315 protein-coding genes, 3 tRNA genes, 2 rRNA genes and 4 pseudogenes (2 of these 324 only partly in view) are annotated in these 380,541 nt (G+C 66.0%); 189 read left to right on the top strand and 135 right to left on the bottom strand.

Annotated elements, in window-relative coordinates; all coding sequences use genetic code 11:
• Nucleotides 1-2,481 (top strand): 23S ribosomal RNA (locus WIX41_RS08850); it begins 398 nt to the left of the window's first position.
• Between the two features lie 146 nt (nt 2,482-2,627).
• Nucleotides 2,628-2,742 (top strand): 5S ribosomal RNA (gene rrf / locus WIX41_RS08845).
• A gap of 96 nt (nt 2,743-2,838) precedes the next feature.
• Here rrf and WIX41_RS08840 read toward each other — a convergent pair.
• Together WIX41_RS08840 and hemH are read right to left on the bottom strand one after the other, a co-directional pair.
• The gene (locus WIX41_RS08840; RefSeq protein WP_339446714.1) at nt 2,839-3,687 is read right to left on the bottom strand and encodes an alpha/beta fold hydrolase; all 849 of its coding nucleotides are present in this window, start codon (nt 3,685-3,687) and stop codon (nt 2,839-2,841) included.
• Nucleotides 3,684-4,646 carry a ferrochelatase gene (gene hemH / locus WIX41_RS08835; RefSeq protein WP_339446712.1) on the bottom strand — a complete coding sequence of 321 codons (963 nt, stop codon included), beginning with the start codon at nt 4,644-4,646 and terminating at the stop codon, nt 3,684-3,686. The genes WIX41_RS08840 and hemH overlap by 4 nt, the downstream gene beginning before the upstream one ends.
• A gap of 181 nt (nt 4,647-4,827) precedes the next feature.
• Between hemH and WIX41_RS08830 the strand changes: the two genes are divergently transcribed.
• The 4 genes from WIX41_RS08830 (at nt 4,828) to tatC (ending at nt 7,272) form a co-directional block, all read left to right on the top strand.
• Entirely contained in the window at nt 4,828-5,715 is an 888-nt protein-coding gene (locus tag WIX41_RS08830) for a lipid-binding SYLF domain-containing protein (protein WP_339446710.1), read from the top strand.
• Nucleotides 5,716-5,791: 76 nt separating this feature from the next.
• Nucleotides 5,792-6,019 (top strand): Sec-independent protein translocase subunit TatA, encoded by a 228-nt coding sequence (gene tatA / locus WIX41_RS08825; protein WP_339446709.1) that lies wholly within the window; start codon nt 5,792-5,794, stop codon nt 6,017-6,019.
• 15 nt (nt 6,020-6,034) lie between these two features.
• A complete protein-coding gene (gene tatB / locus WIX41_RS08820) occupies nt 6,035-6,526 on the top strand; it encodes a Sec-independent protein translocase protein TatB (protein ID WP_339446708.1) in 492 nt (163 codons plus the stop codon).
• A complete protein-coding gene (tatC, locus tag WIX41_RS08815) occupies nt 6,523-7,272 on the top strand; it encodes a twin-arginine translocase subunit TatC (protein ID WP_339446707.1) in 750 nt (249 codons plus the stop codon). Before tatB ends, tatC begins: the two co-directional genes overlap by 4 nt.
• A 270-nt stretch (nt 7,273-7,542) precedes the next feature.
• Here tatC and WIX41_RS08810 read toward each other — a convergent pair whose 3' ends face one another.
• From WIX41_RS08810 to WIX41_RS08800, 3 genes are all read right to left on the bottom strand, one after another.
• Entirely contained in the window at nt 7,543-8,454 is a 912-nt protein-coding gene (locus WIX41_RS08810; RefSeq protein WP_339446706.1) for a BPSS1780 family membrane protein, read from the bottom strand.
• Between the two features lie 103 nt (nt 8,455-8,557).
• On the bottom strand, nt 8,558-9,277 hold the full coding sequence (locus WIX41_RS08805) for a glutamine amidotransferase (protein ID WP_339446705.1): 720 nt from the start codon (nt 9,275-9,277) through the stop codon (nt 8,558-8,560).
• Complete coding sequence (locus WIX41_RS08800) at nt 9,249-11,084, bottom strand: GspE/PulE family protein (protein WP_339446704.1); 1,836 nt, start codon at nt 11,082-11,084, stop codon at nt 9,249-9,251. The genes WIX41_RS08805 and WIX41_RS08800 overlap by 29 nt, the downstream gene beginning before the upstream one ends.
• A gap of 115 nt (nt 11,085-11,199) precedes the next feature.
• Here WIX41_RS08800 and glyQ point away from each other — a divergent pair, with 115 nt between their 5' ends.
• The 6 genes from glyQ to WIX41_RS08770 all read left to right on the top strand — a co-directional run bounded on the left by glyQ (nt 11,200) and on the right by WIX41_RS08770 (nt 27,722).
• The gene (gene glyQ, locus WIX41_RS08795) at nt 11,200-12,111 is read left to right on the top strand and encodes a glycine--tRNA ligase subunit alpha (protein WP_339446703.1); all 912 of its coding nucleotides are present in this window, start codon (nt 11,200-11,202) and stop codon (nt 12,109-12,111) included.
• Nucleotides 12,108-14,282 carry a glycine--tRNA ligase subunit beta gene (gene glyS / locus WIX41_RS08790; protein WP_339446702.1) on the top strand — a complete coding sequence of 725 codons (2,175 nt, stop codon included), beginning with the start codon at nt 12,108-12,110 and terminating at the stop codon, nt 14,280-14,282. Before glyQ ends, glyS begins: the two co-directional genes overlap by 4 nt.
• Before the next feature lie 269 nt (nt 14,283-14,551).
• Nucleotides 14,552-21,385: a hypothetical protein gene (locus tag WIX41_RS08785; RefSeq protein WP_339446701.1), complete on the top strand. Its 6,834-nt coding sequence runs from the start codon at nt 14,552-14,554 to the stop codon at nt 21,383-21,385.
• A gap of 148 nt (nt 21,386-21,533) precedes the next feature.
• Complete coding sequence (locus tag WIX41_RS08780; protein WP_339446700.1) at nt 21,534-22,052, top strand: hypothetical protein; 519 nt, start codon at nt 21,534-21,536, stop codon at nt 22,050-22,052.
• Between the two features lie 55 nt (nt 22,053-22,107).
• Complete coding sequence (locus WIX41_RS08775) at nt 22,108-23,889, top strand: autotransporter assembly complex protein TamA (protein ID WP_339446699.1); 1,782 nt, start codon at nt 22,108-22,110, stop codon at nt 23,887-23,889.
• The gene (locus tag WIX41_RS08770; RefSeq protein WP_339446698.1) at nt 23,886-27,722 is read left to right on the top strand and encodes a translocation/assembly module TamB domain-containing protein; all 3,837 of its coding nucleotides are present in this window, start codon (nt 23,886-23,888) and stop codon (nt 27,720-27,722) included. Before WIX41_RS08775 ends, WIX41_RS08770 begins: the two co-directional genes overlap by 4 nt.
• A 54-nt stretch (nt 27,723-27,776) precedes the next feature.
• Here WIX41_RS08770 and WIX41_RS08765 read toward each other — a convergent pair whose 3' ends face one another.
• Nucleotides 27,777-29,114: a hypothetical protein gene (locus WIX41_RS08765; protein ID WP_339446697.1), complete on the bottom strand. Its 1,338-nt coding sequence runs from the start codon at nt 29,112-29,114 to the stop codon at nt 27,777-27,779.
• Nucleotides 29,111-30,796: a molecular chaperone HscC gene (locus WIX41_RS08760; RefSeq protein WP_339446696.1), complete on the bottom strand. Its 1,686-nt coding sequence runs from the start codon at nt 30,794-30,796 to the stop codon at nt 29,111-29,113. Before WIX41_RS08760 ends, WIX41_RS08765 begins: the two co-directional genes overlap by 4 nt.
• Before the next feature lie 125 nt (nt 30,797-30,921).
• On the opposite strand from WIX41_RS08760, the gene WIX41_RS08755 reads away from it, so the two are divergent.
• On the top strand, nt 30,922-33,069 hold the full coding sequence (locus tag WIX41_RS08755) for a S46 family peptidase (protein ID WP_339446695.1): 2,148 nt from the start codon (nt 30,922-30,924) through the stop codon (nt 33,067-33,069).
• Nucleotides 33,070-33,081: 12 nt separating this feature from the next.
• Here WIX41_RS08755 and WIX41_RS08750 read toward each other — a convergent pair whose 3' ends face one another.
• Nucleotides 33,082-33,813 carry a hypothetical protein gene (locus tag WIX41_RS08750; protein WP_339446694.1) on the bottom strand — a complete coding sequence of 244 codons (732 nt, stop codon included), beginning with the start codon at nt 33,811-33,813 and terminating at the stop codon, nt 33,082-33,084.
• Between the two features lie 171 nt (nt 33,814-33,984).
• Between WIX41_RS08750 and WIX41_RS08745 the strand changes: the two genes are divergently transcribed.
• Nucleotides 33,985-37,431: a hybrid sensor histidine kinase/response regulator gene (locus tag WIX41_RS08745; RefSeq protein WP_409187474.1), complete on the top strand. Its 3,447-nt coding sequence runs from the start codon at nt 33,985-33,987 to the stop codon at nt 37,429-37,431.
• A gap of 75 nt (nt 37,432-37,506) precedes the next feature.
• Nucleotides 37,507-38,622: a hypothetical protein gene (locus WIX41_RS08740; RefSeq protein ID WP_339446692.1), complete on the top strand. Its 1,116-nt coding sequence runs from the start codon at nt 37,507-37,509 to the stop codon at nt 38,620-38,622.
• Between the two features lie 21 nt (nt 38,623-38,643).
• Here WIX41_RS08740 and mntP read toward each other — a convergent pair whose 3' ends face one another.
• The 3 genes from mntP to acs form a co-directional block, all read right to left on the bottom strand.
• Complete coding sequence (gene mntP / locus WIX41_RS08735; RefSeq protein ID WP_339446691.1) at nt 38,644-39,222, bottom strand: manganese efflux pump MntP; 579 nt, start codon at nt 39,220-39,222, stop codon at nt 38,644-38,646.
• Nucleotides 39,223-39,588: 366 nt separating this feature from the next.
• Nucleotides 39,589-40,254: a response regulator transcription factor gene (locus tag WIX41_RS08730; protein WP_339446690.1), complete on the bottom strand. Its 666-nt coding sequence runs from the start codon at nt 40,252-40,254 to the stop codon at nt 39,589-39,591.
• An 18-nt stretch (nt 40,255-40,272) separates the two neighbouring features.
• Complete coding sequence (gene acs / locus WIX41_RS08725) at nt 40,273-42,216, bottom strand: acetate--CoA ligase (protein WP_339446689.1); 1,944 nt, start codon at nt 42,214-42,216, stop codon at nt 40,273-40,275.
• Nucleotides 42,217-42,575: 359 nt separating this feature from the next.
• Between acs and WIX41_RS08720 the strand changes: the two genes are divergently transcribed.
• Together WIX41_RS08720 and WIX41_RS08715 are read left to right on the top strand one after the other, a co-directional pair.
• Nucleotides 42,576-44,003, top strand: coding sequence for a DcaP family trimeric outer membrane transporter (locus WIX41_RS08720; RefSeq protein WP_339446688.1), 1,428 nt, complete (start codon nt 42,576-42,578; stop codon nt 44,001-44,003).
• Between the two features lie 114 nt (nt 44,004-44,117).
• Nucleotides 44,118-45,773: an MFS transporter gene (locus WIX41_RS08715; protein ID WP_339446687.1), complete on the top strand. Its 1,656-nt coding sequence runs from the start codon at nt 44,118-44,120 to the stop codon at nt 45,771-45,773.
• A gap of 60 nt (nt 45,774-45,833) precedes the next feature.
• Here WIX41_RS08715 and WIX41_RS08710 read toward each other — a convergent pair whose 3' ends face one another.
• Nucleotides 45,834-46,163, bottom strand: a complete 330-nt coding sequence (locus tag WIX41_RS08710) for a hypothetical protein (RefSeq protein ID WP_339446686.1) — start codon at nt 46,161-46,163, stop codon at nt 45,834-45,836.
• 142 nt (nt 46,164-46,305) lie between these two features.
• Here WIX41_RS08710 and WIX41_RS08705 point away from each other — a divergent pair, with 142 nt between their 5' ends.
• Nucleotides 46,306-47,721 (top strand): coniferyl aldehyde dehydrogenase, encoded by a 1,416-nt coding sequence (locus WIX41_RS08705; RefSeq protein ID WP_339446685.1) that lies wholly within the window; start codon nt 46,306-46,308, stop codon nt 47,719-47,721.
• 98 nt (nt 47,722-47,819) lie between these two features.
• Nucleotides 47,820-48,587 (top strand): exodeoxyribonuclease III, encoded by a 768-nt coding sequence (gene xth / locus WIX41_RS08700; protein ID WP_339446684.1) that lies wholly within the window; start codon nt 47,820-47,822, stop codon nt 48,585-48,587.
• 76 nt (nt 48,588-48,663) lie between these two features.
• Here the strand turns inward: xth and WIX41_RS08695 are convergent, their stop codons facing one another.
• Nucleotides 48,664-48,915 (bottom strand): GlsB/YeaQ/YmgE family stress response membrane protein, encoded by a 252-nt coding sequence (locus WIX41_RS08695; RefSeq protein ID WP_409187473.1) that lies wholly within the window; start codon nt 48,913-48,915, stop codon nt 48,664-48,666.
• Between the two features lie 90 nt (nt 48,916-49,005).
• On the opposite strand from WIX41_RS08695, the gene WIX41_RS08690 reads away from it, so the two are divergent.
• The 14 genes from WIX41_RS08690 (at nt 49,006) to WIX41_RS08625 (ending at nt 64,079) form a co-directional block, all read left to right on the top strand.
• On the top strand, nt 49,006-49,605 hold the full coding sequence (locus WIX41_RS08690; protein ID WP_339446682.1) for a 4'-phosphopantetheinyl transferase family protein: 600 nt from the start codon (nt 49,006-49,008) through the stop codon (nt 49,603-49,605).
• 51 nt (nt 49,606-49,656) lie between these two features.
• On the top strand, nt 49,657-50,295 hold the full coding sequence (gene rsmG, locus WIX41_RS08685) for a 16S rRNA (guanine(527)-N(7))-methyltransferase RsmG (RefSeq protein WP_339446681.1): 639 nt from the start codon (nt 49,657-49,659) through the stop codon (nt 50,293-50,295).
• 64 nt (nt 50,296-50,359) lie between these two features.
• Nucleotides 50,360-51,157: a ParA family protein gene (locus tag WIX41_RS08680; protein WP_339446680.1), complete on the top strand. Its 798-nt coding sequence runs from the start codon at nt 50,360-50,362 to the stop codon at nt 51,155-51,157.
• Nucleotides 51,157-52,080 carry a ParB/RepB/Spo0J family partition protein gene (locus tag WIX41_RS08675; protein ID WP_339446679.1) on the top strand — a complete coding sequence of 308 codons (924 nt, stop codon included), beginning with the start codon at nt 51,157-51,159 and terminating at the stop codon, nt 52,078-52,080. The genes WIX41_RS08680 and WIX41_RS08675 overlap by 1 nt, the downstream gene beginning before the upstream one ends.
• An 11-nt stretch (nt 52,081-52,091) precedes the next feature.
• A complete protein-coding gene (locus WIX41_RS08670; RefSeq protein WP_339446678.1) occupies nt 52,092-52,400 on the top strand; it encodes a helix-hairpin-helix domain-containing protein in 309 nt (102 codons plus the stop codon).
• Nucleotides 52,401-52,482: 82 nt separating this feature from the next.
• Nucleotides 52,483-53,448 (top strand): SDR family NAD(P)-dependent oxidoreductase, encoded by a 966-nt coding sequence (locus tag WIX41_RS08665; protein ID WP_339446677.1) that lies wholly within the window; start codon nt 52,483-52,485, stop codon nt 53,446-53,448.
• 87 nt (nt 53,449-53,535) lie between these two features.
• Nucleotides 53,536-54,258: a glycosyltransferase family 2 protein gene (locus WIX41_RS08660; protein WP_339446676.1), complete on the top strand. Its 723-nt coding sequence runs from the start codon at nt 53,536-53,538 to the stop codon at nt 54,256-54,258.
• Nucleotides 54,258-54,599 carry a lipid-A-disaccharide synthase N-terminal domain-containing protein gene (locus WIX41_RS08655; protein ID WP_214906103.1) on the top strand — a complete coding sequence of 114 codons (342 nt, stop codon included), beginning with the start codon at nt 54,258-54,260 and terminating at the stop codon, nt 54,597-54,599. Before WIX41_RS08660 ends, WIX41_RS08655 begins: the two co-directional genes overlap by 1 nt.
• Before the next feature lie 264 nt (nt 54,600-54,863).
• Nucleotides 54,864-56,645: a DUF885 domain-containing protein gene (locus WIX41_RS08650; protein WP_339446675.1), complete on the top strand. Its 1,782-nt coding sequence runs from the start codon at nt 54,864-54,866 to the stop codon at nt 56,643-56,645.
• A gap of 162 nt (nt 56,646-56,807) precedes the next feature.
• Nucleotides 56,808-58,043 (top strand): membrane-targeted effector domain-containing toxin, encoded by a 1,236-nt coding sequence (locus WIX41_RS08645; protein WP_339446674.1) that lies wholly within the window; start codon nt 56,808-56,810, stop codon nt 58,041-58,043.
• Between the two features lie 58 nt (nt 58,044-58,101).
• Nucleotides 58,102-58,500 (top strand): hypothetical protein, encoded by a 399-nt coding sequence (locus WIX41_RS08640; RefSeq protein ID WP_339446673.1) that lies wholly within the window; start codon nt 58,102-58,104, stop codon nt 58,498-58,500.
• Nucleotides 58,501-58,555: 55 nt separating this feature from the next.
• Nucleotides 58,556-59,902, top strand: a complete 1,347-nt coding sequence (locus WIX41_RS08635; protein WP_339446672.1) for a TolC family protein — start codon at nt 58,556-58,558, stop codon at nt 59,900-59,902.
• A complete protein-coding gene (locus tag WIX41_RS08630; RefSeq protein ID WP_339446671.1) occupies nt 59,899-60,879 on the top strand; it encodes an efflux RND transporter periplasmic adaptor subunit in 981 nt (326 codons plus the stop codon). The genes WIX41_RS08635 and WIX41_RS08630 overlap by 4 nt, the downstream gene beginning before the upstream one ends.
• Before the next feature lie 35 nt (nt 60,880-60,914).
• On the top strand, nt 60,915-64,079 hold the full coding sequence (locus tag WIX41_RS08625) for an efflux RND transporter permease subunit (protein WP_339446670.1): 3,165 nt from the start codon (nt 60,915-60,917) through the stop codon (nt 64,077-64,079).
• Between the two features lie 136 nt (nt 64,080-64,215).
• Here the strand turns inward: WIX41_RS08625 and WIX41_RS08620 are convergent, their stop codons facing one another.
• Entirely contained in the window at nt 64,216-65,430 is a 1,215-nt protein-coding gene (locus WIX41_RS08620) for a glycosyltransferase (protein WP_339446669.1), read from the bottom strand.
• Nucleotides 65,431-65,719: 289 nt separating this feature from the next.
• Here WIX41_RS08620 and rpmB point away from each other — a divergent pair, with 289 nt between their 5' ends.
• From rpmB to WIX41_RS08570, 10 genes are all read left to right on the top strand, one after another.
• Nucleotides 65,720-65,956 (top strand): 50S ribosomal protein L28, encoded by a 237-nt coding sequence (gene rpmB / locus WIX41_RS08615; protein WP_005411638.1) that lies wholly within the window; start codon nt 65,720-65,722, stop codon nt 65,954-65,956.
• A gap of 10 nt (nt 65,957-65,966) precedes the next feature.
• A complete protein-coding gene (gene rpmG / locus WIX41_RS08610) occupies nt 65,967-66,134 on the top strand; it encodes a 50S ribosomal protein L33 (RefSeq protein ID WP_170272460.1) in 168 nt (55 codons plus the stop codon).
• A 118-nt stretch (nt 66,135-66,252) separates the two neighbouring features.
• Nucleotides 66,253-67,671 carry a cardiolipin synthase gene (gene cls, locus WIX41_RS08605; RefSeq protein WP_339446668.1) on the top strand — a complete coding sequence of 473 codons (1,419 nt, stop codon included), beginning with the start codon at nt 66,253-66,255 and terminating at the stop codon, nt 67,669-67,671.
• Nucleotides 67,672-67,692: 21 nt separating this feature from the next.
• Nucleotides 67,693-69,105, top strand: a complete 1,413-nt coding sequence (locus WIX41_RS08600) for an FAD/NAD(P)-binding protein (RefSeq protein ID WP_339446667.1) — start codon at nt 67,693-67,695, stop codon at nt 69,103-69,105.
• A gap of 86 nt (nt 69,106-69,191) precedes the next feature.
• Complete coding sequence (uvrD, locus tag WIX41_RS08595) at nt 69,192-71,384, top strand: DNA helicase II (protein ID WP_339446666.1); 2,193 nt, start codon at nt 69,192-69,194, stop codon at nt 71,382-71,384.
• A gap of 141 nt (nt 71,385-71,525) precedes the next feature.
• Nucleotides 71,526-72,080 carry a hypothetical protein gene (locus WIX41_RS08590; RefSeq protein WP_339446665.1) on the top strand — a complete coding sequence of 185 codons (555 nt, stop codon included), beginning with the start codon at nt 71,526-71,528 and terminating at the stop codon, nt 72,078-72,080.
• Between the two features lie 618 nt (nt 72,081-72,698).
• Entirely contained in the window at nt 72,699-73,127 is a 429-nt protein-coding gene (locus WIX41_RS08585) for a hypothetical protein (protein WP_339446664.1), read from the top strand.
• A gap of 615 nt (nt 73,128-73,742) precedes the next feature.
• On the top strand, nt 73,743-74,060 hold the full coding sequence (locus WIX41_RS08580; protein WP_339446663.1) for a hypothetical protein: 318 nt from the start codon (nt 73,743-73,745) through the stop codon (nt 74,058-74,060).
• 164 nt (nt 74,061-74,224) lie between these two features.
• Nucleotides 74,225-75,430: a hypothetical protein gene (locus tag WIX41_RS08575; protein WP_339446662.1), complete on the top strand. Its 1,206-nt coding sequence runs from the start codon at nt 74,225-74,227 to the stop codon at nt 75,428-75,430.
• A 72-nt stretch (nt 75,431-75,502) separates the two neighbouring features.
• Nucleotides 75,503-75,949 (top strand): universal stress protein, encoded by a 447-nt coding sequence (locus WIX41_RS08570; protein ID WP_339446661.1) that lies wholly within the window; start codon nt 75,503-75,505, stop codon nt 75,947-75,949.
• Nucleotides 75,950-75,968: 19 nt separating this feature from the next.
• Here the strand turns inward: WIX41_RS08570 and WIX41_RS08565 are convergent, their stop codons facing one another.
• Entirely contained in the window at nt 75,969-76,250 is a 282-nt protein-coding gene (locus WIX41_RS08565; protein ID WP_339446660.1) for a DUF2782 domain-containing protein, read from the bottom strand.
• Between the two features lie 95 nt (nt 76,251-76,345).
• Here WIX41_RS08565 and polA point away from each other — a divergent pair, with 95 nt between their 5' ends.
• The 3 genes from polA to WIX41_RS08550 all read left to right on the top strand — a co-directional run bounded on the left by polA (nt 76,346) and on the right by WIX41_RS08550 (nt 80,717).
• Nucleotides 76,346-79,117, top strand: coding sequence for a DNA polymerase I (gene polA / locus WIX41_RS08560; RefSeq protein WP_339446659.1), 2,772 nt, complete (start codon nt 76,346-76,348; stop codon nt 79,115-79,117).
• Between the two features lie 440 nt (nt 79,118-79,557).
• The gene (locus WIX41_RS08555; RefSeq protein WP_339446658.1) at nt 79,558-80,037 is read left to right on the top strand and encodes a DUF421 domain-containing protein; all 480 of its coding nucleotides are present in this window, start codon (nt 79,558-79,560) and stop codon (nt 80,035-80,037) included.
• A 152-nt stretch (nt 80,038-80,189) separates the two neighbouring features.
• Nucleotides 80,190-80,717, top strand: a complete 528-nt coding sequence (locus WIX41_RS08550) for a hypothetical protein (protein ID WP_339446657.1) — start codon at nt 80,190-80,192, stop codon at nt 80,715-80,717.
• Between the two features lie 16 nt (nt 80,718-80,733).
• On the opposite strand, the gene hemF is transcribed toward WIX41_RS08550, so the two are convergent.
• Genes hemF through WIX41_RS08530 form a run of 4 tightly spaced genes read right to left on the bottom strand, consistent with a single transcriptional unit; the run spans nt 80,734 to nt 85,118 of the window.
• Complete coding sequence (hemF, locus tag WIX41_RS08545; protein ID WP_339446656.1) at nt 80,734-81,639, bottom strand: oxygen-dependent coproporphyrinogen oxidase; 906 nt, start codon at nt 81,637-81,639, stop codon at nt 80,734-80,736.
• Between the two features lie 59 nt (nt 81,640-81,698).
• Nucleotides 81,699-82,307: a hypothetical protein gene (locus WIX41_RS08540; RefSeq protein WP_339446655.1), complete on the bottom strand. Its 609-nt coding sequence runs from the start codon at nt 82,305-82,307 to the stop codon at nt 81,699-81,701.
• Nucleotides 82,308-82,335: 28 nt separating this feature from the next.
• Nucleotides 82,336-82,755, bottom strand: coding sequence for an NUDIX hydrolase (locus WIX41_RS08535; RefSeq protein WP_339446654.1), 420 nt, complete (start codon nt 82,753-82,755; stop codon nt 82,336-82,338).
• Entirely contained in the window at nt 82,752-85,118 is a 2,367-nt protein-coding gene (locus WIX41_RS08530; RefSeq protein ID WP_339446653.1) for a S9 family peptidase, read from the bottom strand. Before WIX41_RS08530 ends, WIX41_RS08535 begins: the two co-directional genes overlap by 4 nt.
• Before the next feature lie 434 nt (nt 85,119-85,552).
• Here WIX41_RS08530 and WIX41_RS08525 point away from each other — a divergent pair, with 434 nt between their 5' ends.
• Together WIX41_RS08525 and cydB are read left to right on the top strand one after the other, a co-directional pair.
• Nucleotides 85,553-86,950, top strand: coding sequence for a cytochrome ubiquinol oxidase subunit I (locus WIX41_RS08525; protein ID WP_339446652.1), 1,398 nt, complete (start codon nt 85,553-85,555; stop codon nt 86,948-86,950).
• A 1-nt stretch (nt 86,951) separates the two neighbouring features.
• Nucleotides 86,952-87,965 (top strand): cytochrome d ubiquinol oxidase subunit II, encoded by a 1,014-nt coding sequence (cydB, locus tag WIX41_RS08520; protein ID WP_409187348.1) that lies wholly within the window; start codon nt 86,952-86,954, stop codon nt 87,963-87,965.
• Nucleotides 87,966-88,022: 57 nt separating this feature from the next.
• Here cydB and WIX41_RS08515 read toward each other — a convergent pair whose 3' ends face one another.
• Nucleotides 88,023-89,045: a hypothetical protein gene (locus tag WIX41_RS08515; RefSeq protein WP_339446651.1), complete on the bottom strand. Its 1,023-nt coding sequence runs from the start codon at nt 89,043-89,045 to the stop codon at nt 88,023-88,025.
• 179 nt (nt 89,046-89,224) lie between these two features.
• Between WIX41_RS08515 and WIX41_RS08510 the strand changes: the two genes are divergently transcribed.
• The 21 genes from WIX41_RS08510 (at nt 89,225) to WIX41_RS08410 (ending at nt 109,992) form a co-directional block, all read left to right on the top strand.
• Complete coding sequence (locus tag WIX41_RS08510) at nt 89,225-89,959, top strand: beta-ketoacyl synthase chain length factor (RefSeq protein ID WP_339446650.1); 735 nt, start codon at nt 89,225-89,227, stop codon at nt 89,957-89,959.
• Nucleotides 89,952-90,755 (top strand): lysophospholipid acyltransferase family protein, encoded by an 804-nt coding sequence (locus WIX41_RS08505; protein ID WP_339446649.1) that lies wholly within the window; start codon nt 89,952-89,954, stop codon nt 90,753-90,755. The genes WIX41_RS08510 and WIX41_RS08505 overlap by 8 nt, the downstream gene beginning before the upstream one ends.
• Nucleotides 90,742-91,002, top strand: a complete 261-nt coding sequence (locus WIX41_RS08500) for a phosphopantetheine-binding protein (RefSeq protein ID WP_339446648.1) — start codon at nt 90,742-90,744, stop codon at nt 91,000-91,002. The genes WIX41_RS08505 and WIX41_RS08500 overlap by 14 nt, the downstream gene beginning before the upstream one ends.
• Before the next feature lie 19 nt (nt 91,003-91,021).
• Complete coding sequence (locus WIX41_RS08495; protein ID WP_068854458.1) at nt 91,022-91,279, top strand: acyl carrier protein; 258 nt, start codon at nt 91,022-91,024, stop codon at nt 91,277-91,279.
• A 22-nt stretch (nt 91,280-91,301) separates the two neighbouring features.
• Nucleotides 91,302-91,853: a hypothetical protein gene (locus WIX41_RS08490; protein WP_339446647.1), complete on the top strand. Its 552-nt coding sequence runs from the start codon at nt 91,302-91,304 to the stop codon at nt 91,851-91,853.
• Nucleotides 91,846-93,534, top strand: a complete 1,689-nt coding sequence (locus tag WIX41_RS08485; RefSeq protein ID WP_339446646.1) for an AMP-binding protein — start codon at nt 91,846-91,848, stop codon at nt 93,532-93,534. Before WIX41_RS08490 ends, WIX41_RS08485 begins: the two co-directional genes overlap by 8 nt.
• On the top strand, nt 93,527-94,303 hold the full coding sequence (locus WIX41_RS08480) for a glycosyltransferase family 2 protein (RefSeq protein WP_339446645.1): 777 nt from the start codon (nt 93,527-93,529) through the stop codon (nt 94,301-94,303). The genes WIX41_RS08485 and WIX41_RS08480 overlap by 8 nt, the downstream gene beginning before the upstream one ends.
• Nucleotides 94,300-95,247 carry an acyltransferase gene (locus WIX41_RS08475; protein WP_339446644.1) on the top strand — a complete coding sequence of 316 codons (948 nt, stop codon included), beginning with the start codon at nt 94,300-94,302 and terminating at the stop codon, nt 95,245-95,247. Before WIX41_RS08480 ends, WIX41_RS08475 begins: the two co-directional genes overlap by 4 nt.
• A complete protein-coding gene (locus tag WIX41_RS08470) occupies nt 95,237-96,799 on the top strand; it encodes an HAL/PAL/TAL family ammonia-lyase (RefSeq protein WP_339446643.1) in 1,563 nt (520 codons plus the stop codon). Before WIX41_RS08475 ends, WIX41_RS08470 begins: the two co-directional genes overlap by 11 nt.
• A complete protein-coding gene (locus tag WIX41_RS08465; RefSeq protein WP_339446642.1) occupies nt 96,786-97,208 on the top strand; it encodes an acyl-CoA thioesterase in 423 nt (140 codons plus the stop codon). The genes WIX41_RS08470 and WIX41_RS08465 overlap by 14 nt, the downstream gene beginning before the upstream one ends.
• A complete protein-coding gene (locus WIX41_RS08460; RefSeq protein ID WP_339446641.1) occupies nt 97,205-97,831 on the top strand; it encodes a LolA family protein in 627 nt (208 codons plus the stop codon). Before WIX41_RS08465 ends, WIX41_RS08460 begins: the two co-directional genes overlap by 4 nt.
• A gap of 4 nt (nt 97,832-97,835) precedes the next feature.
• Nucleotides 97,836-100,184, top strand: coding sequence for an MMPL family transporter (locus WIX41_RS08455; RefSeq protein WP_339446640.1), 2,349 nt, complete (start codon nt 97,836-97,838; stop codon nt 100,182-100,184).
• Nucleotides 100,185-100,227: 43 nt separating this feature from the next.
• Nucleotides 100,228-101,469, top strand: a complete 1,242-nt coding sequence (locus WIX41_RS08450) for an NAD(P)/FAD-dependent oxidoreductase (RefSeq protein ID WP_339446639.1) — start codon at nt 100,228-100,230, stop codon at nt 101,467-101,469.
• Nucleotides 101,457-102,008, top strand: coding sequence for a DUF3261 domain-containing protein (locus WIX41_RS08445; protein ID WP_339446638.1), 552 nt, complete (start codon nt 101,457-101,459; stop codon nt 102,006-102,008). The genes WIX41_RS08450 and WIX41_RS08445 overlap by 13 nt, the downstream gene beginning before the upstream one ends.
• Entirely contained in the window at nt 102,005-103,192 is a 1,188-nt protein-coding gene (locus WIX41_RS08440) for a beta-ketoacyl-[acyl-carrier-protein] synthase family protein (RefSeq protein WP_339446637.1), read from the top strand. Before WIX41_RS08445 ends, WIX41_RS08440 begins: the two co-directional genes overlap by 4 nt.
• 2 nt (nt 103,193-103,194) lie before the next feature.
• The gene (locus WIX41_RS08435) at nt 103,195-103,650 is read left to right on the top strand and encodes a hotdog family protein (protein WP_339446636.1); all 456 of its coding nucleotides are present in this window, start codon (nt 103,195-103,197) and stop codon (nt 103,648-103,650) included.
• A complete protein-coding gene (gene fabG, locus WIX41_RS08430; protein ID WP_339446635.1) occupies nt 103,647-104,378 on the top strand; it encodes a 3-oxoacyl-ACP reductase FabG in 732 nt (243 codons plus the stop codon). The genes WIX41_RS08435 and fabG overlap by 4 nt, the downstream gene beginning before the upstream one ends.
• Nucleotides 104,378-105,670, top strand: a complete 1,293-nt coding sequence (locus tag WIX41_RS08425; protein ID WP_339446634.1) for a beta-ketoacyl-ACP synthase — start codon at nt 104,378-104,380, stop codon at nt 105,668-105,670. The genes fabG and WIX41_RS08425 overlap by 1 nt, the downstream gene beginning before the upstream one ends.
• 85 nt (nt 105,671-105,755) lie before the next feature.
• The gene (locus tag WIX41_RS08420; RefSeq protein ID WP_339446633.1) at nt 105,756-106,193 is read left to right on the top strand and encodes an excinuclease ATPase subunit; all 438 of its coding nucleotides are present in this window, start codon (nt 105,756-105,758) and stop codon (nt 106,191-106,193) included.
• A 198-nt stretch (nt 106,194-106,391) separates the two neighbouring features.
• Complete coding sequence (locus tag WIX41_RS08415) at nt 106,392-106,658, top strand: YcgL domain-containing protein (RefSeq protein WP_339446632.1); 267 nt, start codon at nt 106,392-106,394, stop codon at nt 106,656-106,658.
• 223 nt (nt 106,659-106,881) lie between these two features.
• A complete protein-coding gene (locus WIX41_RS08410) occupies nt 106,882-109,992 on the top strand; it encodes an ankyrin repeat domain-containing protein (protein WP_409187472.1) in 3,111 nt (1,036 codons plus the stop codon).
• Between the two features lie 393 nt (nt 109,993-110,385).
• Here WIX41_RS08410 and WIX41_RS08405 read toward each other — a convergent pair whose 3' ends face one another.
• Nucleotides 110,386-112,188 carry a monovalent cation:proton antiporter-2 (CPA2) family protein gene (locus WIX41_RS08405; RefSeq protein WP_339446630.1) on the bottom strand — a complete coding sequence of 601 codons (1,803 nt, stop codon included), beginning with the start codon at nt 112,186-112,188 and terminating at the stop codon, nt 110,386-110,388.
• Nucleotides 112,189-112,512: 324 nt separating this feature from the next.
• On the opposite strand from WIX41_RS08405, the gene mgtE reads away from it, so the two are divergent.
• Nucleotides 112,513-113,883, top strand: coding sequence for a magnesium transporter (gene mgtE / locus WIX41_RS08400; protein ID WP_339446629.1), 1,371 nt, complete (start codon nt 112,513-112,515; stop codon nt 113,881-113,883).
• A gap of 189 nt (nt 113,884-114,072) precedes the next feature.
• Nucleotides 114,073-116,808: a bifunctional acetate--CoA ligase family protein/GNAT family N-acetyltransferase gene (locus WIX41_RS08395; protein WP_339446628.1), complete on the top strand. Its 2,736-nt coding sequence runs from the start codon at nt 114,073-114,075 to the stop codon at nt 116,806-116,808.
• Nucleotides 116,809-116,938: 130 nt separating this feature from the next.
• On the opposite strand, the gene WIX41_RS08390 is transcribed toward WIX41_RS08395, so the two are convergent.
• Nucleotides 116,939-117,472, bottom strand: a complete 534-nt coding sequence (locus tag WIX41_RS08390) for a hypothetical protein (RefSeq protein WP_339446627.1) — start codon at nt 117,470-117,472, stop codon at nt 116,939-116,941.
• A gap of 176 nt (nt 117,473-117,648) precedes the next feature.
• On the opposite strand from WIX41_RS08390, the gene WIX41_RS08385 reads away from it, so the two are divergent.
• Nucleotides 117,649-118,347, top strand: a complete 699-nt coding sequence (locus WIX41_RS08385) for an alpha/beta fold hydrolase (RefSeq protein ID WP_339446626.1) — start codon at nt 117,649-117,651, stop codon at nt 118,345-118,347.
• 207 nt (nt 118,348-118,554) lie between these two features.
• Here the strand turns inward: WIX41_RS08385 and dkgB are convergent, their stop codons facing one another.
• Entirely contained in the window at nt 118,555-119,358 is an 804-nt protein-coding gene (dkgB, locus tag WIX41_RS08380) for a 2,5-didehydrogluconate reductase DkgB (RefSeq protein ID WP_339446625.1), read from the bottom strand.
• A gap of 70 nt (nt 119,359-119,428) precedes the next feature.
• Complete coding sequence (locus WIX41_RS08375) at nt 119,429-120,643, bottom strand: MFS transporter (RefSeq protein ID WP_409187347.1); 1,215 nt, start codon at nt 120,641-120,643, stop codon at nt 119,429-119,431.
• Between the two features lie 126 nt (nt 120,644-120,769).
• Here WIX41_RS08375 and WIX41_RS08370 point away from each other — a divergent pair, with 126 nt between their 5' ends.
• From WIX41_RS08370 to WIX41_RS08360, 3 genes are all read left to right on the top strand, one after another.
• Nucleotides 120,770-121,672, top strand: a complete 903-nt coding sequence (locus tag WIX41_RS08370; protein WP_339446624.1) for a LysR family transcriptional regulator — start codon at nt 120,770-120,772, stop codon at nt 121,670-121,672.
• 103 nt (nt 121,673-121,775) lie between these two features.
• Nucleotides 121,776-122,228 carry an Rrf2 family transcriptional regulator gene (locus WIX41_RS08365; RefSeq protein WP_339446623.1) on the top strand — a complete coding sequence of 151 codons (453 nt, stop codon included), beginning with the start codon at nt 121,776-121,778 and terminating at the stop codon, nt 122,226-122,228.
• Nucleotides 122,218-123,126: an NAD(P)/FAD-dependent oxidoreductase gene (locus tag WIX41_RS08360; protein ID WP_339446622.1), complete on the top strand. Its 909-nt coding sequence runs from the start codon at nt 122,218-122,220 to the stop codon at nt 123,124-123,126. The genes WIX41_RS08365 and WIX41_RS08360 overlap by 11 nt, the downstream gene beginning before the upstream one ends.
• 86 nt (nt 123,127-123,212) lie before the next feature.
• Here WIX41_RS08360 and WIX41_RS08355 read toward each other — a convergent pair whose 3' ends face one another.
• Complete coding sequence (locus tag WIX41_RS08355; protein ID WP_339446621.1) at nt 123,213-124,166, bottom strand: aldo/keto reductase; 954 nt, start codon at nt 124,164-124,166, stop codon at nt 123,213-123,215.
• A 172-nt stretch (nt 124,167-124,338) separates the two neighbouring features.
• Here WIX41_RS08355 and WIX41_RS08350 point away from each other — a divergent pair, with 172 nt between their 5' ends.
• Nucleotides 124,339-125,190, top strand: coding sequence for a class I SAM-dependent methyltransferase (locus tag WIX41_RS08350; RefSeq protein WP_339446620.1), 852 nt, complete (start codon nt 124,339-124,341; stop codon nt 125,188-125,190).
• Nucleotides 125,191-125,310: 120 nt separating this feature from the next.
• Nucleotides 125,311-125,844 carry a pseudouridine synthase gene (locus WIX41_RS08345; RefSeq protein ID WP_339446619.1) on the top strand — a complete coding sequence of 178 codons (534 nt, stop codon included), beginning with the start codon at nt 125,311-125,313 and terminating at the stop codon, nt 125,842-125,844.
• 132 nt (nt 125,845-125,976) lie between these two features.
• Here the strand turns inward: WIX41_RS08345 and WIX41_RS08340 are convergent, their stop codons facing one another.
• Together WIX41_RS08340 and hrpB are read right to left on the bottom strand one after the other, a co-directional pair.
• Nucleotides 125,977-126,366, bottom strand: a complete 390-nt coding sequence (locus WIX41_RS08340; RefSeq protein WP_339446618.1) for a hypothetical protein — start codon at nt 126,364-126,366, stop codon at nt 125,977-125,979.
• Nucleotides 126,367-126,543: 177 nt separating this feature from the next.
• Nucleotides 126,544-129,048 carry an ATP-dependent helicase HrpB gene (gene hrpB, locus WIX41_RS08335; RefSeq protein ID WP_339446617.1) on the bottom strand — a complete coding sequence of 835 codons (2,505 nt, stop codon included), beginning with the start codon at nt 129,046-129,048 and terminating at the stop codon, nt 126,544-126,546.
• Between the two features lie 103 nt (nt 129,049-129,151).
• On the opposite strand from hrpB, the gene WIX41_RS08330 reads away from it, so the two are divergent.
• Nucleotides 129,152-129,964: a TatD family hydrolase gene (locus tag WIX41_RS08330; RefSeq protein ID WP_339446616.1), complete on the top strand. Its 813-nt coding sequence runs from the start codon at nt 129,152-129,154 to the stop codon at nt 129,962-129,964.
• A gap of 99 nt (nt 129,965-130,063) precedes the next feature.
• Here the strand turns inward: WIX41_RS08330 and WIX41_RS08325 are convergent, their stop codons facing one another.
• The 4 genes from WIX41_RS08325 to WIX41_RS08310 are packed head-to-tail and all read right to left on the bottom strand — an operon-like array spanning nt 130,064 to nt 133,723.
• Nucleotides 130,064-130,942 (bottom strand): hypothetical protein, encoded by an 879-nt coding sequence (locus tag WIX41_RS08325; protein ID WP_339446615.1) that lies wholly within the window; start codon nt 130,940-130,942, stop codon nt 130,064-130,066.
• A 29-nt stretch (nt 130,943-130,971) separates the two neighbouring features.
• Nucleotides 130,972-131,910: a 2-dehydropantoate 2-reductase gene (panE, locus tag WIX41_RS08320; RefSeq protein WP_339446614.1), complete on the bottom strand. Its 939-nt coding sequence runs from the start codon at nt 131,908-131,910 to the stop codon at nt 130,972-130,974.
• A 56-nt stretch (nt 131,911-131,966) separates the two neighbouring features.
• Nucleotides 131,967-132,767 (bottom strand): ABC transporter permease, encoded by an 801-nt coding sequence (locus WIX41_RS08315; RefSeq protein ID WP_339446613.1) that lies wholly within the window; start codon nt 132,765-132,767, stop codon nt 131,967-131,969.
• Entirely contained in the window at nt 132,764-133,723 is a 960-nt protein-coding gene (locus tag WIX41_RS08310; protein WP_339446612.1) for an ABC transporter ATP-binding protein, read from the bottom strand. The genes WIX41_RS08315 and WIX41_RS08310 overlap by 4 nt, the downstream gene beginning before the upstream one ends.
• Before the next feature lie 105 nt (nt 133,724-133,828).
• On the opposite strand from WIX41_RS08310, the gene WIX41_RS08305 reads away from it, so the two are divergent.
• On the top strand, nt 133,829-134,578 hold the full coding sequence (locus WIX41_RS08305) for a ferredoxin--NADP reductase (protein WP_339446611.1): 750 nt from the start codon (nt 133,829-133,831) through the stop codon (nt 134,576-134,578).
• Nucleotides 134,579-135,623: 1,045 nt separating this feature from the next.
• On the opposite strand, the gene WIX41_RS08300 is transcribed toward WIX41_RS08305, so the two are convergent.
• Both WIX41_RS08300 and WIX41_RS08295 read right to left on the bottom strand, forming a co-directional pair.
• Nucleotides 135,624-136,835, bottom strand: coding sequence for a type II toxin-antitoxin system HipA family toxin (locus WIX41_RS08300; RefSeq protein WP_339446610.1), 1,212 nt, complete (start codon nt 136,833-136,835; stop codon nt 135,624-135,626).
• Nucleotides 136,835-137,218, bottom strand: coding sequence for a helix-turn-helix domain-containing protein (locus tag WIX41_RS08295; RefSeq protein ID WP_339446609.1), 384 nt, complete (start codon nt 137,216-137,218; stop codon nt 136,835-136,837). The genes WIX41_RS08300 and WIX41_RS08295 overlap by 1 nt, the downstream gene beginning before the upstream one ends.
• A gap of 832 nt (nt 137,219-138,050) precedes the next feature.
• Between WIX41_RS08295 and WIX41_RS08290 the strand changes: the two genes are divergently transcribed.
• The 3 genes from WIX41_RS08290 to WIX41_RS08280 are packed head-to-tail and all read left to right on the top strand — an operon-like array spanning nt 138,051 to nt 141,486.
• On the top strand, nt 138,051-139,562 hold the full coding sequence (locus tag WIX41_RS08290; protein ID WP_339446608.1) for an alpha/beta hydrolase: 1,512 nt from the start codon (nt 138,051-138,053) through the stop codon (nt 139,560-139,562).
• Nucleotides 139,559-140,305 (top strand): ABC transporter ATP-binding protein, encoded by a 747-nt coding sequence (locus WIX41_RS08285; protein ID WP_339446607.1) that lies wholly within the window; start codon nt 139,559-139,561, stop codon nt 140,303-140,305. Before WIX41_RS08290 ends, WIX41_RS08285 begins: the two co-directional genes overlap by 4 nt.
• Complete coding sequence (locus WIX41_RS08280; RefSeq protein WP_339446606.1) at nt 140,302-141,486, top strand: ABC transporter permease; 1,185 nt, start codon at nt 140,302-140,304, stop codon at nt 141,484-141,486. The genes WIX41_RS08285 and WIX41_RS08280 overlap by 4 nt, the downstream gene beginning before the upstream one ends.
• A gap of 138 nt (nt 141,487-141,624) precedes the next feature.
• Here WIX41_RS08280 and WIX41_RS08275 read toward each other — a convergent pair whose 3' ends face one another.
• From WIX41_RS08275 to WIX41_RS08255, 5 genes are all read right to left on the bottom strand, one after another.
• Nucleotides 141,625-141,957 (bottom strand): hypothetical protein, encoded by a 333-nt coding sequence (locus WIX41_RS08275; protein WP_339446605.1) that lies wholly within the window; start codon nt 141,955-141,957, stop codon nt 141,625-141,627.
• Between the two features lie 15 nt (nt 141,958-141,972).
• On the bottom strand, nt 141,973-142,977 hold the full coding sequence (locus WIX41_RS08270; protein ID WP_339446604.1) for an RHS repeat domain-containing protein: 1,005 nt from the start codon (nt 142,975-142,977) through the stop codon (nt 141,973-141,975).
• Between the two features lie 293 nt (nt 142,978-143,270).
• Nucleotides 143,271-144,287 carry an energy transducer TonB gene (locus tag WIX41_RS08265; RefSeq protein ID WP_339446603.1) on the bottom strand — a complete coding sequence of 339 codons (1,017 nt, stop codon included), beginning with the start codon at nt 144,285-144,287 and terminating at the stop codon, nt 143,271-143,273.
• A gap of 189 nt (nt 144,288-144,476) precedes the next feature.
• Complete coding sequence (locus tag WIX41_RS08260; protein WP_339446602.1) at nt 144,477-145,112, bottom strand: TIGR00645 family protein; 636 nt, start codon at nt 145,110-145,112, stop codon at nt 144,477-144,479.
• A gap of 272 nt (nt 145,113-145,384) precedes the next feature.
• The gene (locus WIX41_RS08255; protein WP_409187471.1) at nt 145,385-146,974 is read right to left on the bottom strand and encodes an MASE1 domain-containing protein; all 1,590 of its coding nucleotides are present in this window, start codon (nt 146,972-146,974) and stop codon (nt 145,385-145,387) included.
• 350 nt (nt 146,975-147,324) lie between these two features.
• On the opposite strand from WIX41_RS08255, the gene WIX41_RS08250 reads away from it, so the two are divergent.
• The 4 genes from WIX41_RS08250 to WIX41_RS08235 all read left to right on the top strand — a co-directional run bounded on the left by WIX41_RS08250 (nt 147,325) and on the right by WIX41_RS08235 (nt 152,931).
• Complete coding sequence (locus WIX41_RS08250) at nt 147,325-148,014, top strand: glutathione S-transferase N-terminal domain-containing protein (RefSeq protein ID WP_339446600.1); 690 nt, start codon at nt 147,325-147,327, stop codon at nt 148,012-148,014.
• Between the two features lie 279 nt (nt 148,015-148,293).
• Nucleotides 148,294-150,522, top strand: a complete 2,229-nt coding sequence (locus tag WIX41_RS08245; protein ID WP_339446599.1) for a S9 family peptidase — start codon at nt 148,294-148,296, stop codon at nt 150,520-150,522.
• A gap of 9 nt (nt 150,523-150,531) precedes the next feature.
• On the top strand, nt 150,532-151,050 hold the full coding sequence (locus WIX41_RS08240; protein ID WP_339446598.1) for a cytochrome c oxidase assembly factor Coa1 family protein: 519 nt from the start codon (nt 150,532-150,534) through the stop codon (nt 151,048-151,050).
• 81 nt (nt 151,051-151,131) lie between these two features.
• Nucleotides 151,132-152,931 carry a DUF885 domain-containing protein gene (locus WIX41_RS08235; RefSeq protein ID WP_339446597.1) on the top strand — a complete coding sequence of 600 codons (1,800 nt, stop codon included), beginning with the start codon at nt 151,132-151,134 and terminating at the stop codon, nt 152,929-152,931.
• 151 nt (nt 152,932-153,082) lie between these two features.
• Here WIX41_RS08235 and WIX41_RS08230 read toward each other — a convergent pair whose 3' ends face one another.
• Complete coding sequence (locus WIX41_RS08230; RefSeq protein ID WP_339446596.1) at nt 153,083-153,541, bottom strand: hypothetical protein; 459 nt, start codon at nt 153,539-153,541, stop codon at nt 153,083-153,085.
• Nucleotides 153,542-153,740: 199 nt separating this feature from the next.
• Here WIX41_RS08230 and WIX41_RS08225 point away from each other — a divergent pair, with 199 nt between their 5' ends.
• The 4 genes from WIX41_RS08225 to WIX41_RS08210 all read left to right on the top strand — a co-directional run bounded on the left by WIX41_RS08225 (nt 153,741) and on the right by WIX41_RS08210 (nt 156,290).
• Nucleotides 153,741-153,989, top strand: coding sequence for a hypothetical protein (locus WIX41_RS08225; RefSeq protein ID WP_339446595.1), 249 nt, complete (start codon nt 153,741-153,743; stop codon nt 153,987-153,989).
• A gap of 65 nt (nt 153,990-154,054) precedes the next feature.
• Nucleotides 154,055-154,972, top strand: a complete 918-nt coding sequence (locus tag WIX41_RS08220; protein ID WP_339446594.1) for a bestrophin family protein — start codon at nt 154,055-154,057, stop codon at nt 154,970-154,972.
• Between the two features lie 24 nt (nt 154,973-154,996).
• A complete protein-coding gene (gene hemB, locus WIX41_RS08215; RefSeq protein ID WP_339446593.1) occupies nt 154,997-155,986 on the top strand; it encodes a porphobilinogen synthase in 990 nt (329 codons plus the stop codon).
• A 34-nt stretch (nt 155,987-156,020) separates the two neighbouring features.
• The gene (locus tag WIX41_RS08210; RefSeq protein WP_339446592.1) at nt 156,021-156,290 is read left to right on the top strand and encodes an SHOCT domain-containing protein; all 270 of its coding nucleotides are present in this window, start codon (nt 156,021-156,023) and stop codon (nt 156,288-156,290) included.
• A 99-nt stretch (nt 156,291-156,389) separates the two neighbouring features.
• Here WIX41_RS08210 and WIX41_RS08205 read toward each other — a convergent pair whose 3' ends face one another.
• Nucleotides 156,390-157,259, bottom strand: coding sequence for a TolB family protein (locus WIX41_RS08205; protein WP_339446591.1), 870 nt, complete (start codon nt 157,257-157,259; stop codon nt 156,390-156,392).
• Nucleotides 157,260-157,313: 54 nt separating this feature from the next.
• Between WIX41_RS08205 and aroE the strand changes: the two genes are divergently transcribed.
• From aroE to dinG, 3 genes are all read left to right on the top strand, one after another.
• Nucleotides 157,314-158,156: a shikimate dehydrogenase gene (gene aroE, locus WIX41_RS08200; protein ID WP_339446590.1), complete on the top strand. Its 843-nt coding sequence runs from the start codon at nt 157,314-157,316 to the stop codon at nt 158,154-158,156.
• Entirely contained in the window at nt 158,153-158,509 is a 357-nt protein-coding gene (locus WIX41_RS08195) for a hypothetical protein (protein WP_339446589.1), read from the top strand. Before aroE ends, WIX41_RS08195 begins: the two co-directional genes overlap by 4 nt.
• A gap of 106 nt (nt 158,510-158,615) precedes the next feature.
• Nucleotides 158,616-160,718 (top strand): ATP-dependent DNA helicase DinG, encoded by a 2,103-nt coding sequence (gene dinG / locus WIX41_RS08190; RefSeq protein ID WP_339446588.1) that lies wholly within the window; start codon nt 158,616-158,618, stop codon nt 160,716-160,718.
• 87 nt (nt 160,719-160,805) lie between these two features.
• Here the strand turns inward: dinG and ilvD are convergent, their stop codons facing one another.
• On the bottom strand, nt 160,806-162,638 hold the full coding sequence (gene ilvD / locus WIX41_RS08185) for a dihydroxy-acid dehydratase (protein WP_339446587.1): 1,833 nt from the start codon (nt 162,636-162,638) through the stop codon (nt 160,806-160,808).
• Nucleotides 162,639-162,831: 193 nt separating this feature from the next.
• On the opposite strand from ilvD, the gene WIX41_RS08180 reads away from it, so the two are divergent.
• Together WIX41_RS08180 and WIX41_RS08175 are read left to right on the top strand one after the other, a co-directional pair.
• Nucleotides 162,832-163,395 (top strand): DUF1190 domain-containing protein, encoded by a 564-nt coding sequence (locus tag WIX41_RS08180; protein WP_339446586.1) that lies wholly within the window; start codon nt 162,832-162,834, stop codon nt 163,393-163,395.
• 4 nt (nt 163,396-163,399) lie between these two features.
• On the top strand, nt 163,400-164,578 hold the full coding sequence (locus WIX41_RS08175; RefSeq protein WP_339446585.1) for a glutathionylspermidine synthase family protein: 1,179 nt from the start codon (nt 163,400-163,402) through the stop codon (nt 164,576-164,578).
• Nucleotides 164,579-164,602: 24 nt separating this feature from the next.
• Here the strand turns inward: WIX41_RS08175 and WIX41_RS08170 are convergent, their stop codons facing one another.
• From WIX41_RS08170 to WIX41_RS08130, 9 genes are all read right to left on the bottom strand, one after another.
• Nucleotides 164,603-165,901: a DUF58 domain-containing protein gene (locus tag WIX41_RS08170; RefSeq protein WP_339446584.1), complete on the bottom strand. Its 1,299-nt coding sequence runs from the start codon at nt 165,899-165,901 to the stop codon at nt 164,603-164,605.
• Nucleotides 165,898-166,899 carry an AAA family ATPase gene (locus WIX41_RS08165; protein WP_339446583.1) on the bottom strand — a complete coding sequence of 334 codons (1,002 nt, stop codon included), beginning with the start codon at nt 166,897-166,899 and terminating at the stop codon, nt 165,898-165,900. Before WIX41_RS08165 ends, WIX41_RS08170 begins: the two co-directional genes overlap by 4 nt.
• Complete coding sequence (locus WIX41_RS08160; protein WP_339446582.1) at nt 166,896-168,071, bottom strand: DUF4350 domain-containing protein; 1,176 nt, start codon at nt 168,069-168,071, stop codon at nt 166,896-166,898. Before WIX41_RS08160 ends, WIX41_RS08165 begins: the two co-directional genes overlap by 4 nt.
• On the bottom strand, nt 168,068-169,672 hold the full coding sequence (locus WIX41_RS08155) for a DUF4129 domain-containing protein (RefSeq protein ID WP_339446581.1): 1,605 nt from the start codon (nt 169,670-169,672) through the stop codon (nt 168,068-168,070). Before WIX41_RS08155 ends, WIX41_RS08160 begins: the two co-directional genes overlap by 4 nt.
• Nucleotides 169,662-170,654, bottom strand: coding sequence for a stage II sporulation protein M (locus tag WIX41_RS08150; RefSeq protein ID WP_339446580.1), 993 nt, complete (start codon nt 170,652-170,654; stop codon nt 169,662-169,664). The genes WIX41_RS08155 and WIX41_RS08150 overlap by 11 nt, the downstream gene beginning before the upstream one ends.
• On the bottom strand, nt 170,651-171,340 hold the full coding sequence (locus WIX41_RS08145; RefSeq protein ID WP_339446579.1) for an RDD family protein: 690 nt from the start codon (nt 171,338-171,340) through the stop codon (nt 170,651-170,653). Before WIX41_RS08145 ends, WIX41_RS08150 begins: the two co-directional genes overlap by 4 nt.
• 124 nt (nt 171,341-171,464) lie before the next feature.
• Nucleotides 171,465-171,998 carry a gamma carbonic anhydrase family protein gene (locus WIX41_RS08140; protein WP_339446578.1) on the bottom strand — a complete coding sequence of 178 codons (534 nt, stop codon included), beginning with the start codon at nt 171,996-171,998 and terminating at the stop codon, nt 171,465-171,467.
• Nucleotides 171,999-172,112: 114 nt separating this feature from the next.
• On the bottom strand, nt 172,113-174,002 hold the full coding sequence (gene mnmG / locus WIX41_RS08135; protein ID WP_339446577.1) for a tRNA uridine-5-carboxymethylaminomethyl(34) synthesis enzyme MnmG: 1,890 nt from the start codon (nt 174,000-174,002) through the stop codon (nt 172,113-172,115).
• Nucleotides 174,003-174,495: 493 nt separating this feature from the next.
• Complete coding sequence (locus WIX41_RS08130) at nt 174,496-175,023, bottom strand: hypothetical protein (RefSeq protein ID WP_339446576.1); 528 nt, start codon at nt 175,021-175,023, stop codon at nt 174,496-174,498.
• 114 nt (nt 175,024-175,137) lie between these two features.
• Here WIX41_RS08130 and WIX41_RS08125 point away from each other — a divergent pair, with 114 nt between their 5' ends.
• Together WIX41_RS08125 and WIX41_RS08120 are read left to right on the top strand one after the other, a co-directional pair.
• The gene (locus WIX41_RS08125; protein WP_339446575.1) at nt 175,138-176,097 is read left to right on the top strand and encodes a pyridoxal-phosphate dependent enzyme; all 960 of its coding nucleotides are present in this window, start codon (nt 175,138-175,140) and stop codon (nt 176,095-176,097) included.
• A complete protein-coding gene (locus WIX41_RS08120; protein WP_339446574.1) occupies nt 176,082-176,705 on the top strand; it encodes a YdcF family protein in 624 nt (207 codons plus the stop codon). Before WIX41_RS08125 ends, WIX41_RS08120 begins: the two co-directional genes overlap by 16 nt.
• 37 nt (nt 176,706-176,742) lie before the next feature.
• On the opposite strand, the gene bioC is transcribed toward WIX41_RS08120, so the two are convergent.
• From bioC to bioB, 5 genes are all read right to left on the bottom strand, one after another.
• On the bottom strand, nt 176,743-177,627 hold the full coding sequence (bioC, locus tag WIX41_RS08115) for a malonyl-ACP O-methyltransferase BioC (protein ID WP_339446573.1): 885 nt from the start codon (nt 177,625-177,627) through the stop codon (nt 176,743-176,745).
• 84 nt (nt 177,628-177,711) lie between these two features.
• Nucleotides 177,712-178,494 (bottom strand): SDR family oxidoreductase, encoded by a 783-nt coding sequence (locus tag WIX41_RS08110; RefSeq protein ID WP_339446572.1) that lies wholly within the window; start codon nt 178,492-178,494, stop codon nt 177,712-177,714.
• Between the two features lie 58 nt (nt 178,495-178,552).
• Nucleotides 178,553-179,314, bottom strand: coding sequence for a pimeloyl-ACP methyl ester esterase BioH (bioH, locus tag WIX41_RS08105; RefSeq protein WP_339449446.1), 762 nt, complete (start codon nt 179,312-179,314; stop codon nt 178,553-178,555).
• A gap of 22 nt (nt 179,315-179,336) precedes the next feature.
• Nucleotides 179,337-180,548 (bottom strand): 8-amino-7-oxononanoate synthase, encoded by a 1,212-nt coding sequence (bioF, locus tag WIX41_RS08100; protein WP_339446571.1) that lies wholly within the window; start codon nt 180,546-180,548, stop codon nt 179,337-179,339.
• A gap of 79 nt (nt 180,549-180,627) precedes the next feature.
• Nucleotides 180,628-181,662 (bottom strand): biotin synthase BioB, encoded by a 1,035-nt coding sequence (bioB, locus tag WIX41_RS08095; protein ID WP_339446570.1) that lies wholly within the window; start codon nt 181,660-181,662, stop codon nt 180,628-180,630.
• A 70-nt stretch (nt 181,663-181,732) separates the two neighbouring features.
• Between bioB and WIX41_RS08090 the strand changes: the two genes are divergently transcribed.
• Together WIX41_RS08090 and WIX41_RS08085 are read left to right on the top strand one after the other, a co-directional pair.
• A complete protein-coding gene (locus WIX41_RS08090; RefSeq protein WP_339446569.1) occupies nt 181,733-182,434 on the top strand; it encodes a ComF family protein in 702 nt (233 codons plus the stop codon).
• Nucleotides 182,435-182,502: 68 nt separating this feature from the next.
• Complete coding sequence (locus tag WIX41_RS08085; RefSeq protein WP_339446568.1) at nt 182,503-183,066, top strand: HdeD family acid-resistance protein; 564 nt, start codon at nt 182,503-182,505, stop codon at nt 183,064-183,066.
• A gap of 11 nt (nt 183,067-183,077) precedes the next feature.
• Here WIX41_RS08085 and WIX41_RS08080 read toward each other — a convergent pair whose 3' ends face one another.
• Genes WIX41_RS08080 through WIX41_RS08055 form a run of 6 tightly spaced genes read right to left on the bottom strand, consistent with a single transcriptional unit; the run spans nt 183,078 to nt 190,323 of the window.
• Nucleotides 183,078-184,892 carry an MFS transporter gene (locus tag WIX41_RS08080; protein WP_339446567.1) on the bottom strand — a complete coding sequence of 605 codons (1,815 nt, stop codon included), beginning with the start codon at nt 184,890-184,892 and terminating at the stop codon, nt 183,078-183,080.
• Nucleotides 184,893-184,941: 49 nt separating this feature from the next.
• Nucleotides 184,942-186,057: an N-acetylglucosamine-6-phosphate deacetylase gene (gene nagA, locus WIX41_RS08075; RefSeq protein ID WP_409187346.1), complete on the bottom strand. Its 1,116-nt coding sequence runs from the start codon at nt 186,055-186,057 to the stop codon at nt 184,942-184,944.
• On the bottom strand, nt 186,054-186,830 hold the full coding sequence (locus tag WIX41_RS08070; RefSeq protein ID WP_339446566.1) for a DeoR family transcriptional regulator: 777 nt from the start codon (nt 186,828-186,830) through the stop codon (nt 186,054-186,056). The genes nagA and WIX41_RS08070 overlap by 4 nt, the downstream gene beginning before the upstream one ends.
• A gap of 33 nt (nt 186,831-186,863) precedes the next feature.
• The gene (locus tag WIX41_RS08065) at nt 186,864-188,192 is read right to left on the bottom strand and encodes a D-tagatose-bisphosphate aldolase, class II, non-catalytic subunit (protein ID WP_339446565.1); all 1,329 of its coding nucleotides are present in this window, start codon (nt 188,190-188,192) and stop codon (nt 186,864-186,866) included.
• 33 nt (nt 188,193-188,225) lie between these two features.
• On the bottom strand, nt 188,226-189,173 hold the full coding sequence (locus WIX41_RS08060; protein WP_339446564.1) for an ROK family protein: 948 nt from the start codon (nt 189,171-189,173) through the stop codon (nt 188,226-188,228).
• On the bottom strand, nt 189,166-190,323 hold the full coding sequence (locus WIX41_RS08055) for an SIS domain-containing protein (protein ID WP_339446563.1): 1,158 nt from the start codon (nt 190,321-190,323) through the stop codon (nt 189,166-189,168). The genes WIX41_RS08060 and WIX41_RS08055 overlap by 8 nt, the downstream gene beginning before the upstream one ends.
• A 388-nt stretch (nt 190,324-190,711) precedes the next feature.
• Between WIX41_RS08055 and WIX41_RS08050 the strand changes: the two genes are divergently transcribed.
• The 3 genes from WIX41_RS08050 (at nt 190,712) to WIX41_RS08040 (ending at nt 198,543) form a co-directional block, all read left to right on the top strand.
• Nucleotides 190,712-194,005, top strand: a complete 3,294-nt coding sequence (locus WIX41_RS08050; RefSeq protein ID WP_409187470.1) for a TIM-barrel domain-containing protein — start codon at nt 190,712-190,714, stop codon at nt 194,003-194,005.
• A 135-nt stretch (nt 194,006-194,140) separates the two neighbouring features.
• Nucleotides 194,141-197,134 carry a TonB-dependent receptor domain-containing protein gene (locus tag WIX41_RS08045; protein ID WP_339446561.1) on the top strand — a complete coding sequence of 998 codons (2,994 nt, stop codon included), beginning with the start codon at nt 194,141-194,143 and terminating at the stop codon, nt 197,132-197,134.
• A gap of 53 nt (nt 197,135-197,187) precedes the next feature.
• Nucleotides 197,188-198,543 (top strand): Gfo/Idh/MocA family protein, encoded by a 1,356-nt coding sequence (locus WIX41_RS08040; RefSeq protein WP_339446560.1) that lies wholly within the window; start codon nt 197,188-197,190, stop codon nt 198,541-198,543.
• Between the two features lie 149 nt (nt 198,544-198,692).
• Here WIX41_RS08040 and WIX41_RS08035 read toward each other — a convergent pair.
• Nucleotides 198,693-198,769 (bottom strand) — tRNA-Arg (locus tag WIX41_RS08035).
• 162 nt (nt 198,770-198,931) lie between these two features.
• Between WIX41_RS08035 and ubiA the strand changes: the two genes are divergently transcribed.
• Together ubiA and WIX41_RS08025 are read left to right on the top strand one after the other, a co-directional pair.
• Nucleotides 198,932-199,825 (top strand): 4-hydroxybenzoate octaprenyltransferase, encoded by an 894-nt coding sequence (gene ubiA / locus WIX41_RS08030; protein WP_339446559.1) that lies wholly within the window; start codon nt 198,932-198,934, stop codon nt 199,823-199,825.
• A 95-nt stretch (nt 199,826-199,920) separates the two neighbouring features.
• The gene (locus WIX41_RS08025; protein WP_339449442.1) at nt 199,921-201,312 is read left to right on the top strand and encodes a short-chain fatty acid transporter; all 1,392 of its coding nucleotides are present in this window, start codon (nt 199,921-199,923) and stop codon (nt 201,310-201,312) included.
• 22 nt (nt 201,313-201,334) lie between these two features.
• On the opposite strand, the gene WIX41_RS08020 is transcribed toward WIX41_RS08025, so the two are convergent.
• From WIX41_RS08020 to WIX41_RS08010, 3 genes are all read right to left on the bottom strand, one after another.
• Nucleotides 201,335-204,154, bottom strand: a complete 2,820-nt coding sequence (locus WIX41_RS08020; protein WP_339446558.1) for a type I restriction endonuclease — start codon at nt 204,152-204,154, stop codon at nt 201,335-201,337.
• Between the two features lie 218 nt (nt 204,155-204,372).
• Nucleotides 204,373-205,902, bottom strand: coding sequence for an N-6 DNA methylase (locus tag WIX41_RS08015; RefSeq protein ID WP_339446557.1), 1,530 nt, complete (start codon nt 205,900-205,902; stop codon nt 204,373-204,375).
• Nucleotides 205,903-205,995: 93 nt separating this feature from the next.
• Nucleotides 205,996-206,595 (bottom strand): restriction endonuclease subunit S, encoded by a 600-nt coding sequence (locus tag WIX41_RS08010; RefSeq protein WP_339446556.1) that lies wholly within the window; start codon nt 206,593-206,595, stop codon nt 205,996-205,998.
• Between the two features lie 432 nt (nt 206,596-207,027).
• Between WIX41_RS08010 and WIX41_RS08005 the strand changes: the two genes are divergently transcribed.
• Nucleotides 207,028-207,171, top strand: coding sequence for a hypothetical protein (locus WIX41_RS08005; protein ID WP_339446555.1), 144 nt, complete (start codon nt 207,028-207,030; stop codon nt 207,169-207,171).
• An 88-nt stretch (nt 207,172-207,259) separates the two neighbouring features.
• Here WIX41_RS08005 and WIX41_RS08000 read toward each other — a convergent pair whose 3' ends face one another.
• Complete coding sequence (locus tag WIX41_RS08000; protein ID WP_339446554.1) at nt 207,260-207,943, bottom strand: hypothetical protein; 684 nt, start codon at nt 207,941-207,943, stop codon at nt 207,260-207,262.
• A gap of 255 nt (nt 207,944-208,198) precedes the next feature.
• On the opposite strand from WIX41_RS08000, the gene WIX41_RS07995 reads away from it, so the two are divergent.
• From WIX41_RS07995 to WIX41_RS07945, 11 genes and pseudogenes are all read left to right on the top strand, one after another.
• Nucleotides 208,199-208,696 (top strand): hypothetical protein, encoded by a 498-nt coding sequence (locus WIX41_RS07995; RefSeq protein WP_339446553.1) that lies wholly within the window; start codon nt 208,199-208,201, stop codon nt 208,694-208,696.
• 15 nt (nt 208,697-208,711) lie between these two features.
• Complete coding sequence (locus WIX41_RS07990; protein ID WP_339446552.1) at nt 208,712-209,272, top strand: hypothetical protein; 561 nt, start codon at nt 208,712-208,714, stop codon at nt 209,270-209,272.
• 95 nt (nt 209,273-209,367) lie between these two features.
• Nucleotides 209,368-211,101 carry a peptidoglycan-binding protein gene (locus WIX41_RS07985; protein WP_339446551.1) on the top strand — a complete coding sequence of 578 codons (1,734 nt, stop codon included), beginning with the start codon at nt 209,368-209,370 and terminating at the stop codon, nt 211,099-211,101.
• A gap of 472 nt (nt 211,102-211,573) precedes the next feature.
• Complete coding sequence (locus WIX41_RS07980) at nt 211,574-216,832, top strand: hypothetical protein (protein WP_339446550.1); 5,259 nt, start codon at nt 211,574-211,576, stop codon at nt 216,830-216,832.
• On the top strand, nt 216,822-217,712 hold the full coding sequence (locus tag WIX41_RS07975; RefSeq protein WP_339446549.1) for an RHS repeat domain-containing protein: 891 nt from the start codon (nt 216,822-216,824) through the stop codon (nt 217,710-217,712). The genes WIX41_RS07980 and WIX41_RS07975 overlap by 11 nt, the downstream gene beginning before the upstream one ends.
• Nucleotides 217,712-218,161 carry a hypothetical protein gene (locus tag WIX41_RS07970; protein ID WP_339446548.1) on the top strand — a complete coding sequence of 150 codons (450 nt, stop codon included), beginning with the start codon at nt 217,712-217,714 and terminating at the stop codon, nt 218,159-218,161. The genes WIX41_RS07975 and WIX41_RS07970 overlap by 1 nt, the downstream gene beginning before the upstream one ends.
• 470 nt (nt 218,162-218,631) lie before the next feature.
• Nucleotides 218,632-219,537 carry an RHS repeat-associated core domain-containing protein gene (locus WIX41_RS07965; protein WP_339446547.1) on the top strand — a complete coding sequence of 302 codons (906 nt, stop codon included), beginning with the start codon at nt 218,632-218,634 and terminating at the stop codon, nt 219,535-219,537.
• A gap of 8 nt (nt 219,538-219,545) precedes the next feature.
• Nucleotides 219,546-219,860, top strand: coding sequence for an immunity 53 family protein (locus WIX41_RS07960; RefSeq protein WP_339446546.1), 315 nt, complete (start codon nt 219,546-219,548; stop codon nt 219,858-219,860).
• 679 nt (nt 219,861-220,539) lie between these two features.
• A pseudogene (locus tag WIX41_RS07955) lies at nt 220,540-220,662 on the top strand (IS30 family transposase); the annotation flags it as partial.
• Nucleotides 220,663-220,694: 32 nt separating this feature from the next.
• Nucleotides 220,695-220,802: pseudogene (locus WIX41_RS07950) on the top strand (HNH endonuclease); the annotation flags it as partial.
• Complete coding sequence (locus tag WIX41_RS07945; RefSeq protein WP_339446545.1) at nt 220,799-221,242, top strand: DUF4265 domain-containing protein; 444 nt, start codon at nt 220,799-220,801, stop codon at nt 221,240-221,242. The pseudogene WIX41_RS07950 and the gene WIX41_RS07945, both read left to right, overlap by 4 nt.
• A 21-nt stretch (nt 221,243-221,263) precedes the next feature.
• Here the strand turns inward: WIX41_RS07945 and WIX41_RS07940 are convergent, their stop codons facing one another.
• Entirely contained in the window at nt 221,264-221,839 is a 576-nt protein-coding gene (locus WIX41_RS07940; RefSeq protein WP_339446544.1) for a DUF6037 family protein, read from the bottom strand.
• Between the two features lie 11 nt (nt 221,840-221,850).
• A complete protein-coding gene (locus tag WIX41_RS07935) occupies nt 221,851-222,453 on the bottom strand; it encodes a helix-turn-helix domain-containing protein (protein WP_339446543.1) in 603 nt (200 codons plus the stop codon).
• Between WIX41_RS07935 and WIX41_RS07930 the strand changes: the two genes are divergently transcribed.
• From WIX41_RS07930 to WIX41_RS07875, 12 genes and pseudogenes are all read left to right on the top strand, one after another.
• Nucleotides 222,416-223,393 carry an RHS repeat domain-containing protein gene (locus WIX41_RS07930; protein WP_339446542.1) on the top strand — a complete coding sequence of 326 codons (978 nt, stop codon included), beginning with the start codon at nt 222,416-222,418 and terminating at the stop codon, nt 223,391-223,393. The genes WIX41_RS07935 and WIX41_RS07930 overlap by 38 nt on opposite strands.
• Nucleotides 223,394-224,317: 924 nt before the next feature.
• Nucleotides 224,318-224,863 (top strand): hypothetical protein, encoded by a 546-nt coding sequence (locus tag WIX41_RS07925; RefSeq protein ID WP_339446541.1) that lies wholly within the window; start codon nt 224,318-224,320, stop codon nt 224,861-224,863.
• Nucleotides 224,853-225,818, top strand: a complete 966-nt coding sequence (locus WIX41_RS07920; protein ID WP_339446540.1) for an RNase A-like domain-containing protein — start codon at nt 224,853-224,855, stop codon at nt 225,816-225,818. Before WIX41_RS07925 ends, WIX41_RS07920 begins: the two co-directional genes overlap by 11 nt.
• A gap of 777 nt (nt 225,819-226,595) precedes the next feature.
• Nucleotides 226,596-226,769, top strand: a complete 174-nt coding sequence (locus WIX41_RS07915; RefSeq protein ID WP_339446539.1) for a hypothetical protein — start codon at nt 226,596-226,598, stop codon at nt 226,767-226,769.
• Nucleotides 226,766-226,987, top strand: coding sequence for a hypothetical protein (locus WIX41_RS07910; protein WP_339446538.1), 222 nt, complete (start codon nt 226,766-226,768; stop codon nt 226,985-226,987). Before WIX41_RS07915 ends, WIX41_RS07910 begins: the two co-directional genes overlap by 4 nt.
• Nucleotides 226,988-227,516: 529 nt before the next feature.
• Nucleotides 227,517-228,050: a hypothetical protein gene (locus tag WIX41_RS07905; RefSeq protein WP_339446537.1), complete on the top strand. Its 534-nt coding sequence runs from the start codon at nt 227,517-227,519 to the stop codon at nt 228,048-228,050.
• 920 nt (nt 228,051-228,970) lie between these two features.
• Nucleotides 228,971-229,366 (top strand): hypothetical protein, encoded by a 396-nt coding sequence (locus WIX41_RS07900; protein WP_339446536.1) that lies wholly within the window; start codon nt 228,971-228,973, stop codon nt 229,364-229,366.
• A 587-nt stretch (nt 229,367-229,953) separates the two neighbouring features.
• A complete protein-coding gene (locus WIX41_RS07895) occupies nt 229,954-230,883 on the top strand; it encodes an RHS repeat-associated core domain-containing protein (protein ID WP_339446535.1) in 930 nt (309 codons plus the stop codon).
• Nucleotides 230,880-231,299, top strand: a complete 420-nt coding sequence (locus tag WIX41_RS07890; protein ID WP_339446534.1) for a hypothetical protein — start codon at nt 230,880-230,882, stop codon at nt 231,297-231,299. The genes WIX41_RS07895 and WIX41_RS07890 overlap by 4 nt, the downstream gene beginning before the upstream one ends.
• A 95-nt stretch (nt 231,300-231,394) precedes the next feature.
• Nucleotides 231,395-232,362 (top strand): IS5 family transposase gene (locus tag WIX41_RS07885; protein ID WP_339446533.1). Its coding sequence is split into 2 segments (ribosomal slippage): nt 231,395-231,743 and nt 231,743-232,362, totalling 969 coding nucleotides; the frame shifts between segments, so codons are not numbered across the junction.
• 178 nt (nt 232,363-232,540) lie between these two features.
• Nucleotides 232,541-232,882 carry an Imm40 family immunity protein gene (gene imm40, locus WIX41_RS07880; RefSeq protein WP_339446532.1) on the top strand — a complete coding sequence of 114 codons (342 nt, stop codon included), beginning with the start codon at nt 232,541-232,543 and terminating at the stop codon, nt 232,880-232,882.
• Nucleotides 232,883-233,680: 798 nt separating this feature from the next.
• Nucleotides 233,681-233,914 (top strand): annotated as a pseudogene (locus tag WIX41_RS07875) (transposase); the annotation flags it as partial.
• Nucleotides 233,915-233,956: 42 nt separating this feature from the next.
• Here the strand turns inward: WIX41_RS07875 and WIX41_RS07870 are convergent.
• On the bottom strand, nt 233,957-234,892 hold the full coding sequence (locus WIX41_RS07870; RefSeq protein ID WP_339446531.1) for a DUF2268 domain-containing putative Zn-dependent protease: 936 nt from the start codon (nt 234,890-234,892) through the stop codon (nt 233,957-233,959).
• 163 nt (nt 234,893-235,055) lie between these two features.
• Between WIX41_RS07870 and WIX41_RS07865 the strand changes: the two genes are divergently transcribed.
• Together WIX41_RS07865 and WIX41_RS07860 are read left to right on the top strand one after the other, a co-directional pair.
• Entirely contained in the window at nt 235,056-235,250 is a 195-nt protein-coding gene (locus WIX41_RS07865) for a hypothetical protein (RefSeq protein WP_339446530.1), read from the top strand.
• Between the two features lie 466 nt (nt 235,251-235,716).
• Nucleotides 235,717-237,402 (top strand): asparagine synthetase B family protein, encoded by a 1,686-nt coding sequence (locus WIX41_RS07860; RefSeq protein ID WP_339446529.1) that lies wholly within the window; start codon nt 235,717-235,719, stop codon nt 237,400-237,402.
• Nucleotides 237,403-237,421: 19 nt separating this feature from the next.
• Here the strand turns inward: WIX41_RS07860 and WIX41_RS07855 are convergent, their stop codons facing one another.
• The gene (locus tag WIX41_RS07855) at nt 237,422-238,924 is read right to left on the bottom strand and encodes a YifB family Mg chelatase-like AAA ATPase (protein ID WP_339446528.1); all 1,503 of its coding nucleotides are present in this window, start codon (nt 238,922-238,924) and stop codon (nt 237,422-237,424) included.
• Nucleotides 238,925-238,935: 11 nt separating this feature from the next.
• The gene (gene ubiK, locus WIX41_RS07850; RefSeq protein WP_068854332.1) at nt 238,936-239,205 is read right to left on the bottom strand and encodes a ubiquinone biosynthesis accessory factor UbiK; all 270 of its coding nucleotides are present in this window, start codon (nt 239,203-239,205) and stop codon (nt 238,936-238,938) included.
• A gap of 171 nt (nt 239,206-239,376) precedes the next feature.
• Between ubiK and WIX41_RS07845 the strand changes: the two genes are divergently transcribed.
• The gene (locus tag WIX41_RS07845) at nt 239,377-239,715 is read left to right on the top strand and encodes a P-II family nitrogen regulator (protein WP_068854331.1); all 339 of its coding nucleotides are present in this window, start codon (nt 239,377-239,379) and stop codon (nt 239,713-239,715) included.
• Here WIX41_RS07845 and WIX41_RS07840 read toward each other — a convergent pair.
• Nucleotides 239,712-240,359, bottom strand: coding sequence for an RIO1 family regulatory kinase/ATPase (locus WIX41_RS07840; protein WP_339446527.1), 648 nt, complete (start codon nt 240,357-240,359; stop codon nt 239,712-239,714). The two genes, WIX41_RS07845 and WIX41_RS07840, sit on opposite strands and share 4 nt — an antisense overlap.
• Before the next feature lie 456 nt (nt 240,360-240,815).
• Here WIX41_RS07840 and WIX41_RS07835 point away from each other — a divergent pair, with 456 nt between their 5' ends.
• Nucleotides 240,816-241,721, top strand: a complete 906-nt coding sequence (locus WIX41_RS07835; RefSeq protein WP_339446526.1) for an aspartyl/asparaginyl beta-hydroxylase domain-containing protein — start codon at nt 240,816-240,818, stop codon at nt 241,719-241,721.
• Nucleotides 241,722-241,855: 134 nt separating this feature from the next.
• On the opposite strand, the gene speE is transcribed toward WIX41_RS07835, so the two are convergent.
• Nucleotides 241,856-242,710: a polyamine aminopropyltransferase gene (gene speE, locus WIX41_RS07830; protein WP_339446525.1), complete on the bottom strand. Its 855-nt coding sequence runs from the start codon at nt 242,708-242,710 to the stop codon at nt 241,856-241,858.
• A gap of 150 nt (nt 242,711-242,860) precedes the next feature.
• Between speE and speA the strand changes: the two genes are divergently transcribed.
• Together speA and WIX41_RS07820 are read left to right on the top strand one after the other, a co-directional pair.
• Nucleotides 242,861-244,750: an arginine decarboxylase gene (gene speA, locus WIX41_RS07825; RefSeq protein WP_339446524.1), complete on the top strand. Its 1,890-nt coding sequence runs from the start codon at nt 242,861-242,863 to the stop codon at nt 244,748-244,750.
• Nucleotides 244,751-244,823: 73 nt separating this feature from the next.
• On the top strand, nt 244,824-245,147 hold the full coding sequence (locus WIX41_RS07820) for a DUF6122 family protein (RefSeq protein WP_339446523.1): 324 nt from the start codon (nt 244,824-244,826) through the stop codon (nt 245,145-245,147).
• Nucleotides 245,148-245,177: 30 nt separating this feature from the next.
• On the opposite strand, the gene WIX41_RS07815 is transcribed toward WIX41_RS07820, so the two are convergent.
• Genes WIX41_RS07815 through WIX41_RS07805 form a run of 3 tightly spaced genes read right to left on the bottom strand, consistent with a single transcriptional unit; the run spans nt 245,178 to nt 247,463 of the window.
• The gene (locus WIX41_RS07815) at nt 245,178-246,503 is read right to left on the bottom strand and encodes a HAMP domain-containing sensor histidine kinase (protein WP_339446522.1); all 1,326 of its coding nucleotides are present in this window, start codon (nt 246,501-246,503) and stop codon (nt 245,178-245,180) included.
• Entirely contained in the window at nt 246,500-247,162 is a 663-nt protein-coding gene (locus WIX41_RS07810; protein ID WP_339446521.1) for a response regulator transcription factor, read from the bottom strand. Before WIX41_RS07810 ends, WIX41_RS07815 begins: the two co-directional genes overlap by 4 nt.
• A 1-nt stretch (nt 247,163) precedes the next feature.
• A complete protein-coding gene (locus WIX41_RS07805; RefSeq protein WP_339446520.1) occupies nt 247,164-247,463 on the bottom strand; it encodes a PepSY domain-containing protein in 300 nt (99 codons plus the stop codon).
• A gap of 143 nt (nt 247,464-247,606) precedes the next feature.
• Between WIX41_RS07805 and WIX41_RS07800 the strand changes: the two genes are divergently transcribed.
• The gene (locus tag WIX41_RS07800) at nt 247,607-248,041 is read left to right on the top strand and encodes a PepSY domain-containing protein (RefSeq protein ID WP_339446519.1); all 435 of its coding nucleotides are present in this window, start codon (nt 247,607-247,609) and stop codon (nt 248,039-248,041) included.
• A gap of 73 nt (nt 248,042-248,114) precedes the next feature.
• Here WIX41_RS07800 and WIX41_RS07795 read toward each other — a convergent pair whose 3' ends face one another.
• On the bottom strand, nt 248,115-248,618 hold the full coding sequence (locus WIX41_RS07795; protein ID WP_339446518.1) for a hypothetical protein: 504 nt from the start codon (nt 248,616-248,618) through the stop codon (nt 248,115-248,117).
• A 248-nt stretch (nt 248,619-248,866) separates the two neighbouring features.
• On the opposite strand from WIX41_RS07795, the gene WIX41_RS07790 reads away from it, so the two are divergent.
• Both WIX41_RS07790 and WIX41_RS07785 read left to right on the top strand, forming a co-directional pair.
• The gene (locus tag WIX41_RS07790; protein WP_339446517.1) at nt 248,867-249,115 is read left to right on the top strand and encodes a hypothetical protein; all 249 of its coding nucleotides are present in this window, start codon (nt 248,867-248,869) and stop codon (nt 249,113-249,115) included.
• Nucleotides 249,116-249,242: 127 nt separating this feature from the next.
• Nucleotides 249,243-251,636 (top strand): DUF3772 domain-containing protein, encoded by a 2,394-nt coding sequence (locus tag WIX41_RS07785; protein ID WP_339446516.1) that lies wholly within the window; start codon nt 249,243-249,245, stop codon nt 251,634-251,636.
• A gap of 20 nt (nt 251,637-251,656) precedes the next feature.
• Here WIX41_RS07785 and WIX41_RS07780 read toward each other — a convergent pair whose 3' ends face one another.
• The 3 genes and pseudogenes from WIX41_RS07780 to WIX41_RS07770 form a co-directional block, all read right to left on the bottom strand.
• The gene (locus WIX41_RS07780) at nt 251,657-257,764 is read right to left on the bottom strand and encodes a hypothetical protein (RefSeq protein WP_339446515.1); all 6,108 of its coding nucleotides are present in this window, start codon (nt 257,762-257,764) and stop codon (nt 251,657-251,659) included.
• A 179-nt stretch (nt 257,765-257,943) separates the two neighbouring features.
• Entirely contained in the window at nt 257,944-260,046 is a 2,103-nt protein-coding gene (locus WIX41_RS07775) for a phosphoglycerol transferase I (RefSeq protein WP_339446514.1), read from the bottom strand.
• A 207-nt stretch (nt 260,047-260,253) separates the two neighbouring features.
• Nucleotides 260,254-261,897 (bottom strand): annotated as a pseudogene (locus WIX41_RS07770) (ABC1 kinase family protein); the annotation flags it as partial.
• Between the two features lie 176 nt (nt 261,898-262,073).
• Between WIX41_RS07770 and WIX41_RS07765 the strand changes: the two are divergent.
• The gene (locus tag WIX41_RS07765; RefSeq protein ID WP_339446512.1) at nt 262,074-263,009 is read left to right on the top strand and encodes a DUF808 domain-containing protein; all 936 of its coding nucleotides are present in this window, start codon (nt 262,074-262,076) and stop codon (nt 263,007-263,009) included.
• Between the two features lie 99 nt (nt 263,010-263,108).
• Here WIX41_RS07765 and WIX41_RS07760 read toward each other — a convergent pair whose 3' ends face one another.
• Nucleotides 263,109-264,656 carry a GGDEF domain-containing protein gene (locus WIX41_RS07760; protein ID WP_339446511.1) on the bottom strand — a complete coding sequence of 516 codons (1,548 nt, stop codon included), beginning with the start codon at nt 264,654-264,656 and terminating at the stop codon, nt 263,109-263,111.
• Nucleotides 264,657-264,931: 275 nt separating this feature from the next.
• Between WIX41_RS07760 and WIX41_RS07755 the strand changes: the two genes are divergently transcribed.
• Nucleotides 264,932-265,402, top strand: a complete 471-nt coding sequence (locus WIX41_RS07755; protein ID WP_339446510.1) for a hypothetical protein — start codon at nt 264,932-264,934, stop codon at nt 265,400-265,402.
• 150 nt (nt 265,403-265,552) lie between these two features.
• Here the strand turns inward: WIX41_RS07755 and WIX41_RS07750 are convergent, their stop codons facing one another.
• From WIX41_RS07750 to pdhA, 4 genes are read right to left on the bottom strand one after another with little or no spacing between them, the layout of a single operon-like run.
• Nucleotides 265,553-266,944, bottom strand: coding sequence for a dihydrolipoamide acetyltransferase family protein (locus WIX41_RS07750; protein ID WP_339446509.1), 1,392 nt, complete (start codon nt 266,942-266,944; stop codon nt 265,553-265,555).
• Nucleotides 266,941-267,294, bottom strand: coding sequence for an SH3 domain-containing protein (locus WIX41_RS07745; RefSeq protein ID WP_068854313.1), 354 nt, complete (start codon nt 267,292-267,294; stop codon nt 266,941-266,943). The genes WIX41_RS07750 and WIX41_RS07745 overlap by 4 nt, the downstream gene beginning before the upstream one ends.
• A gap of 1 nt (nt 267,295) precedes the next feature.
• Nucleotides 267,296-268,363, bottom strand: a complete 1,068-nt coding sequence (locus WIX41_RS07740; RefSeq protein ID WP_409187345.1) for an alpha-ketoacid dehydrogenase subunit beta — start codon at nt 268,361-268,363, stop codon at nt 267,296-267,298.
• Nucleotides 268,356-269,438, bottom strand: coding sequence for a pyruvate dehydrogenase (acetyl-transferring) E1 component subunit alpha (gene pdhA, locus WIX41_RS07735; RefSeq protein ID WP_339446508.1), 1,083 nt, complete (start codon nt 269,436-269,438; stop codon nt 268,356-268,358). The genes WIX41_RS07740 and pdhA overlap by 8 nt, the downstream gene beginning before the upstream one ends.
• A gap of 332 nt (nt 269,439-269,770) precedes the next feature.
• Here pdhA and WIX41_RS07730 point away from each other — a divergent pair, with 332 nt between their 5' ends.
• From WIX41_RS07730 to WIX41_RS07715, 4 genes are all read left to right on the top strand, one after another.
• Nucleotides 269,771-270,649: a tryptophan 2,3-dioxygenase gene (locus WIX41_RS07730; RefSeq protein WP_339446507.1), complete on the top strand. Its 879-nt coding sequence runs from the start codon at nt 269,771-269,773 to the stop codon at nt 270,647-270,649.
• A gap of 242 nt (nt 270,650-270,891) precedes the next feature.
• The gene (locus WIX41_RS07725; protein WP_339446506.1) at nt 270,892-272,394 is read left to right on the top strand and encodes a peptide MFS transporter; all 1,503 of its coding nucleotides are present in this window, start codon (nt 270,892-270,894) and stop codon (nt 272,392-272,394) included.
• Nucleotides 272,395-272,429: 35 nt separating this feature from the next.
• Nucleotides 272,430-273,008, top strand: coding sequence for a thioredoxin family protein (locus tag WIX41_RS07720; RefSeq protein ID WP_409187469.1), 579 nt, complete (start codon nt 272,430-272,432; stop codon nt 273,006-273,008).
• Nucleotides 273,009-273,134: 126 nt separating this feature from the next.
• Nucleotides 273,135-274,274, top strand: coding sequence for a hypothetical protein (locus WIX41_RS07715; RefSeq protein ID WP_339446504.1), 1,140 nt, complete (start codon nt 273,135-273,137; stop codon nt 274,272-274,274).
• A gap of 100 nt (nt 274,275-274,374) precedes the next feature.
• Here the strand turns inward: WIX41_RS07715 and WIX41_RS07710 are convergent, their stop codons facing one another.
• A complete protein-coding gene (locus tag WIX41_RS07710) occupies nt 274,375-274,866 on the bottom strand; it encodes a MarR family winged helix-turn-helix transcriptional regulator (RefSeq protein ID WP_339446503.1) in 492 nt (163 codons plus the stop codon).
• Nucleotides 274,867-274,994: 128 nt separating this feature from the next.
• Between WIX41_RS07710 and hppD the strand changes: the two genes are divergently transcribed.
• On the top strand, nt 274,995-276,110 hold the full coding sequence (hppD, locus tag WIX41_RS07705) for a 4-hydroxyphenylpyruvate dioxygenase (RefSeq protein WP_409187344.1): 1,116 nt from the start codon (nt 274,995-274,997) through the stop codon (nt 276,108-276,110).
• Between the two features lie 58 nt (nt 276,111-276,168).
• Nucleotides 276,169-277,470 carry a homogentisate 1,2-dioxygenase gene (gene hmgA, locus WIX41_RS07700; RefSeq protein WP_339446502.1) on the top strand — a complete coding sequence of 434 codons (1,302 nt, stop codon included), beginning with the start codon at nt 276,169-276,171 and terminating at the stop codon, nt 277,468-277,470.
• A 9-nt stretch (nt 277,471-277,479) separates the two neighbouring features.
• Here the strand turns inward: hmgA and WIX41_RS07695 are convergent, their stop codons facing one another.
• The 3 genes from WIX41_RS07695 to WIX41_RS07685 form a co-directional block, all read right to left on the bottom strand.
• Complete coding sequence (locus WIX41_RS07695; RefSeq protein ID WP_339446501.1) at nt 277,480-277,740, bottom strand: Txe/YoeB family addiction module toxin; 261 nt, start codon at nt 277,738-277,740, stop codon at nt 277,480-277,482.
• Nucleotides 277,737-277,988: a type II toxin-antitoxin system Phd/YefM family antitoxin gene (locus WIX41_RS07690; protein WP_339446500.1), complete on the bottom strand. Its 252-nt coding sequence runs from the start codon at nt 277,986-277,988 to the stop codon at nt 277,737-277,739. The genes WIX41_RS07695 and WIX41_RS07690 overlap by 4 nt, the downstream gene beginning before the upstream one ends.
• 68 nt (nt 277,989-278,056) lie before the next feature.
• Nucleotides 278,057-278,593: a hypothetical protein gene (locus WIX41_RS07685; protein WP_409187468.1), complete on the bottom strand. Its 537-nt coding sequence runs from the start codon at nt 278,591-278,593 to the stop codon at nt 278,057-278,059.
• A 131-nt stretch (nt 278,594-278,724) separates the two neighbouring features.
• Between WIX41_RS07685 and WIX41_RS07680 the strand changes: the two genes are divergently transcribed.
• Nucleotides 278,725-279,297, top strand: coding sequence for a hypothetical protein (locus WIX41_RS07680; protein WP_339446498.1), 573 nt, complete (start codon nt 278,725-278,727; stop codon nt 279,295-279,297).
• Between the two features lie 100 nt (nt 279,298-279,397).
• Nucleotides 279,398-280,348, top strand: a complete 951-nt coding sequence (locus WIX41_RS07675; protein WP_339446497.1) for a sodium:calcium antiporter — start codon at nt 279,398-279,400, stop codon at nt 280,346-280,348.
• A 170-nt stretch (nt 280,349-280,518) separates the two neighbouring features.
• Here WIX41_RS07675 and WIX41_RS07670 read toward each other — a convergent pair whose 3' ends face one another.
• The 8 genes from WIX41_RS07670 to WIX41_RS07635 all read right to left on the bottom strand — a co-directional run bounded on the left by WIX41_RS07670 (nt 280,519) and on the right by WIX41_RS07635 (nt 288,441).
• Complete coding sequence (locus WIX41_RS07670; RefSeq protein WP_339446496.1) at nt 280,519-280,953, bottom strand: Na+/H+ antiporter subunit G; 435 nt, start codon at nt 280,951-280,953, stop codon at nt 280,519-280,521.
• A complete protein-coding gene (locus WIX41_RS07665) occupies nt 280,950-281,234 on the bottom strand; it encodes a K+/H+ antiporter subunit F (protein WP_068854300.1) in 285 nt (94 codons plus the stop codon). The genes WIX41_RS07670 and WIX41_RS07665 overlap by 4 nt, the downstream gene beginning before the upstream one ends.
• On the bottom strand, nt 281,231-281,734 hold the full coding sequence (locus WIX41_RS07660; protein WP_339446495.1) for a Na+/H+ antiporter subunit E: 504 nt from the start codon (nt 281,732-281,734) through the stop codon (nt 281,231-281,233). Before WIX41_RS07660 ends, WIX41_RS07665 begins: the two co-directional genes overlap by 4 nt.
• On the bottom strand, nt 281,731-283,266 hold the full coding sequence (locus WIX41_RS07655; RefSeq protein WP_339446494.1) for a monovalent cation/H+ antiporter subunit D: 1,536 nt from the start codon (nt 283,264-283,266) through the stop codon (nt 281,731-281,733). Before WIX41_RS07655 ends, WIX41_RS07660 begins: the two co-directional genes overlap by 4 nt.
• The gene (locus WIX41_RS07650) at nt 283,263-283,649 is read right to left on the bottom strand and encodes a Na+/H+ antiporter subunit C (protein WP_339446493.1); all 387 of its coding nucleotides are present in this window, start codon (nt 283,647-283,649) and stop codon (nt 283,263-283,265) included. Before WIX41_RS07650 ends, WIX41_RS07655 begins: the two co-directional genes overlap by 4 nt.
• Nucleotides 283,649-286,477: a monovalent cation/H+ antiporter subunit A gene (locus WIX41_RS07645; protein ID WP_339446492.1), complete on the bottom strand. Its 2,829-nt coding sequence runs from the start codon at nt 286,475-286,477 to the stop codon at nt 283,649-283,651. Before WIX41_RS07645 ends, WIX41_RS07650 begins: the two co-directional genes overlap by 1 nt.
• Nucleotides 286,478-286,904: 427 nt before the next feature.
• Complete coding sequence (locus WIX41_RS07640; protein ID WP_339446491.1) at nt 286,905-287,390, bottom strand: DUF962 domain-containing protein; 486 nt, start codon at nt 287,388-287,390, stop codon at nt 286,905-286,907.
• Nucleotides 287,391-287,514: 124 nt separating this feature from the next.
• Nucleotides 287,515-288,441 carry a phosphoribosylaminoimidazolesuccinocarboxamide synthase gene (locus WIX41_RS07635; protein WP_339446490.1) on the bottom strand — a complete coding sequence of 309 codons (927 nt, stop codon included), beginning with the start codon at nt 288,439-288,441 and terminating at the stop codon, nt 287,515-287,517.
• A 143-nt stretch (nt 288,442-288,584) separates the two neighbouring features.
• On the opposite strand from WIX41_RS07635, the gene WIX41_RS07630 reads away from it, so the two are divergent.
• From WIX41_RS07630 to yegS, 4 genes are all read left to right on the top strand, one after another.
• Entirely contained in the window at nt 288,585-288,914 is a 330-nt protein-coding gene (locus WIX41_RS07630) for a J domain-containing protein (protein ID WP_339446489.1), read from the top strand.
• Between the two features lie 40 nt (nt 288,915-288,954).
• The gene (gene rpe / locus WIX41_RS07625) at nt 288,955-289,632 is read left to right on the top strand and encodes a ribulose-phosphate 3-epimerase (protein WP_068854293.1); all 678 of its coding nucleotides are present in this window, start codon (nt 288,955-288,957) and stop codon (nt 289,630-289,632) included.
• 2 nt (nt 289,633-289,634) lie between these two features.
• Complete coding sequence (locus WIX41_RS07620) at nt 289,635-290,126, top strand: GNAT family N-acetyltransferase (RefSeq protein ID WP_339446488.1); 492 nt, start codon at nt 289,635-289,637, stop codon at nt 290,124-290,126.
• Between the two features lie 219 nt (nt 290,127-290,345).
• Nucleotides 290,346-291,272 (top strand): lipid kinase YegS, encoded by a 927-nt coding sequence (gene yegS / locus WIX41_RS07615; protein WP_339446487.1) that lies wholly within the window; start codon nt 290,346-290,348, stop codon nt 291,270-291,272.
• Between the two features lie 46 nt (nt 291,273-291,318).
• On the opposite strand, the gene WIX41_RS07610 is transcribed toward yegS, so the two are convergent.
• Entirely contained in the window at nt 291,319-292,155 is an 837-nt protein-coding gene (locus WIX41_RS07610; protein ID WP_339446486.1) for an ankyrin repeat domain-containing protein, read from the bottom strand.
• Nucleotides 292,156-292,227: 72 nt separating this feature from the next.
• Nucleotides 292,228-293,097, bottom strand: coding sequence for an ankyrin repeat domain-containing protein (locus tag WIX41_RS07605; RefSeq protein ID WP_339446485.1), 870 nt, complete (start codon nt 293,095-293,097; stop codon nt 292,228-292,230).
• Nucleotides 293,098-293,666: 569 nt separating this feature from the next.
• Between WIX41_RS07605 and WIX41_RS07600 the strand changes: the two genes are divergently transcribed.
• The 6 genes from WIX41_RS07600 (at nt 293,667) to WIX41_RS07575 (ending at nt 300,717) form a co-directional block, all read left to right on the top strand.
• On the top strand, nt 293,667-295,595 hold the full coding sequence (locus WIX41_RS07600; RefSeq protein ID WP_339446484.1) for an XVIPCD domain-containing protein: 1,929 nt from the start codon (nt 293,667-293,669) through the stop codon (nt 295,593-295,595).
• 350 nt (nt 295,596-295,945) lie between these two features.
• A complete protein-coding gene (gene trpE, locus WIX41_RS07595; RefSeq protein WP_409187343.1) occupies nt 295,946-297,421 on the top strand; it encodes an anthranilate synthase component I in 1,476 nt (491 codons plus the stop codon).
• 70 nt (nt 297,422-297,491) lie between these two features.
• Nucleotides 297,492-298,070 carry an anthranilate synthase component II gene (locus WIX41_RS07590; protein WP_339446483.1) on the top strand — a complete coding sequence of 193 codons (579 nt, stop codon included), beginning with the start codon at nt 297,492-297,494 and terminating at the stop codon, nt 298,068-298,070.
• A gap of 32 nt (nt 298,071-298,102) precedes the next feature.
• The gene (trpD, locus tag WIX41_RS07585; protein WP_339446482.1) at nt 298,103-299,140 is read left to right on the top strand and encodes an anthranilate phosphoribosyltransferase; all 1,038 of its coding nucleotides are present in this window, start codon (nt 298,103-298,105) and stop codon (nt 299,138-299,140) included.
• 63 nt (nt 299,141-299,203) lie between these two features.
• A complete protein-coding gene (gene trpC, locus WIX41_RS07580) occupies nt 299,204-300,007 on the top strand; it encodes an indole-3-glycerol phosphate synthase TrpC (protein ID WP_339446481.1) in 804 nt (267 codons plus the stop codon).
• Nucleotides 300,004-300,717 (top strand): haloacid dehalogenase-like hydrolase, encoded by a 714-nt coding sequence (locus WIX41_RS07575; protein ID WP_339446480.1) that lies wholly within the window; start codon nt 300,004-300,006, stop codon nt 300,715-300,717. Before trpC ends, WIX41_RS07575 begins: the two co-directional genes overlap by 4 nt.
• 131 nt (nt 300,718-300,848) lie before the next feature.
• Here the strand turns inward: WIX41_RS07575 and WIX41_RS07570 are convergent, their stop codons facing one another.
• Nucleotides 300,849-301,610: a sulfite exporter TauE/SafE family protein gene (locus tag WIX41_RS07570; RefSeq protein WP_339446479.1), complete on the bottom strand. Its 762-nt coding sequence runs from the start codon at nt 301,608-301,610 to the stop codon at nt 300,849-300,851.
• A gap of 77 nt (nt 301,611-301,687) precedes the next feature.
• Nucleotides 301,688-302,353, bottom strand: coding sequence for a cAMP-activated global transcriptional regulator CRP (gene crp, locus WIX41_RS07565; RefSeq protein ID WP_339446478.1), 666 nt, complete (start codon nt 302,351-302,353; stop codon nt 301,688-301,690).
• 171 nt (nt 302,354-302,524) lie between these two features.
• Between crp and speD the strand changes: the two genes are divergently transcribed.
• Nucleotides 302,525-303,319 (top strand): adenosylmethionine decarboxylase, encoded by a 795-nt coding sequence (gene speD, locus WIX41_RS07560; RefSeq protein WP_017354544.1) that lies wholly within the window; start codon nt 302,525-302,527, stop codon nt 303,317-303,319.
• A gap of 171 nt (nt 303,320-303,490) precedes the next feature.
• Nucleotides 303,491-303,808: a quaternary ammonium compound efflux SMR transporter SugE gene (gene sugE, locus WIX41_RS07555; protein WP_214904484.1), complete on the top strand. Its 318-nt coding sequence runs from the start codon at nt 303,491-303,493 to the stop codon at nt 303,806-303,808.
• An 80-nt stretch (nt 303,809-303,888) separates the two neighbouring features.
• Here sugE and coq7 read toward each other — a convergent pair whose 3' ends face one another.
• Nucleotides 303,889-304,533: a 2-polyprenyl-3-methyl-6-methoxy-1,4-benzoquinone monooxygenase gene (coq7, locus tag WIX41_RS07550; protein WP_339446477.1), complete on the bottom strand. Its 645-nt coding sequence runs from the start codon at nt 304,531-304,533 to the stop codon at nt 303,889-303,891.
• A 181-nt stretch (nt 304,534-304,714) separates the two neighbouring features.
• On the opposite strand from coq7, the gene rplM reads away from it, so the two are divergent.
• Entirely contained in the window at nt 304,715-305,143 is a 429-nt protein-coding gene (rplM, locus tag WIX41_RS07545; RefSeq protein ID WP_017354548.1) for a 50S ribosomal protein L13, read from the top strand.
• Between the two features lie 2 nt (nt 305,144-305,145).
• On the top strand, nt 305,146-305,538 hold the full coding sequence (rpsI, locus tag WIX41_RS07540) for a 30S ribosomal protein S9 (RefSeq protein WP_017354549.1): 393 nt from the start codon (nt 305,146-305,148) through the stop codon (nt 305,536-305,538).
• A 100-nt stretch (nt 305,539-305,638) separates the two neighbouring features.
• On the opposite strand, the gene WIX41_RS07535 is transcribed toward rpsI, so the two are convergent.
• Nucleotides 305,639-306,274: an RNA pyrophosphohydrolase gene (locus tag WIX41_RS07535; RefSeq protein ID WP_339446476.1), complete on the bottom strand. Its 636-nt coding sequence runs from the start codon at nt 306,272-306,274 to the stop codon at nt 305,639-305,641.
• A 121-nt stretch (nt 306,275-306,395) separates the two neighbouring features.
• On the opposite strand from WIX41_RS07535, the gene WIX41_RS07530 reads away from it, so the two are divergent.
• The 4 genes from WIX41_RS07530 to bfr all read left to right on the top strand — a co-directional run bounded on the left by WIX41_RS07530 (nt 306,396) and on the right by bfr (nt 307,599).
• Nucleotides 306,396-306,472: transfer RNA gene (locus tag WIX41_RS07530), tRNA-Met, on the top strand.
• Nucleotides 306,473-306,521: 49 nt separating this feature from the next.
• A tRNA-Gln gene (locus WIX41_RS07525) sits at nt 306,522-306,596 on the top strand.
• A 157-nt stretch (nt 306,597-306,753) separates the two neighbouring features.
• Nucleotides 306,754-306,963 carry a (2Fe-2S)-binding protein gene (locus tag WIX41_RS07520; protein ID WP_339446475.1) on the top strand — a complete coding sequence of 70 codons (210 nt, stop codon included), beginning with the start codon at nt 306,754-306,756 and terminating at the stop codon, nt 306,961-306,963.
• A 165-nt stretch (nt 306,964-307,128) separates the two neighbouring features.
• Nucleotides 307,129-307,599: a bacterioferritin gene (bfr, locus tag WIX41_RS07515; protein ID WP_339446474.1), complete on the top strand. Its 471-nt coding sequence runs from the start codon at nt 307,129-307,131 to the stop codon at nt 307,597-307,599.
• A 1-nt stretch (nt 307,600) separates the two neighbouring features.
• On the opposite strand, the gene WIX41_RS07510 is transcribed toward bfr, so the two are convergent.
• Genes WIX41_RS07510 through WIX41_RS07500 form a run of 3 tightly spaced genes read right to left on the bottom strand, consistent with a single transcriptional unit; the run spans nt 307,601 to nt 312,471 of the window.
• Nucleotides 307,601-309,910, bottom strand: a complete 2,310-nt coding sequence (locus WIX41_RS07510) for a hybrid sensor histidine kinase/response regulator (protein WP_409187467.1) — start codon at nt 309,908-309,910, stop codon at nt 307,601-307,603.
• A 38-nt stretch (nt 309,911-309,948) separates the two neighbouring features.
• Complete coding sequence (locus tag WIX41_RS07505) at nt 309,949-311,823, bottom strand: EAL domain-containing protein (protein ID WP_339446472.1); 1,875 nt, start codon at nt 311,821-311,823, stop codon at nt 309,949-309,951.
• A gap of 24 nt (nt 311,824-311,847) precedes the next feature.
• The gene (locus WIX41_RS07500) at nt 311,848-312,471 is read right to left on the bottom strand and encodes a DUF4126 domain-containing protein (protein ID WP_339446471.1); all 624 of its coding nucleotides are present in this window, start codon (nt 312,469-312,471) and stop codon (nt 311,848-311,850) included.
• Nucleotides 312,472-312,652: 181 nt separating this feature from the next.
• Between WIX41_RS07500 and WIX41_RS07495 the strand changes: the two genes are divergently transcribed.
• The 5 genes from WIX41_RS07495 to ampE all read left to right on the top strand — a co-directional run bounded on the left by WIX41_RS07495 (nt 312,653) and on the right by ampE (nt 316,279).
• Nucleotides 312,653-313,405: a DUF6776 family protein gene (locus WIX41_RS07495; protein WP_339446470.1), complete on the top strand. Its 753-nt coding sequence runs from the start codon at nt 312,653-312,655 to the stop codon at nt 313,403-313,405.
• Nucleotides 313,406-313,409: 4 nt separating this feature from the next.
• A complete protein-coding gene (locus WIX41_RS07490; protein WP_339446469.1) occupies nt 313,410-313,862 on the top strand; it encodes a bactofilin family protein in 453 nt (150 codons plus the stop codon).
• Nucleotides 313,863-313,908: 46 nt separating this feature from the next.
• On the top strand, nt 313,909-314,304 hold the full coding sequence (gene erpA / locus WIX41_RS07485) for an iron-sulfur cluster insertion protein ErpA (protein ID WP_339446468.1): 396 nt from the start codon (nt 313,909-313,911) through the stop codon (nt 314,302-314,304).
• A 63-nt stretch (nt 314,305-314,367) separates the two neighbouring features.
• A complete protein-coding gene (gene nudC / locus WIX41_RS07480) occupies nt 314,368-315,273 on the top strand; it encodes an NAD(+) diphosphatase (protein ID WP_339446467.1) in 906 nt (301 codons plus the stop codon).
• Nucleotides 315,274-315,385: 112 nt separating this feature from the next.
• On the top strand, nt 315,386-316,279 hold the full coding sequence (ampE, locus tag WIX41_RS07475; protein WP_339446466.1) for a regulatory signaling modulator protein AmpE: 894 nt from the start codon (nt 315,386-315,388) through the stop codon (nt 316,277-316,279).
• On the opposite strand, the gene WIX41_RS07470 is transcribed toward ampE, so the two are convergent.
• The 8 genes from WIX41_RS07470 to WIX41_RS07435 form a co-directional block, all read right to left on the bottom strand.
• On the bottom strand, nt 316,276-316,695 hold the full coding sequence (locus tag WIX41_RS07470; RefSeq protein WP_339446465.1) for a DUF2752 domain-containing protein: 420 nt from the start codon (nt 316,693-316,695) through the stop codon (nt 316,276-316,278). The two genes, ampE and WIX41_RS07470, sit on opposite strands and share 4 nt — an antisense overlap.
• A gap of 64 nt (nt 316,696-316,759) precedes the next feature.
• On the bottom strand, nt 316,760-317,038 hold the full coding sequence (locus WIX41_RS07465) for a CD225/dispanin family protein (RefSeq protein ID WP_214904460.1): 279 nt from the start codon (nt 317,036-317,038) through the stop codon (nt 316,760-316,762).
• A 43-nt stretch (nt 317,039-317,081) separates the two neighbouring features.
• On the bottom strand, nt 317,082-317,372 hold the full coding sequence (locus tag WIX41_RS07460; protein WP_339446464.1) for a CD225/dispanin family protein: 291 nt from the start codon (nt 317,370-317,372) through the stop codon (nt 317,082-317,084).
• 199 nt (nt 317,373-317,571) lie between these two features.
• A complete protein-coding gene (locus tag WIX41_RS07455; protein WP_339446463.1) occupies nt 317,572-319,461 on the bottom strand; it encodes an MFS transporter in 1,890 nt (629 codons plus the stop codon).
• A 54-nt stretch (nt 319,462-319,515) separates the two neighbouring features.
• The gene (yccS, locus tag WIX41_RS07450) at nt 319,516-321,708 is read right to left on the bottom strand and encodes a YccS family putative transporter (RefSeq protein WP_339446462.1); all 2,193 of its coding nucleotides are present in this window, start codon (nt 321,706-321,708) and stop codon (nt 319,516-319,518) included.
• Nucleotides 321,709-321,948: 240 nt separating this feature from the next.
• Complete coding sequence (locus WIX41_RS07445; RefSeq protein ID WP_339446461.1) at nt 321,949-325,071, bottom strand: efflux RND transporter permease subunit; 3,123 nt, start codon at nt 325,069-325,071, stop codon at nt 321,949-321,951.
• The gene (locus tag WIX41_RS07440; protein ID WP_339446460.1) at nt 325,068-328,298 is read right to left on the bottom strand and encodes an efflux RND transporter permease subunit; all 3,231 of its coding nucleotides are present in this window, start codon (nt 328,296-328,298) and stop codon (nt 325,068-325,070) included. The genes WIX41_RS07445 and WIX41_RS07440 overlap by 4 nt, the downstream gene beginning before the upstream one ends.
• Nucleotides 328,299-328,384: 86 nt before the next feature.
• Entirely contained in the window at nt 328,385-329,629 is a 1,245-nt protein-coding gene (locus WIX41_RS07435; RefSeq protein ID WP_339446459.1) for an efflux RND transporter periplasmic adaptor subunit, read from the bottom strand.
• Nucleotides 329,630-329,939: 310 nt separating this feature from the next.
• Here WIX41_RS07435 and WIX41_RS07430 point away from each other — a divergent pair, with 310 nt between their 5' ends.
• Complete coding sequence (locus tag WIX41_RS07430) at nt 329,940-331,256, top strand: M20 family metallopeptidase (RefSeq protein WP_339446458.1); 1,317 nt, start codon at nt 329,940-329,942, stop codon at nt 331,254-331,256.
• Between the two features lie 24 nt (nt 331,257-331,280).
• On the opposite strand, the gene queF is transcribed toward WIX41_RS07430, so the two are convergent.
• Nucleotides 331,281-332,099, bottom strand: coding sequence for an NADPH-dependent 7-cyano-7-deazaguanine reductase QueF (gene queF / locus WIX41_RS07425; protein ID WP_339446457.1), 819 nt, complete (start codon nt 332,097-332,099; stop codon nt 331,281-331,283).
• Nucleotides 332,100-332,241: 142 nt separating this feature from the next.
• Between queF and WIX41_RS07420 the strand changes: the two genes are divergently transcribed.
• On the top strand, nt 332,242-332,538 hold the full coding sequence (locus WIX41_RS07420) for a LysM peptidoglycan-binding domain-containing protein (protein WP_214904439.1): 297 nt from the start codon (nt 332,242-332,244) through the stop codon (nt 332,536-332,538).
• A gap of 46 nt (nt 332,539-332,584) precedes the next feature.
• Entirely contained in the window at nt 332,585-333,082 is a 498-nt protein-coding gene (locus tag WIX41_RS07415) for a hypothetical protein (RefSeq protein WP_214904436.1), read from the top strand.
• Nucleotides 333,083-333,201: 119 nt separating this feature from the next.
• Here WIX41_RS07415 and WIX41_RS07410 read toward each other — a convergent pair whose 3' ends face one another.
• Nucleotides 333,202-333,855, bottom strand: coding sequence for a hypothetical protein (locus WIX41_RS07410; protein ID WP_339446456.1), 654 nt, complete (start codon nt 333,853-333,855; stop codon nt 333,202-333,204).
• A gap of 690 nt (nt 333,856-334,545) precedes the next feature.
• Between WIX41_RS07410 and WIX41_RS07405 the strand changes: the two genes are divergently transcribed.
• Together WIX41_RS07405 and WIX41_RS07400 are read left to right on the top strand one after the other, a co-directional pair.
• Nucleotides 334,546-335,127: a hypothetical protein gene (locus WIX41_RS07405; protein ID WP_339446455.1), complete on the top strand. Its 582-nt coding sequence runs from the start codon at nt 334,546-334,548 to the stop codon at nt 335,125-335,127.
• A 240-nt stretch (nt 335,128-335,367) separates the two neighbouring features.
• Nucleotides 335,368-337,593 carry an NADP-dependent isocitrate dehydrogenase gene (locus tag WIX41_RS07400; RefSeq protein ID WP_339446454.1) on the top strand — a complete coding sequence of 742 codons (2,226 nt, stop codon included), beginning with the start codon at nt 335,368-335,370 and terminating at the stop codon, nt 337,591-337,593.
• 168 nt (nt 337,594-337,761) lie between these two features.
• Here WIX41_RS07400 and WIX41_RS07395 read toward each other — a convergent pair whose 3' ends face one another.
• Complete coding sequence (locus WIX41_RS07395) at nt 337,762-338,190, bottom strand: hypothetical protein (protein ID WP_339446453.1); 429 nt, start codon at nt 338,188-338,190, stop codon at nt 337,762-337,764.
• Nucleotides 338,191-338,598: 408 nt separating this feature from the next.
• On the opposite strand from WIX41_RS07395, the gene WIX41_RS07390 reads away from it, so the two are divergent.
• Both WIX41_RS07390 and aceK read left to right on the top strand, forming a co-directional pair.
• A complete protein-coding gene (locus tag WIX41_RS07390) occupies nt 338,599-340,164 on the top strand; it encodes an MASE1 domain-containing protein (protein WP_339446452.1) in 1,566 nt (521 codons plus the stop codon).
• A gap of 91 nt (nt 340,165-340,255) precedes the next feature.
• A complete protein-coding gene (gene aceK, locus WIX41_RS07385; RefSeq protein WP_339446451.1) occupies nt 340,256-341,992 on the top strand; it encodes a bifunctional isocitrate dehydrogenase kinase/phosphatase in 1,737 nt (578 codons plus the stop codon).
• A gap of 37 nt (nt 341,993-342,029) precedes the next feature.
• Here aceK and WIX41_RS07380 read toward each other — a convergent pair whose 3' ends face one another.
• Together WIX41_RS07380 and WIX41_RS07375 are read right to left on the bottom strand one after the other, a co-directional pair.
• Nucleotides 342,030-343,046: a cupin-like domain-containing protein gene (locus WIX41_RS07380; protein ID WP_339446450.1), complete on the bottom strand. Its 1,017-nt coding sequence runs from the start codon at nt 343,044-343,046 to the stop codon at nt 342,030-342,032.
• Between the two features lie 61 nt (nt 343,047-343,107).
• Nucleotides 343,108-346,116, bottom strand: coding sequence for a TonB-dependent receptor (locus WIX41_RS07375; RefSeq protein WP_339446449.1), 3,009 nt, complete (start codon nt 346,114-346,116; stop codon nt 343,108-343,110).
• A gap of 421 nt (nt 346,117-346,537) precedes the next feature.
• Here WIX41_RS07375 and WIX41_RS07370 point away from each other — a divergent pair, with 421 nt between their 5' ends.
• A complete protein-coding gene (locus WIX41_RS07370; protein ID WP_339446448.1) occupies nt 346,538-347,809 on the top strand; it encodes a sugar MFS transporter in 1,272 nt (423 codons plus the stop codon).
• Between the two features lie 4 nt (nt 347,810-347,813).
• On the opposite strand, the gene WIX41_RS07365 is transcribed toward WIX41_RS07370, so the two are convergent.
• Nucleotides 347,814-348,821 (bottom strand): LacI family DNA-binding transcriptional regulator, encoded by a 1,008-nt coding sequence (locus tag WIX41_RS07365; protein WP_339446447.1) that lies wholly within the window; start codon nt 348,819-348,821, stop codon nt 347,814-347,816.
• 331 nt (nt 348,822-349,152) lie between these two features.
• Between WIX41_RS07365 and WIX41_RS07360 the strand changes: the two genes are divergently transcribed.
• Nucleotides 349,153-351,672 carry an exo 1,3/1,4-beta-D-glucan glucohydrolase gene (locus tag WIX41_RS07360; protein ID WP_339446446.1) on the top strand — a complete coding sequence of 840 codons (2,520 nt, stop codon included), beginning with the start codon at nt 349,153-349,155 and terminating at the stop codon, nt 351,670-351,672.
• Nucleotides 351,673-351,780: 108 nt separating this feature from the next.
• On the opposite strand, the gene WIX41_RS07355 is transcribed toward WIX41_RS07360, so the two are convergent.
• From WIX41_RS07355 to WIX41_RS07330, 6 genes are all read right to left on the bottom strand, one after another.
• A complete protein-coding gene (locus tag WIX41_RS07355; protein WP_339446445.1) occupies nt 351,781-351,948 on the bottom strand; it encodes a hypothetical protein in 168 nt (55 codons plus the stop codon).
• Nucleotides 351,949-352,398: 450 nt separating this feature from the next.
• A complete protein-coding gene (locus tag WIX41_RS07350) occupies nt 352,399-352,629 on the bottom strand; it encodes a hypothetical protein (RefSeq protein ID WP_339446444.1) in 231 nt (76 codons plus the stop codon).
• 2,004 nt (nt 352,630-354,633) lie between these two features.
• Complete coding sequence (locus WIX41_RS07345) at nt 354,634-354,996, bottom strand: hypothetical protein (protein WP_339446443.1); 363 nt, start codon at nt 354,994-354,996, stop codon at nt 354,634-354,636.
• Nucleotides 354,993-357,182: an RHS repeat-associated core domain-containing protein gene (locus WIX41_RS07340; RefSeq protein ID WP_339446442.1), complete on the bottom strand. Its 2,190-nt coding sequence runs from the start codon at nt 357,180-357,182 to the stop codon at nt 354,993-354,995. The genes WIX41_RS07345 and WIX41_RS07340 overlap by 4 nt, the downstream gene beginning before the upstream one ends.
• On the bottom strand, nt 357,182-360,496 hold the full coding sequence (locus tag WIX41_RS07335; protein WP_339446441.1) for a DUF6531 domain-containing protein: 3,315 nt from the start codon (nt 360,494-360,496) through the stop codon (nt 357,182-357,184). Before WIX41_RS07335 ends, WIX41_RS07340 begins: the two co-directional genes overlap by 1 nt.
• Nucleotides 360,497-360,834: 338 nt before the next feature.
• Nucleotides 360,835-362,406 carry an MASE1 domain-containing protein gene (locus WIX41_RS07330; RefSeq protein ID WP_339446440.1) on the bottom strand — a complete coding sequence of 524 codons (1,572 nt, stop codon included), beginning with the start codon at nt 362,404-362,406 and terminating at the stop codon, nt 360,835-360,837.
• Nucleotides 362,407-362,762: 356 nt separating this feature from the next.
• Here WIX41_RS07330 and WIX41_RS07325 point away from each other — a divergent pair, with 356 nt between their 5' ends.
• Nucleotides 362,763-363,158 carry a hypothetical protein gene (locus WIX41_RS07325; protein ID WP_339446439.1) on the top strand — a complete coding sequence of 132 codons (396 nt, stop codon included), beginning with the start codon at nt 362,763-362,765 and terminating at the stop codon, nt 363,156-363,158.
• 255 nt (nt 363,159-363,413) lie between these two features.
• The gene (locus WIX41_RS07320; protein ID WP_339446438.1) at nt 363,414-363,635 is read left to right on the top strand and encodes a hypothetical protein; all 222 of its coding nucleotides are present in this window, start codon (nt 363,414-363,416) and stop codon (nt 363,633-363,635) included.
• A gap of 49 nt (nt 363,636-363,684) precedes the next feature.
• Here the strand turns inward: WIX41_RS07320 and WIX41_RS07315 are convergent, their stop codons facing one another.
• The 4 genes from WIX41_RS07315 to trxA all read right to left on the bottom strand — a co-directional run bounded on the left by WIX41_RS07315 (nt 363,685) and on the right by trxA (nt 366,766).
• Nucleotides 363,685-363,903 (bottom strand): DUF6036 family nucleotidyltransferase, encoded by a 219-nt coding sequence (locus WIX41_RS07315; RefSeq protein WP_339446437.1) that lies wholly within the window; start codon nt 363,901-363,903, stop codon nt 363,685-363,687.
• Nucleotides 363,900-364,259, bottom strand: a complete 360-nt coding sequence (locus WIX41_RS07310; protein WP_339446436.1) for a hypothetical protein — start codon at nt 364,257-364,259, stop codon at nt 363,900-363,902. Before WIX41_RS07310 ends, WIX41_RS07315 begins: the two co-directional genes overlap by 4 nt.
• 195 nt (nt 364,260-364,454) lie before the next feature.
• Nucleotides 364,455-366,212, bottom strand: a complete 1,758-nt coding sequence (rho, locus tag WIX41_RS07305; protein WP_409187342.1) for a transcription termination factor Rho — start codon at nt 366,210-366,212, stop codon at nt 364,455-364,457.
• Between the two features lie 224 nt (nt 366,213-366,436).
• Nucleotides 366,437-366,766, bottom strand: coding sequence for a thioredoxin (gene trxA / locus WIX41_RS07300; protein WP_339446435.1), 330 nt, complete (start codon nt 366,764-366,766; stop codon nt 366,437-366,439).
• Between the two features lie 542 nt (nt 366,767-367,308).
• Here trxA and rhlB point away from each other — a divergent pair.
• From rhlB to WIX41_RS07265, 7 genes are all read left to right on the top strand, one after another.
• A complete protein-coding gene (rhlB, locus tag WIX41_RS07295) occupies nt 367,309-369,021 on the top strand; it encodes an ATP-dependent RNA helicase RhlB (protein ID WP_339446434.1) in 1,713 nt (570 codons plus the stop codon).
• 175 nt (nt 369,022-369,196) lie between these two features.
• A complete protein-coding gene (gene ftsE, locus WIX41_RS07290) occupies nt 369,197-369,883 on the top strand; it encodes a cell division ATP-binding protein FtsE (RefSeq protein ID WP_339446433.1) in 687 nt (228 codons plus the stop codon).
• Nucleotides 369,880-370,830: a permease-like cell division protein FtsX gene (gene ftsX, locus WIX41_RS07285; RefSeq protein WP_282246699.1), complete on the top strand. Its 951-nt coding sequence runs from the start codon at nt 369,880-369,882 to the stop codon at nt 370,828-370,830. Before ftsE ends, ftsX begins: the two co-directional genes overlap by 4 nt.
• Nucleotides 370,831-370,842: 12 nt before the next feature.
• Nucleotides 370,843-371,685, top strand: a complete 843-nt coding sequence (locus WIX41_RS07280; protein WP_339446432.1) for a response regulator — start codon at nt 370,843-370,845, stop codon at nt 371,683-371,685.
• Nucleotides 371,682-372,410: a uracil-DNA glycosylase gene (gene ung, locus WIX41_RS07275; RefSeq protein WP_339446431.1), complete on the top strand. Its 729-nt coding sequence runs from the start codon at nt 371,682-371,684 to the stop codon at nt 372,408-372,410. The genes WIX41_RS07280 and ung overlap by 4 nt, the downstream gene beginning before the upstream one ends.
• 252 nt (nt 372,411-372,662) lie before the next feature.
• Entirely contained in the window at nt 372,663-373,538 is an 876-nt protein-coding gene (gene rpoH, locus WIX41_RS07270) for an RNA polymerase sigma factor RpoH (protein ID WP_339446430.1), read from the top strand.
• 239 nt (nt 373,539-373,777) lie between these two features.
• Nucleotides 373,778-374,644 (top strand): hypothetical protein, encoded by an 867-nt coding sequence (locus WIX41_RS07265; RefSeq protein ID WP_339446429.1) that lies wholly within the window; start codon nt 373,778-373,780, stop codon nt 374,642-374,644.
• Nucleotides 374,645-374,747: 103 nt separating this feature from the next.
• Here the strand turns inward: WIX41_RS07265 and purD are convergent, their stop codons facing one another.
• The 5 genes from purD to prmA form a co-directional block, all read right to left on the bottom strand.
• Nucleotides 374,748-376,034 carry a phosphoribosylamine--glycine ligase gene (gene purD / locus WIX41_RS07260; protein ID WP_339446428.1) on the bottom strand — a complete coding sequence of 429 codons (1,287 nt, stop codon included), beginning with the start codon at nt 376,032-376,034 and terminating at the stop codon, nt 374,748-374,750.
• Between the two features lie 66 nt (nt 376,035-376,100).
• A complete protein-coding gene (purH, locus tag WIX41_RS07255; protein WP_339446427.1) occupies nt 376,101-377,684 on the bottom strand; it encodes a bifunctional phosphoribosylaminoimidazolecarboxamide formyltransferase/IMP cyclohydrolase in 1,584 nt (527 codons plus the stop codon).
• Between the two features lie 120 nt (nt 377,685-377,804).
• Complete coding sequence (gene fis, locus WIX41_RS07250) at nt 377,805-378,080, bottom strand: DNA-binding transcriptional regulator Fis (protein WP_026069829.1); 276 nt, start codon at nt 378,078-378,080, stop codon at nt 377,805-377,807.
• A 111-nt stretch (nt 378,081-378,191) separates the two neighbouring features.
• Nucleotides 378,192-378,947, bottom strand: coding sequence for a DUF3426 domain-containing protein (locus WIX41_RS07245; RefSeq protein ID WP_339446426.1), 756 nt, complete (start codon nt 378,945-378,947; stop codon nt 378,192-378,194).
• 8 nt (nt 378,948-378,955) lie between these two features.
• The gene (prmA, locus tag WIX41_RS07240; protein ID WP_339446425.1) at nt 378,956-379,876 is read right to left on the bottom strand and encodes a 50S ribosomal protein L11 methyltransferase; all 921 of its coding nucleotides are present in this window, start codon (nt 379,874-379,876) and stop codon (nt 378,956-378,958) included.
• A 172-nt stretch (nt 379,877-380,048) separates the two neighbouring features.
• Here prmA and WIX41_RS07235 point away from each other — a divergent pair, with 172 nt between their 5' ends.
• Nucleotides 380,049-380,541 carry the 5' portion of a hypothetical protein gene (locus WIX41_RS07235; protein ID WP_339446424.1) on the top strand. It continues 467 nt past the right edge of the window, so only the first 493 of its 960 coding nucleotides appear in the window; it begins with the start codon at nt 380,049-380,051; its stop codon lies beyond the right edge, outside the window.

Raw genomic sequence — 380,541 nt, 5'->3', positions numbered from 1 at the left:
CCATCCTCCAAGGCTAAATACTACTGACCGACCGATAGTGAACCAGTACCGTGAGGGAAAGGCGAAAAGAACCCCGGAGAGGGGAGTGAAATAGATCCTGAAACCGTGTGCGTACAAGCAGTAGGAGCTCGAAAGAGTGACTGCGTACCTTTTGTATAATGGGTCAGCGACTTACTGTTCGTGGCAAGCTTAACCGTATAGGGGAGGCGAAGGGAAACCGAGTCTGATAAGGGCGCATAGTCGCGGGCAGTAGACCCGAAACCGGGTGATCTAGTCATGGCCAGGGTGAAGGTGCCGTAACAGGTACTGGAGGCCCGAACCCACGTCTGTTGCAAAAGACGGGGATGAGCTGTGATTAGGAGTGAAAAGCTAATCGAACCCGGAGATAGCTGGTTCTCCTCGAAAGCTATTTAGGTAGCGCCTCATATGTATCCTCTCGGGGGTAGAGCACTGTTATGGCTAGGGGGTCATCGCGACTTACCAAACCATTGCAAACTCCGAATACCGAGACGGACTGTATGGGAGACACACGGCGGGTGCTAACGTCCGTCGTGAAAAGGGAAACAACCCAGACCCACAGCTAAGGTCCCAAATTCACTGCTAAGTGGAAAACCATGTGGAAAGGCACAGACAGCCAGGAGGTTGGCTTAGAAGCAGCCACCCTTTAAAGAAAGCGTAATAGCTCACTGGTCGAGTCGGTCTGCGGGGAAGATTTAACGGGGCTAAGCAGTGAACCGAAGCTTGGGGTGTGCATATTTATATGTACGCGGTAGAGGAGCGTTCCGTAAGCCGTTGAAGGTGGATTGAGAAGTCTGCTGGAGGTATCGGAAGTGCGAATGCTGACATGAGTAACGATAATGCGGGTGAAAAACCCGCACGCCGAAAGCCCAAGGTTTCCTTGCGCAACGTTAATCGGCGCAGGGTGAGTCGGCCCCTAAGGCGAGGACGAAAGTCGTAGTCGATGGGAAGCAGGTTAATATTCCTGCACCTCGCGTAAGTGCGATGGAGGGACGGAGAAGGTTAGGTGTACCCGGCGTTGGTTGTCCGGGGGAAAGGCGGTAGGTTTGGATCTTTGGCAAATCCGGGATCCTTCAAGACCGAGCACCGAGACGAGTCTTTAAGACAAAGTCACTGATACCACGCTTCCAGGAAAAGCTCCTAAGCTTCAGCTTACGCAGACCGTACCGTAAACCGACACAGGTGGGTAGGATGAGAATTCTCAGGCGCTTGAGAGAACTCGGGTGAAGGAACTAGGCAACATGGCACCGTAACTTCGGGAGAAGGTGCGCCCTTTTTGGTGGCTCATGCGAGCTATAGCTGAAGAGGGCCGCAGAAACCAGGCCGCTGCGACTGTTTATCAAAAACACAGCACTCTGCAAACACGAAAGTGGACGTATAGGGTGTGACGCCTGCCCGGTGCTGGAAGGTTAATTGATGGGGTCAGCCGCAAGGCGAAGCTCTTGATCGAAGCCCCAGTAAACGGCGGCCGTAACTATAACGGTCCTAAGGTAGCGAAATTCCTTGTCGGGTAAGTTCCGACCTGCACGAATGGCGTAACGACAGCGGCGCTGTCTCCACCCGAGACTCAGTGAAATTGAAATCGCTGTGAAGATGCAGCGTTCCCGTGGCAAGACGGAAAGACCCCGTGAACCTTTACTATAGCTTTACACTGAACGTTGAGTTCGTCTGTGTAGGATAGGTGGGAGGCTATGAAACCATGGCGCTAGCTGTGGCGGAGCCATCCTTGAAATACCACCCTGTCGTGCTTGACGTTCTAACCTGGGCCCATTATCTGGGTCGGGGACCGTGTATGGTGGGTAGTTTGACTGGGGCGGTCTCCTCCTAAAGAGTAACGGAGGAGCTCGAAGGTACGCTCAGCGCGGTCGGACATCGCGCACTGTGTGCAAAGGCATAAGCGTGCTTGACTGCAAGATCGACGGATCAAGCAGGTAGGAAACTAGGACTTAGTGATCCGGTGGTTCTGTATGGAAGGGCCATCGCTCAACGGATAAAAGGTACTCCGGGGATAACAGGCTGATACCGCCCAAGAGTTCATATCGACGGCGGTGTTTGGCACCTCGATGTCGGCTCATCACATCCTGGGGCTGTAGTCGGTCCCAAGGGTATGGCTGTTCGCCATTTAAAGTGGTACGCGAGCTGGGTTCAGAACGTCGTGAGACAGTTCGGTCCCTATCTGCCATGGGCGTTGGAGATTTGAGAGGGGCTGCTCCTAGTACGAGAGGACCGGAGTGGACGAACCTCTGGTGTTCCGGTTGTCACGCCAGTGGCATTGCCGGGTAGCTATGTTCGGAAGCGATAACCGCTGAAAGCATCTAAGCGGGAAGCGCGCCTCAAGATGAGATCTCCCGGGGCACAAGCCCCCTGAAGGAACCATATAGACTATGTGGTTGATAGGTCAGGTGTGTAAGTACAGCAATGTATTGAGCTAACTGATACTAATGATCCGTGTGGCTTGACCATATAACCTCAAGTTGCCTTGGCCGACATGACATGTCGATAGATACCAAGTGCACGCTACGTCACAAGAACTATGAGAGGCAGGCGCAGTATGGCCGTGCTTTTTCCCCAAGGGAAAATCACGATCATCGCGACGCTCCAACCGTCTCCCTGGTGAAATTAGCGCTGTGGAACCACCCGATCCCATCCCGAACTCGGAAGTGAAACGCAGCTGCGCCGATGGTAGTGTGGCTCAAGCCATGCGAGAGTAGGTCATCGCCAGGGTTTACACCCCAAAAACCCCGCTGCTCACGCAGCGGGGTTTTTTCTTTTGCCCGAACGCGCGGGCGCGTGCCGACCAACGGTCGGCACCTACCGGGGTCAGCCAGCGATGAAGCGTGCGATCACGTCGGCGACCAGCGCCGGGTGCTCCATGTGCAGGTGATGGGTGCCGGGAAACACATCCAGGCGGCCGTCGCGCAGCAACTTGATGCGCTGGCTTCGCAGCGGCTCGGGATAGTACGACTGCGCCGGCGTGGCGTAGATGACCTGGGTGGGGCATTCGATCGCCGCCAACAGGTCGTCGATCTGCGCTTCGCTCAGCCGCATCGCGGTAGGCAGCATCAGGCGCTGGTCGCTGCACCAGCTGTAACCGCCCTCCACCGGCATGACCCCGCGTTCGACCAGCAGCCGGGCACACGGCTCGCTGAGCTGGTTGGCCATCATGCGTGCGCGCACCGGCGCGGCCAGATCGGCGAATACGCGAAGCTTCTTCGACGGCAACGCGCGCACGGCGCGCACATGCTCACGCAGGCGCTGCGCGGTTTCATCTTCAGGACCGCGCAGGCCACCCAGTGCCTCGATGGCGATCAACCGCTCCACACGTTCGGGCGCTGCGGCGGCGGTGAGGCTGGCAATGCCCGCGCCCATCGAATGGCCCAGCAGCGTGAACCGCTCCCAGCCGAGCGCATCGGCCACGTCGAGCACGTGGCAGATCGCGCCGGGCGTGTTGTACTGCGTGCCTGGCGGCGGGTGCGCGCTGTGGCCGTGTCCGGGCAGGTCGATGGCGACCAGCTCCAGCCCGGGCAGCGCAGCGGCCAACGGGACGAAGCTGGCGGCGTTGTCGAGCCAGCCGTGCAGGGCCAGCACGCGCGTGCCTCCAGCCGCCGTCGAACGCAGGCCGGCAACGGTAGTGCCGGCAACCGGCAGTGCAAACGGTTCGAGCGTCATGCCAATGCCGCGATGCTCAGCCGCGACAACGCCAGAGCGTGCGCGGGATCGGCATTGAGACAGGGGATGTAGCGCATCTGCGCGCCACGTGCGGCGACGGTTTCAGTGAACCCCATCGCCACTTCCTCCAGCGTCTCCAGGCAGTCGGTGGCGAAGCCGGGGCAGACCACGTCGATCCGCTTGACGCCGCGCTCGGCCATCGCCCAGAGGGTGGGCTCGGCGTACGGCTGCAGCCACTTCTCGCGGCCGAAGCGCGACTGGTAGGTGAGCTGCCACTCGCCGTCGGCCAGGCCGAGCGCCTGCGCGATCGCCTGCGCACTGGCTTGGCAGCGCTGCGGATAGGGATCGCCGGCGTCGGCCAGGCGCTGCGGAATGCCGTGGAAGGAAAACACCAGCTGCTCGCCGCGGCCGTGCTGTTCCCACCACTGGCCGATGCTGCCGGCCACCGCGGCAACCCAGTCCGGGTCGATGGCGTAATCGCGGATCAGGGTGACGGTGACGCCCGGGTGGCGGGACTGCCAGTGGCGCACCTGGTCCTCGATGGAGGCGGTGGTGGTGGTCGAGTACTGCGGATACAGCGGCAGCACCACGATCCGGCGCATGCCCTCGGCGGCCAGCCGGTCCAGCTCGGCGGTGAGCGGGGGGGCACCGTAACGCATGGCGTGGCGCACGCACAGGTTGGGCATCAGCTGCTGCATGGCCTCGGCCAGGCGGCGGGTATACACCATCAGCGGCGAACCCTCGGCCAGCCAGACCTGGGCGTACTTGGCCGCCGAGCGGCCGCTGCGCAGCGGCAGGATCACCCCATACAACAAAGGTTTCCACAACAGCGACGGGATCGCGACCACGCGCGGGTCGCTGAGGAATTCGGCCAGGTAGCGCCGGACCGCTGGGGCAGTGGGCGTCTCGGGTGTGCCTAGATTGACCGCCAGCACGGCGGTGTCGGGTGCGTCGAGCATGGGCATCATTCTCGCAGGTCTGCGCGACGGGGAGCACATACTCATTGCGGATTCATTGGAACCCCACTAATTTCGGGGAGAGCGTATCGACCAACGGTCGATACCTGCCGGTTTTCCCCGGCAGATCGATATCGCCGTTTTTGAATCGGTTCTCTTTCGATTCCCCTTTTCTGGAGCACCCATGCGCCGTTTGAGCCTTGTACTGCTGATCTCCGCCAGCCTGCTGTCGACCCAGGCGATGGCCGGGCCGGAGGAGGACCAGCGCGCCCGCAATGCGGTGCGCGTGCTGAATGACATCCAGAATATACCCGAGCAGGGCATTCCGGATAAGTTGCTGGACGAAGGCCGCGCGATCGTCGTCATTCCCGACACGATCAAGGCAGGTCTGGTGATCGGCGGCCGTCGTGGCCATGGCCTGATGTCGGTGAAAAATGCCGATGGCAGCTGGTCCAACCCGGTGTTCATGAAACTCACCGGCGGCAGCATCGGCTTCCAGGCCGGCGTGCAGTCCTCGGACGTGGTGCTGGTGTTCCGCAACGACCGCAGCCTGGACAACCTCGTCAACGGCAAGTTCACCCTGGGTGCCGATGCCGGCGTCGCTGCCGGTCCCGTGGGCCGTAATGCCGCTGCCGCCACCGACGGCCAGCTGAAGGCCGAGATCTGGTCGTGGTCGCGTGCGCGAGGCCTGTTCGCCGGCGTGGCGCTGGATGGCGCGGTGCTGCAGATCGACGATGAGGCCAATCTGGACGCCTACGGCAGCAACACCACGCCGCGCATGGTGTTCGAGGGCCGCATGGGCGAGGCGCCGTCGATGGACGTGGTGGCCTTCCGCGATCGCCTGGAAGAAGCCACCTATTCGGCCCGCGAAAAGCGCGGCACCGCCGGCAATGCGCCTGCCCCCCGTGCGCCAAGCCCGCCGCCGCAGGCCGCGCCCGCCGTGGCTGAACAGGCCAATGCCGGCGCCACTACCGCGCCGCTGCAGGCGGTACCGGCACAGCCGGCGCCGCAGCAGGGCTTCCAGCCGGTGGGTGAAGGTGAAGTCCGCACCGAATCACTGGACGGCAACTGACTTTCGTCACGCGCGCCGCCCTCCCGGCGGTGCGCTATGCTCAACCCCTTGTTACCGGTAATGCGAGCAACACATCATGGGCAGTATGAGCTTGTGGCATTGGGTGGTGGTACTGGTCATCGTTCTGCTGGTGTTCGGCACCAAGAAGCTGACCAGCGGCGCCAAGGACCTTGGCAGTGCCGTCAAGGAATTCAAGAAGGGCATGCGCGACGAGGACAAGCCGACCGCGCACCTGAGCGATGAGTCGCGTCCACCGGACTCGACCACGACGTCGCAGAACGAGCACGATCGCGACCGGCGCTGATCGGGGCGGCATGGCGTGTTCGATATCGGTTTCAGTGAACTGCTGGTCATCGCGGTGGTAGCGTTGGTCGTGCTGGGTCCCGAGCGGCTGCCCAAGGCAGCGCGCTTCGCCGGGCTGTGGGTGCGGCGCGCGCGCAACCAGTGGGATTCGGTGAAGCAGGAGCTGGAACGCGAGCTGCACGCCGATGAGATCAAGCGCCAGTTCCGCGACGCGCAGGACTCGGTGCGCGACACCGAGGCGCAGCTGCGCGCCAGTGGTGAGGCGGTGCGCCGCGAGGCCGAACAGGTGCGTCGCCAGGTGCAGCATGATGGCGATGCGCCGGCAGGCAGCGACGAACCGGTCATGACCGGCCCCGCGCCGGGTTCGCCGGCGAGCGTGGCCCAGCATGTGGTGGCGCCCGAGCCAGACGCGGTACCCGATGAGCCGCGTGATGCGATGGCACCGCCGGGTATCGACGGCCAGGCACCGCGCGATCCGCCGCCTTCCACGCCGGAGGCGCCGCGATGAGCGGGAACGAGTCGCTGGAAAGCGGGTTGATCGAGCATCTGATCGAGTTGCGCGCACGTTTGATGCGGGCGCTGATCGGGCTGGGCGTGGTGCTGTTGGGGCTGATGCCGTTCTCGCGCCAGATCTATACGTGGTTGGCGCAGCCGTTGATCTCGCAGCTGCCGAACGGGCAGTCGATGATTGCGACCAATCCGGCCGGTGCGTTCTTTGCACCGCTGAAGCTGACGTTCTTCGTGGCGGTGTTCATCGCGGTGCCTTGGCTGCTGTACCAGCTGTGGGCGTTCGTGGCACCGGGTCTGTATGCACGCGAGAAGCGTCTGGCGGTGCCGTTGCTGGCGACGTCGGTACTGCTGTTCTACCTCGGCTGCGCGTTCGCGTACTTCCTGGTGCTGCCGGCGGTGTTCCACTTCCTGACCACGTTCCGCCCGGAGGTGATTGCGATCACGCCGGATGCGAATGCGTACCTGGATTTCGTGCTGGCCATCTTCTTCGCGTTCGGCAGCAGCTTCGAGCTGCCGGTGGCGATGGTGATCCTGACCCTGCTGGGCTGGGTCACGCCGCAGCAGTTCAAGGACGGGCGCGGTTACGCGATCGTGGGCATCTTCGTGCTGGCGGCGGTGCTGACCCCGCCGGATGTGGTGTCGCAGCTGATGCTGGCCATTCCGATGTGCCTGCTCTATGAGCTGGGGATTCATGCTTCGCGGTGGCTGGTGCCGGCGAAGGGTGATGAGCAAACGAGCCGGTAGCGCCGACCGTTGGTCGGCCCACGCAGCCTGCGGCGCCGGCGCCATCGTTTCGGTTATTTCAATGTGTTACCGGGCGTTGAGGAGCTGAGGGCGGTCGTTTGGGAACCGCCCCTACCGGCGCTGGCCGACGTGACGCGAAGACCGTAGAGCGACGCCCTGCGTCGCTGCTTTGCTTTCCAATCCGCACACGCAATGTACGACAGGGGCTGCCCGTCGCCCGGCCCCGGCTCGTATCAACCAAAACGCTGCCGTTGCCTTTGCTCGGCACAATCAAGCCGCGAAAACATTCCCCGGGCCGTTCGACGGCGGAACCGGCGGCGGTGCGGTGCGGCTGCGATGGGCGAACATCTGGTTCCAGGCCGCGTATACCGCGCCGACGTACAGCGGCATGACTACCGCGGTGTTGGTCAGCTGCATCACGAACGCGGCCGCACCTGCGCCGCCGGCCATCAGCGCCAGCTGCATCACGATGATCATCACGAAGTAGATGCACATCGCCGCGATCAGGCCCAGCAGCATGAATACCGCCATTGCGCCGAAGTTGCGGATGCAGCCCTGCAGGCTCATGCGCAGCGCGTGCATGCCGCTCTGGTGATCGAACACCACCAGCGCCGGCTGGGTGAACATGGCCATGCTCAGCGCCAAGAACGTGCCGAACGCGATCACCAGCCACAGCAGGATGCGCATCACCGGCACGCCGGCCATCAGCGCCACGGTCTGCTCGTTGCTCGGCGTGGCACCGGATTGCTGCAGCTCCTGCATCCTGCGGAACATTTCGGCCGATGCCGTCAGGCCGTCCGTGCCCATCATCACGTACAGCAGCGTACCCAGTGCGATCACTGCGATCAGCTGGATCGCCAACGGCACCAGCAGGTGGCTCACGCGGCGGTCGCGAATCGGCTGCAGCAGGTGGGCCGGTGCGGCGCGGTGGCCCTGGGCCACTTCGCTCACCGCGACCAGCATGCCGCCGAACACCAGCGGACCTACCGCCACCGACACCAGCTGGACCAGGATGCCGAGCCAGCTGGGCAGTGCCTGCGCCAGCACCAGGATCAGCGAACTGACCAGCATGCCGATCACGCCAAGGACCGCCAGCTGCAGCGGCGCGCGACGATACAGGGAGAACGCGTCCAGCAGCCATTGGGCGCCCGCCGAGGGGGGCAGCTTGCGAATTTCGCTCATACCATTCCGGAACAGGGGGAAGGGCGCGCGCGCCCCGAATCCCATCGATTATCCCTGTTTTCCGTGCGCATCACCTGAAGGAAAGCGCGCTTCGGGCAGTGGGTCAGCTGTTGCGTGCCTGGCGGACAAACCGGCGCAGCAGCTGGCGGGCCAGTGGGGCCGCACTGACACCGCGCGCCACGCTGCGCGCGCAGCCGCCGTGGCGGCTGATGCACTCGGCACGGGCGTGCACGTAGCCGCGCATGTGATGGGTGGCGAACTCGGGGTGGAACTGCACGCCCCAGGCCTGCTGGCCCCAGCGGAAGGCGTGGCAGTTGTCCTGCGCCGAGCGGGCCAGGATGGCCGCGCCGTCGGGCGCGCGCAGCACTGTCTGCAGGTGGGTGGCGTGCGCCGGGAAGCGCGCAGGAAGGCCGGCAAACAGCGGGTCATCCACGGCCGAGGGCTCCAGCGCCAGTTCGATCGTGCCCGATTCGCGCCCGGCCGGGTTGTAGGCCACTTCGCCGCCAAGGGCGTGGGCCAGCAGCTGGTGGCCGTAGCAGATGCCAAACACCGGGTGGTTGTCGTGGGCGGCCGCGCGCAGCCACTGCGCGCTGCGTTCGCTCCACTCAGCGCGGTCGGTCACGTAGGCGGCCGAGCCGCTGATGATCACCCCGGCGAAATCGCGGTGGTCGGGCAGCTCATCGCCGTGCTCCACGTCCACTACTACGGTCTCGTCGGCATCCAACCCCGCCGCCACCCGGATCCAGTGCGGAAAACGACCGTAACGGCGCAGCGAGGCGACCGGTTGGCCGGTTTCAAGAATCAGGAAGGGTGCGCGGTTCATCAGCAGGAGGCAGTACGGTGAGGACTTCCTCGATTGTAGTCAGCCCTGCCGCCACCTTTTCAAGCCCCGCGCGGCGCAGGGTTCGTACTCCTTCAGCACGCGCGGCCCGGCTGAAACCGGCCAGATCCATGTCCGCGCGGATCAGCCCGCGCAGCCGCGAACCCAATGGCAGCAACTCATACAGGCCTACCCGGCCCAGGTAACCGGTACGCCGGCAGTCCAGGCAACCGGCCGGCCCATATGGCGTGGGCGACTCTGGTAATGCTTCATCGGCATCAGCCAGGACCGCCCATTGGGCCGCGCTGAGCGGCTTGGGCACCTTGCAGTGTGGGCACAGGGTGCGCACCAGGCGCTGGGCCAGGACCCCGTTGAGGGTGCTGGCCAGCAGGTAATGCGGCACGCCCAGGTCGAGCAGCCGGGTGATCGCCGAGGGCGCGTCGTTGGTATGCAGGGTGGACAGCACCAGGTGCCCGGTCAGCGAGGCCTGGACGGCCATCTGCGCCGTTTCCAGGTCGCGGATCTCGCCGATCATGATGATGTCCGGGTCCTGCCGCAGCAGGGTGCGCACGCCTGCGGCGAAATCCAGGTCGATGTTGGTCTGCACCTGCATCTGGTTGAACTCCGGCGCGATCATCTCGATCGGGTCTTCCACCGTGCACACGTTGACATCCGGGGTGGCCAGCCGTTTCAGCGTGGAATACAGCGTGGTGGTCTTGCCCGAGCCGGTCGGTCCGGTGACCAGCACGATGCCGTGCGGGCGCTCAACCAGCGATGTCCAGCCGGCCGCTTCCTGCGGGCTGAAGCCGAGCTGGTCGATGCTCTTGAACGCCGCGTCCGGGTCGAAGATGCGCATCACGCACTTCTCGCCGAAGGCGGTGGGCATGGTGGACAGGCGCATTTCAACCTCGCGCCCGCCCGGCGAACGGGTCTTGATGCGGCCATCCTGCGGGCGGCGGCGCTCGGCCAGGTCCATGCGGCCCAGCACCTTGATCCGGCTGACCATGGCGGTCATCACCGGCGGCGGCACCTCGAACACCTTGTGCAGCACCCCATCGATGCGGAACCGCATGCGCCCCATGTCGCGGCGCGGCTCCAGGTGGATGTCCGAGGCGCGCTGTTCGAAGGCGTACTGCAGCAGCCAGTCCACGATGTGCACCACGTGCTGGTCATCGGCGTTCACATCGCCGGCGCGGCCCAGCTCGACCAGCTGCTCGAAGCTGGGCAGGGTGCCGCTGGCTTCGCCGCGCACGTCGCCACGTGCCCCGCGCACCGACCGGGTCACGCCGTAGAACTCCATCGTGTAGCGGTGCAGGTCCAGCGGGTTGACCATGGCCAACTCGATCCGGCGCCGGGCCAGGTGCTGCAGGTCGAGCAGCCATTCCTGGGCCAGCGGCTCGCTGGTGGCCACCAGCAGGCGCTCGCTGTCCACCGCCAGCGGCAGGAACCGATGGCGGCGCGCATAGGCATGGGAGACCAGTGCGGTCACTGCCGCCACATCGACCCGGGTGGGATCGATGCGCAGGTAGCGGGTGCGGGTGCGGGTGGCCAGCCACTCGGTCAGCCGCTCCAGCCCCAGCTCGCCGCCGGGCGCAGCGGTCAGCTTCAGGTTGGCCAGCAGTACCAGCGGGTGCACTTCGCTGGCGTTGCGGGCGCCGTGGCCGGAAAAGCGGATGCGTTCCACGTCGCCCGCTGCGACCAATCCGTCGGCGACCATCGCCGCAGCGACCTGCTCGAAGACCAGCCGGCCCGGCGGCAGGGGCCCCGGGGCTGGAGCGGGGGCGAGCGTTGCCGATGAGCGGTGTTCCATGGCGCCAGAATCCTCGGAGCGGGGCTTGCACGGCGTGATGGCGGCTTGCCTGGAATGCCGGCGCGCGGTCCGTCGCTATACTAGCGCACCCCTTGAGCAGGCAAGAATCCGCCGCATGTCCGTCACCAAGACCGTTCCGATCACGTTCCAGGATCTGATCCAGACCCTCAACCGGTATTGGGCGCAGCAGGGCTGCGTGCTGATCCAGCCGCTGGACCTGGAGGTGGGTGCCGGCACCTTCCACCCGGCCACCTTCCTGCGCTCGATCGGCCCGGAAAGCTGGAATGCCGCGTACGTGCAGCCCTCGCGCCGCCCCACCGACGGCCGCTACGGCGAAAACCCCAACCGCCTGCAGCGCTACTACCAGTACCAGGTGGCGATGAAGCCCAGCCCGGACAACATCCAGCAGCTGTACCTGGATTCGCTGAAGGCACTGGGCATCGACCCGCTGGTGCACGACCTGCGCTTTGTCGAGGACAACTGGGAATCGCCGACCCTGGGCGCCTGGGGCCTGGGCTGGGAAGTATGGCTAAACGGCATGGAAGTGACCCAGTTCACCTACTTCCAGCAGGCCGGCGGCCTGGAGTGCAGGCCGGTGCTGGGCGAGATCACCTACGGTCTCGAACGCCTGTGCATGTACCTGCAGAACTGCGACAACGTCTATGACCTGGTCTGGACCTACGGTCCGGACGGCACGCCGGTGACCTACGGCGATGTGTACCTGCAGAACGAAGTCGAGCAGAGCACCTACAACTTCGAATACGCCGACGTGGAAGAACTGTTCCACCGTTTCGATGCCTGCGAAAAGGAAGCGCAGAAGCTGGTGGAGGTGGGCCTGCCGCTGCCGGCCTACGAGCAGGTGTGCAAGGCCAGCCATTCGTTCAACCTGCTGGATGCGCGCCGCGCGATCAGCGTGACCGAGCGCCAGCGCTACATCCTGCGCGTGCGCGCGCTGGCCCAGGCGGTGGCAAAACTGTATGAAGCCAAGCGCCTCGAAGCGGTGGCTGCCAAGGAGGTGCAGGCATGAGCACGATGCTGCCGCTGCTGATCGAACTGGGCACCGAAGAACTGCCCGTGAAGGCGCTGCCGGGCCTGGCCCAGGCATTCTTCGATGGCGTTGTCGATGGCCTGGCCAAGCGTGGCGTGGCCGTCGAGCGCGGCAATGCCAAGCCGCTGTCCACCCCGCGCCGCCTGGCGGTGCTGCTACCCGGCGTGGCCGTGGAGCAGCCCGAACAGCGCGGTGAGGTGCTGGGCCCGTACCTGAACATCGCGTTGGACGCCGACGGCCAGCCGACCAAGGCGCTGCAGGGTTTTGCCGCCAAGGCCGGTATCGACTGGACCGCGCTGGAACGCACCCGCGATGCCAAGGGCGAGCGCTTCGTGCACCGTTCGGTGACCCCGGGCGCGCGCACCGCCGCGCTGCTGCCGGAGATCCTGTCCGAGGCGATCGCCGCCATGCCCATCCCCAAGCCGATGCGCTGGGGCAGCCACAGCTACGGCTTCGCGCGCCCGGTGCACTGGCTGGTGCTGCTGCACGGCAAGGAGGTGATCGAGGCCGAGGTGCTGGGCCTGACATCCGACCGCATGAGCCGTGGCCATCGTTTCATGCACGACAAGACCGTGTGGCTGTCCTCGCCGGATGACTACGTGGCCTCGCTGCAGGCTGCCTATGTGCTGGTGGACGCCGACGCGCGCCGCCGCCGTATCGTGGAAGCGGTCAATGCCGAAGCCGCTGCGGCCGGTGGCCAGGCGCGCATCACCGACGACAACCTGGAACAGGTGGTCAACCTGGTTGAATGGCCGGCGCCGGTGCTGTGCAGTTTTGAACGCGAATTCCTGGCGGTGCCGCAGGAAGCGCTGATTGAAACGATGGAAATCAACCAGAAGTTCTTCCCGGTGCTCGATCCCAGCGGCAAGCTGACCGAGAAGTTCATCGGCATCGCCAACATCGAATCGAAAGACGTGGCTGAAGTGGCCAAGGGCTACGAGCGGGTGATCCGCCCGCGCTTTGCCGATGCCAAGTTCTTCTTCGATGAAGACCTGAAGCAGGGCCTGGAAGCGATGGGTGAGGGTCTGAAGACCGTCACCTACCAGGCCAAGCTGGGCTCGGTGGCCGACAAGGTGCAGCGCGTGGTCGCGCTGGCCGGCCTGATCGCGCCGCAGGTGGGCGCCGACCCGGTGCTGGCCAGGCGCGCGGCCATGCTGGCCAAGAACGATCTGCAGTCGCGCATGGTCAACGAATTCCCCGAGCTGCAGGGTATTGCCGGCCGCCACTACGCGGTGGCCGGTGGCGAATCGCCCGCGGTCGCCCTGGCGATCGACGAGGCCTACCAGCCGCGCTTTGGCGGCGACGATATCGCGCTGTCGGCGCTGGGCAAGGTGCTGGCCATCGCCGAGCGCTTGGACACGCTGGCCGGTGGCTTCGCCGCCGGGCTGAAGCCGACCGGCAACAAGGACCCGTTCGCGCTGCGCCGAAATGCGCTGGGGCTGGCCCGCACGATCATCGAATCGGGCTTCGACCTGGACATGGACGAGTTGATCCTCAAGGCGTCCGAGGGGGTTCTGTTCTCCATCTCAGCAGAGACGATTGCCAAGCAGCAGAAAGCGTCAAAGACCGCAAAGGACGCAGGCATCTCTGCCCAGGAAGGCGTTTTTGGTGATATTCGCTCGATTGATGAGACCAACTACAAAGAGCTTTACCCGTTCATCCTCGACCGCCTGCGCGGCTACTACGCCGACAAGGGCGTGCCGGCCACGCACTTCAATGCAGTGGCCGAGCTGAAGCCGGCCTCGCTGTACGACTTCGACCGCCGCATCGAGGCGATCGGTACCTTTGCCGCGCTGCCGGAAGCCGAAGCGCTGGCAGCGGCCAACAAACGCATCCGCAACATCCTGCGCAAGGCCGAAGGTGCCATTCCGGGCATGGTCGATCCGGCGCTGCTGGCCGAACCGGCCGAAAGCGAGCTGGCCGAAGCGGTCGAAGCGGCCATTGAAGACAGCAATGCCCGCCTGCACCAGAAGGATTACGTCAGCGTGCTGGCGCGCCTGGCCCGCCTGCGTCCGCAGGTGGATGCGTTCTTCGACGCGGTGATGGTCAACGCCGAAGATCCCGCGCTGCGTGGTAACCGTTTGGCGTTGCTCAAGCGCCTGAGCGACCGCCTGGGCAGCGTGGCGGCGATCGAGCATCTGTCCAGCTGACGGCAACAGCCTGATCGTGTGTCACCCCTGAAAGCGCCCGATTGGATCGGGCGCTTTCTTTTTGTGCGCATTTGTTCGAATGCGACGAAAACTGCAATCAATCTGAATATTGATTGAGCGTGCCAACCGTAGATGCGGCAAACGATAAATTCGTGCAATCGGTATTCCCCCGCGACGCGTGATCATCCCGCGCCGCTCGTTCCTGCGGCCACGACATGCCGCGCGCGTTCCGCGCCGGCCCGCCCCGCTTCGCACGGAAGTACCGCTGAATGCCCAAGTTGCCGACCGCCGCTGCAGACTTTCCCACCTTCAACCGATTCACCGCACTGGCCGGCGCCAGTGCGGCACAGGATGATGCCATCGCCCCCGAGCGCGTCTGCAATGCGCCCGCGCCCCGTGCCAGCAGGAGCGCTGCACCGACGCGGGTGCTGAGTCCGCGCGAGGCGGCGGTGCGCGAGGCCATCCTCGCGACCGGCGCGCCCGAAAGCCGGGCGCTGGTACGCACGCTGGAGAGGTATCTCGCCGAGGCCACCACGCCCCAAGCGCGCGATGCGGTGACGTTGCGCATGGAACAGGCGCTGGCCGCACGCGGACATGATGTGGCGGTGCTGCGCACCCTGGGCATCAACGCGTTGGACAGCGTGCTGACCCGGGCCGCGTGGACCACGCTGATGGCCGAACTGCCGGGCTGGGCCAGCAGCGCGCTGACCGCAGGGCAGCTGGCGCGCAGTGTGTTCACCGGCACCTGGAGCTGCGTGGCGACCGTGTTGCCGTCGTTGGCGGCGGCACTGCCTACGCTGCGTACCCACGCCGACTTCGACGCGCTGGTGCAGTCGCTGCCCGAGTCGATCCGGACCGGTCTGTGGAGCCTGCATGAGAGCGTGGCGCAGGCCGATGCGCAGCTGCGCCCCAACCTGGGCGGCGGCCATTTGCTGTCCGCGCTGGCGGTGGCGGCGCTGCTGTGGCAGGTGCGGCAAACGCTGCCGACGCCATCGGCCCAGCTGCAGGGCATCGGTAAATTCATCGCCGAGCTGCCAAAGCACTGGCAACAGATTGCCGTGCTCAATGGTGTGGGCGGGGCGTTGTTCAAACCGGTGGACGTGAGCGAAGCTGCCGAACTTGCGGCGTCCAAGGTCAAGTTGACGCCCGAGGAGAAGCAGGCGCGCATCCTGCATCAGAATGCTGTGGATAGCGGCAGCGCCGTTGTACCGGAGTGGGACACCCACGTTGACCATGTGGAACTGGCGACCGCACCCGACACGCTGCGGCCAGGGAGCGCCATCGCCGAGCCGCCGGCCGAGGTGATGGAAGCACTCCCCAACGCCGTCACCTCGCCGGCCAGCCGCCAGCAGGGTGGCTGGCTTGCCTGGCTCGGCGCGGGCATCGCTGCACTGGGCCAGGCCGCGCGCGGCGGTTTCCAGGCCGTGCCACAGGTGCCGCCCGCAGTGGAGATGACGTTGATGGGACGATCAGCCCTGGAAGGCGTCACCTCGACCACGCCGCTGGTGCCTGTGGAGTCGGCTGCAGGCGTGGCGTCCGCCACGCGCATGTTCCCCAATCTGCGACAGTCCCTGCTTGCACAGGCTGCCGCGAAGACCGTGGCAGGAGTGAGTGCCGCGGGTACGGCATTCCTCGTCGCCAAGCGCTACTTCTGGCCCGGCACGCCACCGACGACGCCCGCCGAGTTGGCCGAACGCCTGGCCGGGGACGTCGTGGAACTGCCCAATGGCCGATGGGGGACGGGCCTGGACCTGCTGCTCGGCGAACTGGACACGGCGCCGCGCGGCACGCGCGTGCGCCGGGCCGCAACGGATACCACCGCCGCACCGGTGACCCATGCCAGCAATGCCGAGGCGCAACTGCACGGCAACCCGGCCGCGCTGCTGGACGCGCTGCAGGCCGACACTGCATTGGTGGACCGGGTGCAGTCGATGCGCCTGTGGTCGGTCGCGGTGGCGCGCGACATCGCCACCCAACCCGGCTGGGAATGGGTAGCGACGCTGCCCGCGTCGGAACAGGAACTGCTGGTGAGCCAATGGCAGGTGCTGCGCGAGCTCGCCCCCGCCCTGGCGGAGGTGGAAGCGGCCACCGATGCGGCGATGCGCGCCGCTCTGCTGAAGGTCGGTTGGAGTGGCCAATGGCAGGACATCGAAGTGAAACTGCCCGACACGCAGGTGGCCGGCATCACCGTGGACGACCGCCTGCCCCTGCTGCAGTACTGCCTGGCCCGCGACGTGGGTGGCGAGCCCGCGTTCCAGCGTGGCTCCACGCCGGTGTCCGGGCATGAACACGCGCGGCTGTCGGACTTCATCAAGAGCGCCGACGCGCGCGGCCTGCGTGCGGCCATCAACACCCGCATGGAGCAGGTGCGCCCGGCGCTGAGCCAGACCGTGCAGGCGCGGCTGGTGATCGATGCGCTCAAGGCCAAGGCACAGGGCGTGCTGGGCAGCGGCGACGCGCATCGGCGTGGCGCCGATATCGTGCTGGGCTTCCTGCAGGGCACCGGCGCGGTCGAGCGTGCGACGCTGACCTATACCGACCACCTGCCCAACGGCGCCAAGGTGAACATCGCCGTACCCAATTACCTGGTGCTGCGCAGTGTCGAGCCGGGCACCCAGGGCCAGGTGGTGCTGTACCGTTCGGACCTGTCCAGCTTCCAGGCCTTCGGCGATGAAACCGCCTTCCGCCAGTACCTCGACACGCACCGCGCCCGCGTCGGCACCTTTGCCGCCAACGGCGCGATCGACCGCACCCTGGCCGATGACATCGTGCAGGCCGCGCTGCCGGCCCAGCGTGCCGGGGTGCGCGGGCTGGTGGATGCGTGGGAGGCGCGGCTGGCGCGCTACCAGAGCGGCCAGCGCGGCCCGCAGGCGTGGAATCCGGGCGAGAGCTTCGCGCTGAGCTTCGCCCGGGTCGACCACGCCGAAGGTGCGCGGCAGCACTGGGCCGATACCCTGGTCACGCACGGCGAGGTGTTGGCGCAGGAGCGGCTGGAACGCAACCGGCTGCGCTGGAGCCCACTGGGCATTGCCAACGTCGTCGCCGAAACCGCCTACGGCCAGCAGCAGGACCGCGTGCTGCAGACGCTGCACACCCACGCGCATGCCGGCGTCACCGAGGCGATGGTGCGCGCGCTGCGCCTGGCCGGCTTCGAGGGCCCGCTTGAGGGCTTCGATCCGGACCGGGTCCGGCTCCGGGTCGGTGGCCGGGAGATGGACCTGACCGACTGGGCCACCCACGGCTGGCAGGGCCAGGGCCTGCGCCGCCCGGCGATGCCGGTCAACCTGCCGGACTGGTCGCCCGACGCCGGCGGCCTGCCGAACGCGCCACTGGAACCGGCGGCGTGGCTGGACGACGACACGCTCGATGCGATGCGGCTGGTGGCTTACACCCACGACGCGCAGGGCACGATGCGCGAAGACGCGGCCTTGAGCGGACAGCTGCAGGACGTCTCCCTGCGTCGTGCGATCTGCGGCGAGCTGGAGGATTTCGCCGAGAGCAACCGCCTGGCCGATGCCTACATCGACCAACTGAAAAAGCTGCCGCACAGCGCCGATGGCCCGATGTTTGCCGCGGCGCTGGGCGACCAGATCCGCGCACGTACCGCCTGGATGATCGAGGTGGCCCGGCAGGACGGCACGCTCAACGAGGCCAGCTACCGCGCGCTGCAGACCGCACATACCCAGCTGGATCCGCAGCGGACACGGCCGTCGTCGTTGCAGGGCGTGACCATCAACGGCCGTGCCATCGTCGGGCTGTGGGCGATCCGCACCCGCGCCGGGCGCCACGTGTTCCTGCCCGACACCGCGCACGGCGACCGCCTGCTGGACGAGCGCGCGTTCGGGGCATGGCTGCGCCGACCCGAGGCCGAAGGCTACCTCCGCGCGCGTGCGCAGATCCGTCACCATGACAGCCTGAAGGACACCTTCAAGCACACTTCCAGCAGCCGCGGCATCCCGTTCGGGTTCACCCGGACGCGCGGACCGAAGGCGGCCGCCGCCGCGCTGATCGATGCGCGGATGAGCGACGTGGACCAGATGACGGTGAGCCAGCTGGAGCGGCTGGGCGAGACGCTGAAGATGATGGGTGCGATCGGCGTGGGTGCGGCGTGTTCGCTGGCCACCGGCGGCGCCGGTGCGGCGCTGTGCGTGGCCGGCACGCTGGGGCTGCTGGCCGATGACATCCGCGAGGGCATCGAGCGGCTTGAGAACGGCGATGTGAACGGCGCTGTCCTGACCTTCGGCAGTGGGTTGTTTGATCTGGTGGATATCGCCCAGATCGGCGCAATTCCAGCGGCGCTGTACCAACTGGGCAAACGCGGCCTCAACTCCCTGCCGGACGCTGTCGGCGCGCTACGCCAGTGGCGGCTGCAGGCACGTGGCTTCACTGCCGACGGTCGGGTGAATGAAGGTTTCGAGGTATCCCGGCCGTCGCTGGCCGCAGTGGGCTTGCCGCTGTTGGAACACCCCCTGCCAGATGGTGGGAGCGTGTACCGACAGGGCGAGCGCACCTTCATCCAACAGGGCGGGCACTTCATCGAAGCCACGCCGGACGCGGACAACGTACTCAGGCTGCGCATGCCGGCTTCCGCCGATGTGGGGCCGCCGGTGCATCACAGGGACAACGCATGGCGCAGGAAGGAGCAACCGGCCGCGAGAGACCGTGCCTCCACGCCGCCGTCGTTCGAGAAGCGCGAATGGATGAGCAGGCTGCCCGATGCCGAGAACCTTCCCCCGGAAAAGCTTGACGAGGTCGAGGCCGTGTTCGGCGTGCGTTCGCGCGAACCCTCGCCCAGCGCCGATCTGCGCCATGTGATTCAGGAGCTCACCATCGACCAGCGCATCGAGCGGATTCTGAGCGAACCCGAAACGCTTGGGATGCCGGGCGACGAGGCCATCATCATGCGCGCCTGGGCTGACAGCCCTGCGTTGGGTAATGGCAAGGGCGTGGAAACCTATGTTGACACCCTTGGCGAGTGGACCCGTGGCGCACGCTTCGGTCGCGGCCCAGTGGGACTGATGGTGCGGGTCGAAGACGCCCGGACGCTTCCAGGCATCGAAGCGCTGATTGACGCTTCGGATATCGACGCGCTGGCACAGCGTCTGAGCCTGTCCGCCGACAGCCCACGGGAAACGCTGGTAGCGGCCGTCCGTACCGAACTGGCGGACGCCATCAAGCTCGACCCGAAACAGAGCCGGATGACCTGGCAGCGCTGGATCGCCGTGCAGCACCGCCTGCCCACTGCCGCCGACAACCTGGTCAAGCACTACCCGGACCTCACCAAGGCCGAGGCCGAAGAGATTGTCACTGCCGCCAGCAGCAGGCAGAAGCGCGAGATGGAAGCGTGGATCTTCAACGAGTCCATCCGCGACGTTGTCGCCGACACGCTCACCAACCGCGCGCAGCGGCAGCAACGTCAGGCCGTGGTGAACGACGGCATTGGCACGCTGGCCGATGTGCAGCAGCTGGGGACGCACCTGCAGGCGGCACTGCCTGGGCGCAGCATCACCGTGCTCGGAGATGGCAAGGGGGGTTCTCTGCTGCTGGTCGCCTCCACCACACCGGGCATCGAGGAAGCACGGATGGTGTTCACCCCCCGCAAGGGTGGGGCGATGGCTGTGGCGGATGCGCAGGGGAAGATCCAGGCAAGCTGGCAGCAGGCGTTGTTCGATCAGTTGGGCAGGACCGAACAGGCTGCGCTTGGCGATGCGGCCAGTCTGCGGCGAGCGGTGGTCGAACACATGCGGCAAACCCCGTTGATTCGGGCGTGCATGCTGCCCCGCGCGCTGCCAGGCACCCGGGTAAGACGCAGTGTCGACCCATGTGAGCCACCGGCTGGCGTGTCCCTTTCCCCGGAGGAGGTTGCCGCCCGCGATGCTGTCAGCGATCGCCTTTACCAGGTGCACCAGCGTGCGGAGCGCGACTATGCCGGCATCCGCGATCTGCTCACCGAATCGGAGGCGCTGAAGGCCGAGAAGCGCGCCTTGCAGGCGCAGGGCCAGACATTGTCCGAGGCAAAGCTGGCGCGCATGGCCGAGCTGGCATCGATGGACCTGATGCACGAGCGCAATTTCCGCGTCAAGAACTTCGTGGCCTACTCGCTGGACGACCTGCGCCTGCACGGTGAGCCGGTGCCATTGGGGGAATTCCCGTTGCAGGGCGGTGCGTACAGCGGACCCCCGGTGGCATGGATGAGTGACACGGAGTACGTGGGCAATACCCCGATCCGCCGCGTGTTTGTCGCCGACGACCAGGTCGGGAAAACCTACAAAGGGAAGGGCAAACAGCGCACCGAAACCCCGATTCCGCCCAACGATCGCTTCCGGTCCGATTACGCGATGGGCGCCGACCTGCTGACCACCAGCAGCGAGCGTGCCCGCAGTTCAGGCGTGGTGACCCTGACGGAGGACGACCTGCATGCGCGGCTGGGTCCGGTGGGCCCGGACGGGACGCCGGGCTGGGTCCGGCTGGCCGACCTTGACGAGGCCGCGCTGGCCGGGCTGCCGCGCAGCGCACTGCCAGAGACACTGCAGAAACTGCTTGGTGATGCCCAACTGCTCCCCTCCAACGTGCGCGAGCTCAAGCCTGGCCCCTATCGCGTGTTCGAGGTCCGCTCGTGCAGCGAAGGCAAGGTGATCGACAGATGGTTCGAGGAGATGATCGCCGCACGCCCGGAGCTGGCCACGCCGCTGCGCGCCGCGGCCAATACGCCCGTGGAAGCGTTGACAGGCACGCTGGACGTGGCATCGGACATGCATCCCTGCACCACCAGCTGCCACCGCCGCATGGGTGCGCTGATGGAGGTTCTGCCGAAGGTGAAGACGCGGGTGTACTACCACTTCGTTGACAACCCCGAGCGTACCGAATGGCGGCTGGGGTTGATGGTGAAGCGTGAAATGGAGCGCACCCGCTCGCAATGGGAGGCGGCGGGTGAGGACATCGACCAGGTGCGTGCCGGCATCCGCGCTGCGTTGTTGGACAAGGCCAACCCGCAGCGACGGGAAGCGGCTGAAGCCGAGTTGCTGCGCCACCCACCCCACGCCACCGACCTGCCGGTACCGCGTCTGTGGCTGCCGGAACGAATGGAGGACGAGGGCATGTAAGCTACAGACTGCGGGCAACGAGGGTGTGCACGGACACCTTCGTTGCCCGCGCTGGCGCCGTGCCAACACGCTCTTCACGCCAAGGCAGCGCACCAACGGCGATCATTGCCCGGCCTGTCCGTCGTGCAGATACCCTTGGAAGAAGAACATGCAGATCGAACGGAGCGGTCCCGGTGCGGTATTGAACACGCTCGGCCCTCAGCCCCCGCGTGCCCCTGCAGGCACTGCTGCCTCCCTGCTCTCCTCGGCCCAGGAGCATGCGCTCACCGCGCTGCGGGATCCTGACCTGAACTTTGAAGCCTACGCACGACGCGCTCTGACCGACGAACTGGTTGGTCCAGGCGGTTACCTCACCCAGGGTTGGTTGCCGGAAGACAGCTATCGGTCCGGGCCGGTGAGGCTGCTCCGTGAACAAGCCACCTCTGCCGACGGAGTGGCATGGGATGCCACCAACCTGACCCTGCAGCCGGACGTGCAGGTGATTGGCATGCGCGATACGCAGGGCGGGGCGGACAGCTATTTCGTCTGCCAGTCCGATCCGGACGATGCGCAGGGGCCGCCGCGCTTCTTCACCCTGTGCATCGAATCGGGCCAGGGCACCGGGGTGTATGAAATCTTCGTGTCGCCGCCGCGCGACTGGCAGGCCTTTCTCGACCTGCTGGGGTGAGCCCTTGGCTGCCCCTGTTGTTGCGCGTTCGACCCGTCCGGCTATCCTGTTCCCCATGATTTCATTGAAATACGCCCTGCCACTGTTCCTGTCGCTGGCCGCCGCCTCGACCGCGCATGCGCGCGGCACCATCGAGAAGGTGGACATCACCGGCCTGGACAAGGGCGACGACGCCGAGATGATCGAGAACATCGAGGTCTCGCTGTCGCTGTACGACACCATCGGCAAGGTGCAGGGCGAATCGCGGCTGGAGTACCTGCTGTCGCAGGCCGAGCGCCAGACCCGCCGGGCGCTGGAGCCGTTCGGGTTCTACAACCCGGTGATCACGGTGGAGAGCCCGCGCGAAGGGGAAAGCCTGCGCGTGGTGATCCATGTCGAGAAGGGCCCGCCGACCCTGGTGCGGCGCGAGAACATCGACATCACCGGCCCGGCGCAGCTGGACCAGTACCTGCAGGAAGACCTGGAGAATTTCCGGCCGCGCAAGGGCCAGCGTTTCGAGCACACGCTCTACGACGCCAGCCGGGTCACCATCACCCGGCGCCTGGCCGAGCGTGGCTACTTCGATGCCGATTTCACCCAGCGCCGGGTGGAAATCACCCGGGCCGAGAATGCGGCCGACATCGACCTCACCTGGGACAGTGGCCGGCGCTACAACATGGGCGACATCCGCTTCCACCAGGACTACTTCGTCGAACGGCTGTTCGATCCGCTGGTGTACTGGGAAAAGGGCAGCTATTTCCACGAGGGCAAGCTGGACCGCCTGCGCGAGTCGCTGACCAAGCTCGATTACTTCAGCGTGATCGACATCCAGCCGCAGCCGGACCAGGCCGACGAGAACGGCAATGTGCCGGTGGACGTCACCCTGACCCGCGCCAAGCGCACCATCTATACCGCCGGTGTGAGCTATGGCAGCGAAAGCGGCGCCGGTGTGCGCGGCGGCCTGGAGCGGCGCTTCGTCAACAACCGCGGCCACAAGATGAATACCCAGCTGGACTATGCGCAGAACCGCAAGAGCCTGGTCACCAGCTACCGGGTGCCCGCGTTCAAGTGGCTCGATGGCTGGTACGCGCTCACCGCCAGCGCCTACGACGAGCAGACCGATTACATCGACCTGCGCAACTTCAAGCTGATCGGCAGCCGCAGCGGCGAAATCAACGAAAACTGGACTGCGATCGCTTCGATCAACGCCCTGCGCGAGCGCTGGCGCTACGCGTCGGGCACCGAATTCACCGGTGCGATCTACAACACGTCCACGCTGGTGTACCCGCAGCTGGTGGCCGACTATGTCAATGTCGATGACCGGTTGGCTCCGCGCAGCGGCATCAGCGGCAGCGCCACCGTGCGCGGCGGCATTGAAGGCGCGGGCTCGGACACCAGCTTCGTACAGGCCAGCATGATGCTGCGCTGGTTCATTCCGATCGGCGATGCCGACCGCCTGATCCTGCGCGGTGAAGGCGGTACCACCTGGACCAGCGACCTGGTGTCGATGCCGCCCAGCCTGCGGTTCTTTGCCGGTGGCGACCGCAGTATCCGCGGCTACGCCTTCCGCGAGGTCGGGCCGCGCACGCCGCCGCCGGACAAGTTCGCGCTGGGTGCCAAGAACCTGGTGACCGCCTCGGCCGAGTACGAGCACTACTTCAACGGCGGCCCTTGGGGCGGTGCGGTGTTCGTCGATACCGGCAGTGCCTTCGACAACACCATCGACCTGCACACCGGCGTAGGCTTCGGCGTTCGCTGGAGATCGCCGGTGGGCCCGGTGCGCGTGGATATCGCGCATGGCCTGAACGACCCGGATTCGAAATTCCAGCTGTATCTGAGCGTCGGAGCGGACCTGTGAGCACGCCGGCCCCGATGCCCGCACCACCGCCGCGCGTGCGCTTCTACCGCAAGCGCCGCTTCTGGGCGTGGTCCGCCTTTACCGTGCTTGGCATGGTGCTGCTTGCCCTGCTGCTGCTGTACTGGCTGCTGCAGACCGTGGCCGGGCGCGATGTGCTGCTGGCGCAGGTGGTGGCGCGGCTGCCGGTGGGCGCCACGCTGACCTGGAGCAGGGTGGACGGCCCGGTGGCCGGGCCGCTGGTGCTGCACAACCTGGATTTCCGCTACGACGATATCCATTTCACCGCCGAGCGCGCGTATCTCGATCCGGATATCCGCCCGCTGCTCGGCCGCAAGCTGCGGCTCGATGCGCTGCAGATCAAGAACGCCACGTTGAACCTGGCCAAGAGCGATGAACCGTTCGAGATGCCGTCGTGGCCCGGTTCGCTGCCGCAGATCGAGATGCCGCTGGCGATCCAGGCCGACACGATCATCATCGACGGGTTCCGCATCACCCAGGCGCAGGAACCGGTGATCGACATCACCAGGCTGCGCGGTGGGTTGGAGATCGCCAACGGCGAATTCCGCGCGCGCCAGCTCAAGGTGGACAGCGACCTCGCCGATTTCCGCGTGGACGGCCGTTACGTGCCGCGCAATGATTACGCCACCGACATCACCGTCGGCGCAGTGCTGCCGGCGCCGCGCGGGCGCACCCCGGCGCGGCTGGGCCTGGTGGCCCGCGGTGACCTGGACCGCATGGAAATCGCGCTGGCCGGGCATGCCCCCGCGCCGTTGCAGGCCAGCCTGATATTCGCTGGCCGCGACGAACCGGTCTGGAAAGCCACGGCGCGCAGCAAGGAACTGGACCTGGCGCTGCTGGTACCGGGGATGGATGCCAGCACCAGCACGCCGCTGTCGCTGGATTTCCAGGCCACCGGCAAGGGCGGGCAGGCCAACCTGCAGGGCCGCATCCAGCAGGGCGACCTGGCCGTGGAGCTGGCGCCGTCCAACGTCGGCCTGGCCGACCAGGTGCTGACCGTGTCGCCACTGGTGGTGAAAGGCTTCGGTGGCCAGGCGCGCCTCCAGGGCACGGCCGACTTCCGTGACCGCGACAACGCCAGCCTGCGCTTTTCCATCATCGCCAACGACCTGACCTTCGTGCCGGAAGCCGACCCCACCACGCCCGGTGCGGCCAAGCCGGTGCCGGTGACGCTGAAGGAAGCGCGGATGGGCCTGGCCGGCACGCTCAAGGCGTGGGCGGCGGTAGGCAAGGCGTCGGTCGAGCGCGAGCAGCAATCGGCCGACCTGCAGTTCGACGTGCGCGGCAGCGATACCGCAGCGCAGATCAAGCAGTTGCAGGCCAAGACCCCGGGCGGCGCGCTGGACGTGACCGGGCAGGTAGCCTGGGCGCCGCAGCTGGACTGGGACGTTGCCGCCAGGCTGGCTGCGTTCGATCCGGGCTACTTCGTGCCCGGTTGGGATGGCCGTCTGTCTGGCGCTTTGGCCTCCAGGGGCCGCCAGCTGCCGCCAGCGGCGGGCAGCCCCGCCGGTACCGCCGGCATCTACGAAGCCACCGTGGACATGCCCGGCATCAACGGCACGCTGCGCAACCGCCGCGTGGATGCCCAGGGCCGCTTCGCGTTGCGCGGGCGGCAGGGCGAAGGCAACGTGCGGCTGGCGGTGGGCAACAGCCGCCTGACCGCGCGCGGCAGCGTTGGCGACCGGCTCGATGTGCAGGCCCAGCTTGAGCCCGTACAGCTGGACGACCTGATGCCGGGCAGCACCGGCACGCTGCGTGGCCAGGTGCAGGTGCGTGGTCCACGCGCAACGCCGGACATCACTGCCGATCTGGTCGGCAGCGGCCTGCGCTACGAAGATTACAGCGCCGAGGCGTTGAGCATCCGCGGCCGCCTGCCTTGGCAGGGCACCAACGGCACGCTGGCGCTGCAGGGCACCAAGGTGCAGGCCGGCATGCTGCTGGACACGCTCAGCGTGGATGCACGCGGCAGCCTGTCCAACCTGCGCGTGGATGCGCAGGCGAAGAACGAACTGGGCGCGGTGGCGCTGCAGGGCGGGGTACGCCAGCAGGGCAGTGCATGGCGTGGCGATCTTGCCGCGCTGCGTATCGCACCGGTCAAGGGCGATGCGTGGGCGCTGCGCGCGCCATCCACCTTCGGCATCCAGGGCAGCAACTTCACCCTTACCGATACCTGCCTGGGTGCGGCCACCGGCGGCGCCGTGTGCGCCAGCGCCAACTGGCCGCGCGACGGAGTGAAGGTGCGCGGCGATGCGCTGCCACTGGCATTGGTGCAGCCGTGGTTGCCGCCGCAATCCGGGCGCCGCCTGCACCTGCGCGGCGAAGTCACCCTGGACGGGCAGATCCGCCCGCGCGGCAACACCTGGGAGGGCAGCGCCAGGATTGCTTCCATGGAAGGCGGCATCCGCCTGGGCGACAATGCCCGTGGCGAACTGGTGCGCTACGACCAGTTTTCGGCCACGCTGGAAATGACCCCGGCGCAGATCAATGCCAAGCTGGGTGTCGGCTTCCAGGGCAACGGCTTCGTCGATGCCAAGGTGCAGACCGGCTGGGACGCCAACGCACCGCTCAACGGTGAGCTGTATCTCAACATGTCGCGGCTGTACTGGCTGGAGCTGTTCTCGCCGGACCTCGTGCGCCCCACGGGTTTGATCGAAGGCCATGTGAGCCTGCGCGGCACGCGCGGCACGCCGTCGCTGGGTGGCGAAGCCAAGCTGAGCAACTTCAAGGGCGAGTTCCCCGCGCTGGGCCTGACCTTCGACCAGGGCAGCGGCAGCTTCACCGCGCAGCCGGACGGCTCGGCGAAGATCAACGCGCAGGCCAATTCGGGGCAGGGCACGTTGTTCGTGGACGGTGGCCTGTCGTGGTTCGGCGACGCGCAGCCGTTGCAGCTGCATATCCACGGCGAGAACGTGCTGCTGTCCAACACGCCGGAACTGCGCATCGTCGCCAACCCCAACCTCGACTTCACCCTGGCCAAGGCGGCCATGCAGCTGCGCGGCACCGTGCACGTGCCCGAAGCCGACCTGGACCTGGAGCGGCTGGATCGCGGTACGTCGGTGTCCGAAGACGTGGTGGTGCTGGACCCGGCCGACCCGGAGGAAGGCCCGAGCCTGCCGCTGGACATGGACCTGACCGTGAGCCTGGGCGACAAGGTGCGCATGGCCGGCTTCGGCCTGAAGGGCGGGCTGGGCGGCAAGATGCAGGTGTGGTCGCGGCCGGGCCGCGAGATGACCGCCAACGGCGCGCTGGAAGTGAGTGGTCGCTACAAGGCCTATGGCCAGGACCTGACCATCACCCGCGGCAACCTCAACTGGAACTTCAACGCCGTGTCCGATCCGCGCATCAACATCCGCGCCGAACGGCGCGTGGGCGACGTCACCGCCGGTATCGACGTGACCGGCCGCGCGCAGTCGCCGCGGGTGGATGTGTGGTCGGACCCGTCGATGTCGCAGTCCGAGGCGCTGGCGTTCCTGGTGTTGGGGCGCAGCCTGACCGGCGCCAGCAGCGACCAGACCCAGCAGGTCAACGCGGCCTCGGCGGCGCTGTCGGCCGGCAGCGGCCTGCTCGCCTCGCAGCTGGGCGCCCGGCTGGGCCTGGATGACGCCGGCGTAAGCCAGTCGCGCGCGCTGGGCGGCTCGGTGATCGGCGTGGGCAAGTTCATCTCACCCAAGCTGTACGTCGGCTACGGCGTCTCGCTGGTGGGCAGCGGCTCGGTACTGACGTTGAAGTACCTGCTGCGCCGTGGCTTCGACCTCGAAGTGGAATCGAGCACGGTAGAAAACCGTGGCTCGCTCAACTGGCGAAGAGAGAAGTAGAGCCAGGCCCCAAAGGAATCGCACACATGATCGGCAGTCGTTTGGGAGCCGCCCCTACCTTCGCGCCGCGCCGATGTTCCTGCGCAGATCCATTGCCCAGAACAGCAGCGAGACGCCGATGCCGGCCAGTGGCCAGATCACGCTGAGCACCAGCGGCAGACCGTTGGGCTCAGCGTGCGGGTCCGGACCGCGCGTCCTGGCGCGCGTCAATGCGATGAGCGCCAATCCGAACGCCAATGCACGGTCGAGTGCCATCAGCAGCAGACCGTCCATTCCCACCGCGCGCTGGGCCCACATCGCGGCCCCCATCACGATGGCCGCTGTGGGTAGAAAGGCCCAGCGCAGCCATGCCGGTCCACGTGCGTCGCCTTCGTGGGCGCACTGCCAGCGCAGCAAGGCGCTGTAGCCGCGCCACAACAGCCATCCGCCAGGCACCAGCAGGGTCGCCGCCGCGATGATCAACCCGCCTCTGGATGCGCTCACGGCGGGACTGGAATAGACCCCCCACGCAGTCACCATTCCCAGGAACAGCCCGGTGATGGCGCACCGCCATGCGCCGTAGATCAGGTGGACGCGGTGCGATGGATCGCCAAACCTTGCCCAGAAGCCGACCTGCACAGGATCCAGCCCCGGCGGTAGCTCTTCCACCGGCCAGTACTCCAGCGCGGCCAGCATATACGGCATGTCGCGGCTGCGCGTGGGAATGCTGGCGTCGAGACGATTGCGCCAGCGCGGGCGTGGCTCGCTCAGCCGCGCCACGGCCTCATCGGTTTCCTGTGCGGACAGGTAGCGCTCGCTGCAACGTTCGTAGTCGATGCGAAGCGCACCGCGCGACGCAGGCAACAGCCGCCACGCCTGCCGGCATCGCCGCGCTACTGCCGCGAGCCACAACGGATCCAGGTCAAGGGCAATGTCGTCCCAGTCGAATGCCTGCATCAGGGTGTTGAAGTTCGCCTCCGACAAGGACGGATGCTCGTGGTGCAGGTGGCCCAGCAGCGCCCAGCCTACCTCGGCGCGAAACTGCAGCGACCAGCCCAATGCCCGTTCCTGCAGCAGCATGCACAATGACGATGCACTGGCCGTGCCGGCATGAAGGATGATCTCGCGTGCTGCGCTATCCGGATCCAGCACCGTTGGCACGGTTTCGGACAGGACCCGCCGTGGAACGTCCGGGTTCGGCGTCTCCGCGTGAGTGGTCTCAAGTGCGTGAGGTTGCTCATCCGACCCGCTGCGGCAACGGGCGAGGGCATGCTGGTAACACGCATGCAGATCCTGGAAGGCTTCAGGATCGTCATCGGGGCGATTGGAACGCAACAGGCGCGCATAGGCGCGCTTCACCGCGCGCGCGTCACCCTGTTCGGCCAGTTCCAGCAGTTCTTCGCCGGCACTCATGCCTCTGCTTCCAGGGCGTCCAGCGCGGCAGTGAAGGCCTCGCGCTGCTCGGAAATGCGTACCGCGTCCTGGCTCTCCAGGGTGGAGCGGAAATGTGCGAGCCACGCCTGCACATGGTCGCGGCTGTCGATGTACTCCGCATACACGCGTTCGGCCCGGGCCATGAGAGCGACGTTCGGCAGGTGTTCGCGTGGGTGCGCCTTCAATGCCTGCAGGACGGCCAGGCGCGTTTGGATCTGTGCGGCATCCAGTGCGCCCTCATTGCGCTGCAGGACCAGGTCATGCCGGCGCCCGTTGCTGGTGTCGGTGATCTCCACCTGCAGCAGGCCATCGACATCGTAGGTGAAGCGGACGCGGAAGCTGCCGTCACCGCCGCGCGCGGGATCGACCGGAATCTCCAGCCGGCCCAGCGCGATGTTGCGTTCGACCACCGGGTGTTCGCCCTGGTAGATGCCCACCGACAGGATCTTCTGTTTGTCCGACACCGGACTGATCGACTGCTCGCGGCTGACCGGCACCACGCTGTTGCGCGGAATCACCGGCAGGAAGTAGCCGGGGTGATAGCGGCCGCGTTCGTCCACGCGGGAAATGTCGATGCCCAGCGTATATGGGCACACATCCGTCAACACGACTTCTTCCAGGTCGATGGCACGTTGTTTCAGGCCCGCTGCAAGCGTGGTCCCCAAGGCGATCGCCTGGTCGGGATGGATATGGCGCAGCGGCAGGCGACCCAGCAGTCGCGTGGCCAGGCGCCCAACCATCGGCATGCGCACCGCGCCGCCGACCAGCACCACGTCATCGATGTCGCCCGGGCCCAGCCGTGCATCGCGCAGCGCGCGTTCGATGGGTAGGCGCATGCGCTGCAGCAGTGGTGCGGCAAGTGTCTCGAACCGCTCCGCCGTGCAGGTCCATTGCACCGTCGTCCCCAGCAGCGGGATCTGCAGCGCGCTGTCGCCGTTGCTCGACAGGCCCTGCTTGAACGCCTCCATCTGCTGGCGCAGGCGTGCCAGCTCACCGGCCGGCAACTGTTTCAGGTTGGTGCTGGTATCGGTGGCGAACGCCTGCAGGAGAACCTCCAGGAAGTCTTCGCCACCCAGGAAGGTATCGCCCGCCGAGGCATGCACCTCCACGACCCCGTCGAACAGTTCCAGGATCGACACATCGAAGGTGCCACCGCCCAGGTCCAGCACCAGGATCCTGCCTTCGCCCTCGCGGTCACGCAGGCCATAGGCCAGTGCGGCGGCGGTGGGTTCATTGATCAGGCGTTCCACCCGGATGCCGGCCAGTTCCCCGGCGGTGCGGGTGGCCTTTCGCTGCGCATCGCTGAAGTAGGCCGGTACGCTGATCACCGCCTCTTCGATGCGAACGCCAAGCGCAGCTTCGGCGTCGGCAAGAAGTGAGCGCAGTACCAGCGCGGACAGCTCTTCGGGACGGAACCGGCGTTCGCCCAGCGTCACTTCATGGTCGGTGCCCATCAGCCGCTTGAACGTCGCCGCCGTAAGGTGAGGGTGGGTCACCAGCCGTTCCCGCGCCGCCCGTCCCACCAGAACCGTGTCGCCATCCAGGCTGACCACCGAGGGCGTGAGCAGATCGCCGTAGGCATTGGCAAACAGGCGGCCGCCCTGGCCGTCATGCACGCCGATCAATGAATGCGTCGTTCCCAGATCAATCCCTACGATCATCCCTGCCATCTCCCCCTGAGAAGCACCGATTCTAGCCAGCCCACGTCACCCCTGACCATCGGGCGTTGCCCCACGGGCGCCCAGTGGCTAAGGTGCCCGCTCGTTCCGCCGTACTGGATGCACCCATGCCCGCACGCAAGCCCCTCAGCGCCGCCCTGGTCCTTGGCCTCACCTTGGCCGCAGCCGCCCACGCCGACGAAGGCATGTGGATGCCGACCCAGCTGCCGGACCTGGCCAAGCCGCTGAAGGCCGCAGGCTTCAAGGGCAACCCGGCCGACCTGGCCAACGTGACGGCCGCGCCGCTCAGCGCCGTGGTCCGGGCGGGTGGGGGCACCGGCTCGTTCGTCTCCGACGATGGCCTGCTGCTGACCAACCACCATGTCGCCATGGGCGTGATCCAGTACAACAGCACCCCCGAGCACAACCTGATCGACGGCGGCTTCATCGCCCAGGGCCGCACCGACGAGCGCCCGTCCAACCCGGATTTCCGCGTGCTGGTCACCACCGGCTTCGACAAGGTCACCGATGAAGTGCTGCGCGATGCGCGCGGCAAGACCGGGCGCGCCTATTTCGACGCCGTGGACCGCGCCAGCAAGCGGCTGGTGGCCGAGTGCGAGCAGGAAGGCAACGTGCGCTGCAGCGTGGCCGACATGTACTACGGCACTGATTTCTACCGCATCCGCCAACTGGAACTGAGCGATGTGCGGCTGGTCTACGCGCCGCCGCGCGCGATCGGCAACTACGGCGATGAGATCGACAACTTCATGTGGCCGCGCCACACCGGCGATTTCACCCTGCTGCGTGCCTACGTGGGCAAGGACGGCAAGCCGGCGGCCTACAGCCCGGACAACGTGCCCTACCACCCGCCGGCGCACCTGAAGATGGCCGTCGACGGGCCCAGGACCGGTGATTTCGCCATGCTGGCCGGCTACCCGGGCATCACCTACCGCCACCGCACGGCGGCGGAATTCGCCGGCCAGATCGATGCGGTGCTGCCGCGCCGGGTGGCGGTGTTCCAGCAGATGATCGACACCATCGAGGCAGCTACCGCGAAGGACGCGCAGGCGCGCACCCGCTATGCCGCGCAGCTGCAGTCGCTGAAGAACAACCGCAAGCGCGCCGCCGGTGAGCTGGAAGGACTGCTGCGCAGCGATGCGAAGACCCAGCGCGCCACCGACGAGGCCGCGATGCTGAAGGCCACCGATGCCACCTGGCAGCCCGACATCCAGGCGCTGTTCGGTTCGTTGTCGCAGGGCGCGGCGATGGGTGAACGCGATTTCGTGCTGGAGCAGGCGGCCAGCCAGAGCCAGCTGCTGCGTTCGGCGCTGCTGCTGGAGCGGCTGCGCATTGAATCGGCCAAGCCCGATGCCGAGCGCGAAAGCGGCTACCAGCAGCGCGACCAGGCGTTGATCGAAGGCACCCTCAGGCAGGTCCAGCGCCGTTACGCGCCGGATGTGGAGAAGGCGTTGCTGACCAACCTGCTGACCCGCTACCAGCAGCTGCCGGACGCGCAGCGCGTACCCGAATTCGATGCTGCATTCGGCCGTACCCCGGCCGCGCTGGCCAAGGCATTGGACGCGCTCTACACCGGCACCCGGCTGGGCGACGAAGCCGAACGCCTGAGCCGCTTCGCTGCCGCCAAGGACGGCCAGCCGCTGGCGCACGATCCGCTGATCGACCTGGCCGGCCCGCTGGTGGCCGCGCAGCTGCGCCTGGAAAACCAGCGCAAGGAGCGCGAGGGAGAGCAGTTGCGCCTCCGCCCCGCTTACATGCAGGCACTGTTCGCCTGGCGTGCCAAGCAGGGGCGTGCGGTGTACCCGGATGCCAACCGTACCCTGCGCGTCAGCTACGGCAAGGTGGAAGCGCTGTCCCCGCGCGATGCGGTGCACTTCGATCCGGTGACCACCGTGGCCGGCATCGTCGAGAAGAACACCAACGCGTTCCCGTTCGATGCACCCAAGCCGCTGCTGGCGGCGATCGCCAAGGGCGACTTCGGCAGCACTGCCGACCCGGTGCTGAAGACCCAGACGGTCAACTTCCTGACCAACCTGGACACCACCGGCGGCAACTCCGGCTCGCCGGTGCTCAATGCCCGCGGCGAGCTGATCGGGCTGAACTTCGACAGCAACTGGGAATCGGTCAGCGCCAGCTGGTGGTTCGACCCACGCTTCAAGCGCGCCGTACACGTGGACATGCGCTACCTGCGCTGGTTGCTGGCCAAGGTCTACCCGGCACCGGTCCTGCTGCAGGAAATGGGCGTGCCGGCCGAGTAAACCGGCCGCCGCTCATTGCCGCGGCAGCGGCGTCAGACCGGTCCAGTCCATCTGCAGGCGTGCGCGCAGCAGATCCAGCCCGTTGCCCAGCGGGTTGTCCGGGTCCCAGACGTTGGGATCGGGAGAGGCATCCAGTGCAGGTGGCGGCACCGCGGCGTGCCACGCCGCCAGGTTCAACCTCAGTCCGCCCTGGTGACGGCCGGCCTCGGGCGGCAGTTCCTGCGCGCCCACCACCCGCACCTCGGTGGGCTGGAACCCCAGCCGGAGGGCGCTCGCCAACAGTTTGGCGGCGATGTCGCAGATGGCCAGTTCCCGCCAGGTCAGTGGCAACGCGCAGGGCAGCAACCCGAATTCGCGGCGCAGCTCCTGCCGCAGGTGGGCATGGGCCTGGCTCTCCGGCCGCTGCACGGCGGGGTCTGCGCTGACCTCCAGCGGTGTTGCGGTTTCCACTTCGTGCAGGTAGTGCAGCAGGTGTACGGTGCGCTGTTCGTCGGCGCTGAACGGCCCCGCCTGTGACCCCGGCACCGGCGCCACCAGGCGCAGGTAGTGCTGGGCCATCGGCCAGTCGGTGGTCCGATCCGATGGCGGCGGGGTCTGGGTGACGGCCGGGACGTTCCTGACCGAGTGCAGCAGGTTGTTCAGGGCGTTGCAGATAAGGGAACGCTGCTGCGGCGGCAGCGAGGTTTCCAGGCGATGGCGCAGCATCGGGGTCAGTGCATCCGGGACGGCGGTGGCAACGGGCATGGCGGACTCGGCAGCGGGTAGGTTCCTCCACGCTGCCCGGCCCTGGCCAGTGCGGCAAGCGGCAACCACGACGTCCCACTGTCGGTTGTGCCCGCCCGGTTCGAGCCGAGGGCTGCCGCACCGGGTTCATCCAACCGCTACACTGCCGGTTGCGTTCGCGGAAACATGCCCGTGGTCTCCAGCTGGATCCTGCTGCTTGTGTCGGTGGCCTACGCCGCCCTGCTGTTCGGCGTGGCCTGGTGGGGCGACCGCCGGCCGATGTACCCCGACCGCCCGTGGCTGCGCCCGGTGGTCTACAGCCTGGCGCTGGCGGTGTACTGCTCGTCGTGGACGTTCTACGGCGCGGTGGGTACGGCGGTGCGCAACGGCATCGGCTACCTGCCCATCTACCTGGGCCCGCTGCTGCTGCTGCTGTTCGGCTGGCGCATCATCGAGCGCCTGGCGCTGATCGCGCGTAGCCAGAACGTGGTGTCCATCGCCGACTTCATCTCCTCGCGCTTCGGCCGCTCGCGGCGCCTGGCCGCGCTGGTGGCGGTGATCGCGCTGATCGGCATCGTGCCGTACCTGGCCCTGCAGTACAAAGCGGTGGCGATGAGCCTGCAGGTGCTGACCGGCAACGTCGGCCCCACCGGTTACTTCAGCGACCCGGCGCTTTACGTGGCGCTGTTGATGGCGCTGTTTGCCACCCTGTTCGGCACGCGCCAGGTGGATGCCACCGAGCACCACCATGGCATGATGCTGGCCATCGCGCTGGAATCGATGATCAAGCTGATCGCCATGGTGGCGTTGGGCCTGTTCGCCTACCTGTGGCTGGCCGACCGTGGCGAAACCGTGGTGCGCAGCGCGCACACGCTGTTCACCGGGTTGCCGCCGGTCGGCTTCATCTCACAGACCCTGCTCAGTTTCCTGGCCATCGTGTGCCTGCCGCGCCAGTTCCACGTGGCGGTGGTCGAGTGCGGTGACGTGCGCGATGTGCGCCGCGCGCGCTGGATGTTCGGTGGCTACCTGATCATCATCTCGGCGATGGTGATTCCGATCGCCACCGCCGGCGTGACTCTGTTCGGCACCGGCGGCAGCATCGCCGACGACAGCATGGTGCTGGCATTGCCGCTGGCCGAGGGGCGCAAGTTCCTGGCGCTGGTGGCCTACGTGGGCGGCTTCTCGGCGGCGACCGGCATGGTGATCGTGTCCTCCATCGCGCTGGCCACCATGGTCAGCAACGACCTGGTGATGCCGGTGCTGCTGCGCCGCAGTGGCGATCACCAGGAGGCCGCCGACGTTGCCTCGCGGGTGCTGTGGATCCGCCGGTTGGCGATCCTGCTGCTGGCGCTGGCCGCCTACAGTTACTACCGCGGCAGCAGCAACGACAGCACGTTGGCCTCCTACGGGCTGATGGCCTTCGCCGCCGTGGCGCAGTTCGCACCGGGCCTGATCGGCGGCCTGTACTGGCGTGGCGCCAGCCGCCGGGGCGTGGAGGCCGGCATCCTGCTTGGCTTCGGTACCTGGATCTACACGTTGCTGCTGCCGGCGCTGACCCACGCCGGTTGGATGGACGCCCGCTGGCTGACCGAAGGCCCGTTCGGGATCGCCTGGCTGCAGCCACAGCGCCTGTTCGGCATGACCGGCTGGGATCCGCTCACGCATGGCACCTTCTGGTCGCTGCTGGTCAATGCCGCGGCCATGCTGCTGGTGTCGGTGCGCTGGCGCCCGGGCGTGGATGAGCGCCTGCGCGCCGCTCCCTTCCTGGACCCGTATGCAGAGCGCCCCTCCGTGGCCGGTACATGGCCGGGCCATGTGCACGTAGGCGACCTGCTGGCGCTGGCTTCGCGCGTGGTGGGTGACCGGCATGCGCGCCGTTCGTTCTTCGAACAGGCCCAGTCGATGGGGCACGAACTGCAGGCATCGGCCGCCGCCGACCGCGCCTGGGTGCAGTTCACCGAACGCCTGCTGGCCGCCTCGATCGGTGCCGCCTCCGCGCGTCTGCTGCTGACCAGCCTGCTGCGCGGCTCGGGCATGGACCTGGGCGAAGTGGTGGCCGTGCTCGACGAGGCCGGCCAGGAACTGCGCTTCAACCGCGAGATCCTGTCCACCACGCTGGAAAACATCAGTGCCGGGGTCAGCGTGGTCGATCCGGAAATGCGCTTGACCGCCTGGAACCGCCGCTACCAGCAGATGTTCGGCTACCCCGACGGCATGCTGTACGTGGGCCGCCCGGTGGCCGACCTGATCCGCTACAACGCCGAGCGTGGCGAGCTGGGCGAGGGCGAAACAGATGTGCAGATCAACCGCCGCATCGGCTACATGCGCGCCGGTTCGCCGCACATCTTCGAGCGCACCCGCAGCGATGGCCGGGTGATCGAGATGCGCGGCCAGGCACTGCCCGGCGGTGGCTATGTCACCAGTTACAACGACATCACCGATTACAAGCACGCCGAGACCGCGCTGCTGGAAGCCAACGAAACCCTGGAACAGCGCGTCGCCGAGCGTACGCACGAAGCCGAACTGGCGCAGCAGTCCAAGACCCGCTTCCTGGCCGCAATCAGCCACGACGTGCTGCAACCGCTCAACGCCGCGCGCCTGTTCGCCTCGGCATTGCGCGACAGCCACCACAACAGCGACGAACAGCGGCACCTGGCCGAACGCGTGGATGCCTCGCTGCGCGCCGCCGAAGAACTGCTGGATGGGTTGCTGGACGTATCGCGGCTGGATGCCGGCGGCCTGCACCCGGTGATCGGTGATTTCGACGTGAGCCTGCTGATGCGCGAACTGGCCGCGCAGTACTCGCCGGTGGCGGCCGGGCGTGGCCTGCGCCTGGACCTGTTCGCGCGCCAGGCCTGGGTGCGCAGCGACCGCCGCCTGCTGCGCCGGGTACTGCAGAACTTCCTGGCCAACGCGTTGCGTTACACCCGGCAGGGCCGCATCGTGCTGGCGGTGCGCCATCGTGGCGAGGAGATCGAGCTGCAGGTGTGGGATACCGGGCCGGGCATTCCCGAACACCACATGCAGCAGATCTTCAACGAGTTCCACCGTTACCAGCAGCCGTTCGACTGGGGCGAGCAGGGCCTGGGCCTGGGCCTGTCGATCTGCCAGCGCATCTCGCGCCTGCTCGACCACCGCCTCAACGCGCGCAGCCGGGTAGGCAGTGGCAGCATGTTCTCGATCCTGCTGCCGCGTGCACAGGTGCCCGAGCTGCCGCCCAGCGATGCGCAGGCCGCCGCCCCCGAACAGAGCACACGCACCGATTCGCTGGCCGGCATGCGCGTGCTGTGCGTGGACAACGACCAGGAGATCCTCGACGGCATGCGCGCGTTGCTGGGCCGCTGGCAGGTGCAGGTGATCACCGCCAGCACCGTGGACCAGGCGCTGGAAGAAGTGCAGGCGCAGCCGGATGTGATGCTGGTGGATTACCACCTGCACGACCGCCTGGATGGGCTGGATACGCTGGTGGCGCTGCGCGAGCGCGCCGGGCGCGACATTCCGGGGGCGTTGCTCACCGCCGATGGCCGTGACGAGCTCAAACGCATGGCGCGCGAGCGTGGCTACCGCCTGCTGACCAAGCCGATCAAGCCCGCGTCGTTGCGTGCCTATCTGGCCGCACACTCTACCCTGAAGGGTTGAAGCCGACAGGCGTGGTCCTGCCGCACTGTCGCGCTGTCTATGCTGCAGAGCCGATTCCTGCGCTGCGGAGTTTCCGTGCCCGTTCCCTCGTTGCGTTCCATTCTCGCCACCCCGCTGCATTCGGCCTGGGCGATCCCGCTGGGGGGCAGCGTGGGTGCTGCCGTGGGCGGTGCGTTCTCACTCGCCTTGCGCGGCTGTGCCAACGTCGTTCCGGGCGCCTTGATCGGGGGCTGCATTGGCATCGGCTGGACCCATGTGCAGCGCTACCTGGACCCGGGCAGGGCCATGGCGCGGCTGCAGCCGCATGAGCGCGCGCTGGTCGACTACCCGGCCGTACGCGAGCTGCTGCATGAAGCGGGTGCCAGCGTCGATGACCTGGACGCCTTGAAGCCACTGGCCGCGCAGCTGGAACGGGATTTCAGCCGGGTGACACGTGAGTTCAATGCGTATTGCCGGGCCCGCAGGGTGCCACCGAATCCGCTCATTGCAGGCGTCATCCGTCATTTCTACCTGACCCATTGCCGCGATCGTGCGGTCATGCTGCTCGCCAAGCGCAACGCCACCGCGTGTTACCTGGTGGCCGCGCGCGAAGGGCAGGGCACGGCCATTGCGGCCGCGCTGAACCAGGCAGGCACGCGCGCCGGCACCGTGCTGCGCCAGCTGCACTGCCCGTACCTGCGCGTGGACCTTGCCAATACCGCGCTGCGTGATGCGCATGCGTTCACCACCGACGAATGCCAGGGCGAGATGCGCGTGCATTCGTTGCATGACCGAGCCCGGGAAACAGTGGAAACGCTGGCGACCAGTCCACTGGTGGATGTAACCCATCGCCGACTGCCGCGGCGCCGGCACGTGAGCCACGGCAGCGCCGCTTCCGTGGCGGACATCGCCGCGCCAGCAGACGCTGACCGCGAACGGGTCATCCGCGGGCCGCTGCTGCGCGCAAAGCTGGCCGGACTGCCCGCGGACAGTCGTACCTGCCGGGAACTGAGACGGATCGAACAGGATCTGGCAGCGAACCGTCCGTGCGGCCATCCGGTGCGTTACCACGGCAGGAACTACCTTGCCATCGACATCCACTTTGCGGGCCGGCAGAGTCCCGGCCGCAACGTGTGGCGGCTTCTGCACCGCAAAGGCCCAGCCGGGCATGAACTGGTCGACATCGTCGACTACCACGATCCACGCAGCTGAGGCCAGGCCGCCCGGCGCTGCTCAGCCGGCGGCGCCGCTGAGGTGCTCATACAGGATGGCACTGCCAACCAGGATCAGGATCACGCCGCCGGCGATCTCGGCACGCTTGCCGATCATGTCGCCCAGTACCCGCCCCAGCATGATGCCGGTGGTGACCATCACCAGCGTGCACAGGCCGATCACCGCCGCCATCACGCCGATGTGCACGTCCAGGAAGGCCAGGCCCACGCCCACCGCCATCGCATCGATGCTGGTGGCAAACCCGGTCACCGCCAGGTGCCAGAAACCGTGGTGCTTGTCGGGGTCTTCGTCGGCGTCGTCCTTGTCCGGCTTCACCCCGTTGATGATCATGTGCACGCCCAGCGCGCCCAGCAGCACGAAGGCGATCCAGTGGTCGAAGGCTTCCACGTAGGAGGAGGCGGCACGGCCGAGCAGCCAGCCGATCACCGGGGTGATCGCTTCGATCACGCCAAAGATCAAACCGGCACGCAGCGCATCGGCAAAACGCGGTTTGCGCATGGCCGCACCCTTGCCGATCGCCGCCGCGAAGGCGTCGGTGGACATGGCAAAGCCGATCAACAGCATCGAAATGGGGGACATCAGAAGACAGTGCAGGTTGGGCGATGACGGACAACGGTCCACGCTCGCGCCCAACCTGTCGTTGCGCACGCGGACCGCTGGTCTCGCCAACCATCAATGGCTGCCCGCACCACGGCGCACTGGCCGAGTATGTTGATACGGGCGTTTCCCTTCAGCAGGAAACAGGCTACTCCCCAAGGGGACGCGAAGCTTAGCACCGCGAACGCGGTTTACCGCCCAAATCCGCGAATTGCGCAGGGAATGCTGGGATGTATAGCTGCGGCTATAACGCCTGCGGCGCTACAGCCGCAGCGGGTAGCGCCGGCCGTTGGCCGGCCCTCATGGATTCGCACCGATCGCCACAGCGCGGCGATGCAGATCAAACCCTCAGTCTTCCTCAGGCGGCAACACCAACGGCTCATCATCCAGCGTCAGCTTCCCGGCCATCAACACCGCCTGCGTCCGGTTGGTGACCCCCAGCTTGCGCAGGATCGCCGTCACATGCGCCTTGATGGTCGCCTCGGATACATTGAGGTCATACGCGATCTGCTTGTTGAGCCGCCCCGCCCCCAGCATCTGCAGCACCCGGAACTGCTGCGGGGTGAGCTCACGCAGGCGCTGGCCCACCTCGCGCTCCTCACGCCCGGTCGGCGGCACGTTGTGCGCTTCCGGCGGGGCCCAGGTTTCGCCATCGAGGATCGTGCCCAGTGCGTGGCCGATGGTGTCCGAGTCGGCCGACTTGGGAATGAATCCGAACGCGCCATGATCCAGCGCGCGCCGCATCACGGTGGGCTCTTCGCGCGCGGACACCACCACGACCGGTAGCTGCGGGTGCAGTGCACGCATATGCACCAGCGCGTTGAAACCCTGCGCACCGGGCATGTTGAGGTCCATCAGGACCAGGTCGGCGTCGGCATGCTGGTCAGCCAGCTGGTACAGCGCTTCCACGCTGTCGGCCTCGTACAGCAGCACGCCCGGCATCACCCGCTGCACCGCGCCGCGCAGGGCTTCGCGGAATAGCGGGTGGTCATCGGCAATCAGCAGGGTGGGCATGGGGACAGGGGGGATCAATTACTTGACCTTACGCTCTTCCACCAGCGATGCCACTACCGAAGGATCGGCCAGGGTCGAGGTGTCGCCGAGCTGGTCCGGTGCGTTCTCGGCGATCTTGCGCAGGATGCGGCGCATGATCTTGCCCGAGCGCGTCTTCGGCAGCCCCGGCGCCCACTGCAGGTGGTCCGGCGAGGCGATCGGACCGATCTCCTTGCGCACCCACGCCACCAGCTCTTTCTGCAATTCTTCGCTCGGCGTCTCGTCGGCCACCAGGGTCACATAGGCATAGATGCCCTGGCCCTTGATGTCGTGCGGGAAGCCGACCACGGCCGCTTCGGCCACCTTCGGGTGGGAAACCAGCGCGCTTTCCACTTCCGCCGTACCGATGCGGTGGCCCGACACGTTGATCACGTCGTCGACGCGGCCGGTGATCCAGTAATAGCCATCCTCGTCGCGACGGCAGCCGTCGCCGGTGAAGTAGCTGCCCGGGTAGGTGCGGAAGTAGGTGTCGATGAAGCGCTGGTGGTCGCCGTAGACGGTGCGCATCTGGCCCGGCCACGAATCGCGGATGATCAGGTTGCCTTCGGTGGCGCCGTCCTTGATCTCGCCATCGGCATTGACCAGCGCCGGCTGCACGCCGAAGAAGGGCAGGGTGGCCGAACCCGGCTTGAGGTCGATCGCGCCGGGCAGCGGTGAAATCAGGATGCCGCCGGTTTCGGTCTGCCACCAGGTATCCACGATCGGGCAGCGGCCATCGCCCACCACGTCGTAGTACCAGCGCCAGGCTTCGGGATTGATCGGCTCGCCGACGCTGCCGAGCAGGCGCAGTGAGGCGCGCGAGGTGCGCTTGACCGGCGCATCGCCTTCGCGCATCAACGCGCGGATCGCGGTGGGCGCGGTGTAGAAGATGCTGACCTGGTGCTTGTCGATCACCTGCCAGAAGCGCGAGGTATCGGGGTAGTTCGGCACGCCTTCGAACATCAGCGAGGTGGCGCCGTTGGCCAGCGGGCCGTACACGATGTAGCTGTGCCCGGTGACCCAGCCCACATCGGCGGTGCACCAGTAGATGTCCTCTTCGCGCAGATCGAATACCGCCTCATGGGTGTAGGCCGCGTACAGCAGGTAACCGCCGGTGGTGTGCAGCACGCCCTTGGGCTTGCCGGTGGAACCGGAGGTGTAGAGGATGAACAACGGGTCTTCAGCGTTCATCCGCTCCGGTTCGCACTGCGCTGGCTGCGGGTCCACCACATCGTGGAACCAGCGGTCGCGCGGGGCCTGCATGTCCACCGCGCCGCCGGTATGGCGCACCACCAGCACCGTTTCCACCGTGGTGGTGCCGGGCAGCTTCAGCGCGGCATCCACGTTGGCCTTCAGCGGAATCCTGCGACCGCCGCGCAGGCCTTCGTCGGCGGTGATGATCAGCTTGCTGCCGCAGTCGATCACGCGGTCGGCAATCGAGTTCGGCGCGAAGCCGCCGAACACCACCGAGTGGATCGCACCGATGCGCGCGCAGGCCAGCATGGCCACGGCGGCGTCGACGATCATCGGCAGGTAGATGGTGACCCGGTCGCCCTTCTTGACGCCCAGGTTGCGCAGCGCGTTGCCAAGGCGGCAGGTGCGCTCATACAGCTCGCGGTAGGTCACGCCCTGCGCCGGCGCATCCGGGCTGTCCGGTTCGAACAGCAGGGCGACCTTGTCGCCGCGCTTTTCAAGCTGGCGGTCCAAGCAGTTCACGCTGGCGTTGAGTTCGCCATCTTCGAACCACTTGATGCGGAAATCGTCGAGCTGGTAGCTGACGTTGCGGATCGTGGACGGCTTTTTGTACCAGTCCAGCCGCTCGGCGGCCTTGCCCCAGAACGCGTCGGGGTTGTCCACCGATTCGCGGTAGAGCTGCTGGTAAGTGTTCTTGTCAATGCGCGCCTTGGCGGCAACGTCCGCCTTGACGGGGTAAAGATCGGCCATGGCACCCTCACTTGCACTAGGACTGGGTTGTGCAATCGCAGCATAACCCGGGATTGTTCCCCCTCAGTTTGCCGCATCCACCGCCTCGCGCGGTATGCAACTGCTTAGACCTTCGTAGTAAAGCGTAGAGCCACGCCCTGCGTGGCTGCACCCTGTCGGACCGGCGCGTACCGACCAACGGTCGGTACCTACTCAGCTGCCTGCGGCATCTGCTGTCCGCCTTTGGCGTCCAGGTATCCGCCCCGGCGGGGCGGATACGACCAATTGCCAATAGCCCAGGTGCGTCAACCCGCCGCACGCTCGGCTCGACCGTGACCCCACACGCGGCGATCACCTTGCCACCCGGGAGAGAGGGCAACATGAGTAACCGTATGTTGAAGACCATGCGCAAGCCGTTGGCGACCTGCCTGTTGGTCGCGTTGGTGGCGCCTGGCATGGCGTTTGCCGAAACCGCCAAGGAAAAGCAGCTGGAAGCCCGCGTTGCCGAACTGGAACGCCAGGTGCAAATGCTGCTGTCCACCACCCAGCAGCAACAGACCCAGATCAGCCAGGCCCAGACCGACGTGACCGCAGTGAAGACCGTGCAGGCGCAACAGCCTGCCGGCGCCACCGTGCCCGCCGGCAAGCAGCCGATCCAGGTCACCACCATCACCCCGGGCGCCGCGCCGGGCACCACGGTCAAGATCGGCGGCTTCATCAAGGCCGACTTCCTGCTCACCGAGACCGGGGACGGCCAGCTGGCCGACGATGCCACCGGCCGCGCGCTGTACCTGCCGGGCCAGACCCCGGTGGCCGGTGCCGGTGGCAGCGGCGAGCGTTCGGACGTGGACTTCAATGCCCACGCCAAGTTCTCGCGCTTCAACCTGGGCATCGACAACGTCAGCGAGGCCGGCAACAAGTCCGGCGCGTTCTTCGAGATGGACTTCTTCGGCAACTCGCTGGGCAACCAGACCGCTACCAATACCTATGGCGTGACCCTGCGCCACGCGTACATGTATTGGAACAACTGGATGGCCGGCCAGACCTGGTCGAACTTCATGGACGCGGCCTCGCTGCCGGAAGCGGCCGACTTCGTCGGTCCCACCGACGGCGTGCTGTTCGTCCGCCAGGCGCAGATCCGCTACACCAAGGGCGGCTTCAGCGTCGCGCTGGAAAACCCGGAAACCACCGTGCTCACCGGCACCCGCGATCCGGTCACCGGCGCGTGGACCAACGTGGCCAGCAACAGCGACCGCGGCTCGTTGCCGGACCTGACCCTGCGTTACGGCTGGAAGGGCGACTGGGGCACCTTCGGCGTGGGCGGTATCGTGCGCCAGCTCAAGATCGACAACCAGGCTACTGGTGCCGACGCCGACAAGATCGGCGGCGGCCTGACCCTGGGCGGCAAGTGGGTGATGGGCGGCAGCGACCAGCTGCACTACCAGATCAGCGGCGGCGAAGGCATCGCGCGTTACGTGGGCCTGGGCGTCACCGCCGATACGGCGTACGACGTGGCCCGCGACGAACTCAACCCGACCGGCGTGCTGGCCGGCTATGTCGGCTGGCGCCACGCCTTCACCCCGAAGCTGCGCACCAACCTGATCTACGCGCGCAGCGACTACGACAACGACAGCGTACTTGGCCCGTTGGTCACCAAGAGCGTGCAGAGCATCCGCGGCAACATCTTCTACACGCCGATGCCCAAGGTCGATATCGGCGCGGAGTACATGTACGGCGTACGCGAGATCGAAGACGGTCGCAAGGGGGACATCAACCGCGTGCAGTTCACCACTAAATACAGTTTCTAAAGGAGTGCCGACCAACGGTCGGCGCTACCGGATGACAACACGAACGCCGGCACGCAGTCGGCGACACATGACGAGTGCCGACCAACGGTCGGCGCTACCGAGGGGAAGCGTCTTATGTCCACCACACCTGTACCTGCAAAATCAGAACTTACCAAGGGCCACAAGAAGGTCATCTTCGCATCCAGCCTCGGCACCGTTTTCGAGTGGTATGACTTCTTCCTGTACGGCTCGCTGGCGGCGATCATCGCCAAGCAGTTCTTCAGCGGGGTCAACGAAACCACGGGCATGATCTTCGCCCTGCTGGCCTTTGCCGCCGGCTTCTTCGTGCGCCCGTTCGGCGCGGCCTTCTTCGGCAGCCTTGGCGACCGCATCGGCCGCAAGTACACGTTCCTGGTCACGATCCTCATCATGGGCATCTCGACCTTCCTGGTCGGCGTGCTGCCCAACTACGCGTCCATCGGCTTTGCCGCGCCGGTGATCCTGATCATCCTGCGCCTGGCCCAGGGCCTGGCGATGGGCGGTGAATATGGTGGCGCGGCGACGTATGTAGCCGAACATGCACCGGCCGACAAACGTGGCCTGTACACCAGCTTCATCCAGTGCACCGCGACGCTAGGCCTGTTCCTGTCGCTGCTGATCATCCTGGCCTGCCGCTACTTCCTCGGCAACGAAGCGTTCGAAGCCTGGGGCTGGCGCATTCCATTCCTGGTCTCCATCGTCCTGCTGGGCGTCTCGGTGTGGATCCGCCTGCAGCTGAGCGAGTCGCCGCTGTTCCAGCAGATGAAGGCCGAAGGCAAGGGTTCCAAGACTCCGTTCCGTGACAGCCTCAAGGGCGGCAACCTCAAGCTGATGCTGCTGGTGCTGCTCGGCGCCGCGGCCGGCCAGGCGGTGGTGTGGTACGGCGGCCAGTTCTACGCGCTGTTCTTCCTGAGCAGCATGCTCAAGGTCGACGCGACTACGTCCTACCTGCTGATCGCCGGCGCGCTGGCCTTGGGTACGCCGTTCTTCATCTTCTTCGGCTGGCTGTCCGATCGCATCGGCCGCAAGAAGATCATCCTGGCTGGCTGCCTGTTGGCCGCGGTGACCTACATTCCTGTGTTCAAGGGCCTGACCCACTTCGCCAACCCGGCCATCGAAGAAGCCCGCAGCAGCTCGCCGGCACTGGTGATTGCCGATCCGGCCACCTGCTCGTTCCAGTTCGATCCGGTCGGCCTGCGCAAGTTCACCAGCTCCTGCGACGTGGCCACCGCCGCGCTGACCAAGGCCGGTGTGCCGTACGACGTGCAGCCTGCCGCCGCCGGTTCGCTGGCCCTGGTAAGCGTGGGCAGCACCCAGGTGACCTCGTTCGAGGCCGCCGGGCTGACCAAGGATGAGCTCAAGACCAAGGGCGACGCTTTCGGTGCAGAGCTGAAGACGGCACTGACGACTGCGGGTTACCCGGCCAAGGCTGACAACGCCCGCATCAACATCGCCGGCACCGTGTTCATGCTGTGGATCCTGGTGCTGTACGTGACCATGGTCTACGGCCCGATCGCGGCCTACCTGGTCGAGCTGTTCCCGACCCGCATCCGCTACACCTCGATGTCGCTGCCGTACCACATCGGCAACGGCTGGTTCGGTGGCTTCCTGCCGGCGATCTCCTTCGCGCTGGTGGCCGGCACCGGCAACCTCTACTACGGCCTGTGGTACCCGATCATCATCGCGCTGATGACGGTCGTGGTCGGCGGCCTGTTCCTGCACGAAACCAAGGGTGTGGACATCACCAAGTAACCCGGTGATGGCGTAAACCAGAAGGGCCGTGGCATTGCCACGGCCCTTTTCATTTGAGTTTCAGTTCCAGACGATGATGCCGCCGTCAGGTGCATTGAGCTGCATCGCCTCTGGTCCAGCGTATCCGCCGTCGCCAAGGTCCACGTGCAGGGACGAGCCGTCGCCAAATGTCAGCGTCAGTCCACCCTCGTTGAGAGCGCTGCCGGTCACTTCAAGACGAATGGACCGCAGAAGCGCATCCCCGGAATGATGTCCGGAGAACGCGACCCTGTTGTAGATGTGCAGCGACCAGTCGTCATCCGTGCTGATCGTGACCTGGCCTTCCAGGCGCGAGAGCGTCACGGTCTTGCCGATGAACATTCCAAGAGAATCCACGCCGCGCTCGCTCATTCCAACCTCCGGGGACACCAGGCCGGTAGGGTCGCATCCCAATCGACTGCGGATAACCCCACCACGGGCGATGGTGGCATGACCTGAGAACGAGGACCCGCCGTGCTCCCGGCATCACCCGACCTGCCGCTATAGTCGCGGCATGAGCGACGCCTACACCGATCCCACCGGCCTTCCGGCCATCCTGGTTAGCCTGCGCAGCGCCTGGCAGGCCAACCGCCCGTCATCGGAACAGCGGCGCGACGACCTGCACCGCCTGCGCGCCGCGCTCAAGGCGCGCCTGCCGCCGATGGCCGAGGCCATCGCCGCCGATTTCGGCCACCGCTCCACCCATGAGTCGCTCATCGCCGACGGCATGACCGTGCTCAATGAGATCGACCACCTGCTGCGACACCTGCGCGGCTGGATGCGCCCGCGCCGGGTCGGGGTGGGTTGGCGGTTCTGGCCGGCGCGGGCGCAGACCCGGCCGGTGCCACTGGGCGTGGTCGGGGTGATCTCGCCCTGGAACTACCCGGTGAACCTGGCGCTGATTCCGCTGGCTACCGCGATTGCCGCCGGCAACCACGTCATCCTCAAGCCGTCCGAACACACCCCGCGCACCAGCGCCTTCCTGCACGATCTGCTGGCTGAGGTGTTCCCGGCCGACCGCGTGGCGGTGGTGCAGGGCGATGCCGCGTTGGCGGCCGCGCTGGCCGGCTCGCCGCTGGACCATCTGGTCTTCACCGGCTCCACGGCAGTGGGGCGCAAGGTCATGGCCGCCGCCGCACGGCACCTGACCCCGCTCACCCTTGAACTGGGCGGCAAGTCGCCGGCCATCGTGTGCAGCGACTACCCGTTGGACAAGGCCGCCGCGCGCCTGGCCACCGGCAAGTGGTTCAACGCTGGCCAGACCTGCATCGCACCGGACTACGTGCTGATCGACGGCCGCCGCCAGCGCGAACTGGTGCAGCGCCTGCAGACCCAGGTGCGGGCCCGCTATGGCGACTTCAGCAACGCCGACGACTACACCCGCATCATCAACGAGGGGCAGTACCAGCGCCTGCTTGGCTACCTGGCCCAGGCGCGCGAGCGCGGCGTGCCGGTGATCGAGCTGGCCAGCGTCGATCCCGAACGCGCGCGCCGCGAGCGGCTGATCGTGCCCACCATCGTGCTCGACCCACCTGCCGACCTGGACCTGATGCAGGAAGAGATCTTCGGCCCGATCCTGCCGGTCTGCGCCTATCCCGACCTCGATGCCGCACTCGAGGCGGTGCAGGGTCGCGACCGCCCGCTGGCGCTGTACGTTTTCAGCGAACAGCGGCCGGTAGTGGAGCGGGTGCTCGGCCAGATCGTGGCCGGTGGCGTCACCGTCAACGACACCCTGCTGCATTTCGCCATCAACGGCCTGCCGTTCGGCGGCGTCGGCCCCAGCGGCATGGGCGCCTACCATGGCCGCGCCGGTTTCGACGCGATGAGCAGGCAGCTGCCGATCCTGTGGCAGTCGCGCTGGGCGGCGAGCGACCTGCTCAAGCCGCCCTATTCAAGAATCGCCGGCCTCTTGAAGGCAATTCTTCGGTAGCGCCGGCCGTTGGCCGGCCCTCGTTGACCCAGCAGGCTCTGCGTGGGCCGGCCAACGGCCGGCGCTACCCAAGGACGCGGCGACGCTACAATGCCCCCATGAAAATCGCCTCCTGGAACGTCAATTCGCTCAACGTGCGCCTGCCGCACCTGGAACAGTGGCTCACCGCGTTCGCGCCGGACGTGGTCGGCATCCAGGAAACCAAGATGGAGGACCACAGGTTCCCCGACGCGGTGCTGGCCGGGCTGGGTTACCGCAGCGTGTTCGCCGGGCAGAAGACCTACAACGGCGTGGCGCTGCTCTCGCGCGAGCCGGCCCAGGACGTGCAGATCGGCATTCCCGGGTTCGAGGACGAACAGAAGCGGGTGATTGCCGGCACCGTCAACGGGGTGCGCATCATCAACCTGTACGTGGTCAACGGCCAGGACGTGGACACCGACAAGTACGCTTACAAGCTGCGCTGGCTTGAAGCGGTGCATGCCTGGGTGGCTTCGGAACTGCAGAAGTACCCCGAGCTGGTGGTGATGGGCGACTTCAACATCGCCCCGGACGCGCGCGACGTGCACGACCCGCTGGTCTGGAACGAGAACCACATCCTGACCTCCACCGCCGAACGCGGTGCGCTCAACAAGCTGCTGCAGTTGGGCCTGCACGATGCCTTCCGCCTGCACAGCGAGGAAGAGGGCATCTTCAGCTGGTGGGATTACCGCGCGGCCGGTTTCCGCCGCAATCTGGGGCTGCGCATCGACCTGACCCTGGTGTCCGATGCGCTCAAGGCGCGCGCGCTGGCCTCGGGCATCGACCGCGAGCCGCGCACGTGGGACCGGCCCAGCGACCATGCCCCGGCGTGGGTGCAGCTGGGGTAAAACCAACAAAGCCCGGCGGTTGCCGGGCCTTGTCGGAAAGGAGTACCCACCAACGGTGGGTACCTACCCTGTCAGGTTATCGAATGCTCTTACGAGTGAAGAGATTCACGATGGCCAGCAGGATCACTGCACCAATCAGCGAGAACAGGAACGTTCGGATCGTGATCGCTTCATTGATGCCGCCGCCGAATACGAACCCGGCGATCAACGCACCCACGATGCCGACCACGATGTTGAGGATGATGCCCTGCTGCGCGTCGCGACGCATGATGATGCTGGCAAGCCAGCCCACGATGCCACCGACGATCAACCAGATGATGATGCCCATGTTGTTGACTCCCAGTGTGCGGATGAGGCGGGCCCAGTTGACGGCAGCCGCCGTGAAGTTGTCGTGCAGTCGCATTGGCGGGGTGTTCGCATGAGCCTGCCCGCCACCCTCGACGGCCCCTGGCGGTTCGGCCCGGTCACCGTCTGGCGCCTGCCGCATGTGCCCGGTACCCGTGGCGAGCCCCAGGCGAGGGAGCTGCTGGCCGAACAGCTGGGGGGGCGCCCGGAGACGCTGCCGCTGCAGCGCGACCTGCGCGGCCGCCCCGAGCTGCATGGCCCGCTGGCCCACATCGGCACCGGCTGGAGCCACAGCCACGGCCTGCTGCTGGTGGGGCTGGGCGACGGCGTGCGGCTGGGGGTAGACCTGGAACCGCTGCGCCCCCGCCCCCGCATGGGCGAAATCATCGAACGCTTCTTCCACCCGGCCGAAGTGGCCTGGCTGCTTGGCCTGGACGAAGACGCCCGCAACCATTGGTTCTTCCGGGTCTGGTGCGCCAAGGAAGCCATCCTCAAGGCGCAGGGGCAGGGCATCTCGTTCGGCCTGCACCGGCTGCAGCTGGCGCCCGGCCCCGACGGCGCCCTGCACCTGGCCTGGTGCGACCCGGAACTGGGCCCGGCCCAGCGCTGGCACCTGCACGAATGGCAGGCGGCGGACGATTTCCGTGCCGCGCTGGCCTGGCACGCGCTGTAACCGCACCGAATCGGCGCAGTCGCGCCGGCGCCACCCTGCGATAATGGGCCCATGACCGAACACAAACTCCCGGCCAACGTGGCCGAAGCGCTCGACAAGGGCCTGGCCGCCATGGGCCTGGATGCCGCCCTGGCGCCGCCCCTGCTGGCCTACCTGACCCTGCTCGACCGCTGGAACCGGACCTACAACCTGACCGCCATCCGCGACCCGCTGGAAATGGTTACCCGCCACCTGCTCGACTCGCTGGCCATGCAGCCGTACCTGGAGCAGGGCACCCTGGCCGACCTCGGCACCGGCCCCGGCCTGCCGGGCATTCCGCTGGCCATCGCCCGCCCGCAGCTGCAGGTGACCCTGGTGGAGAGCAACGGCAAGAAGGCCCGCTTCATGCGCGAAGCGGTGCGCCAGCTGGGCCTGGGCAATGCCCGCGTGGCTGAATCGCGTGCCGAGGCGCTGGCCGAGCCGGGCGCCTACGACCACCTGACCGCCCGCGCCATGGATACGCTGGCCGGCATCATCGAGGTGGGCGGTCACCTGCTGCGCCCGGGCGGTCGCCTGCTGGCCATGAAGGGGGTGTACCCGCATGATGAGATTGCCCAGCTGCCGGCCGGCTGGCAGGTTGAACAGGTCCTGCCGCTGCATGTTCCGGGCATGACCGGCGAGCGCCATCTGGTGGTGGTGGCCGGTCCGTGAGACATGACACGCCCCATGACCGCATAATGCCCAGTCCCGCTCCCTGCCGATGAGGCTCACCCGCATGGCCCGCATCATCGCCATCGCCAACCAGAAAGGTGGCGTCGGCAAGACCACGACTGCCGTCAATCTGGCCGCCGCCCTGGCTGCTGCGCCCAAGCGCGTGCTGCTGGTCGACCTCGATTCCCAGGGCAATGCGACCATGGGCAGCGGCGTGGACAAGCGGGAAGTTGCCGCCTCCACCTGCGACCTGCTGCTGGGCGAGAGCACCGCCGCCGAGGTGCGGGTGACCACCCCGGAAGGCTTCGATCTGCTGCCGGGCAACATCGACCTGACCGCCGCCGAGATCCAGCTGATGGACCAGGGCGAGCGCGAACAGCGGCTCAAGCGCGCACTGACCCCGATCCAGGACGAGTACGACTTCATCCTGATCGACTGCCCGCCGGCGCTGTCGCTGCTGACCCTCAACGCCCTGGCCGCCGCCGATTCGGTGATCGTGCCGATGCAGTGCGAGTACTATGCGCTGGAAGGCCTGAGCGCGCTGGTGGAAACCATCGACGCACTGCGCGCCAACCTCAATCCCAGCCTGGAGATCGAGGGTGTGCTGCGCACCATGTTCGATGTGCGCAACAACCTGGCCAACGCCGTGTCGGCCGAACTGACCAATCACTTCGGCGACCGCGTGTTCCGCACCATCGTGCCGCGCAACGTGCGCCTGGCCGAGGCGCCCAGCCACGGCCAGAGCATCGTCGGCTACGACCGCACCTCGCGCGGCGGCGTCGCTTACCTCGGACTGGCTGGCGAGATCATCCGCCGCCATCACCAACGCAACACGGCCGGCAAGGCCATGGAGACCGCCTGATGAGCACCAAGCCCGCCCCCGGCAAGAAACGCGGTCTCGGCCGTGGCCTCGATGCGCTGCTGGGGCCCAAGGGCGCGGTGACACAGGTGCAGGCTGCTGCCGTGGTCGAACCCCTGCCGGGTGAAGTGCTGCGCAAGCTGCCGGTACGGCACCTGCAGCCGGGCAAGTACCAGCCGCGCCGCGACATGGATGAGACCAAGCTCGCCGAGCTGGCCGAGTCGATCAAAGCGCAGGGTGTGATCCAGCCGATCCTGGTCCGCCAGCTCGGCCCGGACAGCTTCGAGATCGTGGCCGGCGAACGCCGCTGGCGCGCCTCGCAGCTGGCTGGCCTGGACGAAGTGCCGGTGGTGGTGCGCGAGCTGGAGGACCGCACCGTCATCGCGATGGCGCTGATCGAGAACATCCAGCGCGAAGACCTCAACCCCCTGGAAGAAGCCGAAGCGCTGCAGCGGCTCATCAGCGAGTTCGCCCTGACCCACGCCGAGGCCGCCCAGGCCGTTGGCCGCTCGCGTGCGGCGGTGTCCAACCTGCTGCGCCTGCTTGAGCTGCCGGTGGCGATCCGCCTGCTGCTGGAAACCCGCCGGCTGGAAATGGGGCACGCCCGCGCGCTGCTGACCCTGGCCCCCGAACTGGCCAGCAAGCTGGCCCAGGAAGCGGCCGACCAGGGCTGGTCGGTGCGTGAAGTGGAACACCGTGCGCAGCAGTTCGCTGCCGGCAAGGTACCCGCGTCGCTGCGCCGCAAGCCGAGCGCGGCCACCCCGCAGGCCGATATCGCCTCGCTGGAAACCGAGCTGTCCGAATCGCTGGGCGCGCGCGTGGCCATCAACCACGGCCGCGGCGGCAAGGGCAAGCTGATCATCCACTACACCGATCTGGACACGCTGGATGGCGTGCTTGAGAAGCTCCGCGTACGCAAAGGCTGAGTCCACATTCAATGAACCCCACCAAGGTCGACCGCAATCATCTGTTGCGTCTGACCGACCTGCCGAATGTCGGGCCGGCCTGTGAGAAGGATCTTCGTCTGATCGGGATCCGGGTGCCCGCCCACGTGCGTGGCCGCGATGCCTATGACATGTACGCGCAGCTGTGCATGCGCACCGGGGTCATGCACGACCCCTGCGTGATCGATGTGTTCCTGTCCATCGTGCGCTTCATGCAGGGCGAAGCGCCCCGTCCGTGGTGGGACTTCAGCAAGGAACGCAAGGCCACCCTGGCCCGGGAAACCCCGCTGAGCCTGTGGTGATGCGCCTGTAGTCCGCTTCAGCGGGTTCTGGGTTCAACCCATCGGCGCTATCCTGTCGCCTGGAACTTCCGGGACGATTGCCATGACCGTTGTTGTGACCGGCGCTGCAGGCTTCATCGGCGCCAACACCGTGCGTGCCCTGCTTGACGCCGGGCACACGGTGGTCGGCCTGGACAACTACAACGACTATTACGACCCGCAGATCAAGCGCGATCGCGTGGCCGCGCTGTGCCCGGAAGCCGATATCCGTGTGCTGGACCTGACCGACCGCGATGGCCTGGCCGCGCTGTTCGACGAGGTCCAGCCGACCGGGGTGATCCACCTGGCTGCCCAGGCCGGTGTGCGTTACTCGCTGGAAAACCCGCACGCCTACGTGGACAGCAACCTGACCGGGTTCGTCAACATCCTGGAACTGTGCCGCCACCGTGGCGTGGCCCACCTGGTATATGCCTCCAGCAGTTCGGTCTACGGCGATTCGGCCACCCCGCCGTTCTCCGAAGACCAGCGCATCGACAAGCCGCGCTCGCTGTATGCCGCCACCAAGGCCGCCAACGAGCTGATGGCCTACACCTATGCACAGCTGTATGGCCTGCGCGCCACCGGCCTGCGCTTCTTCACCGTATATGGACCGTGGGGCCGCCCCGACATGGCGCCGCTGCTGTTTTCGCGCGCGGTGCTGGCCGGGCGCCCGATCGAGGTGTTCAACGAAGGAAAGATGCAGCGCGACTTCACACATGTTTCCGACATCGTGGCCGGTATCCTCGGCGCGCTGGCGCATCCGTCCGGCGAGGACGTACCGCACCGTGTCTTCAACCTGGGCAACCACACCCCGATCGAGCTGGAACATTTCATCGGGGTCATCGAGGCCGCCGCCGGACGCCCGGCGCAGAAGATCTACAGGCCCATGCAGCCGGGCGACATGGTCCGCACCATGGCCGACACCCGACGTGCCCATGACGCTTTCGGCTATGAACCGGTTACCCCGATCGAGCGCGGTCTGCCGCCGGTGGTCGCCTGGTGCCGCGAGTATTTTGGAGATCGCGCCTGACTCACATCAGCTGGTTCATCTTCGGATAACCTTGATTGCGGAAAATGCGCGGTCTTTCACACTCCTGGCCCTTCGCAGAGCCCGATCATGAGCCATCCCCAGTTGTCGGTCGTCGTCCCGGTATTCAATGAGCGCGACAACGTCCAACCCCTGATCGACGAGATCACCGCGGCGCTGCGCGGCCAGCTGGACTTCGAGATCGTCTACATCGACGACCATTCGCGCGATGACACCCTGGCCGTGCTGGAGTCGCTCAAGCCGGCCAACCCGGAGCTGCGGGTCCTGCACCATGTCAGCCAGAGCGGGCAGAGCACGGCGGTGCGCAATGGGGTCAAGCACGCCCGGGCGCCCTGGATCGCCACGCTTGATGGGGATGGACAGAACGACCCTGCCGACATTCCGAAGCTGCTGGCCGCCCGTGCCGGTGCCGAACCGCAGGTGAAGCTGTTCGCGGGCTGGCGCGTCAACCGCCAGGACAGCGGCAGCAAGCGCTGGGCCAGCAGGTGGGCCAATGCGATCCGCGCCCGCATGCTGCGCGACGACACCCCCGACACCGGCTGCGGCATCAAGCTGTTCGAGCGCGCCGCGTTCCTGGACCTGCCGTATTTCGACCACATGCACCGCTATCTGCCGGCATTGATGCAGCGCGCCGGCTGGAAGACGGTGAGCGTGCCGGTCAACCACCGCCACCGCACCGCCGGGGTATCCAAGTACACCAACCTGGGCCGGGCGCTGGTGGGCATCCGCGACCTGCGCGGGGTGGCCTGGCTGATCACCCGCAGCAAGCGCACTGCCGTGGAAGAACGCTGATGGAACTGCACTGGCTCGACCAACCGCTGACGTGGCTGTTCTGGACCGGCCTGCACGTGACCGGCTGGAAGCTGATCGGCTACACCGGCGCACTGATGTTCGGCGGCCGCTGGCTGGTGCAGTTCGTCGCCTCGCGCCGCGCCGGCAAGCCGGTGATTCCGCGCCTGTTCTGGTACATGAGCGTGGTGGGCAGCCTGATGACGCTGAGCTACTTCCTGTTTTCGGCCAAGCAGGATTCGGTGGGGGTGCTGCAGAACCTGTTTCCGGCGTTTACCGCGCTTTACAGCCTGAAGCTGGATATCCAGCATCGGGGTTGGCGAAGGGATAAAGCGGAGCACTGACGGTAGCGGTACCCGGCCGGTACCCGAACCGTACCCCACCGGTAGCGCCGACTGTTAGTCGGCTGCTCTTCGCGGAAGGCAAAAACAACGTCCAGATCAAAACCAGCCGACTAACAGTCGGCGCTACCCGCGCCTTTGGCGCTGGGGTCTCGACCTTCGGTCGATCCCCGTCCTACGTGCTCCGCACGTAGGACATTTGATCCATGCGCACGCTGGATCGCGGTGCCATGATCGGGGTTTGCCGCCCACTGGGAACCCCTGATCGTGAAATCACCGCTCGTTGCTGCGTTGCTGCTCGCCCTGGCCCTTCCTGCCCATGCGGCGCTGGCCGCACCCCCTGCGGCACCGACCGCCGCGCCGGCCAGCCTAGCCACTGAATCGCCCGCCGATGCGGCGTTCCGTGCCATCTACGAGAAGGAATGGGCCTGGCGCCAGGCCGGTGGCGGCGAAGCCAGCGAAGACGCCGACGGCCCGGCCAATGCCACCCGCATGCCCGATGTAGGTGCGGCGGCCCAGCAGGCACGCCTGGTGGTGTGGGACGACGTGCTGGCCCAGCTGGACAAGCTCGATACCAAGGCGCTGTCGGCCACCAACCAGGTCAACTACGCGATCTACCGCGACCAGGTGTTCAACCTGGCTGCCGACGTGCGCCTGCGCGGCTACGAGATGCCGTTCAATTCCGATTCCTCGTTCTGGTCCGGCCTTTCGTTCATGGCGCGTCGCGAGATGAAGACCGCCAAGGACTATCGCAATTACATCGCCCGCCTCAACGACGTGCCGCGCTACTTCGACCAGCAGACCGAGAACATGCGTGCCGGCCTGAAGCGCGGTTTCAGCGTGCCGCGCGCGGTGCTTGATGGACGCGAAGTGTCCATTGCCACCGTGGCCGAGCTGAAGGACCCGACCCAGTCCCCGCTGTACGCACCGTTCAAGAAGCTGCCGGCCAGCATTCCCGCCGCCGAGCAGGCCGAGCTGCAGGCGCAGGCACGCCAGGCGATCAGCGCCAGCGTGGTACCGGCGTTCGCCAAGCTGCGCACCTTCTTCGTCGGCGAATATGTTCCGCAGGCGCGCACCACCCTGGCCGCCGAAGCACTGCCCGATGGCAAGGCGTACTACCAGCAGCAGATCCACGAATACACCACGCTGGACCTCACCCCGCAGCAGATCCACGAGATCGGCCTGAAGGAAGTGGCGCGCATCCAGAAGGAAATGAACGACGTCATCAAGGAAGTGCAGTTCAAGGGCAGCTTCGCCGACTTCCTGGCCTTCCTGCGCACCGACCCGCAGTTCTACGCCAAGACCCCCGACGAGCTGCTGCACCGCGCCGCCTGGATCTCCAAGCGCGTGGATGGGGTGATCGGCAAGTACATGACGCTGCCGCGCGCGCGCTTCACCATCGTGCCGGTGCCGCCGGATATCGCTCCGTTCTGGACCGCCGGCCGTGGCGGCATGGGTACCTACTGGGTCAACATCTACAACCTGCCGGCGCGACCGCTGTACAACCTGCCGGCGCTGACCCTGCATGAGTCCGATCCCGGCCACGCCCTGCAGGGCGCGCTGGCCGCCGAACAGGGCGAGCAGCCCGAGTTCCGCCGCAATGCCTACATCTCCGCCTATGGCGAGGGCTGGGGCCTGTACAGCGAAAAGCTCGGCGTGGAGATGGGCATCTATGAAACCCCGTATGAGGATTTCGGGCGCCTGACCTACGAAATGTGGCGCGCTGCGCGCCTGGTGATCGACACCGGCGTGCACCACAAGGGCTGGACCCGCGACCAGGCGCTGGCCTACCTGCGCGACCACACCGCGCTGAGCGAGCACGAAGTCACCACCGAAGTGGATCGCTATATCTCCTGGCCGGGCCAGGCGCTCAGCTACAAGCTGGGTGAAATCGCGATCGTGCGCCTGCGTGGCGAAGCGGAGAAGGCGCTGGGCGACCGCTTCGACGTCAAATCCTTCCACGACGCCGTGCTCAAGCAGGGTTCGGTGCCGTTGCCGGTGCTGGACGCGCAGATCCGTGCGTACATCGAAGAGCGCCGCGCGCCGTGATGTCGTGAATGGTCGGTGCCGATGTGCGCTCGCGCACGCATCGGCACATGACTTTCAGCACAACGTTGAAAACTGCTTAGCGCGTCGCATTGGAACGGCATCAGATGATTAGGCTGGTCAGGCGCGCCCCAGGGCGCGCGTTTTCCCCCAAGGAGCCTGACCATGCTGGATGCCCTGTCCGCACTGATGCACCGCGTTACCTCCCCTGCCACCGCAGTCGTGCAGCGCCGCAACGCGGCCCCTGCGCTGCTGTCGCTGCGCAATCTTCCCGACAGTCCGCCAGCGCAGACGCGCAACGCCGCCGTGTTCGATGGCGTTGTCTGCCAGCGGCCGACACCGCCCGATCCGCTGGAGCGCTTCGCGCTGCCAAGCGGGCAGGGCCAGACCCTCGTTGCGCTGCTGCAACGGCACCGCAGGGTCCTTGACCCCGATTACCATCTGCCGTTCGCGCCCCCCGAGCGCGCCGCGCTCGACAGCTTCTTCGCCAGGCGCGCACAGTTGGCCGACGACGCACTTGGCACCCCGTTGCCACCCCGTGCCGAGCGCGATCCGTGGCCGGGGCTGGCCCCGGTCCGCACGCATGCACAGCTCCTGCGGCAGCTGCTTGATGGCAGGAAGGGGCTGGTGATCGGCGAGGTCCATGCAGCCCGCGCCGGAAAGACCCTGCTGATCGACCACATGCCGCTGCTGCGCCACCTCGGTGTGGACACCCTGTATCTCCAACACCTGCAGGGGGACATCCACCAGGCCGATCTCGACAAGCTGCACCGCACCGGGGTGGTTTCGCCCGCACTGGGCCGGTTCCTCGCCGAGCAGGACCATGGGCACATGACCGATGCGGCCAGCGGTGCGACGTTCCGCAACCTTGTCGACGCCGCGTTCAACGCCGGCATCCGGGTCGTGGCGCTGGACCTGATGACGAGCTACCACCTGCGCGGCATCGAGGATGAGGTCGGCCCGAGCGCGTCGAGCACGACGGAGATCCGGATCAAGGTGGCGAACCACGTGGCCATCAGGAGGATCGAGCACGACCAGCGCAACCAGGTCGGCAAGCCCGGTCCCCAGCGCTGGGTGGCGCTGGTCGGCAATGCCCACGCCGGCAGTTTCAATGGCATCAGCGGCATTGCCGAGCGCCTCGGCGTGCCCAGCCTGCGCGTGGAGGACACAAGCCCTAGCTGGAGCAGCCGCCCGCAGGCCGGGTGCGATCCGGGCCGGACCGTGCAGGCTGATTTCCGGCGCGACGGCGGCCAGCTGCAGTGCGATTACCTGCTCAAGGTACCCGCCGCCGACGGCCGTGCCCGGCCCGAGACGCCGGCCCCGTGCACCGCCGCTGAAGCGTTGCGCCTGCGCGAAGTCCGCCAGGCCATCTGCGCACTGCCCGAGGCGCGCAGCGCATGAACGCCCGCCGCTGCTGCGATTGTGTAACGGGCACGGCCGCCGCTACCCTGCGCCGATGATGTCCCGCCTGCGCCACCGCCTGTCGCTGCCCCTCCGCCTGCTGATGCTGGTGGTGGTGCTGTTCGGCACGGCCGGTGGCGCACTGGCGGCGGCGCTGGGCGACCTGCACGCGTTGTCGCACAGCGACACCGGCCTGGCGCATGCGCTGTCGCATGTGCCGGCGGCCGACGCCGCGGCGGCCGATGCCGACGCCGATCCCGACCAGGACGACAGCGCCCGCCTGCTGCACGCGTTGGTCCATTGCGGGCACTGCCATGGCCACGGCGGCGTGCTGCCGCTGGCGGCGTCGGCATGGTCGCTGCCTGCCGCCCCGGCGCACCTTGTGCCGGGCGGTCTGACCGCGCAGTTGCTCGCGCAGCCGCCCGAGAGCCTGCTGCGCCCCCCGATAGCGGTGTGATGCCACGCGGCGCGCTGCCGCAGCTTCACCTCTGAACCGCTTTCTGGAGATTCCCATGTGGATGCGTCTGGCAGCCGTTGCTGCCATTGCGTTCGTGCCATGCGCGTATGCGCAGGGCACCACGCCTGTTGCCCCGTTCGCCGGCGTTCCGGCGCCGGCTGTGTCGGCCCCGAACACCCCGTTGACCCTGGACGAGGCCATCGCTCGCGTCGCCCGTTACCACCCGGACCTGCGCCTGGCAGATGCCCAGCGCCCGATCTGGGAAGCACGCCGTGAGGCTGCTGCGCTTGGCCAGCCGTTGACCGTTGGCGTGGAGCTTGAAAACGCACTGGGTACCGGCGGCAGCCGTGGCTTCGATGCCGCCGAGCTGACCGTGACCCTGGCCGGCGTACTGGAACGCGGCGGTAAACTCGATGCCCGTCGGGTACTGGCGCAGGCCAACCTGGACGCGCTGGCACCCCAGCGCGAAACCGCGCGGCTGGACCTGATGGCGGCGGTGGCCCAGCGCTACCTCGCCATTACCGAAGCCCGCGCGCAGCTCGCCATTGCCGAAACCGACATCGACCAGCGGCGCCGTGCGGTGGCCGCGGCCCGCGTGCGGCTGCAGGCGGGCGCGTCACCCGAGTCGGTGTTGATGACCGCGCAGGCGATGTTGGCGCAGGCCGAAGTGGACCGCGATCGCGCCAGGCAGGCGGACCGCGCCGCACGGCTTGCGCTGTCGGCGTTGTGGCGCGAACGCGAACCCGGTTTCGATGTTGTCAGTGGCGACCCGCTGCAGCTGCCCGCACTGCAGCCCTTCGACGTACTCGCCGACGAACTGCAGCGCACCCCGGAGCTGGCCGTGCTGGCTGGCGAACGCCGCGTACGCGAAGCGCAGCTGCAGCTGGCACGCACCCAGGCACGCCCCGACATCAGCTGGCAGGTCGGCGTGCGCAACCGCCGCGACAGCGGGGATACCGCGCTGGTGGGCGGCTTCAGCCTGCCGCTGGGCAGTGTGCGCCGCGCCGGCCCTGAGATCCGCGCGGCCGAAGCCGAGCTCGCCCTCAACGGGGTGGAACGCGAAGCGCGCGCGCTGCAGTTGTACACCACGCTGGCCGAAGCGCACGGTCGCTATGAAACCTCGCGGCTTCAGGTCACCCGCATGGCCCGCGATGTATTGCCGCAACTGCAGCGCGCCGAGAATGCCGCCGACAGAGCCTGGCGCGCCGGGGCCATCAGCTACATGGAATGGGCCCAGCTGCAGGCCATGCGCGTTGAAGCGCGGCAACGTCAGCTTGAAGCGGCCATCGCCGCGCAGAGCGCGCTGATCGAACTGCAACGGTTGACCGGTCAGGGCCTGCTGGCCCGCGCCGCCGAGGCCACCCCTGATACCGCGACCGCGTCCACGGAGGACCGCCGATGAACCTTTCGATCACCCGCGCGGCCCGCATCGCCGCATGCCTGCTGTGCCTGCTCGCATTGGCCGGCTGTGCCAGGGACGCGCCCACGGCAACCGCCGGCACCGACGCCGGCCACGGCGAGCCGGGGCATACCGACGAGGGCGAAGACCACGACGAAGCATCGGACCGAACCACCATCCCCGCCGCCCTGGCCGAACAATCGGGTATCCGCGTCGCCCCGGTTGCCGCAGGTACCATCGCCGACGAACACGACGTGCAGGGCCTGCTGACCCCGGTGGATGGCCGCGTGGCCCAGGTGATGGCCCGCTTCCCCGGCCCGATCCGCTCGCTGCGTGCCAACGTCGGCGACACCATCAAGGCCGGCCAGGTGCTGGCCAGCATCGAAAGCAACCTCAGCCTGACCACCTATACCGTCAGCGCGCCGATCAGCGGCGTGGTGCTTGCGCGCCAGGCGCAGGTGGGCGGGGTGGCAGGCGAGGGCACGCCGTTGTTCGAGATCGGCGATCTGTCCACGTTGTGGGTGGACCTGCATATCTTCGGCAACGACACCCAGCACATCACCGCCGGCGTGCCGGTCACGGTGTCGCGCATGACCGACGGGGTCACCCAGGCCACCACGCTGGAGCGCGTGCTGCCCGGCACTGCCACCGCCAGCCAGAGCACCGTGGCCCGCGCCACCCTGCGCAACGACGATGGCCTGTGGCGCCCGGGCGCTGCGGTGAAGGCGCGCATCGTGGTTGCCACCCGGCCGGCCGCGCAGGTCGTGCCGCTGAGCGCGCTGCAGACCCTGGAAGGCAAAGACGTGGTGTTCGTGCGCACCGGCGACACCTATACCGTGCGCCCGGTACGCCTCGGCGCGCGCGACGCCAAACAGGTGGAAGTGCTGGAAGGCCTCGCCCTCGGCGACGCCGTGGTCATCGAGCAGAGTTACGTGGTGAAGGCAGATATCGGCAAAGCGGGAGCGTCGCATGAGCACTGAGCACGCACATACCGCCCCGCGCGGAGGCCACCCCCATGCTTGAGCGCATCATTGCCGCCTCCATCGCCCACCGCTGGCTGATGATGAGCCTGACCCTGGCGTTGATCGTCGTGGGCACCTGGAGCTTCACCAAACTGCCCATCGACGCCACCCCGGACATCACCAACGTCCAGGTCCAGATCAACACCGCTGCACCCGGCTACTCCCCACTGGAAGCCGAACAGCGCATCACCTACCCGGTGGAAACGGTGATGGCCGGCCTGCCGCGGATGGAACAGGCGCGTTCGCTGTCGCGCTACGGGTTGTCGCAGGTCACCGTCGTGTTCGAGGACGGCACCGACATCTACTTCGCGCGGCAACAGGTGGCCGAACGCCTGCAGCAGGTGAAATCGCAGATCCCGGCCGGGCTGGACCCGCAGCTGGGGCCGATCTCCACCGGGCTGGGCGAGATCTTCATGTACACCATCGACGCCGACCCTGCGGCGCGCAAACCCGATGGAAGCCCCTACACCGCCACTGACCTGCGCACCCTGCAGGACTGGGTGATCCGCCCGCAGCTGCGCAACGTGCCGGGCGTGACCGAAGTCAACACCATCGGCGGCTTCCAGCGTCAGGTGCACATCACCCCCGATCCGGCCCGCCTGCGCGCGCTGGGCTTCACCCTGGAAGACGTCGCCCAGGCGGTGGAAAGCAACAACCAGAACGTCGGTGCCGGCTACATCGAACGCAACGGCCAGCAGTTCCTGGTGCGCATTCCAGGGCAGGTGGCCAACCTGGAAGAGATCGGCAACATCGTGCTGGCCCGCCGCGAAGGCGTGCCGATCCACGTGCACGACGTGGCCGAGGTGGCCGAGGGTCCCGAACTGCGCAGCGGCGCGGCCACCCAGAACGGCCATGAGGTGGTGATGGGCACGGTGGTGATGCTGATCGGCGCCAACAGCCGCGACGTCGCCCAGGCTGCGGCAGCGCGGCTGGAGCAGGCCCAACGCAGCCTGCCGGCCGGCGTCACCGTCACCGCCAGCTACGACCGCACCACGCTGGTGGACCGCACCATCCAGACCGTGGCCAAAAACCTGGTGGAGGGCGCGCTGCTGGTGATCGTGGTGCTGTTCCTGCTGCTGGGCAACTTCCGCGCGGCGTTGATTACCGCTGCGGTGATCCCACTGGCGATGCTGTTCACCCTTACCGGCATGGCGCGCGGCGGCGTCTCGGCCAACCTGATGAGCCTGGGCGCGCTGGACTTCGGCCTGATCGTCGACGGCGCGGTGATCATCATCGAAAACTGCCTGCGCCGCTTCGGTGAACGCCAGCACGCACTCGGCCGCGACATGACCCGCCAAGAGCGCTTTGCCGAAACGGCCAGCGCCACCGCCGAAGTGATTCGCCCCAGCCTGTTCGGGTTGGGCATCATCACGGCGGTATACCTGCCGATCTTCGCGTTGTCGGGCGTGGAAGGAAAAATGTTCCACCCCATGGCCATCACCGTGGTGCTCGCGCTCAGCGGCGCGATGGTGCTGGCGTTGACCTTCGTCCCAGCCGCCATCGCGCTGTTCCTGGGCGGCCGCGTGCAGGAGACGGAAAACCGGGTCATGGCCTGGGTGCGTCGGCGCTATGAACCGCTGCTGGCGTTCTCGCTGCGGCGCGGGCGCTGGATGGTCGGTGGCGCGCTGGTGCTGGTGGTGGGCTGCGGCCTGCTCGTCACCCGGTTGGGCAGCGAGTTCGTCCCCACTCTGGACGAGGGCGACGTGGCCATGCACGCCATGCGCATTCCGGGCACCAGCCTGAGCCAGTCCATCGAGATGCAGAAGCTGATCGAAAACCGCCTGGTGCAGTTCCCGGAGGTGAGCAAGGTGTTCTCCAAGATCGGCACGCCCGAGGTCGCCTCCGACCCGATGCCGCCTTCAGTGGCCGACACCTTCATCATGATGAAACCGCGCAAGGACTGGCCGGACCCGCGCAAGCCGCGCGCGGCCCTGCTCGCCGAACTGGAGCAGGCGGTGGAGCAGCTGCCGGGCAACAACTACGAGTTCACCCAGCCCATCCAGATGCGCACCAACGAGCTGATCTCCGGCGTGCGTGCCGACGTGGCGGTGATGCTGTTCGGCGATGATCTCGACACCTTGTTGAAGGTGGGCAAGCGCATCGCCAGCGTGGCCAGCGGCGTGCCGGGGGCGGCGGATGTGCGCGTGGAGGAAACCGCCGGCCTGCCGCTGCTCACCGTCACCCCCAACCGCAGCGCGTTGGCCGGGTACGGGCTCAACCCGGGCCAGGTGCAGTCCACCGTGGCCACTGCCGTGGGCGGGCAGGTGGCCGGCCAGCTGTTCGAAGGCGACCGCCGCTTCGACATCGTGGTGCGCCTGCCCGAGGCCCTGCGCCAGGACCCGGCCGCGCTGGCCGACCTGCCGGTGTCGCTGGCCCCGGCACTGGACGCCGATGCCGACGAATCCAGCCAGGCCGGTGGCTGGACCAGTGGCACCGCACGCACCGTGCCGCTGCGCGAGCTGGCCACGCTGGCCAACAGCGAAGGGCCCAACCAGATCAACCGCGAGAACGGCAAACGCCGCATCGTGGTCACCGCCAACGTGCGCGACCGCGACCTGGGCAGCTTCGTCAACGAGCTGCAGCAGGCCATCAACCGCGATGTGCAGGTGCCCAATGGTTACTGGATCGAATACGGCGGCAGCTTCGAGCAGTTGATCTCGGCCAGCCAGCGGTTGGCGATCGTGGTGCCGGTGACCCTGATCCTGATCTTCGCCCTGCTGTTCTGGGCATTTGGCTCGGTCAAGGACGCGGCCATCGTGTTCAGTGGGGTACCGCTGGCGCTCACCGGGGGCGTGCTGGCGCTGGCCGCGCGTGGCATTCCGCTCTCCATCTCCGCCGGCGTCGGCTTCATCGCGCTTTCGGGCGTGGCCGTGCTCAACGGCCTGGTGATGATCAGCTTCGTGCGCAGCCTGCGCGAGAGCGGCATGCCGCTGGCCGATGCGGTACGCGAAGGCGCACTGGGCCGGCTGCGCCCGGTGCTGATGACCGCGCTGGTGGCCTCGCTCGGCTTCGTGCCGATGGCCTTCAACGTCGGCGCCGGCGCCGAAGTGCAGCGCCCGCTGGCCACGGTGGTGATCGGCGGCATCGTCTCCTCCACGCTGCTCACCCTGCTGGTGCTGCCGGTGCTGTACCGGTGGCTCCACACCCGCCGGACCTGATCACAACACCGGTCCGGATGTAACCAAACGCCGGTAGCGCCGGCCGTTGGCCGGCCCTCGGGATGCATGACCCGTTCCGAGTGGCCCGCCCATCGCGTCTCGATGACGTTTCTCAAGGGCCGGCCAACGGCCGGCGCTACCGGGTCCGGTGCAACGTCGTGATGAGGTTGACCGCCATTGCGACACCGTCCTCCCGCGCCATGGCACGCCCGAGCGCGGCAGCCCGCGCGCGCACCTCCTGGCCTTCGGCGAACGCGATCGAGAGGCCCAAGGTGTCGGCATCAAGCCGCTTGGGCGATAGCGGTGCAGGCGCTACCTGCATCTCCCGCAATCGCGCCGCCCAGAAAAACTGATCTGCCGCAAACGGCATCACCAACGAAGGCACACCCGCTCGACACGCCGAGTGCGTGGTGCCGCTGCCACCGTGGTGGATCACCAGCGAACAGCGGGGGAACAGCGCTTCGTGCGGGGTAGGGCCGACGACAAACACGTCCGGCGGCAGCGGCGCGTCCGGAATGCCTGCCCAGCCGGGGAACAACAGCACCCGGCGTGGTGCCAGCGCCTGCAGCAGCGCGGGCAGCACGGTGTCGCGATCAAACCCGATCATGCTGCCAAAGCCCACATACACCGGCGGCGGGCCGGCATCGAGGAAGGCCTGCAACGCCGGCGTCGGTTGCCAGGGCGCATCGGGTGCGCGCCACTGCCCGCACACATGGTGATTGGCCGGCCAATCCGCAGGCGGCGGCATCAGGCTCGGCGAGATGCCATACAACATCGGCAGATCGCGCCACAGCGAACGTCGGGCAGACATGCCCAGCGTCCGCCGTGCCTCGTTGATGGGCGCACGGAAGGTCCGCCACACCACCTGGTTGACCAACCCATAGCTGAGCCGGTTGAGCACGCCAGGCAGCCGCAATCGTGGCAGGAATGGCGAGAGGAACGCACGGGTCGGGGTCAGCGGAATCATGCCGGTACCGATGGCCGGCACACCGTGATGTTCGGCCACCGTCATGCCCACGAACGCTGCCAGTCCGCCGGTCAGCACCGCATCGCAACCGGCCGCGGCAGCATCGGCCTGCCGCATCCACGCCGGCACATGCCGTTGCGCCATCCGTGCCAGCCCCCGCGATGCGGCCGCCATGTCGTTGCCGCGCGCCACCAGCGCCACCACCTCGTCATGGATGTCGCCCTCCAGCACCGCGTGCGGAACCCCCAGTGCCCGTGCACTGTCCAGCGTGCCGCCCTCGGCCAGCAGCAGCACCTCGTGGCCGGCTGCCTGCAACCCATGGCACAGCATCACCAGCGGCCGGGTGTCGCCTTCGGTTCCATAGGTCACTGCCAGAAGCCGCATCGCCGTTCTCCCGGGTAGAGGGCCCAGTATCGCCAGCCGCTGCGTGCCGGGGTAGCCCGTTCAGCCACGGCTGGCTGCGTCCACTGTGGACAACTTGCATCCGCGGGGCGGCTCCGGCATAATGCGCGGCTCGCTGTGTCTGGATTTTTCCGGATTGGCGGCCGGGAACACGTCATCCGGTCTGCCCTCGTCAGCGTAACCCTTTGATTCTCATGACGTGTGGCGGGAAACCGTCGAGGCCGCCGTCGCCCGGGCTATGGGCTGACACATACTTTCATCGAGGTGCGCAATGTCCCGCGTATGCCAAGTTTCCGGCAAGCGAGTGCAGACGGGTAACAACGTCTCGCACGCCAACAACAAGACCCGTCGTCGTTTCCTGCCCAACCTGCACGAGCGCCGCTTCTGGGTTGCCAGCGAGAACCGCTGGGTCAAGCTTCGTGTTTCCGCGCATGCACTGCGCACCATCGACAAGAACGGCATCGATTCCGTTCTGGCTGAGCTGCGTGCGCGCGGCGAAAAGGTCTGAGGAGTAGACGATCATGGCAGGCAAGCGCGATAAGGTCCGTATGATTTCGACCGCCGGTACCGGTCACTTCTACACGACCGACAAGAACAAGAAGAACACCCCCGGGAAGATGGAATTCTCGAAGTACGATCCGGTCGTGCGCAAGCACGTCCCGTACAAGGAAGGCAAGATCAAGTAATCCCTCACCGGATTGCTCGATGCCAACGAAAAACCCGCCTCACGGCGGGTTTTTTCGTTTCCGTGGCCGTGCACGCCGGCCATGGCAGAATGCCGGCACACCCCAAACGGGCGCACCGATGCTGTTCGAATGGTTGCTGGGTTCATGGCTGTTGCTGCTGGACTGGCTGATCCGGCTGGCCGCGCTGTTCTGGATTCCCAGCCGCACCACGCCCGGCGCCGCGCGCAGCTGGCTGCTGCTGGTCGGCTTCGTGCCGCTGCTGGGGTTGCCGCTGTACCTGCTGTTCGGCCACCCCTGGTTGTCCCGCCAGCGCGTGGCGCGCCAGGCCGAGGCCTCGCAGGTGATCCGCGAAGAGCAGGCGCTGCAGCCGCCGCTGCGCTGGAACCCGGTGCCCGATACCGCCACGGCCGAAATGGTGCCGCTGGTCGAGCGCCAGGGCGATTTCATGCCCGTGCACGGCAACGCGGTCGAACTGCTGACCGAGTACGACGCCTCCCTGCAGGCGCTGCTGGACGATATCGACCAGGCCCGCGACCGCGTGCACCTGCTGTATTACCTGATGTTCGACGACGCGGTGGGCGAAGCGGTGGTGCAGGCGCTGCAACGCGCCGCCGCGCGCGGCGTGCACTGCCGGTTGCTGCTGGATGCGGTGGGCGCCAAGCGCGGCCTGCGCCGCTACCGGCACCGCCTGCAGGCGCTGGGCGTGGACGTGCGGGCGATGCTGCCCGGCGGCCTGCGCTGGCGGCGCAGCGGGCGCATGGACCTGCGCAACCACCGCAAGATCGCCGTGATCGACAACCGCGTGGGCTACATCGGCTCGCAGAACCTGGCCCAGCCCGAATTCGTGCCCGGCTTCCCCAACCGCGAGCTGGTGGCGCGCGTGCGCGGCCCGGCCGTGGCCCACCTGGAGGCGGTGTTCGCCAGCGACTGGTACATGGAAACCGGCCAGCGCCTGGAAGTGATGATGGTCGAGCCGGTGTGCGCCGACGACGTGCCGACCCAGCTGCTGCCCAGCGGCCCGGCGTATCCCTTCAGCAACGCGCGCGATGCGGTGAATGCGCTGATCCACCTGGCGCGCCGCCGCATCGTGCTGGTCACCCCCTACTTCGTGCCCGACGAAGCCACGCTGAGCGCACTGCGCATCGCCGCGCTGTCGGGCGTGCAGGTGCAGCTCATCCTCTCGGCCAGCAACAACCAGCGCCTCACCGCATGGGCGCAGGAGGCGTACTACGACGAGCTGCTGCGCGCCGGTGTGCGCGTTGCGCTGTACGCACCGCATTTCCTGCATGCCAAGCATCTCTCCGTGGACGAGGACATCGCGCTGGTTGGTTCGATCAACCTGGACATCCGCTCGTTCGCACTCAACGCCGAAATCGGCATGCTCTGCTACGACCGGGAGCTGGTGCGACAACTGATCCAGATCGAAGACGACTACCTGCGGCAGTCGCGCCAGCTCGACCTGAAGGCCTGGCGGGAGCGGCCCGCATGGCGGCGCAGCCGCGAAGGCATCGCGCGCCTGGCCGATGCGCTGATGTAGCGCACAGGGTGCCCCGGCCGCATGTCCTACAATGCCGGCATGACCGACTCCGAACCCATGCTCCAGGCGGACCTGGCCATCATCGGCGGCGGCGCGGCCGGTGTGCTGGTCGCGCTCAACGCGCTGCGCAGCGCCAGCTCGCCCGTGCAGGTGATCCTGTTCGAACCCGCGTCCACGTTGGCCCAGGGCATCGCCTATGCCACGCCCTGGCCCGAGCACCTGCTCAACGTGCCGGCCGGCAAGATGAGCGGCCTGCCGGAACTACCGGGCGATTTCGTGGACTATCTGCTGCAGGCCGATGTCCTGCCGGGTGTATCGCGTGGCGTACTGGCCGACACGTTTGTTCCCCGCCGCCACTATGCGGAGTACCTGCAGCAGCGCCTTGCCGAAGCCCAGGTGCACAGCCCCGCACAGCTGCGCGTCGTGCATGGTCCGGTCATCGAACTGCAGCCGGGCACGCCAGTGAACGTGCTGCGGCTGGCTGATGGCGTGCAGTGGCAGGCACGCCACGTGGTGCTGGCCTGCGGCAACAGCATGCGCCCGTTGCCTGCACCCGGTGCCGAGGCATTGCCGCCCGGCCGCGTGGTCGACGCATGGGATTACGACGGCGTGCGCATGCTGGCCGGCGATGGCGACCTGGCCATCATCGGCTCGGGGCTGAGCATGGCCGACAGCGTGGTGGCATTGGCCACGGCCGGGCATCGCGGCCGCATCCACGTGCTGTCGCGGCATGCGTTGCTGCCCTTGCCACACGCGCACGGGGGCATTGCCAAGTTCGATCCACAGCCGCTGCTGGACATGCCGCTGCGTGCTCGCATGCGCGCGCTGCGCGGGCACGTGCGCGACGCGGCTGCGAAGGGCATTGCGTGGCAGGGCGTGATGGACCGCATCCGTCCGCTCGGGCAGGCGCTCTGGCAAGGGCTGGATGCCGCCGACCAGCGCCGCTTCCTGCGCCACGTGGTGCGCTATTGGGACGTACACCGCCACCGCATCGCCGAGACGGTGCACGCACAGCTGGTGGCGCTGGAGCAGTCGGGCCAGCTGCAGCGTCATCGTGCACGGCTGGATGCGCTGCTGGTACTGGACAGCACCCTGCAGCTGCACGCGCACGGCGCGCACGGCGGCATGCCGCCACTGAACGTGGGCGCGGTGATCAACGCCACCGGTGTGGAGACCCGCGCACTGGCCATGCGCAACCCGCTGTTGCAGCAGCTGCTGGCGGACGGCTGCGCACGCCCCGGCCCACATGGGCTGGGCCTGGACAGCGATGCGGCCGGCGTCCTGCGCAATGCGCAGGGACAGGCGCAGCCGGGCGTGCAGGTGGTGGGCAGCCTGCGCATCGGCACGTTGTGGGAAAGCCTGGCCATTCCGGAGCTGCGGGGGCAGGCGCAGGAGGCGGCAGTGGCCGCGTTGAATCACGACCAACGGTCGTGACCTACCGGCTGAACCGGTTGCGCGAATACCCGAAGCGGTGACCCCGGCCCGCCCCTGTGTGGCGGCGGCCGGGGTAAAATGAGCGCATGGATGTCTCCCACCTGCTCGACGGGCTCAACCCCGCTCAGCGCGAAGCTGTGTCCGCCCCGCCCGGCCACCATCTGGTGCTTGCCGGTGCCGGTTCCGGCAAGACCCGCGTACTGATCCACCGCATCGCCTGGCTCAACGAAGTCTGCGGCGTGCCCACCCATGGCATTTTCGCGGTGACCTTCACCAACAAGGCCGCCGGCGAAATGCGCCACCGCATCGACGTGCAGCTGCCGCAGGGCAGCCGGGGCGCGTGGATCGGCACCTTCCACGGCCTGGCCCATCGCCTGCTGCGCCTGCACTACCAGGAGGCCAAGCTGCCCGACAGCTTCCAGGTGCTGGATTCGGATGACCAGCTGCGGCTGGTCAAGCGCGTGGTGCAGCAGTTGGAGATCGACGACAGCAAATATCCGCCCAAGCAGATCGCCTGGTGGATCAACGAGCAGAAGGACGAAGGCCGCCGTCCGCAGCACATCCAGCCCGAGCCGAATGACGCCTGGCTGGAAACCATGCGGCAGGCCTACGCGGCCTACCAGGAGCGTTGCGACCGTGCTGGCCTGGTCGACTTCGCCGAGCTGCTGCTGCGCGCGCACGAACTGTTGCGCGACAACCCGGCGCTGCTGGCCCATTACCGTTCGCGTTTCCGCGAAATCCTGGTGGACGAGTTCCAGGACACCAATGCCATCCAGTACGCCTTCGTGCGCGTGCTGGCCGGCGACAGCGGCCACGTGTTCGTGGTCGGCGACGACGACCAGGCCATCTACGGCTGGCGCGGCGCCAAGGTCGAGAACGTGCAGCGCTTCCTGAAGGATTTCCCCGGCGCGCAGACCGTGCGCCTGGAGCAGAACTACCGCTCCAGCGCCAACATCCTCGGCGCGGCCAACGCGGTGATCGCGCACAACCCGGACCGCATCGGTAAGGAGCTGTGGACCGACAGTGGCGATGGCGACCCGATCGACCTGTACGCGGCCTACAACGAAATGGACGAGGCGCGTTACGTGGTCGAGCGCACGCGCCAGTGGGTGCGCGATGGCGGCAGCTATGGCGACGCCGCCGTGCTTTACCGCAGCAATGCCCAGTCGCGTGCATTCGAAGAAGCGCTGCTCTCCGAGCAGGTGCCCTACCGCGTATACGGCGGCATGCGCTTCTTCGAGCGCGCCGAAATCAAGGACGCGCTGGCCTACCTGCGGTTGATGACCAACCGCAACGACGACGCTGCATTCGAGCGCGCGGTCAACACACCGACGCGCGGCATTGGCGACCGCACCCTCGACGAAGTGCGCCGGCTGGCGCGCACCCAGGCGATCTCGCTGTGGGAAGCCACCATGCTGACCACCCAGGGCAACGAGCTGGCCGCCCGCGCGCGCAACGCGCTGGCCGGCTTCCTCACCCTGGTCAACCAGCTGCACGCCGAAGCCGGTGAAATGACCCTGGCCGAACGCATCGACCATGTGCTGATCCGTTCGGGGCTGCGTGAGCATTGGTCCAAGGAAAGCCGCAACGCGCTGGATTCGGAATCGCGCGCGGACAACCTGGATGAACTGGTGTCGGTAGCCTCGCGCTTCACCCGGCGCGAGGACGACATCGAGGAAACCGGCGAGACCATGAGCGAACTGGTCGCCTTCCTGTCCTATGCCTCGCTGGAAGCCGGCGAAGGCCAGGCCCAGGCGGGCGAGGAGGGCGTGCAGCTGATGACCCTGCATTCGGCCAAGGGCCTGGAGTTCCCGCTGGTGTTCCTGGCCGGCATGGAAGACGGCCTGTTCCCGAGCGCGCGTTCGCTGGAAGAAAGCGGGCGGCTGGAAGAAGAGCGCCGCCTGGCCTACGTGGGCATCACCCGCGCGCGCCAGAAGCTGGTGCTCAGCTACGCCGAATCGCGCCGCATCCACGGCCAGGAAAACTACAACGTGCCCTCGCGCTTCCTGCGCGAGATCCCGCGTGAGCTGCTCAACGAAGTGCGCCCGAAGGTGCAGGTCTCGCGCGGCGCTTCGCTCGGCGCCAGCCGCCCCGCCGGCCACGCTACGCTGGAGGCGCCGCCGCTCAAGCTGGGCGCCATGGTCACCCACGCCCGCTTCGGCGAAGGCATGGTCACCGACTACGAAGGCAGCGGCGCACACGCGCGCGTGCAGGTGGAGTTCGCCGACGCCGGCAGCAAGTGGCTGGTGATGGCCTACGCCAACCTCACCGTCATCTGATCGGGCGTGTCACGGATGACCCGCCATGTGCTCTTCATCGGGTAGAGCCACGCCCTGCGTGGCTTCGCGATGCCGAACGCAGCACAGCCACGCAGGGCGTGGCTCTACAACCCACCCATTCCAATCATCTCTGGCCTCCCCATGTCCACCATCCCCGTCTCCATCAACGTCAAACTCAACGCCCGGCTCCAGCCCGAGCACCGCCTGCAGCTGTTCGAGGATCCGCTCGATGCGATGCTTGAAGCGGCCGGCATCGGCGAAATCATGGGTGGCGGCACCGCATTGTCCGACGAGGGCGAAGTGGAATACGGCGACCTGGAAATCCAGCTGCACGACGCTGCCGCACTTCCCCAGCTTATCGAACTGCTCGAACAGCTCGGCGCCCCCAAGGGCTCGCTGATCCAGCGCGAAGGCGAGGCCGACCTGCCGTTCGGCATCACCGAAGGCCTGGGCCTGTACCTCAATGGCGTGGACCTGCCCGATGAGGTCTACGAACAGTGCGACTCGAACTACGTGTTCGACCAGATCGTGGAGCGCATCGACGGCCACGGCGAAATCTGCAGCTGGTGGCAGGGCCCGAGCGAAACCGCGCTGTACCTGTATGGCGCGTCCTTCGAAACATTGCGCGAGCGCATCGCCGAGCTGGTGGCGACTTACCCGTTGTGCCAGGGAGCTCGGGTGGTCCAGATCGCCTGATTCGCGCGCCCGCTCAGGGGCTCCCAATTCAGCCCGAACAATTCCTGGTCAAGCGACTTGGGATGCTGCTGTCACTTCTGCTGAGCAAGGCAACTATGGCATGGCGGCAGTGGGAGGCGCAGTTGCCATCGCCGAGGGGGCTATGGGGATCGTTACACTTGGTCAGTCCCAGCGCGTGATTGGTCCTGGTCGCATCGCTGCGCAGGAAATCGCAGCATTGAGCGCAGCTAGAACAGCTTCTGCTGAAGCTCAGGCGAACCAAGCGGCTGGCGGTGCCGTTACAGGGCTCGTGACAAAGTCCGGCGAAGTTTTTGTCGGTGCCAGTGCGCGCGCCGGTGGGCCTGGTGGCGCTTCAAATGGAGTCATCCAAAAGTCGTTGGATGGAGTAGCTGATGGCTCCCGGTCCGCTTTCCACGGCTGTTGCGGAGAGATAGACGTGATGAGCAAAGCACTGAATGCTGGTGCCGACTTGAAAGGCGCTACCATGGCGACCGTCAGAGCCATAGGTTCCAAAGCTGGGCAAGTCATGGAACCCTGTGCCAGCTGTGCTGCCGTCGCCAAAGATCAAGGCGTTCGTGCTGTTCTCCCTGCGAAGACGCGTCCGTTGTAGGAGGTGATATGAATGGCGAACACAACTCTGGTAATAGGGTGCGCCAAATGATCGAATGTCTCGACGTGGTGCTGGACGTTGCCGGACTCGAACAGGATTGTGGTGCGAGAGCGATGCTCGCTGTTGCGCTTTGCGATCAGTTGGACAGTCGTCTCGGTGGAGAGAGGCGAGCTGCAGTGGAGGCGGCTCGGGATTTCTGGATCTCGGGGGAGGTTGCTGAGTACAGAAAATGGTTCGGTGCCTATTCTGCGATGCTCGATGAGAAGCGACTGCTGGATCCACTTGATCGGTTGGTCTGGAGTGCCTTGGCGCGGTCCGGCGGACTTGATTCGTTTACCGGAGAGTCTTTGGTTCTAGAGGCTGTCGATGCCGGCCTGGATCCTGATGAGATATCAATTGCGCTATCGAGTGTAGTGCCTGGATATGGGAATCCTTGAACGCCCTGAGTGGACCGACGCGTACGTCATTGCTGATGTCTACCTTCCGGTGTTGGCGAGAATGGGCGTTGTTGCTCACCGTGGCCCTGGCTGGGTAGGCGGGTTGAACACCGTCAGGGCAAGGTTGGCGGCTTCAGTTCGGTCAATGACGAAGGTAACTTGTGCTGGATTTTCTTGGACGGAGCTGGCCTCTTCTTGTTCGATCGCCGATGACGTCTACATGCACCCCATCAGGGTCTACTTCGTCATTACGGGCAATGGGTGGGTCGGCAAGTACGCTGATAGTGACTCCGCGCATCCCTACGAGCTGTTTTTCTGCTGACTCGTCCTGTGCAGGCGTGCAGGCCATCCAAGAGAGCGATGCACCGACGCTGGTCTGGTGACCGATGATAGTGCCGACTGTCAGTCGGCTGTCGCCCCTGCAGTCTGCCCGCGACCGTTTCGGCCCAAAGGGGCGTCTTCGTCCGCGCCAGAACGGCCATCCCCGCCCCGGCGCGCCTGATTCGTTCCCGGTGAAACGCGACTCATCCCGGATTTCACACGGTTCGTCGCGTGCTCCTTGAAGCCCTCCGACCATGCGCCCAGAGTCTGGCGCTGTCTGCTGGGAGCGCGCACATGAACAAGGGAATCCCGTACCTGATGGCGGCACTGGTCGCGCTGACGCTGTCGGCGGGCTGGGCGGCACCGGTGCTGGCCCTGTTCGAGCATGTCGCCGCCTGCCTGGACGGGGGTGGCAGCCTGGACCTGCTGCGGATGCGCTGCGCCCCACCAAGCGCCACGCGTGACCTGCTGCTGGACGGGTTGGGCTTCTGGCTGACCGCTGTCGCTGTTGCGGCGGTGGCGACCGTGGTGACTCGAACGCGCCTGCCGCGCCGGCGTTCGTCCCACACTAGCTTTGCAACCAGTCCGAACGGTGGGCGAGCGGAACCCTGATAGTGTCCGTGCGCACTTCAGCATCGGCACCGGCCTTGATCACCAGCGCGATCCAGCGGACGTCTTCGTTTCCATCCCTTCCCGGCATTCCCGATGATGGCCGCGCGCCGCGCAGGTCTCTTCCGGCGTTGCCCGTGTCACATCTCCACAATGCGCCGCCCCAAATGCGGCAGATGCTTGACCTGGCCGATTGCCCGGCCAGGCCTTGGCAGGGGCCGGGCAGCCAACCGGCCATGATCGCGGTGCGGGGTAGCGAGTGCTGGCGGGTCAAGGCAACGGCCGACGCCAACAGCAGCGCCATGGAAGTCACGCTGGGCAAACTGTTCCAGCTCACCGGGCTGGTCGCTCCCGACACCGAACTGGTGGCGGCCGTTGATGGTCTGCCGGCGTCAGGCGAACATGTGGGCTCTCGCTTCGAGGTGGGCTTCCAGGATCTGGGCGACTTCCTCGTCAGTGACGCGGCCGTGGATCTGGTCGCCGCGGCCAATCCTTCATCACGCAGTGCCTACGAGGCATTGCGGGCAGGCCATGCACGGGCCGTATCTGACAACGCCCGCCTGTTGAAGCAGGCCGGGCGCGAATGGTGGGCCCTGCGTGGGGACGACGCCCAACACCACGCCGCCAACGACCAGCGCCGGTTCAATGCGCTGGACGCCATGAACCGCATGCTGCCCGGGCCATTGCGCTGCGAACAGCTGCGCCATTTCATCGTCTCCCGCTGGCTGGGCAACTGGGACCATCTCAACTACCGGCTGGAGAATTTCGGCTACACCGTCCGTGAAGGAACCCGGGTGGGCATGTCGCTGGATTTCGGTTCCTGCGGGCCGCTCGGGTTCCGCGACCTGCAGACGGGCGCGATGCTCACCAAGCCGCACAGCGGTGAGGTGGCCATCGCCCAGCGGCCGCCTTCACTGTTCCCGATTCCTTTGGCATATGTGGCCAACGTCGGTCATTTCGATGCAATGTGCGGCGATCCCGGTCCACTGCACGACGTCACTGCATGGCCCTATGGTTTCCAGTCCGACAGCATCGCCGCCCTGTTCCGCCCGCCTGTGGCCCCTGACCCTCGCGTGGCCGATATCCTGGCCGAAATGGGCTACCGGCTGGGGCTGCTGCCGGTGTCGGCGATCAGCGCCGTGATCCACCGCCATTGGCCGTTGCTGCCTGACGGGGCCGGGCAGAGATGGCCCACGGCAGCGGAACTGACCGGGCAACTGCTCAGCCGCCGCGACGCCCTGCTGGCCCGCTTCGATCCGGCGCAGATCGCCGACTGGGTGCAGGCCGATCCCGACCGCGCGGTCAGGATCCAGCAGGCGCTGGCCAGCGCCACGCAGGCCGTCCTCGGCGGCCAAGCCGACCGGCCGGATTGATCCGGCTCAAGGCACGGTCTCCACGCCGGGTGTGCAATGGTGTCCCCCACTGCCTTCGCCAAGGAGCGTGCCATGTACAAGCGGATCCTGATTGCCACCGATGGCTCCGAGCTGTCCGAAAAGGGCCTGCTCAAGGGGCTGGAACTGGCCCGCGACCTCAACGCCGAGGTCGATATCGTCACCGTCTCCGAGCCCTGGGCGGTGGGCATGTACGACGCGATGGGCTGGAGCGTGGGCTACATGAACAGCCCCGAGTACAAGGCTGACCGTGAAGAGACCGCAGCGAAGGTATTGGCGCCGGCCAAGGCCGCCTGCGAGGCGCAGGGCCTGCGTGCCAACACCGTGCACGTGCTGGACCGGTATGCCGCCGACGGCATCATCGACACGGCGGTGGAACGCAACAGCGACCTGATCGTGATGACCTCGCACGGGCGCCGGGGCGTGACCCGGGTGCTGCTCGGCAGCCAGACCGCCGAGGTGCTGGCGCGCAGCACGGTCCCGGTGCTGGTCATCCGATGACGTTACGGGCCTGGCCTGCTCACCAGCTGTAGAGCTTCCAGTAGACCGGCGAGACGCCATCCTTGCTCCGGTCCACGCCGCTCTGCTGGCCGTCGTACATGTAGTACGGCGCGCCACGCGAGGGCGTGACCTTGACCATGCGCAGCTGGCCGCTGACCCGGTACTCTTCAATGACATCGCCGTTGTCCATCACGCGCTTGGCGATATCGGCGCCCCTGACATCGACCGGGGGCACGCCAGCGCCGCCGGTGGTGGCACAACCAGCCAACACGAGCAGTCCAGCCAGCAGCAGAGTCTTCATGGGCCGAGGTTCCTGGGTCAGGGGGCTTGATTATGCCCGATGCCCCGTGATGCCGGTGCCGGGAATGGCCCTGGCCGGGCGCGTAGAATCGTCGCATGAGCCGATTAGTCCTGATTGACGGGTCCAGTTACCTGTATCGCGCGTTCCACGCGCTTCCGCCGCTGACCAATGCGGCCGGTGAACCCACCGGCGCGCTGTTCGGCGTGGTCAACATGCTGCGCGCCACCCTGAAGGAGCGCCCCGAGTACGTGGCCTTCGTGGTCGACGCGCCCGGCAGGACCTTCCGCGACGACCTGTATGCCGAGTACAAGGCCAACCGCCCGCCGATGCCCGACGACCTGCGCCCGCAGGTTGAGCCGATGTGCCGGATCGTCGAAGCGCTGGGCTTGAGCATCCTGCGTATCCCGGGCGTGGAAGCCGACGATGTGATCGGCACGCTCGCGCTGCAGGGCCACCGCGACGGGATGACGGTCACCATCTCCACCGGCGACAAGGATTTCGCCCAGCTGGTCCGCCCCGGCATCGAGCTGGTCAACACCATGACCGGCAGCCGCATGGATTCGGATGCGGCAGTGATGGACAAGTTCGGCGTGCGCGCCGACCAGATCGTCGACCTGTTGGCGCTGATGGGCGACACCGTGGACAACGTGCCCGGCGTGGAGAAGTGCGGCCCCAAGACCGCTGCCAAGTGGCTGGCCGAGTACCAGACCCTGGACGGGGTGATGGCGGCTGCGCCCGGCATGAAGGGCAAGATCGGCGAAAACCTGCGCGCGGCGCTGGAGCGCCTGCCGCTGAACCGCGAACTGGTCACCATCCGCACCGACGTGGCGCTGGACGCGAGCCCGCAGACGCTGGCGCTGCGCGACCCCGACGTGCCCACGCTGGGCGAACTGTACCTGCGTTATGGCTTCACCCAGGCGCTGAAGGAACTGGGCGGCCCCGTCCCGGCCCCAACCGCCGCCAGCGACGCGCCGGTGAGCCTGCGCGGCACCGCCGCCGGCTATGCCCGTGGCACGTCCAGCGAGCCGGTACCCGTGCCGGATGCGGCCCTGTCCGCCCCGGGCGAGTACGAGACGGTGCTGACCACCGAACAGCTGCAGGCCTGGGTCGCCCGGGCCGAGGCCGCCGAGCTGATCGCCTTCGACACCGAAACCGATGCGCTCGATGCCATGCGCGCCAACCTGGTCGGCATCAGCCTGGCCGTGGAGCCGGGCCGTGCGGCCTACATCCCGGTCGGCCATGACTATCCCGGCGCCCCGGCCCAGCTGCCGCGCCAGCAGGTGCTGGATGCGCTGCGCCCGGTGCTGGAGAACCCGGACAGGAAGAAGCTGGGCCAGCACGGCAAGTATGACCTGCACGTGATGCGCCGCCACGGCGTGGACGTGCAGGGCTACCACGACGACACCATGCTCGAGAGCTTCGTACTCAATTCCACCGCCACCCGCCACGACATGGATTCGCTGGCGATGCGCTACCTCGGCTACAGCACCATCAAGTTCGAGGACGTGGCCGGCAAGGGGGCCAAGCAGATCCCGTTCTCGCAGGTGGGGCTGGACGAAGCCAGCCGCTACGCCGCCGAGGATGCCGACATCACCCTGCGCCTGCACCGCGTGCTGCAGCCGCAGCTGCTGGAATCGGCCTCGCTGGACAAGGTGTACCGCAGCATTGAAATGCCGCTGGTGCCGGTGCTGGCCCGGATCGAGGCCAATGGCGTGTATATCGACAGCGCCGAGCTGCGCCGGCAGAGCCAGGACCTGGGCGCGCGCATGCTGGCCGCCCAGCAGAAGGCCACCGAGCTGGCCGGGCGCACCTTCAGCCTGGACTCGCCCAAGCAGCTGCAGGCGGTGCTGTTCGACGAACTGAAGCTGCCGGCATTGGTGAAAACCCCCAAGGGCCAGCCCAGCACCAATGAAGAGGCGCTGGAGGCGATCGCCGAGCAGCACGAGCTGCCACGGGTCATCCTGGAGTACCGCGGCCTGGCCAAACTGCGCAGCACCTACACCGACAAGCTGCCGGAGATGGTCAACCCCGACACCGGCCGGGTCCACACCAGCTACCACCAGTCCGGTGCGGCCACCGGCCGGCTGTCCTCGTCGGACCCGAACCTGCAGAACATCCCGATCCGCACCGAAGACGGCCGCCGCATCCGCCGCGCCTTCGTGGCGCCGCCGGGGCACAAGCTGCTGGCCTGCGATTACTCGCAGATCGAACTGCGGATCATGGCCCACCTGTCCGAGGACCCGGGCCTGGTGCGCGCCTTCGAGCAGGGCGTGGACGTCCACCGGGCCACCGCCGCCGAAGTGTTCAGCCGCGCGCTGGACGAGGTCACCCCGAACGAGCGCCGCGCCGCCAAGGCCATCAACTTCGGCCTGATGTACGGCATGAGCGCGTTCGGCCTGGCCCGCAACCTGGGCATCGACCGCGGCCAGGCGCAGGATTATGTGGCGCTGTACTTCAGCCGTTACCCGGGCGTGCGTGATTTCATGGAACGCATGCGCCAGCAGGCCCGCGACCAGGGCTACGTGGAAACCATCGAAGGGCGCCGGCTGTATCTGAACGATATTCACGCGCGCAACCAGGGGCTGCGCGCCGGCGCCGAGCGCGCGGCGATCAATGCGCCCATGCAGGGCACCGCAGCGGACATCATCAAGCGGGCCATGGTGAAGGTGGACGACTGGCTGCAGGGCCAGGATGGGCGCGCCCGCATGATTCTGCAGGTGCACGATGAACTGGTATTCGAAACCGAAAGCGGGTTTCTGGAAACCTTGCGCTCGCAGGTGGTCGACCTGATGTCGTCATCAGCTCAATTGCGCGTGCCGTTGGTGGTGGATGCCGGCGTAGGCGATAACTGGGACGAGGCGCATTGAGACCGGAACCACGTTGAAAAAGCTGAATTGGTTCACCCGGGACCAAAAAAACTGACTCGTGGATGAATGTTTCAAGATTCACCACCGCATTAATTGGCCCTCTTCACGAATCATCAATGTTCGAGGTGCTTTTATAGACCTCGACAGGCGCAATGCCTGTTGTGGATCTCTCCCATCCCCTGGAGCAGATCTCGGAACGGGGGCTACTCCCCAAGCGCCCGTTCCCCGGCCCCGCTGACCTCCCCCTGGTCGGCGGGGCTTTTTATTTTAGGCCTTCGCATCCCTGTGCGCGTCACCCCGGTAGCGCCGGCCGTTGGCCGGCCCACGGGTTGCCCGGGCCGGCCAACGGCCGGCGCTACCGATATCGGCGACCGCGATTTCTTGTTGCCTCCTTCGCGCCCTCACGCCCATGCTGGACCCATATTCAACCGGGACTTCCCATGAGCGACCTGTTCGACCTGGCCATGCCGTGGTGGGAGTTCATCCTGCGCGCGGTGGTGGTGTACGTGGTGGTGCTGGGCATGGTGCGCCTGTCGGGCAAGCGGGCACTGGGCCAGATCACCCCGTTCGATGTGCTGCTGATCGTGCTGCTGGGCAATGCGGTACAGAACGCGCTGCTGGGCAAGGACACCTCGCTGGGCGGCGGCCTGCTGCTGGCGGCCACCCTGATCGGCATCAACTACGGCGTGGGCTGGCTGAGCCAGCGCAATCGCCGCATTGAAACGCTGGTGGAAGGCGAGCCGGTGCTTATCGCTCGCGACGGCAAGCTGCTGGACTCGGTGCTGCGGCGCGAACTGGTCACCCGTGCCGACGTGGAAGCGGCCATGCGCCAGCAGGGCTGCGCGCACATCAGCGAGGTCTCCATGGCGCTGCTGGAAATCAACGGGCACATCACCATCGTGCCGCGCACGCCGCGGTAGCGCCGGCCGTTGGCCGGCCCAGGCGGTCCATCCACGCGCCGGCCCCCCGGCTGCGACAGACCGAAATCTGAAAGCGCATCTTCACCGGCCCTGCTGCAATCGGACGCATCACGGCCGCTGTCCCGGCGGCCCGCGCAACGGAGATGCCGGCCATGAACATCGAATCCCCCACGGGTTCCACCCTTCGCCCGTGGGTGCCTGTCTATCGCGAAGGCGCCGTCCACCGCCCCGCCGCTGATCGCTCTGCTGTCGACCCGCCACCGTCGTATGACGAAGTGATGGGCACGGCCAGCCGGGTGCCACCGGTGCTGCCGCTTTCGGGGGTGACACCGCTGCAGGTCGCCAACGAAACACCCAGCTGGCGGTCGCGCCTCTCTTCCTGGGCAGCGCCGCACCCGCTGGCCCAAGAGCGCAAGATGCAGAAGTTGCTGGAACGCCGCGAACGCACCCAGCGCAAGCTGGATGTCGCGTGTGACGACCTCGAACGGCTGCAGTTGGATCACATCTTCCGCAGCGCTTCACTGCGCAACGTGTGCGGTGGCGGGTTGTTCGATGACGAGGGCTGTGTCGTCGTGGCACTGGCGCAGGATCGCGTCGCCCACTACCGGCACAAGAAGGACATGCTGCAGAGCGAGCTTGTGGCCATGCTCGACCGTCGGTCGGTGCAGGCGGTGCCCTGAGCGGGGCCGACGCAGCTCAACCCAGGTTGAGCCAGTCGCGCGGCACCAGGTAATCGCCCAGCCGTGCTTCGGCGCTGCCGGGTTCGGGCGTGAAGCCATATTCCCAGCGCACGCGCGGCGGCAGGCTCATCAGGATGCTTTCGCTGCGCCCGCCGCTCTGCAGGCCGAACAGCGTGCCGCGGTCGTAGACCAGGTTGAACTCCACGTAGCGGCCACGCCGGTACAGCTGGAACTCGCGCTCGCGCTCGCCGTACGGCGTGTTCTTGCGGCGCTCCACCATCGGCAGGTAGGCCTGCAGGAATCCATCGCCCACCGCGCGCAGGTAGTCGAAATCGCGCTCGAAGTCGCCGTGCAGGTCGTCGAAGAACAGCCCGCCTACGCCCCGGGTTTCATTGCGGTGGCGCAGGAAGAAGTACTCGTCGCACCAGCGCTTGTGCGCGGCGTAACGCTCCTCACCGAACGGCGCGCACAGGTCGTGGGCGACCTGGTGCCACTGCTGCACGTCCTCGTCGAACGGGTAGAACGGGGTCAGGTCGAAGCCGCCACCGAACCATGCGGCCACCTGCTCGCCATCGCGTTCGGCGCTGAAGTAGCGCACGTTGGCGTGGGTGGTGGGCAGGTAGGGATTGAGCGGGTGGAATACCAGCGAAACGCCGGTGGCGCGCCACGAGGCCCCGGCCAGCTCGGGCCGGTTGGCCGAGGCCGACGGCGGCAGGCGCGTGCCGGAGACGTCGGAGAAGCCGATGCCGGCCTGCTCGAACACTGCGCCATCGCGCAGGATCCGGGTGCGGCCACCGCCGCCTTCGGCACGCTGCCAGAGGTCTTCGGCGAAGCGGGCCTGGCCATCGGCGCGCTCGACGGCGCCGCAGATGCGGTCCTGCAGGTCGGTCAGGTAGCTGCGTACGCGCTCGAATTCGTTCATGGCGGTACTTTACCGCAGGGCAGCGAGGCAGAGCCTCCACAGCGAGGCAGAGCCTCGCTCTACCGTGCTCCCGGCGCGAACAGGCGCTGTACGTCCGGGCGCAGCACGCGCACCACCAGCCAGGCGTGCAGGGCGGCGAACGCCAGCGCGGTGAGCACGGCCAGGCCGGTATAGAGCGCGCGCTGCATGCGCAGGTCGCGGCGCAGCTGTCCGGCATCGGACGCATCCACGTTCGCCGGCAGGTGCAGGATGATCTGGTGGAACACCTCGTCGATCACCCACGCACCGACGAAATTCAGCAGCGCGGTGACCACCAGCAGCACGATGAAGGTCCACAACGCCCAGCGGTTGCGCCGGAGGATGCCCCAGCACGCGGCAGCGCCCACCACCGACAGGACCAGCATGCCCACATTCACCGCGACCGCATGGCGGCCGAACCAGCGCAGCGAGGACGGCACCCAGGACAGGTCCGCGCCCTGCAGCTGGGCCTTCAGCCATGCGGAGTTGGTGAGCAGCGCGGCGAAGATCGCGCCACCGCCCCAGCACACGGCCGACAGGATGCACACCACCAGCACGGATTTGGCCAGCGGGGACAGGAAGGTCGGCGTGCCATCGCCCTTCGGGCGCGGATTGGCAACAGGCAACAGCGGGGGTGTGGTCGAAGACATCCGGTGTCCTGGCTGTGAGCGGATGGGGTCAGCCCGGCACGATCACGCGCGCGGCCGCCGGCAGGATATGGTCTTCGCTCAACGGTGCCAAGCGGCATCCGTGTGGCGGCTGCAGGGAAATCCAGGCCAGTTCGGCGATCTCGGCACGTGCCTGCGGCGTGCCCAGCACCTGCACCCACCAGGCCTCGGCATGCACCCGGCAGCCGGTTTCATGCACCGCCCAGTCGCTGAAGGCGCCCAGCGGCACCGCCGTGGACGGCTCCAGCTGCACGCCCAGTTCTTCGTCCAGCTCGCGCGCCAGCGCGGCCAGCGGTGCCTCGCCCGGCTCGGGCTTGCCGCCCGGCTGGATGAACACCGCCGTGCCGTGCTTGCGCACCACCAGCACGCGCTGGGCGGCGTCGGTGATGACCGCGGCGACGATCCGTACCGTCGCCGCGTCGTGGCTCACTTCAGGTTTTCTTCGAACAGCTTGAGGATGCGCTTGTACTGGTCCAGCCAGGAATCGGCACGCACGTAGCCGTGGCGCTCCAGCGGGTAGGGCGCGATGCTCCAGTTGTCCTTGTGCAGCTCGATCAGCTTCTGGGTCAGGTTGACCGAGTCCTGGAAGAACACGTTGTCGTCCATCATCCCGTGCGCGATCAACAGGTGGTCCTGCAGGCCTTCGGCGTACTCGATCGGCGAGGAGATGCGGTAGGCCTCCGGGTCGATGTCCGGGGTGTTGAGGATGTTGGCGGTGTAGCCGTGGTTGTACTGGTGCCAATCGGTCACCGGGCGCAGCGCGGCGCCGGCCTTGAACGTGCCCGGCGAACGGAACAGCGCCATGAAGGTCATGAAGCCGCCGTAGGAGCCGCCGTAGATGCCGGCGTGGTCGCGGTCGCCCTGCTGGGTGGCCACCAGCCAGTCCAGGCCGTCCTTGTAGTCTTCCAGTTCCGGGTGGCCCATGTTGCGGTAGATCGCGGTGCGCCAGTCGCGGCCGTAGCCTTCGCTGCCGCGGTAATCCATGTCCAGCACCACGTAGCCCTGCTGCACCAGCAGGTTGTGGAACATCTGCTCGCGGAAGTAGGCCGGGTAGCGCTGGTGCACGTTCTGCAGGTAGCCGGCGCCATGCACGAACATGGCGATCGGGTACTTTTTGCCCGGCTCCAGGTTTTCCGGGCCGTAATACTTGGCCCAGACCACCCCGGCACCGTGCTTGGAAGGCACCTGCACCAGCTTGGGTTGGATCCACTGGCGCGCCTTGAACGCGGCGCTGCGGGTATCGGTCAGCACCTTGGCCTGGCCACCGGCGGTGGGCACCACCGCCAGCTGCGCCGGCAGGTAGGCACCGGAGTAGCGCACCAGCAGCTGCTGGCCGTCCGGGGACAGCGAGAAGTCTTCCACGCCGTTGAGCGAGGTCAGCTCACGCACCTGCCGCGAGGCGGTATCCACCGCGCACACTTCGTAATCGCCCGGTGCCTGCTGGTTGCACAGCACGTAGAAGCCGCGGCCGTCGGCGCTGGGCACCGGCATCGAGGTTTCCCATTTGCCGCTGGTCAGTGCCTGCGGCCTGGCCGTGCCCTGCTGGGTGTACAGGTGCGAATAGCCCGATTCTTCGGACAGCAGCCACAGCGTGCGGTTGTCGTTGGACCAGCCGAAATCGTTGAAGCTCCAGTTGATCCAGGCCGCGTCGGTCAGGCGGTGGCGGTTCTGCAGCTTCGCTTCGGCCGGGCTGACGCTGGCAATCCAGCGGTCCTTGTTGTCGTTGGCGCGCAGCAGGATCGCCGCCTGCTGGCCATCGGCACTCCAGCGGATGCCGGGTGCACCGGGGCCGCCGAGCACCTGCACCGGGCGGTTGCCCTTCAGCGCGTCCTTGCCGGCGGCCTTGCGCAGCGCGGCCAGCGGGTCGGTGCCGATGCCGGGCAGGCTGTCCAGCGACAGCGGCTTCACGGTGCCGGTGACGGCGTCGACCAGCCACAGTGCGTTCGGTTCCGGGTTGTTGCGGCCAACGCGGGTACGCGTGTCCTCGAACTCCTCGTAGCCCGATTCGGTCACGTACTTGGGCATCTTGCCGGCGCGGCCTTCATCGAAGTCCTTCGGCTTGGTCACCACGATCAGGCTGCGGGTGTCGGGCGAGAGCACGCTGTCGACGATCTCCACCTCGGCACCCAGGTAGATCGGGCCCGGGGCCCGGGTGCTGTCGGCGCGGCGCCAGCTGGCTTCCTGTTCCTTCAGCGCCTCGCGCTGGGCGCGGTCGTTGCGCAGCGTGGCCAGGGTGCGCAGCTGCTGGTCGCGCAGCACGTCGGCCTTGGGTGCGTCGTCGGGGTTCTTTTCGGCCTTCAGGCTGGCCACCTGCTGCGCGCCGGCGGCGGCAGTCCAGTGGAACCAGTTCTGGCCGGTGCGCCAGATCACCCCGCCGTCGCGGGCGAAGTTGACCGCGCTGGCCTTGTCGCTGCTGCGGGTGAGCTGGGTCAGCGTGCCGCTGCGCAGGTCACGCAGGAACACATCGCCGTTGCGCACGAACACGCTGCGCTGGCGGGCGCTGTCGTACACCGGGCTGTCCACGTCCAGGCTGCCGCGCTGGTCATCGGCGACCTGGCTGGCCACGCCGCCGTTGACCGGCTGGCGGAAGGTGTCGCGGACCGGGCTGCCGGTGCGCTTGAGCTGGTACTCCACCTGCTGGCTGTTCCACGACCACCAGGCGCTTTCGACCGGCGGACCGATCCAGTCCGGGTCGGCCATGGCCTGTTCGATGGTGATCGGCGTCGGTGCCGCGTGGGCTGTAACGCCAAGGGCGGCGAGCAGCAGCAGGGACAAGGGCAGCGTTCTGGGCATTGCGGGCAGCACCATGATGGAAAACCCGGCAAGCGTAGCAGCCGCAACGGTTCCGGGAGGGGGCCACAGGTCATGGGCGCCTGTGCTGCGTTCCGGGGGCATGAACGGCTGATGGGCGGCCCCGGTGGGTGTAAACGTTGGTGGGTGACCCCGGCGCCCCAGGCCAGCGGCTTCGGAACCTTGCGCCGCGCTGCGCGCGGTGGCCACGCAGGGCGTGGCCCTACGAACCGTTACGTGCGCAGGACGATTCGGATGAAGGACCGTAGAGCCACGCCCTGCGTGGCTGCTCCAGGCGGCAGGTCTGAGCAACCCGCCCACCTTGCACTGTGTTCCACCTGCGACCGATTGATGCAGCGCGTCACCCGGTCGCATGTGCCTTTCACGGATACCGGCCCAGACTGGTGCGGATTCCAGAGAATGTGCGGAGGCGTCGCTTGGACGCGTTGTTGTTGTCGCGGATCCAGTTCGGGTTCGTCATCAGTTTCCATGTGCTGTTCCCGGCCTTCACCATCGGCACCGCCAGCTGGCTGGCGTTCGTGGAAGGCCAGTGGCTGCGCACCCGCAAGCCGATCTGGCGCGAGCTGTACTTCTTCTGGCAGAAGATCTTCGCCGTGTCCTTCGGCATGGGCGTGGTCAGCGGCATCGTCATGGCCTTCCAGTTCGGCACCAACTGGCCGCGCCTGAGCCAGGTGGCCGGCAGCGTGATCGGGCCGCTGCTGACCTATGAGGTGCTCACCGCCTTCTTCCTGGAGGCCAGCTTCCTAGGCGTGATGATGTTCGGCTGGGGCAAGGTCTCGCCGCGCCTGCACTTCTTCTCCACCTGCATGGTGGCGCTGGGCACGCTGGTGTCCACGTTCTGGATCCTGTCGTCCAACAGCTGGCTGCAGACCCCGGCCGGCCACGCCATCATCGATGGCATCGTGGTGCCGCAGGACTGGTGGCAGGTGGTGTTCAACCCCTCCTTCCCGTACCGGCTGGCGCATATGGCGCTGGGCTCGTTCATCACCACCTGTTTCGTGATCGGCGGGGTCGGGGCGTGGTACCTGCGCAAGGGCACCCACGTGGAGGCCGGGCGCACCATGCTGCTGGCGGCGGTGGCCTTCGCCGCGCTCACGGTGCCGGTGCAGATCTTCGTGGGCGACATGCACGGCCTGAACACGCTCAAGCACCAGCCGATGAAGATTGCGGCGGTGGAAGCGCACTGGCACGCCGAAGGCGAGGGCGAAGGGGTACCGCTGGTGGTGTTCGCCGTGCCCAATGAAAAGGCCGAGCGCAACGATTTCGAGATCGCCATTCCGCGCCTGGGCAGCCTGATCCTGACCCATTCGCTGGACGGGACGTTCGACCCGCTCACCTCCGTGCCGGCCAGTGAGCGGCCGCCGGTGGTGCCGGTGTTCTTCGCGTTCCGCATCATGGTCGGGCTGGGCACGCTGATGCTGCTGCTGGCCTGGGCCTCGGCGTTCCAGTGGTGGCGCGGCCGCCTGCTGGAATCGCGCTGGCTGGTGCGCGGCTGGAACTGGATGCTGCCCAGCGGCTTCATCGCGCTGGTGTCGGGCTGGTTCGTCACCGAAATGGGCCGCCAGCCGTGGGTGGTGTACGGGGTGCTGCGCACCGCCGACGCGGTGGGCCCGCAGAGCGCGTGGATGACCGCGCTGTCGCTGGGCGTGTACATCGTCGGCTATGCGTTCGTGTTCGGCTGGGGCATCTGGTACCTGGTGAAGATCATCCGCACCGGGCCCAAGCCGCACGACCAGCCGCCGCCGATCGAAGACGGCAGCCATACCCCGGCGCGGCCGCTGTCCGCTGCCGACGAACCGCTGGAGGAGCGCTGACATGGAGATGACGACCTGGCTGCCGGTGGCATGGTTCGCGGTGATCGGCTTTGGCGTGCTGATGTACGTGGTGCTGGATGGCTTCGTGCTGGGCATCGGCATCCTGGCGCCGATGGCCGAGGATGAAGAACAGCTCGACGTGATGATGAATACCGCCGCGCCGATCTGGGACGGCAATGAAACGTGGCTGGTGCTGGGTGGGGCAGGGCTGATGGCGGCCTTCCCCAAGGCGTACGCGGCGTTGTTGTCGTCGTTGTACCTGCCGGTGCTGCTGCTGGTGGTGGCCCTGGTGTTCCGCGGGGTGGCGTTTGAATTCCGCTTCAAGGCGCACCGCTCGCGCCGGCTGTGGAGCGTGGCGTTCGGGCTGGGCTCGCTGCTGGCCGCGTTCGCCCAGGGCGTGATCCTGGGCGCGCTGGTGCAGGGCCTGCAGGTGGTGGACGGGCAGTACGTGGGTGGGGCGTTCGGCTGGTTCAGCCCGTTCTCGATGCTGACCGGCGCGGCGGTGGTGTTCGGCTATGCACTGCTCGGCAGCACCTGGCTGATCCTGAAGACCGAAGGTCGCGAGCAGACCATGGCGCGCACCCTGACCCGGCCGCTGGTGGTGGCGGTGATCGTGTTCATGGGGCTGGTCAGCGCGTGGCTGCCGTTCCTGGATTCGCGCCTGATGGCGCGCTGGTTCAGCGACGGCAATTTCTGGTGGCTGTCGCCGGTGCCGCTGCTCACCCTGGGCGTGGCGGTGGCGCTGTGGCGCAGCGCCATGCACCCGCGCCGCGACCTGCCGCCGTTCCTGCTCACCCTGGCGTTGTTCGTGCTCGGGTTCATCGGCCTGGTGCTGGGCATGTGGCCCTACCTGCTGCCGCCGAGCATGACCTTGTGGCAGGCCGCTGCGCCGGCCTCGTCGATGGGCTTCAGCCTGGTCGGGCTGGTGGTGCTGCTGCCGGTGATCCTGGGCTATACCGCGTGGTCGTACCGGGTGTTCCGCGGCAAGGTCCGCGCGGGCGCGGGGTACCATTAGCAGCGGGGCAGCGCCCCGCTCTACGCGTAGTGCCGGGCTCTGCCCGGCAGCTTTTCGTTACCCGTGCAGGCCTTCGATCTCGACCAGCAACTCGGCCCGGCACACCTCGGCATGCAGCACCACGAACGCCGGTGAACCCGGCAGCTGTGCCATCCGCGCGGCAATCGCCGGCATGTCCTCCACCCGGCGCACGTACACCTTCAACACGGATCCGGCACCCAGCCTGGCCGACAGCGCTGGCCGTTGCAGGCGCGCGGCATCCACCAGGCTCTGCAGGTTGGTCAGGGTCTCTTCCAACTGCTCATCCACCGAACCGGTGTGTTGCGACACATGCCCCACGATGGCGGCGGTGCCCGACTGCAGCAACGGCAGGCCGGTGGCCAGCGGCGGCAGCAGCGCACGCGAGAAGCTGGGCGACTGCGGGCCATACTGGCGCGGGTAGCGGAAGGCGCTGACCTGGCGCGGGTTTTCCAGCGGCAGCCCCGCCTCGCGTGCGGCCAGCCAGTACACCTGCAGCCGGCGCACCCCATCGAAACGGCCAATGCAGGTGGCCGCCGGCAGCGCCGCTTCGTCCAGCTCGCGCAGGCCGCGCACCCGGCCCACGCAGAAGCGCCGGTAGCGCTCCTGGTCACCGTCGCCTTCGGTCACCGCATCCAGGTAATTCCAGGTGCGCAGCAGATGCGGGAACCCGCAATTGGTCAGAGAACCACTCATTCGAGCGTAGGCATCCGCAGCAGCGGATTCGATATCGCCCTCGATCTCGTCAATCTCGATCGCGCCGAACAGCAGCGTGTCGTTGGCCGACCAGCGCACGCCATCGCGCACACCGTGCTGCACCGGCGCGGCGCCCTGCCAGATTTCGATCTGCGCCGGGCCCTGTTCGGCCAACGGCACCTGCAGCCAGCGCGGGTCGTCGCAGGGCGCGGCATCGGCCGAAAACCCGAACACGGCCAATGTGCGCGGGTCGGCAAGGGCGGCGTCGCGTTCAGCGGCCGGGGCGTAAAACGCACGGAACAACGCGGCGTCTGCCGAGGGAGAAAGGACCTGCGCGGCCGCCAGGCTGTGGATCGTGCTACTCATTTCAGATTGTGAAAGCTGCCAGTGCCGAGGGTGTCATGATAGCGTGCGCTGCTTTCGCGGCGTGCCCAGACACGCCGGACGATGTCGAAGACAGGCGTGGGCCGGCTGGAATGGGGGAGCCGGTCCGCGTTGCCGCCATGGCTCGTGTTGTCCAGGTGCCCATAACCATGTTGGCGTGAATGATCGAGTTCTCTGTTGTGGATTGGTCGGCCTGGGCACCGGGACTGACCACGAAATCGGATTGGCAGGCGTGGGCCCAGGCACCGACCTTGCCTGAAGGCGCCGACACGCCCGCGTTGCCGGAAGTGCCGGCCATGCAGCGCCGTCGCATCGAACGTCTGGGTCGCATGGCCATCCAGGCGGCCTGCTGGTGCGAGCAACCTGATGACGCCGGCCAGGTGCCGCTGGTGTTCGCGTCCCGCCACGGCGACGTCGCCCGGTCGATGGAACTGCTGGACACCCTGCGCCAGGACGCCGCGATGTCACCCACCGGCTTCGGCCTGTCGGTGCACAACGCGGTGGCCGCGCTGTATTCGATCGCGCGCGGCCAGCGCGGCAACTACCTGGCCTTGGCCGGCGGCCGCGGCACGGTGGAGGCCGCCTGCGTCGAAGCCTTCGGCCTGCTTGCCGACGGTGCCCCGGAAGTGCGCGTGATCGCCTATGAATCGCCCTTGCCGGCGGTGTATGCCGGCTTCGCCGACGAGCCCGATCCCTTCTTCGCCTGGTGCTGGCGGCTGGCCCGGGCCGATGTGCCGGGCACCCGGCTGTCGCTGGGCTGGGGCCGGGGCGGGCAGGACAGCCCGCCGGGCGCGCTGCCGCACAGCCTGGAGGCGCTGCGCTTCCTGCTGTCCGGGGAACCGGCCCTGCAGTTCCAGGCCGACGGCCAGCAGTGGTCCTGGCAGCGCCATGGCTGAGCGCTGGCCCGCCCGCCTTGACCACGCCTGGCGCGTGGTCGGTACCGGTCTGAGCTTTGCCGCCTTCGGGATCGGCGGGCTGCTGCTGGGTGGGCTGCTGTTTCCGTTGCTGTTGCTGGTCCGGCATACAGCCCGGCGGCGCACCCTGGCGCGCCGGCTGGTCCAATTCAGTTTCGCCAGCCACGTCGCCCTGATGCGTTGGCTGGGGGTCATGACCTATGAGATCCGGGGCGCGGAACGCTTGCAGCGCAACGGTCTGCTGATCCTGGCCAACCATCCCACGCTGATCGATGTGGTGCTGCTGATCGCCCAGCTGCCCAATGCCGACTGCGTGGTCAAACACGCTGTCGCACGCAACCCGTTCATGCGCGGCCCGGTCCGCGCGGCCGGCTACGTGACCAATAGCGACGGGGCCGGGCTGATCGATGACTGCATCGCCGCCGTCCACGCCGGGGGCAACCTGGTGATCTTCCCTGAGGGAACCCGGACCGTGCCGGGCCAGCCGCTGCGGCTGCAGCGCGGGGCCGCCAATATTGCCGTCCGTGGCCAGCTGGACATGACGCCGGTCAGGATCACCTGCACCCCGCCTACCCTGACCAAGGGCCAGAAATGGTATCGTGTGCCATCACGGCGTTTTCACGTTCAGCTGGAAGTCGGGGAAGATCTCCCGATCGCCCCCTTCCTGACGGGGGCCGACGACACGCCCAAGGGGGATGCCTTGGCGGCCCGGCGCGTGACCGATCATCTTGCCCACTACTTTGACTTCGCTGGAGAACCAAGCCGTGCAGGCACTTGAGCACGAGATCAAGGAATTGATCATTTCATCGCTTTCATTGGAAGACATCACTCCGGACGATATCGACACCGCCGCCCCTCTGTTCGTGGAAGGGCTGGGCCTGGATTCGATCGACGCGCTTGAACTTGGTTTGGCCCTGCAGAAAAAGTACGGTGTCAGCCTGTCCGCCGATTCGGAAGAAACCCGTCGCCATTTTTCCAGCGTCCGTGCACTGAGCGAGTTTGTCGCCGCACGTCAGCCGTCGTAACGGCGTGCCAGGATTTGCCATGACCAAGAACGAACTTTTCGATCGCATCGTCAAGATCCTCAAGGACAGCTTTGAGATCGAACCGGTGCGCATCACGCCCCAGGCCCGTCTGTACGACGACCTGGACATCGACAGCATCGATGCCGTGGACCTGATCGTGCAGCTCAAGCCCTTGCTGGGCCGCAACCTGCAGCCGGAAGCCTTCAAGGCGGTCCGCACCGTGCAGGACATCGTCGATGTGGTGCATGGGCTGCTGCCCGGGCAAGCGGCCGCCTGACGGCCGCCGCTGAAGATCGACCATGGTCCGGGTACGCGTCGCGGCGTTTGCAGTGCTGTCGCTGGTGTACCCGCTGGTGGTGTACCTCTCGCTGGGCCGCTTCGAGCCGCGCTGGATGGCGTTGCTGCTGTTCGCCCTGGCCGCGCTGCGCGCGCTGACCACCCGCCAGCCGGTGTGGTGGGTCGCCGCCGTCGGTGCCGGCCTGCTGGCGCTGCTGGCCACCGCCTTCAACCAGGCCCTGCCGCTGAAGCTGTACCCGGCGCTGGTCAATGCGGTGATGCTGGTCATCTTCGCCACCAGCCTGCGTTTCCCGCCCAGCGCGGTGGAGCGCCTGGCGCGGTTGACCGAGCCGGAACTGCCGCCGTTCGCCGTGGTCTATACCCGCCGTGTCACCCAGGTGTGGTGCGGCTTTTTTGTTCTCAACGGGGGCCTGGCCCTGGTCACGGCGTTCTGGGCCTCCAACCAGGTCTGGGCGCTCTACAACGGATTGTTGGCGTACGTGATGATGGGTGTCCTGTTTGGCGGTGAATGGCTGGTGCGGCGGCGGGTGAAGGCGGCGCATGCGCATGGCTGAGTGGATCGCGCTTGATCGGTTGGCGCAGCTGCCCCAATCCGACCGCATCGTCGGCATCGACGCCGACGGCCGCGTCGTGGCCCACCCGCAGTTCCGCGAGCGGGTGCTTGGCTGGCAGCGGGCGTTCGCCGCCGCGCCGGGCTGCGACTGGGCCCTCTACTTCGACGACACCCTGGACTTTGCCGCCGCGCTGTTCGGCGCCTGGCATGCCGGCAAGCGGGTGTTCCTGGGCGGCGACAACCTGCCGGCCACCCTGGAGGGGCTGCGCCCGCGCGTGGCCGGCTTTGCCGGTGACGTGCCGGCGCGGTACGCGCCGCTGCAACCGGCCGAGGCTGTTGATCCGGACGCTGTGCTGGCGGCGCTGGACGAGGACGCGCTGGAGCTGGTGGTGTTCACCTCCGGCAGCACCGGCGCGCCCAGCGCGATCCGCAAGCGCATGCGCCAGCTGACCCGTGAGGTCGACGCGCTGCAGGCCGCCTTCGGCGAACAGCTCGACGGCGCGCAGGTGCACGGCACCGTGTCGCACCAGCACATCTATGGCCTGCTGTTCCGCGTGCTGTGGCCGCTGGCGGCGGGCCGCGCGATCCAGCCACGCCGTTTCTTCCATGAAGACCTGGTCAGCGCGCTGGCGCAGCAGCCGTCGGTGCTGGTCGCCACCCCGGCCCATCTCAAGCGCCTGCCCGAACAGCTGGACTGGTCGTCGCTGGACGGCCGGCTGCGCGCGGTGTTTTCCTCTGGCGGCCCGCTGCCCAGCGAGGCTGCGCTGCAGGCGCGCGCGCTGCTCGGCGTGGCGCCCACCGAGGTATTCGGCAGCAGCGAAACCGGTGGCATTGCCTGGCGACGCTGGAGCGCTGAACAACCGCAGTGGCACCCGCTGCCGGGCGTGTCCTGGCGGATCGAGGATGGCTGCCTGGCGGTGTCCTCGCCGCACCTGGCCGACGCCACCTGGTGGCAGACCCAGGACCGCGTCGAGGCCGATGCCGGACGCAGCTTCCGCCTGCTCGGGCGGGCCGACCGCATCGTCAAGATCGAAGAACGCCGGGTCTCGCTCGACGCGCTGGAACAGCAGCTGCGCGCACACCCGCAGGTGCAGGACGTGCGCGTGCTGGTGCTGCCGGGCGCGCGCGAGCAGCTTGCCGCCGTGGTGGTCCCACAGGGCGGTGGCGTGGCGCAGTGGACCGATGCGCAGCGCCGACAGCACGCGCAGCTGCTGGGCGCACACCTGGCCCACAGCCATGACGCGGTAACCCGCCCGCGACGTTGGCGGTTCATTGATGAGCTGCCGTACAACGCACAGGGCAAGATCACCGCTGCTTCGCTGGCAGCGCTGTTCCGGCCGCTGCTGCCGGCGGCGCAGTGGCAGCAGCGCGATGCGGACGCGGCGCTGCTGGTGCTGCCGCTGGACCCGGACCTGATCGCCTTCGACGGTCACTTCCCGCAGGCGAAGATCCTGCCCGGCGTGGTCCAGCTGGACTGGGCCATCCACTACGCGCGCGAAGCGTTCAGCATGCCACCGCGTTTCGAACGGATGGACGCATTGAAGTTCCAGCACGTGGCCCGCCCCGGCGACCGGCTGCAGCTGGCGCTGGGCTGGGATGCGCTCAAATCGGTGTTGAGTTTCCGCTACATGTCCGAACATGGCGTGCATGCCAGCGGCCGGGTGGTGTTCGGCGATGCATGAGCAGCCGTCCGTCCCGGCGTTTTCCACGTTGGTGGTGATTCCGGTCTACGACCACGAACACGCCATCGGCGCGGTGGTGCAGGGCGTGCGCGCCAGCGGGCTGCCGTGCCTGCTGGTGGATGACGGTTCGCACCCGGCCTGCGCGCAGGTGCTGCAGGCGCTGGCGCACGCGCACCCGGAGCAGGTCACGCTGCTGCGCCTGGCCGTGAACCAGGGCAAGGGCGGGGCCATGGTGGCCGGTTTCGCCGAAGCAGCACGGCGCGGTTTTTCGCATGTGCTGCAGATCGATGCCGATGGCCAGCACGATCCGGCCGACATTCCGCGTTTCCTGGCCCTGGCCATGCAGCACCCACAGGCCGTCATCTGCGGCATTCCGGCCTACGACGACAGCGTGCCCAGGGCGCGCCTGTATGGCCGTTACGCCACCCACATCTGGGTCTGGATCAATACACTGTCGCTGCAGATCCGCGATTCGATGTGCGGCTTCCGGCTGTATCCGCTCGCCCCCGTCACCCGGCTGGTGGGCGAGGAAACCATCGGCCGGCGCATGGATTTTGACAGCGAAATCCTGGTGCGGCTGTTCTGGCGCGACGTGCCGGTGATCAGCGTGCCCACCCAGGTCACCTATCCCAGCGATGGCGTGTCGCACTTCGATGTGTGGCGCGACAACGTGCGCATCAGCTGCATGCACACCCGGTTGTTCTTCGGCATGCTCCGGCGCGCCCCGCGCCTGCTGTGGCGCCGCGTCGCGGGAACCGCAGCGGCATGAACGCGCCAGCACCGGCCAACGCCCCGCACTGGGCCGACCTGGGTGAATCCACCTCGGCCGCCGGGGTACTGTTCCTGTGCTGGGTGCACCGCTGGTTCGGGCGCTGGCCGTTCCGCCTGTGCGTATACCCGGTGGTGCTGTGCCACTGGTTGGGCAATGGCGTTGCGCGGCGGGCCTCGCTGCAGTACCTGCAGCGGCTGCAGGCGCACACGGGGGTGCTGGGCGGTACGCCCGGGCGCTGGACCAGCCTGAAGCACTTCGCACTGTTCGCCGATACGCTGCTGGACAAGCTGCTCGGCCTCGGCGGGCGCTACCCGCCCGAGCGCATCCACCTGCAGCGCGACCTGATGCTGGAAAAGATCGCGCGCCGCGAAGGCGGGCTGATCCTCACCGCGCACATCGGCTGCCTGGAACTGTGCCAGGTGCTGGCCGAGCAGGTGCCTGGCTTCCACATCACCGTGCTGGTGCACACCGCGCATGCACAGCGCTTCAACCGGCTGATGCAGCGGCTCGACCCGCTGGCGTCGGTGGAGCTGATGCAGGTCACCGACATGGGTCCGGCCACGGCCGTGGAACTGCAGCGCCGCGTCGAAGCCGGCGGCTTCGTCGCCATCGTCGGCGACCGCATACCGCTGCGCGGCGGGCGCACCGTGCCGGCGCCGTTCCTGGGCCACACCGCGCAGTTCCCGATCGGCGCCTATGTACTCGCCTCGGCGCTGGGTTGCCCGGTGTACACCATGGCCTGCCTGCATGAAGGCAAGGGTTACCGGGTGCGCTTTGAGCACTTCAGCGACCGCATCACCCTGCCGCGCGGCTCGCGCGATGCCGCGCTGACCGCGCAGGCCGAACATTTCGCCCGGTGGCTGGAACGTCAGGTCACCGAAGCCCCTTTGGACTGGTTCAACTTCTTCCCCTTCTGGGATCAGGCATCTCATGGCACGTAATGCAGGCTCCACCCCGGCCCGGACCCTCCGCTTCGGCGATGCGCCGCTGACCATCGAAGACGTGGTCGCGCTGTCGCAGGGCAAGGCCGCCGCCGTCGTCAGCGACGACCCGGCGTTCACCGCGCGCATCCAGCGCGGCGCCGATTTCCTCGACCGCCTGCTGCGCGAAGACGGGGTCATCTACGGCGTGACCACCGGTTACGGCGATTCGTGCACGGTGAACATTCCGCCGGCACTGGTGGCCGAACTGCCGCACCACCTGTTCACCTACCACGGCTGTGGCCTGGGCCGCTTCCTGGACGAACAGGAAACCCGCGCGGTGATCGCCGCGCGCCTGGCCTCGCTGGTGCGTGGCATGTCCGGGGTGAGCCATCCGCTGCTGCAGGGCCTGGCCACGCTGCTGCGCCACGACGTGCTGCCGCTGATTCCGGCCGAAGGCTCGGTCGGCGCCAGTGGCGACCTCACCCCGTTGTCCTACGTGGCCGCCGTGCTCTGTGGCGAACGCGAGGTGATGTACCAGGGTGCGCGCCGCCCGGCCGCCGAGGTGCTGGCCGAGATCGGCATGGCGCCGCTGCGGCTGCGGCCCAAGGAAGGCCTGGCGATCATGAACGGCACCGCGGTGATGACCGCGCTGGCCTGCCTGGCCTACGACCGCGCCGATTACCTGACCAAGCTGGCGACCCGCCTGACCGCCTTCAATGTGCTGGCCAGCGACGGCAACGCGCATCACTTCGATGAAATGCTGTTCGCCGCCAAGCCGCACCCGGGCCAGATGCAGATCGCCGCGCGCCTGCGCGACGACCTGCACAGCGACCGCCCGCCCCGCAACGAACAGCGCCTGCAGGACCGCTACTCGCTGCGCTGCGCCCCGCACGTGATCGGCGTGGTCCAGGATGCGCTGCCGTTCCTGCGCCAGTTCATCGAAACCGAACTCAACAGCGCCAACGACAACCCGCTGATCGACGCCGATGGCGAGCGCATCCTGCACGGCGGCCATTTCTACGGTGGCCACATCGCCTTCGCCATGGATGCGCTGAAGAACACCATCGCCAACCTGGCCGACCTGCTCGACCGCCAGCTGGCCCTGGTGGTGGACGCACGCTTCAACCACGGCCTGCCGGCCAACCTGTCGGCCTCCACCGGTGAGCGCGCGGCGATCAACCACGGGCTGAAGGCGCTGCAGATCAGCGTATCGGCCTGGACCGCCGAAGCGCTCAAGCAGACCATGCCGGCGTCGGTGTTCTCGCGTTCCACCGAATGCCACAACCAGGACAAGGTCAGCATGGGCACCATCGCCGCGCGCGACTGCCTGCGCGTGATCGAGCTGACCGAACAGGTGGTGGCCGGCATGCTGATCGCCGCGCGCCAGGGCGTGGCCCTGCGCGAGCGGGTCGGCATGAACGCCACCCTGCACGGCGACCTGGCCGCCATGTACCAGGACCTGTGCGAACGCATCGCGCTGGTCGAAGAAGACCGCGCCCTGGACGGCGAGCTGCGCAGCCTGCTCGACGATATCCGTGGCCAGCGCTGGAGCCTGTATGACCGCCCCTGACCTGAGCTTCGAGGTCGCGCTGTCGCCGACCTTCCACGACTGCGACCCCATGCACGTGGTGTGGCACGGCAACTACTTCAAGTACTTCGAAATCGCGCGCTGCGCGCTGCTGCAGCGCTACGACTACGACTACCCACAGATGCGCGATTCCGGCTACCTCTGGCCGGTGGTCGACGCGCGCGTGAAGTACATCCGCCCGCTGCTGTACGGCCAGGCGTTGCGCGTGCGCGCCAGCATCACCGAGTGGGAAAACCGCCTGAAGATCGCCTATGAAATCCTCGACGCCAACAGCGGCCAGGTGCTCACCCGCGCCCACACCATCCAGGTCGCGGTCGACGCGGCCACCAACGAAATGCTGTACCTGTGCCCGTCGGTGCTGTGGGAACGGCTGGGAGTGCAGGCGCCATGATTCGTTTCCTGCGCACGCTGGGCGTGCTGATGCTGCTGGCCGTGGCCAGCCCGGTGCTGGCCGCGCCGGCCACCGATGTGGACCTGGTCAAGCAGCGCGTGGCCAAGGTCAACGTCCTGCGCGGCGAGTTCAGCCAGGACAAGCAGGTGGCCGGGTTCAAGAACCCGCTGCGCTCGCAGGGCCGCTTCGTGCTGGCCCAGGACCGCGGCGTGATCTGGACCACGCTCAAGCCGTTCCCGTCCGAAGTGGTGGTCACCCGCGACCGCATCCTCAGCCGCCAGCGTGATGGCAGCAGCCGGGTCGAACTGGATGGCCGCCAGCAGCCGGCGATGCGCTCGGTCAACGCGATCATGTTCGCGCTGATGAGTGGCGATGCGCAGGCGTTGTCGGCGCAGTTTACGGTGAAGGTCGACGCACTGCCGGACAACGGCTGGCGCATGCACCTCACCCCGCGCTCGCCGATGCTGGCCAAGGTGTTCAGTGCGCTCGAACTGAGCGGTGACCGCTACGTGCGTGAGGTGCAGATCACCGAAGCGAACCAGGATGTCACCCGCATCCATTTCGCCGCCCTGAGCGAAACCCCGGCGCAGCTGAGCGCCGACGAGGGCCGCCGGTTTGAATGAGTCGTTGAATTCGGCCTGGCGCGAGAACGGCCGGCTGCAGCGCACCTGGCGCTGGCTGGCGCTGGCATGGCTGCTGGTGCTGGTCGGGCTGGGCGTGCAGCAGTGGCAACTGTGGTCGAAGGAGTCGCGGATCGACACCGACATCCTGGCGCTGCTGCCGCAGGACGCGCACGACCGCCTGTTGTCCGACGTGACCCGGCGCATCGCCGATGCCAATTCGCGGCAGATCGTAGTGCTGCTCGGCAGCGCCGACGGCGCGGCGACCAAGGCGGCCGAACAGGCCTTCCGCCAGACCCTGCGTGACGACGCCGACGGCAAGGCGATGTTGCAGGAAAGCGGCTCCATCGAAGGTTGGTTCGATCAGGCACGTGCGTTCTACGCGCCGTATCGCGACCGCCTGCTGACCGACCAGCAGCGCCAGCGCCTGCAGGACGAGTCTGCAGGCAGCCTGTCCGAATCCGCGCTGGCCGCGTTGTACGGCCCGATGGGGGCACCGCGCCTGACCGAATGGCGGCAGGACCCGCTGTCGCTGTGGCCGCAGTGGTGGCAGGAACGCGCGCTCGGTTCCGGCCTGCGCATGGGCGAGGACGGCCTGCTCGAAGCCGACGGCAAGCACTGGTCGGTCATCCAGTACGAAACCCTGGGCTCGGCGTTCCAGCTCGACGGCGAACGCCATATCGACGTGCTGCTCGATACCGCCACCGCTGCTGCGGCAAAACATGCACCGGGGCTGGAGGTCCTGCGCGCCGGCGTGCCGCTGCACGCCGAAGCCGCCGCCGTGCAGGCCAACCGGGAAATCAACACCATCGGCTGGGGCTCGCTGGCGGCCGTGCTGCTGCTGGTGTGGCTGGCGTTCCGCTCGCTGCGCCCGATCCTGCTGGTGGCCGCCTCGCTGCTGATCGGCTGCGGCGTCGCGCTGGCGGTGACCGTGCTGGTGTTTGGCAAGGTGCATGTGCTGACCCTGGTGTTCGGTGCCTCGCTGGTCGGCGTGGCCGAGGACTACGGCATCCACTGGTTCGCCTCGCGCCAGGCCGAGCCCGCCGACCGCCGCTGGAAGCTGCTGCGGCACCTGCTGCCCGGCCTGTGGCTGGCCCTGGTGACCAGTGCGCTGGCCTACCTCGCGCTGGGCCTGGCCCCGTTCCCTGGCCTGCGCCAGATGGCGCTGTTCTCGGTGGTGGGCCTGGCCGGTGCGTTCCTGACCGTGATCTTCTGGTTCCCGTGGCTGGATGGCGGCGAGATCCGCAGCACCCGTTTCGCGCGTTGGCTGGGCGCCACCCTGGAGCGCTGGCCGCGCCTGCACGGGCGCCGCCCGGTCGGCCTGTTCCTGGGCGTGGTGGTGGTGCTGTCGGGCCTGGGCATGATGCGCCTGACGGCCGACGACAACCTGCGCAGCCTGCAGTCCTCGCCGATGTCGCTGATCAACCAGCAGATCCGCATCAGCCAGATGCTGGGCATGCCCAGCCCGGCACAGTTCTACCTGGTGCAGGGCGATACCGCCGAACAGGTGCTGGAACGCGAAGAAGCGCTGATCGAACGCCTGCGCGTACTCTCGGCCAACAAGCAGATCGGCGGTTATCGCGCCATCAGTGACTGGCTGCCGTCGGTGCAGCGCCAGCATGCCGATGCCGCGCTGACCGCACGGGTCGAACCGCAGGTGCTGGCCGCCGTGGGCGAAACCGTGGGCGAAACCCTGCAACGCCCGGCCTACGCGGCGCAGGACCTGCAGGCCGAGGCGTTCCTGGCATCACCTGCCGCCATGCCGTTCCGCCACCTGTGGCTGGGGGGCGTGGGGCAGGGCATGGCCTCGGTAGTGATGGTCGATGACCTCTCACGCGCCGATGCGCTGACCCTGCTTGAAGCACAGGCCAAGGGTATCGACGGCGTGCGCTGGGTTGACCGCACCGCCGATTTCTCCGCGCTGCTCAAGCACTACCGCAAGCTGATGAGCGCGCTGCTCCTGGTCGGCATCGTGCTGGTGTTTGCGGTGCTGTACTGGCGCTACCGCGCGCAGGCCTGGCGCGTGTTCGCCCCGACCCTGGCCGCCGGTGCGCTCACCCTGGGCCTGCTGGGCCTGTTCGGTCAGCCGCTGCAGCTGTTCAACATCCTGGCGCTGATGCTGCTGCTCGGCATGGGCATCGATTACGGCATCTTCCTGATCGAACACCGTGGCGATGCCAGCGCCTGGCTGGCGGTCTGCGTGGGCGCGGCCAGTACCTGGCTGTCGTTCGGCCTGCTCGGCCTGTCGGCCACGCCGGCGCTGCGCGCGTTCGGTCTCACCCTGCTCTTCGGCATCGGCCTGGTCTGGTTGATCTCGCCGCTGTTCCGACCCCCGCCACACGACGCACCGCACTGAGCGACCGCGCCGGACCCTCACTTTTCAGATCAAGGACGCATCGATGAACGCAGCACTGGAAACAACCGAAATCCTGGTGATCGGCGCAGGCCCCGCCGGTTCCGTGGCCGCCGCCATGCTGCGCCAGCAGGGCCGCCAGGTGTTGATGCTGGAGCGCCAGCAGTTCCCGCGCTTCTCCATCGGTGAAAGCCTGCTGCCGCAGAGCATGGAATACATAGAAGCGGCCGGCCTGCTGCAGGACGTGGTCGAAGCCGGGTTCCAGTACAAGAACGGCGCGGCCTTCGTGCGTGGCGAACGCACCACCGAGTTCGATTTCCGCGACAAGTTCTCGCCGGGTTGGGGCACCACCTACCAGGTGCAGCGCGCCAACTTCGACGAGGTGCTGGCGCGTGGCGCCGAACGCATGGGCACCACGCTGCGCTTCGGCGATGAAGTGCTGTCGGTCGAGCCGGGCAGCCCGGCGCGCGTGCAGGTGCGTCGCCCGGATGGCAGCGAGTACACCATCGAAGCCGGCTTCATCCTCGATGCCAGTGGTTTCGCGCGGCTGCTACCGCGCCTGCTCAACCTGGAATTGCCGTCGAACTTCCCGGTGCGTGGTGCGATCTTCTGCCACGTGCGCGACCACATTCCGGCCGACGCCGGCTTCGACCGCAACAAGATCCTGATTACCACCCATCCCGAACACGTGGACGTGTGGTACTGGACCATCCCGTTCTCCAACGGCTGCTGCTCGCTGGGCGTGGTGGCCGAGCCGAGCTTCTTCGAAAAGTACGAAGGCACCGACCTGGAGAAGCTGCAGGCCATCGTCGGCGAAGACCCCAACCTGACCGGCCTGCTCAGAAATGCCGAATGGGCGGTGCTGCCGGTGCGCACCATCACCGGTTACTCGGCCAACGTCAGCTCGTTGTGGGGCGAAGGCTACGCGCTGCTGGGCAATGCCGGCGAGTTCCTCGACCCGGTGTTCTCCTCGGGCGTGACCATCGCCTTCAAGTCCGCCCAGCTGGCCAGCCAGTGCCTGGCGCGCCGCCATGCCGGCGAGCAGGTGGACTGGGAGCGCGAGTTCGCCATCCCGCTGCGCGCCGGGGTGAAGACTTTCCGCCGCTTCGTGGAAGCGTGGTACGCCGGTGGCTTCCAGAAGATCATCTACCACCCCGACCAGCAGCCCGACGTGCGCCGCATGATCTCCTCGATCCTGGCCGGCTACGCCTGGGACACCAACAACCCGTACGTGGCCGATGACAGCGGCCGCCGCCTGCGGGTGCTGGAGGAACTGTGCACCGGCTGATCCTGACGTTGCTGTTGAGCGTGCTGCTGGCCGCCTGCGCCAGCACCCGCATGCCCGCCCCGCTGGTGCAGTTGCCAACCCTGCAGTTGGCGCCATCGGCATTGGCCGAACCGCTGCAGTTGCAGCAGCGCCTGCAGTTCCGCTTCGGCAGCCACGAGCGCGAGCTGGATGCGCTGCTGGAGGCCGATGGCGAGCAGGTGCGGCTGGCGGTGCAGGCCATGGGCCAGACCGGCGTGCGCATGGTCTGGGACGGGCGCACCCTGGAACAGACCCGCGCGCCGTGGTTGCCGCCGCAGGTGCGCGGCGAGCGCGTGCTGGACGACCTTCAGTTTGCGTTGTGGCCGGCCGATGCCATCCGGGAGAAGCTGCCGGCAGACTGGCGCCTGGTGGAGGCCGGCGGTGGCCGTCGCCTGGAGCAGGGCGGCAAGGCGTGGCTGGTGCTGGAACCGCTGGAGGGTGGGCGCCTGCGCCTGCGCAACCTGGCCGAAGGCTATGAACTGCTGATCGAATCGTTGGACATGGGACAGGCACAACAGTGAGCAGTACCACGGTATATCTGAATGAGCTGGGCGTGGTCTGCGCACTGGGCAACGGGCGCGCGCAGGTGCGCGAGGGCCTGTTCGCCGACCAGCCCGGCGGCCTGCGCGACAACGACCGCATGATCGCCGGCCGTACCCTGGCGCTGGGCGAAGTGAGCGTACCGCTGCCCGATCTGTCCGCACTGCCGGTGGAACTGCGCGGGCGCAACAACGCACTGCTGGAAACCGCCCTGCTGCAGATCCGCCCGGCGGTGGACGCGGCCATTGCGCGGTATGGCGCCGAACGGGTCGCGGTGATCATCGGCACCAGCACCTCGGGCATCGGTGAATCCGAAGCCGCGCTGCGCCTGCAGGCCGAGGAGGGCCGCTGGCCGGACGACTTCCACTACGCGCAGCAGGAGATGGGCACCTCGGCGCGCTTCGTGCGCGAGCGGATCGGCAGCGAGGGTCCGGCCTGGACCCTCTCCACCGCGTGCTCGTCCAGCGCCAAGGCACTGATGTCGGCCGCGCGCCTGCTGCGCGCCGGCGTGGTGGACGCAGTGGTGGCCGGCGGTGCCGATTCGCTGTGCCGCTTCACGGTAGCCGGCTTCTGCGCCCTCGAATCGGTCTCGGCGGCACGCTGCAACCCGTTCTCGCGGCACCGCAACGGCATCAACATCGGCGAGGGCGCGGCGTTGTTCCTGATGACCCGCGAACCGGGCCCGGTGCGCCTGTCCGGCTGGGGCGAATCCTCCGACGCCCATCACATGTCCGCGCCGGACCCGCAGGCGCGCGGCGCTATTGATGCCATGCAGCAGGCGCTGGACCGCGCCGGGCTGGCGCCCGACCAGATCGACTACGTGAACCTGCACGGCACCGCCACCGGCCACAACGACGCCATGGAAAGCCTGGCCGTGGCCACGGTACTGGGCACGCAGGTGCCGGCCAGTTCCACCAAGCCGCTGACCGGGCACACCCTCGGTGCCTCGGGCGCGATCGAAGCGGCGCTGTGCTGGATGACCCTGGCCGACAACCCCGAGCAACGTCTGCCGGCGCACTGGTGGGACGGTCAGCCCGACGAGGCTTTGCCGGCGTTGGCCCTGGTCGCCCCCGGCACGCGCACGGCACAGCCGCTGCAGCACGTGCTCAGCCACTCGTTCGCCTTCGGCGGCAGCAATGCCGTGCTGGCACTGGCGCGGGGCTGACCATGCAGGTGCCTGCCGATATCGAAAGCGTGCTGCCGCATCGCGGCAGCCTGCGCCTGATCGACCGGGTGGTCGACTGGCAGCCAGAATCCATCGTGGTCGAAGTGGACGTGCCGGCGCAGGGCCTGTTCTCCACGCCCGAAGGGGTACCGGCCTGGGTGGGCGTGGAGTACATGGCACAGGCGATTGCGGCCTGGGCCGGGTGCCGCGCGCGCGCCGAAGGGCGCGATCCCTCGATTGGATTCCTGCTGGGCACGCGGCGCTACACCGCCCACCAGCCGGCCTTCACGCCGGGCAGCTGCCTGCGGGTGGAGGCACAGTGCGAGCTGATGGGCGAAAATGGGCTGGGCATGTTTGCCTGCCGGATCCTGGCAGGCGATGTTGAATTGGCGGTCGCCAACGTATCGGTGTTCGAACCACGCGATGCGATGGCTTATCTGGAGAGTGGAGAGGCATGACAGGGAATCTGACCGTGCTGGTGACCGGCGCCAGCCGGGGCATCGGCCGCGCCGTGGCGCTGCGTATCGCGCGCGATGGCTTCGATGTGGTGGTGCATTGCCGCAGCCGTATCGAGGAAGCGCAGGTGGTGGTCGCACAGATCCAGGCGCTGGGCCGCCAGGCCCGCGTGCTGATGTTCGATGTGTCCGACCGCGAGGCCGCACGTACCGCGCTGGAGGCCGATGTCGAGGTGCATGGCGCCTATTACGGTGTGGTCTGCAACGCCGGCATCGCCCGTGACGGCGCCTTCCCGGCCATGCCGGCCGAGGACTGGGACGCGGTGGTGCACACCAACCTGGACAGCTTCTACAACGTGCTGCACCCGCTGGTGATGCCGATGGTGCGGCGGCGCAAGCCGGGCCGCATCGTCACCCTGTCGTCGGTGTCGGGGCTGGTCGGCAACCGCGGCCAGACCAACTACAGCGCGGCCAAGGCCGGCATCATCGGCGCCACCAAGGCGCTGGCGCTGGAACTGGCCAGCCGCGCGATCACCGTCAACTGCGTGGCCCCGGGCCTGATCGAGACCGACATGGTCAACGAAGAGGTGCTCGAGCACGCGCTCAAACTGATTCCTGCCGGGCGCATGGGCCAGCCGGACGAGGTCGCGCACGCGGTCTCCTTCCTGCTCTCCGAATCGGCCGGCTACATCACCCGCCAGGTGATTTCGGTCAACGGAGGCATGGTCTGATGAGCCGACCCGATCGTCGCGTCGTCGTTACCGGCGCCGCCGCCATCAGCCCGCTGGGGCATGACTGGCCGAGCATCCGCGCGCGCCTGCATGCACGGGAAAACGCGGTGCGCTACATCTCCGGCTGGGAGATCTTCGACGGTCTCAACACGCGCCTGGCCGCACCGGCCGAAGACTACGAGCTGCCCTCGCACTACAACCGCAAGACCACCCGCAGCATGGGCAAGGTGGCGGTGATGTCGGTGCGCGCCACCGAACTGGCGCTGGAAGCGGCCGGCCTGCTCGGCCACCCGGTGCTGCGCAGCGGCCTGGCGGGCGTGGCCTACGGCTCGTCCTCGGGCAGCCATGAAGCCACCGCCGAATTCGGCCGCATGCTTCACGAGCACACCACCGAAGGCATCAGCGCCACCACCTACCTGAAGATGATGAGCCACACCTCGCCGGTCAACATCGGCGTGTTCTTCGGCTTGTCCGGTCGGGTCTACACCACCTCCAGCGCCTGCACCTCGGGCAGCCAGGGCGTGGGTTCCGGTTACGAGGCGATCCGCAGCGGCAAGCAGACAGTGATGGTCACCGGCGGTGCTGAACAGCTCGACGCCACCGCCGCGGCGGTGTTCGACACCCTGTTCGCCACCAGCGTGCGCAACGACGCGCCCAGGACCACGCCCAGCCCGTTCGACGCCCACCGCGACGGCCTGGTGCTGGGCGAGGGCGCCGGCACCCTGATCCTGGAAGATCTCGAACACGCGCAGGCGCGCGGCGCCACCATCCTGGCCGAAGTGGTCGGCTACGGCACCAACAGCGATGGCCAGCACGTCACCCAGCCCACCGCCGACACCATGGCCCAGGCCATGCGCCTGGCGCTGGAAGACGCCGGCCTGGAGCCGGGTCAGATCGGCTACGTCAACGCACACGGCACGGCCACCGAACACGGCGACATCGCCGAAACCCAGGCCACCGCCCAGGTGTTCGGCGCGGGCATGCCGATCAGCTCGCTGAAGAGCTACGTCGGCCACATGCTCGGCGCCTGCGGCGCGTTCGAAGCCTGGGTGACCATCGAAATGATGCGCGAAGGCTGGTTCGCCCCGACCCTGAACCTGCACGAGGTCGACCCGCGCTGTGGCGCGCTCGACTTCATCCGCGGCGAGGGTCGCCAGATGCGGCCCGAGTACGTGATGAGCAACAACTTTGCCTTCGGCGGCATCAACACCTCGTTGATCTTCCGCCGCTGGCCAAACGACACGACCGCCGCAACAACCGGCGCAGCAACCGACGGTAGAGCCGACTGTTAGTCGGCTGCTCTTGGCGCCAACCCGACAGCCCCAGAAAACCGCTTCCCCCGTGCACCCTGTGCTTCACCAACAAGGAGATAGTTGAATGCGTAGTTTTGCCCTGATTGCCGCAGCCGCCCTGCTCAGCCTGGCCAGTACCGCCAACGCCCGTGACACCCGGGTCGAGCTGTCGTTGCAAGACCTGATCAACTCCCAGGAAGCCAAGGATGCCGGCATCGACGGCAGCGTCCGCTTCTTCCTGGCGGGCCAAAAGGTCAACATCCAGCAGCGCCTCGGCGAAGACGTGACCAACAAGAAGACCAACGCCGCCAACAAAAGCGATACCGTGGCGTGCAACTGGGTGGCCCTGTCGGCGTTGAAGGCGCTGCAGGATGGCGCCAGGTCGCGCGGCGCCAATGCCGTGGTCGACGTCGTCAGCTACTACAAGAAGAACGAATTCAAGAGCACCACCAACTTCGAATGCTACGCGGGCGCCATCCTCGCTGGTGTTGCCCTGAAGGGAACCTACGCCAAGGTGAAATAACGCTGCGCGTTATTTCGCCCGGGGGCGGTCGCCGTGCACTTCACGGCGGCCGCTCTACCTGAACACCGCCGCGACATTGATGAACCTGAATCTGCCGCGCACCCTCAAATCAACACCTCCGCGCCCAGCCGCCTTTCGTAGTTGCCCGCTTTACTCCACAATCGGCGTATCTATTCCCAGGGCCAAGCCCCGCGGGCAATGCAAGCCTACGTCTACAAAAGCCAACGCAAGCAGGACACTTACGTCTACCTCGCCGCCCGCGACGCCTTCGATGCCATCCCCGATGCGCTGAAGGCCACGCTGGCGCCGTTCGCATTCGTGCTGGAAGTCGCCCTGACCCCCAACCGTCGCCTCGCCCTGGCCGACGCCGACCAGGTGCGCGCCAATCTCGCCGAGCGCGGCTTCCACCTGCAGATGCCACCGCCGCCGGTCGCGCCCGTGAAGGTGCCGCGCCGCGATGACTGATTTCCCGCGCACCCGCGCCGCCGCCATCGCCTTTGCCACAGGCGGCCTGCTCTCGCTGGCCGTGGTGCTGGGTGGCGTGCCGGCCGCACTGGGTGCGGCACTGGCGCAGCCGGCGTTCGCGCTGGGCGTGTCGTGGTGGCGGCGCAGCCGCGCCGTACCGGCGTTGCCCCAGCTGGGGCGGCAGGACCTGCCTGCACTGCTTGCGCTGTGGTCGGTGGGCCCGATGCTGCTCGCCCTGCTGGTGGCCTGGCCGCTCGGCGCGCTGCACGACAGCGGCAGCCTGGCGGCCGCGCTCGGCCTGAGCGTGGCGGTCAGTGCCGCGCTGCTTGGCGTCTGGCGTACCTGGCCGCTGTGGAATGAGATTGAACGCAGCGACGGCAGCCTGGCGCGCCATTGGCGCACCCTGGCCAGCCGCGATCTCAGCGCCTGGCGTGGCCTGATCGTGGCGGCGCTGGTGGTGGCGATCTGCGCGCTGGTGGTGCTGCCGGCGTGGCCGGGCCTGGTCCCCGAAGGCCTGCGCTGGCCGTTCGCGCTGGCGGTGCTGATCGGTTCGCCGCTGGCCCACCTGGCCCTGCAGCGCATTGCCCCGGCCGATCCGCTGGGCAGCCGCAGCGTGCTGGACCTGGACAGCGACCCGTTCGCGACCGCCGCGCAGCACGACGACCCGACCCAGCCGCTGGAGCCGCTGGCCCAGCACGAACGCCTGCCGGCGCTGTACGAAGCCGCGCGCAGCGGCCGCGTGGACCGCGCCCTGCAGCTGCTGGCCGCCGGCGCCGACCCGCAGGGCCTGCCCGATCCGAGCTGGCGCGACCAGCGCAGCCTGGTGGTGCTTGCCGCCGTGCTGCCGGACCTGCGCCTGCTGCGTGAGCTGATCGCCCGTGGCGTCGGCGTCAACACCCCGCACAAGGGCATGACCCCACTGCTGGCTGCCACCCGCGACAGCTGGCATGGCCGCCCCGAAGCGGTGATGACCCTGTTGGCCAACGGCGCCGATTCGCGCGCGGTCGACAGCGAGGGCAACACCCCGCTGCACCACGCTGCGCGCAGTTCCGATCCCGGCGTGGCGGCGCTGCTGCGCGATGCCGCAGCCGAAGTGGACGCGCTGAACAATGACGGCTGGTCGCCGCTGGCGGTCGCCTGCCAGGTGGGCAACTGGCGGTTGGCGCGGTTCCTGCTCGAGCGCGGTGCGCGCACCGAACCGGCCGATGGCACGCCCGTGCTGCTGGCCGCCGCCGGCACCGAAGAAGACGATCCGGCGGGCGTGCAGCTGCTGCTCAAGCACAAGGCCCGTGCCGACGCGCGCGACCGCCAGCGCCGCAGCGCCCTGCATGAAGCCGCCCTGGCCGGGCACGTGGACATCATCGATGTACTGCTGGCCGCTGGCGCCAACCTTGAATCGCGCGATGCGCTGTCGCGCACGCCGTGGCTGGAAGCGGCGCGCGCCGGCCGTGCCGGCGTGGTCGAACACCTGCTGCCGCACAAACCCGACCTGCACGTGGTGGATGTGGAAGGCCGCAACGCAGTGCTGCTGGCGTGCATGGCCGACAACGTCTCGCCGCTGCTGGTGCGCCGGCTGCTTGACCTGGGCATTGCCGGCGACGTCCCCGATCCGCAGGGCCGCCGCGCGGTGGATATTGCCGCCGCCGCCGGGCGCTGGGCGATCGTGTCGCTGCTGGACCGCAGCTACCCGCTGCCGGCTGCGGTAAGCGATGGCCTGGCCAGTGCCGGTGACGCTGATGCCGGGCAGGGCAGCCCGGCGCTGCCGGACCGTCCGCCGCTGGACCTGCTGCGCGAAGCGCTGGGCTTCGGCAACGTGGATGGCATGACCTCGCTGGCACGCCTGTGCAGCCCGGAAGAGCTGGGCGGATTGCTGCACACCGCCGAACTGGCGCTGGATCCGCACGCGGTGGAGTGGCTGCTGGCGCATGGCGCCGCCCCGGAAGTACTCGACGCGTGCGGGGACACCCCGATGTTCGCGCTGCTGGCGCGCGGCATCGATGCGGTGCCTGCATTGCAGGTGCTGCTGCGCCGGGGGGTGTCTCCGGCCGGTACCGGTGGCCTGGCGCGCCTGCTCAGCGCCTGCGCCCAGCACGACCAGGCCGCGCGTGGGCTCGAACAGCTCGCACTGGAATTGCTTGAACGCGGCGCCGATCCGTTCGCTGCTTCACCGGCCGGCGACCCGCCGTTGTCGCTGGCGGTGCGGCTGGGTTGGCTGCGCCTGCAGCAGGGCCTGCTCACCCTGGGCGTGGACCGCGAAGCGCGCGACAGCCACGGCATGACCGCACTGCACCTGGCCACCGCGCTGGCCCGCGAGGCCTCGCTGAAACTGCTGGTGCAGCAGGGCGCCTCGCCCGAAGCCCGCGCCGCCGATGGCCAGACCCCGCTGGGCGTGGCGCTGTCGATCGGCCGCCGCGACCTGGCCGACTGGCTGGACTGGCGCGTGTGGCCCTTGCCGCGCCGTGCGCTGCGCGCCGCCGATCTTCCGGCCGCCGCGATGGCGGGCGACGCCGATGCCGTGCGCCGCTTGAACGACCTGGGCTTTGCCGTGGACGTGGTGGATGCGCAGGGCTGTACCGCGCTGCTGCGCGCCGCCGGTGGCGGTCACCTGGCCGTGGTCGACCTGCTGCTGGCGCGCGGCGCCAACCCGCAGCACGCCGCCGCCAGTGGTGCCACGCCGCTGTCGGCTGCGGTGAGCATGCGCCAGATCGATATCGTGTCGGCGCTGCTCGATGCCGGTGCGGAACTGGAATACCGCCTGCCGGGCGGCGTGACCGTGCTGATGCTGGCATCGGCGCTGGGCCTGCCGGACATTGCTGCGCGGCTGCTTACTGCCGGTGCCAACGTGCATGCTGGCGATGCGCAGCAGCTGGGTCCGCTGCACTGTGTGGCCTTGTACGGCTTTGGCGCGCGCGACCGGGCACGCCTGTTGGCGCTGCTGGATACGCTGCTGCTGGCCGGCGCCGAACCGGACCAGGCTGCGGCCGGATCGGTAACGCCGCTGCTGTTGTTGCTGGGTGCGCGTGCCGAGCCGGGTACGGCGTGCGATGAGCAGATCGTGCTGGCTGCCGTCGAACGGCTGTTGGATGAGGACGTGTCGCTGGACGCGCGCGATCCGCGTGGGTTTGGGCCGTTGCATCTGGCTGCGCTGCACGGCCTGCCGCTGCTGGTACAGCGCCTGCTGCGGGCGGGGGCCGATCCGGATGTGCGCGACGCGCTGAACCGGAGTCCGCGCGAGATTGCGGTGATGCGGGGGTTCATTGACGTGGCGGGGGAGTTTGAACCGCGTGTGCCGGGGGTTTCGTCGATGGCCAGGTTCCTGCGGGATAACGGGTAACGGCGGTCGGCTTCGGTTGGTTGTCAACCGCGAGGGGTGGTTCGCGAGGTTTTGGTCCGTGTCTGCGGAATTCCGGGCCGCGCGTTGCGCGGTGTCCGGCCAACGTTATGCCCACCGTCCTGGCGGGCACCCTTCGGGCCGTCGCTCCGCGACGTTGAGAACGGCTCCTGCCGTTCTCTTATGCCCGCCGTCCTGGCGGGCACCCTGCGGGCCGTCGCTACGCGACGTTGAGAACGGCTCCTGCCGTTCTCTTCGGGGCTACGAACCGTTGGGAGCCCATCGGGATCGGGATCAATCAACCACATGGGCCCATCGGGATCGGGTTCGGCCGTCGCCCGGTAGCGCCGGCCGTTGGCCGGCCCAGGGAGACTGCGACAGCGCCGGATCATCCGTTCAATCGCGGCGCTCGGCGTCTGCTGCTCCGTCGCGTTCCGCGTCCGCCTCGAACAGGTGCATGAGGTCTGCCCTGGCGTCGCGTGAGGTCTGGATGACCGCGGCCTCGTCGTCGTAGACCAGGTACTGGTCGCGCAGCAGTTTTTCGTCGTGCTCCCGGAAGCGCTCCACGTGCGCGCGGGCCGTGGAGCCGGGGATCCCCAGCGCCGTCAGCACCCGCTCGCTGAGATCCAGGCTGGTACCAAACACCTCGCGGAACGGTTCGGCCGACATGTCCATCAAGCGCCACGCATGCTGGCGGTTGCGCGCGCGGGCAAGTACCACCGCGTTGGGATACATGCGCCGGATCAGCCGGGTGGCGCGCATGTTGGCGTCCGGGTCGTCCAGCGTGATCACGAACACGCGCACGTTTTCGCCACCGGCCGCGCGCAGCATCTCGGGCCGGGTCGGGTCGCCGTAATAGAGCTTGTTGCCGAACCGGCGCAGGTCCGACACCGTGTCCGGGTTCGACTCCAGCGCCACGAACGGAATCTTCTGCGCGGTGAGCACGCGCGCCACCACCTGGCCGAAGCGGCCCATGCCGGCAATCATCACGCTCGGCTGGGTACCGCCATTGTCCACCTTGTCGGCCGGGCGCTTGTCGTCCTTCGGGGCATGTTCGCTGCCCAGCAGCCGCAGCAGCGCGATCATCAGCAGCGGGGTGAGCGCCATCGACAGCCCCACGATAGCCACCAGCCGGTCGTGGTTCGCGCTGCCCAGCAGGTGCGCGCGCTGCGCCTCGTTGAACACCACGAACGCGAACTCACCGCCCAGCCACAGCACGCTGCCCAGCATCACCGCATGCCGCGTGCTGAGCCGTGCCAGTTTGCCGATCCCGAACAGCAACCCGAACTTCACCACCAGCAGCACTGTCACGCCGATGGCGATCACTGCGGGCTCGGCCACCACGCGGTCCAGGTCGATGCCCATGCCCACCGCGATGAAGAACAACCCGAGCAGCAGGCCCTTGAACGGTTCAATCTGCGATTCCAGCTCATGCCGGAATTCCGAATCCGACAGCAGCACCCCGGCCAGGAACGCACCCAGGCTGGGACTGAGCCCGACTTCCTGCATGAACCACGCCGTGCCCAGCACCACCAGCAGCGCCATCGCGGTGAACACTTCCGGGCTGCGCGTGCGCGCGATGATGTTGAACAGCCGGCGCAGCAGCGGCCGCCCGCACAGGATCACCACCGCCAGCGCGCCCAGCGCTATCGCCACGTCATTCCATTGCAGCGTCTGGTTCCTGGCTCCGCCCAGCAGCGGAATGGCGGCCAGCAGCGGAATGGCGATCAGGTCCTGGAACAGCAGGATGGCAAAGCCCAGGCGCCCGTAATCGCTGTTGATGCCCTTGTGTTCGGACAGCAGCTGCAGGCCCACCGCCGTGGACGACAACGCCAACGCGATGCCCACGATCAGCGCGCTCTTCCACTGGAAGTGGTCCAGCATCAGCAGGCTGCCCAGCACCAGCGCGCTCAGTGCCACCTGCGCCGCACCGGCGCCGAACACCGAACGCCGCATCACCTTCAGCCGCGTGGGCGACAGCTCCAGCCCGATCACGAACAGCAGCATCACCACGCCGATCTCGGCCGCCCCCAGGATCCGGTCGGCGTCCTGCACGAAGCCCAACCCGTCCGGGCCCAGCACCACGCCGGCGGCCAGATACCCCAGCACCGCGCCCAGCCCGAGCTTCTTGAACACCGGCACCGCGATCACCGCGGCCAGCAGCAGCACCAGGGCCAGTTCCAGGGCACCGCTATGCATGGGGAATCCTGCGTGTCGAAGCGTCGGCCCGTTGCCGGCCCCCCATTATGCGGCTCGCTGCGTCAATGACCCTCAACCGCGCCCGAACGCAGACCGGCAAGGGGTTGACCCCGCCTGCCCACGGGTCCAGACTCCGCCGGCGCAGTTCGGTAGCGCCCGACCGTTGGTCGGGCGGCCCGCAGCGCACACACCCTCCCGGAGTCCAAACCGATGTCCAGCGACAGTAGAAGTCGACCTTGCTCGACGCCAGCGATGGCCACCGCCTGACACGGGACGGTTCGCCAGCGTTGGCGTCGCGTGATCGCGATCCACAAGGCGAACCCCATGAACCAGAAAGACCTCCTGCGCCCGGTGGCTGATGCCGCCGCCCTGAGCGCACCCCTGCAGGACTTCAACACCGCCGACGCGGTGGAATACCTCAACACCCTGGAGCTGTCGCGCGCTGCCGACACCCTGGCCGCGTTGCCGTTGCCGCGCGCGGTGAAAATGCTCGAACAGCCCGAGCTCAACCGCAGTGGCGACCTCGTGGCCACGCTGCCGGTGGCCAAGGCCGCCGCGCTACTGGGCTTGATGGCCGACGACCGTGCTACCGATATCGTCCACGAACTGGATGAGGACGAGCGTGCACGCCTGATCCCGCTGCTCAGCGCCGAATCACGCCAGGCCATCCAGCAGCTGCTCAACTACCCGGCGCACACCGCCGGCGCGCTGATGACCACCGAATTCGTCAGCGTGCCCGCCGACTGGACGGTGGGCCGTACCCTGCAGCACATCCGCGAAGTCGAGCGCACCCGCGAAACCGTGTACGCCATCTACGTGCTGGACCCGCGCACCCAGGCCCTGCAGCAGGTGGTCACCATGCGCCGGCTGATCACCGGCCTGCCGGATGAGCCGATCCTGGAAGTGGCCCAGGTCAATCCGCCGGTCACCGTCGATGCCATGCTCGACCAGGAAGAAGTGGCCCAGCTGATCCGCCGCCACGACCTGCTGGCTATCCCCGTGGTCGATGCGCGCCAGCAGGTGCTGGGCATCGTCACCGTGGATGACATCCTGGATGCGCTGATCGAAGAATCCACCGAAGACGCGCACAAGTTCGGCGGCATGGAAGCGCTGGAAAAGCCGTACATGCAGATCGGCTTCGTCGAGATGCTGCGCAAGCGCGCCGGCTGGTTGAGCGTGCTGTTCCTGGGTGAAATGCTCACCGCCAGCGCCATGCAGCATTACGAGGACGAGCTGGCCCGCGCGGTGGTGCTCACCCTGTTCATTCCACTGATCATGAGCTCGGGCGGCAACTCGGGTTCGCAGGCCACCTCGCTGCTGATCCGCAGCCTGGCCCTGCGCGAACTGCGCCTGCGCGACTGGTGGAAGGTCGCCCTGCGCGAAGTGCCCACCGGCATCACCCTGGGCGCCATCCTCGGCGTGCTGGCGATGATCCGCATCGTGTCCTGGCAGCTGCTCGGCCTGCACGACTATGGCGAACACTGGAAGCTGCTGGCACTCACCATCGGCGCGGCGCTGGTCGGCATCGTCACCTTCGGCTCGCTGTCCGGCTCGATGCTGCCTTTCATCCTCAAGCGCCTCGGTTTCGACCCGGCCAGCGCCTCGGCCCCGTTCGTGGCCACCCTGGTCGACGTCACCGGCCTGGTGATCTATTTCAGCATAGCGGCGATGATCCTGCGCGGCACCTTGCTGTAATTCCCGTCGTAGCGCCACGCCCTGCGTGGCTGCGCGGTGCCTGATCGGAGAGCAGCCACGCAGGGCGTGGCGCTACGCCGGGCCTGCCACGCCGTTTCGTATCGCACCGATGGCATTGCGCCAGATCATCCCAACCGCACCGCCACCCGTGTACCGTGTCACCACGTGTCCCGGTACCTGTTCGACCCCATGAGCACCTACCACCTGCAATCCGTGTTCCGTCCGCAATCGGTGGCCGTTGTCGGCGGCAGCCCGCGCGAGCGCTCCGCCGGCCGCGCGGTCATGCGCAACCTGCGCGCCACCGGCTTTCCCGGCAAGGTCGCCTGGATCAATCCGCGCTACGGCGAAATCGACGGCATCAGCACGGTCAAACGGCTCAAGGACCTCGACTGGGTTCCCGAGCTCATCGTCATCACCGCACCGGCCAGCATCGTGCCGCAGGTGGTGGCTACTGCCGCCGAACGCGGCGTGGCCGCCGCCATCATCCTCACCGCCAACCTGGGCCAGGGCCCAGGCTCGCTCAGCGAGCAGGTCGAAGCCGCCGCGCGCCCGAAAGGCCTGCGCATCCTCGGCCCACACTGCCTGGGCGTGATCGCCCCGCACGCACGCCTCAACGCCAGCATCGCCGCACATTTCCCGCAGGCCGGCGACCTGGCGCTGATCTCCGAATCCAGCGCGATCGCCGCTGCCCTGGTCGAATGGGGCGTGGCGCGCTCGGTCGGGTTTTCCGCCGTGGTCTCGCTGGGCGATGCGCTCGACGTCGACTTCGGCGACCTGCTCGACTACTTCGCCACCGATTACCGCACCCGCGCCATCCTGCTCTACGTCGAACACATCCGCGACGCGCGCAAATTCATGTCCGCCGCGCGCGCCGCTGCCCGCGCCAAACCGGTGGTGGTGGTCAAATCCGGTCGCCACATCCGCATCGATCCCGATGGCGACACCCACGTACAGGCGCTGGCCAGCTCCGATGCCGTGTACGGCGCCGCCTTCAACCGGGCCGGCCTGCTGCGCGTGAGCGCGCTGGACGAACTGTTCACCGCCGCCGAAACCCTTGGCCGGCTGGGCACGTTCCCCGGTCGCCGGCTGGCCATCCTCAGCAATGGCGGCGGGGTAGGGCGCCTGGCCGTGGACCAGCTGCTGGCCCTGCGCGGCAGCCTGGCCGAACTCTCGCCCGGCACCATTGCCGAACTGGACGCCGTGCTGCCGGAAGGCTGGTCGCGCAGCAACCCGGTCGACATCGTCGTCGACGCCGATGGCGAGCGCTACGCTGCCGCCATCGACGCACTGATGTCCGACACCGGCAACGACGCGGTGCTGGTGGTCAACGTGCCCACCGCCTTTACCTCTTCAGCCGATGCGGCGCAGGCATTGACCCGCACCCTCGGCCTGCGCCCGCGCCACCACCGCGACAAGCCGGTGTTCGCCGTATGGCTGGGCAACGACGACCGCGCCACCGCCACCCTCAACGCCGCGCGCGTGCCGACCTATCCCACCGAAGCCGACGCCGTGCGCGGCTTCCAGCATCTGGTCCGCTACCGCGACGCGCAGGCCGCGCTGATGGAAACCCCGCCCAGCCTGCCGGAGGATTTCGTGGTCGACACGGCGGCGGCGCGCGCCATTGTCGAAGCCGCGCTCGCAGCGGGCCAACAATGGCTGGATCCCATCGCCACCCACCAGCTGCTGTCGGCGTATGGCATTCCCTCGGCGCCGGTCATGCAGGCGCGGGATCCACATGAAGCCATGGACCTGGCCCAGCCCCTGCTGGAGCAGGGCGCCACGGTAGCGGTGAAGGTGTTCTCGGCCGACATCCCGCACAAATCCGATGTCGATGGCGTTCGCCTCAACCTGGGTAGCCTGCAGTCGGTGCAGGCCGCGGCCAGTTCAATCCTCGCGCGTGCCCACGAGATGCGCCCCAACGCGCGCATCGACGGCGTGCTGGTGCAGCCCACCATCGTGCGGCCCAAGGCGCGCGAATTGATCGCCGGCATCGCCGACGACCCGACCTTCGGCCCGGTGGTGGTGTTCGGCCGTGGCGGCACCGCCGTGGAAGTGATCGACGACAAGGCGCTGGCCCTGCCGCCGCTGGACCTGCGCCTGGCCCACGAGCTGATCGGCCGCACCCGCGTCTCGCGCATTCTCAAGGCCTACCGCGATGTACCGGCCGCCGACGAACGCGCCGTCGCACTGATCCTGGTCAAGCTGGCGCAGCTGGCCGCCGACATTCCCGAAGTGCGGACCCTGGACATCAACCCGCTGCTGGCCGACCGCGATGGCGTCATCGCCCTCGACGCGCGCGTGGCCATCGCGCCCTCGCGCAAGCTGCACAAGGGCCGCGGCCATCCGCGTTTTGCCGTGTTCCCGTATCCGAAGGAGTGGGAACGCACCATCACCCTGTCCGACGGCGCGCCAGCCTTCGTACGTCCGGTGCGGCCGGAAGACGATGCGCTGTTCCGCGCGTTCTTCGCCCGCGTGACCGATGACGACCTGCGCCTGCGCTTCTTCCAGTCGGTGAAGCATTTCAGCCACGAATTCATTGCACGCCTGACCCAGCTCGACTATGCCCGCTCCATCGCCCTGGTGGCGATCGACCCGCGCAGCGGCGACATGCTCGGCGCGGTGCGCCTGCATGCCGATGCGGATTACGACCGCGGCGAATACGGCATCCTGATCCGTTCCGACCTCAAGGGTCATGGCATCGGCTGGCGCCTGATGGCCATCATGATCGAGTATGCCCAGTGGCTGGGACTGAACATCGTCGAAGGCCAGGTGCTGCGCGAGAACAGCACCATGCTGGCCATGTGCCAGAGCCTGGGCTTCAAGACCAAGCTGGATCCGGACGACCCCACGGTGATGGTGGTCACCCTGCCGGTGCAGGACGCCAGCGTCGCGCTGCCGCCCGAAGGTGACACGCTTAACGCATGACCTGTAACACAGAGGCGTCTTCGTCCATGGTCATGCGTTACAGAACGTCGCACCGGTACAGGCGATCGTTCGGGAACCGATCCTACCGTCCGCGCGGCACCGTGCGGCCTGCAGGGTGCCGCGCGACGATTCACCGGGGTTGGGTGGCCAGGGTCAGGAAGCGGGCGGCGTGCGTCAGTGGCATGCCGCCCAGGCCGTCGTCCCTGGGCGCGCAGTCATTGCCCAACAACACCTGATAGGCCAGCGAACCGATCCCGAACCGTGGATCGCTCAGATCGCCCGGGGCGGGCAGGGCGGCGACCAGTGCATAGCCCCGCGCATCGGCACCGACATGCTGCAGGCGGAACTGCGACAGCGACAGCGCGCCAATCGCACAGGGATTGGTGATGTACATCAGCTGCCTGCCGAGCGCAGCCGCGCGGCTGTCACTGGTCTGCAGCCCGGCCTTGGCTACCGCGACTTCAAGTTCCGGGGTGATCGCGTGGAAGTACGCCTGCTCTTTCTGCACGATGAGGTCCAGCGGCAGTGCAGGCCGTGGCGCAGGTGTATCTGCGGAGGCGTCTGCAGTCCCGGCCCTGGCGCCTGGCATCTGTACCGCGCCGGGTTCAAGGGAGCGCGGGGTGGGGGTGGCGGTGGCGGAGTTGGTGCCTGAAATGGAGTACATGCAGGGCTCACGTGGTTGAGAGCGCTTCAGCCTAGTCAGCAGCGCATCACCCACGGGTACTGCATCACGCAGCGCATGTAAGTCGCTGTTTTCACAGCACCGACGAAACGGGCGATTGCAACACATCGGGCCGCAGGCGACACGCCACCGCCGCCGGGATCGCCGACAATGGCGGCATGACCGAACGCATTCCCCTGCTGTTGCTGCCTGGCCTGCTCAACGACGCCGAACTGTGGCGCGAGCAGATTGCAGCCCTTTCCGACATCGCCGACTGCAGCGTCGGCGACCAGACCCATGGCAAGACGATGCAGGCGGTGGTCGAGGACGTGCTGGCCCAGGCACCCGAACGTTTCGCCCTGGCCGGCTTCTCGCTGGGCGGGTTCGTGGCCCAGCAGATCCTGCGCGTAGCCCCCGAACGGGTGCTGCGGCTGGCGCTGATCGACACCTCCTTCCACGCCGACTCTCCCGAGCGTGCCGCCCAACGCCAGTCGCAGCGCGCCAGCGTGCGCCTGCCCGGTACCTTCCACGGTTTCGGCGACAAACTCATGCGCAGCTACATCGACGCCTCGCGGCTGGACGACTACGTCCTGGTGCAGCGCGTGCGCGACATGACCGCCCGCCTCGGCGCCGAGGTGTTCCTGCGACAGAGCGCGCTGGACCGCGTGGACGGCCACGACGTGCTGCACGGTTACCGCGACCCGCTGTTGATCCTCTGCGGCGCCAACGACCGCATCACCCCGCTGCCGATCAGCGAGGAGATGCATGCGCTGGTACCCGGTTCAACGTTGGTGGTGCTGCCCGATTGCGGCCACCTCGCGCCCATGGAAAAGCCCGAAGAAGTGAGCGCCGCCATGCGCGACTGGTTGTTGGCCTGAGCGCATCTGACGCGCTGGGCAACCAGTGGTAGGGTCGCATTCCGATCGACTGCCGATAACGGTGCCACGTTCTGTTGTGGCATGACCTCCGTCGAAGAAGCGCTCTTCGGCAGAAGTCATGCGTTCGCCGCGCCGATCATCGTGGTCGGCGGTTGATCGGGATCCAACCCTGCCAACCCAGGCGTCCGACGATCACTGAGCGACCGATCAATCCCACGCCGGCGCGATGCCTTCCGGATTCGCCAAGCGCTGACCGCGATCCAACGTGGCGATCTGCGCCATGTCCTCGTCGCTCAACCGCAGATCCACCGCCAACAGATTGCTGGCCAGATTCTCGCGCCGGGTTGACGACGGAATGACCGCAAAGCCCTGCTGCAACGCCCACGCCAGTGCCACCTGTGCCGGCGTGGCGTCATGCCGCGCGGCAATCGCCTGGATCACCGGGTCCTTCAGCACCTCGCCGTAGGCCAGGCTCATGTAGGCGGTGACATGGATGCCCTGTTCGCGCAGGAACGCAATCAGCGCGCGGTTCTGCAGGTACGGGTGTACCTCGATCTGGTTGGTCGCAATCGCATCGGCGCCCAGGATCGCAATCGCCTGCCGGGTCAGGTCGATGGTGAAATTGGAAATGCCGATCTGCCGGGTCACGCCTTCGGCCTTGGCCTGCGCCAGCGCACCCAGGTATTCGGCCATCGGTACCGCATCGTCCGGCGACGGCCAGTGGATCAGGGTCAGGTCGAGATGGTCGGTGCGCAGCTTGCGCAGGCTTTCGCGCAGGCTGTCCAGCAGCGCATCGTGCTCGAAGCTGGCAATCCACACCTTGGTGGTGAGGAACAGGTCCTCGCGCGCCACGCCGGACTCGGCGATGGCCTGGCCAACCTCGGCCTCATTGCCGTAGATCTGCGCCGTATCGATGGCGCGGTAGCCCACGTCCAATGCGTTGCGGACCGAATCGATGACGGTCTGGCCCTTCAGGCGGAACGTGCCCAGGCCGAATGCGGGAATGCTCATGGAAACTCCTTCAGTGGGGGAAATGCAGGCTACGCCGTGCAGTGTTAAACGTGAGAAACAGGGGAGATGATCAATGCGCGGCCACGGCGATGCCCTCGGCGCGTTCGGCAACGCCGTCGCGCCTGTCCAGCCGCCCGCTCAGTACGGTCAACCCAAGCGCGCCCAGCACCACCAGCGCGCCCAGCCACGGCGTGTGCATCAGCCCCAGGTGGTCCACCACCAGCCCGCCCAGCGAAGCACCCATCGCGATGCCCACGTTGAACGCGGCAATGTTCAATCCGGATGCCACATCCGCCGCCTGCGGCGCAAAGCGCTGCGCCTGCTTCACCACATACACCTGCAGCCCTGGCACGTTGCCGAACGCTACCGCGCCCAGCGCCAGCACCGTGAGCAGCACCAGCCAGGTGTTGTGCGCGGTAAAGGTCAGCGCGAACAGCACCAGCGCCAGCAGCCCGAAGATCAGCTTCAGCGCGGGGATCGGGCCGCGGCGGTCGGCCAGGCGGCCACCCCACAGGTTGCCGATCGCCACCGACACGCCATACACCAGCAGCACTCCGCTCACCGCGTTCGGCGAGAAACCGGTGACGTCCTGCAGGATCGACGCAAGATAGGTAAAGGACAGGAACGTACCGCCATACCCCAGCGCGGTGATGGCATACACCAGCAGCAGGCGCGGCTGCGCAAGTACCGAGAGCTGCTGGCCGAACGTGGCCGGCTCGCTGCGCTGCAGGTTGCGCGGCACGAACAGCAGGCTGCCGATCAGCGCGATCACGCCCAGCGCAGCCACCGCCAGGAAGGTGGCGCGCCAGCCCAGGTGCTGGCCGATGAAGGTGCCCAGCGGTACGCCGGTGACCAGTGCCACGGTCAAGCCGGTGAACATGATCGCGATCGCGCTGGCCGCCTTCTCCTTGGGCACCACCGAGGTCGCGATGATCGAGCCGATGGAGAAGAACACACCATGCGCCAGCCCGGTAAGCACGCGCGCCACAATCAGCGAGCCGTAGCTCGGCGCCATCCAGGCAATCACATTGCCCAGCGTGAACAGCACCATCAGGGCTACCAGCAGGGTCTTGCGCGGCACGCGGCCGGTCAGCGCGGTCAGCACCGGCGCACCGACCGCCACGCCCAGGGCGTACAGCGACACCAGCAGACCGGCCGAGGGCAGGGACACGCCGAGATCGGCGGCAATCGTCGGGATCAGCCCGACGATGACGAATTCAGTGGTGCCGATGGCGTACGCACCCAGCGTAAGCGCCAACAGGGCCAAGGGGATGCCACGGGACATGAGCGTTACCGGTGGAAGAAGAGGCTGCGCAGTCTGCGCGCCGGACTCTTGCAGAAAAACCGGCCTTCACGCCAATGACTCTTGCTTCATGGTCAATAATGGACGCCCCACCCTCGATTGCCTGCCATGAAGACCACCCTGGATGAAATGCAGGCGTTCATCGCCGTCATCGACAGCGGCTCGATCACCGCGGCGGCCGAGGAACTGGGCCAGACCACCTCCGGGGTCAGCCGGGCGTTGGGCCGTCTGGAGGAAAAACTGGGTACCACCCTGCTGACCCGCACCACCCGCCGGCTGCAGCTCACCGAAGAAGGCGATGCGTTCCTGGCCCAGGCCCGCGCCATCGTGGCCTCGGTGGAAGCGGCCGAAGAGCAGATGACGGCGCGCCGGCAGCGCCCGGCCGGTCGCCTGCGCGTGGATGCGGCCACCCCGTTCGTGCTGCACGTGATCGCCCCGCTGGTGGCCGGTTACCGCGCGCGATACCCGGAGGTGCAGCTGGAGCTCAACAGCAGCGAGCGTTACATCGACCTGCTCGAGCGCCGCACCGACGTGGCCATCCGCATCGGCCCGCTGGCCGATTCCACCCTGCATGCGCGCCCGCTCGCGCACAGCCGGCTGCGGGTGCTGGCCAGCCCGGCCTATCTGGCCGAGCACGGCGCCCCGAAACAAGTAGAGGATCTGGACAACCACGCGCTGCTCGGCTTCAACGAACCCGATTCGCTCAACCATTGGCCGCTGCCCGGCCGCACCGATGCGCTGCTGCACATCCGCCCGGCGGTGGCCGTGTCCAGCGGTGAAACCCTGCGTCGGCTGGCGCTGGAAGGGGCCGGCGTGGTCTGCCTGTCCGATTTCATGACCCAGCGCGACCGCGACGCGGGCACGCTGGTGCAGGTGCTGCCGGCGCTCACCGTAGAAGTACGTCAGCCCATCCATGCGGTGTACTACCGCAATACTGCCGTCTCGGCGCGCATCACCAGCTTCCTCGACTACCTGGCAGACGCCATGACGGGCCAGGCCTTCCTCCGGTAGCGCCGGCCGTTGGCCGGCCCTCATGAACGGTGAGACGCCTGCATGGGCCGGCCAACGGCCGGCGCTACCCGGCGGGGATTAAATATGTAACTATTGGTGTTACATGAAATCCAGCAACCAGTTCTCCGACGCGCTCCACATCATGGCCCACCTGGTCGGCCAGGCCGGGCCGCGCACCTCCGAACAGCTCGCCACCTGCCTGCCCACCCACCCGGTGGTGATCCGCCGCCTGCTGGCGGCCCTGCACAAGGGCGGGCTGGTGCGCACCGTGCGCGGCCATGGCGGCGGCAGCCAGCTGGCGCGCGACCCGGCCACGATCACCCTGCACGATGTGTATGTCGCCATCGGGTCGCCCGCGTTGCTGCACACCGGTGCGCGTGAAACCGGGCGCGGCTGCCCGGTGCAGCAGGTGGTCAACGCCGCCCTTGATGAGAGCTACCAACAGGCGCAGGCGCTGCTCGAACAACGCCTGCACGCCACCACGCTGGCTGCCTTGGGCGACGCCTTTGCCCAGCACCTGGCACAGCACGCCACAGGAGTTCCGCATGACCTTTGATGCCGTGATCGTCGGCGGCAGTTTCGCCGGCCTCTCCGCCGCCATGATGCTGGCGCGTGCGCGCCGCAGCGTGCTGGTGATCGACAGCGGCCTGCCGCGCAACCGCTTCTCAAGCCACTCCCATGGCGTGCTGGGTCTGGACGGCATCTCCGGCAGCGACCTGCTGCGCCAGGCCAAGGCGCAGCTGCTCGGCTACCCCAGCGTGCGCTGGGCCAATGACACCGTCACCGACGCGCATGCCACGGTGGATGGCTTCGCGGTCAGCACTGCGGCCGGCGAAACCTGGGCGGCGCGCAAGCTGCTGCTGGCCACCGGCATACGCGATGTGTTGCCCGAACTCCCCGGCCTTGCTGAACGCTGGGGCCACAGCGTGTTGCACTGCCCGTACTGCCACGGCTATGAGGTGGGCGGTGGTGCCATCGGGTTGCTGGGCGGGCATCCGATGTCGCCAATCATGGCCGGGCTGATCGCCGACTGGGGCCAGGTCACCTTGTTCACGCAGGGCATGGCACTGGACGACGAGCAGCTGGGTACGCTGCAGCGGCGCGGCGTGCAGATCGAAACCGAAACGGTCGTGGCACTGGAAGGCGACGCACCGCAGTTGAGTGGTGCGCTGCTGGCTGATGGACGCCGCATCGATCTGCGCGCGCTGTTCGTCAGCGCGCGCCAGGAAATGGGCGCGGCGCTGGTGGAGCAGCTCGGCTGTGAACTGGAAGAAAGCCCGGTAGGCGTGCTGGTGCGGGTGGATGCGCAGAAGCAGACCACCGTGCCCGGTGTATACGCGGCGGGTGATGCAACGTTGATGGGAAACATCACCCTGGCCAGTGCAGAAGGTGTGCGAGCCGGGGTCAGCATGCACCACGCGCTGGTGGCGGAAGACGGGGCGGCGGTGGCGTGACATGGAAGCGGCCACCGTCGGGTGGCCGCTTCTGGTGCGATCGCTTTGGGTGGGATGGCGCCAGCCACGCAGGGCGTGGCGCTACGTCAGGCGGCGCTTGCGCTTTCCAGCTGCGCGATGTCGTCGGCGGTCAGGCCGACCTGCGCGGCGGCGAGGACGTCGCGCAACTGCTCCACGCGGGTGGCGCTGACGATCGGCGCGGTGATGCCGGGGCGGGCGATCAACCATGCGATCGCGATCTGTGTGGCGGTGGCGTTGTAGGTGCTGGCAACGTCGTCCAGCGCCTGCAGGATGCGCAGGCCACGCGGGTTGACGTACCTGGCCACCACGCTGCTGCCGCGCGAGCTGCTCTTGGCCGCGTCATCCGCACTGCGGTACTTGCCGCTGAGGAAACCACTGGCCAGCGAGTAGTAGCTGATCACGCCGAGTCCGTGTTCGCGGGCCACCGCTTCCAGCCCGCTTTCGTAGCCGGCACGGTCGTACAGGTTGTATTCGGGCTGCAGCGTTTCGTAACGGGGCAGCTTGTAGTCCGCCGACACCTTGAGCGCCGCCTGCAGGCGCTCGGCGCTGTAGTTGGACGCACCAATCGCGCGCACCTTGCCCTGTTCGATGAGCCGCCCAAACGCAGCCAGCGTGGTCTCCAGCGGCGTGGATTCGTCGTCTTCATGCGCCTGGTACAGATCGATCACATCGGTCTGCAGGCGGCGCAGCGAATCTTCCACCGCCGCAGTGATGTTGTCGGACGAGAGCCCGGGGTGTTCGGCCCACTTGGCTACTTTCGTTGCCAGCACCACCTTGTCGCGTTTGCCGCTGCGCTGGAACCAGCGGCCGAGGATCGTTTCCGACTCACCGCCCTGGTTGCCCGGTACCCAGGCCGAATACACGTCGGCGGTATCGACCAGGCTGTAGCCGGCATCGACGAACGCATCGAGCAGGGCGAACGAGGTCTTCTCGTCCGCGCCCCAGCCGAACACGTTGCCGCCGAACGCGATGGGAAGCACTTTCAGGCCGGAGCGGCCGAGTTCGCGCGGTGCAGTCATGGGCAATCCTCCAGTCAAATCCAATGTCACAGCATAAGTGCCTGCCCATGACACCGCTGCGGCGCCCGCCACAAAACAGTGTTCCGCTTCGCTGCACTGCACTAACGTTTTGTGAACACCTTTGACATCGCGGCTGCTAGGCTCGCCGCATCCCGCCACCGTAGGTGATCCGATGAAAGCCCGTTCGCTCAGCTGTGCCTGCCTGTTCACCGTCTCCACGCTGCTGCTTGCCGCCCCCGCCATGGCGATCAAGCCGGCCGGCCCCAACGCCCAGCCGGCGGTCACGGCGGCGGTGCAGGCCGCCGTCGACGGCAAGGGCCGCGACCCGGCCAACGTGAAGCGCGATGCCTACCGCCATCCGGCGCAGACGCTGTCGTTCTTCGGCGTGCAACCGGGCCAGACCGTGGTGGAGATCACCCCCGGCGGCGGCTGGTACTCGGAAATCCTGGCCCCGCTGCTGCGCGACAAGGGCACCTACGTCGCCGCCGTGGTCGACCCCCTGGCCGTGGCCGAAGGCAAGGGCCGCGATTACCAGCAGCGCGGTCGCGACGCGCTGGAAAAGAAGTTCGCCGACACCCCGGCCCTCTACGACAAGGCCAAGGTCGTGGGCTATGACCCCAAGGCCCCGACGTTCGGCGCCGACAACTCCGCCGATGTCGTGCTGACCTTCCGCAACGTGCACAACTGGCGCAGCGCCAACCAGGCCGAAGGCATGTTCAAGGGCTTCTACAGCGTGCTCAAGCCCGGTGGCGTGCTCGGCGTGGTCGAACACCGTGCCAAGGCCGACGTGCCAGCCGATGACAAGAGCGGCTACGTAGGCCAGGCCCAGGTGATCGCGATGGCCGAAGCCGCCGGCTTCAAGCTGGCCGGCAGCAGCGAGATCAATGCCAACCCGCGCGACACCAAGGACTACCCGAACGGCGTGTGGACCCTGCCGCCGACCAACCAGCACGAGCCCAGCGATGCCGCGAAGTACAAGGCCATCGGCGAAAGCGACCGCATGACCCTGCGCTTCACAAAGTAGTGCCGGGCCCTGCCCGGCAACCGTAACGCGGACGAATCGGGGTACCGACCGTTGGTCGGTACCCCCGCACCCGAAGGCACGCAATGGGACAATGACCCATCGCCACCCACGTTCGGCCCCATGCTCATCGCCCTCAACAAGCCCTTCAACGTCCTGTGTCAGTTCACCGACAGGAGCCAGCCGCCGCGCGTGACACTGGCCGGCTTCGGCCTGCCGCCAGGCGTGTACGCGGCGGGGCGGCTGGACTACGACAGCGAAGGCCTGCTGCTGCTCACCGACGACGGCAAGCTCGCACATCGGCTGACCGACCCGCGCCACAAGGAAGACAAGACCTACTGGGTGCAGGTGGAAGGCACCCCGAGCGACGCGCAGCTGCAGGCATTGCGCAGGGGCGTGCAGTTGAACGATGGCCCGACCCTGCCCGCAGGCGTGGAGCATCTGGAAACCCCGGCGTTGTGGGCGCGCGATCCGCCGGTACGGTTCCGCAAGACCGTGCCCGATGCCTGGCTGGCGATCACCCTGCGCGAAGGCCGCAACCGCCAGGTGCGGCGGATGACCGCGGCGGTGGGCCTGCCCACGTTGCGCCTGGTACGTGTTGCCATGGGCCCGCACCGCCTGGACGGCCTGCAACCCGGCCAATGGCACCCGCTGTAGAGCCACGCCCTGCGTGGCTGCGCACGATGCCGACACCGCGACCAGCCACGCAGGGCGTGGCTCTACGCTGGCGTAAAAAAACCGCCGGTGTCCACCGGCGGTTCTTCATTCAACCTTCAACGCCCTGATCCGTCAGGTATCGCTGCCGATATCGCTGTGCTCATCCACCACCGTGGTATTGCGGCGGTTGCGCGCGCTGATGCGCTCTGCCTGCCCATCCACCACGCTGCCCCTGGCCAGCTTCTTCTTCTGCTGCTTGCGGTACAGCGCATAGCCCAGCAGGCCCACGCCCACCGCGGCCACCGCAATGGTCGCAGCCGGGTTACGGCGAACCGCCTTGGCGGCCACCTTGCTGCCGGTCTTCACCGCGCCGAGCGCCGCACCGGTCTTGATCCAGTCCGTTGCCTGTGGGCCGAGGTGGCGCAGGTTGCTGCCGGCGTGCTTCAGGCCGTCGCCTGCGCTGCTTGCCAGATCCAGTGCACGCTCCAGGGCGCGGTCGGTAATAACGGTCAGTCTGCTCATGGGGGGTCCTTTGCCTCGATTCGGTATCCAGTGTCGCGCGGGGGTCGTGTAGGGCGTGTTATCCGCCAGCCACGGTCTGGTCACCACCATAACCAATCTGCAACAGCGATGTAGAGCCACGCCCTGCGTGGCTGAACGCGGTGCCAGATACATTCCACGGCCACGCAGGGCGTGGCTCTATGTCCCGCGCGGCTTGGCCCGGTGCGTGGCGCTGGCCGTCCACGGATCGTCCGGCCAGGGGTGCCGGGGATAACGCCCCTTCATCTCCTTCTTTACCTCCGCGTAGGTGTTCGCCCAGAAGTTGCGCAGGTCCTGGGTGACCTGCAGCGGGCGGCCACCGGGGGAGAGCAGATGCAGCGTGAGCGGAACGCGGCCATCGGCAATGCGCGGCGTATCGGCCAGCCCGAACAGCTCCTGCAGCTTCACCGCCAGCACCGGCGGCTGCGGCGTGCTGCCATCGGCGTCCACCGCATACGAGATCGGCCGCTCCATCCCCGACGGCACTGCAATGCGCACCGGCGCATGCCGGTCGATCAACTGGCGCTGCGCCCAGGGCATCGGCGACTTCAGCGCCTCGCCCAGCGTGGCCTCATCCAGCGCATCCAGGCGCGTCTTGTCGTTGAACGCCGGCGTCAGCCATGTCGTGAGCGTCTCCATCAGCGCGGCGTCGGAGACATCCGGCAGCTCCAGCTCCGGCATCCACGCGCGCAGCGCCAACGCACGTGCCTGCCACTGGCGCAGCCCCTCGGTCCACGGCAGCGCGTCCAGCCCCAGCTCGCGCACCGCCTCGGTCAGCGCCTGCGCGGCCTGGGCCGGATCGACCCGCCCGGCCGAGCGGCTGTCCAGCACGATGCGGTCGAAGCGGCTCTCGCGGCGCGCCACCAGCGCCCGCTTGTCCGCGTCCCAGCGCACCACGTCCTGCTGCTGGAAGCGCTGCGGGAAATCCCGGCGCAGCCGGTTCTCGTCCACCGGCGCGGCGCGCAGCAGCAATGCATCGCGTGCTTCATAGCGCAGCTCCACCGCCACCAGCCACGGCTCGCCGCGCAGGTCGCTGGGGTCGAACAGGCGTGCGCTGCGCCCATTGGCCAGCAGATAGCGCAAAGGATCGGTGGGATGGCGCGCCGCGATCCGGTCGGGGAAGGCGTGCGCCAGCAGGTCGCCCAGCTGGTGTGCCTCCACTGACGAGGGGGGCGCGGTGTCGCAGCGCAGGCGCCGTCGCCATTGCTTGCTTGCCGCATCGATGGTGGCCAGCGCACCGCGATTTGCGTCATGCGGCGCGCGCCCCTGCCGGAACGCGGCCAGCGCCCGCCAGCGCGCAGCCAACGCATCGCCGCCCTGGCGCAGCGGATCGCGCGCTTCCACCAGCGCGGCCAGGTCGCAGGCCAGCGCCTGTTCGGTCGCGTTGCCGGCGGCCAGCAGCATCGCTGCAAGCCGCGGGTGCGTGCCCAGCGTCAGCATGCGCCGGCCCAATGCGGTGAGCACGCCGGTATCGCTCAACGCGCCCAGCCGCTGCAGCAGCTCGCGCGCGGCGGCCATCGCGCCTACCGGTGGTGCATCCACGAAGCGCAGGTCCTCGCTGCCCCACGCGGCCAGCTCCAGCGCCAGCGCGGCCAGTTCCACCTGGGCGATTTCCGGCCGGCGCTGCGCCTCCAGCCGCTGCGATTGCGGCCACAGCCGCCAGGCCCAGCCCTCGGCCACGCGCCCGGCGCGGCCGGCACGCTGGTCGGCCGAGGCCTGCGCGATATTCACCACATCCAGCCGCGAAAAACCGCTGTTGGGGTCATAGCGCGGTTCGCGCGCCAACCCTGCATCCACCACCACGCGCACACCGGGCAGGGTGACCGAAGATTCGGCCACGTTGGTGGCCAGCACCACCCGGCGCTGGCCCTGCGGGTCCGGCTGCAGCACGCGCGATTGCTGGTCCACCGGCAGCTCGCCATGCAGCGGCAGCACCTGGATGCCGGGTGGCAGCGCCTGTTCCAGCGCCGCCTGGGTGCGCGAGATCTCGCGCTGGCCGGGCAGGAACACCAGCACGTCGCCGGGATGCTCGGCCAATGCCTGTTCCACCGCGCGCCGCGCCTGCGCTTCCAGCGCTTCATCGCGGCGGGCCGGGAAATGGCTCACCGCCACCGGGAAACTCCGGCCCGCGCTGCTCAGGCGCGGCGCATCCAGGAACTGCGCCAGCCGCTCGCCATCCAGCGTGGCCGACATCACCACGATGCGCAGGTCCTCGCGCAGCTGCGCCTGCACGTCGAGTGCCAACGCCAGGCCAAGGTCGGCCGCCAGGTGGCGTTCATGGAATTCATCGAACAGCAGCGCGCCCACGCCTTCCAGCATCGGGTCGTCCTGCAGCATGCGGGTCAGGATGCCCTCGGTGACTACCTCCACCCGGGTGCGCGCGGACACCTTGTTCTCGAAGCGGATGCGGTAACCCACCGTCTCGCCCACGTCCTGGCCCAGCTGCCGCGCCATGAACTGCGCTGCGCTGCGCGCGGCCACCCGGCGCGGTTCCAGCATGATGATCTTCCGGCCTTCCAGCCACGGGGCGTCCAGCAGCGCCAGCGGCACCTGGGTGGTCTTGCCCGCGCCCGGCGGCGCTTCCAGCACCAGGCGCGGGTGCGTGGCCAGCTGCGTGGCGATCTGCGGCAGCAGCTCGGAAATCGGAAAACTCGGCGTACTCATGCCGCAAGGATACGGGCCGGCGGCAGGGCCGGCGAGCCGACCGGGCAGGGGCCGCACAGGCGGCACGTTACAATGGCGCGATCAACTGCCCTGTAGCTGCCCCATGCAACTGATCGATATCGGCGCCAACCTCACCCACGATTCCTTCGACCGCGACCGCGATGCCGTGCTGGCCCGCGCCCGCGACGCCGGCGTGGTGCAGATGGTGCTGACCGGCGCCAGCCGCGAGCATTCGCCGATGGCGCTGGAACTGGCGCGCCAGCACCCGGGCTTCCTGTACGCCACCGCCGGCGTGCACCCGCACCATGCGGTGGAATACACCGACGAGTGCGATGCTGAGATGCGCGCGCTGCATGCGCATGCCGAAGTGGTGGCCGTGGGCGAGTGCGGCCTGGACTACTTCCGCGATTTCGCCCCGCGCCCGGCCCAGCACCGCGCCTTCGAGCGCCAGCTGCAGCTGGCCAGTGACGTGCGTGCCGCGGATGGACAGCGCAAGCCGCTGTTCCTGCACCAGCGCGACGCGCATGCCGATTTCATGGCGCAGATGAAGAACTTCGACGGCCGCCTTGGCGCGGCGGTGGTGCATTGCTTCACCGGTGAGCGCCAGGAGCTGTTCGATTACCTGGACCAGGACTGGTATATCGGCATCACCGGTTGGCTGTGCGACGAGCGCCGCGGCGCGCACCTGCGCGAGCTGGTGAAGCACATTCCGGCCGAGCGGCTGATGATCGAAACCGATGCGCCGTACCTGTTGCCGCGCAGCTTGAAGCCGATGCCGAAGGACCGGCGCAACGAGCCGATGTTCCTGGCCCATATTGTTGAAGAGCTGGCGCGGGATCGCGGCGAGGACGTGGAGCTGACCGCAGCGAACGCGACCGCAGCGACACGAACGTTCTTCCGCCTGCCACAGGCCTGAGCAATTGAATCGGCCGGTGCCGTAGAGCCACGCCCTGCGTGGCTGACGCGCCGACCAACGTCGGTTTCGCCATACGTTGCAGCCACGCAGGGCGTGGCTCTACCGGTGCTTGAGCCCCTCGCGGTACGTCGCGAACGTCGGCTTCCACCCCAACGCCTCACGTGTTCCCCGGCTGTCGATACGCTTGTTGCTGGCGTAGAAACGCCGCAATGCCGGGCTCACCGCCGGGTCATCCCACGCCACCGCAGGCGGCATCGCAAACCCACCCAGCTTGGCCGCGAACGCCAGCACCTCCTGCGGCGCGGCCGGCTCATCATCGGCGGGCAGATACAACGCCTCACCCTGATGACCCATCGCGGCGACAACCACCGCCGCCAGGTCCTCCACATGCAGCCGGTTGAACACCAACCCCGGCCGCACCACCTGTCGCGCCCGACCGTCAGCCAGCTGTACCAGTGCGTTGCGTCCAGGCCCATAGATTCCGGGCAGGCGGAACACGGCCGATGCCACACTCTTGTCACGGGCAAGCGCACGCCACTGGGCCTCGGCCAGCAACCGCCGTCGCGCCGTCTCATCCACCGCATCGGCCACCGACGTCTCGTCGACCCAGCCCCCATCGCGGTCGGCATACACCGCTGTTGAAGATAAATACCCCACCCAGCGCAGGGCAGGGCTCCGGCGCAGTTCGGCCGCCAGCAGTCGCAGCGCAGGGTCGCCCATTTCATCTGGTGGCAGCGTACATACCACCGCCTCCGCGCAACGAATTGTCTCCAGCAGCGTAGCGCCGGGCTCTGCCCGGCCAAGCGTGGTGCAAACCGCACCGCCATTCCCCAGCCCATCCGCCACCCATCGGTGACGAATCAACCCATCGTCCGGCGCCGCCTCAAGGTTCCGCACCGTTCCACTGCACACCACGCCCTGCGATTGCAGCAACGCCGCAATATGCCGCCCGCTGTACCCCAGGCCCAGCACCAGCACGCGCGCCGGTAGCTCGCCTGCCACCACGCTCAGCCCGCGCGCTGGCGCTGGTAGGCCTGCAGATGCGCATACGCCACCGCCAGCAGCGGCGCCGCCTGGCCCGCCGCGCGCGCCCGCACCAGCATGTTGCCTACGATCTGCTCGGCCTCCACCTGCTGGCCGGCGTCCAGATCGCGCAGCATCGACGCCTTCAGCGCCGAGCCTTCCTGTGTGGTCGCGGTCAGCGCAACTGCCTGTGCCTTCTCCGGAATCGGCTCGCCGGCCGCCTCGGCCACCGCAAGGCATTCGGCATACAGTCCGCGCACGATGTCCGCGCCATCATCGGTAGCCACAATCGTGCCCACATCCGCCCGCATCAGGCAGGTTGCCGCCGCCAACGTGGTCAGGAACGTGTACTTGATCCACTGCTCCTGCCCGATCACATCACTGGCTGCATGGTCCACCCCGGCCTGCACGCACGCCGCCGCCAGGGCAAGCACCCGCGCGCTGCTGCCGGGCGTATCGCGCTCGCCAAAGGTCAACTTCGCCGCAGGTGCCAGGTGCAGCACCGCGCCATCGGCCGCCTTGGTCGCACTGATGAAACACAGCCCGCCCAGCACCGCATCGCGCCCGAAGCGCGCATCCAGTGCCGCGTAGTGGCGCAGCCCGTTGAGGATCGGCAGCACGGTCGTGCGGGAGGACACAGCAGGTGCAATCGCCTCGATGGAGCTGTCCAGGTCGTAGGCCTTGCAGCTCAAGATCACCAGATCGAAGGGCTGCTCCGCCGCCAGCACAGGCAGTGCATCGGCAGTGACGTGGGCCACCGGCAAGGTTGCATCACCCAACGGGCTGCGGATGACCAGCCCTTCGTTGTCCAGCTGTGCCGCGCGGGCAGGGCGGACCAGGAAGGTGACGTCAACCCCAGCCTGGGCCAGACGGCCGCCGAAGTAACCGCCGGTGCCGCCGGCGCCCAGTACAAGAATGCGCATCGCCTTTCTCCATCAATCCTGAGGGCCGGCCAACGGCCGGCGCTACCGGGGGTGTGTCAGCTGCGCATGCCCACGCCGCGCTTGAGCAGCCACAGCGCCAGTGCGGTCAGCACCACCACGAAACCGATCATCAGCGCGTATGCCACCCACAGCGGCACGTCGCTGGTGCCCAGCAGGCCGTAGCGGAATGCGTTGACCATGTAGAAGATCGGGTTGGCGTGCGTGGCCGCTTCGGCCCACGTCGGCAGCAGCTTCACCGAATAGAACACGCCGCCCAGGTAGGTCAGCGGGGTCAGGATGAAGGTCGGCACGATCGCCACGTCATCGAACTTCTTGGCGTACACCGCATTGATGAAACCGGCCAGCGAGAAGATCGTCGCGCCCAGCAGCACCGTGGTCAGCGTCACCAGCGGGTGCGGAATGCGCACCGGCGTGAAGAACATCGCGATGATCAGCACGATCACGCCCACCATCAGCCCGCGCAGCACCGCACCGGACACATAGCCCCACAGGATCACCCAGTTCGGCATCGGGCTCACCAGCAGCTCTTCCACGTGCCGCCCGAACTTCGCCCCGAAGAACGACGAACTGATGTTGCCGTAGCTGTTCTGGATCACGCTCATCATCACCAGGCCCGGCACGATGAACTGCATGTAGCTGTAGCCACCCATTTCGCCCACGCGCGAGCCGATCAGCCCACCGAAGATCAGGAAGTACAGCGTCATCGTGATCGCCGGCGGCACCAGCGTCTGGCCCCAGATGCGCAGGATGCGCGCCACTTCGCGGCGCACGATCGTCATCAGCGCAATCCGGTTGCGCTGGCCGTCGGTCAGGACAGGGGTTGGGGTGCTGCTCATGCCGCGTTCTCCTGGTTGCCGGTGAGGCGCACGAACAGCTCCTCCAGGCGGTTGCTCTTGGTCCGCATCGACCGCACCCGGATACCCGACGCGTTCAGCGCCCCGAACACCCGGTTCAGATCCATCGCGCGCGGCATGTCCACGTCCAGCGTGTGCCCGTCGATGGCCGTCATCGTGGTGCCCTCGATCACCGGCAGCTGCACCGGCAGCTCACCGTCGATATCGAACAGGAAGCCTTCCACGTCCAGCTTGGCCAGCAGCTCGCGCATCGGCCCCTGGGTGACGATCTGGCCGTGGTTGATGATGGCCAGGTTGCGGCACAGGTGTTCGGCCTCTTCCAGGTAATGGGTGGTGAGGATGATCGTGGTGCCGGCGGCGTTGATCTCCTTCAGCACCCGCCACATGTCGCGGCGGATCTCGATATCCACGCCTGCGGTGGGCTCATCCAGGATCAGCAGGCGCGGGCGGGTCATCATCGCCCGGGCGATCATCAGCCGGCGCTTCATGCCGCCCGACAACGTGCGGCTCATCACCTGCGCCTTTTCCCACAGGTGGGCGCGCTTGAGCTCCTCTTCGGCCATCTTCTCGGCCTCCGGGCGGGCCACGCCGTAGAAACCGGCGTAGTTGACCAGGATGTCGAAGGGCTTCTCGAACAGGTTGAAGTTGATTTCCTGCGGCACCAGGCCGATCAGGCGCATGGTGGCGCTGCGGTTGCGCACCAGGTCGCTGCCGAATACCTCGACCTGGCCCTCGCTCAGGTTCACCAGCGAGCTGATGATGCCGATCAGGGTGGACTTGCCGGCCCCGTTCGGGCCCAGCAGCGCGAAGAAGTCGCCCGGGGCAACGTCCAGCGAAACGCCTTTCAGCGCCTGGGTGCCGTTGTCATAGGTCTTGCGGAGGTCGCGCACCCGCAGGGCGGGGGCGGTACGGGTCGCGGGAGTGTTCTGGGATGCCAAGCTCTTGCCTTCGCGCCCAAGGGACGGCGCTGGATAGGGGCGGGGGAGCGGCTATTATAGAAGGCCCCGAGGGTTTGCCCCGGCTACACACTGTTTCCCAAATTCGTGCCTGTTCAATTCCCCCTCAAGCTGATCGACCGGCGCATGCTGGCCCCCACCGTCGGCCACTACCAGTTCCTGCGTGATGACGGCCAACCGCTGGATTTCCAGCCCGGTCAGTTCATCCAGGTCCATTTCGAGTACGCCGACGGCACCGCCACCAGGCGCAGCTACTCCCTGGCCACGATCCACGACCACGCCCTGGCCCCGGGCGAAGCCGTTGATATTGCAGTCAGCTTCGTGCCCGGCGGGGCCGCCACCGCCCTGTTCGAGGGCCTGGACATCGGCGGCCACGTGACCGCCAGCGGCCCATTCGGCCGGTTCTGCCTGATGCCCGGCGACCACAACGCCCGCTACCTGCTCATCGCCACCGGCACCGGGGTCACCCCGTACCGCTCCATGCTGCCGCTGCTGGCCACCGCCATGGCCGAGCGCGGGGTGGAAGTAGTGCTGCTGCAGGGCGCCCGCACCCCCGAAGAGCTGCTCTACAGCGAGGACTTCCATGCCTTCGCCGCCGCCCACCCGGGCTTCCGCTACGTGCCGTGCCTGTCCCGCGAGCTCCCCGAGAACCCGCATCCGGACGTCCGCCACGGCTACGTGCAGCAGCACCTGGCCGAATTCGCCCCCAACCCGGCCACCGACATCGCCTACCTGTGCGGCAACCCGGACATGGTGGATGCGACCTTCGAGGCGCTGAAGGAGGCGGGCCTGCCGACCCCGCAGGTGCGGCGGGAGAAGTACGTCAGCAGCAAGTAATCAACGCGTTTCCGGAAATGTGAAGGGCGTCGTTGCAGCCATTGAAGGACCGGCATGGCATTCATGCCACGGATGTCCCGACCCGGTTAAAGGGGCATTGGCCGCCACGAACGTGGTCCCACCAAGAGTGGTTAAGCGAGTCCGGCCCGCTACAAGCTTCAGCAGATGCCCGCCTTGCGCGGGCATTTTGCTTTTCAGGTCTTTATCAGAATGTCCAGAATGCTGGTTCTTTCTGCTGTGGCAAGCACGTCCTCCAGGTCTTCGCGATGGTAGGCGCGCTCTGCAAACAGCCTGATGCTTGCCCCACCCGTGACCTTCCGCTCAACGCGAAAGTACATCACGTAGTGGCCAGTAGGCTGATCCCTCTTCACCGCGAAGTGGTTCCTGCGCCGCGTCACGTAGTAGATGCGCTCATCAAGGCGACGCAGAAGATCTGGCAGTGCTCTGCTAGCCGCCCAACGTGTGGGGCAGAACACCCGAGGGTCATTTGGCCTCACCCCCAGTAATAGATATGGTCCGGATCAAACCTGGGCAGCTTGGACGGGTCTTGAGTGAAGCAATGATGGGAGTACTCGACCCGGACGCGTATGTGCAGGGCAGACCTGCCGACGCCAGCATCGCCTTTGAAGACGACGTAACGGGGATGTAGGGGCTTCAAGGAATATCTTTCACCGTCTTGATGATGATCCACCCAAACGACGCTCCTGCTATACGTTCCCATGCTTCCCTGCCTCAAGATTCAGACTGCGGCAATGGGTAGCCCGCGCTGATCTTAAACTTTTAGCAGGGGGGTTGACTCGTTGGCATAGGCGTTTGCGACAGCCTTTGTTCGCGGCAACAAGTCAAGGGGCAAGGCCAACGCGCCCAAAGAGCATGGTTGAATGTGACTGCGCGGGAAGGACGGCCTCACTGGCAGCCGAACCGCCAGCACTCGCGGTGAAACGACAGCAACGCCACCTCTACCCGGAGCGTGTTGCCATGTAAGTGTTCGCACCACGCACCAATGCAAACCCGGTTACGGGCCCGTCTCCGGCACGTTGCACGTTCAGAACCCTATCGAGCCTTGCCTTACCAACAATTTCTCAAACCGCGCCAGCGAGGGCTCGAAACACTGTCGCAGGCCACGAACCTGGTCGATCCGATGGCTCTCGGTGTACATGACCACGTGCATGGCCTCAACCAGCTGGGCGATTCTTGCCATCGGGTCGGCAAGCCCACAGCTGTTCTTCCCAAATGCCTCCAGGTCTGCCCTCGCTGCCATCAGGCCCCTCTGGTGATTCAATGTCAGGGCCAACACGTCGCTGGGAAGGTAGCAGGTGGTGCAGACGATGTCGTAGGCCGGCGACATCTTCACGCTGCCCTTGGAGGGATCTTCGTAGATCACGCCGAAGTTCTTGAGGTGCGCATCACCGTTGCCGACCAACACGGACAACGCGACCTGGTCGAAAAGCTGCGCCAACGCCGCTGGCCGTTGCTCGACCGAGCAGTAAAGATTGAGCACCTGGGCAACCTGCTCATAGCTCAGGTTGTACTTTGCTTTCGCATTGAGTCCTACAAGGACGGCGATGTCCTCAAACCCGATTGGCACTCCTGCCTGCGTACGATCGAACCGCCGCATGACGAAGCGTTTACCATCTTCTGAAAGATGGAACTCGGGTACCGGAATGCCTGCTTCCCGGGCGATGGACATGCAAAGGTATTCGTTGATTGCCAAGCCGGGGAAGTGGGCACCTTCGGTTTTGACGATCAGCTCCCGCGTCGGGACAAGTGCCTTGCCGAATATTGCGCCGGACTGTTCTGGAACCAGGAGTTTCGGCTGCATGCCGGAGACGCCCGACCGCAACAGGTATTCGTCAGCCAATTCCTGGAACAGATCCCTGGTTCCCTGGTCGGCAAGCACCTGCGAAAGTTCTACGCCCACCGCCACACCGGCGGTGAACTGGGAGCTGGTAAGCGATATGCGACCAATCCCGGCTTCACCGCCCGTCATTGCAAGCAGCAGCATGGGATCAAGCGCTGTTGTTTTCCCGAACCGATGCTGCAGCATCTCCAACATGTGGCCTTCGGGCAGGTTCATCTGGAAGATGGCCATGGGTTCGGGGCCGTCGTAGGGCTCCATGCGTACCGGCATGCCCAAGGACACCGCGCAGGGGGGTAAGGCGTCTTGGGCGTAGCTGAAGGTGTAGTAGCCCACGTAGTCCAACTGCCCCGAGAGGCCTTGGGGCGTCGATACCGTCATGGTGGTGCGCTTGGCCATCACTTGCCTCCGGCCGGCGGCTCTGCGGGCTTGGTAGTGTGACCGGAGCTCACCCGCATCCGACGCAGGCTATATGCCGCGCTGTCGGCCATCTGCCCCGTCGTACGACGGTCGTAGAGGGTTTGAGAGGGCTCCAGACCAAGCAGCGACTGAACTTCCGCCGTTGTTGGCTTGGAGGCAGGCACGACGCTGAGCTCGCCGCCCATGCTTTCCAACACGGCCACAACGGTCCCGAGGGCAATCCCGGCCGCCCCCTTTTCCAGCTCGATGATCGTTTTCCGGTTGACACCGGCCGCAGCGGCCAAGTCCGACTGGCTCAGGCCACGCTGGGTGCGCATGCTTCTGATCTCGGCAGCAAGGCGTAGAAGGATGACGTCTTTCATGTTAGCTATTTTACACATATCTGCCGACATGTCCGCAATATTGGACGCAACAAGTCCAAAATAACTAACATAACGTGATCAATGTCCTGTATATAGGGCATTCTGGCTGGCTTGGTAGTACTTCACCTGTCGGCTTCACCTTCCAAGGTTTCGAAAGCAATTTGTGCCGCCCCGGCTCATTTACTCGTGCCCATGCTGCACGCCCGGCGAGAGCAGCGAGATATCTCAGTCTGCCGTGGAGGAGTACCTGCGATCTGGTGGGCACATAGCTTTGATTGGCGATCTCCAGCTATGTGGGGCTGCTGCAGGGAGCGCCAACGTAAGCGAGGTGACGGCCGAGCTCCACTTCGCCATGACTTCCATCAACCAAAGCAGCGACTGATAGGGGAGCAAGGATAGAGGTCAATGAAGGTCTCTACTCCATCGACAAGCTTTCGGATCAAAGTGAGTCCTACTCTGTCATAAGAGACGGTGATGCATGGAAGGTGCTGTACAAGGAACGAGGTCAGTTCACTCCCGTTGAGGCTGGCCTTACGGAAGATGATGCGTGCGATCCGGTCTACCAGATGTTTGCGGATTCTCTATACCAGCGGACAGCCCGCGATCAAAGAACACGATGAGTTCGAGAGCCTCAGGAACAAGCTCTACACGCTTTGCAGTCGGAACTAGCGCGATTGCTGGGCGTCGACATGCCGGAATCTGCATGTTGAGGTGCTGCCGGCCTGCGTCCGGCTTCCTACTGGCCGCACTTTTACCCGCCCCCCTTCGGTCACATCCAGCCCGCCCACCCGTCATGGCATGCTGAGACCCTTCAACCCAGGACGTGATCGAAATGCGACTTTCCTGCCGTCCCCTGGCCACCAGCGCGGCGTTGCTGCTGCTGGCGGCCTGCCAGGCTGCTCCGGAGGCACCCCCGGGAGCGGCTGAGCGCCAGTACGGAACACTGACGTTCAAGCCCTGCACCCTCACCAGCGCCCAGGCCAGCAACAACGTGGAAGCCGAGTGCGCCACGCTGCAGGTGCCCGAGAACCCCGATGCGCCCAACGGCCGCAAGATCGGCCTCAACATTGCCTGGCTGGATACCGCCAACGAAGGCGAGGGCAAGCAGGACCCGGTGTTCTTCCTGGCCGGCGGCCCGGGCCAGTCGGCCACGGAAGTGGCGGCCATCATCAACCAGTCGCTGCGCGAGGTGCGCAAGAAGCGCGACATCATCCTGGTCGACCAGCGCGGAACCGGCAAATCCAACCCGCTCAGCTGCCTGGGTGCAGATGGCAAGGAACTGGCCTTCGATGAGAGCGCCGCCGCCACGCCGGAGGTGATCGCCGAGTACGCCCAGCGCTGCGCCGCCACCCTGGTGGACCGCGCCGATACCCGCTTCTACACCACCACCCAGGCCATCGGCGACCTGGACGCGGTGCGCGCCGCGCTGGGCGTGGACAAGATCAACCTGGTCGGCGGTTCCTACGGTACCCGCGTGGCCCAGCAGTACGCCGCACGCTTCCCGCAGCACACCCGTGCCGTGGTGATCGACGGCGTGGTGCCCAACGACATCGTGGTCGGCGCCGATTTCGCCAACACCTTCGAATCGGCGATCACGCTGCAGTCCGCCCAATGCAGCAAGGACCCGGCCTGCGCCAAGCGCTTCCCGGTCGATACCCGCACCCAGCTGCGCAACGTGATGACCACGCTGGGCAAGGCACCGGTGGAAGTGGAGTACCGCGACCCCGGTACCGCCCAGATTCGTCGCGACACCATCAGTGCCGATACGGTGACCAGCCTGGCTTTCATGTTTTCGTACATGCCGGAGCTGTCCTCGCTGCTGCCGGTGGTACTGGATGAAGCCGCGCAGGGTCGCTATGCACCGCTGATGTCGCTCAACAGCCTGGTCACCCGTTCCATGTCCGGGCAGATGAACCGTGGCATGCAGTGGTCGGTGATCTGCGCCGAAGACTACGACCGCTTCCAGCCAGCGCCGGCCGGCGACAGCCTGCTGGGCCCGGAGCTGGCCCGCATGTTCTTTGCCGCCTGCCCGGTGTGGAAGACCGGCACGCGCCCGAAGAACTTCACCGCGCCGCTGAGTGCGCCGCTGCCGGTGTTGCTGCTGTCCGGTGAGTTCGATCCGGTCACCCCGCCGCGCTACGCCGAGCAGGTGCTCAAGACCCTGCCCAACGGCCGCCACCTGATCGCCAAGGGCCAGGCCCACGGCACCCTGGGGGCCGGCTGCATGCCGCGCCTGCTCGCGCAGTTCATGGACAAGGCCGATGCCAAATCGCTCGATGCCACCTGCCTGGATGCCCTGAGCCCGACCCCGGCCTTCACCTCATTCAACGGATGGGAACCATGATCGTCGCCGAGAACCTGCATAAAGCCTTCCAGACCAAGAGCGGCCTGATCAAGGCGGTGGAAAACGTGGGCTTCCAGGCCGAGGACGGCCGCATCACCGGCCTGCTCGGTCCCAACGGCGCGGGCAAGACCACCACCATGCGCATGCTCTACACCCTGATGGCGCCCGACCAGGGCCGGGTGCTGGTGGATGGGCTGGACGCGGCCACCAACGCGGTGGACGTGCGCCGCCGGCTGGGCGTGCTGCCCGACGCGCGTGGCGTCTACAAGCGCCTGACCGCGCGCGAGAACATCGCCTACTTCGGTGAGCTGCACGGCATGAGCGGGGCGCAGATCCGCGAGCGCACCAAGGTGCTGGCCAAGGCGCTGGACATGGACGACATCCTGGACCGCCAGACCGACGGCTTCTCGCAGGGCCAGCGCACCAAGACCGCCATTGCGCGGGCACTGGTGCACGACCCGCGCAACGTGATCCTGGATGAGCCGACCAACGGGTTGGACGTGATGACCACGCGTGCACTGCGCGGGTTCCTGCACGGGCTGCGCGACGAAGGCCGCTGCGTGATCTTCTCCAGCCACATCATGCAGGAGGTGGCCGCGCTGTGCGACAGCATCGTGATCATCGCCAAGGGCACGGTGATGGCCTCGGGCACGGCCGATGAGCTGCGTGCGCAGACCGGCGAACCCAACCTGGAAGATGCCTTCGTGAAGGCGATCGGAACCGAAGAAGGACTGCACGCATGAATGCGTTTTCCACGTTGTTGACGGTGATGCGCAAGGAACTGCGCGACCTCTCGCGCGATCGCCGCACCTTGTTGCTCACGCTGCTGTTGGGCCCGCTGCTGTACCCGATCCTGATCCTGGGCATGGGCAAGCTGGCCGAGACCCGGGTCAAGACCCAGATCGACAAGCCGCTGGACATTCCGATGATCGGCCGCGAGAACGCGCCGAACCTGGTGCGCTTCCTGGCCGCGCAGGGGCTCAATGCGGTGGAAGCACCGAAGGACCTGACCACCGCCATCCGCGAGCAGAGGGTCGATGTCGCGTTGCGGATCAGCCCGGCGTTCGCCAAGGACTGGGCCGAGGGGCGCCCTGCGCTGGTGGAGATCGTGCAGGACAGCACCCGCCGTGAGGCCGATATTCCCACCGCACGTCTGAAGGCGGCGCTGGGTGGCTACAACCAGCAGGTGGGCGCGCTGCGCCTGCTCGCCCGTGGCGTGGATGCGCAGGTGGCGCGGCCGCTGGATGTCGCCACCCAGGACCTGGCCACGGCGGAAGCCAAACGCGGCGTGATGCTGTCGCTGCTGTTGCCGGTGCTGCTTACCATCACCTCCTTCCTCGGTGGGGCGTACCTGGTGATCGACACCACCGCCGGTGAGCGCGAGCGCCAGTCGCTGGAGCCGTTGCTGGCCACCCCGGCCTCGCGCAGCGCGATCGTCAGCGGCAAGATCGCGGCAGCCTGCGTGGTGGGGCTGGCGTCGCTGGTGCTGACGTTGCTGGCCTTCAAGATCAGTGCGCAGTTGTCGACAAGCAGTGCGGCGCGGCAGCTCAACATGGGCTTCCTGCCGATGCTGCAGATGGCGATGATCATGCTGCCGATGCTGTTCATCGGCACCTCGCTGCTGACCTTCCTGTCGGCGACGGCCAAGAGCATGAAGGAAGCACAGAGCCACATGACCTGGCTGATGCTGCTGCCGATGCTGCCCGGCTACGCGCTGATGGTGTACCCGGTGAAGAGCGAGCTGTGGCAGTTGGCGGTGCCGTTCCTGGCGCAGAACCAGATGCTGCTGAAGATCATCCGCCACGAACCGATCGGCGCGCAGATGTGGGCGGTGTACCTGGCGGCAGGGTTTGGACTGGCGGCGTTGTTGTGGTTCGCGGCAGTGCGGCGTTACCACCAGGAACGCCTGGCGATTTCGGGTTGAGTCACTGGTACCGACCGGGCCGGAACGCCAGGTAGCAAAAGCCCCGGATTGTTCCGACCAGGAATTGGACCTGCGACCTGCGCATTGCTACTGAAGGGCAGCACAGCTTGTGCCAGGTACCATGATGGGCAAGGACGCTCAGTTCCAGATGATGATGCTGCCGTCAGGCCCATTCAGTTGCATGGCCTCTGGGCCAGAGTATCCGTCGTCTGTCAGGTCGACCGTGAGTAACTTGCCGCCAGAGAACATCAGGGTCATTTTGAATTGATCGAACACGCAGTCGACCAGCTCCAAGCGGAGCGACTTGTGCGCCAAGTTGTCCGCACTCTCATCGCACGAAAGCGTGGAGGTGTTGTAGATGTGCAGCGACCACCCATCGTCAGTACGAACCTGAACCTGATCATCCTCCAGGGTCAGCGTTACATACTTGCCCTTGAGGTATTGGAAAACGTCTGATCGATGCAGAATCATTTCATGGATCTCGCACTACTTCACTGGGAAATGTGACTTCGAGTTGGGTAGTGTCTTTCCTGAATATGGGTCTACACCCTGCTTTCCTGCATTCTCATACTTTATGTAGCCGGCCGGATATCCAGGGCTGCTACCCTTTGCCTGCGTTGGATCCATCATTCGCATGTTTGCCACTTGCCCGTTGGTGCCTCCCGTCCCCCCTGTAAAGGCGACGCCGGTTTGCTTGCCTCCCGGATTCATCACTGGGGAGGGCCCATTCGAGCCCGACGGTACAGGAAACGCCGTTCCGTTTGATGAGACAACAAAATTTGGGGAGGAAGCAGATGCTGGAGCGGCAACGGGAGCAGCTGCGGCTGATGTTGGTGCGGGTAGAGCCCGAGACTGTTGTGCAGAGTCGATTGCGCCCGACATCAACGAGGCTGCGGGAGGACCAACGACAGGTGTAGACCTGACGATGGCGTAGGTCAACACAAGAGCTGCGGGACCAAAGGTGTTGTACGCAGCGGGGTCGCGTGCAACCGAGTCATTGTGTCGCTCCGCCGCACGCTCCTGACGCCCGTCAGGATCTATGAAGCGGTAGGGGTTATTTGCAGCGTATCTATATCGGTTGAAAGAGGAGCCAGGCTTGTCACGGGGTGTCACCGGATCCACCGACAGGAACACCCCCAATTGCGGGTCCATGTACCGCTGCTGCATCTGGCTGAACCCGGTGGCAGCATCGCTCACATGTCCTGCGTATCCCGGCCCATCGGCCACTGGTGCACCTACGACAGCGCCATACGGCTCGTAAGTGATGCGCTCAATCACGTTGCCGTTGGCATCACTCTTGGCCACCACCGAGCCCAGGGCATCGGTATGGACATAGGTCACCGTCTGGGCATTTGTGGATGGCACAAGGGTCCCGCCGATTAGCAGTACCCAGCACAGCCGGGCGCCCGCGGCACTCACCTTCCGAAAAATCTTCTCCAATCCCCTGAAGCGGGTAGATCCATTGCCTGCAATTTCTTCGAATCTGCGCATCCTTCCAATCCTTGAAAGAGCCTTGAAGCAAGGTCTGACATTGATAGCACAAGCATTGGCCTCTCGGAATCGAACGCCGGAATACAGGCCAAAGACGTCACTATTTGAGTCGAGCAATGCACTTGGGACCAAGCGCCAGTGAAGCCGGATCGGCTCAAGAGTGATGAGGTTAGTAAGGGCGGCGGGAGTACCAGACATGGGCGGGCGCTACCGAACACAATCCGTCGACCACCGCAGACCCGGCAGGTACCCACCAACGGTGGGTGCCTGCTACCGGCTTCAATCGTGGCGAATCAACCGCCCGGCGCGAACGAAAGCGTGCGGCGGGTGGTGACCGGGGCGCTGACCGGCTCGAACTTCCAGCGCTTGACCGCATTGAGCGCCTCGCGGTCGAAAACGCGGGCCGGGGTGGCGCGCAGCACGCGCGAGCTGGTGACCGAACCGTCGGTGCCCACGGTGATTTCCACCAGCACTTCGCCCGAGGTGCCGGCGCGCAGCGCGTCGGTCGGGTAGCGCGGGGCCGGGGTGCTGATCGGGCGCAGGGCGGCGGCAGCGGCGGGCGCGGCAGTGGGCTGGCGGGCAGCGGCAGCCTGTGCGGCAGCCGCTGTCTGCTGGCGCTGTTCGGCATCGCGGCGGGCCGCAGCCTGGCGCTCGGTGTCCTGGCGCTCGCTTTCGCGGCGGGCGGCATCCTGCTGCGCGGCAATCTGCTTGGCCGCTTCGGCTTCGCTGGCCTGCTGCTGGCGCTGCTGGTCGGCCAGCTGCCTGACCTTGTTTTCAGCGTCCTTCTTGACCTTGTCGGTCTCTTCCTGGGTGCGCTTGAGGGCGGTCTGCATGCCGTTGGTGATGCCGGTCTTCAGGCGCGGCAGCGCCGGTGCGGTGGCGTCCACCTTCTCGATCAGCGCCACCAGGCGCTGGCCTTCGGTGAAGTCCTCGCGGGTCAGGCTCTGCTCGGCGGCAATCAGCGTGTACGGCAGCAGGTCGGTCAGCGCGCTCTTGATCGAGGCGTCGTCCGGGGTCTTTTCGCGCAGCGCCAGGTAGTACTCCATGGCGTTGTCGCCGGCCGGGGCATACATGCGGTTTTCGCGCAGCGCCTTGCTGGCCAGGTCGCGCAGTTCCTCGGTTCCCATCGACTGGACCTTGGCCGAAACGGCCGGTGCCGGCGGCGCAGCGGCAGGTGCGGCGGCCGTGGCAGCCGGTGCGGACGGCGTGGCCGGAGCCGTTTCGTCCTTGCCCGAGCAGGCGGCCAGAGCCACCACCAGGGTCAGCGGCACCAGCAGGCGCGCCTTGGCGTTCGTGTTGACGTGCGACATCCAACTCCCCTTTGAAGAACGACGATACGTAAGGCCTGATGCGGTCAGGCCGACCGAAGCCCCGGAACGTTTCCCAGCGTCCGGCGCGGTACAGCAGGTGCCCAATCTAGCATCCCCGCGCCCCGCTTTGCAGGGCTTGGGGCAGGCCAGGGCGGCGCCGCAGGGGGCGCCGCCCTGCCGGGCCGGCGCTCAGTGGGCCAGCGCCTTGCTTGGGGTGTGGGCCATCAGCTTGTCGGTGTAAGCGATGCCGATCGCCGACAAGATGAATGCGGCGTGGATGATGGTCTGCCACATCACGCCGCTGGCGCTCATGGAGGAGCACTTGAACGAGGCTTCCACGGCCGGGCCGTACTTGGCCACTGCATCCAGCACGGTGGTGATGTACTCGGGGCTGTTGCACGACGGCAGGCCGTCCAGGTTGCCGGCGCCGATGAAGGTCTTGAGCAGGTGGATGGAGGAGATGCCGATGATCGACAGCGCCAGCTTCACTTTCAGCACACTGGCGTTGACGTGGCTGAGCCACTCCGGCTGGTCGGGGTGGTTTTCCAGGCGCAGGCGCGAAACGAAGGTTTCATAGCCACCCACGATCACCATCACCAGCAGGTTGGAGATCATCACCACATCGATCAGGCCCAGCACCAGCAGCATGATTTCCTGCTCGCCCATGCTGTTGGCCTTGTGCACCAGGTGCCACAACTCCTTGCCGAACAGGAACACGTAGACGCACTGCGCCAGGATCAGGCCCAGGTACAGCGGCAGCTGCAGCCAGCGCGAGGCGAAGATCAGGGACGACAGGGGGCTGATGGGCTTAGCGGTCGAGCTCATGCGGAAATGCTGCTTTGCGGGGATGGGGCAGGGTACCGGGACCCAATGTCTGTGCCAAGACATGGGCCATAGGAGAGCTGAATGCGGATACGAAGAGCTTGCTTGCGACGATGGGTGACGCCAATTGCTGTAACTTTGCCATGCGTGGCAACGTCAAGCCCGGAAGGACGACCACCCCGGTAGAGCCACGCCCTGCGTGGATGCGCGGCCAACCAGCACCGTCCGTTTGCGCCGGACCAACGGGAAGATCAACATCGTGCCGTTGGAGCTGCCTATGATGGGCTCACTTGACGCTGCAACTTGCGGCGTGTCGAAGGGGCAGCCAGAGGCTCCGCCGCCACTCCCTTCGGCGCTTCAACCAGCAGCAGGCGGACGCGATTGCCACAGCATTGCAGTTTGCCGCCGTAGGTCAGGGTTCTTGACGTCAGCCGCTCGGTCGCCGCCTGAATGGTCTTCGCCGACAGCACATGGCCAGCGTCCAACAGCCCCACGGTGATCACGATTCCCTGGAGTCCCCCGGCTCCACCGCACCTCGCACGCACCTGCACTTGTCCCTTTTCTTGCTCCAGTAACAGGGAAACGGCATCCGCAATAGTCCGATATGCCGCCAATTGCAGGCCTGTACTGAGTTCGCAGGGGTCGCCGGAGAGGTGGGGGCGGCCAACCCGCTCTGTCGCCTCCCACTCTTGGCTGATCCCACCGATCTGAAGTGCCAGATAAAGCCCCACGTGTTCGAGGGCGGTGGGGTACACCATGCTGGTCTGTTCCCGGAGCTGCTGTGAACTGACCGTCGACGCCTTGAGTACTGCACTTGCGAACTGACGGTGACCTTGCCCGTTCAGCCAGTCGATCATCTGACTCAACGAGAAGTCGATGTTCTCACCGATCTGTCGCATTCGAAGTACACGCGTTCTCAGTTCTCTCTCACTTGCGAGTTGCGAGGCTTTGGCTAGAACAAGGGCCTCGCTCCGATCTTGTTGAGAAACGCGGAAACGATGCCGGTAGTGACTTGCGATAGTACCCAGTGCGAACAGCGAAGTTGAAACAACTGCAAGGCTCTGCTGGGTCTTGAACGTAGCGGCATCAAAGGAGCCGGGAAGACCGGAAACGGGCGTGGCGAAGTGAACGATCAGGTTCAGCAGCGGCACCCCAACAGCGGCGCCTCGCCAGCCATGGAGGCAGGTGAGAGAAATCGCAGGGAGCGCCATCGAAAGTTGCAGGGTCGTTTGAAATGACGAGTGCTCCTGCGGAATCCAATACGCGAAAAGTCCAAGAGCAAGGATCGACGCCACGCTGGCCATGGTGCTCACGGGATGAGGGAAAGGCCACATGCTTCCGCTTGTTCGCCGAATCCACAGCAATGCGAGTGGTGCGACAGTCATGATCCCAACAAAGTCGCCAAGGCTGTAGCGAACCATACGCTCGATCGCAGGGATGCTTGGCGGAGTGGGCCACAGCAGTTGTGCCATGGTGATATTGATGGCGGTCAACGACAGGCTTGTGAAGGCGGCCAGGCTGACCAGCCAGCCCGCTGAAGTCAACGTGACGTGTGTGATATGCAGTCGCACGATCAAAGCGGCTACCGGCATCAGGAGAGCGGACCGCAGTACGGCCCAGGCAACGCCATACCTGTCGATCATGGGATAGACAGAGTGCGCCAGGTAGGCATATTCGCCCAAGATGAGATACGGCCATAGCCGGGGCGGGCACAGAAGCAGCGCCGCTACTCGAACGCCCGCAGTGAGGTAGAACTGATCAACAGAGACCTGACGGGTTGCCCAGCACGTTAGTGCGTAGGCCGTCGCAAGTGCCAACCCTTCGATCCGGACCTGAAATTTCAGTTGAAGGCCTTTTTTCAACACATTTACCAGCACGCATTCACTCCCGTTTTGCCTCCCGAACGCGACCGGAAGTGCAGAGTCAGCGAAAACTAGTGATGCGAGCGGGCGTCCGCAATCGATTTCGGATATTTTCAGAATCCAACGAAATGTAGTGCTGCCGGAATATCAAACGCCCGTCACGCACTGTGATTGACAGCCATCGCGATAGCGTCGTTTCTACGGTCCACGCAGGTCGTCTATGGCTCACAGGCGGCGGTCGATTTGCGACACCCCGCCACGTCGCAACCAACACCTGCCGCCATCAGAAACGTTATTTGGGCTGTCGCTTTCCACCCCTTACACTCCGGGTTCCTTACGCCCAAGGCTCCGCCATGATCGATCTGTATTACTGGCCAACCCCCAATGGCCACAAAGTCACCCTGTTGCTGGAAGAGCTGGGCCTGCCGTACACCATCAAGCCGGTGAACATCGGCAGTGGCGATCAGTTCAAGCCCGAATTCCTGGCCATTTCCCCCAACAACAAGATGCCGGCGCTGGTGGACCACCAGCCCACCGATGGCGGCGCGCCGCAGAGCGTGTTCGAGTCCGGGGCGATCCTGCTGTACCTGGCCGAGAAGACCGGCAAGTTCCTGCCGGTCGATACCCGCGGCCGGGTGGCGGTGCTGGAATGGCTGTTCTGGCAGATGGCCGGGCTGGGCCCGATGAGCGGCCAGATGGGGCATTTCAATGTGTACGCGCCCGAGCAGATTCCGTACGCCATCGAACGCTACGGCAACGAAGTGCGCCGCCTGCACGGGGTGATGGACAAACGCCTGGCCAGCAGCGCCTACCTGGGCGGCGATGAGTACAGCATCGCCGACATGGCCAGCTACCCGTGGATTGGTGCGTACGACAAGCTGCCGGCCGATTTCGCCGCGTTCCCGAACCTGAAGCGCTGGCATGAGGCGATTGCCGCGCGCCCGGCAACCCAGCGGGCCTATGCCCTGAAGCACAAAGTGAACCCGGACGCCGGCAAGCCGCTCAGCGAAGAAGAGCGCAAGCACCTCTTCGGCCAGCGCTGAAGCGGTCGGGGCGATAACGGAATGGCCGGCACCGCCTGGGCCGGCCAACGGCCGGCGGGTACGCGCCAACGCATGCGCGCTGCCGCCCCACAATTCGCGTTGCGAACTGCGGGCCCCTCTTATGAGGCTTCCACGCCCCCGCCGCTTCGCGGCCGCCCCCGAACTCCGGGGGCTCTGCACCCAACACACCGCCTGGGCCGGCCAACGGCCGGCGCTACCGTGGGGTCCCCATCCCACCGCGTGCGTTAGGATGTCGGCCTGCCGTCGCCGGACCCTTCCATGCGCCACCTTGTTGCCTCGCTCGCCCTCATGCTCGCCTCGACCACCCTCGCCCACGCCGAAAAGCTCACCCTGGATGCCATCACCGGCCCGCTGCCGCTGTCCGGGCCGACCCTGATGAAGCCCAAGGTGGCCCCGGATGGGTCGCGCGTGAGCTTCCTGCGCGGCAAGGAGGCCGACCGCAACCAGTTGGACCTGTGGGCCTACGACATCGCCAGCGGCCAGACCCGCCTGCTGGTGGATTCCAAGGTGGTGCTGCCCGGCGATGAAACCCTGAGCGATGCCGAAAAGGCGCGCCGCGAGCGCCAGCGCATTGCCGCCATGACCGGCATCGTCGATTACCAGTGGTCGCCGGACGCGCGCACCCTGCTGTTCCCACTGGGCGGCGAACTGTACCTGTACGACCTGGACAAGCAGGGCAAGGCCGCCGTGCGCCAGCTCACCCACGGTGAGGGCTTCGCCACCGATGCCAAGCTGTCGCCCAGGGGCGGCTTCGTCAGCTTCGTGCGCGACCGCAACCTGTGGGTGATCGATCTGGCCAGCGGCCGCCAGATACAGCTCACCCGCGATGGCAGCGACACCATCGGCAACGGCGTGGCCGAATTCGTCGCCGACGAGGAAATGGACCGCCACACCGGCTACTGGTGGGCGCCGGATGATTCGGCCATCGCGTTTGCGCGCATCGACGAATCGCCGGTGCCGGTGCAGAAGCGCTACGAGATGTACGCCGACCGCACCGAAATGATTGAACAGCGCTATCCGGCCTCCGGCGACCACAACGTCACCGTCACGCTGGGCGTGATCGCCCCACGCGCCGATGCCGCGCCGCGCTGGGTCGACCTGGGCCGCAATGCGGATATCTACCTGGCCCGCGTCGATTGGCGCGACCCGCAGCAGCTGACCTTCCAGCGCCAGTCGCGCGACCAGAAAACCCTGGAGCTGATCCAGGCCGATCTGCAAAGCGGCAAGCAGCGCACGCTGGTCACCGAAACCTCGCCGACCTGGGTGCCGCTGCACAACAGCCTGCGCTTCCTCAAGCAGGGCGGCTTCCTGTGGTCGTCCGAGCGCAGCGGTTTCCAGCACCTGTACCGCATCTCCGATGACGGCAGGACCGTCACCGCGCTGACCTCCGGCAACTGGCCGGTGGACGAACTGTTGGCGGTGGATGAGGCCGCCGGCAAGGTCTACTTCCGCGCCGGGGTGGATTCATCGCGCGAAAGCCAGATCTACGCCGTGCCGCTGCAGGGCGGGGCGCTGCAGCGCCTGTCGCAGGCACCGGGCATGCACAGCGCCAGTTTCGCCGGCAACGCCAGCGTATACGTGGACAGCTGGTCCAACACCACCACCCCGCCGCAGATCTCCCTGCACCGCGCCACGGGCGAAAAGATCGCCACGCTGGTGGAAAACAACCTGACCGATCCCAGCCACCCGTATGCGCGCTACCTGGACGCGCAGCGCCCGGTCACCTTCGGCACGCTCACCGCGGCCGATGGGCGCACCCCGCTGCACTACAGCCTGATCACCCCGGCCGGTTTCGACCCGACCAAGCGCTATCCGGTGGTGGTGTACGTGTATGGCGGCCCGGCCAGCCAGACCGTGACCGACAGTTGGCCCGGCCGCGGCGACCACCTGTTCAACCAGTACCTGGCCCAGCAGGGCTACGTGGTGTTTTCGCTGGACAACCGCGGCACCCCGCGCCGGGGCCGCGATTTCGGCGGTGCGCTGTACGGCGTGCAGGGCACGGTGGAAGTGGCCGACCAGCTCAAGGGCGTGGAATGGCTCAAGCAGCAGCCGTGGGTGGACCCGGCGCGCATCGGTGTGCAGGGCTGGTCCAACGGCGGCTACATGACCCTGATGCTGCTGGCCAAGGCCTCGGACCAGTACGCCTGCGGCGTGGCCGGCGCACCGGTCACCGACTGGGGCCTGTACGACACCCATTACACCGAGCGCTACATGGACCTGCCGGCGCGCAACGCCAAGGGGTATGAAGATGCGCGCGTGTTGGCCCACATCGACGGCCTGCGTTCGCGCCTGCTGCTGATCCATGGCATGGCCGACGACAACGTGCTGTTCACCAACTCCACCGAGCTGATGAGCGCGCTGCAGAAGCGTGGCCAGCCGTTCGAGCTGATGACCTACCCGGGCGCCAAGCACGGCCTGTCGGGCAGCAATGCACTGCACCGTTACCGCCTGGCCGAGGATTTCCTGGGCCGTTGCCTGAAACCGTAACGCTTTGTCATGCTCCAACCTCCTGAAATTCCCGGCGCCGTGCGCGCCGGTTGGTGGTGCCGCCATTGGCGCTGGGCCATGCCGCTGGCGGTGTTGGCGGTGCTGCTCGTAGTGACGGCGCTGGTCTGGCTGGCGCTCACCCACTGGTCGCGCTGGAGCCGCGGCAGCGAGCCGTACCAGGAAGCCATGCGCCGCGCACGCTGCAGCATCGAACTGGTGGCGGTGCTGGGCGAGCCGATCCAGGACGGATTCCTGCCCAGCGGCAGCATGCAGCGCACCGCCGGTGGCGGGGGCACCAGTGACTTCGTGGTGTCGCTGTCCGGGCCGCGCGGCACCGCCGAGCTGTACCTGGAAGCGCGCCGCGAGAAGGGTCTGTGGGACTACCCGCTGCTGTACGCGATCACTGGCAAGGGCGAGGCGATCGACCTGACCGCGCTGGACGATGCCGAGGCGGCCCAGCTGTGCGCCCTGCAGGAGTGCCGGGAACAGGGCCATTGCCCGCTGCCGGGCGGGCGCTGGGGCAGCTGAGCGGCAGCCATGACCTCCGGCCGATTGCCGCTGCCCCGCTGAGTGCGTAGGGTCGCAGGCAACCGCTCACTGGAGTCCTGCATGAAGCCGCTTGCCCTTGCCGTTGCGTTGGCCCTTTCCGTCCCCGCCGCGCTCAGTGCGCCGCCGGCCTTCGCTGCCACTCCTGCCGCCACCCAGGCCCCGGCCAGTGCGGCCTGGGTGACCCGCAGCAACGAGCTGGCGCAGATCCTGCTTGATGCGCAGGGCCCGTTCCAGCCGGAAGAAACCGGCTTCTTCGGCGTACCCGGCTACGACGACAAGGTGGCCGATTTCGGTCCGGACAATGCCAAGCGCTACCGCGCCGCGATGGCCAAGGCGCGCGACCAGCTGAAGGCCAGGCTGGCCACCGAGCGCGACCTGAACGTGCGCCAGGACCTGGCGATCATGATCGCCGCCGCCGACGAGAACATCCAGGGCAGCGAACTCAACGAAAAGTACCTGCTGCCGTGGAGCGATACCCCGCAGACGGTATTCAGCGGCATCAACCTGCTGCTGTCCGACCAGGTCCCGGCCGAGCGCCGTGCCAAGGCGCTGGACCGCCTGAAGGCCTATGCCGGCCTGGCCCCGGGCACCACCGCCATCACCACGCTCTCGCGCCAGCGCTACGAAGAGCGCCTGGCCGACAAGAGCCTGCTGCAGCCGACCCGCATCGAAGTCGAGCAGTCGCTGGCCAACGTCGATACCTACATCACCGGTATCGAAAAGCTGTTCGAAAAGTACAAGATCGCCGGCGCCGACGAGGCGCTGAAAACCATCGCCACCCAGCTGCGCGAGTACCGCGATTGGACGAAGAGCGACGTGCTGCCCAAGGCACGCGCCGACGCGCGCCTGCCCGAACCGCTGTACGCTTTCCAGCTCAAGCGCGTGGGGATCGACATCGACCCGAAGCTGCTCATGCAGCGTGCGCAGCTGGAATTCATGGAAACCCGTTCGGCGATGCGCCAGCTGGCGCCGCTGGTGGTGAAGGCCAAGGGCCTGAACGTTGCCGACCCGACCGACCCGGTGGCGGTGATCCGGGCGCTGAAGGGCGACAAGATCGCCGACGACCAGCTTGAGCACCACTACCGTGGCGTGATCGATGCGATCGACCCGATCATCCGCGCGCAGAAGATCGTGGATGTGCCGCAGCGCCCGATGCAGATGCGCCTGGGCTCGGCGGCCGAAAGCGCCGCCTCGCCGGCACCGCACTTCCTGCCGGCGCCGCTGGTGGGCAACACCGGGCAGCAGGGCACCTTCGTGCTGCCGCTGGGCAACCCGGCCGCCGGCGAAAAGGCCGCACAGTACGACGACTTCAACTTCGGTTCGGCGGCGTGGACGCTGAGCGCGCACGAAGGCCGCCCGGGCCATGAGCTGCAGTTCACCGCGATGGTGGAGCGGGGCGTGTCGCTGGCACGCACGATGTTCGCTTTCAACTCGGTGAACGTGGAAGGCTGGGCGCTGTATGCCGAGGCCGAAATGGTGCCGTACGAGCCGCTGGACGGCCAGCTGATCGCGCTGCAGTTCCGCCTGCTGCGCGCCGCACGCGCCATGCTCGACCCGATGCTCAACCTGGGCCTGATCGATCGGGCCAAGGCCGAGCGCGTGCTGATCGACGAAGTGGGCCTGTCCCAGGCGATGGCCACCCAGGAGTTGGACCGGTATATGGTGCGCATGCCCGGCCAGGCCGGCAGCTACTTCTACGGCTACACGCGGATTCTGGAACTGCGCATGCAGACCGAGCTGGCGCTGGGTGAGAAGTTCGATCGCCTGGCGTTCAACAACTTCCTGCTCGACCAGGGCCTGCTGCCGCCGGACCAGCTGGCAAAGGCGGTCAACGAGGTGTTCATCCCCAAACACCGGTAACGGCGTCGGGGAATCCCCAACACCGCCAACGGTGGAAGCGGAATCGCCAACCACCGGTAACGGTGGAAGGGAATTGGTAGCGCCGGCCGTTGGCCGGCCCGCATGAACGCCGGAAGCATCGCAAGGGCCGGCCAACGGCCGGCGCTACCGGTCAGTTGGTCGGCCTGATCGTCTGCACCGGCAGACGGTCGGTCGGCGGTGGATTGGGAACCCAGATCGCAATACCTGCCGCGCGCTTCTGCGTGGTCGGAATACCGATGCCCACGCCGCCGCCGCTGTGCGAACCGTAGCTGCCGCCGCCCACTGACATACCGCCGCCCGAGCTGCTTGATTCCACGCCCATCAAGATGACCCCGTTGGCGCCCAAGGCCGCGGCTTCCTTCTTCAACCGCGCCACGACCGCGTCGGTCTGCCCCTGCGTACCGAAGCCCACCGCGCTGGACGATTCCAGCTGCGCGATTTCAATCGACCCCGGCGGCGGGGTGGAATAGATCTGCACCAGCGCCGGATCGGTCGGCGCGCGGGTCTGGCCCAGCATCACCCGCGACGTGCTGGCGCAGCCGGTCACGACCAGCAGCGCACCCAGCAGTGGAAGGATTCGAATGTTCATGGGCTACCCCTGTTGTTCGGCCTGGTCGGCCTGCGCCTGGATCATCCGGGCTGGCCACTGAATCGGCGCCAACCCCGCCCCGCAACGGTAGCACCGCCCGGCTGAGTCTGCCGCCATCCCGTCTTGTCATCGCCATCACGCGCCGCTGGCACGACTTTGCGCTAGGCTGCGGTGAGCAATCCAGGCAAGGAAACGGGGCATGGGACTGATCAGTCTGTTGTGGGGTGTGCTGGCACTGTTGTGGATGATCCTCGCGCTGATTCCGCTGCTGGGCTGGGGCAACTGGTTCCTGATTCCCTTTGCCGCCGTGGGCGCGGTGATCGGCGCGCTGGGCATCCTGTTCACCCACCCGACCAAGCGCGGCCGTGCCTGGACCGGGCTGCTGCTCAACGCCGTGGTGGTGGTGGTGGGCATCGTGCGCCTGTCGCTGGGCGGCGGCATCCTCTGATTTCCCTGCGACGCTCGGTCGCACCGGCCGGGATGTCGCAGGCAAGGGCGTAGAATGGCCGCCCCATGATCATTCGTCCCCGCCCCCACGGCTGGCAGCTGCTGTACATCCTGCGCGGCTCCATCGTGCCTGCCATTGCGCCCAAGGTGGCCGCCATCTTCTTGCTGGCCGTTGCCGTGGCCGCCTTCGCCGAGCTGGCCCATCCGCCGGGCATCGAGCGCGTTTCCGTCGCACCGTTCACCCTGCTGGGCCTGGTGCTGTCCATTTTCCTCAGCTTCCGCAACAACGCGTGTTTCGACCGCTGGTGGGAAGCGCGCAAGCTGTGGGGCCAGCTCATCTATGAATCGCGCAGCCTGGCGCGGTTGTGCAGTACGCTGCTGGTCGAACAGCCGGCGCGTGCCGACCGCATCTGCCGCCTGGCCATCGCCTTCGCGCACGCGCTGGCCGCCCGCCTGCGCGGCCAGGACGCCGCGTTGGCCGGCCTGCCCTGGGTGCCCGAGGCCGACCGCGAGCGCTATGCGCAACGCCAGAACGTACCGGACCAGCTGCTGGCGATGATCGCGGTGGAAACGGCCGCCGCCCTGCGCGCCGGTGAGATCGACACGATCCTGTATGCCCAGTTCGAAACCCGCCTGCATGCGCTGTCCAGCATCCAGGCCGGCTGCGAACGCATCCTGCTCACGCCGCTGCCGTTCGCCTACACCCTGCTGCTGCACCGCTGTGCGTGGCTGTTCTGCGTGCTGCTGCCATTCGGCCTGGCCAGCGCGCTGGGCTGGGCCACCCCGGTGGTGTCGGCGGTGCTGGCCTACGCCTTCTTCGGGCTGGACCAGCTGGGCGAGGAAATGGAAGAGCCGTTCGGGCTGGAGCCCAACGACCTGCCGCTGGATGCGATGGTACGCACCATCGAAATCGACCTGCTCGACAGCCTGGGCGTGCGCCCGCTGCCTGAACCCCTGCAACCGCAGCGCTACCTGCTGCAGTAACCCCATTCCGTCTGGAGCATCCTCATGGCCCACCCCGACTACCGCCCCCGCCGCATGCGCCACGACGAGTTCTCGCGCCGGCTGATGCGCGAAAACACGCTGACCACCGATGACCTGATCTACCCGGTGTTCGTGCACGAACTGTCCGGGCGTGCCCCGGTGGCGTCGATGCCGGGCGTGGAACGGCTGTCGATCGAGGAGCTGCTGAAAGTGGCCGAGGAAGCACTGGAACTTGGCATTCCGGTCATCGATCTGTTCCCGGTGATCGACCCGGCCGGCAAGAGCCTGGATGCGGCCGCGGCATGGGACGAGAACGGCCTGGCGCAGCGGGCGATCCGCGCGCTGAAGTCGCGCTTCCCCGAGCTGGGGGTGATGACCGACGTGGCGCTGGACCCGTACACCACCCACGGCCAGGACGGAATCATCGACGACAAGGGTTACGTGCTCAACGACACCACCGTGCAGGCGCTGGTCAGGCAGTCGCTGTCGCATGCCGAAGCCGGCGTGGACATCGTCTCGCCGTCGGACATGATGGACGGCCGCATCGGCGCCATTCGCCGCGCGCTGGATGCCAACAGCCACGTCAACGTGCGCATCATGGCCTATTCGGCCAAGTACGCCTCGGCGTTCTACGGCCCGTTCCGCGACGCGGTGGGCAGCTCGGCCAGCCTGGGCAAGGCCGACAAGAAGACTTACCAGATGGACCCGGCCAACGGCGACGAGGCCATGCGCGAAATCGCGCTGGACCTGGAAGAGGGTGCCGACATGGTGATGGTCAAGCCGGGCATGCCCTACCTGGACCTGGTGCGCCGGGTGAAGCAGCAGTTCGGCGTGCCCACCTTTGCGTACCAGGTCAGTGGCGAGTACGCGATGATGAAAGCGGCCTTCGCCAATGGCTGGCTGGACGAGCGCGCCTGCGTGCTGGAGTCGCTGATCGGCTTCAAGCGGGCAGGTGCCGATGGCGTGCTGACCTATTTCGCGCCGCAGGTGGCGCGTTGGCTGCGCGAACGCTGACAATACGCGTCAACACGCAGACAGGAGCAGGACGATGCAGACGATGGGATGGGTGCAATGGTTGACCTGGGGCACCGGCGTGCTGGTGTTTGCCGTGGTGATCGGCCTGGTCATCCGCGGCGTGGTGCGTGCCGCGCGGCGCGCGCCCGAGCAACCCTCCGCCGCCGCGCGCCTGGCGCGCGAAGCCAACCTGCCACCGGCGGTGCAGGCCGCGTTGGCCGCGCTGAACCAGCGCAAGGACAACGGCGAGATCAGCGAAGCCGAGTACGAACAGCAGCGCGCCGCCTTGCTGCGCGCGCACTGAGGCAGCCGGGCAGAGCCCGGCTCTACGCGGCGTTGCCCGCCGCGCAACGCGCCGCGCGCACCCACCGTAGCGCCGGGCTCTGCCCGGCCGCTCTTCGCCTCAGCGGCAAACCATCATCGGCGCCCGCATCCGATAGACATCCAACCCACCGGCCTTCGGCGACCGCGCCTGCCCAGCCACCACCATCTCGCCCGGCTTGGACGCATCCACCACCGGCGCCCCGGTCTGCCCGTCGGCGGTATTGAACGACAACCCCAACGGCACCGCCGGCTTGCGGTAATCGCACCCCACCACCCACACCTGCGAGTGCCCGCCCACCACCCGGGTCACCGCCAGCGCCCCGTCATTGCCCAGCCATTCACCGCCCAGCTCATCGGCCGCGCTGTTGAGCGGCGCCGGCAGCGCCGTCGCGGTGTTGAAACCCCGGCCCTGCGCCGTTGCCACGAACAGATCGAACCCCTGGGTACCCTTGCCATTGCGGGCGAACAACAGCGCCTGCCCATCCGGTCGCACCGCCGGGCGGCGCTCATCAGCGGCGGTATTGACCGTCACCGGCATCGCCAGCACGGTACCGAAGCTGCCGTCCTCCCGGATCATCACCCCGTACAGATCGAACCCACCGCGCCCGCTGTCGCGGTTGGAGGCAAAGTACAGCCAGGCACCGTCATGGCTGAAGAACGGATCCACTTCATCCCCGGCAGTGTTGAGCGCCAACGGGGCCGGGTCCTGCCAGCGCCCGTCGCGCAGCTGGGCCTGCCACAGGTCCCAGCCGCCGGCCCCGCCGGCCCCGCCGGCCCGGTCGCTGGCCCACACGATCCGCTTCCCGTCCGGCGCGATGGTGGCCTGGGCTTCATTGGCCTTGGTCGACACCACCCCCATGCCTTCGATGCCGAACTCGGAAAGCGCCATCGCGCCCGGTGCGGAGAGTAAACTCAGGCTCAGCGCGAGCAGAGACAAGGGAGTGCGCATAGTCGCTTCCGTTGGGGTTTGCGTTTCAATCCAGGCCCGGAGTTTAAGACACCCATGACCGCCCGTTACGCCGTATTCGGCCAGCCCATCGCCCACTCGCAGTCGCCGCACATCCATGCCGCGTTCGCCCGCCAGGAGGGCATCGCGCTGGATTACCAGGCCATCGAGGCGTCACCGGCCGATTTCCCCGCCGAACTGGAGAGGTTCGCCGCCGCCGGCGGCGTGGGCGCCAACGTCACCGCGCCGCTCAAGGAAATCGCCTTCGGGCTCTGCAGGACCTTCACCTCGCGCGCCAAGCTGGCCGGCTCGGTCAACACGCTGCTGCGCAAGGACGGGTACTGGCACGGCGACACCACCGATGGTGTGGGCCTGGTGCGCGACCTCACCGAGCGCCACAGCCTGGACCTGCGCGGCCGCCGCGTGCTGTTGCTGGGGGCCGGTGGCTCCGCGCGCAGCGTGGCGCCTGCGCTGCTGGATGCCGGCATCCTTGAGATGGTGGTGGTCAATCGCACTCCCGAGCGCGCAGACCAGCTGATCGATGCGATCGGCGAGCCGGGCCGCGCGCGTACCCGCTACTGGAAGGATCTTCACGAACTGGGCGATTTCGAACTGATCGTCAACGCCACATCGGCCGGCCGTGATCGCAACGAGGAGTTCAAGCTGCCGCTGTCGCTGGTCAACAGCATGACCACCGCCGTGGACCTGAATTATGGCGAAGCCTCCTTTGCCTTCCTGGCCTGGGCGCGCTCAGCGAAGTGCCGCAACATGGTCGACGGCCTCGGCATGCTGGTGGAGCAGGCCGCCACCAGCTTCCAGCAGTGGCACGAAGTGCGCCCGGAAACCGACCCGGTGTATGCCGAACTGCGCGCCCGCCATGCACTGGCGGGCGAGGAATGAGCGGCAGCACGGACCTGCTGCTCAGCCTGCTGGGCATGGTCGCGCTGCGCCTGCCGGTGCTGATCGCGTTGGCGGTGTCGCTGGTGTGGGTGGTGGACGCCCCGCGCGGCACCATCCGCAGCGTGGCCCTGTGGTCGCTGGCCCTGCTGCTGGTCGCCAGCCTGGCCGGGCTGGTGCTGAACATCGTGCCGACCTGGCTGGTCCAGCGCGGTGACTACGGCAATGTGCAGATGCTGTCGTGGGTGCTGCGCGGCGGCCACTTTGCCATTGGCCTGGTCAATGCGCTGGGCACGGTGTTGCTGGTGTGGGCCATGACCCGCGCGCTGCGCAACCGCACCCTCCCGGCGGCCTGATCGGACGACCCCGGTCACGGATCTGAACCGGCGCGGAAAATCCGCGCCGGCCCGGGCCCCGGAGCATGAGAAAATACCGGCCTGATCCAGGCAGGACCTCCCCGGCGTGACCGAAAAAGTTGAAGCCCCGCGTGCGCTGAACGACGAGCTCAAGACCGTCATCCGCGATGCCTACGCCAAGCTGCAGGCCAATACCCCCGGCTTCAGCACGCGGCGTTCGCAGAGCCAGATGATCGGCGTGGTCTCGCGTGCGCTGTCGCAGAGCGGCGGGGTGGGCGTGGTCGAAGCGCCCACGGGGGTCGGCAAGAGCCTGGGTTACCTCACTGCCGGCGTGCCGATTGCGTTGGCCACCCGGAAGAAGCTGGTGATCAGCACCGGCACCGTGGCGCTGCAGTCGCAGCTGGTCGAGCGTGACATTCCCAACTTCCTCAAGGCCACCGGCCTGGAGGCCACCGTGGCGCTGGCCAAGGGCCGCACCCGCTACCTGTGCACGCGCAACGCCGCCGAAGCGCATGGCGATGGTGCCCAGGAAGGCATGTTCGAAGACGAGCAGCCGCTGTTCGACCGGCCGCTGGCGCCGATTGAAATGGACCTGGCGCAGAAGCTGAGCAAAGACTTCGTCGAAGGCCGCTGGAATGGCGACCTGGACAATGCCCCGGACACCATCAGCCCCTCGCTGCGCTCGCGCATCACCACCCCGGCCTCGGGCTGTGCGGGCCGCAAATGCGCGTACTCGGCGCAGTGCGCGGTGCTGCGCGCACGCAACACCGTGCGCGATGCGCAGATCGTGGTGACCAACCATGCGTTGCTGCTGTCGGCGCTCTCCATTGGCGAAAGCGACAACGGCCAGCCGCTGATCGCCCCGCCGTCGGACATGCTGCTGGTGCTCGACGAAGGGCACCACATCGGCAACGTCGCCATCGACCAGGGCGCGGCCAGCCTGGCCCTGGATGAAATGGCCAAGCGCACCGGGCGCCTGCAGATCCTGATCGCCGCTGCCTACCGCGCAGTGGACAAGGACAAGCTGGGCAACCTGCTGCCCAATGAAGCCATCGACGTGGCCGCGCGCGTCAGCAAGCAGCTGCGCGCCTTCCGCGATGTGATCGACCGCAGCTGGCAGCCCGACCCGACCGCGCAGGAACCGATGTGGCGCGCCCCCAACGGGCGCCTGCCGGATATCTGGATGGCCGATATCGAAGCGCTGGCCGACGACACCCGCGCGCTGTTCAACTGGGCCCACGCCGCGCAGGCGCAGGTCGCCAAGGGCAAGCCCGAAGATGCCGCGCGCGAGCGCCTGCAGCGCACGCTGGGCATGGCGCTGGAAATGATCGAACAGCAGCACAACCTGTGGACGGCCTGGCGCCGCGAAGACAAGGAAGGCCAGCCGCCGTTCGCGCGCTGGGTGACGCTGTCGCGCGATGGCGACCTGATCCTGCACGGCTCGCCGGTGTCGGCCGCCAACGTGCTGCGCAAACTGCTGTGGGACGAAGTGGATTCGGTGGTGATGACTTCCGCCACGCTCACCGGCGGCGGCGATTTCCAGGCACTGGCGATCGACAACGGCATTCCCGATGAAGCCGAGATGGTTTCACTGGCCTCGCCGTTCGACCTGCCCAACCAGGCCGAACTGATCGTGCCCAACTTCCCGGTCACCCCGGATGACCGGGAGGGCCATCCGAAGGAAGTGGCCAAGTACCTGGTCAAGGAACTGGACTGGAGCAAGGGCAGCATCGTGCTGTTCACCTCGCGCTGGAAGATGGAGAAAGTGGCCGAGCTGATGCCGGCCGCACAGCGCAGGCAGGTGCTGGTGCAGGGCGAAACGGCCAAGCAGAAGATGATCGACGAGCACCTGCGCCGCACCTCGGCCGGCGAGGGCTCGGTGCTGTTCGGGTTGAATTCGTTCGGCGAAGGCCTGGACCTGCCCGGCGAGGCCTGCACCACGGTGGTGATCACCCAGGTACCGTTTGCGGTGCCGACCGACCCGCAGACCTCCACGCTGAGCGAATGGTTCGAGAGCCGCGGCCTGAACGCCTTCAACCTGATCGCCGTCCCGCACGCGCTGCGCATGCTGACCCAGTTTGCCGGCCGCCTGATCCGCACCTCCACCGACACCGGCCGGGTGATCATCCTCGACTCGCGCCTGATCAGCCGCCGCTACGGCAAGCGCATCATCGACGCGCTGCCGCCGTTCAAGCGGATCATCGGGTGATGTGACACCGCGCCCAGCCACGCAGGGCGTGGCTCTACGCGGATTCCGTCCCCGAGGTAGAGCCACGCCCTGCGTGGCTGCGCGGTCTTACAACCGGCCCAGATCCCGCACTGCGCCTTTATCCGCACTCGTCGCCAACAGCGCATACGCCTTCAACGCCCCGGTGACCTTGCGCGGGCGTGCTTCGCGCGGCTGCCACCCCAACGCATCCTGCTCGGCACGCCGCGCCGCGAGCGCGGCCTCATCCACCAGCAGATCGATACGCCGCGCCGGAATGTCGATCCGGATCCGGTCGCCATTGCATACCAGCCCGATCACACCGCCGGCAGCCGCCTCCGGCGAGGCATGCCCGATCGACAACCCGGACGTGCCGCCAGAAAAACGCCCGTCCGTCAGCAGCGCGCACTGTTTGCCCAGCCCCTTGGATTTCAGGTAACTGGTCGGGTAGAGCATCTCCTGCATGCCCGGGCCGCCGCGTGGGCCTTCGTAGCGGATCACCACCACGTCGCCGGCTACGACCTGGTCGGCCAGGATGCCCTGCACGGCCGCGTCCTGGCTTTCAAACACGCGCGCATTGCCCTCGAACACATGGATGGATTCATCCACGCCGGCGGTCTTCACCACGCAGCCATCCTCGGCCAGGTTGCCGCGCAACACTGCCAGCCCACCTTCGGCCGAATACGCATGCGCCACATCGCGGATGCAACCGTCAGCGCGGTCCAGGTCCAATGTGGGCCAACGCGTGGCCTGGCTGAAAGCCACCTGGGTGGGAATGCCGGCCGGGCCGGCGCTGAAGAATTCATGCACGCCCGCGTCGTCGGTGACCGCCACATCCCAGCGCGCAATCGCGTCGGCCAGGGTGCGGCTGTGCACGGTGGGCACATCGGTATGCAGCAGCCCGCCGCGCGCCAGCGAACCCAGGATGGCGAACACGCCACCGGCGCGGTGCACATCTTCCATGTGGTATTTCGGCGTGTTCGGCGCCACCTTGCACAGCTGCGGCACCAGCCGCGACAACGCATCGATGGCATGCAGGTCGAAGTCCACCTCCGCTTCCTGCGCCGCCGCCAGCAGGTGCAGGATGGTATTGGTGGAACCGCCCATGGCGATATCCAGGGTCATTGCGTTTTCGAACGCTGCACGCGTGGCGATCCCGCGCGGCAGCGCCGTGGCATCTTCGCCGCCATACCAGCGGTGGCACAGCTCCACCACCAGCCGGCCGGCGCGGCGGAACAGCTGCTCGCGGTCGGCGTGGGTGGCCAGGGTCGAACCGTTGCCCGGCAGCGACAACCCCAGCGCTTCGGTCAGGCAGTTCATCGAATTGGCGGTGAACATGCCCGAACACGACCCACACGTAGGGCAGGCGCTACGCTCATATTCGGCCACCTTCTCATCGGAGGCACTGGCGTCGGCGGCGATCACCATCGCATCCACCAGGTCCAGCTTGTGCTCGGCCAGCCGGGTCTTGCCCGCTTCCATCGGCCCGCCGGAGACGAACACCACCGGGATGTTCAGCCGCAGCGCGGCCATCAGCATGCCGGGGGTGATCTTGTCGCAGTTGGAAATGCACACCAGCGCATCGGCGCAGTGCGCGTTGACCATGTACTCCACCGAGTCGGCGATGATCTCGCGGCTGGGCAGCGAATACAGCATGCCGTCGTGGCCCATGGCGATGCCGTCATCCACCGCGATGGTGTTGAACTCCTTGGCCACCCCGCCGACCTGTTCGATCTCGCGCGCTACCAGCTGGCCCAGGTCCTTGAGGTGCACGTGGCCGGGCACGAACTGGGTGAAGGAATTGGCGATGGCGATGATCGGCTTGTGGAAGTCGGCATCGGTCATCCCGGTGGCGCGCCACAGGGCGCGGGCGCCGGCCATGTTGCGGCCGGCGGTGGAGGTACGGGAGCGGTATTCAGGCATGGGGGCTGGCAGGATCTGGCGGGCCGTAGGGGCGCGTTGCCACTCGATTCTGCCCAAAAATTCCGGTTGCTGTTGCAACCGTCGGCACGGCCGATCCTGAAACGCCGTTCATCTTTTCGACTTTGCCGGTTTTGGTTGTCGGCGGCGATCAGGCATGATTGAGGGGATGACCGTACACAGGGGGCACCACGCCATGAAACGTTCCAGGACCACCGCACTGCTGCTGATGAGCGCTGCACCGCTGCTGTTCACCGCCTGCCAGAAGGATGAGGCGGTACAGGTGCAGGAAGGGCTGTACACCTCGGTGCAGGCCTGTACCGAGGCCACCGGCGACCCATCCAGCTGCCGCACCGCCTTTGCCGAAGCGCAGAAGCAGTCGGCCGATGCGGCCCCCAGGTACGCCTCGCGTGCCGAATGCGAAGCCGAGTACAACGCCGAGCAGTGCGTGGAGCAGAAGACCTCCACCGGGCATTCGTTCATCGGCCCGATGATGATGGGCTTCTTCATGTCGCAGATGCTCGGCAACCGTGGCGCTGGCCTGGCGCAGGCTCCGGCAGCCGCCCCGGCCTACCAGGACAAGGCCAAGGGCTGGGCGCGTCCGGCCCCGGGCGGCAGCGGCGGGTTGAACACCGCCAGCGGCATCGGCGCGGGCAAGGCCGGTCTGGCCCCGATCACCAGCACCCCGAACCGTGCCGTCACCGCCAGCCGCGGTGGCTTCGGCAACACCAGCAGCAGCCGCAGCAGCTACGGCGGTTGATTGAATGAAGCGTGTGCGAATCGACGAGCGCAGCCAGTGGCGCGCTCGGGCGGCCGAGTCCGGTTTCCGCTTCCACACCATCGACGGCCTGCCGTACTGGGATGAAACCGCGTACTACGCCTTCACCCTGCGCCAGATCGAGCAGGACATCGAAGACCCCAGCGCCGAGCTGCATGCGATGTCGATGGATCTGGTGGACGAGGTGGTACGCAGCGAACAGCGGATGGACCAGCTGGCGATTCCCGCTGCGTTCCGCGACTGGATCGCCGACAGCTGGCGCCGCCGCGAACCGCACCTGTACGGCCGGCTGGATTTCGCTTACGACGGCACCGGCCCGGCCAAGCTCTACGAGCTCAATTACGACACGCCGACCTCGCTGTTCGAGGCCTCGTTCTTCCAGTGGCAGTGGCTGGAAGACCAGCGCAACCAGAACCGCCTGCCGCCGCATGCCGACCAGTACAACGCCATCCATGAGGCGTTGGTGGAACGCTTCGGGCAGCTGTCGGCGCAGTTGCCGCCGCCGCTGTATTTCAGCGCCGTGGGCGCCTCGGAAGAAGACCAGGGCACCGTGGCCTACCTGCGCGACTGCGCGGCCCAGGCCGGACTGCGTGGCGAGGCGATCGCGATCGAAGACATCGGCCTGTCCGAAGACGGCCGTTTCACCGCGCTCGACGACACGGTGATCGGCAGCCTGTTCAAGCTGTACCCGCTGGAAGACCTGATGACCGAATCGTTCGGCCAGGCGCTGCCCGCATCGGGCGTGCAGCTGCTGGAACCGGCATGGAAGGCGATCCTGAGCAACAAGGGGGTGTTGCCGCTGCTGTGGCAGCGCCACCGTGGCCACCCGAACCTGCTGGCGGCCGAGTTCGACGACGGCAGCCCACTGCCGGCTGGCTGGGTGCGCAAGCCGCTGTTCTCGCGCGAAGGCGCCAATGTGGCCATGCACCTGGCCGACGGCAGCTGGCAGGAAAGCGAAGGCCCGTACACCGGCCCGGCGATCCGCCAGGCCGCGCACCCGCTCACTGCCTTCGACGGCGGCTACCCGCTGATCGGCAGCTGGATCGTGGGCGATCAGGCCTGTGGCATGGGCATCCGCGAAGACAACAGCCGGATCACCCGCGACAGCGCCCGCTTCGTCCCGCACGCGATCATCGACGAAGCCCCAACGCGTATTTACGTTTGATCTACAGCCGGGCAGAGCCCGGCTCTACAACAACCCATCGCGCTTCACTGCCAGGTAGCGCTCAACCAACGCTCCTGGCAACGCATCGGCCGTCACGTCCAGCACCATCACCCGGTGGCTGCGCAGTGCTTCATGCGCGTCGTTGCGCTGCTGCAGGTAGCGCGCGATGGCGCCGGCCTGGGTCGCATCCTGCAGCGTCTCCACTTCCTGCTCCAGCGCCACGTCCAGCTCGCGCTCGCGCAGGCTGGCCACGCAGACCAGGTGCTGGCGCTGCAGCAGGCGCACCGCCACCAGCAGGTCTTCGATGTCTTCATCGCGCACGTTGGTGACCAGCATCACCAGCGAACGCCGGCGCTGGCGCAGGCTCAGTTCGGTGGCGGCGGCCAGGTAATCGGTGGCCACCGGTTGCGCCTGCAGGTCGTAGCTGGCGCGCAGCAACGCGTCAATCGCGCCCATGCCGCGCTGTGGGGCTACCCAGCGGCTCTCGCCACCACTGGCGAACAGGCCCACGCCATCGCCCTGGCGCAGCGCCAGGTAGGACACCACCAGCGCCGCGTTGAGCACATGGTCGAAGTGCGACAGCCCGCCTTCGCTGGCCATCATGCGCCGGCCGGTGTCGATCATCAGCACCAGCTGCTGGTTCTTTTCGTCCTGGTACTCCCGCGAAATCAGCTTGCGCGCGCGCGAGGTGGCCTTCCAGTCGATCTGGCGCAGGCTGTCGCCGATGCGGTACTCGCGCATCTGGTGGAAATCGGTGCCTTCGCCGCGGCGCCGCTTGAGGTGCGCGCCTACCAGTCGTGACGCCTGTTCGGCACTGAACAGCGCAAAGCGGGTGAGCGGGGCGAAGTTGGGGTACACCCGCACCGTCATCGCCGGTGGCAGCAGGCGGCGCTGGCGCCACATCCGCCATGGCGCATGCAGTCTCAGGTGCACACCGTCGAACACGAAGCGGCCACGTGCGGTGGGGGTGAGCGTGTAGTCCACGCTGCTGGCCACCATTGGCTTGAGTGTCAGCGCACGCGGCAGCCCCTGCAGCGTCCACGCTCCCGGCACCAGGTCGAACACCTCCACGCGCTGGCGGCGGCTGGACTCAAAGCGCAGCGTGGTGCGCCGTTCGACGTTCAGCGCCAGTGCCTCGGGCAGTTCCCGCTGCACGGTGGGCGAGGGCTGCGCGCGCAGCCGCAGCAGGTCCACCAGTGCCAGCAGCGCGATCACCGCCGCAGCCGCCCACCATGCCGTGCCCGGCAGCAGGCCGAACGCCACCGGCAGCCCGAGCAGCGCCCAGCCGACCAGCAGTATCAGCAGCAGCGGGCCTGGCCTCATTTGCGCGGCGCTTCCACCTTGGCCAGCAACGCGGTCAACGCATCGTCGGCCGACTGGCCTTCGATCTGCAGTTCCGGGGCCAGCGCAATGCGGTGGCGCAGCGCCGGGCGGGCGATCTCGCGCACATCATCGGGAGTGACGAAGTCGCGGCCGGCCAGCACCGCCTGCGCACGCGCCGCGCGCACCAGCGCGATGCTGCCGCGCGGGCCGGCGCCCAGCGCGATACCGGGGAACGTGCGGGTGGCGGCAACAATGCGCACCGCGTAATCCACCACTTCCGGATCCACCGTGATCGCAGCGGTAGCCTGCTGCAGCGCGATCACCTCGGCGGCGTTGAGCACGCGCGGCACCTGCGACAGGTCGAAGTCGGCCGCGCTGCGACCGGTGGTGATCGCATCGACCATGCGCTTTTCATCTTCCAGCGCCGGGTAATCGATGATCACCTTGAGCAGGAAGCGATCCAGTTGGGCTTCGGGCAGCGGGTAGGTGCCTTCCTGCTCCACCGGGTTCTGCGTGGCCAGCGCCAGGAACGGCGGGTTCAGCGCGAACGCCTTGCCTTCGATGGTGACCTGGCCTTCCTGCATCACTTCCAGCAGGGCGGACTGGGTCTTGGCCGGGGCGCGGTTGATTTCATCGGCCAGCAGCAGGTTGGTGAACACCGGGCCGCGACGGATCTTGAAGCTCTCCGATTTCGGGTCGTACACGGCGTGGCCGCTGACGTCGCTGGGCATCAGGTCCGGGGTGAACTGCACGCGGCCGTAATCCAGTTCCAGCGCCTGCGCCAAGGCACGCACCAGCAGGGTCTTGCCCAGGCCGGGCACGCCTTCGATCAGCACGTGGCCACCGGCCAGCAGCGCGATCAGGATCTGGTCGAGCACCTCGGGCTGGCCGATGAAGGCGCGGCCCACGGCGTCGCGCACGGCATCGACGCGTTCGACCAGGCTCTGGCCGCTCAGCGCGGGCGGGGACAACGGCGGCGGAGCGGTTGGCTCGGTCATAGCAGGTTTCTCATCTGGATCAGCAGGCGGATGCGGTCACGCAGGGCCGCGACATCTTTCGATGGCGGCACCTGCAGGGCGGTCTGGACACGGGAATGCGGCCATTGCAGCAGGCTGGCGATGGCGTGCACCTGCGCCTCGCCGCTCAGCGCGGCGGCGGTGGGCGCGCGCCGCCGCAGCCGCGCCAGGAAGGCGCGGCGCGTGGCGTCGTACAACAACGGTGCCTTGCCATAGCGCAGCAGGTGTTCGCCGCTGGCATGCACGTGTTCAAGCAGCGAGCGGCGTTCGGTGGCCGGCGCCGGCAGCAGGCTGCCCAGCCGCTGCGCGCGCTGCCACAGCCAGCCCAGCAGGGCCAGCAGCAGCGGCACCCACACCGGCCAGCCCTGGTAGAAGATGCGCGACCACAGCGTGGGCGGGCGCGAGCCGTAGACCAGCCACACCGTGCCTTCGGCGTAGTTCGGGCCAAGCACATGGCGGGTCAGGTCGCGGTGGGCGATGTCGTGCAGGCCATCGGCCAGGCTGCCTTCGGGGTCTGCCGCATCGAAGGCGCGCGGAGTGCCTTTCAGGAACTCCATGTCCGACAACACGTCGACGGTGCCTGCGCCCTTGCGCAGCCGCACGAACACCAGACCCTCGTCATCGCCCCATTCGCGCTCCACGCGGATGCCCTCGGGCACCTCCACGCCAAAGCGGCGGCCGCTGCAGAACTCGGAGTGGCCGGGGTCATCGGCAATGTGGAAGGCCTTGCAGGCGCTGTCGTAATACCCGGTATCCACGCCCAGCGCCTCCAACAACGGGCCCTGCGGCGCGTCTTCGTCCTTGGACAGCGGCGGGGTGCGCAACAGCAGGTGGCCACCACGTTGAACCCAGTCGAGCAGGGCCTGCGCAGTGGGCGCGGGCACATCGGCGTTGTCCTGCAGCAGCACCAGGGTGTCGTCTGGCTTGAGCTGCATGCGTGGCAGGTCGAGGCGCGGGCTGGAATGCACGGTGATGCCATCGGCGCGCAGCGCCTGGCCCAGTACGTACAGCGGGTTGTAACTGGCCTGGCCCTGCGGCGGCAGGTGTTCTGTATGGGCCACCCGCTCATGGCTGCGCAGGAACAGGATCGCCAACGGCACGCCCAGCACCAGCATCACGCCCAGCACCAGCAACCAGCGCAGGCGGGCACTCATGCGCGCCACCGGAACTGCGTCTGCAGGATGGTGGCCAGGTCGTCGAATTCCTCCTGCCCGGGCAGGCGCCCAGCGTAGGCGGCGTACTGCCACACCCGCACAATGCGGGCGAACAGGGTGCGGTCGGCCTCCACCGGCATGCGCCGCGAGGCGCGCAGGCATTGCGCTTCGGTCGCGCCCGGTGGCAGCACCACCTCGGCGCGCTCGCTCATCGATTCCACGCTGGCCCGGTACAGCAGCGCCAGCGCCTGGCGCGGGCGGCCCTGCTGCCACAGGTCGCGCGCGCGCGCGGCCGGATCGGGCGGAATGACGTCGGGCAGTTCCACCGCTTCTTCGACCACCGGATCGAGTGCCCTGCGCCGCGTTGCGCCGGTACCTCGAAGCCAGCGCAACCACCACGGCGCAGTAGCGATCAGCCCCACGACCAACAGGCCGACCAGGCCCCACAGAATCCACTCGGCGATCTGCGCGGGCAGGCGCGGACCGCGGGCGAAGGGATTGCGGTTCTTGTCCGCATCGTCCTTCTTCTTGTTCTTCTCCGCCTCGCTGAGCGTGCGCTCCCAGCGTTTCACTTCGCGGGTGGGCGTCACCAGTGGATCTTCGTAGGCGCGCTGCACCGCCTGGCGGAAGCCGGCGGTGTCCGGCGTGCCGCCGAAGATCACGGCCGGGGTATTGGACGGGTCGTCGGCCGGCACCGCGTCGGCCTCGTCTTCCTCATCGTCTTCGGGGTCTTCGTTTGCGTCAGTGGGTGCGGCGCAGCGGGGTGCTTCTGACGGCTCCTGCGCGCGCAGCCCACCCATCGGCCAGCAGAGCACCAGCGCCAGCACCAGCAACGGCGCGGCCTGCTGCAGGCGATCACGCATGCGGCGGAACGCGATCTCCACATCCCACGCTTCCATTTCGGTGCGGCGGTTGAGGTACAGCGCGAAACCGGCACCGGCGTAGAACGGACCGATCAACGTGGCGGCCAGCCAGAACAGGGCATTCACCCCCAGCTGCGCCCACGCCGGCATGTTCTCGCGCACCATTTCCCACGCTGCGCGCCACGAATCGGACAGCAGTTCCAGCGGCACGAACAGGAAGATCGCCGCGATGCAGCCGCTGACGATCACCAGCTCGAACACCATGCACATCCCGGTGAGCAGCACGGCATGCCCGAACGTGCCGCTGAGCACGGCGCGGCGGCGCACGCTGCGTTGCGCCGCGTCGCTGCCCTCGAGCAGGTTCACCGGCAGCAGCAGCGAGCGGAACGGGCTGAAGCGGCGCCAGCCCAGGTAGCCCCAGAACCCGCTCCAGCCCCAATGCCGCTGCGCACGCAGGGTCTGCAGCGGGTGCGGCTCGTCGCCGAACACACCGCGCGAGATCACATACAGCGCGATCCGGTCCGAGACCGGCTTTAGCCACCACATCAGCAGCCAGGCCCAGCCGAAGGCATCGGCCCACCACGCGGTGGCGTTGATCACGGCGAACAACGGCAGCGACACCGCGATCACCGGCAGCCAGATCGCCCGCGCATGCCGCCGCACCAGTGCCGTGCCCAGCTCCATGGCCTCCCATTCGGAGCGCGCGCGCAGGGTGACGTTGAGCTGGTCAATCCGCATGACCGCCCCCGCGCCCACCGCGCCACAGCCATGCGAACACCAGCGTCCACAACACGGCGGCCACGCTGTACTTGCCCCAGGCGGGTACCGCCGCAATGGAGGACCAGAATGCTTCGATGAAGGCGGCCACCAGCAGCATGGCCGCTACCCCCAGGCACAGGCGGGCCCCGATGGTCCCGCCTTCCACCAGCGCATCGATGCGCGGCCGCCGGCCGGGCGCCAGCAGCTTCATGCCCAGCTGCAGGCCGGCGCCGCCGGCGATGACGATCGCAGTCAGCTCGAATGCGCCATGGCCGGCCACGAAGCGCCAGAACGGATCGCCGTGGCCGATGTGCTGCAGGTGGCCGGCCGCCGCGCCGATGGTGAGCCCGTTGAACAGCAGCACCAGTACCGTGCCCAGGCCAGCCAGCAGCCCGCTGGCGAACGTACGCAGGCCGATGCTGATGTTGTTCATGATGTAGTAGCCGAACATCATCCAGTCCGTGCCGCTGTCACGGCCCAGGTTCGGCGAGGCCGGGTTGTACATGCGCTCCAGCGAGGCGATCTCGCTGTTGTCCATCAGCATGTGGATCACATCCGGGTGCCACTGGATCACCGCGAAGCTGCCCACCAGCGGCAGCACGAACAGCGCGGTGGCCACCCACATGCTGCGCGCCTGGCTGCGCACCAGCAGCGGGAAATCGGCGAGCAGGAATTCCAGCGCGCGGCGCCAGCGCGGCGGCGGCGTGCGGTACAGCAGGCCGTGCCCCTGTTGCATCAGCAGCTGCAGGCGCGCCACCAGCTGCGGGCTGTAGCCGCGCTTGCGGGCCAGCGCGAGCTGCTGGCACAGGCGGCGGTAATGCTGCGGAACGTCTTCATCGTTGAGCGCGGACGGGTCGGGCGAGCGGCGGGCGTGCCGTGGGCGGTCACCGCGCAGCGCCAGCCAGCGTTCCAAGGCCTGCCATTCGCCCTGGTACCGGGCAACGAACTGCTCCTGCCTCATCGGCGCCCCAACAGCCAGTTGGCGATGGCATACAGGCGCAGCACGCCGACCTGGCCCTGGCCACCGCTGATCGGCGCGGCCACTGCCGCCAGTTCCTGCTGGCGTGGGCCGGACAGGCGCGGTGCGCGTTCGGCGAACGCGATGATCGCGGCCTGTTCGGCCGGCTGCAGCGGTTGCGGCGGTGCCAGTACGGTATCGATGGCCACGCTGGCCGACCACGGCCGGCCACTGTCATGCACCACCACGGTGCCGGCCACCAGGTCGCCCAGGCGCCGGCCATTGCGATCGAACAGGCTCGACAGCAGCCCCAGTGCATAGCCGAACGGCAGCATGTCCACGGTGCGCAGCAGGTTGCGGGTGATGGCGGCCATCCAGCCGATCGGCGCGCCGTCCTGGGCCACCACGCGCAGGCTCATGACGCGTTTGCCCAGGGTGCGGCCCCAGCAGGCCTCCTGCACGATGGTGTAGGCCCACATCAGCAGGAACATCAGGCCGAGGTAGAGGCCCTGGCCGAACTCGCCCAGGAAGGCCAGCGGGATGCTCAGCAACAGCAGCGCCGCCACGCGGATGACGAAGTCGATGCCCCAGGCCAGCGCCCGCGGCACCGGGCCGGCCGCCGGCAGGTGCAGGGGCACGCCTTCAGGCGTGATCACTTCACGGTAGGTATCCAGCATCGGCGCGCTCATGCGCACTCGTCGCTCCGGACGGCTGCCAACGGCATGCGGTTCTCGACTGCTTCCTGGGTCGGACACCGACTGTACCGTGTGCACGAACCTACGGGTAGAGCCACGCCCTGCGTGGCTGCGCGCCTCACACCCCGAGGTACTTGTCCTTCAACCGGACATAGTGGTCAGCCGAGTAATGCAGCGACTCGATCTCCTGGTCGCTCAGCGTACGCACCGGCCGTGCCGGGTTGCCCACCCACAGCTCGCCTTCGCCCACCACCTTGCCCGGCCCGATCACCGCGCCGGCCCCGACAAAGCTGTGCCGGCTGACCGTGGCCCCGTCCAGGATGCAGGCGCCCATGCCGATCAGGCTGTAATCGCCGATCGTGCAGGCATGGATGATGGTGCCGTGGCCGACGGTGACGCCCTCACCGATCAGCGTGGGGTAGCCGCCCTTGTTGTACGGGCTGTGGTGGCTGACATGGATGATGGTGCCATCCTGGAGGTTGCTGCGCGCCCCGATCCGCACATGGTTGACGTCGCCGCGGATCACCGTGCCCGGCCACACCGACACATCCTCGCCCAGCACCACATCGCCGATGATCGTGCAGGCCGGATCGATGTAGGCGCGTTCGCCGACGACGGGGAAGGTGTCAAGGAAGGGACGAAGGGGGGACATGGCAAACTCCAGGCAGACGCAGACCCTCGATTGTAGAGCCACGCCCTGCGTGGCTGCGCGGCGCCGGAACGAAGAGCAGCCACGCAGGGCGTGGCGCTACGGTCGGAATCGGGTCTAGGCCACGCGCGAACGCCGCGCACGCTCCAGGTGCACCAGCAGCAGCGAGATCGCCGCCGGGGTCATGCCGGGAATGCGCTGGGCCTGGCCGATGGTCTGCGGGCGCACCCGCTCCAGCTTCTGCTGCACTTCGGCCGACAGCCCGCGCACGCTGGCGTAATCGAATGCCGCATCGATGGCCGTGTTCTCATGGCGCTGCTGGCGTTCGATTTCCTCGCGCTGGCGGTCCAGGTAGCCGGCGTACTTCACCCCGATCTCGACCTGTTCGGCCACCTTCGCGTCCGCCACGCCCGGGCCCAGCGAAGGCACCTGCATGAGCTTGGCGTAGTCCAGTTCGGGGCGCTTGATCAGGTCCAGCACGTTGGTTTCGCGGCTGACCGCCACGCCCAGCGCGGCTTCCACCTCGCGGCCCAGCGCGTTGGCCGGGGTGGCCCACAACGCACGCAGGCGCGCCGACTCCTGCGCCACCGCCTCCTGCTTGGCCTGGAACGCAGCCCAGCGGCGGTCGTCGACCACGCCCAGCGTGCGGCCGATGCCGGTCAGGCGCACATCGGCATTGTCTTCGCGCAGCTGCAGCCGGTACTCGGCGCGGCTGGTGAACATGCGGTACGGCTCGGTGGTGCCGTGGGTGATCAGGTCATCCACCAGCACGCCCAGGTAGGCTTCGTCGCGGCGCGGGCACCAGCCCGCCTGGTCGCGCACGCGGCGCGCGGCGTTGAGGCCGGCCAGCAGGCCCTGCGCGGCGGCTTCTTCATAGCCGGTGGTGCCATTGATCTGGCCGGCGAAGAACAGCCCGGACACCGCCTTGGTTTCCAGCGTGTTGTTCAACCCGCGCGGGTCGAAGAAGTCGTACTCGATGGCGTAGCCCGGCCGCGTGATGTGCGCGTTTTCGAAGCCACGGATGCTGCGCACCAGCGCCAGCTGCACATCGAACGGCAGCGAGGTGGAAATGCCGTTGGGGTAGATCTCCACCACGTCCAGCCCTTCGGGCTCGACGAAAATCTGGTGGCTGGCCTTTTCGGCAAAGCGCACCACCTTGTCTTCGATGGACGGGCAGTAGCGCGGGCCGATGCCCTCGATCTGGCCGCTGTACAGCGGCGAGCGGTGCAGCGCGCTGCGGATGATCTCGTGGGTGTGTTCGCTGGTGTGGGTGATCCAGCAGCTCACCTGGGCCGGGTGCTCGGCCACGCTGCCCAGGAAGGACATCACCGGGCGTGGGTCGTCCCCGGGCTGCTCGTCCATCACGCGGTAATCCAGCGAACGGCCATCGATGCGCGGCGGCGTGCCGGTCTTGAGCCGGTCGATCGAAAACGGGCGCTCGCGCAGGCGTGCGGCCAGCGTGGTGGCCGGCGGGTCGCCCATGCGGCCGGCGGCGTACTGGGTCTGGCCGACGTGGATCTTGCCGGCCAGGAAGGTGCCGGCGGTGAGCACCACGGCCGGGGCGTTGAACTGCAGCCCGGTCTGGGTGATGACGCCACGCACGGCGTCGCCTTCAATCACCAGGTCGTCCACGGCGGCCTGGAACACGGTCAGGTTCGGCTGTGCCTCGACCATGCCGCGGATGGCCATGCGGTACAGGTTGCGGTCGGCCTGGCAGCGGGTGGCGCGCACGGCCGGGCCCTTGGAGGCATTGAGCGTGCGCCATTGGATGCCGGCGCGGTCGGCGGCATGCGCCATGGCGCCGCCCAGGGCGTCGATTTCCTTGACCAGGTGGCCCTTGCCGATCCCGCCGATGGCCGGGTTGCAGCTCATCGCGCCGATGGTTTCCACGTTGTGGGTCAGCAGCAGGGTGCGCACGCCGCTGCGGGCAGCCGCCAGCGCGGCTTCGGTGCCGGCATGGCCGCCGCCGATCACGATGACGTCGTAGCCGTAGAATGAATCGGTCATGGGAAGCTCGGGCAGGGCCGGAACGGCCCGGAATCAGCCCTGGGACAGGGCGCGGTAGCCAATTTTAGCGCCGTTCGCGCCGGCTCCGTGAACGGGGGGATGCAAAAAAATCTGCAATCGACCCTAAAGTTGGCACGTTCTCTGCAGATAACCCAATAGCACCCAGGATGGCAGGCGCCGAAAGGCACTACGGACCGGAATTGGAACAGGGGCCGGTTCATGCGCATCGTGGGGAAGCAGAAGGGCCGGCAGTCGGGGGACTGTCGGCCCTGTTTTTATCGCCCCGGAATACAGAAGGCCCCGCCATTGGCGGGGCCTTCTGCGTTGTAGGTGCCGACATCCGACAGGGCCGGAACAGGGGGGATCCAGATGTTCCTGTCGGATATCGACATAGAGCTCAATGTGACGCCCATTGTCGCTTTTGTCACTTTTCGACCGAGGTCGTCACTGCCCGGCTAGATTGAACTGCCAGGCAGGTGAAAATCAAGCGGTCTCATCTCTCTTGTGTGCGCTGGTTCAACTTATCCATGGTCCGCCAGGGCGAACCGCTCTGCGGCCGCTGCTGCGGGGCCGGCCGGGACTGCGGCGCGCTCACCGGTCGCTGGGGCCGAGCCTGCTGCGGCGGACGGTTCGGGCGCTGTGGGCGCCCGCCCACCGAATCCATGTTCCGCCACGGCGAACCGCCGTTGTAGGACGGGCGCGGGCGGTCCGGCGGACGCACCTGGCCACCATTGCCGTTACCGGGACGCGGCGGCGGGCGGTGGTTGTGCGGCGGGCGATAGTTCGGGTACGGGCGGTAGATCGGGTAGTTGTAGCCACCGTACCCACCATAGCCGTAATAGCCGCCACCACCGTAGTAGCCGCTGCCGTAGCCGTATGGGTAACCGGCCGGGTAGCGGTACTCCGTGGACGGGGCACCGTGGTAATAACCGCTTCCGCCGCCACCGCCAACGTAATCGTAGGTCGCGCAACCGGACAGGGCCAACAACAGGCCGCCGGCAAGCATCAGGCGCATCTTCATGATCGGGTCCCCCCTTAGGGTATGGGCCCAGCTTCGGGCCCGCGCATTGAATCGACCCTTAATTCGGCCCGATCCGGATGAATGGTTGCCATCGTGACACGTTAATCTTGTGTCATGACCGATTCATCCCTGCCCTGCGTCGATGACCTGTTGGCTGCCGCCGCGCGGATCGCACCGCATGCCAGCGTCACTCCGGTGCTGCAATCGCAGACCCTGGACGGGTTGAGCGGGGCGCAGCTGGCCTTCAAGGCCGAGCATCTGCAACGGGGCGGCGCTTTCAAGTTCCGCGGTGCCTGCAACGCGGTCTGGGCGCTGCCTGAAGCCGTGGCTGCGCGCGGGGTGGTCACCCATTCGTCGGGCAACCATGGCGCCGCGCTGGCGCTGGCCGCACGCACCCGTGGCATTGCCTGCCATGTAGTGGTACCGGAAGGAGCGGTGGCGGCCAAGCTGGCCAACATCGTGCGCCATGGCGCGACGCTGTGGCGCTGCGCGCCAAGCATCGCCGCGCGTGAGGCCATGTGCGCACAGGTGGAAGCCAACACCGGCGCCACCCTGGTCCATCCCTATACCGACCATCGGGTCATCGCCGGGCAGGGCACCGCAGCGATGGAGCTGCTGGGCAGCCATGGCCCGTTCGACGCCCTGGTGGTGCCGGTTGGCGGCGGTGGGCTGGCCGCCGGTAGCCGACTGGCGCTGCAGGCCACCGCCCCGGGCACGCGGCTGGTGCTGGCCGAACCTGAAGGTGCGGCCGATACGGCCCGTTCGCTGGCCGCTGGCGAACGCTGCCTCGATTTCACCCCCGACACGATCTGCGACGGCCTGCGCGGCACCCTGGGCGCACCCAACTTCACGCTGCTGCACGGCGCGGCCGACGTCATCACCGTAGGCGACGACGCCACCGTCGCGGCCATGCGCCTGCTCTGGCAGGTGCTCAAGCAGGTGGTGGAGCCGTCATCGGCGATTGCGCTGGCTGCGATCCTGTCCCAGCCGGCGCGGTTTGCCGGGCAGCGGGTCGGGGTGGTGCTGTCCGGCGGCAACGTCGACCTGGACGCCCTGCCATGGGCCGCAGCATGAGCCGGCGCGCGCGCGTCGGGCTGGTGGGCTGGCTGTGGCGGCTGTGCATGCTGCTGGCGGCCTGGCTGCTGTGCGTGACCGCCTGGATCGTCTGGGTCGGCGAACGTGACCAGGCAGCCAAGGCCGACGCGATCATCGTGCTCGGGGCGGCGGCCTACGATACCAAGCCGTCGCCCGTGTTCGAAGAGCGCATTCGCCACGGGCTCGACCTGTACCGACAAGGCTATGCGCCGCTGCTGATCTTCACCGGGGGCTATGGCGGTACCGGCGCGCGCTTCTCCGAATCGCAGGTCGCACGCCGTTACGCGTTGAAGCAAGGCGTGCCGGAAGACGCGATCCTGATCGAAACCGCATCGCGTACCACCCGCCAGAACCTGGTCGAAGCGCGCGTGCTGATGGACCAGCACAAGCTGCACCGGGTGATCATCGTCAGCGATCCGCTGCACATGGCGCGCGCGCTGCGCCTGGCCCGCGAACTGGGCATCGATGCGCTGGCCTCGTCAACGCCGAGCACGCGCTTCCGCAGCTTCCACACCAGCTGGAAGTTCCTGGCGCAGGAAATTTATTTCTTCCACCGGGACATGTTCCCATCCGCCAACGGTTCCTGACCCGGCGCAGCCACGCAGGGCGTGGCCCTACCGCTTGTTACGTGGTCTTGCGCCGGATCGGAATCGCCGACACCGGCACGCTGGCCACATCCTGCCCGCGCTCACGAATTGGCGCCCCGGCATCCGGCGCCCATGCATGCGCGTAGATCACTTCCCAGCTGCTGGGCAGCGTGCCATCTTCGCGGCGCAGCGGCTCGTAGGCCGCGCGCGCTGCGGCGAAGCGGCCGCGCCCGGTCAGCGTATGCCGACGGTCGTGGCGCGCGTTGGTCGCACCAATCGCACGCAGTTCGCGCATCAGCGCGTCCATGTCGCGATAGGTCAGCGTGAACAGGTCGCGGTCCAGCACCGGGTCGCGGAAGCCGGACATCATCAGCGCATCGCCGAACTGGGCAATCGGCGGGAACCGGCTCACATGCGAGGTGTCATCGGCGCTGGCGAACGCATCGCGCAGCTCGATCAGCGTTTCCGGGCCGAAGGTGGAACACACCAGCAGTCCGCCGGGCTTGAGCACGCGGCGGAATCCGGCGAATACCGCCGGCAGGTCTTCCACCCACTGCAGGCACAGGTTGCTGTAGATCACATCCACGCTCTGGTCGCGCAACGGCAACGCCTGCGCATCGCCACACACGCGCGTGAACGGCTTCCACCAGCCGGCCTGCTTCTTCGCTTCGTGCAGCATCGGCTCGGCCATGTCCAGTGCGATCACCTGCGCCTTCGACCAGCGCTTCTTCATCGCCGCGCTGGCGTGCCCGGTGCCGCTGCCCACGTCCAGCACCACCTCCGGCTGCCGGCTTTCCAGGTAATCCAGCGATTCGAGCAGGCGCTTTTCCACCTCGCGCTGCAGGGCAGCGGCGGCGTCGTAACTGGTGGCGGCGCGCGAGAACGCGCGGCGGACATGCTGGGGATCGAAGCGGGTGGTCATGAAAGGCTCACGGCGTAAAACGAACAACATGCCGGGGTCTTCCCCGGCGCGGTAGCGCACGACCGTTGGTCGTGCGCAGGAAACTCAGAACGTACCCGGGTAGGCCCCACCATCAATCAACAGGTTCTGCCCGGTGATGTAACCCGACTGCGCACTGCACAGGAACGCACACGCCGCACCGAACTCATCGGCCGTGCCGAAACGCCCGGCCGGAATGTGCGTGCGCTTGCGCTCGGCGATCTGTCCGGCATCCACGCCCTGCTGCTGCGCCATGTAGGCGAAGTTGCCGCGCAGCCGGTCGGTGTCGAACTGGCCGGGCAGCAGGTTGTTGAGGGTGACGTTGTGGGCCACGGTACGACGTGCCAGCCCGGCCACGAAACCGGTCAGGCCCGAGCGCGCACCGTTGGACAGGCCCAGAATGTCGATCGGTGCCTTCACCGACGAAGAGGTGATGTTGACCACGCGGCCGAAGCCGCGCTCGATCATGCCGTCCACGGTGGCGCGGATCAGCGCGATCGGCGCCAGCATGTTCGCGTCCAGCGCGGCGATCCAGTCCTCGCGTTCGAACTGGCGGAAATCCCCGGCGGGCGGCCCACCGGCGTTGTTGACCAGGATGTCCACCTGTGGGCACGCGGCCAGCGCGGCAGCGCGCCCGGCCTCGGTGGTGACATCGGCCACTACCGTGACGACCCTGCCAGCACCCGGCAGCGCCTGCAGTTCCAGCCCGGCGCGGGCCAGGGCCTCTTCACCGCGGGCGGCGATCACCACGTTCACACCCTCGCGCACCAGTGCCCGAGCGCAACCCAGCCCCAGCCCTTTGCTGGCGGCGCAGACGAGGGCCCAGCGGCCGGCGATTCCAAGATCCATGCGTCAATTCCGTGAGGGTGGGCAGGCGTACATGATCGGCGATGCGTGGGCGGGTGGGTCAGGAAAGCGAGGCAACGAAGTGTTGCAGCTGCACCGCCACCGCGTCGGTGTGGCCAAGGAACGGCGCATGCCCGCCGTGGGCGACCACATGCACGGTGGAACGTGGCGCCAACGCGGCAGCGGCCTGAATTGCCCGTGCCGATACAAGCCGGTCGCGCTGCCCGGCCAGCCACAGGCTGGGCGTGGGCAGGCTGGGCAGGGCACCGCGCAGGTCGGTGTATTCCAGCAGGCGAAGACCTTCCTGCAGGGCGCGGGGCGCGGGTTCACCGCGTTCCACCAAAGCCGCGCGCAGGGTGCGCAGTTCCTGCCGGGCATGTTCGGAACCCATCGCATCCAGGGCCAGGAAGCGTTCCAGCGTACCCCGGTAGTCCTGCGCCAGGTCCTGGCCGAACTGCTCGAACACCGATGTTTCCACCGCGTGCGGCCAGTCCTCACCCCGCACGAAGCGCGGGGTGGCGGCGATCATCGCCAGCCCGCGCACCTTGGGCAGCGTGGCGGCCGCATGCAGCGCAAACAGGCCGCCCAGCGACCAGCCGCACCACACTGCCGGCGGCGTGGCGGCGGCAATCGCGCCGACCACGAACGGCAGGCGCAGCGGGGTGGCATCGTCGCGGCTGTTGCCGTGCCCGGGCAGGTCGACCAGGTGCAGCTCGAACTGCGCGGAAAGGCGTTCGACCAGGGGCGCGAACACGCCGCCATGCAAGGCCCAGCCGTGGATCAGTACCAGCGCCGGGCCGCTGCCGACGACCTCGATATGCATGCTCACACCCAATGACCGTGCATCACGCGCTCAGCGCGTCCAGCGTCTGCTGGCGCAGTACCTGGTCGCGCGCGTGGGCAATGGCATCGGTGAGCGCACGTACTTCCGGTACCGTGTGCAGCGCCGACAGGGTCACGCGCAGGCGCGCCTTGCCTTCGGGCACGGTCGGCGGGCGGATCGCACTGACCAGGAACCCGGCCGCTTCCAGCGCGGCCGACAGCGCCATCACCGTCGACTCGGCGCCGCACAGCAACGGCTGGATCGGGGTATCGGAGGGCATCAGCTCCAGCCCATGCTGGCGCGCACCGGCGCGGAATACGCCGACCAGTTCGGCCAGCTTTTCGCGGCGCCAGTCGTCGCGACGCGCCAGCTTCACTGCGGCGAGCGCGGCAGCGGCCTGCGCCGGCGGCACGGCGGTGGTGTAGATGTAGGGGCGCGCAGTTTCGGCCAGGTGATGAATCATCGCATCGTCGCCAACCACCAGCGCACCGCTGCCGCCCAGTGCCTTGCCCAGCGTGACCAGCTGCAGCGGCACGTCGGCCACGCCCAGCCCGGCTTCGGCCACGCAGCCGCGGCCGTGCTCGCCGATCACGCCCACGCCATGTGCGTCGTCCACATACAACAGCGCTTCCTGCATGCGGGCCACCAGCGACAGCGAGCGCAGCGGGGCGATATCGCCATCCATGCTGAAGACACCATCGGTGACCAGCATCGCCGCACCATCAGGCGCGTGCTTGAGCTGGCGCAGTGCGCCTTCGGTATCCAGGTGCGGGTAGCGGCGCAGACGGCAGCCGGCCAGGCGCGTGGCGTCGAGCAGGCTGGCGTGGTTGAGGCGGTCCTGCACGCACACATCGTCTTCTTCGCTGAGCAGCGCCTGCTGCACCGCCAGGTTGGCGGCAAAGCCGCTGCCGAACAGCAGCGCACGCGGGTAGCCCAGCCAATCGGCCACTTCCTGTTCCAGTGCCTCATGCAGCGCATGGTGGCCGCAGATCAGGTGTGAGGCGGTGGCGCCGGCGCCTTCGCGTGCGGCGGCATCCTGCAGCGCGCTGACCACGCCGAACTGCTGGGACAGGCCCAGGTAATCGTTGCTGCAGAAGCCGGTGAGCCACTGGCCGTTGACCTCCAGGCGCACGCCATCGCGCCGGGTCACCGTGCGGCGCACGCGGAGTCGGCCCTGCGCGTCGCGAAGCTTGCGCTGGGACTGGATGCGGTCGTGCAGGTCAGGACGGGCCATGGTCGTCAATGTCATGGGCAGGCAGGGCAGCTAGCGTACCCGGTTGCCGGGCGCTGTGCTGCACCGCCCGGGGCCGGGCTCAGGCCGCTTGTCCGCAACCACCGCCACAGGTGATGTCGGCATGCACGGTGCCCGGGTGGTCATGCCCGGCGGCATCCATCTGCACCGCCATTGGGCGCAGGCCCAGCCGACTGAACAGGGCCAGGTCGCGTTCGGTGTCGGGGTTGCCGGTGGTCAGCAGTTTCTCGCCGTAGAAGATGGAGTTGGCCCCGGCCAGGAAACACAGCGCCTGCAGCTCATCGCTCATCGATTCGCGCCCGGCAGACAGCCGCACCATCGCCCTGGGCATGACGATCCGGGCCACTGCGATCATGCGCACGAACTCGAATGGATCGAGTTCGGCACTGCCATGCAGCGGCGTGCCGGCAACCTGCACCAGCCGGTTGATCGGCACCGAATCGGGGTGCGCCGGCAGGTTGGCCAGCGCCAGCAGCAGTCCGGCGCGGTGCGCGCGGGTTTCGCCCATGCCGACAATGCCGCCGCAGCAGGTCTTCAGCCCGGCCCCGCGCACGTGTTCCAGCGTATCCAGGCGGTCCTGGTACTGGCGGGTGTGGATGATCGAGTCGTAGTAGTCCGGCGCGGTATCCAGGTTGTGGTTGTAGTAGTCCAACCCGGCTTCGCGCAGCGCCACGGCCTGCGCGCCATCGAGCATGCCCAGCGTGGCGCAGGTTTCCAGCCCCAACGCCTTCACTTCGCGGATCATCGCCGCCACCTTGGGGATGTCGCGATCCTTGGGCGAACGCCACGCCGCGCCCATGCAGAACCGCGATGCACCCGCCGCCTTGGCCTGGCGGGCCTTGGCGACCACATCCTCGGTGGCCATCAACTTCTGTGCGCTCACCCCGGTGTCATAGCGCTGCGCCTGCGGGCAGTACGCGCAGTCTTCCGGGCAGCCGCCGGTCTTGACCGACAGCAGGGTCGAGACCTGCACCTCCGCCGGATCAAACCGCTCCCGGTGCACGCCCGCTGCCTGGAACAGCAGCTCGGGGAACGGCAGGTCGAACAGCGCCAGCAGCTCCTCGTGGTGCCAGTCGTTGCGGATGACAGAAGCCATGGGAGTGTCCTGACAGATTGGGGAACGAAAGGGCGGCAGTCTGGTGAGGTTGAGGGAGACTGTCAACCATATGAACTTTAGAAAAGTTTACGACGTGCTGGGCTGGTTGGGGCATCAATGCTTGCCGCTGCGTTGCCTGGTCTGCGCCAACCCGGGCAATGACGGGCTGGATCTATGCGCCGTCTGCTACGCCGAGCTGCCCTGGAACGACCATGCCTGCCCGTTGTGCGCGTTGCCGCTGCCGCCGGACGAACCGGCTGCAGCCTGCGGTGCCTGTCTGCGCGAGCCGCCGCGGCAGGTCGGGGCGGCGGCGACCTTCCTGTATGCGCCGCCGATCGACCGGCTGGTGCTGCGCTTCAAGTTCCACCAGGACCTGGCGGCCGGGCGGCTGCTCTCCCAGCTGATGCTGCACGCCGTGCCCGATTTCGCACAGCACCCGCTGCTGCCGATGCCCCTGCACGGGCGCCGGCTGCGCGAACGGGGTTACGACCAGGCCCGGGAACTGGCCCGCCCGCTGGCGAGGAACCTGAAGCTGCCGTTGTGGAACGGGCTGTGTCGCAGCCGGGCGACGATGGCCCAGTCCACGCTTGACGCTGAAGCCCGCCGCCAGAACCTGCGCGGAGCCTTCGCCGTGCAGGCCGCCCCGCCGCCCCGGCTGACCCTGGTCGACGATGTGATGACCACCGGCGCCACCCTGGACGCGGCCGTGCGCGCGCTGCGCCGGTCCGGGCTGCGCGAGGCCACCCTGTGGGTCTGTGCCCGGGCGCCTTGAGTCCTTGTCGCGGTCTGCACACGGGGTGGGCCTAGCATCGCCGCTGACCTCCCTCCAGGAACATCATCATGAGCCAGGCTCCGGAACTGCGCACCACCTCGCTGTTGTCGCTGGTTGGCCGCAGCTGGTGGGTGGTGTTGCTGTATGGCCTGCTGGCGGTAGGCTTTGGCCTGCTCGCCATTACCCGGCCACTGTCCGCCGCTGCGGGGCTGGCCTGGGCCATCGGCGTGATGGCGCTGGTGGAAGGCCTGATCAGCCTGTTCGCGGTGTTCAGCGGCGACAGCGGCACGCCGCGCGGCTGGGCGCTGGTCTACGCGCTGGCCTCGATCGGTTTCGGCGCACTGGCCGTGATCAACCCGCTGGTGACCGCGAAGGTGCTGGTGCTGCTGCTGGCGATCTGGCTGATCATCGCCGGCGTGTACCGCATCGTGTTCGCCATCCGGGTGCGCAAGCAGATCGAGGGCGAATGGCTGCTGATCGTCAGCGGCCTGCTCGCCATCGTGCTCGGCGCAATGATGGTGGCCAACCCGCGGGGCGGGGTGGCGGTGACCACGCTGTGGATCGGTATCGGCAGCCTGGTCTACGGGGTGCTGCAGATCGTCGTGGCGTTCCGGCTGCGGAAGTTGCGCTGAAGCCGAAGCATTCAACCACGACCGAATCGCGCCTCGATCTCCTCCAGCGTCTTGCCCTTGGTCTCCGGCAGCAGGAAGGCGGCGACCAGGAAGTACAGCAGCGTGCACCCGGCCCAGAAGAAGAACATGCTGGCGTAGCCGTGGTGGCCCACTGTAGGCAGGAAGATCGCGGCGATCACCGTGGACACGAACTGGTTGATCAGCAGCGCGATGCTCATGCCGTTGGAGCGGATGCGGGTGGGCATCAGCTCGGACAGCGCCAGCCACACGCATACGCCGGGGCCGACCGCGAAGAAGGCGACGAAGAGCAGGATGCAGCCGGCCACCAGCCAGCCGTGGGTGGGCGAGGGCACCGGGCCGATCACAGCACGTTCGATCACCAGTGGCGCCTGCGCGGCGGCGGCCGGATCCGGGAACGGATTGAGATTCACGCGGCGGAAGAACGCCCCGATCACGCTGTCTGCCGACACCGCATCCTCACGGCGGATCTGCAGCGTGGCGTCGATCGGGTTGTCGCTGCGCAGCGAGCGCACGTTGCTGAAGCCGCCGTAGGCATACGAGACCGTAAGCTGCAGCGGCTGCCCGCCCGCGTTGCCCTCCAGCCGCCGCCATTGCGCGGCATCCATCGGCAGCGACAGTGACTGCCCGTATACCTGCTGCTGCAGCGCGGGCTGTACATCCAACCGCCCATGTTCGCTGCGCACGAACAGCAGCGCCGCACCGAGCAGGGCGATGGTAATGCCGCCGGTGCCCAGCATCAGCAGGAACTTGCGGCCCTTTCGATCCACCAGTACCAGCGCCACCACGGTCATCAGCGCGTTGAGCAGCTTGATGGATACATCGGCCCAGTTGGCTACCGCGCCGGGCAGGCCGGCCTGGTTGAGGATGTTCACCGCATAGGCCAGCACCGAGTTGATGCCGGTGGCCTGGGTGAACGCCAGCACCAGGCAGGCCAGCACGAAGGGCCACACGTAGCGGCGGCTCAGCAGTGGATCGCGCTTGGCCGGCGTGCCATCGCTGGCCGGCGCATCGGGTGCCTGCATGCGTGCCAGCGTGGATTCCACCTCCGCCGGGGCAACCGTGCGTTGCAGCGCGCTGCGCGCCCTGGCAATGCGCCCACGCCGCACCAGCCAGCGCGGTGATTCGCTGATCAGCAGCGCGCCGACGGTGAACACCAGCCCGGGCAACAGGCAGCTCCAGAAGATGGTGCGCCAGGCATGGTCCTTCACCGCGAACAGCAGGCGCTGCTGCTCCTCGCCCGGCAGGTGGCGCACGGCCGCAGCGGCCGCGTCCACGCTGTGCGCCTGGTACAGCCCGATCACCGCGGCCAGCACCAGGCCGATGGTCAGCAGCAGTTGGAACATCGCCGCGCCGCGCCCGCGCTGCTCCGGGCTGAGTACTTCAGCCAGGTACAAAGGCACCACCACGCCGATCAGACCGCCGCTGATGCCCTGCAGCAGCCGCCCCATCAACAGCGGGCCGTAGCCTTCGGACAGCGCCATCACGGGAATGCTTGCCGTGAACAACACGCCGGCCAGCACCATCGCACCGCGCCGGCCGATCAGGTCGGCCACTGCGCCGGCAAACAGCGAGGACAGCACGCTGCCCAGCAGCACGGCCGCAACCACGAAGCCAAGCTGCTGGGTGGTGAGGTGCCAGCTGGCCGTGGCGGTGGCCTCCAGGTAAGGCAGGGCGCCGGCGATGATGCCGATGTCGATGCCGTAGAGCAGGCCGCCCATGCCGCCGATGAACAACAGATAGCGTATCGGCCAACGCGGCGCGTTGGCGGAAGCGGGCACGGGCATAACGGCGGAAACGTCGTTCATGGTGCGATCCTGTCTACGTTGGAACGCGCCGCACGCGGCGCGGAATCACTCAGTCAAGCGCGATGCGTTCGCCTTCCACCACCACCTGCTGCACGCGCAGGTCGTGGTCGAGCACCACCAGGTCGGCCCACGCACCCGGTTGCAGGCGGCCGCGATCGTCCAGGCCCAGATAGTCGGCTGGGTAGCGTGAAACGCGGTTGGAGGCGTCATCCAACGCCAGTCCCAGCGCAACCAGGTTGCGCAGCGCCTGGTCCATGGTCAGCGCGCTGCCGGCCAGCGAACCGCTTTCCAGGCGCACGCAGCCCAGGCACTTGTGCACGCGCTGCACGCCCAGTGCGTACTCGCCATCGGGCATGCCGGTGGCAGCGGTGGCATCGGTCACGCAGTACAGGCGCGGAATGGCGCGCAGTGCGGTGCGGATCGCGCCGGGGTGCACGTGCTGCAGGTCGGGAATCAGTTCGGCGTACTCGGCATGCGCCAACGCGGCCGTGGCGATGCCGGGGTGGTAGTGGTCCACGCCGGTCATGCCGTTGAAAAGGTGGGTGAAACCGGCGGCGCCCGCACCCAGCGCGGCCACGCCCTGCTCATAGGTGCCGGCGCTGTGGCCCAGCTGCACGCGGATGCCCAGTGCACTCAGCGCGGGAATCAACGCCAGGTGCTGGCCGATCTCCGGCGCCAGGGTCAGCACCTTGATCGGGGCGATGGCATGCAGGCGGCGCACATCGTCCAGCGTGGCTTCCACTACCAGCGGCGGCTGCGCGCCCAGGCGCTCGGCACTGATGAAGGGGCCTTCCAGATGCACGCCCAGTACCCGTGCCATGCCGGGCCCGCGCTGCGCGATCGCCGTGGACAGGCCCTGCAGCGCGCGGTCGATGTCCTCCGCCCCGGCGGTCATGGTGGTGCCCAGCAGTGCGGTGGTGCCATGTCGCGCATGCGCGCGTGCCACCGTCTGCGCGGTATCCCCGCCCTGCATGATGTCCACCCCGGCACCGCCATGCACGTGCAGGTCGATGAAGCCGGGCAGGATCAGCGGCACCTGGTCATCACCACGCGGATCGGCGTGGTGACTGTTGATCGAGACGATGCGCTGTTTGTAGGCGATGTCGCCGCGTACCCACCCGAACGGGGTGAGCATGCGGCCATGCAGGGTGGAGATGGGGCTCAAGGGGGCGACTCGGCAATGATCACTTCGATGCCCAGCTTCTGCAGCCCTTCCAGGTGCTCTGCGTCGATGCTGGCGTCGGTGATGACGGTGTGGACCTGGTCCAGGCGGGCAATGCGGTGCAGGCTGACGTGGCCGAACTTGGAGGCATCGGTGAGCACCACCACGCGCCGCGCGCGTTCGACCATGCGGTGGTTGAGGCTGGCTTCGGCCTCATGATGGGTGGTGAGCCCGAACTGCAGGTCCAGCCCGTCCACGCCCAGGAACAGGGTGTCGAAGCTGTAGGTGTTGAGGCTGGCTTCGGCCTGGCTGCCCTGCAGCGACAGTGACTGCTTGCGCAGCAGGCCGCCGGTGAGCAGCAGCTCCACGCCCGGTGCGTTGGCCAGCTCCCAGGCGATGTTCAGCCCGTTGGTCATCACCGTCACATCGCGATGCGCGCGCAGGTGGCGCGCCAGGGTCATGGTGGTGGAACCGGAATCGATGATGATGTTGTCGCCGGCCCGCACCAGCTGCGCCGCGTGCGCGCCGATGCTGTCCTTCAGCGGCAGGTTCAGCGTGTCCTTCTCATGGATGTCCTGTTCCAGCGGCGGCTTGCGCACCAGCGTGGCGCCGCCGTGGGTGCGCGTGGCCAGGCCCTGCGATTCGATGTGGGTCAGGTCGGCGCGGATGGTCACTGCCGATACGCCGAAGCGTTCCACCAGTTCGCTGACCTGCACGTTGCCGTGCTCGACCAGCAACTGCAGGATCTGTTGGCGACGCTGCCGTGTGTTTCGCATGGAGGCGATTCCGTTCGGAAGGAAAGCCGAAGCTTACCGTTCCGAAAGCTCCATGGCAGAAAAGGTTTCGTTATCCGGGCCAACTGCGTTGCAAACACAAGCACGCGCGTACTCGGCCAGGCGCAGGCCCACCTTGTGCCGGATCAGCGCCAGTGGCTCGGCTGCCAGTTCGCCGGCCTGGACCGCGCGCAGCTGCTCGGGCAGGTATTGGCTGAGCAGCATCAGCGGCGGTACGTGCCGGGTAAGGTTGTCCACCAGCGTGGCCAGCGCGGCCCGTACGGCCGGCTCGCCCCAGTAATAGCGGCTGCGGTCGCTCAGCGAATACGCGCGCAACAGGCGCTGTTCGTGCGCATTGCCCTGGTAGTAGCTGGCCCAGCTGCCCGGCTTGTCGAGCATGCAACGGTCCAACACCTCGATGATCTGCGAGGCTTCCGCCGCAGGCAGGAGCTCGCGTTCGATCATCGCCAGCGCGAACACCGCTTCGCGGAACGCATAGGTCGCCGCGGGGCCGACCTTGAGGATGGCGAAGTGGTCGCGTACCAGTGCATGCAGGCCGGCTTCGGTCTGGTAATCGGTGGAATGCGCTTCGAACACGATGCGCGGCTGGGTTTCCACGAACGCGGACAGTGCCTTCGCGGCAACCGGATCGTAGTGGTGCACGCTGCTGTGGTCGAAATCCACGCCGGGCTGCACCACCATCGCGATCACGCGTTCCCAGGCCGGCAGCAGGTCCGGCGCGGAGAACGCTTCACGGTGGATTGCCAGGGTGGTGGCTGCGGCGGTGGGCGTGGTGACCGCCAATCCCCCTTCCAGCGAGGCTTCGCCACCGGGCACCGGCACTTCGGTGCCGATCACATACACCGGCGGCGGCAGGCCATTGTCGGCGGCGGTGCGTTCGGCAATGCGCGCCAGCTCGGCCGAGCGCGCGGCCACGATCGCATCGGGCAGCGGGGTCGGGTCGTCGGCGCAGGACATGCTGCAGTCCAGGTGGATCTTGTGGAAGCCGGCGGCCACGTAGGCGGCAACCAGGGTGCGCGCATTGGCCATCGCGAGCTCGGCCGGACCCTTCTGCCACGCATTCGGGCCGAGATGGTCGCCACCGAGGATCAGCCGCTCGGCCGGGAAGGCGTGGCTGCGTGCCAGCTGCAGCACGTAATCGCGGTACTGCGGCGGGGTCATGCCGGTGTAGCCGCCGAACTGGTCCACCTGGTTGGAGGTGGCCTCGATCAGCAGCACCGTGTCATGGTCGCGCGCGACCTGCATGGCCGCCAGCAGCACCTGCTCGTTGCTGCAGCACACGCTGTACAGGCCAACGGGCTGGCCCTGGCGATGGGCGGCGATCAACGATTGGACGGCAGACATGGCAACACTCCAGGTGCGGCGGGAAAAAGGAACTCAGGATGCGGGATGGTGCTGGCGCGCCAGCAGCGCCGCGCCGCGTGCACCGCCGGCATCGCCGAAGGCCGGCGGCAGGATCGGGGGCACGCGCACGCCGTTGAACAGGTACGGCTCAATGGCGGCGGGCAGGTCGCGGTACAGCTGCTCCAGCTTCGACAGCCCGCCACCGAGCACGATCACGTGCGGGTCCAGCGCCAGGATCAGGCTGGCGAAGCTGTAGCCAAGCAGGTCGCGGTGGATGGCCAGCGCCTGCAGCGCGATCGGGTCACCGGCGTGCGCCTGTTCCACAACGGCGGTGGCGTCGCAGGCCTGGCCACCCTGGCGTTCGTGGATCATCGCCAGGCCGCTGCCGGAGACGTAGCGCTCCAGGCAGCCGCGCAGCCCACAGCCGCAGTCCAGCAGCGGCAGGTCATGACGCAGTTGCAGGGTGGCGGGCAGGCTCCAGTGGCCCCACTCGCCGGCGATGCCGTTATTGCCCGCCACCAGCCGCCCCTCCAGGCAATAGCCGCCACCGGCGCCGGTGCCGAGGATCACCCCGAACATGCTGGGGTAACCGGCCGCCGCGCCGTCGTGCGCTTCGGACAACGCGAAACACTGCAGGTCGTTGCCCAACGCCAGCGGGCACTGCAGCCGCGCTTCCAGGTCGCGCCCCACCGTGTGGCCGCTGAGCGCGGGCACGTTGGCGCTCAACTGGCGGCCACTGTCGCGGTCGCGCACGCCGGGCAGGCCCAGGCCCACCGCAACGGCTCGCGTGCCCAGTGCGGCATCGGCGTCGTCCACCAGCTGGCCGACCGCAGCCACGAAGGCGGCGTAGTCGTGGGTAGGCGTGGCCACGCGCTGGCGGTGGTGCACCGTCAACGCCGCGTCACAGGCCACCAGTTCGATCTTGGTGCCCCCGATATCGATGCCGTACCAGGTCTGCATGGGCGCGGTCTGCTCAGCCATGGGCGTGGATGGTCACACCCTGCACCACGCGGTTGACCGTGCCATCGGGGAACGGGTTGTCCGGGGTCAGGCCGAGCGCCGCCGAACGCTGCAGCGCGAAGCACTGCGCCATCACCAGCCACAGCGGCGCCAGCCACGGATCGGGCAGGGCAGGAACGTCGAGCAGGAAATCGCCTTCGGCACTGCCGCTGCCGGTCGGGCCGACCGAGATCACGCGCGCGGCGATGCCGTCGCGACGCAGTTCCTCCAACAGGTCCTGTTCGTAGCGGCGTGCCAGCGGCTGTGCGCTGCGCAACACCACCACCAACGTGGTGCCATTGAGCGTGGACTTCGGGCCGTGGCGGAAACCGAGCGGGGTATTGGCCAGTGCCAGCACCCGGCCGGCGGTGAGTTCGAGCACCTTCAGCGCTGCTTCGCGCGCGGTCGCTTCCAGCGGGCCACTGCCCAGGTAGATCACGCGCGAGATATCGGTCCGGGCCAGCGCCGCTACCGGTGCATCCCAGCGGCTGACGGCCTGGGCGCCGCGTTCGGCCACGTTGTGCAGGCGCGCGATGCGCTGCGCCCACGGCGCGCTGTCGAACACGCTCAGCGCGGCCAGCAGCATGCAGCTCAGGCTGCTGGTCATGGCAAAGGCGCGGTCGCAGCTGGCCGGCGGCATCAGCAGCGACAGCGTGTCCTCGCGGCCCTGGCCGCGTTGGGCCAGCGCACCTTCGGCATTGCAGGTGATGTCCAGGAAGCGCGCGTCATCCACCCGCGCCCGCACCAGGTCCACGGCCGCCACGCTTTCCGGGCTGGAGCCGCTGCGCCCGAACGACACCAGCAGGGTCGGCCGGTCGCGCTGCAGGTACAACGCCGGGTGGGTGAGCAGGGTGGTGGTGTGGATGGCGCGAACGTCCGCCGGCCACTGCGCGTTTATCTGGTCGGCCACCATCTCGGCGATGAAGCCTGAACTGCCGGCGCCGGTGAAGATGACCCGCTGGCCGGGCTGGCGCAGCGCTTCACCCAGGAACGTATCGATGCGTTCGCGGGTGCCCACCAACACGTCGGCCAACGCCGACCACAGTGCTGGTTGCTGCGCGATCTCTTCTGCGGTGTGCGCGCCACCCTGGCGCTGCCAGGCGGGCATATCGGGGAGCAGAGTGACGTCCATTCGCTATTCCTGTTGGGCGACCGCACGATCAGCGTTTTCTTTCGAAATGTCAATTATCGAAAGATAAAAATAAGATATCCGGGTCACAGTTTTCGATCGCAATGTCGCGTCATCCGCGATTGATGACACCTATCCATTCATATTTAAAGGGAAAGTTGACGCATTCAGCTGGGAGAAAGAAAGTGGTGCTTCGCATCATCTTTCGTTTTGATAGAATTCCTAATCTTTTTTCTTTTCAATTTCTTGACATCTTTCGATCGCCTGCCCCATAGTCGGCCGCACTGGTTTCGGACACCCGCCGAACGCGGGCTTTGGGGGCGAAGTGGTTACCCGTTGTCGACGCACCGTGCTGGCCATCTCTCTTCTGTCGCCGCTGCTGCTGGCCGCCATGCCGGCGCTGGCAGCGCCGCTGGGCAACCTGAGTGCGTTACGTGCCGAGCCGGCAGCGTCGGCCACCGCCTGGACCCTGACCACCGATAACGGCATGACCGTGCGCGTGGACCTGCTGCGCGCGGATCTGCTGCGCATACAGGCCAGCCGCACCGGCAACCTGCTGCCGGCCGGCGACAAGGCAGCCCCTATCGTGTTGTCGCAGGCCGCTGCCGCCGTCCCCTTCCAGCTGGAAGAAGACGGCAACGAAGTGCGCATCCGCACCGACGCGCTGGTCCTGCACATCCAGCGCCAGCCGCTGCGCCTGGCGCTGGACCGGCGCCAGGCCGGCAAAGATGTGCCGCTGTGGCGCGAACTGCAGCCGCTGGACCTGGACAGCGCACAGAGCGTACAGGTACTGAGCAGCCAGGCCGACGAACAGTTCGTGGGTGGTGGCCAGCAGAACGGCCGCTTCACCTTCAAGGGACGTGAGCTGGAGGTGTCCTACTCCGGTGGTTGGGAAGAGGGTGACCGCCCCAACCCGGCGCCGATGCTGCTCAGCTCGCGCGGCTGGGGCATGCTGCGCAACACCTGGAGTGATGGCAGTTACGACCTGCGCCAGGCTGACCAGGCCACGCTGCTGCACCGCGAGGACCGCTTCGACGCCTACTACTTCGTCGGTGTCGGCCTGCCCGCGCTGCTGGATCGCTACACCGCGCTGACCGGGCGCGCCGCGCTGCTGCCGCGCTGGGCGTTCTCCTACGGCGATGCCGATTGCTACAACGATGGCGACAACATCAAGAAGCCCGGCAGCGTGCCCGAAGGCTGGAGCGATGGCCCCACCGGCACCACCCCGGACGTGGTCGACAGCGTCGCAAAGCAGTACCGCGAGCACGACATGCCCGGCGGCTGGATCCTCCCCAACGACGGCTACGGCTGTGGCTACAAGGGGTTGCCGGAAACGGTGAAAGGCCTGGCCAGCTACGGCTTCAAGACCGGGCTGTGGACCGAAAACGGCGTGGACAAGATTGCCTGGGAAGTGGGCACCGCCGGCACCCGCGTGCAGAAGCTGGACGTGGCCTGGACCGGCAAGGGCTACCAGTTCGCGATGGACGCCAACCAGTCCGCGTTCAACGGCATCCTGCACAACTCCGATTCGCGCCCGTTCCTGTGGACGGTGATGGGCTGGGCCGGCATCCAGCGCTATGCGGTGGCCTGGACCGGCGACCAGAGCAGCAGCTGGGATTACATCCGCTGGCACATTCCCACCCTGGTCGGCTCCGGCCTGTCCGGCATGGCCTACGCCAGCGGCGACGTGGATGCGATATTTGGCGGCAGCGCCGAAACCTTCACCCGCGACCTGCAGTGGAAGAGTTTCACCCCGGTGTTGATGGGCATGTCCGGCTGGTCGGGCAGTGCGCGCAAGCACCCGTGGTGGTTCGACGAGCCCTACCGCAGCGTCAACCGCGATTACCTCAAGCTGAAAATGCGCATGACCCCGTACATGTACGGGCTGGCGCATGAGGCGGCGACCACCGGCGCGCCGATCCTGCGCGCGCTGATGTGGGATTACCCGCAGGACCCCGACGCCTGGAACGAAACCTACAAGTACCAGTTCCTGCTCGGCCGCGACCTGCTGGTGGCGCCGGTGTACCGCAGCCAGGCCGCGAGTCGTGGCTGGCGTCGCAACATCCATCTGCCGCAGGGCCGCTGGATCGACTACTGGGACGGCCGCGCGCTGCAGGCCGGCGCCGAAGGCCGCCAACTGGACCGCCCTGTCGACCTGGCCACCATTCCGCTGTTCGTGCGCGCCGGTGCCATCGTGCCGATGTACCCGGAGATGTTGTACGACGGCCAGAAGCCGCTCGATGAGGTCACCTTCGACCTGTACCCGCAGGGCAGTTCGCAGTACACGTTGTACGAAGACGACGGCAATACGCGCCGCTACGAGAAGGGCGAATCCAGCCAGCAGCAGATCACCGTGCAGGCCCCGGCACAGGGCAGTGGTCCGGTGCAGGTCAACATCGCCGGCGTGCGCGGGCAGTACCAGGGGCAGCTGGCGCAGCGCCGCTATGCGCTGCGTGTGCTCAGCCGCCAGAAGCCGACAGCGGTCAATCTCGATGGCCGCGCGCTGCCGATGTTGGCCGATGCCGCTGCATGGCAGGCCGCGCCGGAAGGCTGGTACTTCGATGCCGGCGAACGCCGCGGCACCGTGCATGTGCGCACCGCGCCGACCGACATCCGCCAGCCGCTGGCGTTCCAGCTCGATGTCGCGCAGGCGCCGGCCGCCGCCGATGATGTGTTCCCGGCCGCCCCGGTCCTGGGCCGCGCGCTGCCGGCCGACAGCCTGCTGGTGGTCAACCGCCCGGCCGAAGAGCGCGGTTACGAACTGGAAAAGGCCTTCGATGACGATCCGGCCACCTGGTTCCGCACGGTGCGCAACCAGGCCGTGCGCACCGGTGCACACGAATGGGTGATCGGTTTCGGCGAACGCCGCCTGATCGACGGTATCGCGTTGGCGCCGCGCAACGACCAGCACTGGAAGAGCGGCCAGGTCCGCGACTACGAAATCTACCTGGCCGACAGCAACGGCGAATGGGGTGAGCCGATCAAACGCGGCCGCCTGGCGCTGAAGCAGGACGTGCAGCAGATCGATTTCCCCGCCCATGCCGGCCGCCTGCTGCGCTTCCGCGTGCTCAGCGTGCAGAACCCGGAAGGCGATGGCGCAGCCGGCAGCGACCCGATGGTTACCGCCGCGCAGGGCAGCGTCGCCCGTGCCGTGGATGCGCTGCAGCCGCGCGATGTGGGCCCGATCACCCTGTCCACCTTCCAGATACTGGAACACCAGGTGGCCGAACGCCCGGCACAGCAGCGCTACCTGTCCGAACTCACGCTGCCCGCTGCGGCCAGCGCGCAGGTACGTGCCGACCTCGCCTTCCAGGGCGGGCAACCCATGCGCATGAACGGCCTGCTGTTCCGCCGGGGCCTGGGCGTGGGCCCGGCCAGCCGCATCGACCTGCAGCTGCAGGGACAGTGGCGCCTGCTGCGTGCCGACCTGGGCATCGACGATGCCTGCCGCAGCGCCGGTGGCATGCAGTTCCAGGTCTGGGGCGATGGCCGCCTCCTGTACGACAGCGGCCTGGTGAAGGCCCCGGGCGTGGTCAAACCCGAACTGGATATCCGCGGCATGCAGCGCCTGAGCCTGCGCACGCTGGGTGCGCAGGGCGCGCAACCGGCACAGGTCTGTGGCAACTGGGCCAATGCCGCACTGATCGGACAGGAGGGCGATACCGCCAGCATCGTGTCGCCGTAACCCACAGACGTACCGCTTTAAAAACCGAATTCCCCACCGTTTCCCGACTACGGCCCGCCGGCCGTGGTGCGGGTGACTGTTGCCCGAAAAAACCACCCAGGCAGCTCCACGCTGCGGAAACACAAGGAGCCAAAGATGTTGAACGAACGCCATCGCCATCGCCGCATCCCCGCTACACCCTTGTCCGTCGCGTTGGGGCTTGCCCTGGCCGTGAGCGGCCCGGCGTTCTCCCAGGAGGACGACACCACCGCAGTCGACGCCAAGGCCAAAACCAACGCCACCGAGCTGGCGCGCGTACAGGTCACCGGCTCCAACATCCGCCGCAGCGATGTGGAAACCTCCTCGCCGGTGCAGGTGATCAGCAAGCAGGACATCGAGAACATGGGCGCGCGCACGCTGCTGCAGGTGCTCGACAACCTGCCTGCCGCCCGCCCGGGCCAGCAGGATTCGCGTTCGCTGTTCACCGGCTCCGATGGCGCCTCGCAGGCCAACCTGCGTGGCCTCGGCGCGCAGGGCACGCTGGTGCTGCTCAACGGCCGCCGCCTGTCGTACTACGGCGCGCCCGCCGGCTTCCAGACCCAGTTCGTCAACATCGACGCCATCCCGGCCGCCGCCATCGAACGCATGGAAGTGCTGACCGACGGCGCCTCGGCCGTATACGGTACCGACGCGGTGGCCGGCGTGATCAACGTGATCACCAAGCGTTCCTACCAGGGCGCGGAGATCAACATTACCGCCGACAAGTCCTCGCGCATCGATTCCTACGGCGAACAGCAGGGCAGCATCACCGCCGGCTTCGGCGACCTGGACGAAGACCGCTACAACGTCTACGCCTCGGTGAACCTGTACCGCCGCAACGCGATTCCGCTCAGTGATTTCTATGACAAGCGGCCGCCCCAGTACTACGTCAACAACCCCAACTACATCCCCGGCCTGCGCCTGGGCACCGGCAGCAGGCCGGGCGAGTTCAACCCGGGCAGCTTCTTCGCGTTCGATCCCACCACCAATGCGCTGGTGCGTGAAGCCGCACCGGGCTGCAACAACGTGCTGGTCGAGGCCGCCGGCACGCGTTGCATCTGGGAAACGTGGATGAACCGCGAGATCGACGCCGGCGCCAAGACCGAACGCGCCACCGCTTACATCAGTTCGCACTTCCTGATCGGCGACACCACCGAAGCCTTCGCCGAAGTCACCTACACCGACATCGACCTGACCGCCAACGGCGGCACCCCCTCCGCCTACAACACCACGACCGGCAATCCCTCGAGCTGGTACTCGCGCAACACCGGCAACACGGTCAACCAGTTCCTCACCCCCTACCTCGGACCCAACAACGTCTACAACCTGGCCAGCCCCGAGCTGAAGGCGATGATGGGCGGCGTGGTGGGCCTGAACTACCTGATGCAGGACGTAGGCGACGGCCACTTCGGCCAGCGCAACACCGACCAGAGCTACCGCGTGCTGGCCGGCCTGCGTGGCAGCCTGGGCGAGGACTGGAACTGGGAAACCGCCTTCGCCACTGCGGGCACGCACTCGGTCACCTACCAGACCGTCAACGTGAACCTGGAAGGCTTCGAGCGCGCGTTCGGCCCGTACACCATCGACCCGGGCACCGGCCGCGTGATCATCTCCGACAACCCGGCCTACCAGTTCGGCGTCATCAATGAAGCCAACGCCAAGCTCATCCGCGAGGCGTACCCCACCTTCGACATCCAGTCGTGGACCCGCCTGCATACGTTGGACGGCAAGATCGAAGGCCCGCTCTTCAGCATGCCGGCCGGCGACGTGCGCGCCGCATTCGGCTTCAACGCCACCCGCGAAACCTTCTACACGCCGGGCAACGAAGACGCCGCCAACGGCCTGATCACCCAGCAGGGTGGCTCGTGGTTCGACGGCAAGCGCAACACCTACGCGCTGTTTGCCGAAGCCGTGGCCCCGCTGACCGACAAGCTGGAACTGGATGCCGCGCTGCGCGTGGACAAGTACCCCAACTTCAGCGCCAACCTGGCCCCGAAGATCGGCCTGAAGTACCAGGTGCTGCCGCAGTTGCTGCTGCGCGGTACCTATTCCGAAGGCTTCCGTGCGCCCAGCCTGGCCGAAGCGGGCACCGGCGGCGTGTTCGCCCAGCTCGGTGGCTTTGAAGACGACATCCGCTGCGATGAAACCAATGCCATCGCCAACCTGCTGCGCCAGTCCAACCGACCGGGCGACGTGGACCTGGGCAACACGTTGCTCAACAGCGATTGCAGCCGTACCGTGGCGCGCATGACCCAGCCCAACCAGGACCTGAAGCCGGAGAAGGCAAAGATCTCCACGCTGGGCTTCGTGTACGAACCGGCCAGCTGGATGTCGATCTCGGCCGATTACTGGTTCATCTACCGCCGCAACGAGATCGCCGCGCCGGACTACAGCAAGGAACAGGACATCCTGTCGATGACCCGCAACCCGATAAGCGACAACGATCGGGCCAACGAGGCCGCGCTGGCGCAGATGTGTGCCGACCCGGCCAGCGGCGTGAGCTGCCCGGGCGCGTTGCCTGGCTACAGCGTGGGCAACGTGGCCGCCGTGGTGGGCCAATACAAGAACCAGGGCCGTACCCTGGTGGACGGCTTCGACATCGACGCGCGCAGCCGCTTTTCGCTGGGCGACTGGGGCGCGCTGAACATCGGCATGGCCGCCACCATCGCGCGCCGCAAGGAAGCCTACATCGACGATACGGATCGCTGGTACTACGGCAACACCATCGGCTACTACGGCAACCCGCGCCTGCGTGCCACCCTGAACGCCGACTGGTCCTACAAGCAGGTCACCACCAGCTTCTTCATCAACTACGTGGGTACCACCAAGTGGGCGTGGGACCGCGTGGATGCCGAAGACAACAACCCGGAAACCTGCACCGCCGGCTCGCTGCCGGTCAACCCGGCCCAGTGCGATGGCGTACCGTCGTGGTGGACCGCCAACCTCAGCGTAGGCTGGCGCCCGGATGACCACTGGAGCCTGGGCTTCACGGTCAAGAACCTGTTCAACCGTCTGCCGTTCTACGACCCGAACAGCTTCCTGGGTGACTCCAGTGACTATGCCAGCATCTTCGGCCGCAGCTACAGTCTGCAGGTCGGCTACAAGTTCTGATTGTTCCAGCGCGCCGGTGCACGCCGGCGCGCTTTCAAAGGGAGTAACGTTCCATGAAGCGTAGGGAATTCATTGCCGCCGGTGCGGCCCTGGCCGCCACCAGCCTGCTGCCGGAAACCCCGGCCTGGGCGCGCGGGCGCACGCTGCGCCTGGGCCTGATCGGCACCGGCATGCGTGGCCAGGTGCTGCTGAAGGAACTGGTCCGCCGCGACGACGTTGAAGTGGTCGCGCTGTGCGACATCGAACCGATCATGCTCAAGCGGGGCATGGACATGGTGGCCAAGGCCGGCAGGAAGGCGCCCACCGCCTACGGCCAGGACGGTGACCGCAACGCGTGGAAGCGTCTGCTCGAGCAGCATGGCCTGGATGGCGTGATCATCGCCACGCCGTGGGAATACCATGCCCCGATGGCGATTGCCGCCATGCAGGCCAAGGTCGCGGTGGGCTGCGAAGTGGTCGCCGGCATCACCCTGCAGGACCACTGGGACGTGCTCAAGACCCAGCTCTCCACCGGCACGCCGTACATGCTGCTGGAAAACGTCTGCTACCGCCGCGACGTGATGGCCACGCTGCAGATGGTGCGCAACGGCCTGTTCGGCGAACTCGTGCACCTGCAGGCCGGTTACCAGCACGACCTGCGCGGGGTGAAGTTCAACTCCGGCGATCCCTCCCAGCCCTACGACAGCGGCGTGGAGTTCGGCCCGCATGCCTGGTCCGAAGCGCGTTGGCGCACCCAGCATTCGGTGGACCGGAACGGCGAGCTGTATCCGAGCCACGGCATTGGCCCATGCGCCATGTACACCGGCATCAACCGCGGCAACCGCTTCACCCACATCAACGCGTTCGCCAGCAAGGCGCGCGGCCTGCACGAGTACACCGTGGCCAGGAGCGGTGGCACCACCCATCCCAGCACCAAGGTGAACTTCAAGCTCGGCGACATCGTCACCACCACGCTGGCCTGCGAGAACGGTGAAACGATCCTGCTGCAGCACGACACCTCGCTGCCGCGCCCGTATTCGATGGGCTTCCGCGTGCAGGGCACCAAGGGCTTGTGGATGGATGTGAACCAGTCGATCCACATCGAAGGCCGCAGCCCGCCGCACAAGTGGGAACCGTTCCAGGGTTACCAGGACCAGTACGAGCATCCGTTGTGGAAGCAGCATGCCGACACCGCCGCCAGCGCCGGCCACGGCGGCATGGACTGGTTCGTCATCCACGCCTTCGTCGAAGCGCTCAAGGCCAAGGCCCCGATGCCGATCGACATCTACGACGCCATCACCTGGAGCGCGATCACCCCGTTGTCCGAGCAGTCCATCGCCAACAGCTTCCAGACGCTGGAATTCCCCGACTTCACCGCAGGCCTGTGGAAACAGCGCAAGCCGATCTTTGCGTTCGACGGAACGTATTGACCACCCCACGTAGAGCCGGGCTCTGCCCGGCTGTACGTATTCCGGTACCGCACAGCCACGCAGGGCGTGGCTCTACGTCAATCGAGGGTACACAGGCGTAGAGCCACGCCCTGCGTGGCTGGCGGGATATCTGGCAAACAGGGGAAAGATGGTGCGCCCGGAGGGATTCGAACCCCCGACCAATGGCTTCGGAAGCCACTACTCTATCCGGCTGAGCTACGGGCGCGTTTTGAGAGCCGCCGCACCACCGGCGGGCCGGGGTGGGCATCGCAGCGCCATGAGGCGGTGCGGGACGGGCATTCTATCCGTAAACGCGGCGCAGGTCTGCCCCCTTGGGTGAATCGCACCGGATGGCGCCTTACGCGGGCCTTGGCGGTATCCTTTACGCATGGCTTACGAACGTTTTGACGCCCCCGTCGGTGCTCCGCCGTCGCGTTGGGGCCAGTACTGGAAACTGATGCGCGCCGATCGCCCGATCGGCACCCTGCTGCTGCTGTGGCCCACCTGGTGGGCGCTGTGGCTGGCCGCCGGCGGGCTGCCGCCGCTGTGGATCCTGTTCGTGTTCACTGCCGGGGTGTGGCTGACGCGTTCGGCCGGCTGCGTGATCAATGACTACGCCGACCGCTGGCTCGACCCGCACGTCAAGCGCACCCAGGACCGCCCGCTGGCCAGTGGGCGGGTATCCGGCCGCGAGGCGCTGGTGTTGTTTGCCGGGCTGATGCTGGTGGCGTTCGCGCTGGTGCTGACCCTGAACGCGCTGACCATCGGCATGAGCTTCATCGGCATCTTCCTGGCCGCCAGCTACCCCTACCTCAAACGCTATACCCACCTGCCGCAGGTATACCTGGGCATGGCGTTCGGCTGGGGCATCCCGATGGCGTTCGCCGCCATCCAGGGCGAAGTGCCGGTGATCGGCTGGCTGCTGTACGGCGCCAACATCCTGTGGTCCACCGCGTACGACACCTGGTATGCCATGGTTGATCGCGACGATGACCTGAAGATGGGCTCGCATTCCACCGCCATTCTGTTCGGCGATCTGGACCTGGTCATCCAGGGCATCCTGTACGCCCTGTTCCTTGGCACCATGGCGCTGGTTGGCGTTCGGGGCGGGCTGGGGCTCTACTACTGGCTGGGCGTGGCGCTGGCCGCCGGGCTGATCGCCTACGAATTCTGGATTGCCCGCAAACGCGAGCGTGACCCGTGCTTCAAGGCCTTCCTGCACAACAACTGGGTGGGCGCGGCGTTGTTTGCGGGTATTGCCGCAGCATTGGCGGCAGGCTGAATGCCACCCGACCAACGGTTGGGTGCTACCAATAGATGAACCTGGGAGGGTAGGGCATGGCGAGCAACGCACCGGCGGCACCACAGGACGGCTGGATGGCACGCGCCGCGCTGCGTTCAGCGGCGTGGGCCGAGAAGTGGTTCCCCGACGCCTATGTCTTCGCCGTGCTGGGCGTGGTGATCGTGGCCGTAGCCGCCATGAGCTTCGGCGCCACGCCGCAAGCCACCGCCAAAGCCTTCGGCGACGGTTTCTGGAGCCTCATTCCTTTCACCATGCAGATGGCCTTCGTGGTCATCGGCGGCTACGCGGTGGCCACCGCGCCGGTGGTGGCGCGCTTCATCGAGCTGCTGGCACGGGTGCCCCGCACCGGCCGTGGCGCGGTGGTGTACGTGGGCCTGATCAGCATGCTGGCCTCGCTGCTCAGCTGGGGTTTCTCGCTGGTGTTCGGCGGGCTGCTGGTGCGCGCACTGGCCCGCCGCCAGGAACTGCAGATGGACTACCGCGCCGCCGGCGCCTCGGCCTACCTGGGCCTGGGCGCGGTGTGGGCAATGGGACTGAGCTCGTCGGCCGCCCAGCTGCAGGCCAACCCGGCCAGCATGCCGCCCGGCCTGGTGGAAATCACCGGCGTGCTGCCCTTCACCGAAACCATCTTCCTGTGGCAGTCCATCGCGCTCACTGCCGCGCTGATCCTGGTCTCGCTGCTGATCGCCTGGCTGACCGCACCGGGCCCGGCCACCGCCCGCACCGCAGGCGACTTTGCGGGGGCCGCGCAGGCCGAACCGGAACCGCTGCAGCCGCGCACGCGTGCCGGCGAATGGCTGGAATACAGCCCGCTGCTGACCGTGCTGCTGTCGCTGCTGGCTTTCGGCTGGTTGTTCAGCGAATTTGCCAGCAAGCCGGTGGTGACCGCCATCGCCAACCTCAACACCTACAACTTCCTGTTCATCTCGCTGGGCCTGCTGCTGCACTGGCGGCCGCGCAGCTTCCTCAACGCGGTGGCCAAGGCCGTGCCCAGCACCACCGGCGTGCTCATCCAGTTCCCGCTGTATGGCGGCATCGCGATGATCCTCACCCATGCCGACGGCAGTGGTGGGGAAACGCTCGCGCATCGCCTGTCCACGGTGTTCGTGCACGTCGCCACCACCGACACCTTCGCGCTGGTGATGGGCATCTACTCGGCGGTGCTGGGCTTCTTCGTGCCCTCCGGTGGCGGCAAGTGGATCATTGAAGCGCCATATGTGATGCAGGCAGCCAACGAGCTGCATGCACATCTTGGCTGGGCGGTACAGGTATACAACGCCGCCGAGGCGCTGCCCAACCTGATCAACCCGTTCTGGATGCTGCCGCTGCTGGGCGTGCTGGGCCTGAAGGCACGCGACATTGTCGGCTTCACCTTCATCCAGCTGCTGGTGCATATCCCGCTGGTACTGGGCCTGCTGTGGCTGCTGGGCATGACCCTGACCTACGTGCCGCCGGTGATGCCGTAACGCGGCGACACGGTCGCCGGGCTCAGCCCGGCGGCCAGTGCGGGCCCCCCAACAGCACAGCGTGCACCACCGCCTCCAGCTGCGAATCCTCCAGGTGGCCACGCAGTGTCGCCTCAAGCCGGTCCCGTATATGCGTATCGAACAGATGCAGCGGTTGTCGCTGTGCTTCGGCGACCAACGCATCGATCCGGCTACCCAGCAGTGTGTGCATGTCCTTGTCCAGTGTGGTATCGAACAGGCTGCCAAGGACCAACAGACCCCGCGAGGTCGGCCGGGTGGCGCCGTTGCCCAGTGGCGATTCCATCAGCTCCGCTTCCAGCGCCTGCAGGGCGCCAAGCCGCGCAGGCGCGGTGTCGTACTCCACCAGCACCTGGCGCAATGCGGTTCGGCGGCGTTCGAGGACATCAGGATCCCCGCCCGCTTCATCCAAACGATGACGCAGGTGGGTGTAAAGACGATTGACGTGTTGCGCAGCCGAAAGCTCGACCGGCTCGATAGTGTGCAGCACCTGGTAGTCGATCGGCTGTTCACACACCTGCGGCGCCTGTTCGCGCGCCCAATGCCGCACCCGCCGGTCTTCGGCGTTGAAACGGCCCGCCTCCAGTGCCAGTTGGCTTACCGCATCGCGCAGCAGCGAGAACCGGTGCAACAGGACGCGGTACTGGCCGCCCAGCAATGACGGCTTGCCGGTCAACGCCGTCTCGGCCGAGATGGCCAATTGCAGGCGCTGCCCAAAAGCGGTAACCCGGCGGTGCAGCAGGTCGCGCCGGTGCCGGTGCAGGTCGATGTCGTCGCCATGCGGGCCCACATCCCAGTCGGGTGAAAGGTGATCGCGGCAGGCGTGGAAATCCTCGTCCGCATCGGCCGGAAGCAGACTGTGCAGGCGCTGGCGCTGTACACCCAACGCGGGATGGTTGTCCTGTACTGGCAAGGGCAGCCACTCGGGGGGTGCCGCCGCCGGGATATCGTCGGCGTGGAAGTCCACCAGCATGGCGGTGCGCTTGTCGGGGTGGGGCGCGTTGATCATGCCCACCGCGCGCAGCCGCTCGGGCGCACTGAGTGCGCGATCCACGTAGAGCACGGCCGACCGCGCTTCCTGGGCCGCCGGCAGTTCGCCGTGCGCGATCACCAGTTCCACCCGCGGTGCGATGCTCTCCGCAGCCCGTTCGGTGGGCAGGCCACGGGTGTCGTAACCAGCCAGCTGGGTCTGCAGTCGTCCGTCCACCGCAAGGGCGCGCTGATACTCCTGCGCCTGCTGCACCGTCCGTACCAGCAGCGTCGCGCGAAGGCCGCGTTCGGCCAGCCGGACCAGCTCATGGAAATGCTGGCTGATCGCCGCTGCGACCTGTGCCACACGGCGGGACGGAGAGTTGCCGGAAGGACCCGGCCCGGTGTCGCGCCATGCCTGCACCACCAGGCCATCGGCGACGGCGTGCTCCGGCGGGTACAGGTACAGCGGCGGGCCAGGATCCAGATCAGGCGACGGCGCGGTGATCGGCGCGGCCGCCAACGTCAGCCAGGCAGCCTGCGGCAGGCAACGGCGCAGGCGCCGCAACAGAGCGGGGTTGCTCTCCCAGAAATCGGCGTCCACCAGCAGCACGATGTCGTCGTCGGTGACCCCCTCATCGCCGGCAGTGGGCAGTTTGGCCTTTCGCGCCCAACCGCGCAGGATGCGCAGTGGTACCTCATGCGGTGAGGCGAGCCGGCCGGCCAGGAACTCGGTGAGCTGGTCGGCAGGAAGCGGCCCTGGACGCTGACGTCGGTCTTCGGGGGGCGGTGTCAGGCGGGTCAGCGGCTGAAGTACACGAATGCCTTTGAATGCCGCATCGGTGTGCAGGACATGCAGCAGCCAGTGGCGCGCCCGCTGCAACCCGCTTCCTGCCGCAAGGCAAAGCTGCCCGCCGCCGCGGCGGCCGGTGACATCGCGGGCACGCAGTGCCTGCAGCGCACACTGCACCGCAAAGAACTGGTTCGGGCGAACGAGATAGCGCTGACCATTGCGGCCCTCGCGCAGGAAGTGATGAATCAGCTGCAGGAAGCGCGGCGGCGACAGCACGCCGCGCAGCAGTTCGGCGTGCGTGGACCACGGCGGATCCAGCGGGACGTCGGAAAATGGCATTGCGCCATCGCGCAGTTGGGTCTGCGCGGCCCGGCTCCAGCCGTGTTCACGCCACCTCACCCAGGCATGCTGCGGTGTGCCGACGGCAGCGTAGCGACCGCCACGGCGGTCCAGGCTGAGCAACAACTGGGCATGCAAGGCGGGCGGATTTGCCGGCGTACTGGCCATGCCGCGCCATAGGTGCTTGATGCCATCTTCAATCGATCCCCATCGCTTGTGCCTGTCGCGCTCCACGCAGGCCAGCATCACCAGCGGAATGCCGTTGACGTAACCCACCAGTTCGCGGACGTGGCTTTCCGGCGGCTCTGGCAAAGCCTGCGCGTCAGCGACGTCCCAATGGTTGCGATGGACATGCTCCCAATCGATCAGTGGAACTTGAACCGAGATGCGGCGGCCATTGGGCAGCTTCAGTTCCGTGTGAACGCCTTCGACCAGTAGACGATGCACAACGCTGCTTGAGGCCATCCAGTCCAGGCTGTGGCAGCACGTATCGGCCTCGGCAATGATCTTGCCGAACGAAGTGGCTGAAAGCGCCACGCGTTCGCCCTCCCACTCGTATCGATAGCGGCGCAGCCAGGGAAGTAGCCGCTTCTCCAACAGAGCGCTGTGAGGTTCGCCACGCAGCGACGAAAGCGCGTGCTGGTCGAGAGGGTTCCAGCCCAACCGCCGCAGCCAGCCAAGCACCGAATCGCGCACACCAAACCTGCTGTGGTTCGCATTCATGCGTGAACTCCGTGCGGCGAACGGATGGGCGGGGTGCGCGGGGCGTCGAAACTCTGGCGAATGATGTTCATGGCGCCAGTGTGGGCGATCGGTTCCCGGTCATGCTGTGTGCATCATTCCGTTTCATGCGTCGGATGAGTGCAACGTGCAACGCATTCTCGATGCATATGCCAATCGAGATAGCTTCAGTCAATTGCAAAGCGTTTGAACGTGTCGCCTCAGGCCAGATCCGACAACTCCCGCTCCAATGCATCGAGCTCGGCATTCAACTTCGCCTGGATGGTGACAAAGCGCGCTGCAAGTTCGACACGCTGCGCACGCAGCGTCGCAAGATCGGCGGCGGGGTGCCGGGCAACCGGTTGCACGTAGCGCGCCACGCTCAGGGTGCCGCCGTTGACCGCAAGCTCTTCAGCACTGGCCAGGTGCGCCACACCAGGCACGCTCCTGCGCTCGCTGCAGAGCCGGTGAAGCGAATGGGCAGCATCGGTATCGAGCCTCGGGCCGCGTTTGCCACGCGTTGCCAGGCCACGCGCATCGACAAACAGTACAGCGTCATTCCGGCGGACCTTGCGCAACACCAACAACGCGGTCGCCACCGACGCTCCGGCAAACAGCCGGTCGGGCAGGCCGACCACCGTGTCCACCAGATTCTCGTCCAGCCAGGCCTGCCGGATACGTGCCTCCTCGCCTTCGCGGAACAGCACGCCATGCGGCACTACAACGGCCATGCGGCCGCTTGCCGGCTCCAGCGTGGCCAGCATGTGCTGGATCAGCGCGGTATGCGCCCATTGCCGGGATGGTATTCCCTGCAGGAAACGAAAGTGCGGATCCCGGCTCGCATGTGAGGGCGCCCACTTCAGCGAAAGCGGCGGGCAGGCCAGTGCCACATGGAAACGCTGCAGCGCGCCATCCTGCACCAGCGGTTCCTCCAATGGTTCGCGGGTGTAGATGTGCGGAGTGTCGGTGCCCTGCAGCAGCAGGCGCAGCCGGGCCACCGCGCATTGCATGGGGTCCGGCTCCTGCCCATACAGCGGGTAGCGGGCCGGCCCCGCCGAGGCGTTCGCACGTTCCTCGTCCCTCATCCAGTTGGCGGCCGCCCGCAGCACGGCACCTTGGCGGCAGCTGGGGTCGTAGACAGCCTCGTCTACGCCGGGGTGGGTCAGCGCGGTCATCAGCCAGGTCAACGCTGGCGGTACCTGCCCCGGAAGCAGGGCCTCCACTGCGTCGCCCACATCAGGGCGGGTGGCGCCGCGCTGCTGGCGGAAGTCCAGCGCCGGCAGCGAAAGGCGCTCGAGCACCTGCAGCAGCGCGCCATCGCGCACCGCCGGGTCGGCGGGCAGCGCATCCTCCAGCTTCAGCGCAGGAAACAACCCACCCAGCTTGCGTGGGTTGCCCAAGGTGAACACCCGCAGGGCGTTCATGACCCTCACCCCATTGCCCTGCGCATGGCGCTGCCTGAAGAGCGTGTCGAAGCGGGCATGTGCAGGAACGCAGTACGGCACGCAGCGCGGTGGCTCGCCCCGCGTGTACGGAATGGCCGGGTTGCCGTAATACGTGGCGTCACTGGCTACCTTCAGCAACAGCAACGACAGGATCAGGTAGGTATCGGCATCGGGCCGGCTGCCGCCTTCCAGTGCGTCGCGGGCGTGGACGAGGGCGGCGAGCGTGGCGGGAACATCGGGCAGCGTGCGGCGCCTGGCGTCGCTTCGGGGAACGGAATATTCAGAACGACGAGTTGTGTTTTTCATGGCCGCATACAGGAAGAAAGCGGACACCAACGGTATGCCCACTCTTTGGATAACCAAAATGCCGATAACTCCGGGAAATATGTATATGTCCGATCATCCTGGCGTTTCACCCAGGATACGGGCCGCATAGCGGGCAACCTCCTCATGCCGCGCGGCAATCATCTGCTCGCACTGATACTTCTCAAGCTGCGCTGCCCTGGCGATGGCAACAATGCGTTGCTGGTGAAGCAGGGGCGGCAGGTGCACAGTCAGTTCCTCAATCGCCATCTTGCGAAGACTCTGTTGGCGCGAGCCCGCAGATTGCCGACGCAGGTGCTCCTGCGCTCCCTGCTGGTTGAGCTGCCACGCCAGGAAGGCAGGCATGACCCGCTCTTGATCGGTCACCCGGATGACATACAGGTGAGGGCTGCAGACAGTGTCGACGGGCGGATTGCACAGCAACACCGCGAGCGGATGAGCGCCGCGTGCGGCAAGCAGCACATCCGCTTCCTGCACCCAATCGGGTGTCTTGCGCGGGTGCAGCCGTGTACGCAGAAGATCGTTCGGATCGTGCACGCCCGATGCGCTGAGGTTCTTCAACTGGATCACCCGGACTGGCCCATCGGAGACGGCAGCGATTGCCCCTCGGAAGGGATGTCCCTGACGGATGCTGGCGATGTCCGCGAGCTTCACAGTTCGACTTGAAATGTTCATGTGTCGAACCATGCGCGGCGCGTGTTGGAGCGTCAAATGAGCGCTCCGCACCATTCGGAATGGTGCAGAATGACCCCTGAAAACTGCGACCCACGGCCTCAATTGCGAGAGGGCGGGTATAGCGGTCAAGGCATCTGCGTAGGCGCTGTCAATGGCGAAAATTCGGTTGCGCAAAACCAGCCGGCGCAGGCTTTCGCACAGGCGCACATTCATGCTGATGACTGGGCGTCCCAGGCAGTTGGGGCATGAAAGGATTCCGCCTTGGCATAAGCGGCGGTGCCTTGCAGGAAGGCATTGAAATCAAAGCAATTCGCCAACGATGGCTGACGGGCGTTGACGAATTTGTCTGCAAACTGCCACGCGGATTTAACGTGCCCCTGCACACGATTGCCTCGACCGCGGCATACCGCACGCGGCATCCGGAGACCCGACATGGCCCAGCAGCGCAATCAGAGTTCCCAGAACCAGCGAGGTGAGCGGCAGGAGCGCGGACGCGACCAGCAGCAACAACAGCAGCAGGAGCAGCAACAGCGCAACCAGAATCAGCAGCAGGGCTGGAAGGACGAGGAAGAGTGACGGCTGGCTGTACTGCCGAACCCTAAGGGCCCCGCTTCGGCGGGGCCTTTCGATTGCCGGCCATCAGAAGGTGGCAGCTGCCATCAACTCATCTTCCACTGCCTGCGGGACTGCCCACGCGCCAGCCCTGCTCGGTGTCGTGCAGCTCACCTGCGTCCACATCACCCAGCCTCACCAGGATGCCGCGTGCATTGGGCAGCACCTTCTGCTCGGGGAACCAGCGGTGCGTGGCGTCTACCACGATCAACAATCCCTCGTCATCGCCCAGCGCGGCGAAGCAGGCAACGGGCGGACTGAGGTACCCCAGTCCGAACGCCGCTATGGCGCGCTCACTCAATGCGGCGACATCGGCCGTAGGCAGCCCCACCTCGCTCACGCAGGTCAGCTCGCTGCCATGGAACCGGCCCACCCGCCCGGATGCGGGTAGCCGGCGCCGGCCGATCAGCTCCAGGATCAGTCCATCAGGCCCGTCGAAGTAGATGGATTCCGAATCCCAGCGTCCCCCGAAGGTGAAGTGCGTCTCGCCGGCCGCATTGCGCTGCAGCGGTGTACGCGCCAGCAGCCATTCGGTGGCGGCCTCGAAGCGATCGGCCGGAACGTTGAACGCCAGGTGCACCCCGCCGATCAGATGGTTACCGGCAGGGCGCAGCTGCATCTCCGTCCAGCCGATCCGTACCACGTCGTCCTGCACCGGCAGCTGCAGCACGTCTGCGAAGTAACCGCCCACCTGTGCAACATCGGAAACGGGAAGCTGGAGCGTATGGATGCGCATGGAACAAGGCACCGAAAGCAGGAGGAGATGTCAAAAGGCTGACATCGCCACTTGGGAGAATGAAACCTTGGCCCTTACAATGTGATGAGCTTCACGTTAATTATGTGCGTTTCATCACGCATGTCGTTACTACCCCGGTTCTTGGGGGGTATGTGAACGCCATGACATTGGCGCGCAGCTATCCTACGCCCCCCGGCGTAGTGTGATGCGCGCCACGACACGAATCAGGAGGATCCGTTGTCCCATCATCGTCCCATGACGCTGCTCGCCCTGTCGCTGAGCATCCTGCTGGCCGCGTGCAAGCCCGATGCCGCCCCGACCGCTCCGGCTGAAGCCGCCGCACCGGTTGCCGCCCCCGCCACCGCTGAGCCCATTGCACCGGCCACTGCCGCCGACGCTTCCCCCACCTGCGAACTGGCCGACTTCGATGCGTTCCTGCCGGAGTTCGGCAAGAAGATCGCCCTGCAGGAAAAGTCGGTAGCCGACCCGCTGCTGAGCGAACGCTACGATACCCAAGGGCAGGGCGAGCCGACCCTGGTCAGCGAGAAGGTCCCGCTCAGCGAGGTTACCTGGCCGGTCATGCCCAATCCCTCGGGCCTGAAGGCCGTGGGCCGCGAGATGCAGGTAACCAAAGAGGCCGACGGCACCATGAAGGTGCTGATCCGCACGCCCGATACCAGCAACCAGCAGTCGTACTATTTCGCCCAGCGCCCGTGCTGGCAGCTGGTGCGCATGGCCGATGAGTCGATCTGATCCAGGGAGCTGGTGATGTCCACACTGCGTTTCGTTCCGACTGCCGCGCTGGCGTTGTTGCTGGCCGCGTGCAATGCACCCACCGGGGACGGCGGCACCGCCGCCGCCTCGGAAACCGCTGCCGCGCCCGCGGTCGCAGCGGCGACTACCCCTTCACCCACACCGCAAGAAGAGAAAGGCATGCACAAGGAATGCCCAGGTGCCACGTTGCACCTGACCGCGTTGCCGGCCAAGGACGGTGAAACCACCCGCACCCGCCTGGAAATCGAGAAGGACGGCCAGCGCCGTGCCATCGAAACCCCGGCGGAGCTGAGTGACTACACCGCTGTTGGTTTGGCCTGCGCTGAAGACAAGCAGGGCGCTTCGTATTTCGTGGTGCAGTACGGCGAACTGCCGTTCGGCTGCGCGTTCTGCGAATGGTTCACCCTGTACGACGCCGACGGCAGGCAGCTGACCCACAACACCCCGCCACTGCGCGGCGAAGCCGATGCGCAGTCGCCCAACAATGACGAGTATTCGCAGCTGATCGCCAAGCTCGGCATCACCCACCCGGAGGTGGACTACATCGAAGACTGAGCTGGACATCGACATGACGTCGATGCGCATGACCGCTTCAAAGGAGCTGTACCCCTTAAGGAAAGCCTCTTTCTCATAGAATGGATAGCACAGACATGCCCAACGAAATCTACACCGCCATGGTGCAGCCGCCTGGCGCGGCGTACCGCAGCAACCAGATCGAATCGTGGAGCCACTATCGCGAGCCGATCGACGAAAGCCGCGCCCTGCATGGCCAATCGCGCCGCTGGGGCGATGCCTCCCCCGAAGTGCAGTCGCGTGTGATCGACTCGCTGATCGAGTCCTCGCGCGAAGCCGGCCTTACCCCGCGCGAAACCGCGCACGTGCTGGCCATTGCCCGCGTCGAATCCGGCTTCAATCCGGACGCCGCCGCCGGCACCACTTCGGCCTCCGGCCTGGGCCAGTTCATCGACCGCACCGGCAAGCATTACGGCCTGAACAACGCCAACCGCTTCGATGTCGACGCACAGTCCGACGCGCTGGTGGCGCACTTCGTCGACAACCGCAACCTGGCGCGCGACCGTGGCCAGGGCGAAGACTACATCTACAAGTACCACCACGATGGCCCGACCAAGGACTACGGCGGCCTCGGCCTGGCGCAGCGCAAGGTCGCGCCGCACCTGGATGAGTACGAACAGTTCGTCAACCAGCGCCTGAGCCAGACCCAGGCGCAGGCACCGGCACCGGCCCAGCAGCATGCCGTTGCGGGCGCCGCCGCTGCCGTGGCCGGCGTTGCTGCCGTTGGCGCCGCCACCCAGGCGCGCTCCTACGAGCACACCATGCAGGTGATGCTGCCGCCGCAGAACGGCGTCAAGCCGCACATCACCGGCCACTTCGGCGAGCACCGTGGCGAGAAGAGCCATGGCGGCAGCGACTTCAACTACGTCGGTGGCCAGACCGGCCGCAACCTGCAGCACCCGACCATCCACGCGCCGATCGCCGGCACCGTGACCTCGGTGGGCGGCAAGTACGGCACGGTGATGATCCAGGATGCGCAGGGCAACTCGCACCAGATCCTGCACATGCAGGACACCAAGGTGAAGGTCGGCCAGCACGTGGAGCCGGGTGATGCCATCGGCACCATGGGCGGCCGCGGCCCGCAGGGCGCCAACCAGTACGCCCAGCACGTGCACTACCAGATGAAGGATCCGGCCGGGAAGCTGATCAACCCGGAAACTTACTGGAACAAGGGCATCCAACAGGAAGCGGGCAAGCACGGGCATGCCCACGACCATGACCACGCACCAGCCGGCACCCTGCGCAAGGGCGACCGCAGCGATGAAGTGACCAAGCTGCAGGAAGAGCTGAATCGCCTGGGCGTGCGCGATGCCAGCGGCAACCGCCTTTCCGAAGACGGCAAGTTCGGCGACAACACCCGCGAAGCGGTGCAGGCCTTCCAGAAGCAGCAGGGCCTGAAGGACGACGGCATCGTGGGCCGGGAGACCTTCGGCAAGCTGGCTGCCACCCAGGCGCAGGGCGCCGAAACCCGCACGGCCACGGGTCCGCAGCTGGGCGACAAGGGCCACGCGGACACGCCGCTGCACAACGCGATCCGTGGCCAGCTGCCTGCCGCCATCTCCAACGAAGCGGCGGCCAACGTCACCCTGCAGGCCAAGCAGGCCGGCATTGATTCGCCGGAGAAGCTGCAGAGCGTGACCGTGCAGGATGGCAAGGCGTTCGTGATGGGCACCACGCCGGGCTATCGCGCCGCCGTGGACTTGAGCCAGGCACCGCCGCTGGAGCAGACCAGCGCGCAGCTGCTGGGTAACAACGCCAGCCAGCAGCAACAGGTACAGGAAGAGCAGCAGAAGGTGGCGATGGGGCGCTGAGCCTCTGGTCCGCCTGTTGCGTAACGTGTGTGTGGTAATGAAGCCAGCCGGGGCAACCTGGCTGGTTTTTTCATTCTGGCTGGATGCTGCGTTCCTCAAGCCTGTTTGCGGCGCGCTCTGATGCCAGAAATGACTGCGAATGACGCATTCGGCATGAAGTTTCACTTTCCATGCCAGCGGGCCAATTTCCGTGCTATGTATTCAGCACATCGCCGTATCGCTTTTTCAGGGGTGAAAAGATAAGCGTGCGCGCTACAACGGGTGGTCTGCTCCCCGGCTCCAAGGGGCGTCCCGTAGCCCGGCCTGCGATGAGGCCATGGCAGGTCGTAGAAGGGGTAGTCCGGGGAATTGCAGCTCCAGGAAACAAATCCAGCGGTGGTGCAATGCGAGCGTATGCCCGCGACCCGGTCAGGGCCGCTGTCACCGCTCAAGGGTTTGGACGGATTGATTCAGCAATTGACAAGGAAAGGGAATGGAAGCATTGCGTGGTTTCACATGGTTCATGCTCGCCGCTGGCCTTTGCATGCTCGCCGCCGAATCCCGGGCTGCCGAGCCCTACCAGGAGTACAGCAAGCGGATCGAGGCGGCGCAGTCGCTGACTGCCTTGAAGAGCGAGTTGATGGGAGACAGCGTCAGCGTCTACAACGGCGCTACGGACTTCTCCGTTACCGACATCGAGCTGGCCGGCTCCGGCATGCCCGTTCGCCTTACCCGGCGATTGTCGGTGGAGTTGACCCCGATCGGTCCAGGCGAACCGCTTGCAGCCCCCAAGCTCAGGGGGCTGGGCAACTGGGATATCGATGTGCCCTACATGACGGCAACCTTCGACAGCGCCGTGCTGTGGAGGGGGCTGGATTCCACCGCGGCGCTGAGCGACAAACGGTGCTCGGTGGTCGTGTCGCCGCAGATATCGTTCAGCGGTGCGATCAGCATCTTCGACATCTTCCAGGGTGTCAGCATCCACATTCCGGGCGAGGGCGATCGCCCGATGCTGCTGGCCGAGCCTGGCGTGCCGGTGCCCAATGACGGCGTGCCGCATCGTTGGACAAGTCGCGAGCGTGATGCTTTCAGCTGCATCGACATGCAGGGCGGCATGACGGGCGAAGGCTTTGCCATGCAGACCACCGATGGACGTCGGTTCGAGTTCAACTACGCGGTGGGCAGGCCTGCCGGTAACATGCGGCAGAGCCGTGGTCCCATACACCCACCGGTGACGATCAACCGCACACGCATGTTCCTGCTGGCGACGAAGGTGACGGATCGCTTCGGCAATACACTCAGCTACAGCTACAACGGCCAAGGCAATCCGATCGCCATCGTCGCCCAGGACCGCAACGGCGAAGTCCGCCGGCTGGACCTGGCCTATCAGGGCGACCGACTGGCCAGCGCTTCCATCACTGGCCGAAGCTGGACGTACGGCTACGATGGGGCAGGCAACCTGTCCGCCGTCACGTTGCCCGATGGCAGCGCGTGGCAGTACAGCTACGCGGGAAATCTCAAGCCTGGTTTTGACTTCTGGGACGGTGAAACGAGCTCCAGCTGTGCAGGGGGCCCCAATGCCCTGCTGGCAAGTTATGAAGTGGTGTCCCGGCACCCCTCCGGTGCGCAGGGCAGGTTCAATTTCACCAACCTTCGTCACTATCGCGCGGGCGTGCAGCGCAGCGAGTGCGTTGCCAACATGAGTGGGCAGGAACTCTATTACGTACTGAGGACACCGAACCGCTTCGACATCATGTCACTGGTATCGAAAGAACTCACGGGCCCCGGAATTCCACAGCCGCTGCTCTGGACGTACTCGTACACGCGCGGTTCGCAGGCCCTGTGGGGGGCTGGACAGCCGGTGGCCTATCCCTGCAAGACCTGCCCGACCACCAAGGCGAACACTGTAAACCAGCCCGACGGGTCCAGGATCGTTTACGACTACGGATTCCTGTACGCATGGAATGACGGGCAGCTGATGGGTTCCACAACCTATGACGCGGCCGGGAATCTGCTCTCGACCACCCGTTCGGAACTGATGACGGATGCGCAGGTAGCCGCCCAGCCCTTCTACCCGCATTACGGTCTCCGGGTCGGCGGCGATGATATCGGCATGCTGAACGTGCGGCCGATGGTGAACACGACGGTAACGCAGGACGGTGTCACGTACCGCGCCACCACCAACGGTTTCGATGCCTACGCTCGGCCAACCAGCGTCACGCGGGCAAGTCCATGGCATTCGCGCACCGATGTGACCCAGTATCACGACGATCCAGCCCGCTGGCTGCTGGGGCAGGTGAGTGCGGTGACCAACGCGGACACCGGCGCAGTGGTATCGCAGACCTCTTATGACGGCAATGCGATGCCGTCGCAGTCCTGGTCGTTCGGCAACCTTCAACAGACGCTCACCTACCATGCCGATGGAACCGTGGCCACCATCAAGGATGGCAATGGCAACACCACCACGTTGGGTGCCTGGAAGCGCGGCAATCCGCAGTCGATCACCTGGGCCGATGGCCAGGTCCTCTCAGCCGCTGTCGACGACAACGGCTGGATCACTGCCGTCACAGACGAGAACGGCTTCGCCACCCAATACGGCTATGACGCGATGGGGCGTGTGGCCAGCATCACCTACCCAGCCGCCGACTCCGTTGCCTGGAACGTAACCACCCAGGGGTTTGCCCAAGTGCCCGCCACCGAGTATGGCCTCGGGCCCGGTCATTGGCGGCAGGTGGTTGCGACGGGAAACGCTCGCAAGGAAACCTACTTTGACGCCCTTTGGCGGCCCGTTGTCACGCGGGAGTACGATGCGGCCAACGTGGGGGCGACCCAGCGCTTCCAGCGCTTCGCCTACGACGAAGATGGCCGCCAGGCGTTCGCGTCGTATCCGGGCAGCACCGATGCGCTGTCGGTCGGCACCTGGAGTGAGTACGACGCGCTGGGCCGACCTACCTCGGTCTCCCAGGACAGCGAGCTGGGCCTGCTGAGCACGGTCACGCAGTACCTGCCGAGCGGGCAGACCCGCACGACCAACCCGCGTGGCCAGGCGACTGTCACCGGTTATCAGGTCTTTGACCAGCCGGCATACGACGCCCCGGTCTGGATCCAGCACCCCGAAGGGGCCTTCACCGATATTGCCCGCGACGTGTTCGGAAAGCCCACGTCCATTCGGCGCCGCAACGCCGATGGCGCACTCTCCGTAACCCGCAGCTATGTCTACGACGGCTACCAGCAGCTGTGCAAATCCATCGAACCTGAAACCGGGTCCTCTGCCACCGGCTATGACGGCGCGGGCAACATCCTCTGGACAGCCTCAGGGCTCGCTTTGCCCAGCGTAACCAGTTGCGATGCGCAGGCAGCGCTCGACTCGGGGCGGCGGGTGAGCCGCACCTACGATGTTCGAAACCGGCTCAAGACGCTGGCCTTCCCCGATGGCAACGGAAACCAGGCGTGGAGCTATTTCAATGATGGCAAGCCCTCGCAGGTTGTGACAAACAACGATGCCGGCGCCAGCCAGGCCATCAACACCTATGCCTACAACCGCCGGCGACTGCTGGTCGGGGAAGTTGCAGAGCAGGCCGGCGTGTTCAACTGGTCCCTCGGCTACGGCTATGACGCCAATGGTGCGCTCGCCAGCGTGGTGTATCCGAGTGGCATGAGCGTTGACTATGCGCCCAATGCGCTCGGTCAGCCCACGCGGGCGGCGGGCTATGCCAGCAATGTGTCGTACTACCCCAACGGGGGCATGCGCCAGTTCACCTACGGCAATGGCATCGTGCATGCCATGGCGCAGAACGCCCGTCAGCTCCCGGCCCATGTTGCTGACGGCGCCGTGCTTGATAACACCTACGCCTACGATGCGGCCGGTAACGTTTCCCGGATCGACGATGCGCTCAATGCTGCGCGGAATCGCTCCATGCAATACGACGGGCTGGACCGCCTTACCCAGACGGTCTCTGCTGCGTTCGGCGGCGATGGCGCCATGCGCTACAACTACGACGTGCTAGACAATCTCCGCAGCGCAAAGCTGCTTGGGGTCAAGGAGCACAACTACTGGTACGACAGCAGCAACCGCCTGACCAATGTCCAGAGCGACGCGGGCGCGACCATCATTGGTCTGAGCTACGGTGTGCAGGGAAATCTGAGCACCCGCAACGGACAGGCCTTCAATTTCGACTACGGCAACCGTCTGCGCGCTGCAACCGGCCTTGAGTCCTACCGGTACGACGCCCACGGGCGCCGCATTGCCTCCACCGATACGACAGGTGCCACCATCCTTTCGCTGTACGGCCAGGATGGCGTGCTGCGGCGCCAGAATGACGCGCGCAAGGGCAAGAACACCGAGTACGTGCACCTCAACGGCAGCCTGGTCGCTGAGGTCGCAACCATTGTTGCGCCGGTCGCCCCGGTGCTGCAGGCGCCGGCCTTCAGCAATACCGGCAGCTACGTGGTGAGCTGGAACGCAGTGGCCGCCGCTACCAGCTACGGGCTGCAGGAGCAGGTAAACGCGGGTGCCTGGACGGATATCCAGTCCGGCCCTGGCGTGAGCTGGTCAGCCAGCGGGAAGACCGGCGCAACCTACAACTACCGGGCGCGTGCCTGCATGGCGGCATCCAACTGCAGTGGCTGGAGCGCGGTAGCATCCACCGTGGTGCAGCTCCCGCCTTCGGGAGTTCCGACAATGACGGCTCCCGCCCGGGCGCCCAATGGCAACTACACGGTCAGCTGGTCGTCTGTTGTGGGTGCAAGCGGCTATGAGATGGAAGAGATGATCGGCTCTTCCAGTTGGGCCGTGGTCAGCCCCACCACCACGCCGAACTCCATGCAGTACCCTGCGCGACCGGCCGGCAGCTATGCCTACCGGGCGCGTGGATGCAATGCGGCCGGTTGCGGGCCGTTCTCGTCCACCGTATCGGTGGTTGCCTTCTCGCCGCCCACGACCGCACCCGTGCTCTCGGCGCCGAGCGTGGCACTGAACGGCAACTTTGCCCTGAGCTGGACGGTGGTGGCCGGCGCCAACAAGTACAGCGTCGAAGAGAGCATCAATAGCGCGGCCTGGACGGCCTACAGGGAGCTGGCCGCGAACGGGCTCTCCATTTCGGGCAAGCCGACAGGCAATTACCGTTATCGGGTACGTGCCGGCAACGATGCGGGCTGGAGCGGGGTCTATTCCAACATAGCAAGCGTGGCATCGCTGCAACCCCCGCAGGCAACGGCCGTTACCGTCCCCGCGTCCAGCAACACCGGCAGCTACACAGTGCGTTGGAACTCCGTGGCCCTGGCAACCGAGTACCGCCTGGAGCAGAGCGTCAACGGCAGCGCCTGGGGCGAGATCCAGCGTGACGGCTCAGCACTGAGAAACATCGCCGGTGCCGGCAACGGCACTTACGCTTACCGCGTGAAGGCCTGCAATCAGGCAGGGTGCAGTGGCTATTCGAACACAGCCTCCATCGTGGTCACGCTTCCGCCGCCTACGCCCCGAATGGTGAGCACCAAGCGGATCCAGACCGCAAGCCCGCCCATTCGGCTGACCTGCAATGCGCAATGGACGGCCGTTGCGGGAGCCGCCTCCTATGAGCTGTTGCGCGATGGCAACAATATTGCCTACACCGGCCCGGCGACCACGGTCTCGGCGTCCGGAGGGGGCTACTGCGCCACGACCTATCAGGTTCGCGCCTGCAATGCCGGGGGATGCTCGCCTTGGTCTACTCCTCCCATGACACAGGTTCTGGAGATCCGAGATGGCGTCTAAGCAGCGATTCCCTGGACTGGCGAAAGTGGCGGCGCACCTGGTCTGCCTGCTCATTGTGCTGGCGGCATGGCCGGCCGGTGCCCAGACGGTCACCTACGTTCACACCGATGCTCTGGGCTCGGTGGTGGCCAAGACGGATGCGAATGGCAACGTGGTCGAGCGCTATGACTACGAGCCATACGGCGCTCCAGTCGGAGCGGCGGTCGCTGATGGACCTGCATACACCGGGCATGTGAGCGATTCGGCCACCGGGCTGAGCTACATGCAGCAGCGCTATATGGATCCGGAGCTGGGGGTGTTCCTGTCCGTCGATCCGGTGACGGCATACCAGAAACCGGTTGAGCAGTTCAACCGGTACCGGTATGCGAATGGGAATCCCTACAGGTTCACCGACCCTGATGGACGAAGTGCAAGTGCCCTAGCTCCTCTGGTAATGGTGCCGATAGTTGTCGTGACCTATTACGCGACTACCACCCCGGAATCTCGGAAGCAGATGGGTGACGCCATCGTAAAAGGACTTCTCCAGAAGAGCGAGGAAGGAGGCTCTGAAGGTGCTAGCCCATCCGACGCAGATCCCAACGGCCCATTCACCAATGATGTAAAGACGAGGAAGTCGCCAGGTGGGGACGGGGCATCTTCTCAGCATGAGTTGGAGCGTGATCCGCAGGGGCGATTAGTTTCAACGACCCACACCGTTACCTCCAAAGAAGGTGAGGTAGTGCATAGCCATACGGACCATAAAGGCGAGAATGGCGGCGTTCGGCGTTTCTCGGATGAGCTGACGGGGAAAAGCACAATTGGAGAAGGGAGGCAGGAACCTGGGTCCAAGGATCGCCCTGGTCAATTTCCTCCGGAACCCGTGAAAGGGGGGCGCTACTAATGGATTGTGATGACTATGATTTTGTTGCAGACATGCTGGTCAGTGGGCTCTTGGGCTCTTCGAAATCGCTGGATCCCAATGCCATGGATGCCTATTGGTCCGGCCACATTCGAGTTCCTGCCGCGATCGAAAGCGACGTCAATGCCTTCCTCGCTACATCCGATCCGAACAGGCTGACCCGCGCAGCAGTCTGGGTAGCGAAGAATCACTATCTATCGGGGTATCGGCCGAAGCACCACATGAGCTTGGTTCGCTGGCTATTCCAGCACGGCGAACTTCGGCAGTCCGAGCTTGTCGGTCTGGTGGCGCTCACTTCCGTCGGCGGCGGGCTGGACGAAGCCGGAAAGGAAATTGCCTGGATAGCGGCAGAGATACTGGAGGAAGGGAGAGTGGAGGACGAGGGCGGGATCGTCGCGACTATGCTCATTGCCTACGAGCCTTTGCTATAGAAGCTTATTCAGACGTTTCCGGTGGGCCGGCAGCTTGGAATCAGCTTCCAAGTGCAGCACCCCGCCCGCGCGCGCGCGAACTTTAGCGTCAGCTGGCCGTCTGTTATTGGCTCCAGCCATTATGAGATGGAAGAGATGATGGGCTCTTCCAAGTGGCACCTACTCGAACACGGCATCCATCAAGGTCTCGCTTCCGCCGCCTACGCCCAGCACGGTCAGCACCAAGCGGATCCAGGCCGCAAGCCCGCCCATTCGGCTGACCTGCAATGCGCAATGGGCGGCCGTTGGGGGAGCAACCTCCCATGAGCTGTCGCACGATGGCAGCAATATTGCCTACACCGGCCCGGACATCCGGGTGTCGCAGTACGGCGGGGCCTACTGCGCTACGACCTATCAGGTTCGCGCCTGCAACGCCGGGGGATGCTCGCCCTGGTCTACCCCTCCCATGACACAGGTTCTGGAGATCCGAGATGGCGTCTAAGCAGCGATTCCCTGGGCTGGCGAAAGTGGCGGCGCACCTGGTCTGCCTGCTCATTGTGCTGGCGGCATGGCCGGCCGGTGCCCAGACGGTCACCTACGTTCACACCGATGCTCTGGGCTCGGTGGAGGCCACGACGGATGCGAATGGCAATGTGGTCGAGCGTTATGACTACGAGCCGTATGGTGCTCCAGTCGGAGCGGGGATCCAGGATGGGCCTGCGTATACAGGACATGTAAGCGACTCCGCTACCGGGCTGAGCTACATGCAGCAGCGGTACATGGATCCGGAGTTGGGGGTGTTCCTGTCGGTGGACCCGGTGACGGCTTATCAGAAACCGATTGATCAGTTCAATCGGTATCGGTATGCGAATGGGAATCCCTACAGGTACACGGATCCAGATGGTCGCCTTGTCGAGACCGTTTGGGACGTGGCGAACATCGCGATGGGCGCTAATAGTGCCTACTCAAACTTCAGTCAAGGAAATGTTGGTGCTGGAGTCGTTGACTCAATTGGCGTCGCGATCGATACCACTGCGGCGGCAGTGCCTTTTGTTCCGGGAGGAGCTGGCGCTGGTATCAAAGCGGCTCGCGCAACAGGGACTGCGGTCGATGCCGCTCGATCTGGACGAAACGCGAACAAGCTGCGGCCGGATCCCAATGCATCGGGCGCACACTCCACTTTCAAACGTGGTGAGGATGGCAACATCAGCAATACTGCAACATATGAACTAAACTCGAATAATCCCACGGGATTCCAAGAGGTGAAGCGGGTTGACGTAACTGGGAAGGCGCATGTCAATCCGGATGGATCTGCCGTTGCTACTCCTCACGTGAAAGACGCAGGCCAGAAAGGTGTCCGCCCGGCGCTGCCAGAAGACCTGCCTAAACTAAAGTGAGAGAATTTATGGAAACTGCGATTTCATTGCTGCAGAAATGGTATGTGCGACATTGTGACGGAGATTGGGAGCACTCCTATGGTGTCAAGATCGACACGCTGGACAATCCGGGGTGGATCTTGACAGTGGACCTGGCTGATACGGAGTTCAGTGACTCTTCTCTGCCCAGGAGTCGCGTTGATCGCTCAGAGGACGACTGGATCCAGTTCGAGGTTTCAGGGCAGCGCTATATTGCTTGCGGGGGAGTATTCAACTTGGAAGAGATGATTCTTCAATTTCTGGACTTTTCTGGCGATCGCGGCAGTGAGCGTATCCAAGACTGACCTTGCCCCCGGAAAACGTATCCCTAGTCAAAAGGAGGAGATGGATCACCTTCGAATGGACAGGTTTTGTGTAGCTCCTGTAACATTGACAAAAGTAATAAAATAGACTGGGTCCCACCCAAAGATCGAATGCCATGACTAAAGTTGGGCACGTAAAGATTGTGTTCAACCTGCTCCAGCGAGATGGGTACCCGCCGGTTGAGCGGGAGGGTTTGTGGGCTTTCCCCCAACCTGATGGGTACCTCATCGATAACGTTCCGTTCTACGCCCGATTTGTCAGTTGTGGCGATGTCGGTCCGCATATGAAATCAACGGCGAATTGATATCTGATGATGTGCAGATTCCGGGATGACACTCGACGATCCGTGTAATTGCATACGTGGACGAATTGGTCTTCCAGGTCAGGAATGAAGTTGAAGAGCTTGGATGCTCTACTGAGCTAAGTAATGTATTAACGTTTTTTCGATCGATGTGCCGCCGCACGTGGATTATCGGTCGGTCGTTGATTTGCTGAATTGGTATGCAGGGCGAGGCGTGTTGGACTACGAAGAATCCTCAATCCCACATGATGAAAGAGATGGTTGAGGATCCTCTGAACATATCTGCGTTAAGGATGTTCTGAACAGTACGCCCTGAATCCGAGAGTGTCCGAAATTTTGTGTTTGGGCGGTGGATGGCCACCGCCCAGGACGCACTGAAACGCTTCACGCGGCAGATAAAGAAGCTTCCTCAATTCCTTCTGGGTGGCTTGACCTGCGATCGCGGCACCGAGATGACATGTAATCCAGAGCTGATGAAGCGCTCAGCTCAACCGTAACGCCGCCCAAGAACGAAACGCATGTCGATCACGTTGTTCCGCAGTCCAAGGGCGGGAATGGATCGCCTGACAATGGACAAGTTCTCTGCCGCGAGTGCAATCTTCAAAAGGGAGATAAGTTGTGACTTCTCCGGTAAAGGTCCACTTCCATTTAGAACAGGATGAGGACGGCCATCCGCCTGTTGCGGTGGAGTCTTTATGGGCTGAGCCGAGCGCGAAGCCTGATGAATACGTGATCGACAACGTTCCATTCTTTGTTCGTGACGCGACGATTGGAGATACCGTGCGAGTACGAGAAAAGGACGGACATCGTTGGTTCGATGGCTTGGTATCTCGCTCACAGAACTCTCTTCTGAGAGTGGTGTTCTTTGATCGGGAATGCGTTGAAACGGTCAGCGAACGGCTTGTCGCCATGGGGTGCTCAACCGAGTATTTGCGGGAACACAACCTCATGGCGGTCAGCATCCCCATTAGCGTCAACCTGACGAACGTTCAGGCCTATCTCCAAGCGGAGACGGATGCGGGCCGAACTGACTTCGAGGAACCGATTCTTAGGCAGGGTTGAAACCCATCGTCGGTGCGCGGGTTACAGCGCCGGCAAGGTGTACGCGATGGCGCGGCCGGGATCGTCGGTCCAACAGGTACTGAGATTGCGTCGCCGGCACAGGTCGTAGGCGTCCTGGCCGAGCAGGCGGCGGGTCTTGGCCAGGTTGGTGGCGGACACACGCTCCTTGCGCACGGTGTTGTCGCGCCAGCCGCACAGGTGCATCTTGTCGGCCTCTTCCATGTCGCGATAGACGTGCACCACGTCGGCAGTGGTAGGCCGGTCGCCGGGGCCGACGGTACGCGGCAGGGCGTCGTCGATCTCGCGCAGGAAGTCGCTGGAGCGCAGCGGGTTGCCGCTGCCGGCCCCGGTGCCCAGCGCCGCCGCCAGCGCCCCGTACTGCTCGCCCAGGTACGCGCTGACCTCGTAGTCGCGGGTCACGTCGAAGATCAACACGAAATCGTGCCCCAGGCAGGCCAGCGCCAGTTCGTAGGGCGTTACGTCGGCCAGGAACAGGCCGGCGAAGGTCAGATGGTTGTGGCGCACCCGGAACTTGGCGCGGGTGAGGCCAATAGCCTGCATGCTGGCGTGCAGTCGCGCCAGCCCGTCCATGCGCATGCGGGTCTCCCTTAGCCGCCCTGCTGTTGCAGGACAGTATCGCGCATCTCCATCACAAAGCGCTGCCGGGCCTTGGGTAACTGGCTGATGCGCTCTAGCTGCTGCTGCAACTTCGGCGCGGGGCCGCGCTTGGCGGGCTTGGGCGTCTCGGCGACGAGGGCTTCGACGGTCACGCCGAGTGCCTGCGCGATCACCGGCAACGCCGAGACCTGGATGCGCCGCCGGCCGACTTCATAGGCGGTGATGGTCTGCTGCGATACGCCCAGCGTCTCGGCCAGTTGCACCTGGGTGATGCCCTTCCACCGGCTACACCCAGCATGGTGAGCACCAAGGGGATCCAGACCGCAAACCCGCCCATTCGACTGACCTGCAATGCGCAATGGACGGCCGTTGGGGGAGCAACCTCCTATGAGCTGTTGCGCGATGGCAGCAACATTGCCTACAGCGGGCCAGAGGTGAGAGTGACGGCGTTCGGAGGGACCTACTGCGCCACGACCTATCAGGTTCGCGCCTGCAATGCGGGCGGGTGCTCGGCATGGTCTACAGCACCAATGACCCAGGTACTGGAGATCAGGGATGAACTGTAAGCGCCGCCAACCAAAGCTGGGCAACATGGTTGCCCAGCTGATCTGTCTGTTCATTGTGCTGGCCGCATGGCCGGCGGCTGCCCAGACGGTCACATACGTTCACACCGACGCGCTCGGCTCAGTGGTGGCAAAGACGGATGAGAATGGCAACGTGGTCGCGCGCTATGACTACGAGCCGTACGGCGCTCCAGTGGGGGCGCAGGTCAATGACGGGCCAGGCTACACCGGGCACGTGAGCGACTCGGCCACCGGGCTGAGCTACATGCAGCAGCGGTATATGGATCCGCAGTTGGGGGTGTTTCTGTCGGTGGATCCAATAGGAGCAGCGAGTGACCCAGTCGTCTTCTTCAATCGATACAAGTACGCTACAAACAATCCGTACAAGTTCACGGATCCGGATGGTCGATGTGCGAAAGTTACTGGGTCCAACATTTGTGGAGGCGGTGGTGTGGCAAGTGCAATGTTGGCAACTTCGGTCCGAAGCCCGCTAGACATAGGAGCACGGGCGGAAAGTGGCTCTCCTAATCGATCGACTTTGTCCGTTCAAGCTGGTCGGTCGAGTAAGGCCCAAGCAGGGGCCAATCTCGGTGGATATCGGAATCTCTTGAAGCCGAACTTCGAAACGGAGGCCGTAGCAGCCTATGGGGCGGGCATGAGGTACACCCGCGACTGGAAGACGAAGAAGGATGCGCTTGGGATAGTGATGATTGGGGTTGGTGCACACGGCGGACCTGGCAGTGGTATCACAGGTTTGCCTAGCTTGGATGTGGTAAAGGCGGGTTATAATTGGGGCGGCAAAGATTCCCCGGTAGATATAGTGGCCAACTTCAAGGTTGCTGCTATGGGAGTATCAGTGACCTATGACCCTGGTACCGGCTTGGATGCGACCGCTACGGCCAGCCCGTCAATCGGCGCCTATACCGGGATTTCCTTCATGTTTGATGACACTTTGGTTCCGGACAAATGACTTTTGAGCATTTTCTTGCTGAGCATCAAGTCCTATTCGGCCTGCTTGCGTTGCTTGCAATTATCAATAGTCTGCTCGCTCATCGGGCGTTGGTGAGGCTAAAGGTGCAATCACCCGGGCTGCTCTCTCGTGTTGGAATAGTCAGGGTGGATTGGTGGTTCCGTTGCATACGCGGTGTCTTTCGCTTGGGTTTTGGGGAGGCAGGACGTGATCTGCCGTGGTTTTCAAGGCTGCTATTCAAGGGTATCGGGTTTCACTATGCTTGGCTTGTTTCCCTGATGCTACTTGTCGTTTTTGGGGTTCTCAGAATCGGGGGATAGTGAAAGATTGACGTTCCGGTGATTGGATATTGGTTGAGCGGACGTGTTAAGGATGTTTTGGTGTCTTGGGTGCTAACTTCCGCTACACGCCACCAGCAAGATGCGAGTTCAGCATCAACGGCGGACTGGGGGCGGCAGCGCGTGTGGAAGTGTTTGAGGTTGGGGTTACGCTAGGAGAATTGCCGTGATAATTCAGATATTTTTCTCAGCAGCATTTGTATCTGTTATCGGCTATCTAATCATGTTTTTTCGGTTCGCTAGGCGATTCCCTCGCCTATACCCGGAGCTGTGGGAAATTTTTGGCTGTCCAGAAACACTAGGGCTGCGTGGCCAGTCAACGTATCTGTCCGTCGTGCTGGGGATGGAAAGCAAGGCGCCGCTACAGGCTCTGCGACAAGTTCGCCGCGAGATGGTGTACATACGCGTTCTTTAGGTGTCACTGTTGCTGTCTTCATTGTTGCGGCCTTCATGACGGCATGAATACCTGGAGCGCCGGTGGGGTAATCGCCAGTCACCTTTTCGCGAGAGAACCATGCGCGGCAGGCAAAAAGGGTGTGCGGCCGGCGCTGCAGGAAGAGCTGCCAAAGTCAAAGTGGGGCGAGTTATGCCTACTGCTATTACCGTCCCCGCGTCCAGCAACACCGGCAGCTACGCGGTGCGCTGGAACTCCGTGGCCCTGGCAACCGAGTACCGCCTTGAGCAGAGCGTCAACGGCAGCGCCTGGGGCGAGATCCAGCGTGACGGCTCAGCACTGAGAAACATCGCCGGTGCCGGCAACGGCACTTACGCTTACCGCGTGAAGGCCTGCAATCAGGCAGGGTGCAGTGGCTATTCGAACACAGCCTCCATCGTGGTCACGCTTCCGCCGCCTACGCCCCGAATGGTGAGCACCAAGCGGATTCAGACCGCAACCCCACCCATTCGGCTGACCTGCAATGCGCAATGGACGGCCGTTGGGGGAGCAACCTCCTATGAGCTGTTGCGCGATGGCAGCAACATTGCCTACAGCGGGCCGGAGGTGAGAGTGACGGCGTTCGGAGGGACCTACTGCGCCACGACCTATCAGGTTCGCGCCTGCAATGCGGGCGGGTGCTCGGCATGGTCTACACCACCAATGACCCAGGTACTGGAGATCAGGGATGAACTGTAAGCGCCGCCAACCAAAGCTGGGCAACATGGTTGCCCAGCTGATCTGTCTGTTCATTGTGCTGGCCGCATGGCCGGCGGCTGCCCAGACGGTCACATACGTTCACACCGACGCGCTCGGCTCAGTGGTGGCAAAGACGGATGAGAATGGCAATGTAGTCGAGCGCTTCGACTACGAGCCGTATGGGGCTCCAGTCGGAGCGGGGGTCCAGGATGGGCCTGCCTATACGGGACATGTAAGCGACTCGGCTACCGGGCTGAGCTACATGCAGCAGCGGTACATGGATCCGCAGTTGGGGGTGTTCCTGTCGGTGGATCCTGTAACCGCCGACCAGGAGCCTATTGATCAGTTCAATAGATATCGGTATGCAAATGGCAATCCGTACAAGTTCATCGATCCTGATGGGAGGCTGGCCTGCAACGCCAGCGTGAGCTGTAGCGATACAGTTCAGAGGCTGCAGCAGCAAGGAATTTTTCCATTGCAAAGCGCGGGCTCAGGATCCGGCTCCAATGGAAATGGCCGCCTTGACCTGCGTATACATGAAGGAGGGGGGGCTAGGGGGCACGCGATTAGTGAGCACGTGGGAAAGTCAGATGAATATCTACGGCGAAAACTTAACGATAGTATTTCTGTCGCTGGTCTGAATATATACAAGGGATTTCAAAGCTCATTTAGTTCGGTTGAGTCGGCAAACTCTCTTGTGTCGTCCGTGATATCAAGGGATCGTGCAAAGATTGATAACTGGACGTCTTCGCCATTTGCGAGGATGCGTCCCCTGGTGCTTGATCGAAGTTTTTCATCGCCGACAGGTAGAGTGGCCTACAGGAACGGAAAGGTGTCCTACCGTACTCCTGGGCCAGTGCAGTTTGCGACAGGATTCGGTGTCAGGGTCGTTCTGAAGTACAATGATACCTCTCCGGCCGGTTACGATGTTCTAACTGCTTTTCCTACAAGGTGAGAAAGGTGAATTAATGAAGGCGCCAAAGTCCTGGCAGATCATCGGAGAGTGTTTTCATCAGGATTTTATTCTAATTCATGGAGATTTTGAATCTGGCGTCAATGCCTTCCTTCAGTCGCTTAGCTCTGGAGAGAGAGAGCAGATTGAATGTTATCTCGTTTACTTGATTGACTCGTCGATGAGTCGTGATGAGAAGATGGGTGCTTGGCTCTCCTCAGGGTCAGATTGGTGGCCTACGGTATCGCAGATCGATAAGTTCCTCAGGGAGCTCCTTAGGATCGTACAAGCGGCTCATTGATCTCCTGTTCCCGTACCTGCGTATCAATGGCCTGCTTGCGCATCGGGCGTTGATGGGACTGTAGGCGCAATATCCCGGCCTGTTGGCTCGTGTTGAAATAGTCCGGGGTGATTGGTGGTTTCGTTGCATTCGCGGAGTTCTGCGTTTGGTTTTTGGAGAGGCAGGGCGCGATCTACCGTGGTTCTCCAAGTTGCTCTTTAGGGGGGGGGCACTACGCCTGGCTTGTTTCCCTGATGCTACTTGTTGTTTTTGGGGTTCTTTAAATCGGTGGGTAGTGAAAGACGTTCCGGGGATGGGGCGCCCCGTGCCAATCCCGACGGAACTACCGCGCCGACTCCTCATGTGAAAGATGCCGTTTAGAAGGGGTACGATCGGCTTTGCATGAAGAGCCGCCTACTCGCAAATGAGAAGATCTATGGAGGCCGCAGTTTCATTGCTTCAGAGGTGGTATAAGCGACATTGTGACGGGGATTGAGAGTATGTCGCAAACTCAAAGGGTGGCGACCGGAAATTTGCTTGGTGGGATTAAAGAAGCGACGCCGGGATTCAAGTATTCAAATCCGGCACAAACTGCTGCGAATGCAACTGGCGCCGCCGTAAGTGCGTCTCCTGATCTAAAACCATTGGTAGATAAGAAGAAGGAGAATCCATGAGCCTTCTTGCCAAACAATGGCTGCGGGACGCAGCGATATATTTTTTGAAGGCATTCGCTTTTGCTGCTGGCAGCTACCTCTTGATATTTGTGATCTATGGTGGCGTGCGCATATCGTTTATTGCGTGGACTGCGGTTGTTCTTTTGGCTTTTGAAATCGCGTACATCCCCTATCTGATTCGAGGAATAAGGGGTCGAAATAAAGGAGACGGCAGCTAGGCCGCATCATGAAGCACAAGGCCCGCATTGCGGGCCTTGTCACTTCTGGTGCTTTGCCGGCGGCGCGAAGAACGCCTTCTCTCTGGCTGCGATGTGCGTCCAGCACGAACTCTGGTTCGTGCGCTTGCACATGTCGCGAACGCTTGGCCCGAAGCAGCGTAGGGGATGTTCCAGAAATCCGAGTCGTCACCTAAGCTGCCCGCACTTTAGGGCGATGGATCGATCTCCGGTTCCAACAAGCCAACCGCACTTGGATTGCCCTCTGGGCTGGTGGGGGACCAGTCCAGTCCGTTAGCGGGTCCGAATAAGTCAGGCGGGCGCCATGTGAGTGGTAACCTCTCGCCCGAGCATGGTGGGGTGGGAGACTATGATGCCGATCTTAAAACACTTGCGGGGGATACCCGGCCGTCTACCATCGGTGATGCTGCGCCGCCAGGCGCAGCGATCGGTTCCAACGGTGTTTTTGGGCGGACCGAGAACAAGTCGGGTGGCAAGAACATTGATATCCCAGCAAATGGAGATAAGCCGCATGAAACCCTACACTATAAGTAAAACCATCAGCGGGTCCAGGGTGCTTCTTCCGATCCAGATTGAAGGTGCAGAGCGAAAGCTTCTGCCGGATGCATTGCGCGGGAATTCGGTAGTGTCTGTATCCATTGTCGAGTCACATTCACTCGATCGTACTTGGTTTGCTCGAACACTACTGGCGTCTGGAAGGTGCCTTGAGTTCACAAGCTCAACGACAGAGGTCGGCAACTGGGTAGACTTTGGAACGCTAAACATAAAGGTTTGCAACGCCCCCCCATCCATCGATAAGAAGCTCTCAACGTATCCTTTGAAGGATTTTGTAGTCAAGCAAGTATCGTTGTTGATCGTCGAAGATGGCGGAGTGGTGATCGAGGCTGGCATCGTGCTGTCTGAATCGGCGAGCCGTGAACTTGCGTTCATTGCTGGCGAAATCCCTGGAAGCTTTTCCATCCTCCTCCCGGGGCACGTTGGTGATCTGGATTTACAGTTCCCGCTTGACCGGTATAGGAGGGTTGAGTTCAAGGAAGAAATATGAGTATTCGCGCCTACTACACATGATTCGCCAGGCAATTCTGCAATGAGCAAATTCGCATGAGCCGCCAGCAACCGGCAGCTACCCCAAACCAACCGCCATGGCGGTGACCATGCCGCCGGCCCGCGTCGCAGATCACCTCGAACACCTGGTTTCGGTCTGCCGGCCATCGGATAGGGACACCTACGAGCTGACCGAACAGTGATGGATTGGAATCGACGTATGATGATTGGTACTGCAATAGAGAGGCTGATGAGTCGGAGGCATCCTGCCTTGAACGAAGTGTCGAGCTTGCAAGACGCTACGTTTTTGATTATCAGAATGAAGAGGGCGATGCCTTGTTCGCGCTGGTTCCTGTTGCTCGATAGCGAGCGCCAGCTTTCTGTCTCTCCCTTGTAAATACCTCACGCCAAGGCTGTGCAATGGGGTGGTCCGCCCGACATGGTAAGTGGGCTGGCCCGGGTTTACGGGAAATCATATGGGGATTGACGTCTTTGACAATGTCAATGCAATCGCAGACAGGGCTGAACTTCATTTTATGTTGGACGCAGCTTTGCTTCAGTGTTGGTGCACTGGCTGTGGCCGGTACGCTTGAACAAGTCGCAGATGCAGCGGAATACGTCCCCGAAGCTGCTCCCAGACCTGCTGAACAGTCAGACGTCGCAAGGTGGAATGGCGTAATGGGGGTGATCAGCGAAAAGACAGGTATGCCGATGCCCGGGGTTAAGATGGGCCAGGATGGCGGATTCCAAGGGTACTTCCGGGTTGACGGTAGGCTGGATTCAAGAAGGCTTGAAAAAGAGCTGGCAAGAGGAAAATAGAGGGTGAAATTCTATCAGCTGATGGTCGAAGGAATATTTAAATGTGGAGACGCGGCAGGTCATTGAGCCAAAATCTGTCATAAATCCATAAGCGAGTTTGATATGAAAGTTCGTGCAGTTCGTGAACATCTTGAAGCTTCGATTGCAGTGCGCACTCCGTCCTTTGTCGGAGGCTTCAATGTTTCAATTGGAAAAGAGTACATCGTCTACACGGTTGACTGTTCCTGCGATTTTGGGAGTTTCGGTGACTCAACTCTGTATGGCCTAGAGGATGAATACGGCCGCTTGGTGCTATATCCTGCTGCGCTATTCGAAGTCAGCGACGCGCGAGTTTCAAGATACTGGGTTGCGGGGTACAGCCAGGGTGCATTTTTCCTGCGGACACAGGAGTTCATCGACAATATCTATCTCTCAGACGACATCCATGAGGATCTTCCCGGCGCGCGAGCGACCTTCCGGGAGATCAAGGCTCGCTTTGAGGCCGAAGCTGCCGACTAGTCGGTGCAAAACCGGAACAGTGATGACTGTCGCATCGCTTCAGCCTCCAGGCGCAACGGCCGTTACCGTCCCGGCGTCCAGCAACACCGGCAGCTACGCGGTGCGCTGGCACTCCGTGGCCCTGGCAACCGAGTACCGCCTGGAGCAGAGCGTCAACGGCAGTGCCTGGGGCGAGATCCAGCGTGACGGCTCAGCACTGCGGAACATCGCAAATGTCGGAAGTGGCACGTACGCCTACCGCGTACTGGCCTGCTACGCAGCAGGATGCAGTACCTACTCGAACACGGCGTCCATCACGGTCTCGCTTCCGCCACCTACGCCCAGGATGGTCAGCACAAAGCGGATCCAGACCGCAAGCCCGCCCATTCGGCTGACCTGCAATGCGCAATGGACGGCCGTTGGGGGGGGGGCAACCTCCTATGAGCTGTTGCGCGATGGCAGCAACATTGCCTACAGCGGGCCGGAGGTGAGGGTGACAGCGTCCGGAGGGAACTACTGCGCCACGACCTATCAGGTTCGCGCCTGCAATGCCGGGGGATGCTCGCCTTGGTCTACTCCTCCCATGACACAGGTTCTGGAGATCAGAGATGGCGTCTAAGCAGCGATTCCCTGGGCTGGCGAAAGTGGCGGCGCACCTGGTCTGCCTGCTCATTGTGCTGGCGGCATGGCCGGCCGGTGCCCAGACGGTCACCTACGTTCACACCGATGCCTTGGGCTCGGTGGTGGCCAAGACGGATGCGAATGGCAACGTGGTCCAGCGCTATGACTACGAGCCGTACGGAGCCCCCATCGGCACGGGAGTCACTGACGGGCCTGCCTACACCGGGCACGTGAGCGATTCGGCCACCGGGCTGAGCTACATGCAGCAGCGGTACATGGATCCGGAGCTGGGGGTGTTCCTGTCCGTCGATCCGGTGACGGCCTATCAGAAGCCAGTTGAGCAGTTCAATCGGTACCGGTACGCGAACGGAAATCCGTACAAGTTCAAGGATCCTGATGGCCGGCAGAGTTTGCCGCGTTCGGTTTACGAGACTGACTGGACCAAGCCAGAAACGAGACAAGCATTCCGTGATGCTGCCTCAATGGTCGCTGACTTTATCCCTGTCGTCGGCGACGTAAAGGGTGGCGTAACGGCCGTCCAAGATCCGTCTGCTGTCAACATAGCAGCGGCAGTAGTAGGCCTTATCCCAGTGGTCGGGGATGGAGCGGGGGCGATGGCAAGAGGAGTTGCTTCTGAGGCGAGGGTCCTTGGCGCAATAGGTGAAGTCAAGAATACGGAGAAGGTGCTAACCTCGCACGGGCCAACGATTCCTGACTACACAAACTCCAGGCAGGTTGGCGAAATTAAGGATACGAAGCGGGTGTCAGATACGTCTCAATTGAGGGCGCAGCGGGAACATGCTCAGGCAACTGGGCGGGAACACGTTATCGTAACTGGGGCGAATACCAAGGTAAGCTCCACAGTGGAGCGGCAGTCGACTGTTGTTCGTCGCGATGATCTAGGACCCAAGCCATGACGCCCAAAGAACAGGTAGAAGGATTGCTCGGGGAGCTGCTGGACTTCGGTAGAAAGATGCTTGTCGAGTACGGCGAGTTTCACCCGTTTGGTGGTTACCTTTCACTTTCCGGAAATATGGTGCACATGGGTGTCAAAGTAGAAGGTGGTGGCGCCGTAGAGCGCATGGAGCTGCTGCATTCAGCGCTCAAAGAGCAGAGTGATAGCGCAGTTGCATTCGGTGTAGCTTCCAATGTGTGGCTGCCGCAAAGAGATGGCGCTGGATTCGACGCGATCAAGGTGTTTTTGGAACACAGAGATGGACACTGTTCGGATGTATTTTGCCCATACGATCTTTCTAGAAGTGATCCACTGATTGTTTCGGAGATATTTGCTCAGCGGGGCGAGCCGGTCTTCTTCGGCTGCTCTTCGCGTTAGGGATGCTCTGAACAACTCTGCAGGAAATCTGATGGTAGTGCCGGCCGTTGGCCGGCAAGCTTGAGGACCATCAGGCTCAACTCGAGGAACTTTTCATGCAGCTGTCATTCGGTGATGCCGAGAGGTTGGGCCAGCGCAAGCAGACGCGCCGAGAGCTGTTCCTTGATGAGATGGATCAGGTGGTGCCTTGGAGGCAACTGTTGGCCCTCATCGAGCGGCATTACCCGGTGGCAGGCCGTCCGGGACGTCAGCCATACCCGCTAGCCACGATGCTGCGGATTCACTTGTTGCAGCAGTGGTACGCCTTGAGTGATCCAGCCATGGAAGAAGCGCTGTACGGCACAGCTGTGATGCGCCGCTTTGCCGGCATCAACGGGCTTGACGGCATTCCGGATGAGACCACGATCCTCAATTTCCGCCGTCTGTTGGAGACCCATGACCTGGGGCCAAGATGCTTGATGCAGTGAACGCACACCTGCACCGCAGGGGGATGAGCCTGCGTGCCGGAACGATTGTGGATGCCACGATCATTCATGCGCCCAGCTCGACCAAGAATGCCGACAAGCAGCGTGACCCGGAAATGCACCAGACCAAGAAAGGAAACCAGTGGTTTTTCGGCATGAAGGCGCACATCGGCGTGGATGAGTTTTCCGGGCTGGTGCACCACGTGAAATGCACGGCCGCAAACGTCGGCGACGTAACGGTCACCCATGAGCTTCTTCATGGAAAGGAAGAGTGCGTACTGGGCGACAGCGGCTACACCGGCGCAGACAAGCGTGCGGAGCTGGATGCCTGCAAGGCGACCTTCTTCATTGCCGAGAAGCGCTCCAAGGTGCAGGCGATAAAGAACAAGCGCCACCGCCACCAGGTTGAGCGCTGGGAGAGCTGCAAGGCCAGCATGCGCGCGAAGGTGGAGCATCCATTCCGGGTGATCAAGCGGCAGTTTGGGTACACCAAGGTGCGTTACCGCGGGCTGGCCAAGAATACCGCTCAGGTACTGACGTTGTTCGCACTGTCAAATCTGTGGATGACACGTCGGCAGCTGATGCCGACCCTGGGGTAAATCCGTATGGAGGTGCCGGCCGGCACCTCCATAACAGCAGAACGAGGCAAATCTGCCGTGTTGGTCGGTCGCTGATCGGCCCGGGACCGGGAATTCAGGGCTCAGGGCGGACTGTTCAGAACATCCCTAACGGTTCCATAAATCACCGATTGTTCAGGCCAGCGAAGGAGCCGTGATCATGATTCAAGTCGTATGGTCTGAGGAAGTGGATGCACTCTTCTGCGTCGGACAGTCACTCGAGCCATTAGGAGTACGCAACTGGGCGATTGATCAAGCCGGTACTCTTGATGTGCTGGAAAGATTGCGTGCTCTCGGAATCGCTGTCGCGGGAGGTGACGTCTATAGGCGGAACAGTGATGGATTGGAATCGACATATGATGATTGGTACTGCAATAGAGAGGCTGATGAGTCGGAGACATCCTACCTTGAGCGAAGTGTCGAGCTTGCAAGACGCTACATTTTGGATTATCCGAATGCAGAGGGCGATGCCCTGTTCGCGCTGGTTCCTGTTGTTCGATAGTGAGCGCCAGCTTTCTGTCTTTCCCTTGTAAATACCCCCCGCCAAGGTTGTGCAATAGGGCTGAACTTCATTTTATGTTGGACGCAGCTTTGCTTCAGTGTTGGTGCACTGGCTGTGGCCGGTACGCTTGAACAAGTCGCAGATGCAGCGGAATACGTCCCCGAAGCTGCTCCCAGACCTGCTGAACAGTCAGACGTCGCAAGGTGGAATGGCGTAATGGGGGTGATCAGCGAAAAGACAGGTGTGCCGATGCCCGGGGTTAAGATGGGCCAGGATGGCGGATTCCGGGGGTACTTTCGGGTTGACGGTAGGCTGGATTCAAAAAGGCTTGAAAAAGAGCTGGCAAGAGGAAAACAGAGAGGTGAAATTCTATCAGCTGATGGTCGAAGGAATATTTATTCGTGCTCCTGAATTGGAGGGTGATGCAGGAGGGTTTCAGTCGACGTTCTTCGTCAGGTCGGCGAGTGTTTCAAGTTCGGTTGATCGAGTGCGGTTGACGCTTTGGGATCGGATGCGTGCACATGGAGTTGTCGCAAATGAATCGGGATTCTTCAGGTCCTATTGCTCAATTCGTGACGTCTGGGAGGTTTCAGAGCAGAGAATGCTGCATTTCGAAGGGGGTGACTTGGGATTCACATTCTTCAGGATTGGACCTGTTGGACGGGTGTGTCTGGCATCTCGACGCGTGTTTCTGAGTAGGTTTAGGCCGCAGGTTTTGGTGTGCACTCCGCCCTAGTTTCTAAATGCTGCGGAGGAACAGCATGCGCAAGCGCAGAATCGTCGAAGGAAGCGTCTGTTCCAAGGCACTGGGAGGGCGACCTTACCAAGGAGGCATTCAATCGCTCGTGCGTGGGCACGCTGGTGGAACGGAAGACGCGCTCCGTGGTGCTGTGCAAGTTGGATGGATGCACCGCTCAGGAGGCACTGAAACGCTTCATGCGGCAGATAAAGAAGCTTCCTCAATTCCTTCTGGGTAGCTTGACCTGCGATCGCGGCACCGAGATGACATGTAATCCAGAGCTGATGAAGCGCTCCGTTCAACTCACATATCGCGCTTGCAAGTTGAGACCACCCTCAAGGTAACGGTGGTCCACTGCCGCAGTCGGCCTGCGGCGACCAGCCGCTGCGCTGCAGCAGCGCAGTGGCATTTTCCGGCGTGACCTGGAGGATCTCGGCGAGCGCCCGGCGCTTGTCGTCCGCGCGGGTGTAGTAACTACTGACAATGCGGTAGCCGACCCAATAGCCCAGGTCGCCACGCCAGGCATCGTCGCCCAGGCCGTTGTAGAGCCAGCGCGAGGTGTCCTGCCCCTGCGCATCCGCGGCAAACGCACGCTCGATCATGCACTCCTTTCCGCGCGCCCATTCGTGCAGGTGCACGTTGGTGACCTGTCCGGAGATCAGCTCGCCAAGGAACTCGGCACCGCCTTCGATCAACGTCTGGTACAGCAGCGTGGCGTCCGCCGGCGGCTCCACCGCCGCTCCCGGTTGCTGCACATGTGCGTATTCGTGCGCAATCAGGTGAAGGAAGCGGTCGCCAATGTCCGCCTGCAGCCAGTCGGCGCGGCACAAGGCCTCCAGGCCGACGATGACGCCGGCTGGCGATGTGGTGCCACCGCTGTTCCCGCGCCCAACCACGATGGCTACCGGGGGGAAGCGCGCCTGATCGTATAGTTCGCCCAGTTTCTGTAGCGATGTTGCCACGCGGTGCTCGATCTCAGGTAATGCGTGGGCACATTGGCGGGCGCGTTCGTACAGCCCGGGGTCGTCGGCGATTTTCCTGGCCAGTTTTTCGGCCGAGCCAATGCGGGTTTCCAGGAAATCATGCAGTGCCGGGCTACCCGGATCCAGATAGTCCGCCTGCAGGCGGCCGGCTGTGGGCATACCATCGGCCGCGTCGAGGACCCGGAAGAAGCGGGTGGTGTCCTCAGTGAGCACCTGTGGCTGCGCGGTTGCACTGTCGATCCCAGTGGCGCCCACTACGAAAAGCACCACGGCCTGCAGCGCAGACATCGCAGTTGTGCTTGTGTTCGGAAACCTGGCCGGCATCGCGTGCTCCTCCCGCATGAAAGGCCCGGAACTTTACCGGGACGGTGTGGTCAGAGACTGCGATCACGCCCAGGTACTATGGACGACCGGACAAGTGACTGCATGTCGCGACCAACAGGTGCCGAGTATGACCGGGAAGATGACGGCCACCAAGACCGCCAGCGTGATGGACAATGCCGTTGAGGCGTTCAGGGCGACGGCATTGCATGCGTCGCAGACCCATGCGGATGATGGCGTGGCATTGGCCACGGAACGGGATGTGCTGGACCGTGGACGCCGTGCTTACGCACCCGTCTCGGCCCGGGCCTGGCCGGTGACGTAGGCATCCCACAGCGTGGGCAGGTCGTCGCCAGTGTGCTGCTTCCACAGCGATGGTGCATGGCGGCCCTGGCGCAGGGCCGCATCCAGCGCCGCCGGTAACGGGCCAACGCCCGGTAACGCATGACCAGGAACGGAACAAAGGCTGATTTGAAAGTACTTGCATGGCGCAGCGTCGGCGTGCGCTACACCCTGCGGCACCGGGAGCATTGCTGCCAGCAGCGATCCCGATAGCGTCGCCAGGGTTCACCTGATGCGGCTGTAGCAGCTTTGATCGGGTGGAGTAGTACGTGTCGGCAATTGCAGGAAGTTGGGTCGCCCACAGGGAGGTGTGCGGCGACGAGTTGAGTACGACAGCGAGGCGCCTGGCCCACTCCCTGGCTCACCGTGGTGGGCAGCCGGAGCTGCTGGAACGACCGGCCGCTGGTCTGGCGCTGGCCGCCGTCCCGGGATCCGACGGGAGAAACCGCATGGCGGTCAGCCCGGAGGGCCGATATATCGTGGCTACCGGCGGTTCCAACGGCGCTGACGGCCCTGGGTCTGCAGCGCAGGCCATCGCCTGCCTGCTGCCCGCCGTGGGTCTCACCGAGGCGCTGCGGCGTGTGCCCGCGCCGGCAAGCGTGGCGATCTGGGACGAACGTGAGCGGACCTTGACCCTGGCCCGGGATCGGATGGGGCAAACCGATATCTACTACCGGTGCAGCGCTTTCGGCCTGATCTTCTCATCAGAGCTGAAAACGCTCAGGAACGAGAGCGTTGCTTCCCGGGATGTCGACGCCCAGGCGGTGTCCCACCTGCTGCGCTACGGGTACATTCCGGCGCCATTGACCGTCTATCGTGGCATCTACAAGATTCCTGCAGGTGCAATGCGGGTGTTCCACGAAGCGGATCTGCACCACGGGCGCCGGGAGAGCGAAGCTGCCGGGCCGTTCGAGCCCCACTGGAGCCTCAGGCAGGAAGCAGAAGCGCAGATCGCATCGCGCGAGTCCGGAACGCTTACATGTTCGGTGGACAGGGTGATCGCGACCCTCGAACGTGCCATCAGCAGGTCCCGGGCCGGCAGTACTGCAACGTTGCTGTCTGGCGGTGTCGATTCCAGCCTGGTCACCGCGCTGCTGCAGCGACAGAGTGCGGGCGCCGTTGAGACGATCTCTGTCGGCTTTGACGAACCTGGTCACGACGAATCCGAGTGGGCGGCAGATGTGGCCAAGCTTCTCCGCACCCGCAACACGCGCCTGGTCATGGATGGCACAAGTGCGATCGGCCTGGTTGAGAAGGTGCCCCGTGTGTTCTGCGAGCCGTATGCGGATTCGTCGGCACTTCCGGCGCTGCTTGCGGCGGAGGCCGCCGGCGCGTCGTGCAACACGATCCTCACCGGCGACGGCGGCGATGAACTGTTCTTTGGTCATGCGTCGTACCTGAAGTCGATGCGCAACCATGGCCTGGTCAGGCATGTACCCAATGCAATGCGCAGAGCATTCAGAGCCCATGCCTCCCGTTCTCCTGAGCGCGCACGGCTGGGTGGCATCCCGGCGTTGATTTCGGAAGCGAAGTCGGGGTCGCTGGCGGAAACCTATCAGGCACGGGTATCGCGATGGCGCGATCCTGCGCGGGCGCTGGAGGCCGCAATGGAAACAGCAGATCCATTTCTGGATGCTGCCCTGCACCCGACCGGTGGACACCCGGGTGAGCTGCTGCTCTTCCTCGACCAGACAAACGAGCTGAGCGAAGGACTGATGACCAAGTCCGACCGGGCGTTCGGCGCCTTCGGCGTGCAGGCCGGCAGCCCCTTCCTGGACCACGAGGTGGTATCGCTCGCATGGGGAATGCCCTTCGAGCACAAACTCAAGGGAGGCGAGACCAAAGCCGTGCTCAAGCGCGCACTGGAACGCTTCCTGCCCGAGCACCACACCCGCCGCCCGAAAAAGAGGTTCGGCGCACCTGTAGCGCGCTGGCTCAACGGACCGCTGCGCGACTGGGCCGAGGAACTGCTCGACCCGGTCGCCCTCCGCAACCGCGGCATTTTCGACGAGCAGGTCGTCTCGGCGATCTGGACATCCTTCCTCGACGGCAACAGGAAGTATCACACCCATCTCTGGCCGGTACTGATGTTCCAGGCGTGGGATCGGGAGTGGAACCGGCCGAATGCCCCATGAGCGGTAAAGCAGGCGCGAATCAGCCTGTACCACCACGATCCACCTGTCGGTAGCCGATGGCCTCAGCCAGATGTGCGGTGGTGATCTGGTCGCAATTGGCCAGATCCGCCACAGTGCGGGCCACGCGCAGGATGCGGTGCATCGAGCGGGCCGAGAGCTGCAGCTGCTCCACGGCTGTTTCCAGCAGTTGCTGATCGTTGGCCTGCAGGCGGCAGTACACATCCAGCTCGGAGGGCAGCAGCTGCGCGTTGGCTTTCCCACAACGCTCCAGTTGGAGGTTGCGCGCTGCGACCACGCGGTTACGCACGCTGGCACTGCCCTCACCGCACGGTGCATCGCTGCGCAGTTCGCTCGGTTCCAGCCTCGGCACCACCACATGCAGGTCGATGCGGTCCAGCAGCGGACCGGAAATGCGCCCGCGATAACGCTGGATGGCATCGCCGCTGCAGCGGCAGCGACCGCTGCGGTCGCCTGCCCAGCCGCACGGGCAGGGGTTCATGGCCGCCACCAGTTGGAAGCGCGATGGAAACGCGTGGGTGCGTGCGGCGCGGGCGACCATCACCGTGCCCGATTCCAGCGGCTCGCGCAGCACCTCGAGCGTGTGCCGACTCCACTCGGGAAGCTCGTCAAGAAACAGCACACCGTTGTGGGCCAGCGAGATCTCACCGGGGCGGGGATACGAGCCGCCGCCGACCAGCGAAACCGCGCTGGCGGTGTGATGGGGGGCGCGATACGGCCGGTGCCGCCAGCGGGCCGTATCGATGCCAGCCCCACTGCACGAGGCGATGGTGGCCGTTTCCAGCGCTTCAGCTTCGGTGGCGTCCGGCAGGATGCCCGGCAGGCGCGAGGCCAGCAGGGTCTTGCCGCAACCGGGGGTGCCGAGCAGCAGGAGGTGATGACTTCCTGCGGCGGCGACCTCCAGTGCGCGCCGCGCCTGCTGCTGGCCGCGCACATCGCGCAGGTCGGGCACCGCCAACGGCACCACCGGCGCCGTTACGGCACGCGGCAGCGAGCGGCTTTCGAGTGCGGCGCAGACTTCCAGCAAGGTCCGGGCCACGCGGACATCCGCATGCTGGGCCAGGGCCGCTTCGGCGCCGTTGGCGCTGGCGACGATCAGTGTCCGGCCCAGTTCGGCGGCTGCGATGGCCGCTGGCAGCGCACCATCCACCCCGCGCAGCTCCCCGGTCAGGGCGAGCTCACCCAGGAACTCGTAGGTGTCCAGCAGCTGCCGGTCGATCTGGTCGCTGGCGGCGAGGATACCCAGGGCGATGGCCAGGTCGAAGCGGCCGCCCTCCTTGGGCAGGTCGGCCGGTGCCAGGTTGATCAGGATGCGCCGCTGCGGGTATTCGAACTGGGCGCAGACCAGCGCGGCGCGGACCCGGTCGCGCGATTCGCGCACCGCCGCTTCGGGCAGGCCGACGATCTGGGTATGCGGCAAGCCGCCGGAGAGGAGGACTTCGATCCGGACCGCGGGCGCATGGACGCCGACGCGGGCACGGCTGTGCACCAGCGCCAGGCTCATCGGGTTTCCTTTTACGGGGCCGGGCGCTCGGCCGGCGGTTGCGCAGCGGCTTCCAGCGCAGCCACGGTCTTCTCAAGCGCTTCCAGCTTCTCGCGGGTGCGAAGCAGCACGGCGCGCTGTACGTCGAACTCTTCGCGGGTCACCAGATCCAGCTTGCCCAGGCCGGCCTGGAGCGCGCTCTTGAAGGTGGCCTGCAGTTCTTCGCGCGACTGGCGCAGCCCCGGTGGGACCATGTCGCTCAGGCGACGCGCCAGATCATCGAGTTGGTTGAGGTCAATCATGGTGTCTCCACTGGTGGGGGCATTCTCGGCTTGGCAGGCCGTAACCACCATCAGGCAGGCCAGGCTTCATGGGTAAGGATAATCCGCGCCGCAGGGACCGGTGCGGTTCGGGGGCGTCGCGTTCATCGGCGGACAGGCGTTATCCTCTGCCGCGAAGACAGGAGCCAACAGATGAAGATGGTCATGGCGGTGCTCAAGCCGTTCAAGCTCGATGACGTGCGCGAGGCGTTGGCCGAACGCGGGGTCACCGGGATCACGGTCACCGAGGTCAAGGGCTTCGGGCGCCAGAAGGGGCACACCGAGCTGTACCGGGGCGCCGAGTACGTGGTGGATTTCCTGCCGAAGGTGAAGATCGAGGTGGCGGTCACCGACGGTCAGGTGGATGAGGTGGTGGAAGCCATCGTCAAGGCGGCTGGCACCGGCAAGATCGGCGATGGCAAGGTATTCGTCTACGATCTGGGCAGCGTGGTGCGCATCCGCACCGGCGAGCTGGATGCCGACGCCCTTTAACCTTTGAACCACCGGTAGAAGCGCTTCCAGGCCACGCGCACGCCGGCCACCCAGCGCGGGTCGGCCACCTGGGCCGCTTCGGCGGCGCTGGGGCGGGTACCGGTCAGGCGCTGGCGCATCTTGAGCAGGTTCTTCCTGTCGCTGCGGCGCAGCTGGCGCGACACCGGGTGCACCGGCAGCCAGCGGGGGCTGCGCCAGGCCGAGGTGAAGTCCACCAGCACCGGCACGCCGCCGTTGACCATCACATTGGTGCCGTGCAGGTCATTGTGGGTGATGCCGGCGGCATGCAGGCGGTCCAGCGCGTACTGCAGCTGCTCGAACACGTCGATGCCTACCGACTGGGCCGCGCTCAGGGTCTGGCCAGGAATGAACTCCATGCCGAGCGCCAGCCCGCCGATGGTGCCCAGCAGGGCCGGGGCGTGCTTCCAGCCGGCCAGGCGCTGCAGGATGCGCGCCTCGCGGCGGACCAGCAGGCGGGCCACTGGCGACAGCGGGGTGCCACGGTAACGGGTGTAGTCCTTGACCACCGCCGGCTGCCCGTTGAGGCAGGTGCGATAGACGTCGGGTTCAAGCAGGCGTTCGCCGCGCTTGAGCAGCTCGGCGGGGGCGGTGTCGTCGACACACGAAGCAACAATTGTATTCATGACGTTCTGGGGCGACCCGGCGGTCGGCGCAAAGCGTCAGGCGTACCGGTGTTGCTGAATGGGGGAGAGCTAAGATTCCGTTAATTTTAGTACTCGGGAGTACACGAAACCAGTGTTTGTCAGAGAAATGTCGTAATCGGACGTAGAACAGTTTGTCGCGTCAGCGCGGCGTGAAGCGACGGCATCCCTGTTTTTGTCAATAAACTCAATTACTTGAGCATCATCATCTGCCGTCTTGGCGTCCGCCCCGCCCTGACGCGCGCTCCGCCCGGATCCCACCGGTGGACATGAATGTCCCGTGCCGCCAACTTGACCGGGAGCGGGTGGGTGCGGACCATAGTGGTATTGAACAAGGCCTGCGCGGCAGCACCGCACCTGACGGCACGTCTCCGTCGCGCCTGGCGCTCCCCCCCTTTTCACCCCGATGGGTTTCCGGCAGTGGCCGGTGGATGCTTGATGATCAAGATTATTGTGGTGGCCCTGTTCGTGGCATGCGTGCTGTACGTGCATTACCGCGGCAAGGTGCGTGCGCGCTGGTCGCGCCAGCTGCTCGACCATTCCAGCTTCATGGCACCGATCAACGTGGTCATGTACCTGTTCTCCAAGGTGCCGACCACGCCGTTCCTGGATCCGGGCCAGTCGTTCCCGCAATTGCAGCTACTGCGCGACAACTGGCAGATGATCCGCGATGAAGCGCTGGCGCTGCGCGATACGGACAAGATCGCCGCATCCAGCAGCTACAACGATGCCGGGTTCAATTCGTTCTTCCGCCGCGGCTGGAAGCGCTTCTACCTGCGCTGGTACGGGCCGTCGCATCCGTCGGCCAAGGCGCTGTGCCCGAAGACCACCGCGCTGCTGGAGTCGATCCCGGACGTGCGCGCGGCGATGTTCGCCCAGCTGCCGCCGGGCAGCGAGCTGCGCCCGCACCGCGACCCCTTCGCCGGGTCGCTTCGCCTGCACCTGGGCCTGGCCACGCCGAACGATGACCGCTGCTACATCGAGGTCGACGGCATCCGCAAGAGCTGGCGCGATGGCGAGTGGATGATGTTCGACGAAACCTACATCCACCACGCGCACAACGAGACCGATGCGGACCGGGTGATCCTGTTCTGCGATATCGCTCGCCCGCTGCGCTTCGGCCTGCCGGGGCTGTTCAACCGCGCGGTGGCGGCCACGCTGCTGGCCGGCGGGGCCTCGCCGAACCTGCCGGGTGATCCCACCGGTGGGGTCAACAAGGCCTTCGGGGGCGTGTACAAAGTGCGCCTGAAGGCCAAGGCACTGCGTGCACGCAGTGCCTTGGCCTACCACGCGATCAAGTGGGGGCTGGTGCTGCTGGTGATCGCGGGGATCTGGGCGCTGTAATCCAGCTGTCCGAGGGCCGGCCAACGGCCGGCGCTACTGGAATGCAAAAGCCCGCGCTGTTGCCAGCGCGGGCTTTTTTGTCCACCCACCTCGGCGGTAGCGCCGGCCGTTGGCCGGCCCTCACGAACCCCGAATCAACCCTTCAGCGCAGCCTGCACGAACGGCGGCGTAACCAGCACGCCGGTGTGCAGCGCGGCGGTGTAGTACAGCGTGCCGAAGCTCTTGGAGGCCGAATCGGCCTGGCGGAAGTCGAAGCTGCTCGGGCCCTTGCGCGCCAGGGTCACGCTCCACCAGCCGGTGGGGTAGCACGGCTGCGGGAACGGCAGGGTCTTGAATGACTGGAAGCCGGCCTTCCCCATCTCGGTGCGCATTTCGTTGATCAGGTCCAGCTGCATCAACGGCGATTCGGACTGCTGCACCAGGATGCCGTCGTCCTTCAGCGCCTTGAAGCAGCTCTCGTAGAAGGCTTTGTTGAACAGGCCCTCACCGGGACCGACCGGGTCGGTGGAATCGACGATCACCACGTCCACGCTGCCGGCCGGGCAGTTGGCCATGTAGGCCACGCCATCGTCGAACATCAGCTCGGCACGCGGATCGCTGTTGGAATCGCACAGCTCCGGGAAGTGCTTCTCGGCCATGCGGGTGACCTGTTCGTCGATGTCGCACTGGGTCACGCTCTCCACGCCCTGGTGCTTGAGCACCTCGCGCAGGGTGCCGCAGTCGCCGCCGCCGATGATCACCACGCGCTTGGGGGCGGCGTGGGTGAACAGCACCGGGTGGCTGATCATCTCGTGGTAGAAGAAGTTGTCCTTGCTGGTCAACATGATGGCGCCGTCGATGGTCATCAGGTTGCCCCAGTCGGTGGTCGCGAAGATCTCGATCTTCTGGAACGGCGACTGCACTTCGTCCAGCTTGCCCTTCAGGCGGTAGCCAATGGCCGAGCCGGTGCGCTCGAAATGCTCGATGTACCAGTTGTTGTTGTCAGTCATGGGATAACGGTCCTGTTCGGAAGGGGGATGGAGGCGGGCTGGCCTGTTCAGGTTCCAACCTGGGCACGGGCGCGGGCGCGCATGATAACGGAGCTGTCGCCATATAGGCGTTATCATGCACCCCCTTTTTTACCAACCAGGCCGACTGAAATGACCGATTGGTCCCTCGACCAAGCCCGCAGGACCTACTCGATTCCGCATTGGGCGGATGGTTACTTCGACGTGGATCAGGCAGGACACATGGTGGTGAGACCGACTGGCCAGGACGGCCCGGTGGTGTCCCTGCCCAAGGTGGTGGACGCTGCGCGCGCTGCCGGGGCCAAGCTGCCGCTGCTGGTGCGCTTCCCGGACATCCTGGGCCAGCGCCTGGGCAAGCTGCAGGCCGCCTTCGGGCAGGCCCAGACAGATTGGGACTACGCCGGCGGCTATACGGCGGTGTACCCGATCAAGGTCAACCAGCACCGTGGCGTGGCCGGCACCCTGGCCAGCCACCACGGCGAGGGCTTTGGCCTGGAGGCCGGCAGCAAGCCGGAGCTGATGGCGGTGCTGGCGTTGTCGCGCCCGGGTGGCCTGATCGTCTGCAATGGCTACAAGGACCGCGAGTACATCCGCCTGGCCCTGATCGGCCGCAAGCTGGGCCTGCAGACCTTCATCGTCATTGAAAAGCCCTCCGAGCTGAAGCTGGTGCTGGAGGAAGCCAAGGCGCTGGACGTGAAGCCGGGCCTGGGCGTGCGCATGCGCCTGGCCTCGCTCGGTGCGGGCAAGTGGCAGAACAGCGGCGGCGACAAAGCCAAGTTCGGGCTGTCCCCGCGCCAGCTGCTGGACCTGTGGAAGTCGCTGCGCGACACCGAATATGCCGACTGCCTGAGCCTGCTGCATTTCCACATGGGCTCGCAGATCTCCAACGTGCGCGACATCGCCAACGGCATGCGCGAAGCCACCCGCTACTTCGTGGAGCTGTCGCGCCTGGGCGCGAAGATCACCCACGTGGACGTCGGCGGCGGGCTGGGCGTGGATTACGAGGGCACCCGTTCGCGCAGCTTCTGCTCGATCAACTACGGGCTGGATTCGTACGCCAGCAACATCGTGCAGCCGCTGGCCAACGCCTGCGAAGAGCACGGCCTGGCCCCGCCGCGCATCGTCACCGAGTGCGGCCGCGCGATGACCGCGCACCACGCGGTGCTGATCGCCAACGTGTCCGAGGTCGAGGAAGCGCAGGAAGGCCGCGTGCCCGACCCGCACGACGACGAGCCGGCCGCGATCCGCCACCTGCGCGAAATCCACGATGACCTGGACCAGCGCCCGGCGGTGGAGCTGTTCCAGGAAGCGCAGCATTTCCATGCCGAAGGCCTGTCCAGCTATGCGCTGGGCCAGATCGACCTGCCGCAGCGGGCGCGCATCGATGACCTGTTCTATGCCATCGCCCATGCCGTGCGCGCACGCCTGAGCTATGACGAGAAGAGCCACCGCCCGGCGCTGGATGAGTTGAACGAGCGCCTGGTGGACAAGTACTTCGTCAACTTCAGCGTGTTCGAGTCGATTCCCGATGCGTGGGCGATCGACCAGGTGTTCCCGATCGTGCCGATCGAGCGCCTGGACGAACAGCCGCAGCGTCGCGGCATCATCGCCGACATGACCTGCGATTCGGACGGCATGGTCAAGACCTATGTCGAGAACGAAAGCCTGGACACCTCGCTGCCGCTGCATGCGGTGAAGTCGGGTGAAAGCTACCGCATCGGCTTCTTCATGGTCGGTGCGTACCAGGAAATCCTGGGCGACATCCACAACCTGTTCGGCGATACCGACGCGGTGGAAGTGCTGGCCGACGCCGATGGCTACGCCATCACCCAGCAGCGCCGTGGCGATACCACCGATGTGATGCTGGATTACGTGGGCTACAGCCTGGCCGATCTGCGTGCCAGCTATGCAGAGCGGGTTGCGGCGGCCAAGCTGTCGCCGGCACGTGCGCAGGAACTGTCCGACGCGCTGGAAGCGGGCCTGACCGGCTATACCTACCTGTCCGACGAGCCGCTGATCTGATCGGTAGGGTGCTGTACCGCCGGGCAGAGCACGGCCCCACGACGCGTAGAGCCGGGCTCTGCCCGGCTGCTCCATGAGCAGCCGCGCCATCTTCCATCTGTTCCTGCACGCCGCCGTGCCGGCACTGCTGGCGTGGATGTTCTGGCGCAAGCGGTTCCTGTCGGCATGGGCGCTGTTGCTGCTGGGCTGGATCATCGACCTGGACCACCTGCTGGCCGATCCGATCTATGCACCGAACCGCTGCAGCATTGGCTTCCATCCGCTGCATACCGCACCGGCCATCGCGGTGTATGCGGGGTTGTGCGTACCGAAGAAGACGCGGTTGTTCGGGATCGGGTTGATCATCCACATCGTGCTGGATGCCATTGACTGCTGGTGGATGCACTCAAGCCGGTAGCGCCGACCGTTGGTCGGCGCTACCGGTCGCTCAACCTGCGGGTAGTGTCAGCGTTGCCTGCAGCCCACGGCTGTCATTGCGCAATCTCAATCCACCGCCATAACTCTCAGCAATATCGGCCACGATCGCCAATCCCAACCCGCTGCCCGGCGCGCGCTGGTCCAGCCGCACGCCACGACCCAACACGCGTTCAAGGTCGCCCTCGGGGAGACCACTGCCATCGTCATTGACCTCGATCTGGATGCTGCTTCCGGCCTGCGTGACCGTTACCTCCACCCGCCGTGCGGCCCACTTGCCTGCATTGTCGAGCAGGTTGCCCAGCATCTCTTCCAGGTCCTCGCGTGCGCCGGCAAACACACCGGCAGCACTCGAATCGCAGGCGAACGCCAGGTCGCGCTCGCCATGCACGCGCTGCATCAACCCGCAGAGCGCAGCCACCACCGGTGCCACCGGCGTGCGCTGCTGGTGGTCGGCGGCTACGCCCACCGCCAGGTAACGGTCGATGCTGGCCTGCATGCGTGTCGTTTCGCTGCGCAGGGTGCTACGCCAGTCCCTGCCATCGCCCGCCGCTTCCGTGGTGAGCACCGTCAACGGCGTCTTCAACGCATGCGCCAGATCCTCGGCGCTGCGCCGCGCACGCAGCACCATGCGGCCGTGGTGGTCCAACAGCGCGTTGAGTTCTCCCGCCAACGGCGCCACTTCCTTCACCAGGCCCTGCTGCGGAAAGCGCACATCCTCGCCATTGCGAACCTGCTCGGCGATGCGGCCCAGCCGGGCCAGCGGGCGCAGCCCGTAATGCACCTGGGTGACCAGCACGGCGAACCAGAGGGCGATCAGTACGATCAGCGCCAGCGCGGTGCGTTGGCGGAACGCGTTCACCTGCGCATCGAGCTGGCTGCGGTCGGTTGCCACCACCACCTGCAGCGGAGTGGCCGCGCGCGGCAGGGTGACCTGTTGCGCCAGCGCACGCAGCGGCTGCTGCAGCGGGCCGCTGGTGTCGAATGCCTGGGGCGGGCCGGTGCGCAGCGTGGTCGGCACCGCGAGCGTTTCATCCCACAGCGAACGCGATTGCCCAAGCGCCTGGCCTTGAGCGTCCTGCAGCTGCCAGTACGCGCCGGAGAACACGCGCCGATAATGTTCGTCGCCCAGTTCATCGCGTACCTGCACACCACCCTGCGCGTCGGTTTCAACCAACGCCAGCACCGCGATCAGGTCATTGCCCAACTGCTGGTCCAGCGCTGTGCGCGCCGAGCGCTCATACATCGCGCCCAGCCACCACGTGGCCAGTGCCGAGACCAGCACCATGCCCAGGCCACCGGCAAGCAGCAGGCGGCTGCGCAGCGAGCGGATCTTCATGGCTGCGCCGACAGGCGGAAGCCCTGGCCGCGATGGGTGTGGATGAGGCTGCTGCCGAGCTTGCGGCGGATCCGCCCGATCAGCACATCGAGCGTATTGGAATCTGGATCGAAGCCCGCTTCATACACATGCTCGCCCAGCCGCGAACGGCTGATCACCACATCCGGGTGGTGCATGAAGTAGCTCAGGATGCGGTGTTCCTGCGGGCTCAGCGGCAGCAGCACGCCGTCCAGCTCGAAGCGGCCGGCATTGACGTCCAGTCGCAACGGGCCGCACTGCAGGCGTGGGCTGGCATGCCCGGCGCTGCGGCGGATCAACGCGCGCAGCCGCAGCAGCAGTTCCTCGGGTTGGAACGGCTTGGTCAGGAAGTCATCGGCGCCGGCATCGAAGCCGGCCAGCTTGTCGTGCCAGCGCGTACGCGCGGTGAGCACCAGCACCGGGAAATCGCGCCCGGCCTGGCGCCAGCGCTCGATCACGCTCAACCCATCCAGTCCCGGCAGCCCCAGGTCGACGATCGCCGCAGCGATGTCCTCCACCTGGCCCTGGTACTCGGCGTCACGGCCCTCGCTGCTGTGGACCACCACGTAACCGGCGTCCTCGAGCAGCAGCTGCAGCTGGCTGGCGAGCAGGGCATCGTCCTCGGCAAGCAGGAGTCGCATCTCAGTCCTCTTCCATCTTGAGCAGGCGGCCGCTGGTCGCATCATAGTCCAGCTCCATCACAACGCCGTTGGCACCGAGGATTTCGATTTCGTACTTGCCATCGTCCAGCTCCACCTCCAGCAGCTGCCCGGGGTAGCGGCGCAGGGCATCGCTCACCACCGTTTCCAGCGGCACGTAGCGGCCCTGCTGCACGGCCTGGCGCACGGCCTGCTGCTGGCGTGCACCGCCATCGAGGACCCGCATGGGGTCCTGCGCGGAGGCGGTCAACAACAATGGCAGGAGCAGTGACAGGGCGGTCATGGCAGCGGGGGCAGGGAAGGGCTGCATACGGTATACGCCGGGCCTTTAAACGGTTCCTGACAATGAGGCTCATGGTCCGCTTAAACGCGCTTGCCAGACTGGCGGCGCCGGGATGGTCCGGTGCCCCTTTCAGGAACTCCCCCATGAACAAGCTGATCCTTGCCGCCGCCCTGGCGACCGCCTTCACCACCGCCCCGGCCTTCGCCGCCGATCTGTCCGCTGCCGATGTACAGGCCAGGCTGCGTGCCGCCGGTTACACCCAGGTGCATGAACTGGAACGCGACGACGGTGTCTGGGAAGCCGATGTAACCCGCGCCGATGGCAGTGTTGACGAGGTGATCATCGACCCCGCCACGGGCGAGATCTTCGACCCCCGCGACGGCCGTGCCCTGCTCGATGCCGGACAGATCCTCACCCTGGCCGGCAAGGCCGGGCTGACCCGGATCGAATCGGTCGAACGTGACGGCGCCACCTGGACGCTGGAAGCGCGCAATGCCCGCAACCAGCGCGTGGACGTGCGCATGAGCGGCCATGATGGCCGGGTGCTGTCGACCCGTCGCGACGGCTGGTGGGACTGACCCGCGCCTGCCTGCGTACCACATGCAAACGGCCGGGTTTCCCCGGCCGTACTGGTCATGCATGCGGTGCCCGTTACCAGCCTACCGGGCCAGGACCGGCCGCATCCCAGTAGCCGCGGCCATACCCATAGCCACCCCCATACGGTCCATAGAAGCCAGGGCCCTTGCCCTCGCTGATCTGGATGTTGAGGTTCATGTTGCGGGTCTTGCCTTCGTCGTTGGTGTAATTCTTGTTGAGGTTCAACTCGGCCGCGTTGAAATGCGTGTTGCCGAAGTTCTTGGCATAGCCGATGCCGGTGGTGATGCTGCCGTTGACCCGCAGCTTGTCGTCGGTGACCTCGGCGATGCCGTTGGCCGCGCCATCGCGCGGGATCGCGCGGCGGCCGCTCTTGTCGCCATAGAAGGTGCCGGGCGGGTCGCCCCGCAGGGTGGGGTCGTTGAGGTACTGCAGCGGCTGCTGCGGCACGGACAGGTCCAGACCGGTCGTCGACTGCGGGCCGGTGGCGCCGGCAGCGGACTGCGCCAGCACGACACCGGGGGCCATCAGGCACAGCAGCAGGGAAAGCGGGCGGATCATGGTGGGGCTCCGGGGCAGGCAAGGCGGCCGACAGCGCTGACGCTAGCAGCCGTTGCTTGAATGATGCCTGTCGTGGGCCTGCATGCAAGGGAAACCTCCGCCGTGGCGTGCGGTCGCCGCGTTCTGCCGGGTGTGGATCAGCGCAGTCAGGTCGAAGCCCTGGACTGGAACGGTACGTTGTCGTGCCGTCATGTCGGGATCGCCGGTGCGGCGCTATGCTGGCCGGGACCCGTTCAATGGAGGTGCGGATGTACCAGGTGATCCTGCTCAAGAGCGAGCACGACTTTGCCCGCGAACAGTGGGAGGCGGTGGACGAGGTGGTCGATCACGAGGGGACGGGTTATTCCCTGCGTGCCGGCCCGCGTCAACCGCTGCCGACCGATCATCCGTGGGACGAAATCGCGGTATACGCGCCCGAAGAGATCAGCGAGGAGGAGTTCCAGGAGTGGTACGCGGCCCTGCAGCCGCAGGTCGAGGAATTGCGCCTGAAGTATTGAGGTTGCATACCCGGTGTGAACGAGCCTCGGTTTATAGTCCGGGCAGGCGCGATAGTCCGCGTGAACCCTGGGTGCTGGTTTGTCTTTCCGTCATCGTTTCCCCCTGTTGCGGCCGCTGGCGGCTGTAGTGCTCTTTGCCTGGTTGTGCGTGGCCCCCGGGGCCTGGGCGCAGGACCTTGGCGACCCCGCTGCCCAAGCCAAGGCGCAGCTGACCCAGGCCGACAAGGAGCTGAAGGCGATCCGCTCGGCACTGCCGGACGCGGAAACCCGCGAGACGCTGACGCCGCTGTTCGAGCGGGCGATGGCGGTGCAGCGTGACGCCGATGATGCACAGGCCACCCTGCAGCCGGAGCTGGACCAGCTCGACACCCGCCTGACCCAGTTGGGCACGGTGCCCGAGGGCACCGTGGAGGCGCGCGACGTTGCCCAGCAGCGCAGATCGTTGAACCAGCAGCGTGCTGATATCGCCGCCGCGGTGGCCCGCGCGAAACTGCTGGCGGTGGATGCCAGGCAGCTGGGCGCGGACATCGAGAAGACGCGGGTTACCCAGCTCAGCGAGGACCTGGCCCGCAAAGTCAACTCACCCCTGTCGCCCTCGCTGTGGCGACAGTTCGCCCACGACGTGCCGAACGACCTGAAGGCGCTGGGTACGTTGTACCGGCTGGCAGAAAGCACTGCCCGCAAGGCGATCGCGCAGCATGGCTGGATCGCGCCGCTGACCGGGCTGGCGGTGGCGCTGCTGCTGTTCTTCCCGCTGCGCCTGTGGCTGCGCGCGGCCGGGCGCCGCTATGCGGCATCCGAACGGGCACCGGACGGGCGCCTGCGCCGCTCCGGCCTGGCGATGTGGCTGCTGGTGGTTGGCACCATGCTGCCAGGGCTGGCCTGCGTGGTGTTCTTCGGGGCGCTGGATGCCATCGGCGCGATTCCGCCGCAGTTGGAAAAAGTGGTGTTCAGTATCCAGGTGGCGACCTATATGGCCGCCTTCATCACCGCATTGAGCGCGGCTCTGCTGGTGCCAAGGCGCCCTTCCTGGCGCCTGCTCAACCTGGATGACACCGCCGCTTGGCGCCTGCGCAAGTACGCGTGGGGCGCGGCTGCGCTGACCTGGATCAGCATCGTGCTGATGGCGCTCGGACGTGCTGTGCGCACCAGCGCGATCACCACGGTGGCAGTGGACGGGCTGATCGCCATCACCTACATGGCGCTGATCATCGGCATCCTGATCTCGCTGGCGCGCCTGCACCGGCGCCAGACCGACGAGGCGGCGGCCAAGCTGGAAGCGCAGGCGCACTCCGACGGCAAGGCCAAGGGCCCGCCGCGCCGCAGTGGCTGGATCGTGATCGCGCGGCTGGCCGGCCACGTGGTGGTGGCTGCTGCAGTGATCGCCACGCTGCTGGGCTACCTCAACCTGGCGCTGTTCGTGGCCCAGCAGCTGGTCTGGGGCGCGGTGGTGCTGATGGCGGCCTCGCTGCTGATGAAGTTCGCCGACGACCTGGCCACGTGGCTGCTGTGCCCGACGAGCAGTGTGGGGCGGACGGTGTCGCTCACCACCGGAGTGAGCGAGTCGCGGGTGATCCAGGCGGGCGTGCTGCTGTCGGCGGTGCTGCGCGTGGGTGTGATCCTGCTGGCGGTGATGGCCCTGACCGCGCCGCTGGGCAACCTGAGCGCGCTGTACGGTGGGCTGGACACCCTGTCCAAGGGCATCCGCCTGGGCGACAACCTGACGCTCAAACCGAGCAGCGTGTTGTACGCGGTGCTGGCCTTCCTGCTGGTCTGGGCAGTGATGCAGACCTTCCAGCGCTGGCTCACCGACACCTACCTGCCCAAGACCGAACTCGACGCGGGCGCGCGCAATTCGATCAGCACGGTTACCCGTTATCTCGGCATCATCGCGGCGGTGTTGTGGAGCCTGACCGCGCTTGGCATCGGCTTTGAGAAGCTGGCATTGGTGGTCAGCGCGCTGTCGGTGGGTATCGGTTTCGGCCTGCAGGCGATCACCCAGAACTTCGTGTCGGGCTTGATCCTGCTGGCCGAGCGGCCGGTGAAGATCGGCGACTGGGTGAAGCTGGGCGACCAGGAGGGTGATATCAAGCGCATCAACGTGCGCTCCACCGAGATCCAGGTGGGCGACAAGTCGACGCTGATCGTGCCCAACTCCGAGCTGATCACCAAGACCATCCGCAACATGACCATGGGCAACGCGCAGGGCCGGATCCAGATCCAGTTCACCGTGCCGCTCAGCACGGATGTGGCCACGGTGCGCCGGATTCTGCTCGATGCGTACACCGAACACGCGGGCGTGCTGACCGACCCGGCACCGTCGGTGTTCATCGATTCCATCGCCAATGGCCAGGTGGCGATCAACAGCTTTGCCTACACCTCCGGCCCGCGCGCCGTGTATGGGGTGCGCAGCGATCTGTACTTCACCATGCTGCAGCAGTTCGCCGCCGCCGGCATCGCCCTGTCTGCGCCGACCGATATCCACCTGGTCGGCGAAGCGCCCGCACCGCGCGAACGGTGACAACCTGCAGGGGGCGCGCATCAGGCGCGCGCATCCTGTGGAAGGCGGTTTGGTGGATCGGGCAGGACGACCACGGGGGGCTGGAGGGGCGGCTGGTCGTCGTCGGGCTGTTCTTCGGACGCCTTGGGCCCCTGTTTGATCGGTTTGAGCGCCTTGCCGGGGGAGACATGCGGGGTGCGCGGGTTGCCGCCCACCTTGATCAGCATGCCCGCAGCGCCGCCCCCTTCGCCCAGTCGCTCCTGCAGCGCCGGGCCGTGCAACGTTAGCGTGGCGGGGTCGACCAGATGCAGGGTGCGGCCATCGCCGGCACCCGGCGGTGGCGACACCAGGACATGGGGGATGTCATCGACGGTGCGGACCTTGATCTCGTGGAGGGGCGATGCCAGCGAACTGCCCACCTTGGCAACGGCCATGCCCTCGCGCATCGCCCAACGAACGCCCATGACACGCGTGTCCGGGCGCTGTGGGTCCACTACCGCCCAGAGAAAGCGCAGATTGCCGCGTGCAGTGCGTTGCACGATGCCCGAACCAATCCGCAGCACCGCCAGGCTGCCGGCTGCGGGATTGAGCGCATCGAGGGTGCCCCGACCCAGCACCCTCGACAGTTCGGTGAAGCGGGGCAGGGTCATTTTCAGGCCAGGCCGCATCAGCACCTTGGCCATGCCGCCGATGACCGGACCCACCACGATGATCGCTTCCAGGTAGAGCCCGAACGCTGCCATCGCAAATTCGTTGCGGTTCTTCGAGAGGCCGCGCAGGTTCTCTACGAAGGGAACGATGAAGTACACGGTCTTCAACCACAACGGCGCATCATCAAGGTGCTCTTCGTAGCTCGTTGGCGCCCACCCCTCTCGACGGAACGCCGCCGCATCCAGCCAGAAGAAGTCGTTCCGGACCGGCTCGACCAGGGCGTGGAACGGTGAGTGGGCGGCCGTGTCGTTGGCGTCGACCGGCCGCGCCAGCAGTGGCTCGACGATCACATCCGAACTGCTTCCATCGAGCAGTGCACGGTCCGATGCGTAGGCTTCCCAGTCCACCTCCAACGACGTGCCCCGACGCACGCGGATCGTGGCGAAGTTGCCACTACGCAGGCGCACCTTGCGGTTCTGCAGCTCCCCTCCGATTGGCAGCGGCCCCTCCAGCGTGAGCGGTACGATTCTGCTTTGCAGCGGGAAGAGCTGGAAATGGCGGGGCTGCCCGTCCACCTGCAGGGTGTAGACCACGCCGAAGCGCCCCCGGTAATGATCGGTATCGTCGCGGGTTTCCTGCTGCGCCTCCAGATCCGTGTGCGTGCGCAGGGTGAACACCTGCACATCGCCGCGGCGGAGTGCCGCACGCTCTTCCTCCGGTCGTTGGTACAGCGCCTCTTCGATCAGTACGCCATAGCCGCGCTGGGCCTTGCGGAAATAGGCATCGAAGCGTTTCTGGTAGCGGGCGTTGATGTCCGCCATCCGGGCAAGGCCTGGTTTCATGAGCGCAAAGGCGTCCTGCTGGGCGGCCTCGAAGCGCGGATTTCCCTGCGCCGGGTTGAGCGGCGAGCTGGGCGCGAACCTGCGGCAGGGGCGCCACTGCCCGGCTCCGGTGCGCAGCGCGCCGGCAGCCACGACCTCGAAAAACGGAAAGCTGCTGCCGAAGAGGTTGTCGTCGTTGCAGAGCCGGAAGTCCGTGGAGTTCCATGGCTGGTCGGAGAGCACGCCCGGAAACCGTGGGAATACCCGGCGGATTTCCGCTTCGACCAATGGCATGCGATAGGGCAGGGGCGCCAGTACGTCGGCGATGGCGCGCTCGATGTCGGCCACGCGCTGGTCGAAGGCGCGCAGCGCGGCCTCGATGCGTTCCGGCGGCGGCACCGGCAGTGGCGCCTGGTGGTCCAGCTGGCGGAACACATACCAGTCAAGGGTCGGCAGGCGCCGTGCGTCCAGGATCAACTGCCTGACCAGGTCGGGTGTTCCGCTGCCCTCGCCCAGATCGGCAGCGAAGGTGATCAGTTCACTGAACCGCATCTGCTGGGACAGACCGCGCCGCAGCCGTTCGGCCAGGTGCACGCCGCTGACGTAATGGATCGAGGCGATCGTGTTGCCGTAGACCAGGTTGGCCGGAACGTCGCCCGGGAGCAGCTCCGGTGCCAGTTCCTGCAGCGCCAGCGTCCCTGCCAGCCCCAGCAGCGAGTCCGGAATGCGGCCCATGCTGCGCAGGTAATCGTGGAAATCCTGGCGGATCTGGGCGAAGGTGCGTCCCCAGTTGGGGTATTTGTGCAGCCGGTAGCCGAGCAGGATCCGCGCATCGCGGTCGGACGCGGGCCCCAGGTCCAGGATGATCGCCTCGCGGGTCAGGCTGCCCAGCAGCGTTGGCGAGGTGGGCGCGACCGCGCTGCCCAGGTACCAGCCGAGCTCGCGCAGCAACGCGGTCTGCAAGGCCGTTGCGCGCGGTGTTCGTGCCATGCGGGCCACGTAATGACTGCTGCGGTGCAGCTGCTCCGGTGCGATCTCTCCTTGCTGAAGCAGTGGAAGGGCCAGGTATTCCAGCAGGGTCTGTCCGGCGGGCGCGCGCTGTGCCAGGAATCTGGTGGTGGTCTGGCGGACCTGCTCAACATCGTCGGCGCTCAGTGCATCGGCAGCGTGCAGGAGCTCGGGGCGCATGCCGAGCCGAAGCTCACCGAGCAGGCGCTCGGCGCAGCGCCCGGCGCCATCGACATGGGTCGCCTCGCCGGGACCGCACCCCCCGTGCGCGGCCAGGGTGTCGGACACGAAAACCCGGCCATCGGACCGGACGTGGCCGCCGAGTCGGCCCGCCACGTCGCGAAGCTGGGCCAGGGGCTGTGCAAGGGAGCTGTGCTGCCAGGGTCCGCTACCGTTGAACGTATGAGGGTTGCCGAGCTCGTCCTGCACGTGCACGTGCCCCGCTGCGTCAACGGCCATCCAGCGTAGGGGCAGGGGTACCTCCTCCATCGCCTCCAGGAGCCCGGGACTGACGATGAGCTGCGCCAGGGGCTGCAGGGCGGTCTGCAGCAGTGCCGCTGTCGAGGTACCCAGTGCTGGGCGATACAGGGTCGTGGCTGCGTCGGGCCGGTGCATCAGTACGCGGCCGAGGTCCTGGAGTTCGTTGCTGGCCTCCTGCCAGCGTGGCAACGGCGCTGCATGACGCTGCCAGCGTTCGTGAATCCGCGCAATGGCATCCAGCAGTTGCGCCTGCGTACATGCCACGGCTGCAGGGCAGGGCTGGCGCACCGGCAGCGGGAGCGCGCCGTGGAACTGCAGGGCATTGACCAGTGGCACCGACGCGCCGGGCGAGAACCTGCCCAGGCGGTCGGTCATCCGGTACAGCGCTTCGCGTGGGTGGGCCAGCAATGGCGGGAGCGCGGCGCTGAGGCCGTCGATGATCACTACGCTCCGCCCCGAGCCGCGCACTCTGGCGGTCAGTCCATCGGCGCCGACCCGCAGCGACGGGTAGGACGCATTGACCCGTCGCATCTCCAGCCACACCTCGGTCTGTTCGAACACCCGCTGCAGCTGCTGCTGGGCATCGCGCCATGCCATGTGCAGTGGCGAGGGGAAGGTTGGCAGCAGCATCTGGTGGGCCAGGGCCTGATCCAGGGTATGCGGTGCGGTGTCGAACTGCGCCCACAGCCGATCCAGCAGTCGCTGGTGATCCTGCTGCGCCGGCGAGTCGCTGCGCGCGTCCCACTGCACTTCGACCCGTGCGCTGCCCAGCGGTGACAGGTGCTGCGGTGCCAACTGGGCCTCGATCATGGCCAGGCTGGCGTCGAACGGGGCGTCATCCATTGGAATGGCAGGCAGTGGCGCGGCGTAGTAGGCCAGCATTTCCGGGACGCGCAGGCGGCCGTCCGAGCGCACGGGTGCATGCAGGAGCGTGGCAATCCCGCGCAGCATCGTGTCGAGCGCCGCCAATGCGGCCGGAGGGTGCCCGGCTTCGAACAGGGCCACCTTGCGCGTGCCCTGCAGGGCATGGGCGTAAACCGGACCATGCGCAGGGTAGACCAGCTGTGCCGGATCGACGTGGTGGTGCCAGCACAGGGCGATGACGTCGGTATGCTGCGAGACCTGCAGCAGCAGGCTGCGCGCCAATGCCGTGTTGTGCCCCAGGTGCGAGCGTGGGTCTGGCCGCCAACTGCTCCACGCAGGTTCGAGCCCGCGGATCGGTACGCCCTTGGCCTGCCGCACCTGTGCGTGCAGGCGCCGCAATGTCGCCGTCTCGTTGGTGGGGGCGATATGGCCGTCCGGCAACTGCTGCACCGTGCGCTCCAGGCGCTGGATGAGCCGGTCCAGCGCGGGAGGCGTGTGCGCCTGCGTGGACACGTCCTCACCCAGGTAGAAGCCCAGTGCACATGCCAGGCGTGCCTCGACGGCGTTGTCGAAGCACCCGCCCGCGTCCAGTACGTTGCGGTGCAGGTTGGCCAGCAGCGCTTCGGTGGGGGGCGACCATGCAAGGCTGTCTGAGCCATGCGGCACTGGATGCAGAACGATCACCGTTCCCGACGTGGCACGCGTACCGGTCAGGGTGCCGTTGTAGACCACCAGCGTGGAGGGGGGCAGGCGTTCGGCATAGAGGGTTGCAAGGAAATCCTCCTGGCGGTACAGCCAACCGAGCTGCTCGCGCACGGACAGCAGCGCACGCGCGAAGGGCGAGTCCGGCGCGGCAGTGAATGCAATGCGGGAAAGCGCTGCGTTGCCTGCGGCGGATGCGGCGTCCCGCAGCGTCCACAGGGCATCGATCAGCGCGACCTGATCCTGCACGGCGGCCTCGTCCTGCACTGCCGGGTCGGGCGATGGTTCCGGTTCGGACGCGGCCAGCGAGCGCGTCGGCCGGCGCAATGCCCAACCGGCTGCCGCGTCGAGCAGTGGCTCGTCGACGTCATCGCCCAGCCCGCAAAGTGCACGCAGCGCCTGGCGGAAATTCGGTGCATCACGTGCCACGGGCAGGTCCAGCACCACGCGGGCCTGCATCGTGATGTCGTCGCCCACGGGCAGCACGGCCACGCGCAGGGCGAGCGCCTCGCCCAACGCTCTGGCTTCCCGGCTGGGCGGCTGCAGGAACAGCACACGCTCGATCCGCTCGCCGATCTGCGCGACCGCTGTCTGGTAGGCGTTGTCCAGCGCCCAGGCGACCAGGCCACCACCGGCCGCCGCTGTGGCCAGTCCACACGCCACGGTGGCAGCGCCCCGGTGCCGCAGGAGCGGAGATATCGCAGGCGACAGCGCGGCAGTGGCCAGGGCAACCGGCAATGCGGGGGCCAGCAGGCGCGCACGCTCCCCGGCCGACCGCGCGGCGGGCGGAGCGGACGACATGGCTGCGCCAGGCAGCATCGCGGCCGCAGGGGGCGTCGCGAACAGGCGCCGGGCGGCGCTGCCGGCCAGGTCCAGCTGGTCCAGCGCGGCCGGCAACCGCGCCAGCTGACGGCCAGCAGCCGTGGCCGGTGGGGCGGGCGGCCGCTGGCGGAACCAGAGCGCCCACGCGGTACCCAGCAGGACCAGGCGCAGTGGGGACGAGGGGAGCTCCAGCTGCCGATGCAGTGTGTCGTGGGCGTTGTCGGCGTGCTGCAGCAGCGCCTCCAGGCCGCCTGGGAGCGAGGCGATCAAGGGCTCCACCCATGCGCCGCCGCGCAGCGAAGGCAAGGGGAGCTGGCACAGCCAACGCAGCCATGCCAGCGGCGTGCCTTCCTGCAGCAGCCGGGGCAGCGCCATCGCCTGCTGCGACCAGGACAGCCACCGCGCACCCTGTGCGCCCACGGCCAGGTTGGCCACGGCATGCAGCGCAATGCCGGCTGCACGCTGGCACTGGAGCCGGCCAACGCCGCTGACAAGGCTGGCCACGACCCGCGCGCACTCCCGCCGCCACGCGCCCGTCGTGAGCGGCAGGCCGGCATCCCAGTCGAACAGCGCCCGCTCCAACGCGCCAGGACGGTCCATCAGCGGCATGTCCTTCATCGCCCGCGAGACGTACTGCCCCAGCGCATCAGGCGACCCCTCCGAAAGCAGATGCTGCAATCGGGATTCGAGCAGGGAAAGTTCCGAGGGCAGCAGCGGGCAGCGACGCAGGAAGCGCGCAAGGGCCGGCGACAGCGTGTCGGTTTCAGGGGGTGCCGCATGGCCGGGCGAGGCGTTGGCCACGCTGGAGGGAGCAAGGTGGGGCGTCGCCGCGTGCGACGCCCGCGAGCGATCAAAGGACGCGTGCGGTATAGGTTCCGCAGCCCGCAGTGGAACCAGAATGATGGGCACTCCCCGGGTTCAGTTGGGGCGCACGATTGTGCCGACCCGTCCGGACTCAGGATGTGCGACGGATCGCAGAATCAGCCACGATTGCCCCGGCGCGACGGAATCAGCGCGAAGTTGTCCACCGCCAGCTTCTCGGCGTGATTCAACCACGCGCGGATCTCCAGATCATCCACTTCGTGATCCAGGCCGAACGGCACGCTGATCCGGCCTTCCGCATCGGGCTGTACCCACTGCTGGGCCACCACCACCTTGCGCTTGGACGACACCGCTTCGATCCAGAAGCCACGGTCTGGCGACTGTTTGGCCACGAACTGCAGCATGTACTGGCCCGCGCGGGTGCGGCGGCCCTTCTGGGTGATCATGTGGGCCTGGCGGATGCTCGGGCGCGGGCCGTTGAACGGGTCCAGCGGCGCATCGACAGCGAAGCCCTGGCGCAGCTGGTCGTCGCGGTAGAGCTTGATGCCCTTGTCGCGATTGACCAGAATCGCGCACCAGGTGCCATCGGCCGAGCCGTCTTCGAATGCGGTGCAGCGGTCGACATAGGCCAGCGTATTGGACGGGTCGGCCAGGTCGAACTGCTTGGAGGTATTTTCCAGGTAGACCGACTTGAGGTCCCACTGCTTGTCGTACTCCAGCAGCACCGGCGGCTGCACGTGCTGCAGGCCGATCACCACCTGGTCGTCGTCATCGATGCGCAGCTGGCGGGTCTTGTCGCCCAGCCACAGCGAACGGGAGAAGGCGAGGTAACGCGGGAAATCCTTGCCGTCTTCGCGGAATACCGCTGCGCTGGCGCTGTTGGAGTGCTCCGGGTGCAGCAGCGAGCGGCCGAAGCCGATCTCACCGATCTCCGGCTCTATCAGGCTGAGCAGGGTGGCGCCCGAATCCAGCGTGGAGCCATGGTTGGCCGCCAGTTGGCGCGGGGGAATGTCCTTGCCCAGGAACAGCAGCAGGTTCTCCCGCTTCTGCTCGGCCAGGATATGGCTGAGGTCGTTGGGCATGGCCAGGTGGTCCGAAGCGATCACGATCAACGTGTCGTCGCCATACGGGCTGGCCTGGATGCGGTCGACCAGCTTGGAGATCAGGCCATCGGTGCACTTGAGCGCGTTGAGCAGGCCGATGTTGCCGTAGTCGCTCTTGTAACGGGTGCGCTTGCATGCCACCGGCAGGTGCCCGGCCGGGTGATGGGTGTCCATGGTCAGCGTGGTCAGCATGAACGGCTGGCCAGCCTTGGACAGCTGCATGAAGCGGTCGTAGGCCTTGTCCAGCAGCACGTCGTCGTGCACGCCCCAGGTGGAGAAGTGCGAACGGGCAATCTTCTGCCGCTTGAACCAGGCCAGATCGTCCACCGCATCGAACCCATGAGTGGCCAGGAACTGGCCCTTGCCGGCGAACAGGCCGTTGGCGCCGCCCATGTAATGGTTGGTATAGCCCTGCTGCTTGAGGTAATCGCCCAGGCACACAGCTTCCGGCAGGAAGCTGCCCATGCGGTCCATGCTGTTCTCATCGCCCTGTGCGGTGGTCAGCGGCACCCCGCACATCGATGACACCAGGCCGGCGATGGTCCAACCGCCGCCTTCGGCCGAGACCAGCCCGCGTACATCCAGCGCCTGCCCGGCAAGGCGGTTCAGGTTGGGCATCAGGCCGGGGAACGTGGATTCATCCAGGTAGGTGCGTTCCAGGCTTTCGCCGTAGATCCACACGATGTTGCGCGGCTTGCGCAGCGGCTGCTGCGGCACCCGGTACTCGGGCGCGACCATGCTGTAATCGACCGGCCGCATCTGCTGGTACAGGCGCTGGCCGTCGCGATACAGCGGGCTGACCCCGATCGCCAGCACCCACACCGCCAGGAAGCCGGCGAATACGCCACGACCATGCGCAGTACGCTGCCAGCGCTTGATCCGCGGGGTCAGCAGCGGCAGCAGCGAGAGCAGGGCCAGCACGATGAAGCCGGCGATGTAGCCCTTGAAGTCCGAAACACCGGCGCCTTCCATGTCCGCGCCGAGGTGGTACAGCGTGGCCGCATTCAGGCCATCGCCGGAGAGCTTGTTGATCAACCACCACGCACTGAGCGTCAACAGCAGCAGCGACATCAGGCTTGCCTTCCACCAGGCCCAGCGACCAGACGCGAGCAACAACCAGGTGAGCAGCAACAGCGACAGCAGCAGGATCCAGAGCATGGGCATCATCGGCAGCGGAGACAGGTGCGACCGGCCGCCCAACCACACCCACATGACAGGCCGATGTCTTGATCATGCCTGCACGAACCTGACTGAAATGTTTGTTGAAAACGTGTTGCGCCGCAATACACCGCATCTCGATTCAATGCGTAAAACCTATGTGAAAGCGGCACGCCGACAGGTACCCACCGTGGGTGGGTACGGATCTCACCGATGCCCGCGTTCTTCCCGCGACCGCGCACGCCGATCAAACAACAACGCACTGAGGATGATGCCCAGGCCCAGGAAGACGCCGATCAACATCAACGTGAAGGCGATGGCGGGATATCCGAACAGGTGCCAACCGGTATCCACCTTCATCATCAAAGCTGCCGCGAGAATCAGCGCGGCGGTGACGATGCCCGCCGAAACGCGGTTGGCGATCTTCTGCAGGTTCTCCATCAACCGCGATTCTTCCAGCCCGGTCACCTTCATCTGCAACCGGTTCTCGGCCAGCAGCGCGAGAATGTCCGACATCTTGCGCGGGCCTTCGCGCAGCAGCTGCTGCACCTCCATCGCTTCGCTGGCAAGGTTGGCCGCCGACAGCGACTTCTTCAGGCGTGCACGCATGACGTGCTGCAGCTGGCGCTCGACGATACGGCGCGTATCCAGATCCGGCGACAGCAGCCGGCACACGGTTTCCAGATTGAGCAGCGCCTTGCCCAGCAGGCTCAACTCCGGTGGCGTGCGCAGCCCGCTGGCCGTGGCAATGCGCACCAGGTCCAGCACCACGCGGCCTTCGGAGAACGTGCTGCTGGCGGCGTAGCGCGCGATGACCTGGCCGGTTTCGCGCAGGTAGCGCTCTTCGTCGAATGCCTCCAACCGCGTGCTGATGCCGATGATCTCGTCGGCCACTTCCTCGCCGCGCCCGTCCACGGCGGCGAACAACAGCTTCAACAACCGCTCGCGCAGTCGCGGTGGCATGTGCGCCACCATGCCCAGGTCGAAGATTGCCAGCCGTCCTTCGGGGGTAACGCGCAGGTTGCCCGGATGCGGGTCGGCATGGATCTCGCCATGCACGAAGATCTGGTCGATATAGCCGCGGATCAGCGCGGCTGCCAACGGAGCCATCGGCTCTTCGGTACGGCGTACGTCCGGAATCAAGTCCACGCGCACGCCCTCGGCGAGCTCCATGGTCAGTACGCGGTGGCTGCAGTAGTCCCAGATCGGCTGCGGCACCCACAGCGGCTTGAACGGGCGCAGGTGCTGGCCGAAGCGCTGCAGGTTTTCGGCTTCGGCCTGGTAATCCAGCTCCTGCATCAGGGTCTTGGCGAATTCGTTGAGCCAGTCGCGCAGGCGTACCCGGCGACCCACCTGGGTGAGGTGGTCGGCGGCCAGCGCGAAGCTGCGCAGCACCTCGAGATCCGAGCGCAGCTGGGCGGCCACTTCCGGCTTCTGCACCTTTACCGCCACGTTGCGGCCGTCGTGCAGCTGCGCGCGGTGTACCTGTGCGATGGAGGCGCAACCCAGCGGCACGGGATCAAAACGGGAGAAGAGCTTGGAGGCCGGCGCACCCAGCTCCTGCTCGATGATGGTGTAGATGCGCTCGACCGGGATCGGGGCCACCTTTTCCTGCATCCGCTCCAGCGCGGTGGCGAACTCCACCGGGACCATGTCCGGGCGGGTGGACAGCATCTGCCCCAGCTTGACGAAGGTTGGACCCAGCGATTCCAGGTCGGTGACGAACTGTTCCGGGTTGCCCTCCGGTGGCAGATCGTGGACCGCGCGCGAGTCCAGGTTCATGCCCGAGAACACCCCGGAATGGCGATAGCGCAGCAGCAGGCGCAGGATCTGGCTGCGGCGGTTCATGCCTTTGACCAGCGACGGCGTGCCAGGAACAGCGGGCGTGGTATTCAAGCAGGGCTCCGGGACAGGGCGAACCGGCAGTGTCGCCGCAGGGCGGTGGTGGGCCGGTGAATCCGGCGTTTCTTCCACGAACACGCCCGGATCGGGCAGAATCCCAGCCTCCCTTCGATTTCTGGATTGCCATGGCCGGTGCCAGCCTGTTTGCGTTGCTCGATGATATTGCGACCCTGCTGGACGACGTATCCGTGCTGACCAAGGTCGCGGCCAAGAAGACTGCCGGCGTGCTGGGCGACGACCTGGCGCTGAACGCACAGCAGGTGACCGGGGTGAACGCCAACCGGGAACTGCCGGTGGTGTGGGCGGTGGCCAAGGGCTCGCTGGTCAACAAGGCCATCCTGGTGCCGGCGGCGCTGGTGATCAGTGCGCTGGAAGCCTGGCTGCGGAGCAAGGGCTACCCGATCCCGATCGTGGTGCCGTTGATGATGGTCGGCGGCGCCTTCCTCTGCTACGAAGGCGTGGAAAAGCTGGCGCACCGCTTCCTGCATTCGAAGGAAGAGGACGCGCAGAAGAAGGCTGAGCGGGTCAAGGCGTTGGCCGATGAAAAGGTCGACATGGTGGCGTGGGAGAAGGACAAGGTGAAGGGCGCGATCCGCACCGATTTCATCCTGTCGGCCGAGATCATCGTGCTGTCGCTGGGCGTGGTATCTGCCGCACCGTTCGTCAACCAGGTCACCGCGCTGGTGGTGATCGCGCTGGCGATGACGGTGTTTGTCTATGGGCTGGTTGCGGGCATCGTGAAGCTGGATGACGCGGGTCTGTATCTGTCGCGCAAGGGGGCGGGACTGGCGGCGCTGGGTCGTGGCCTGCTGGTGGCGGCGCCGTGGCTGATGAAGTTCCTGTCGGTGGCCGGTACCGCCGCGATGTTCCTGGTCGGTGGCGGCATCCTGGTACACAACGTGCCGGCGTTGCACCATGTCGTCCAGGAGCTTGGCGGCGACAGCCAGTGGGGTTGGCTGACCAATGCGCTGGGCAATGTGGTGGTCGGTGTGATCGCCGGCGCGATCGTGCTGGTGGCGGTGACCGCATTCCAGAGGATGCGCGGGAAGCCCGCGCACTAACCCGTCGTTCAATGATCCGTAGAGCCACGCCCTGCGTGGCTTCGCGGCGCCGGATGGAATGCAGCCACGCAGGGCGTGGCTCTACGGCTGGCAGGCAGATCAGCCGGCCTGTACGCGGTTCTTGCCGACCCGCTTGGCCGCATGCAGCGCCGCATCGGCGCGCTTGAGCAGCGCACCCGCGCTTTCACCTGGCTGCCACTGGCTCAGCCCCGCGCTGAAATGCACCAGCACCCGGTGCCCGTCCAGCTGAATCGGCCGCTGCGCCAGCGAACGCTGCAACCGCAGCACGGTGGACATGCTGTCTGCTCCGGGGGTTTCGGGCATCAGCAGCACAAACGCATCGCCGCCGATGCGTGCGATGGTATCGGTACTGCGCAGCAGCAGCTGGCAGACGCTGACCAGGTGGCGCAGGATCGCGTCCCCGCCCGGGTGGCCGTAGCTGCTGTTGGTCTGGTGGAAATCGTCCAGGTCCAGCATCGCCAGCGCCAGCGGGTGCGAGTGCCGCTCCGCGCGGGCCAGCTCGCGCTCCAGCAGCTCGTCGAAACCACGCCGGTTCAACGCGCCTGTCAACGGATCGGCGCGCACCAGCCCGGCGACGTCGCGCAGCTCCTGTTCCAGTTCGGCGATACGCGCTTGGGCCTGCTCCACTTCGCGGCGTGCGTTGCCAAGATGGTCGCGCGCCTGCAACGCCTGTTCCTGCACGCGGCCGGTGTCCTGCAGCACGTCCTGCAGCAGCTGGTTGAGGTCGGCGATGCTGCGCGCCTCCTTCAATGTGAGCGCATAGCTGCTGATCCGGTCGTGGTACTCGCCGGTGCTGACCGCCATGCCATCCAGCCGTTCGATGAAGCCGCCCATCAGGTTTGTCATCGCCGCCTTGGATTCGACGATGCCCTGCTTGAGCAGCCCTTGCTTGTAGATCACTTCGCGCAGGTTGGCACGCGCCTGTTCGACCGAATCGCGGTCCAGCGGGCAGCTGATCAGGGCGCGCACCGCATGCACCTGGCCGTGCAGCCAGCTGTTGTCGTCGAGCAGCTCGCCGATGTTGTCCAGCAGCAGGTCGAACAGGCTCAGCAGCAGCTCCTGCTGTTCCTGCCAGCCATCGCTGCGCACCCCGATCTGGTGGGTCAGCTCGCGCAGCCGCTGCTCCAGCGGCTGCAGCGGCTGGCCGGGGTGCCACTGGCGCAGCTCGGCGGCCAGCTGCACCGGTTCGTCCTTCAGTTCGGGCATGTTCTGCAGCAGGCTGGCCACGGTCACGCCCAGGGTCAGGCGCAGCAGCTCGCGCAGGCGCAGGCTGTCGGGCTGGCCGTCCGGGTTGTCCTGTTCGATGGTGCGGATGTACTTGTCGATCAGCTGGCGCATGGCACGGCCATAGCTGACCCAATCGGCGCTGCGCTGCGCCGACTGCAGGCGCAGGCCCATGTCGCCCAGCTCACCGGGCAGGGTGGACATGCCGTGGGCAAAGGCGGCCAGCAGCGGCTCGGGCTGGTCGGCCCCGGCAAACAGGCGCTGCAGCATGGCGCTGCTGCCACCCTTGGGCCCCGGGGCGTCCACCGATGCGTCCACGACAGCACTGGCCGCCTGTCGGCGCGACAGGAGCCTGCCCACGGCGGCACCGGGGCTGGGGGGAGCGTCGAGCGGGTCCTTCATGCGGCAGGTCCTGGGCAGGGCACCGGCCTTCGGTGGCCGGACGGGTGGAAACGTTGGAACAGTATCGGCGCCGTGGTCGCCGGCTTGAACCCGGCGCTGTGCCACGATGGTAGGGAATCGGACCGCCACAGCCTCGACAGAGCTGAACTGCCTCTTGCCCAGCTCCCACGACGCCCCAGGGAAATCCTAAGGAAAATTTCAGAGGATTCCCGGAGACGAGCACGATTGTGAATCTCTAACCTCTTTGCTTGTCATGATCAAGCGGGGACTCGCGAATGCTCGGACCTTACCTACGAAAGATGGGAGCTGCCTTCGTCCTGCTCGCGGTGGGCGCGGTCAGCTCGGCACAGGCGGAGACGAGCTCCGGCCAAGGTGTTCATCACCTGTCGTTGCGTGTCATGGATGAGGGCCGGGAGGTGATGGCACCGTCGGTACAGATGACAGGAGAGGGGCCGGTCCAGCTCTCGGTAGGTACTGAGAAGGACGCATACACGCTTGAACTGGACATTCTGGAGCGTTCAGACGCCTCGTCTGCCGATGCGTCGGCAATGCAGGTTGTTTTGTGGCGGGGTGCCGTTGGTTCGGGATCGCGCCTGCTGGATCGGGTGATCCTGCTGACCCCAAATGGCGACGCAACGTCCGCCGATGCTGTTTCCGACCATCAGCAGTCAACAAGTGCCTCGGTAGAACTGATCTCACATGCCCTACAGTGGCCATCAGCCAATGCTCTGCGGACCAGACGTTGACGTGCTGCGGCTCCAAGCCGACCACCTGCTGCGGGTGCGGGGTGTGTTGCACCAACCCGTAGCACTACAGATGGGCGCGCAATCAAAAACGGCCACCGTGAGGTGGCCGTTGTCGTGACGCCAGCCGGCTTTGCGACCGACGGTTGGTTACTACTGGGCCAAGGCCAGGTCATCCAGCATCGCGCGCAGGAAGCGCGCGGCTTCGCCGCCGGTGGCGGCGCGGTGGTCGAACGTGACCGACAGCGGAATCACCTTGTGCGCTTCCACGCCGCCCATCACCGGGGTCATCTGGTGGCGGGCACGGCCGGCACCGACGATGGCCACGCACGGCGGCACCACGACCGGGGTCGCGTAGCGGCCGGCGAACATGCCGAAGTTGGACAGCGAGATGGTGTAACCGCTCAGCTCGGAGGCGGCGATCGAACGCGCTTCCACCTGCTCACGCAGCCGGTTCACGCCCTCGCGGATGCCGCGCGCGTCCAGCACGTCGGCATTGCGCAGCGCCGGCACGAACAGGCCATCGTCGGTGTCCACCGCGATGCCCACGTCCACGTGCGCGTGCAGGGTGCGGGTCAGTGCATCGCCATCGAACCAGGCGTTGAGCGCCGGCACCTTCTGGCAGCCCACGACGATCGCACGCACCAGGCGGGCGGTGACGTCGTTGCCCGGCACCCAGGCGTGGATGTCGGCATCGTCGTTCAACGTGGTCGGCACGACCTTGCTGTGCGCGTCGGCCATCACCCGCGCCATGTTGCGGCGCACGCCCTTGAGTGGTTCCGGCTGGCCCTTGGCGACCACGCCCGGCGGCTGGGTGCGCATCGGCTTGCCAGCGGCCGACAACGGCGCGCGAGCGTCGGCTGCGCGCGCCACCGGTACAGCCGCGGCGACCGGCGCAGCAGCAACCGGTGCCGGCGCCGCGCCCACCCTGGCGCTGCCATCGGCGGCGGCCTGCTTGACGTCGGCCATGGTCACCGCGCCGTCGGCGCCGGTGGCACGCACGCGGCTCAGGTCCACGCCCAGCTTGCGCGCGGTGGCGCGCACGGCCGGCACGGCCTTGACCCCGCCCACCGCCACCGCCTGTTCGGCGTGCACGGCATTGGAGCTCTGCATCGCGCCGACCACGGTGCCGGCGTCATCGCGCTCGGCGCCGGGCTTGGCGATCCCGCCGCCTTCATCGGAGGCCACCACCTTGTCCGGCTGGGCCGGGGTGGTCTGGCCGGTGCTCGGCGTCGGTGCCGGGGCGGCGTGGCCATGGCTGTGGCCGGTGTCCTGGCCATCGGCGCGCTGGGGCAGGTTCGGGTCCAGTTCGAACTGGGCCAGCACGCTGCCGGTGGGAATGATGTCGCCGGCGCCGCCGGCCAGCTTCAGTACCTTGCCGGAGAACGGCGAGGGCACTTCAACCACGGCCTTGGCGGTCTCCATCGAGACCAGCGGCTCGTCGAGCGTGATCACGTCGCCTTCCTTGACGAACCACTCGACGATGGTGGCGTCGGGCAGGCCTTCGCCGAGGTCGGGAAGGTGGAAATTCTTGTTCTCACTCATGTGCAGTTCTCTTCCAGCAGTTCGAGATCGCGGGCCGGCAGCCAGCCCGTCGCGCCGTTCGCGCGTTCGGACCACCACCAGCCGCCGTGTTCATGATGCAGCTTGACCATTTCACCGCTGTCCACGTCCAGTTCGCGGGCGTCATAGTCGCGCAGGGCCTCTGCGCGACCATCGTCCAGCAACTGCAACCACGCCACCGGTGCCCAGCCGGCACGCCCGTCGTCGGTGCGTACCCAGGCAAACGCCGGCCATTCCTCGTCACGAACACCCAGTTCGACGATCTGGCCGGTGCGGAACCGGAGCGGGTTGGGGTACTGGCTGCGGTACGGGCCCAGAAGTCTGGCCCGCATGTCAGCCCGCCACCACCGCGCGTTTGGCCGCGCTTACGATCCGCTCCACGCTGGGCAGGTACTTCATTTCCAGGCGGAACAGCGGAATGTGGGTGTCGTAGCCGGTGACGCGTTCGACCGGTGCCAGCAGGTCGTACAGCGATTCCTCGGCCAGGCGCGCGGCGATTTCCGCCCCGAAGCCCGCGGTCTTCGGGGCCTCCTGCACGATCACGCAGCGGCCGGTCTTGGCCACCGATTCGGCGATGGTGGCGAAGTCGAGCGGACGCAGCGTGGCCACGTCGATCACTTCGGCACTGATGCCTTCGCCGGCCAGCTTGTCGGCCGCTTCCAGCGCTTCCTTCACCTGTGCGCCCCAGGTCACCAGGGTCACATCGGTACCGTCGCGCAGTACGAAGCACACGTCCAGCGGCAGTGCTTCGCCATCGTTGACCACCACTTCCTTGTACTGGCGGTAGATGCGCTTGGGTTCCATGTAGATCACCGGATCCGGCTCACGGATCGCGGCCAGCAGCAGGCCATAGGCACGCTGCGGCGAGGACGGCAGCACCACGCGCAGGCCCGGCACGTTGGTGAAGATCGCTTCGTTGGCTTCGCTGTGGTGTTCCGGCGCGCGGATGCCACCACCCCACGGCACGCGCAGCACCATCGGGCAGTGCAGGCGGCCACGGGTGCGGTACCGCAGGCGCGCGGCGTGGCAGATGATGTGGTCCACCATCGGGTACATGAAGCCATCGAACTGGGCTTCGGCCACCGGCTTCATGCCCTGCGCGGCCAGGCCAATGGTCAGGCCGGCGATGGTGGTTTCATCCAGCGGGGTGTCAAGGATGCGGTCGGCGCCGAAGCGCTGCTGCAGGCCGGCGGTGGCGCGGAACACGCCGCCGTTGACGCCGACGTCTTCGCCCAGCACCAGCACCGATTTGTCGTGTTCCAGCTCCCACGCCAGCGCCTGGGTGATGGCTTCGATAAGGGTGATGGGCGTGGTGGTCATGCTGTCTTCTCCGCGCGCGATCGCGGCGCTGTCGGCGGCGTTGGTCTGCGCGCTGGACGCGCCGTTCTTGATCTCATCCATGGCGCTGCTCCAGGGCAATGGCCTGCGCGCGCTGGGCCAGCAGGTCCTGCGGCGGATCGGCATACAGGAAGTCGAACATCGCCTCGACCGGCTGCACCGGGGTGTTGAGGTACAGGTTCACCTCTTCATCCACGCGCTTGCCGCATTCCACGGTCCAGGCCTGCTCTTCTTCCTCGCTCCACACGCCGGCACCCATCAGGTACTTGCGCAGGCGCAGCATCGGTTCGCGCTGCCAGGCATCCTTCACCTCGGCATCGTCGCGGTAGCGGCGCGCGTCATCGGCGGTGGTGTGGTCGGACAGGCGGTAGGTCATCAGTTCCAGCACGGTGCCGCCGTCGCCGGCCAGCGCGCGTTCGCGTGCCTGCAGCATGGCGGCCATCACCGCGATCAGGTCGTTGCCGTCCACCTGCAGGCAGTGCAGGCCGCCGGCCAGGCCCTTCTGCGCCAGCGTTTCGGCACCGGTCTGGGCCGAACGCGGCACCGAGATGGCCCAGCCGTTGTTGACGATGCACAGGATCAGCGGCAGCTTGTAGGCACCGGCCGAGTTCAATGCTGCGTAGAAGTCGGTCTTGGAGCTGCCCCCATCGCCGCAGACGGCCACGGCGATCTGCTTTTCCTGGTTGAGCTTGAACTTCAGCGCCGCGCCTGCGGCGTGCAGGCACTGGGTGGAAATCGGCACGCAGAACGGGAAGTCCTTGGCCGCATTGCCACCGTAGTCGTTGCCACGCTCGTCGCCGCCCCAGTACATCAGGACGTCGCGCGGGCGCACGCCACGCATGAACATCGCGCCATACTCGCGGTAGGACGGCGCGAACACGTCGTCCTTCTGCATCGAGGCGCCGATGCCGACATGCGCGGCTTCGTGGCCCAGGCAGGCAGCGTAGGTGCCCAGCTTGCCGGTGCGCTGCAACGCGATCGACTTGCCGTCGAACACGCGCACGAACAGCATCTGCTTGAACATCGGCAGCAGCGCGCGCGGGTCGCGCAGGGCTTCGGGCAGGTCATCGCGGACGAGCGTGCCGTCCGTGTCCAGGTACTGCAGGTATTCGATCTTGAACTCAGCGGCAACCGTCATTGCGTACTGCACCTTCGACAGGAAGTTACAAATGATATGAATTGCCATGTTAAGGAAGACGCACGAAAAATCCGTCCTGCGGCGCAGCAACTGTCCCGGGGGACATCTGCCCGGTATACCCCACCAAGGGCCTGAAACGCCAATGGCTTCAACGTATTCAGTTGTATCAACGGGGCATGAGTGGAGCTTGGCGGGACGCTCGCTGGCGCCGGGGGCAGTACGCCCGCCGCGCAGATTCCGGTTCCGCCCCGGCAACCACACGGCGGCGCATGGACCCACCCGCAGGTGCGGGTGGTGCGCTACCCTTTTGACCCCCTCCAGCGGCCCACGCCATGACTGTCGACAAGAACCAACGCGACCTTGAAGCCGGTATCCACACCGACCTGGAGGGGCGCCTGACCTATGGCGGTTACCTGCGGCTGGACCAGCTGCTCTCGGCGCAGCAGCCGCTGTCCAGCCCGCCGCACCACGACGAGATGCTCTTCATCATCCAGCACCAGACCTCGGAGCTGTGGCTGAAGCTGCTGGCGCACGAGCTGCGCGCGGCGATCGGTTTCCTGCAGCACGACCAGGTCTGGCAGTGCCAGAAGGTGCTGGCGCGCAGCAAACTGGTGCTGCGCCAGCTGACCGAACAGTGGTCGGTGCTGGAGACCTTGACGCCGTCCGAGTACATGGGCTTCCGCGACGTACTCGGTCCTTCGTCGGGCTTCCAGTCGCTGCAGTACCGTTACATCGAGTTCCTGCTGGGCAACAAGAACGCGCAGATGCTGCAGGTGTTTTCGCACGACCCGGCCGGCCAGGCGCAACTGCAGCAGGTGCTGGACGCGCCCAGCCTGTATGAGGAATTCCTGCGCTACCTGGCGCGCTTCGGGCATGCCATCCCGACCGGCTACCGGGACCGCGACTGGCAGCAACCGCACGTGGCCGACGACGCGCTGCACCCGGTGTTCGAGCGGATCTACCAGAACACCGACCGCTACTGGCGCGAGTACGCGCTGTGCGAGGACCTGGTGGACCTGGAAACGGTGTTCCAGCTCTGGCGCTTCCGCCACATGCGCACGGTGATGCGGGTGATCGGCTTCAAGCGCGGCACCGGCGGCTCCAGCGGGGTGGGGTTCCTGCGCCAGGCACTGGAGCTGACCTTCTTCCCGGAGCTGTTCCAGGTGCGCACCACGATCCGCAACGACGACCCGATGCCACCGGACGCCTGAGGCGGCGGACCCCGCCACAAGCCCATTCATGTTTTCCCGGGGCAACCACCGTACGGTGCGGCAGGCCCCGCCGTTGCTGCGCTGACGGCCCCGGGGCGGTAGTTGCAGGTGCAAGTTCAGCGACTCTGCGGCCAGCTGCACACATCGGTGTGTATTTGACGTGAACGCCGTTGTTCTGGGATTCTCCCGCGTTGTTTCGCACATCGGACGTGCATGTCTTCCACCGAACCCAGGAATCCCGCATGAGCGTAGACGCCGCCGCGAAATCCGTTCCCGATCCGGCGTTGCCGGAGTTCAAGACCACGCTGGGCCACCCGCGCCCGCTGTGGATGCTGTTCATGACCGAGTTCTGGGAGCGCTTCGCGTTCTACGGGATCCGCTGGGCGCTGGTGCTGTACATCGTGGCCCAGTTCTTCGACGGCGATTCGGCCGGGCAGGCATCGGCCAGCCGCACGTACGGTGCCTACCTGGCGCTGGTGTATGCCGCCGCCATCTTCGGTGGCTACGTGGCCGACCGCGTGCTGGGTTACCAGCGCTCGATCCTGACCGGCGCGGTGATCATGGCCGCAGGCCTGTTCATGGTTGCCATGCCGAACAAGGAAGTGTTCGAGTTCGGCCTGGCCACGATCATCATCGGCAACGGCCTGTTCAAGCCGAACATCTCCACCATGGTCGGCAAGCTGTATGGCCTGAAGGATGAGCGCCGCGATTCGGGCTTCACCATCTTCTACATGGGCATCAACATCGGCGCGATGATTGCGCCCGTTTTCACCCAGTACCTTGCCGAAAAGGTCTTCGGTACCGAAGCAATGCCGGCCTACAAGATGGTGTTCATCGCCTCGGGTATCGGCATGCTGCTGAGCCTGGTGTGGTTCTACATCGGTCGCGCCGGCCTGAAGGGCATCGGCGCACCGCCGGCAGGCGGGGAGGGCATGGGCCGCGTGGTGATGGTGTTTGTCGGCTCGCTGGTCGCCATTCCGGTTGCCTTCTTCCTGCTCTCCACCGGCGCGACCGCGCTGGCGTGGATCCTGGGCATCATGTTCATCGCACTCGGTGTACTGCTGCTGGTTGAAGGCATCCGCGAAGGCAAGGTCCAGCGCGACCGCGTGATCGCCATGTTGATCATCTTCACCTTCAACGTGATGTTCTGGATGTTCTTCGAACAGGCCGGCAGCTCCTTCACGTTCCTGGCCGACGAGATCGTCAACCGCAAGCTGGGCAACTGGACCTTCCCGACCGCGTGGTTCCAGTCGGTGAACTCGGTGGCCATCATCGCCCTGGCGCCGATCATTGCCTGGATCTGGATCAAGCTGGGTCGCGCCAATCCGTCGATTCCGCGCAAGTTCGGCCTGGGCCTGCTGTTCAACGGCGCGGCCTTCGCGCTGCTGATGCTGGCACTGTCGAGCATGGTGGTGGACGGCAAGATCCCGTTCTGGACGCTGTTCATGGTCTACGTCATCCAGTCGGTGGGTGAGCTGTGCCTGTCGCCGATCGGCCTGTCGATGGTGACCAAGCTGGCGCCGGTGCGCCTGGTGGGCTTCGGCATGGGCGGCTGGTTCCTGTCCACCGGCATCGGCAACAACCTGTCGGGCATCTTCGCCGGCATAGTGAGCGGCGAAAGCGGCATGACCGTCGAATCCGCGCTGACCGGTTACACCTTTGGCTTCTGGGCGTTGATGGGTTCGGGCGTGCTGCTGTTCCTGATCGCCCCGTTGATCAACAAGCTGATGCACGGCATCAAGTGAGGTCTGCAATGCGCATGGAAAGGGTGTGGTTCCCGATGATCCTGGCCGGCCTGCTGGCTGCCTGTTCGCCGTCGGCGCCCACCGCAGCGCCTGCGCAGCCGCTGGACACCACCGAGCAGAAGCCACCGGTAGCCGATCCCGGCGAGCCGGTGGTCTCGGGCAACACGCCGGCCGCAGCGGATGTCGCTGCGGTCGCGGGGCTCAACGCGCAGTTCGATCCGGCACGCGATCCCGTGGCCGACCTGGCCACGGCCAAGGTGGAAGCCCAGCGGGGCGGCAAGCGCATCGTGCTGGACGTGGGCGGGGAGTGGTGCTCGTGGTGCCACCTGCTGGACGCGTTCATCGAGGGTGATGCGGAAATCCGCAGCTTCCGCGATGCCAACTACGTCTGGATGAAGGTGAATTACAGCGAAGACAACGAGAACGCGGCGTTCCTGTCGCAGTTCCCGCAGATCAAGGGCTATCCGCACCTGTTCGTGCTTGACGGGCAGGGCACGCTGCTGCATTCGCAGTTCACCGGTGAGCTGGAGGCCGACAAGGGCCAGCCGAAGGGGTACAACCGCGAACGTTTCTTTGCCTTCATGAAGGAATGGGCGCCGCCGAAAGCGCCGTGACCGAACGGAAAATGCCGCGATCATCGCGGCATTTTTTTTGTGCGGGGTATGGCAGCGGACCGACAGTCCGCGCTACAGTTTTCCCGTCCGCTGCCGCTATGTCCAAGGACATCATGGATTGAACGCATGCAGCCCGGCGCCAGCGACAGTACCTCTGACCCCCTTCTCGACGCATCTGCTGGCGTGACCCTGCCGCCGCCGGACGTGTTGCTGGACGACCGTTCGGCGCACGACGCGACCAGCGAGGCCGACACCCCGGCGCCCGGCTCCACCTTCTACCGGCTGCCGCTGGTGTCGGTACCGGACAACGTGCTGCTCAAGGCGGCCGTGCAGAAGCTGGTCGAACAGAAGGCCCAGCTCGACCAGCTTGCCCGTACCCCGGCGCTGGTTGGCGTGCTGCCCGCCGAATGGCAGGGCAACGGCACGCGCGGGGTGGACCTGCAGAACTTCGTGCTTTCGGTACTGCCCTACCTGCACAACGCCACCAAGGCCGAAACCGCGCCCGCGCGGTTGCCGCTCAAGCATGTGCTGGGCGACAGCGGGCGTTGGGACCTGCACGAGGTGGCCGAACCGAAATCGCTGGCATTCTTCCTGGCCAGCGATGACCGTGCCACGGCCGGGGTGAAAGATCCGGCCGAGGCCTATCTGGTCGCGCCGCTGGGCCTGGCGTGGGCGCACGAAGGCCGCACCCGGCCCGGCTTCCTGCGCGATATGGGCTACCCCAGCATGGCTGCGCGCGTGCATGTGCTGCCCTATCCGGAGCCGGGCCAGCTGGCGTTGTACAGCGTGGTTGCCAACGGCGTCGCCCAGATCTGGTGCGTGCTGGACCGGCGCAGGCTGCGGCCGCTGTTGGCGCCGTGGCTGAGCGTGCCGCTGCTGACCGCATACGGGGTCAATGCGCCCACGCCGTGGCCGGCGTCCTATCCGTCGGTCGACGAGGTGGCGCGCGCGCTGGCCACCGCGCGCACTGGCAAGGGTCCGGTGGAAGTGGACCTGCCCAAGGTGGTGGCCAAGATCGCAGAGGATGCCTCGGGCGAAACCTGGATGCCGGTGAGCCTGCTCCAGGTCGGCACCTGGGCGCCGCGCTGGCGCTACTTCCTGGCCACCTTCATCGCGCTGCCGGCCGCCTTGCTGGTGATTGCCGCACTGGCCCTGCCGGGGGCACTGGAAGCGGCGGCGGTGGCGGCGTCACTGGGCCTGGCCGCCGGTGCCATCGGCGCGTTGGCCGCCCCCTGGGTTCATGCCAGGCGGAAACATCTGAGCTGACGGCAGGTACTGCAGGCTGCGGCGAAGCCGTTGCCAACGTCGTTTGTCGACGGCCCGAAGGGGGCCTGCCAACGGCGGGCATACCGTTGGCCGGTACTGCCTAGCCCTCATCCATCTTCTGCAGGCCATCGCCGGCCAGGCGCTGGATGAGCTTCTCCAGCATCTGCTCCTCCTCCTCGCTCAGCACCGACATCAGCTTGCGGGTGATCTCGATCACCAGCGGGGCGATGGTCTCGTACACCTCGAACCCGGCCGCCGACAGCGCCAGCACGGAACGGCGGCGGTCATCGCCATGGGTTTCACGCTTGATGAAGCCGCGTTCGAGCAGTCTGGCCACGGCCCGGCTGACCGCCACCTTGTCCATCGCCGTGCGGTCGGAGACCTCGCTGGCCGACGAGCCCGGGTAGAGCGCCAGGATGGTGATCACCCGCCATTCGGGAATCGCCAGACCGTAACGGTCCCCATACAGCTTGGCGATGTTGCCGCTGACCCGGTTGGACAGAACGCTCAGCCGGTACGGCAGGAACTGTTCCAGGTCGAGCAGGGCGTGCGTGGCACGGATGGTCTGGCTGCTGGGATCGGGTGGGCTCATGCTGCGGTGCACCTTGATGGTGGTTTCATGTGAAACTATAACCTTCTTTCCGGACTCCGCATTCTCGCGGGTCTGCCTTCCGCCCGCACCTGGTTTTTTCCGGGGGTGGGCCGCTTTGGAGCCACGTCATGAGCAGCCAGCCCGCAACCGCGTCGCACGCCCCCAACCCGGGCATGCAGGTCACCACCTTCGAGAACCCGATGGGCATCGATGGGTTCGAATTCGTTGAATTCGCCGCGCCGGCCGGTCGTGGCGACGAACTCCACGACTATTTCCGCAGGATGGGCTTCACCGCCGTGTTGCGCCACAAGCAGCGCGCCATCACCGTGTACCGCCAGGGCGGCGTGAACTTCCTGGTCAACGAAGAGCCTGATTCCTTCGCTTCGGACTTCGCCGACAAGCACGGTCCGTGCGCCTGTGGCTTTGCGATCCGCTTCCAGAAGCCCGGTGACGAAGTGTTCAAGATGGCGCTGGGCAATGGCGCCGAAGCGATCGACTTCAAGCCGGACACCAAGGCCGTGCCGGCCCCGATCATCAAGGGCATCGGCGACTGCATGTTGTACCTGGTGGATCGTTATGGCGCCGCTGGCAGCATGTTCGATACCGACTACGCGCCGATCGATGGCGTGGACCAGAACCCTGTCGGTTTTGGCCTGACTTTCATCGATCACCTGACCCACAACCTGTATTTCGGCAACATGCAGCAGTGGTCGGACTACTACGAGCGCCTGTTCAACTTCCGCGAGATCCGCTACTTCGACATCAAGGGCCTCAAGACCGGCCTGGTGTCCAAGGCGATGACCGCGCCGGACGGCATCGTGCGCATTCCGCTCAATGAGTCGTCCGATCCCAAGAGCCAGATCAACGAATACCTGGACGCCTACAAGGGCGAGGGCATCCAGCACATCGCCTGCTTCACCGAGAACATCTACTACACCGTCGAGGCGATGCGCGCGCAGGGCGTGGAGTTCCTGGATACGCCGGACACCTACTTCGATGTGATCGACATGCGGGTGCCCAACCACGGCGAAGACGTTGCCCGCCTGGCGAAGAACAAGATCCTGATCGATGCCGATCCGGAAACCAAACAGCGCAAGCTGCTGCAGATCTTCACCACCAACTGCATCGGGCCGATCTTCTTCGAGATCATCCAGCGCAAGGGCAACGAGGGCTTCGGTGAAGGCAATTTCACCGCGCTGTTCGAAAGCATCGAGCGCGACCAGATCAAGCGCGGCGTGCTGTAATTGCCTTTGCACCAATGACCATAACGCCGGGCTCGCCCGGCAACATGAGACCTCCACCATGTCCACCCCAATGGCATCACGCGGCTACCAGACCGGTTTCGGCAACGAATTCGCCACGGAAGCCGTTCCCGGCGCGCTGCCGGTGGGGCGCAACTCGCCGCAGCGGGTAGCGCATGGTCTGTACGCCGAACAGCTGTCCGGCACGGCGTTCACTGCGCCGCGCGGCAGCAACCGGCGCAGCTGGGTGTATCGGATCCGCCCGGCGGTAACCCATGGGGAATTCCAGCCCTACGCGCAGCCGCGCCTGCACAGCGATTTCGCCCAGGGCGCGGTGTCGCCCAACCAGCTGCGCTGGGACCCGTTGCCCTTGCCGGGTGCACCGACGGATTTCGTCGATGGCCTGTACACCCTGGGTGGCAACGGCTCGCCCGACGCGCACGGCGGCGTGGGCATCCACCTGTATGCCGCCACCGCGGACATGCGGGGCCGCTACTTCTACAACGCCGATGGCGAACTGCTGGTCGTGCCGGAGCTGGGCCGGCTGCGCCTGCTCACCGAGCTGGGCGTGATCGAGATCGAACCGCAGCAGATCGCGGTGATTCCACGCGGCGTGCGCTTCCGTGTCGAATTGCCCGACGGCCAGGCGCGCGGCTACGTCTGCGAAAACTTCGGTGCGCTGCTCAAGCTTCCCGATCTTGGCCCGATCGGGTCCAATGGGCTGGCCAATCCGCGCGATTTTGAAACGCCGCATGCGGCCTACGAAGATGTCGATGGCGCGTTCGAGCTGATCGCCAAGTTCCAAGGCCGATTGTGGCGTGCGGACATCGACCACTCACCGCTGGATGTAGTGGCCTGGCACGGCAACTATGCGCCGTACCGCTATGACCTGCGCCGCTTCAATACCATCGGCTCGATCAGCCACGACCATCCGGATCCGTCGATCTTCCTGGTACTGCATTCGCCCAGCGATACCCCGGGCACCAGCAACATGGATTTCGCGATCTTCCCGCCGCGCTGGCTGGTGGCGCAGGATACATTCCGGCCGCCGTGGTTCCACCGCAACATCGCCAGCGAGTTCATGGGCCTGATCCATGGCGCCTATGACGCCAAGGCCGAGGGCTTCGTGCCCGGTGGTGCCTCCCTGCACAACAGCATGAGCGGCCACGGCCCGGATGCGGCCACGTTCGAGAAAGCCTCCGCTGCCGACCTCAGCAGGCCGGACGTCATCAAGGACACCATGGCTTTCATGTTCGAAACGCGTGGCGTGATTCGCGCCACCGCGCAGGCGATGGACGCGGCGCACCGCCAGCGTGACTATCAGCACTGCTGGCAGGGGTTGAAGAAGAACTTCATCGGCTGACCCACCACCTCACTTGAGGTAGTGGTACCGGAGCGAAGCAATCTCAGCGACGTCGCCGTCGATGCGGTAGACAAGCCGGTGTTCCAGATCGATGCGTCTGGACCACCATCCCGACTTGTCGAACCTCAGCTTCTCGGGGGTGCCGATGCCCTGGTGGGGCTCGCGGACGATTGCCTTGAGCAGGGCGTTGATTCTTTCGGCCTTGCGCCGGTCGACCTGTTGCCAACGCTGGTAGTCGAGCCACGCCGCATCAGAGAACTGGAGCTTCACTCAATGAGCTCATGCACCGTGCCGCCACCGGCCTCAAGCTGCGCAATGGCGGCAGCCAGGTGCGCGGCATTGGCGGGGGAGCGCATCAGGTATGCGGTTTCCTCAATCGAGCGATAGTCCTCAAGGGACATCATCACGACAGCTTTCGACCCACTTCGAGTGATCACGACCGGCTCGTGATCGTTGATGACGCGATCCATGGTTTCTGCCAATGCGGCGCGTGCCGCGCTGTATGTCAGGGTCTGCATGATCGGTCGCTCGGACAAGGGTGTACAGAAAATTGTACATATCGATTCGAGCAGGTCAATTGATGCCGTCAACTTGTGGCCGCGCCCGCCTGCTCAAGCTGTGCAAGATGCGTCTCTGGCAGCACCTCGAACAGGCGCTGGCGTACGCGTTCGCAATAGCCGGGTGAAGTCAGCCCAGGCAGTGCCTCAAGGGCGCTGCCCAACGCAGTTACCACCTGCTCGTCGCTGCGGGCCTGCTGCAATGTGTACAACAACGCGGCCGCCTGCGGGTGCCGCTGCAGTTCCAGTATGCCGAGCAGATAGATGCGCGCGGCCACCAGCGAACGGCGACGTTCGGTGACGGGGGCGGCGCTGGCCGGTACCGCGCCCTTGACGTCCGGCGCAACCGGCGTCGGCGCCGGTTCGGGCGGCGCGGCAGAAACCAGGTAGCCAGCGTGGATCAGCTGGATCACCATGGCTGACGCTTCCGGCCCGATCATGGCCGTGAGCTGGGGCAGGTCGCGTTGCCCATCGCACAGGATCAGCAGCCGCCGTTGGCGCATGTCCAAGGGCGCACGGTGGGCTTGCAGGGCGTCGCGGGCGAGTTCAGTCTTGCGCGGTTGCATGGGCGTGGGGTCGAAGCGGTGCAGGCCGAGCCTGAACGCCGCAGGTGTAACTGTGATGACACGCACGAACTGAATGCACGGGCTGCACGCCTGCCACGCTAGCCTGCGAACACTGACAGGAGGGCGTGCATATGAAGCAGCTGGCAAGCGTGGTGGCATTCGGTATCTCAATCGCGTTGGCGGGCTGCGACCGTCATCCACAGACCCCCACAGCCGATGCCGAGGCGGCGGTGGTAGAGCCGGCGGCCGATCCTGCCGCGCAGGGTCCGGCGCGCCTGGACGGGTACGGCCCGTTGACCCTGGGTGCAACAGTGGATGAAGTCCGTGCAGCGTGGAAGGAGCCCCTGCAGGGCGAGGTCGCCGATGACTATTGCCACGCGCTGCGCCCGCAGGGCAGCCAGGCCGATGACGTGATCCTGATGATCGAAGGCAAGCGCCTGGTCCGCTACGACGTGCGCAACGACCGTATCGTGGCGCCGGGTGGTGGCAAGGTCGGCATGTCGTTGGGCCGGGTGCAGATGCTGTATCCCGATCGCGGCGACCTGACCCCGCACAAATACGACGAGAAGGGTCATAACCTGCGGGTGGGCCCCGCCACCGAGGGTGGCGCGCTGATCAACTTTGAAATCAACGGCGAAGGCACGGTCACCGCCTGGCGGGTCGGCAAGACCCCGCAGGTGGACTATGTGGAAGGCTGTTCCTGAGCCAAGGCGCGGGGTCGGGTTGGCCGGCCCGGCGCGCAACGTTTGTGCGCCGGGCCGGAACTGGCCCTAGAATCAGGCCACGCCACCTGGGGATCTGCCGATGATCGCTGCCACCGCTTGGTTCCTGCTGGGCCTGCTGCTGCTCGCACTGGGGGGCGAATCCATCGTCAAGGCGGCCTCGGGGCTGGCCCAGCGCTTTGGCGCCTCGCCCTTTGTGGCCGGCCTGTTGCTGGTGACATTCGGGACGTCATTGCCTGAGCTGGTGGTCAACGCCCGTGCATTCGTGGTCGGTGCCGAAGCGCTCGCGCTGGGCAACGCCGTTGGCAGCAACATCGTCAATGTTGGATTGACCCTGGCGCTGGCCGCGCTCTCGGCGCCGCTGCTGGTCAGGGCGCGGCTGCTCTCGCCATTGCTGGTGCTGCTGGCGGTGGCCAGCCTGGCCCTGATCGTGTTTGGGTTGGACGGGGTGATCGCGCGCTGGGAAGGCGGTGTGCTGCTGCTGGGCTTCGTCGCGGTGCTTGCGTTCGTGTTGCGCCAGGCGCGGCGGGAATCCGAACCGGTGCGCGAGGCGATTGCCGGTTATGCGATGACCCGCACCGGACTGTTCCTCAACGTACTGCGGGTGCTGTTTGCCGCCGTGTGCCTGTACTACGGCGCGCGCTGGATCGTGGGTGCCGCGCCGGTGATGGGCGCCAGCCTGGGCTGGTCGCCGTTGCTGGTGGGCCTGCTGCCCGTGGCCATCGGTACCGCGTTGCCGGAAGTGGCCGCTGCGATCATGGCCGCCCGCCGCGGCCAGGGTGACATGGTGCTGGGCCACGTGATCGGCTCGAGCCTGTTCAACCTGCTGGTGGTGGTGGGCGGCATGGCGGCGTTGCGCCCGCTGGTGCTGCCCGAATCGTTCGTGAAACTGGAGTTGCCTGCTGCGATCGCCTTCGTGCTGGTGCTCTACCCGATGCTGCGCGGCGACCTGACCATCAGCCGTCGGGAGGGTGGGATCCTGCTGACCGCCTTCGTGGCGTGGATAGCGCTGGAGCTTGCCTTGATCGGGTAGAGCCACGCCGCGCCCCTTGACCGGGGTGCGCCATTCCGGTGAACGCGTCGCCACGCGCCCGAGGCCCGCCGCGCCGACACGTAACATGGTTCACGCGTGGCTGCTCTGCGGTTGGCACCGCGAAGCCACGCAGGGCGTGGCTCTACGCGTGGTTTCGCCGATTATTGGGGCTATTGTTCCGGGGGGGCGGTGGGATCCGGGCGCGTGGCGACGCGTTCCTCGGAAAGGCGCTCATCTGTCAAATGGCGCGGCAGCGGCGGCGGCAACTGTTCTTCCTTGGCCTTCTCATGCCCCGGCAGGCTCGGCCGCTTTTCCATCATCAGCGACAGCGCGGCCTTGGCCATCATGTGCGCGCTGATCGGCGCGGTGATGAACAGGAACACGGTAATCATCAGCTCGCGCGGCTGCGGGTCTTCGCCCAGGAAGATGTGGTACAGCACCGAACCGGCCAGCACGCAGCCCACGCCCAGCGTGCTGGCCTTGGTCGGCGCATGCAGGCGCTTGAAGAACGTGGACAGCTTCACAAGCCCCAGTGCGCCGACCAGGATGAAGAAGCAGCCAAACAGCAGCAGCAGCGACAGCGCGACCTGGATGAAGGTGATCATTCGACGATGTCCCGGCGCAGCACGAACTTGCTCAGCACCACCGTGCTGCCAAAGCCCAGCATTGCAATCACCAGCGCGGCTTCGAAATACACGGCCGAATTGAGGTACATGCCAAACAGCATCAGTTCGGCGATGGCCGTCACCGACAGCGTGTCCAACGCCAGGATCCGGTCGGGCACGGTCGGCCCGCGCAGCAGGCGCCAGGTGGCCAGCAGCATGGCCAGCCCGACCACGTGCATGCACACCGCCATGGTGGTCTGGATGAAGGTGAAACCGGTCATGGGAAAATCTCCATCAGCGGGGCTTCGTAACGGCTCTTGATCTGCCGGATCAACGCGTCCGGATCGTCCAGGTGCAGCACATGCACCAGCAGGTGGCGACGGTCATCGGACAGCGCCGCCGACACCGTGCCCGGGGTCAGGGTGATCATGCTGGTGAGTACGGCGATGCCGTGGATGTTGGCGATATCCAGCGGCAGCCAGATGAAGCCGGGGTGGATGCGCCGCTCCGGGCCCAGTACCTGCACGGCAACGCGGATGTTGGAGACCAGGATGTCCCACAGCGTCACGCAGATCAGCTTGGGCAGTGGCCGCAGCGAACCGATGCGCGCGAACTCGCGGTCCAGCCGCGCGGCAAACAGGGGCACCACCACGCCCAGCAGCATGCCGAGCAGGATCTGGCCCAGGGTGAAGCTGTCGGACATCAGCACCCAGAACCCGGTCACCATCACGCTCAGCGATGTCGAGGGGAACAGGCGGCGAAGAAACGGGCGGCGGCTCATGGCTGGCGGATCTCCGGCGTGGTCGCGCGCAGTTCACCCACGTAATCCTGCGGCGTGAGCAGCTGCGTGGCCATGGCATCGGTGTACTGCATCAACGGGTTGGCGAACACGCTCATGCCGATGCCGTAGCAGAGCAGCAGCGCGGCTGCGAACAGTTCCACGGTGCGGGTAGGGGCCTTGCGTGGCGGTGGCACACCTTCCTCCAGCACCGGCACGCGCCAGAACAGGCGGATACCGGCGCGGGTGATGCCCACGATGACCATCAGGCTGCTGCCCAGCACCGCGGCCCACACCACGACGGTGTATGGCGCGGGCATGCCGGCCAGCAGCGCGGCCTTGGCCAGGAACCCGGACAACGGCGGCAGGCCAGCCACCGACACCGCACCGATCAGGAACAGCACGGCCGGAGTTTCCTTGCCGGGCATCGGCGCGATGATTTCCTTGCGGTCGCTGGCGCCACCGCGGCGGCGGCGGATCAGGTCGGCAATGAGGAACAGCGCGGCAGCCACGAAGGTGCTGTGCGGCAGGTAGTACAGCCCAGCCGAGAGCACCTGCGGGGTGCGGATCGAGAAGGCGATGAACAGCGTGGCCGCCGAGACCACCACCAGGTAGGAGATCAGCACGCGCAGGCGCGCGGCAGCGAGCACGCCCAGCCCACCCAGCACCAGCGTGGCCACGCCGGCCCACAGCAGCCACTGGCTGCCGTAGCCAGCCATGGCCCCGGCGTCCTCACCGAACCACAGCGCGCTGACCCGCAGCATCGCGTACAGGCCGACCTTGGTCATGATCGCAAACAGCGCTGCCACCGCTGCCGGCGCCCGCGCGTAGGCCTCGGGCAGCCACAGGTACAGCGGCATCAGCGCTGCCTTGCTGCAGAACACCAGCAACAGCAGGCCCAGGGTCGCCTTGACCAGGGTCAGGTGCGTGGGCGGTACCTCGGCGATGCGCTGGGACAGTTCGGCCATGTTGAGCGAGCCCAACGAGGCGTACAGCAGCCCCAGCGCGATCAGGAACAGCGTGGAAGCAGTGACGTTGAACACCACATAGTGCAGGCCGATGCGCATGCGCAGGCCGCGTCCGCCGCTGAGCAGCAGGCCATAGGAGGCGATCAGCATCACCTCGAAGAACACGAACAGGTTGAAGATGTCGCCGGTGAGGAAGGCTCCGTTGAGGCCCACCAGCTGGAACTGGAACAGCGCGTGGAAGTGCGGCGCGCGCCGGTCCCAGCCGGAGCAGGCATGCAGCAGGCAGGGAATGGCCAGCAGCAGCGTGGTCAGCAGCATCCAGCTGGACAGCCGGTCGGCCACCAGCGCGATGCCCAGGCGCGAAGGCCAGTCGCCCAGCAGGTACGCCGCGATGGTGCCATCGGCGGTCTGTGCGAACACCAGGGCCACCGTCGCCGCCAGCGCCGCCAGCGTGGTCCAGGCCACCGTGCGCTGCACCTTGGGCCCGTAACGGCGGTGTTCGACGAACAGCGAACAGGCGGCACCGAACAGCGGAATCAGGATGGGCAGGATCACCGCATGGTTCATGCGCCGCCCTCCCGGCCGGGCGCGGTGTCGGGCAGCTCTGCCGCCTCATCCTCGTGCGCGTCGACGTGGTCGCTGTGGTTGTCGCTGCGGCTGCGCATGGCCAGCACGATGCTCACGGCGGTCATCGCGAACGCGATCACGATCGCGGTCAGCACCAGCGCCTGCGGCAACGGGTCGGTGTAGTTGCGCAGGGTGCTGTCCACGCCTTCCTTCAACACCGGCGCCTTGCCGGTGACCAGGCGGCCGCCGGAGAAGATCAGCAGGTTGGTGGCGTAGGACAGGAAGGTCATGCCGAGGATGACGTCGAAGCTGCGTGCACGCAGCAGCAGGTAGATGCCGATCGCAGCGAGTACGCCGATCGCGCTTGCCAGGGCCAGTTCCATCAGTGGGTCTCCCCGGTGCGTGCCGAGCGGCGGTTGGGATCGATCTCGCCCTTGCGGGAATTACGGGTGCGCGAAGGCTTTACCGTGCCCATCATCGACAGGATCAGCATCGCCCCGCCGAACACCACCAGGTACACGCCGGTGTCGAAGCCGACCGCGCTGGCCAGCGGCACGGTGCCGATCAGCGGCAGCTCCAGGTCCAGGTGCCCGCTGGTCAGGAACGGCACCCCGAACAGCATCGACGCGCAGCCGCTGACGATGGCGATGAGCAGGCCGGCGCCGATGCAGCGGATGTAGTCGAAGCCGAAGCGCGATTCCACCGAGGTGGTGCCCTGGATGACGTACTGGATCAGTAGCGGCACCGCCAGCACCAGGCCGGCGATGAAGCCGCCGCCGGGCGCGTTGTGGCCACGCAGGAACAGGAAGATCGACACGGTGAGCGTCAGCGGGAACATCACCTGGGCCAGGTCGGCCGGCACCGGCAGCTTGATCGGCGGGCCGGGCATGATCTGTTCCGGCGCCATCCGCGAGCGCCGCAGCATGGCGTGCACCACCAGCGCGGCGATGCCGAACACGGTGATCTCACCGAAGGTATCGAAGCCACGGAAGTCCACCAGGATCACGTTGACCACGTTCTCGCCGTAGGCTTCGGGCAGTGCGCGCGCGAGCAGTTCGCCGGCCATGGTGTTGGGCGGCAGGGTCATCGCGCTGTAGGCCATGGCGGCCAGGCCACCGCCGCCGACCACCGCGATCAGCGCGTCACGACGCTTGCGCCAGCGCGACTTCTCCGGCGGCGACTGCGCCGGCAGGTAGTTCATGCCCAGCAGCATCAGCACCAGGGTGACCATCTCCACCAGCAGCTGGGTCAGGGCCAGGTCGGGCGCGGACAGGAACACGAAGGTCAGCGACACCATCAGGCCCACGCCGCCGGCCACCAGCACCGCCAGCAGGCGCTGCCGGTACACGAATAACGCACCGAGCGCGCAGGTCACCATCACCATCCACAGCGCCCAGCCCAGCAGCGGAATGGGCTGTGGCGAGGGCCAGTTGGGCGACACCGGATTGGCCACGAACGGCGCGGCGGCAACGATGATCGCCACCACCACCAGCGCCATCAGCATGCGCTGCAGGCTGCCGTTGGCCAGGCCCTGGGTCAGCCGGTGGGCGAAGCCGAACACCAGGTCCAGCTGCTTGTGGAACAGGTTGCGCCCGGTGCTGCGGGTGATCACCGCATGCAGGTTGATCAGTTTTCGCAGCCCGAAGTACAGCGCGATGCCGCCCAGCACGCCGGCGACGCTCATCATCAGCGGCATGTTGAAGCCATGCCACACCGACAGGCTGTAGGCCGGCATGGCCGGGCCCAGGATTGAAGACGCCGCCGCATGCAGTACCGGGGCCACGGTGATCGCCGGGGCCACGCCCACCGCCACGCACAGCACCACCAGGATCTCCACCGGCACCTTCATGAAGCGCGGCGGCTCGTGCGGCACCCGGTCCAGGTCGTGCGGACCCTTGCCGAAGAAGGTGTCGTGCACGAAGCGCAGGCTGTAGGCCACGCCGAACACGCCGGCCAGCAACGCGGCGATCGACACCGCGATGCGCATCGGCTCCGGGCCCTGCGTGGTGATGGCTTCGGCGAACAGCATTTCCTTGGACAGGAAACCGTTGAGCAGCGGAATGCCGGCCATGGCCAGCGAGGCGATGATCGCCAGCGCGCTGGTGAACGGCATCAGCCGCCGCAGGCCACCCAGTTTGCGCATGTCGCGGGTGCCGGTTTCATGGTCGATGATGCCGGCGGCCATGAACAACGAAGCCTTGAAGGTGGCGTGGTTGAGGATGTGGAACACGCCGGCCACCACCGCCATCGGCGTGGACAGGCCGAACAGCAGGGTGATCAGGCCCAGGTGGGAGATCGTCGAATAGGCCAGCAGGCCCTTCAGGTCGTGCTGGAAGATTGCGTTCCAGGCGCCGATCAGCAGGGTCAGCGCGCCGATGCCGCTGACCGTATAGAAGAACAGGTCGGTACCGGCCAGCGCCGGATGCAGGCGCGCCAGCAGGAACACGCCGGCCTTCACCATGGTGGCCGAATGCAGGTAGGCCGACACCGGGGTGGGTGCGGCCATGGCATGCGGCAGCCAGAAGTGGAACGGGAACTGCGCGCTCTTGGTGAAGATGCCGGCCAGCACCAGGAACAGTGCCCACGGGTACAGCGGGTTGGCGCGGATCACATCGCCGGCGGCAAGCACTGCATCCAGCTCGAAGCTGCCAACGATGCGGCCGATCAGCAGCACGCCGCCAAGCAGGGCCAGGCCACCGCCGCCGGTGACCACCAGCGCCATCCGCGCGCCCTCGCGGGCGTCCTGGCGGTGCGACCAGAAGCCGATCAGCAGGAACGAGCTGATGCTGGTCATTTCCCAGAACACCATCAGCAACAGCAGGTTGCCCGACAGCACCATGCCCAGCATGGCGCCCATGAACAGCAGCAGGTAGCAGTAGAAGCGGTGGGCGTTGTCGCGCGGGCTCAGGTAGTAGTGCGCATACATCACCACCAGCGCGCCGATGGCCAGCACCATGCCGGCGAACATCCAGGTCAGCCCGTCCAGGCGCAGCGAGAACGCCAGCCCGATCTGCGGCAGCCAGTCCCCGAAACTGCGCACGACCCCGCCATCGAGGATCGCGGGGGTCATTGTCGCCAGCAGCGCCAAGCCGCCCACGGGCGCGGCTGCGGCCAGCCAGGCGGCGGTGGCACGGGAACCATGGCGGAACACAATGACCGCCGCCGCCAGCAGGAAGGGCAGGGCGAGCAGCAGGAGAAGACTGGGATTCATGCAGGGAATGCGCGATTCACGAGCAGGCCTTTTAGTCTAACAGGCAGGGATTTGTCGCCGATATACCCGATTACGCCATCAACTGCATGCAACGTGCGTGATTCATCTTTTTCGTGCGGGCAAGGTGGTCCATTCGGGGTTGTTCAACGCCGTATGGAGATACTGTCAGCACTTTGCCGTGTGAGCGATCTGGCTGCCGTTCAGCCCAGCAACGGCAGGGGCTGCGCCCGACCGTCGCCGGTAGCGCAGATGAACGAATCGACGTCCCCGGATCCCGCCTGCGGCCATGCTGGACCCGATGCCGTAGAGCAGGGGTGAGCATCCATTTCCGTTCAGGTTCGCCATCCAGGTCGGCGCCGGCGCGCCGGACCCGTAGTGCCAGGCCCTGCCTGGCAACGTCATCCATCCGACAGCCAGGACCCGTCAGTCAGTACTGCCAATCAAACTTCCGATACACCTTGGCCATCACCCAGGCCGGCCCGATCAACAGATAGGTCAGATCGGTCAGAAAGCTCGGCTTGCGCCCTTCAAATTTGTGTCCAATGAACTGTGCGATCCAGGCGACCACGAACACGCCCAGCCCCAGCCAGGCCAGACTGGCCAGGCCGATCTCGGCTTCCAGCAGCCGGCAGGTGCAGCCGCAGACAAAGAAGAAGGCCAGCATGCCCAGTCCCAACCGGCGCGACAGCCGGTTGTAGAAGCACCACGCGGTAAACATCGCCAGCCCCGCCCAGACCCCGTACTGGAACCAGGTGATCAGCGGCGGCAGGCACCACAGCAGGGCAATGACCGACCACAGGATCGCCGGTACCGCCACCACGTGGATGTGCTGGTTCAACGTATTGCGGTGATCGTCGGAATAGCTGGCGAAATAGCGGTCGATGGGCCGCACAAGCTGGGTCGTCGTGGACATTGAGCCTCCGGATTGGGCACAGGATACTCCCGGTAGCCGACCGGCCAACGTCTTTATCCCGGGCAGCGGGGCAGAGCCCCGCTCTACGGAGGCCCGCCGCCTGTGCCGGCGACGGGCACATCCGTCAATCCACCGAGATCCCCGCCAGGCGCTGCAGCGCTTCGGCGTACTTGGCGCGGGTGCGCTCGATGATGTCCGCCGGAATGGTCGGGCCCGGGGCGGTCTTGCCCCAGTCCAGCGTCTCCAGGTAATCGCGGACGAACTGCTTGTCGTAGCTCGGCGGGCTGGTGCCCACTTCGTACTCGTCGGCCGGCCAGTAGCGCGAGGAATCCGGCGTGAGCATCTCGTCCATGATGTACAGGCGGCCATCGGCGTCGGTACCGAACTCGAACTTGGTGTCGGCCAGGATGATGCCGTGCTCGCGCGCGTAATCGGCGGCGAACTTGTAGATGCGCAGGGTGGCATCGCGCACGCGCTCGGCCAGGTCTGCGCCGACCGCCTTCACCATCGCATCGAAATCGATGTTCTCGTCATGGTCGCCCACGGCGGCCTTGGTCGAGGGGGTGAAGATCGGCTCGGGCAGCTGCTCGGCCTGGCGCAGGCCGTCGGGCAGATCAATGCCGCTGACCTTGCCGGTGCGCTGGTAGTCCTTCCAGCCACTGCCGATGAGGTAGCCGCGGGCGATGGCTTCCACCGGCACCGGCTTGAGCTTGCGGGTCACCACCGCGCGCTTGGCGTACAGCGCCGGGTCCACGCCGTCGGGCAGCACGCTGGCCACGTCGATGCCGGTGAGGTGGTTGGGCATCAGGTGCGCGGTCTTGGCGAACCAGAAGTTCGAGACCTGGCAGAGCATTTCGCCCTTGCCCGGGATCGGATCGGGAAGCACCACGTCGAAGGCCGACAGACGGTCGGTAGCGACCATCAGCAGGTAGTCCCCCGGCGGAGTGCCGGCGGGCAGCCGTTCGCGCGGAATGTCGAAAACATCACGCACCTTGCCGCGGTGGCGCAAGGGCAGGCCGGGGAGATCGGATTGCAACAACGTGGTTGGCACGGGCACTCCTGAGGCTTCGTCGAGACAGCTGTCCAGGGCACCCGGAGGGCCCGCAGAGACAGCGGGCGGCCTAGTGTAAAGCGGGTTGGGCCCGCTGTGACGTAAAATGAGGTTCCTTTGTTGCCCCGGCCGCCCCGACGACCATGCGCTGGTACGGAAAACTGCTCGGATTCATCGCCGGGGCCCTGCTTTTCAGGCCCAACCCGCTGTTCGGGGCCGTCATCGGCCTGTTGATCGGCCATGCCTTCGACGCCGACTGGTTCCGCCTGAACAGGGAGAACCCCTACCGGGAGCTGGGGCTGACCTCCGAGGCCACCGATGCCGAGGTCGACCTGGCCTACCGCCGGCTGATGTCCCAGTACCACCCCGACAAGGTCGTGGGCGCCGCTCCGGAGCTGCGCCAGCAGGCCGAGCGCAAGGCGCGCCAGCTCAACGCCGCCTACGACCGCATCAAGACCCTGCGCAAGCGCTGAGCGCGCGCGGCCCCTCCTCTACGTCCTCAAGGCACCGGCCATGTCCAACTGCATCATCGCCCCCTCCATCCTGTCCGCCAATTTCGCCCGCCTCGGCGAGGAAGTGGACAACGTGCTTGCCGCCGGTGCCGACTGGGTGCACTTCGATGTGATGGACAACCATTACGTGCCGAACCTGACCATCGGCCCGATGGTGTGCCAGGCCCTGCGCAAGCACGGCGTGACCGCGCCGATCGACGTGCACCTGATGGTGGAGCCGGTGGACCGCATCATTCCGGATTTCGCCGAGGCCGGCGCGACCTATATCAGCTTCCACCCCGAAGCCAGCCGCCACGTGCACCGCACCATCCAGCTGATCCGCTCGCTGGGCTGCAAGCCGGGCCTGGTGCTCAACCCGGGCACCCCGGTGGACATCCTGGACTGGGTGCTGGACGACCTGGACCTGGTGCTGCTGATGTCGGTCAACCCGGGTTTCGGCGGCCAGGCGTTCATTCCCTCGGCGCTGGACAAGCTGCGCGTGGTGCGCCAGAAGATCGATGCCAGCGGCCGCGACGTGCGCCTGGAAATCGACGGCGGGGTCAAGGCCGACAACATCGGCGCCATTGCCGCGGCCGGTGCCGATGCCTTCGTGGCCGGCTCGGCGATCTTCAACGCACCGATCAGCTACAAGGACGTGATCGACCAGATGCGCCACAACGTGGCCAAGGCGCGGGGCTGAGCATGGGCGCGGCCGGGCTGCAGATCCGCGACGCCACTGCGGCCGATGCCGCGCTGATCCTGCGCTTCATCCGCGAACTGGCGATCTACGAGAAGGCTGAATCGTCGGTGCAGACCGACGAGGCCGGCATCGTCGCCAGCCTGTTCGGCGAGGGCGCCAAGGCGCGTGCGCTGGTCTGCGAAGCCGATGGCCAGGCCATCGGTTACGCCGTGTACTTCTACAACTATTCCACCTGGCTGGGCCGCAACGGCATTTACCTGGAAGACCTGTACGTGAGCCCGGCCCAGCGCGGCAGCGGCGCCGGCAAAGCGCTGCTGAAGCACATCGCTCGCCTGGCCGTGGCCGAAGGTTGCGGCCGTTTCGAATGGTCGGTGCTGGACTGGAACGAGCCTGCCATCAAGTTCTACGAAGCGGCCGGGGCGAAACCGCAGAACGAGTGGACCGTATACCGGCTGGAAGGCGACGCCCTGAAGGACTTCGCGCAACTCCGGTAGGTATCGACCGTTGGTCGATATGGCAGGTGCGCGCAAAAAAAAAGACCGCACTCTTGCGAATGCGGCCCTGAGAATAGCGGGAGGCTGATCCTGCCTCCATCCGTCGTCCTTGCTATGGACTTCCATTCTCCGGGCGATCGGTGACCGTTTGATGACGTTCACCGCACCTGACGCATCGCACTGCTAGCCTGCGGCTCCTCCCAATTGTGGAAGTGCTGCATGCATGGTCCCCGCTGGCGTCTGATCCTCAACGGCAAGTCCACTGGCAACGACGACCTGCGCGCGGCCGTGCACGCGGTTCGTGACGAGGGAGTCACCCTGGAGGCACGCGTCACCTGGGAAGACGGCGACGCCGAGCGCTACGTGGCCGAGGCGATCGAGCATGGGGTGGATACCATCATTGCCGCCGGGGGCGACGGCACCCTGAGCGAAGTGGCGGAAACCCTGGCCCACCGTGATGAGGCCGCCGACGCCCTGCCGACGCTGGGGCTGGTGCCGCTGGGCACCGCCAATGACTTCGCCACGGCGGCGGGCATTCCCGACGCGCCGCTGCAGGCACTGAAGCTGATCCAGGCACAGGCGGCGCGGCCGGTAGACCTGCTGCGCATCGATGCCGATGGGGAACTGTGGTGGTGCGCGAACGTGGCCAGCGGCGGCTTCGGAACCGAGGTGACGGTGGAGACCGACGAAGGCATGAAGAAGGTGCTGGGCGGTTTGGCCTATCTGGTCACCGGCATCTCCCGCCTGGGCCGGATCGACCCGATCCAGGCCAGGCTGCGCACGCCAGACTTCGATTGGGCGGGCGGTTTCATTGCGTTGGGCATCGGCAATGGCCGCCAGGCCGGCGGCGGCCAGGTGCTGTGCCCCGAAGCGCTGGTCAACGACGGCCTGCTGGATCTGACCGTGATCCCGGAGCTGAGTGGCGAAGTCGCCTCGACGCTGGGGGCGCTGATCCGTGGCGGCAAGCAGGGCGCGATGGAGCAGGTAGCCGAGCGCACCCGTGCGCCGTGGGTGGAGATCGAAGCCGACGAGCCGATGACACTCAACCTGGATGGCGAACCGGTGCGCGCGCGACGCTTCCGCATCGACTGCGTGGCAGCACGCGTGCGCATGCACCTACCGCTCGACAGCGCGCTCTTACAGTAGCCGTTTGCGCGCCGTTCGCCGTAGAGCCGGGCCCTGCCCGGCTGCCTCACAGCAGCGGAATATCCTCTTCTCTAGTTGGGAACCCAAAGGCTTCCCGCTTCTGCCGGATGCCGTCCGGCATGGGCGGCCGGGGAATATCCCGAGCGACCAGCCACTGCTGGCACTTCTTCTGCCACGGCAGAAGATCCGGAGTGGTGATGCCCCAGTAGATGTGTTCAGCAATGAACATGCGGTCCGGCTCGCCGATTGATGACTTGAGCATCACGCTCGGGTCCGCGCCGTGTTGAAGAAGCCAGTAAACGTGTTCGAAGGCGCCACGACCGCTGTACCAGCTGATAGGGGTATCGGAAGCGCCGAGGCTGGGCTCATTTACGTCCGCACCGCCCTCCACCAACAGCTTCACGTTGTCCCACTGGTTGCCGCTGATGAATGCCTGGTAGAGCAATGTTTCGTTGTTGGAGTTGCGCGTGTTGGGGTCGCCACCATGCTTCAGGAGCAACGCGAGAAAGCGCGGATCGTCCATCTTGGCGGCGTAGACCATGGCATTGTTGAAGTGGACCACCTCACCGTTCATCTGCTTCACCAGCCGCGCATTGGGGTTCGCGCCGTTCTCCAACATGGCGCGCAGGCCATCCAGGCTCTTTGCTCGCAATGGCCATGCCAGCAGAGGAATGCCATCGCGACGGGCGAAGGTCTTGTCGGGATCAACCCCGTCATCCTTGATCAGGCGGCGAATGGCTTGCGCGTCACCGGTCTCGGTTACGATAGCCAACTCCAATGCCTTCCCATCGAAGTAGTCACCGGCGCCATGTGAAGACGATGCCGCACACCCGCTGAGTAGAAGGAGTATCAGCGATGCCTTTGCAGCCAGCGCAGTCTTCACTAGGTGAGTCGCTTCAATGTGTGTGGAACTTTTCAACGCTGATGCTCCGAAGGGTTCAGGATAGACACCTTGTCAGAGAAGCGGAACCTCCTCTTCTCTCGTGGGGAAGCCAAAGGCTTCACGCTTCTTGCGGATGTGCTCAGGCATCGGCGGACGCGGGATGTTTCGTGCGACGAGCCATTGCTGGCTCTTCTTCTGCCATGGAACCAGGTCGGGCGTGGTGACACCCCAATAAATGTCCTCAACCATCATCTGTCGCGATGGAAGGTTCGATCCAGCGGGTGGGCGTGACGGAATGGTGGGGTCTGCGCCATGCTCGAGCAGCCAATAGGCAGAATCAAATCCACCTCGGCTGGTGTACCAGCTCAGAACCGTGTCATCTCCCTTGCTGAGGTTGGACTCGTTGATCTTTGCGCCATGTTCCACCAACGTCTGGATGTTCTTCCATTGATTTCCACTGAGGAAGGCCTGCAGCATCAGGGTTTCATTGGCCGAATTGCGCGTGTTTGGATCCCCGCCATGCTTCAGGAGCAACTCCAGAAATCGCGGATCTTCCATCTTCGCGGCGTAGACCATGGCGTTGTTGAAGTGAACCTCCCGTCCGTTCATCTGCTTCACTTCGCGCGCGTTCGGGTCAGCCCCGTTGTCCAGAAGTGAGCGCAGTCCGTCAAGATTGCCTGCACGGAGTGGCCACGCCACGATGGGGATCCCATCGCGGCGCGCAAAGGTAGAGTCGGGATCGACACCTTCATCCTTGATCAAGTGGCGGATGACTTTCGCGTCACCAGTCTCGGTTGCGATGGCCAGCTGCAACGCCTTGCCGTCGAAAAAGTCGCCAGCGCCATGTGAAGATGACGCAGCGCATCCATTGACGAGGAAAAGTGTGAGCCATGCCGCACTTAGAAGGGCCTTTGTCATCGTGTTGTGAAGACTGATGCGCATGATCATCCTGATGTTGAGCCCCTGAAGGGGTGACATTAGCAAAGTGTTCTGGTATTCGATAAGCAGCGCGGCTCGGGGGGGCGCGCCTTCACTGTGCAATGGAGCTTGCCATGAGTGGTCCCGACATCGAGGCGCGTGCCCGCGCCATCCAGGAGCAGAATCTTCTTGTCCAGCAGTTGCGCGAGAGCGGCAACGAGTACGAAGCGAGTCGTCTCGAGGAAACTTATCACGCGCGCGAGATGTCTGGTCTCGCCGCAGACGTCTACCTGTCGGCCAACGCCGAAGGTGAGCCCCCTGCTGGTTGGACACGTGCAACCGAAAGCCCCGCCTCGTTGCGAGCTGCAGGAATAGATCTGTCAGGCGATGAACTTCGCGATATGTTGCAGCCGCCTCAGTCGGGATTCCGTGCCGAGATCTATATCCCTGACAAGGCTGTCTTCGGGGAGGGCGCGAAGCCTGTTGTTGTCTATAAGGGCTCGACTGGCAAAATCATCGACCCATCCGCGCCGGAGGGACGACGGGAGTCTGGTGGGGAAGATTTCCTCAATAATGGGCAGCAGGGTATTGGCATGCGTAGCGACTACTACGACCGTGCCATGCGACTTGCCACGACCATTGAAAGGGAAGTGCCGGGCGGCTTCGAAATCGCCGGCCACTCCCTCGGCGGCGGCATGGCGTCCGCCGCATCCGCCGTCACCGGCGCTCGCGCCACCACTTTCAACGCCGCCGGGCTGCATCCGGACACCGCGTCGCGTTACGCCAAAGACAATGGCCTGCCCACCTTCAACCCGCAGCAGACCGTACACACCTACCAGACCAGCGGTGAGGTGCTCAACGACGTGCAGAACGGCATGCAGCGCCTCAACGACCAGCAGCGCCACGCCTATGGGCTGCTGGCCAACGAAGCCAGCATGCTGATGCGCGAGCCGCTGATGCAGGCCAAGGTGGCCGAGAAGATGCGCGAGATGCTGCCGCCGGGTGCACAGACCGCCGCCGCGCAGTTCGTCGAACAGCTGGCCACCAAGCCGGGCTACGAGGCACTTCGCGACATCCCGGTGGCGGCAGGTCGCATGGAGCTGGTGCTCGACCCCAAGACCCGCGATGCGAAGGACAACCTGGTGGATCGCGCGCGTACCGATGCCCCCAGCCAGGTGGCCGAGCTGGCCGGCCCGTTGTCCAAGGTGCTGCACTCGGCCGCGCATGGCATGCACAACGGGCGGGTGGTGGGCGAAGTGGTGGAGAAGGGCGGGGCAGCCGCAGCCCACGTCCTTGACCGCACCGGCGACGCAGTGGAGCAGGTCGCCCGCGTACAGGGCATGGTGGTGGGCAGGGTGGTCGACATGGGCTCGGCCACGCTGCAGGTGAGCGCCAAAGCCACCACCACCGTGTATGCCCAGGGCCGCGAGCTGACCGGGATGATCGAGTCCACGGCACACCGCGTGGACTCGCGTGCGCAGTCCGGCATTCTGTCGGTGGCCTCGTGGGGCGCCGGAAAGCTCGGGTTCGACAACGTCGCCAAGGATCTCGACAGCCGCGCCGATGCCGTGCACGCGGCAGGCCAGGCGCGCGCCACCGCCGCCAGCCGCGATGCCCGCGAAGATGCCGATGCCGCGCGTGCCGCAGGCCAGCGCGCCGCCGACAGTATTGACCGGAACGGTCAATGGGTCGCGGGCAAGCTGCAGAACGGCTACGCCACGGCCGGCGCCTATGTCGATCAGGGCTACGATCTGGCCGCGTACCACCTTAAGAACACCACGGCGCAGGCACCGGCGGTATTTGCGTCGGTGGGCGGTGCCGTCGCGGGCCTGCGCGGCGCGGCCGTCACCTACGTGCCCACGGCGCTGACGCCGCAGAGCATTGGCAATATCGTGGAAACCAAGCGGCTGGTGGACACCATCGGCCCGGCGTTTGGCGAAGCCGTGCAGCGCCACGGGATGAAGGAAACGGTCATTCCCAGCCTGGACGCCGAACTCATCAAGCAGGAGGCGCAGGCCCGCGCGCTGCTGGAACAGCACGGACGCATCCAGCACCCGGCGGAGAAGCACGCCGCCATCGCCGCCGAGCCGTCCACGCTGGTGGTCGGCATCAACGATCCCGGCCACCGGCAGTACCACATGTTCCAAGGTGCCCAATCCGGGGTCCACGGCATCGATGCGGTCCACAACCGCGTGCCTGACCTGCAGAGCGACCAGCTGGCCGGTGCGCTGGCGGCCAAGGCCACGCAGGAAGGCCTGGAGCGCATCGAGCGGGTGGTACTCAGCGAAGACCGCACCCGCGTGTTCGCGGTCGATACCCAGGACCTCACCTCCGTGCATCGCCACCTGGCGCAGGTGGAGGTGGTGGCCGGCCGGCAGCAGCCGCTCAGCGTGAGCACCGAGCAGGTGGCCGAGGTCAACCGCCAGCAGGAACGCGCCGCCAGCACCCCGCCGCTGGTGGCGGACCTGGGCGTCGAGCAGCAGCGGGAGCAGGAGCAGCAGGCCGCGCGGCGGATGGGATGAGGCGGGCGGGTGGGACCGGCGGCGGCCGCTGGAACGGCGGGACCGCCGGGATTGGCTGGAACGGCTGAAACGACTGGAACCGCTGAAACGGCTGGAACGAGGGTAGCGCCGACTGTCAGTCGGCTGCCCGGTCAAGCAGCCGACTAACAGTCGGCGCTACCTCCAGCCTGAGGTTTTGTCGATTGGGCCGCCACGCCACGGGTTCCATCCGGTGCCGCCAATGCGGTACAGTCGCCGGGTGTCCATTCTGACGACCCCGCATACCCTTTCTTCCGCTCGCCGTTGGTGGCGATGGTGGCCTGTTGCCGTCGTCCGTCCCGCCACCGCCGTTTCCCGGAAGGAAAGTCGTCTTGATCACGCTCGAGCAGTTCCAGCAGCAGGCCGCTGAAGGCCACACCCGCATCCCCGTCGTCCGCGAAGTGCTGTCCGACCTGGACACGCCGCTTTCGGTCTATCTGAAGCTCGCCGACGGCCCGCACACCTATCTGTTTGAATCGGTCGAAGGCGGCGAACGCTTCGGGCGCTATTCCATCATCGGCCTGCCGGCTCGGCGTGTGTATGCCTTCCACGGCCACACCCTGACCGTCAGCGAAGCCGGCCAAGTGGTGGAAACCCGTGAAGTGGCCGACCCGTTCACCGAAGTGGAGGCGCTGCGCAGCGCCCATTCGGTGCCCAAGCTGGCCGGTCTGCCGGGCTTCACCGGCGGCCTGGTGGGCTGGTTCGGGTTCGAATGCATCGGCTACATCGAACCGCGCCTGGCCGCGCCGCGCGGCCGCGATGAGCTGGGCACGCCGGACATCCTGCTGCTGCATTCCGAAGAGCTGGCGGTGTTCGACAACCTCAAGGGTCGCCTGTACCTGATCGTGCATGCCGACCCGGGCCAGCCCGGCGCGTGGGACGAGGCGCAGGCGCGGCTGGACGGTCTGGTCGCCAAGCTGCGCGCCCCCGGCGCGGGTTATCCGGCGCCGATCACCCGCGACGTGCTGGACGAGAACGACTTCGTGTCCGGCTTCACCCGCGAAGGCTTCATCGCCGCCGTGGACAAATCCAAGGCATACATCCGCGCCGGCGACATCTTCCAGGTGGTGCTCAGCCAGCGCCTGAGCGTGCCGTTCAAGGCACGTCCGGTGGATGTGTACCGGGCCCTTCGAGCACTTAATCCCTCGCCGTACATGTACTTCCTCGACACCGGCGATGTGCAGGTGGTCGGCTCCTCGCCGGAAATCCTGGTGCGCCTGCAGGACGGAGAGGTGACCGTGCGGCCCATCGCCGGTACCCGCCCACGCGGCGCCACGGTGGAAGAGGACAACGCGCTGGAGGCCGAACTGCTGGCCGATCCGAAGGAGCGCGCCGAGCACCTGATGCTGATCGACCTGGGCCGCAACGACGCCGGCCGCGTGTCCAAGGCCGGCACTGTCGAAGTGGGCGAACAGTTCGTGATCGAACGCTACAGCCACGTCATGCACATCGTCAGCGAAGTGACCGGCCAGCTGCAGCCGGGCCTGAGCTACGCCGATGTACTGCGCGCCACCTTCCCGGCCGGCACGGTCAGCGGCGCACCGAAGATCCGTGCGCTGGAAGTGATCCGGGAGCTGGAGCCGATCAAGCGCAATGTCTACGCCGGCAGCATCGGCTACATCGGCTGGCATGGCGATGCGGACACTGCCATCGCAATCCGCACCGCGGTGATCAAGGACGGGCGCCTGCACGTGCAGGCCGGCGCCGGCATCGTCTACGACTCGGACCCAGGCAAGGAATGGGACGAGACCATGAACAAGGGCCGCGCGTTGTTCCGTGCGGTGGCCCAGGCCGCCAAGGGCCTGTAATTCACCCGGTTGCCGGCCAACGGCCGGCGCTACCGATTCCGCATTGAATCCTTGATTCCAGGAATTTGCCATGTTGTTGATGCTCGACAACTACGACAGCTTCACCTACAACCTCGTGCAGTATCTGCAGACGCTGGGCGCCGAAGTAAAAGTGGTGCGCAATGACGCGTTGAGCGTCGATGAGATCGCCGCACTCGCTCCCGAGCGCATCGTGATCTCGCCCGGCCCGTGCACGCCCAACGAAGCGGGCGTGTCGCTGGAGCTGATCCGGCGGCTCGGCCCGACCACGCCGATTCTCGGCGTGTGCCTGGGCCACCAGGGCATCGGCCAGGTGTATGGCGGTGACGTCATCCGCGCCGGCACCATCATGCACGGCAAGACCTCGCCGATCCGCCACCTGGGCAAGGGTCTGTTCGCCGGCCTGCCGGACCGCTACCAGGCCACCCGCTACCACTCGCTGGTGGTGGACAAGACCACGCTGCCCGCCTGCCTGGAAGTGACCGCCTGGACCGAGAACGAGGACGGCACGATCGAAGAGATCATGGGCCTGCGCCACCGCGAACACCCGGTGGAAGGCGTGCAGTTCCACCCCGAATCGATCCTCACCGAGCACGGCCACGCCCTGCTGAAGAACTTCCTGCAGCGCTGAAGCGCTGCACCCGTACCGCAAAGGACCCCCGCATGACCTTCTCCCCCCAGGAAGCCCTGCAGCGCACCATCGAACACCGCGAAATCTTCTTCGACGAGATGGTCGACCTGATGCGCCAGGTGATGCGCGGTGACGTCTCGCCGGTGATGACTGCCGCGATCCTCACCGGCCTTCGGGTCAAGAAGGAAACCGTGGGCGAGATCGCCGGTGCGGCCACGGTGATGCGTGAGCTGGCGCTGGCGGTGCCGGTCGAAGACAAGACCCACCTGATCGACATCGTCGGTACCGGTGGCGATGGCTCGCACACCTTCAACATCTCCACCTGCGCGATGTTCGTGGTCGCCGCGGCGGGCGCCAAGGTGGCCAAGCATGGCAACCGCAGCGTCTCGTCCAAGTCCGGCAGCGCCGATGCGGTGGAAGCGCTGGGCGCGATCATCGAACTGCGCCCGGAAGAGGTGGCCCGCGCCATCAGCGAAACCGGAATCGGCTTCATGTTCGCGCCGATGCACCACCCGGCGATGAAGGTCGTCGCGCCGGTGCGCCGCGAAATGGGCGTACGCACCATCTTCAACATCCTCGGCCCGCTGACCAATCCGGTCGGCGCCACCAACGTGCTGATGGGCGTGTTCCATCCGGACCTGGTCGGCATCCAGGCGCGCGTGCTGCGCGAGCTGGGCGCCGAGCGCGCGCTGGTGGTGTGGGGCCGCGACAACATGGATGAGATCTCGCTCGGCGCCGGCACCCTGGTCGGCGAGCTGCGCGATGGCAAGGTGCGCGAGTACGAGATCCACCCGGAAGACTTCGGCATCGCCATGTCGGCCAGCCGCAACCTCAAGGTGAGTGGGCCGGAAGAATCGATCGCGATGCTGCGCGGGGTGCTCGACAACCAGCCCGGCCCGGCGCTGGACATCGTGGCGCTCAATGCCGGCGCGGCGCTGTACGTGGCGGGCGTGGCCAGCAGCATCGCCGACGGCCTGGCCCGTGCCCGCGCGGCCATCGCCGACGGCAGCGCACGCCAGCGCATGCAGGATTACGTGGATGCGACCCAGCGCATCCGCCGCGCGGGCTGAGCCCGATTTTACGCTTTGCTGTGGGCTGGCCGATAATGGCCGGCCTGAAGGACCCCGAACGACATGAGCGACAAGAGCGACATCCTCGAGACCATCCTGGCCCGCAAGGCCGTTGAAGTGGCCGAGCGCCGTGCCCGGGTACCCCTGGAAGCGCTGCAGGCACGCCTGGCTGCTGCCCCGCCGGTACGCGGTTTCGCCGATGCGCTGCACGCCTCGATCGCTGCCGGCAGCCCGGCCGTGATCGCCGAAGTGAAGAAGGCCAGCCCGTCCAAGGGCGTGATCCGCCCGGACTTCCACCCGGCCGATATCGCGGTGAGCTACGAGTTCGGCGGTGCAAGCTGCCTGTCGGTGCTGACCGACGTGGACTTTTTCCAGGGCGACGACGCCTACCTGCAGCAGGCGCGCGAAGCCTGCACGCTGCCGGTGCTGCGCAAGGACTTCGTGATTGATGCCTACCAGGTCTACGAAGCGCGCGTGCTGGGCGCCGATTGCATCCTGCTGATCGTGGCCGCGCTGGAAGACCGCCAGCTGGCCGAGCTGTCCGACCTGGCCATGCAGCTGGGCATGGACGTGCTGGTGGAAGTGCACGACATCGACGAGCTCGAGCGCGCCATCCAGGTGCCGGTACCGCTGATCGGCATCAACAACCGCAACCTGCGCACCTTCGAGGTGTCGCTGCAGACCACCCTGGACATGCGCCAGGCCGTGCCGCGCGACCGCCTGCTGGTGACCGAAAGTGGCATCCTGGGCGCCGACGACGTCAGCCTCATGCGCAACGCCGGCGTGCATGCATTCCTGGTGGGCGAGGCCTTCATGCGGGTCGAAGAACCCGGCGAGGGCCTGCGTCAGCTATTCTTCAGCGCATGACTGCGATCTATCCGACTCCGCGCGACGACGCGCCGCTGGTGGTCTTCGATTTTGACCATACCCTCTACGACGGCGATTCCGGCAGCCACCTGTTCGCCTCGCTGATCAAGCGCAACCCGCTGCGGCTGCTGGCCGCGCTGCTGGTCACGCCGATTGCCGGGCCGATGGCGGCAATGCTGCCGACCCGGCGCGCCGGCATTTCGGTGTATGTCTGGATCGCCACGTTCGGCCTGCACCGCGCGCGCGAGTTCAACCGGGTGATCGATGCCTACGTGCTCACGCACGAGCCGCAGCTGCGCGCCAAGCTGCTGCCGCAGGCGCTGGAGGTGTTCGCCGCGCACCGCGCGCAGGGCGACCGCGTGGTGGTGGCCACCGGCGCACCGCCGGAGCTGGCCCGCGCGATTCTCGCTTTCGTGGCCCACCAGGGCGTGCCGGTGATCGGCAGTGAAGTGGGCCCGCGCTTCGGCGCGGTGGGCGCCACCCGCCACTGCCACAATGAAGAAAAGATGCGCATGCTGCGCGAGCGCGGCTATGGCGACATCGACGTGGCCTATTCGGACAGCACCGCCGACCTGCCGCTGCTGTTGGCAGCGAAGGAACCGGTGGTGGTGAACCCGAAGGTGTCCAAGGTTGCGTACTTCCGGCAGGTGCTGAAGCCTGGCACGCGGATCCTCAACTGGGGTTGCGTGGACCGCGGCGGCGACCGCTGAGGTCAGGGTCTGCATGGGCCTGCCAACGGCCGGCGCTACCGGACCACGGTGTGGCGAGCGATGAGGCGTATCGACCAACGGTCGATCCCTACCGAAGGCGCTACCGCCCTCAGCCACAGGTCGGTAGCGCGCTACCCCGCCAGCCAGCCGCGCACCGCCCCGCCGATCTGGTACAGGCTGATCGACAGCACCAGCACGCCCACGGCCACCAGCACCCAGCGCTCCTTGACCCGCTTCACCAGCACCGCCGCCAACGGCGCGGCCATCATGCCGCCGATCAACAGGCCGGCCACGATGTTCAGGTACTGCAGGCCCATCGAAAGCAGGAAGGTGATCGACACCGCCAGGGTGACCACGAACTCGGCGGCATTGACCGTGCCGATGGTGGTGCGGGCCTGGCCGCCACGGGCCAGCAGGGTGGCGGTGGCCACCGGACCCCAGCCGCCACCGCCGCTGGCGTCCAGCAGCCCGGCGAAGAAACCCAGCACCGGCACCCGCTTCACTTCCTGCCTTGGCACCAGCCGGCCCGCCGCGCGCAGCAGGATGAAGATCGCCAGGATCAGCAGGTAGCCATAGATGAAAGGGCGGACGGCCTCGCCCGGCAGCTGGGTCAGTACATAGGCACCCAGAATCCCGCCGATCGCGCCGGGCAGGGCCAGGCGCAGGAACAGCCGCCTGTCCACATTGCCGGCCACAAGATGTGAAACACCCGAAGCGCCTGTCGTGAACACCTCTGCGGTGTGCACGCTTGCGCTGACCGCCGCCGGCGGCAGGCCCATGCTGAGCATCACTGAAGAAGAGACCAGCCCAAAGGCCATGCCCAACGCGCCGTCCACCAGCTGCGCGCCAAGCCCGATCAGGATGAACCAATAGAATTCGCTGCCAGGTGCCATGCCGTCACCCTAACGGCAATGCGTGAACGACGCTGTCATGCCCGACGGTAGCACCGGCCGTTGGCCGGCAACCGAATTCACCGGGTGCCGTAGAGAACGACCGTTTTCCCACGGGCATGCAGCAGGCCATCGCTCTGCAGCTTCTTGAGCACGCGGCCGGCCATTTCACGCGAGCAGCCGACCAGACGGGCCAGCTCCTGGCGCGACACGCGCAGCTGGGTGCCCTGCGGGTGGGTCATGGCTTCCGGTTCGCGGGCCAGGTCGTGCAGGGTGCGCACGATGCGGTCGGTGACATCCAGGAACGCCAGGCGGCTGGCCTTGCGGCTGGTATCCAGCAGACGCTTGGAAATCTGCTGGCCCAGGGCGTACAGCAGCCGGGGCGCATCGGTGGACAACGGGCCCAGGAACAGTTGGTGCAGGCGCTCATAGCTGATTTCGGCCAGCTCGCAGGGGGTCCGGGTGCGCAGGATCACCTCGCGGCGGTCGGTTTCCACGAACAGGCCCATTTCGCCCACGAACTCCCCCGAACCGAAGTAGCCCAGGACCAGTTCGCGGTCGTCCTCTTCCTCGGCAATGATGGAAACTGAGCCGCTGATCACGTAATACAAGGTGCCGGCGGGGTCGCCGGGGCGGAAAACATCCGTGCGGGCCGGGTAGCGGCGTCGATGGCTGTGGGCCAGAAAGCGGTCAATGGTGGCGATGTCCAGGGCCAATGGACTCGTGGCAAGGCGCACAGATGACACGTTGAGGCGCTCCCTTTGCTCATGAACAATTCACGGCTATGTGCCGCGAGCTTAACGATCAGGGTTGTGAAGGGCAAACCCCAACACAGCAACTTGTTTCAATGCAAGTTTCGCCCCCGATCACTTTGCCCCATAATTGATCCTTTCCCACCACACACAGGATCGACCGCCGTGGTCAAGCCGTTGCCTCGCCTGAGGTTGCAGGGTTTCAACAACCTCACCAAGGCGCTGAGCTTCAACATCTATGACGTGTGTTACGCCCGCACCGAAGAGGAGCGTCAGCGTTACATTGAATACATCGATGAAGAGTACAACGCCGATAGGCTGACTCAGATCTTGACCGATGTCGCTGAGATCATCGGCGCCAACATCCTCAACGTCGCGCGCCAGGACTACGATCCGCAGGGCGCTTCGGTGACGATCCTGATCTCCGAAGAACCGGTGATCGACAAGAAGCTGGCGGGCAAGGAGTTGATCTCCGATGCCGTGGTAGCGCACATGGACAAGAGCCACATCACGGTCCATACCTACCCCGAAACCCACCCGCAGGAAGGCATCGCCACGTTCCGCGCGGACATCGATGTGGCTACCTGTGGCGTGATTTCGCCGCTGAAGGCGTTGAACTACCTGATCGAGAGTCTGGAATCGGACATCGTGATCATGGACTACCGCGTGCGTGGCTTCACCCGTGACGTGAAGGGCAAGAAGCACTACATCGATCACAAGATCAACTCGATCCAGAACTTCCTGGCCAAGAACATCAAGTCGCGTTACGAGATGTTCGACGTCAACGTCTACCAGGAAAACATCTTCCACACGAAGATGCACCTGAAGGACTTCGACCTGGACCAGTACCTGTTCGAAGAAAAGGCCAAGAACATCTCGTTCAAGGAACGCATGAAGATCGAAGCGCTGCTCAAGCGCGAGATCGAAGAGCTGTTCCACGGCCGCAACCTGTCCGAGTAAGACCAGGCGGCACCCGCCCGGGCCATGGCCCGGGTGGTGCTGCACAAGGCGGGACGCCCCGCCCTGTGGAACATTTGTTTTGCGCGGAAACGATGTTCCACGGCACGCTGCCGATGACGGTCCGGTGTGAAGACACCGGGCCGTTTTGTTTTTGTTTAGGAGGCAATCCCCATGCCCTGGATCTACCTGCTGCTGGCCGGCCTGTTCGAAATCGGCTTTGCGATCGGAATGAAATATTCGGACGGTTTCAGCAAGCCGCTGCCCACGCTCGCCACGGTGGGCGCGGCACTGGTCAGCCTGTACCTGATGAGCCAAGCCATGAAGTCCATCCCGGTGGGCACCGCCTACGCGATCTGGACCGGCATCGGTGCCCTGGGCGTGGCGATCCTGGGCATCTTCCTGTTCGGCGACAGCGCCTCGGCGCCGCGGTTGGCCTGCATCGGGCTGATCGTGGCGGGGGTGATCGGCCTCAAGTTGGTATCTGGTTGATCCGGTAGCGCCGGCCGTTGGCCGGCCCACGGAACGCATCAACGTTCATGAGGGCCGGCCAACGGCCGGCGCTACCCGGGTTACAACCGGTAGGCGATGGTCTTCATGACCTTGGACGCCAGCGCCATCACCGCCGGAATCGGCGGCGGCAGCTTCCGCGCCCCGGCATGCTCGGCGTGGTCGGCGTGGCGGGCCTCGTCGATCTTCATCACCTTGAGGATCTCGCGGCTGCGCTGGTCGGTCGGGGGCAGGGTGTCCAGGTGCTCATCCAGGTGGGCTTCCACCTGGCGTTCGGTTTCCACCACGAAGCCCAGGTTCCAGCCGTCCCCGCGCAGCCCGGCCAGGGTGCCGATGGTGTAGCTGCCGGCGTACCAGATCGGGTTGAACAGGCTGGGCCGACTGTCCAGCTCGCGCAGGCGCTGGGCGCACCAGGCCAGGTGGTCGGTCTCTTCCTGGGCCGCTTCGAGCAGGTGGGCGCGGGTTTCCGGCTCCTGGGCCACGGCGGCCTGGCCGAAGTAAAGCCCCTGCGCGCAGACCTCGCCCACATGGTTGATCCGCATCAGGCCGGCCGCATGGCGGCGGGCCGGGGCGGGCATTGGCACGTCCGGGGTCGCCTCGGCCGGGTAGGGCCGGCTGGCCGGCGGGTTGCCGAACACCGTGTCCAGGGCGCGCTGGGCCTCGGTCAGCAGGTGGTCGAGCGGGGTGATCTGGCGGAACGCGGTCATGCGGTGGGGCATCGCGGCAGGGGATCGTCGATTCTCGCCCTCCGGGGCCGCCCTGCCAACCCGGGCGCCGGGCGATTTGCATGTGGGCCAAATCGCCAGTACAATCCCGCCTCTTCACAACGCGTGGCAGAGTTCCGGCCGCTCCATGGCCGCAATGAGCCCGACCTACTTGAGTTCTTCCATGAGCACTTTCACTGCAAAGTCCGAGACCGTCCAGCGCGACTGGTATCTCGTCGACGCCTCCGGCAAGACGCTGGGCCGTCTGTCCACCGAGCTGGCCCGCCGTCTGCGCGGCAAGCACAAGCCGGTTTACACCCCCCACGTTGATACCGGTGATTACCTGGTTGTCATCAATGCAGAAAAGATTGCCGTCACCGGCAACAAGCTGCAGGACAAGCTGTACCACCGCTTCACTGGCTACATCGGCAACCTGAAGACCGAAACTCTGGCCCAGGCGCTGGAGCGCCACCCGGAGCGCGTCATCGAAACCGCCGTCAAGGGCATGCTGCCGAAGGGCCCGCTGGGCCGCGCCATGTACCGCAAGCTCAAGGTGTACTCGGGTTCCGAGCACCCGCACGCCGCTCAGCAGCCTCAGGTTCTGGATATCTAATCATGGCTATCACGCAAAACTACGGCACCGGCCGCCGCAAGTCCTCCACCGCCCGCGTGTTCCTGCGCAAGGGCGCCGGCAACATCACCGTCAATGGCCGTCCGCTGGACGAGTTCTTTGGCCGTGAGACCGCACGCATGATCGTGCGTCAGCCGCTGGAACTGACCAAGAACACCGAATCGTTCGACATCATGGTCACCGCCGCTGGCGGCGGCACCACCGGCCAGGCCGGTGCGATCCGCCTGGGCATTGCCCGCGCGCTGGTCGAGTACGACGAAACCCTGAAGTCCGAGCTGCGCAAGGCTGGCTTCATGACCCGTGACGCCCGTGAAGTCGAGCGTAAGAAGGTCGGCCTGCACAAGGCACGTCGCGCCACCCAGTTCTCCAAGCGCTGATCCATCGCGCCTGGCGTGGGATCCCTCGGGATCCCCCTGGGAGGAACGCAAAAGCCCGGCTTCGGCCGGGCTTTTGTCGTTTCAGCAGGGCCGGGCGCGCTTACACTGCGCCCGGTTCGCCCTTGGCCTTGCTGCGCGGCCAGTAGCCGCCCCCGCGCTTGGGTGGCGCAGCGCGCTTGCGCGGACGGTCGTGCCCGGCCGTATGCCCGGGCATCCACGCTTCCTGGGCGGACTTGGGCATGGATTCCACACCGGTGCCGGCCACGCCGCGCGCCAGCGGCGCCAGATGGCGCAGCGCCCTGGCGTAAACCCCGCGCTTGAACATCACCACGTGTTCGACCGGGTACCAGAAATCCACCCAGCGCCACTGGTCGAATTCGGGGCTGTCGGTATGGTCCAGTTTCACGTGGGATTCGTCGCCTGACAGGCGCAGCAGGAACCAGACCTGCTTCTGGCCGATGCAGACCTGCCGTTCATTGCGGCGGACGGCTCGTGCCGGCAGGCGATAGCGCAACCAGCCCGGCGTCGCACCAAGCACTTCGACGTGCTCTGGCAACAGCCCGGTTTCTTCATGCAACTCGCGATACATGGCTTCGACAGGCGTCTCGTCGGTGTTCATGCCACCCTGCGGGAACTGCCAGCCATCCCGGCGCACACGTCGTGCCCAGAACACCTGCCCGTCCTGCCGCATCAGCACGATGCCGACGTTCGGTCGATAGCCGTCCGGATCGATCACGATGCGGACTCCTAGAAAAATCTACTGGTCAGGACTGTGACACGCCCGCTGCCCACTCACAAGCGTGATGAAAAGGTATTGACAGATTCCGTTTACATCTCCAGAATTGCCGGCTCACTAGGGCTATGTAGCTCAGCCGGTTAGAGCACAGCACTCATAATGCTGGGGTCGGTGGTTCGAGTCCACCCATAGCCACCAAGTCCGCTTGGTTTTCCAGTGAAAAAGTGCAACAATTGCACGCACATATTGCCCCGTCGCCAAGCGGTAAGGCACCTGACTCTGACTCAGGCATTCGGTGGTTCGAATCCATCCGGGGCAGCCAAATACGAAAAAGACCGATCGAAAGATCGGTCTTTTTTTTGTTCCCGGGCAGGCACCCTGAACCGTATCGAGAATGATTCAGTTACGAAATTGACAACCATTCTCGTTTCGATTGGAATAGCCACAGGCCGATCCGGGCCTGCCTGCCGAGTCCGCACGTGTACGTCTGCATCTGTAACGGGGTAACCGACCACCAGATCCGCGAAGCCGCCCAGAGCGGCGTCGCCAGCGTGTCCGAGCTGACCATGCGCACCGGTTGTGGCGCCACCTGCGGTTCCTGCCTGGACATGGCGGCCGATCTGCTGGCCAGGGCGCGGAATACGCACGATCTGCCGTTGCCTGTATTGGGTCTGGCCCAGGTTGCCTGACGGCAACCGCTAAGGTCACCCGACCAACGGTCGGGTGCTACCGGATCGTTTCAGCGCGCGAGATCGCATTCCGCCGAAAAGCGCGACCGATCATGATTCGCGTTTCATCATGGCCTGGCGCAACGCGCTACAGTGCCGGCGTTTTCACGCTGCAGGAGCACGCTCATGAAAGGCGACGCCAAGGTCATCGAATTCCTCAACAAGGTCCTCTATAACGAGCTGACCGCGATCAACCAGTACTTCCTGCATGCCAAGATGCTCAAGAACTGGGGTCTGAAGGAACTGGCCGACCACGAATACAAGGAATCGATCGAGGAGATGAAGCACGCAGACGTGCTCTCCGATCGCATCCTGTTCCTTGAAGGTCTGCCGAACTTCCAGGCGCTGGGCAAGCTGCGCATTGGCGAAAATCCCACCGAGATCCTGCAGTGCGATCTGGCGCTGGAGCGCGAGGGCACCGTCACGCTGCGTGAAGCGGTGGCCTACGCCGATTCGGTCGGCGATTACGTCAGCCGCCAGCTGTTCGTGAAGATCCTCGACAACGAGGAAGAACACATCGATTGGCTGGAAACCCAGCTCGAGCTGATCGAGCGCATCGGCGAGCCGAACTACCTGCTCACCAAGCTGGAAGAGTGACTCACCGCGTGGCGGTGGCGGGCACGCTGGCCTGGTAGCCGGCCAGCGCCAGCCGCGCACGCGCATATTCAGCAATCAGCAGTGCCACGGCCACGGCCGGGCGCTCCAGCGTGCCGGCGCGGGCGTCGTGTTCAATCCGGCGTGCCGCCACCGACAACGCCATCGCCCCCACGTTCGCACTGGCTGATTTCAGGCTGTGCGCCAGCGCGCGCAGTGTTTCCAGGTCGGCGGCGACCGAGGCATCCTGCAGCTGCCGGATCAACGGCGGGGTGTCTTCCAGGAACACGGCGATGATGTTGGCCGTCTCCGCACCGATTACGTCCTGCAGCTCATCCAGCACGCCGGTGTCGAGTACCCCCGGCGCGCCATCGTCGCTGCCGTCGTCTGCTACGGGCAGCGGCGGCGGCGTGGGTGCCGGCGCCAGCATGGGCGCAGCGGCCGGTGCGGCCTGCAGCGGGGCGGACGTAGTGCGCGCGTCGGTGGCGTTGTCTTCCATCGTGAACTGCCAGCGCAGCAGGCAGGCCTGCAGCGATTCGCGGTTGACCGGCTTGGACAGGTAATCGTCCATGCCCGCCTGCAGGCAACGCTCGCGGTCGCCGGCCATCGCATTGGCGGTCATCGCCACGATCGGCAGGCGGGTGCGGCCCTGCGCCGTTTCCTGCTCGCGCCAGCGGCGGGTGGCGCTGTAGCCATCCAGTACCGGCATCTGGCAATCCATCAGCACCAGGTCGAAGGCGTGGGTCTGCAGCTGCTGCAGGCCCTGTTCGCCATCGGTGGCGGTGGTGACGGTGCAGCCCAGTACCTGCAGCAGGCGTTGGGCGACCAGCAGGTTCACGCTGTTGTCTTCCACCAGCAGCAGGCGCAGGCCCAGCTGTGGCGCTTCCACCGGGCCGCTGCAGGGCTCCACGCTGGCCAGCAGCGGCGCCGGGCGCGCGCTGGCCACTGCCGGGCGCAGCACCGCATGCAGTTCGACATCGTCGGCGGCGCGCGGAAGTACATGGGTGTTCTCGCGCAGCAACGCGGCCAGCGGCTCATCGCCCTGCAGCCACAGCAGGCGGGGTGAGGGCGTGCGGGCGTCGTGCAGCACCGCCCGGTGCAGCGCGGTGGCACCGTGGCGCAGTGCGTGCGTGTCGGCGATCACCCAGACCAGGTCTGGTTCGATCCCCGGGCGCACCGGCGCGCGCAGGATGTCCAGCACGGCCGAAGCGCTTTCCACGGTGTGCAGGCGGATGTCGTGGTGCTGCAGAACGCGTTGCAGGCGCTGCGCCAGCAGTGGGTCTTCGCTGACCAGCAGCGCGCGCGTGGTGACAGGCGCGGCCGGCAGATCGCCGGCCACCTTGTGCAGCGGAATCTCGAACCAGAACGTGGCGCCGTGGCGCGGGGTGGAACTCACCCCGATGCTGCCGTGCATCAGGTCGATGATGCGCTTGCAGATGGCCAGGCCCAGGCCGGTGCCGCCGTAAATGCGCGTGGTTGACGCGTCGGCCTGGCTGAAGGACTGGAACAGCCGCGCCTGCAGCGAGCCGTCGATACCGATGCCGGTGTCGATCACCTCGAACCGCAACTGGTGCTGGCTGGCGGTTTCGCCCTGGCGGGTCACGCGCAGGCGGATCTGGCCGCGCTCGGTGAACTTGATGGCATTCACCATCAGGTTGCCCAGCACCTGGCGCAACCGCACCGGATCGCCGCGCACCGACAGCCGCACCGCCGGGTCCAGCTCCAGCGATACGGCCAGGCCTTTGGCCTCCGCGCTGCGCTGCATGAGCTGGACGATGCCTTCCAGCAGCTCGCGCAGGTTGAAGGTGGTGATCTCCAGGTCCAGGCCCTTGGCCTCCAGACGGGAGTAGTCGAGGATGTCATCGACAATGCGCAGCAACTGCTGTGAGCTGACCGTGGCGGTCTGCAGCATCTGCCGCTGGTCGTGGCCCAGCTGGCCGCGCGCGATCAGATCCAGCATCGGCAGGATGCCGTTGAGCGGGGTGCGGATCTCGTGGCTCATGGTGGCCAGGAACTCGCCCTTGGCAAGCGCGGCGGCTTCGGCGGCCTGCTTGGCCTGCAGCAGCTCCCGTTCCAGCATGTCCTGCTGCTGCATGGCGCGCTGCAGGTGGTTGCGTTCACCGGCCAACGCCTCGTGGCGGCGCTGGCCCAGCGCCAGCTGCGCCTGCAGTTCCCGCCAGCGGCTTACGCTGATCAGCGCGGCGACCACGCCCACGGCGGCGGTGCCGGCGGCGATGATCGTCCACGGACCATTGGCGCCGGCCGCCGCCATGCCGCTGGCAGTGGCGGCAAGCGCTGCGGCGATCGCCGCCAGCCACAGTGTGAAGGGAACCCGTCCTTGGGCCGTCATGGTCAGAGCACCGCGGCGTGGAAGTCGAAGTTCAGCTCGCTCCCGACCGACTGCACCATGTTGCCCTGGATGAAATCGACCCCACCCATCCACATCGCCGCAGCGGCCTGGGGATCTTCGATCTGCTGGCCGATGATCATCGCCCCGGTGCGGTGCGCAGCGTCGATCGCACCACGCAGCTCATCGCGGGTCTGTTGGTTGGCATGGCTGCTGGAGAAGCGGCCGGCCATGCGCACGAAGGCCAACGGCAGCTGGGCCAGCAGGGCGTTGGCTTCGGCGCTGGGCTCGAACTGGCTCAGGCAGAAGCGCACGCCGGCCGCGCTCATCCGCGAACAGAACTGCTGCAGGGTCACGGTATGGATCAGCGCATCGGGAAGGCGCACGTCGATGACCAGCGTGCTGCCGGGCAGCTGGCGCTGCTGCAGCGTTTCCAGCAGCCAGTCGGCGAAGGCGTCGCGGGCCAGGGTGCGCAGCGACTGCGACACGAACAGGCTCAGCGGTTGGGTGGCGTGCTTGTACAGCTCAAGCAGGCCCAGCGCATGGTCCAGCACCTGCTGGTCCAGGTCGGCGATGCGCCCGGCCGCCTCGGCGGCCGGAATGACCTGGCCGGCGTTGAGCGCGCTGCCGTCGGCCTGGCGCAGCCGCAGCAACACCTGGTACTGGGCGGTGTTGCCACCGGCCACGGCCACGATGGGCTGGTACGCCGGTTCCAGCTGGCCTTCCAGCATGGCCAGGTGTTCCTGTGCGGCGACGTCCTCGCGGCGCACGTGCGCGGCCACGCCGGAGGGCAGCAGCCGCGCCTGCAGCGTGGTGCGCTCCACCGCTTCCAGCGCGGTGCCGGCATCGCCGAAGCCACCGGACAGCTGCGCATGGCCAACCACGCCACGCAGATGCACCGATTCCTCGTCACGGATCACGAAGGAACGCGCGGACAGCTCGTCGCGCAGCCGGTGCGCCATCGCATCCAGCGATTCCTCATCCACGCCCCGGGCCAGGACCAGGAAGCTGTTGTCGTTCAGGCGCGCCAGCAGGTGCGGGTGCGCGTTGTCGGCCAGGCGCTGCGCGGCCTGCACCATCAGCCGTTCGAACGCGGCATAGCCATAGCGTTCGCGCAGGCCCAGCGCACTGGCCACTTCAATGAAGAACAGGCCGCCGTGCGTGCCCTGCGCCAGCGCGGTGCTCAGCTGCTGCATCACGTGGTGGCGGGTTGGCAGGCCGGTCTCGGGGTTGTTCATGGCCGGCGCGCCCTGTGCCCCCGGCTGCAGGGCCGCCTGCGCGCGGGCGCGGCGGATGCGGTTGGACACCGCGGCGATCAGGTGGCGGGGACGGACCGGCTTGCTCAGGAAATCGTCGGCGCCGCTGTCGAGCACCTCGAACTGGCGCTCCGGGTCCGGATCGCCGCTGAGGAACACGATCGGCAGCAGGTGCTGGCCCGGTTGCTGGCGGATCAGAGCGGTCAGGCGCATGCCATCCAGGCCCGGCAGGTGCAGGTCCATCAGGATCAGGTCGGGGCGCTGTTCGTTGATCACCTGCTGCACGCCTTCGGCGTCGCCGTGCACGATCGCTTCCATGCCGGCGCCATGCAGCACGCTCTGCGCGAACAGGGCCTGCGAGCGGTCGTCTTCGACGATCAGTACACGGTAGGGCGCATCGCTGCCCACCGGCGGGTGGTTCATGTCGTTCTGCCACTGCGACGGCGGCAGCACCGGCGGGGTGGGCGCCGCGGCGACCGCAGCAGCGTTGAGCGGCACCACGTTGCTGGGCACGGGCGGCACGGCGGGCGCGTCGGCACCGGCCCAGCGGTGCCAGTGATCGGCGGGCGGGGTTTCGGCGCGGGTGGCGCGGGTGGATGCAACAGCGTTGTCTTGAACGGCCATCAGTACTCCCTGTCTGCGGCGCGATTATGCGGCATCGCGGTCGGCCAGTGCCCCGGGCTTGTTCGCCGGTTGCCGCAGCAGCCAGCGCATGCCTTTCCACAGCGTGCGCCAGACCAGCCAGACCACCAGCGCACCGACCAGGCTACAGGCCACTACGACGATCAATGCCATCCACGGGTGGGCCAGCGCCAGCGCAAGGCCACCCACCACCACCGTGTCTTCGGCTGCCGACGCCACCCAGTTGCTGGCCGGCTCTGGCGAGGTGTTGAGCAGGGCACGGGTGCCGGACTTCAGGCCATGGCTGGCCAGCGCCACGCCAGCGCCGGCAGCCAGCGCCGTGGCACTGAGTTCGCCGTTGGGCGACAACGTGGCGGCGGCCAGGAACGCGCCGGCCGGTACCCGGGCCAGGGTCTGCACCAGGTCCCAGGCCGAGTCCACCCCGGGAATCTTGTCGGCGACGAACTCGGTGATGGCCAGTGCCGCCGAAGTGCCCAGCACCCACCACGACTCGGTAGCCTGCAGTGCCGGCGGCAGCTCGACCCAGCCCAGCAGTCCGGCCAGGCCCACGCCGAAGACGGTGAGGTACACGCGGATGCCGGCCAGCCAGGCCAGCAGGATGCCGATCACGAACAGGTGGGCCTCGGTCATGGCAGGCGCTCCGGCGAAAGTGTGCACAAGCCCACACTATCGGGGATGACGACCCTGAACGCTACTGCCCTACCGGGGTAAGGGGCGATAAATGTGCCAACCCTGATTTACACTAACCAGTCGCTCTTCCCGACAGGGGTCGTGTCGGTATCGCCCAAGCGGCGGTGCCGCCGTATTCGCCATGAACAACCCGACACCTTCCCGCATCCAGATCCGCCGCCCCGGTACCCCGGTGGTGCCCGATCGCCGTCGCCTGCTGATCCTGGCCGGCATCTGGCTGGCCAGCCTGGTCCTGGCCGTGCTGCTGGGCCGCTGGACCGCCGGGCCCGGTGGCGACGCTGGCCGCCGGCTCGACGCCGCTGAGGCCCGCGCGGAAACCCTGCAGAAGCAGGTGGTGGAGCTGCAGCAGACCCAGGCCACCCTGCAGGCCTCGGACCGGATCAGCCGCGCCGCCAACAACGAGGTGCAGACCTCGCTGGGCGAGCGCGACGAGGAAATCGCCGGCCTGCGCGCCGACGTGGCCTTCTACGAACGCCTGGTCGGCGCCACCAGCCAGCGCAAGGGCCTGAACACCCACTCCATCGAATTTTCGCCCGAAGCCGGCGGCACCTGGCAGTACGCCGTGGTGCTGACCCAGAACCTGAATCGTGGTGCGATCAGCCAGGGCCAGATGCGTTTTACGGTTGAAGGCGTCAAGGATGGCAAGTTGACCTCGGTCAGCTGGGACGAGCTGCACCAGCGCACCAAGGTGCCGGGCCAGGATTACTCCTTCCGGTACTTCCAGCAGCTCACCGGCAGCGTCATGTTGCCCAAGGACTTCACCCCGCAACGTGTGCGGGTCACGCTGGGAACCGGCGCAGGGGGCGCCACCCAGGTATTCGACTGGAAGCAGGCCGGAGCACCGGCTGCAGCAACGGCAAAAGAAGGGGAGTAGGCCTATGTTTGGCAGCAACAAATCCAACCGCGACGGGCATCTGGTCGTGGACGCGCTGATCGGCGCGCAGGTGGTGATCCGGGGAGATGTGGAATTCAGCGGTGGCCTGTATGTGGAAGGCACCATCCTGGGCAAGGTGATCGCCCAGGACGGCGCGACCAATGCCACCCTCACGCTGGCAGAGCAGGGCAGCATCGAGGGCGAAATACGTGCCCACGTGGTGGTGATCAGCGGCCGGCTGGATGGCGATGTGCACGCCAGCGAGCGGGTCGAACTGACCCCCAGCGCCCGCGTCACCGGCAATGTCCACTACCAGGTGGTGGAAATGAACGCCGGGGCCCAGCTCACCGGCCGCCTGATCCATGGCGGCGCCCAGATGGCGCTGCCGCCGCCGGCCGACGAGGGCAGCGAGAAGGACGGCAACGCCCGCAGGAAGCTCGCCGAAGCGATGGCCTGAACGGCCGGTGCTTGAAAGCGTGCCCATGCACCCCCATGCTGGGTGCATGAGCACGCTAGTTTCCCTGCCCGGCGCCCCCGTCCCCGCCGCCGCGCCGAATTACCAGTCGCTGGACCGTCCCCTGAACTTCACCGAAGCCGCTGCGGCCAAGGTCAAGGAGCTGATCCAGGACGAGGCCAGCGATGCGTTGGCCCTGCGCGTCTACATCCAGGGTGGTGGCTGTTCCGGTTTCCAGTACGGTTTCGAGTTCGACGAGAACCGTGCCGAGGACGACCTGGCCGTGGATACCAACGGCGTGACCCTGCTGGTCGACCCGCTCAGCCTGCAGTACCTGATGGGCGCCGAAGTGGACTACACCGAAAGCCTGACCGGCGCGCAGTTCGTGATCCGCAATCCGAACGCGAAAACCACCTGCGGCTGCGGCAGCAGTTTCAGCATGTGACCGCCGCAGCGGTGCTGTACCGCACCGCTTGCTGTTCCGGTTGAATAGCGGCAGGCTTCAGGGATGTCCAATGTCTCCTTGCCGCTTGCCGGTTTTGCCTTCACCACCGAACCCCTTGAACGCGCCGATACCCTGCGCGACGACGCCGATGCGTTGTTGCGGCTATGGCCGCAGGCGCACGTCCTTGTGCTGGACCCCGATGGCCGCGCGCTGGCCGGCGACGACGGCCAGCCACTGGCGCTGACCGGCGCCCAGGTGGGCGGCGGCCCCGGCACGGCCATCTTCCTCGGCCTGCGCGGCGAGCAGGCGTGGTTCTCGGTCGAATCCGCTGCTGTCGATGCCACGGCCCCGCAGCGCGTGGACCTGCGCGAATCGGCCACCACCTGGTCGGCCGCCGATGCCAGCGCCTTCTGCTATGCCCGCGGCATGTCGTACTGGCATTCGCGCACCCGCTTCTGCGGCGTGTGCGGCGGTGCCGTGGCTTTCACCCGCGGCGGCTTCATCGGCCGCTGCGCCAAGTGCAACACCGAACACTACCCGCGCGTGGACCCGGCGGTGATCGTGGCGGTGGAAAACAATGGCCGCCTGCTGCTCGGCCGCCAGGCCAACTGGGCGCCGCGCCGGTATTCGGTGCTGGCCGGGTTCGTCGAGCCGGGCGAATCGCTGGAACAGACCGTGGTCCGCGAAGTCTTCGAGGAAAGCCGGGTGCGGGTGCGCAGCTGCCGCTATCTGGGCACCCAGCCGTGGCCGTTCCCGGGCGCGCTGATGCTGGGCTTCAGCGCAACGGGCGAAGACGACGTGCCCACCGTGGATGGCGAGCTGGAGGATGCGGGCTGGTTCAGCGCCGAGGAAGTGGGGGCGGCGCTGGCCCGCGATATCGAGGACGACGGGGTGGGCATCCGCCTGTCGCCGCCGATCTCGATATCACGCAGCCTGATCGAGCATTGGTACCGCAACCAGGTGAGCTGATCGGGCGCCACGTTGCCGCAGCCTGAACACGGGGCGGCATACATTACCTGTGGCCCGGGGAATTGCCGGGTCCCAAGGCATAGTAGCGCCCAGAAACCGAACGGAGGCCGTCATGTTCACCACCCTGGTCGCAGTACTGGTCGCCTTGGCCCTGGGCCATGTCGCACCTGCCGCGGCCGTGGCGCTGCGCCGGTTCGGCGGGTACCGACGCTGGCTCCAGTGGCTGGACGCGCACGCGGCCGAAACCGGCTTCTGGCGCGGGCGCCAGGGCTGGGCGGTGGCGGTGATTCCGTTCGTGCTGGCGCTGGCGCTGCTGCAGTGGGCGCTGCATGACCGCCTGTTCGGCCTGCCATCGCTGCTGCTGGGCATCGCCACGCTGGTGATCTGCTGGGGCCCGCGCGACCTGGACCGCGACGTGGAAGCGGTGATCGACGCCGACGACGCACACGCCCGGCATGCGGCCATCGGCCAGCTGCAGTCCGCCGGCGGCAGCCTGCACGAAGACGTGCCCTCGCTGGTGGAAGCCACCGTACTCAATGCACTGCGGCGCTGGTTCGCGGTGCTGTTCTGGTTCCTGCTGCTGGGCCCGGTGGGCGCGCTGGCTTACCGGCTGCTCGCGCTGCTGGCGGTGGGGCCCATGCGCTCACTGGCCGACGTTGAGACGGTGGTTGGCGCGCGCCAGGTACTGCCCTGGCTGGAATGGCCGGTGGCGCAGCTGATGTCGCTGTCGATGGCGCTGGTGGGCAACTTCGATACGGCGTACAAGGCCTGGCGCGAGGCGCACGGCAATAGTTGGGCGGCTTCCACGGATTTCCTGGGCGCCGTGGCACGCGCCAGCGTCAGCGCCGAGCTGCGCGAAGACGCGCACGATTACAGCGATGCGGGCATGGTGCCGGTATGGCGCCGGCTGCCCGAGCTGCGTGATGCAATGAGCCTGGTCTGGCGCATGCTGCTGCTGTGGATGGCCGCGCTGGCGTTGCTGGTGATCGCGGGTTGGGTGACTTAGGGCGCCAATGCCGTGAAGGGTGCCCACGGCAGGTTGCGCAGCACCGCGTAACCGACCAGCAGCACCAACCAGAACGTGGGATTGGCCAGCACCCGCATCAGCGGGTCCAGTGCGCGCATGCGCAGGCCCGCGTTGTTGAGCAGCATCAGCAGCAGGAATGGCAGCGAAATCACCAGCAGCGGATTCATCGCCATCGCGCCGGACCAGTCCAAGTGCACCAACGAATACAGGCAGCGGGTGCTGCCGCAACCAGGGCAATATAACCCGGTCAATGCATACAGCGGGCAGCCCGGCAGTGGGCTGTTGCTGGCATACGGGCTGACATGGCGCAGCACCACGGTCGCGCCCACGGCCAGCCCGGCACTGATGGCCAGCGGCGCCCAACGCGACAGGGTGGAACGGGAAGGCATCGTCATGACGGCAGAACGGCCCGAGCCGGGCACCCCGTGCGGGCGCCGGACCGGGCCGTCCAGGAGGCGATCAGTAGTTGCCGCCGCCCAGCGCGCCGCCGATGCCCATCACCACGACCAGGATGATGTAAAGCACGATGGCCACGACGCCGATGATGGCCGACCACATGGCCCACTTCTTGGCGTTGTTCGACGATTCCTGTGCGCCGGCGATGTCACCTGCAGCCAGCTTGCCGTTGACCTGTGCGGCATACACGATCGACACGATGCCGGCCGGCAGGCAGCAGAACAGGGTGGTCAGGATGGCCCAGACCAGGTTGTTGGGGACTTGTGGGGCAGTGGCGTTCATGGGTGAAGCTCCATTTTCTGGGGTGAGTTGAATGTAGGGTGTTTCACAGGTCGGAAAGAGCGCCCAGCGCGGCCATGCCGCCAAACAGGCCAAACCACAACAGCAGCAGTACGGGCATGGCGAGTGCCGATGCCAATGCCCATCCGCCGGCCTTGCGCGATGCGTCGTAGGCGCCGGCCAGGTCGCCGGCCGCGCGGCGGCCATCGACCTGGGCCGCGTACACGATCGACACTACGCCCAACGGCAGGCAGCAGAACAACGTTGTCAGGATCGCCCAGACCAGATGGTTGGGGACGACAACGCCCGGTGGGGTGGGTGGTGGCAGATGATTCAAGTACGACTCCATTCCATTGGCTGTCTCTTGGCATCTCCCAACGCCAATCGACACCCCCTATGGGCGGTAATCTACCCGATGTTCCCCGCGATGTATGCGTTTACATGACAGCAGCACTGGATTTTTTCCCCTGTGGGCGCGGACGGATGCCGGCTGTTTTGTGACCCTTTGCTGTCAGATCCGCCGGCTTTTGCCATTTTCAGCCGTGATCGCCGCGCAGCGTGCGGACCTGCGCTTCCAGCCCCTCGGCGGTGGCAGTGGCGCCCTCGACCGGCGGGCCGGCGATCACTTCAACGTGGGCGCGCAGACGGCGTGGCACGCGCATGCGCCCCAGCCGGGTGTCGCGCCGGCTCCACATGCTGGCCCACATGCCGCGCAGGGCCATCGGCACCACTGGCACCGGCCGACGTTCGAGAATCTTTTCCACGCCGGATTTGAATGCGGCCATCTCGCCATCGCGGGTCAGCGCGCCTTCGGGGAAGATGCAGACCAGCTCGCCGTCGGCCAACGCCTTGTCCACCTCGTCGAACGCGGCCTGCATCAGCGCAGGGTTCTCGCGTGCGCCGGCAATGGGAATGGCCTTGGCGGTGCGGAATATCCAGCGCATCACCGGGATGTTGAAGATCTTGTAATACATGACGAAACGCACCGGGCGCGGAATCGTCGCCGACAGGATCAGTGCGTCCATGTAGCTGACGTGGTTGCACACGATCAGCGCGGCACCTTCGTCTGGCACGTTGGCTTCGATGCCGTGCGGGCGCAGCCGGTACAGGAAGCGCACCATCACCCAGCTGAGGAACCGCATCAGGAATTCGGGGACGATGGTGAAGATGTAGATCGCCACCACCGCATTGGCGATCGCCAGCGCCAGGAACAGCTGCGGGATGGTCCAGTGCAGGAACTTCTGCGTGGCCAGTGCGATCATCGCCGCGGCGACGATGAAGCCGGAGTTCTGTATGTTGAGCGCGGCGAACACGCGTGACATTTCCGATTTCGGCGTGCGGCTCTGGATCAGTGCGAACAACGGCACCACGAAGAAGCCGGTGAACAGGCCGATGCCCACCAGGTCGATGATGATGCGCACGCTGCCCGGCGCGGCCACGAAAGCGGCCACGCTCAACCCGGCGGTGGTCGCAGTGCCGGCGCGCGCGAAGTACAGGTCCAGCATGAAAGCGGTCATACCGAATGCACCCAGCGGTACCAGGCCGATTTCAACGGTGCGCCCGGACAGCTTTTCGCACAGCAGCGAACCCACGCCGGTGCCGACCGAGAACAGCGCCAGCGCGAAGATATACAGCGTCGGTTCGCCACCGAGGTTGACCACCGCATAGGTGGGCAGCTGCGAGGTGAGCATGGTGCCGACGAACCAGAACCAGGACACGCCCAGGATGGCGTTGGCCACCGCCTTCTGTTTCTTGGCCAGGCGCAGCACCGCCAGCGATTCGGGAATGGGGTTCCAGTTGATCTTCAGGTCGGGCGCGCCGGCATCGACCTTGGGGATCATGCGCGCGGTGATGTTGCCGGCAATGGCCAGCGCGATCACCGCGGTTGCCGCCACGATCGGGCCGAAGCTGCCGGCCAGGGTGAAGATGATGCCGCCGCTGATCATGCCGGTCAGGATCGACATGGAGGTGCCCATCTCGACCAGGCCATTGCCGCCGGTGAGCTCCTCGGGCTTGAGCACCGACGGCAGCACCGAATACTTCACCGGGCCGAACAGGGTGGACTGCAGCCCGGTGCAGAACAGGGCACCAAGCAGTATCGGCATGTTCTGGGTGAGGAAGCCGACCGCCGCCAGCGACATGATCGCGATCTCCATCGTGGTGGTGATCACGATCAGGCGCGATTTCTCCAGCTTCTCGGCGATCTGCCCGGCCAGGGCGGAGAACAGGAAGTAGGGCAGGATGAAGATCGCAGGTGCCAGCGTGGTGTACAGCGACTGTTCGGCCTGGCTGACGCCGAGGTAGAACAGCAGGCCGATGATGGCCTGGCGGTACACGTTGTCATTGAACGCACCCAGCGACTGCACGATGAAGAAGGGCAGGAAGCGGCGCTGCTTGAGCAGGGCGAACTGACTGTGGCCGGACATGGAATCTCCTTGCGAACCGGCGAACCTTAACATGCAGCCGGGCAGAGCCCGGCTCTACCGCGTAGAGCGGGGCTCTGCCCCGCTGCTGACTTCGTTCGCGGCCGCGCGCAGCTTGGGCAGCAGGCGCAGCATCAGGCCGATCTGGGTGCGGATGAGCTGCAGCTTGGGCGGCATCTCATCATTGAGCTGCTCCAGCTGTTCGGCCAGGGCACGGTCGCCCTCGTTGGCCGCTTCGTCCACCGGCTCACGCCGTTCCAGCGCGCCGGCGATCTGCTGCATGGCCTGCTGCACGCGCTCGCCGCTGGAACGGGCCAGTGGGTCCTGGGCGTAGCTGTCCAGCTGGGCGCGATGGGCGCCGAGTGCGGACAGGTGACCGAGCAGGGTGTTGGAGAGGGCCAGGAAGCGGAAGCCGGCATCCAGGTTGCCGCGCACGTGCCCCGGCTCGCGCAGCATGTTCGACAGCGCGGTGGACAGGGCCACATCGGCGTTGTGCATGTCGCGGCGGGCGATGCGGTAGGCCAGGTCGTCCTGCATGCCGCTGCCGTATTGGCCGAGCACGGCCTTGAGGTAACCGGCGCAGCGCTCGAGCACGCGCGCCATGACCAGGTCCAGGCGCCGGCCCTGCCAGTCGGGCAGGATCAGGAACGCGGCGGCGGCGGCGATGGCGCAGCCGAGCAGGGTGTCGATCAGGCGCGGCCAGATCAGCAGGAAGCCATCGCCGATGAGGTTGAAGCAGGTCAGCGCCATCACGGTGATCGCCGCCGAGGCGACCAGGTAGCGGTCGCTGCGGGTGAAGAAGAACAGCAGTGCCGAGAGCAGGGCGATCAGCAGTTCGATGCGCAGGTCTTGGAAAAGCTGCATCAGCGCCCAGGTGAGCACCAGGCCGATCAGGGTGCCGGCGATGCGCTGGGCAAGCCGCTGCCGGGTAGCGCCGAAGTTGGGGCGGCACACGAACACGATGGTGAGCAGCACCCAGGACCCGTTCTGGGCATTGAACAGACGAATGGCGGCAAAGCCGACGATCAGCGCCAGCGCCATGCGCAGGCCGTGCCGGAACAGCAGCGAGCCGGGGGTGAGCTGCTGGCGGATGCGCACGCCCATTTCGCGCAGGGTGTGCGGGTTGGTGTCGCGCAGGCGGGTGTCGACGTTGTCCAGGGTGGATTCGGACTGGGCCGCTTCGGACAGGCGGCGTTCGATGCTCTGCAGGTTGTGGCCGAGCAGTTCCAGCGAGGAGAGCAGCCGCTGCCATTGCGGGTTGTGCTGGTCGCGCAGCCAGGCGAGCGAGTCGGTCAGGTCGGCGGTGGCCTGACGGGTGCGGTCGCCGTACTGGAACGGGCGGCGCAGGCGGATGGCGGTGCCGAGGTTGGCGCAGGCTTCGCCCTGCAGGGCGAGCAGGCGCTGGCAGCGGTACAGCACGTCGCTGTGGAAGAAGGCGTCGGTGAGCGCGCCATAGGGGTAGTGCGAGGAGCTGGCGCGTTCATGGAAGTCCTGGGCCATGTAGTACAGGCGCAGGTACAGCCCGGACTGCACGCCGGGGCGGCCGGAGCGGCCGAACCGGGCAAGGATGGCGGTCTTGGCGATGTTGAGGGCCTCGACGACGCGGCGGTTCTGTTCGGCCAGGGCCAGCTGGCGCTTCTGCACATCGGCATCGCGCACCGGTTCGAACAGGTCGGCCTTGAGCTGCAGGTAGCGGCCCAGTTCGAGGTACAGGCGGGCCAGGCGCTCGCGTACGGGACGGTTGGCGAACAGGGCGGTCCACAGGATGGAGAGCAGGCCATACCAGAGGGCGCCGGCCAGCAGGTGGCTGACGGCGGTAACGGCCTGGGCGCGGTCGGCGGCGCCGTGCTGTTCCAGGCCGATCATGGTGTAGATGGCGAGGGTGACGGTCGCTTGGGCGATGGAGGCGTAGCGTTCGCCGAGCGCCCCGAGCAGGGTCAGGCCGAAGGTGGACAGGGCCAGGGCGGCAATGAACAGCCAGGGCCAGGCGAACAGTTCGACCACCGCAGCGGCGGCGATGACGAAGCAGAGCAGCGACAGGGCGACCGATTTGGTGCGGCCCCACCAGTTGTCGTCGGTTTCGGCAATGGCGCTGGCAATGATGCCCAGGAACACGCCGGGCAGGGCGGGCAGCTGGTCCAGGTGCCAGCACACGCCCATGGCCACGGACAACGCAATGAACACCCGCAGCCCGTAGCTGGCCTTCTCATGCGCCCACAGGCGACTCAGACGGGATTCTCGGGCGGACATGCGGACTCGTGGGGCGGGGGCGCCTCATTATTGCGTCATCGCAGTGAAGCCGACATAGCCGGTTGGTAGCAGTGGGGCCTCGAAGCCAAAGCCAGAGCCAAAGCCGTGACGTGCAGGTGTCCTCGGTTTGGGCCGGCGGGTGTGGGTGGCCGAAGGAAAGCCAGTCCAAGGCGTAGAGCCAGGCCCTGCCTGGCTGCCAAAGCGGCCGCCGACGTCGACCTGGCCGCTGACGGACTTCCGCTACGCGCGTGCGGCGCGCCTGATCAATGCTTTTTCGCGTCGGCGCGTACGCCACGCGCGCCAATGCTGCTGCAGGCACGAGAAGATCACATACAGTGCCGGCGTGCTCAGCAGGGTCAGGCTCTGCGAGAACAGCAGGCCGCCGATCATCGCGATGCCCAGCGGCCGGCGCAGCTCCGAACCTTCGCCCAGGCCGATGGCCAGCGGCACCGCCGCCAGGATCGCCACCATGGTGGTCATCATGATCGGGCGGAAGCGCACGATGCTGGCCTCGCGCACCGCTTCCAGCGGGCTCTTGCCGTGCTCGCGCTGGGCCACCACCGCGAAGTCGATCATCATGATCGCGTTCTTCTTGACGATGCCGATCAGCAATACCAGCGCGATCATCGAAATCACCGACAGCTCGGTGTTGGTCACGAACAGCGCCAGCAGCGCGCCCACGCCTGCCGCCGGCAGCGTGGACAGGATCGTTACCGGGTGCACCAGGCTTTCGTACAGCATGCCCAGCACCAGGTACACGGTGATGACGGCGGCCAGCACCAGGATCAGCATCGAATTGGGGTTGAGCTGCACGTTGAAGCCGCCGCCATCGTTGATGCGGATATCGCCGGGCAGGCGCAGCCCGTCCACGGTGGCCTTGATGATCGCCTCGCCTTCGCCGGTGCTCACGCCTGGGGCCAGGTTGTAGCTCAGGTCCATGGTGGTGTACTGGTTCTGGTGGGTGATCTGCGGCGGGGCCAGCCCCGGTACCTGGCGCGCGACGGCGGTGATGGGAATCATCTCGCCGTTGCCGGCCCGCACATGGATTTCATCCAGCGCACGCGGGGTGGCGGTCTGTTCCGGCAGCGCGTTGACCACCACGCTGTACTGGTTGATGTCCGAATAGATCGTGGAAATCTGGCGCTGGCCGAACGCGCCGTACAGCGCGCCATCGATCGCACCGACCGATACGCCCAGGCGCGCGGCCTTGGCCCGGTCGATCTCGATGTTCTGGCGCAGCCCGGCGGTGTCCACGTCGGTGCCGACGTCGCGCAGCATGGGGTTCTTCTTCAGCGCGGCCTGCACCTTGGGCAGCCATTCCTGCAGCTGGGCCAGGTCGTTGCCCTGCAGCGATACCCGGTACTGCGCGCCCTGGCTGTTGCCACCGCCGCCATCGCTGGGAAGATCCTGGATGGCGCGCAGGCGCAGTTCCAGGTCCGGGTAACGGTCGGCCTTGGCGCTCAGCCGCGCCAGGGCCTGCGCGGTGGTTTCGCGGCGGCCTTCCTTGCGCGTCTTCAGTTCGATGTTGAACTGCGCGCTGGAGCCCTGGCGGCCGCTGCCCAGGCGCACGCCCACGGTCTTCACCGCCGGGTCGGCCATCAGCATGTCGGTGATGCGGCGCTGGCGGTTGACCATGTCTTCGAAGGAAACCGTGGCGCTGGAGTTGGCGCGGCCCCAGATCAGGCCGGTGTCCTGTGGCGGGAACGAGCCCTTTTTGACCGCACCGGCCAGCATCACCGTGGCCACGATCAGCAGGATCGGGGTCAGCGACAGCAGCAGCGCGTGGCGCAGCGAGAAATCCAGGCAGACCGTGTACACGCGCAGCATGCGTTCGTGCGTGGCATCCAGGAAACGACCGATCCGCGAGGGCTTGTCCGGTTCGGTATGCGCGCTCAGGAAGCGGCTGCACAGGGCGGGGGTGAGCGTGAGCGAGACGATCATCGATACGACGATGGCGGCGACCAGCGTCACGGTGAACTCGCGGAAGAACGCGCCGACCATGCCGCTGGCAAACAGCAGCGGAATGAACACCGCCACCAGCGAAGCGGTGATGGAGACGATGGTGAAACCGATCTCGCGCGCGCCGGTCAACGCCGCCTGCATGCGTGGCATGCCCTCGTCGAGGTGGCGCATGATGTTTTCGATCACCACGATCGCGTCATCGACCACGAAGCCGATCGCGATCACCAACGCCAGCAGGCTCAGGTTGTTCAGGGTGAAACCGAACACGTACATCACCAGGGCCGCACCGGCCAGCGACAACGGCACGGTGATCGCCGCGATCAGCGTGGGCGCCAGCCGGCGCAGGAACAGCGCCATGGTCAGGATCACCATCGCCAGGCTGATCAGCAGGGTGATCTGCACTTCGTGCAGCGACGAGCGGATGGTCGGGGTGCGGTCGAAGTACGGGGTGAGCGTGGTGCCCGGCTGCAGGTAATCGCGCAGCATCGGGATCTGCGCCTTGACCCGGTCCACCGTCTCCACGATGTTGGCCCCGGCGCGGGTGAACACGTACATCACCACCGCCGGCTTGTGGTCGAACCAGGCCGCCTGGTAGGCATCCTGCTGGCCGTCGTAGACGTTGGCCACGTCCTTCAGGCGGATCACCCGGCCATCGTCCTGGGTCTTGATCACCAGGTTGGCGAAGTCGGCCGCGCGCGCCACCGAATCGTTGGCGATGATCGCCGTGGTGGTGTTGCCATCGGTCAGGAAGCCGGTAGGCGAGGTCACGTTGGCCGCGCGCACCGCGTTGCGCAGGTCGTCGGGAGTGAGATTCAGCGCGTTGAGCAGGCGCAGGTTGACGTCCACGCGCACCGCCGGGGTGGAGGCGCCGGCGATATCCACCGACGACACCCCGCTGATCTGGCGGATGCGCTGGGCCAGCAGCGAATCGGCCACGTTGTAGAGCTCATCGGCCGATTGCGTCTGCGAGGTCAGCGCGATGGCGATCACCGGATCGTCGTTCGGGTTGGCCTTCTGGAACATCGGCGAACCCAGCCCGGAGGGCAGGTCGGCCTGCGCCGAGTTGATCGCGGTCTGCACGTCCAGCGCGGCCGAATCGATGTCCACCCCGCTCTGGAAGATCATGAAGACCAGTGAGCTGCCTTCGGAGCTGGACGAGCGCATCTGGTCCACGCCGGGCAGCTGGCCCAGGTGGCGTTCCAGCGGCGCGGTGACCGTGGAGGCCATGGTGGTGGCATCCGCCCCGGACTGGCTGGCGTGCACGAAGATCACCGGAATCTGGATGTTCGGCAGCGCCGACACGCCCAGTTTCAGGTAGCACATCAACCCCACCACGAACAGGCCGATGGCCAGCAGTGCGGTGCCGATCGGGCGGCGGATGAACGGGCCGGAGATGTTCACGCGCGGTCCTGGGTGGCGGCATGGCGCAGCGCGCGCTGTTCACGGCGCTCGCGCAGCCATTCGGAATAGCGCTCCATGTACAGGTAGATCACCGGCGTGGTGTACAGCGTGACCAGCTGCGAGATCAGCAGGCCACCGACAATCGCGATGCCCAGCGGGCGGCGCAGCTCCGACCCGATGCCGGTGCCCAGGGCCAGCGGCAACGCGCCCAGCATGGCCGCGGCGGTGGTCATCATGATCGGGCGGAAGCGCAGCAGGCAGGCGCGGCGGATCGCTTCGTGCGCGTTGGCACCGGCACGGCGCGCTTCGATGGCGAAGTCCACCATCATGATGCCGTTCTTCTTGACGATGCCGATCAGCAGCACGATGCCGACGATGCCATCCACCGACAGGCTCAGCCCGCACACCATCAGCGCCAGCAGCGCGCCCACGCCGGCCGGGGGCAGGGTAGAGATGATCGTGATGGGGTGGATGTAGCTTTCATACAGCACGCCCAGCACGATGTAGATCACCACCAGCGAGGCCAGCAGCAGCCACACCACATCGGTCTGGCTGCCGGTGAATTCCGCCGCCTTGCCGATGAACTGCGCATGCACCTGCGCCGGCATGTCCAGGCTGGCGCGGGTCTCTTCGATCGCCTTGACCGCATCGGACAGCGAGTAACCCGGGGCGACGTTGAACGACACCGTCACCGCCGGCAGCTGCTGCTGGTGGCTGACCACCAGCGGGGTGCTGGTGACCTTGCCTTCGGCCAGTGCCGCCAGCGGGATGATGTTGCCTGCGCCGACCGGAATGCCGGTGTTCTGCGCGCCGATGCCGGTGGCGGTGGACGAGTTTGACGAGGTGACCTGGCCGAAATTGGTGGCGTTGCTGCCGGTCAGCGCGCCGGCGCCATTGGAGGCCACCGCCAGCTGGTTCATCAAGGCGGTGCTGGTGCGGAACTCCGGCGCCACTTCCAGCACCACGCGGTACTGGTTGAGCTCGGTGAAGATGGTGGAAATCTGGCGCTGGCCGAAGGCGTCGTACAGGGTGTCATCGATGGTCTGCATCGGCACGCCCAGCACGCTGGCCTTGTCGCGGTCGATGGTCAGCTCCAGCGCGCGGCCCTGGTTGGACAGGTTGTTGTCCACATCGGCCAGCTCCGGGCGCTGGCGCAGCGCCTCGGTCAGCCGGGTGGCCTGCAGCGCGACCTGCGCGCTGTCCACGTCCGACAGCGAGTACTGGTATTCGGTGGCGGCCACGCGGGTATCCAGGGTCACGTCCTGCACCGGCTTGAGGTACAGCGCCACACCGGGAATGCCGGCCACGGCCTGCTGCAGGCGCGGCAGGATCTCATCCAGTCCGTCGCGGTCGCCACGCTCCTTCAGCACGATCGACAGCTGGCCCTGGTTGAGGGTGGGGTTCATGCTGCCGGCGCCGATGAAGGCGGCAACGCCGGTTACCGCCGGGTCATTGCGCAGCGCTTCGGCCACCGCCTTGGTGCGCTGTTCCATCTGCGGGAAGGCGATGTTCTGGTCGGCCTGGACCACGCCGGTGATCAGCCCGGTGTCCTGCTCGGGCAGCAGGCCCTTGGGAATGACGATATACAGCACCACCGTCAAAACCAGTGCGCCGGCAGCCACCGCCAGGGTCATGCGCTGGTGGTCAAGCACCCAGTCCAGGCTGCGTTCGTACAGGCCCACGGTGCGGCTCCACACGGTCTGCTTGCCGGCGGCGTGGGCGCGCTCATGCGCATCCTCGCCTTCGGGCAATGCGTCGGGCTTGAGCAGGTAGGCGCACATCATCGGGGTGAGCGTCAGCGAGATCAGCATCGACAGCACCACCGCGATGCTCAGCACCCAGGCGAACTCATGGAACAGCCGCCCGGTCACGCCCGGCATCAACAGCAGCGGCAGGAACACCGCCACCAGCGACACGGTCAGCGACAGGACGGTGAAGCCGATCTGGCGCGCGCCGATTTCGGCCGCTTCCGGGCCACTCTTGCCCTGTTCGATGTACCGCACGATGTTCTCGATCATCACGATCGCATCGTCGACCACGAAGCCGGTGGCCACCACCAGCGCCATCAGCGACAGGTTGTCCAGCGACATGCCGGCAAACGCCATCACCCCGAAGGTGCCCGCCAGCGACAGCGGCACCGCCACCGAGGGAATGATCGTGGCCCACAACCGGCGCAGGAACACGAAGATCACCGCCACCACCAGACCGATGGTCAGGATCAGGGTGAACTGCACTTCATGCACGGACGCGCGGATGGTTTCGGTGCGGTCGGAGAACACGTCCAGGTGCACGTCGGCCGGCAGCACGTTCTGCAGCTGCGGCATCAGCGCGCGGATGCGCTCCACGGTCTGCACGATGTTGGCGCCGGGCTGGCGGCGGATCTCCAGCAGCACTGCCGGCTTGCCATCGGCCCAGGCAGCCAGCTGGTCATTCTCGACCCCGTCGATCACCTGCGCCACGTCCGACAGCCGCACCGGCGCGCCGTTCTTGTAGCTGATGATGGTCTCGCGGTACTCGGCCGCGCTGGTCAGCTGGTCGTTGGTGCCGATGCTGTAGGACTGGGTCTTGCCGTTGAGCGAGCCCTTGGGCGCATTGACGTTGGCCTGGGTCAGCGCGCTGCGCAGGTCTTCCAGGGTCAGGCCCATGTTGGACAGCTGCGCCGGGTTGACCTGGATGCGCACGGCCGGGCGCACGTTGCCGGCAATGGAGACCAGGCCCACGCCCTGCACCTGCGACAGGCGCTGGGCCAGGATGGAATCGGCGTAGTTGTTCACATCGCGCAGCGGGCGCGTGTCGGAGGTGAGTTTGAGGGTGATGATCGCCGCATCGGCCGGATTCACCCGGTTGTAGACCGGCTGGTAGGGCAGCGACGAGGGCAGGGTGGCCTGGCGGATTGCCGCCTGCACGTCCTGCGCGGCGATGTCGATGTCCCGGTCCATCGAGAACTGCAGGATGATCGTGGACAACCCTGCCGACGAATCGGAGGTCATCAGCTCCAGCCCGGAGATCTGCCCGAACTGGCGCTCCAGCGGCGTGGTCACCAGCGAGGCCATGGTGGTGGCGTTGGCGCCGGGGTACTGGGTGGTGACCACCAGGCTGGGCGCATCGATTTCCGGCAGCGCCGACACCGGCAGCTGGCGGTAGCCAAGGATGCCGAGCAGCAGCAGGCCCGCCATCAGCAGCGAGGTGGCGATGGGGCGGCGGATGAAGATCGTCGAAAAGCCCACGGGCGGATCCTTGCTGTTACGTCAAACGGCGATGCGGAAAACCAACGCCGGCCACCGGGCCGGCGTTGCGGATGCGGCGTGCACGGTCAGCGTGGGCCGCCACCACGGCGACCACCAGGACCCTGCTTCTGCGCAGCGGCCTTGAGTTCGGCTTCGGTCGGCGCGGCCGGGGTTTGGCCCGGCTTCAGCGCGGTGACCTTGCTGCCCGGCTTGAGCCGGAACTGGCCTTCGCTCACCACCCGCTCGCCGCCCTTCAGGCCTTCGGTAACCTGCACGTGGCTGTCGCCCACTTCCACACCGCTCTTCACGGTCTGCATGGCCACCGTGTTGTCCGGCTTGACGATGTAGACGTACTCGCCATCAGGGCCGCGCATCACCGCCTGGGTGGGAATGACCACGCCGCCGGCAATCGTGCGCAGCTGCATGCGCACGTTGACGAACTGGCCCGGCCACAGCCGGTTGTCCTTGTTGTCGAACAGGGCGCGGGCGCGGAAGGTGCCGCTGTCGCTGCTGATCTGGTTGTCCACCACGTCCAGCGTGCCGCCATCGGTGAGCACGTGCGAATCGTTGCGGTCCAGCGCGGCAATCGTCACCCGGCCGGCCTGCTGCGCCTGGCGCACCTCCGGCAGCTGGCGCTCGGGCAGGTTGAACACCACGTGGATCGGATGTATCTGGGTCAGGGTGACCAGTGCGGTTCCGGCGCTGACCACATTGCCGGCGTCGACCGCGCGGATGCCGGCAATGCCGGAAATGGGCGCGGTCACGCGGGTGTACTGCAGCTGCACCTGGGCCGCGCGCATGCTGGCCTCATTGGCCGCTACCGCGCTTTCGTACTGGGCCACCTGGTTGCGCTGGGTGTCCAGGTCGGTCTTGGCCACGTACTGGCGGTACTCGGGCGAATTGGAGCGCTGGAAGTTCGAGCGTGCCGTGGCCAGCTGGGCCTGGTTCTGCTTCTTGGCTGCGGCGGCCTCGTCATAGCTGGCCTGCAGCGTGCGCGGATCGATCTGCGCCAGCAGGTCGCCCTGCTTCACTTCCTGGCCCTCCTTGAAGTTCAGGCTGATCAGCTGGCCGCCCACCTGCGGGCTCACCGTCACGGTGTTCATCGCGCTCACCGTGCCCAGCGCGCTGGCATAGACCGGCACGTCCTGGCGCATGGCATCGATCACCGTCACCGGCACCGGGCCGGTGTCGCGCTCGCCGTCCTTGCCGGCCTCGGCCTGCGGACCTGCCTTGGCGTCTTTGCCTTTGCCACCGCCAAGCATGCGCATGCCCACCAGTCCCACTACCAGTACTGCGATCACCAGCAGCACGATCTTCCAGAAACGCGACATTCAAAAACTCCTGAGGCTGGCGAAGGGCGGGGCCCGGTTGGCAGGTATGAAGGATACCCGGCAGCCATGACCTTTAATGCATGACAAATGGGACGGGCGATCAGACCCGCAAGCGCCGGCAAGGTTCAACGGGCCGAACCCCGGCGGCGGCCTCGGCGGCACCCTGCCGCCCCGCCAACCCTCGCCGGTAGCGCCGACTGTCAGTCGGCTGCTCTTCCCCCAACGCCCAGGGGCGCCGAAAGTTACAGCGCAAACCACCGTGATGCCCTACATTCAGGTTCAAAGCACCCAGATCCCCGTGGAGACCCGAATGCCCCGCCTCACGCTGCTGCTGTCCGCCCTGCTGCTTGCCTCGCCCGCGCTGGCTGCCACCGCCCCGGCAGAACGCCCGGAAGTCACCGCCGCCGCCGCCCGCCTGCAGGCCCAGGTGGTGCAGTGGCGCCGCGACTTCCACCAGCACCCGGAGCTGTCCAACCGCGAAGAACGCACCTCGGCCAAGGTCGCCGAACAGCTGCGCGCAATGGGCCTCAAGCCCCGGACCGGCATCGCCCACCACGGCGTGGTGGCCATCATCAAGGGCGGCAAGCCCGGCCCGCGCATCGCCCTGCGCGCGGACATGGACGCGCTGCCGGTGACCGAACAGACCGGCCTGCCGTTCGCTTCCAAGGCCACCAGCACCTATCGCGGCGAGCCGGTCGGTGTGATGCACGCCTGTGGCCATGATGCCCACACCGCCACCCTGCTGGGCGTGGCCGACGCGCTGGTGAAGATGCGCGACAACCTGCCCGGCGAAGTGATGCTGATCTTCCAGCCCGCCGAAGAGGGCGCCCCGTCGCCTGAAGAAGGGGGTGCAGCGTTGATGCTCAAGGAAGGCCTGTTCGCCGACTTCAAGCCCGATGCGGTATTTGGCCTGCACGTGTTCTCCAGCGTCCAGGCCGGGCAGATCGCGGTACGCGGCGGCCCGCTGATGGCTGCTTCGGACCGATTCGGGATCAAAGTGATCGGCCGCCAGACTCACGGCTCGGCGCCTTGGAACGGGGTCGACCCGATCGTGGCCACCGCCGATCTGGTGGGCACCGCGCAGACCATCGTCAGCCGCCGTTCCAACATCTCCAGGCAGCCGGCGGTGGTGTCCTTCGGCGCCATCAAGGGCGGTATCCGCTACAACATCATCCCGGACGAAGTGGAGATGGTGGGCACCATCCGCACCTTCGACGAAGGCATGCGCCAGCAGATCTTCGCCGACCTGCGCAACGTGGCCGAACACACCGCTGCCGCGCATGGCGCCAAGGCGCAGACCGAGATCTACGAAGCCGAAGGCAACCCGGCCACGGTCAACGACCCGGCCCTGACCGCGCGCATGCTGCCCAGCCTGCAGGCCGTAGTGGGTGAGGCCAACGTCTACGAGCCGCCGCTGCAGATGGGCGCCGAAGACTTCTCGCTGTATGCCCAGCAGGTGCCGGGCATGTTCTTCTTCGTGGGTTCCACCAGCGAAGGGATCGATCCGGCGACGGCGCCGGCCAACCACTCGCCGAAGTTCCTGCTGGATGAGAAGGCGTTGGATGTGGGCCTGCGGGCGTTGTTGCAGGTGAGCCTGGATTTCCTCAACAGCCCGAAGCCGGGCTGAGGTCGCACGACCAACGGTCGTGCGCTACTGGCGCAGGTCCCGCACGGTCCGCGCCGGCTGCTCGATGCCGGCGCTGGCCCGCCACGGGTTGATGTCCAATCCACCACGCCGGGTGTAGCGCGCTTCCACTTCCAGCCACTCCGGCTGGCAGCGCAGGGTGATCTCATTGAAGATGCGCTCCACGCACTGTTCGTGGAACTCGGCGTGCTCGCGGTAGCTCACCAGGTAACGCAGCAGCCCCTCGCGGTCGATGCGCGGGCCGCGGTAGCGCACGCTCACGCTGGCCCAGTCCGGCTGGCCGGTGACCGGGCAGTTGGACTTGAGCAGTGCCGAACCCAGCGTCTCGGTCACCACCTGGCCAGCAGTGGCCGACAGGTACTCCGGCGCGGGCGGACCGTAGCGCTCGATCGCCACGTCCAATCCATCCAGCGATTCGCCCTCGGCCGCTTCCACCAGCAACGGCACCCCGAACACCACGCTCACCACCGCCCCGGCACAGGTCGACAGATCGCCGGCAATGCGCTGGCGCGCCTGCTCGTCATCATCGAAGCGGGTGCTGTTGAGCGAGTTGAGGTAGAGCTTGAACGACTTGGATTCGATCAGGTTCGGCGAGGTGCACGGCACACTGATGGTGGCCACGGCCACGCGCGGCTTGCCGCGCCGGTCCAGCCAGCTCAGCTCGTAGGCATGCCAGCGGTCATGGCCGACGAACGGCAGATTGGCCTCGTCCACGCCGATCTCCTCGCGCGCGGCGCGACGGGGGATCGGGAAGAGCAGGGTGGGGTCGTACTGGGAGGGGTAAGCAACCTCGCGACCGAGGCTGGAGTCCTGGGGGGTATTCATGCCGCCATTTTACCGTGGCCCAAGGCTCCCGGTCGCCTGTTCAGAAAACCTCCCGACGCCTTCACGCCTGCGCCATGCCCCATTAACAAGGCCTGTGACACCTTGCCATCCAAGTCGTCCTATTCAAGACGGGAGTGTGTGGATGAGTACCGACAAGAAAGCCGATTTTTCCGGTGTCACCTCCAGCGTGGATACCACCGCGCAGAAGGTGGAAAAGGCTGATTTCTCCGGCGTGACCGCTTCGGTGGATACCACTGCCGAAAAGGTGGGGGGTAGCACCTACACCGTAAAGGCGGGTGATTCGTTGTCGAAGATCGCCAAGAACGAGCTGGGCGATGCCAACGCCTGGAAGAAGATTTTCGAGGCCAACAGCGACGTGCTGAAGGATCCCGACAAGATTTTCCCCGGCCAGACGCTGAAATTGCCGCCGAAGGAATAAGCCCGCTCCGCCTGCAGTCCACTTTCGATTCCCACGGAGGAATTCCATGAAGAAGACGTCCATCAGTACCGCCGTACTTGCCGCCCTGCTGGCCACCGTGGCCTTGGCTGGCTGCAAGAAGAAGGAAGACACCGCCGACAACAACGCCCAGCCGGCTACCCCGGTTGCGACGGCGCCGGCAGAACCAGCCGCGCCGCAGCCGATGACCGCTGCTGCCCCGGTGAGCGTTTCCGCCGTGACGGTGGGCAAGACCGCCGCCGCCGACAAGTCGGTTGCCCCGGTGGCGCTGTTCGGGCCAAAGGACATCATCATCGTTTCCTTCCGCACCGACGGCACCGCCAACAACGTCAACACCGGCGTCAGGTTGACCTATCAGGATGGTCAGGTGGCTGGTGAGAAGACCCAGGCCCTGAACACCACTGGCGCCGACACCACCAACGTCACTTTCGAAAATGCCAATGGCTGGCCGGTGGGCAAGTACCGCGCCGAAGTCACTGTAGATGGTCAGGCGGCAGGAACGCCGCAGGAGTTTGAGGTCAAGTAAGTCCCGCCGACTCTCTCCCGGCACGGGCTCACGATGGACGCAGCCGCGAGGCTGCGTCTTTTTTTGAACGAAGCTGCCTTCAGTTGGTTCAACGACACACCAATGCCGACACGGCAGCCTCAATCATCAAGCGGTACAAAGATTCCCGGAATGTCGGGATCCGTTGAGAAGATGAAGCGACTCTCATTGAGATCGCCGATCTTCTCCACCGCGGCCAAGTGTCCGAAAACGCGGGTCGAAGGTGCATCGAGAAACCGCTGCGCCCATTGATCGTTATCAACACCCAGTCGCGTGTGCACCGATCCCATGCACATACTCAGGCCGCAGGAGAGGCTCGCAACTGCGCCATCAGTGCCGACTGCCTGCGTCAAAGCACTGCGATAGTGATCTGCAAGATCCTGGGCCTCCATGATCTTGGCCGCCTCGGAGCTCATCTCATCCAACGCACGTGAAAATCCGGCGCTTGACCCGAGAACCTCTTCGGCGTGGGCGCGTGATAGTCCGCTGTACTCGATGAACTTGGATTCTGCAACAAGGTGGATTGAAGGGGCTGATTCCCTGGTTCGAAGGCTGTTAGCCTCTGTCGCCGGTGTGATGTCGAACCTTTCAGTGCCTTCGTTCTGTGAGGTCTGTTGAGCGACTCCAGTAATCAACTCTTTGGGCGGCGCGGTGTGGTCGGCTGCGTCGCTTGAGATGGCCGTATTCTCGCGCGTGCAGCCAATGTTCTGTGTCAGAAGGACAAGGAGCGCGACGGGAATGGCGCGTGGGACCATCCTGCGGCTGCCGACGGCGATAGATCTCGATCTGTTGCCCACATCAGTTCCCCAGGCAGCCGTGGTCTTCACAGTAGCCAGGAGGGTACGTCGGCGTGGGCGGTCTGGTTGCTGGTCCCTTGACCCAACCGCCGAATCCATCAACCACCCACGACCGACCACCTGACACGGCAACCTGGCAGAGGGTCTGGCAAAAGTATCGGTCCCCTTTGTACACGATCGTTGAAGATGCTGCCGCCTCCCCAGAGCCAAGTGCCAACCCGGTTCCAACCAGTAGCCTGCTGACGACGCGTGACTTCATCCCCTTCTCCAGCTTCGTGGACAGAGCGCCACAGGAGGAGTATTGACGCGACGCAGGGCGGCCAGTCCAGCCGACATCCAGTCCTACCGCCGCCGACAAGTCGGTTGCCGCTGGTGGAAGGAGCAACCTCTCACAGAACCGGAAGGAGTTTTGCCGAATTGGGAGGGAAGAAGAGCGAGATCAACGTTCAAGACCACTTTGATCGCGGTGTCGTAAAACATGAAATGCTTCATCTCGCTGGCGTAGACGATCTGTATGACAAAGTACGGGTCTGCCAGATCCATCTCGCGGTGATGGCATCATGAACAAGGTCCCCGGGCGCGTGGACGATGATGTTATCAACGGCATGATTGATTCCAGATCCAACGTCCAACGCCAGGAGAAGTGAAATGATGCGTCTCGTCCGGAAGTCGGCTTGGCTGCTGTTCTTGCTTCCCATCAGCGCATCGGCTCAGGACCAGGGCTTGTGGGGGTATGGCTGTGATCACTTCCTCTACGGCGCTTGCTTTCGAATTCCAAACGACATATCGGTGATACATACGGTTCCGGCAGATTTTAGTCTGCACACGTTCATGCGCGAAGAGCAGAGCGTATTGACGGTGTATGAGGGCGACGCACCTCAGCGCGTCACATCCGCCCCCGCAAAATCGCTGGAATTGTCGGCTAATGGCTATCGACTTCGTGGATTCATCGAACATCTGGGCGCGCGCTCTCGATATGTCGTGTTCGTGGATTCTCCGCGAGCGGGCGACATGTCTCTCCATCTCATCGGCGAGACGAATAGTCCAATGGACAAGAAGACGCTGGCTGCGGTTCTGGGGGGATTCCGCGTCTGTCGTTTCAAGCAAACGCGAAGCGATCAGATATTGGCGTGTCCCCGCCGCTCGGATTGGGGTCAACAGCTTGCAGCGTGGGTCGTCGGGTCGGCGGAAGATGACAGTGCGGCTGGGATGCGGAAGATTCCAAGGTGAGGTAGGTCTTGCCAACCGCGTACAGGTGTGGGGTGCGGGCTCAAGATGGACGCAGCCGCGAGGCTGCGTCTTTTCCAGTGCGTGGTGGAATTCCGACCGGCGGGTGGAGCCGCCGCTCCGTCCCAATACCGCCGCGTATGGACCGGCTTTGCTCCCCGGGTCTGAAACCGCGACAATGCGGGGGTTACCCGGCATCGCCATCGGCGATCACTCCGATCCGCAAGAGAGCCTCAGTCCCCCATGTCGAACACGCCCAAGATTCTTTACACGCTTACCGATGAAGCTCCGTTCCTGGCCACCCAGTCGCTGCTGCCGATCGTCGAGGCCTACACCGCCACCGCCGGCATCTCCGTCGAAACCCGTGACATCTCGCTGTCCGGCCGCATCCTGGCGCTGTTCCCGGATTTCCTGAAGGACGAGCAGAAGGAAGCCGACCACCTGGCCGAACTGGGCCAGCTGGCGACCACCCCGGATGCCAACATCATCAAGCTGCCCAACATCAGCGCTTCGGTGCCGCAGCTCAAGGCTGCCATCAAGGAACTGCAGGACCAGGGCTACGCCCTGCCGAACTACCCGGACGTGCCCACCGACGACGTCTCGCGCGACATCAAGGCGCGCTATGACAAGGTCAAGGGCAGCGCGGTGAACCCGGTGTTGCGCGAAGGCAATTCCGACCGCCGTGCCCCGCTGTCGGTCAAGAACTACGCCCGCAAGCACCCACACCGCATGGGCAAGTGGTCGAACGAATCCAAGTCGCACGTTTCGCACATGGATGGCGGCGATTTCTACGGCAGCGAAAAGTCGACCACCCTGGCCGCCGCCGGCAACCTGAAGATCGAACTGCAGCAGGCCGACGGCAAGACCGTGGTGCTGAAGGAAAAGACCGCCGTCAAGGCCGGTGAGATCGTCGATGCCGCCGTGATGAGCCGCAGCGCGCTGGCCGCCTTCGTGCAGGCGCAGATCGCCGATGCCAAGGCCAGGGGCGTGCTGTTCTCGCTGCACCTGAAGGCCACCATGATGAAGGTCTCCGACCCCATCATGTTCGGCGTGGCTGTCGAAGCGTTCTACAAGGATGTGCTGGCCAAGCACGCTGATGTGCTCAAGCAGGCCGGCTTCGATCCCAACAACGGCATCGGTGACCTGTATGCGCGCCTGCCGCAGCTGCCTGAAGCCACCCAGGAAGCCATCAAGGCCGACCTGGCTGCCGAGTACGGCAAGCGTCCGGGCCTGGCCATGGTCAATTCCGACAAGGGCATCACCAACCTGCACGTGCCCAGCGACGTCATTGTCGACGCCTCGATGCCGGCGATGATCCGCGACTCCGGCGGCATGTGGAATGCCGACGGCAAGCTGCAGGACACCAAGGCCGTCATCCCCGACCGCTGCTACGCCGGGGTGTACCAGGCCGTGATCGACGACTGCATCGCCCACGGCGCGTTCGACCCGGCCACCATGGGTTCGGTGCCGAACGTCGGCCTGATGGCACAGAAGGCGGAAGAATACGGCTCGCACGACAAGACCTTCCAGATTCCGGCTGATGGCACCGTGCGCGTCACCGACGATGCCGGCACCGTGGTGTTCGAACACGCCGTGCAGACCGGCGACATCTGGCGTATGTGCCAGACCAAGGACGCCCCGATCCAGGACTGGGTCAAGCTGGCCGTCAACCGCGCCCGCCTGAGCGGCACCCCGGCGGTGTTCTGGCTGGACGCTGCGCGCGCACACGATGCGCAGGTCATCGCCAAGGTTGAAACCTACCTCAAGGACCACGACACCAACGGCCTGGACATCCGCATCCTGGCCCCGGTGGACGCCACCGCGTTCTCGCTGGACCGCATCCGCAAGGGCGAGGACACCATCTCGGTCACCGGCAACGTGCTGCGCGATTACCTCACCGACCTGTTCCCGATCATGGAACTGGGCACCAGCGCCAAGATGCTCTCCGTCGTGCCGTTGATGGCCGGCGGTGGCCTGTTCGAAACCGGCGCCGGTGGTTCGGCGCCCAAGCACGTGCAGCAGTTCGTGGAAGAGGATTACCTGCGCTGGGATTCGCTGGGTGAATTCCTGGCCCTGGCCGCCTCGCTGGAGCACCTTGGCAACCGTTACAACAACGCCGGTGCCAGCGTGCTGGCCAAGACCTTGGACCAGGCCAACGGCCAGTTCCTGGACAACGACAAGTCGCCCTCGCGCAAGCTCGGTGGCATCGACAACCGTGGCAGCCACTTCTACATCGCGCTGTACTGGGCCCAGGCCCTGGCCGCGCAGGACGACGATGCCGCACTGAAGGCACGCTTCGCCCCGCTGGCCAAGGCGCTGGCGGACAATGAGCAGGCCATTGTCGCTGAGCTCGCTGCCGTGCAGGGCAAGCCGGTGGACATCGGCGGCTACTACCGCCCGGACGTGGCCAAGGCCAGCAAGGCGATGCGCCCGAGCAGCACCTTCAACACGGCATTGGCTGCGTTGTAAGCGTTCGATTCCACCCCTGCGGTGATCGACGAGAAACCCGCGCTTCGGCGCGGGTTTTTTGTTCTGTACCGAAAGTACGTGGTGTCCGTCAGGTGCAGTGGTTGACAGTATTCTTGTCAGCAAGTGATCGCGGGCAGCGCCGTCATGCTGTATCGATCTTCAGGCGATTCAGCGGATCAGCTCAATTGACCACATGGCGTCGTTGCTGTCGTCATGCAAGATCAACGCGAACTCCGAATCTCTGTATACCTCAATGGGTACCGAGGTTGGGTGCGGGAGCTGTGGCCAAGCGGGCAATGAGATCCTGGCACCAGACTCTCCAGCGGGGAGTGACCAGAACGCGTCGCCTGCCTTGGCAACGATCAGATGCAGGCGACCAGCCATGTCATTGACCTGGTAGTACGAGATTCCGTCGCGCTCGAACTCGTACAGGTGCCAAACCGGATGGAGGCTCTGGTTATGTACGTCAGGGAACGCTTGTCCCAGGCCACGCTTGGCTTGTTCCTTACCATGATCATCCCATTGGGCGAAGGTGACAGCGGGAAGCATGGAAAGCGCAGCGGCGATGATGGCTGGCCAAACAGAAGACGAACGCACGAAAGCCTCATTGCGAAGGAGGGGGCTATCTATGCTATTTGCTGCCACGGCTCCAATCATTGAACAATCTCTGAGACTGCGGTGACGAGAAGTCGCGCCGGAATCGATAAGGTGAGTAGTTTGCGCCGAACCGCGGTTTTAGGACTTTGACGAAAGTGGAGTGCCAGTTTGAGCATGGTTTGACGCTGATGATTCAGGAAAACTGAGACGTCCGCCCCCACTCAGTAGGCTAACCGAGGCCTCCATCAGCATCCTGATGTGACGGCAATCAACATCGATCCGAGATCGCTCATCTGCTGCGAGGGGAAAAGTCCATCGAGGTGATTGCAGGAGGTTGAATCCATCGCTAACGTTCCGTCGCCAAGTGCCCGCATCAATACGAAGTGGGCTTGGAAGGAGGAGTAGCGCGTGCAACGGGAATGGTGGAAGGAGGGTGTCAGGGTTGATTTTCGCATTCGTCCCGAGGGGCTTGCACTTGCGGTTGTGTATGCCCTGGCCTGCTGGGGGGCTCGCAAGTTGTCGCTGGACCAGTTTTATCTTCCAGCAGGCGTGCGTATAGCTGCGTTGCTTGTCTGCCCGCCAAGACTATGGGCCTATCTGATTCTCGGGGAGTACGCGTACTTTTCGCAAATGCGCTACCCTTTGGTCGAGAAGTACGGGCTCGCGTGGGTGGTCGCTGCATCGGCCTTCTTGATGCCCGCTACGGCGATGGTTATGCATCTTCATCGGCGACGCCTTGCAGAGAGAATCGATGTATGGATTCTGTCGGTCGCTGCAGTATCCGCCATCGTAGTTACGGTGCTGAATGTTGCCATGTCGCACGCACTATGGCCGATGCCACATCCAGTGCCATTTCTCACTCGCGCCGTGCGCTACGCGTTGGGTGATTTTCTTGGAATACTGACAGTCGCGCCTTTGGCGATGCTATGGTTGCGTCGCGGCGCTAGAGTGGTATGGAGCCTTGTCCACCTGTGGCCATCGGTAGTGGCGATAATGGTTATGCTCGCGCTGGGTCTGGCGGCGGCTCTGCTCAATTTGGATTGGTCTGGTGCCAGGACAAGTTTGCAGCTCTCCATGGCCATACCTGTAATCGCCATGACGTGCATGCACGGATGGAGGGGTGCGGCAGTTGGATTGCCCATCCTCAACTTGATGATAGGCCTCACGACGCCTGCGCCGACGCGCCTCTCCTTCGATCACGATACCTTTGTCACCCAGCAGATCATGGCGGTCGCCGGGATAGCGCTGCTTGCGCTCGGCTCGCGTATCACACATCACTACCACCAGCATCGTAAAGGCGATATCGCCAAAGACATGGCGATAAAGCACGTCCGATCGTCGCACATGGCAAGCGAAATGGACCTCCGCGAACGAGCCCTGAGCATGCGCACGCTGGGAGACGGTCTGGACCAGACACTCAGCCAGATTGCGCAGGTTCTGGAAGAGAGTGGCAATCCCGGCCTCGCCAAGAGTCTGTTGCGCATCTCGGTGTCGAACTCAAGGCAGTTTCGAGGTGAGACAAGCATGGTGTATCCGACTTCGCTGGAACACGTCGGTCTCTATCTCGCCCTGCAGATTGGAGGAATCAACGAAGCGTGGAACCAGACAAATCGCGTTGCGGATCCCCGCCTGGTGGGGGATCCCTGCACGTTCAGCATGGGGCTGCAGCTGGCCGCGTACCGCACGCTGGTGGAGGCTACCTCCCTGCTGCTCAAGCATGAGGCGGGGCAGATCAAGATCCGGGCGCGCTGCGGCCGCATGGGTGGGTATCGAGGCATGGTGGCCAGTGTTGCGCTCCTCGATTCCGGTGCGCACCTGTCTGAGTCAACCATGAGACTGGCGGTCGAGCGGCTGACCGGGCGTACCTTGGCCTACGGGGGTACCGTGCAGTGCCGTCGTAACCGCGTGCGGATCCTGCTCATCGAGGCCTCCGCTGGATCAACGGGCGATATGGGCGTGCAATCCGCTGCGTGATGAAGGCTTGGGCGGTCGCCATGGTGTGGCGGGCTTGCCGGCCATGGGCCGGCACCACTATGGTGAGGGTCGGTCCTTCCGGTCGCGCTGCATGGCTGTTGCCGAATCCCCCGATGACGATGCGCTGGCCGCGCGCCTTGCCGCGCTGATCCGTGATGGCTTCGAGGACTACCACGCGCGTTTTGCCGGGGTGACCCGCCGCGCGCGGGTGCGCTTCGAGACCCGCGACTGGACCGGTGCGCGCCAGGACGCGGTGGAACGCATCGGGCTGTATGACCGCTGCATTGCTGAAACCGTGGATGTGTTGCGGCGTGCCGCAGGCGAAGCCGTTGGTGAGCGCAGCCTGTGGCTGCAGATCCGGACGGCCTACGCGGGGCTCGTTGCCGGGCTGATCGACGCCGAGCTGTACAAGACCTTCTACAACACCCTGGCCCGGCGCCTGTTCGCCACCGAAGGCGTGGACGCGGAGGTGGAGTTCATGGCGCTGGACGCGGAGCCGTCCGACGCCATCACCCATCCGGTGGCGCGGCATACCTACGCGTTGTCGGCCACGCGGCCGGCCGAGGCGTTCATGCGGGTGCTGGGTGATTACCGCTTCGGCGTGCCCTACGCCCACCAGCTGCGCTGTGCGGCAGCCATTGCCGTGCGCCTGCAGGACGACCTGCAGCACTGGGGTGCCCAGCCGGTGCGCAGCATCGAGCTGCTCGACACCGTGTTCTACCGTGAGCGCCGCGCGTATCTGGTGGGCCGGGTGTTTGGCGAACACCGCTTCTCGCCCTGCGTGATCGCGCTGGTCAACGACGATAACGGCCTGCGTGCCGAGGCCGTACTGACCCGGCGTCGCGACGTGGCGCACCTGTTCGGCGTATCACGCAGCTACTTCCAGGCCGACCTGGCCACGGTGGGCGATGCGGTGGTGTTCCTGCGCAGCCTGCTGCCGGCCAAGCCCATCGATGAGATCTACACCGTGCTGGGCCGTGCCAAACAGGGCAAGACCGAGCGCTACCGCACCTTCTTCCGGCATTTCCAGGACCATTCCGATGAGCAGCTGGTGCACGCCGATGGCACTCCCGGCATGGTCATGGCGGTGTTCACCCTGCCCAGCTACCCGCTGGTGTTCAAGCTGATCCGCGACCGCTTCGCCTGGCCCAAGACCATGACCCGGCACCAGGTGGAAGAGAAGTACGCGCTGGTGTTCAACCTGGACCGCGTCGGCCGCCTGCTCGACGCGCAGCCGTACCGCCATCTGCGCTTTCCGAAGACGCGTTTCTCACCGGCGCTGCGCGAGGAGCTGCTGACCCAGTGCGCAGCCAGCGTGCGTGAAGAGGGCGACAGCCTGGTGATCGCGCTGTGTTACGTGCAACGTCGCTTCCGCCCGCTCAACCTGTACCTGCGCGAGCAGACCGCCGACGCGCGGCGCGCAGCGGCGCTGGACTACGCGCAGGCGATCACCGACATGGCGCGCAACAACATTTTCCCGGGCGACATGCTGCCCAAGAACTTCGGCGTCTCGCGGCATGGGCGCGTGGTGTTCTATGACTATGACGAGCTGTGCCTGGTGAGCGATTGCGTGTTCAGGGCCTGGCCGCAACCACGCAACGCTGACGAAGCCATGGCAGACGAGCCGTGGTTCCATGTGGGCCCGCGTGACGTGTTCCCTGAGCGCTTCGCCCCGTTCATGGGGTTGCCGGCCGACGAGCTTGCCGGCGTGCGCGAGCACCATGGGCACCTGTTCGATCCGCAGTGGTGGCAAAAGCTGCAGGCGCGTTTCGCCGCGGGCGACTATCCCGATACGCCGCCTTACGCAGCCAGCCACCGGCTGGCTTGATTCCCTTCCGCCTGCCGACCTCCGGGTAACGCCAGACTCAGCGGTCCAGCCGCTTGCGCAGCACGCTGCGGATAGTGGCGGCGGTGGCCGCATCGAGCTGACCCAGTACCCCGCGTGCCAGCTCGGGGATATGCGCGGTGGTATCGCCACCGGCAGTAAACACGTAATGATCGAACAGTGCGCGCCAGTGGGCCCGTTGCGCCGGTGGCAACCCACGCAGCGCCAGCAGCGAGAGCATCAACGCGTTCATCGGCGCGTCCATCCAGGCCGGCACCGGCCGCCACCAGTAGTTCACCAGCACGTTGAAATCGTCCAGCCCCTCCATGTGGTGCCACCACAGCGAAGGAATGAACACCGCATCGCCCGGGCCCAGTTCGGCCACCTGCGCGCTGGCCATGGCGCGGGCAAAGCGTGGAAAGCGGTCCAGGTCCGGCGCGGCGAAGTCCACCAGGCTCACCGCCTGGCCGGCCGGGGTGAAGTCCAGCGGCCCCACATACAGGTTGCCGATCTGATCGGGCGGAAACAGGGTGACCCGGCGGCGGCCGGCCGCCACGCAGGCCAGGTTGTCCGGTACGTCGTGGTGGGCGGCAATACGCGATCTGTTGCCGATCCAGATGCTGGCCAGCGGCTCGTCCACCCCCAGTGCCAGCGGGTTGTCCTGGCCGAAGCCGGGCAGGAAGCTGTCCAGGGTGGTGGAGGCAACATAGATGGTGGGCGGGGCAGGGGTGCTGCGGTACTTGAGCAGCGTGTCCAGCACCACCTTCAACGCAATCTGCTCGCGGCGGAAATTGAAGCCGCTCATGTCCGCGTTGTAGAAGATCCGGCCTTGCGCTTCGGGGGGCGCGGTGGTGGCCGTCACCGGCATCGTGCCGTGGTCGTACCGCTTGAGATGGGCGACTGCGGCGTCGGCCGAGTCGCGCGCGGCGCTGACCATTGGCCAGTCCGCCACCAGCCCGCGGATCACCTTGGGCGTGGTCCAGGTGGGCAGGACCTGCGCCAGCCGGTGGCGGTCGAGGTCGCGCACTTCGTCGATCGGGCCGGGCGTTGCAGGCATGGCAGGGTCGCTTGCGGGCGGTGGCGGTGTGGCGAGTGTAGACCCGCCACACCGCTGCTGCTCAGAACTTGTAGCGAACGCCAAACATGTAGCGCGGGCCGGTCTGGGTGGCGTAGCGCAGCATGTTGGTATGGCGCGAGTACGTGCGCATGGTCTCGTCGGTGAGGTTGATCGCCTCCAGGCTCAGCGACAGCTGGTCGCTGACCGCGTAGCTGATGTTGAGGTCGAGCTGGCCGTAATCATCGGTGTAGTTCGGGTTGGGCCCCTGGCCGCCGATGCCGTTGAGGAACTTCTCGCGCCAGTTGTAGGCCGCACGGATCTGCCAGCTGTTCTTGTCGTAGAACAGCACCAGGTTGGCCGAATCGCTCAGGCCCACCATCGGGTACTGGTCGCCCAGGCTCAGGTCATCGAAGGTCAGCCCCGACTTGACCTTGGTGTAGTTGGCCGCCACGCCGAAGCCGGATTGCCCGAACAGGTGCTGCACCGCGATTTCCCAGCCATCGAGATGGTCCGAACGCTGGTTGGCCGGCAGGGTGATGTCGAACCCGGCCACCGGGTCGCCGGGCTGGCCGACGATGGTGCCGGTGAGCTGCCCGGCCGAGTTGGTGCCGGTGGCGGTCACGCCGGGCTGGCCGTTGAAGTTGGTGAAGATGTAATCGCGGATGCAGGGCATGTCGCTCACCCCGCAGCCGTCCGCCAGCGCCGCGTTCCAGTAGGCGCCGCCCACCGGGGTATGCAGGTTGCCGGTGTTCTCGCGCACGATGGTGTCGCTGATGAAGTTCTTGATGTTCTTGCGGAAGAAGCCGACCGAGGCGTAGCTGGATTCGCCGTAGTACCACTCCAGCGACAGGTCGAAGTTGTCCGACAGCAGCGGTTCCAGCGCCGGGTTGCCGCGCGAGCCGGTGCCGCCCTGCGTGCGCACGATGCCCGCCAGGGTCTGCCCGCTCTGGATCTGGGTCCAGCCCGGGCGGCCCAGGCTGCGGCTGTAGCTGCCGCGCAGTGCCAGCGTATCGCTGAGGTCCAGTTTCAGGTCCAGGTTGGGCAGCACGTAATCGTACTTGCCGCTATCGCTGATGAAGCCGCTCTCGCTGGCGTAATCGATGTTGAGTTCGTTGGCCGAGCTCCAGCTGATGCCGTTGGGCACCCGCACCATCGCCGTGGAATCCACGTCGGTCTGTTCATAGCGCACGCCTACCGCCACGTTCAGCGGCATCGACCAGTCGAACGTGGTGCGGTACTGCAGGAAGGCGCTCTTGGACTTTTCGTTGGTGCGGATGTCTTCGGAGTATTCGGTGGGCGCGAAGTAGCAGGTCGGGCAGGCCGGGCTGCCGGCACTGCCGACCTGGGCCGCGCGCGCGATCAGGCGGTCGTAGTCGAACACCAGGAACTGGCCGGTCATGCGCGGATCGTTGTGCCCGGAGAAGGCATCGAAGTACTTGGCCATGTCGTCGGCGTACCAGATGCTGTCATCGTAATCGGCGGGCGTGCCCACGCCGCCCCAGCTGTCGCGCTGCATGATCGCCGAGGCCGAACGGTTCTTCACGTCGGTATAGCCCACGCCGAAGTCCAGCGCGGAATAGTCGGCGAACTTGAATGTGCCGCGGCCCTGGTACTGGTCCACCTCGGACTTGTTGTAGCTGTTCTGGAACACCGAGCCGGTAACCAGGGCATCGGCGGCCTGCACGCCACCCGGCGGCAGGGCGATGTTGATGATCGGCAGGTCGCCGCTGTAGTCCACGGTGGTCTTGCCACGCACGAAGGCGGCCACGCCAAGCACGCCGGCCGAACCGTACTTGCTGTCCGGCTGGGATTCGGCGCTGGAATTATGCGCGTCGAAGGACAGGGTCAATGCATCGTTGACTTCCCATTCCACGTTGAAGCCCAGCGAGTCCATCTCGTTCTTGGTGGCCAGCCGTGCGCCGCCCATCGACACGTCCGAGTTGGTCATGTCCTCGCTGTAGATGATCGGCGCAGCGACCGGGCCGTTGGTCCAGATGCTGTCGCCGGGGCCGTAGTTGAACCATACCGAAAGCTCGCTGCGCTGCTGCTGCACCTTGTTCTCGACATAGGTGTAGTCCAGCGTGGTGGTCACGTTGTCGACCGGCTTCCACTGCAGGGTGGCCTGGGCGTTGGTGCGCTGGCGCTGCACGCCGTTGACGTTGTAGGCGGTGTTCTGCGGGCGCCCGTACACATCGTTGGCCCCCGGACGATTCTGGATGCGGTCGGCATAGCCCTGGCCTGGCTGCGGCAGCGCGCGCCAGTCGGTGGTGTCGTCGCCCTCGAGCGTGGCCCAGCCCTCGGCAACCGTGGCCTGGTTGAAGCCGGAATCACGCTCCTGGTAGCTGCCGCTGAGCATGTAACCGAAGCGCCCATCGTCGGTCTTGTCGCTGAAGATGCCCGAGATTTCACCGGTGTACTTCGAGCCCTGGAGGGTGCGCGGCAGGTTGTCGTTGGAGGTGTCGCTGACCGCCTTCAGGCCGACGCTGACCACGGGCTCCGATTCCAGCGGGCGCAGGGTCTTGACGTTGATCGTGGCACCGATGCCACCGGTCGGGTTGTCGGCGCGGGTGGTCTTGAACACTTCGACAGCCGAGATCGATTCCGATGCGATGTTGGCGAAATCGAACGAGCGTGAGCTGGACAGACCGGCGCCGCCGTTGCCCAGGTTGGACGCGGGCATCTGGCGGCCGTTGAGCAGCACCAGGTTGAAGTCCGGGCCGATGCCGCGCACGGTCACCTTGGAGCCTTCACCGCTGGCGGTGCGGTCGATCGACACGCCGCTGATGCGCTGCAGCGATTCGGCAAGGTTGGTATCGGGGAACTTGCCGATGTCCTCGGCCACGATGCCATCGACCACGCCCTGACTGTCGCGCTTGAGGTTCATCGACGAGGTGAGGCTGCCACGGATACCGGTGACCTGCACCGTATCGAGCGTAGTCGGGTCGAGACCTTCGGACGACGACGCAGCGCCATCGCGGGTGGTGTCCTGCGCCCATGCCGGCCCGGCCAACACGGCGAGCAGGGCGGAAGTGAGCATTGCCTTGCGGGGTACGGCCTTGTACGTCTTCATGGAAGCTCCCTCCCCAGGGAAATCGGTAATGGCAGTTCTACGGTGTCTGGCGCGATTCAACAACGATGTGGCCGGATTGGGCCCACGCCTGACAGCGTTGTCAACAAACTGCCATGTGGCGCCTGTTTCGTTGTGTACCCACAGGTGTCTCTTCATGTCCTGAAGCAGGGTGCTGTACAGCCGCTAAACGCTGCAACGCAGGCCTTTTCACCCGGTTTTACCGTGACGTGGCGCGCCCGATTCAGTCAGGGCGCGCCGTTGTGCAGTGCAGAACGAAACTGCGCAGGATGGGATTTCGGGTCGCCGTTGGCTGATGTCGCGCCGGCTGACCAGTTGTCTGACAGCGCTGGACAACGGCACGCCGAGCGGGTTCCATGTCTGGCCGCCGCATGGCTGGCAATTCCCATCAGAAGGACAGGCAATGGACACATCCACCGTGGTTCGCGGGCAACACGTACAGAGCACTCGCACGGCGCTGGCCGTGATGACGGCCATCTTCTTCATGTGGGGCTTCATCACCTGCCTCAACGACATCCTGATTCCGCACCTCAAGGCGGCGTTCTCGTTGACCTGGGTGCAGGCCATGCTCATCCAGTTCACCTTCTTCGGCGCGTATTTCCTGATGTCGCTGCCGGCGGGGCGGCTGGTCGCAGCGGTGGGTTACAAGCGCGGGATCGTGGCCGGGTTGGCCATTGCCGGGGTCGGCGCATTGCTGTTCTGGCCAGCGGCGGGGCTGCACGTGTACGGGCTGTTCCTGGGCGCGCTGTTCGTGCTCGCCACCGGCATCACCGTGCTGCAGGTGGCGGCCAATCCGTATGTCGCCTTGCTGGGTCCGGAGCAGACCAGCTCCAGCCGGCTCACCCTGGCCCAGTCGATGAATGCGCTGGGCACCACCATCGCGCCGCTGTTTGGTGGTCTGTTGATCCTGGCCGCCGAACCGCGCAGCGCCGAGCAGCTGGCGCTGCTGCCGCAGGCCGAGGCACTTGCCTACCGTGCGGCCGAGGCACAGTCGGTACAGGTTCCGTATTTCGGCCTGGCCATTGTGTTGTTTCTGCTGGCCGCCGCCATCTGGACCTTCCGCCTGCCCAGCATCGTCGGCGTGGAAGACAGCAGCGAACGCGGAACTCTGGGGGCGGCATTGCGCCACAAGCACCTGGCCTTCGGCGTGCTGGCAATCTTCTTCTATGTGGGCGCTGAAGTATCGATCGGCAGCGTGCTGGTCAACTTCCTGTCCATGCCGGGTATCGGCGAAGGGCTTACCGAGCAGGAAGCCACCCGCTATGTATCGCTGTACTGGGGCGGTGCGCTGGTGGGCCGCCTGGCCGGTACGTTCCTGCTGGCGCGCTTCGATCCGCGTCGCCTGCTGGGCCTGTTCGCGCTGGTGGTGATGGGCCTGCTGGCGGCGACCATGCTGGGCACCGGCGAGATCGCCAAGTGGAGCGTGGTCAGCGTGGGCCTGTTCAACTCGATCATGTTCCCGACCATCTTCGCGCTGGCCATCGGCGGCCTGGGGCCGCTCACCGGGCAGGGCTCAAGCCTGCTGGTGATGGCGATCGTGGGCGGTGCGGTGATTCCGCTGGCGGTGGGTTGGCTGGCCGACCATTACGGGCTGCAGGCGTCCTTCCTGCTGCCGATGCTGTGCTACCTGTTCATTGTGTTCTACGCGTGGCGCGGTTCGCGCCGTTACGCCTGAAGCCTCAGCGTCGTCGCGGTGCGTGGGTGGATTCACGCACCAGCACAGCGTGGTCCACCGTGACCATGCGGCCGGCCTCGGGCGAGCGGATGCGTTCGATCAGCTGCTCGGTGGCCAGCCGGCCCATGCTGTCGGTGGGCTGGCGCACGGTGGTCAGCGCCGGATAGATGTGCCCGGCGATGGGGGTGTCGTCGAAGCCGCACACCGAAAGATCCCGCGGCACGCGCAGGCCACGCTGGCCGGCCACGCGGAACACCGCGGCGGCCATGTCGTCGTTGGCCGCGAAGATCGCGGTCGGCGGCTCGGGCAGATCCAGCAGGGCGTTGGCTGCCTCGATGCCCGACTCAAACGAGAATTGGCCATTGACCACCAGCGCCGGGTCGTAATCGATACCTGCCTCGCGCAACGCCTGGCGATAACCGGCCAGGCGCCACTGGCACGCACCGTGCGCGCGCGGTCCCTTGATGTGTGCAATGCGGCGGTGACCCTGCGCGACCAGGTGGCCAATCAGTTCCACCACCGCCGTGGTCTCATCCATGCGCACGCCGATGCGGCCTTCGGGGTGGCGCGGGGCGATGCTGGAAAACGGAATCTCGTTCTCTTCCAGGTAGGCGAGCACCACCGCATCGTCGGTCAGCGGCGGGATCAGCACTACGCCATCGGGGCGCGAATTCTCGAACAGCGCGGCCAGGTCGGGCAGGGTGCGCCGACCGATGCCCACCGGACCCAGGATGAGGTTGTAGTGGTGCGCATGGCAGGCTTCCAGCATGCCGTTCTGGATTTCCATCAGGTAATTGCGTGAGGGATTGTTGTAGACCAGCGCCAATGCATACGAGCGTTGCCCGGCCAGGCTGCGCGCGGACAGGTTCGGTTTGTAGCCCAGCCGCGCCACCGCCGCCAGTACACGTTCGCGCGTTTCCTCACGCACGTTCGGCTCATGGTTGAGCACGCGCGACACGGTCTTGATCGAAACGCCCGCAACGGCGGCGACATCCTCGATACGACTACGCATGGTGCGATGGATCCTCTGGAAGAGCCGGTCGGCGGCTGCCGATGGTAATGCGCTTGTGTCGCTTCGGGGGTTGCCAATGCAGGCGGATGGTGCCACGACGCAGGGCCTTCGTGCACGACGTTCGAATTCCATGCGGCGTTGCAACAGCAGACAGCGATGGGTGTCGCGTCGGCAAACCGCGAGCCCAGCAACCACGGTGCTGGCAGGACATGGACCTCGGCAAATGGTTGACAGCGCCACGTCCGACTTATATGACAGCGCTGTCACCGGAGGCGCCGAAACGGCCTGCGTCCGGTCCATCATCCGTAAATTCCATTGGAGGTAGAGGTTCGTGAGCAGCGCCCGGAAAACTCTTCTCACCGTCTGTGTGCTGACGGCATTGACCACCCAGGGGCAGGCCGCGTCCGCCGCCGAGCGCCTGCAGGACTGGCCGCACGTGACCAGCGCCATCGCCACCGACCCGGCCATCGAAAGCCGCGTGCGCAGCATCCTTGCGCAGATGACCCTGGCGCAGAAGGTCGGGCAGATGACCCAGCCGGAGATCAAGCAGATCACCCCGGAGCAGGTGCGCACCTACTACATCGGCTCGGTGCTCAACGGTGGTGGCTCGTGGCCGGGCATGGACAAGCACGCCAGTGTGGCGGACTGGGTCAAGCTGGCCGATGCGTATCATGCCGCTTCGCTGGCCACCGATGCGCGCACCCCGGTGCCGGTGATCTGGGGCACCGATGCCGTGCACGGGCACAGCAATGTGTACGGCGCCACGCTGTTCCCGCACAACATCGGCCTGGGCGCGACCCGCGATGCGGAACTGATCGAGCGCATCGGCGCGGCCACCGGCAGCGCCACCCGCGCCACCGGCATCGGCTGGGTGTTCGCGCCTACGCTGGCCGTTGCGCACGACCCGCGCTGGGGCCGCACCTACGAGAGTTTCTCGTCCGATCCGGCGATCGTGCGCGACTACGCGCAGGCCTACGTCAAGGGCGCGCAGGGCCGCTTCACCAGCGACGGCAACGTGGTGGCCACCGCCAAGCACTACATCGGCGATGGGGCCACCGACAACGGCCGCGACCAGGGCGAGGCCACGGTGGACAAGGCCACCATGATCAACGTACATGGCCAGGGTTACTTTGGCGCGCTGGGCGAAGGCGTACAGACCGTGATGGCCTCGTTCAACAGCTGGAACGACCGCGCCGGTGGCGTGGACTACGGCAAGATGCACGGCAGCCAGCCGCTGCTCACTGGTGCGCTGAAGGAGAAGATGGGCTTTGACGGTTTCGTCGTCTCCGACTGGAACGGCATCGCCCAGGTACCCGGCTGCCGCAATGACAGCTGCGCCCAGGCGATCAACGCCGGCATCGACATGGTGATGGTGCCCGATGACTGGAAGGCCTTCATTGCCAACACCATCGCCCAGGTGGAGAGCGGCGAGATCCCGATGGCACGCATCGACGATGCGGTGACCCGCATCCTGCGCGTCAAGCTGCGTGCAGGCCTGTTCGAACACAAGCCGTCCGACAGCCGTTACGCCGGGGACATCAACGCCGTGCAGCACCGTGAACTGGCACGCGAAGCCGTGCGCGAATCGCTGGTGCTGCTGAAGAACCAGGACAAGGTACTGCCGCTCAAGCGCGATGCACGCGTGCTGGTGGTGGGCAAGAGCGCGGACAGCCTGTCCGACCAGGCCGGTGGCTGGTCGCTCACCTGGCAGGGCACCGAGAACACCAATGCCGATTTCCCCAATGCCGATTCGGTGCTGGGTGCGTTGCGTGCAGAACTGGGCGTGCAGCAGGTAACCTTCAGCGCGGACGCCAAGGGCATCGACGCGTCGACCTTCGACGTGGTGGTCGCGGTGATCGGCGAAACGCCCTACGCCGAGACCAATGGCGACATCCTCGCTTCTGACACCGTCAGCCACAGCCGCGCGCAGCCGCAGGACCTGGCCGTGCTCAAGGCCGCCGCCGCTACCGGCAAGCCGGTGGTCACGGTGTATTTCTCCGGCCGGCCGATGTACACCAACGACCTGCTCAACCTGTCGCAGGCGTTCGTTGCCGCGTGGCTGCCGGGTACCGAAGGAAAGGGCATCACCGACGTTCTGGTGGCAGGCAAAGACGGCAGGCCCGCGCATGACTTCCGCGGTCGCCTCAGCTTCCCGTGGCCCGGTGTGCCGTGCCCGGCGCCGATCGACCGCCCGGACCCGAAGCGCCCGGACCTGTTCAAGTTCGGCTATGGGCTGAGCTACGCGGCGCCGGCGCAGGTCGCGCGCCTGCCCGAAGCCAACCCGGACCATTGCGGTGAAGTGACCACGCTGCCGATCTTCAACCGCGTGGACACTGCCCCGTTCTCACTGCACATCGCCGCCGACGGCGCCACCCAGCCGCTTGGCAATGATCTCAACGCGCGCCTGCGTTGGCCCATGGCCAAGCCGGTGGCAGAAGTACGCACCGTGCAGATCAACACCCAGCAGGACGCGCGCGAAGTGACCTGGCTGGCGCCAGCGCAGCTGATCGCGCGCAGCACCTCGCGGCGCAACCTGGGCGCACTGGCCCGCAGCAACGGCGCGCTGCAGTTCGACGTGATGGTGCAGCACCAGCCGGCCTCGCCGGTAAAGGTGACCATGCAGTGCGGCACCGGTTGCGAGGGTGGGGTGGACATCACCTCAGTCCTGAGTGGGCTTTCGCCAGGGCAGAAGCACACCGTAAGCATTCCGCTGGCCTGCTTCGCCAAGCAGGGTGTCGACCTCGGCGCGGTGGAAGCTCCCTTCGTCATCAGCGCCGACAAGCCGCTGGTTGCCGCGTTCACCCAAGTGCAGGTGGCCGCGAAGGCCAAGGGCAACGTGACCTGCCGGTAACGCCGTGCCCTGTGGACACTTGTGCATTCCGCCAATCGTAGCGCCGGGCTCTGCCCGGCTGCCTACTCGCGCAAGTCCGCCAATTGCTGGCGGCGTTCCAACGGCAACCTAACGGCGGGAATCCTTGAATTTGTCTTTCCGGATCCACTGTCGATAGGTCACTGTTGCCATCACCACGCCGAACAGGCCGACGGCGATCAGAATCGCATCTTCAGGCACCAATGGCTTGCGATGCACGGCCTTGGCGCTCATCAGGAGCGGGGCGTTGAGGGGCATGAGGGAGCCTGCGCAGAACGCGCGGGTAAGGTCAGTCTCCGCCCTTTTCGTAATCTCGACATAGGTTATGTCTGCGCAGGAACGGCGGCAGATGGCCCCCCTCGAGGTTACTGAAAGCCTCACGACATTCGCTTCGCGTCTATCTGAGGTATCGCCGCCATCATGTCTTCCTAAAATAGACGAACTGCTGATTTTGCGAATTTGAGGTCGGCTAGATGGGGCTTCCTTCCCGCTCTTTTGTTGTCCATCCGATTCGGATGAAGAGCCATCTAAGTACTCTGGATATCAAGATGATCCAGCCTAGTCCGAGGAGGATCGATAGTTCTGAAATTGGCTTTGGGAGGTTCCATATCAACGTTACACCGCCAACGCACGTGACTAGATATGTTGCTTTCACGATAAATGATCTTGCTATCGACCTCGCCTTAGAGTCCTTGCCGTAGCAATTGGTCATTGTGTAGTACTCGGCGGGTAGCATGTTGCGGGTGCTTTCTCTAGGAGGTTGATGATGCCGTTCTTGTCGCAGTCCAGTTCAGCGCAGCCCATCTCTACGGGCTCCAATAGCGTGTACCAAACTGAAAGTCTGCCTATAACCGTCGAGACCTTGGGAATTATCTGTCCAGTCTTATTGACGTCAAGAAGCCCGAGTGAGGCTTTGCCAGCGAACAGTACTGCGGTCATTTTTTCCATCCAGTGTATTGGGGTCGTTGGAGTCTTGGTAACAATCGGGCCGATAGCAGGGTTGTATCCCTTGAGCGGATCTGGTGATAGCCCCAACGGGTCTATCATCGAGACGGGGTTGCCATCCGCATAAGCGAAGGTATTGATCCCCCCGCCAACCCAATCGAATCACTAATGTTGATGCCTAGCTTTTGCGCTTGGCGCTATCGAGGAAGTGTGAAACGACTCCGGTTGCCAGGCTTGATGTCACCAAAATGTAGAGATATGTGCCAATCGAGTCAGGAAAGTTGGCACAGCGCGATACGTCGCCGCCGTTGTTTGCGAGATTGGCACATAGTCTTAACAGCTCGTACGTAGATTTTGATTTGTACAATGTGTAGAACACTGCTCCAAGAAGTAGTATCCGAACGATTTGTAGAAAACGTGAGCTTCGAATAACTGACATTTATAGTCACACTTCTCAATGAAGTTTCTCTTGATCACGTTGCCGACGCGATCCTGCATGGTGATCTCAACCGAGAATCCGCCCAGGCTTCCTGTTGTTAGCGTTTTTTCTTCACATAGCCACCATACATCGTCGGCTTTGTGTAAGTTTGTCGGTAAGCCACCATGCTCCGGTGCCGTTGCGAGCGCTGGTCACCGTTCCTCCCGAAAGGAACGATGCCGCTGTGCCACGTGTGCGTTCCGCCACTCGTAGCGTCGGGTCCTTCCGGGCTGTCTACTCGCACAAATCCGCCAACTGCTGGCGGCGTCGCAGTAGCAATCTAACGACGGGGAGCACTTGATTTGTTTATCCAGATCCACTGTCGATAGATCATTACTGATATCACCGCACCGAACAAACCGAGTGCGATCAGGATCGCATCTTCAGGTACCAATGGCTCGCGATGCACCGCCTTCGCGAGCATAAGGAAAAAAACGTTCAGGGGCATAAGGGAGAACGAAAGGACCGCTCCCCAGAAGACAATTTTCATACTTTACCTAGTGCAATTGCATGGGTCGGAGTGGCGTCCAGATGCTGCATGGGAGGACTTGGTAGCTTCGTTGGCGCCTTTGAATGTGGCGCTGCGGACGTCATTTCCTACGCCTGACGCGAACCAGGTGCCTTCCGATAGCTCGCACAGCGACGTAGATGACCAGGAAAGTTGCTCCATGAACGATGCCATTCGCAAAGACTGTGAGAAGTGGGAGGGTGATTGGATCTCCGTCTCCAGACCCGATCAAGAACAGTGAGGTTGGCCAGGCAAGAGCCATGACGTCCTGCATCAAGGGCAGATCCATGATGCGACTCATTGATCTTGGCGATGCGTACTGCAGTGTCAGTGCGGAGGCTGACACTATTATTCCTGACAGGAATCCCATTGATGCTGCGCGAGCGAAACCCTTCATTCGTGGGTGCCATTAGTATCCGTCAGGAACTGTTTAGGTTTGATTGATGAAGAGGTTGGAATATTGACGCTTTTCAGTACGCTTCTCACGAAGTTGACGCAGTTGTTGCCGGTGAAGGTGTGAGTGCCAGGGCTTTTGGCAGTACGGTCGACATCAGGGCACTACGTAGTCGTCATTTCGATTTTTCGTTCTTATCGTGTTTTTGATTCTTCATGGTCAGGAATGAGTGCACCTCTGCAACCGCGATAGGTACTGATATCACAATGCATACATACGCGGCAGTTTCCAGCTGGAGTATTGATCCAACCAGGCCACCGCAGAACAGGATAACTAATGCCAGCATGAATCGTGGGTGGAACGGGAGCTGATCTCGCAAGCGTTTTCTTACCATGTGAGCATGTTCCAAGATTTTGTAGTACAACCCATTATCGCTACGTATGCGCCTACGCCAGCGCCGCCTTTCAACCTTCCGCCGCGGAGGTTGCCTATTCCAATCGAGCCGCCGTCATCAGTAATATCTACAGCGGCACCTCCCGCAATGAATTCGCCTCCCTCTACGGATACTTGCACGCTGGTCTTGGCATTCAAACCCGGGGCGGTTCACTGCGAGTTCGATTACACGGCGGGTTTGATCGCCTTGACCTGACCAACCCTCCGTAGAACAACAATAAGGACCTCAAACACCAAGTACACAACGCCCAGCATTGCCAAGTAGGTCCATCCGCTTGCAATGCCGGGACCGCAGTACGTTTCGGTAAGGCACTTAAAAATGCGTGCCGTGATTTGCACATCGCTCCAGAGGGCTGCAGCGGCTACCAACACTGCGAAGGTGAGCAACACCTTCCTTAGCGAAGGTGGCGCGCCACTTCTCAAGAAGTGCCTCAACACCTGCCAGGACCGAAGCGGAAGCAAGCCGACAGAAGCAAGGCCGATAAAGCCAAGCAGATAAATCAACGCGCTGGGAAGCGGCATGCTCATGGACCTTTCTTGAAGTGGCGCAACAGGTTGCCTGGCCAGAACGTCCCCGCCTGCACATGTGGGAATGACGGCAGCCCGCTTAGCGCCGACGAAGACATCGTTGCGCACTGGAATGGCGCCGCCGACGGGAGATTCATGGCGTTATTGATGATACTTTCTTCTTCCTTCCGAGAAGTGTCCTTGCAGGTGGACTCCACCGTTTGGCTCTTATGGAAGTCCGTGAACTTCCCAATATCTGCAGCATCGCCTGTCACGATGGCGCCGCTACCGCCGCCATTCGCAGCGCCGTACGATCCCGCAGGATCATAGAGCGCCGCCCCACCCGAACCATCTCCCTGTGAGGTGTAAATCGCCGAATGGTCTCTAATTCCGCCTGGACCAACTGTTGTCAGCAAGCAAGTCTTTAGGCCGAGGGAATCCACCGCCATGATCGGATTCCCCCCGACATAGGCATAGGTATTGATCCCCCCCGCCAACCCAATCGGATCACTCTGGATGTACCGCCCAATGCTTGCGTCGTAATCCCGGAACCCGTTGTACCAAAGTCCGGTCTCTTCATCGTGGTACTGCCCCGGGAAGCCGAGATTGAGGCCATCTATGTCATCCTGGGTCACGCTGCGCCCATAAGCATAGTTGTAAGCCTTCCACACTGTTTGCTGGTTCGCGTTGGTGGCAAAGTCCGGACGTCCCAGATGGTCGTTGTGGATGTAGCTCAGCTGCCCGTCGCGGAACAGACCAACCAGCTCGCCGTCAAACCACAGATAGCTGCTCCACTGGGCGTTGCTGTGCTCGGCCAGCAGTTGGTTCTGCCCGGTGTAGAAATAGCGGGTGACGGCCTCGTTTGCTTTGGCGACGCGTTGGCCTTGGGCGTTTACCAGATAGTCGGTAGTTCTGCCATTGACACTGCTCTGGTGCATGCGGTTGAAGCCATTGTAGCTGTAGGTCTGGGCGTGCCCCTCGCTCACGTCGCTGATGCGGTTGCCGAGTCCGTCGTACTGATAACGCGTGGTGCGGTCCGGGTGCAGGTGCTCCTGTGCCCGGTTGGAAAGCGAGTCGATGGAGTAGCGGCTCAGTTGCGGGCCGGCTTGGTGGCTGGTGTAGTTGCCACCAGCATCGTAGGACAGCTGATTGTCCACGCCGTTACGCAGCAGGCGGTTGAGCCGGCCCAGTCCGTCGTATCCCATGGACTGGGTAAGGGCGGGCGCGACGGTATCGGTGATCGCAGTGATTTCGTTGTCGGGGCTGTAGTGGTAGTTCCAGTAGCTCAGCGAGCTGCCGTCGGGCCGGCGCACCGACATGGCAGTGATCCGTCCGCTCTGGTCGTAGTCGTAGCCTCGCCACAGGGCGTTGCCATAGGTCACCATCCGTCGGCTTCCCAGCGCGGTTCGCGTTGTGTTCTTCACCACGCTGTGTACGGTGCCACCGCTGGTCAGGGTCATGGCGTTGGGGTAGCCCAAGGCGGAGTAGGTGTAGTCCGTCTTGGCCCCACTGGGGTAGCCGATCTGCGCAAGGCGGCCGATGCCGTCATAGCCGTAGCGCGTGATGCCCTCCAGCCTGCCGTCGGCGGCCTGGATGGCGTCGCGCCGCTCGATAAGCCTTCCATCGGGCGTGTAGGCAAGGCCGCTGGAGGCGCCGGGCGAAGACATTCCGCACAGGCGGCCCTTGCCGCTGGGGCAGGTGTCGTACTGGAGGGCCTGCACCTGCCCCTCGGCGCTGGCCTGGGTAAGCCGGCCTGCGCCGTCGTAGGCATAGCGCACTTCGCTGCCATCGTTGCGGACGGTGGCAATGCGCAGGCCGGCGGCATCATAGGCATGGTCGGTGGTACCGGTGTCCGGGCTCTGCTGCGACCACAGCAGCCCGAAGCCGTCGTACCGGTAGGTCGTGGTCAGGCCGCGCGGGTCAATGACCTGGGTGATGCGGTCGCCCAGGTCGTAGGCGAAGCGGGTGGTTCCGCCGAGGGCGTCGGTCTGGGTAGTCAGTCGGCCGAGGGCGTCGTACCGCATGCGGGTGACGCGGTTCTGCGCGTCGGTTACTTGGGTAACCCTGTTCTCCATGTCGTATGCGTAGCGGACGTGCTGGCCGTTGGAGACGCGCTGGGCGATCAGCCGGTTCATCTCGTCGTACTGGTAGTCAACAGTGGCGACGACGTTGCTCAGTCCCATGAGGGTGATCATCAGAGTCGACATCAGAGTGCTCCTTTCTCTGCAGCAGGTGCCTCTTCGCCCTTCAGGCCCCACGGCACGGTGCATACCGGGTTGCCGGGGATGCAGATCGGGCGCCTGTTCTCTACTTCCACGCCGGTGTCCCCGCGTGGTCCCCAGGCGGCACCTCCTCTGGCGAGGGTGGACTGGTACATCACTCGGGTGACGCCACTGCCGGGATTGACTGGAGAAACCGGCCAGCGGATGGCCACGTCCTGCCCCGGATACACGGCGTGGGGAAGCGGGCGGCTTCCGGTGAATGCCCCGGTGCCCCATGCCAGGTAAGTGTCTCCGCGCCAGACGACGTTGCCGGTGTTACGCAGGTGTGCGGTGAGCACGGACTGTTCGCCGTTGTAGATGCGCGCAGGCGAAGGCGCGAAACCGATGAAGTCTGCGGTTCTTACGATGGCGGGAACGCGGTAGGTTCCGGAGTTGCCAATGACGAGATTGGTTCCGCCGGCGGGTGAAATGGCGTGCACGTGGATGCTCTGGTGGGCGCGCGCAGTGCGGATGGTGTCGTTGAGATGGATCCGGAAGCGGTAGGCATTCCCTTGCGCCTGGCAGGCGTTGGCGATGTCCGGCCCGCTTGCGTGATTGGCTCGGGCCGTAGCCACGCCCGTACCGCCGCCGGCCGGGCCGCCGACGTAGACATGAACGTCAATCGGCGCGTTGACACCGATCGAGCACGCCCAGCCCTCGACGAAGTAGTTCCATTCCTTGTCCCGGGTGACGCCGAGAATGTTTCCTGTTACCGGTGCAGCAGGAATGGCGTGCGCGCTGGAGCCGGGGAGCCGTGCGTTGTGGGAGGCGCCCTGCGGGGAGAGCCCATGGACCACGATCCGCTGGCCGCCCAGCTGCTGGCGCTGTGCGAGCGAGATGGGCATCGAGAAGCGATGCGCCTTGCCACCGGAATGGCAGGCCTGGCCCACGTCGGGTTCACTGCCCAGGTTGGCGGTACCGGTGACGAGGACATGCCCTGCCTCGGTACTGGCCTGCACCCCGATGGATCTGCTGCTGCCGGTAGTGCAGGCCCAGCCGACCATGGACCACTGCCACGCGGTATCGCGGCGCACACCTTCCATGTGGCCGATCACCCTGCTGCCGAAGGGATAGTCGGTGTGGGTAACCTGGCTGCGGGTCACGTTGGAGGCGGCGTCGTGGCTATGCCGCGTCCAGCGGTGGGTGCCGTCCCGCAGCGGCAGAGTCTCGCTGACCCGACGCAGGGCGGCATCATAGCCGTAGTGCAAGGTGTTGCCGTCCGGGCCGGTGACGCTGGCCACCATGCCAGCTCCGTTGTAGGCGATGTGGGTGGTGGCCGACATGCTGCCGCTGCGCTGGCGGCGAGTCACCACGCGCCCTCGCGCGTCATAGGTCAGCTCCAGGGTGTCGCCATTGGGGCCGGTGATGGTGGCGGGTTGCCCACGCGCGTTGTGGCCGGTGTAGACCGTGGTGTGGCCCAGTCCGTCGGTGACGCCGACCAGGTCGCCCTGGGCGTTGAAGGTCTGGGTCAGGTCATCCTGTGGCAAGGGACCATCCACCTTCGCGGTGGCGGTGATGTTGTTGGCGTGGTAACCGTAAGTAACCCGGGTGCGGCGCTCGCGCGCATCGGCGGTGGCCGTGCCGGTGAGATCGTGCATGGTCTCCGAACTGACGTTGCCGCGCGGATCGTAGCTGTAGACGATCTCCTGCTTGCCCTCGACCCGCTCACTCAACAAACGGTTGCGTGCGCTGTCCCAGGCATAGGTGGTGACGCGCTGCTGCGGCGTTCCAGCCGCTTCAGTCATGCGGATCAGTTGGCCCTGTGCGTTGTAGTCGAAATCGGTGAGGGCGTTGGCAAAATCGTGGACAAGGTCCGGGTAGCCGTTGGCGTCGTAGGTCTGCTCTTTGTAGCTGCCGGCGCAGAGTGGCGAGGCGGCCCCCTGTACGCTGAGTTTGCGGCCATCCTCAAAGCGGTGGATCGTGCTGCGGCCCAACGGGTTGGTAACAGTGACACTCATCTTGACCGGCCGCTGGGCGGTGGTGTTGCGCAAGGCAACGCCACCGCCAGGCAGCGACCAGGGTACGTAGCAGATGCGGCCGTCCGGACCATGCTCGCACCAGCCCGGTGCTTCCCCTTGCATGACGCCACCCGGGCGAATGGGGGCGGGCGGGCGGCGCACTGGCTGGCTGGATTCAACGCTGTAGCGGAACTCGTGGCGCTCGACGCCGCCATGATGCTCGGTACGGACCGTGCGGCGATGTGCGTCGTAGGCGAATGTGGAATAGCGGGCGCCGTTGATGGACTTGCCGGTGAGGCCGCCGGGGTGGCGTGCGTCTTCGTAGTGGTAGGTCAGCACGGTGTCGGGCGGGCCCGGCAGGGTGGTGCTGGCCAGCCGCGGCTGACCGGTGCCAAACACGTTGGCGGTGTAGCTGTACCGGTATACGCTGCCGGCAGGGTCGGTCACCTGGGTCAGCTGGCCGTTGGTCCAGGTGAAGCGGATGCTGCGACCGGAAGAATGAGTGACCTGCTGCAGGTACTTGTTGCTGTAGGTGAAATTCCAGGCCACGCCCTGCTCGTTCTGCAGGCGGGTGACATAACCATCGGCGTTGAAGGTCTCGCTGCCGCCGCCCTCGTTGTGCACGGTGTAGGTGTTGTCGCCATTGCGCAGCAGGTAGGCCACCGGGCCGGGCTTGTCCTCGTTCCAGCGCTCGGCGTTGCCCACGCGCAGGAACTTGATGCGGCGGCCGTCGGGATACTGCACCCAGGCGACCGCGCCGGCAGCGGAGAACGCCAGCGAGTAGTCGAAGTTGCTGAGCCAGTGTCCACCGAACAGCCCGGTAGCGCTCCAGTGATGGTTGTAGGTGCGCTGCAGGAACAGGCCCATCTCGCCATGACTGCCAAAGTCCAGTTCGCTTTCCACCTTGTTGCCGGTGTACAGCACCACAGGATTGCCCGCGCTCTCGTCGTCCGGGCAACCGCTGCGGTCATCGCTCTCCTGTTCCCGGCTGGTCTGCGTGCGTCGGAACACGCGCTCGGACCCGGTGGCCATCACAGGGCTGAGCGACACCATCGGGCGGGATATGGGAACAGGGATGTACGGCGGGCGTACGTGGATGGTTTCGAAGTCCGTGATGTCACCGCTGCCCGAGTTGCCGCCGAACGGCGCGCCGCTTCGGTGGTTGGCCAGGTACCGGACGGCGAAAGTTTCCTTGTGCACCCCTCTGGCTTCAGCCGCAGGCATGGCCATTGCCATCTGCAACAGGACTGCCGACAACGCGGCCTTGAGGCAGCAGATGCCGTACCGACTGGGACTTCCCATGTGCTTTGCTCCCTGGAATTTTGCGGTCTGCCGACGGCGACAGCGTGCACGGCGGCGAAGCACATCCTTGAGTACTTTCGCGATTCGGGGCTTTCAGAAATCGCGCATTCTTCGTATATAGGCGTTTGTTCAAGGGGCGGCCCGCGTCTGGTCTGTATCGTTTCGGGCCGTTATTGGATCGCATGCGCCCGTGAGCGTTGCCCAACTTCGCAGCTGCCGTCACCCAGGGGCGGGTGGCGACGAAGGTGGGCACGACTGAGGGGGGGGATACAAGTGATGCGTGGGCCGGCCAATGGCTGGCGTTATCGGGATCGCGATGGCCGAGCTGCGCCGCCGGCCTACTGCCTCGCAGATTGGAGTGCTTTACTGCCTGCTTCGGGGGCCACCTGCTCCAACAACAGGATTCGAATGCGGTTGCGACGACATTGGGTCGTTCCCCCGTAGGCCATTGTTCTTCCGGACAGCCGCTCGATGGCCGCCACCATGGTGCCGCTGGAGAGGCGGTGGCGAGAGTCCAGTGTTGCGAGCGACACGACGATCCCCCTGCGTCCCCAGGAACGCCCGCATCGCGCGCGAATCTGTATCTGACCCGGTTCACGCTCAAGGAGCAGGGAAACTGCATCGATGATGGTCCGGTAGGCCGCCAGCTGCAGGCCGACACTCAATATGCATGGATCGCCGATCAGTCGATGCGGTGCCAATCGAGCTGTTGCCTTCCATGCCTCATCGATTCCACCGATCTGGAGGGCGAGGTAGAGCCCTACGTGTTCCAGCGAGGTTGGGTAGACCATCGTGATCTGCTCGCGGAACTTGCGGGAGTGCAGAACGGTGACCTTGAGGAGGCCTCCTGCGAGCTCATGGTGCCCTTTGGTCTTGAGCCATTCCGCGACGTCACTGAGTGAGGCATCGAAGCCATCGCTGAGCTGTCGTATGTCCAATGCTCGCGAACGGAGCTCCTTCTCAGTGGCGGTCTGGGCCGCTCTGGAGTGGGAAAGGGCTCGCTCCCTCTCAAGCTTGTGGGTTCTGAGCTCTTGGTAATAGTGCGAGACGCATGCGCCGACAGCCAGCAGCGCTATTCCAACCAGCGCGAGACTCTGCTGGGCCGAGAAGGCAGCTGGATCAAAGGAATCCGCCATACCCGACGCTGGCATGGTCAGGCGCACGATCAAGCTCCAGATGGGCACGCTGATGGCGGCGCCCTTCCAGCCATGCATGCAGGTCAAGGCGACGGCGGGCAGGGCGAGCAGTAACAGGATGTTGGTCTTGGCCGGGCCAGGTGCAGCGGGGATCCAGAGCGCCGCGAAGCCGACGAAGGCCATCAAGACGAGACAGATCACTGTCGGCACCATCAGCCCGGTTCGGGAGATGAATCCCTCCTTCCTCCTGGTCCAAAGCAGCGCCAGCGGCGCGATCGTGAGGATTCCGATGAAGTCTCCGACCAGAAAGCGAACCGCGTCTGTCCCTATTCCTGCGGCGGGAGGAGTCGTCCACAGCAGGTACGGGATCATAAGGTTCAGCGTCGTCACCGTGATGGTCGACGCTGCGGCAACACAGATGAGCCAGGCACCTGCTCTGGAACTCATGAATCGGCGATGGAGATGCGCGATGAACATGACGGCTGGCATCAGAACGGCTGAGCTGACTACGAACCATGTCCATCCATAGCGGGCGATCATGGGATATCGCGCAAATGCGAAGTAGCAGTATTCGCCGAGGAGCAGATAAGGCCATAGCCGCAGCGGGGTGAGCAGGAGCGCTGCCACCCGGACACCGGCTGGCAGATAGAACTGATCCATCGACACCTCGCGTGCTGCCCAGTACGCGAACGCATAAAGAAGGGCAACGACCAATCCGATGGGGCGAATGCGGAAGTTCAGGTGCAGTCCGCTCTTCAGCCATTCCGTTTGCATGCGTTTCTCCGTTTTGCCGAAGACGACACCCTGACGATGCAGGTATGCGTCGGGGCCGGACGGTATCGGTGAAACTGCCGCGATGCAATGGCTGTTTTGAATTATAGGAAAGATACGAGACTTGCAGAATTCGCGCGTTCTTGCGGGATGTCACGCGTTACTAGTGATGCCCGTTCCATCTTGAATTCAATCGCGTTCATGGAGTTTTTGGATTGGGGCGAGGAGCTGCCGCGCATCCGAATCAGAGAATTTGCAGCGGAACTGTCGGCTGCCCCCACTACGATTCATGCGGCACTGTTGCCACCCACCAATTGGAGGTCGAAGTGAGGTTCTTGTCCGTCTGCAGCGCGGCACCCGTGCTGCTTCTCGCCATGGCGCCGATGTCGGCCAAGGCTCAAATGAGCGACCACCATGGAAAGGAGCTGGCATCCCACGGACTGGGACAGTCTTACCCGATGGCAAGCGACGTGAGCCAGGATCCAAACTGGCAGGTATACGGATTTGAACGCGATGGAATCTCGTACTACCAGGTGAATGACCTCTCCGGTCGAGTTCACCTCATCGTTGGTCGGGCGGGCGATTCGTACTGGGCGTTGCCTGCTGGCGACATGCCGGTCCGCGCGTCTGTCCCATCGCGACGTGAGCCTGTACCTGAGGGCGCTGACAGCGCTGTGGTGTACAGGCATCAGGATTTCTCGATCCTGCGTTATGGCGTTGGAAATGAGGCGATGTGGTCTGTGGAGCTTCCCTGAGTCCTTCATGGAAAGGCTACATCGCAGGCTGGTGCGGTGACTCTGGCTGATGCGTGGATCCGGGAAATTCTGTGGCCGGCCAACGGCCGGCGCTACCGGGATCGGAGTGGTCGGGCTCTGTCAGGCCGTCGCGGGTTAAGTGCAGCCGGGCAGGGCCCGGCTCTACGGGTGAGGGCGACGTTTTAGGAACAAGTTCAATGGAAGGCCGCCGCGTGATGGGTAGTGTGCGGGTCATACGCACGCGGGGAGTTGGCGATGACACTTGTTCACGTCCTGGGTGGGGCATCGCTGCTGATTCTGGTGGCGGTGTCCACGATGGTCAGGGCTGGGATCGGGTTGGACTGGGGCGATGCGGAAGTGGTGGCTTCGGAGGTTGTGGAAGAAGCCGCTGCTGAAGCGGTGGAAGCTGCGGAGGAGCCGGTGGCGGTGTTGGCTACACCGCCGTTCGGGCCGTTGCTGGATCGCATGAGCCCGTGAAACGCGCCAATGGGTAGGTTCCGCAGTGCGCAGCCTCAATTTCCAATCGCTATCGGCCGGCCAGTTCTGCTTGAATTTTCAGGCTTTGTTCTGCCTTTCTGCGTTCCCGCATGTCAAGGAATGGCGCAGTTCCCATGCGACTCTCAACGATCGAAGGGTCGATCAGGCCAGCGCGAATTCCCTGCAAAACCCATTGCTGATCGCGGCGCTCATTTCTCGCCAGCTTGGCCACGGCGCAGTCATTCGGTTCAAGGTAAAGGCCAATCACGCCTTCCGGATGCTCCACCCGACGCAGGCGGGATTCCCATCCTTGCGGTACTTCGGCTGTCGATAGATGAAGCCGAAAGGCGAATTCTGAACAAGGGCGTTGGCGTTATGACCTTTCAGCATCTTTGGGATGCTGTTTGCCGGGTCCTGGAGGATTCGGCGCCACGCGCGCACATAGTAGGGACTGGCCACCCCGCCGTGTTCCCAGACGGTCACATTTCTAAGTGCTCGCTTTACCAGCCGCGCCGCCTTTTCTTCGTCGAGCTGGGCGAAGTCAGCTGCAATCGTGCGATGGATCTTGCGAAGGGCAGCGTAGCGGGCTTTGGCAATTTTCAGCGCGGCCAATCGAGCAGCCACGCGACTGGCGCCGTCTGGGGCGACAATTGCTTGAGGACGCTCGGAGGGGGGGCGGAATTGGCCATGGCATACAAAATAAGCGCTTGAGCTGAAGGGTCAAGAACCGGGGGGAGAGGGGTAAGCGCGGCCGTGAAGTGCACCAACGAAAAAGGCCCCGCAGTGCGGGGCCTTTTTCTATTTCGATGCTGGCGCCGGTCAGCGCTTCATCGAACCGAAGAACTCGTCGTTGGACTTGGTGTTCTTCATCTTGTCGAGCAGGAACTCCATCGCGGCGATTTCGTCCATCGGGTGCAGCAGCTTGCGCAGGATCCAGATCTTCTGCAGCAGCTCCGGTTCGATCAACAGGTCTTCGCGGCGGGTGCCCGAACGGTTGATGTCGATGGCCGGGTAGACGCGCTTTTCGGCGATACGGCGGTTCAGGTGCACTTCGCTGTTGCCGGTGCCCTTGAACTCTTCGTAGATCACTTCGTCCATCTTGCTGCCGGTGTCGACCAGCGCGGTGGCAATGATGGTCAGGCTGCCGCCTTCTTCAACATTACGCGCGGCACCGAAGAAGCGTTTCGGGCGGTGCAGGGCGTTGGCGTCCACACCACCGGTGAGCACCTTGCCGGAGCTGGGCACCACGTTGTTGTAGGCACGCGCCAGGCGGGTGATCGAGTCGAGCAGGATCACCACGTCCTTCTTGTGTTCCACCAGGCGCTTGGCGCGCTCGATCACCATTTCGGCAACCTGCACGTGGCGCGCGGCCGGTTCGTCGAAGGTGGAGCTGATGACTTCGCCGCGCACGGTGCGCTGCATTTCGGTCACTTCTTCCGGACGCTCATCGATGAGCAGCACGATCATGTGCACGTCCGGATGGTTGGTGGTGATCGCCGTCGCCACCTGCTGCATCAGCATCGTCTTGCCGGCCTTGGGCGGGGAGACGATCAGCGCGCGCTGACCTTTGCCCTGCGGTGCCATCAGATCCATGATGCGGCCGGTGATGTCTTCGGACGAACCGTTGCCGCGTTCCAGGGTGAAGCGCTTGCGCGGGAACAGCGGGGTGAGGTTCTCGAACAGCACCTTGTTCTTGGACGCTTCCAGCGGCTCACCGTTGATGGTGTCCACGATCGACAGCGCGAAGTAGCGCTCGCCGTCCTTCGGGAAGCGGATACGGCCGGACAGGTGGTCGCCGGTGCGCAGGTTGAAGCGGCGGATCTGGCTGGGCGAAATGTAGGTGTCGTCCGGGCCGGCCAGGTAGCTGGCTTCAGCCGCGCGCAGGAAACCGAAGCCGTCGGGCAGGATTTCCAGCACGCCATCGGCGGCCACGCCGTCGCCATGGCGGGTAAGCACCTTGAGCAGGGCGAAGATCACGTCCTGCTTGCGGGCACGGGCCACGCCTTCGGAGATCTGCAGCTGCTCGGCAATTTCCAGCAGCTTCTGGGCCGGCATGCGCTTGAGGTCGCTCAGCGAATAGACCGGGAAGCCCTCGGGGACGTTGGCCTGCTGGCTGCGCACGAACGGCTGCTGCTCGCCATTGTCCTGCGGCATGCCGTCGTCGCGGAAGCTGCCGCCACCACCACGATTGCGGTCGCGGTCGCGGCGATTGCGGAAACGGTCGCGGCGGTTGCCCTGGCCCTGGTTCTGGCCCTGGCCCTGGTTCTGACCCTGTTGGTACGGGTTCTGGCCGCCCTGCGGGTTGCGCTGGCCGCCGTCGCCGGCGTCCTGGCCACCGCCCTGCGGGGCCGGGGCATCGCCGCTGGAGGCGGCCGGTGCCTGGGGTGCCTGCTGCGGCGCTGCGGGTGCAGACGGCGCCGGCGCGGCAGGCGCGGCAGCCAGGGGCAGGGCGTTCTGTTCGGGTGAAGAACCGGTGTCGGCGCTGCTGGCAGCGGCCTTGGCAACGCGCGGCTTGCGCACGCGCTTCTCGGCGGGCGCGTCGGCGCTCCCGGGTTCGGAAGTAGTGATATCGGACAAGTGCTGAATTCCTCGCTGGAAGGTGCGAGCGCCCGGCAGGGGCGGCGAACGTTGTTGGAAAGGGATTCTGGAAAGAAACGTCGTCCAGAAGATGCGGCGCGCGAATGCGGCCGGATGTATCGACACTAACACCGGCTCGCGGCAGCGCGCAAGCCGGGTGGGGCGGGGTCATTCATGCGGGCGTGGGGCCCGCGGGGCAGCCGGGGGGCCGGCTGCCGGGGGTATCAGGCCAAAGCCTTGTCGAGCATGCCGGCCAGCTGGGCCTTGCCGACCGCGCCGATCTGCTGGTTCTGGACTTCGCCGTTCTTGAAGACCAGCAGCATCGGGATCGAACGCACGTGGTACTTCGCTGCAAGCTCGCGCTGCTCGTCCACGTTGACCTTGGCGATCTTGGCGCGCCCGTCATAGGCGTCGGCCAGTTCATCCAGGGCTGGGGCAATCATCTTGCAGGGGCCACACCATTCGGCCCAGAAATCGACCAGGACCGGTTCCTTGGAGTTCAGTACGGTGCTTTCGAAGTCAGCGGTGCTGACATGTACAACCTTGTCGCTCATCTTGGTCTCTCGTTTTGGAGTGCACCCGGCCGGGCCGGAGGGGTTGAACCTGGACAGGGCCGGGGGCCTGGTCCGCGTCTGCTGCCTCGTGGCCGCGTGGGCGGCCGGCGGTGCGTCCGATGGATGCCTGGACGCTCACGGCCGGCAGTGTACCCCTATCACTGCGGGGTGGCAGGCACCGGCTGGAAAGATTCGTCCTGTGACCGTCATCGCGCTTTGCCGGGGCTGGCTGGAACGATATGCGGCTGGGTGTGTGGCGGTTCCAGCCCCTGTGGGCGAGGCGTTCAAGTGGGGGTTGGGTGGGTGAAGAGCAGCCACGCAGGGCGTGGCTCTACGCTTGGATGGCCCGTCGCAAGGGGTGATGCGACGGTCTCCCCCGGTTTGCGGGCCGCTTTGCGTTAAACTGGCCCACTGTGCGGCGCCCCGGGACCGGTTCGGTCCGGCCTCCGCCTTCCCAGGCGCAGGGCCCGCAATGGCGACGGTGCCCCCCAAGATTGCAAGCCACCCGCATCTCTGTCGGCTGGCCTTACCAAGACGGACTCATGAGCGACAAACCGCTGACCGATTTGACCTTCTCCTCCTTCGAGCTGCATCCGGCCCTGCAGGCCGGCCTTGAAGGCGCTGGTTTCACCCGCTGTACCCCGATCCAGGCGCTGACGCTGCCGGTGGCACTGCCCGGCGGCGATGTTGCCGGCCAGGCCCAGACCGGTACCGGCAAGACGCTGGCCTTCCTGGTGGCAGTGGTGAACCGCCTGCTGACCCGCCCGGCGCTGGCCGACCGCAAGCCGGAAGATCCGCGCGCGCTGATCCTGGCGCCCACCCGCGAGCTGGCCATCCAGATCCACAAGGATGCGGTGAAGTTCGGCTCGGATCTGGGCCTTCGCTTTGCGCTGGTCTACGGCGGCGTGGATTACGACAAGCAGCGCGAAATCCTGCAGCAGGGCGTGGACGTGATCATCGCCACCCCCGGCCGCCTGATCGATTACGTCAAGCAGCACAAGGTCGTTTCGCTGCATGCCTGCGAAATCTGCGTGCTCGACGAAGCCGACCGCATGTTCGACCTGGGCTTCATCAAGGACATCCGCTTCCTGCTGCGCCGCATGCCCGAGCGCACCACGCGCCAGACCCTGCTGTTCAGTGCCACGCTCAGCCACCGCGTGCTGGAGCTGGCCTATGAGCACATGAACGAGCCGCAGAAGCTGGTGGTGGAAAGTGAATCGATCACTGCCGCCCGCGTGCGCCAGCGCATCTACTTCCCGGCCGACGAAGAGAAGATCCCGCTGCTGCTGGGCCTGCTGTCGCGCAGCGAAGGCGCGCGCACCATGGTGTTTGTCAACACCAAGGTGTTCGTCGAGCGCGTGGCACGCTCGCTGGAAAAGGCCGGCTACCGTGTGGGCGTGTTGTCCGGCGATGTGCCGCAGAAGAAGCGCGAGAGCCTGCTCAACCGCTTCCAGAAGGGCCAGCTGGAAATCCTGGTGGCCACCGACGTGGCCGCGCGCGGCCTGCACATCGACGGCATCAAGTACGTCTACAACTACGACCTGCCGTTCGACGCCGAAGACTACGTGCACCGCATCGGCCGTACCGCCCGCCTGGGCGAGGAAGGCGATGCGATCAGCTTCGCCTGCGAGCGCTATGCGATGGGCCTGCCGGATATCGAGGCCTATATCGAGCAGAAGATCCCGGTGGAAGCGGTCACCAGCGAAATCCTGACCGCGTTGCCGCGTCCGGAACGCGCCCCGGCGGCGCCCGGCGAAGAAGGCGATGAAAACGAAAGCGTCGGCCAGATCTTCCGCGAAGCGCGCGAAGCGCGTGCCGCCGAAGAAGAGCGCCGCGGTGGCGGTCGTTCGTCCAGTGGCAGCCGTTCCGGCGGTGCCCGAGGCGAGCGCAGTGGTGAGCGCAGCGGCGAACGCCGTCCGCGTGGCCCGCGCAAGCCGCGCGTGGAAGGCGAACAGCCCGCTGTTGCGGTGGACGGTGCTGCACCGGTCGCGGCCGCGCAGGCTGCCCCGGCGGCGCGCCCGCCGCGTGCCGAAGGCGCACCGGAAGGTGCGGCCGAGGGCGAGCGCGCACCGCGCAAGCGCCGTCGCCGTCGCCACGGTCGTCCGGTGGAGGGTGCCGAAGGTGCCACGCAGTCGGTCACCCCGGTGCAGGTCACCGCCAAGCCGATGCGCAACTCCGCACCGGCCGCCGACCCGGGCGCAGGCTTCCTGACCCGCATCGGCCGCAAGATCCGCCGGATGCTGTCCGGCAGTTGATCTCCCCCTGATGGGTAGCGCCGGCCGTTGGCCGGCCCTCGAGATCCCGGGCACTTCGTATGCCGGCCAACGGCCGGCGCTACCATTGGGTGTTCCGATCAACGGTCGCGTCCAATCGGTGGCCGGGCGACACGCCATCCCCACGCCGCCATCCTCCTCCTGCATAATCGGAGGAATGAGCGTCCTGCGTTTTGACAATGTCAGCAAACACTATGCGGGCGGCCACCAGGCTCTGGTGGACGTCAGCTTCGAGGTCGCGCCCGGCGAAATGCTGTTCGTCACCGGGCATTCCGGCGCCGGCAAGAGCACCCTGCTCAAGTTGATCCACCTCGACGAACGGCCCAGCCGTGGCGCGGTGGTGTTTGACGAGCGCAACCTGCTCAAGGTGCGCGGTGGCGATATCCCGCACCACCGCCGGGCAGTGGGTGCGGTCTATCAGGACCACCGCCTGCTGATGGACCGCAGCATTGCCGAAAACGTCGCCCTGCCGCTGATCCTGCGCGGTATCCGGCGCGGCGATATCGGCAAGCGCGTGCGCTCGGTGCTCGAACGCATGGGCCTGGGCCACCGCGAAAAGGCGCTGCCCTCGCAGCTGTCGGCCGGTGAGCAGCAGCGCGTGGGCATCGCCCGGGCGATCGTCAGCGAACCCAAGCTGCTGGTGGCCGACGAACCCACCGGCAACCTCGACCCGACCCTGGCCGCTGAAATCATGGCGCTGTTCGCCGAACTGCCCGGGCGTGGCACCAGCGTGCTGGTGGTCAGCCACGATCTGGCGCTGCTGCGCGCCATGCGCAAGCGCGTGCTGATCCTCGACCACGGCAAGCTGATCGACGACATCTCGCCGCAGGACCTGGCCGAATGAGCACTGCCACCAACAAGGAAGCCGCCGCACCCTCGCGCCTGGGCGTGTGGCTGCACCACCACGGCCACAGCGTGGTGTTCAGCCTGGGCCGCGCCTGGCGCAAGCCGTGGGCTACCCTGCTCACCGTGATGGTCATGGCGCTGGCGCTGGCCCTGCCGCTGGGCCTGTCGATCGCGCTGGACAACCTCAAGCATTTCGCCGGCAGCGTGCAGCAGTCGCGTGACATCAACCTGTTCCTGAAGACCGATGTCGATGCGGCAGCGGCCAAACAGGTGGCCGACACGCTGCGCGGTCGTGCCGACGTGGCCGGGGTGACCCTGCGTTCGCCCGATGAGGGCCTGGCCGAGCTGCGCGACAGCGCCGGGCTGGGCGAAGCCATCGATGCACTGCACGACAACCCGTTGCCGTCGCTGTTGATCATCACTCCGGCCAACGGCACCGACGACGCGCGCCTGGCGCAATCGCTGGAGGGCCTGCCGCAGGCCGATCTGGTCCAGCACGATGCGCTGTGGCGCAAGCGCCTGGACGCCTGGCTGGGCTTCGGCACGCGGCTGGTACAGGTGCTTTCAGTGCTGCTGGGGTTGGGCGCGGCGCTGGTGGTCGGCAATACGGTGCGGCTGGACATCCAGGCGCGCCGCGATGAGATCGGCGTGCTGCAGCTGCTGGGCGCCAGTGACGGCTTCATCCGGCGCCCGTTCCTGTACCTGGGCGCGTGGTACGGGCTGGGCGCCGGTGCGCTGGCCCTGGCGCTGGTCGGTGGGGCCGGGCTCGCGCTGCGCCCGCCGCTGGCCGCGCTGTCGCAAAGCTATGCCAGCCCGTTCGTGCTGCATGGGTTGGACCTGTTGCATTCATCGCTCGTGCTGGTCGGCACTGTCGTGCTGGGCTGGCTGGGCGCGTGGCTGGTGACGGGGCATTTCCTGCGCCAGACCCGTCCGACCGAAACCTGAGGCCTGCCCTGCATGCGTCCGCAAGTACTGAAGCACCTGGTCGACGACGCGCCGCGCGTCATGGTGGTCGATGGTTCCAAGCTGGTCCGCAAGCTCATTGCCGATGTGCTGCAGCGCGAGCTGCCGGCGGTCGAGGTGGTGGGCTGCGCCAGCATCGAAGACGCGCGCATGGCGTTGGCCGCCGGCCCGGTCAACCTGGTCACCACCTCGCTGACGCTCAGCGATGGCGACGGCCTGGCACTGGCTCGTCTTGTGCGCGAAACCGCCGGGCAGGCCTACGTGCCGGTGATCGTGGTCTCCGGCGATGCCCAGCAGCACCTGGAGCAGCGCCGCTTCACCGATTACGTCACCGACTACTTCGACAAGGCATTGGGCCATGAAGCCCTGGCAACCTTCATCCGGGGCTATGTGCAGCCGGAAACCATTCCCGGCGCCACCATCCTGTACGTGGAAGACAGCCGCGTGGTCGCCGAAGCGACCAAGCGCATGCTCGAGCGGCAGAGCCTGAACGTACTGCACGTGATGACCGCCGAAGAAGCGTTCGCGCTGCTCACCGCCGAGTCGCTGGGGCGCAGCAGCCATCGCATCGATCTGGTGCTGACCGATGTCACCCTGAAGGGTGAGCTCAGCGGGCTCGATGTGGTCGAGCGCGTGCGCGTGGACTTCGGCTACAGCAAGCGGCGCCTGCCGGTGCTGGTGATGACCGGCGATGGCAATCCGCTCAACCAGTCCGGGCTGCTGCAGGCCGGTGCCAACGACCTGGTGCAGAAGCCGATCGAAGAACGGCTGCTGGTCACCAAGGTGCTGTTCCAGCTGCGCCTGTCACGACTCAACGACAAACCTCTGGTGCGATGAACGACGACGTACAACCGACCATCCAGCTTGAACCGAGCTGGAAGGCGCGCATTGGCGATTACCTGCTGCGCCCCGAAATGCGCGAACTGGCCGCGTTCCTGCGCCAGCGCAAGGCGGCCGGTGCCCACGTGTTCCCACCGGGGCCGCAGATCTTCGCCGCCTTCGATGCCACCCCGTTCGACGAGGTCAAGGTGGTCATCCTTGGCCAGGATCCGTATCACGGTGCTGGCCAGGCCCATGGCCTGAGCTTTTCGGTCATGCCCGGCGTGCCGGTGCCGCCGTCGCTGTTGAACATGTACAAGGAACTGGAAGCCGACCTTGGGCTGCCGCGCCCGGACCATGGCTGCCTGCTGCCGTGGGCGCACCGTGGCGTGCTGCTGCTCAACGCGGTGCTGACCGTGGAAGAAGGGCAGGCCGGTTCGCACCAGAAGCGGGGCTGGGAAGGATTCACCGACCACGTGGTGGACACCCTCAACCGCGAACGCGACGGCCTGGTGTTCCTGCTGTGGGGAAGCTACGCCCAGCAGAAGGGCAAGGTGATCGACACCGGCCGCCACCGCGTGCTGAAGGCGCCGCACCCGTCGCCGCTGTCGGCGCACCGCGGTTTCCTGGGCTGCCGGCACTTCTCGTCGGCCAACCAGTATCTGGAGCGGCGCGGGCTGGGCGGCATCGATTGGTCGCTGCCGCCGCGCGCCTCCCTTGTTGCCACCGCCCCCAACGGCTGAATGCCTGGCAACGCCTTCATCCTGAATGGGCGGTCTTCGGTGGGATTATCCAGCCCAAAACGACGCGCCCCAGCCTTTTTTGCGCATATCATATTGATTTAAAAAGAAATTTTCTTCAACGCTGACCCGCTCGCCACTGTCACCATTTCGCGGTACGTTAGTGGCCTGATCTCCGTCAGCGTTGCACTCACAGAACGCTGGAACTTTTTGAACCGTCAGCAGTCCAAAACCGGGACTGATAAGATGACCTCCATGAGCCAGAACATGTCTACTGCCCTTGTGGCAAACAATCTCCCGATTCCCAGTGCGCTCGGTTCGCTGGACGCCTACATTGGCGCCGTGCACCAGATCCCGGTGTTGACGGTCGATGACGAGCAGGACCTGGCCCGCCGCTTCCGCGACGAGCAGGACCTGGACGCCGCGCGCGAGCTGGTCCATTCCCACCTGCGCTTCGTGGTGCACGTGGCCCGTGGCTACAACGGCTACGGCCTGCAGCTGGGCGACCTGATCCAGGAAGGCAACATCGGCCTGATGAAGGCCGTGAAGCGCTTCGACCCGGACATGGGCGTTCGCCTGGTGTCGTTCGCCGTGCACTGGATCCGTGCCGAGATGCACGAGTTCATCCTCAAGAACTGGCGCATCGTCAAGGTCGCCACGACCAAGGCGCAGCGCAAGCTGTTCTTCAACCTGCGCAAGTCCAAGACCCGCCTGGGCTGGTTGAACGCGGCTGAAGTCACGGCCGTTGCCAAGGACCTCAACGTGTCCGAACGCGAAGTGCTTGAAATGGAGTCGCGCCTGTCCGGCCGCGATATCGGTTTCGATGCGCCCAGCGATGACGACAACGAACATGCGCCGCCGTCGCCGGCTGCCTTCCTGGTGGCCAATGACGAAGATCCGTCGATGGCCTACGAGCGTGCCGACAGCGAAGGCAACCAGCTGCAGTTGCTGCGCGAAGGCCTGGCCGAGCTCGACGCCCGCTCGCGCGACATCATCCGTCGCCGCTGGCTGGACGCCGACAGCAAGGTCACGCTGCAGGAACTGGCTGATGAGTACGGCGTTTCGGCCGAACGCATCCGCCAGGTCGAAGCGAACGCGCTGAAGAAGATGAAGGCGTTGTTTACCGCCTGATTCGATGGTGTAACGGTCAAGTAAAAGCCCGGCCCCGCCGTAATGCTACTACTTGGGAAAAACGGCGCTGACCCCAAAAGGGTAAGCGCCGTTTTCTTAAGTGAACAGCAGTACGGCCTCGCCGGGTTTTTTGTTGGGCACTGTCGAAGTTTGGCCTGCCGCGATGATGAGAGATTATGGAAAGCGCCGTATCGACGCTTTGCAATAGGCTGTCTGTCCCCACGAAATGCGACAAGAGAATGATTGGACCCACCGCACCCAGCGCAGCTGGCTTCGCTTCGCCGATGACGCACGGAAGCAATCCCAATACCGTCCCGGTTGATCAAGCGCCACCCGATGCCATCGCATTGTGCGGACAGGCGAGCTACCGCTCGATGGATATCAATGCGCGTGGCTACGAGGGCAGGAGCCAACTGCATGAAGCGGCTGAGGCGGGGGACATCACCCGCGTCATGGCGCTGTTGCAGGGTGGAGCGGACGTCTTCATGAGGGACGAGAACGGCGCGACTCCCCGCTGGTTGGCAGACCAGAATCAGCGGTCGGACGTGGTTGCCGCCATTGATGCCTGGAAAGGCAGGCTGCTCGACCGCTTTGTTGAAGTTGCCGGGCGCGGCGACGCGGTCGCTGTGCAGCACTTCTGCGACAACACCAGCATTCCCTACAGCGAGCGCGTGCAGGTGCTGAACGCCGCCGCCCAAGGCAAGTGCGCGCCGGCGGTAGAATGTTTGCTCGAAACCTATGGCTATGCCGAGCGGGACATCGACAGCCTTGTCCAAGCTGGCGTTAGCGACAATGGCGTTGAGCAACTGCTGCTCAGTAAAATGCTGTTCGCTCGCGTCAATCACTGGGAACCGCGCGAGATACATGCGTTTCTTGAACGGCACCCCAGCCTGGACGTGAATCACACATGGAACGGCAGTTCAGCCCTGCACCAGGTTGTTCAGTACGGACAGTTCCCGCAGGACCTCGGCAAGATACGTGCATTGCTTGATGCTGGCGCAATGCCCAACGTGGTGAATGACGCGGGTTACACGGTGGGTGCACTGGCGAACTTCAAGGGATTGAACAAGGGATTGATCAACGTGGCAGCACTCTTCAAGCAATAGTTTGCGCCGAACGCATCCGCCCGTTGAGGGCGAACGCACCGCCAATACGCGCATCAAACAAAAAACCCGGCAACGCCGGGTTTTTTGTTATCTCAACCGCGCGTTACGCCCGCTCGCGCGCAATCGCGCGCCAGCCGATGTCGTTGCGGTGGAATTCGTGTTCCCACGACACCTTTGCCACGCCCGCATACGCATTGGCCTGCGCGTCGCCCACGCTGTCGCCCAGCGCAGCCACGCACAGCACGCGGCCGCCGGCACTGAGCACCTGGCCCTGCGCATCCAGCGTGGTGCCGGCATGGAATACCTTCGCCGTCGCCGGCACCTGGTCCAGACCATGGATCGCATCGCCGGTGATCGGCGTCTCCGGGTACGGCGAAGCCGCCATCACCACGCCCAGCGACGGGCGCGGGTCCCATTGCGCCTGTACCTCATGCAGGCGTGCATCGATCGCCGCTTCCACCAGGTCCACCAGGTCCGACTGCAGGCGCAGCATCACCGGTTGGGTTTCCGGGTCGCCGAAGCGCACGTTGAACTCGATCACCTTCGGCGCGCCATTGGCATCGATCATCAGCCCGGCATAGAGGAAGCCGGTGAACGGGATGCCATCGGCGATCATGCCCTGCACGGTGGGGTTCACTACTTCACGCATTACCCGCGCATGCACTTCATCGGTGACCACCGGCGCGGGCGAGTAGGCGCCCATGCCGCCGGTGTTCGGGCCGGTATCGCCATCGCCCACCCGCTTGTGGTCCTGCGAGGTCGCCATCGGCAGCGCGGTGGTGCCATCGACCATCGAAATGAAGCTGGCTTCCTCGCCGTCCAGGAACTCCTCGATCACCACGCGCGCGCCAGCATCGCCAAAGGCGTTGCCCGACAGCATGTCGCGCACCGCGTCTTCGGCTTCCTGCAGGGTCATCGCGACAATCACGCCCTTGCCGGCGGCCAGCCCATCGGCCTTGACCACGATCGGCGCGCCCTTCTCGCGGATATAGGCCAGCGCTGCGTCCACCTCGATATGCACGGCATAGAACGCGGTGGGGATGTCGTGGCGGGCCAGGAAGTCCTTGGCGTAGGCCTTGCTGCCTTCCAACTGCGCTGCTGCGGCGGTGGGCCCGAAGATGCGGTGGCCAGCAGCGCGGAAGCGGTCGACCACGCCGGCCACCAGCGGCACTTCCGGGCCGACCACGGTCAGCTCGATGCCTTCCGCCTGCACTAGCGCCAGCAGCCCGTCCAGGTCAGTAACTTTCACCGGCACATTGCGGCAGCCGGCCTCGGTGGCGGTGCCCGCATTGCCCGGTGCAACCAGCACCTCGGTGACACGGGACGACTGGGCCAGCTTCCAGGCCAGGGCATGTTCACGGCCGCCGGAGCCGATGACGAGGATCTTCAAGGCTGTTCTCGCAACAAGGGGGGGGAAGAAAAAAGGGATCCGGCAGCAACCGGATCCCTGTGACAATCAATGGCGGAAGTGACGCACGCCGGTAAACACCATCGCCAGGCCGTGTTCGTCAGCCGCGGCAATCACTTCGGCGTCGCGCATCGAACCACCCGGCTGGATCACCGCCTTGATCCCGGCCGCCGCAGCGGCGTCGATGCCGTCGCGGAACGGGAAGAACGCGTCGGACGCCATCACCGAACCTTCGACCACCAGGTTCGCATCGGCCGCCTTGATGCCGGCGATACGGGCCGAGTACACGCGGCTCATCTGCCCGGCACCGACACCAATCGTGCGGTTGTCCTTGGCATAGATGATCGCGTTGGACTTCACGAACTTGGCCACGTTCCAGGCGAACAGCAGGTCGGTGAACTGCTTTTCGGTCGGGGCCAGCCTGGTCACCACGGTGAGCTCATCGCGGCTCATGCCACGGTTGTCCGCGCTCTGCACCAACAGGCCCGAGCCAATGCGCTTGGTGTCGTAATTGTTGCGGCCTTCGCCGTGCGGAATGCGCAGCACGCGCATGTTCGCCTTCTTCGTGGCGTATTCCAGCGCGGCCGGCTCGTAATCCGGGGCGATCAGCACTTCCACGAACTGGCGGTCCAGGATCACCTTGGCGGTGGCGGCATCCAGTGGCTTGTTGAACGCGATGATGCCGCCGAACGCGCTGGTCGGGTCCGTCGCATAGGCCAGCTCATAGGCATCGCCGTTGCCGGCGCCCACCGCCACACCGCAGGGGTTGGAATGCTTGACGATCACACAGGCCGGCGCATCGAACTGGCGCACGCATTCCCACGCGGCATCGGCATCGGCCAGGTTGTTGTAGCTCAGTTCCTTGCCCTGCAGCTGCTGGAACGTGGCCAGCGTGCCCGCCACCGGGGACAGGTCGCGGTAGAACGCGCCGGCCTGGTGCGGGTTTTCGCCGTAGCGCAGGTCCATGACCTTCACGAAGCTGGAGTTCATCTGCGCCGGGAATTCGGTGCGCTGCGGCACGGCCGCATCGGTGGCGGTCACCGCCGATAGATAGTTGCTGATCGCCGCGTCGTACTGCGCGACGCGGTTGAACGCCGCCACCGACAGTGCGAAACGCTTGGCGGCCGACAGTTTGCCATCGTTGGCGTCCAGCTCGGCCAGCAGCTCAGCGTACTGCGACGGATCGGTCGCCACGGCAACACGGGCGAAGTTCTTTGCCGCCGAACGCAGCATGGCCGGGCCGCCGATATCGATGTTCTCCACCGCATCGGCCAGCGTGCAGGCCGTGTTGGCGGTGACGCGCTCGAACGGGTACAGGTTCAGCACCAGCAGGTCGATCGGCGCGATGCCGTGTTCGGCCATCACCGCCTCATCCTGGCCGGCGCGGCCCAGCAGGCCGCCGTGCACCAGCGGGTGCAGGGTCTTGACCCGCCCATCCATCATTTCCGGGAAGCCGGTGACATCGGCCACGTCCTTGACCGGCAGGCCCGCGTCGCGGAGTGCCTTGGCGGTGCCGCCGGTGGAGAGCAGCTCGACGTTGCGTGCCGCCAGGGCACGGGCCAGGTCGATCAGGCCGGTCTTGTCGGAAACGGAAAGCAGGGCCCGGCGCACGGGCAGCAGATCGGAACTCATGGGGGCAGGAGATCGAAGCGGAGCGGGCCCATATTGTACCTGCCGGGTCAACACCCCGCCGCAGGATCAACGTCCGAGACGGTAGGTGCCCCCCGAAGGCGGGCACTCCTCAGCTCGGCATCACGTAGTGATGCCGTACTCTTTCAGCTTCTTGCGCAGGGTGGCGCGGTGGATGCCCAGCATCGACGCCGCGCGGCTCTGGTTGCCTTCGCAGTGGTTGAGCACTTCCACGAACAGCGGAATTTCCATTTCGCGCAGGACGATCTCGTACACGTCATCCGCATCGCAGCCGTCCAGGTCCCGCAGGTAACGCCGGACCGACTGGGCTACGTGTTCGCGCAGCGGTGGCTTGGGCGCGCCACGACTATTGTCAGGACGAGAAAGGACAGCGTTCAAGAAGTATCCCGGTGCGAAGCCAGGGCGAACTACAACCCTGGTGAAAAATTTGGAGCGGCCAGTCTAGCGCGTGCGTGGCTGGCCCGCCACGCTCGCTGGCAGGACGCCGGGTTACAGGAACTCGAAGGTGAATGCGACGGTGGACGCGGCAGGCTCGCGGACCCGGAACGCGATCTGCGCGCTCTGGCCCGGTTCCAGTACCGATGCGGCATCGACCGTAGGGTCCAGGTAGTCGCGCGGCGCGAACACGCTCGTGCCGATCACGCGGCCATCGGGATCGGACAGCGACAGCCGCAGCGACGGCCAGGCCTGCTCCCAGCGTGCATCGTTGCGGAAGCTGGCCTGTACCTGCAGCGCGCCGGGCTGCCCGGGCACGGGGCGCACGTCGCGGCTGATCATGCTGAAGGCGGCCGGTTCCTGCCATGCCGGCAGGCTGCAGCGCAGCACGCCGCACAGCCCGGCAATCCACGGTCGGCTGCCGGCATCGGCGGCCAGGCGCGCGCGGTCGGCCACGGCGATCTGCAGCGCAAGCAACGTCACCAGCCCCGCTACCAACCCCCACTGCCAGCGCGGGGTGGGCACCGTTGCCTCCGGTGCGCGCATGAAGCGGGGGGCTGGGGTGGGAGCAATGTACGGTCCGGTCTCACTGGCAAGGCGCCTGAAGGCTGCATCGTCTTCGGCCGCCGCTACGTATGCCGGTTCATTGTCCACTTCGATGTCCGGTGATGTGTTGCCGGCGTCCTCGCTCGGCACCGCACCGTCATCCAGCGGTGCGGCCTGCGGTGGTTCAACCACAGGCGTGGCGTCGGTCGACGCACGCAGGAACGTGGCCAGTGGGCGGCGCGGCGGCGGGGTGGGCTCGGTCATCGGGTCATTCAAGCACGGCGGACGCCGGTGATGCGCATCCAGTCGTCGTCGCGTGCGACTTCAAGTTGTTCGAACCACGGCGCATAACGCACCAGCAGTTCGTCTTCCTGCCCGTGCAGGATGCCCGACAGCGCGATGCGGCCACCCGGCGCCACGCGTGCGGCCAGCACGTCGGCCAGCGCGTCCAGCGCAGAGGCCAGGATGTTGGCCACCACCACCGGATAGGTGGCCTGCGGTTCGTCGGCCGGCAGGTAGACCTGCATGCGGTCCTGCAATGCGTTGCGTTCGGCGTTGTCGCCGGTGGCGAGCACTGCCTGCGGGTCGTTGTCCACCCCCACTGCCTTGGCCGCGCCAAGCCTGAGTGCGGCCAGCGCCAGGATTCCCGAACCACAGCCGAAGTCCAGTACCGTCTGCCCGGCCAGCGCGCCTTCGGCGGCCAGCCCGTCCAGCCAGCGCAGGCACAGCGCGGTGGTCGGGTGGGTGCCTGAACCGAACGCCAGGCCCGGATCCAGCCGGACCACGGCGGCATCGGCGGCCTGTGCGGCTTCGGGCAGTTCATGGTTCCACGGCACGATCCAGGTGCGGTTACCGAAGGCCATCGGCTGGAACTGGTCCAGCCAGGCGCGTTCCCAATCCTCATCCTGCACCGCGCGGAAGCTGGCGTTGCTCCATTCCAGGCCCGGATCGAATGCCTCCAGCGCGGCCAGCAACGCCAGCGCATTGGTATCGGCGGGGAACAGGGCGCTCAGCACCAGGTCGTTCCACAGCGGGGTTTCACCCACGCCCGGTTCCAGGATGGCGCGCTCGTTGCTGGTGTCGGCATCGGCATCGAGCAGGGTCACCGCCAGCGCGCCCACGTCGTCCAGCGCATTCTCATAGCGGGGCTGGGTGGCTTCGGTGCAGTGGAGAGTGAGTTCCAGGAACGGCATGGGCGGTAAGGACCTGCGGAAAACGGTGAATGCTAGACGATTGTGGGCGCTCGCGGCGAAGTCGGTCTCAGAAGTCGGTGAGAAGCGACGCGGCCACAGGTTCAGACATCAGGTTACGCCATTGCTAAACTCTGCATTCTGCTGTGTGTCTCTATCGAACCGGTCCCGCTGAATGGCCTTCGCGCCCACGCTCAAAACCTGGCTGCTGGTAGTACCCGCCCTGGCATTGCTGGGGGTGGTGGGCTACCGCGCGGGTGGTCGTGCGCTGCAGGCCGAACACACACCGGCGGCCGTCAGTGAACTGCAGGTGGGCGCCGGGTCTGCGGCGCCGACCCAGGCGCAGCAGCTGGCGCGCCAGTTGCTGGCCAGTGAGCGCAGCACGGCGGTGCCGTCGGGATTGCCGCTGGACATCCGTGCCGATATCGAAGGCGATACCGACCTGTTCGCCTACGCCCAGCACCTTCGCCTGCAGGCCGCCAATGGCAACGCCGAAGCAGGCTGGATGGTGAGCCGGGTGTACGACTACTGCGCCATCTACGCGATGGACCCGGGTGGCTACCAGCTCGACAACAACGTGCTCACCGGGCTGGGCATGAGCGCATCTTCGCCGATGGTGCAAGCGCGCGAGCGCGTGGCGCGCCGTTGCGCGGGGTTCGTCTCCAGCG

Origin of the sequence: Stenotrophomonas sp. AB1(2024) (genome assembly GCF_037482345.1) — a bacterium.
Taxonomy (GTDB): Bacteria; Pseudomonadota; Gammaproteobacteria; order Xanthomonadales; family Xanthomonadaceae; genus Stenotrophomonas.
The sequence above is the reverse complement of the archived record's forward strand: the minus strand, read 5'-3'. Positions and strand labels throughout refer to the sequence as shown.

What these genes read in the sequence shown, in the direction of transcription:
- WIX41_RS07630 (WP_339446489.1), top strand. Translation starts at nt 288,585, where the DNA reads ATGCGCTGGTACGGAAAACTGCTCGGATTCATCGCCGGGGCCCTGCTT.
- WIX41_RS08165 (WP_339446583.1), bottom strand. Translation starts at nt 166,899, where the DNA reads ATGACCGAGCCAACCGCTCCGCCGCCGTTGTCCCCGCCCGCGCTGAGC.
- WIX41_RS07925 (WP_339446541.1), top strand. Translation starts at nt 224,318, where the DNA reads ATGCCTACTGCTATTACCGTCCCCGCGTCCAGCAACACCGGCAGCTAC.
- polA (WP_339446659.1), top strand. Translation starts at nt 76,346, where the DNA reads ATGAGCCGATTAGTCCTGATTGACGGGTCCAGTTACCTGTATCGCGCG.
- WIX41_RS08580 (WP_339446663.1), top strand. Translation starts at nt 73,743, where the DNA reads ATGAACAAGGGAATCCCGTACCTGATGGCGGCACTGGTCGCGCTGACG.
- WIX41_RS08180 (WP_339446586.1), top strand. Translation starts at nt 162,832, where the DNA reads ATGAAACGTTCCAGGACCACCGCACTGCTGCTGATGAGCGCTGCACCG.
- WIX41_RS08530 (WP_339446653.1), bottom strand. Translation starts at nt 85,118, where the DNA reads ATGCCCAGAACGCTGCCCTTGTCCCTGCTGCTGCTCGCCGCCCTTGGC.
- WIX41_RS08240 (WP_339446598.1), top strand. Translation starts at nt 150,532, where the DNA reads ATGCTCCAACCTCCTGAAATTCCCGGCGCCGTGCGCGCCGGTTGGTGG.
- WIX41_RS08260 (WP_339446602.1), bottom strand. Translation starts at nt 145,112, where the DNA reads ATGAGCTCGACCGCTAAGCCCATCAGCCCCCTGTCGTCCCTGATCTTC.
- ftsX (WP_282246699.1), top strand. Translation starts at nt 369,880, where the DNA reads ATGAGCACTGCCACCAACAAGGAAGCCGCCGCACCCTCGCGCCTGGGC.
- purH (WP_339446427.1), bottom strand. Translation starts at nt 377,684, where the DNA reads ATGAGTTCCGATCTGCTGCCCGTGCGCCGGGCCCTGCTTTCCGTTTCC.
- pdhA (WP_339446508.1), bottom strand. Translation starts at nt 269,438, where the DNA reads ATGACGGTTGCCGCTGAGTTCAAGATCGAATACCTGCAGTACCTGGAC.
- WIX41_RS08755 (WP_339446695.1), top strand. Translation starts at nt 30,922, where the DNA reads ATGCCCGCACGCAAGCCCCTCAGCGCCGCCCTGGTCCTTGGCCTCACC.
- queF (WP_339446457.1), bottom strand. Translation starts at nt 332,099, where the DNA reads ATGAATACCCCCCAGGACTCCAGCCTCGGTCGCGAGGTTGCTTACCCC.
- WIX41_RS08365 (WP_339446623.1), top strand. Translation starts at nt 121,776, where the DNA reads ATGAAATCCAGCAACCAGTTCTCCGACGCGCTCCACATCATGGCCCAC.
- bfr (WP_339446474.1), top strand. Translation starts at nt 307,129, where the DNA reads ATGAAAGGCGACGCCAAGGTCATCGAATTCCTCAACAAGGTCCTCTAT.
- WIX41_RS08540 (WP_339446655.1), bottom strand. Translation starts at nt 82,307, where the DNA reads ATGTCTTCGACCACACCCCCGCTGTTGCCTGTTGCCAATCCGCGCCCG.
- WIX41_RS07575 (WP_339446480.1), top strand. Translation starts at nt 300,004, where the DNA reads ATGACTGCGATCTATCCGACTCCGCGCGACGACGCGCCGCTGGTGGTC.
- WIX41_RS07720 (WP_409187469.1), top strand. Translation starts at nt 272,430, where the DNA reads ATGATCCTGGCCGGCCTGCTGGCTGCCTGTTCGCCGTCGGCGCCCACC.
- imm40 (WP_339446532.1), top strand. Translation starts at nt 232,541, where the DNA reads ATGATTCAAGTCGTATGGTCTGAGGAAGTGGATGCACTCTTCTGCGTC.
- WIX41_RS08010 (WP_339446556.1), bottom strand. Translation starts at nt 206,595, where the DNA reads ATGAACATTTCAAGTCGAACTGTGAAGCTCGCGGACATCGCCAGCATC.
- WIX41_RS07870 (WP_339446531.1), bottom strand. Translation starts at nt 234,892, where the DNA reads ATGTCTGCGCTGCAGGCCGTGGTGCTTTTCGTAGTGGGCGCCACTGGG.
- WIX41_RS07570 (WP_339446479.1), bottom strand. Translation starts at nt 301,610, where the DNA reads ATGGCACCTGGCAGCGAATTCTATTGGTTCATCCTGATCGGGCTTGGC.
- WIX41_RS08780 (WP_339446700.1), top strand. Translation starts at nt 21,534, where the DNA reads ATGCAGATCGAACGGAGCGGTCCCGGTGCGGTATTGAACACGCTCGGC.
- WIX41_RS08760 (WP_339446696.1), bottom strand. Translation starts at nt 30,796, where the DNA reads ATGATCGTAGGGATTGATCTGGGAACGACGCATTCATTGATCGGCGTG.
- WIX41_RS07900 (WP_339446536.1), top strand. Translation starts at nt 228,971, where the DNA reads ATGAAAGTTCGTGCAGTTCGTGAACATCTTGAAGCTTCGATTGCAGTG.
- WIX41_RS08565 (WP_339446660.1), bottom strand. Translation starts at nt 76,250, where the DNA reads ATGAAGACTCTGCTGCTGGCTGGACTGCTCGTGTTGGCTGGTTGTGCC.
- WIX41_RS07815 (WP_339446522.1), bottom strand. Translation starts at nt 246,503, where the DNA reads ATGAAGATCCGCTCGCTGCGCAGCCGCCTGCTGCTTGCCGGTGGCCTG.
- WIX41_RS07470 (WP_339446465.1), bottom strand. Translation starts at nt 316,695, where the DNA reads ATGACGATGCCTTCCCGTTCCACCCTGTCGCGTTGGGCGCCGCTGGCC.
- rhlB (WP_339446434.1), top strand. Translation starts at nt 367,309, where the DNA reads ATGAGCGACAAACCGCTGACCGATTTGACCTTCTCCTCCTTCGAGCTG.
- WIX41_RS08090 (WP_339446569.1), top strand. Translation starts at nt 181,733, where the DNA reads ATGAACTTTAGAAAAGTTTACGACGTGCTGGGCTGGTTGGGGCATCAA.
- WIX41_RS08340 (WP_339446618.1), bottom strand. Translation starts at nt 126,366, where the DNA reads ATGAGCAGACTGACCGTTATTACCGACCGCGCCCTGGAGCGTGCACTG.
- WIX41_RS08785 (WP_339446701.1), top strand. Translation starts at nt 14,552, where the DNA reads ATGCCCAAGTTGCCGACCGCCGCTGCAGACTTTCCCACCTTCAACCGA.
- rpsI (WP_017354549.1), top strand. Translation starts at nt 305,146, where the DNA reads ATGGCTATCACGCAAAACTACGGCACCGGCCGCCGCAAGTCCTCCACC.
- WIX41_RS07760 (WP_339446511.1), bottom strand. Translation starts at nt 264,656, where the DNA reads ATGAAGGACCCGCTCGACGCTCCCCCCAGCCCCGGTGCCGCCGTGGGC.
- panE (WP_339446614.1), bottom strand. Translation starts at nt 131,910, where the DNA reads ATGCGCATTCTTGTACTGGGCGCCGGCGGCACCGGCGGTTACTTCGGC.
- WIX41_RS08355 (WP_339446621.1), bottom strand. Translation starts at nt 124,166, where the DNA reads ATGACTGCACCGCGCGAACTCGGCCGCTCCGGCCTGAAAGTGCTTCCC.
- hppD (WP_409187344.1), top strand. Translation starts at nt 274,995, where the DNA reads ATGAGCAGCCAGCCCGCAACCGCGTCGCACGCCCCCAACCCGGGCATG.
- WIX41_RS08720 (WP_339446688.1), top strand. Translation starts at nt 42,576, where the DNA reads ATGAGTAACCGTATGTTGAAGACCATGCGCAAGCCGTTGGCGACCTGC.
- WIX41_RS08485 (WP_339446646.1), top strand. Translation starts at nt 91,846, where the DNA reads ATGGCTGAGTGGATCGCGCTTGATCGGTTGGCGCAGCTGCCCCAATCC.
- WIX41_RS08675 (WP_339446679.1), top strand. Translation starts at nt 51,157, where the DNA reads ATGAGCACCAAGCCCGCCCCCGGCAAGAAACGCGGTCTCGGCCGTGGC.
- WIX41_RS08630 (WP_339446671.1), top strand. Translation starts at nt 59,899, where the DNA reads ATGAACCTTTCGATCACCCGCGCGGCCCGCATCGCCGCATGCCTGCTG.
- WIX41_RS08225 (WP_339446595.1), top strand. Translation starts at nt 153,741, where the DNA reads ATGGGACTGATCAGTCTGTTGTGGGGTGTGCTGGCACTGTTGTGGATG.
- nudC (WP_339446467.1), top strand. Translation starts at nt 314,368, where the DNA reads ATGTCCAATGTCTCCTTGCCGCTTGCCGGTTTTGCCTTCACCACCGAA.
- WIX41_RS07935 (WP_339446543.1), bottom strand. Translation starts at nt 222,453, where the DNA reads ATGTTGCCCAGCTTTGGTTGGCGGCGCTTACAGTTCATCCCTGATCTC.
- WIX41_RS07865 (WP_339446530.1), top strand. Translation starts at nt 235,056, where the DNA reads ATGACCGGGAAGATGACGGCCACCAAGACCGCCAGCGTGATGGACAAT.
- trpD (WP_339446482.1), top strand. Translation starts at nt 298,103, where the DNA reads ATGACCTTCTCCCCCCAGGAAGCCCTGCAGCGCACCATCGAACACCGC.
- WIX41_RS07750 (WP_339446509.1), bottom strand. Translation starts at nt 266,944, where the DNA reads ATGAGTGAGAACAAGAATTTCCACCTTCCCGACCTCGGCGAAGGCCTG.
- WIX41_RS08065 (WP_339446565.1), bottom strand. Translation starts at nt 188,192, where the DNA reads ATGTCTGCCGTCCAATCGTTGATCGCCGCCCATCGCCAGGGCCAGCCC.
- WIX41_RS08155 (WP_339446581.1), bottom strand. Translation starts at nt 169,672, where the DNA reads ATGCGGATTGACCAGCTCAACGTCACCCTGCGCGCGCGCTCCGAATGG.
- WIX41_RS08830 (WP_339446710.1), top strand. Translation starts at nt 4,828, where the DNA reads ATGCGCCGTTTGAGCCTTGTACTGCTGATCTCCGCCAGCCTGCTGTCG.
- WIX41_RS08415 (WP_339446632.1), top strand. Translation starts at nt 106,392, where the DNA reads ATGCAAGCCTACGTCTACAAAAGCCAACGCAAGCAGGACACTTACGTC.
- WIX41_RS07655 (WP_339446494.1), bottom strand. Translation starts at nt 283,266, where the DNA reads ATGAACCATGCGGTGATCCTGCCCATCCTGATTCCGCTGTTCGGTGCC.
- WIX41_RS08140 (WP_339446578.1), bottom strand. Translation starts at nt 171,998, where the DNA reads ATGTCCCCCCTTCGTCCCTTCCTTGACACCTTCCCCGTCGTCGGCGAA.
- yegS (WP_339446487.1), top strand. Translation starts at nt 290,346, where the DNA reads ATGCATGGTCCCCGCTGGCGTCTGATCCTCAACGGCAAGTCCACTGGC.
- coq7 (WP_339446477.1), bottom strand. Translation starts at nt 304,533, where the DNA reads ATGACCGCGTTCCGCCAGATCACCCCGCTCGACCACCTGCTGACCGAG.
- WIX41_RS07745 (WP_068854313.1), bottom strand. Translation starts at nt 267,294, where the DNA reads ATGCGGGCCAGACTTCTGGGCCCGTACCGCAGCCAGTACCCCAACCCG.
- aceK (WP_339446451.1), top strand. Translation starts at nt 340,256, where the DNA reads ATGGCTGTTGCCGAATCCCCCGATGACGATGCGCTGGCCGCGCGCCTT.
- WIX41_RS07710 (WP_339446503.1), bottom strand. Translation starts at nt 274,866, where the DNA reads ATGAGCCCACCCGATCCCAGCAGCCAGACCATCCGTGCCACGCACGCC.
- sugE (WP_214904484.1), top strand. Translation starts at nt 303,491, where the DNA reads ATGCCCTGGATCTACCTGCTGCTGGCCGGCCTGTTCGAAATCGGCTTT.
- WIX41_RS07895 (WP_339446535.1), top strand. Translation starts at nt 229,954, where the DNA reads ATGGCGTCTAAGCAGCGATTCCCTGGGCTGGCGAAAGTGGCGGCGCAC.
- WIX41_RS08775 (WP_339446699.1), top strand. Translation starts at nt 22,108, where the DNA reads ATGATTTCATTGAAATACGCCCTGCCACTGTTCCTGTCGCTGGCCGCC.
- ampE (WP_339446466.1), top strand. Translation starts at nt 315,386, where the DNA reads ATGTTCACCACCCTGGTCGCAGTACTGGTCGCCTTGGCCCTGGGCCAT.
- WIX41_RS08695 (WP_409187473.1), bottom strand. Translation starts at nt 48,915, where the DNA reads ATGGGCATCATCATCTGGTTGATCGTCGGTGGCATCGTGGGCTGGCTT.
- WIX41_RS07400 (WP_339446454.1), top strand. Translation starts at nt 335,368, where the DNA reads ATGTCGAACACGCCCAAGATTCTTTACACGCTTACCGATGAAGCTCCG.
- WIX41_RS08315 (WP_339446613.1), bottom strand. Translation starts at nt 132,767, where the DNA reads ATGAGCAGCACCCCAACCCCTGTCCTGACCGACGGCCAGCGCAACCGG.
- WIX41_RS08205 (WP_339446591.1), bottom strand. Translation starts at nt 157,259, where the DNA reads ATGCGCACTCCCTTGTCTCTGCTCGCGCTGAGCCTGAGTTTACTCTCC.
- mntP (WP_339446691.1), bottom strand. Translation starts at nt 39,222, where the DNA reads ATGTCCCCCATTTCGATGCTGTTGATCGGCTTTGCCATGTCCACCGAC.
- WIX41_RS07675 (WP_339446497.1), top strand. Translation starts at nt 279,398, where the DNA reads ATGATCGCTGCCACCGCTTGGTTCCTGCTGGGCCTGCTGCTGCTCGCA.
- WIX41_RS08360 (WP_339446622.1), top strand. Translation starts at nt 122,218, where the DNA reads ATGACCTTTGATGCCGTGATCGTCGGCGGCAGTTTCGCCGGCCTCTCC.
- WIX41_RS08055 (WP_339446563.1), bottom strand. Translation starts at nt 190,323, where the DNA reads ATGGACGTCACTCTGCTCCCCGATATGCCCGCCTGGCAGCGCCAGGGT.
- WIX41_RS07605 (WP_339446485.1), bottom strand. Translation starts at nt 293,097, where the DNA reads ATGCGCATCAGTCTTCACAACACGATGACAAAGGCCCTTCTAAGTGCG.
- WIX41_RS08645 (WP_339446674.1), top strand. Translation starts at nt 56,808, where the DNA reads ATGCTGGATGCCCTGTCCGCACTGATGCACCGCGTTACCTCCCCTGCC.
- WIX41_RS08110 (WP_339446572.1), bottom strand. Translation starts at nt 178,494, where the DNA reads ATGGATCTTGGAATCGCCGGCCGCTGGGCCCTCGTCTGCGCCGCCAGC.
- WIX41_RS07840 (WP_339446527.1), bottom strand. Translation starts at nt 240,359, where the DNA reads ATGAATACAATTGTTGCTTCGTGTGTCGACGACACCGCCCCCGCCGAG.
- rpoH (WP_339446430.1), top strand. Translation starts at nt 372,663, where the DNA reads ATGAGCCAGAACATGTCTACTGCCCTTGTGGCAAACAATCTCCCGATT.
- trpC (WP_339446481.1), top strand. Translation starts at nt 299,204, where the DNA reads ATGAGCGACAAGAGCGACATCCTCGAGACCATCCTGGCCCGCAAGGCC.
- WIX41_RS08005 (WP_339446555.1), top strand. Translation starts at nt 207,028, where the DNA reads ATGGCCCAGCAGCGCAATCAGAGTTCCCAGAACCAGCGAGGTGAGCGG.
- WIX41_RS08435 (WP_339446636.1), top strand. Translation starts at nt 103,195, where the DNA reads ATGCAGGTGCCTGCCGATATCGAAAGCGTGCTGCCGCATCGCGGCAGC.
- xth (WP_339446684.1), top strand. Translation starts at nt 47,820, where the DNA reads ATGAAAATCGCCTCCTGGAACGTCAATTCGCTCAACGTGCGCCTGCCG.
- WIX41_RS08495 (WP_068854458.1), top strand. Translation starts at nt 91,022, where the DNA reads ATGACCAAGAACGAACTTTTCGATCGCATCGTCAAGATCCTCAAGGAC.
- WIX41_RS08270 (WP_339446604.1), bottom strand. Translation starts at nt 142,977, where the DNA reads ATGCGCAGATTCGAAGAAATTGCAGGCAATGGATCTACCCGCTTCAGG.
- WIX41_RS08295 (WP_339446609.1), bottom strand. Translation starts at nt 137,218, where the DNA reads ATGAAAGACGTCATCCTTCTACGCCTTGCTGCCGAGATCAGAAGCATG.
- WIX41_RS07915 (WP_339446539.1), top strand. Translation starts at nt 226,596, where the DNA reads ATGTCGCAAACTCAAAGGGTGGCGACCGGAAATTTGCTTGGTGGGATT.
- WIX41_RS08345 (WP_339446619.1), top strand. Translation starts at nt 125,311, where the DNA reads ATGCTCATCGCCCTCAACAAGCCCTTCAACGTCCTGTGTCAGTTCACC.
- WIX41_RS07920 (WP_339446540.1), top strand. Translation starts at nt 224,853, where the DNA reads ATGAACTGTAAGCGCCGCCAACCAAAGCTGGGCAACATGGTTGCCCAG.
- aroE (WP_339446590.1), top strand. Translation starts at nt 157,314, where the DNA reads ATGACCGCCCGTTACGCCGTATTCGGCCAGCCCATCGCCCACTCGCAG.
- WIX41_RS07375 (WP_339446449.1), bottom strand. Translation starts at nt 346,116, where the DNA reads ATGAAGACGTACAAGGCCGTACCCCGCAAGGCAATGCTCACTTCCGCC.
- WIX41_RS08710 (WP_339446686.1), bottom strand. Translation starts at nt 46,163, where the DNA reads ATGAGCGAGCGCGGCGTGGATTCTCTTGGAATGTTCATCGGCAAGACC.
- WIX41_RS07845 (WP_068854331.1), top strand. Translation starts at nt 239,377, where the DNA reads ATGAAGATGGTCATGGCGGTGCTCAAGCCGTTCAAGCTCGATGACGTG.
- WIX41_RS07990 (WP_339446552.1), top strand. Translation starts at nt 208,712, where the DNA reads ATGTCCACACTGCGTTTCGTTCCGACTGCCGCGCTGGCGTTGTTGCTG.
- rsmG (WP_339446681.1), top strand. Translation starts at nt 49,657, where the DNA reads ATGACCGAACACAAACTCCCGGCCAACGTGGCCGAAGCGCTCGACAAG.
- rpmB (WP_005411638.1), top strand. Translation starts at nt 65,720, where the DNA reads ATGTCCCGCGTATGCCAAGTTTCCGGCAAGCGAGTGCAGACGGGTAAC.
- WIX41_RS07775 (WP_339446514.1), bottom strand. Translation starts at nt 260,046, where the DNA reads ATGCTCTGGATCCTGCTGCTGTCGCTGTTGCTGCTCACCTGGTTGTTG.
- WIX41_RS07495 (WP_339446470.1), top strand. Translation starts at nt 312,653, where the DNA reads ATGAACAACCCGACACCTTCCCGCATCCAGATCCGCCGCCCCGGTACC.
- WIX41_RS08420 (WP_339446633.1), top strand. Translation starts at nt 105,756, where the DNA reads ATGCGTAGTTTTGCCCTGATTGCCGCAGCCGCCCTGCTCAGCCTGGCC.
- WIX41_RS08210 (WP_339446592.1), top strand. Translation starts at nt 156,021, where the DNA reads ATGCAGACGATGGGATGGGTGCAATGGTTGACCTGGGGCACCGGCGTG.
- WIX41_RS08575 (WP_339446662.1), top strand. Translation starts at nt 74,225, where the DNA reads ATGCGGCAGATGCTTGACCTGGCCGATTGCCCGGCCAGGCCTTGGCAG.
- WIX41_RS07905 (WP_339446537.1), top strand. Translation starts at nt 227,517, where the DNA reads ATGAAACCCTACACTATAAGTAAAACCATCAGCGGGTCCAGGGTGCTT.
- WIX41_RS08750 (WP_339446694.1), bottom strand. Translation starts at nt 33,813, where the DNA reads ATGCCCGTTGCCACCGCCGTCCCGGATGCACTGACCCCGATGCTGCGC.
- WIX41_RS07600 (WP_339446484.1), top strand. Translation starts at nt 293,667, where the DNA reads ATGCGTAGCGACTACTACGACCGTGCCATGCGACTTGCCACGACCATT.
- WIX41_RS07455 (WP_339446463.1), bottom strand. Translation starts at nt 319,461, where the DNA reads ATGTCCGGCCACAGTCAGTTCGCCCTGCTCAAGCAGCGCCGCTTCCTG.
- WIX41_RS08600 (WP_339446667.1), top strand. Translation starts at nt 67,693, where the DNA reads ATGTCCTACAATGCCGGCATGACCGACTCCGAACCCATGCTCCAGGCG.
- WIX41_RS08000 (WP_339446554.1), bottom strand. Translation starts at nt 207,943, where the DNA reads ATGCGCATCCATACGCTCCAGCTTCCCGTTTCCGATGTTGCACAGGTG.
- tatA (WP_339446709.1), top strand. Translation starts at nt 5,792, where the DNA reads ATGGGCAGTATGAGCTTGTGGCATTGGGTGGTGGTACTGGTCATCGTT.
- WIX41_RS08640 (WP_339446673.1), top strand. Translation starts at nt 58,102, where the DNA reads ATGTCCCGCCTGCGCCACCGCCTGTCGCTGCCCCTCCGCCTGCTGATG.
- cls (WP_339446668.1), top strand. Translation starts at nt 66,253, where the DNA reads ATGCTGTTCGAATGGTTGCTGGGTTCATGGCTGTTGCTGCTGGACTGG.
- WIX41_RS07890 (WP_339446534.1), top strand. Translation starts at nt 230,880, where the DNA reads ATGACGCCCAAAGAACAGGTAGAAGGATTGCTCGGGGAGCTGCTGGAC.
- WIX41_RS07975 (WP_339446549.1), top strand. Translation starts at nt 216,822, where the DNA reads ATGGCGTCTAAGCAGCGATTCCCTGGACTGGCGAAAGTGGCGGCGCAC.
- WIX41_RS08690 (WP_339446682.1), top strand. Translation starts at nt 49,006, where the DNA reads ATGAGCCTGCCCGCCACCCTCGACGGCCCCTGGCGGTTCGGCCCGGTC.
- WIX41_RS08245 (WP_339446599.1), top strand. Translation starts at nt 148,294, where the DNA reads ATGCGCCACCTTGTTGCCTCGCTCGCCCTCATGCTCGCCTCGACCACC.
- rplM (WP_017354548.1), top strand. Translation starts at nt 304,715, where the DNA reads ATGAGCACTTTCACTGCAAAGTCCGAGACCGTCCAGCGCGACTGGTAT.
- hemH (WP_339446712.1), bottom strand. Translation starts at nt 4,646, where the DNA reads ATGCTCGACGCACCCGACACCGCCGTGCTGGCGGTCAATCTAGGCACA.
- WIX41_RS08570 (WP_339446661.1), top strand. Translation starts at nt 75,503, where the DNA reads ATGTACAAGCGGATCCTGATTGCCACCGATGGCTCCGAGCTGTCCGAA.
- WIX41_RS08265 (WP_339446603.1), bottom strand. Translation starts at nt 144,287, where the DNA reads ATGTCGCACGTCAACACGAACGCCAAGGCGCGCCTGCTGGTGCCGCTG.
- WIX41_RS07790 (WP_339446517.1), top strand. Translation starts at nt 248,867, where the DNA reads ATGTACCAGGTGATCCTGCTCAAGAGCGAGCACGACTTTGCCCGCGAA.
- WIX41_RS08235 (WP_339446597.1), top strand. Translation starts at nt 151,132, where the DNA reads ATGAAGCCGCTTGCCCTTGCCGTTGCGTTGGCCCTTTCCGTCCCCGCC.
- WIX41_RS08450 (WP_339446639.1), top strand. Translation starts at nt 100,228, where the DNA reads ATGAACGCAGCACTGGAAACAACCGAAATCCTGGTGATCGGCGCAGGC.
- WIX41_RS08125 (WP_339446575.1), top strand. Translation starts at nt 175,138, where the DNA reads ATGACCGATTCATCCCTGCCCTGCGTCGATGACCTGTTGGCTGCCGCC.
- hmgA (WP_339446502.1), top strand. Translation starts at nt 276,169, where the DNA reads ATGTCCACCCCAATGGCATCACGCGGCTACCAGACCGGTTTCGGCAAC.
- WIX41_RS08020 (WP_339446558.1), bottom strand. Translation starts at nt 204,154, where the DNA reads ATGAATGCGAACCACAGCAGGTTTGGTGTGCGCGATTCGGTGCTTGGC.
- WIX41_RS07365 (WP_339446447.1), bottom strand. Translation starts at nt 348,821, where the DNA reads ATGCGTAGTCGTATCGAGGATGTCGCCGCCGTTGCGGGCGTTTCGATC.
- WIX41_RS07805 (WP_339446520.1), bottom strand. Translation starts at nt 247,463, where the DNA reads ATGACCGCCCTGTCACTGCTCCTGCCATTGTTGTTGACCGCCTCCGCG.
- WIX41_RS07355 (WP_339446445.1), bottom strand. Translation starts at nt 351,948, where the DNA reads ATGCCCCTCAACGCCCCGCTCCTGATGAGCGCCAAGGCCGTGCATCGC.
- rpe (WP_068854293.1), top strand. Translation starts at nt 288,955, where the DNA reads ATGTCCAACTGCATCATCGCCCCCTCCATCCTGTCCGCCAATTTCGCC.
- WIX41_RS08050 (WP_409187470.1), top strand. Translation starts at nt 190,712, where the DNA reads ATGCCGGCGCTGGCAGCGCCGCTGGGCAACCTGAGTGCGTTACGTGCC.
- WIX41_RS07730 (WP_339446507.1), top strand. Translation starts at nt 269,771, where the DNA reads ATGACTGTCGACAAGAACCAACGCGACCTTGAAGCCGGTATCCACACC.
- WIX41_RS07980 (WP_339446550.1), top strand. Translation starts at nt 211,574, where the DNA reads ATGGAAGCATTGCGTGGTTTCACATGGTTCATGCTCGCCGCTGGCCTT.
- WIX41_RS08330 (WP_339446616.1), top strand. Translation starts at nt 129,152, where the DNA reads ATGCAACTGATCGATATCGGCGCCAACCTCACCCACGATTCCTTCGAC.
- cydB (WP_409187348.1), top strand. Translation starts at nt 86,952, where the DNA reads ATGGAGATGACGACCTGGCTGCCGGTGGCATGGTTCGCGGTGATCGGC.
- WIX41_RS08475 (WP_339446644.1), top strand. Translation starts at nt 94,300, where the DNA reads ATGAACGCGCCAGCACCGGCCAACGCCCCGCACTGGGCCGACCTGGGT.
- WIX41_RS07320 (WP_339446438.1), top strand. Translation starts at nt 363,414, where the DNA reads ATGACACTTGTTCACGTCCTGGGTGGGGCATCGCTGCTGATTCTGGTG.
- WIX41_RS08300 (WP_339446610.1), bottom strand. Translation starts at nt 136,835, where the DNA reads ATGGCCAAGCGCACCACCATGACGGTATCGACGCCCCAAGGCCTCTCG.
- uvrD (WP_339446666.1), top strand. Translation starts at nt 69,192, where the DNA reads ATGGATGTCTCCCACCTGCTCGACGGGCTCAACCCCGCTCAGCGCGAA.
- trxA (WP_339446435.1), bottom strand. Translation starts at nt 366,766, where the DNA reads ATGAGCGACAAGGTTGTACATGTCAGCACCGCTGACTTCGAAAGCACC.
- WIX41_RS07820 (WP_339446523.1), top strand. Translation starts at nt 244,824, where the DNA reads ATGAGCAGCCGCGCCATCTTCCATCTGTTCCTGCACGCCGCCGTGCCG.
- WIX41_RS08715 (WP_339446687.1), top strand. Translation starts at nt 44,118, where the DNA reads ATGTCCACCACACCTGTACCTGCAAAATCAGAACTTACCAAGGGCCAC.
- ung (WP_339446431.1), top strand. Translation starts at nt 371,682, where the DNA reads ATGAACGACGACGTACAACCGACCATCCAGCTTGAACCGAGCTGGAAG.
- mgtE (WP_339446629.1), top strand. Translation starts at nt 112,513, where the DNA reads ATGAACCAGAAAGACCTCCTGCGCCCGGTGGCTGATGCCGCCGCCCTG.
- WIX41_RS07660 (WP_339446495.1), bottom strand. Translation starts at nt 281,734, where the DNA reads ATGAGCCGCCGCCCGTTTCTTCGCCGCCTGTTCCCCTCGACATCGCTG.
- WIX41_RS07685 (WP_409187468.1), bottom strand. Translation starts at nt 278,593, where the DNA reads ATGCAACCGCGCAAGACTGAACTCGCCCGCGACGCCCTGCAAGCCCAC.
- WIX41_RS08170 (WP_339446584.1), bottom strand. Translation starts at nt 165,901, where the DNA reads ATGAGGCCAGGCCCGCTGCTGCTGATACTGCTGGTCGGCTGGGCGCTG.
- WIX41_RS08585 (WP_339446664.1), top strand. Translation starts at nt 72,699, where the DNA reads ATGAATGGCGAACACAACTCTGGTAATAGGGTGCGCCAAATGATCGAA.
- WIX41_RS08150 (WP_339446580.1), bottom strand. Translation starts at nt 170,654, where the DNA reads ATGAGGCAGGAGCAGTTCGTTGCCCGGTACCAGGGCGAATGGCAGGCC.
- WIX41_RS08460 (WP_339446641.1), top strand. Translation starts at nt 97,205, where the DNA reads ATGATTCGTTTCCTGCGCACGCTGGGCGTGCTGATGCTGCTGGCCGTG.
- ubiA (WP_339446559.1), top strand. Translation starts at nt 198,932, where the DNA reads ATGGCTTACGAACGTTTTGACGCCCCCGTCGGTGCTCCGCCGTCGCGT.
- WIX41_RS08280 (WP_339446606.1), top strand. Translation starts at nt 140,302, where the DNA reads ATGAATGCGTTTTCCACGTTGTTGACGGTGATGCGCAAGGAACTGCGC.
- WIX41_RS08505 (WP_339446649.1), top strand. Translation starts at nt 89,952, where the DNA reads ATGGCTGAGCGCTGGCCCGCCCGCCTTGACCACGCCTGGCGCGTGGTC.
- WIX41_RS08370 (WP_339446624.1), top strand. Translation starts at nt 120,770, where the DNA reads ATGAAGACCACCCTGGATGAAATGCAGGCGTTCATCGCCGTCATCGAC.
- WIX41_RS08085 (WP_339446568.1), top strand. Translation starts at nt 182,503, where the DNA reads ATGAGCCAGGCTCCGGAACTGCGCACCACCTCGCTGTTGTCGCTGGTT.
- WIX41_RS08080 (WP_339446567.1), bottom strand. Translation starts at nt 184,892, where the DNA reads ATGAACGACGTTTCCGCCGTTATGCCCGTGCCCGCTTCCGCCAACGCG.
- WIX41_RS08160 (WP_339446582.1), bottom strand. Translation starts at nt 168,071, where the DNA reads ATGAGTGCCCGCCTGCGCTGGTTGCTGGTGCTGGGCGTGATGCTGGTG.
- WIX41_RS08805 (WP_339446705.1), bottom strand. Translation starts at nt 9,277, where the DNA reads ATGAACCGCGCACCCTTCCTGATTCTTGAAACCGGCCAACCGGTCGCC.
- WIX41_RS07995 (WP_339446553.1), top strand. Translation starts at nt 208,199, where the DNA reads ATGACGCTGCTCGCCCTGTCGCTGAGCATCCTGCTGGCCGCGTGCAAG.
- WIX41_RS08470 (WP_339446643.1), top strand. Translation starts at nt 95,237, where the DNA reads ATGGCACGTAATGCAGGCTCCACCCCGGCCCGGACCCTCCGCTTCGGC.
- WIX41_RS07665 (WP_068854300.1), bottom strand. Translation starts at nt 281,234, where the DNA reads ATGACCGGTTTCACCTTCATCCAGACCACCATGGCGGTGTGCATGCAC.
- WIX41_RS07430 (WP_339446458.1), top strand. Translation starts at nt 329,940, where the DNA reads ATGCCCCGCCTCACGCTGCTGCTGTCCGCCCTGCTGCTTGCCTCGCCC.
- WIX41_RS07640 (WP_339446491.1), bottom strand. Translation starts at nt 287,390, where the DNA reads ATGTCCACGACGACCCAGCTTGTGCGGCCCATCGACCGCTATTTCGCC.
- WIX41_RS07650 (WP_339446493.1), bottom strand. Translation starts at nt 283,649, where the DNA reads ATGGAACTGGCCCTGGCAAGCGCGATCGGCGTACTCGCTGCGATCGGC.
- WIX41_RS07340 (WP_339446442.1), bottom strand. Translation starts at nt 357,182, where the DNA reads ATGTCGACTCTGATGATCACCCTCATGGGACTGAGCAACGTCGTCGCC.
- WIX41_RS07490 (WP_339446469.1), top strand. Translation starts at nt 313,410, where the DNA reads ATGTTTGGCAGCAACAAATCCAACCGCGACGGGCATCTGGTCGTGGAC.
- WIX41_RS07940 (WP_339446544.1), bottom strand. Translation starts at nt 221,839, where the DNA reads ATGCGCATGGACGGGCTGGCGCGACTGCACGCCAGCATGCAGGCTATT.
- WIX41_RS07855 (WP_339446528.1), bottom strand. Translation starts at nt 238,924, where the DNA reads ATGAGCCTGGCGCTGGTGCACAGCCGTGCCCGCGTCGGCGTCCATGCG.
- bioF (WP_339446571.1), bottom strand. Translation starts at nt 180,548, where the DNA reads ATGGCCCGTCCTGACCTGCACGACCGCATCCAGTCCCAGCGCAAGCTT.
- WIX41_RS08275 (WP_339446605.1), bottom strand. Translation starts at nt 141,957, where the DNA reads ATGATTCTGCATCGATCAGACGTTTTCCAATACCTCAAGGGCAAGTAT.
- WIX41_RS07765 (WP_339446512.1), top strand. Translation starts at nt 262,074, where the DNA reads ATGGCCGGTGCCAGCCTGTTTGCGTTGCTCGATGATATTGCGACCCTG.
- WIX41_RS07405 (WP_339446455.1), top strand. Translation starts at nt 334,546, where the DNA reads ATGATGCGTCTCGTCCGGAAGTCGGCTTGGCTGCTGTTCTTGCTTCCC.
- WIX41_RS07420 (WP_214904439.1), top strand. Translation starts at nt 332,242, where the DNA reads ATGAGTACCGACAAGAAAGCCGATTTTTCCGGTGTCACCTCCAGCGTG.
- WIX41_RS07350 (WP_339446444.1), bottom strand. Translation starts at nt 352,629, where the DNA reads ATGACCGCAGTACTGTTCGCTGGCAAAGCCTCACTCGGGCTTCTTGAC.
- WIX41_RS08070 (WP_339446566.1), bottom strand. Translation starts at nt 186,830, where the DNA reads ATGCGAAACACACGGCAGCGTCGCCAACAGATCCTGCAGTTGCTGGTC.
- WIX41_RS08385 (WP_339446626.1), top strand. Translation starts at nt 117,649, where the DNA reads ATGACCGAACGCATTCCCCTGCTGTTGCTGCCTGGCCTGCTCAACGAC.
- WIX41_RS07930 (WP_339446542.1), top strand. Translation starts at nt 222,416, where the DNA reads ATGAACTGTAAGCGCCGCCAACCAAAGCTGGGCAACATGGTTGCCCAG.
- WIX41_RS07505 (WP_339446472.1), bottom strand. Translation starts at nt 311,823, where the DNA reads ATGGCCGTTCAAGACAACGCTGTTGCATCCACCCGCGCCACCCGCGCC.
- WIX41_RS07370 (WP_339446448.1), top strand. Translation starts at nt 346,538, where the DNA reads ATGGACACATCCACCGTGGTTCGCGGGCAACACGTACAGAGCACTCGC.
- WIX41_RS07860 (WP_339446529.1), top strand. Translation starts at nt 235,717, where the DNA reads ATGGCGGTCAGCCCGGAGGGCCGATATATCGTGGCTACCGGCGGTTCC.
- WIX41_RS07910 (WP_339446538.1), top strand. Translation starts at nt 226,766, where the DNA reads ATGAGCCTTCTTGCCAAACAATGGCTGCGGGACGCAGCGATATATTTT.
- WIX41_RS07740 (WP_409187345.1), bottom strand. Translation starts at nt 268,363, where the DNA reads ATGGATGAGATCAAGAACGGCGCGTCCAGCGCGCAGACCAACGCCGCC.
- speE (WP_339446525.1), bottom strand. Translation starts at nt 242,710, where the DNA reads ATGACTGACAACAACAACTGGTACATCGAGCATTTCGAGCGCACCGGC.
- WIX41_RS08655 (WP_214906103.1), top strand. Translation starts at nt 54,258, where the DNA reads ATGGAACTGCACTGGCTCGACCAACCGCTGACGTGGCTGTTCTGGACC.
- WIX41_RS08175 (WP_339446585.1), top strand. Translation starts at nt 163,400, where the DNA reads ATGAAGCGTGTGCGAATCGACGAGCGCAGCCAGTGGCGCGCTCGGGCG.
- WIX41_RS08230 (WP_339446596.1), bottom strand. Translation starts at nt 153,541, where the DNA reads ATGAACATTCGAATCCTTCCACTGCTGGGTGCGCTGCTGGTCGTGACC.
- WIX41_RS07965 (WP_339446547.1), top strand. Translation starts at nt 218,632, where the DNA reads ATGGCGTCTAAGCAGCGATTCCCTGGGCTGGCGAAAGTGGCGGCGCAC.
- mnmG (WP_339446577.1), bottom strand. Translation starts at nt 174,002, where the DNA reads ATGACCGATTCATTCTACGGCTACGACGTCATCGTGATCGGCGGCGGC.
- WIX41_RS08625 (WP_339446670.1), top strand. Translation starts at nt 60,915, where the DNA reads ATGCTTGAGCGCATCATTGCCGCCTCCATCGCCCACCGCTGGCTGATG.
- WIX41_RS08045 (WP_339446561.1), top strand. Translation starts at nt 194,141, where the DNA reads ATGTTGAACGAACGCCATCGCCATCGCCGCATCCCCGCTACACCCTTG.
- bioC (WP_339446573.1), bottom strand. Translation starts at nt 177,627, where the DNA reads ATGACCACCCGCTTCGATCCCCAGCATGTCCGCCGCGCGTTCTCGCGC.
- WIX41_RS08130 (WP_339446576.1), bottom strand. Translation starts at nt 175,023, where the DNA reads ATGAAGATGCGCCTGATGCTTGCCGGCGGCCTGTTGTTGGCCCTGTCC.
- WIX41_RS08730 (WP_339446690.1), bottom strand. Translation starts at nt 40,254, where the DNA reads ATGCCCACCCTGCTGATTGCCGATGACCACCCGCTATTCCGCGAAGCC.
- WIX41_RS07245 (WP_339446426.1), bottom strand. Translation starts at nt 378,947, where the DNA reads ATGACCGAGCCCACCCCGCCGCCGCGCCGCCCACTGGCCACGTTCCTG.
- WIX41_RS08660 (WP_339446676.1), top strand. Translation starts at nt 53,536, where the DNA reads ATGAGCCATCCCCAGTTGTCGGTCGTCGTCCCGGTATTCAATGAGCGC.
- WIX41_RS07280 (WP_339446432.1), top strand. Translation starts at nt 370,843, where the DNA reads ATGCGTCCGCAAGTACTGAAGCACCTGGTCGACGACGCGCCGCGCGTC.
- WIX41_RS08145 (WP_339446579.1), bottom strand. Translation starts at nt 171,340, where the DNA reads ATGAGCGCGCCGATGCTGGATACCTACCGTGAAGTGATCACGCCTGAA.
- WIX41_RS07380 (WP_339446450.1), bottom strand. Translation starts at nt 343,046, where the DNA reads ATGCCTGCAACGCCCGGCCCGATCGACGAAGTGCGCGACCTCGACCGC.
- WIX41_RS07690 (WP_339446500.1), bottom strand. Translation starts at nt 277,988, where the DNA reads ATGCAGACCCTGACATACAGCGCGGCACGCGCCGCATTGGCAGAAACC.
- WIX41_RS07800 (WP_339446519.1), top strand. Translation starts at nt 247,607, where the DNA reads ATGAACAAGCTGATCCTTGCCGCCGCCCTGGCGACCGCCTTCACCACC.
- hemB (WP_339446593.1), top strand. Translation starts at nt 154,997, where the DNA reads ATGGCCCACCCCGACTACCGCCCCCGCCGCATGCGCCACGACGAGTTC.
- WIX41_RS07345 (WP_339446443.1), bottom strand. Translation starts at nt 354,996, where the DNA reads ATGAGCATGCCGCTTCCCAGCGCGTTGATTTATCTGCTTGGCTTTATC.
- WIX41_RS07680 (WP_339446498.1), top strand. Translation starts at nt 278,725, where the DNA reads ATGAAGCAGCTGGCAAGCGTGGTGGCATTCGGTATCTCAATCGCGTTG.
- WIX41_RS08810 (WP_339446706.1), bottom strand. Translation starts at nt 8,454, where the DNA reads ATGAGCGAAATTCGCAAGCTGCCCCCCTCGGCGGGCGCCCAATGGCTG.
- glyS (WP_339446702.1), top strand. Translation starts at nt 12,108, where the DNA reads ATGAGCACGATGCTGCCGCTGCTGATCGAACTGGGCACCGAAGAACTG.
- WIX41_RS08705 (WP_339446685.1), top strand. Translation starts at nt 46,306, where the DNA reads ATGAGCGACGCCTACACCGATCCCACCGGCCTTCCGGCCATCCTGGTT.
- WIX41_RS07960 (WP_339446546.1), top strand. Translation starts at nt 219,546, where the DNA reads ATGGAAACTGCGATTTCATTGCTGCAGAAATGGTATGTGCGACATTGT.
- WIX41_RS08480 (WP_339446645.1), top strand. Translation starts at nt 93,527, where the DNA reads ATGCATGAGCAGCCGTCCGTCCCGGCGTTTTCCACGTTGGTGGTGATT.
- bioB (WP_339446570.1), bottom strand. Translation starts at nt 181,662, where the DNA reads ATGGCTTCTGTCATCCGCAACGACTGGCACCACGAGGAGCTGCTGGCG.
- WIX41_RS07835 (WP_339446526.1), top strand. Translation starts at nt 240,816, where the DNA reads ATGATCAAGATTATTGTGGTGGCCCTGTTCGTGGCATGCGTGCTGTAC.
- ubiK (WP_068854332.1), bottom strand. Translation starts at nt 239,205, where the DNA reads ATGATTGACCTCAACCAACTCGATGATCTGGCGCGTCGCCTGAGCGAC.
- WIX41_RS07435 (WP_339446459.1), bottom strand. Translation starts at nt 329,629, where the DNA reads ATGTCGCGTTTCTGGAAGATCGTGCTGCTGGTGATCGCAGTACTGGTA.
- acs (WP_339446689.1), bottom strand. Translation starts at nt 42,216, where the DNA reads ATGGCCGATCTTTACCCCGTCAAGGCGGACGTTGCCGCCAAGGCGCGC.
- WIX41_RS08425 (WP_339446634.1), top strand. Translation starts at nt 104,378, where the DNA reads ATGAGCCGACCCGATCGTCGCGTCGTCGTTACCGGCGCCGCCGCCATC.
- WIX41_RS08800 (WP_339446704.1), bottom strand. Translation starts at nt 11,084, where the DNA reads ATGGAACACCGCTCATCGGCAACGCTCGCCCCCGCTCCAGCCCCGGGG.
- fabG (WP_339446635.1), top strand. Translation starts at nt 103,647, where the DNA reads ATGACAGGGAATCTGACCGTGCTGGTGACCGGCGCCAGCCGGGGCATC.
- WIX41_RS08285 (WP_339446607.1), top strand. Translation starts at nt 139,559, where the DNA reads ATGATCGTCGCCGAGAACCTGCATAAAGCCTTCCAGACCAAGAGCGGC.
- WIX41_RS07465 (WP_214904460.1), bottom strand. Translation starts at nt 317,038, where the DNA reads ATGAACGCCACTGCCCCACAAGTCCCCAACAACCTGGTCTGGGCCATC.
- ftsE (WP_339446433.1), top strand. Translation starts at nt 369,197, where the DNA reads ATGAGCGTCCTGCGTTTTGACAATGTCAGCAAACACTATGCGGGCGGC.
- WIX41_RS08515 (WP_339446651.1), bottom strand. Translation starts at nt 89,045, where the DNA reads ATGAGTAGCACGATCCACAGCCTGGCGGCCGCGCAGGTCCTTTCTCCC.
- WIX41_RS08410 (WP_409187472.1), top strand. Translation starts at nt 106,882, where the DNA reads ATGCTGCTCGCCCTGCTGGTGGCCTGGCCGCTCGGCGCGCTGCACGAC.
- WIX41_RS08555 (WP_339446658.1), top strand. Translation starts at nt 79,558, where the DNA reads ATGAGCGACCTGTTCGACCTGGCCATGCCGTGGTGGGAGTTCATCCTG.
- WIX41_RS08290 (WP_339446608.1), top strand. Translation starts at nt 138,051, where the DNA reads ATGCGACTTTCCTGCCGTCCCCTGGCCACCAGCGCGGCGTTGCTGCTG.
- WIX41_RS08405 (WP_339446630.1), bottom strand. Translation starts at nt 112,188, where the DNA reads ATGCATAGCGGTGCCCTGGAACTGGCCCTGGTGCTGCTGCTGGCCGCG.
- WIX41_RS07500 (WP_339446471.1), bottom strand. Translation starts at nt 312,471, where the DNA reads ATGACCGAGGCCCACCTGTTCGTGATCGGCATCCTGCTGGCCTGGCTG.
- WIX41_RS08665 (WP_339446677.1), top strand. Translation starts at nt 52,483, where the DNA reads ATGACCGTTGTTGTGACCGGCGCTGCAGGCTTCATCGGCGCCAACACC.
- WIX41_RS07670 (WP_339446496.1), bottom strand. Translation starts at nt 280,953, where the DNA reads ATGATCACCTTCATCCAGGTCGCGCTGTCGCTGCTGCTGCTGTTTGGC.
- WIX41_RS08395 (WP_339446628.1), top strand. Translation starts at nt 114,073, where the DNA reads ATGAGCACCTACCACCTGCAATCCGTGTTCCGTCCGCAATCGGTGGCC.
- WIX41_RS07645 (WP_339446492.1), bottom strand. Translation starts at nt 286,477, where the DNA reads ATGAATCCCAGTCTTCTCCTGCTGCTCGCCCTGCCCTTCCTGCTGGCG.
- WIX41_RS08465 (WP_339446642.1), top strand. Translation starts at nt 96,786, where the DNA reads ATGACCGCCCCTGACCTGAGCTTCGAGGTCGCGCTGTCGCCGACCTTC.
- hemF (WP_339446656.1), bottom strand. Translation starts at nt 81,639, where the DNA reads ATGAACGAATTCGAGCGCGTACGCAGCTACCTGACCGACCTGCAGGAC.
- WIX41_RS08375 (WP_409187347.1), bottom strand. Translation starts at nt 120,643, where the DNA reads ATGTCCCGTGGCATCCCCTTGGCCCTGTTGGCGCTTACGCTGGGTGCG.
- WIX41_RS08590 (WP_339446665.1), top strand. Translation starts at nt 71,526, where the DNA reads ATGTCCACCATCCCCGTCTCCATCAACGTCAAACTCAACGCCCGGCTC.
- glyQ (WP_339446703.1), top strand. Translation starts at nt 11,200, where the DNA reads ATGTCCGTCACCAAGACCGTTCCGATCACGTTCCAGGATCTGATCCAG.
- WIX41_RS08195 (WP_339446589.1), top strand. Translation starts at nt 158,153, where the DNA reads ATGAGCGGCAGCACGGACCTGCTGCTCAGCCTGCTGGGCATGGTCGCG.
- WIX41_RS08250 (WP_339446600.1), top strand. Translation starts at nt 147,325, where the DNA reads ATGATCGATCTGTATTACTGGCCAACCCCCAATGGCCACAAAGTCACC.
- WIX41_RS07590 (WP_339446483.1), top strand. Translation starts at nt 297,492, where the DNA reads ATGTTGTTGATGCTCGACAACTACGACAGCTTCACCTACAACCTCGTG.
- speA (WP_339446524.1), top strand. Translation starts at nt 242,861, where the DNA reads ATGACCGATTGGTCCCTCGACCAAGCCCGCAGGACCTACTCGATTCCG.
- WIX41_RS07620 (WP_339446488.1), top strand. Translation starts at nt 289,635, where the DNA reads ATGGGCGCGGCCGGGCTGCAGATCCGCGACGCCACTGCGGCCGATGCC.
- WIX41_RS08220 (WP_339446594.1), top strand. Translation starts at nt 154,055, where the DNA reads ATGATCATTCGTCCCCGCCCCCACGGCTGGCAGCTGCTGTACATCCTG.
- WIX41_RS07410 (WP_339446456.1), bottom strand. Translation starts at nt 333,855, where the DNA reads ATGGTCCCACGCGCCATTCCCGTCGCGCTCCTTGTCCTTCTGACACAG.
- prmA (WP_339446425.1), bottom strand. Translation starts at nt 379,876, where the DNA reads ATGCCGTTCCTGGAACTCACTCTCCACTGCACCGAAGCCACCCAGCCC.
- WIX41_RS07755 (WP_339446510.1), top strand. Translation starts at nt 264,932, where the DNA reads ATGCTCGGACCTTACCTACGAAAGATGGGAGCTGCCTTCGTCCTGCTC.
- WIX41_RS08550 (WP_339446657.1), top strand. Translation starts at nt 80,190, where the DNA reads ATGAACATCGAATCCCCCACGGGTTCCACCCTTCGCCCGTGGGTGCCT.
- WIX41_RS07970 (WP_339446548.1), top strand. Translation starts at nt 217,712, where the DNA reads ATGGATTGTGATGACTATGATTTTGTTGCAGACATGCTGGTCAGTGGG.
- WIX41_RS07330 (WP_339446440.1), bottom strand. Translation starts at nt 362,406, where the DNA reads ATGCAAACGGAATGGCTGAAGAGCGGACTGCACCTGAACTTCCGCATT.
- WIX41_RS08390 (WP_339446627.1), bottom strand. Translation starts at nt 117,472, where the DNA reads ATGTACTCCATTTCAGGCACCAACTCCGCCACCGCCACCCCCACCCCG.
- WIX41_RS08120 (WP_339446574.1), top strand. Translation starts at nt 176,082, where the DNA reads ATGGGCCGCAGCATGAGCCGGCGCGCGCGCGTCGGGCTGGTGGGCTGG.
- erpA (WP_339446468.1), top strand. Translation starts at nt 313,909, where the DNA reads ATGAGCACGCTAGTTTCCCTGCCCGGCGCCCCCGTCCCCGCCGCCGCG.
- WIX41_RS07415 (WP_214904436.1), top strand. Translation starts at nt 332,585, where the DNA reads ATGAAGAAGACGTCCATCAGTACCGCCGTACTTGCCGCCCTGCTGGCC.
- WIX41_RS08620 (WP_339446669.1), bottom strand. Translation starts at nt 65,430, where the DNA reads ATGCGGCTTCTGGCAGTGACCTATGGAACCGAAGGCGACACCCGGCCG.
- WIX41_RS07795 (WP_339446518.1), bottom strand. Translation starts at nt 248,618, where the DNA reads ATGATCCGCCCGCTTTCCCTGCTGCTGTGCCTGATGGCCCCCGGTGTC.
- WIX41_RS08040 (WP_339446560.1), top strand. Translation starts at nt 197,188, where the DNA reads ATGAAGCGTAGGGAATTCATTGCCGCCGGTGCGGCCCTGGCCGCCACC.
- tatC (WP_339446707.1), top strand. Translation starts at nt 6,523, where the DNA reads ATGAGCGGGAACGAGTCGCTGGAAAGCGGGTTGATCGAGCATCTGATC.
- WIX41_RS08765 (WP_339446697.1), bottom strand. Translation starts at nt 29,114, where the DNA reads ATGAGTGCCGGCGAAGAACTGCTGGAACTGGCCGAACAGGGTGACGCG.
- WIX41_RS08015 (WP_339446557.1), bottom strand. Translation starts at nt 205,902, where the DNA reads ATGAAAAACACAACTCGTCGTTCTGAATATTCCGTTCCCCGAAGCGAC.
- yccS (WP_339446462.1), bottom strand. Translation starts at nt 321,708, where the DNA reads ATGTCCGCCCGAGAATCCCGTCTGAGTCGCCTGTGGGCGCATGAGAAG.
- WIX41_RS08840 (WP_339446714.1), bottom strand. Translation starts at nt 3,687, where the DNA reads ATGACGCTCGAACCGTTTGCACTGCCGGTTGCCGGCACTACCGTTGCC.
- WIX41_RS08635 (WP_339446672.1), top strand. Translation starts at nt 58,556, where the DNA reads ATGTGGATGCGTCTGGCAGCCGTTGCTGCCATTGCGTTCGTGCCATGC.
- bioH (WP_339449446.1), bottom strand. Translation starts at nt 179,314, where the DNA reads ATGCATATCGAGGTCGTCGGCAGCGGCCCGGCGCTGGTACTGATCCAC.
- WIX41_RS08670 (WP_339446678.1), top strand. Translation starts at nt 52,092, where the DNA reads ATGAACCCCACCAAGGTCGACCGCAATCATCTGTTGCGTCTGACCGAC.
- hrpB (WP_339446617.1), bottom strand. Translation starts at nt 129,048, where the DNA reads ATGAGTACGCCGAGTTTTCCGATTTCCGAGCTGCTGCCGCAGATCGCC.
- WIX41_RS08350 (WP_339446620.1), top strand. Translation starts at nt 124,339, where the DNA reads ATGAAAGCCCGTTCGCTCAGCTGTGCCTGCCTGTTCACCGTCTCCACG.
- WIX41_RS08060 (WP_339446564.1), bottom strand. Translation starts at nt 189,173, where the DNA reads ATGGCTGAGCAGACCGCGCCCATGCAGACCTGGTACGGCATCGATATC.
- WIX41_RS07265 (WP_339446429.1), top strand. Translation starts at nt 373,778, where the DNA reads ATGATTGGACCCACCGCACCCAGCGCAGCTGGCTTCGCTTCGCCGATG.
- WIX41_RS07725 (WP_339446506.1), top strand. Translation starts at nt 270,892, where the DNA reads ATGAGCGTAGACGCCGCCGCGAAATCCGTTCCCGATCCGGCGTTGCCG.
- ilvD (WP_339446587.1), bottom strand. Translation starts at nt 162,638, where the DNA reads ATGCCTGAATACCGCTCCCGTACCTCCACCGCCGGCCGCAACATGGCC.
- WIX41_RS08490 (WP_339446647.1), top strand. Translation starts at nt 91,302, where the DNA reads ATGGTCCGGGTACGCGTCGCGGCGTTTGCAGTGCTGTCGCTGGTGTAC.
- WIX41_RS07715 (WP_339446504.1), top strand. Translation starts at nt 273,135, where the DNA reads ATGCAGCCCGGCGCCAGCGACAGTACCTCTGACCCCCTTCTCGACGCA.
- dkgB (WP_339446625.1), bottom strand. Translation starts at nt 119,358, where the DNA reads ATGAGCATTCCCGCATTCGGCCTGGGCACGTTCCGCCTGAAGGGCCAG.
- WIX41_RS08025 (WP_339449442.1), top strand. Translation starts at nt 199,921, where the DNA reads ATGGCACGCGCCGCGCTGCGTTCAGCGGCGTGGGCCGAGAAGTGGTTC.
- WIX41_RS08680 (WP_339446680.1), top strand. Translation starts at nt 50,360, where the DNA reads ATGGCCCGCATCATCGCCATCGCCAACCAGAAAGGTGGCGTCGGCAAG.
- WIX41_RS07335 (WP_339446441.1), bottom strand. Translation starts at nt 360,496, where the DNA reads ATGGGAAGTCCCAGTCGGTACGGCATCTGCTGCCTCAAGGCCGCGTTG.
- WIX41_RS08510 (WP_339446650.1), top strand. Translation starts at nt 89,225, where the DNA reads ATGATCGAGTTCTCTGTTGTGGATTGGTCGGCCTGGGCACCGGGACTG.
- WIX41_RS07985 (WP_339446551.1), top strand. Translation starts at nt 209,368, where the DNA reads ATGCCCAACGAAATCTACACCGCCATGGTGCAGCCGCCTGGCGCGGCG.
- WIX41_RS07810 (WP_339446521.1), bottom strand. Translation starts at nt 247,162, where the DNA reads ATGCGACTCCTGCTTGCCGAGGACGATGCCCTGCTCGCCAGCCAGCTG.